The organism is Marinobacter salexigens, assembly GCF_002806945.1.
Lineage (GTDB): Bacteria > Pseudomonadota > Gammaproteobacteria > Pseudomonadales > Oleiphilaceae > Marinobacter > Marinobacter salexigens.
On sequence record NZ_NIHC01000001.1, the window covers coordinates 54,842 to 516,214 of the forward strand.

Consider the following 461,373-nt stretch of genomic DNA (forward strand, 5'->3'; position numbering starts at 1 on the left):
CGGCGCACTCTCCCTGGCAGTGGCCGTTACTATTTTAGCCGCTTCTACCAGTTTGAAGTTGATCTGCCGACGCTCCTCTTCCACACCGGAAAAGCTCACTTTCACCGCTTGATCCAGTTGGAATGTGCGCCCGTTCTTGTTGTGAATAAGGCGCAGTGTTACCGGATCAAAGCTGTACTTGCCGTTAAGACTCTTGCAGCTGACAAAGCCTTCCAGTCCATTGGATTCGAGCCGTACAAAAAAGCCTGCAGGAATAGTTCGGCTGATTACGCCATCCAGAGGATCTTCACCCAGTGTTTTGGCAAAATCGCTCTTGAGCCAGATTTCCAGACTGTTGGCGGCCTGTCGTGCTTTGAACTGCGTGCTCTGGAGCGTCTGCAGTTCGTCTGTGCCCAGGGCTTTCATTGGGGTATCCCAAAGCGCCGCTTTAATCATGCGGTGAACATACAGATCAGAGTACTTGCGCAGCGGAGACGTGAATGTGGTGTAGGCACTCAGCCCCATGCCCTGGTGCGGGGCTGCGGTAAATGCCAGCTCGGCCCGGGCCAGTTGGCGCGAGAGGATGGATTTCACCGGCACTTCCGCCTCCAGAGTGGACGTCTCTTTCATCAGCGTTTTAAAGCCTTCCGGCGTGGTAACGTCGATATCCGCCAGGTGCGGGGCATAACTTTCAAGCAATGCCCGCACGTTGTCGGCGCGGTCGTCTCTGAGCCCCGGATGCTGGATAAACAGGCCAGACGCCTGCTTGGACAGGAAGTCCGCCGCGCAGCGGTTGGCCGCAACCATGCATTCCTCAACCAAGCGGTGCGCTTCATTCTGCACCGACGGCTCGATGCTGCGAATGCGCCGATTTTCATCCAGCCTTAGCCGGAATTCCGGGCGGTCGCCGCTTAGTAAAGCGTGTTCATTGCGCCATTTGCGCAATGCGGTAGCGGCCTGGTGGAGTTGGTCCAGACTGTTGCACACAGAATCCGGCAAAGCCTTGATGTCTTCGTCTTCGCGGCCTTCAATCAGGTTGGAGACCAGATCGTAACTGAGTTTGCCCTTGGAGCTGATAACGGCCTGATGAAAACTGTAATCACCCAGGCTGCCGTCGTTATTGACCTGCAGGTCACACACCAGAGCCAGTCGTTTTACGTCTGGCATCAGCGAGCATAGACGAGTGCTGATTGTGTCTGGAAGCATGGGCAGCGGGTCGCCCGGGAAGTAAATGGCGGTGGCGCGCTTGAAGGCTTCCAGCTCGGCCGCGCTCTTTTGGTCAATAACTGCCGCCGGGTCGGCAATGGCTATGGATAATGCCCAACCAGTGGCATTGGGTTCGGCCAGCAGCGCGTCGTCCATGTCCTGAGTGGCGGGGCTGTCGATGGTTACATAATCCCGGTCTGTGCGATCTTCCCGGCCGTCGCCGAGGGCTTCAATGGACGCCTCGTTCAGACTTTCTGCCTGCTCCACAACCGGGGCCGGCCAGGTGTCTGAAAGATCAAAGGTAGCCAGAGTCAGGGCGCGCTCAATGCCCGGTTCGCCGGCTTTGCCAATCACCCGCAGAACCTTTGCCTGGCCCTTGCCATCCTTGATCGGGTGTTTGTGCATGCAGCAGTACAGGTAATCATCAGGCTGGGCGTTCATGCGCTCTTTTGGCGGAATAAAAATCCAGCGGTTGATGCCCGGGGTTTCTGGCACCACAAAATGCCCTTTGCCCTTTACCAGATAGCGCCCGACAAAGGTGCTGAGCCGGCTTTCGATAAGCTCGTCCACAACTCCCTGGGTCTTACCTTTTTCCACCTCCTGTTCGGTGACATTGACCCGGTCACCCGGGAGCACTTTTTGCATTTCTTCCGGTGGCAGGAATACATCCCGCCCTTCATCCAGTGCGACGAATCCGAAGCGGCCGTTGGTGGCTTTAACAGTTCCGGGGAAAACAACTTTGCTTTCCTCAATGTCAGACTTTAGCTGGCGCAACTGGCTGAGAGCGTCGGCGTTGAGCATGGGTTAACCTGGCTAAAAAAATGAATGATGGGGCGGAGTATAACGGTTATGGCGATGCGAGTCAGACCCGTTACGCTTGCTTTCCATCAGCTATTTTTAGCAAAGCCGAGCTAGTTATGCTCGGCAAACACCTTGGTCTGGCCCTTATCGTTAAACATCAGCACCTGGTAATGGTCTTTGCGATCGCCCATTTCCATACCCGGTGAGCCGGCTGGCATGCCGGGAACAGCAAGGCCTCTGGCTTTCGGAGCGTCGGCAATCAGCTTGTGAATATCGGCGGCGGGCACGTGGCCTTCGATCACATAGTCGCCCACAAAGGCCGTGTGGCAGCTGGCCAGATTGCGGCTGATTCCGGCTTCGAACTTGACGCGATTCATGTCGTGGGTATCTGTGGTTTCCACGTCAAAGCCATTGCTTTCCATGTGGTCAACCCAGGCGGTGCAACAGCCGCAGGTGGGTGATTTGTATACGTGAATGCTCTGTCCGGCGCCGGCGGCTAGTACAGGTGTGCTGAAGCCAAGTGTGGCGGTCAGGGCCATTCCGAGAATCTGCTTTTTCATGGTGTTTCTCTCTTTGATGTAGTGTTCAGTGGTGGCTGTGATCTTGTGCAGGTGCGTCGCTGCCGGATGACGAAAGCCAGAACCACCAGACGATGGCGACCATCAGAACAAGCCCACCGGCATTGACCAATATAGTTTCCATCAGTTCCGCTCCTCTTTTGATTGTTCGCTTGGCGCTTGAGCCGGTTTGCTACTGGTTTTAAACAGGCGCAACCGGTTGGCGTTGGTTACTACGGTGACCGAAGACAGCGACATGGCGGCACCCGCAAGAATCGGGCTCATCAATACGCCCCAGATCGGGTAGAGCAGGCCCGCAGCTACGGGAATGCCCAAGGTGTTGTAAATGAACGCACCGAAAAGGTTCTGGTGAATGTTCTTCACCGTGGCCCGGGAGATCTCAATGGCATCCGGCACCCCGTGCAAAGAGCCGCGCATCAGGGTGATGGCGGCACTTTCTATAGCAACGTCGGTGCCTGTACCTATGGCGAAGCCAACATCGGATGCGGCCAGCGCAGGGGCGTCGTTAATGCCATCGCCCACCATGGCAACCGTGTAACCCTTGGCGCGCATTTCATTCACTATGTCGGCTTTGTCTTCCGGCAGTACTTCCGCGCGGTATTCATCAATGCCGGTCTTTTCCGAAATGGCCTTGGCGGTGGCGTCTATATCGCCGGTTACCATCATGACCCGGATACCGGCATCGTGCAGGCGCTGAATAGCAGCTTCGGAATCCGGCTTGATGGCATCCGCCACCCCCATGACCCCCAGCAGTTCTTTGCCCCGGGCCAGGAATAATGGCGTGCCCGCCTGCTCGGTAATAGAATCTTCAACCTTGGCGAGGTCCGTCAGCGACAGGCCTTCAGACTCCAGCCAGCGGCGGTTGCCGAGCCGAATCGGCTCACCCTCAAATTCGCCCGCCACGCCCTTGCCGTTCAGGGCCTCAAAACCGGTAACGTTCAGCGGCTCTGCGTTCTGCTCTTTTGCTTTATTCACAATAGCTTCTGCCAGCGGGTGCTCGGAATGCTGCTCCAGACCTGCCGCCAGCGACAGCAGCGCCTGTTCATCGCCATTCACCGCATGCACGCTGGTCACCGCCGGATGGCCTTCAGTGATGGTGCCGGTTTTATCCAGAATCACCAGGTCCAGCTTGCCTGCGGTTTGCAGGGCATCCCCCTGCCGAATCAGCGCGCCGTATTCCGCCGCCTTGCCAACACCCACCATCACCGACATGGGTGTTGCCAGGCCCAAGGCGCAAGGGCAGGCAATAATCAGAATCGTGGTGGCTGCGATAATCATATGCACAACGGCAGGCTCCGGCCCTACGTTGTACCAGACCAGTGCCGAAGCCACGGCGATGAGCATGACACTGGGCACAAACACCGAGGATATCTTGTCCGCCAGCCGGCCGATAGCCGGTTTTGAGCCCTGTGCTTTCTTCACCAGGTGGATAATCTGCGCCAAAGCGGTTTCGCTACCTACATGGGTGGCCTCATAAACAATGGCGCCGTGGGTATTCAGCGTACCGGCGGATACCTCGTCATCCACCGTTTTGGTTACCGGCATGGGTTCGCCGGTGAGCATGCTTTCGTCAATGCGGGTGCTGCCTTCGATAACCCGGCCGTCCACCGGCAGGTTTTCACCCGGGCGAACGCGAATATGATCGCCCTTTTGCACATCCTCTACCGGAATGTCCTGCTCCTGCCCATCCCGGATCACCCGCGCCGTCTTCGCCCGCAAATCCAGCAACCGGCGAACCGCCTCAGACGTCTTGCCCTTGGCTCGCAATTCCAGTGCCTGGCCCAGATTGATCAAACCGATAATCATGGCTGAGGCTTCAAAATACACATGCCGCGCCATCTCCGGCAACGCCTCGGGAATGCTCACAACCGTGATGGAATACAGCCACGCGGTCCCCGTACCCAGCGCAATCAGCGTATCCATATTGGCGTTATGGTGCCGGAACGCCTTCCAGGCTCCGGTAAAGAAGTGCCCGCCGGTGCCCGCCATAACCAGGAACGTCAGCACACCGAGACCAAGCCAGATACCCTGATTCGCCTCGGTGATATTCATCGAGCCAAAGGTCATGCCATAAACCATCATGGCAACACCCAGGCCCAGACTGACCGCCATTTTTATCAGCAGGGTTCTATACTGCTTCTTGTCCTCTTCCTGCTTCTGATCGTCTGCGGCATCGGCATCTTCAATCACACTGGCCCCGTAACCGGAACTCTCCACCGCCTTGATCAGAGCCTGCGAGTCAGACACGCCGGTTGCCGTGGCGGTATTGTCCGCCAGGTTCATATGGGCATGGGTAACGCCGGACACTGACTTCAGAGCCTTCTCAATGGTATTCACACAAGAAGCACAGGTCGCGCCGGTGACCGCCAGAAGCACCTGGTCGTCACCTTGCGCAGGCGCTGCTGGCTTTTGAGGCTTGCTCTCCGGCGCCTTGGCCTGCTCGCCCGAATCGACATCTGGCTCCGAGCCCGACTCTTTCGACTTGGACGCGCAACAGCTGGCGGGCTTTTCGGCCGCACCTACCGGTTCTGCAGGGAAGCCTGCATCCGACACAACCCTTGCCGCTTCCGTAGTATCAATGCCCTCAGGCAGAGCGACAGTCTGATCGTCCAGATTCACCCCAACCAGGCTCGCATCGCCGGTAAGTGGCTCCAGGGCATTCCGAATCTTTTTCACGCAACCCTGACAGGTCGCGCCGGAAATACTCAACGTGGTGTGCAACTCAGGTGCTTCACTCATAACGATCTACTCCTCAACATGCTTTGCGGGAGTGTTGTCATCCCAATGTTCAATCAAGCGGCAGATAGTTCGACCATCCGGTGTGCCGTCTGGCATATCCTGCCAAGCGCCCAGCGCCGCCTGCATCCGTTTTCTCAGCTGCTGCAACTCTTCAATTTCCCGCTCTACCTCTGCCAGCCGCTGCTGAAACACATCCCGAACCATAGGGCAGGGCGAGTGGTGATCATCTGCCTGATCGAGAATCTGCCGAACTTCCGGGAGCGAAAAACCAAGCTGCCGTGCCTTGCGGGCAAAACGCAGCCGCCGAAGATCCTCGGCATCGTAATGCTGGTAATTGTTATCCGGGTTCCGGGTGGGTTTAAGCAGCCCTTCGCGTGTATAGAAGCGAACAGTGTCCGGGTTAACCCCTGCAGCGGTAGCAAGTTCTTTGACTTTCATATCCAGCAGCATCGCCAAATGTTAATGAGCGGTGGTGTGGGAGGCTTGTCCGAAAATGCTCGGAGCCAGGGAAGGCGGAGAGCAAGCGTACAGGGACGTATGCACAGCGGTTTTCGGACAAGCCTCCCACACCGCCGCGGCTATCACCAAAGCAGGACAGCCGAGAGTGTTTGAAACTTAAGGATAGCCTAAAACCTATGACCTACTCACAGGTCAATGGTTTTCAGGAAGAGGGGCTTTTCGCCCGAAGGAAAGTACCACAGCTTTTGCACTGATCAGGCGCCATCAGCTTGGCCTGCCAGCCAATCTTCACGCCACAAGCAGGGCACGCCAGACGCAACTGCATAATGATAATGGGCGTAATCAAAGCCACCAGCAGAAACCCCAAAGGTCCCCATTCATCACCACTGGACAGCCCAAGCTGACTGCTGAACACCAGGATAATCACCAGAGCCACAAACGCAAAAATAAAATAATTGCGGTTCCAGCGCTCCCATCGGCGAAGCTTGGTGTCCTGTTCCGGTGTCAGATACCCCGTGGCCATAAAAACCTACCTGGAAAATTCAAATTTCATATCGTGGCTCAGCCAGCGCGAACTTCTCTAAGGTACCACCGACCAAAGCTCTCTCCAGCTCAGTGGCCGGAACCGGACGGCTGATCAAATAACCTTGAGCCATATTACAGCCCTGCCCCATAAGGAAGTCCAGTTGCGCTTGAGTCTCCACCCCTTCTGCCACCACTTTCAAACCAAGGTTGTGGGCAAGATTGATCACCGCTCGGGTAATCACCGCGTCATCATGACGCTCGGTTACTTCAGTAATAAATGAACGATCGATTTTCAGAAGGTCTACTGGGAAATCCCTCAGATACGCTAAAGAAGAATAACCTACACCGAAATCATCAATTGCCAGATGCACACCAAGATCGTGTAAACGGGACAGCTGATCCCGATTGTGTTCAATATTCTGAATGAAAATCTCTTCGGTAAGCTCCACTTCCAGCCGTTCAGCCGGAATACCCTCAGCATTCAAAGCATCGCGGATGTGATCCACCAGGTTTTCGTCATCCAGTTCCCGGCCAGACAAATTCACGGCAACCCTGAGGTGTCCAAAGCGAGTGCCATTCCACGCGGCCAACTGGCGACAGGCCGCCATCACCACCCAGTGGCCAATATCTGTAATTCGCCCGCTCTCTTCCGCAAGTGGAATGAACTCACCCGGAGCAAGTAAACCTCTGCGGGGATGCTGCCAGCGAATAAGGGCTTCGACACTGGTTATTTCACCGGTATCAAGATTTAACTGTGGCTGGTAGTGCAGAACAAATTCATTGTTGGACAGAGCTTGGCTCAATTCCTTTTCCAGCTCCAGCCGCATCACTTCGCGCTCTTGCATACCTTCAGTGTAAAACTGGTAGGTATTGCGACCCTGATCCTTGGCACGGTACAAAGCGATATCTGCATTGCGTAGCAGAGTGTCTGCATCCAGCCCGCTCTGGGGGTACACGGCAATGCCCAAGGTAGAAGTGATGCTGTGAACCTCATCCTGAACCTCAAAAGGAGCCGCGAAACACTGCTTGATAAGCCCCAGAAGATGAATGATTTCGTCAATGTCTTCCACAAACTGCAGGCAGATCATGAACTCATCACCGCCGGAGTAGGCAACGGAAACACGTTCATCACTGAGTAGATTCAAGCGTTTGGCAACCTGAACCAGCAATTCATCGCCAAACTGATGGCCAAGAGAGTCATTCAGCATCTGAAAACGGTCAAGATCCAGCATTATGAGCGCGACTTGTCGCATCTGGCGATCGGCAAGGGTCAGTGTGTGAGCCAGGTCTTCCATAAAAAATCGCCGGTTTGCCAATCCGGTAAGAACATCCGTTGATTCCAGCCGCACCAGATCCTGTTGGATGGTTTTTCGCTGTGCGATCTCTTCATCCAGCTCCTGGCGAGTGGTCAGCAGGGCCTGGTTACGCTTCAGGATGATCTGTGCCAGAAGAACCGCGAGGCTGGTTAGCACTCCCATGAGTAGCAGCGCAATAAATGTCCAGCGTGGCCAGGGGCTGAATTGTTTGGCTACCCAATCCGGTGAAGGCTCAAGCATGAGTTGCCAGTCCAGGGTCGGGAGATCTACGGGGACGGTGTAAGACAAGGAATCATCAGATCGGTCGAAAGAGTTCTGCCTGTATACCTCCGAGCCTTTGCTGAAAAGCGAAACGCGGAACATTTCAGGTTCGCGGGTAGATAACAGCTCTTGTGCCAACATCTCCATCCTGAAAACACCGGCGATAAACCCGTTGTTTTCTGCCCCCTTGCCAACCGGCGCATAAATAACAATGCCTTTGCCGCCCTGGCGAAGCTCAAGTACATCTGAAATGTCGTAATTGCCCGAGAGTTGGGCTTCTGCGAGGGCTTGTCTTCGCTGCTCATTGAAGCCAACGTTGAAACCAAGAACAGTCTCATTCAGTGAGACAGGCTCAAGCCAGCGAATGAAAAAATCACGGTCTATCCATTCAATGACGGTATAAATTCGGAAATCCATGAGGTAATTGCGAGCGTCCTGACGCCACTCATGTTCTGGCGTTGTCGGGTCTGCTGCAAGCCGCTTCGCCATGCGCTGGATAGCACCCGCATGGGATTTGAACTCCCATTCCAGGTTATTTGCCATGCTCCGGGTTTCATTTTCAAGATTGGCCTGTATTTGCCCTGTGTACTGGTGAATCAAGCCATAACGGAGCCCGGATGCCATCATTAAAAAAATCAGAAAGATGGCAACCGGAAAGGCAGGATGCAGCATGCGCTTCAGAAAATGCCCGCCTTGCGCAGATGAGTGTTCCAAGAGCTACCCCGTTGAATGAGAATCCGGTCACACAATCTTAACGGCTGAAGACCGGCCAACGTTAGTTATTATTACATTGGGGTTGTCCTGTTTAATGCCCAGCCTTGATTGCAGGAATGCCCTGACGTGGAATTTCCTGTTTCGGGCAACGATCCATAACGACCGTCAGCCCGGCAGCCTCTGCTCTGGCAGCGCCCGATTCGTTGATAACGCCTATCTGTAGCCAGAGTACAGGCACCTTCAATTCAATAGCCTGGTCAATCACCGCATCCGTGCGCTCCGGGGCCAAAAACAGTTCTACCATGTCCACGGGCTCTGGTAGAGAGAGGATGTCAGGGTAAACCGTTTCGCCCAGCACCTTTTGACCGGCCAGCCGCGGATTGACCGGAATAACACGGTACCCCTGATTCTGCATATACTCCATGACTTCATAGGAGGGACGGTGAGTTTTCTCGCTGGCACCTACCAGGGCAATTGTACGCACGCGCTCAAGGATTGCGCGCATCTGATCGGGCTGGTTGCTGGGCATGGAAATGCACCTCTTGTACGAAATAAACAGTGTTAATTTAGCGGTGGGCCTCAAGACGGATAGACACAGACTCCGTATAACGCAGCGCGTGAGGCTTATCGACTTTCACTTGGGCCCACTGCACGGCTGTGTGCTCCATTACGATATTGAGGACTTCGTGAGTCAAGCGCTCCAGGAGAGCAAAACGATTGCCATCCACATGGCCGATTATCTGCTTGGTGATGGTGCGATAGTTGAGCGCAGCGGAAATTTCGTTGCGGCTGATAGCTTCTGTCGCATCGTAAGTCAGGCGTACATTGATGATTACATCCTGCTGGTTGTTGATCTCCTCTTCCTTGATGCCAATGTAGGCGCGCAGCAGTAGGTCCTTGATTTCAACTCGTGCCTGATGGTTGCAGGTAACCTTTGTCATGTTGCCTCCAGCTGACTCTTTCCTTTGATCAACGATTGCTGTTGATCAGATTAAAAAACTCAGTGCGCGTTGCCTGGGATTTGCGGAACTGGCCCAGCATCATCGACGTCTTCATTTTCGAGTTTTGCTTTTCCACGCCACGCATCATCATGCACATGTGCTGTGCTTCGATAACCACAGCCACGCCTTTGGCATCGGTAACGCTCTCTACCGCTCCGGCGATTTGTCGAGTCAGGTTTTCCTGAATTTGCAGGCGGCGTGCATACATATCCACAATGCGAGCGAACTTGGACAGACCCAGAACTCGCCCTTGGGGCAGGTAAGCGATGTGACACTTGCCGATAAAGGGCAACACATGGTGCTCGCACATGCTGTAGAGTTCGATATCCTGTATTACGACCATCTCGTCCATTGCCGACTCAAAAACGGCATTGTTAACGAGATCGTCCAGATCCTGTTGATAGCCCTGAGTAAGAAACTGCATGGCTTTGGCCGCGCGCTTTGGGGTGTCTTGCAAACCTTCACGGTTAGTATCTTCACCCAGTCCGTTGATGATGGCGCGGTAGTGCCCCGCGAGGTCGTCAAGGGGTTTGGTCATAGTCTTATCCGGTTCTCTTGAAAATGCGGAGGTAGGGTATAAGGGACAAAGCTTAAGTGAATTTGCCCGGTATCTCTACGATTTACGACGCCGGGCACGGAAAAGACTCGTTACAAGGCGTAGTTTATTGGTTGTAATGGCGCGGCTCTGGCCGGCGAGTCGGGTTTATTCTAAAGTCGCAGGTTGTGAAGGTATATCGGGGACAGCGCATGGACCAGCAAATACCGAGTGCAGGGGAGGGAACGCCCGCCGGCTGTGGAATGGTTGCACTCGATGAATGGCAGCGAAACGGTAAATGGTTTAGCTACGAGGGCCACGCGATATTCAGTCGCATGGAGGGCCAGGGAGAACCACTGGTACTTATTCACGGGTTCCCTACGGCAAGCTGGGACTGGAACCGGCTATGGCCCATGCTGGTACAGAACAATCATCTGCTGGCTTTGGATATGCTGGGATTTGGTTTCTCCGATAAGCCTCGCAATTACGCCTACACCATTGAAGATCAGTCAGACCTGATCCAGGGGATGCTGGAAGGCCTTGAGCTGAAGTCGGTGCATCTTTTTGCCCACGATTTCGGGTGCAGTGTGGCCCAGGAGCTTCTGGCCCGAGAGCAGGAAGGCGTGTTGCCCTTCGAGATTGCCAGTGTGTGTTTTTTGAACGGGGGCCTGTTTCCGGAAGTACATAGCCCGCTGATGATCCAGAATTTGTTGCGCAGCCCGCTGGGCGGGCTGATCAGCCGGGCGCTTACCCGGCGTAGTTTCGAGCGCAGCTTTCTGAAGCTGTTCGGAGGCAAAAGTGTCCCGGATCACCAGGATATGGACGGGTTTTGGCAACTGCTTGTTTATAATAATGGTCGCGGCATTCTGCATCATTTGATCCAGTTCATGGAGGAGCGCCGGTGCCACCGCCATCGCTGGGTGTCGGCACTGCAAAATGCCAGGCAGCCTATGCGTCTTATTTCAGGTAGTGCAGATCCCGTGTCGGGTGCCGCCACGGCACAGCGCTATCAGGAGATGATTCGGGATGCCGACGTGGTGCAGCTGAAAAATGTAGGTCACTACCCCCATTTTGAGAGCCCTTGGGAGGTATTCGCTGCTTACAGAGAATTCCGTAAACGCCGGTGACCGGTGGGTGACTCTAGCTGGCAACGGGCGCTGGAGAAGTGCCAGGGATCCGGTAGCCAGCCACTGCGTAACTGGTTGCGTTCACGACCTGATTACGCCCCCTTGATTTTGCATCATATAGCGCTTGGTCGGCACGGTTAAGCCAGACAGACCAGGTTTCACCCTTCCCGACCTCAGCAATACTGGCACTGGCAGTTACCTTGATATCGTCAAGAAACGGCCTCGCACTGATGCACGAGAGCAATTGATGGGCAAGAAGGTTGCCCTCGTGCTGGCTGGTTTCAGGCAAAACGATCATGAACTCCTCTCCGCCGATACGAAAGAGCTGGTCATTTTTCCTGAGGCGTTTGCGCAGGCGCAGCGCCAGCTCTTTCAGCACCTTGTCCCCCGCCAGATGCCCCCATTGATCGTTAATGAGCTTGAAATAATCCAGATCCAGCAGAACCATACTGGATACCCGCCCGTAGCGTTCGCGCATCTGAATTTGACCGTTCAGGATGTCAGCCAGTTGGGATCGGTTGAGGCAGCCGGTAAGTGGATCGGTGGTTGCCAGCCTGGTTAACTCGGTTTGCAGCTTGCCCACCAGCCAGGCGAAAATCATGGAGAACAGGCACGTAAGGCCCAGTGAGAAGGTAATACGCCAGAAATCCGCCTCAGGAAACTTCAGGAAAGAAACTACAGCCATAACAGTGACAAAAATGGCATTGCTGGCAATGGCTTCCCGAAGCGGCAGCAGGAAAAACAGCGCAGATGCGGCTGGGTAAGCCCAGTACAAGCCTGCATGCCCATTAATGGCGGTTGAGTAGGCGGCACACACGACCGCAAGCAGCGGAAACAGCCGGCCTTCCAGGAAGTAGACACCACGAAAACGCAATAAGGCAATTACAGCAAGCGCATTGAGGCAGAAGAAAACCAGCAGGCCTGAAAGCAAAAAATGCTGCTGCTGCCATTGCACGATTACAAGGGGTGCCACTGCAATGAACGCCCAAAAGTGCAGATGACAAACCAGCTGGCGTTTGAAGCCGAGCACCGCAAGAGTGGGATTGTTCGACGGGGAATCAGTAGAGGTAGGCGTGTTCACTGCATGCTCCCGTTGTTTTGTTTTGTCGCCCTGCTTTCGCTGCCGGGCGTGTGTTCAAGTCTAGCATGGGTATTCTTCATAGAAGCTGAAGCATCTGGGCGTCGATAGTATTAGTTTTGTTAAGTTGGCCCATGGTGACCACTTCGTTAAAATCCACACCTCATCTGAACAGATTGTTAATCGTACTGAACGCTGACAGGAGCGCCATCATGACCGCCATCCATACCCGCGCCCCGGCACTGACTATCCGGGCAGGCCGTCGAACCCTGCAGCGGCTGCAGGAAAAACCCCTGACGCCTGATGATGTGCACGTTATACCCGGTGCGGCGGGTGGTCCCAAAGCGCTTGGGCTCAGTGGCCTGGATAAAGCCATTTTTGGTGATTGGTTACCCCGGGTTGAGCAGGAGCGTTCCCTGATTGGCTCGTCTATAGGCAGCTGGCGGTTTGCCGCCATAGCCTCTTCCGACAACCCCCGGGGACAACTTACACGGCTGGCGGAACTCTACACTGCCCAGCGTTTTGAAAAAGGCGTCAGTGCTGCGGAGGTTACCCGTCAAAGTGTTCAGTTCCTGGAAGAGCTGATTGGGGGCCGGGAGAACTATATTCTTGGTCATCCCTGGTACCGTTTGAATGTGGTGGTTGTTCGCAGCCTTGGCATGCTGGAACCGGATACCAAAGCCCGTCTGAGCTTCGGGTTGATGAGCGCTATAAGTGCCAATATTGTTGGCCGGCGGCACCTGGGGCGTTTTATGGAGCGTGGCATTCTTCACGATGCCAGGTTGAAGGCGCCATTGTCGGCGCTGGCTGACTTTCCAAGCCATGAAGTGCCGCTGAACCGCGATAACTTGCACGCTGCATTGCTGGCATCTGCGTCCATACCCATGGTGATGTCCGGTGTCCGGAATATTCCTGGCGCTCCGGATGGTATATACCGGGATGGTGGGCTTCTGGATTACCACTTGGACTTGCCTTATGAACAACCGGGCGTGGTTTTGTATCCGCACTTCACCGATCGGATTGTGCCTGGCTGGTTTGACAAAACCCTGCCATGGCGCCGCGGTGATGCGACTCGCCTGCAAGATGTGCTGCTGGTAGCGCCTTCCAGGGATTACCTGGAGCACTTGCCAGACGGCAAGCTCCCGGACCGCAAAGATTTCGAAAGCTATTTGGGGGATGACAGGGGCCGGGAGCGTTCATGGCAGAAAGCTATTGCCGAAAGCGAGCGCTTGGGAGACGAGTTCCTTGAACTGCTGGAGACCGGCCGCTTGGTGGATGTTGTTCAGCCTCTTTGATGCCCTGTTAACATGGCGCTTAAGCAGAGCGCCTTGCTGAAAACCGGCTGGCGCCGCCATAGACAATCAGAAAGCTGGCGAAAGCAGTTACCACTACGGAGGGGCCTGCAGGCGTATCCAGATGCCAGGACATGCTCAGACCGCCTGCCACCGCAATAAACCCGAAGACTACGGCCAGCGCTGCCATCTGTTCCGGGGTGCTGGCCAACCTGCGCGCGGTAGCGGCGGGAATGATCAGCAGGGCAGTAATCAGCAGTACGCCCACCATCTTCATGGCAACGGCAATGACCAGCGCAAACATCAGCATTAGCAACAGGCGCAGGCGCTCTACCGGCACGCCCTCTACCCGGGCCAGCTCTTCGTGGATGGTACTCATCAACAGACCACGCCAAAGCAGTGTCAGAAGCGAGAGAATCACTACAGCACCGCCATAAATCCACAACAGGTCGTTGCGGGTCATCGCCAGTAAATCACCGAATAGCAGACCAGTCAGGTCAATCCGGACTTCCGGCATGAAGCTGAGCGCTACCAGGCCAATAGCCAGAGCACTGTGAGCCAGAATGCCCAACAGGGTGTCGGTTGCCAGGGTTTTGTTGCGTGAAAACAGCAGCAATGCCATAGCCAGAATAACGCTGGTAATGAGCACTCCGAGGTTCAGTGGGATGCTGAACAAAAAGCTGATCGCTATGCCCAGCAAAGCCGAGTGTGCCAGGGTGTCGCCAAAATAAGCCATTCTCCGCCACACCACGAAACAGCCTAAGGGTCCCGCAATCAAGGCCACCCCCAAGCCGCCAATGAGGGCCCGCCAGAAGAAGTCATTCAGTACTGTATCAATGATGCTCATGCTGACAGCCCTCATGCCCGGTGGCTGGATCGGAATGGTCGGTGCTAACCACGTTGCCGCTCAGATCGTGGCTGTGGTTGTGATGGTGGTGATATACCGCCAGAGATTCGGCTACCGGCAAGCCGAAGGTTTCAATAAAGGCAGGGTCGTGGGAGATGTCGGCGGGGTGCCCGCTGCAGCAAACGTGCTGGTTCAGGCAGATAACCTTGTCGGTGGCAGCCATGACCAGATGCAGGTCATGGGAAATCATGATGACGCCGCAATTGAGTTCGTCTCGTAGCTCACGAATCAGGTCGTAAAGCGCCGCCTGGCCGTTTATATCAACGCCTTGAGCCGGCTCGTCGAGTACCAGAAGATCCGGTTTTCGCACCAATGCTCTGGCCAGCAAAAGGCGTTGCTGTTCGCCGCCAGATAGATGATGCACGGGGGCCTGGAGCAGGTGGCTGATCCCGGTTCGTTCCAGCGCTGAGACGCAGGTAGCCAGTGGCTGGCCACTGAGGAGCATGAAGCGCTGGATGCTCAATGGAAGCGTTGATTCCAGGCTCAAGTGCTGGGGCACATATCCGATAACAAGGTCTTTTGCGCGCATGATCTGGCCGCTGGTGGCAGCCTGGATACCCAGAATGGCTTTGATCAACGTGGTTTTACCGGCACCGTTGGGGCCAATAATGGTAATAATATCGCCCCGATGCAGTGCCAGACTTACCCGGTCTACAACCGGGCGGTCATCAAACCGGACGGTAAGGTTGTCGATGGCGACCAGTGCTTCATTCATCGGGCTGCTCCGCCTGACAATTGGGGCACAAGCCAGTGACTTCCAGAATGACCGATTCGGAGCGGAAGGCTTGCGTGCTGGCGGCCTCGTGTATGGCTTTGGAAACGGAGGTAGTTGTCAGTTCCAGCGCATTGCCGCAGCAGCGGCAAATAAGAAACATGCCTGTATGGAGTTCGCCCGCATGGGCGCAACCAATAAAGGCGTTCAAGGATGCTATGCGATGCACCAGGCCATATTGTTGCAGAAAATCCAACGCCCGGTAGACCGTTGGAGGCGCGGCGCTATGACCTTCTGAGGCGAGCTTTGCAAGTACATCGTAAGCGCCGAGAGGCTTATGGGATTGCCAGATAATTTCAAGAACCCGTTCGCGAGTGGTCGTCAGACGAGCGCCATGTTGCTGGCAAATAGCTCTGGCGTCAGCCATAGCCTGGCTTACACAAGCATCGTGATCATGAGGGCGGTAGGGAAGCGCGCGGGCAGACATGGTTGGGATCCTGCTGAATTTGCAACATTATAACATTCGCAGAAGCCCGTCTGCCATGGGTAACTGCGAAATGGAGCTTAGACCCCGAATTCGCTGGCGAGAGACTCCAGGTAATCCAGATTGGGAATCCACGCGGTTTCGCCGTCAACATCAACCAGCATAAGGTCTGCTGGCCCATTTTCGGCATCAATTTGTTTGATCTGATCTTGCGTAATTCGAACCTGGCTTGGAATGCCTTGGGTGATCAGGGCGGTGAAGCGAAGATGTTTGCGGTTGTCGCTGATGCCGTTGAGCACCACAATCCGGCCACGGTTTTCACCAGGTACGGACAGGGTTCCGCCATTGGCTACGTCGTAGGATATGACAGGCAGGGTCAGCCCACGCCACTCCAGGCTGCCTGCCAGCCAGTCTGGTGCACCAGTGCGAGCCTCATTGCTCACGTAGTCCACCACTTCGGCAATGGAAACGTTAGGCAGTAACAGTTGCCGTCCACTCACGGGAATCATGACGCAAGAGAGGGTTTGGCTATTTTCATTCATTGCTTGTGTCCTCAGGCAGAGCCCCGTTTCTGCCGGCTTTTCAGCAGGCAAGATTCTTCGATGGTTTTGACCAATTCCCGGGCTAATTGCTCGGGCGTACCGCAGAAACTGGTGCAGCCCGTGGCGGCGACGGAATCCGGCATTGAGCTGTTGCCACAGCTGCTGCTCTCCTGAACCCAGATCCGGCTACCATAGGCTTTGAGCAAAGGTGCAGCAATTGCCCCATCATTGCCCATGCCGGAAAACAGGATTGCATGGCAGTGGGAGCCGTAGTGGTCTGCAGTATTCAGCAATACCTGGTCAATAGACGGGCTATAGAGTCCCGGCCAGGGTGTATTTTGTTCGGTCAGCACGCCGGTAGTGTCAAACGCCCATTCGTGCTCAATCGGCATCAAAACGACATCGCCGTTCTTTATTCTGTAGTTTTCTTCTGCATGCTGCAGTTTGTAATGGGCATGGCGGCCAAGTACCCGGGTGAGCACCTCGGTAAAATTGCCGTCAATGTGCTGGGCGTACACAAAGCCCACTGGCAGGCCCGGTGGCAGGCTGTCCAGGAATGCCTTCACAGCGGCTGGGCCGCCCAAGGATGCGCACAGCACCCAGATGTCCTTTGCCACGGAACCCGGGGCCGCAGGGGTTAGCCACTGCGGAAGCTCAGACGATGCCGGGCCTTCCGGAAGCTGTACTTCAAGCTCTTCGATACTGGCTTTGGAATCGAGCTTTGAAAGATCCCCCAGCTGCTGTTCCAGCTTGCCCAGTAGCCTGCGCTCCCAGCGAAAATAGTCAGTGCTTCCGGCTCCGGGTGCCTGATCCAATCCAAACAAAACCGGCACTTCAGTGTTGTCCAGAAGATAGTCAAGCAGCGCTGGGTGATCTGCCTCGTCTTCCAGGCTAACCAGCCAGAGCCCGGCTTCCGGGAATTCAGGGTGGCCCTGCAAGCGTTCCGGGTCACCGGAGAAGCAGACCTCAAGGCCAAACTTGGCGGCGGCGGCCTGCAGCCTGTGTCGCTGCAGTACAACGTCCGACACTATCCCAACCTGAGCTCGACCGTTTTGGCCGGCCATCACTGCTTACCGGTTAGCCGTTCGATAGTCTTCAGCAAGTCGGTCTCCTGGAATGGCTTGCCGAGGTACTCGTTCACGCCAATGGCCAGCGCCCGCTCCCGGTGCTTTTCGCCGGTTCGGGAGGTGATCATGCAAATTGGCATATCCCGCAGATTGTCATCGTGGCGCACGAAGCTGGCCACCTCAAAGCCATCCATGCGCGGCATCTCAATATCCAGCAGCATGATGTCCGGCTTGTGATCCTGCAGTTGCGCCACGGCATCCAGGCCATCTTTCGCGGTGATAACCTCCATGCCATTGCGCTCCAGCAGGCGCGAGGTAACCTTGCGCACGGTAACCGAATCGTCCACCACCATAACAACTGTGGCACGCTCTTCGTAGCGGGCAGATTCCCGCACCTTCTCCAGATCGGCCAGGCGCTGGCGCTCAGACAATATGTCGGAACGGATCATGGCGGGCAGGTCGAGAATCACCACCACGTTGCCATCACCAAGAATGGTGGCTCCGGATACACCGCGAACGGTGCCGAACTGCGGGCCGAGAGACTTAACCACGATTTCGCGGCTGCCCATCAGGTTGTCCACCTGCAGGGCCATGGGTTGCTCGGCACCACGCACCAGAATGACCGGCAGCGGCAGGGCCTGACCCTGAAGTTTGGGATGGTGATCACTGTTCAGCAGACTGCCAAGGTATTGCAAGCGGTATTCCTGGCCCGCGTATTCGTACATGGGCGCATCCGGCTTGTAGTACTCCTCAAGCTCGTAGGTACTGACCCGCACGATACCTTCAATGGTGTTGAGCGGGATTGCGTAGAAGTCTTCACCTGTGGCGACCATCAAGGCCCGGTTGACCGAAACGGTAAACGGCAACCTGACAGTAAATACCGTGCCACGGCCCACCTGGGATTCGATATCCAGGCTACCGCCGAGCTGTTTGATTTCACTGGCAACGACGTCCATGCCAACGCCACGGCCAGAAATCTGGGTAACGTTCTGTGCCGTCGAGAATCCGGGCTGTACGATAAACTGCAGTATCTCGCGCTCGGAGAGGACTTCATCCTCCCGCAAGAGTCCTTGGCGAATGGCTTTTTCCCGGATTACAGCGGAAGGGATTCCTGCGCCGTCGTCTACCATGCGAAGTACCACGTCGCCGCCTTCGCGAGCCAGAGACAAGGTGACTTCACCCGTTTCCGCCTTGCCGTTCTTCTTGCGGTCGGTCGGGGTTTCAATGCCGTGGTCAATGGCGTTACGCAGCATGTGCTCAAGCGGCGCAATCATCCGCTCCAGTATGGTGCGATCCATTTCCCCTTCAGCATTGCGCACATCAAAGTCGACCTTTTTGCCCAGCTCACCACTGATCTGGCGAACAATGCGGCGCAGGCGTGGCACCATGGATGAAAACGGAATCATTCGGGTCTTCATCAGACCTTCCTGGAGTTCCGTATTGATGCGCGACTGCTGAACCAGCAGGGTTTCTGTGTCCCGCACTCGGTCAGTCAATGTTTCGCGCAGGTCTGCAAGGTCTGAAGACGATTCTGTCAGAGCCCGGGACAACTGCTGGATCGATGAATAGCGATCCATTTCCAGTGGGTCGAAGTCGTCTCCGTAGTCTGGGCCGTGCTCTTTTTCAGCACTGAACAGGATCTGCGCTTCGGTTTCGATTTCCATCCGGCGCAGCTGTTCCCGCAGACGCTCGATGGTTGCGGCCATTTCATCCAGAGTATGGCTGAAGTCACTGCTTTGCTGCTCTAGCCGGCCACGGGTAATACTGGTTTCACCGGCCAGGTTAACCAAATCGTCCAACAAAGGTGCAGAAACCCGAATGGTTTCCTGTGCGGCACGCTGAGTATCCACCGCGCGCTTGGAAGCCTTTGCCCGGGCAGGCTTGGGCGTGGGCTCTGCAGGTGCTTCTGTCTTTGCGAACGCTTTTTCTTCCGGTGCTGTTTCGATTGCCAGCGCAACTTCTGCTGTACCGGATTCATAGTGTTCGCGTATGTCGGCAACCAGCGTAGCAATGCCGTCGTGATCTTCGGTAATGGCTTGCCACTGAGTGTCATCAGGTGCCTGGCTGCCCAGATCAATCAGGTGTGCTTCAAAGGAGTGAGCCTTGTCACCCAGCTGCGTGAGCTGGGATAAACGGGCGCCGCCTTTGAGCGTGTGTAGTGCCCGTTGTGCCTCCTGGTTGAAATGGGTATTGGAAGGATCTTTGCGCCAGTCAGCAATCAGGTGCTCCAGCTGATCCATGATCTCGCCAGCTTCTTCCAGGAAGATTTCGAGAATTTCCGGATCAATAGCAGCCTGGTCGGCAACTGCAGTTTCTTCCGGTGTAGCATCGAAACTGCCGGAATCCAGGGTCTGGGCACTGCTGAAGGACATCAGAAGGTCCGGGTCTGCAGCTGGCTCTGTACCGAGCGCCAGCTCACTGAGCATGGACCCCAGGTCGTCAAGGCCGCGGGTGCTCAGAGCCAGTAGCAACTTCTGATTGCCGGGGGTTGATGCCAGCGCATCAAGGGCGCCCGCCCAGGCTTCTGCCAGCTCTGCAATGGGGTCAACATCTGACAGTCTTGCTCCACCCTTGAGAGTGTGTAGCTCCTGTTGCAGCTGCGCAACACCGTGCATTGCCTGAGCATCTTCTCGCCACTGATCGAGGCACTCGCTGATGGCGTCGTGGATTTCCTGACCTTCATCGAGGAATATGCTAGTGATATCGCCGTCATCGCTGGTGTCAGCTGACGAGATCTCAGGCGGTGGTGTCGGAATATCAAACTCTGCTGGCTCTGCTTCGGCCTCTGCAGGCGCTGATTCACCGCTGAGGATCGCCTCAACCTGATCCACCAGCTCACTGGCGGGAGGGCAGGGTTTTTCGGTAGCAACCTGCTCAACCATCTGCGCCAGCCGGTCGTGGCAGGCAAACAACAGGTCGTTCATGGTGTCGCTGGCCTCAAGCTGGCCTTCAGCTACTTTTTCGAACAGATCCTCGAGTACGTGTGTCAGGTCGCCAATGGCGTCAACCCCGGCCATGCGTGCGCCGCCTTTCAGGGTATGGACATCCCGCTGCAGCTCTGCTGCTACCGAGCGGTTCGACGGATCCTCACTCCAGGTGTGCAAGGCGCTGCCTGTAGAGTTGATCAGGTCGTAGGCTTCCTCAAGGAAGATGCCGGTAAGCTCCGGGTCCATATGCGAGAGATCGGTTCCCAGCTCACCTGCGACCGGCTCTTCAGCTTCGTCAACCTCCAACACCGGTGGCAGGTCAGCGTTGAACTCGGTGATTTCCGGCTCATGGGGTACAGCGATATCGGCAGCTGATTGCGAGCTGCCCGTGCTGTCCACATAAGCATGGATTTCGCTGATCAGATCCGGTGCCGGGCGCGGCGGCTCCTTGGCTTCGAGATTATCTACCATACCCGCAAGCCGATCATGGCAGCGGAAAAGCAGGTCGGACAGGTCTTCGTGGACAGAAAGGCGGTTCTCAGTCAGCCCTTCAAAGAGGGTTTCAAGCTCATGGGCCAGATCACCCACCGTCGAAATTTCGGCAAGGCGCGCCCCCCCCTTCAGGGTATGAAGATCCCGCTGCAGCAGACGGAGAATGTCCATATTAGCTGGCGCTTCGCTCCAGCTTTGCAGAGCGTCGGCGGAGCTGTCGATGAGTTCCCGGGCTTCTTCGAGGAAGATTTCCGCAAGCTCGTCATCCATTTCGCTGTGAGAGGCTTCAGGATCAGCCTGGCCAGCTGCAGGCAGAAGCTGGTCGGCGGGGGGCGAAGCCTTTGCACCAGGCTCGCCGGTAGCTGAGGCTTCAAGCTCGTCCATGTCGAAGCTGAGATCAATTTCTTCGAGGTCTTCTGTAAACGCCTGGTCGAAGTCGCTTGTCACGTCGGGCTCAAGCAAGAACTGGGAAAGGGCTTCAAGCTCAGCCACGACCTCCTCGCCAGACTCTGTGGCAAGCCCTGCTGCGACCTGATCCATCATGTTGATCAGGTGCTCATGGGCAGTTCGCAGGGATGAGAAGAGCAGCTCGTCTGCTGCCTCTGGCCGGCTTGCTGCGGCAACATAGACTTCGTGTAGTGCTCCGGACAAGGCGGCGACATCGGGCAGCCCGGCGTCCGACGCTGCAAGAGTCAGCTGCGCCAGCTCAATCTTGAGGCGCTGGAGCGAGCCTTGGTCTTGAGGGTCTTCTGCCCATTGAGAAAGAATCAGGTCGGCATCCAGAACAACATCAAGCCCCTCACTCAGGAACAGCTGTACCAGCTGAGACGGTGCTGGCTGTTCGCCGTCACGGCTGGTGTTTTCGATGTAGGAACGCAGCCTGTCGTTGGAAATCTGCTCAAGCTTTTCGAGAAATTCTTCTGTGCTGGGTATTGAAGCCTGAGGCTCCTGGCGTATCTGTGCTAGCCCCTGCGTCAGGAAATCACAAGCGGTTGCAATCAGCGATAGCACATCGCGGTCGGCGCGCAGGTTTTGGGCGCGGGATTCCTTTATGAATCGCTCAAGCGGGGCAATGACTGCAGCGATTGGCGCTATACCCGCTGTATGGGCGCTCCCTTTCAGGGTATGGAGGGCCCGCGACAGATCGTCTGTATAGGATACGCTGATCTTGTCGCCTGCAGACGCCAAAAACTCTTTGAGGGTTTGCAGGTGAGTTTCGGTTTCGCTTTCGAAGATGTCCAGTAACACAGGATCAACATCATCATCCTCACCGTAATCAACCTCCGGCAGTTCGATGGTGATAGCGTCATGTGCAGCGCTGCTGTCCGGTGTCGGTATTACGCTGGCATCGGGGATGTCCCCATTGGCCAGGGCATTGGCACGGGCTTCCAGGTTTGAAGGGTCGATGGAAGGGGGCTGTTGTTTCTCAAAATCACTGACCAGAGCAGGGAGAATACCGGTGGCTTCGTTCAGCAGGCTGGCTATGTCATCGTTCATGAATGTGCTGCCGTCGATTACGCGGTTCAGCATATTCTCTATAGACCATGCCAGCTCACCGACAACGAGGGCGCCGACCATGCGGCCACTACCTTTGAGCGTATGGAATGCACGGCGAACTTCAGAAAGCGCGCTGCGGTCATCATGCTGACGCAGCAGCATGGGCAGATACTCGCGGATGGTTTCCAGGACCTCACCCGCTTCCTCGATAAAGATCTCGAGGATTTCGTCGTCAATCAGGTCGCCCGGCTGTTCATCGACGGTCGCCATTTCTGGCTCAGGAGTGCTTTCAGCTTCAGGTTTCATCCCTTCGTGGCCAGTTTCCGGAACTGGAGCCTGTTCGCTGTCGCTGCGGCGGGTTGTTGCCATGGCTTCGCCGCGCTCAACCAGCTCTGCAACGTCGGCGGGAGGCTGGCCGTCACGGAACGATTGAATCAGTGAAGGAATGAGCGCATTTGCTTCATCGATAAAAGAGAAGAGTTCATCGTTTGGTTTGATGCTCTGATCGATAACCCGGTTCAGCAGGTTTTCGACAGACCAAGCCAGTTCACCGAGGTTGGTGGCGCCAACCAAACGGCCGCTGCCTTTGAGAGTGTGGTATGCGCGGCGGACTTCAGTCAGTGCCGGGCGATCGTCGTGGTTTTGGCGTAGGCGCGGGTAGACTTCGGTAATGGTTCCCAGAACCTCTTCGGCTTCTTCCACAAAAATATCGAGAATCTCGTCATCCAGAAGCTCTTCGTCCGAGGCTTTGGCCGCAGCGCTTCCGATGTTGGGCGCCGCCTCTTCCTGGGCCATCGGTTCAACTATCGGGACTCCGTCTTTTGCGGAATCAGTGCACCATGTTGGCTCTTCACCCACCGGGAACCCCAGGCTGGCAAGGCTTTCTTCAGCGATACGAAGAATGTCTTCGTTATCACTGATGCCTTCCGCCAGTCGCTCCAGGTAGTACTCAATGCTGGTAATGGCGTCGGCAAGGGTATCCAGCTGCTTCCAGTCAGGAACATGCTTGTCGCTGAGCAGAACATCTGCGATGTAGCGTTCAGAGGAGGCCAGCATGTTGGCGACGCGTTCCAGTGGAATCAGGCTGAGACCACCCCGGATACTGTGAAGCAGTCCGGGTACATGTTCGATCTCGCGGATGTCCCACTGGGAGGCAATAAAGTTGATGACAGCCGACTTTACCTGCTCAAGAGTGTTGCGGGACTCTCTCAAAAGGGCACTGCTCGCTTCGCCAAGTTCGCGGGAGCCTTGGTGCGAAGGGAGATTGTCAGCGCTGCTTCCGGAGGGTTCCTGGTGCCGGTCGCTATCCAGGCCTGCCAGACTGGCTTCCACGTAAAGCAGAGCCCCGGCGATGTCCATCAGAGTGCCGTCATCTACGGGCTCTCCTTGGGTGCTGAGTTTTTCAATCAGTTCGGCTTGTTCGGTTATTGCCTTGCGGGGAATGCCCAAACCAATCACTGCAAGGGTGTTCCCCACCTGTGCCAGGCCGGGAAGCAGGTCTCCCAGTTCGGTGTTCTGACGAAACTCTGAGCGTACAAACAGGTCCAGTTGGTCCTTCAGCTTGGCAAGTTCTTCGTTTAGCGCACTGACAACCGAATGTATGGCTTCGCGGCCAGGGCCGGAGACCCGGTTCCGGGCTGCATCCACATCGTCTTCGGAAGGCAGGGCGTCCTCGAGCTGATAGCGGTTGCGAAGATCCTTTACGTTTTCAGACTCCACATCCCGGGCCCGTGCAACGTAATAGAGAAGATGCTTTAACAAGGCATCGGGCGCAGGCTGTGCGAGGATATCGGCGTGTTCGTCGGTAAGGCGGCGGATCTCGGAATCCAGATCCCGAAGCAGGGACTTTACCGCCGCATTGACCGGATTAGCCCTGGCCTGAAGTGTTTCCACAAAGGCGGCGGCGGCTTTCCAAAGCTCGCCTCGAGGGGTTTTCTGGCACAGGCGGGTCAGTCGGTGAATGACTTTTTGCAGATAAACAAACTGGGCATCCAGGTCTTCTTCGCGAATGATGCCGGCAAGGGCAAACTGGTACATCTGGCGAAGTTTACGGATATGCCCAAGTACTTTCGGGTCCTGCAGGCGTTGCGACACAATGTCTGCAACCTGCATGCGCGACGGACCAAGGTCGGGCTTGAACAGTGAGGTGTCTGAGAGAAGGGAGTCACCCCGAGCTGCCCGCAGATCGTTCAACAGGGGTAGCAGTACCATTGGGAAGTCATCCTGGCTATTGTCCAGGTGTTCCAGATACTGAGGAAGCTGCAGGATGGCCTGCATCAGAACATTAACGGCTTCGTCCACGCTGGTAACGCTGTTATCCAGCACCGCCTGGGTAAGCTTTTCCATTTCTTCGGTCAGCAGGGCTGCCCCGTAAAGCTCAACCATCTGCAGGGTGCCATGCACCTGATGGAGATAATTCAGGCAGAAACGCAGGCGCGCCGTGTCTTCACGGTTTTCGACGTATGCTTCCAGCGCATGCTGACCTTGGGTCAGCGTGTCCTGTATCTCGCCCCGAACCCAGTCGAGGGCGATGCTGTCATGGTGATTGCCCATAACCTCTCCGGTTATTCTTCGTCAGTCTGGCGCTTTATCCACGCCAGTACATGTTCCGAGGGTACTTTTTGCAGGCCTGGGGGCTGCCAGTCGGTCAGCTCTCCCTGGCCCAGAACCAGTAGTCCCCCGGGCGCCAGCCGCTCTGCAAGACGCCTGACAATGTCCCGTCTGCGCCAGCGACGGAAATAAATCAGCAAATTCTGGCAGAAAATAATATTCATTCCGTGCATGGGAGCTCTATCCAGATCCAGCACATTCAGTCTGGTAAAGCAGACCCGCTCCCGAATGCTCTCAACAATTTCAACGGTGTTCCGCTCGGCCGGGCGGAAATACCGGGTTTTCATATGTTCTTCCATGCCCTGCAGTTTGCGGGCACTGAACTGGCCCGTCCGGGCCTTCTCGATAACCGGTGTGCTGATGTCTGAACCGGTTACGCCATAGAGCGGCTGCAGCCCCAGTTGAGTCATACACTCATTCAGCACCATGGCTAGGGTGTAAGGCTCCTCACCGGATGAGCAACCGACGCTCCAGGCTTCAATGGGGCGCTTTCGGAACTGCTCCCTTGGCCGGGTGAGAACATAATCAGCGACTAGCCGGAAGGCGTCAGGGTCCCTGAAAAAGCGGGTTTCCTGCACCGTAAGCCGGTCAACCAGTGTTGACCACTCCCGTATGGCGTCCGGCCCCGAGACAATTGTTTCGTAGTAGGCCTGATAGTTGCTGCAGTCTATTTCCCGCATCCGGATAGCCAGGTTGGTTACCAGAAACGAGCGGCGCTCTGCAGGCAGTGTCATGCCGGTACGGTGTTCCAGCAGCGCCTGCCACTGGCTGAACTGCGCCTCGTCCATTTCCGGAAGACGGCGCAGACACCAGGTGCTTTGGGCAGGTGACGGACTGTTGTGAAGTTCAGACATATACCGCCATTAGCCTCGGACTGTGACTCAGCCCACCACCGGAACGTTGCTGTCTTCCTCTTCTTCCTGGCCTGCCATTTCTTCTTCGGGCAGCGTAAAGCCGGCAACGGAGGACCGCAGCTCGGACGCCATTTCCGCCAGGTTCCCGATAGACTTCGCGGTAGCGTTGGTACCGGACGATGTCTGGGAAGTGATTTCCTGGATAACGTTCATCGTGTTGGAAATGTGTGCTGCAGAAGACGACTGCTGACGTGCTGCGTTAGAGATGTTCTGGATCAGCTCCGCAAGGCTCATGGATACGTTTTCGATTTCCTCGAGCGCAATACCTGCGTCCTGTGCCAAACGAGCACCACGTACCACCTCGGCGGTGGTGTGTTCCATGGAGATAACGGCTTCGTTGGTGTCCGACTGGATCGTTTTAACGAGCGCTTCAATCTGCTTGGTTGCCGCAGAGGAACGTTCCGCAAGGCGCTGAACTTCGTCCGCAACCACCGCAAAGCCCCGGCCTGCGTCACCGGCCATAGAGGCCTGGATGGCGGCGTTCAGAGACAGAATGTTGGTCTGGTCGGCAATGTCGTTGATCAGGGATACGATGTCACCGATTTCCTGGGAGGACTCACCAAGACGCTTGATACGCTTGGACGTTTCCTGAATCTGTTCGCGGATGTTGTCCATGCCGCGAATGGTGTTCTGTACCACTTCTGCGCCTTTCTTGGCGATGGCAACCGAGCGTTCCGCAACCGCAGAAGATTCCGCAGCGTTGGATGATACCTGGTCGATGGATACAGCCATTTCGTTAACAGCCGCAGAGGCGCCGGCAATTTCCTGGGCCTGGTGCTCAGAAGCATCCGCCAGGTGCATGGCTGTAGACTGGGTTTCCTGGGCCGCAGAGGCCACTCGTACCGCGGTTCCACGGATTGCCTGTACCAGGCCGCGCATTTGGTCGATGGCGTAGTTGATGGAGTCAGCGATGGCACCGGTGAAGTCCTCGGTTACCGTGGCCTCGGCAGTCAAGTCACCATCGGCAAGGTCGGCCAGTTCGTCCAGCAGTCGCAGGATCGCGTTCTGGTTTTGTTCGTTCTGCTCCTGGGTGGTTGCCAGACGCGTCTGGGCTTCGCGATACAGGGCTAGACCGATAAATACAACCATGGCAACCATGGCCGCCAGAATAATAAAGGCCAGTGTCGGGCTTACCAGTCGCGAACCACTTTGGCCGCGGAAGCTTTCTGCCAGAACAGAGAGCTCGGACAGTAGAATCTCGGAGTTCTGGAAGATGTCGCTGGCCGCAGTGCGCACCTTGAAGAGGTCGGGAGAGGCTTCAAGGATGGCATCGACGTTTTGGGCGACGAACTCGAACAGTTCATCAACCGCCTCAAGGCCATAGATGGCATCTTCGTCGTCAACCCTGGAGGTGCCCATCGCCGGGTTGCCGTAAAGCTGTCCGTCGAGTACCCGGCCAAAGAGACTGGCGTCTCGGCCAAACCGGTCAGCGGCGATCACGGCGTCTTCATCGCCGGAGAGTACGTTGTTTACCGAGCGCACAATACGCTCTGCCAGCAGTGCCTGACGCTGAGCCAAGGCAATCTGTTCCGCCGGCGCATCGCTCTCCAGCAGGATCTGTACGATATCATCGTACTCCACCTGAAGCTGGGGAATGGTTTCGTTCAAGGTGCGTGCGACTTCGTGCAGGCCGAGCACGGCGTCCCGGGTGGACAGAATGCTGTCGGCGTTTTCGCGGACCGAGTTCCAGTGCTGTTGAACTCCACTTTCGCGGGCCAGTTCACTGGGGGGCAGGCCGGTTTCCGGGTTGCCTTCTGTCACGCTCGACCAAAGCTGCTGGAACTCATCGCGGGAGCGGCGCAGCTGGTTGAATGCCTCGGCGGTACCGCCGGCGGCTTCCGTGGCGTTTTTCGCGATTTCCTGTGACAGCACCCTGAGTTCAGCAGTGTTGGCAATGTATTCCTGGTCGTTCTGGCTGTCCCTGTTAATGATAAACAGGACCACAACGAGCAGGACTGTGAGTGCAATCAGCGAGGTAATCAGGCCGGCAACAAGCTTGTTGCCTCCCTGACCCCTACCGATTCTTCCGGCTCTGTTTTTCATTTTCTGGCTCCCGGCCTCTTCTGGAATATGGCAAGTTGTTTTAATGAGGTTTCAGGCAGTCAGGGTGTTTTCCTGCCACTGTCATCACCCTTACCACTGCGCAACGTCAAGAAAGCGTTCGTCTTCGAGCAGGTCGACGGCAGAAAACACTTTCCAGACTTCTTCATTTCGCTCATAGCCGCCTGCGACAAACGGCTGAACGCTTTCAGGCACACCGGCTGGTGCGGCCTTGAAACTATCGGTTGCAAAGTACTGCATGCCCAGCACGGTATCGACCACCAAGCCACTGAATATATCGCCCTGTTCAACTACAAGAACCCGCCGTTCACGCTGGCTGCGCGATGAGCGGGGAATGTCGAAGAAGCCGGCAAGGTCTACCAGGGGAAGGAGTCGACCGCGCACGTTGGCGGCGCCCATCAGAAACGGCCGTACTCCCGGAATGTGCGTAAACCGGGGAACGTGCAGTATTTCAGTGACCTCACCCATTGGAGCCACATAGCGCTCGCCTGCAAGAACAAAACCGATGCCGTTCCAAAGTTCAACGGCTTCCTGTTGTTCGGGCAGGCCGGCGGCCATGGATCGGCTGCGTCGGGCGATATCCGTCAGAACAGCAAAAGGGGCGGCCCGTGCGGACATGCTTACTCCACCGTTGGGGATTAGCCAATCAGACTGTTGATTGTCTTGATCAGGTCGTCTTCATTTACAGGTTTAACCAGGTATCCTTTGGCGCCTTGGCGAGTGCCCCAAACACGGTCGGTCTCCTGGTCCTTGGTGGTGACAATAATCACCGGGATGGAGGCCGTTTCAGGGCCTCGGGTAAGCTGGCGGGTTGCCTGAAAGCCATTGAGGCCTGGCATAACCACATCCATGAGTACCAGATCCGGATTCTCTGCGCGGGCTCTGGCAACACCATCTGCGCCATTGTCGGCAGTCAGCACCTCATGCTTGTGCTTTTCCAGAATAGTGGAGATTTTCTTAACCTCGGTAGGAGAGTCGTCAACAATCAGAATGCGAGCCATTGGTTCCTCGATGGTTCTTTGTGTCAGCTGGACTTACTGCGGTGCCACGGGTACATAGTGGCGAATGGTATTGAGCAGCTCATCTTTGCTGAACGGTTTGGTCAGGTATTGGTCAGAGCCGACGATGCGACCCTTGGCCTTATCGAAAAGCCCGTCTTTGCTTGACAGCATAATAACCGGCGTCTTTTTGAATGAGGAGTTGTTCTTGATGAGCGCACAGGTCTGATAGCCGTCCAGGCGGGGCATCATGATATCCACAAAGATGATGTCCGGTTGTGAATCGGCGATTTTCGCCAGAGCATCAAAACCGTCTGTTGCGGTGATAACCTCACAGCCAACCTTCTTCAGGAGGGTTTCTGCGGTGCGACGGATGGTTTTGCTATCGTCGATCACCATGATCTTCAAGTTCTCGAAGTTGTCATCCATTGTCCAGGTGCCTTGCGCTCAGCGACTGTCATTGTTTTAAACGGCGGTTTTTAGCATAAACCTCAAGGTTCTTCTATAAACCCTGCCCATTTATAGATTATCAGTGGCCTGATAAAAAGTATTACTTTGTGACCAAATGTACTTTTGCCTGCAACATCACGTAATTTGCCCAGGATTTCTCCGGATGCATTCAAGGCTCGGGTACAATACCATCTGAATTCTCAGCATAGCATTTATTGCCCGGTTCACTCTGCAGACCGGTTCTTGTTTTCACCTCCAAGGGAGTACGAAAGGCACCATGACAATTCGACTCGGCATAGTGATGGATCCGATTGAGGATATCCATTTCAAAAAAGACAGTTCACTGGTGATGTTGTTGGCGGCCCAGAATCGCGGCTGGGAAATCGAATACATGGAGTTGCCGGATCTCTATCTGGACGGTGGCAGGGCGATGGCCCACACGCGCAGCCTGACAGTGCACATGGACCCTGAAAACTGGTTCAGCTACGGCCCGGCCAGGGATCGCGCCCTGGGTGATCTTGATGTCATCCTTATGCGCAAGGATCCGCCTGTTGATGATGAGTTCCTGATATCCACCTATATTCTTGAAGCTGCGGAGCAGCAGGGTGCTTTGGTAGTTAATCCGGCAGCAACCCTGCGGGACTGCAACGAGAAGCTGTTCGCTACCCAGTTTGAGGATCTGACGCCACCTTTGCTGGTAAGTCGGTCGGCGAAGCGTTTTCGGGAGTTTTATGCTGAGCATGGCGACATTATCATGAAGCCAGTGAACGGTATGGGCGGTCATTCCATTTTCCGCGTTAAAGAAAACGACTTTAACCTGGGGGTGATTATTGAAACCCTGACCAACTATGGTGCTCGCCAGGCCATGGCCCAGAAATACATCCCGGAAATCAGTGATGGCGACAAGCGTATTCTGATGATTGAGGGTGAGGCGGTGCCTTACTCGCTTGCACGCATTCCTGCGCAAGGCGAAAACCGTGGAAATCTGGCCGCCGGCGGTCAGGGAGAGGGCCGGGAACTGACGGACCGCGACCGTGAGATTTGCGCGCGGGTTGCTCCGGTCATCAAAGAGAAAGGCTTGATGTTTGTAGGCTTGGATGTCATCGGTGATTATCTGACGGAAATCAACGTCACCAGCCCGACCTGTATCCGTGAGTTGGATGATACGTTCGGAACAGACATCGGAGGCAAGCTCATTGAGGCTATTGCCAAGCGCCTTAGCCGGAACTGACGGGAGTGTCATGGTTCAACGACAGGAACAGGTTTAGTCATGGCGGTGCAGGTAAGCGATTTTGACAGGTTTTCCTTCACGCTGTTCATGGCGCTGGTGGTGCATGCGGTTGTGGTGCTGGGTATTACCTTTGCGCCGGAGTCTCCGCGCTCCTCTGCCCAGACTATGGAGATCACCCTGTCGCAGTTCGATGACGAACAAGTACCGGAGAAGGCCGACTTTTTGGCACAAACCAGCCAGCAGGGTAGTGGTACTGAGGATGAGCCTCAGGAAATGACCTCACCGCAGCCTGCGGAAATCAGCCAGCCGGAAGTAACTCAGGTTCAGCCAGAGCCAAGGGCGCAGGTTGAGCCGGTTCGCCGCCGGGAGCGGGCTGTTGTGCAAACTGAAAGTAGATCCGCCAGACAGGTTCAACAGCCGGAGCAGCAGGTCAGGCCAGAAGAAGAGCCCTTGCCGGTGCGTGAAAAGAAAAGCTTGATGGAGCGCAGCCTGGAAATCGCCAGCCTGGAAGCTCGGTTTGATGCTCAGCAACAGGCCTATGCTCGCAAACCCAGAGTGATGCGGGTAACCGCGGCCTCTACTCTGAAATCCACCAACGCCTGGTACGTTCAGAACTGGGTGAGCAAGGTGACGCGGGTGGGCAATATCAATTACCCCACGGAAGCCAGGCGAGCTGGAGTGTATGGCACCCTGCGAATGCTGGTATCCATGCAGAAAGATGGCACAATCAAGGAAGTGGCTATTTTACAGTCGTCGGGAAGCACGCTGCTTGATGATGCAGCGATTCGTATTGTCAGAATGGCCGCACCGTTCGCGCCGTTTCCGGAAGAAATGCGGAAAGACGTGGATGAATTGGAAATTATACGTACATGGTCCTTCCAGCAACGGGGGCTGACATCAGGATGACGGCATCTAAACGTTCACCTCACAGCTTACGCCACCACTTTCTGGTGGCTTCGCCTTACCTTGCGGATCCGCGTTTTCACGGTGCTGTTATATACCTCTGTGAACACTCCGATGACGGAGCCTTGGGTCTAATGATCAACCAGCCTCTCGACATTCATTTGGGAGAGATCCTCGAACAGCTTGATCTTCAGGGAGGGGAACTCGATTTGCCCGTATACAGCGGTGGGCCGGTGGAGCAGGAGCGGGGTTTTGTGCTGCACTCTCCGGGCGCTGGCTGGCAAAATACCGCCAAGGTTGCGGACGACGTTATGCTGACTACCTCCCGGGACATACTGGCGGGCATTGGTCTTAACGAGGGTCCGGAAGAGTTTTTGATGGCCCTGGGGTACTCAGGTTGGGGTGAGGGACAGCTGGAAGAAGAGCTGGGTAGCAATTCCTGGCTAACTTGCCCCGCAACCACCGATATTCTGTTCAGGACACCTTGGACTGACCGCTACAAAGCTGTTCTCGCACAAATAGGGATAGATCTTAACCAGCTCAGTGAAACGGTGGGGCATGCCTGAAGCCGGACAACGCAGTGTCATGGCATTCGATTTCGGTCTTCGCCGTATTGGTGTGGCTACCGGGCAGGAAATGCTCGGCACAGGCCAGCCTCTGGCCATGATTCCTGCAGATAATGGAACTCCTGATTGGAGTCAGCTCGAAAAGCTACTGGTGGAATGGCAGCCGGATCTGGTGTTGGTGGGGCTGCCTCTGAATATGGACGATAGCGAAAATGAGATGTGCGGCCGCGCCCGCAAATTTGGCAAACGCCTGCACGGTCGCTTTCATGTGCCTGTAGAAATGGTGGATGAACGCCTGACTAGCTATGAAGCCAAGGGTCAGGTAATGGCAGCAGGTGGAAGCCGGGATTATGGCCGATACGGCGTGGATGATCGGGCTGCGGTGCTGATACTGGAAACCTGGTGTCGGCTGCAAACAGAACAATAAAGCGAGGATGTAATGAGCGCATTGCTTGATGTAGAGCAGCTGATGGACAAACTGGAGACAGGTCTGAAGGACTTGCTCAAAGAGCGTGGTATTGAGTCGCCACTCGTTATTGGTATCCGCACCGGAGGGGTGTGGGTCGCGGACATTATCGGCAAGCGCCTGGGTGTAGAAGAGCCTTTTGGCCAGCTGGACATCTCTTTTTACCGGGATGACTTCAGCCGGATTGGATTGAATCCTAAAGTTACGCCATCAAGCCTGCCTTTTGATACAGAAGGCCGGGACATCATTCTGGTTGATGACGTTATTATGAGTGGCCGCACCATTCGAGCTGCGATGAACGAACTGTTCGACTATGGTCGCCCAGCCAGTATCATACTCGCCACGTTGATTGATCTGGGCGCCCGTGAGCTGCCAATCCGGCCTGATGTGGCCGGGCAGGCGCTGACGCTGGATGCGGCGCAGCGGGTAAAGCTTCGTGGCCCGGATCCGCTTTGGATCGAAATTCAATCAGCTGACCAGTAAACCCCTGAACCCGATAGCAGGCACCCCATGACGGCAAACGCAGCTTCCCCCAATCACTTACAGCTAACCCGGGATGGCCAATTGCGGCATTTCCTGACTCTGGACGGTCTGGGCAGGGAGTTGTTGACCGATATTCTCGATACCGCAGATTCATTTATCGAAGTGGGTGAGCGAAGCATCAAGAAAGTGCCGCTGCTGCGAGGGCTGACGGTGGTGAACCTGTTCTTTGAAGCCAGCACCCGTACCCGAAGCACCTTTGAACTCGCCGCCAAGCGGCTTTCCGCCGATGTGCTTAATCTCGACATCAACACCTCCGCCACCTCCAAGGGGGAGTCACTTTCAGACACCCTTCTTAATCTTGAGGCCATGGCCAGCGATATGTTTGTTGTGCGCCATGCCCAAAGTGGGGCGCCTCACTTTATAGCTGAAAGCGTTACGCCTGGGGTAGCCATCATCAATGCCGGTGACGGGCGCCATGCCCACCCCACCCAGGCGATGCTCGATATGCTGACCATTCGCCAACACAAGGGTGGGTTTGAGGGCCTGAAAGTCGCCATAGTGGGCGACATCCTGCACTCACGCGTGGCCCGGTCCCAGATTCGCGCTCTGAATGAGTTGGGGGCAGAGCAGGTAAGAGTTATAGCCCCTGGTACCCTGTTGCCAAACGATGTTGAGAGCCTTGGTTGCACAGTGGAATACGACATGGCCAAAGGCATGAAAGATGTTGATGTGGTGATTATGCTGCGGCTTCAGAAAGAGCGTATGGAAGGGGCCCTGTTACCCAGTGAGCGCGAGTTCTACCGGCTTTATGGTTTGAGCCAGGAGAAGTTGGCGCTAGCCCATCCGGAGTGCATTGTGATGCATCCGGGCCCGATCAATCGAGGTGTGGAAATCGAATCTGCCGTGGCAGATGGTCCTCAGTCGGTGATTCTGAATCAGGTGACTAATGGCATTGCCATCCGAATGGCCGTGATGTCCATGGCCATGGGTGGGCAGGTGGCTGAAAGGCAGCAGAAATTGAATGAGATAACCGAGCGAGGCCAGGCATGAACGGTAACGACAATAACTCCGGTGCCAGCCTTAAAATTACCGGTGGCCGACTTCTGAATGGCCACGGTGATGAAGTCTCTAACACCGCGTTGCTAATCAAAAATGGTCGTATCGCCGCCACGGGAGCAAAGGCTGAAAGCGCCGATGCTGACCAGTCTGTTGATGCCACAGGGTGCGTGATTGCTCCGGGGTTTGTAGACCTGTATTGCAATCTACGTGAACCGGGTAACGGCCAGAAGGGCAATATGGTCTCAGAGGCCCGCGCTGCAGCCCGGGGCGGTTTCACCACTGTGTGCGTGTCGCCAGAAACCTCGCCAGTGAACGATTCCAGAGCGGTGACCAACCTGATCAAGGACAGCGCTTATGTCAGCTCTCCGATTCGGGTATTGCCGGTAGGTGCGCTAACCCGCGGCCTTGACGGCGAGCTACTTAGTGATATGTCCGGGCTCACCGCTGCCGGCTGTGTCGCTGTTGGCAACGGCTCCCGGGGGGTAAGCAATGCCCGGGTGCTTCGCCGCTGCCTGGCATACGCCCAGACTTTTGGTCTTACTGTGATGTTGCGACCCGAAAACCAGTCTTTGGCGGCTGATGGTTATGCCCATGATGGCTTGGTGTCGGCTCGACTTGGCCTGCTTGGAATTCCGGAAGTTGCAGAAACCGCTGCCCTGATGGAAATGTTGCTGCTGGCAGAAGAAACCGGCGCCAGGTTGCACCTGAGCCAGATATCCTGTGGGCGCAGCGTGGAAATGATCGCTGAAGCTCGCCGCCGGGGCATCGCGGTAACTTGTGATGTGGCTATGCACCAACTTGTCTATACCGAAGATGCGCTCTCAAGTTTCGACAGCCGTTTTCACTTACGTCCTCCTCTGCGTTCTGAGGCAGATCGCCAGGCGTTAGTAGCTGGTGTGCGCAGTGGTGTTGTTGATGCAATAGTCAGCCAGCACCTGCCTCACGAAAGCGCAGCCAAGCAGGCGCCTTTGCCAGACACTGAGCCCGGCCTTTCGAGTATCGAAAGCGTGCTCTCTCTTGGTCTTGGGCTTGTTCAGGCGGGAGAGTTGAGCCTTGCTGAACTGGTTCGGGCGCTAACGACAGGCCCGGCATCGGTAATCGGGGTGAATGCTACTCTTGAACAGGATGAAGTGGCGGATCTTTGCATATTTGATCCAGATGCCCAGTGGACACCAAGCAGGCAGTCGTTGATATCGGCGGGGCACCATGCGCCAGCGCTTAATCGGTCTATACCCGGAGTGGTGCGGCACACCTATATCGAAGGGCGTGAGGCCTGGGTGTCTGGCTGAGCTGCTTGCAGGCAGCGAAAAATGCGTCAAAGGTCGGCTAATCTTTGTCGACACCATCACATAATGTTAAATGTTGCTTAAAAACTCTTGAGTCGAGGCACCTGTGCCAACGTATTCTTGTGGCTGCCGGCATAATGTCGGCACCTATAACAAGTACGAGGCCAGGCAGTTCACACTATAAGTGCTGCAGCCAGACAATAATGATTCAGGAGTTATCCCGTGACATCAACAACCTTCCCACAAAGGGTGGCCATGGCGGTCACTTTGTGTGCCAGCTTTTTCCTGCCCTCGATGGGTTCTGCCCAAACCAATACTGCAGCCGCCGATGAAGTTATCGAGCGCAGCTTCTGTGTGTTTGATCCGGTTGGTGCCAACGGGCCACTGTTTGCTATCACGAAAACCTTTCAGCCGGTTGCGCTTCAAAATGGCATCAAGCTGAACCTGACTGCTTACACGGATGAAAAGGTTGCTGCTGAGGATTTCAAGGCGGGTCAGTGTGATGCTGTGATGCTTACCGGCACTCGTGCGCGTGAATTCAACAAGTTTACCGGCAGCCTGGAAGCCATGGGTGCTGTTCCCGGTGAAGAAGAAATGCGGTTGCTCTACAACACGCTTAGCCAGCCCAATGCTCGCCCGCTGTTGTTGGATGGGCCTTATGAGGTTGCAGGCGTATTCCCCGCGGGTGCGATTTACCTCCATACCCGTGATCGCGACATTAATTCCGTAGAGAAACTTCAAGGCAAGCGCATTGCCACGCTGGATTTCGACCAGGCGTCTGTTCGCATGGTTCGTCACGTTGGTGCGTCGGTAGTGGGCTCCAACTCCGCGAACTTTGCGGGCAAGTTCAATAATGGCAGTGTTGATCTTGCCTATGCCCCGGCGGTGGCTTACACGCCGCTGGAGCTGTACAAAGGTGTCGAACCCAATGGTGGAGTCGTGAAATACGCACTGGGGTACATGAACTTCCAGATCGTAATCCATCGCGATCGTTTCCCGGATTCAGCCGGGCAGATCGTCCGTGATGAAGCGGTTAAGCGCATGGGCGAGGCCTACGACATCATTGCTCAGGCAGAGTCCGAGATACCGGAAGATGTGTGGATGTATCTGCCTCAGGAAGATACAGCCGAGTACGACAAGATGCTGGAAAAGGTTCGTCTTTCACTGCTTGATGATGGTGTATACGATGAGCGCGCCATCAAGCTCATGAAGGCTATACGTTGTCGTGTGGATGCTACGCGCTCTGAGTGCGCTTCCTGATCGGCGTTTTAGTGGAAAGAGCCCGCTCTTCAGGCAGGGCTCTTTCCCATGCTTCGAGAGCGTATGTTCAGTCCGGGCGGAGCGCGTCCTTGAATGCTTTTCCTGCTTTGAACCCCACAGTCTTGCTGGCTTGAATACGGATTGGTTCCCCGGTTTGAGGATTTCTTCCGTCTCGGGCTTCGCGGGAGCGAATGTTGAACGTGCCAAAGCCCATAAGAGTGGTGTCTTCCCCTCGGGCTGCGGCAGCCAGGATCTGATCTGTAAATGCAGTAATAATTTCGCTGGCCTTTTCTCGTGAAAGGCCTGTGCGTTCTGCGACAGCGGCAGCGAGTTCAGGTTTGCGCATCGGGTATCCCTTTTTTGTTTTTGTTTATCAAAGCCGCAATCCAGCTTGAGTGCGACTGCCTGAATCTATAGCGGCTCACGGAGTTTTGTGCAAATTCAGGAACCACGAAAAACTGTGTACACAAGCGTCATTTGCGGTGCGAGTCTCAAAATGTGCGAGCGCTGTAGGCCATAATGCCCGGCTAACAGTGCGTTAAGAATAACAATGCAAAACGTTAAGAAGGTTCAGACATGATGATGCATACCGGGATTTCATTGACACAGACTTCCAGGCGGAATCCTTCCCGTCTGACAGGGTCCGGGCAGGTGGTTCGACAGGCAATTGCACGTTTTAAAGGCATTGCTGTGGCTTTGAGCCTCGGTACGTTGCTGTCAGGCTGTGGTGTTATCAATAACATGATGTACAAAACCACCGGCGACGTGATGCAGGGCTTCTCCCGCGATCATACGGTTCCCTATCTACTGGAGAGCGGTGATCTGGCAATGGGCTGTGCCATGAGTGAGGCCACAGCTCCGCTTCTTATGTCTTTTGGCAGGGTGACCAGTGAGCCGGACCAGCTGGCCGTCATGCTTTACCTGTCGGCGGGTGGCTGTGCCGAAGACCAGGGCCGAGAACACGAACTGGCTGCGCTGGCGGCTATGTACGATAGAAATGGTAATGCTGCGGAAGATGCCATGATCCGCCAGAAGCGGGCATACGCTTTGGCTTCCAGGCGTTACTTTAAGGGATGGCAGCATCACAACACGTTTTATGGTGAGCCAGGCACTGGTGAATGCCCGGACTTTGACGACGATCTGGATGAGTTTATCTACCTTGCCGGCCTGCTTTCCGGCCTGCAGGCATTGAATGCAGAGATACAGTCAACTTCCTCCATCGGTGTACCCAAAAACGTAGGTGCGGTGGTCGCTCGCGCCTCTGGCTGCCTTGAGAGTGATAAATGGTGGGGAGCGCCTATGGCACTTAAAGCGACAGTGTGGGCCATGATGCCTGGCGCGCAACCCGAGGGCGAAGATGCCTTTGAACGGCTGGCAATTACTGATCAGCTGGGTGAGGAGGCAGGTGTGCGTTTGAGCCATGTATTTCATGCCATTGCTGCCACTAACAAGGGCGATGAGGCTGGGGTGAAGTCGGTGGTTCGCAAGCACGCCGAGTCGCTGAAAGAGCAGGCTTCAAATGAAAAGTGGGCATTTGTGGATGCCATGGCAACCAACATAATCGTTTCGATTTCTGACCGCTTGTGGGTTGAGAATACTGGCCACCGTACACCGCTGGGCCAGCTTGGTACCTTCTGGGATGACCAGCAGAAAGAAGTTGAGACCATGGACCTTGATGGTCTGCTTTAACCTGATAACGTTCCAGAGTGTATAGCTATGACCAAGGCTAGTTTTCGTCGCAGCGGCCTGGAGTGGTTTTCATCGCTGCCTGCCTGTTTGCTTTTGCTGTCTGTCGTTCTTTTTTCTACAAGCAGCGATATCCATAACCAGATGTTGCGGGGCGGTGAGCAACTCTGGAGCGGTTATTACAAGTTGCGCATGGATCCGGTTGAGCCAACTTGTAACGCTGAGCGGGATATAGAAGCTGCAGTGGCGGAAGAGCTGGCCAAGCAACCGGCCGATGATGATCCTATGGCCATGCTGCTGGGGGCCCAGGAGAAAAACCCTGCCGATGTGCGGCTAGCCATTGAGCGTTCCATAGCGGAATGTAAAACCGCTTTCCATAGTTATGAGGAGCTCAAGGACAAACTTACCCCTGGCGTTAAAGCCTACCGGGCCGTAGAGCTGTTTATAGCAGACTTGATCGCTTTCGGGCTTGAGTCACAACGCTACATATTGGTGTTGCTGGTTATGCTGTGTGCAGCAACGGCAACACTCACTCGTCATCATATTGCCATGCGAGCCATGGAAACCCGGCTGGACTACACCGTGTCTCTGACGCTTCAGACAGTCGCTAACGCTATGTTGCTGGGCTCCAGTCTCATTTTTCGCCAGACCAGTCTCAATACGGGAACGGTCGTCTCATCCGAAGATCTGTTGCTTCATGATTTCTGGGTTGCAGGGTTTGTGGGCCTGACACTGGCCAGCCTGTATCGGCTGGTTCGTGTTCCACCGGGCCTGGCGCCAGGTGGCCAGATGAACAAAGCCTTTCTGGCGGTACCGCTGTATACCGTGATGTGCCTCATTTCCGGTACCTACTTTGTTCTGATTGGCCACGCTTCAGGCATCGGTATCTATCTTGGCAAGATGGTAGAGCTTGCAGATATGTTCTTGAATGTAGGGCTGTACGTTTGGGTGGGCATGATGCTCAAGCAAACCCGTCTGGCCACACTGGTGTTCAATATATTCCGGCCTTGGCGAATGCCTCCGGAGATGCTCGCTGTGGTTGCTGTACTTGTAGCTGCGGTACCGACTGCGTATACCGGCGCTTCGGGTATTTTTGTTATTGCTGCCGGTGCGGTTATCTACAGTGAACTGCGGGCGGCCGGTGCACGCCGGCAGTTGGCACTTGCTGCCACTGCCATGTCGGGTTCCCTTGGCGTGGTTTTAAGACCCTGCCTGCTGGTTGTTGTGATCGCCTATCTTAACCGGGAAGTGACTACAGACGACCTGTTTGGCTGGGGTATCTGGGTGTTTGTGCTGACTGCTGCTATGTTCAGCGCAGTCGCACTCACTGTTAACCGACAGAGCAAGTTCAACCTGGCATCAAGCTCCGAAGCCATGCCGGCCACGCTTAAGGCTCTGCGGTCTTTGGTTCCCTATGCGCTTGTAATTGCAGGCGTTGTTTTGTTTTACCGTTATGCCTTGGACGTGCGCATGGATGAGTTTTCGGCGCCGCGTTTGTTGCCGGTCATTATGTTGTCCATCCTGGTATATGAGCACATAAGCTTCAGAAGCAGGAAGGGTAAAGCCTCCGGTGACATTAACCATCAAGGGCTGGAGCGCAGTGTACGTGGTGCCACTAACGATACCACGGCAGAGATAGGTGCTTTGCTGTTGCTGCTAGGCCTGTCAGTAAGTATCGGTGGCGTCATCGAACGCTCACACGTTATGCAGGCTTTCCCTCAAGCATTTGATAGTGCCTGGACTGCCATGATGTTGATGGTGGTGATTCTGGTCATTCTCGGGATGATTATGGATGCCTTCGGTGCTGTCATTCTTGTAACTGCCACCGTAGCAACGATTGCCTATTCGAGCGGTATTCACCCCATTCACTTCTGGATGGTCACTCTGGTGGCGTTTGAACTGGGCTACCTGAGCCCACCGGTTGCTCTGAATCACCTGCTAACGCGACAAGTGGTAGGAGAGGCCGAAGTACTGGCCGCTCAGCAAGAAGGTGGCACCTTCTATCAGCGCCACGAGCGTATAATCATGCCACTGATTGCGATGGGTATCTCGTTGGTTCTAGTGGCCTTCGTGCCATTGATGTTCTATGCCTGAGGCGCCGCAAGAAGCCTCAGTCTTGAAACAAAAAAAGCGCCGTGCTGATCAGCACGGCGCTTTTTTATGGAGCGGCTAACTCAGAGTTTCGGGCCAGCCTCTACAATTGCATCGGAAACATCAAATTTCTTGAAGTTTTCCACGAACTGTTTAATCAGTTCTTCTGCCTTCTTGTCGTATGCGTCTGTGCTGGCCCAGGTGTTGCGCGGGTTCAGCAGGGCAGAATTAACGCCCGGTACCTGCTTTGGCACGCTCAGGTTGAGGGTCGGCAGGTGTTCAGTTTCTACGTCGTCCAGTTCACCGTTCTGAATTCCGCTGATGATGGCTCGAGTCGTCGGTATGCTGAAGCGCGAGCCTTCACCGTAGGAGCCACCTGTCCAGCCAGTGTTAACCAGGAAAACCTTGCTGCCGTACTCATCCATACGCTTCATTAACAGCTCAGCGTACACCCCTGCCGGACGCGGGAAGAAAGGGGCGCCGAAGCAGGTAGAGAAGGTAGATTTCAGTGCAGAAGATGAACCCATTTCTGTAGAACCAACCAGTGCGGTGTAACCACTCAGGAAGTGATAGGCTGCACCTTCACGGCTCAGAATAGACACAGGTGGCAGTACGCCCGTCATGTCGCAGGTCAGGAATACAATGTGTGTCGGCTCGCCGGCGCGGTTTTCGAGTACGCGCTTTTCGATGTGCTCGAGCGGGTAGGCGCAGCGGGAGTTCTCGGTCAGGGAAACGTCGGTGTAGTCTGGCTCGCGGGTTTCCGGATCGATGGTAACGTTTTCAACAATCGCGCCGAAACGGATCGCGTCCCAGATGATGGGTTCGTTCTTCTGGCTCAGGTCGATGCACTTGGCGTAGCAGCCGCCTTCGATGTTGAATACGGTGCCGGGGCCCCAGCCGTGCTCGTCGTCACCAATCAGGAAACGGTCCGGGTCAGCGGAAAGGGTGGTTTTACCAGTTCCGGACAGGCCGAAGAACAAGCAGGTCTCGCCATCTTCACCAACGTTGGCAGAGCAGTGCATCGGCAGCACGTCTTTTTCCGGCAGCAGGAAGTTCTGCACCGAGAACATAGCCTTCTTCATTTCGCCGGCGTAATGCATGCCAGCCAGCAGCACTTTACGGCGGGCAAAGTTGATGATCACACAGCCATCGCTGTTGGTGCCGTCGCGTTCTGGCACGCACTCAAAGTTGGCAGCGTTCAGAATCTGCCATTCCTGCTTGTCGGCCTGATTGTAGCTTTCCGGGCGGATAAACAGGTTGCGGCCAAACAGGTTCTGCCAGGCAGTCTCTGTGGTCATCTTTACTGGCAAATAGTGCTCAGGGTCGGAGCCAACATGCACCAGAGAAACAAAGCTGTCTTTTTCAGCGATGTAGGCTTCTACGCGCTCCCACAGGGCGTCGAATTTATCGGCGTCGAACGGGCGATTGATAGGCCCCCAGTGAATGCTGTCAGAGGTGCTTGGTTCGTCGACGATATATCGATCCATAGGGGATCGGCCGGTGCGATGACCGGTTTCTACAACCAGTGAACCGTTGGAAGCCAGGCGGCCCTCGTTACGCGCCAGAGCCTGCTCTACCAGTTGTGCTGTACTCAGATCATTATAAGTGTTGCTCACTTCGACCTCGCCCTCGGGATGTCTTGGTGACTGCTCAGGCCGCCTGCCCGAAAATTGGCGGAAATCTGAACAGTCGGATCAATTCAGGCGCGCTATTATGCCAGACGCGCCGAGAAAAAACGACTGCGCCAGAAGCCGCAGAATTGCTGGCTTCCGGGGGAATCTGCAATCATGCTCAGTGCAGTGTGTGGCCTGCGAAAAGATGATCAATATCGTTTCTGTCGAAGCGATAGTGAGCGTGGCAGAACTGACAATCCATATTAATGGCTCCCTGTTCCTCGAGAATGCTGTAGCACTCGTCCTTGCCGATGGCTTCAAGGGCCACCAGGGTTCGGTCTCTGGAGCAGCTGCATTTGAATGCGACAGGCTCGGCGTCAAACAGGCGCACAATTTCCTCATTAAACAGACGGTGCAACAGGGTTTCGCTGTCCAGCTCCAGTAGTTCAGCGGCTTCAACAGTGCGCGCAAGGTGGTTTACCCGCTCCCAGAGTTCGTTGTCTTCTTCAGTAGCGCCTGGCAGGCGCTGAAGCATCAAACCGGCGGCACGAGTTTCACTGGAGAATAGGAAAAAGCTGGTGGGAATCTGTTCAGAACGCTCAAAATACTCCTCCAGGCATCCTGCCAGGCTGTCCCGCTCCCGGGGTACAACGCCTTGGTAACGATTGCCCTGCTGAGGCGTAATGGTAATGGCCATGCGCCCGTCACCCAGCAGGTTGTGGAAGCTGTCTTCACTTACCGCATGTTCGTCAAACCGGGCCAGACCACGAATATTGCGGTCATGGCTGCACTCGGCCATCAGGGTTCGTAGCGGGCCTTCGCCCTGAGCCTGTATGGACAAGGTGCCTTCAAATTTAAGGCTACTGCTCATCATAATGCTGGCCACGAGAGCTTCGCCCAGTAGTCCCTTTACAGACTCCGGGTAGGGCGCCTGGCTGGTGATTTCACGGAAGCTATCGTCAAGCTGCACCCAGGCTCCGCGTACCTGGCTGTGCTCAAATATAAAACGCTGAAACTGGTCGCGGGATGCCATTCTGATTCTCCTGAATACTGGGTGCTTTAATCGGTGGGTGACGGTATAGCAGTCTGGTTCAGATGCTGTTCTGGTCCCGAAATCGTTGAATGTCGCGGCGATCTTTTTTGGAAGGACGTCTGGCCGGCGGCAATTGTGCTGCCTGCATGGTTTTGCGTTGCCAGGCAAGATCTTCCCGCTTCTTGATGCTGTCTTCGGTTTCATGGTAAAGCTTCTGGGCATCGGGTGCCCCGCGTCGACGGTCACTTATATCGTCTACCACTATCACTTTTTCCATATAACCAAGGCGCAGGGTAAGCAATGCGCCTGGTTCAACCAGCCGGCCGGGCTTGCAGCGTTGGCTGTTGTAGTGGACTTTTCCGCCTTCAACAGCTTCCTTGGCCAGGGAGCGTGTTTTGTAAAACCTCGCAGCCCAGAGCCATTTATCAAGTCTTACCCTTTGAACGTCCGAAGTGGATGCCGCCATGTCTACTCACCTGATGGGCGTATGCGCTAATTATACCGCTCTCAGCCAATAGATGGCAGTGGGAGGCTTTGGCTGGCGAACGGTCTTTGCTGATGAATGGCTGGCACAACTTCATCGAAGTGGTGCACACAGTGTATTTCCGGGTGAGTCTCATTTGCAGCTTTCTTGCTGTCAGGTGCCAGGATGCCAAGGCATTGGGCGATTCCGGCGGTTCGTGCGCTTTCCAGTACGGGAAAGCTGTCATCAACCATCAGTGTGGCAGCGGCACGGTAGGGCGCCAGCTGTTGCAGATCCTTCCAGAAGCTGGTGTCTTCCTTGGGTTTGCCCAGCTGGTGGCTGGAAACAATGCCATCCACATAGCTGTCCAGGCCTGTGCGCTGCAGTTTTAGCTCCAAAGGATCGGGGTGGCAGTTGGTTACGATGACAGACTGCAGGCCGGCTTTTTTGAGTGACTTAAGGAAGTCCGCCACGTGGGGGCGGTAGCCGATGCGGTCACTGAGCTCGGATTTTAGTCCGGTTATGTCAAGGGCAAGACGCTCGCTCCAATAATCGGTGCAATAGAAGTTGAGCGTGCCTCTTTCAGCCATGATCATCCTGATGATCTGGTCTCTGGCCTTGCCGGGGTGAATGCCATTGCGCTCGGCGTAACGTCTTGGCAGGTGTTCCAGCCAGAAATGATTGTCGAAGTGCAGATCAAGCAGTGTTCCGTCCATGTCGAGGAACACGGTTTCGAGGGACGTCCAGTTGATCATAAGCGGGCCCAGCTTTAATAATTTCCTTCAGGCTGCCGCAGTTCCCGGCCTTAGGCAAGCCGGAATTTTACGGATACGGTGCTGAAATCTGCGGTCTTGGGCTATCGCTGGCATCGTGTGCAGTACACAGTGGATCGGCCGCTCATGCGAATTTCCTTGAGCGGAGCTGTGCAGTCGGGGCAGGGTTCCCCGGCTCGGCCATATACCAGGAGCGATTGGGCGAAGTAGCCTGGCTTACCATCACTGTTCACAAAATCCCGCAGGGTGGTGCCGCCCATCAGAATGGCCGCACTGAGAATTTCCCGGATGGCCTCCACGAGGCGCTGGTAGCGATCGAAACTGATGCGTCCTGCTTTGCGTTTGGGGTGAATGCCGGCTCTAAAAAGTGCTTCATTGGCGTATATGTTGCCAACACCTACAACCACATGGCTGTCCATGATGAAAGATTTCACTGGTGTGTTCCGGTTTCGGGAGAGGTGGAACAGCAAGCGGCCATCGAACTCCGGCGACAGTGGTTCTGGCCCCAGATTCGTAATTAACGGGTGTGAGGCTGCTGAGTCGGTCCACAGCCAGCACCCGAACCGGCGCGGGTCGTTAAAGCGCAGAGTAGCGCCGGAGTCCAGTACAAGTTCGATGTGATCGTGTTTCTCAGCCGGCGTGCTCTCGGTGATGATACGAAGGCTGCCAGACATGCCGAGATGAATGATGGCAGAGCCATGGTCGAGATGCAGAAACAGGTATTTGGCCCTTCGGTCCACGGCGCGAATAACATGCCCCTCCATGCGCTCGGCAAGATCTGTCGGCACCGGCCAGCGCAGGCTGCCGTTGTGCACCTTGATGCGAGCGATAGATTGGCCCTCGCAGTGGGGGGCAATGCCGCGTCTGGTGGTTTCTACTTCGGGTAATTCGGGCACAGGGCTGTCTCCGGGTCAAATTTCAGGGTCTGATGTTGTGCAAATGTGAACGACAACAAACTTGTTTTGAAAGCTTGTTGTTTTGGCTAACACCTGTACGCTAAGCTGCCGTTATCGGCGCCTGTATGGTCGCTTCGGATTTTGAATTGAGGATTGTTTTATGTGGTTTAACGGTCTCCTTGACCTCTCGGTGGTGCAACTGATTCTGGTTGCTTTGGGCATGACCCACATCACGATTATCAGTGTAACGCTCTATCTGCATCGCCACTCGGCCCACAACTCATTGGATTTACACCCGGCGCTGAAGCATTTTTTCCGCTTCTGGTTGTGGCTGACCACAGCGCAGAATACCAAAGAATGGACAGCGATCCACCGCAAGCACCATGCCAAGTGCGAAACTGCGGAAGATCCGCATAGCCCCGTCGTACTTGGAATTAAAAAAGTTTTGTTTGAGGGTGCTGAGCTCTATGCGTCAGCCGCGACACCAGAAACCCTTGAGCGCTATGGCCAGCGCACTCCGGAAGACTGGGTAGAACGCAACCTTTACAGCCGCTACAAAACCTTGGGTATTGCGCTGATGGCCGTAATAAATCTGGCGTTTTTTGGTGTGCATGGCATCTGGATCTGGGCGATACAAATGCTCTGGATACCTTTTTGGGCGGCAGGAGTGGTAAATGGAGTTGGCCACTGGATGGGCTACAGGAACTTTGAGTGTGCCGATAATGCCCGCAACATTTCACCAATTGGCATCCTGATCGGTGGCGAAGAGCTGCACAATAACCACCACACCTACCCAAATTCTTCCAAGCTTTCGCGTCGCTGGTACGAAGTGGATATTGGTTGGGGTTACATTCGTATGTTCCAGATGTTCGGTCTGGCGAAACCCAAAGGCTATCGCCCGATTGCTCACTATGTGCCTGGCAAGCAGGAAGTAGATGTTGAAACAGTGCAGGCCATTGCCAACAATCGTTTCGACATCATGCGCCAGTACCGCAAGCGTGTTACAGAACCAGTTTTGCGTCAGCAAAAGAGCCTGATGGATGATGAGATTCGCCCCAGGTATCGCAAGCTGAAGCAACTACTGTCGCGGGAGGTAACCCTGATAAAGCCGCGAGACAAAGAGACTTTGGAGTCTGTTCTCGAAAACAACGCGGTGTTGCGCCAGATTTACGAGATGAGTCACGAGCTGCAAGTGCTTTGGCGCCAGCGCGGGCTTAAGCCGCAGGATAAGCTGCAAGCGCTGATGGAGTGGTGCAAAGAGGCGGAGGCCAGTGGTATCCGTTATCTGGAAGACTTTGCTGCCCATCTACGAGCTTACTCGCTGCGCCCTGCTGCTTGAGGAACCCTGTATAAACAGTAAGTGACCTGTCCTGCGGTTTTTTGTCGGTGTAGCTGCCAGTTGGCGGGGGTTGCCGGCGTAGGCAGGTCACTCTCATGTTCCACGTACACCCAGCCGCCCGGCTTTACCCAGCTTTGAGAATCCAGTAGTGGGAGCAGCTTTGTCAGCCAGCCCTGATGGAACGGCGGGTCCATAAAAACGATATCGAATGGTTGCCGTGTGCGCTGGCTCAGGTAGGTGTCCACATTCGCGCAAACCACTGTGCCTGCTTCAGAGCCCAGTAGTCTGAGATTGCCCCGAAGTGCCGTGGCCAAGGCGGTATTGTTGTCAACCAGCGTAGCCTGTCCTGCACCTCTTGAGAGCGCCTCTAGCCCCAAGGCACCAGAGCCCGTAAACAAATCCAGGCAGTCGCTTCCCGCAATATGAGATGACAGCCAGTTAAACAGGGTTTCACGTGTGCGTGCTGGCGTTGGGCGAACCCCGCCGGCATCGGGGAAGCGTAGCTTTCGGCTGCGCCAGTCGCCCCCGATTATACGCAGCTCTCCACCAGCTCCCTGGTTCCGGGCTGGGCCTTTTGAAGGCCTGCTGGATGGGCGCGGGCCTGAGGGTTTTCTGCGGCTCATGTGCTTGGCTCCGAAAGCGAATAGCGTTATTTGAGGCTGGAGTATCTTAGCGGAAACAGAGCCTTTCATGATAATCGACAGTAGCCTCACTTCCCCGGGACAGTCTGCTAGAATGTGCGCTTTATTTGTCCCGCCCAATCAGACAGACGGTATGATTTTATGATGGCAGAGTGGATTTCAATCGGCCTATTGGCCCTTCTTGTGTTCGTGTTTGTTCTGGATATCGCCAGCAACCGCCGCCGAGTGCCGCGGCCCAAGCCCGTGCCCCAGCGCAAACCGGAGGCGGTGAAAGGCCCTGAGCCGAAAGCGCCGGTTGAAGAGAAGACCCCGGAAGCGGCACCTGAACCTGCCCCCGAGGAGGTCGCAGAAGCGCCCAAAGTTGTTGTTCCAGAACCGGAACCAGCTCCTGAGCCCGAACTCAGTGTTTTTGAGCGCATCAAACAAGGGTTGGGCAAAACCCGTGCAAGCCTGACAGGTGGCATGGCGGATCTCTTCTCCATTGGGAAAAAGATCGACGAAGACCTGTTGGAAGAGATCGAAACCACACTGCTGATGGCAGATGTGGGGGTAACAGCTACTTCTGAAATTATTGAATCCCTTACCGACAAGCTTCAGCGTAACCAGCTTAAAGATGGTGAAGCTCTGCGTAAGGCATTGCGTGACGAACTACATGGCCTGCTAAAAGACGTTACCAAACCGCTGGACATTAATACGGGTGCCAAGCCCTATGTGATTCTGGTGGTCGGCGTAAATGGTGTGGGTAAAACCACCACCATCGGCAAGCTCACCAAGAAATTCCAGAGTGAAGGCAAGTCGGTCATGCTGGCTGCAGGTGACACTTTCCGCGCTGCTGCAGTAGAGCAACTGCAGGTTTGGGGTGAGCGGAATAACGTTCCGGTTGTGGCACAGCATACGGGTGCCGACAGCGCATCAGTGATTTTTGACGCGATTCAGTCAGGCCAGTCCCGTGGTGTGGATGTTGTGATTGCAGACACTGCTGGCCGCTTGCAGAACAAAGATAACCTGATGAGTGAGCTGGAAAAGGTTGTCCGTGTAATGAAGAAGCTCGACGACGCAGCGCCCCACGAAGTCATGCTGGTTCTGGATGCCGGCACAGGGCAGAACGCCTTGAGCCAAGCGCAAGTATTCCAACAGGCGGTTGGCGTAAGCGGTATCACCTTGACCAAGCTGGACGGCACAGCCAAAGGCGGAATTGTATTTGCCATTGCCCGCCAGTTGCAGCTCCCTATCCGCTTTATTGGTGTGGGTGAGCAGGTTGATGACTTGCGCAGCTTCGATGCAGAAACCTTTGTGGATGCACTGTTTGCAGAGTAATTTGACGCACAATCCGGAGCTTTGGAGCACCAGCGCACCATGATCGAATTTCGCCAGGTTACCAAGCGGTATGACAGTGACCATACCGCGCTTCGACAGGTGAACTTTCACCTCGGCCGGGGTGAGTTGGCGTTTCTGACAGGGCATTCCGGAGCGGGCAAAAGTACTCTGCTGAAATTGATCATGGTGATGGAGCGCCCGAGCGCTGGTGAAGTAGTGGTTGGGGGGCAAGTGCTCAATCGCCTGCCGCGACGACAGATTCCCTACATACGCCGGCATATTGGCGTGGTGTTTCAGAACCACCAGCTGCTTTTTGATCGTACGGTATTCGATAATGTGGCCATGCCAATGGAAGTGATGGGCGCTTCGCCCCGGGATGTGGGGAGGCGAGTGCGGGCGGCTCTGGATAAGGTGGGGTTGCTCAGCAAGGAAAAAATGAACCCGCTGCAGTTGTCTGGTGGTGAGCAGCAACGCGTGGGCATTGCCCGGGCTGTTGTGAACAAGCCACCCCTGCTGCTGGCGGATGAGCCTACGGGTAACCTCGACCCGGAACTGTCTGCAGATATCATGAATCTGTTCGCTCAGTTCAGTCAGGTAGGGGTAACCGTACTCATCGCCAGTCACGATCTCGCCCTGATTAACGAAATGGGCCGGCGCACCCTAACGCTTGATCACGGTAATCTGGTTGCCGGTGGCACTTCGTTGCAAGGAGTCTCCAGTGGCCGCTGAACCATCATCCAAGCCCCGAAAGTCGGTGTCAGGCCGAGGAGCCAAAGCCTCCCGACCACCCTGGCGTGAACAGGCCGAATCCTATTTTACCCACCATCGCAAAGTCGCCCGTGACAGTGCCGAGCGCATTTGGCGAACACCGGTTGCAAGTATGATGACCTGGACGGTTATGGGAGTGGCCTTGGCTTTGCCTGTAGCCCTGTTACTGTTTTTAACCAGTCTTCAGGGAGTGGGGGCCGGATGGGAGAGTGGCGCCCGTGTAACGGCTTATATGGATCTGGGCGCCAGCCTTGAGCAAGCTCGGTCACTTGCCGATGAAGTTGAGGCAGATGGCCGTGTTTCTGAGCTGGAGCTGATTGACCGTGAGCGTGCATTGGCAGAGTTCCGGGCATCCTCGGGGCTTGAGGATGCATTGGATTATCTGGAAGAGAACCCTCTGCCCCATACGTTGCTGATCACGCCCGAGGAAGGTGCACGGACCGCAGACGGTGTGGCAAGTATTGTAATGTTTATTGAAGGCATGGATGGAGTAGAGCGGGTACAGGTGGATCTGGGTTGGTTGCAGCGCCTTAATGCCATGACAGACCTGCTTGCGCGTGCGGTGTGGGCTCTGGCGATATTGCTGGCGGCTGCGGTTGTGTTGGTCATCGGCAACACTGTGCGACTGTCTATTGAAAGCCGCCGCGACGAGATTCTGGTGGCCAAGCTGGTTGGCGGTACGGATGGTTTTGTTCGCAGGCCGTTTCTGTACACCGGAGCCTGGTTTGGCCTGGGTGGCGGTGTTGTTGCCTGGATGCTGCTGCAGATTACCCTGTGGTGGTTAAGCGGCCCTATTGAGCGCCTTGCTGGGTTGTATCGCAGTGATTTCTCGCTGGGTGGTCTGAGCTTTGATGGTGCATTTGCATTGATTATTGCCGCGATGCTGCTAGGCTGGCTGGGCGCCTGGATCGCGGTTAAGCGTCATCTTGATGATATAGAGCCGGGAGAAATAGCTGGCGGCTGATGTTCAAAATTGCGGAAAAACCGTATTGAAACAGAGCTGATTACAAGGTAGCTTCTTAAGCAAGTGAAAGTCAGGGCGAATTCTCCATTTTGTTGATTTAAAACGTTTTATTTGGAAATTCGGGAACTTTTTAGGTTCTTGGTGGTCTTATCTTTATTCGCATACACTGTGCGACCGTCAAGTTCGGAGGTTAAAGCATGGGTACGAGCTTACAGCTCATAGAAAGACTGGTTCCGGGCGCTAATCTCGAGGCTTATATTCAGGCTGCGAGCCGCATTCCGGTACTGACCGTGGATGAAGAGCGGGAACTGGCCGAGCGGCTGCATTATGAAGAAGACGTAGACGCGGCCCGCCAATTGGTACTGTCTCACCTGCGCTTTGTTATTCATATTGCCCGCAGCTATTCCGGTTATGGTTTGGCGCAGGCTGATCTGATTCAGGAAGGTAACGTTGGCTTGATGAAGGCCGTCAAGCGCTTCAACCCTGAATACGGCGTGCGCCTGGTATCTTTTGCGGTGCATTGGATCAAGGCCGAGATACACGAGTTTATTCTGCGCAACTGGCGCATTGTGAAAGTGGCCACCACCAAGTCTCAGCGTAAGCTGTTCTTCAATCTGCGCAGCCAGAAGAAAAAGCTGGCCTGGTTGAGCCACGACGAGCTAAATGCGGTGGCGGATGACTTGGGCGTTGAGCCAAAAGTAGTGCGTGAAATGGAGGGCCGTCTGGCTTCCCATGACACCGCTTTTGATGGCCCGATGGACGACGATGACGACAGTGCATACAAGGCGCCGGCGTATTATCTGGAAGATCATCGCAGCGACCCGGCCGTTCAGCTCGAAAAAGCTGACTGGACTGAGGATTCCAATGGTCGCTTGATGGAGGCTCTGGAAATGCTCGATGAGCGCAGCCAGGACATCCTTCGCGAACGCTGGTTATCTGAGAGCAAGGCAACGCTTCATCAGTTGGCAGACAAATATGGCATTTCTGCTGAGCGTATTCGTCAGTTAGAGAAGAATGCCATGAAGAAGATTCGTACGCAGATGACTGAAGAAGCTGCCTGATCAGGTTGTTGATCTGAGCGTACTTTGAAAACGCCACCACCGGTTTCGGTTGGTGGCGTTTTTGTTTGTGCCTTATAGTTTGGAGTACGAAGCAATTGGGTAGGCCTCTCCAAAACACGCTGTGAATACGTCCGTGTACGCTCGGCTCCGCCATCCATGGCTCCGCACGGTTTTGGAGAGGCCTACCCAATTACTTCTTCCCGCTGCATATTGGAGACCCACTAACTATGACAACAACACGCCTTCACATCGCTTTCCTTGGCATTGGCCTCATGGGCACTCCCATGACCCGTAATCTGCTGGATGCCGGGTTTCCTATGACTCTTTGGAACCGCACCGCAAGCAAATGTGAACCGTTTTCCAGTGAGGTAACTGTAGCCGAGGGCCCCGCTGACGCAGTGCGAACCGCCGATGTGATTATCACCATGCTGGAAAACAGCGATGTGGTGGAGCAGGTGCTGGTTGCCAGTGGCGCTATGGACGCTATCAAGCCGGGTGCCCTGGTGATTGATATGAGCTCCATTCAGCCATCGGTCGCTCGGCGGCACGCTGCTCTCGCGGCAGAAAACGGCGTAGGCTATCTGGATGCGCCCGTTTCCGGTGGCACTCTGGGTGCTCAGGAAGCGCGGTTAAGTATTATGGCGGGCGGCACAGAGGAAGATGTTTCCAGGGCTTTGCCGGTGTTTGACGTGCTGGGCAAGTGCACGAGGATCGGGCCGGTTGGAGCCGGGCAGCTTGCCAAATTGGCTAATCAGGCGATTGTCGGGATAACCATAGGAGCGGTGTCTGAAGCTTTGTTGCTGGCTGCCAAGGGCGGGGCTGATCCGGCGGCGGTGCGGGAAGCGTTGATGGGTGGTTTTGCCGGTAGCCGGATTCTGGAGTTGCATGGCCAGCGCATGATCGATCGGGATTTCGCCCCCGGTGCGCCGGCGCGGATTCAGTTGAAGGACATGCGGATGATTCTGGATGAGGCTCGGGCTGAAGGGTTAACGCTGCCTTTGGCGCAACAGGTGCATAATGAATACCTGTCGCTAGTTGCCAATGGCCACAGTGATGCAGACCACAGTGGCCTGCTGCTGGAATTGGAGCATATTAACCGCGCCCGTCTTGGTGATTCTGGCGCAGGATCTAAGGAGTAACTGCCATGCCGCGTTTTGCTGCCAACCTGTCAATGCTATTCACCGAAGTGCCGTTTATGGAGCGCTTTGCTAAAGCGGGGGAGGCCGGGTTTGCGGGTGTGGAGTATCTTTTTCCCTACGAGTGGCCTAAAGAAGATCTGAGCAAGGCGCTGAACGACAATGGCTTGACTCAGGTTCTGTTCAATCTTCCCCCGGGTGACTGGGAGGCAGGTGAGCGCGGTATTGCTTGCTTGCCAGACAGGGTTGATGAGTTCCGCGCCGGGTTGGATCAGGCCATCGAGTATGCCCGGGCGCTGGGGTGTAAGCAGCTTAACTGCTTGGCTGGACTGAAGCCGGTGGAGCTGGATGACGATACGGCCTGGCAAACGCTGGTGGCGAACGTGGCCTGGGCAGCGGATAAGCTTGCGGGTGAGGGTATTACGCTGTGCATCGAGGCGATAAATTCGCGGGTTGATATGCCCCGTTTTTTCCTTGATACGTCCGGCAAGGTCATGGCGCTGATTGAAGAAGTGGATGCCGACAATGTGCGCCTGCAGTACGACATCTACCACATGCAAATCATGCAGGGCGACCTGGTGCGCTCCATGGAGTGTTTGTTGCCGTGGATTGGGCACATTCAGTTTGCCGATAATCCGGGCCGAAACGAGCCGGGAACCGGCGAGATTAACTTTTCGAATGTTTTTTCTGCTATCGATAAAATGGATTATGACGGCTGGGTAAGCGCGGAGTACCTGCCCTCCGGGGCTACGGCAGATAGCTTGCATTGGTTGCCGACCAGCAAATGACCGTCGCCATTGGCGACACCCTCTTACAAGATCGTAACTGGCCGGTGTCCTGAGTTATTCGTACTCTGTTGTTAATGTAATCCGCTATCAGGAGGGGATCCGGTGAAAGCGCTGGTAATCGAAGACGATCAGGACGTAGCAAATTACCTTGTTAAGGGTCTGAAAGAATCAGACTTCGTGGTCGATCATGCTGCCGATGGCAAAGATGGCATGATGATGGCCGCCAGTGAAGAGTACGACATCATGATTGTCGACCGCATGCTTCCAGGAATGGATGGGCTCTCTATCATCAAGACCGTGCGTGCCACGGGTAACCAGGTGCCGGTTCTTATCCTCAGTGCTCTGGGTGATGTGGATGACCGTGTTGAGGGGCTGCGGGGGGGCGGTGATGACTACCTGACAAAGCCTTTCTCTTTCACTGAGCTGCTTGCCCGAATTGAGTCGCTGGTGCGACGAAATCGCCAGTCAGCTGAAACTGAAACCGTACTGCGGGTCGCCGACCTGGAAATGGACCTGCTTGCCCGTACGGTAAAGCGCTCAGGCCAGAATATTGATGTTCAGCCCCGGGAATTCCGTTTGCTGGAATACTTGATGCGCAATGCCGGTCAGGTGGTTACCCGTACCATGCTGTTGGAAAAGGTCTGGGATTATCATTTTGATCCCCAAACCAACGTGATAGATGTTCACATCAGCCGTCTCCGGGCGAAGATCGACAAGGAATTCGAGACACCTCTACTGCAAACCGTTCGCGGTGCAGGGTACATGTTACGTGAAACTGCTTAGCCAGCTCAGGACATCGTCCTTCCAGCTTGCCCTGCTGTACATGGTGGTGTTTGCCACTTCGGTATTTTTGCTATTGGCATTTATATACTGGCGTACAGCGGGATTTATGACCGCACAGACCGACGAAACTATTGAAGCAGAAATCGCCGGGCTGGCGGAGCAATACCGGGGGCGGGGTGTAAATGGCCTGATCACGATCATTCGTGAGCGAGTTGCCCGCGATCCTAATGCAAAAACCATCTATCTGCTGACCACTGAAGACTTCCTCAAACTGGCCGGCAATTTGGAAACATGGCCGGAGGGCAGTCCCTCAGAGGGTGGCTGGGTTAACTTTACGCTTAGCTCAGCTGTAGGCTGGAAGGGGCCAGAACGTTTGGCCAGGGCACGAATATTTGAAGTTCAAGGTGGCCTTCGGCTATTGGTTGGTCGGGATGTAGATGAGCTTACCAGCCTTAAAAGGGTGATCGAAACGGCCATCAACTGGGGCATGGGCATCACCCTTGCGCTGGCACTGCTCGGCGGCTATCTGATGAGTCGCAATACCATTCGCCGGATTGAGGTTATCAATAATACGTCCCGGCGAATTATGAACGGGCACCTCTCTCTCCGTATTCCTACTCGTGGTACAGAAGACGATTTTGATCAGTTGGCAGAAAACCTGAACCAGATGCTGGATCGAATTGTGTACCTGATGGAAGGTATTCGTCATGTGTCTGACAGTATTGCTCACGATCTACGAACACCTCTTACGCGCCTTCGCAATCAGCTCGAAACCACTCTGATGTCCGTGGACAACGACGAAGCCAGGGAGCATGCGGGCCGCGCCGTAGCAGAAGCAGATCAGTTACTGGCTACCTTTAATGCGCTCTTGCGCATCGCGCGCCTGGAGACCAAGGGCAACTCTTCCGATATGAAACGAGTGGCTCTGGATGAGCTGGTATCTGATGCCTGTGAGCTTTATGAGGCACTGGCTGAGGATAAAGACCAAATGTTTGAGCAGTCTCTTCAGCCGGATGTAATCATCGAGGGCGATCGGGATTTACTGTTTCAGATGATCAGCAATTTGATTGATAACGCGATCAAATACACACCCGAGCATGGAGCTATCGGTGTGGCGGTACGAAAAGAGGGTGAGGATGCCATTTTTGAAGTAAGGGATAGTGGTATTGGAATTCCTGATGATGAAAAGGAGCAGGTGTTTCAGCGCTTTTACCGGGTTGGAAAAAGCCGCTCATTGCCTGGAAATGGCTTGGGTCTCAGTTTGGTGAGCGCTGTCGCAGAAGTTCATAAAGGCCGGATAGTGCTGAGCGATACCAATGAAAATACACAGCCGCCCGGATTGACGGTTGCTGTGCACATGCCTGCACTAACGCCGGTGCGTAAACGCATCAGAGCGATACCTGCAGGCCAGGCGCAAGAGCCAGGCAGTGCTGACGTATCTACGCCAGCAGCGGCCGATCGTACCTGAGTCTAGTGGCTTGGACGGAACCGGTTGACCTGTGACATCACTGGTGCAATCAGAGCATCAGTCCGGGTTTCAATCTGCTTGGTGATGCGCTCGATCTGAGAGCGGCGAAGGTTGATGCGTACCTGAATGCTGTCCCACTCACCTTCCAGATGCTTTTGCTCTGTCATCAGAAACGCTGCGATATTGTGGCGGTTAACTTTTCCGGTAATGCCCATCTGGTCAAGGCGAAAGCCTAGAGCGTCTACACCCTCAAGAGCGATATTCAGAAGCTTCTGTGTGTTCATTCTGCTATCTCCGTAGCTGGAAGCGGATATAAAGTTTGATACCTTTACGCTATCGGCGATCCTTAGAGTGTACAACCTAATTTTCGCCCACAGAGGCGCGCAGCCACCCTGTCTAAAAGGTAATCCATCGGCAAGAGCGTGGTAATACCGGGTGTGGAGAATAGGCTTTGTAGTAGGAGGCAAGCATTTATAGTCGTTTGCTTCCCCCTCCAGCACAGCGCTAGCCTTACCCCGTTTTTACGGGGTTTTTTTATGCCTGATGGAATGGGGCAAAGCGAAAGCTGCCCGGGCAGTTGTGCTATTTTTCGTACGTAATGGCATTGATGTACCAGGTGATTGCGCCCGCTTCCGTTCTCACCTCCGCCTCGTCACCCACTTCCTTTTTCAGAAGCGCCCGGGCCATGGGCGAATCGATGGAAATATAATCGTTGCGGTTAAAAATTTCATCGTAGCCAACGATTCGGAACTTCAGGGTCTTGCTATCGTCGTTCTCAACTTCCACCCAGGCACCGAAAAACACCCTTCCCTCTTGGTCTGGGTGATACTCCACCACCTTGAGATTGTCCAGGCAACGTCTCAAATAGCGCACCCGACGATCGATCTCACGGAGCCGCTTCTTGTTGTATTGGTAGTCTGCGTTTTCACTGCGGTCACCAAGGCTGGCTGCCCAGGTAACCTTCTTGGTGACCTCCGGGCGCTCGAACCGCCATAATTCATCGAGTTCTTTTTGAAGGTCGTCATAGCCCTGTCGGGTAATAAGGGGTGTTTTCAAGGCTGCTCCTGTTGCCCAAAAGGGCGCGTAGCTGGCGATCTGATTGTCAGTGCCAGTGAAAGTTGTCACAAAACGGTCAATTAACTGGGAAATACGGCCAGTTTGGCGATAGACTGATCGAAAATTGACACATTCCTGAAAAACGTGTCTGAGAGGCTGAATCTCATGAATCTCTTGCACCGTATTGTCAGATCGCCTGAATCGAGACTTTCCAGGTTTATCCCTGCTGCCATTCTGCTCATGGTAGCAGGGTTCGCCAGTGCGCAGACAAGCCCTGGTGATGACCCGGTGTTTGAAGTTGAGCAGCGGTCAACGTTGGACACCATCCCTTTCCGCTCTATTGCGGAAGAAGCGTTGTCGGCCACAGTGATTGAAGGTGGCCTGGCCGCGCCGGCAGAGGGCGTTCCAGTGCAACAGGCGGGCGCGGACGACTTCTACCTTGATCCCCTCGCGCTACAACCAGGCGATAGCCGGACAGATCTTGGGCGTTCGCAAATACCGGTAGAATTTCGTTTCAGCAATCCAAAATCCATTCCCGGGCAGACACACAGCAACAATTACCAAATCCGGTTGCCGGAAAATCGCACATACGAAACGCTCAATGTAAATATGAGCGAGCGCTAACAGTGGCCTGAAATCCCAACAGGTGCTTTGTTCGAAGAGGGGGAGTCCCGGCGGGTTTCTGCCGGGATCGAAAAGCGGAGACGGCTTACTTCAGGGCTTCGAGTTTGTCTATGTAGTTCTGCATGGCGTCGTCTTTTGACATGCCTTTGCACTTTTCCCAAGCGTCATACTTGGCGCGGCCAACAAAGTCCATCATGCCCGGGCGCTTGCCTGACACATCACCTTCGGTTCCCTGCTTGTATAGTGCGTAGAACTCCAGCTTCATCTCGTTGGATGGCTTGAAGTCGCCTTCCGCCGTTTGAATGTAGTTTACCGCTTCGTCGAAACGTGCTTTCAGGTCGCTCATATCAATCATCTCCTTGGTTTTTGTGATAATACTTTAAAGCTTTAACTAGGGGTTTCAGGAGTATAGCCACGACGCTGCGTGCCGTCATTGACCAATTTCCCCCAGGCTGTGGCCAGTAGGTCACAAGTACACACATGGATACAGGCGCTTTGGCAAAAGTTTGCCCGCGTGCACAGTTTGATGCTCCGCTGGCCAATTTTTGCTTGAGAAACCTGATCCATCTGTGTACAGTTTTGCCGTTGCGTGCCAGGACGGTGCGCACGAAGGACTGAACAACTGCAAATGATTTGCACAGGGAGCAAGCCATGTCGTCCAAAGACGGTTCTGTCGCGCCTAAAGAGCGCATCAATATCAAGTATGTCCCCGCCACCGGAGATCAGCAGGCTGAAACTGAGCTGCCGCTGAAAATGTTCGTTGTTGGTGATTTCAAAGGGCATGCCGAAGAAACCCCCATCGAAGAACGCAAAGCCATTTCCGTTGACAAGAACAATTTCGGTTCTGTCATGAAGGAAGCTGGCCTCACGTTGTCCACCACTGTATCCAACCAGCTGGACGAGCAGGCCGAGGAATTGCCGGTCAACCTCGAATTCCAGAATCTGGGTGACTTCTCCCCCGACAGCATTGCCCGTCAGGTTCCTGAGCTGAAGAAGCTGATCGAGTTGCGGGAAGCACTTGTTGCTTTGAAAGGCCCTCTGGGTAACGTGCCTTCGTTCCGTTCCAAGCTGCAGGAGTTGCTGGATAACGACGAAGCCCGTGAAACCCTCTTGTCTGAGCTTGAATTGGCCACAGACGGCGAGTAATCAAAGCTGCCGCCCGAGCGCGGTACACAACACCAAATATCAATCACGTACTGAAGGGATGTGGTATGTCTGATACTGCTGTGCAGCAATCTGCTGCCTCCGAATCTGTTATGGAAGGCTCGTTACTCGATCAGGTAATGGCCAATAGCCGCATGGCGCCGGCGGACGAGGGCTATGATGTTGCTCGCAAAGGCGTTGCAACATTTATTGCCAACCTGCTGAAAAGCGAAGAAAAAGGCCAGCCGGTCAACAAGGCACTGGTAGACCAGATGGTGGTCGAGCTGGATCGCAAGATCAGCGCCCAGATGGATGAAATCCTGCACGCTCCCAAGCTGCAGGAACTGGAATCTTCCTGGCGCGGCCTGAAACTGATGGTCGATCGCACGGATTTCCGCGAAAACATCAAAGTAGACATTCTGCACGCCACGAAAGCTGAGCTGTTGGAAGATTTCGAGTTTGCTCCCGACGTTACCCAAACCGGTTTTTACCAGCATATTTATTCCACGGAATACGGGCAGTTTGGTGGTGAGCCCGTGGGTGCGGTTGTTGGCAACTATGCCTTCTCACCGTCCACCCCGGATATGAAGCTGCTGCAGTATGTATCGTCTGTAGGCGCCATGGCCCATGCGCCATTCCTGTCCTCGGTTGCGCCATCATTTTTTGGTGTAGACAGCTATCAGGAACTGCCCGCCATCAAGGAGCTGAAAGCTGTTTTTGAAGGCCCCAAGTACGCCAAGTGGCGCTCTCTGCGCGAATCCGAAGACGCCCGTTACCTGGGTCTGACGTCACCACGCTTCCTGTTGCGGGTGCCTTACGATCCCACTGAAAACCCGGTGCGCAGCTTCAACTACAAGGAAGACGTCTCCGGCGATCACGAGCATTACCTGTGGGGCAACACCGCGTATCTGCTGGCCACCCGCCTGACGGAAAGCTTCGCCAAGTACCGCTGGTGCCCGAACATTATCGGCCCGCAGAGTGGTGGTGCGGTGGAAGATCTGCCAGTTCACCTGTTCGAATCCTTCGGCCAGCTGGAAGCCAAGATTCCGACCGAAGTGCTGATTACCGATCGCCGTGAATACGAAATGGCCGACGAGGGCTTTATCTCCCTCACCATGCGTAAGGGTAGTGATAACGCGGCCTTCTTCTCTGCCAACTCGGTTCAGAAGCCCAAGCAGTTCCCCAACACAAAGGAAGGCAAGGAAGCGGAAACCAACTACAAGTTGGGCACCCAACTGCCTTACATGATGATCGTTAACCGCCTGGCTCACTACATCAAGGTGCTGCAGCGGGAGCAGATTGGTTCCTGGAAAGAACGTCAGGATCTTGAGCGTGAACTGAACACCTGGATTCGTCAGTACGTGGCCGATCAGGAAAACCCGCCTGCCGAAGTACGCAGCCGCCGCCCACTGCGCGCCGCTCAGGTAACGGTTTCCGATGTAGAGGGCGATCCGGGCTGGTACCAGGTATCGCTGGCTGTGCGTCCACACTTCAAGTACATGGGCGCCAACTTCGAGTTGTCGCTGGTAGGCCGTCTGGACAAGGATTAATCCGTGTTCAGTAGTGATGCGCAACCCATGGGAGGCAGCTTGTTCGAGCGTTTGGAACAGGCTGCCGCTCCGGAAGGGCAGGGCATGAGCGAGGAAACCCATGTGGTGCGTTCCATCAAGCGCCATCTGGTTCGTCTGCTCAATGCACATCCTGGCAGCAGTGCTTGTGCGCCGGAACTGGGGCTGCTGGATTTCAATGATGCGACGCTGGGTACTCACGATTTGAGTATTCAGATTCGGAGTGCTATCCGGCAGTGTATTGAGAAGTATGAACCGCGTGTAAAACGGGTTGATGTAGTCGCCTTGCCTCAGGGGCCTGACCCGTTGCAGTTACGGTTTCAGGTAACGGTCTACCTGAATGTCGGCTCAAAAGACGACAAGACAACCATAGATTTATTACTGGATGACAAACGTTACTACCGAGTGATGTAACGAAAAGATCAGCAAACACCAAGGATGGCAGGAGCCGGTGGGGATGCTTTTCTGCAGGGAAAAAAATGTCTGAGCGCAGCGAGTTGTTTTTTCCCGGAAGAAAAGTATACCGACCGGATCATACTCCCAAGGAAGCAGTAGCTGTATGAAGTTGAATCGGTTTTACAGGGATGAGTTGAGCTTTTTAAGGCTGCAGGGGCGGGAGTTTGCCGAAGCGCATCCGCAGCTTACCCGATTTCTCTCTGAGCAAAGCACCGATCCCGATGTGGAGCGGTTGTTGGAAGGCTTTGCGTTTTTGACAGGGAAACTGCGGGAAAAAGTTGAGGACGAATTTCCGGAGCTGACTCATTCTCTGCTGAATATGCTTTGGCCGAACTACCTGCGGCCAGTCCCAAGCTGCACCATTATGCGTTTTGATCCGCAGCTGCATTCCATTAGTGAGCGGCAGCGGGTTGAGCGTCATACCGAGATCAAAAGCCGTCCTTTGGGAGATTCCACGCGCCAGACCCAGTGTCGGTTTCGTACTTGTCGAGCGGTCGATGTGTTTCCCATAAGTGTTGCCGATGCTCATGCCGAACATTCCCGGGAAGTGTCGTCGATGACCGTGGATCTGGCGTTGCATACCGATCAACCACTAAGTGCCCTGGATCTTGAGAGCCTGCGTTTCTATCTGGGTGGGGACAACCATACCGCTGAAACGCTGTATTTGTGGCTGAACCACTACCTCAGCCGAATGGAGTTAGTGGTTGGAGATTCCGTTTTCAGTCTGCCTACGTCTTTGTTGAAACCAGTCGGCTTCGCCAATGATGAGGCTTTGTTGCCTTATCCCAAGAACGCCTACTCCGGTTACCGGATTTTGCAGGAATATCTGAGTTTTCCCGAGGCGTTCCGGTTTGTAGACATTACCGGATTAAAAAATCGTTTGCCTGCAGTGCAGGCAGATGAAATCAGCCTGCGTTTTCATTTCAGCCGTATTCTGCCGCCGGATGTGCGGGTTCGGGCGGAGAATATGCAGCTTTACTGCACGCCAGCGGTGAATCTGTTTACCCATGAGGGTGAGCCGGTGGATCTTAACGGGCGTCAGACGGAATACCGGATTCTGGCATCCAGCCGGTCGCCGGATCATTTTGAAGTGTTCAGTATTGAGCAGGTGGAAGGTTGGCTGGAAGGCCGTTCGGGGCGGGGTGAGCGCCGGCTTTATACGGCGTTTGAGAGCTTTCAGCACGAAGTTGAGCGGGATCGTGGCCGCACAGCCTTGTATTACCGGGTTCGGGCCAAAGATAGCGTGCGGGGTGATGGGTTTGATCACTATATGTCGTTCGTTCGCGGTGATGAATCCGAGTGTATGGATCGCCAGGAAGCGATTTCTCTGACGCTTACCTGCACCAATCGGCAGCTGCCGCAACAACTGGCGGTTGGGGAGGTGTGTATGGCGACGGAAACCACGCCGGCGTTTGCATCGTTCAGCAATATCACCCGGCCCACGGCAACGCTGCGGCCAACCCTCGATGGCAGTTTGTTGTGGACACTGATTTCCAATCTGTCGCTGAATTATCTCTCCATGCTGGATGTGGATGCCCTGCGCACGGTGTTGCGGGTGTATGACTTCCGCGCGCTGGTGGATCGCCAGGCGGAGCGGGTGTCCCAGAAACGGCTGGCAGGTATCAGCGCCATTGAAACCAACCCGGTGGACAAGATGATCCGGGGGCTGCCGGTGCGGGGGATTCGCTCGGTGATGAAACTGGATCAGCAGGCGTTTGCCTCGGAAGGCGATTTGTACCTGTTCGGCACCGTACTCAGCCAGTTCTTTGCACTTTATGCCAGTATCAACGCATTTCACCAACTGGAAGTGGTGAATACAGACAATCAGGAACGGTATACATGGACGTTACAGCAAGGTCAGCAGCCGCTGATGTAGCCGGCCTGCAACCCGTTCTGGGCAATGCGCGGCGCTACAGCTTTTTTCAGCTGGTGGACCTGATTCACCGGCACCACGGTGACGATCTGGAAGCTGGCCGCGACGAGCCGCCACGGCAGGAGCGTATCCGATTTTCCGCCTCGGCAGGCTTAGGGTTTCCTGGTAGCGATGTGGTTTCTGCCCTGTCGCCGGAGCATGAGCACGCGCCCTATCAGATGGAAGTGAGCTTTCTGGGTCTGCACGGATCACAGTCGCCACTACCGGGATACTATCTTGAAGATCTGGCCTGGGAGGCCGGTCAGGATCTTGGCGTGCGCCGGCACTTTCTGGATTTCTTTAACCACCGGCTAGTCACCCTGTTTCACCGGTCCTGGCGCAAATATCGCTATTACGTGCGCTTTCGCCCAGGCGCGTCCGATGGATTTTCCAATCTGATCTATTCCCTGACCGGCCTTGGCGACAGCCGCCTACGGGAAGCCACGCCGGTTAACTGGTCGAAAATGCTGGCTTATTCCGGTTTGATGGCGGGTCGAAGCCGGTCTCCGGAAGTCGTCAGCGGCATTATTGGGCACTGTTTTGATCTGGACGATGTGAGCATCGAGCAGTGGGTGTTGCGCAAGGTGGCCATTGGCGAGGACCAGCAAACGCAGCTTGGCAGACGCAACGCCACCTTGGGGAATGACACCCTGGTGGGCTCTCAGGTTCGTGATCGCAGTGGCAAGTTCATTCTGCGAATTCGCAACCTGAGCCGCCAGCGTTTTGCCGACTTTCTGCCCAACGGGCAGGATCACCAGCGCCTGGTGAAGCTGGTGGAATTTGCTACCCGTGAGCAATTGGCTTACGACCTGGAGCTGCAAATGAGGGGGCAGGATATCCGCCCCATGCAGATGGGGCAGGAAATACGGCTGGGCTGGAACTCGTTTGTAACACCCGAGAAATCCCGGACCCGGCCCGCCGTGCGGATTCAGATACGCCGTTAATATGAAAAGGAATGCAATCATGGAAGAACGGCAGGTAACCAGACTGAAGCTGACGGTCACCAACCCGGGCACGACCCGCAGTGGTGCGGCTATCGAACACAGCTTTGGCCCCCGGGGCGGCTCCATCGGCACGGCCGAAAGTGATACCTGGCAGCTGTCAGCCCACCGCACCGGTGCCGTTGCAGGCCACGCGGAAGTCCGGCTTCTTGATGGAGGCTATTGCCTGATCGATCGCAGCGGTCGCACCTACATCAACAGTGCCACCCAGCCCGTGGGGCGTGGCCGCAGGGCCCGGCTGAATCAGGGCGACACGGTCAGTATTGGCCGTTATCGCATCCGGGCAGAGTTGGTAACCAATGGTCAGTCAGCCCTGCCTGAGGATCAGGAACTGGAGCATCGATCCGCCGCAGAAGACAGAAAGCTGGTGGATGTTGCCGAAGGCGAGCTGACCCGTGGCGCAGCCCGTAATCGCGATATGCAGATCGCCGATCCTCTGGAAGGCCTGGCACCGGCGGAAGCAGAAACCATCAGCGCCGACCCCATGAGGCACTGGCAGGGCGAGCCGGCGGGTATCGATCACGAGGAGAGCGCTCTTATGGCAAGCGAAGGCGCCTGGTTCGCCACGGAAACCGACGTAACGGATGAGTACCGGGAAAATCGCGATGTGGCCATGGGCCTTCCGGTAAGAGCAGGAGAGAGAGACAGGATGTCAGACATGCATAACCGCGCATCGAACGAAGGTTCGGGCGATAAGCACCACCCACAGGGCGATCAAAGCCGCAAGCACATCAGTGCCACCCCTCTGATGCAGGGCATGGAAACCGGCCTTAACTTTGCCGACAGCGACGACATGCAGTTGTTTCTGGAGGAAGCCGGGCAAACCCTGAAGGCCACCATAGATGGCCTGTTGGCCTTGCACCAGGGCGAAGACAGCCGGCATCAGGCCCTGCGCACGCGGTTGCAGCCCATTGAAGACAACCCCTTGCGCCTTGGCGGGGATTACGAAGAGACCGTGCAAACCCTCTTTGCCAGCCAGCGCAGCCCGGTGCATTTGTCGGCACCAGCTGCGGTGCAGGAAAGCCTGCAAAGCCTGAATCATCACCAGCAGGCTACCGGCGCGGCCATCAGTGAGGCGCTGGAAGCGATTCTTCATGCGTTCTCACCGGAAGCCCTGTTGCGCCGTTTTCATGGTTATCGCCGTGGTTTGCAGAAGAATGAAGATGAAGGCCGCTGGGCCTGGGATATGTACCAGCATTACTACAAAGAATTGAAATCGAGTCGTCAGCAAGGTTTTGAGCGCTTGTTTCAGGAAGTGTTCGATCAGGCTTATGACCAGCATTTGCGTCAACTACAAAGGGAGAATCTGGTGTGAAAACCTGCAAATGGAAGTTGCTGACATTGACGATGGTGCTTGTGCTTGCAGGATGCAGCACACCCTACAACGCCGTGACCAAAACCGCGAAAGTACTCTGGGACCCCAGCATTCCTGTGGGCTATCCGGAAGATCTCCCCAGCCGGGTGGATCTCACCATGGTCGCCGAGCCTGGCGTGAACCCCAATGAGTCCCTGGCACCCACGCCCATCGCCTTTCAGATTATTGAAATGCGCGATAGTTCCCTGTTGATGGCGGGTGACTTTGATCAACTGCTGAACAATCTGGAAGATTCCCTGGGCCGGAACTACATCGAGCACAGCGATTACACCCTGGTGCCCGGCCAGTTCAAGTTTGTGGAGCCGTTTGAAATCAGCAAGGACACCCGGTTTATCGGCGTGATTGCCTTCTACGCCTATCCGAACCTGTCCCAGTGGAAGAAAGTGGTCAGGGTGGATCCCATCGGTGGTCGCTACCACCTGCTGGTGAACCTGCGGGACAGGGAAGTCAAACTCAAGCGTTCGGAAGAAACCTGATGGCGGTTACTAATCGAGTGGTCTGGAGTGATGGGCTGTTTATCAAACCCCAGCACTTCCAGCAGCAGCAACGGTATCTGGAACACCAGATCAATGAGCGGTCTCTGGCGGTTTCGGATTACCTGTACGGGTTCAGCGATCTGGAATTGAACGCGGAATATCTGAGTTTCGGGCGCGTGGGCCTGGTGCGGGCCAGTGGCTTGTTCCCCGATGGCACCCGCTTCAACCTGCCCCAGGATGATGTGATGCCAGAGCCCCTGGAAATCACCGATGCCTCGGTGGCCAACCAGGTGGTGTACCTGGCCCTGCCTCTGGGCAGCGATAGCCTGGCGGAGATTGAGTGGCCAGACACCTCTGCAGCCGGTCGCTTCCGGGCCGAGAGCGCAGAGATCCGCGACCTGCATTCCATTGACGGCGATTCCCACAACATAGATGTGGCCCGGGTGGCACCGCGCCTGATGCTGGAGCGGGACGACCGAAGCGCCTACGCAGCCCTCGCCATTGGCCGGATTCTGGAAAAGCGCCCGGATGGCAGTCTGGTTATGGACCCGAACTTTATGCCCACCATGCTCAGCGTGCGGTCGGCGCCGCGATTGCAGCGCTTTGTCGGCGAAATGGCCGGTTTGATGCGGGAACGTGCGCGTAATATTGCGGAACGTGTAGGTGCGCCAGGGCAGGGCGGTGTTGCCGATGTGGCGGATTTCATGCTGCTGCAGATGCTTAACCGGGCCCATCCGAGGTTCATGCACCTGGCCCGTTTGCGTCAACTGCACCCGGAGCGTCTGTTCGAGGCCCTGCTGGAGTTGTGTGGCGAACTGGTGACCTTCACCGACGAAGGCCGCCTGCCCCGGGAATACCCGGCCTATGATCACGACCTGCCGGAAGACTGTTTTACCCCGCTGATGCAGGTATTGCGGCAATCCCTGAGCACGGTGCTGGAGCCTCGCGCTCTGGCCATTCAGCTGCAAGAGCGCCAGTACGGCCTGACGGTCGCGCCGGTTCAGGACGGCCAGCTGATCAACGGTGCCGAGTTCATTCTGGCGGTGAAAGCCGACATGCCATTGGACGACCTGCGCAAGCAGTTCACCCAGCAGTGCAAGGTGGCCTCGGTGGAAAAGATCCGCGATCTCATCAGCCTGCAGCTGCCAGGTATACCGCTGTCTGCACTGCCGGTGGCACCGCGCCAGTTGCCGTATCACGCCGGGTTTGTGTATTTCCGGCTGGACGACCAAAGCCAGGCCTGGCAGATGCTGGACAACGCCAGTGGTTTTGCCTTCCACGTGGCAGGCAGCTTTCCGGGGCTGGAAATGCAGTTCTGGGCAATCAGGAGCTAAATCATGACAGATGCACAGGTAATGGATTTACCCAATGGCAGCAGGCAGTCCGGCGGCAGTGCATTCAGTGACCTGTTGTTTGCCGATGAGCAGCCGCAAAACGGCGCCTCCGGCAGCGACTTCGATAATGACCAATTCCAGCTCCGAGGGCTGGAAGACAACCGCCTGACGGATGCCGCCACGCCTTTGCTCGGGCTGGTGATTCGCATTCGCCGGCTGGCGGATTATCGTGCTGTGGAAAGCCTCTACCAGCAAGTTGTAGACGAAGTGGCGGCTATAGACCGTGAACTGATCGAGAAGGGCTACGAACGCCCCACCGTGGTCGCCTATCGCTATGTGCTCTGCGCCTTCATTGATGAGGCGGTGCTGGGCACAGACTGGGGTGCCCACAGTGTCTGGTCGCAGCACTCGTTGCTGTCGCGTTTTCATAACGAAACCTGGGGTGGCGAGAAGGTATTCGCCATTCTGGCGCGCATGGAGCAGGAGCCGGCGCGCTACAAGGACATGCTCGGGTTTATCTACCTGTGCCTGTGCCTGGGTTTTGAAGGCCGCTATAAGGTAATGGAAAACGGCCGTGACGAATACGAACAGATCCTGCGTGGGCTGCATGAACAGCTTCAGTCGCTCAAGGAAAACGACGATTCCCAGCCTCTGGCAGACGCGCAAATCAACGTAACACCGGCCCGTAACCGGCTACGCAGCGGCTTGCCACTGTGGGGCATTGCCGGGCTGTTTGCGGCGGCCATGGTGGGCATATACAGCCTTTACAACATAGCGCTGGAAGAACGCATCACGGATGTGCTCAGCGTATTGGAACAACTACCGAAATAAGGATATCACTGTGATTCGGGTAGAACTGCCGGCGCTTATCGGGCGCCTCAACGACATTTGCCGCAATGGCCTTGAAGCCTCTGCGGCCCTTTGCATCAGCCGCCAGGGCGCAGAAATCACTCCGGCCCATTTGCTGTTCAAACTGCTGGAAACGCCGTTTTCCGACGTGCGCCAGATTCTGCAGCAGGCCGGTATTAATCACCAGGAATTCCAGCCCATAGTGGGCGAAAGCCTGAACGGCGAACTGCAAACCGCAGAGCCGTATCCGTCGTTTTCACCGCTGCTGATCGACCTGCTGCAGGACGCCTGGCTGCTGGCCTCCACCGAGCTGAACCACCGGGATTTGCGCTCCGGCGCCATCTTCCTGGCTCTGTTAATGAACGCCGACCGCTACCTTATGACCCAGGTCAGCCAGCAACTTCGGGACATCAACCGCGAACACCTACGCCGCCAGTTCAACACCATGACCGCAGGCTCCACCGAGCGCCCGGAAATGGCGCAAGGCGAAGCAGGCGCGCCTCAGGTTGAGGCAGATATGGACCCGCTCAAGCGCTACGCCACCGACTTCACAGCCCTGGCACGGGCCGGAAAGCTGGACCCGGTGGTATGCCGCGATGCCGAAATCGACCAGATGATCGACATCCTTTGCCGTCGCCGCAAAAACAATCCCATCGTAGTAGGGGACGCTGGCGTGGGCAAAAGCGCCATCGTGGAAGGCCTCGCCCTGCGCATCGTCAATGCCGAAGTCCCTGAGCGCCTGCAAAAGGTAGAACTCTGGACTCTGGATATGGGCGCGTTACAGGCGGGTGCCTCGGTAAAAGGCGAGTTCGAAAAGCGCCTCAAAGGCGTGATCGAAGCGGTAAAAGCCTCAACCACCCCCATCATCCTGTTCATCGACGAAGCCCACACCCTGATCGGTGCCGGCAACAGCGAAGGCGGCTCCGACGCCGCCAACCTGCTCAAGCCCGCATTGGCCCGTGGTGAACTGCGCACCATTGCCGCAACGACATGGCGCGAATACAAAAAGTACTTCGAAAAAGACCCGGCCCTCAGCCGCCGCTTCCAGCCAGTCGCCCTGGACGAGCCCAGCCCGGCACAAGCGGTACACATTCTCCGTGGCCTGCGCACCGTATACGAAAAGGCCCACCAGGTACTCATCGCCGACAGCGCACTGAAAGCCGCCTCCGAAATGTCCGCCCGCTACCTGGCCGGCCGACAGCTCCCGGACAAAGCCATCGACGTACTGGACACCGCCTGCGCCCGGGTCAGCCTCAATCTGAGCACGCCACCGCGCCAGCTCAGCCACGTGCGCAGTGAACTGCACCAGCTCTCCATGGAACAGGAACTGCTGAACCGTGAACACACCCTCGGCCAGAGAGTGGATACCGACCGGGAAGCCGAACTGGAACAGCGCATTGCTGAGCTGAACGAGCAAGCTGCCGAACTGGAAGAAAGCTGGAGCACCCAGCGCGACATGGTCGCCCGCCTGGTAGATATCCGCGAACAACTGCTCAACCCGGCGGACGTTCAGGAAACGGTTGAAGACGGCGAAACCGTTACCCAAGCCGACAACGAAGCTAACTCCCAGCCCGGGCCAGAACAGCCCGCCCTGGAAGAACACCCTGACCTGCAAAGCGAAGCCGCCGCCCTCGAACAGGAACTGGCTGAACTCCAGGCCGACGAACCCCTGGTGCACGCACGGGTAGACGCCCACCAGATTGCTGAAGTCATCGCTGATTGGACCGGCATTCCCGTCAACAGCATGACCACCGACGAACTGGAAAAAATCACCCACTTACCGGCGTACCTGCAAGCCCACATCAAAGGCCAGAACACCGCCATTGATTGCCTGCACCAGCATCTCCTAACCGCCCGCGCCGACCTCCGCCGCCCCGGCCGCCCCATGGGCGCGTTTTTGCTGGTCGGCCCCAGCGGCGTAGGCAAAACCGAAACCGTGGTACAGCTGGCCGAACTCCTCTACGGCGGTCGCCAGTTCCTCACCACCATCAACATGTCCGAGTACCAGGAGAAACACACCGTCTCCCGCCTCATCGGCTCACCACCTGGCTACGTCGGCTATGGCGAAGGCGGCATCCTCACCGAAGCCATCCGCCAGAAACCCTACTCAGTGGTGTTACTCGACGAAGTAGAAAAAGCCCACCCCGAAGTCCTCAACCTCTTCTACCAAGCCTTCGACAAAGGCGAATTGGCAGACGGCGAAGGCCGGTTGATCGACTGCAAAAACGTGATTTTCTTCCTAACCTCCAACCTCGGCTACCAGACCATCGTCAACCACGCCGAACACCCGGAGAAAATCGAAGAAGCCCTCTACCCTGAACTGGCCGACTTCTTCAAACCCGCATTGCTGGCAAGAATGGAAGTAGTGCCTTATTTGCCTCTGGGCGAAGACACCCTAAACCGCATCGTCGGCGACAAACTGCAACGCCTGGCACAACAAATCCGCGATCGTTACCACACAGAAGTGGTGATGGAGGAGGGCTTGGTAGAAGCCATAAGAAGCCGAGCAATAAGAAGCGAGAACGGCGCGCGCATGCTGGAATCGATCATCGAAGGTGAGCTGTTGCCGCCGATCTCGTTGGCATTGCTGGAAAAGCTGGCGGCAAAAGAACCAGTTAAACAAGTAACCCTGGGCGTCTCCGAAAACAAGTTCTCAGGCACCGTCGCATAGGGCAACCGAGATCTAGCGCAGCGTGGGGTTCTGCTTTCCAAAACCCTGCGTAGCCATGGATGGCGGAGCGGAGCCTACAGGGACGTATTCACGGCGTGTTTTGGAAAGCAGAACCCCACGCTGTGCGACCGGGTCAGTACAGGACCGGATAACAGGAACATAAGGGAAAGAAAAATGGGACGGATGCAGATGGAACTGCACACCGGCATTGAACTGGCAGTAGCACTGACGCGCCAAACCACATTGCCGGCTTTGCTGAAAACCGCCACCACACAACTGGAAAACGCCTTCGGCCTAACCCGCTGCTGGGCACTAGAGCTCGATCTCAGCGGCCGCACCCTCCACTGCAGCGACCTCGCTGAAACCGGCGAATTCGACTGCGGCGACTTCAGCCACCCCTTCGCCCACCTGCTACAAACCGGCAAAGCCCGCGAACTCACCCGGGCCGCCAGCTACCGCCTCGATCACCCAGGCTTCCAAAACCTCATCGAAGCCAGCGACCGCCCAAAATCCCTCTGGCTAGAACCTTTAAAAGGCGACGACGGCCGAACCCTCGGCATACTCATCCTCTGCCGCGACGAATGCGACTGGAGCGGCATAACCGCCCAGCCTCTGTATCGTGGCCTCCTGCAGTTGCTCACCCACCAATGGATTGTGCAACTGCAAAGCCGCGACCAGGTATGGCAACGCCGCCTGCTCAAACGCTCACTGGACAACCTGCACGACGCCGAAACCCTCCGCAAACGCGGCGAAAAACTCGCGCAAACACTTGTGGGCGCTTCAGAATCCATGACCAGCCTGCGTGCCCAGGTGGTTCGTGCTGCCAGCAGCCAATTGTCGGTACTCGTTCAGGGTGAAACAGGCTGCGGTAAAGACGTAGTGGCCACAGGCATTCACGAATTATCCGATCGCGCCGATGGCCCCATGGTGGTCGTCAACTGCGCCGCCATCCCGGACAGCCTGCTGGAGAGCGAACTCTTTGGCCACACCAAAGGCGCTTTCTCCGGCGCCGACCAGGCCAAAGAAGGCCTACTGGCACAGGCCAATGGCGGCACTCTGTTTCTGGATGAAATTGGCGATATGCCTATGGCGCTGCAATCCAAACTCTTGCGAGTGCTGGAAAGCCGTCAGTTTCGCCCCCTTGGGGCACAAAAGGAACAACACTCCGACTTCCGGCTGGTTGCGGCCACCCATCAGCCCCTGCGTCAAAGCATCGAAGACGGCATGTTTCGCCGGGATCTGTTCTACCGTCTGAGCCAGTTCCCGCTGCAGATCACACCATTGCGGGAACGCCCCGACGATCTCGAATCCCTGAGCCGCCACTTTATCCGCCTGTATACCGAGCGCGAAGGTGCAGGTCCGTTGGGGATCAGCAGCCACGCCCTGAAACTGCTGGCTACTTACGATTTTCCGGGAAATGCCCGGGAGCTGCGCAACATCATCGAGCTGGCGTGCTTGCAGACCCCGACGGGAGATGACATCCAGCCGGAAGTGCTCCGGCATACGGATTTGTTTATAGACCCATGCGCTTCGCAAACGCCCGGCGCTGAGTTGCCTGGCACGGAAACCGCAGCCGGCCAGGGTACAGAAGGCATTCGCGACCTCAAAGCCGCCGCTCAAGCCTTCGAAGCTGCGGTTATCCGGGATCGTTTGCGTCAGTACGGCGGTAACCGCGCCCAGGCCGCCGAAAGCCTGGGCCTGCCAAAACGCACCCTGGCCCACAAGTGTTTGAAGTATCAGGTAACCGACCTATGAAACATGCAGTGGAGCATTTCGCTGCGCGCGCCTGGGCGCTGTTTAACCGGCTCTCTTTCACCGGCTTTTGTGTGAGCCTCGGGATGCTTGTGGCGGTCAATGCCCCTGTGCAGGCTGGATTATTGGAAGACGCCCGCAAGTGCACCAGCGAAACCCAGCGCCTGCAGCGGCTGGCCTGTTTCGATGAAGTGTTTGGCACCCCATTGGCGGAACCCGAAGCCGGATCTCTGGCCGGTTCTCCCGGCCGGCCAGCTTCCGAACGCTGGCGCCAAGCCTATGCCCTGGTAGATACCGCTGCCGGAGGCGTGCGCTACCGCGATACCAATCAGGCTGCCGGCCTTCTGGTTACAGTGCCAGCCTTGGGTGCACAGCCGCCCCGGCCTTTGCTGGCCCTGCAGTGCCACAACAACATCACCGAATTGACTCTGATGCTGCCCGAACCGCTGGAAGCAGAGCGGGTAAACATCGGACTTGGCGCATCAGACAACACCGCCCAAAACGCCTGGCGAGTGCGGGACAACGGCTATGTGCTCAGCATCGGGCGCGGTTTACCGGCAATCCGTGCTGTTAAAGCCATAGAGCGGGAAACAGATATTCGTGTGTTCTCACAAAACAGCCGTATCGACGGCCTGTTGTTCGATTTGACGGGGTTTGAAAGCGCCATTCGCCCGCTTCGTGAACATTGTGGCTGGTAACCGGTGCGAGTAGCACAAGGACGTGAGGGGAAAGGATTATGCAGGTAATAGAACAGCATCCCTACATTGAACAGGTGATTACGCCACTGGAAGGCGAGTCGCCCTCAGGACAGGCGCTGGGTGAAGATGCCGCCCTGGCGTTCCTGGAAGACGAGATCATGAAAATCGGCTCCCTTGCCCACACGGATATTGACTGGGGCAAGGTTGAGAGCGAATCCCTGAAAATCCTGTCTGCCCGCAGCAAGGATCTGAAAGTTCTGGGCTTTCTGCTAATTGCGCTGCAGCGCGGTGGCGACGGAGAGCGTTTCGCCCTTTCCCTGTATCTGCTCCAGTGCGTGCTTGATGGCTGGTGGGATGCAGGCTGGCCTTACCCAGGTGACAAGGGCAAGCGGGCTCGGAAAATGATGTTCACCCAAATGCTCCAGCGGGCGGTCAAAGGTGTCGATGGAAAAACCTTTGATGCCAGCGTTGGAGACGGGCGCAGCTATTGCCTTGAGGTACTGGCAAAACTCCAGGCCCAGGCAGAACAAAAAGAGTTGCCCGATGATGCCCTGGTGGACCTGAAACGGGCTGTTGAAAAGCTGCCTCAGGTGCAGGAAACCAGCGTTCACTCTGAAAGCAAACCAGAGGTGCAAGCTACAAGCCCATCCAGTACCCCAGGCGATAGCACCAAAGCGAGCGCCGCAACTTCGAGTGCGCCCGCCAGCGCATCCCTTGGTGCGCTCACTCTGGACCCGAGCGATGAGCGGGCCACCCGCCAAAGCCTGTTGAAAGTGGCAGACATGCTCACCGCAACCGAGCCGGAGCGGCCCCTGGGTTATCAGATCCGCCGTTATGCCGTCTGGCAGAGCATTACATCGGTGCCGCCTACCCGGGATGGCAAGCGGTCAGACTTGGCGGCAGTGAGCGCCGACCGGGTTGCGGACTACCGGGAAGCCCTGGAAAAAGCCCCGGATCATGCCCTGTGGCAGCGCATCGAACAGAGCCTGTCGGTCAGCCCTTTTTGGCTTGAAGGCCACTGCCTCAGTGCCAGGGTGGCTGCCGCTTTGGGGTGTGATGCTTGCGCCGAAGCTATTCGCGTTGCTGTTAACGAATTTGTGGAGCGGCTGCCGCAATTGGCGGAGCTGACCTTCAACGATGGCACTGCGTTTTTGCCTGCGGAAACAGAAGACTGGCTTTTATCTGCGCCCGCCAGCGCACAGGGACAGCCCGGCGGTGGTGCCAGCCCATGGGAACAGGCGTATGACACTGCCCGGGAACTGGTCGCCCAGAAGGGACTGGCGCCCGCCATGCAGCTGCTGGAAGACGGGCTGGCGGGTGCCAGGGAACCGCGGGAACAGTTTTATTGGCGCCTGGCGTCAGCTCGGCTGATGAAAGACAGCGGCCTGGTAAGCCTGGCATCCCGGCAGATTCAGGATCTGCAGCGGCAAGTGGGCGTTTTGGCCCTTGAGGATTGGGAGCCCACGCTCCTGAAACAACTTGAACGGCTCGCCTGAAGGCGAAATCGAAACACAGACTATTGAAAGACGCACACACAGCAGGAATGGACACCATGTGGAGAAAAGCTTTACTCATCGGTCGCTGGCTTTTGCCATACGTTAAAAATGCGGCACCGGTTACCCTGGCGCTGGGCCTGATTGCGCTGTTGGTAGCCACTTGGTGGCTTGGGCCAAAATGGGAAGTGCGCGGCGAGTTCCCGCTGGCGGCCTGGCAAATGCGGGCGCTGGTGACTCTGGGCGTTGTGCTGCTGGTCGTCATGGTCTGGGGCACGGTTCTGGCCCGCCGCCTGGGTAAGGTGAATGCGGCGAAAGCCGAGGAACAGCAGGAACAGGAAGACCCGATTCTGCCCATGGAGCGCCGCCAGCAGCGCTTGCTGGATCGTCAGCTCACGGCGCTCAAGAGCAATCTGCCTGGACGCCGGGGTGTTTATCGCTTGCCCTGGTATCTGGTTATGGGCCTGGAAGGCGCGGGTAAGTCGAGCCTCATCCAACGTTCCGGGCAGACATACACCCTCACCAACGTCACCCGCAATAACCGCGCTGACCGCAACCCATTTGGTTTCGACTGGTGGATTGGCGATAACGGCGTGCTGATTGACCCGGATGGCGAACTGCTGAGTCAGGGCGAGAATCAAAGCACCGCCGGGGAGATTCAGCAGCGGTTGTGGACGCATTTTATCCAGTGGTTGGAGCGCAATCGCTCGCAGCGCCCGCTTAATGGCGTGGTACTGGCCATTGATCTGGCGCAGCTGAGCACCGCCAGTGAAGCCAAGCGGGAAGCCCACGCCATATTGCTGCGCACCCGCCTGAGGGAACTGATGGAGCAGATAGGCTCGCGCCTGCCGGTGTATGTCTCCTTCACCAAAATGGATCTGTTGTACGGCTTCGGGCCTTTTGTTCGCAGCCTCAGCAAGCAGGAAAAAGAACAGGCTCTCGGGTTCACCTTTCAACTGGAAGGTCAGTTGGATAATGACGACTGGCTAAATGAGTTCTCAGAGCGCTATAGCGACATGGTTGCCCGCCTAAGCGAGCGCTTGCCGGATGTGCTGGCCAATACCCGGGACGCAGAAGAACGGGCTGCTGCCTACTCATTTACCCGCCAACTGGCAGGCATGAAGTCCGGGCTGGAAAACTTCCTCACCAGCCTTCTGTCGGCTGATGCCTTTTCAACACCGGCCCTGGTTCGCGGCACCTACTTCACCTCGGTTGTTCAGGAAGGCGTGCCGGAAGACGCCTTTGTGTCGGCCGCCGCCAGTCACTATCACGTATCCGGGCCGATTCAGCCGGCCCAGCGCACAGGCCAGTCTGCAAGCCTGTTTACCCAATCGCTGTTCCCGGGAATTATCTATCCGGAAGCCGGGCTTGCGGGGGATAACCGACGGGTTGTACGCAGCCGCCAACGCCGCGTGGCCGTTGCGGCTGTTGTGGCTGTCTGTGCCGGTGCCGGTGTAACCGCGGGTTGGCAGCATTACTTTATCAAGAACGCGGAAGCCGCAGCCTCGGTTGAAACACGGGCCAAAAGCTTTATCAATAACTGGCAGCCCGTCGGTTTCGAGCCGGATACTACAGGGCACAACCTGCTGGAACCTCTGGATCAGTTGCGCGACGCAACCCTGGCATTCGGAGATCATCGCAAAAAGTGGCCTGTGGTCAGTGAAATGGGGCTGTACCAGGGCCACAAGGTGGGCCCGGAAGTGGAAGCTTCCTACCTCGATATGCTGGCTTACCAATACCTGCCGGCCCTGATGTTCGGAGTCATGGATGAGTTGAGCCGGGCGCCGGATGGCAGCCCGGAGCGCCTTGAGCATCTGCGGGTATTGAGAATGCTCTACGATGCCGGTGGCCGCCGCACGGATATTGTCACCAACTATATGCGGGAATACTGGCAGCGAGCCTTCCCGGCGCGCGGGGATGTTCAGGAGCGGCTGATGGACCACCTTGACTACGCAATGGCTCATACCGACTTGGCCCAGCAGGCCCGGAACGGTGATGTAACCGCCGATATGGCGTTGGCACCTTTCAAAAGCAGCGTACAGTGGTCGCAACACGAGTTAGGACGCATGTCGACGCCAGATCGCGTTTACCGGGATCTGGAAGTGGAGGCTGCCCGTGAATTCAGCCAGCCAAACGATCTGGCACGTACCTCTGGCCCTGCGTTCAGTAACGTATTTGTGCGCGTGGACCAGTATGGCGAGCCGGTGTCGGGCTGGTCGGAAGGGCAGCATGCACAAGCACCGGAAGCGGCTGAGGATCCTCTGAGCATTCCCGCCTTGATGACCCGGGGTGGCCTGGAAAAATGGTTCCTGCGCAAATCATCCACGGTTACTGAGCTGGCACTGATCGATGCCTGGGTGCTGGGCCGCCGGGACAATGTGGACTTCAGCAAAGCCGATGAGGCAGAACTGCAGGCCAGTTTGCAAAACCTCTACGCCGAACACTACGCCAATGCATGGCGCACCGCCCTGAGCCGGGTGGATGTCCAACGGTTTGACGATCTGAACCACGGCGTGCGGATACTGGAAAGCCTGACCGGCGGCCATCAGCCCCTGGCCCAGTTCCTCGGGCAGGTGAGCCGCAATACCCAGCTGATTCCTTCCGCCGAAGGCGAGGGCGCCATGGCGCGGGAGCTGCTGGAGCAGTCGCCCCACTTCCGCATGTTGCAGAACATCGAGCGCCAGTTCGCTGACCTGAACCAGCTTACCCGCAAGAATGGCGATCAGCCCACCGGGCTTGAGCAGATCATGCTGGTGGTCAAGGATTTGCACGAATACATGCGCAATGTTCAGGAATCACCCGACAAGGGCAAGGCCGCCCTTAATGCAGCCCGAGCCAGAATGGAGCTGCAAGGGGTAGACCCAATTTTCACCCTGCAGCGCATGGCCGGGCACCAGCCGGAGCCGATGAACCGGCTGTTGAACCGGCTGGCAACGGAAAGCTGGCGCGTGCTGCTGGACCAGGCCGTGGCGCAACTGGAGAGGGAGTGGTATCGGGAGGTTTACCAGCCGTTCCAGCAGAATCTGGCCAGGCACTACCCGTTCAACGCCAGCGCCGGTCGTGATGTGGCCCTGCAGGACTTTGAGCGCTTCTTCGCACCGGACGGAGTGTTGGACACCTTCTACAAGGACAACCTGAAGCTGTTCCTGGAAGACCATCCGGAGCAGGTAGGGGATGCCCGCCGGGCCAGCCTGGTGCGTCGGGATGTGCTGGCGTCATTGAGCAGCGCGGACAAAATCCGCAGTGCTTACTTCACCCGCAGCGGCACCCTGGATGTGGAGTTTGCTCTGGAGCCCCTGAACCTGTCCTCCAATAAACGCCGCAGCGTGGTGAATCTGGATGGCCAACTGGTGGAGTTCAGCCATGGCCCGCGCCAGAGTATTCCACTGGTCTGGCCAAACACCCTGCGCGAAGCGGTGGAAAGCCGGATTACCCTGGTGCCGGTGCAGGTTAACCGTTCACCTCGCAGCATTTCAGAGAATGGCCCCTGGGCGTTGTTCCGCCTGCTGGATAAAGCTGACATCACCGGCGTCAGCAACAGTGCCGTGGATGTGCGCTTTCAGGTGGATAACGGCGAGATGCGCTATCGCCTGCATGCGGCAAGTAACATCAACCCGTTCACACAGCAGTTGTTATCCGGCTATCGGATACCCCGCAGCTTGTACTGAGTAGCGTGTCTATTTTAGAAGGCAATGGAGTGCCGATGGTGAACCTGCAGAAGACAACGGGCATGCAAGGCATGCCGATCCGTCAAACCCGGAGTGTTTTCAGGCTTTTTCTGTCTGCTTTGTTGCTGGCTCTGGCGATATTTGTGCGAGCCGGCGAGGCCAGCCCGCCGCCAGTGCCCCTGGCCAACACCTATCAGCAAGGGGTTGCACTGGAGAATTACTGGATCAGCGAGAAGCTGGATGGGGTCAGGGCTTACTGGAATGGCCAGAGCTTTTTATCCCGCAATGGCAAGGTTTACCAGACGCCTGACTGGTTTACTGCGGATTTCCCCAGTGTGCCTCTGGACGGTGAGCTGTGGATGGGGCGCCAACGCTTTGCTCAACTTTCCGGGGCCGTGCGTAAGCGGGTACCGGTGGACAGTGAATGGCAAGAGATTCGTTTTCATGTTTTCGATTTGCCAGGCCCCGGCCCGTTTTACGAGCGTTATGAGCAGCTGAAGACGCTGGTGGCTAAAGTGGGGTCCCGGCATTTGAGGTTGCTACAGCAAAAGCCAGCCTCTACTCATGCTGAGTTGATGGCTGAGCTGGACAGAGTCGTAGCAGCAGGCGGTGAAGGGCTGATGTTGAAACGGCGAGAGAGCTACTACAGAGCAGGCCGTTCCGATGATTTGCTGAAAGTGAAAACCTTTGAGGACGCCGAGGCCGTGGTGGTCAAACACATACGCGGCAAGGGTCGCCTGCAGGGCATGATGGGGGCATTAGAGGTTGAACTCCCGAGTGGGCGCCGCTTCCGCATCGGCACCGGGTTCAGCGATGAGCTGCGCGCCCGGCCACCGGTACCCGGAACCCGCATAACCTTCAATTACTATGGACTCACTGCGACCGGCTTGCCGCGTTTCGCTAGCTTTCTGCGTGAGCGTAATGATGACCCCGAGCCCAGAGGACCAGAACCCTGACACAGTGTTACCTGCGAGGACTGGCTACAGTTACGGATTCCCGACCCTGTGCTAGAGTATTTTGTGAGCGGTCTTGCAGGCCAAAGAGTTAACAGGCCTGTTCCAGCCCGTTGTCGAATGAAATCAGGAAACAGTCAGGAGACAGCCCATGGAAAAGCAAACTGCAAAAGATGATTACGCCCGCGTGAAAGATGACCTTCAGGTACTGCGTGACGACATAGCATCCCTGAGCAAAGCCTTTGCGGAAAGTCAGAAGGCCGGTGCCAATAATCTGAAAGACGAAATCAGCCGTGAGGCTCAAGCGGTATTTGAAAACCTGCGCAAACGGGGCGACGCAGCCCTGACTCGTGCTACAGAAGCAGGCTCACAAACGGTAGAAAGCGTGGAGCACAAAATAGAGGAAAGGCCATTTCTCAGCATTATTCTTATGTTTCTGGCGGGTGTCATCGTGGGCAAGATGCTTGATCGCTGATGATATTTGATTCTGCAAACATCCAGAGCGCCCTTCGCAAAGCTGTCGCCGCTATCATCGGGGTAGTGTTGGCTCTGGTGTTGCTAACTGCGCTATTGGTTACCGGTTTTTATTTGCTGGTTAACGCTGCGACCCTGGCCCTGGCTCCCTTTGTGGGCAAGCCGGGGGCCATGGCAATCACAGGGCTTGCATGTCTGTGTTTGTTGGCGCTTTTCTTCTATCGTATGACCCGCCCACCCCAAAAAAACCGTGATGCCCAAAGTACCCGGTCCGGCCTTGGCTCAGGTTCACCCATCGAGTTATTGCGCTCGCTGATTGCCCGTAACCCGCTAGAGGCTGCAGTGCTGGCTTTTGCGGTTGGTGTTGCAGAGCAGAGCGACCCGAGGTTAAAGAATTTGCTGCTCCAGGGTGGCATGGTTCTGATGCGCCAGTCTTCCGGCACCCCGGAGGCCAGTGATTCAGAGGATGCTCCCGCGCCTTCTCCAGATAAAACCCCCGTCGATTAACCCTTCGCCCCACGCTGACAGTTCCGGCACCTACCTTCTTGCAACCTTGTATCTGTGCTTTCACAGGTATGGCGATGTTCAACCTGAAAGGTTGTAAGCGATTGTTCCGCAATAGTATTTTTTATGAAGATTAAAAAAAGATGAATGGATTTTAGTCCGGATGTAACCCAAATTCGTGACCAGAGGCACTAGGGTACAAGCATGTGTTTCGGGGGCGATGAAGTGATCAACGCAGTCGCCTGAAGAACGCTTTAACGAACGAACGTCTAAACTAGCGAGGAAAAGCACTATGAACTCTAAAGCTCGTATTGCCTGTGCCACGGTTTTGTCTGCCAGCGTTTTTGCGGCTCCGGCAGCCTTCGCTCAAGGTACATCTGACCGTGATGCCTCTGGCCCTTATATTAAAGGTAGTTACGGTGGCTATAAGTCCCACAATGGGGATTTCGACGACTCGAACGATCTTTACGGTGCCGGCCTTGGTTACCAGTTCAACCAGTTTTTTGCGCTGGAGGCGGCGTACATAGATTTTGGCAACTTTGGTAAAGACGACACCAGAGCCAAGCTAAAGGGTGGTTCCCTCGTTGCAATCGGTCGCCTGCCGGTAACCAACAGTTTTGGTGTGTATGCCAAAGCCGGTGCCTTCGCAGCTGCGCTTGATGTGGATGCGTTCAATGAAAGCGAGACCTATGATGAGGTAAGCCCGGTGGTTGGCGCTGGTGTGGACTTCCGCATCACGGAACACCTGACCACGTTTCTGGAGTACAACCGTTACAATGTTGACGTGGACGAGAACGACTTCAATGGTCAGTTGAACAACGATGGCCCCGACTTTGATACCGCTCAGGTTGGCCTCAAGTTCCAGTTCTGATCAAACGTGATGTGCCCTTTAAAAGGTGCAGAGGCTTGGCCTCAGCACCTTTTGCTTGTTTCCTCTCCAATAGCCTGACTGTCGCTCATACAGATATACTGATACCGCATGGCCCGGCGGAGAGTCGGGCTGCAAAACGGTAAACAGCGAAACAGGAAAACAGCTTATGTCTGATAACCAACCCTTCGATTGGTCATCAATATCGGCAGCGGTTTGGCGTCGCCATCGCGCAGGCCTGCGCCCTGTGCGGAGGCTGGACCCGGTTCAGTGGAGTTCTTTGACGGGTATTGACCGTCAACAACAGGCACTTGCTCGCAATACGGAACGTTTTCTGGCCGGTGAACCATCCAACAACGTGCTGCTCTGGGGCGCCCGTGGCACTGGCAAGTCGTCGCTGATCAAGGCATTGCTGAATCGTTATAAAGATCAAGGCTTGAGAATTATTGAAGTGGACAAGGACGATCTGGTGAACCTGCCGGAGATTGTGGATGACATCTGCGATCTTCCCTACCGCTTCATTATTTTCTGTGACGACCTGTCCTTTGATGTGGGCGAATCCGGTTACAAGGCGCTGAAGAGTGTACTTGAAGGCTCGCTGGAATTGCCCCCGGAGAATGTTCGCGTATACGCCACGTCGAATCGCCGCCATCTGATGCCGGAATTCATGTCTGATAACCTGAAAGGCCACACTCAGGATGGTGAGATTCACCCGGCGGAAGCAATAGAAGAGCAGGTGTCGCTGGCTGACCGGTTTGGCTTGCAGCTGTCTTTCTACGCGTTTTCTCAAGAGGTGTATTTACAGGCAGTGGATGCACTCTTCCCGAATGTCACTGATCGGAAGAACCTGCACCGTGAAGCCATTCGGTTTGCAACCCAGAAAGGGGTGCGTAATGGCCGCACGGCGCAGCAGTTTTACCGGCAGTTTTCCGGTGATGAGAACCTTGGCTGAAACGGCCCGGCTACTGCCGTTTTGCCATGCGCATGAAGTGGTGATGCACAAGCCGCACAACCAGATATACCAGAGCAAGGGTGGCCGGAATGGCAATCCCCAGAGCCAGAGTTTTGTTGAAAATAATGCCCGCTTCGTAGATGGAATCCAGGGCCAGTTTGAGCAGACCGATCAGGTAATAGGTGATGGCCACAACCGAAAAACCTTCAACGGTATGCTGCATCATCAGTTGAATTTGTGAGCGCCGGTCCATGGAGCTAAGCAACTGTTGATTCTGGCTCTGTATAGCCAACTCCACCCGGGTGCGCATCATGTCTGAGGTGCGATCTACCCGTTTTGACAGATCTTCCAGCCGTTCGCTCACCGCTTCGCAGGTCTTTACTGCAGGCGTCAATCGGCGGGTCAGGAACTCGCCGATGGTCAGATGCCCTGAGACTTCGTCCTCTCGCAGTTCTTCAAGCCTGGTCAAAACAAGTTGGTGATAGGCTTTGGTGGCGGAAAACCGGAAGGTGGAGTGGGCACGAAACGCTTCGATTTTCGCCGCAATGTTGGTGAGTTTGGCAAGAATGCTTTGTTCATCCAGAGTTTCGTTGTTAGCCAGCGCCTGAGTGATAACAGCCAGTTGCTGGTCCATATCATTTAGGGCTGGCGTGATTTCACGGGCCACGGGCAATGCCAGTAGAGACATCAAGCGGTAGGTTTCGATTTCCATCAACCGCTGAACTAGCCGGCCTAACTGGCTTTCAGACATACTGTAGTTGAGCACCATGAAACGGCCGAAATTGTCAGAGTGCAACTGAAACGTTCCCAGTACCCGCGCAGCCCCTTCCTGTGGGCTGCTGCCTACCAAACGCATGCCTTCGAAGTGACGGCGCATGAACGCAGGTTCTTTGCGGGCATGCTCCGTAGATGGGCTAACGTCAATATGAAAGGCTGCAACGACGATGCCTTCGAGTTGTGCGAGCCAGCCATGAGGCAGCGCGCTGATACCGGTTTCCTCAAATGGCTCAACGTCGGACGGAGCCAGGTTGGTAAAGGTGTAAGCTGTAAATTCCAGATGAACTTCACGGCGAATGCGCAGCTTATCAAAGGTTTGCTCGTAGCAAGTCACTTCCTCCTCTGGCCAGGGTTGTCCCAGCATTCGGTGTAGGCTTTGCAGGTGCTTAAACTGGCTTTTACGCTGCTCTGACGTGGTCAAAACTGCAATGTGACTTACCCTTGCCTGCGGTGGTAATACCTGAAAAGGGCGCGAATGCAGCTCCTGATAGAGGTCAGGGCGTAGGGGGTGAAAATCCAGTGCGACTGTCTTGGCGGTCACGGGTCAGTCCTTGGTTTATCCGTCAGTTTCGGGATGATAACGCGGAAGGACGCGCCGTCAATGTCATTAACCTGCTGATTTTTAGCCTCAACCCGGCCACCAAAGAAGTCTGCAATCAAGCGCACGATCAACAGCCCCTGGCCCAGATGCCCTTCGGTTTTGCCTTCACGTTGGGATACAAACGCCTCGAAAATATTCACGCCCGAGGTGGTTGGCAAGCTTGAGCCTTCGTTAAACACTTCGATTTGGTAGTGGTCAGCGTGTTGGTGCAGGCGTATTTCAATTCTGCCGTTTTCTGGCGTGAAGTCGCGTGCGTTGTCGACCAGTTTGTCCAGCATCTGCACCAGCAGTTCCGGGGAGCCGACAAGGTTGATGCCGGATTCCGGCCCGGTGTAAATCAAGTGATGATGCGGATCCAGGGTCTGATAGGCTGCGCTTGCCTGGCTGACCACCTCGGCCAGATCGAAGGCTTCTTTGTCGGCATGATCAAAACTCTGCTCCAGCCGGGCCGCTTCGCTCATGCCGTTGAGGATTTGTCGCAAACGGTCGGTACCTGCGGTCGCACGCCCGATGTATTGTGAACGTTCTTCTTCTGTTTCGGCGTGAGAAAGGTTTTCCAGAGAGGAACGCACCACGGCCACCGGGGTTTTGAGTTCATGGGACAGGCGCTTTGAAAAGCTCTCCAGGTATCGGTTGTAGCCGTGCAGCCGATCGGCCATCTGGGCGAAATGGTTCTGCAACTGGCCTAACTCGTCCTTTGCACCAGCGCCTGGCAGGGTGCCAATGATTCGGCCATCCGCATCTATGGTGGCGCTGACTGCCCGCTGTAAGCGGGCAATGCGCCATGACAGCCAGCTGGCATAACCCAGTAAAACGAGAGTCAGGCCGATAATGATCAGGGTACTGCGGGCAATAACGGAGCCAAGGGTAGAGCCGGATAACGACAGCAGTTGATCCAGGGATTGTTCGAGGACCAGGGTCCTGCCACCGAATACGGGTCGGCTGGTCATCAGCCATATGCTGTCGTCTTCATGCCGGACAAGCCCTTCTTCAGGCATGGCGTTCATATCCAGCCGGTTGGTGTGGACAGGGAGGCGTGCGGGTGTGGGCTGGTAAAACTGCACCAGTGCACGTAATGCATTAAGGCTGATGTGCTCCACAATTTGTAGTGAGCTGAGATCATCAAATTCCGGGGGTGTCTGGCGCGAAGGCGTTGCCTGTTGGGCAATTACCCAGCCAGCCGGCTCGATCAGCCGGGCAATTTGCCCTTTGCTCATTCCGGGAATCAGTTGCCGTTCGAGTTTGGATTGGCGCTCCACCAGCACCGGTAGCGGGTCTGTTGATGTTGCGGCTTGCGCTAACCCTGAGCTGTCCTGCCATCGGGCGGCAAAACCGAAACGGCTGCCTTGCGGAGGTTTGGGTAGTTTCAATTCAAGCTGCCAGCCGTTGCCCACCCGTTCCCAGTGCCCGCTAACCCGGTAGTCGGGGGTGCCATTGCCTTCCCTGTTTGATGTATCAATCGTCGTGGCATACACCTTGCCCGGTGGCGAGGCGCGCATGAGCCAGGAGGTGGTGTGGGCATCGGGATTCAGCTGCTTGCTATCTGCAGGCTCCAGCCAGAGTTCCAGCTGGTCGTGGGGCTGGTTCGGTGCGCCGGGGTTGAAGAATTCCGGTTGGCGGTTGCTCAGGCGTATCAGCAGGTACAGGTGGCGCTGGTCGGTTGCTGCTTGCCAGTGCAGGGTGGGTTTGCCTGAGCTTTGGGCGGGCGGCTCTGAATAGGCAGCTGGCTGCCAGAGCTGGGGCTGCTCGCCCTCATCGTAACCGGGCCAATCATGGCCGTAGCCGTCCAGATTGATCGGGCTGGTGAGGCTTTCCATGTAAATGGCAGGAGTTTGGGGCGCAACGCTGGGAAGCCCCAAACTGAGGTCGCCTGCGGTGTTTGCCAGTCGATCAGCTTGATCTTGCAGCTGCTGAAGCGCCTGCTGGCGCAGTGCCTGGTCAAGCTCCAGCACGAACTGCAAGCCGGCCCAGGGAATGAGTAGCATCAGCAGGCTGGCGATAAAGAGCTGACGTTTTAAGGTCACGATTTAAAGCTCACGGGCATTCCAGCGATAGCCCATGCCGTAGGCGGTCTGGATGCTGTCGAAGGCGCTGTCGATCTGCAGGAACTTACTGCGGATGCGTTTGATGTGGGAGGTGACGGTGTTGTCGTCCAGGTGTGTGTTGGCAGCTTCCATCAGTTGATCGCGGCTGCGCACGTGGCCGGGGTGTTGTACGAGTGAGTGCAGCATCCAGAATTCGGTCACGGTGAGGTCGATGGCGTTGTCATCCCAGGCTACGGTCATGCGATCCACGTTCAGGTCGAGGCGACCACGTTTCACGATTTCATCCGGTTTCTGCAGGGCTTCTGCCCAGGCATCTGCCCGGCGCAACAGAGCGGTTACTCTTGCCAGCAGGTGCTCCATGCTCATGTCTTTGGTGACGTAGTCGTCTGCGCCCAGGCGCAGGCCGTGGACTGAGTCTATGTCGCTGTCGCGGGCGGTGAGGAAGATGATGGGCAGGGTGGCGGATAGTGAGCGCAGGTCCTGGCACAGGGTGAAGCCGCCTTCGGGTTCGTTGCCCAGGCCGACGTCGATGATGGCAAGGTCGGGGAGGCTTTGGCGCAGTACCTGCCATGCAGCGGATCGGTCACCGTAGGTGGATACGCGATAGCCGCGGCGTTCGAAGGCGGCGCGGTAGTTGTCGCGGATGGCGGGTTCGTCTTCTATCAGGACGAGGTGTTTTTTCATGGTGTTGGCTGTTTGTTTGTGGGCGTTGGGGTCTATTTAAACACGGGGGGCGTTTAGAACAAGGTTAGCTTGCGGGGTTGTCATAATTCATCATTTTTTGTGGGTAGAATGTTGGAATTTGTCATGGGTGGTCCTTTTTGGGTTGGTGAAATGGCGGTGTCTGATTTAGTCATGTAGCCAAAGGATTCTTGCCATGATGTTTTCTTCCCTTTCCTCTCAGCATAGTGCTTTTCCGTTTGCCGCTAACCCGCCCACCCGAGCGGCTGCAGCCCCTCCCGAAACACGCTGTGAATACGTCCGTGTACGCTCGGCTCCGCCATCCATGGCTCCGCACGGTTTCGGGAGGGGCTTCAGCCGCTCGCGCGGGCTCAGTGCAGGGTGCTCAGGCCGTGTCCGACGCTTTATGGAAGGCGTAAGCCTGTGGATGGCTATGTTGTTGGTTTTGTTTGTGCAGCCGCTTTATGCGGAGGCCAACACCGGCAATGAGGATTCCGCAGGAACCTTGCACTTTGTTGACGGTAAAGGGCAGTGGCAGGAACCCGCTTTGGTGCTGGGGAGCGAGTTTGATGTTCGGGTTAGTGGGCTGATTGCAGACAGCAAGCTGGTGCGGACGTTCAAGAACACGAGCGATGACTGGCGTGAGGGGGTGTTTGTGTTTCCGCTGCCGGAGAAGGCCAGTGTTTATGGGCTGACCATGAAGGTGGGGGAGCGGACGATTGTGGGGGAGGTTCAGCCTCGCGCGGAAGCTAAGAAGACCTATGAGACGGCTCGGGATGCCGGGCGGCATGCGGCGAAGGTTGAGCAGCAGCGGCCGAATGTGTTTACCACTCGGGTGGCGAATATTCCGCCGGGGGCTGAGGTGAGTGTGGAGCTGAGTTATCAGCAGTTGGTGAGCTATCGGGATGGGGTGTTTGAGTTGACGGCGCCTACTACGCTGACACCCCGATATATGCCGGGTGAGCCGTTGGCGGTGGCGCCGCAGCAGTGGCAGGGTGGTTGGGCAGTGCCTACCACGGAGGTGTTGGATGCGGATGCGATCAGTCCGTTTACGGTGGATGTGGCCGATGTGGCGGCTGACAGTCACAGGGCTTCAGTCACGTTTACGATTGATGCCGGGCTGCTGTTGGCGCAGGTGTTCAGTCCCAGCCATGCGGTGGCGACTCAGCAGGATGGTCAGGTGGTGACGGTTGAGCCCCAGGCGGGGGACATTGTGATGAATCAGGATTTTGTGATTCGTTGGCAGCCGTTTGCGGGGCAGGAACCGGGTGCGGCGGTGTTTCATCAGCAGTGGGAAGGGGAAGACTATTTGCTGGCGATGCTGGTGCCGGGGCGGGCGGGTAAAGCCCGGTTGCCACGGGAGCTGACGTTTGTGATTGATACCTCGGGCTCTATGGCTGGGGAGTCCATTCGGCAGGCCAGGGAGGCCTTGCAGCTGGGGTTGGAGACGCTGTTGCCCGGTGATCGGTTCAATGTGATTCAGTTTAATTCCCAGCCCCACGCCTTGTTCATGCAGCCGGAAATGGCGACGGCGAATCATCTGGCTCGGGCGCGGCAGTATGTCAGTCGCTTGAAGGCGGATGGTGGAACAGAAATGGCACCCGCGCTGGCCCTGGCTTTGCAAGGGCAAGGTAAGACCGCGGGCGAACAGGCGGATGAATCGACCAGGGTGCGCCAAGTGGTGTTTATGACAGACGGCGCGGTGGGCAATGAGTCTGCGCTATTTGATCAAATCCGTCGCCAGTTGGGCGATCACAGGCTGTTCACTGTGGCTATAGGCTCGGCGCCTAATAGGCACTTTATGCGGGAGGCGGCGCGCTGGGGGCGAGGCAGCTATACCTCGGTGCAGGATCTGGCCGATATGAGCGGCCCTTTGGCCAGGTTGTTTGCAGCTATGGAAGCGCCGGTGATGACGGATATTCAGGTGACCTGGCCGGGGCAGTCTGGCGCGGCAATGGAAGACAGTTTTCCGCAGCGGTCCGGTGATTTGTTTCAGGGCGAGCCCTTGTTGCAAGTTGTGCGCGGAGTGCCGCCCGCCGGTGCGCTGAGCGTGTCTGGCCGTTTGCCAGGTGGTGGAAACTGGCAGCAGAGCCTGGATTTGCAGCAGGCGGCTTCGGGTACTGGGCTGAATCGTTATTGGGCGCGGGAGAAGATCGACAGCCTTCTGGACGATGCACGAATAGAGGGGCAGGAGCCGGATAAAGAGAGAATCACCGAGCTTGCGGTTGCCCACAACCTTATGTCGCCCTATACGAGTTTTGTGGCGGTGGATAAAACACCGGTGCGGGCTTCTGAAAGCGCTTTGTTGCAAGACAATCTGCCAACCCTTCTACCTGCAGGAAGCCAGCCGGGCATGGTGCGCTATCCTCAAACCGCTACCTTTGCACCTCTGATGATTGCTTTGGGATTGCTTGGGTTAATGCTATCTGCTGCGATTGCCCTACTACAAAGGAGGGCGTACCCATGAGTCGCTCACTGTTGCTGTTGATTACAAGCTCAGCCATGTTGCTGGTGTTCGGATTGTGGGTTCCCATAAAAGCCGTGGTGGCTCAGGAACTGCTGGAAATTGCCTGGGCCGAGAGCCAGGCACGACAGACCGAGTCCCGGCCCTGGCCTTGGGCAGATACCTGGCCGGTGGCAAAACTATCCATGCCGGAGCTGGGGGGTTCGATGATCGTGCTAGCGGGTGTTCATGGTGAGAGCCTGGCCTTCGGGCCAGGGCAGATGATGGGCGTTAGCGGTCCGGACAGTACGGTTGTTATTGCCGGCCACCGGGATACCCACTTTCGGCCTCTTGAACACCTGGAGCCAGGCAATGAGCTACAGCTGCAACGCCGGGACGGGCGCTGGCAGGGCTACCGGGTGAGTGCAACAAGAATTGTGGATAGCCGTTCGGAATTCATCGATACCCATCAGTTACCTGCGGGTACGCTTTTGCTGGTTACCTGCTATCCCTTCGACAGCATGGATGCCGGCGGCCCTCTGCGTTATGTGGTGGAGGCCCGGATAGACGATGCAGCTCGTGTAGCCAATATAGAAGGCGTTCACAGCCAGGTTCGACTTAGTCCGGCCGTATTGGACGAAATTGACACTGTCGCAGGCCTATAAACTTGGCGTACACTTGTGCGCCAAAATCCCGGTGCAGAGTTTGTCGTATGGGCTTTATCAGAAGTGTTTTGGCTTGGATGAGTGTTCCCGTGCTTTGTATACTCGCCCTGCCATTCTTTATTGTCAGGCCGTTCAATCCGGATAATAACCGGCTGCTGGCCATTGCATTGGCGCGAACCGGCCGAGCAATACTCGGGATGGAGCGGCCGGTGGAAGGCGCGGGAAACATGCCTCAGGATCGTCCTGTGGTGGCAATTTGCAATCATCAATACAACGATGATCTTTTTGTGGTGGGGGATCTGGTAGCGCCTCGCACCGTAACTGTGGGCAAGTCATCTTTGGTCTGGGTGCCGTTTTTTGGCTGGGCATTCTGGCTGGGGGGCAATGTCATATTGAACCGTGCCCGCTCCCGCAAAGCCGTTGCAGTTATGCAAGCCACCAGCGAGGCGATCACTCGCGAGAATAAAAGCCTGTGGGTTTTTGTGGAAGGCACACGGAGCAAGGGCCGGGGGCTACAGAAGTTCAAAAAAGGTGCTTTTTACGCAGCGGTGACGGCGGGGGCACCAATTGTTATGGTGTGCACTGCCGAATATCGCAATAAAACCCTGGGCAGGCTGGGCAAGCGCGAGCCGGTGAGTATCCGGATTCTGCCTCCGGTGGAAACCATAGGCCTTACCACTGAGGATGTCCCTGCTTTGATAGCTCGCTGTCATAAAGAAATGGCAGAGGTTATCGCCGAATTAGGCCAGGGCTGACGCCTGATCTGGGCTGAAGGTTCTGCCCGGACTAATGGCTCCGGCTAAGGAAGTTCTCAAACGAATTCCCTAAGAGAGGTGCGAACGATGAATCTGATTTTATTCCTGATTATTGGTGGTGTCGCGGGCTGGCTTGCCGGCCTGATTATGAAAGGCCGCGGCTTTGGCGTGTTGGCCAATGTGGGTATTGGTATTGTTGGTTCCTTTCTTGGCGGTTTTGTTTTTCGCCTGCTAGGCCTGGCGGCTCAGGGCGCCATTGGTGAGTTGGTCACAGCGACTGTAGGCGCCGTATTACTGCTGGCGATTGTCAGCCAAATAAGGAAAAGCTGACTATGTTGTTACCTGTTACCGGAGTGTTCGCGGCTGTCCTCGGTATATTGATGTTGGTGCTTTCCGCTTATGTTGTGAAGTTTCGCCTGAAATACAATAAAGGCATGGGAGTAACTGATAACCCCGATTTTCAGGCTGCAGTCCGCGCCCACGGCAATCTTGTGGAGTACGCACCTATCGGCTTGATTATGCTGGGTGTCGCGGAGATGAACGGCGTTGCAAGCGGCCTTGTATACTGGACGGGCATGAGCCTGGTGGTTGGTCGCCTACTGCATGCATGGGGCATGATTAATGGCCATGGTGAGGAGCATAAAGCCCGCGCCCTTGGCATGGTGCTGACCTGGCTGGCGATGCTGGCAGCGGCCATTCTTCTGTTGTGGAATGTTTGGCAAGTGCACGGCTGATTGTTGCAGCTAAAACCTCCGGGGCCGCAGATGCCAGCCCCGGTGCGTCCTTCCTAAAGTGCTTTTGCCATATCGTCGGCAAGGTATTCAAATTCAACCCGGCGGTTGGCGGCCCGGTCATCGGGTGTTGTGAAGGGGCGGGTTGAGCCCCAGCTTGCAACAAGAATTTGCGATTCAGAAACACCTTCCTCAATCAAAAACCTGACCACAGCCTTTGTTCGTTGTCGAGACAGAAACTGGTTATAGTCTTCGGCGCCGAAATTATCAGAGTGGCCATGAATCCGAATACTGGTGCATGGGTTCTGCTTCAGATAAGCCGCATGCTGGCGAACAATTGCCGTGTCTGAGTCGTCCAGTGCATATTTGTTGAAGCCGTAATGAAACCTCATCCGGTGTGGGCGCTTGCCTTCGGCCATGAGGGTAGCTGCATTAAAGCCGGAAGCGACGGCAGCTTTGGCTATCAACTCCGGGTTGTCCAATACGAGTACAGTCATCTGCAGTATCCTTGGTTCAGACCTGTGGTTTTTCTTGTTATTCCCGCTCACTATTACCCGAGACAGAAATAACGGTAATTAGCGGATGGTCGGCATGACCTTCTCACTGAAAATCATTTAAGCGCAGAAACAAGACACTGGTATGATAGAAAACAGTTTTTCAGGGACAGATTATGATGAATTGTGACCGCCCATGTTGATTATTCCTGCAGAGAACGCCATTAACTGGAAGCGCCCGCCCTGGGTGACCTTTGGATTGATGCTCGCCTGTATGCTGGTATTCCTGTTTTATCAGGGGGGAGACAGCCGCAAGCTTGAGCAAGCGGTGGACGTTTATGTGGATTCCGGGCTGCACCAACTGGAAGCGCCGGCTTATGAGGATTATCTGCAACGAAAGATCCGCTTTGAAGGCGAAGAAGAGCGGGTTTTTGAGTTGCAGAGGTTCCAGAAACTGAGGGAGGAAGGTGAAGACTATTGGCTCTCTGCCAGTTTGCTTATGGATCGCGAATTCTATCAGTACCTGCTTCAGAACAGGGATGTGATCTGGGCCCCGGCAGAGCGAAGGCACTGGCTGGAGCAGCGCACCACCATTGAAGAAAGCTACATACAGCGCCTGAGCGCCCAGCAGTTGGGCCTGATTCCCGCAAAACTGTCTTTATACACGCTGATTACCTACCAGTTCCTGCACGGCGGCTGGGGGCACATTATCGGCAACCTGCTTTTCCTGTTCCTCCTCGGTTTTACCGTAGAAAAGGCCCTCGGCCCCGGCCGGTACCTGTTGGCCTACCTGGCCTGTGGTGCTTTATCCGGCGTAGTTTTTACCGCTTTTTCACTGGGCAGCCACATTCCCTTGGTAGGCGCTTCCGGTTCCATTTCCGGGCTGATGGGCATGTACGTAGCCATTTACGGGCTGCAGAAAATCCGCTTTTTCTATTTCCTGGGCGTGTACTTCAATTACTTCCGGGCACCTGCGATAGCCATATTGCCGGTGTGGCTGGGCAAGGAAATCTACGATTACTGGTTTGCCGGTGCGACCGGTGTTGCCTACATGGCCCACGCTGGCGGTTTGTTGGCTGGTGCTGGCCTGGTATGGCTACTGGGCAAAAGCTGGCTACAGGTCCGGGAAGAGTTTTTTGAGCCGGAAGAAGATGAGCAGGACGAACGCTTCACCACCGGTTATGCCCAAGCCATGGCCAGCCTCGGCCGCATGGATTTCGACCTGGCTCGACGCCAGTTTGAGGCCTTGCGCGCAAACTATCCCGACAGACCTATCCTGCTTGAGCACCTTTACAACCTCGCTAAGCTGCGCCCGGATTTGCCCGAGTACCAGGTTCTTACCCGCGAACTGATGAACGATTCTCTGAGCCGTCGACAGCCTGAGCAGATGATTGCTGTTTGGCAGGAGTATCTAAGCAAGGGTGAGAGCTATCACCCTCTAGCTGCGGAAGATCACAACCGGGTGCTGTTCGCCAGTCTCAAACAACATGACGTTAAAGCTGCAGAGAAAGCCTTTGAACGCTTGCGTGGGGCGGATGATCCATTGCTAACCACTGAGGCGTGCAGATTGCTTGCTGAAGAGTTTGAGAAGCTCCAAATGGCGCCGAAAGCGCGGCATTACCGACAGTTGCTTCAGGCTGGCTAGATTCGGAGGTAGCCGGGAGGGTGCGGGGAGGCCCTTCCAAAACACGCTGTGAATACCTCCCTGTACGCTCGGCTCCGCCATCCATGGCTCCGCACGGTTTTGGAAGGGCCTCCCCGCACCCTCCCTAATCTGGCACTGCAAAGGACGCTTTTGGGCCTTTGAGTAGTTCTTTCTTCTCAGCCTGCTCCAGAAACACCGGCACCTGCTCATGCAACGGGTGATTCACGCAGCGCTTCTGAATAAACGTAAGAAACGCCGTCGCTTTCTCCCACTGATTCAGGCCGTTTGCCAGGGTTTGGGCAACCAGCAAGTAGGCAGGAGCCAGTTCGTCGCTTTCCGGAAAGCGCTTGTGGAAGTCCTGCAGTAGTCGTAAGGCCAGTTTGTATTGCTCCCGATGATACAGGCAGCGGGCGCAGCGCACAGCCAGTTCCGGATCGTCCAGTTTGAACCCCGGTTCAGCTGCATCGAGCATGCTTACAACAGACGCTATGCCCTCGCCGTCGTTGCGGTCGGCCAGCCAACCGAGAATCCGTGGGTGATACTGGTAGAGCTCAGTGGCATCGTTTCGGGCAACCAATAACTGGTACAGCTGGCCAATACGCAGCGGATCCTCCCGATTACGCTTCAGAGCTTCCTTCAGCATGCCCTGAACCCGGTCGTAGTTGCCATCCTTCAGGTTCATATCAATGTCAGCATCCAGGCGGGTGCTGCGATCCCGTTGCTGCATGTCCATATCTGAGGAATCGTCCTGAATGTCTGAGGCGAACCCCAGTTCTTCCTGATACTGAAATAACAGATACCCAAGCATGTTGAACAGAATCAGCGTAAAGGTACTGTTCAGAAAACCGGATAATGGCTGTGAAAACCAGAAGGGGAAATGGTTATAGGCAAAATCCTGAGCCACACCCGAGGCCAGGGTTAGCAAAATAAGGTAGCCGTAGAGCAGGAAGTAGGGGGTGCCGATGCGGGAGATCAGCACCGCCAGGTTCATCGGGTTTACGGCTGCGCCAACGGAGCGCTCCATAGCCAACACCATAATGCTGGCGGGCAGTGCGAGTACCACGAAAGCCAGTGCCAGCAGCATCAGCAGAGGGCCACCGAGCATCGCGGCGGCACCAACCAGGCCGCCCATCACAATGAATACCAGTAGCTGGAGAATAACAATATTGAACCCGCTACCGGTAAAGGCTATCGATACTGTAGGCGGTGTCAGATGGCCTTCGGCCGTGTGATTGATCACTGCATAGGTGTACTTGAACAGCGCCAAGGCCAGTACCAGCCAGATCAGGATGCCAACAAGATTAGCGGGAGCAACAAGGGGCACCAGTGTGCAAATTGCAATGACAATCAGCGGATCGGTATGGAACGGGTAACGGAAAAAAGCCCCGATTCGGTTCCAGAACGGCACCACCTCGGTGGCAGCGCCCATATAGCGCATGGCTTTACTGCATGAAGGGCATAGTGCCCGGCGCTGGCGAGTGTCTGCATCGGGCATGCAGCGGCTGCAGAAATGAATCTGACATTCGCCGCAGTGCCATTTGGCAGGGTCGCCTGGGTGGTAGTAGCAATCGTGTTTCATATCAGGCGTCCTGCCATTTTTTTCGGATTTCCAAAACTTCCGGGAGGCACTGAAAAAATGCCTCCACCAAGTCTGGGTCAAAATGCTTACCGGCTTGCTCGCGGATTAGCCCTGTGGCCTTATCTGTTGGCCAGGCGCTTTTGTATGGGCGCTCGCTGGTGAGTGCATCGAAGACGTCTGCGAGTGCCACTATCCGGGCGGATACAGGAATATCGGTTCCCTTGAGGCCTTTCGGGTAGCCGCTGCCATCCCATTTTTCATGGTGATTCAATGCCACTTCCCGGGCCATGTCGAGCAGGCTCGAGCCGTCATCGCCTATTATCTCAGCTCCGATTGCAGGGTGAGTCTGCATTACCTCCCATTCGTCTTGGTCCAACTTTCCGGGTTTCTGAAGAATGGCATCGGGAATGCCGATTTTACCTACATCGTGCATTGGCGCAGCGTTTAATAAGGTATCAGACCATATTTCACCGAAACCGGCTTCCAGGGCGATCAGCCGGGAGAAGTGGCTCATGCGTATAACGTGCATGCCCGTTTCGTTGTCTTTGTATTCGGCTGCGCGGCCCAGGCGCTGCACTACTGACAAGCGGGTGTTTACCAGCTCGTCCATGCGCACCAACGACAAGTGGGTCTTGACGCGGGCGCGGACAATGGCGGCGTTTACAGGTTTGGTGATGTAATCAACGGCGCCAAGTTCAAAGCCTCGGTTTTCGTCGTCAGGGCCGGAGAGGGCGGTAACAAAGATAACCGGGACGCCGCTGGTCCGGCTTTCGGCCTTGAGGTTTTCACACACCGTGTAGCCAGACATGCCTGGCATCATGACATCCAGAAGAATCAGATTAGGCTTTTCACTCCTCGCCAACTCCAGCGCGCGCTCACCGTCTTTGGCGAACAGCAAGCGATACTGGTCTGACAGTATATTGCGGAGTACCTGAAGGTTTGCCGGCTCGTCATCAACTAATAAGAGAGTCTTGGTGTCACTCAACATCAGGAGACCTCCAGGGTTTTTCGAAAGCTGATCAATATTTCTGCGGCTTTTTCCGGCTCGAACTCATCCAGCATCAGGTCCATAGCTTTCGAGCAGTCAGCAGGAAGGCCTGGCTTGAGGTTCTTGATATCGTCGTCGGGCAACTCGCCGTGACTCAGGCATTCGATCACATGATTCAGCAACCGAGCATCCAAGGCTGTCACCGTTGTTTCCGCTACCACTTCAGGCAGGGCAGGCTGCTGTTTGAGCCAGTTAGTGGCAGTGTCAAAGCGTAACTGCAGGTTTTCCCAAAAAGATTCAGGAACCGGGCTCCCCGTTTTGAGTAGGGTTTCCAACTCCGCGAACACGGAGGTGAGTTGGTTGAACCCAAGATTGCCGGCAATGCCTCTCAGCCTGTGGGCGGCAGTTGCCTGATCACATGTCTGGCTGCGAAGTGCGCTGGGTTGGCTTAGGGGGTCTGCCAGGAAACTGGCAGCAGCGCCCAGATGCTTGGCGGCGTTTGGCCACAGGTGCTGCACCGTAGCTTGGTCAATGACTGAGGGCATGTTTTTATTTGTTGTTTCAGCTGGGTCGGTGCTACCAAGGCCTAAAACGATGGCTATTTCGCGAGTTAGTTGGGGCATGTTTATGGGCTTGGTTGCGAAGCCGTCCATACCTGCTTTCGAGGCCTCTCGGCGGTCAGACTCCTGCACGCTGGCCGTCAGGGCAATTACCGGGGTGTAGCGTTTTTGCTCGGTGGTTTCGTGCTGGCGGATAGCGCGGGTGGCTTCATGCCCATTCATTTCAGGCATTTGTACATCCATCAGAATCAGGTCAAAGGCTACACGGCGATAGAGGTCCAGAGCCTGTTGACCGTTATTGGCAATGCTAACCTGATGGTTGCGCTGAGTCAGCAGCGTGGACAGAAGTTCGAGGTTTTGCGGTACGTCATCGGCCACCAGAATCCGCAGCTGTGGCAAGGTCGCTTCCTGCTCGGAATGCAAGTCATCATCCACCGGCTTACCTTCAGAGATCGCCAGGGTAACCTTGAAGGTGGAGCCCTCGCCAGGCGTGCTGGTTACAGTAATCTCCCCACCCATGAGCTCGGCTAGTTGTCTGGCTATGGTGGTACCCAGACCGGTGCCTCCGAAACGACGGGTCATACTGGAATCGGCTTGGGTAAAAGGCTCAAAGATTTTATCAAGGCGGTCGGCGGAAATGCCGATGCCGGTATCTTCCACCAGAATGACCGCTTGTTGTGGCTCTGGGTGCTGGACCCGCAGGGTGACCCCTCCAGTTTGTGTGAACTTAACAGCGTTGCTTAACAGATTCAGTATGACTTGCTGAACTCGCAGGGGGTCGCCCTTGAAATAGTCGCCCGCCTGAAAATCCAGGTTCAGGTAAAGGCCTTTGCGATTGGCGATTAGCGACTGGGTAGCGATGACCTGTTCACACAGGTGACGGAAATTGAAATCCCGGGATTCAACGTCAATATGCCCGCCATCCAGCTTGGCGGAGTCCAGAATGTCGTTCAGCAGGCTCAGCAATGACCTGGCCGATGTTTTCACGACGCCCAGGTGCCGCGCCTGAGTTTCTTCAAGAGGTGTATCCAGTACCTGGTCGGTAAAACCAATAATGGCGTTCATCGGGGTGCGTATTTCGTGGCTCATGTTGGCCAGGAAGGCGCTTTTGGCAGCGGCAGCCTGTTCAGCTTGCTCCTTGGCTTGTCGCAGTTCGGTTTCCATTTTGTGGCGTTCGGAAATGTCCGTTAAGAAGCCCACAAAGGTGCTTATGCCGCCCAGCCGGGATTCGCCTATGGCGAGGAGAACTGGAACCTGATGGCCGTCCTTGTGAAGAGCCCATACTTCCCGGTTGGAACCGATGATTTTTCGCACACCGGTACGCCGGTAGTTTTTCAGGTAACTGTCGTGGGCATCCCTGTGAGGATTAGGCATTAGCATGTTTACGTTTTTACCGATAACCTCATCTGCCCGGTAACCTAAAATCCTCTCGGCAGATTCGCTGAACGACATCACAATCCCGCGATCGGAAATCTTTACGATGCCATCTACCGCTGCATTCAGAATGGCCTGGATTTCACTTTTAGCTTCCTGGCTGCGCCTCATTAGTGCCCAGTAGCGCGCCACGGCGTTTACGCTGGCAGCCAGTAAGCTAAGGCTCACCGTAACGAAGGCGATAGTAAGAGCAAGCGCGGTATGGCGGTTGCTGCCGGGCAGGAAGTTCGGATCCGGCTGGCCGATAAAGCGAGCGGCTTCCATGGCCGTGTAGTGCATGCTTGCGATGGCAAGCCCCATTACAGCGCCGGCTAGAAGTCGGCGTTTGTATCCGCGTACGCGAGTACTGCGCCGCAAACCGAAGCTGATCCACAGGGCTAGAGTACCTAGTAGCACCGCAACCGCAATAGAAAGCACAAACAGCAGTGGGTCGTACCTAAGCGCTGGTCCGATCTCCATCGCCGCCATGCCCAGATAGTGCATGGCGCCAATTCCGGCTCCAACGATCACGCCTCCGCCAATTAGCCGTGCAGGATTCAGATCGTGGCGGGCAAGCAAGCTGAGAGCTACCCATGACGCAAACAGGCTGGGAGCAGCCGATAAGGCGGTGATCCAGGGGTGATAGTGAACATGAGTGGGCATCTCGAACGCCAGCATGCCAATAAAGTGCATGGACCAGATGCCGAAACCAAGGGATGCAGAGCCACTGATCAAATGCAGGCGCTGCAGGTACACAGCTGCGCTGCGCCGAGCCGCAGCCGCCAGAGTGAGTGCCAGATAGGAAGCGCCAATGGCAATGGCCAGCGATAGCGTTACCAGGCCAGTATCATATTGGCCCGACACCAGTTTATCGGCTGCAGGATTGAGCACGAAAAAATTATCAAGCTCCAGCAAGCGGGATACCTTCAGGGGGCTGCATGTGTATAGGAAAAGCCTACCTTAACCCTGAGTGGTGAGCCCGCAAATCGAATTTTGTTTAAGTTTTGTAGTTTGGCAATCATCCCCCTGAATACTGAACATTCATGGGCGCGACCTTGAACTATAATTATTCGATGCAATAGTTGTATATGACTTCACATTCCCTGACTTTTGCGCCAGCCTGCTTGTCTGAGGTCGCAGCGCCAGTTGTAAAAGTGCTCGGATCACGACGAAGAACGGAGGCACAATCATGTCGAATAACAGCCTTGGAAAAGATAGCCTGAGTACACTCAGTAGCTTGAGTGCGGGCGGTAAAACGTTCCATTACTACAGTCTGCCCAAAGCGGCAGAAACCCTCGGTGATATAAACCGACTTCCCTTTTCACTGAAAGTGCTCCTTGAAAACCTGCTGCGCAACGAAGATGGCGTTACTGTGGACCAAAGCCACGTAGATGCCATGGTGCAGTGGCTGAAAGACAAGCGCTCAGACACCGAAATCCAGTTCCGCCCGGCCAGGGTGCTGATGCAGGACTTTACCGGTGTACCTGGTGTTGTCGACCTTGCAGCCATGCGAGAGGCCGTTAAAAAGGCCGGTGGCGATCCTGCTCTGATCAACCCTCTGTCGCCTGTGGACCTTGTTATTGACCACTCGGTGATGGTTGATGAGTTTGGCACGGCGACTGCTTTTGGTCGAAACGTTGAAATCGAGATGGAGCGTAACCAGGAGCGCTACGAATTCTTGCGCTGGGGCCAGCAAGCTTTTGATAACTTCCGTGTAGTTCCACCTGGAACCGGTATCTGCCACCAGGTAAACCTCGAGTACCTGGGTAAAACCGTGTGGCACAAAGAGCAGGGCGATAAAACCATCGCCTATCCCGATACCTTGGTGGGTACAGATTCCCACACCACCATGATTAATGGCCTTGGCATTCTAGGCTGGGGTGTTGGTGGTATCGAAGCAGAGGCCGCCATGCTTGGGCAGCCAGTATCCATGCTGATTCCGGAAGTGGTGGGCTTCAAGATTTCCGGTAAATTGCGCGAAGGCATTACCGCTACGGATCTGGTTCTTACCGTTACTGAAATGCTGCGCAAGAAAGGCGTGGTTGGTAAATTTGTAGAATTCTATGGCGATGGCCTTAAAGACATGCCAGTGGCAGACCGTGCCACCATTGCCAACATGTCTCCGGAATACGGCGCAACCTGTGGCTTCTTCCCGGTGGATGAGCAAACCCTCAAGTACCTGCGCCTGACAGGACGTGACGACCAGCAGATTGAGTTGGTTGAAGCCTATGCCAAAGCACAGGGGTTGTGGCGTGAGCCAGGCCACGAACCGATCTACACGGCCACGCTGGAGCTTGATATGGGCGATGTGGAGGCCAGCATGGCTGGGCCAAAGCGTCCACAGGATCGAGTTGCGCTGAAAAACATGAAGGCGGCCTTCGAGCTGTTGATGGCAACCTCTGAAGGTGGCCCGGAAGGCCCGGAAGCGACTGAAAAGCGTGAAATGGAGCTTAAGTCGGAAGGTGGACAAACTGCCGTGGGCGTTGATGATAGTTATCACCACCCCTGCAGCCGCGAAATCACCCTGAACGGACAGGACACTCGCCTCGACCCAGGCGCGGTAGTGATTGCGGCAATAACCTCCTGTACCAACACCTCTAACCCCAGTGTGATGATGGCGGCTGGTCTGGTGGCTCGGAAAGCGGTAGAAAAAGGCCTGAAAACCAAGCCTTGGGTAAAAACCTCGCTGGCACCAGGCTCCAAAGTGGTCACTGAGTATCTGGCCGCAGGCGGCTTCCAGGACGATCTGAACAAACTGGGCTTTGATCTGGTGGGTTACGGTTGTACAACCTGTATTGGTAACTCGGGCCCGCTGCCGGATTCAGTGGAAAAAGCCATTACGGATGGCGACATCACTGTGGCATCGGTGTTGTCCGGTAACCGCAACTTTGAAGGCCGCATACATCCGTTGGTTAAAACCAACTGGCTGGCGTCACCGCCCTTGGTAGTCGCCTATGCACTGGCTGGAAACGTGCGCTTGAACCTGCAAACAGACCCGCTGGGTAAAGACCAGGATGGCAATCCGGTGTATCTGAAGGACCTGTGGCCAAGTCAGCAGGAAGTTGCTGAGGCTGTGGAAAAGGTCAAAACAGACATGTTCCGCACCGAATACGCAGCTGTGTTCGACGGCGACGCTACGTGGCAGGCAATCGAAGTGCCTGAAACCAAGGTGTACACCTGGTCTGACGATTCCACTTATATCCAGCATCCCCCCTTCTTCGAAGGCATGGGGCCAGAGCCTGATCCGGTTGAGAATATTGTTGATGCGAATATTCTGGCCTTGTTGGGTGACTCCGTAACAACGGACCACATATCGCCTGCGGGTTCCTTCAGTGCCGACAGCCCTGCAGGTAAGTACTTGCTGGAGCACGGGGTGGAGCCGCAAAACTTCAACTCATACGGTTCCCGCCGCGGTAACCATGAAGTGATGATGCGGGGTACTTTTGCCAACGTGCGTATCCGCAATGAAATGCTGGATGACGTTGAAGGTGGCTTCACCAAGTTTGTACCCACTGGGGAACAAATGGCGGTGTATGACGCAGCAATGAAGTACCAGGAGCAGGGAACACCGCTGGTTGTGATTGCCGGTAAGGAATACGGAACTGGCTCAAGTCGCGACTGGGCAGCGAAAGGGACCCGGTTGTTGGGCGTTCGTGCAGTGGTGGCTGAATCCTATGAGCGGATTCACCGTTCCAACCTGATTGGAATGGGTGTAATGCCTTTACAGTTCCCTGAAGGTACTGATCGTAAGACGCTCAAGCTGACCGGAGAAGAAACCATCAGCATCAGCGGTTTGTCTGGCGAGATAACGCCGGGCCAAACCCTGACCATGACGGTCACCTACAAGGACGGCTCTACAGCAACCTGCGATCTGAAATCGCGGATTGATACTGCAAACGAGGCGGTGTACTTCCACCACGGTGGCATATTGCACTATGTGGTGCGTGAAATGCTCAAATCTGCCTGAGTTAACTGATTCACAGGTTCAGAGCTAAAACCGGCAGCCCTTTTGGGCTGCCGGTTTTTTTATGGCTCATGATTGCCAGCCACCGGCAGGCGTATCCAGAAAGTGGCGCCCTGGTTGGGCAAAGATTCAAAGCCAACTTCGCCACCCATCACGGAAATCAGTTCCCGTGTGATGGCCAGTCCAAGGCCTGTGCCGCCCTTACTGCGGGTGTCGGAGCTGTCTGCTTGGGCAAAGCGCTGAAAGATCTGATTCCTGAAGGCTTCAGGGACACCTGTACCACTGTCCTGCACAGTAATAGTGACCCTTGAGCCCCTTTCGGAAACTTCCAGTTTTGCAGACACATAAACGTGCCCTTTATCAGGTGAGAACTTAATGGCATTGGAAATAAGGTTGCCTAGCCCTTGCAGCAGTCGTTGGCAATCTACAAATATGTCGGCCGTTGGGATATCCGGTTCAAGATGGAGTGTGATTTCTCTTTGAGCGCCATAGGCCTGGTTTTCGCTAACAGCTTGCTCGAGCAGAGGTAATAGAGCCTGGCGCTGCAAGCTGATGGCCAACTTGCCAGCAACCAGTTTTTCGATATCCAGAAGGTCGTCGATTAGTCTTGCCAGTTGTTTGGCATTGCGCTCTGCAATGGCCATCATATCTTGCGCTTTCTGAGGCAGTTCACCGGCAGCCCCTCCAGACAAAAGGCCGATGGCACCAGTGATTGAAGTGAGCGGGGTTCGCAGCTCATGGCTAACAGTTGATACAAACTGATTCTTCATGCTTTCAATTTTTTTACGCTCCGAAATATCGTCGAGCAGAACCCAAAGCAGTTTCCGTCCGGAGGAGTCGCGTATCAGCATGGCGTGAATAATTGCCGGATAGCTGCTCCCGTTGCGGCCTACTATTTCTCGCTCTATGGGCCCGAAGTGCCCCGTTTGTTGCAGTTGCGGAACAATCTCTGCGTGCAAGGATTTGTGCTCTGGGGAGAGAAGTTGGCGATAACCAAGTTTGAGAAATTCTTCCTTTTTATAACCCGTAGATTTTAGCATCGAGTTGTTTACGTCAATGATTTCTCCGGTGCGGTAGTCAGCAAGGATGATACCGCTTGGGGCCAGTTCAAACAGGCGGCGAAGATGCTGCTCACTTTCCTCCAGAGCCACAAGTGCCCGCTTCTTATCATCAATATCTTCCAGGAAGCCGTGCCAGATGATGCTACCATCAGACAACTTCTGAGGAGTGGAGTGGCCTTCAATCCAGCGAACACTGTCCTCTGGCAGGCGGATTCGAAACTGGATATTCCAAGTACTCAGGTGCTGCGAGGATTCCTTGATGCTGTTCACTACTGCCGGATAATCCTCAGGCTCAATCATCGCGAAAAGCAATGCGGCATCATCCTGAGCCTGTGTTTGAGTGATACCAAATGTGTGCTCAATACCCTTGCTGCTGAAAGGAAAAGTCATGCGCCCATCGGGGAAAAGCCGGAACTGGTAGAGACCCCCGGGCACCAGATCCACAAGCTGCTTGAGCATGATCACAGATTCATTTTTGCTTTGCAGTTCTTGGTCCCGGTATTGAATGGCCAGCGCGCGGGCGCTGATCTGTTCCTCAACACAAGCGGCGATATCTTCCAGGCATTGCAGGTCATCATCGTTCAGTTTGCGTGGCTTGTGATCGAGCACACACAAAGTGCCGAGGGCATGACCATCGCCACTAAGAATAGGCTTGCCGGCATAAAAGCGGATTTTAGGGCCGTTGAGTACAACCGGGTTGTTGTGGAAGCGTTCGTCGTTGAGGGTGTCCTCAACCACCAGGGTGTGTGAGTCTAGAATAGCGTGACCGCAGAAAGAAAGGCTCCGAGGTGTTTGGTTCATATCCAAGCCAATGCAGGATTTGAACCACTGGCGATCGCGGTCGATTAACGAAATTACCGCAATGGGAGCATCTAAAAGCCTTGCAGCCATTCGGGTTAGGCGGTCAAAGCGCTCTTCAGGAGGAGTATCAAGAATCCGAAGTTGATCCAGTGCGGCTTGCCGCTCTCCTTCATTGGCAGGAACGTCGGGCTCCCTCATGTTGCTGGCGCCTCCGCTATGTTTGCAGTGTCCAAAGGTAGCTCAACCCAAAAATGAGCTCCACCCTTGTTGTAGAAACCAATAGAACCCTTCAAAAGTTCGGCAATCTGGCGGCTTATTGCAAGACCCAAGCCCGCGCCATTAGTTGCACGGGTAGTGCCTTCTTCAGCTTGGGCGAAACGGTCGAAAATCTGCCGCTCGAATCCCTTGGGAACGCCTTTGCCTTGATCGCTTACGGTGATTCGCAGCTTGTTTGAGCTGACTTGTTCAGCATGGATTGTGACTAAACCGCCTTTGGGTGAAAATTTGATGGCATTGCTGACGAAATTGTCCAGAATTTGCCGCAGCCTATGACCGTCGGTATATAGGGAGATTTCGGGTGCGGCTGAAGCGGTCAGGCTAACGCCGAGCTCCCGGGCCGTGGTTTTGTTGCCACTTACAGTATCTGCAAACAGTGCCTGCAAGTTCTCTGGCTGAAAATTCACCCGCATTTTTCCGCTGGAAAGCTTATTAAAATCCAGCATGTCAGCGATAAGCAGTTGCAGGCGGTCGCCGTTGCGCAAGGCTAGCGTTGTCATCTCCTTTGCGCGCTCTGGCAGCTCACCTGCAGTGCCCGACTGAAGTAAGCGCAAGGCACCGTTCATGGACGTTAAAGGGGTTCGCAGTTCGTGACTGACGTTGGAAACGAAGTTGTCTTTTAGCCGGTTATTAGCATCCCGCTCATCCATTAGCTGATTGAATGCTTGCGCCAGATCTCTCACCTCTGGCGCGCCTTGCTCTCTCAGGCGACGAGACGATTCAGGTTTTTGGATCATTGAGCGTATGCGGTGGGTCATCTGTGTGAGAGATGCTGCTGTTGAGCGCAGAGCTATGTATGTCATTAGTAATATGCCGAGAGTCGCCCCTGCGCTGATGAGGAAAAACCGGCTGAAGGCCTGTTTGGCAGGTGCTGTAGCAAGGGATTTAGGTACGGCTCGGATAAATAGCCAGCCAAGGCGGTGCAGATGGCTGGTCGCATAGATCAGTGTCTCTCCGGCATTTGTTGCAACTTCACCAAACCGGACACCTGACAGCGCAGCATCAATCAACAAGCTTTCTCCCGGGTTGGGAAGCTCCTCAATGGCGTTGCCACTCGGGCTGCCCGCGATAAACAGGAAGTTGCTCGAGTCGACCACCAGAAAAATGGCATCCTCAGTGGCATCTCTTCGCACACTATCTGGTATCAGTAGCGACTCGTCCATTTCCAGGGTGCCGCAAAGGAAACCAAGTAGCTCTCCGTTATCGCCCTTGATAGGAGCAATAAACACCATCAGCGGGATGCCCGTTGCCCGCCCAATCAGGGGGCGGCTAATGACGGATTGCTGGGTTGCAATGGCTTTCTCCCAGTGTGGACGGTCAGCATAATGAGTACCTACACGCCCAGGAACATAGATATTCTCGGCAATCAGCAGAGCCTCCGGGGTTAGAACAGTCAGGCTGTGGGAGAACAGCTCTGCCAGGCCGTGCTGCCTTTTTAGAATGCTTGTTAACTGATCGGGAGGTAGTAATTGTCCGTCGCTGCCCAGCATGGACGCAGACTGAGCCAGCACTCTGGTTCGGAACCCCAGGTCCTGGCTAACCAGCTTGGAAATATAAGCTGTTTCATTTTCCTGCTGAGCTGACAAATTCGTTGCGAAATCCTCCAGCAGAGCAGAGTAGGCCGCGTAAATAACAGAGCCCACGGTTGCCAGGCAGCCTATTAATACAATGATGGCCAGGCGCGTGCCCAAAGATAAATGATTCAAAGTGTGCTCCTGTCTGGCAATTTGCTGTAAAACTTGCTTTGATTGAACCGTAAATGAACCAGAATTCACAGCGTTTACGCGCGATAATTATCAAGAGCCCATATGCCTGTAAGTCCTTCGATTGAGGTGCAGAAAAAACTCGAGATTCTTCGCAACCGCTTTCGGGATAAAACGATAGGTGAGCTCGAAAGTCTGGTAAATGGTGTTTTTAGCGCGTCCCAACGCTCTGAAGCGCTTGGAGAGCTGGTTGTTGCCTATCAGTTGTTGCACAGGCTAGCGGGGTCAGCTGGTACTTTGGGGTTTTCTCAACTCGGGGAACAGGCTCGAAAGCTTGAGCTTGCCATCAAACCTATGGCAGATCAGATAGTTGAGGGAGCTGACAGCGAGCAAGTTCAGCAGCAATTGAAGCAATTGCTGGACGGTGATTTTAAAGATGGCATTGTTAATCTAGGTGCTTTTTTGGATGTGGCCGACCCCGTATCTACGGAATGGCACAAGCCGGCGAAAGTAGAGCTTGGGAATCGGTTTGTATTATTGGTCGTGGATCCGGACAAGCGCCACCGCGACATGGTGGCTCAGGGTTTGGCACTCTATGGCTATGAGGTTCGCAGTCTCAGTAGTGGTGAACAGTGGCCAGCCAGTGTTAATGATATCGATCTGGTGATGGTACGGGATACCTTGTTGCAGGATGAGAGCGCGAGCTGGCTGTCCAGATTGCACAAGTTGCCCACAATTTGTTTTAGCGGCGATCATGATTTTGAAACCCGATACCGGTTAGCCCGGTTGAATGTTGATGCCTGTATTGATGAGCCCCGGGATATACCGGCACTTGCAGATCGGGTGGAACAGCTCCTGGCAGAGGGTTTGGCAACCCTCACCGGCCGGGTGATGATTGTTGATGACGATAGAGAGCTGCTTGAACACTACCGGGTTGTGCTGACTAGTGGCGGCATGCAAGTGCGAGCGTTTGATGATCCCTCGCGCCTGTTATCAGAGCTGGCAGACTTCAGGCCCGATATACTGCTGATGGACGTGCAAATGGGGCGGTTCGATGGCCCGGTACTGGCTCGAATGCTTCGTTTTCAGGCCGAGTGGCTCAGTCTTCCCATTATTTTCTTTTCATCAGAAGCAGACCGCGATCTGCAGCTGGATGTTTTGGCTCGCGGGGGCGATGATTTCGTTACCAAACCTGTGTCCGACGAGTTTCTTCTGCGCACCGCAAGAATCCGCTGTTACCGTGCCCGACAGCTCGACAAGCTGGTTTCACTAGACAGTCTCACTGGCCTTTTGAAGCACGCTTTGGCTAAAACAGAACTTAACCGGGAGCACGCACGCTGTGCTCGTAGCGGGCATAGCTCGGTTGTAGCCATGCTGGATCTGGATCACTTCAAGCAGGTTAATGATTCTTATGGTCATGGGGTTGGTGACATGGTGATCAAGGCATTATCCAACCTGCTGCGTCACCGGTTGCGCAACACGGACATTATAGGTCGTTATGGTGGCGAGGAATTTCTCGTCGTGCTGCCTGAGTGCTCACTGGAAAAGGCCGTTGAGGTGCTTGAAACGCTGAACAAGGATTTCGCCCGTTTGGTGTTCAATGCTCGCAACGAGGAGTTTTCGGTAACCTTTAGCGCAGGCGTTGCCACGCTGAATGCCTACGAGACTGGCGAGCATGCTATAGATGCTGCCGACCGGGCACTTTATGAGCGTAAGCGTGCAGGGCGCAATGGTGTTACTGTCGCCAGGGAAGACTATTTTGATTCTTGATGAGAGCTGAGAGCGTCGTGATGCATGTGTTGATTCTCGAAGACGATGAGCTGGTTGGCGACCTTCTTGAGACGATAGTAGCAGGGGTTTATTCGGGCGCTGTAATCCGGCTTTTTACTTTGGTGCAGTCCGCAATCAGCAACTGGCAGGAGCAGCCGGCGGATCTGGTTATTGCTGACTGGAATCTACCGGATGGCTCAGGGCTTGAGCTGATTCGCGCGGTGCGGCAAACAAGCCGCGATGTGCCTGTACTTATGATCAGTGGCCGGGCAGATCGCGATTCTATTCTGGCGGCCGCCCATTTGGGTATCAACGGATATGTCAGCAAGCCGTTTCAGGTAGACATGTTGCACCAGAGGCTAACAGAACTGTTGCCTGCATCAATCGATCTTGATGGAGCCTCCAGTACACTGGATGAAAAAATGGAGGCGGCCTGCAATTCCGCGATTCAGTTGCCGGGCCAGATTGATACTGCCGCCGTACTGGAGTTATTTGAAAAACGTGATGAACTGGACGCTGTCGCGCTTGCAAAACATTGGAAAACGGATCCAGCCTTGAGTGCCAAGATGCTGGATGTGGCGAACAGCGCTTCTTTTCGCCGTTCTGGCACATCGGTAAAAACTCTGAGAGAGGCGATTAGTACGATTGGTATTGCCATGGCACTGAACCAGGCCCTGGCGTTATCGCTGGATATTGCAGGTAAGCTTTCCTGTCACCGCCTGGCGGAGCGAGCGCAGTTGGAGCAGGAGCAGGCGTTGCGGGTTGCGGAGGCGGCCAGCGAGCTGGCTCAGAAAGTTGGCGACGCCCCAGCGCCTTACTTTACTGCAGGCCTGCTGAGTCGAGCAGGAGAGTTGGCTGCTTTGAAAGTACTGCAAAACCAGTGCGATGAAAGTGGTGAGCAACCGGAGATTGAGCAGATTGATTCTGCTTTAGCCTATTGGGCAGAAAAGCTGGGCAATCGAATCAAGGTACAGTGGCGCTTGCCGCTCGATCTCAGGGAGTTGATTGGAGCTGTTTACTTTGTAAGCAGGGGCAATGTCAGTCAATCCAAACTGGTGATGCGAGCAGCGGCGTTGCTGGCGGTTGGGCAGGCAGATGATCCTGAGTGTCTCATTCTGTTGAGACGGCTGGGGGTTGAGCATAAGGAGGAAAGCCGCGATGCCAACTGAGAGCCTGAAACGAATTATGATGGTTGAGGATGAGCCAGATATTCGATCGGTTGCTGAGTTGGCACTTGAAGCCATTGGTGGGTTTGAGCTGATCGCCTGTGAGTCAGGGCAACAGGCGCTAGAGCAGATTGTTGATTCCAGACCGCAGCTGATAATTCTTGATGTGATGATGCCGGGGATGGATGGCCCTGAGACCCTGAAGGCAATCCGCAGCCTGCCAGAGTATGCCGAAACGCCGGCGGTTTTTATAACTGCCAAGGTTCAGAGCGACGAGGTTCGGAGCTATCTGGCTCTGGGCGCAGCCGGTGTCATTCCCAAACCCTTTGACCCGCTTACGTTGGCTGATCAGATCAGGGAAATCTGGAACGAGGCCCGTGCAATCGGTTAAGCTCTTGCCGGTTTACACTGTCGCAACTGCAAAAGGCTGTTATGTCGTCTTCCCGAAATCACGATGAAACCAAAGCCAGGCTTAATCTGGAAACCTCCCGCATACGCTGGCACGAGCTGCAAACCTACTATGCCCGGGGGCAGGTTGTGCGTGTTGACCAGGCTCTGGATTTGCTGGATGTGGCTTCTGAGCTCACCGCAGATAACCGCGCGCTCTTTGAGCAATGGCTGGCTACAGGCAAAGTAGGAGATGTGTCGCCTGATCTGGCCCGCTCCTGGTACGAGCGCGATGCTGCACTTTGGGCTGTCGTTGTGGCGCCCTGGGTGCTGGTTCAGGATCGCTCCGAGCCTACTGATCCCGTGGTGCATTAATGCTTACCGGCGCCCTGCTGATTCTTGCCCCGCTGTTTCTTGGTTTTGCCCTGTCCCTTGAAAACCGCCGTTTAATGACCGTTATTCATTACACGGTGGAGGCTCTGGTGTACTTCATTTTGGCCTTGCTGGGCCTGGGTTTGGGCCAGATTGAGGGGCTGACGGACCAGCTTGGCACCATGGCGAGCCAAATGTCAGCCCTGGTGGTGGCTTTGTTTGTGGCGAATATGGCAGGGTTGTGGCTGTTTCACCGCTGGCGGCCCATGACGCCAGAGCATCGGGAAGAAACCGCCGGAAGCACGGGCTATGTGCGGCTGTTCATGGCAGCGCTGAAGCCATTACTGGCGGTGCTGCTGGGAATGCTTGCAGGCTACTTCCTGTTGCCGCCACTGCCGCAAGCGGAGCAGTTGGCAACCTGGTCCCTGATGCTGTTGTTGTTCCTTATTGGTTTACAATTGCGCAATGCCGGGCTTTCCCTGCGAAAACTGCTGATGAACACTCAGGGCTTGGGCATCGCCCTGATGCTCGTGCTTAGTTCGCTGCTGGCGGGCGTCCTTTTGATACCCGTTCTGGGGTTGCCGTGGCACGATGTGCTTGCTCTGGCCTCTGGGTTTGGCTGGTATTCACTATCCGGCATTGTGATTGGCGATGCGCTTGGGCCGGCATGGGGCGGTGTGGCATTCATGAACGATGTACTGCGGGAAATCATCGCTTTGGCGATCATTCCTCTGGTGATTGGCAGCCGGCCAGCCATGGCCATCGGCTACGGCGGAGCCACTTCCATGGATTTCACCTTGCCGGTGATCCGCAGTAACGGTGGGCTGAGTTGTGTTCCGGTCGCGATAGCTTCAGGCTTTTTATTATCATTCCTGTCGCCGGTTCTGATGGGTGTTTTTCTGTCGTTTGGCCAGGTCGGATAAAGCGGCAAAGCAGCTATGATTCAGCTAAGAAACTTTCGGACATCAATTCTGTATTGCTGGGGGTCAACCGCACGCAGTATGCGATCCTGGTTTCCGGCTTTCGATAGGTCAATGGTTGTCACCGTAATCGGCATCCGGAATTTGGTGTGGTACATCACCCGAACTACCGGCAGCCGCTGATCGCCCTCATTAGTCTCGACCACAACGCCAAGCCGGCCACTATCCAACAGAACAAGTGACCCCACCGGATATAAGCCAAGGCAGCGGATGAACTGCCTTACCAGAGCCGGGTCCAGGTGGTCGCCGCTCCACTCCAGAAGCTTCTTCAGACCCTGTGTGGGCGTCATGCCCTTGTGGTAAACGCGATCAGCGGTAATGGCATCATACACATCTGCAATGGCCACCATGCGCCCGTAAATTGATATTTGATCGCCCTTCAGGCCCTCCGGGTAACCATGGCCGTCCATGCGCTCGTGGTGCTGCGCTGCGGTGATCACGGTAAGCTCGCCAATACCGTCAGTTGCAGACAAAATGTCACGGGAATGCCGGGCATGAAGTTTCATGACTTCATATTCCTCAGGCGTAAGTCGGCCTGGCTTGTGCAGTACATCATCGGGTGTTAGAACTTTACCGAGGTCATGAAGCAGGGCGCCCACAACAATTTGATGCATCACGTCTGCAGAGAGCTTTCGATACTGTCCGAAAATGGTCATGAGTACGCTCAGATTAACCGAGTGCTCAAGCAGGTAGTTGTCTTTTTCGCGGATTCGCCCCAGACACCCCAGTGCGTTGGCGTTCCGCGTTACGGAGTTTTGCAGTTCGTCTGCAAGCTTGTGGATTGGTGCTACATCGACAGGCGCGCCCAGTTTCGCGCTATTCATGAAGCTGTTGACGAGTTCTTGCGCTTCAGTGTGAACGCCCAGGGCATTTACCATCTCCTCAGAAAGAGGCACCCGCGGCCTAACGCCCGGTTTCTGCTCACCTGTTTTTTGCAGCTCTGTTTCATTACGCGCATCTACTTCGGCCGCGGTTTCTGAATCCTGGCTGTCCTTACCCTTTTTCACATCGATATAAACAAACTGCACGCCCATCTTGCGGATTTTTTCGATGGTTTGCTCGCGCTTGATGACACCCCGGCGGCGCTGAGTGTTGTGGGGAATCCAATCGTTGTTGAGGTCGGTAATGTACATACCGACTTTCAATGCAGAAACGGGGATGCGCTTTATCATGGTTCCGGGAAAAACGTTCTCAGGCTGTTCTTGTAAGTCTGGATAATCACTTCCTCCAGAGGCAGGCCTTTCACTTCGGCAATTTTTTCAGCAACGAACGGTAGGTAGAAAGGCGCATTCTCACGGCCACGATAGGGCACCGGCGTGAGGAACGGCGCGTCAGTCTCCAGAAGGATCTGGCTGATGGGAGACATACGAACAATATCCCGCACGTTTTCTGCCTTGTTGAATGTGGTGATTCCATTAAAGCCCAGACTCCAGCCCTGATCCAGTGCGTATTGGGCAAGCCCCGGGCCGGAGGTGAAACTGTGAATTACGCCACGGCGTTTTAGGGTCTGTTCAAACTCTTTGAGGATGGCGATTGTATCATCGTCTGCATCACGGCTATGGATAACCACCGGGCGGTCGCTGTCACAGGCTATCTGAAGCTGGCGCCGGAACACTTCGCGTTGAATGCCGCGATCTGCATTATCATAAAAATAATCCAGCCCGATTTCGCCAACCGCAACAATTTTATCATCCTGAGCGTGGGTGCGAATTTCCTGCTCTACGGCATCGTTGTAGCTTTCCGCCTCATGGGGATGGATGCCCTGTGTTCCATAAAGCCAGGGAGTTGTTGTACTGAGTTCACGTACTGTCGACAGGTTGCCTGGCGCCACAGCAATGGTAATCACCCTCTCGATGTTCACCCGCCGCGTTTCTTCCAGAATGTCCTCCAGGGGGCGGTCCTTGAGGTAATCCAGATGGCAGTGGGTTTCAATAATCGGATGGTCGAATACGGGAATCTCGCGACGTTTTTTACTCATAAACTGGTGCTAGGCTCCAATGCAGGCAGTTGGTTCAACTGCTATTCTGGTGTTTGAAGCACTCAAGTTTATCAGCTGCCCGTATATTGGCCTACTTCGGCGCGTAGGGGCTTTCCTAGATGAGTGTTATTGCTCAGGCTTGATTCAGGTTGGAGGTGCAGATGCACGTTGTTGTTATTGGTGGCGGTGTAGTGGGTGTAACCACAGCCTGGGAGCTGAAGCGTCGCGGGCATCAGGTGACGGTTCTTGAACGCCACGACGTGGCCGGGAATGAGACCAGTAAGGGCAATGCGGCTCAGCGCTCTTATGGTGTGGTGTACCCTTGGGCAGACCCGAGCATGGTGTTCAAGGCATTGCCTTGGCTGGTGCAGCAGGATCGCCCTCTCAAGCTTCGGATGCCGCCTTCTCTTGCCGCCATACAGTTCATGCTTTCAACGCTCCGTTATGCCTGGTCGCCCGGCCTGTTCGGTTTTAACAAGCGTGCCATGCTGCGGCTTGGTATTCATTCCCGAGAGCGCTTTTTGAAGCTGGAAGAAGAGTTGAACCTGAAGTTTGATGGTGAGCACCACGGGTTGTTGCATCTTGCCAGTACCCCGGAAGAGCTGGAAGATTACCGTGGCACACACCGCCTGCTGAACGAGATGGGTATAGCCACACGGTTGCTTACACCGGAGCAGGTTTACGAGGCCGAGCCGGGAATGGCAAGAAATGGGCCGCTGTATGGTGCTCTGAGTTACGACACGGACGGAACGGGTGATTGCCACCTGTTTTCCAGGGAGCTCGCAAAAGCGTGTGAAGAAAAAGGCGTGAAGTTTCGCTATAACGTTCAGGTAGAGCAATTAACCGCGAACAGCCAGAACGTTGAAATGGCGGTTCTGCGGAACGAGCGTGGCCAGACCGAAGCCTTGGCTGCTGATGCCTTCGTCGTTAGTGCCGGTTGCTGGTCCCCCGAGCTGGTGCGGCCTCTGGGCCTGAAACTGCCGATTTATCCAATCAAGGGTTACAGCATTACTGTGCCTCTGAAAAACCCTGACAGAGCGCCCACTTCAACAATTCATGATGACAACTACAAGGTTGTATCCACGCGCCTGGGGGATCGCTTGCGCGCTACCGGGTTTGTGGAGTTGGCTGGCTTCAATCGTGATATTCCAGAGGCGCGCATAGCCACCATCCGCAAATCGGTTGAATCCCGTTATCCCGGTTGTGCTGATCTGGACCAGGCAGAAACCTGGACCGGCTTCCGCCCCATGACACCGGACGGCCCTGCCATTATTGGCCGTGGCCCACGCCAAAATCTGTACCTGAATACCGGGCACGGAACCTTCGGTTGGACTTTCGCAGCGGCCAGTGCAGATGTTATTGCACAGGTGATTGACGGTGAAGAGCCGGCGGTTTGCCTGGATGCATTTCGCCCGGGGCGTTATCAGGAGTGACCGCTCATCCGGCCATCGAGTGCTTTTATACTCGGTGGCAAATCCTTAATGACTGGCTGGTAGCACACCGCTCCATCTGGCAACCCGCGCCCTTCACGGATCGGCGGCCAGCCTGGGTTGAAAGCCATCCCCGGCTCGCCCAGTGGGTGGCAGGGCTCACCGACGATGAATGTGCCGAGCTGGCTGAAGGGCCTGAAAAGCTCGCACACATCGCTTCACGTTATGCACCTGAACTGGCCCTGTACGCCGCCCTGACAGATTGCCCGGACTTGGCACCTGATCATTCGGAAGTTTTGGCAGCAACGCTGCCGGAAACCAGGGCAACCGATATGCCCGGCCGCAAGCGGGAACAGGCGGGGGCATTTACGGCTGCGCTAAAGCCTCTGCAGCAACCGATTGTAGACTGGTGCTGTGGTAAGGGGCATCTGGCCCGAACCCTGGCAGCGCAGAGCCAAAACGACGTGACAGGTTTTGAATGGAACCCGGAGCTGGTCATCGATGGCAATCGGCTGGCCAGTCGTTTCGCAGATGCTGTTCAAATATCCTGTCAGGATGTCATGGCGCAGGATCTGGCAGTGCCTGAGAATGTTCATGGGGCCGCACTCCACGCCTGTGGTGACCTGCACAGACAGTTGCTGAAACGGGGTGTTGCTGCTGAGCTGCCGCGACTGAGCCTGTCACCTTGTTGCTATCACAAAACCATTGAGGGTGTTTACAAGCCGCTTTCAAGAGGTGCGGCCACCCACGAGCCAAAACTTGTGCTTGATCGCAGTGACCTGCGTCTGGCCGTAAGGGAAACCGTAACCGCCCCAGCCGGAGTGAGGGAGCGAACGAAAACGCTCAGTCAGTGGCGCTTGGGTTTTGACGGGCTTCAGAGAGCGCTGCGCGGTGTGGATCAATACCTTCCTGTGCCGTCATACCCGCCAGGCCGTATTCAAGAAGGTTTCCCCGCCTTTTGTCAGTGGGCTGCCAGTAAAAAGCAGCTTTGCTTACCCGAAAGCACTGATTTTGAGTTTTGGCTGGAGCATGGTCAGCGCCGCCAACGTGAGGTATACCGCCATGAGCTTGTTCGGCACGTTTTTCGCCGGCCCTTGGAGTTGTGGCTGGTTCTGGATTACGCGGTCTTTCTTGAGGAGCAGGGATACAGTGTGCGGCTTGGTCATTTTTGTCCTCGGGCGCTGACCCCGAGAAATCTGATGTTGGATGCCTCCAAAAAGTAAAGGCGCCCGGGGGCGCCTTTACTGACTTCAACTGCTTGCATTCAGAGGGTTGCCGAATTAGCGACGAACCTGAATACGCGCTTCAACACGACGGTTTTCGGCGCGGCCTGCAGCAGTGGCGTTAGTGGCAACAGGCTCTTCTTCGCCATAGCCTTTCGCGCTTACTTTGGCAGGGTCGACTCCCAGAGGGCCAGTCAAACGGCCTGCAACGGCCTCAGCGCGACGCTGTGACAGGAACTGGTTGTAGCTTGCCTTGCCGGTGTTATCGGAGTGGCCAGCGATTTCCACGATGGTTTCCGGGTTTTCCTTCAGGAAGTCCGCAACCCGACGGATTTCCGCATCGTAAGCGCTGCTGATTACGGAGCTGTTCGTCGGGAACTGAACCTCAATGGTAAAGGTCTCGATGGTTTCGGTTACGCCTTCACAACCGGTTTCGTCCACTACAGCGCCGGCAGGCGTGTTCGGGCAAAGATCCTGGCTGTCGACTACGCCGTCATTATCGCTGTCCAGCTCGCAACCGCGGCTGTCTACCGCTGCACCGAGCGGGGTGTTGGGGCACTCATCACGAGAGTCGGGTACGCCATCGCCATCTGAATCCAGCTCACAGCCTGTGCTGTCAACGGTTGCGCCAGCTGGGGTGCCGGGGCACTGATCACGGGAATCGGGTACGCCGTCACCGTCTGAATCCATGGGGCGCTTAGGTGCTGGAGCGCTTCCAACAGTGCGGTTGAACGCAAAGCTGATGCCGAGAGAAACCTGGGTATCGAAGGTGCTTTCGTCAATGCCGTGGAACTCACGCAGATCGCCACGCAGGGATACTGAATCAGTTACGTTATAACGGAAGCCGGTGCCCACGTTTACACGGGTTTCGTCATGGCCAGTGCCTGAGGTGTTATAGCCGATAGTGTCTCCAACACCGAAGTCGGCATGCCCCGCGCCCAGAGAAACGTACGGGTTCCAGGCTTTATCTGGAGTTGCGAAGTAGTAGATACCGTCTATGCGGAGTTCTTCAAAGTCCGATGAGCCGGCAACATATTTACGGTCTGCATCTGCGCGTGAATAGATGGCTTCAACTGCCCAGTGTGGTCTGAAGCGGTATTCCAGTCCAACACCAAACGTACCGGACTCGCTCAAGTCACGGTCATCGTCAAAAAGCTGGTAAGCGGCGAAAGGGTTGATGTAAATCGTTTCCGTGCGCTCAGCCAAAGCCGGGGCAGCAAAAGTGCTGGCAATGGCAGCCAGCGCGATCGGGCGCATGATGTTCATGCAGAACCTCCTGTTCGGTTATCGTATTAAATAGAGTGCTGAATAATTGGGCTATATAAGTGATTAGCATGACACTTATGTGTAATTTAAGCTAAAGGGTTACAAAAAACAAAGAATTGATGGTTAATGTTACATTAGGAAATGTACGTGTTGATTGCCTGGCATGCCGCACTGCCTGCTCGTTTACAAGGGTGGGATGCTGAAATAGAGGTGTGCGCTTTTTTTGCTGAAGTGCATTTTTTCACCGCCACTGAAATGCACCTCGAAAGAGCTCTCATCTTCAGCAACCACCGTACCTGCGCCAAATATGGAATGACTAAGGCGCGACTGGTGCCATAGGGGGGCGTGGTTGCCAGTGTTGTTATGCACCTCGCCTTCAAGGGTGACGCCTTCTTGCGCGGCATAGCGTGAGCTGACCGGCGTCAGTGGCGCTTCCAGTTTCAGTTTATGGTGAGTATCCGGAACCCTTTCATCGAGCCAGCTCCCGAACTCCCTGGCCAGATCAAAACAGAATTCTTCCACAAACCGGCTGGGCCCCTGGTCGCCATCCAGATGGGGTTGTTTGCTCACTGGCCGGGTGATCAGATGCAATGATTGCCGGGTGCGGGTCATGGCAACGTACAACAGCCGCCGTTCGCTTTCGAGAATGGCCCGAGTGTCGTCCTGGGGGCGAGGGCTGTGGGGCAGGTACTTTTCTTGTAACCCGGGGATGATCACCCTTTGCCATTCCAAACCCTTGGTGCGATGAATGGTGGAGAGCAAAACCCCTGCGCCGCCCTGTTTCTCATTGGCCTGTTGCCGCAAGGCTTTGAGGTGGGCAAGTGCACCCTTGGCATCCTCGCCCAGGCCTTTCAGGTACTCGCGGAAGCCGTGAATGGTATCAATGCGTTCCTCTGCGCTGTCGTGGGTCAGCGCCAGGCTGCGAACACCTTCATACAACTCGGTGTGCTCTGCATAAACCGTAATCAAGCCGGCTGCCGGGCCTGAATAGCCACGCAACTGCTCCAGTACCTCGCCCAGCTTGCGCAGTTTACGCGCCGCCATGGGCGCCAGAGCGCCAAAATCCAGTGCCAGCAAGCGCTCGTGCCAGCCATTGGCGAACCCCGCGAGAAAGCGTGCGAGTTGCTCCAGTTCCGGCTCTTTAAGGCCAACATGGGGAAAGCGCAGAAGCTGGCGGGCCAGTTCCAGGCGATCTTCTTCCGGCAGTTTTTCCAGTGTTCCGGAAACCACTTTCAACAGTGCTGTGATGGCCTGAACTTCGCGGCTGAAGAGCGCGCCTTTGCCGGCATCGATGCGGTAGGGAATCTGCCGCGCCAGCAATTTGAGCTCAATGGGCACGCTCTGGCTCCAGACCCGGAACAGAATGGCAGTATCGGCCAGGGTGCTCTCTGCTTCTTCGCCAAGGATCTGCAGTACGGCATCTGCGTCGTTCTCCATCCGATGCAGGGCTATCTCCGTGGCTGGAGTGGAAGGGTGGGAGTGGCACAGCACGTCCTTGCGACCGGTGTTGTGGCATATCAGGTGGTTGGCCAGCAAAGCCACCCGGTGGCCGTAGCGGAAGGTGTAGCTGAGGGTTTGTTCCAGCGGGCTTTCGAACTCATCGCTGAAGCGCTTGAGAATAAACTCTGGCTTGGCTCCCCGGAACTCATAAATGGTCTGATCCGGATCCCCAACCACCGTTACCCGGGCGCGATCACCTGCCACGTAGCGCAGCAGCAAATGCTGAATCTCGTTGGTGTCCTGGTACTCGTCCACCAGAATCAGATCCATCTTGTTGCCCACCAGCCGCTGTAAAGGTGGGTTCTGGTGTATGGCCATCACTGGCTCGTACAGCATATCGGCAAAACTGATTCGGCTTTGCCCTTTGCGCCACTGCTCGAAGCTGTGAAACAGATCAATCAGGTACCGGTGCTTTTCTGAGTAGCCCAGCTCTTCAAACACGATTTCGGCGGGGGACAGGGTGGTTTTCACCATGTCGATAAATCCGGTTGCGGTTTCTACAAAATCTTTCTTGTTGCGCCGGATCTCGTCTGCCAGATCCTCCGGTGCCAGCCTCCGTATTAATAGCCAGGCCTGAAAGCTGATTTCCTGTTCGGTCAGAATTTTTTCGGAGAACCCCGGCAGGTAACCTTCCCGCACGAATCGCTTGTACAGTCGCAGACCCATGGCGTGATAGGTGCGGATTTCAGGCAGTGCCAATCCGCTTTGGTGACACACCTCTTGAAGCTTGCGCTCAAAATCCACCCGGGCACTGCGGTTGAACATAAGCACCAATATGCGTGCAGGGTCGTGTCCTTGCTGCAGCAAATAGCGAATGCGCCAGGCCAGCGTGGAGGTTTTGCCGCTGCCGGCTACGGCTGTGATCACCGAGTGCTCGTAGCCGGCGGTAATAATCGCCTTTTGCTCGTTGGTGAGAAAATCAGGCAGATCCAGGGCGAGGGTTTCAGAGGTGTTTGTTGGCATAGGTGCTATTGTACTGGCCAACTGGTAGTGGGGGTACCTGTGCCGCATAATTGCTGGCAACATGTGGGTTTACCATTCTCTACCCATCGTTCTAATTGGGTGCAAAGAAGCAGAGCGGGTCCCTTTCCAAAATACGCTGTGAATACCTCCCTGTACGCTCGGCTCCGCCATCCATGGCTCCGCACGATTTTGGAAAGGGACCCGCTCTGCTTCTTACCCCGACAGTTACAGGAGACGAATATGCAAATGGAAGAATCAATTAACGTACTCGGTGAAAAGCTGGAAACCTGCAGCACGGATCCGGAAACGGGTTTTTACCGGGATGGCTGCTGCAATACAGGGCCGGATGATCATGGCTCTCACACCGTTTGCGTGGTGATGACCGATGAGTTTTTGGAATTCTCCAAAGCTCGGGGTAACGATTTGAGCACGCCGGTGCCAGCCTTCGGGTTTCCGGGCTTGAAAGCCGGAGACGGCTGGTGTCTGTGTGCGGCTCGTTGGCATGAAGCCTTTGAAGCGGGCAAGGCCCCAAGGGTTCGGTTGCGTGCAACCCATCAGGCGGCGTTGGAGCATTGCGATCTTGGTGATCTGAAATCTCATGGTATAGACCTCAGCTAATGAGCTCAGTAACGGAAACCCTTTTACCAGACGCTGACGCCTGGCGTTCCTTGCAGTCCGAACTTGCGGCTGCCGGGCAGCGGCGGTTGGTGTTGGTGGAGGGTGCCCGTGATCTTGCCATGCAGTGGTTGCAGGCACTGTTGCCAGCTTTGGAGCTGGATGGTGGGCTGTGGGTTGGAGGGGCTGGTGATGCACCAGACAGCCGCCTGACCAGTATTGAGCCGGCCAAGGCGCGGCAATGGCTGGGCAGGGAAACGTCGGTCGTTTTCTGGGACGGCTGGCGGGGCAATCCACCGGATGGGTTCGCGGCACTCTCAGGCACGCTGAAAGCCGGTGGTTTGTTGTTCTGGTTGATGCCGTCGCTGGATGAGTGGGGGCACTATGCTGATCCGGATTATTCCAGAACGGGGCTGGCTCACGATGAGTCCCATCCTTTTGCGGAGCGGATGGCGGGCATTTTGGCGGCAGATTCGTCGGTGATCCGGGTGCAGCTCGGTTCGCAGCGGCCACTGACCCTGCCAGAGTTGTCCAGCACAATCACAGAATTCGTTGTGGCCACAACACCCGATCAGCAGGAACTGATCCGGAAGTTGGTGGCATTCGGGCTTGGGCGCAGGAGGCGGCCATTGGTGGTGACTGCTGACCGGGGGCGAGGTAAATCTGCGGCCTTGGGAATGGCCGCCGCTCAGTTGTTGCAACAGGGGCGCCGGAATATTCTGATAACCGCTCCTTCCAGGGATAATGTGAACGCCCTGTTTGAACATGCCCGGGAAACTTTGAGCTCAGACGTGCTGGACGCGAGTGACGATCAAGTTGAAACCGTTTCCGGTGCCCGTCTGCGATTTATGTCCATTCGCGATTTGTTACGGGAAAAGCCAGACGCAGAGGTGGTTATGGTGGATGAAGCTGCCGCTATCCCGGTGCCCTTGCTAAAGCGGGTGCTTCTGGGTTGGCCACGGGTGGCTTTTGCCTCCACCGTGCATGGTTATGAAGGCGCCGGGCGCGGGTTTGCCATCCGCTTTCGCCAGATACTCGACGAGAAGACGCCCCAGTGGCAGTCACAAACGCTGTCTGAACCGGTGCGCTGGGCAGAAGGTGATCCACTGGAAGCTCTTGTATCTGATCTTTTCCTGTTGGGTGCCGAACACCAGCCGGTTGAGCTGACAGATACAGCGGTGAGCCAAGTCGTGATTGAGCCCTGGCATCCTGCCCGGGCTTCCGAGGCAGAGCTGGCGGATGCATTTGGTTTGCTGGTGGATGCCCACTATCGAACCACGCCGGCAGATCTTCGGCAGTGGCTGGATGATCCTGCAGTCAGAAGCTGGCGAGCTACTGTGAATGGTAAAACTATTGGGTTGCTTTGGGGCGCTGTGGAAGGAGGGTTGAGTAATGAATTGGCCGAGTTGGTAGCCAGCGGTAAACGCCGGGTTCGGGGGCACCTTTTGCCACAATCTCTGGCCAGCCACAGTGGATTCCCGGAAGCGGCAAGCCTGCGAGGTTTGCGGATTATCCGCATAGCTGTGTCAGCTCAGGCCAGGCGCTTTGGGCTCGGCGCCCGGCTAGTTGCTGCAGCGGCTGAGAGCGCGAACCAACAAGGTCTGGATTTTACAGGCACCAGCTTTGGTGGCAATTCCGATCTCTACGCCTTCTGGGTCTCCTGCGGACTGGAGCTTGTGCGCATTGGGCTGCAGCAGGAGGCTACAAGCGGGGAGTTTCCTGTGCAGATGCTTCGTGCCCACAGCACTCGCGCTGCGGCCTTGGCCTCGCAACTGCGAGTGCGGCTGGCGCGACACTGGCTGACGCTTGTGCCACTGAACTGGAGCGACCTGGAGCCGGAGTTGCTGCTTGAGTTAACCGCCGGTCTGCCATCGTGGAGCAGGCCAGATACTGCAGATATCCGGGACTTGCAGAATTTTTCTGAGGGTCACAGGGGGTTTCGGCTGATGCTCCCGGTATTGCGGGAATTAAGCATGGCTTTGGACGTTTCAAGTTGGCTTAGGGGACATGATGAGGCGAACTTGTGGTGCCGGGCAGTGCTTCAAGGTTTGAGTTGGGCGGAACTGCAACGCGAAGGGTTATGTTCAGGCCAGCGCGATGGCGAGGATCGTTTGCGCAAGGTTATCCGTGAACTTCTGCAAGAGGGGCCAGAGTTGTGACCCGCTCGATTTAATTATTTTGACCATCTGCTCAAAATAGGCCGCTTCTATCTGACAGAGACTGCTCGTTATGGCCAAGGGAATCGGCTTCTCCCGCTCCTCGCACCTGCTATTCGTTCTGCTACTCGCTTCAGTGCTCACTTTTATTACCGGATGTGCCTCCAGAGAAGTTCCTGCCAATCTGGACTCGCAGCCTGAAAATGCATCAGGCTCCGATCTGTATCGGGCTGCAGCAGAAGGGGACTTTGATGCTGTCAGCAAACTGACAACGTCGGGTGCGCCCCTGAATACGCTGACAGGAAACGGCACACCGCTAATGGCTGCTGTGCGAGCAAAGGCGGATCGTGTTGTGTGGTACCTCCTGAGTCAGGGCGCCAACCCGGATCTTGCTGAGCGCGATCAGGTTACACCTCTGATAGTCGCTTCAGGGCAAGGAGATCGCCGGCTTACGCGTCTGCTGCTATCTGCCGGAGCCAAGGTAAACGCTGAAGATCTGCAAGGCTATACCCCCGTTATGCGTGCTGCTGAAGCGGGGCAGTTATCGGTGGTGAAAATTTTGCTGACAGCAGGGGCAAACGTTAATGTCAGCCAAAATGGCGAATCACTGTTGATGAAAGTGGTTTCTACTGGCGATCTTCTGACTGCAGAAATGCTTCTTGCAGCCGGTGCCGATGTAAACTTCCGCGCCGAGAATGGCGATACTGCGCTCGACGTAGCTCGGGCGAGCAACCACCAGGACCTGGAAATGCTGTTGGTACAGGCCGGCGCCGATCTTTAGCAGCCTGTGGTGTTCCACGCATTATTCCAGTTGCATGGGGTCCGTCTGATCGTCCCAAACGGGTAGGAAGTGGGCGTCAATAACCGCCTGAGGTACCTCTTTGATGCTGGCAAAAGACCATTGGGGGGTCTGATCGCGGTCGATCAGCCTGGCTCTTATACCTTCAGCCAGATCGGGCCTGCGCACGCACTCCCACACCATGGCGAGTTCCATGCGGAATACGTCTTTCAGTGTCATCTGCTGAGCCTTCTTAAGCTGATTCCAGATCAACCAGGCTGACACCGGACAACCTTCTTTTAAGGTTTTAATGCAGGCTTGCCACCATTCAGTGTCGACGCGAGCTGCCAGCAGTCGGTCGATAATCTCCGGTAAGCTGGAGCCAGCACACAACCTTGCAATATCCCGTTCGTGTAACTCCAGGTGGCTGGTGGGCAGGGCAGAGTAATCCGGAGTTTCAAGCTGGCTCAACAATTGGAACAGCTGGTTGTCATCGGAAGCTACACGGCCACTCCAACGCTCTTCCTGTAGGCGTGATAACAGACATTCGTGGTGGTTGTCGGGCAGGGCTATATCTGCGAGCCCGACGCGCAGCGCATCGGCTACGTTCAGGCGTGCGCCGGTCAGGCCCATGAACAACCCAAGGCGCCCCGGCAGGCGATTCAGGAACCAACTGGCGCCAACGTCCGGAAACAGGCCAATGGTAATCTCTGGCATGGCCAGAATGGCGTCCGGTGTCAGTAGCCGGTAACGACAAGCGGAAAACAGGCCCAGGCCGCCACCCATAATAATACCGTGCCCGATTCCCACAACCGGCTTGGGAAACCTGTGCAGGGTATAATCCAGTTCGTACTCATGCCGGAAAACGCTGAAGGCCGCTTCGGGCCTGCTGGCACCTGTTAATGAGCGGTACAAATCCCGGACATCCCCGCCAGCGCAGAAACTCTTCGCCCCGGAACCACGTATCAGTACGACACAAATACGCTCATCATCAGCCCAGCGCCTGAGAGTGCTTCTGATAGTAACGATCATATCTTCAGTGAGTGCGTTCAGTGTCGTAGGGGAGTTCAGGGTCAATAAGCCGATGTGGCCTTTGCGGCAGGGGAGTTCTTGAACCTCTACAGACATTAATAGTGTCTCCGGGTAGTAAAAAAGTTTTCTGATGCGGACTTTGGCCGTACAGTCTCAGTAACGGGATCAATGTTAAAAAAATCGAGTCTTGCCACAAAAGCATTGATCTATGGCATTTGCGCGATGTTACGTCTGTGCTATAACTTTCAACCAGTTTCCGGTTCGGCTTAGAGTACCGTTTCGCACTACTTAAAACGATGATGAGAGGTTAATCATAATGAAGCTTAAACACTATGCTGTTGCAGGCCTTTTTGCACTAGGCGCCACCGTTCCTGCTGTCTCTGCTGCAGGTGATGTGGAGGCAGGCAAGGCAAAGTCAGCGGTTTGTGCTGCTTGCCATGGCCAGAACGGGATTGCCCAGATCCCAATGTACGCCAACCTTGCGGGCCAGCATGAACAGTACCTGGTTTCTGCGCTCAAGGCCTATAGAAGCAAAGAGCGCAACGGTGGCATGGCTGCCATCATGCAGGGCCAGGCAGCGGCTCTCAGTGATGAGGATATTGCGAATCTTGCAGCCTACTATGCAAGTTTGCCCGCTGGCGGTTAATTAATGCTTTGGCATCAATACAGCAGCTCAGGCTGCTGTATTGACAATGCGGTAACTTGGCCGATAAGCAGAGGGCCCAGGGAGTTTCATGCGATTATTGGCAATGAAACGCTCAAGCATTGCTTCAAGAGGTTTGATCAGGGTTGGGTCTCCTGTGATTTCAAAAGGCCCCTTCTCCTGCACTTTTCGGATACCCCCATCCTTTACGTTTCCGGCGACTATGCCACTGAACGCCTTTCTCAGGTTTGCAGCAATCAGATGTACCGGCTGATCACGGTGTAGCTCAAGAGCCAGCATGTTTTCGTGGTCCGGCTCGAAAGGTTGCTGGAATACCGGGTCGATTTTTAGCATCCAATTGAAATAATAGGCGTCCTGCATGGCGCGCCGGAAGGTTTCTACATCCTTGATGCCCTTTTTCATGGTCTGCGCTACCCGAACAGGATCATCAATAATAATTTCGTATTTGCTGGTGGCCTCTTCTCCAAGCGCGTTACGGATGAAGTTGTCGATCATCTCGAAATATTCGGCATTTTCTTTCCTGCCTGTGAATATCACCGGGAAGGGCAGGTCCACGTTGTCCGGGTGCAGAAGAATGCCCAGCAGGTAAAGAATCTCCTCGGCAGTGCCAACACCACCAGGGAAAACAACAACGCCGTGCCCGCAGCGAACAAAGGCTTCCAGTCGCTTTTCGATGTCCGGCATGATAATCAGTTCATTAACGATGGGGTTGGGAGCTTCTGCACCAATGATGCCAGGTTCGGTAATACCGATATAGCGGCCGTTTTTTACCCGCTGTTTCGCATGCGCTATTGTGGCTCCCTTCATGGGCCCCTTCATGGCGCCCGGGCCACACCCGGTGCATATGCTTAACTCACGCAGGCCAAGCTGGTGGCCAACTTCCTTGCTGTACTGATATTCCTCATGGCTGATGGAGTGGCCGCCCCAGCATACCACCAGGTCGGGCTGGCGACCGGTTTGCAGGGCCCGGGCATTGCGCAGTATATGGAAGACCATATTGGTCAGCTCGTCAGGCCCATTGCCCTTCAGAATTCCGGCAAACTTTGGTGTAGAGTGGGTGTAAACAATATCCCGCAGAACCGAGAACAGGTGCTCGCGATTTGCCAAAAGCATCTCGTCGTCTACAAACGCATGCGCTGGCGCATTAATCAGCTCCAGTTTGAGACCTCTGGGTTGTGGTATCAGGCGTATATCGAAATCCGCATAGGTCTTCATCAGGTCCTGACAGTCATCGGTCACGGCACCCGTGTTCAGAACAGCGAGGGCGCATTGCCTGAACAATCGGTACAGGCCGCCCTCGCTTTTATCCTTGAGTAGATTGACCTCGTGATTGGACAATATTTCCAGGCTGCCCTCAGGTGAAACAAGGGCATTGATGGTTGGTGCGGTCATGAATGGAAAAGCTCCTGAGTGTTGCGGTAATACCCGATTTTGAGGCATAACGCCGAAGCGTTACACTATGCGCTCTCCTGATCATACACCATTCGACAAAACGCCCATTTATGAAACTTCTTATTCGTCCAGCCTCCGAGGTTGCCATCAAGAGCAAGCCTGTCCGTCGTCAGCAGATGCGTCAGTTGCGCCAGAACATCCGTAAACTAATGGCCCGGCTCGACGAGAGCATTGTGGTTAAAGGAAGCTGGGACAGGGTTAGTGTAGATGTACCTGAGGGCCAAGGCCTGGATGGTGCAGTTGTTGATGAAATTATGCGAATTCCTGGAATTTCAACTATCCAGGAAATTGCAGCCTTTCCCCTTGTGAGCCTGGAAGACATTGCAGAGAAGGCCGTGGAAGTATTTGCGGGCAGGTTGGATGGAAAATCTTTTGCCGTTCGCGCTCGTCGACACGGAACCCACGACTTCCGTTCGATAGACATCCAGCGTTTTGTAGGCAGCGAACTGTTTCTTTCCGCTTCTGACACCAGCGTAGATTTGCGCTCACCTGATGTGGAGGTGCGTATTGAGGTTGCGGATGACCATTTCCACATTACCCAACGTAAGCACCGTGGTTTGGGTGGTTTCCCACTGGGCACCATTGAGAATGTGATGACGCTGATGTCAGGTGGTTATGACTCATCGGTCGCTGCCTACCTGATGTTGCGGCGAGGGCTGCGTAACCACTTTTTGTTTTTCAATCTTGGCGGGGTTGCTCATGAGGTGGGCGTGCGCCAGGTGGTTCATTATTTGTGGGATCGCTACGGAGCCTCTCACGGTGCCAAGTTTATCTCTGTGCCCTTTGAGGGCGTGGTGGAAGAAATCATGCAGTCTGTCGGGCACCGGCACTGGGGTGTGGTGCTCAAGCGGCAAATGCTCAAGGCTGCGAGCGAGATTGCACGGCACAATAATGCTACTGGTCTGGTAACCGGTGATGCGGTGGCGCAGGTGTCGAGCCAGACCCTCACCAACCTGAATGTGGTTGACAGGGCAAGCGACGAAGTGGTCTTGCGGCCTCTGGTCGCCATGGATAAGGAAGCCATTATCAAGCTGGCTCGGGAAATTGGTACTGAGCCCTATGCCCGCAACATGCCTGAATACTGTGGCGTGATCTCCCAGAAACCGGCTACCAGAGCCAAGCTGCACCGGGTAGAGGCAGATGAGGCTGAAATGGACCCGGAGGTGCTGGAGCAGGCTATTGCAGCCCGCGAAGAAACCCTGGTCGGTGATTTGCTGGACACCACCACCACGCCAGAAGACGTTGAGTTGGTAAGAACGCCAGGGGTTAGTGATGTAGTTGTAGATGTGCGCCACCCGGCGGAAAGGGAGCAGTCTCCTTTGGTGCTCACTGGTAACGAGATTATGCACATCCCGTTTTATGAGCTGAACCGCAAGGTGCCTGAACTGCCCGCCAACCGCCAGTACCTGTTGTATTGCGATCGTGGCACCATGAGCCGCATGCATGCAGTACACTTGAAAGCGGAAGGGCACGAAAACGTTAAAGTTTACGCACCCGCCTCATAAAGTATCAGCTTCCCATTCCTTTGAAGAACTGCTGTACGTTCTCGCTCAGGCTGTCCAGGTCATAGCCGCCTTCCTGCACGACAAGTGTAGGAAGGCCTAGCTGGCGCATGTGTGTGCCGAGTTTGCAGAAGCCTTCTGAGGAGACAGACACCTTGGCTTGAGGATCGTCTTTATAGATATCAAAGCCCAGTGTCAGAATCAGTGCATCCGGCTGGAACAATTTGATAGCAGCCATGGCCTCCTCAAGTTTTCTGAAGAAGTCCTCTTCGGATGAGCCATGAGGCATGGGGAGGTTGATGTTGTAACCATATCCATCGCCTTCGCCGCGCTCATTCTCGAATCCAGAGACTACCGGATAAAAGTTGGTTGGGTCGCCGTGGATGGATATATAGAGGACATCACTGCGATCGTAGAAGATTTCCTGGATACCCTGGCCGTGATGCATGTCGGGATCCAGAATAACCAGGCGAGGGAATCTGGGTTTCATATGCTCGGCGGCAATGGCAGCATTGTTGAGATAGCAGAAACCACCTGCCGAGTCCTTACGGGCATGATGCCCGGGTGGACGACACACTGCGTAGGAGGTGCGGTCTCCAGCCATGAGCGCGTCGGCGGCGGCCACAGCCGTTTGAGCGGACCAGTAAGCTGCTTCCCATGTGTGCTCCCCGATGGGGCTGCTGCCGTCAGCCTGATACCGGGCCGCTTCTGCCAGGATGCCTGTCAGGTGGTTGGGGGAGTGTACGAAGATATTGGACATGACTTCCTCCCCCCAGTCGTCCATTTCTTTCCAGCGGCGATGGGCCGATTCGAGAAAGCGCAGATACCCCAGGTCGTGTACCTTGGAAATTGGCCTCGCGCCCTGATCGGAAGGCTGTAATACCGGAATGCCTGCCTCTTTCAAGCCTTCCAGCATTTGGTTGGTGCGATCCGGTACCTCTTGAGGCTGTCGCATCTGGCCCCGGGTGAAGTAGGACTGGGGGGAGTGCTTGTCTTGCGCGGGATGGAAAAACGCTTTCATTATCCGACCTCCTGGATTTCCTGTATTACTCCGGGACTGTGCACACAGATACCGAGTATGAGCATTGGGAGTATAGGCACAGATCAGGAATGGTCAAAAGGCGAGGTATCGACTTTACAGGTAGTGATTCAGCATCCAAGATGAAAGGCGGATTCCACATACAAACCTATACACCTTCCGGGTGTCGTTACTGATTGAACAGGAGCCGAAATGATCGAGTCACCACTGCTGGGAAAGATGACTGGCTACATCGGCGGTCGCTGGACTGACAATGAGCAGGGCAACACCTTTGATGTATACAACCCGGCAACGGGAAAGGTGATTGCACAGGTTGCTTCCATGCCTGAAAGCGAAGTGATAGCAGCGGTTGAAGCGGGCAAATCCGCACTGCAGCTAACCAATCCTTACTCCATCGAAACCCGTAAGAAGTGGCTCGAAGATATTCGTGATGCACTCCGGGCAAACAAAGAAGAGGTGGGGCGAATACTGTGTCTGGAACATGGCAAGCCGCTGAATGAAGCCCAGGGAGAAGTGGATTACGCCGCGGGCTTTTTTGACTACTGCTCCAAAAACATTCAAACGCTGGATGCCCAGGAACTCCCGGGAAAACCCCGTGACTGCACCTGGACAGTCCACTATCGCCCTGTTGGCGTTGCCGCACTCATCACGCCCTGGAACTTTCCCATTGGCATGATCGCCAAAAAACTTTCGGCCGCCTTGGCCGCGGGCTGCCCTTCTGTGATCAAGCCGGCGAGCGAAACCCCGTTGACCATGATTGCGCTGTTCGACTTGATGGACAAGCATGTGAGCCTGCCTGATGGCATGGTGAACCTGGTGATGGGCAAGGCCAGCGTGATTGGCAAGGTTCTGTGCGAAAGCCCGGATGTGCCCATGCTGAGTTTTACCGGGTCGACAGAAGTAGGCCAAAAGCTGGTTGTGGACACTGCCGATCAGATTAAGAAGCTGGCTCTGGAGTTGGGTGGTAACGCGCCGTTTATCGTGTTTGATGATGCGGATCTGGACGCCGCTGCAGATAACCTGATTGCCAACAAGTTCCGCGGCGGTGGGCAAACCTGCGTGTGTGCAAACCGGATTTTTATCCATGAAAATGTCATGGGTGCATTCTCCGAAAAGCTTGCCGAGCGTGTAAACAAGATGACTGTCGGCGATGGTATTAACGGAGATGTGGATCTGGGCCCGCTGATCAATCAGGCCGGCTTCGACAAGGTGAAGCAGCATCTGGAAGATGCCTTGGCCAAGGGAGCCTCGCTGGTAGCTGGTAAAGATCCCGGCGAACTCGGTGATGGGCACCTGTTCTTCCCTCCAACGGTTGTGTCGGGGGTGACTCGGGAAATGCGTTGTTTCCGGGAGGAAACCTTCGGGCCCTTGGTGCCTATGGCCAGCTTCCGCACTGAAGAAGAGGTTATCGCAGCGGGTAACGATACCGAGTTTGGCCTGGCTTCCTACGTGTTCACGGCGGATACCGAGCGAGCACAGCGTGTTGCTGCCGGCCTGCGGTTTGGGCATGTAGGCTGGAATACCGGCACAGGGCCTACGCCAGAGGCACCTTTTGGCGGTATGAAAGCTTCAGGAACTGGCCGCGAAGGTGGGCATGAGGGGTTGTTCGAGTTTGTCGAGGCGCAAACAGTGCCCAGGGGCTTCTGATTACAGGGCCGTCCAATTAAATAATGAAGGCGAGCCATGGCTCGCCTTCATTATTTGGGTTATGCATGTTGCTATCATTCGGGGCTGGGGCAGGCTCGGTCACGACTTGTTATAATCCTCCGTCTGATTTCCTCATTCCCCGGACTACAGTGATTTCCCCATGGATGTCTCCCACATTATTGATTCCCTGAATGATGCCCAGCGCGAGGCGGTTACCGCACAGAATGACCACTTATTGGTGCTGGCCGGTGCCGGCAGTGGTAAAACCCGGGTGCTGGTGCACCGGATTGCGTGGTTGATGCAGGTGGATCGCGTTCCACCCACGGGGATTCTGGCGGTCACCTTTACCAACAAGGCCGCCAAAGAGATGCGTTACCGCATCGAAGAGATGATGAACATTCCGTCCCGCGGCCTTTGGTTTGGCACCTTCCACGGTATTGCTCACCGACTGCTGAGGGCGCACTCGAAGGATGCCGGGCTGCCGGAGAACTTCCAGGTGCTCGACAGCGATGATCAGCTGCGTATGGTCAAGCGGGTAATGCGGGAAGCGCAGATAGATGAAAGCCAGTTCCCGCCCAAGCAGGCGCAATGGTTCATCAGTAGCCAGAAAGACGAAGGCTTGCGGGCGGACCACATTCAGGAAAATCCGGGCGATCACTTCACCTCCACTATGGTGAAGGTGTACCGCCGTTACGAAGAGCTGTGCCAGCAGAGCGGACTGGTAGACTTCGGTGAGTTGCTGCTTCGCTCCCATGAACTCTGGCTGCACCGTCCGGAAATACTGGCCCACTATCAGCAGCGCTTTCAGCACATTCTGGTGGACGAGTTTCAGGACACCAACACGATTCAATACGCCTGGCTGCAGGTTCTGGCTGGCAACCGCGTACCGCTGACGGTGGTGGGTGATGACGACCAGTCGATTTACGGCTGGCGCGGCGCCAAAATCGAAAATATCCAGCAGTATCAACGGGATTTTCCGAATTCCCGGCTGGTGCGTCTGGAACAGAACTACCGCTCTACACAGCTGATTCTGAAAGCCGCTAACGCTGTGATCGCCAACAACCAGGGCAGGCTCGGCAAGGAGCTTTGGACTGATGGTGTGGAAGGCGAGCCTATCAGCCTTTACGCTGCGTTCAACGAGCAGGATGAAGCCAATTACATAGCCGACAGTATTTCCAGTTGGGTGAACGAAGGCAATCTGCGCAGCGAATCTGCCATTCTTTACCGCTCCAACGCCCAATCCCGGGTGCTGGAGGAATCCCTGATGCGCCAGGGCATTCCGTATCGGGTATATGGCGGCCTGCGCTTTTACGATCGCCAGGAGATTCGCAACGCCTTGGCTTACTTGCGATTGGTGCATTATCGCCGTGATGATGCGGCTTTTGAACGAGTTGTAAACGTGCCCACCCGGGGCATCGGCGCCAAGAGCCTGGCGGAACTGCGTGAATACGCAAGCAACCAGAGCATATCTCTGTGGGAGTCCGCGGAGCGTTTGCTGGAGGCCGGGCAGGTGAAAGGCCGGGCGAAAACCGGTTTGCAGAAATTCATCGAGATTATTGAGGAGCTGGCTGCCATGGCTGAAGAGGCCTCGCTTCATGGGCTGATGAAGCAGACCATCGAAGCCAGCGGCCTGAAGGACTACCACGCCAGCGAAAAAGGCGAGAAAGCCCAGGCTCGGGTGGAAAACCTGGAGGAGCTGGTAAATGCTCTTGCAGATTTTGATGTGGAAGAGGGTGTGGACCCGCTCTCGGAGTTTATTGCCCAGGCTGCATTGGATGCCGGCGAATCCCAGGCGGAAGATCATGAAGACAGTGTACAGTTGATGACGTTGCACTCTGCTAAAGGCCTGGAGTTTCCGTTGGTATTCCTTGCCGGTGTTGAGGAAGGTTTGTTCCCCCACAGCATGTCGCTGGAAGAGCCGGGGCGTATGGAGGAAGAGCGGCGTTTGGCTTATGTGGGCATTACTCGTGCCATGAAAAAGCTGGTGATTACTTATGCCGAATCACGCCGCCTGTATGGTCAGGAGAAGTTCCACGCGCTCTCGAGGTTCGTAAGGGAGATTCCCAGCGACTGTCTGCAAGAAGTGCGCTTACGCAACACGGTTACCCGCCCGGCCATGCTGGATCGCCCCAACGAAGGTTTGTTCAGTCAGGATTCTGCAAAGCAGTCGGGTTTCAGCTTAGGGCAGAGAGTTCGACACCCGAAGTTCGGAGAAGGTGTTGTAATGAACGCTGAAGGCACCGGGCACCATACGCGGGTGCAGGTAAATTTCGATGAAGGTGCCAAGTGGTTGGTGCTGGCTTATGCGCCGCTAGAGGCCTGTTAACTATTATCGGGGAGCGCAGGCTGGGGGAAGGCTTTTCAAAACTGTGCGGAGCCATGGATGGCGGAGCCCAAGCGTCACATGGATGTGCCGCAAGGAGCGTGTTTTGAAAAGCCTTCCCCCTGCCTGCGCTTCTTGCACCGAGCCAAATAGCCGCTACATAAGAACGGCGTAAATAACCCCAGCCAAAATAACTCTGTAGATAACGTAAGGCCACATGCCCACCTTGTTCAGCCATTTCAGGAAGAAGTGGATAGCGGTGATGGCAATAATGAAGGATGTAACGCCCCCTACCAGAAATGCACTCCAGTCCACGGTGATATCCGCAGCCGCGACTTCCAGAAGTTTAACGGCCGAGGCCAACGCGGTAATCGGAATGGCCAGCAGGAAGGAGAAGCGGGAGGCGGTTTCCCGGCTCATGCCCAGGAACAGGCCAGCAGTAATGGTAATGCCAGAGCGAGAAGTGCCGGGTACAAGGGCAATGGCCTGGGCGATACCAACCAGTAAAGCATCTTTCCAGTTGAGGCTATCCAGAGAGCGTTGTCGCTTGGGCATCCAGTCGGCAATACCCAGTAGCAGGCCGAAGAACAGTGTGGTGGCAAAGATGATTTCCACGGCGCGCAGTTCGTTATCGATGATGTCCAGTAGTGCCAGACCCGCGAGACCTGCCGGGATCGTGCCTATCACCAGATACAGAGCCAAAGCACCTTGGCCGACCACGCGGCGCCGGTTTATAGACATGAGGCCGTCCCGGGCAATGCTGAATACATCGGCACGGAAGTAAATGACGACTGCCAGCAGAGTGCCCACGTGAACCGCAAGGTCGAAGGCTACTCCTTGATCCACCCAGTCAAAAAACGCGGGTACAAGAATCAGGTGCGCTGAGCTGGAAATAGGCAGGAATTCGGTCAGTCCCTGGAGAAGACCAAGGAAAAAAGCCTGGAGAAAATCCATTCTAAGGTTCCGTTCGGTTCAGAGGTTTACGGTTCAATGGTAAGAAAGATGGGCGGGATATTAGCAGGGTGCTGGTTAGCTGAACAGGTCACGAGCCCCAGCGCTGTGCTTTGCAAGGTTGCCCCGGCCAGTTTCCGGGGCGACGCTGAGCGGTCAGGCCGGGAATTTATCTCGGGTATTGTTGGCGATACGCACCAGAAACAGCATTAAAGGCACTTCTACTAGTACGCCAACGACTGTCGCCAGGGCCGCTCCGGATTGCAGACCAAACAAGGCAATGGCAGCAGCCACGGCCAGTTCAAAAAAATTGCTGGCGCCAATCATGGCACCGGGAGCGGCGATGCAGTGGCGCACTTTCCACAGCCGGGCCCAGCCATAGGCCAGGAAGAAAACCAGGAAAGTCTGGATGATCAGTGGCACAGCAATCAGCACAATATGTAATGGGTTGTTCAGAATGACTTCGCCCTGAAAGGCGAACAGCAGCACCAAAGTGACAATCAAGGCGGCTGGAGTGATCGGTGCGAGGCGCTTCATGAATACCTCGTCGTACCAGCGCTGGCCGTTTCGGGTAATCAAGGTACGACGAGTCAGGTAGCCGGCGGTGAGGGGTATCACGATGTACAGCACCACAGACAAAAGCACCGTATCCCAGGGCACCTGGATATCGGATATGCCCAGCAGTAAAACCACAATGGGCGCGAAGGCGAATAGCATGATGATGTCGTTAAGGGACACCTGCACCAGGGTATAGGCGGCGTCGCCTTTGGTCAGGTAACTCCATACAAACACCATGGCGGTGCAGGGCGCAGCACCCAGAAGAATGGCGCCGGCCAGGTATTCATGGGCCAGGTCAGGCGCAATAAACGGCTTGAACACCACCATCAGGAAAAGCCAGGCAATGGCGAACATGGTGAAGGGCTTGATAAGCCAGTTCACGATGGTGGTTATGGCCAGCCCTTTCGGCTCTTTTCTTACACCAACGATGGCACCGAAATCGATTTGCGCCATCATTGGAAAGATCATCGCCCAGATCAGGATAGCGATAGGGATAGACACCTGGGCGTATTCGAAGCGAGAGAGAGTTTCGGGTATTCCAGGGGCCAGCTGGCCCAAAGCTACGCCAGCAATAATAGCCAGAGCGACCCAAACTGACAGATAGCGGCCAAACAGATCCATGCCTTCTGAGGTGGCTTCGGTTGCGGTGTTATTTTTCATGGCTGCCTCTAACTCAGATAGATCGTTGGTTGACGCGCTTCGATAACTCCTCGGCGCTTTCTTTGCGCTCGGAATACCGATCGGTCAGGTAGCCGCTTCGATCGCGTACCAGTAACGTGAACTTCATCAGTTCTTCCATCACATCGACAATGCGGTCGTAGTAGGAGGACGGCTTCATGCGGTCGTTCTCATCAAACTCCATAAAAGCTTTGGCCACGGATGACTGGTTAGGAATCGTTACCATCCGCATCCAGCGCCCCAGTACCCGCAGCTGATTGACCGCGTTGAAGGATTGGGAGCCGCCGCACACCTGCATCACCGCCAGAGTTTTACCTTGAGTTGGGCGCACGGCACCAAGAGAAAGGGGAATCCAGTCGATCTGGGTTTTCATTATCCCAGTCATGGCGCCGTGGCGTTCCGGTGAGCACCACACCATGCCTTCAGCCCACTCAGCAAGATCACGCAGTTCCTGAACTTTAGGGTGGGAAGCGTCTTCAGCATCGGCCAAAGGCAGGCCGCACGGGTTAAATATGCGGGTTTCGGCGCCCATTGCTTCCAATAAACGGGCGGACTCTTCCACCACGAGCCGGCTGAACGAGCGGTCTCGCAGGGAACCATAGAGCAGCAAAATGCGAGGAGCATGGTTTGAAGGGGCGACTCCAAATACTTGCTCTGTAGTCGGTACCTTGAACAGTTCTGAATCGAGGTTGGGAAGTGCGGTCGGCTTCATGGTGTAATTTGTAATCTCGCTATCCGAGTGTCTTTACTTTGTTATCTTCGAAAACTAGTATCGCAGAAATAGCATATATGGAAAACCGAATATGCAGAAAATTCAGGATTGGCAGGTTTTATGATTAGAGGTGTTTTTCATCATCAGGAAGCCGGGCTGAAGCGCGAAGACTGCAGCCCGGTAACCGTTTTCAAGGCCTTGAGCGACGGGTTACGGCTGGCGGCTTTGTTGCTTATTCGGGAACAGAAAGAATTGTGTGTGTGCGAACTGACGGAAGCTTTTGATGTGTCCCAGCCGAAGGTCAGTCGCCACCTTGCCGCATTGCGGGAGGCCGGACTGGTAGAAACGGAGCGTCGCGGGCAATGGATTTACTATTCAGTGAACCCACAACTGTCGGATTGGGTAACTCGGGTTCTTGATGAAACGGCGCAAAATAATAAGGCCTTGATCGAAACGCCTATGGCGAAGTTGCAGGCAATGGCTGAGCGCCCGGCACCGCAGTGCCCCTGAGCAATCACTGAATACACGACCTGCGAAATTCGCAAGGAGAACACCGCGGGCTGGAGGCGTGCTTGTTGATATCGTCGGGCTTATCGACAGCCGCCTAAAGCATGAACCTCTGGTGTGTTCAGAAGCGCAGAACCAGGCCAGCGCCTGCTTCAATCTGAAGGTAGCCGCTGCTGCGGTAGGTGAGCTCGCAGCCGCCGGAGCAGAGCACAGCCCCGCCGGAATCCAGGGCTGTGTAGATTCCACGAAGGTCCAGTCTCAGGCGCAAACTGTCGTTAAGAAAGAATTGATAACCACCCCCAAGGGAGAGCGCAAGGCGATGTTCCGTATCGAAACCTGAACCTTTTGGCTCAAGCCGCGTTACACCCAGCACTCCAGAGGCAAAGCCACCGTGGGTTTTTCGGCCCGGAAAGTAGAGCCCACCGAACTGCAGCTGATAAATCGTAACGTCAATTGCCTGTGTTCCCGTGGTAAACAAACCGCTATCGAGCTTGGCCGAGGTATCTTGCCGGCCAAAATACAGCTCGCCCTGCTTGCCTGCTTCTGGCAGGTCAAAGTTCAGAACAATCCCTTGGCTAACGGAGTCCTTGAATTTGATTTGATCCTTGGTGCTGGCGCCGGCGGATTCAATATCGACAGAGCTGCCCATGCGGTAACCTGCAAAGGGCGTGATGCCAAAATCGGCAGCTACTGAAGTTGAAATCAGGGAAAGGGCTGTTGTTAATATGAATAACTGCCTGAATCTCATGGGCTGAGGGTCTCTGATTTCTTGAAAAGGCTGTGCCGGGCGATAAGGTATAAGCATTACAGACTCGGGCAATCTTGCCAATAGGTTAGAGTGGTCGAGGTGAAAGTTGCCTGCTGGTTTTTTGAAGCTGTTCTGAAAGGAGTAATTTCTTATGTCTAAGTCGAGCTTGGTAGTAATTACTGGAGCCAACCGCGGAATTGGCCTTGAGCTTGCCCGTCATTATGCTCGTGAAGGGCATGAAGTAGTTGGTGTGTGCCGACAGTCGTCTGATGAACTGGCAAGCGTGGCCGCTCAGGTAATTGAAGGCGTAGATGTGACCAGTGAAGAAGGGGTTGAAACACTGAAGGCCGGGCTGGCTGGCAAAAGCATCAGCCTACTGGTCAACAATGCAGGCCTGCTGCAGGATGAGCAGCTGGGTAGTATTGATTTCGACTCCATCCGCACACAGATGGAAATCAATGCCTACGCGCCCTTGCGCGTGGCGGAAGCGCTGGTGCCGCTGATGGGGCAGGGCAGCAAAATCGCCAACATTACCAGTCGTATGGGCTCCATTGCCGATAACGACTCGGGTGGCCGCTACGGTTACCGGGCCTCCAAGGCGGCGTTGAACGCCTTTGGTAAGTCTTTGGCGATGGATTTGAAGCCCAGGGGGATTGCGGTTGCCCAATTGCACCCTGGTTTTGTGAAGACCCGTATGGTGAACTTTGGTGGATTGATCACTCCGGAAGAGTCCGCCCGTGGGCTGGTGGAACAGATTGCCAGGCTGAACCTGGAGAATACTGGCTCCTTCTGGCACAGCAATGGTGAAGAGCTACCCTGGTGAGCATCAAGCCACGCATTCTGCTACTGTCGGCGTACGACGCCGCCAGCCATAAGCGCTGGCGTGAACAGCTCATGGCACTGTTGCCGGAATATCACTGGCATGCCTTGGCGTTAGCCCCTCGTTTTTTTCAGTGGCGTATCCGCGGCAACGCACTGAGCTGGCTGAACGAGCCTTGCTTCGAAGAGTCCTGGGACCTGGTCATTGCTACGTCTATGGTGGACCTCGCAACCCTGCGGGGCTTGCATCCACAATTGGCAAACACACCTTGCTTGTTATACATGCACGAGAACCAGTTCGCCTTCCCTGTCAGTAATCAGCAGCAGGGGCGGGTGGAGCCCCAAGTGGTCAATTTGTATGGTGCGGTGGCTGCGGATAGCGTGGTATTTAACAGTGCCTGGAATCGAGATAGCTTTCTGCAAGGAGCCGCAGAGTTTCTGGGCAAAATGCCGGATGCGGTGCCGGAAGGGCTGATTGAAGGCTTGCAGCATAAATCCAGAGTACTTCCGGTACCCATTGAAGATTATCTGTTCGCCGACAATCCGAAGCTCTTGAATCGGGATTGTCCACATCTCCTCTGGAATCACCGCTGGGAATACGATAAAGCGCCGGACAGGTTGCTCAGTTTTTTGAAGCGTCTTGAAAAACGGCAGCAGCCATATCGACTGAGCGTGGTCGGAGAAGGCTTTCGCAATCATCCGGGATCGTTTGATCAGATAGCGGCGCAGTTCGGCAATCGCATCGACAGTTGGGGGTTTCTGGAAAGTCGGGCTGAATACGACGGGCTGCTGCGTAAGGCAGATATTGTTCTATCAACCGCACTTCATGATTTTCAGGGGCTGTCGATACTGGAGGCAATGGCATCCGGATGCGTCCCTCTGGCACCCGACCGGCTGGCATACCGGGAATACGTGCCTGACAGCTGTCGTTATGAAAGCCATGAACAGGACGCTGGTGCGGAAGCTGAAGCTGCGATCAGCTGTTTGCAACGCATTCTGGAGAAACCGCCCGCCGGGTGTCGGCCGGACCCCTGGAGGGCGTCGGTATTGGCAGAGCAATACCGGCTGCTGTTTAATGAACTCATCCGGGCCTGGCCGGATTGATCGGGCGATCAGGCTGGCTGCTGGGGTACTTCCCGAATGCGCCCCTGCTCATCAATCGCAACGTACACAAACCGCCCCTCGGTTACCTTGCGCGGGTTTTTCGCCGTGCGGTCCAGAGTCCACACTTCCACATGGATTTTCATGGAGCTGCGGCCAATATCGACCAGCTCGCAGTAGCAGCCCACTTGGGAGCCCACCCTCAGCGGGGAGAGAAACTCCATTCCGTCCATTGCCACAGTAGCGTTGCGGCCCAGGGATATGCGGCCGGCCATAGTGGCTGCTGCAATATCCATCTGCTTGACCAACCAGCCTGCAAATACGTCGCCATTCGCGTTGGTATCTTGTGGTAGGGGAATAATCTGAAGGATCAAGTCGCCGCGAGGGGTGGGTTTATCGTCATCGTACGCCGTCATGAAGCCTGCCTTTTATTAGAGTCTGGAATTATTTTCTTAGCATGGTAACGACCTGCAGCACGGCTGCAAGCTTATTTGCTGCTTCGGCACAATATTTCAGCAGGTGTAACAAAGCTGTCACACACAAGCTCTAGTCTTTAGCCATCAGTAAACCGGTGCTGTACACAATTTTAGTGACTGATGGAGATTTAACGTGATTAAACCGAATACAGCTTTTGCTATCGTTGCACTGACTGGCGGGTTATCCATGCTTTCCGCTCCGGCAATGGCCCGTGACACCGTCAACGTTGTGGGTTCTTCAACGGTTTATCCTTTTGCAACGGTTGTAGCCGAGCGCTTTGGCCGCAACACCAGCTTTCCTACACCCAAGCTGGAATCAACGGGTTCTGGTGGCGGCTTCAAGCTGTTCTGTGCGGGTATTGGTACTCAGCACCCGGACATTACCAACGCCTCTCGCCGGATGAAAACCAGCGAATTCGAAATGTGCCAGCGTAATGGCGTGGAAGCCATTACTGAAGTAAAAATCGGCGCTGATGGCATTGTAATCGCAAACTCCAAGCAAGCTGCCCAGATGGATCTGAGCCTGCAGCAGGTGTTCCTGGCGCTGGCCAAAGAAGTTCCCGACCCAAAAGGCGGTGACAAGCTGGTTGCCAACCCTTATGAGAAGTGGAGCGATATCGATTCCAGCCTGCCTGGTAAGGCCATCCGTGTGATGGGGCCGCCCCCCACTTCTGGCACCCGTGATGCCTTCGTGGAAATTGCGATGGAAGGCGGCTGCAAAACCTACGGCTTCATCAAGGCCATGGAAAAGAAAGAAATGCGCGGCGTTTGCCACAATATGCGTGAAGATGGCGCATTCGTTGAGGCCGGCGAAAACGATAACTTGATCGTGCAGCGTCTGGTGCAGGACAAAGACACCCTGGGCATCTTTGGCTACAGTTTCCTCATGGAAAACAGCGGTGAAATTCAGGCAACGACTATCAACGGAGTGGCGCCAACACCAGACACCATCGCCGATGAAGAGTACCCGGTTGCCCGCTCTCTGTTCTTCTATATCAAGAATGCCCACGCAGGTGTGGTTCCAGGCATTGCCGAGTATGCGCAGGAATTCACCACCGAAGGCGCCTGGGGCGATAATGGTTACCTGGTGGATGTTGGGCTGATCCCTAACCCCCGCAACGTTCGCATGGAAACCGCGAAGGCTGTTCGGGAACTCAAACCAATGACAGGTGATGAGCTTTAATGCAGACGGCTGACTTACTGCCCCTGGTTCTGGTGCTTGCCGCAGTAGCTTACGGGTTCGCTTATATGCGTTCCCGGGCTGTGGCAGCGCCCCTGGGGGGCATCCGTAATCTCAAGGCCCTGCCGGCATACTATGCCGCCAGGGCTGCGCTTTGGTGTGCGATACCAGCCTTGATCATCCTGGGTGCCTGGGCCGCGTTTGAAGGCAAGGTTATTCAGAACATGGTGATGGCTTCCCTGCCGGCAGAGTTGATGCCGCAATCGGCAGGGCATGCCAGCCTGACGCTATCCCAGATCAGTAACCTGGCAGCTGGCAAGCTGAACCCCGCCATGGTGCCCGATGGCATTTCCAGTGCCGCTGTGTTGCTGCAAGAGTTGCGAGAGCAAAGCAGCCGCTTCAAAAGCCTTTTGGTTGTTTTGATTGCGGTTCTTGGCGGCACCTTCGCCTGGACACGAGTAGCTCCGACTATCAATGCTCGCAAGAGCGTGGAACTTACGCTTCAGCGCCTGTTCTTTGTGTGTGCCGCTGTGGCGATTCTGACCACCATCGGTATTGTTTTTTCCGTTATTTTTGAAACCGTCCGCTTCTTTGGCAAGGTGCCGATGAGCGAGTTTCTGTTTGGCACCAACTGGAGCCCGCAAACTGCGCTGCGGGCGGATCAGGTAGGTTCAGAGGGCGCGTTTGGCGTTATTCCGCTCTTCACTGGCACCCTGATGATCTCTGCCATTGCCATGCTGATTGCCGTGCCGGTGGGCCTGTTGTCGGCGGTTTATCTTTCAGAATACGCCAGCCCAAGGATGCGCTCGGTGGTCAAGCCCCTTCTGGAAATGCTGGCGGGTGTGCCCACCGTGGTTTATGGCTTCTTTGCGGCGCTCACAGTAGCGCCTTTCATCCGCGATCTGGCTCTGATGCTGGGCCTTGAAGCCTCTTCCCAGAGCGCTTTGGCTGCGGGCTTGGTGATGGGCATCATGATTATTCCCTTTGTGTCTTCCTTGTCTGATGACGTGATCAATGCCGTGCCGCGCAGCCTTAGAGATGGCTCCCTGGCGCTGGGCGCCACTCAGTCTGAAACCATGAAAAATGTAATATTTCCGGCGGCGCTGCCCGGCATTATGGGCGGCATTTTGCTGGCCGCTTCCCGTGCCATTGGTGAAACCATGATAGTGGTGATGGCCGCTGGTCTGGCCGCAAACCTGACGGCCAACCCTCTGGATTCAGTGACTACTGTAACCGTACAGATTGTCACCCTGCTAACCGGTGACCAGGAGTTCGACAGCGCCAAAACACTGGCCGCGTTCGCCCTCGGCATGATGCTCTTCATCGTAACGCTTCTGCTGAACGTGATCGCACTGAAAGTCGTGCGTAAATACAGGGAACAATATGACTAAGCCAGGTTCACACGCGGAGCGTGAAGGCTCGCAGGCGGAGCTGATCCGCCGTTCGCTCAAGCGCCGCTATCGCAAGGAGCGCCGGTTCCGCCTTTATGGCATCACGGCTATTTCCATTGCGCTCTTCTCGCTGGTGATTCTGTTTACCGACATTATCAGCAAGGGATACACCGGTTTCATCAAAACCACCGTGACCCTTGAGGTGCATCTGGATGGTGAACTGATGTACCTGAACGATGCCTCAGATCCGGAACAGATCGCCATGGCAGACTTTCAGGCGCCCATCATCAAGGCCATGCAGGCGTATTTCCCGGAGGCTACCAGCCGGGCGGATAGGCGGGAGCTTAGCCGCATGACCGGCAGCTATGCCAGTAACCAGGTTCGTGACTTGCTGAAGGAGAATCCGGATTGGCTGGGCACTACTCGAACCATTGAGTTCCCGGCCCACGATACGGTGTCCGTTTACGTAAAGCATTCCGGCGACCCTGGGTATTCCATTCGATTGAGCGAACAGCAGCAGCGCTGGACGGATGAACTGCTCAGCAAAGGCGTGATCGATACCGGGTTTAACGATGTGTTTTTCACCAGTGGTGATTCACGAGAGCCCTCTAACGCGGGCATTCTCGGCGCACTGGTTGGCTCCTTGCTCACCATGGGCATTACCCTGGTCATTGCCTTCCCGGTGGGTGTGGCAGCGGCCATATATCTGGAAGAGTTTGCACCCAGTAACCGACTGACGGACTTTATTGAGGTCAACATCAACAACCTGGCAGCTGTGCCCTCCATCATCTTCGGGTTGCTGGGGCTGGCGGTATTCATCGGCCTGTTCGGTATGCCCCGATCGGTGCCCGTTGTGGGCGGCTTGGTGCTGGCGCTGATGACTCTGCCCACCATCATTATTTCGAGCCGTGCGGCCATCAAGAGTGTGCCTCCGTCGATCCGCGAGGCAGCCGAAGGCATAGGCGCATCGAAAATGCAGGTGGTGTTGCACCATGTTCTGCCCCTTGCCATGCCTGGCATGTTGACCGGCTCCATCATTGGTATGGCGCAAGCCCTGGGCGAGACGGCACCTCTGCTGCTGATTGGCATGGTGGCGTTTATTGTGGAGATACCGGATGGCTTCTTCAGTTCCGCCACCGTGTTGCCCGTACAGATTTTCATTTGGGCCGGCAGTGCAGAGCAGGGATTCGTGGAACTGGCCTCCGCCGGCATTATGGTACTGCTCGCTTTCCTGATCACCATGAACGCATTCGCCATCTGGCTGCGTAAACGCCTTGAGCGCCGTTGGTAAAGAGACAAGACACTATGATGAGTACCATCTCCAGCAATATGAACACAGCAACTAAAAGAGAGGCTGATATGCCTGAAGCGAACCGGACACTGGCTCGGGATGAGCGCCCGGCAGACACAGTGATCGAAGAAGGGAAAACCGTAGGCACCCCGTTTACGGACGACCCAAAGTTTCAGCTGCGGAATGTGGAGGTGTTTTATGGCGATACGCCGGCCATCAAAAACATCAGCCTGGATATTGCCCGTAACGAGGTCATTGCGTTTATCGGGCCTTCAGGCTGCGGTAAGTCCACCTTTTTGCGCTGCCTGAACCGGATGAACGACAGTATCGAGAGCTGCCGGATCAAAGGCTCGTTGTTACTGGACGGACAGGACATCTACGATCCTAAACGGGATGTGGTGGAGCTGCGCGCCCGGGTTGGCATGGTATTCCAGAAGCCTAACCCCTTCCCCAAATCCATCTACGATAACGTTGCCTACGGCCCCCGAATTCATGGCCTGGCCAATCGTAAGTCAGACCTGGATGACATTGTGGAAAACAGCCTTCGTAAGGCGGGATTGTGGAATGAGGTAAAGGATCGCCTTGGAGCTATGGCAACGGGAATGTCTGGCGGCCAGCAGCAGCGGTTGTGTATCGCCAGAGCCATAGCGGTCAGCCCGGAAGTGGTGCTGATGGATGAACCTTGTTCGGCGCTGGACCCGATTGCAACCGCGCGCATTGAAGAGTTGATTGCCGAGTTGTCCGAAAGCTACACCATAGTGATCGTGACCCACTCCATGCAGCAGGCTGCGCGGGTTTCCAATCGCACTGCCTACTTCCACCTGGGCCACCTTGTGGAAGTAAACGACACCAGCAAGGTCTTCACCATGCCGGAACATGAATTGACGGAATCCTACATCACTGGCCGGTTTGGCTGATCCAGGGTTTAAAGAACAGGGGAGAGTCACAATGCCTACGAAAAAAGATGACGTATACGGAGACCACATCTCCAATCGATTCAATGATGAATTGCTGGCCCTGCAAACCCGATTCCTGAAAATGGGTGGTCTGGTTGAGACGCAGATCGACAGCGCAGTTAAAGCACTCATTGAGGGCGATGGCCAGTTGGCCGAAGAAATACGGGGCAAAGATGATCTGGTAGACCGCATGGAGATGGAAATTGATGAAGAGGCCATGCTCATCATTGCCCGTCGCCAGCCGACAGCTCGAGATCTGAGGCTGGTGATTTCGGTGATCCGAATGGTTGCAGATCTGGAGCGAGTAGGCGATGAAGCCAAGAAAATCGCCAAGTTTGCCATTAAGCTTTTGGACGAAGGTCAGTCGCCCCAGGGCTATGTGGAGGTGCGCAATATTAGCGCCCATGTGATGACCATGCTTCACGATTCACTGGATGCGTTTGCCCGTCTGGATTCCGAGCAGGCACTGCGTGTAATGAAAGAAGACAAACGGGTGGATGAGGAATATCAGGCTGCGGCCCGCACTCTGCTGACCTTTATGATGGAAGACCCCCGCAATATCTCACGGTGCATGTCAGTCATGTGGGTTCTGCGATCACTGGAACGGGTGGGGGATCACGCCTGCAACATTGCCGAGAACGTGATTTTCATGGTCAAAGGCGAAGATGTTCGCCATACACCTATGGAAGAAGCTGAGCGGGTCGTGGGGCGTTAAGCCCCACGCCGTGTCTGAGTCGGTCAGGCCTGCTTCATTTTGTCGGTATAAGGCGGCCATCCCAGAGGTTTTCCTGCCAGCAAGTGCAGGTGAATATGGAATACGGTCTGGCCTGAGTTTTCACCGCAATTCATCACAGTGCGGTAGCCATCCTCAGCAAAGCCCATCTCTTTTGCGAGCTTGGCGGCGACCCAGTACAGGTGACCGACCAGTTCGCGATCCATCTCTTCAATGTCGTTAATGGTCGCGATCAGCTTTTTCGGGATGATTAGCAGATGCACTGGCGCTTGAGGATTGATGTCCTTGAAGGCCAGGCTGATGTCGTCTTCGTAAACGATATCCGCCGGGATTTCGCGATTGATGATTTTGGTAAAAAGTGTTTCAGACATTTTGGCTTCCTTTTATTGTCGTCACTCTATGTAGATCACGTTGTGGACTGAACACTTAAAGCTGGTTCAGCCCGGGTAAGCGGGCTGTGAGTTGCCGAATAACCGCCGGCAGCTCATCGTCGATGCCCATGGCATAGCGAGCCACCTGATTACGGGCAAAGGGCAGGGCGCGAGCGGCGCCCAAACCCAGATTGCGGAGCAGGTGAACGGGCGGAATCTGGTTGCTGAACAGATGGTAGAATGCATCCATGGCATACATCATGCGCCGGTTCGCTGGTCGCCGTTGCTGCTCGTAGCTGGCCAGCACTGAAGCTTCAGCCAGATCCCTGCCCGCCCTTCGGGCCTCTTTGAGAGTATTTTGCAGGCACTGAGCATCCTGAAAACCGAGGTTCACACCCTGTCCGGCCAAGGGGTTGATGGTATGAGCTGCATCCCCCACCAGAACAATTCGACCTGCCGAGTAATGTTTCGCGTGCTGGCGGGCAATGGGAAAGCTGCCGCGCGCTTCAATGTGAGTCAGCTGCGGCAGTTCTGTCGGAAAGCCCTGCTGTATCTCCACCCTCAATGCCTCACTGCTCAGACCTTTCAGGCGGGTGAGTTCCTCTGGTGAGTCGTACCATACCAGTGAAGCACGGCTCTCGCCTGGATGGTCGGCGCCAGCACTGTACAAGGGTAAAAAAGCCCTTGGCCCCGAAGGATAAAAACCCTGCCAGGTGATGTCTTGTACCGGTCCCTGATAACGCACGGAAATGATCATGGCCTGCTGGCCGTACTGATTCCGGGTAACGCCAATACCGGCCATATCCCGCACTCGGGATTGGCCGCCATCTGCACCGATAACGAGTGTTGCCCTTAGCGCCTCTCCGTTTTCCAGGGTAACCATCGCGCAGTCATCAGATTGGGTAATGCTTGAGACACCATTGCCGGCCAGGATGGTGACTGATGGGTCTGCTTCAGCTGCGCGCCAAAGGCCCTGTTGAGTCACGGAGTTTTCAACAATATGACCAAGGTGAGAAGTGTTTAGCCTGGCGGCATCGAACTCCACCTGGTTGGATGTTCGTGGAAGCAGGATGCTCAGGGGATGCGGGGTTTCATCCCACACACCGAGGCGGCGGTAGGGTGTTGCCCGCATACTGAGGATGTGGCCCCAGGCACCCAAGTGCTGCAGATAACGTTCGCTGCCTGCGCTGAGGGCCGATACGCGGATATCGGGGGCGGCCTCCGGGTCGAACTCGGGGGCCGGGGCGCGATCAACCATCGCGACACGGAAGCCCTCTCGCCCGAGGCCGGTAGCCAGTGCAGCGCCGACCATGCCGGCACCCGCAATCACAATGTCAAAAGCTTGAGTCATATCGGGTTCCTGTCTGATGCCTACAGTTTACGCGAAGGCCAAGAACAGACAAGCGAACCAGACTAAGCCGCTTTTAAAAAACCATTAACCCATAGTGCCCGAAATCTGTTGTTCAGAAGCTTCTAAAGGCTGTCGCCTGCTCTTTTTCATCCAGGCCGGCTTCTGGGCCCCGGGTTTCATAAATCCCCGGTTGAGCACTATTGGTTGAACCAGGTTCAGAAAATCCCGGGTTTTCATGTGCACGGATTCGGTATGGCTTCCGGCCGCAAAAGCGATCTCCGGTTGTTCTGTTAGCGGCTCCGCACAGTACACTGTCATGCCAAACAGGTTGCCAAAAGGGGGCATAGCGCCAACTTCACACTCCGGGAAGCGATCCTGAAATTCCTGCTCATCGGCAAGATCAACAAAATCAGTATCCAGAATGCGGGACAGGCTTTCCCAACGAACACGAAAGGTGGCCGGCATGACCAGCATGGCCATTTTTCCATCGAGTTCAATAATGACGGTTTTGACGACCTTGTCACCGGCAATTTTTACATGGTGAGCAAGCTGTTGTGCGGTAAACGCGGGGGGGTGAGTGAGGCACATGTATTCAACATTGGCCTCATCCAGAAATTCTTTTAACTGCTGTATCGGCATAGTGACAGCCTCCTACCAGCAATGACAGCAACCCGCAGTGTCAGGACGGACTCCTTCCACTCCGGCGACCTTCTGGCGGGGCCATTTGGCCCCGCCATTAATCGTCAGCTTAGCTGAGGTTGTGCCGAATGCGAGTAACGGGTTGTATCCAAGGGATACGGAATGCTAATTCACTCGGATTTATACAAATGCACATCGCGCTGGGGGAAAGGAATGGAGATACCTTCCGCATCAAACGCCTTTTTCACCCGCTCCTGCATGTCCCAGTTAAAAGGCCACAAATCACCGGCCTTGGTCCAGGCGCGCACGGTCAGGTTTACCGAACTATCGCCCAAGCTGCCAACCACAATCAGGGGGGCAGGATCTTTCAAGGCGCGCTCATCTTCAGAAATCAACCGCGCAATAATGGCTTTGGCCTTGTCAATGTCATCGTTGTAGCCGATGCCAAAGGACATGTCGCAGCGGCGGGTTTCATAGACACTCATGTTGGTCAGGCTGGCATTGGATAGCTGGCCATTTGGTATGACGACGCGGCGATTATCGAAGGTGTCGATAATGGTGTAGAGGATGCTGATTTCACGCACTGAGCCAAGAAAGCCTTGTGCTTCGATGGCATCGCCTACCTTGAATGGCTTGAAAAGCAGGATCAGCACACCGCCTGCAAAGTTCCCCAGGCTGCCTTGCAATGCAAGACCAACGGCCAGGCCGGCGGCACCGATAATGGCAACGAAGGAAGTGGTGGCAATGCCGACCATGGAGGCGACAGAGATGAGCAGCAGTATTTTCAGAATGGCGCTGACAAGGCCGCACAGGAACTTGTTCAGGGTGGGGTCTTTCTTGCCTAGCTTCGAATCCAGTACGCCGACAAAGCGGTTGATCAGCCACATACCGATGATCAGTGTGAGGATGGCCAGCAGAACTTTCGGGGCGTAAGTCATAATCAGAGCAATGGCTTGATCCATATACTGGGATGCGGCGCCGTCAGCGCCGAACAGGTCTTCCATAGGAACTCCTTGTAGATATCTGTTTTTGGTGCATTTAAGCTTTTTTTAATGATTTTGGCGTAGCCAGGAGCCACCCACGGTCAGTTTATAGCAGAGAAAGAGAAGAGAGGAAATCAAAGCCGCTATGAAGATAGCTGTGCCGGCAACGCTGCATTGGCCCAGTCGATCAGTGTGGCTGGACCACCACGAACAAGGATTTGACCCTGTTTTTGACGAAGTTGGTAGTCGTACATAGGGTCATAGTATTCCTGCAGCAGAGGCTGAATCCAGTCGTCGTGGGCGTGTAACTTGCCGTTACTCTCCTGTTGGGTCAGCGCTTGTTCCATAATGCTGTGCAGCTGGCGATGGCGTTCGCCACCCAAGCGTTTACGTATGCGTTCAAGTGATCCCAGCAGGTAGTCACGGAAATTCAGCCAGCCGGCTTCTTCTCCGTCGCGCTGCTTGTAATCTGCGCACATATTTACGACATAATCTTCCCGGATAATTTGAACACGGTCTTCCAGTGATTGCTCAAGAATAAGCAGGGGAGCTTGTGCCATGCGCTCTTTCAAGGTGTCGGGTAAGGCGCATCGACCAACCAGGCGGCTTTCATCTTCCAGATAGATAGCGCCACCTTTCAGGTGGTGCGCTTTCAGCATGGCTACGGCCAAGCGGTTTTCAAAATCTATTTGTGATGGCTGTGGCGTTACCTGTCGCCCGAAGCTGGAGCCTCTGTGGTTTGCCAGCCTTTCCAGGTCAACCGGGTTGGGCAGTTGCTGCAGTACCCGGGTTTTGCCGGTACCGGTGCGGCCGCTGAGAATGCGAAAGTCGCCGGATTCGGTGAGCTCGTCGAGGCTATCAATAAGGAAGCGGCGCAATGTTTTGTAACCGCCTATGACCAGCGGGTAGTTAATGCCGGCATCGCGGATCCACTGCTGGGTGAGCCTGGAACGTAGACCGCCACGAAAACAGAATAGGTAGCCCTCGGGGTGGCTTGCTATGAAGCGCTTCCAGGCCTCAATTCTTTGCGCCTGAATATCGCCGGAAACCAGTTGGTGCCCGAGTGAAATGGCTGCGTCCTGGCCTTTTTCCTTGTAGCAGATTCCGACCCGGTGGCGCTCCTCATCGTTCATCAAAGGAGCATTTACGGCTTGTGGGAAGCTACCTTTGGCAAATTCCACGGGTGCCCGGACATCCATTAGTGGAATGTCGTTCAGAAATAGAGAGAGGTAATCGTCGGTATCGGATCTGCTTGGCATTTCAGGAATCAGTCGTTTGCCAGAATGAGGCCGCAGTATAACGGATGTATGGGGGCCTGCGCCGAATTGGAAAGCAAAAAAAGGGCAACCCTTGGGTTGCCCTTTACCGGAACAGGTCGGCGCATCCTTGCGCTGAGTGCAACAACCGTGTTGCGAATCCTTTTGCCACTCCGTGGAACCGGCATCCTAGCCAGTAATCCAAATAGTTATCCCTTAAGCCAGGAGTTCCTGTGTCCCTGCTTCTCCTTGCGCTCCGTGCAAGGGCGCATCCAGTGCGTCGTCCTTATCCTTGTCATCCTTGACGAGTTCACTATAGCAACGAGCGACCAGGTAAATTTGTGAGCCAGGCACGTTTCTGTGAGGCTGGTTTTCGGGCCACATTAATAACCGTTAACAGAATCAGTTAGTTAGGTGTCCGGCTGGTATTCGGGTAGATGTTGCGCACCTTAGAATGCTGGAAGTTCTCACAAGCTTGTGCGAGATGTCTCACAAGGGTTTGGGCGAATCTCGCAAGTCTTGATCGCTGTTTTTGGGCAGGAATGGCCAAGGAAGGAGGCCGATCAGTATCCCTGCGCCGTCGGCAGCCAGGTCTGCCAGGGAAAAATCCCTGTAAGGAAGGTTGGCCTGCACAACCTCAATGCCTAGCCCAAAAGCCAGCAGCGCGGGTGCGTACCAGATGGCGCGCAGGTTTGGCCAGGCTAGCCGAGTAACAATCGTCAGCTCAATAAACGCAATCAAGTGATTAACCTTGTCGCTGGGGGCGGAAGGGATTGGGTAACTGTTACTGGTAGTCGCCAGAAACCCAATGGCAATCACCGAGAGCAGCAGGGCAAAGCGCCACAGTGGCCGGAAGTTCAATAAGCTCGTCAGTTGGTGTTTCAGTGTGGCCATTGGTGAAATCCGTCAGAGTTCTCTGGCTGTGTGAAGGTTTTCAACATGATATGCTTTGCGCCCCGTAAATGTCATTGAAGCGGAGGGCTAATCGGCGATGCTCAGAGGTAATTTTTTTCGTGGCCTGGGCTATCTGGGTGAGGGTTTTCACCTGATTCGCCAGCCTGGCTTACGGCTGTTTGTCGTAATTCCGCTCATCATCAATATTTTCCTCTTTGGGCTACTGTTCTATTTTCTGGGCGAACTCTTTACTGTTTTGATTGCTGCTGCCATGGGCTGGTTGCCCGACTGGGCCTGGCTGCAGGCGTTGGATTGGCTGTTCTGGATTCTGTATGGCGCGGTGATTCTGCTTATGCTGGCATACGGTTTCGTGATTGTTGCCAACCTTATAGGTTCGCCTTTTTATGGGTACTTGGCAGAACTCACGCAAAAGCATCTCACGGGCCAGGAAGTCAGTTCTGAAGACGGCTGGGCTGCAATTATAAAAGACATCCCCCGAGCGCTTTGGCGGGAGGTGCAGAAAATTGTCTATTACCTGCCCCGGGCTTTAGGCCTGTTTATTATTGGCCTGATTCCGGTGGTCAATCTGGTGGCTGCGGTTCTATGGCTGTTATTCAACAGTTGGATGATGGCTCTGCAGTATGTGGATTATCCCGCAGATAACCAAAGGGTGAGCTTCAAGGCTTTGCGCCAGTTGCTTGCCGATACGCGGCTATCTGCTTTGGGTTTCGGGTTGCCGGTGGCATTGGCTGCCATGGTGCCCATTTTGAATCTTTTTGTGGTTCCCGCTGCTGTTTGCGGGGCAACTGCCTATTGGGTGCGCGAAAACGGCGCAACACGAAATTAAAGAGGTTGGAGGTTTTTTGGACGCATCGGATTTTGCTATTGGTCAGCGTTGGGTTAGCCACAGTGATACAGCGCTAGGGCTGGGGATAGTTACAGATATTTCTGGTCGGCGGATTACCCTGGGTTTTCCGGCGGCCGACGAGGAGCGCACCTACGCGATTGATAACGCGCCGCTTTCGCGGATTGTGTATCAGATTGGCGAGGAAATTGAGACCTTCGATGGCGCCAGATATCTGGTGCGGGCAGTTGAGGATCTTGGTGGTGTGCTCTTGTACCACGGGGAGCCGTTGGTGGAAGGTGACGAGCTGCCAGAGGCGGATCTGGAGCAGATATCTGAAGTAAAACTCGCCGGTTCCGTTAATTTTTCTGCGCCCCATCAGCGCCTGTTTGCCGGCCAGTTTGATCGCAATGGCGCATTCCGCCTGCGCTACGCTACCGTGCAGCACATGGATCGGTTGCGTGCTTCGCCTGCCCGCGGGTTGATTGGAGCCCGCGCACAGCACTTGCAGCATCAGATTTACATTGCTCATGAAGTTGCAAAGCGCCACGCACCACGGGTGCTTCTGGCAGATGAGGTTGGTCTTGGAAAAACCATCGAAGCCGGGCTTATACTGCATTATCAGTTGCAAACCGGCCGTGCCCGACGAGCTTTGATAGTGGTGCCGGATTCGTTGATTCACCAGTGGTTGGTTGAGATGCTCCGGCGCTTCAACCTCCGCTTTTCTATTGTTGATCAAAGTCGCTACGACGCACTTAAAGACTCCGAAGACGATGTCGACGCTTTGATGAACCATATCTTCGGCGACGAGTCTTCAGTTAATCCCTTTGAAAGCGACCAGTTGGTGCTCTGTAGCCTCGACTTCCTGGTGAATAGCCAGAAAGCCAGGGCTGACGTACTGAAGGCTGACTGGGATCTGATGATTGTCGACGAGGCACATCACCTGGCCTGGAGTCCTGAAAGCGCAAGCCCGGAATATCAGTTGGTGGAAGAGCTTTCGGCAGTTAGCGAAGGCCTTCTGTTGCTGACAGCTACTCCCGAGCAGGTGGGCGTGGCAAGCCACTTTGCCCGTCTGAGACTGCTCGATCCTGCGCGTTTTCATGATTTGCAGGCGTTTCAGGATGAAGAACAGCAGTACGAGGCGATTAATAGTGTAGTGCGGCGCTTGAAGGATGGAGAGTCTGATATCCGTGAGGATGACCGAAAAGCCCTGGAAGCCTGGCTGGGCGACGAGTTGGAGCAGTTGCTGAAAGGTGACTCGCCGCGGGATTCTGTTATCGATGCGCTACTGGATCGCCATGGTACAGGGCGGGTTCTTTTCCGTAATACACGGGCTGCAATTCAGGGTTTTCCAGAGCGCCGAGCCAATGCAATTCCATTGGAATGCCCAGACATGTATCAGGGGCAGGAATTTGGCTACCCCGGTCTGGCTCCGGAACAGTCGGTACCTGAAGAGCAGTGGCTTGCGGAAGATCCAAGAGTGGCCTGGCTTGAGAAAAAGCTGGCAAGTTTGCGCCCGGCTAAGGTAGTGGTAATCTGTGCTATGGCGGAAACTGCTATGGCACTGGAGCATTATCTTCAGCTCCGTGCGGGTATTCGCAGTGCTGCGTTCCATGAGCATTTGAGCCTGGTAGAGCGTGATCGCGCAGCGGCTTATTTTGCTGACAATGAACAGGGTGCTCAGGCGCTGATTTGTTCGGAGATTGGCAGTGAAGGCCGCAACTTCCAGTTTGCCCATCATCTGGTTCTGTTTGACTTGCCTGCAAATCCGGATTTGCTTGAGCAGCGTATCGGGCGGCTTGATCGAATTGGGCAAACGGAAACCATTGATATCCACATTCCCTATCTGCAGAACACCTCGCAAGAGGTTCAGTACCGTTGGTTTCATGAGGGGTTGAGCGCATTTACGGAAAGCTGTGCTGTGGGCGTTGCGGTTCAGGAAGCTGTTAGTGAGCAATGGAAAAACGCTCTTGAAGGCGAGTTATCAGTGCTGGATAGCCTTGTCGAAACCTCTGCTGCCGAAACGAGCCGGCTGAAAACACTGCTGCAAAATGGTCGTGATGCTCTCATCGAGCTCAACTCTTGTCGCGGAGATGTAGCCGATGAGCTGATTGCTGGCATTGAGCAGGAAGAGGGCTCAGCGCAGGTTCGGGATTACATGATGGAGGCTTTCGACATTCTTGGAGTGGATGTTGAGGATCACTCTGATTATGCCGATATTTTGCGCCCTGGCGAACAGTACCAAGCTGGCCATGTTGCCGAGCTGCCGGAAGATGGCATAACCGTTACATGGGATCGCCAGCACGCTCTTGAGCGTGAAGACATCGCCTTCATGAGCTGGGAGCACCCAATGGTTACCGGCGTAATGGACTCGGTGACCAGTTCGGGGCTGGGTAAGGCCGCTTTGGCCAGTCTGTCGGTGAAAGCCTTGCCGCCCGGCACCTTATTGATGGAAGCCTTGTTTACTGTGCACTGCCCCGCACCGGAATCTTTGCAGTTGACCCGGTACTTGCCCGTTTCACCCTTGCGGTTGCTGGTCGATGTGAATGGCAAGGAACTCTCTGCGGCTTTGCCTCATGATCGCCTTAACGACTTGTGCTCCAACATTCGGCGGCGTACGGCTCAGGCCGTTGTTCCGCAAATTCGGCCACAGGTAGAAACCATGGTGGATCATGTGGAACGCTTGTCTGCACCGCACTTGGAGCCGATGAAGCAAAAGGCTCTGGAACAGCTCGCCGCAAACTTTGAACCGGAGATCCGCAGGCTGGAAGCCCTGAAAAAAGTGAATCCGGCTATTCGGGATGAGGAAATTGATTATTTCCGCAATCAGCTGGACGCCGCGCGCGAAGCTATCGGGCATGCCAGTCTGGCATTGGAAGGGATTCGGGTTATCGTCACGGCGTGAGGCTGTTTTTTGAGATGCCCTTAACGTAACATTTTGTAAATTGAACCATGGATGACAGAGAGACCCTATGATGACTTTGATTCTGTTTTTAGTGGCGCTGGCAGGCCTGTTGATTGTTATGCGGCGTGAATCCGGCGCCAAACCTGCCATTGGCGTAATGGTAGTGGTTGGTGTTTTGTCGATGATCTTTGCATCTGGATGGTTGACACTGATTTTGTTTGTTGGCGCTGCTGTCACCGCGGCGGCGGGACTACCTGGCCTGCGCCAGGGCTGGCTGACTCCGCGTATCTTTGCCATGTTCAAAAAAGTGGCCCCCAAGGTGTCGGATACCGAGAAAGTGGCACTTGAAGCCGGCACCGTGGGTTGGGACGGTGAGCTGTTTACCGGCAAGCCGGATTGGCACAACCTGCTGATTAATCGCCACACAGGCTTGAGCGAACAAGAGCAGGCCTTTGTAGACAACCAGTGTGAGCAGGCGATTTCTATGTGTAATGCCTGGGACATTGCGGTAGAACGCGCCGACCTTCCTAAAGAGTTGTGGGACTTCCTCAAGAAAGAAAAGTTCTTCGGAATGATCATTCCCGAAGAGTACGGTGGGCTCGGTTTCTCGGCAAAAGCCCAAACAGCCGTGCTACAGAAAATTGCCGCCAACGAAATGCTCATGGTTACCGTGGGCGTACCAAACTCCCTTGGGCCTGGCGAACTGTTGCTCAAATACGGCACCGAAGAGCAGAAAGAACACTACTTGCCGCGCCTGGCCGATGGTCGGGAAATTCCTTGTTTTGGCCTGACCGGCACCCGTGCAGGGTCTGATGCCACCTCGTTGCCGGATGTGGGCACCGTGTGCAAGCAGGAAATCGACGGCAAGGAAGTGATTGGTATAAAGCTGAACTTTGAAAAGCGCTGGATCACCCTGGCACCCATCGCGACGGTTGTGGGCCTCGCTTTCCGCATGTTTGACCCGGACGGTCTGCTTGGTGATACCGAAGATTTCGGCATTACCTGTGCCCTGATCCCCCGTGATACCAAGGGGATGGAAATCGGCCGCCGTCATTGCCCTATCGGAAGCCCTTTCCTGAACGGCCCAATCGTCGGCAAGGATGTGTTCATTCCACTGGATTACATTATTGGTGGTCTGGATATGGCTGGTCAGGGGTGGCGTATGCTGGTTGAGTGCCTCTCTGTTGGTCGCTGTATTACGTTGCCATCAGGCGCGGCTGGTTCTGCAGCTTATGCTGTGGGTACTGCGGGCGGATTCACCCGTATTCGCCGACAGTTCAATACCCCGGTTGCAGATATGGAAGGCGTTCAGGAGCCACTGGCTCGAATCGCCGCTAAAACTTACATTTCCCAGGCGGCGGTTAATCACACAGCCAACATGATCGATAAGGGTGAAAAGCCTGCGGTGCCCTCTGCAATCCTCAAATATCATTTGACGGAATTCCAGCGCAGCATTCTGGCGGATGCCATGGATGTTCACGGCGGTAAAACCGTGACCCTTGGCCCCCGTAACTATCTGGGAATCAGCTATAGCGGATCACCGGTTTCCATTACGGTAGAAGGCGCCAACATCATGACCCGCAGCCTGATGATCTTTGGCCAGGGGGCCATTCGTTGTCACCCCTATGTGCTGAAAGAGCTGGCCGCCAAGGATAATGACGATATCAATGCTTTTGATGATGCCTTCTTTGGCCACGCTGGTCTGATCTTTGGTAACGCAGCAAGAGCCTTTACCCAGGCGCTGAGCGTCGGCCGCGCAGACGTACCCTTTGACAGCGCGAGCCGAAAGTACGCTCAGGCGGTTGCCCGCTTTAGTGCAGCGTTTGGCCTGTGCTCGGATGCCGCCATGACCACTCTTGGCAGTGAGCTGAAAATGCGCGAGCTGATCTCTGCGCGGCTGGGCGACATGCTGTCCAATTTGTACCTTGCCTCCATGGTGCTCAAGAACTGGCATGAAACTCAGCCAGTGGAAGGTGAGAAAGAGGTGATGCAGTACAGCCTTGGCTTGCTGCTGCATCGCACAGAAGAAGCGCTGGACGGTTTCCTGCAAAACCTGCCGAATCGTGCAGTCGCGTTGGTTCTGCGTGGGATCACTCTGCCTCTGGGCCGGCGCTGGGGTAATCCCCATGACGACCTTGCGCGCAAAACCGCCCGGTTTATATCCACCGATACGCCCATTCGTCACAAGCTGATTGCCAGCACCTGGACAACCGATGGGGACGGCTCGGTAGAGAACCCTGTAGTACGCTACAACGGCCTGTTGAAAGACTATGATAAAGCCGAGCAGCTCTACCGCAAAGCCACCAAGGCTTACGCCAAAGGCGAATTGCCGATGACTGCCTTGCGCCCGGAAGAGCGTTTCGAGGCGGCCCTGGAAGCTGAGATTTTCACCAAAGAAGAAGCCGGATTCATGCGTGATTACGAAGCTGTTGTGCTGGAAATGCTCACCGTGGACGATTTCCCGTTTGATGAGTTCGCCCGCAACAAGGACACGGTGATTGACCACAACCCGGCGTAACGGGGCGGGCCGCTGATATGTGGTTGTCCGTTCTGGCTGTGAGTGTTGGCGCCGTTGTCGGCGCTAACCTGCGCTGGTGGCTGGGGCTGTGGCTGAATGCTGGCTACCAGGCAATTCCATACGGAACCCTGGCAGCGAACCTCAGCGGCGGCTGGTTGGTTGGCTTGCTGATTGGTTACTTCAGTCAGGGTAGTTCACTGGCGCCTGAATGGCGCCTGTTCGCTATCACCGGTTTGTGTGGTGCGCTGACAACCTTTTCCACCTTCTCTCTGGAAATGCTTTCCGCGATTCAGGACGACAAGTGGGCATTGGCCATTACTGGCATCCTTGCCCATGTGATTGGCTCTATACTCATGACTGCATTAGGTATTTACACCTTTAGTCTAATGAAAGGCTGATGGGTACGACTACCTACAGGATTTATTTTAAATCTACTTGGCAATCCAGTGATTCAGTAGTAGAGTGTTTTGGAAGGAAAGATTCAGCAAAGCATTTCATGAATAAGACGTACTCCGCAGTTAGTAGTGACCGTCCTGTTTTTGATCCCGCGAGTTCTGTATTTCCGTAAAACGCTGACCAGCCACATTCAGTGAATGGCAGCAGATAATATGATTGATTTCAGGAAGTTTAAGTATGTCTACTACTACCGGTACTGTTAAGTTCTTCAACGAAGCAAAAGGCTTTGGCTTTATCACTCGTGAAGGCGGCCCGGACGTTTTTGTTCACTACAGCGCAATTCAGGGCAGCGGTTTCAAGACTCTGGCAGAAGGCCAGCAAGTTGAGTTCACCGTTACCCAGGGCCAGAAAGGTCCTCAGGCGGAGAACGTTACTCCTCTCTAATCCCACTCGGATAGAGTAGTAACCGCCAAAAAGGCAGCTTCGGCTGCCTTTTTTCGTTGTATGGCTCGGTATTTCTGAGCAGTGGAACTGACGTGGGACATTTCAGCCAGATGCAATGAGCATTAACATTGCCTGAAGAGTCCTGATAAAGAGTGTCACTGGGTTAAATAACCGGAGAGCTTATGAAGCTGATTGGATCAACTACCTCGCCCTATGTTCGGCGCATCCGTATTCTGCTGGATGAAGAGCGTTATGAGTTTGTTAACCTCGATATTTACGGCGCTGATCGCGACGAACTCAGAAGCAACAATCCTGCACTGAAAATACCTGTGCTAATTACTGACGGGCAGGAAATATTCGACTCCCGAATCATCGCCCGTTATCTCAGTTCCAAGCAGGGCAGGGATCCGCTTACCTGGGATCAGCAAAACCAGATGACCTTGATTGATGGCGCGAATGACTCAGCCGTTACCCTGCTGCTGGCGAAACGCTCTGGCCTGGATGTGGACGCCCCTGGCATATTGTTTTTTGATCTGCAGCGCGAACGCATTATGACCACTCTGCGCACCCTCTCTGCTCAGGTAGAAGAAGGCCAATTTGAGGAGTGGAATTACCCTGCCATGTGCCTCTACTGCCTGGTGGACTGGCTCGATTTCCGTGATCTTGTGGACTTCTCCGGTATTGAAAGCCTGATCGCTTTTCGTGACAGTCATAAAACCCTTCCTTGGGTGGCCGAAACCGATCCGCGCCAGTCTTAAGCTCGAGCTGCTAGTATAAAGGTGCCCTTGGAATCGGGCACCTGCCTCCTCTTGTTTTCTACGCCTCTTTTTTGCTTTTTTACTCCTGACGATTCTTTGATGAACTGCGCTTGTCGTAATTTGATATGGCGTTGTCGCAATTTGGCAGTGCGTTATTCGTTCAAGCGGACTAGTTTCTAAGTTGGCACCCGCAGGTGTGTTTCGGGCACCGTTTGCTCGGGCTCAAGGAATTCAAAGGACGATATAACAATGACAAAACTTACGAGGCGGGACTTCCTGAAAGCGTCCGCTATGGGCATGGGCGCAGTGGTTGTCTCAACTGGCTTGGCCGGCTGTGTGTTTGATAGTGATGATAAGCGCGCGACTGATTTTACTCACGGTGTTGCAAGTGGCGACCCACTGGCAAACGGAGTGGTTCTCTGGACACGAGTGGTGCCAGAAAGGGATTTTGAAAAGCCGGTCAGTGTTGCTTGGGAAGTGGCAACTGATGCGGGTTTCGAGCAGCTGGTGCACTCCGGCACGGCTGAGGCCAAAAATGCCCACGACTTTACCGTGAAGGTAGATGTGCGTGGACTGACCCCGGCACAGACGTATTACTACCGGTTTCACACTGCCGACAGCCAGTCTCCTGTGGGCACGACGCTAACCTTGCCAGAGGGCAATGTGGATTCGGTTCGGCTTGCGGTGGTGTCCTGTGCTAACTACCCCGCAGGCTATTTCAACGTTTATCGTGAGCTCAGCAAGCGCAATGATCTGGATGCAGTTGTGCACCTGGGCGATTACATCTATGAGTACAGTAGTGAGGCTGGCAGTTATGCAGCGGCAGATGCTGCAGCACTGGGCCGCACCTTCCCTGCGGATAATGATCTTGAGCTGATCAAGCTGAAGGATTACCGCCGCCGTTATGGAATTTACCGCAGTGATGCCGACCTCCAGGCGCTGCACCAGAAAGTGCCGTTTATTGTGGTTTGGGATGACCATGAAATCGCTAACGACGCTTGGGAGAATGGCGCAGAAAACCATAGTGCCGATGAAGGAGATTATGGCGTCCGCAAGCTTGAAGCCTTGCAGGCGTTTTTCGAGTGGATGCCTATCCGTCCGGTCATTAAAGGCAATGACGAGGCGATTTTCCGCACCTTCAGCTTCGGGAATCTGGTGGATCTGCATATGTTGGATACCCGGCATATGGGGCGGGATGAGCAGCTGGACTATATGGACTACTTTTCCTCTGGCGGCAGCCTCAACCAGGCCCAGTTCATTGCGGATGTAGGAAGCACCAGCCGCACATTGTTGGGCGCCGAACAGCTGCTCTGGCTGAAAGCTTCCCTGGGTTACTCCACAGCCACCTGGCAGGTGTTGGGACAGCAGATACTGATGGGGCGGATGAATCTCCCGGCGGAGTTGTTGGTTGCTATTGCGACCCAGGATCCAGAGAAGCTTGCCGGTTTACCGCAGACTCTTGCAGAGCTTGCGGAACTCAAAGGGCGTAAGCTGGCTGATGATCCCACGCTCACGGAAGTCGAACTGGGACGTATAAATACCGTTGCCCCCTATAATCTGGACGCTTGGGATGGCTACCAATATGAGCGTGAGGTTGTACTGGGTACGGCCAAGCAGCTGGATAAAAACCTTGTAGTACTGGCCGGCGATACCCACAACGCCTGGGCTAACAACCTGAGAGATGGATACGGTGATCAGATTGGTGTGGAGTTCGCGGCAGCCTCGGTATCGTCGCCCGGACTCGAAGAATACCTAGGGCTACCGGAAGAACTGATCGGTGGCGCTGAGGGTGGAATCGGCCTGCTGGTAGACGATCTGGAATACCTGAACATCAATCAGCGCGGATACATGCTGGCCACCTTTACCGCTGATGAAGCCAGGGCCGACTGGTACTTTGTCGATACCATCAAATCCCGTGATTACGCCATCGACACTACCCGCAGCGCAAGCCGAAGAGTCCGGCCCGGTGAAGGTAACCGCCGCGTGGAGTCTGTTCCCGGCTGATGTCAGGGAAGGCCGCGGGTGATCAGCGTTGGGTCTCCGCGGCCTTCCACAGCAGCCAGTTCGGCACTGGACAGCCACTCTCCGGGTGGCTTGTCCAGCACACTGGCGCAGGCTGCCAAAATGTGGCCCCAGGAACAGCCGTTGGCAAACAGCATCCCGGCCTCATTGAGCGTGCCGCCCCGGTTAATGTAGCCCAGGACCCTGCTGTGAACTGGATCCGGAAATAGCGGGTGTATGTGCCCACGAAACACCTCAGGCCGCATGTGGGTGAGTGCCACTCTTCGGTGTAGCCGGCCTGGTAGCAAGCGCTCCCGTTCAATCTCTGATAAGCAATATTCCGCCTCCAGGGTATCCCTGGGCTTCCGTAAGCGCCCTGGCTCCTGAATATAAACCAACCGGAATGAGGTACCGGTCTCCCGCAGTCGGTCGCAGGCCCGGATGGCTTCCGACAGCTGGTAGGCGCCATTGGCAATCAGCAGTATCGGTTCTCCCCCGGACGTGTCTTCGTCGACCACCAGTGCACCGTTCCGTGCGAGCGTTTCAGCTTCCTGGGCATCGAATACGCAAGGTCGGTTGCGCTTGGGAATAACCATGCAACTGATGGTTCCCCGCTTGGCAAATACCGAAGGAAGAACGGCCAGCGCACTGTTGTAATCCGCAGGGAAGATCACCCGGGACACATCGTTCATTTCTCCCAGCAGGCTTTCACAGAAAGTGGTGTCCTGATGGGATTGTTCGTTTTTGCCGTTTTCCCATGTGTGAGAAGTGGCGATAACCGGCAGGCCAAGCCAGCGGGCCGGGCGGCCCACGGATTTTTGGTGCCGTGCAAAGATCAGTTCCTGACGAATAGCGCCGAGCATTTTTACGCAGAAGGCTTCGTAGCTCGCCACCAGATTGATTCCGGCTTTGTTCGCCAGGCAGGCAGACACAACTGCCTCCTCGTTGAGTACCGTGATGATTTTGCCATGCACCGATTCAGAATCGTTCTCCGGGTCGTTCACCCGGTGCTTCAGATCTGCCAGGATTCCGGTCAGGCGGTTACTGGAGAGCTCATCAGGGTTGCCAACTCGAGCCCGAAGATCCGGGTTCTGCGTAACTAATGCGCGGAAAAAGTCATCCACCGCCCGCATTGGGGAAACCGTGTCGTTCCGGTGAGGAATGGTGGGAATGGCAAGGTCTGGCGGATTCCGCCTTGCCAAAGGGTGGTCGCGCTCCATCGGACGGGATTGCTGTTCGTGCTCTTTCAGTCGCCCTACGCTTTCAGCAAGCTCTTGGGGCACGACCCAGAGGCGGGATGCGTGCTCCTGAAACAAGTCCCGGGATTTTGCATCTATGCGCGGGTTGCCCGGTAACGGCAGGTTATGGGCAGGGTTCAGCCCCGCGCCATAAAAGCCATAACCTTTGTCGGTTTTGGCAATACCATAGGGAATGCGAACCGGGTAATTCAGCTCCCCTTTCAGCGCACGTTCACTTCTTTGCTGCAGCGCCTCTTCCATTTTTGCAAGCGCACACACGAAGGCCGCCGGGTCCCGACCATCAAATATGAAGGGGTCGAATCCGTGGGCTGACAAGTTCGCCTCAAACCGCTCAAGACCTTCACGGGTACCCATTTCGGTACGCTGTTCAATGCGCCGCCCATTGGCGATCATGATAGGCATCACCAGGCCACAATCCTCAGCCCGCCACCAGCGGGGTATCCAGTCACTACCTCGCTGCTCTTCAGCGGCGCCATCAGAAAGAAAGGTAATCAGTGACTCTCCCGGCAGAGGCATGTGTGCATACTGAAGCTCAGCAAAGCCCAGGTAGCCACTCTCAATAATGCCACCCGCTGTATATGGGTTAACGTGACTGCCCAAAGGCGCTGCCGCACTGCCGTCGGGTTTTTGCTGATAGCTGTAGAAATCCGCTACCATCCGTGACAGCCCGTCTATTCCGGTGTAGCGTTTGTGCTGTTCAGGAAGAAGGTTGCCGGTTAATACGTTCAGTGCATCAATGGCCGCTACGCAATGTCCCTGCCCCATAAGCCAGCTACGAGTATGCCCTGTCAGATTATTGAGGGCCATGTAGGCTGCGTAAGCGGGCACCATATTCAGTGCTCCACCAGTGTGGCCTTCGGGGTTGCTCTTGAAGTCCTTCGCAGCCAATGGAGTGCCAGAGATGTCAACGCGGTTTGCGTAGGTCATGTGTACGACCAGCCACATGCCGGCACTGGTTAGCCGGTCAAGATCTGCCAGCTTGCGGTAGACTGTAGCGGTATCCGGCTGGAGACCTGCGGAAACAAGACGTGAAGCCAGCGCCTGAACCTGGCTGCAGGTGGTGCTGGTATGTTGAATGACGCCATAGCCGCTGCGCCAGAGTTCGTAAGCAGAACAAGCCGCTGATGGCGAAGAGAGTGATGGCATGATGTGCCTCCAAGGCTTAATTATTGTACAACGATTGTATGAGGCATTCGCTTGCTACCGTTTGATTCAGGTCAGGTGGGCAGGCTTATGGTTGAGACAGTGTTGTTACTGTTTTTTAAGGAGAAACTGATGAGTGATGACAAGCGCCGCCGTTATTCCGCACCTGTGGTGGACGGTGTGGGTAAGTCTGCCAGCCGTGCGATGTTGCGGGCGGTGGGTTTTACTGATGAGGATTTCCGCAAACCCCAGATTGGTATTGCTTCCACCTGGAGCAATCTGACGCCTTGCAACATGCACATTCACGAGTTGGCAGAAGCCTCCTCGGCGGGTGCTGATGCTGCTGGCGGCAAGTCATTGATCTTCAATACCATTACAGTGTCTGATGGCATAGCCAATGGCACCTTGGGTATGAAGTACTCCCTGGTTTCCCGTGAGGTGATCGCCGACTCCATCGAAACCGTTGCAGGCTGCGAAGGCTTTGATGGGCTGGTCGCTATCGGCGGTTGTGACAAGAACATGCCGGGTTGCCTGATGGGATTGGCTCGGCTCAACCGGCCATCCGTGTTTGTGTACGGCGGCACCATCCTGCCCGGCGAAAACCACACCGACATAGTTTCCGTTTTCGAGGCAGTCGGTGCCCATGCCAGAGGCGACCTCGACCTTATTGAAGTGAAACAGATTGAAGAAACTGCGATTCCCGGCCCGGGGTCTTGCGGTGGTATGTATACTGCCAACACCATGGCCTCTGCCATTGAGGCGATGGGCATGAGTCTTCCGGGCAGTTCGGCTCAGAACGCTGTTTCCAATAACAAGCTGGAGGATTGCGAAGCTGCCGGCAAGGCCGTACTGAACCTGCTGGATAAAGACATAAAGCCCTCAGACATAATGACCCGCAAAGCGTTCGAGAACGCGATTACCGTTGTTATCACACTGGGTGGTTCAACCAATGCTGTTCTGCACCTTATCGCCATGGCCAGTACCGTTGGAGTTGAGCTGAGCCTGGAGGACTTCGTGAACATCGGTAAGCGCGTTCCTGTACTTGCAGATCTGCGCCCGAGCGGGCATTACATGATGTCTGAGTTGGTGGCGATAGGCGGTATTCAGCCGTTGATGAAGATGCTGCTGGAGCGAGACTTGCTGCACGGTGACTGCCTGACGGTTACGGGGCAAACACTGGCGGAAAACCTGGCTAAAGTAGAGCCTTACCCTGAAGATCAGGATATTATTCGCGCCTTCGATAATCCTGTGAAAGCCGACAGTCATTTGCGCATTCTCCATGGCAACCTGGCACCGGAAGGGGCTGTAGCCAAAATTACTGGTAAGGAAGGAACACACTTCTCTGGCCGTGCCCGAGTGTTTCATTCTGAAGAAGAAGCCCAGGAGCGGATTATTGATGGAACCGTGGTGGCGGGTGATGTGCTGGTGATCCGTTATGAAGGCCCGAAAGGTGGCCCGGGTATGCGTGAAATGCTCACTCCTACCTCAGCAATCATGGGGAAAGGGCTAGGCAATGACGTGGCGCTGATCACCGACGGTCGCTTTTCCGGAGGTAGTCACGGCTTTGTAGTAGGGCATATCAGCCCGGAAGCAGCTGAGGGCGGCCCCATTGCGTTGGTTGAGGATGGCGATACAATTACAATCGACGCGGTTGCGAACACCATGGTGTTGGATATATCTGACGAAGAGCTTGAGCGCAGGCGCAAAGCCTGGGTTGCTCCCCAGCCGCGATTTACCCGTGGTGTGCTTGCCAAATACGCCCGCACAGTAAGTTCCGCATCCACTGGCGCGGTTACCGACCTGCCTTGAACTCATAACGATAGAGCCTGGTAAATGCACAGAACGAATATGGCAAAGATGGTGTTGTGGCTGATCTTCTGCCTGCCACTAATGGCAAATGCTCAGCAAACAAGCGCCACTGCCGAAGACTCTGCCACGCAGGGTCCTAACCTCGCTTCCGTTAACGCAGCGGTGGCTATGGAGGGCAGTAACGAGCTGGTTTTTGGTAAAAACGCCGATCGCTCTGTGCCTATAGCGTCTATAACCAAGGTAATGACGGCTTTGGTGGTTCTGGAAACCGGCGCTCCTTTGAAAGAATGGCTGGTTTTCCAGGAGCGCCATACCCCGGCGGCGGCCAATGCCTACACTCGCATTCGGGTTGGCTCCAAGTTGCGCCGTGCCGATGTGTTGCGAATAGCGCTGATGTCGTCGGAGAACTTTGCGGCCTATACCCTGGCGCGTAGCCATCCCGGTGGTTTTAATGCCTTTATCGAGGCCATGAACGCCAAGGCCAAAGAGCTTGGCATGCATGGTTCCCGCTTTGTAGACCCTACTGGGCTTTCCTCGGAGAACCTTTCAACCGCAGGGGATTTGGTGAAGCTTGTTAATGCCGCGGCAAAGTACCCCGAGATTCGGGAGTACTCTACTACCGGGTATTTCCGAGGCAACTTCCGCAAGCCTCGTTACAGCTTGTCGTTTGGCAACACCAATGCTCTGGTGCACCGTGACAGCTGGGGTGTTGGGTTAAGTAAAACCGGTTACCTTTCGGAGGCTGGGCGTTGCCTGGTGATGATTTCCGAAATGAACGGCAAGCAGGTGGTTACGGTTCTGCTGGACTCTTTGGGCACCCGATCGCCCATGGGGGATGCCGGGCGTATCAAACGTTGGTTGGATACCGGTGCCAGTGGGCAGGTGGCTAAAGCCGCACGGCAGTATGCGTTGGAAAAGAACGCGGCCTATAACTCTGTTAAACAGAACACCACAACCGCTCTGAAATAGCACCTGTGGTAATTCGAGAGCCACAATAAACAGGGCAGGAATGACATGATTCAGATCTTCACCACAGGCGGCACCATCGACAAGGTGTATTTCGACGCCAACAGCGAGTTTGAAATCGGCGAGTCTCTGGTGCCGGAGCTGTTGGCGGAATCCAACATCCACAAAGGCTACAGCCTGCAGGGATTGCTGCGCAAAGACAGCCTGGAAATGACCGATGCGGATCGTGAACTGGTTTTTTCTGCTGTCAAAAGCTGCGACAACAACCGGATACTGATTACTCATGGTACGGACACCATGGCGGATACGGCCCAGGTGCTGTCTTCGCTTAGTGACAAGACCATCGTTCTAACGGGAGCCATGCAACCCGCGCGGATGCGCCGCAGTGATGCGGTGTTCAACATCGGCTTTGCCTGGGCAGCAGTGCAGCTTTTGCCACCTGGCGTTTATATCGCCATGAATGGAGAAGTGTTTGAGGCTGGAGCGGTGCGTAAGAACCTGAAAGCCCAGCGTTTCGAACGTGCCTGAACTCAGTTAATCGAAGCGATTTCCTGCTCTGTCAGCTCCCGATATGCCCCTGCCTCCAACTTCGGGTCGAGAGAAATTGCGCCAATACTCTGCCTGTGCAGGGCTTCCACATGATTCCCTACCGCTGCCAGCATGCGCTTGACCTGGTGATAGCGCCCTTCTGAAATAGTCAGTTCAATCAATTGTGGCTCCACAACCTTTACCTGCGCGGGCTTTGTGGGTTTTGGGTCGTTGTGAAGCAGAATGCCGGTTTCCAGTTCCTTGATGGCTGAATCTGTTATGGGGGTGTTGAGGCCTACCCGGTAGGTTTTCGGGCAGTCTACTCTGGGAGAGGTGACTCGGTGAGACCATTTTCCATCAGTTGTCAGTAGCAGCAAGCCGGTGGTGTCGGCATCCAGTCGCCCCGCAATGTGCAAATCCTTGGTTAGCTCCGCTGGGAGAAGATCCAGCGCAGTCCGGTGTTCGCTGTCACGGGTCGCGCTCACAACGCCTGCAGGCTTGTTCAGCATGAGGTAGCGCTCGCCCTGAACCGTTAGCAGCGTGCCGTCTAGCTGGACACTGGCACCGGCAGGGACGTGCTTGCCCGTGTCTTTCCATACTTCACCGTTCACCATGGCTCTCCCGGCATGTATGGCGCGCCTGGCCTCTTTGCGTGAAAGTGGGGAGCTTGTGGAAATAAACTGATCAAGCCGCATGGTTTTTTAACACTCCTGTCCGGTGGCTGGCGTTGCAAGGTTGGCAAGACACAGTACCGGAATAGCGCCCGTGGTGCGGGCCCAAAGTAATGGTAATGCGCCAGTATTCATAGCGGGGCGTGGCGCGCGTTTTCCGTTGCCCGGTGTGAGTGCGCCACCCTGTTCACTGGCCAGTACGAAGGTAAATGGGTGAGCGCCGGGAATGCCCAGCCGAACATCCGTTGCGGTGATGTCGCCGTTGTGTGCCTGGTAGTCGAGAAAACCTTTGGTAAACCATTCCAGACGACGGGTTTCGGGGAGCTGTGAAACCGCATCTGCCAGTTCTGGCTGGCGGGGGAAATACTCAAGGGTTAGAGGCGCATCACCATCCAGAAAACCGGTCACGATTTCGACGCGCTGCTGATCGGTGATGGCAGTTGCACGCCATAACACTGTATTGAAAGGCATGGGCTGCACTAGCAGTTCAGCATCAGCAAAGCCTGCCTCAGCCAGAGTGGGCTGGACGCGTTCAGTGATGACTTGTTGAGCCACAAATGACCAGCCGAGATACACAGTAGACAGAGCGAGACCGGCCGCTATGGCGCGTAACGCCGGAGGGCGTATTAAAAAGGCGATGCAGCCTGCCAGTAGCGGGAGTGTGTACAAGGGATCGATGATGAAGATGCTACTTATGGCCAGCGGCCGGCCAATGGGCCAGAAAAGTTGTGTGCCGTAAGTGGTAAAGGTGTCCAGAAGCGGGTGCGTCATCAACACCAGAGCCGTCAGTAACAGCCAGCGTGGAAACCCCGGTTCTGGTTTCCAGCGCCAGAGTATGGTTGCAAGCAATACCGATAAAGGCGCAAGCACGAACAGCGAATGGCTGAAGGCCCGGTGCTGGGTGAAGTTGGCCACCGCCGTTCCGTAATCAATCAGCACATCAAGATCGGGAAGCGTGGCCAGTAGAGCGCCGGTGAGCAGAACGGGTCGCCCGAGGGTTTTGCCTGCCACGAGGCCTGCGATTGAGGCGCCAAGGGCCGCCTGAGTGATTGAGTCCATGAATTCCGTAAAAGTAGAAAGTGATGGTGGGTATTATGCTCGGAATGGGAGTTCAGATCACGGGAAGACGAATATGTTGAGAATTGAGGTGTTAAAAAAGCTGACACCCCGGGCCTGATGCAGGCGCGGGGTGTCAGTTTTGTACTCTTTTGGATTCTGTGCACTACAGGATTATGACGTTCCTGTTAATGCGTCAGCCAATTAAGCAGCTTTGCGGCGACGTGCCATGCCGAGGCCGGCGAGGCCCAGGCCGAGCAGGGCCAGGGTGCCAGGCTCGGGTACAGCTGTTGCAGTTAATTTGGCAGTCAGACTGTAGTCACGATATGTATCTTCGGGAGTGCTGCCAACAGCGCTCAGACCAAGCAATTCCAGAGAATACTCAAACCCACCAAGCCTAAAGCTGTCGCTCGTTACGGTGGCATCGGTTTGTGAAATTATATCGTCAACCGGGCCGTCGTGCTCGTCCCAGCACCAAAAAAGAAAGCAGGACTCGTATGTGGCGTTATCTGGAGTCTCAATATGTGAAAACGTAAATACACCATCTGATATGCCGGTACCGCCAAACCCTGAAAAACCAAGGGTAACGAGAAGGTCAGTGGATACCAGTGTGTCGCCGTCAACTTGATTGTTGGTGTGCCTCAACTTGCCTAGGCTGAACTCTGAATCATCAGTTCTCTCCAGCGGCAAGGATGGGTTGCTTATAAATTCGTAGCTACTTTGGGATTTGTTGCCGAAAAAACCAGTGTCGCCCCAGTAAATATAGCTTGAGTTTTCACCCCCAACATTATTTCCGCTTTCGTCTTTGGTGTTCATGAACTTTCCGTCAATGGATTCAACGGCAACCGGAAACGCTGCTACGGACATAGCGGCTGACAACAGCAGCGCACCAATAGATCCTTTCGCCAACATCTTCATGGCATAACTCCTAGCTTTAATAAAGAAATCACACAATTCATTTTGTGTCGTTAGTAGCTACGAGCATGCCATTATCGTGCCAACTAATAAATCTCTTTCAAAACATAAGGTTACAGCTGTGCATTTTTTGATCTGTAAGGAAAGCTGACAGACCGTATTAGTTGCTCACCCCAAGCTGATCAAGCAATTCCTGCCCCGGAAAGCCATCAGCGATCAGTCCTTCAGCATGTTGATACTTACGGATCGCAGAGCGGGTTGCTGGCCCGGTAATGCCGTCCGGTTTGCCGGCGTCGTAGCCTCGCTCGTTGAGAGCTGCCTGAAGTGCAAGGACAGTATCTCTGGCCAGCGCCGGTGTATCTTCCGGCGGCGGATTCTGCAGCAGTCCGGCGCCCGCAATGCGGTCTGCCAGGTGGCCCACGGCAATGGCGTAAAACTCGGAACGATTCCAACCCATGATCACTTTGAAGTTGTGATAAGCAAGGAATGCGGGCCCGCGGTGGCCGGCCGGAACGATCAGTGCCGCCGAGATATCTTCTTGGGCAAGCGGTTTGCCGAACGCATCGGTAATCCCCAGCTCGCGCCACTTGCTGAGCTCAAGGCGGCGTCCATCAGCCAATGAGTAGTCAAAGTTTTCGGGCAGCAGTACTTCACGGCCCCAGCGGTAGTCTCCGTCCCAGTTCATGGACTGAAGGAACTTGCCGGCAGACATCATGGCATCTGGCAGGCTGTTCCACAGGTCGCGGCGGCCGTCGCCATCGGCGTCTACCGCATGTTTCAGGAATACGGTGGGCATGAATTGTACGTGGCCCATGGCGCCGGCCCAGGAGCCTTCCATTTGTTCGACGGGAATGGCGCCCTCATCAATAATGCGTAATGCGGCAATCAGTTGTTCTGTAAAGAAAGTGCTGCGGCGGGCATCGCAAGCCAAGGTTGTCAGGGAGTCCGGCACAGACATCTTGCCGAAGTAGCTACCAAAGTTGGTTTCCAGGCCCCAGAAGGCGACGAGATAGGGCGCGGGTACGCCGGTCTCTGCGGTCACCCGTGCCAGCAGCTCGCTGTGCTCTTTGATCAGCTTCCGGCCGTTGCTCACTCTGGAATCGTTAACCCGGCGGTTCATGTAGTCTGCAAAGGTGGTGGTGAATTCGGGCTGCCTGCGGTCCAGCTCGATAACCCGCTCCTGGTGCTTGACTCCCGTCATAACGTCTTGAGCTGTTTTGGCGCTCACCCCGGCGGCAATGGCTTTTTCCTGAAGTTGCAGTTTGCACTCTTCAAAGCCTGCAGGTGCCTCCGGTACAACTTCACTGTCTGCCGCTTTTGCGGTAGCAGGCAGGGTGGAGATAGCGAGAAGGGCGGAGACGGAAACACGGCACGCCATGCGCCGGTTGGGTAGAATCCTTGCAAGCTTGGTCAGCACGGAAAACCTCGGTAATAGAGTAAGGTGTGGGCGTTAAAAGGCCATGTTAGCCTGTTTTTCGGCTGGTGAAACACTTTACGAGTCACATGGGAGTGACAGTTCTTTAACCTGTTGCTGTCAAAGGTCCGTGGCATGCAGTTCTTGGCTGCTTTCAGCTTCGAAGTTTGTGGTTTTTTGTAGCATGCGGGTTTTCCCGGCGGGCCTTTGATCTATAGTGGAAAGCATAAACCTCTACGAGCTAAAGACATGGCAACGCTGAAAGCGCTGGTGGTAGACGACGCCAGTTTTGTAAGGGATCTGGTTAAGCGCACAATACGCCAGCGCTTTCCGGTGATAGAAACCACCGATGCCCAGAATGGCCGCAGGGCCCAGTCCCTGATGTCTCGGGGCATGTACGATCTGATTCTTTGTGACTGGGAAATGCCAGAAATGTCTGGCCTTGAGTTGCTGCAGTGGATGCGCCAGCAGCCTCAGTACGAAAAAGTCCCGTTCGTCATGATTACCAGTCGGGGCGACAAAGACCATGTGATTGAGGCTGTTAAGGAAGGTGTGTCGGAATATCTTGGCAAGCCTTTCAGTCCGGAAGGCTTGAGTAACAAGATCATCAAGGTAATGGGCAGCACCTTGACTGCGGCTATGGGGCGCAGTCGCAAATCCATGGCCGGACCGGCAGATGCGTTCAAGGAGTCGGCAGCCCTGCTGACGCAAAAGAGGGGCCCTGTGCCTGCACCGGCGGCCCAGCCTGCACCGGCAGCCGGGGTGTTTGCCCCTCCCTCTGCGGAAGCACCTAAAACACCAGCTGCCAAAAGCCCCCTGAGCCTGGCCTCAATTCGGTTTGCAGACAGCACCCTGAAATCTGTGGTTAAAGACATCAATCTGACGGAAGTGCGGGTGATCGCCAAGCGGGATCAAGCCTTTCCGGGTATTCTCGAGCAGGCGGTGGTTGATATAGAAACCGGCGAAGGCCAGATGGCGCGGCTGAACGGCTACGTGCATCAACTGCAGGCCGTGGACAAGCGCCAGGATACGGATTTCGTGAGTGTGTCCATTCGGTTTGTGGATGAGGACCCGAAGAAAATGGAGGAACTCTCCCGGTTCATCGCCCGTTTCAGAGCAGGTAAGCGTTAGCGGATACCCTCGCCAGCATCAGGGCTTTAGTCAGTAGTCTGGGAAGCCAGGCGTTCTGCGGGGAAATGGCAGATAAACTCACTGCCCTCACCAAAGCGGCTTTTGATCTCCAGGCTGCCATCGTGGTTGATTAATACATGTTTGACGATAGCCAGGCCCAGCCCGGTTCCGCCGGTATCTTTATGCCGGCTGGGATCTGCCCGATAAAATCGCTCTGTTAGTCGGGGGATATGAACCTCGTCAATTCCGGCTCCCGTATCCTTTACCGAAAGATGCCCGCCTTTATGGTCGGTGAACCAGGACACCCTAATTCTGCCCTTGGCCGGGGTGTACTTGACCGCGTTGAAAATCAGGTTGGAAAAGGCGCTGCGAAGTTGGTTTTCATCGCCTGTCAGCTGCTGAGGACTGATAGCTTCAAGGCGGATGTCGTGCTGGTTCTCGCCGCTGAGAGTTTGTGCGTCCTGACAGATCTGGGTGATGAGTCGGCCTATGTCGGTTGGTTCGTTATTCTCCGTTTGGTCACCGGTCTCGATTCGGGACAGAAGAATAAGATCAGAAATCAGTGTCTCCATTCGAAACGACTGGGTCGCCATTGTGTTGATGGCACGGCGCCACTTGGGTGGCAGGTCATCGGCGTTGTCCACAAGGGTTTCCAGATAGCCACTGATCACCGTAAGTGGCGTTCTCATTTCATGGGACACATTGCTGACAAAATCCCGGCGCATTTGCTCCAGTTGATGCAGGCGGGTGACATCCTTGGCCACAATAAGGCGGTCGTTGTTTCCAAACAGGCTTATTTGTATTTGCAGATGAATATGGGGTTTTGCCGGTGAATGCAGCTCCAGAGGTTCCCGGTAGTCCATGCTGTCAAAGTAGGCTTTGAAGGCCGGTGTGCGGATGAGATTGTAAATATACTGCCCCTGATCCGTAGAACGGCGAAACCCCAGCAGGTGCTCAGCAGAGCCGTTCCACCACTCCAGTGCGCCTCGTGCGTTTGTCATTATGACGCCGTCCCGCATAGCGTTCGTGGATTCTTGTATGCGGTCTATGCGAGTTCTCAGCTCATCCTGCGTGCGCAGATAGTTTTTATTGAGCTTGTGCAGCCTTTCAAACAGATCCCCCCAGATACCAATACTTTGGGGGGCTTCCCCCGCTGTATCCGGGTCTGACAGCCATTGCGCCAGTCGACGGATTTGGTGGAGCGACCAGAGCAGATAGAGCACCAGGCCGGCAAACAATCCATAAAGAGGATACCCGAAGTACAGGCCGATAAGCGTCGTCCCGGCCAGAGCGGCGAGAGTATAGCCCAGGTATCGCGACCAGGTTTGCTCCATGAAGTGGTGCCTTGTAGTTCGATTCGAGTGTGGCTTTGGGTCAGGCGGGCTGGGTGGAAAACCGGTAGCCTGCGCCTCTCACCGTCTGGATCAAGTAGTCGTGGCGTTCCCCAAGGGCTTTTCGCAAGCGTCGGATGTGTACATCGACCGTTCGCTCTTCAACGTACACATTGCCGCCCCATACCTGATCCAGCAATTGCGAGCGAGTATAAACCCGCTCCTGGTGTGTCATGAAGAACTGCAGCAGGCGGTACTCCGTAGGGCCAACATTCAGAGAGGCGTCGTTTGCGGTGACGCGATGGCTTGAAGGATCGAGTATTAAACCATCCACCTCGATGGGGTTGTCGATACCGGGTGGAGTCGCCCTGCGCAGCACCGCTTTCAGACGTGCGACCAGTTCTCTGGGGCTGAAGGGCTTGGTGATATAATCATCGGCCCCGATTTCCAAGCCGCGGATTTTGTTGTCTTCCTCAACCTTGGCGGTCAACATGATGATGGGTATGTCTGCGGTTGTATCTTCTTTCTTTAGCCGCCTGGCCAGTTCTATGCCGCTGGTGCCCGGGAGCATCCAGTCCAGCAGCACTATGTCTGGCTGCCGGTCAACAATCAGGGCGTGAGCTTCCAAGGCGTCGGCAGCTTCAATGCATTCGTAATCAGCCATCTCCAGTGCAACAACGATCATCTCGCGGATGGCGGGTTCGTCATCGACAATCAGGACGGTTTTTCCAGACATATTCTCTAACCTGTTTCAGACCATGATGTGTTACTGAACTATTACAGCGCCTGAGTGTTACAACTGTGTGACAGCTTTTGTATTCAATGCTCTCACCCATGCAAACAGTAATGCCAAACTTGCGTCAGGGTGGGAAGAGGCTTCACAAACCGTGCATTGCCAGGGATGGCAATGCCGAGCCCCCAGGGATGGGTTTACGGCGTGTTTGTGAAGCCTCTTCCCACGCTGGCGCTGACGGCAATGTTAGTGCTCAGGCGACAATCAGGTCGATAACCAACCCGGTAAACACCGCAAACCCCGCCCAGTTGTTGTTCAGGAAGGCCTTGAAACAACCGTCGCGCTCGCGATCTTTGGCCAGGTATTGCTGGTAGATAAACAGGCAGGCCATGGCAACGAGCCCCAGGTAATAGAAGCTTCCCAGCTCATAGCGAGTGCCTACGATCACCAGGATAAGCACCACCATGGCCTGGAGCACCCCGATAATGGCCCGGTCGGCATCGCCGAACAGGATGGCTGTGGATTTGATGCCCACCTTCACGTCATCGTCGCGGTCTACCATGGCGTAGAGGGTGTCGTAAGCCACGGTCCAGAGTACGTTGGCAGTGAACAGCAGCCAGGTAACCTGGCTGAGTTCGCCAGCTTCGGCAGCCCATGCCATGGGGATGGCCCAGGAAAATGCAGCACCGAGGAACAGTTGGGGTAAATGGGTGAAACGCTTCGAGAAGGGGTAAATAAACGCCAGTATTGCGCCGCCGAAGGAAAGATAAAGGGTAAATGTGTTGGTGAAAAACACCACCATCAAGAAAGAAATAATACAAAGCCCGGCGAACAGTGCTACGGCTTCCCAGGCTTCTACCCGGCCGGTGGTCAGCGGGCGGTCTTTAGTGCGTTTTACGTGTTTGTCCCAGTCCCGGTCGGCAAAGTCGTTGATGGCGCAACCGGCGGCGCGCATGAAGAACACGCCCAAGGTGAAAATGATGATGTTGCTGATGCTTGGGCTGCCGTCTCCGGCAAGCCAAAGCGCCCAATAAGTGGGCCATAGCAAGAGTAATGTGCCAATAGGGCGGTCGATGCGCAGCAATTTTGCGTAATCGCTTAGTCGGCTCCGTATGTGTTCTGGCACGGCTTGAGGCAGCATGGGTCTATCCGTTTTGGGGCGTGGAACAGAGTGTGTGAAAAATAAATGTGCAGGGATTATAGCCAGTGGGCCGGCAGGGGTGAAAGCCGGAGTCTTCCCGGTAACCCGTCAGCTCTTGCGGTAAAGCACCGGTAGCAAATACTCGCCTACCAGCAATGCGCTCTCTTTGTTGCTAAACAGTGAGCGACGAGCAAGCTCGGGCTGCCCGGCTGATGATGAATTACGGCTTTCGTGGATACACAATCCGGTTTCAAGGGGGCCTCGCGCCCAATCGCGGCTGCTGAACAGGAAGGCGCCCAACGGTTTGTTGCCAAGGTTAAGAAGCCGCCTGCCTTCGCCCTTGAGGCAGGCGAGGGGAATCACGGTGCGCGCCAGAACCCAGGGCTTGCCGTCGCCACACAGGCGGACTTCACGAATCCAGGCTTGTTGGCGAAAAGGCATGCCGAGGCGCCGGGTTTCTTCCAGGGTAGGTGTGGCAAAGCCTTCGCGCTGCACTTCTACGTGAAACGAGTCTACACACTGTTTTTGCAATGCCCGGGTGAACGAACCTTCAACCCTCAGCCAGTAACGCGCCGGGCCATGCACCTCCGGATTGCGTAGCCCGGCAGCGGCAAAGGAGCGGTACCACTTGGTTGGCGGTGTAACAGTCTTCGGATTGTTTGCCAGGGAATCGATATCAAAGACCCTTAACGGCGTATATTCCAGGAGCGTTGCGCCAGTACCCTTTGTAATCCATGCCGTAGCCAAACAGAAAGCGGTCCTCAACGTACAGGCCAGTAAAGTCGGCTTTCAGATCCGGGCGCGCCTTGCGGTCATGTTGTTTGTCGACCAGTACGGCGGTCAAGACTTCCTTCGCTCCCTGGCTCAGGCAATAGTCAGCGATGGCGCACAGGGTGGTGCCTTCATCAAGAATGTCATCAACCACCAGCACAGTGCGGCCTTTCATGTCCGCTTTGGGCTGAAGAGTCCACTCCAGAATGCCGCCAGTGGTCTCCTGCCTGTAACGCGTTGCATGCAGGTATTCGGCCTGCACCGGGAAGTGGAGGCGGGGCAATAGCTGGCCGGTGAAGATCAGTCCACCATTCATCACACAAAATAGCAGGGGGTTGCTATCTTTGAGGCGGCCGGAAATGTCGTCGGCCAGAGTGCGGATGGCAGTCTGTACTTGCTGCTCATTAACCAGGCAATCAGCTTCGGCCATAACCTGATTCATTTCGGCGACGGCATCGGTCATAACGGTCGGTCCTGTCGTAAAACGGGCGATTATACCGGAGAGCGGCAGCAGAGGGGAGGGGGTACTATGCCGACAATTGGCAGAACATACAGTGCAGATGTGTTCTTGCTGGCATTGGTGAACCCGGGCATGGCGAGTATTATGTCGCTGCAATCGATAAGAATGAACCGCTTGGCAGATTTTGAGATGTGCTTGTGCCAATGTTGGCTTGTTGAATTATTGTTCGACAATTAGTGGGGTGCGTAAAAATATGTGGTGGAGAAATCGTTTATGAAGAAGTGGCAGTGCGTGGTGTGTGGCCTGGTTTATGATGAGGCAGAAGGCTGGCCGGAGGACGGTATTGAGCCAGGGACTACATGGGACGACGTGCCCGAGGATTGGGTTTGCCCGGACTGTGGTGTGGGCAAGGAAGATTTTGAAATGATCGAGATCGGTTGAACCTGAACGGAGCATGGTTATGAACGAGCAAGCGCCCATCGTTATTGTCGGAACCGGTTTGGCGGGTTATACCCTGGCCCGTGAAATCCGCAAACAGGATAAGGACGTCCGGATAGTTATGGTGACCGCTGATGACGGCGTCAGCTACTCCAAGCCCATGCTCTCGACCGGGTTTTCCAAAGGTAAGGACGCAGGAAGCTTGGCCCAGGCTGGAACTGAAGCCATGGCAGTTCAGCTTCAGCTTGAGTTGCGTACTTATACGACAGTCACTGGCATAGACACCAACGGCCACCGATTGCTGCTGGGCGACGATAGCTTGGCTTACAGCAAGCTGGTTTTGGCATGGGGGGCGGATGTCATCCGCCTGACTATCCCGGGTGATGGGCAGGAGCGGGTATTTCCGATCAATGATCTGGAAGATTACCGGGTGTTCCGCAAGGCGCTGAAGCCTGGAGGGCGAGTGGCTATTATGGGGGCCGGGCTTATTGGTTGTGAGTTTGCGAACGATCTGCGCAATGGCGGTTATGAGGTGGAGGTCATTGCGCCTTCTGATGCTGTCATGCCCAGTCTGTTGCCCCAGGCCGCCGCTAACGCAGTGCAGAAGGCGTTGGAGGCATTGGGGGTGCGCTTTCATCTGGAGACGGTTGTTGAGCGGGTTGAGCCAGCCGGAACGGGTGTTACCCTGTTCCTCGCCAACGGTGAGAAGTTGCAGGCGGATGTTGTGATTTCCGCCGTCGGTTTACGGCCTCGCACGCAGCTTGCTCGCGCTGCAGGAATCGATACAGACCGCGGGGTTAAAGTAAACAGGCTGCTGGAAACCTCGGCTCCCGATGTCTATGCATTGGGTGATTGTGCTGAGGTGGATGGCCATGTGCTGCTTTATGTTCTGCCTTTAATGGCCTGTGCCCGTGCCCTGGCAAAAACCCTGACCGGTGAGCCCACGGAAGTAACCTACGGCACCATGCCGGTAATGATCAAGACCCCCTGCTGTCCGACTGCAGTATGCCCGCCACCTTCAGGTGCTGAGGGTAGTTGGGACACTGAACAGGACGGCACTGATGTAAAAGCCCTGTTCAAAAGCCCCGAGGGTGATGTTCTGGGGTTTGCGGTTACCGGTCGGTTTGCGCTGGAAAAGCAAGCACTGTCAAAGGTTATACCGCCCATTCATTCTTGAGTTGCCTGGCCTCCCGCAGGCGCGGGCGACTTTATTATTGCGAAAGTCCCCGGCTTGCGGTAGAAAACCCTTCGTGTGCTAACGAATCAACAGGAGCAGGCATGCTTGAAATTACCAAAAAGCTGGTGGAATTGCTTTACCTGGCACCCATTAGTGATAATCACTACCGTGGCGACAGCCAGGATTTAGGGTTCCCCCACGTGTTTGGAGGCCAAGTTCTCGGGCAGGCTTTGATGGCCGCTAGCCATACGGTTGAAGGTCGCCTCTGCCACTCTATGCATGCCTATTTTCTGCGCCCGGGTAACCAGCATATGCCCATTGATTATGAGGTTCAGCGGGTGCGTGATGGTCGGAGTTTTTCTGTTCGCCGGGTCATTGCCCGCCAGGATGGCAAGGAAATTCTGACGGGGTCCATGTCCTTCCATGTCTTTGAGGAAGGCCTTGAGCACCAGGCAGAGATGCCTGCTGCCCCAGACCCTGAAACCCTGCGTTCGGAGCAGGATTGGGGCAAGATGATGGCCTCGCAGGCGCCAGAAGCCATACGAGAGATCATGACACGTGACCGCCCTATAGAAATCCGGCCTGTAAACCCCACGAATCCGTTTAAGCCTGACAAGCGCCCACCCCATAAGCAAAGCTGGATCCGGGCTTTGGGCCCTTTACCGAATGACCCGGTTTTACACCGCTGCCTGCTCACCTACGCATCGGATTTTTCGTTTTTGGGAACATCCCTTAACCCCCATAGCGTATCGTTTATGAACAAGGAGCTGCAGGCAGCAAGCCTTGATCATGCCATATGGTTCCACCGTGACTTCCGCATGGAGGATTGGCTGCTTTATGACAAGGACAGCCCGAGCGCCTCTTCCGGGCGGGGGTTCAATCGTGGCAACTTCTTCAATCAGGAGGGGGTGCTAGTAGCATCCGCAACGCAGGAAGCGTTGATTCGTCGGCGCTGATAGCCTGGTAGCGGCTACCGAATATTATCCGGTGCGTACTGTTTGGTAATAGTGTCCTGCCTTTGTGTAAGCCAGGTCAGCATTTGTTCAAACGGCAATGGCGGGCTCAGCAAATAGCCCTGAATCATGTCGCAGCCCATTTCCTTCAGGATGGCTGCAGTGGCCTCGTTTTCCACACCCTCGGCTACAACAAGGTAGCCCAAACTGTGGCACATGTTGATGGTGGTCTGGACAATAACCCTGTCTTCTTCCCGGGTGGCCAGGTCGGTTATAAGCGAACGGTCAATCTTGATTTCACTGGCGGGCAACTGCTTGATGTAGGAAAGTGACGAGTAGCCAGAACCAAAATCGTCAATGGACATCGGGATGCCCGCATCAGCCAGTGAGTTAAGGGCTTTCAAGGCATTGACGGGGTCCTGCATCATTGATGTTTCTGTGACCTCGAAGATAATCGCGCCTTTGTGTTGCAAATGAGCGCCCATCAAGCGTTTTACAAAAACCGGAAAATCCGGTTCCCGAAGGTTGTTGGGTGAGATGTTCACCGACAGGTCGAGAAGCTGCCCACGTTCAAGCAGACGGTTCCGTAGCTCTAGTGACTGCTCCAGTACCCAGCGGGTGAGTGGTTTGATCAGCCCTGTCTGTTCAGCCAGCGTGATGATCTGGTCCGCTGGAGCGGGTTGTTCTCGCGCTGGCCAGCGAATGAGGGCTTCCATGCCAGTGATCCTGCCTGTGCGCAGATCCAGCTTTGGCTGCAAATTAAGCGCTAGCTCATTATTTACGAGCGCTTTCTGTAACTCTGAAACCATGGTGAGCCGGCTGGCACTGTATGAATCTATGGATGGCTTGTAATAGGCAATTCCACGATCGTGGGCACGGTCTGAACCCTCCGCAATTGAAGCCTTGCGAATCAAGGAAGTAGCATCAGTTCCATGAACCGGCGAAACAGCGACGCCAAGCTGGGCGTTCAGCGGAATATGCATGCCCAGATAATCAACCGGGCTACGGATAGCCTCCAGCGCCCGCACAACAGCTCTGGGTGCGAGCTCTGTGGTATTGGCATCTACCACACAGGCCAGGGTTTCCGAGTCGAGTGAGGCTACGGAAAAACTGCGCCCGTTATGTTTGCCAAGAGAAATGATACCAGGTACCTGGCTGGCGATTGCGTTCAGGTTTTTTGAGGCCAGTTCCAGTATCAGGTCGCTGTTTTGGTGCCCCAGTGTCTTGGTTACAGACTGCAGGTTGTTGAAGTGGATAACCACTATACCGTGTCGCGTGTCGGGCGCCTGGTGAACCAGGTCATTCACCTGCATTTCAAAATTGGTGCGATTGGGAAGGCCGGTGAGAGAGTTGTGTAGCGCGCTTTCAATCAGTTTGAGTTCTGCGGAGCGCCGGGCGGCCATGGCCTTCAGCTCCGCTTCGCGGGCTACCACCTTTTCATGGCGCTCCTGATAAATGCGCGCAGCCAGAGCCAGGGCGAGCAGCATTGCTTCAAACGTTGAGCCAATTTCCATGCCGTAAGTGGTAATGAAATTGTTGGGGAGCAGGCCGTATTTGTTGGCCGCCGTAATGGCGCTGCCCAGGGATAGTGCGCCCCACGCTATGGTGTAATAGCCGGCTTGAGGATTTCCCCGGGCCCACTGTAATGGGCCTATCGCGGTGAGCAACAAGGTGCTTGGGATTGCCATGGCAACGGTGATCCGGATGGCGCTGCTGTAATCTATAAAGCCCGTCACGATCGTTATGGCGGCATTCACCGTAATGAAGCCAAGCACAATGCGATTGAGGTTTGGGGCCGTCTGCTTGAGCTTGAGGAAGCTGCGTGAGAACAGCAATGTGAATATCACAGCCAGAGGAACCGTGAACAGCATGGCGCGATTCTGTATTTCCGGGCTTTCGGGCCAGATCAGCTGATAGGCGGTTCCGTTAATATTGCTGATCAATAGCAGGTAGCCGAGCGTTGAAAGCACGTAAAACAAGTAAAGGGGTTCACGAAGGGAAAGAAAAACAAACAAGTTGAAGAAAATAACGCTGATCAGTATTCCGTAATAGACGGCATGTAGCTGCTCTTCAACGGAGGCGTGCTCAAAGAAGGCCTGGGTGTTCCAAAGGGCCAAGGGTGCTTGAAGCGTGCCGCCGGTTCGGATTTTCAGAAGAATTTGCCGATTTTCGGTGATACCCGGGCTGAACGGAAACAGAAAGTGGCGATTGAGAATGGGGCGCTGGGTAAACGGGTAGCGATCCCCAGTTATGACGGTGTCGACGAGCTCACCGCTTTCAATGAGGTAGAAAGTAACCTGGTCGAGCTGAGAGTACGCGAGTTCCAGTAAATCCACCTCAGGGTTCGCAGGCACCTCAAAACGAAACCATACGGTATCCTGGGTGTAGCCAAAATTCGGGCTGTTGTTTTTGAGGCGCTGCCAGTCATCCGAAGCGGCCGCTTCAAGGGGTGACATTTGAACGTCGGGCGGCACACGCAGAAACTCCACATCGGGAAAACGAAAAGTCTCAGCGCCCTGGCAGGACAACGCCAGGGACAAAAGCAGCATAAACACTGCCAGAATGCGAGACTTCTGGAACCTTGTCACGATTCACCGTTTGTTGTGACTGTTATTAAGCCAGCATGAGCTGCCGGCAATAGTGACTCAAGTCACTCTTGTGGAAACACAGCAGATACCCATTCGCGCACCCAGGGCAGAGCTTCATCTTCCGGGTCCAGGGTTTCCAACGCGTCAATGCACAGGGTTTCACCAACCTTGCGGGCAGCGGTTTCATACAGCGCTTCTTCCATCAGTTCGCCGGCACCGCAAAAGGTGTCGCCGTAGGAGCTGTCCCCCAGAACAATAACACCAAAGGGGCGCCCTGGCTGTTGTGGCAACTGATCTCGCAAGGCTGCGTAAAAGGGCAGCAGGTTCGCAGGAACCTCTCCCTGACCCGTGGTGGAGGTGCAGACCAGCAGGGGGGATGTGTCAGCCGTTATATCATCCAGCACCGGGTTCTCCAGAACCAGGACTGCATAGCCTTCGGCCTCTAATGTGTGTTTGATGGCTCTGGCAGTCATCAGTGCGCCTCCATAGACGCTGCCTACCAGAATACGAATGTCTGTCATGTGGTTTCCTGTTTAATGCAAAGCGGCTTCCGGGTTAACTGTAGCGCGGGATACTAGCCGTCAGACCTGGAGGTCTCAAGTGCCTGGCGCACTTCGGGCGCCGGTGGCCTGGCTGCGCACCCGGGGTGCAATCCGGTTACGGCCGGCTTCCTTGGCGCTGTAGAGCTGCAAATCCGCTTGCCGGAGCATGCTGTCAATGGAATCTGCCTGAGCCACCGAGCATATACCTGCACTCATGGTGATGGGTAAATCCTGCCCGCGAAAGCTGAACCTGTCTTCTGCCACCTCGCAACGCAGGCGCTCTGCCAGTGTGAGGGCTGGAATCAGGGAGGTGTCTGGTAATAGCAGCAGGAATTCCTCGCCACCCCACCGTGCGGCCACATCGGTCTGCCGGATGACGGATAACACTATTTTTGCAAACTGCTTCAGGGCCGCATCACCCGCGCTGTGGCCATACTCATCATTGATATTCTTGAACAGATCCAGATCGATCAGGACAATTGAAAAATGATGCCCGGTGCGCTGATACCGTGAAAACTCTTCTGACAAGCGGTTTAACATGTCCCGCCTGTTGGATAGTCCAGTAAGTTCGTCGGTTTTTGCGGCATGTTCATGGGTCAGTGCGAGATCCAGAAGTTCGTTTCGAGCCTTTAACCTGCTTGTTTCCAGGACAAAACAAAAAATCGATTCGAAGGTCAGTGTTGCGAAAAAACGGAGTTTGAAGTCGCTGTCGTACTCCGCCAGCACAAATGGAAGGCCGGGAAACTGGAACACAATAATCGCCACCAGATAGACCAACAGCAGAATCAAGGTGCCGGTTTTGAGATTGGTGAGGAAAAACAATAGAGGCGGGAACACATAAAACCAAAGAGGGCCGGTATTGCTTTCGCCACCAGAGGCGATGAGGTAAGAAAAAAGCAGGCTGACTGTCAACAAAAGCCCGAGTTTTTGCGTGTTGCGGTTACGGGATTTGGCAAACCAGGCCATGTTAACCACAACCGGAACAGTAAAACCCCACAGGATCAGGGCGTGGTTGTAGTATTCTGAGAGCCAGGCTTTGGTGCCGATGCCTGACAAGGTCAGAAGCGCCGCGAGTGACAGCCACGTCAGCACTAATGATATCTGTGCGCTTTCGTGTTCCTGCGCAGCTTGGTAGCCCAAAGAAGAGAGTTTGGTCATAGTGGCTCTGTTTATAGACGCGAGGCTATTTCGTGGCAACCTGGTTATTCGCTCATTATGAATCAGACAACGATAGGTATGCATCTACTACGGGTTTATTCTGTGATCGGGTCGCGTAGAAGCACATCTGTTTCAATTTGGGGGCAAAAAATTTATAGTTGCGCGCAGCAAGGCTGTTCGATCTCCATTCAGTTCAAATGAGACCTTTTCTGTTATGGCCCGTTCAAGCGGATTTCTGGATACCCTTCTTACTAGCAAAACTACGGAACGATACCGGATCGGGTTCAGTCTGTTGTTTCTGCTCGGTGTCTGGCTCGTGGTGGGCTCCTTCAGTGAGGGGATGCCCAATAGCGCGCTGTTAATGGCTGCAGCAGTCATTGGCGGCTACATGGCGATCAACATAGGTGCAAATGACGTTGCTAACAACGTCGGCCCTGCCGTTGGTTCCGGTGCCTTGTCTCTGGGTGCCGCCGTTATCCTTGCCGGCATTTTTGAATCTGCCGGTGCACTGATTGCCGGTGGTGACGTTGTCTCTACCATCAAAGGCGGCATTATAGACCCCACAAGCCTGGAAGATGGCCGAGCTTTTGTCTGGCTGATGACAGCCGCACTGCTGGCTGGCGCTCTCTGGCTTAACCTGGCGACCTGGATGGGAGCTCCGGTGTCCACCACTCACTCCATTGTGGGGGGCGTTCTCGGCGCAGGCATTGCTGCGGGTGGCTGGGGTATTGCAGATTGGTTTGTTATGGCAAAAATTGCCGGTAGCTGGGTTATTTCACCAGTACTTGGTGGCGCACTGGCTGCCCTGCTGCTCTTTATCATCAACAAAACGGTGTTGTACCGGAAAAATGTCATTCCCGCTGCCCGCGTGTTCGTTCCCTGGCTTGTGGCCATCATGGCCTGGGCCTTCGGTACGTACTTGATGATCAAAGGTGTAAAGAAAATTATCAGGGTGGACTTTCTTGAGGCGTCACTGGTTGGCCTGGTTGCTGCTGTCATTGCATTTTTCATTGTTCGTACGCTGGCTGCGCGCAAGGCCGCGACAATGGAAAACAGCGCGGGTGGCGTGAACTCCCTGTTCACCTGGCCGCTGATATTCGCTGCAGCATTGTTGAGCTTTGCTCATGGTGCAAACGACGTAGCGAACGCAATTGGTCCTCTTGCTGCCATCAACGATGCGTTATCCAACGGCGCGATAGTAACGGCCTCAAGTATTCCGTTATGGGTGATGATGATTGGTGCTTTGGGTTTGACGGTTGGGCTCATGCTGTTTGGCCCGCGCCTTATCAAAACTGTTGGCAGCGAAATTACCGAACTGGATAAGACCCGCGCCTTCTGTATTGCACTGTCAGCGGCGCTGACAGTGATTTTGGCATCGCAGTTGGGCTTGCCTGTGAGCTCCACGCACATTGCTATTGGTGGCGTTTTCGGTGTTGGCTTCCTGCGTGAATACCTGAAATCCAATTACGCGACCCAGCTGCACAAGATCATGGAAGAGCGTGATGAAGACGATCTTGAACGCCTCAAGCCTTTTCTGGATGACTTCCGCAACGCGTCTGTAGAAGAGATGGAAAAGCTTCTCAAGCGCGCCAAGAAAAAGAAGCATGTGCCTCTGACCAAGTCAGACCGCAAGCGTCTAAAAAAGATCTACAAAGAAGAAATGGTTAAGCGATCACACCTTGTGCGTATAGCGGCTGCCTGGATTATCACAGTGCCCGCATCGGCCATTATGGCGGCTATGCTGTTTTTCACTTTGCGTGGGCTGTTTGTCTGACGTGTTGGCTGGTTGTAACACGTGGGTTTGATCATACTGTGTTTATGATACGGGAGCTTTTTGCTCCCCCGGAACTTATTTGCCCCGGAGGGTGAGGTATGAGTACACCGATTGAAAGCCGTCGTCAGGCCAAGGTGATTGATGAGCTCAGAGTGTTCATCAAGAAGGTGTTGAGCGATCCGACCATTGCGGTAAAGTCCATCGACATTGCCCGCAAGTACCGCTCGGAGCCTGATTCCGATGAACTGATCGCCCGGGAGATCAGCGCCAACACGACCATTCGAATTCCGGAAAAGTGGAGCGATGCGGATCGAATGTTTCTGGAAATTATTGACGAAGTGCTGGACGACGAAGAGGCGCTTTATTGATCATCTTTTCTTTGTGATCAGCGGTTAGAGACTAGTACAGAGCAAGGGCGGCAGAAGAGTTTCCAAAACCGTGCGGAGCCATGGATGGCGGAGCCGAGCGTACAGGGATGTATTCACAGCGTGTTTTGGAAACTCTTCTGCCGCCCTTGCGGTTTCAGAAACCGCTCACCGAATCTGCTGAGCTGCCTGCCTCAGGCCTGCTTCTGACCCTGCTCATGCTGCTTCAGCACCGCACCCGCCATCTGATGCAGTATCCTGATTTCATCCTGAATGTCTTCTTCCCCCGAAAGCTCTCGCTGCTCTTCCAGAATGTCAGCCAGTATTTCAGGCGTGGTCAGAGGGTTCGCCAGAACCACCCGGAATACAATGCATGGGAAGTGATAGTAATGCGCCGGCTCCAGACGGGTTCTCGAGACAAACGCCTTACCCCGCTCCCGCTGGGTTTTCTGAACAAATTTGGTGATGCTGTTCAGGCAGGCGTTCAGTTTTTCCGCCTGCAGAGGATCAGCCAAAGCCAAAGCTTGCTGCACGTTTTCCGGGCAGTAACGGTAGGTAAGAATGTTCAGCTCAGGCCGGGTCACCAGCTCAAAGTCTGGTTGGGCCTCGATCATTTCGGCGAAAGTGGCGGCCTTTTCAATGCCCTGGTCGATCAGTATCTCGTAGCCTTCCCGGGCCAGGATTTTCAGGCCTGAATGAATCAGCATGGACATGCCGGGGCGCGAGCCTTCCAGTGTGGTCGAGCCCAGATCGCGGGAGCCTTTGCGGATGATGTATTGGGCGTGGTGCTCAACGGCGCTGGCAAGGTCAGGGTCTTTGAACACCACCAAGCCGACACCCATAGGCACATACAATTGCTTGTGGGCATCGAAGGTAACGGAATCTGCCTTTTCTATGCCGCGCAACAAATGACGGTAACTCCTGGAAAACAGGGTTGGACCGCCCCAGGCGGCATCCACGTGAAAGTGAGCGCCGAACTCCCGCGCTATGTCCGCCATAGCGTCCAGAGGGTCTACGTTGCCAGTTTCTGTAGTGCCGGCAATGCCACAAATGGCCATAACCTTGATTTTCTGTTTCTGTAGTTCCAGGCACTTTTCGCGCAGGGCGTCGGTCTGGATTTTATTGCTGTCATCTGTGTCGACTGCCACCAGAGATTCACGGCCCAGGCCTAACACGTCCGCTGCTTTGCCCAACGAATAATGGCCACGTCGTGACACCACTATAGCGGCGCCTTCGTAGCCGTAATATTTCAGGGCGCGGAACAGGCCTTCCTGATGCAGGCCACGGAAGCTGCCTTCGGGCGGGAATGCGCGGTTACGGGCTACCCAGAGTGCGGTCAGGTTGGCCACAGTACCTCCGGAGCACATGGCGCCAAGGGCATAGCGGGGGTCGTGCATCCACTTCCGGTAAAAGGCGCCGTCTTCCTGGTAAACCAACCGGTGGATCATACCCAGAACCTGTCGCTCCATAGGCGTAAAAGCCTTGGAGGTTTCGGTTTTTACCAGGTTCTGGTTCAGCGCGATCATGATTTTCGACAGCGGCAGCATGAAGTAGGGCAGCGCTGAGGTCATGTGGCCAATAAAGGCAGGCGAGGCAGTGTGAACCGAGTTGGCAACCAGTTTGTCGAGCAGGAATTGCGCTTGCTCGGACACGAACACAGGCTTTTCCGGAATGGCATAGTCGGAAAAGTTTTTCTCGACGTCTGCAAGATCCCGTTCAACCGCAACGATATGCTCCTGCAGGAAGCCTGCAAGATTGCGGGAAATGTTCTGGTCAATACGGCTGAGCGTGGACTCCGGTGCCTCGGGCACAGTGAACACGCGATACATGGCTTCAATTGAGGCCTTGGCGGTTTTTTTCTTGCCGGTCATAGATACCACACGCAATTAGTGGTCATCCGTAGGGCAGATTCCGGGTGCCCGACGAATTCAGCCGGTGTCTGATCCCGGCATTGTTTAGATAGCGCCAGTAGTACACAGGCACGCTGACATCCCTGAGGGGGCGTAGTATACGGGCTGCTCAAATGTTGTGCCACTGGGCTTTATCAGAGGATTTCCCGGTGTATGTCGAGTATGGCAGCATCGACCTTTTCCTGAATGGCTTTCTCTACCTGGTCCAGGCGTTGGGTGATTTGCTGCGAGGAGGTTCCGAGCGCTGCGATGGTCCAGGTGGCGCAGTCGAGGGCTTCCAGGTCGGCTGTTTCGGCCACGGCCAGGTCGGGTTCTTTACCCCATACGGCGCGCAGCGGGGTGAAGACTTTGCGTTTGGCCTTGAGGTCTTCGCAGCCGTAGAGCTGGAAGTGCAGGATGAGTACGCCCACGTGGGGGGTAATCGCGGTGTTATGTTGAGGTGCTTTGCCTTCTTTGAGCAGGTTTCTGAGTGTTTCGGACATGGTTCGTGGCGCCTTGCTGTGGAGTTTGGGCGAGCGGTAGCGACCACCCGGAATACGCAGTGAATGCATCCCTGCACGCTCGTCGAAAACCGTCCCTGGTTTTCGACGATTCCGGGTGGTCGCTGCCGCTCACCCTTTCGGGTTTTGGCATGCGCCACCTCGGCTGCGCGTAATGTCGGAGGCTGTGTTCCGCCTGCTTCCCAAATGAATCGTGAGATTCCGTTTTACTTAGCCTACTACAGGCGTTGCCCTCTTGATAATAGCTGCAGCATCAATGCCTGAGGGCAGGTTGCCGTAGTTCATGCCGCCATTGGATTGTAGCCGAGAGGCACAGAAGGCATCGGCTACGGCTTTATCGCCGTTGCGTAGCAGCAGGGAGGCCTGCATCACCAAGGCCAGGCGGTCTACCAGGTTGCGGGCGCGGTATTCGAAATCGCTGATGTCTGCGAAGTCATTTTGCAGTTGTGCCAGGAATTGGTCGAAGCGACGGTCTGCGCCTTTTGCTTTGGCGGCTTCCAGGAAGAAGGCGTCGAGGCTTTCTGGCTCTTTGTGGATGGCGCGCAGGGTGTCCAGGCATTGGATGTTGCCGCTGCCCTCCCAGATCGCGTTCACCGGTGATTCGCGGAACAAGCGGGGCATGATGCAGTCTTCCATTACGCCGCTGCCGCCAATGCATTCCATGGCTTCGTAGGCGTGGTTGGGTGTGCGCTTGCAAATCCAGTATTTGCCTACGGGTGTTGCAAGGCGAGCCAGCAATCGTTCGTGTTCCTGATCCTGGTTGTCGAGGGCGTTGGCGACTCGCAGTGTGTAGGCGAGTGCAGCTTCGTTTTCCAGAGCCAGATCAGCCAGTACGTTTTGCATCAGGGGCTGGTCGATGAGCCGGCGGCCGAAGGCGCTGCGGTGGCGGCTGTGGTGGGTGGCCTGTGCTACTGCCTGGCGCATGCCGGCTGAGCTGCCAATCATGCAGTCAAAGCGGGTCATGGCGACCATTTCTATAATGGTGGGAACGCCACGGCCCTCTTCACCAATCATCCAGGCCAGTGCGCCGCGCAACTCTACCTCGCTGGAGGCGTTGGCGACGTTGCCCATTTTGTTTTTCAGGCGTTGTATCTGCCAGGGGTTTTTTGTGCCATCCGGGCGCCAGCGTGGCATCAGGAAGCAGGACAAACCACCAGGGGCCTGGGCCAGTACCAGAAAGGCATCGCACATTGGGGCAGAGACAAACCACTTGTGGCCAACCAGTTCATATGGCTGGCCAGGGCCTTTGGTTCCGGTGGGGTAGGCTAGTGTGCTGTTGGCGCGTACGTCACTGCCACCCTGTTTTTCGGTCATCGCCATGCCGATGGTTACCGAGCTTTTGTCGGAATCGGGTACGTTGCGGGGGTCGTAACTGTTGGCAAGAACTCGCGATTCCCAAGCTGCCGCTAATTCTGGCTGTTTGCGGATTGAGGGGATGGCTGCAAAGGTCATGGTTACGGGGCAGCAGTGTGCGGCCTCAACCTGGGAGTGCATGTAGTATTTTGCTGCACGGGTAACCTGTGCACCTTTACCCGGATTTGACCAAGGGCTACTGTGTAGGCCGTGCTCGAAGGCCGTACGCATCAGTTCGTGATAAGAGGGGTGGAAGTCCACCTCATCAATGCGGTGGCCAAAGCGGTCATGGGTGTTGAACTCGGGCTTGTTGTTGTTTGCCTTGAAGCCCAAATCAATGGTTGCGGCGCTGCCGGCAAGAGCGCCAAAGGCTGACAGGTCGCTTGTTGCCGTGCCAGCGCCTTCGCGTTGTACAGCCTCCTGAAGTGCGACATCCTGTTCATACAGGTTGTAGTTCTCCAGCGCTGGCGGCTGGTTGATCACTTCGTGGGTGATCGCCAGGTAGCGATCTTCATGGTTCTGTGCAGGTATTCCGACCTTTGCTTGCGGGGTGTTCATGGCTAACTCCTGGTGCCGGTCAACCCCTGTATGCAAAAGCAGATGATGGTGTCGACCAGCAGGTCATGGTTATCAGTTTCGTTTGCGGCTATCTGCCCGGTCTGAGTTGGCGATAATGGGCCAACCAGGCTTTCCGCAATGGCGCCAACCAGGCACGTGCTGCTTTGGCGGGCGTTCTGATCCGGAATGCACCCTTCTTTGATGCCTTCCCGAATCGCCTGTTCAAACAAGTCAGCGTAGGCTTTTCGATAAGCCAGTCGTTCCTCTTCAACTTTCGGGTCCACCGGTTCTGCAATGAGCGACCAGGCCATAACGGGGCCTTTCAATGCACGCTCGGCAAACTGCCGTAATGCTTTTCCCAGTTGTTCTATGGCGCTTCCCGGCGTTGCCAGAGCTTCCGTTACCTTGTCTATCTCACGCTGCGTGGCTGCCCGGAATATTTCGGCAAACAAGTCCTCTTTCGACTCGAAATGACGGTAAATCGTTCCCGTAGCGACATTGGCAGCTTTCGCAATGTGAGTAATCTTTGCGTTGCGAAAGCCGCCTTCCGCTACGCACTTATAGGTGCACTCAGCGATCCGTTGGCGTGCGGCCGCTTTGCGCAGCCGCATCTTCTCGGTTTCACGGTAAGCCATTCCGGTTCCCTATGATTAGTGAATAATGATTCATTCTTTGTTTTGAAGCAAATGCTTATTGCTTGGTCATGCGCTGTTTTTTAGAGCCATGAGTGAGGTTTTAGCTGGTCGGGGTTGGGCCTTGGCCTGTTTTTGCGCTGAGTCTCGGTCGCAAACCCTGATTCCGTTTATTATATCCGCGTAAGATGCTTCAACCCTGCTTACGGGATTGTCGCCAAGCCACCCCTGGCCGGATCTGTCCTTTACCATGAACCCTGCTTCCAGATACTCTTTTGCCATTCCCGTAATCATAGCAGTTGTGATTGCCCTCTGGCTGCTTGCTGACGGAGCCCAGGACAGGCCCACCTCTACCCGTTCTTCGGTCAGTTCCTCGGAGAAGCAAACCAATGGCCCCGATTTCTCCTCAGCGACCCCTCGAAAACCCTCAAAACTGATTGGCGCTTCCAGCGAGTTTGATGTGCCTGATCAATTGCCAGATTCGCTGGCTGGCACCTCGGAACCCGGCGGATGGGTGATAACGGATCGATTTGGGGATCTCGTTCCCACCGGGGAGTTGCGGCAGCTGTTTGAATACTACCTTTCGGCTTTGGGTGAAGAGGCGTTGCCGCAGTTGGTAGCGCGAATCCGGCAGGCACTCTCTGTATTGGAAGAGCCCGCAAGACAGCAGGCGCTTGACACCCTCGGCCGCTATCTCGACTACAAGCTTGCGCTGTCGGAACTGGAAGCTGCATACGGAGAAGCAGGGATTTCCAGCCCGGGGGAAATCGAGCGCCGGATGATGGAGATTCAGGCGCTGCGAAGAACCTGGATGGATGCACCTACTGCAGATGCTTTTTTTGCCGACGAAGAAGCAATAGACCGCTTTCAGCTCACAAGGCGAAGTATTGGCCGGGATAATAGTTTGACAGAACAACAGCGTGAGGACGCCTTCCTTGAGGCTGAAAGTGCTCTGCCCGAACCCTTGCGGCAAGCCCGGCAGGAGACGCGTAAATTTGCACGCTATGAGCAGGCGCGAGAACAGATGGCCAAGGATCCGGACGCTTTGCGAGCCTGGCGGCAGAAGGAGTTCGGGGATGAAGCTGCCCAAAGACTGGAAGAACTTGACGCAGAGCAGCAGGGCTGGAATAAGCGATGGCAGTTATACACCGAGGAGCGCAATGCTCTGAAGGCATCGGGTTTGGCTGAACCTGAGCGCGAAGAAGGTTTGAGACAGTTACGGGAAAAGTATTTTAGTGAAACCGAGCGTATTCGGGTCAGAGCTTTGGATTCCATACAGTAACAGAGTGCTCTGAAAAGCCTGTTTCCTGGACCAGCACATTGGCTGATGGTTATGTCAGGGCAAGTACCTGTATCCGTTGGTAGCCTGCAATCAGCGGCTTAGGCGGTGTATGATGGATGAAAAGGCGCCATCAGGGCGCCGGGATGTTCGATCCAACTCGTTGTTGTGCCATTCAGGAGGTTTTCTGTGCCTTTATCAACGCCCCGTGTTTTTCCTGCTACCCGTTTGCGTCGCAATCGTGCCAGCGACTTTTCCCGCCGATTGGTCAGGGAAAACCAACTGACGCCAGACAACCTGATTTACCCGGTGTTTGTACTTGAAGGCGAGGGGCAACGCGAGCAGGTACCTTCCATGCCTGGCGTGGACCGCCTGAGTATTGATCTGCTGGTTGAGCAGGCAGCGGAACTGGTGGAGCTGGGTATTCCGGCAATAGCACTGTTCCCGGTGGTTTCTGCAGAACAAAAGAACTTGTCCGGTTCTGGAGCCTGGGATTCTGACGGGCTGGCTCAGCGTGCAGTGCGGGCGTTGAAGAAAGCCTATCCGGAGCTGGGTGTTATCACCGACGCGGCGCTGGACCCGTTCACTACCCATGGGCAGGATGGCATCATCGACAATGACGGTTACGTGCTGAACGATGTCACCGTAGAAGCCTTGGTGAACCAGGCGCTGTCCCATGCGGATGCGGGTGCCGATGTGGTTGCCCCTTCCGACATGATGGATGGTCGTGTAGCCGCTATCCGTGAAGCACTCGAGTCTGCCGGGCATGTTAACACCCGGATTCTGGCCTATTCCGCCAAGTATGCCTCCGGTTACTACGGTCCTTTCCGGGATGCAGTCGGCTCTGCCGCTAACCTGGGCAAGAGCAACAAGGCGACCTACCAGATGGACCCCGCCAACAGCAATGAAGCGATCCAGGAAGTGATGATGGATCTCGCTGAAGGTGCAGACATGGTGATGATCAAGCCGGGAATGCCGTATCTGGACATAGTGCACCGGGTAAAAACCGAATTGCAGGTGCCAACATTTGTGTATCAGGTGAGTGGCGAATACGCCATGCACATGGCAGCAGAGCAAAATGGCTGGCTGGATGGCGATGCGGTAATGATGGAGAGCTTGATGTCCATGCGCCGTGCCGGAGCAGACGGCATTCTGACATACTTTGCAGTTCGTGCAGCCCGCTTGATGCGGAACCAGCAGCGCTGAACCCGTTAATGGGCCATCTGTATTCTCCGGGAACAGCCGGGCGGTAAATCAGACAGGGACTGAAACACCATGAGAGCGGAAATCGTCAGAAATCTCACAGCGGGTGGGGGGCAGAGCGTACCTGCCCCCATAGATATTCCACTCGAAGGCGAAGCGATTGATCTGGACGCCAGTGAAAACTACTTCAACCGTGAACTGAGCCAGCTTCAGTTCAACTACCGGGTACTGAAGCAGGCGCTTGATACCACGCATCCGCTGATTAACCGGCTGATTTTCTGCTGCATTTTCAGCAGCAACATGGATGAGTTCTTTGAAATACGGGTAGCCGGCCTGCGCCAGCAGATCAAGTACGGTCGGGAAACCCTGGGTGCCGATGGCATCATGCCGGAACAGGCGCTGAGTGAGATCAGTCGTGTTGCCCATGAATACATTGATGAGCAGTACGATATTCTGAATCATGTCCTGATTCCGGAGATGGAAAAAGAAAACATTCACTTCGTCCGTCGCCGTGAATGGACGCCGGAGCAGGCGAAGTGGGTGCGGACTTATTTTGATGAGGAAATTCTGCCCGTGGTCAGCCCGATTGGGCTGGACCCGTCGCATCCTTTTCCCCGGCTGGTGAACAAGAGCCTGAATTTCATTGTTGAGCTCGACGGCAAAGATGCCTTTGGTCGTGAGACAGGCATGGCCATAGTGCCGGCACCCCGCTCCCTGCCAAGACTGGTGCGTTTGCCGGATGAAGTATGCAACGGCGGTGAGAATCTGGTTTTCCTGTCTTCGGTCATCCACGCCCATGCCGATGAGCTGTTCCCGGGAATGGAGATCAAAGGCTGTTACCAATTCCGCCTTACCCGTAACGCCGACCTGGAGCTGGAGGACGATCTTGAAGATCTGGCCTCTGCACTGCGGGGTGAGCTACTTAGTCGTCGCTTTGGTGACGGCGTGCGGCTGGAGGTGGCGGACAACTGCCCTCAGGAGCTGGTGCAGTTTTTGTTGACGGAGTTTGGTCTCGGGCAAAGAGATCTGTATCAGGTTAATGGCCCGGTTAACCTCACCCGGTTAATGGCCGTTACTGGCTTGGTGGATCGCCCGGATCTGTTATATTCCAGCTTTTCGCCCAGCATCCCCCGGCAGATCCGCAGCAAAGAAACCATATTTGATGCCATTCGAAAACGGCCAATCTTGCTGCATCATCCGTTTCAGAACTTCAGCCCGGTTGTGGATTTTCTGCGCCAGGCAGCAAAGGATCCGCAAGTGCTGGCCATTCGCCAGACCTTATACCGCACCGGCGCCAATTCGGAGATTGTTGAAGCGCTGGCAGATGCTGCCCGCCGCGGTAAAGAAGTCACCGTGGTTGTGGAGTTGCGTGCCCGATTCAGCGAGGCTGAGAACCTGGAGCTGGCAAGCAAGTTGCAAGAAGCCGGCGTTATAGTGGTGTATGGCGTTGTGGGCTATAAAACCCACACCAAGATGATACTGATTGTGCGCCGGGAGGAAGGGCGCTTGCGTCGCTATGTGCATCTGGGAACCGGCAACTACCATGCAGTCAATGCGCGCCTGTATACCGATTACAGTTACATGACCTGTGATGAGTCCATCGGTGATGACGTCAACAAACTGTTTCAGCAGTTGACCGGGATGGGCAAAGCTTTGAAAATAAAAAAATTATTTCACGCACCCTTTACGCTTCACAAGAGATTACTCAGTCTTGTGGAGCGCGAAACGGCCTTGGGAGAAAGCGGGCGCATTATTTTCAAGATCAACGCGCTCACAGAAGTGCAGCTCATCAAAGCGCTGTACCGGGCCTCCCAGGCCGGGGTGCAGGTCGATCTGATAGTGCGCGGCATATGCAGCATCAGGCCCGGAATCCCGGGGCTTTCGGATAACATCCGTGTGCGCTCCATTGTGGGGCGCTTTCTGGAGCACACCCGGGTCTACTATTTTGGTAACGATGGCAAGCCCGACGTGTATTGTTCGAGTGCGGACTGTATGGAGCGCAACCTGCTGAGCCGCGTTGAGACAGCATTTCCAATTGAAGACCCGGAGCTTGTAGGGCGGGTTCGCGAAGACCTGGATACATATCTTGCGGATAACTGCCAGTCCTGGATGTTGCAACCAGATGGTAGTTACATTCAGAATCAGCCGTCTGAAGGCGAGGAGCGAGTGGCTTCGCAGCTGGTTCTGCTGGAGCGCCTAACGGCTAAACCCTGATTTTTTTTACACGGAGAGAGTTCTTGAAAGCAAAGTGGATCATTGCCGGTGCCGGTGTACTGGTTGTCGCTGGCGCAATGCCGTGGGTCGTGGGTTATGTAACCGAGCAGCAGTGGCAGCAGGTTGCCCATGAACTGAATCAGTCGCAGCCGTTTATCCAGTTGCAGACCGAAGACTATCGCAGAGGCTATTTTGGCTCGGATATGAACGGTGTTGTAGAAGTGTTTAATCCGGAGAACGCCGAAACCCGTCGAATAGAATACCGTGCAGGTGTAACCCACGGTATTACTGGCAGCTTTATTGATTTTGAGCCAGTTGAAGGCTGGGAGCCTGAAGGCGCCGACTGGTTTCAGGAGCGGCCGAGGCTGACGGTTGAGACGCGCCTTTGGGGCACCGCCGTGCTTGAGCTGGAAGTGCCGGCTATTGATGTCAGCAACCCTGAGAGTGGTGAGTCACTGAGGACCAGCGGCGGTGTTACACGGATTGAAATTAACGACACCGGCTCCCGCGCTGAAGCCTTGGTTGTCTGGCCTCAAATCAGCCTCTCCGGGCCGGATATAGACATCCGTATAGACAACTTTCGAATTGAGCAGCATATGACTCATCTGGTGGACGGTGTCTGGACCGGAACCATGGATGCGTCAATTGCTTCTGTTGTCCTGGCGCCTTCAGAAGCACCCCGTGTAACCATTGAAGCATTGCTGGCGAGCAGTAGTACGGAAGCAAAAGATGGCGGGCAGCGTCTGGATTCCAGGTTGACGATCGAAGCAGAAAAGGTGCGCTTTGAAGATCAGGCCTATGGACCTCATAAGCTGGCCTTTGCTCTGGAAAACCTGGATGTTTCGAGCTGGGGTAGTTTGAGCACCAGCATGGCTGAGCTCCAGAGCCTGGCGCTGGCACCCAATGCCGGTGGCCGCGAAGTGTTCGAGCGACAGATGACGGCCATGGGGCAGGTGAATGCAGCCATGCGAAATCTGGCAGCAGCAGGATTTTCGGTGGGGTTCCCCGAGTTGGCTCTGGATACGCCGGAAGGGGCCATCACCGGAAATTTAAAGATCAGTCATCCTGAGCTGAGCGAAGCTCAGAAAGGCGACATGTTGATGGTGATGCAGCAACTTACCGGAGATATGAACCTGAGTGTACCTGCTGCTCTGGTAGATGAATATCCGGCTGTACGTATGCAGCTCGCACCACTGGTCAAGCAGGGGGTTCTGGTTTCAGCCGGCGACCAACTGATGCTGGCGGCGAAACTGAGCGACATGATAGTGGAGGTTAACGGCCAGGAAATCCCCCTGCCGCCGCTGTTTTAAAAAGGACGTATACGCAAAGAAAAGCCCCGATCGGGGCTTTTCGTGTTACTGGCGGATGTTTCAGGCTTCGCTGAATTTTTGTTTCAGAGCCGCCTCGACAACCGGGTCGACGAACCCGGAGACATCTCCCTCAAGGGAGGCAATCTCCCGGATCAGACTTGAGGAAATGTAGGAGAGATGGTTGGAAGGTGTCAGGAACACACTTTCCAGTTCCGGCGCCAGGCTGCGATTCATATCCGCAAGCTGAAACTCGTATTCAAAGTCGGAAACCGCCCGTAAGCCGCGTAAGATCACTGTGGCGTTCTGATCGCGAACAAAGTCTGCGAGCAAATAGCTGAAGCCGGTCACGCTGACATTCGGGATGCCGGCAGTTGCTTGTCGCACGAGTTCGCAGCGCTCTTCCAGGTCGAATAATGGCTGTTTCTTGGAATTGTAGGCAACGGCAACCACCACCTCATCAAACAGGTTGCTGGCTCGTTTGATCAAATCTGTATGGCCGTTGGTGATCGGGTCAAAGGTTCCCGGATAAATGACTTTAGGCATGCACAGCTCCTTAATTAACAGGTACCCAGCGTATCAGCATTTAATGAGTTTCTGTAGCGCGTGTCGGAAGCCCGGCGCTGGTGCACCGCAAGCCGCCTGCCAATAATGCTATGTCTGCAATCGCTGAGCCAGCCGGGTGCTGTTCCGCGCAGCCAGGGCGTAAACCGATAACTGCGGGTTAGCACCAATGCTGGTAGGGAAAATCGAGGCATCGTGCACGCTGAGATTGCTCACCTGATGGTGTTCACCAAAACCGTTGACCACAGAATTTTCCGGTTTGCTGCCCATAACGCAGCCCCCCATCTGGTGAGCAGTGAACAGGCGGACCCTGTGAGGCGCCATGGCAAAACCATCAATAGCGGCTTTTGCGTCGGCCCAACTGGAATACCAATCGGAGTCCAGATGCATCAAGCGCACTTTGTCTGCGCCGGCGGCAAACTGAATTTCAGCCATGGTGTAAAATGCGTCACGAAGGCCTTTCCACAGGTAGTCACTGATCGGGTAATCCAGCATTGGGCTGCCATCGTCCCGCAGAGACACAGTACCGCCGGGGCTCTCTTCGTGAAAACCGTCCCGCATGAGGGCGATAACCGACTGCATCCAGGGTAGTCGAGCCATGTTTTTCGCCTGTTCGTCGCCATGGCCGGGAACAACACCGGCAGACATGGCCGGATGCAGGGGTGGCACTTCCAGTTTGTAACCAATCTCTCCATCTACGCCGTTGCGGAAGTTGAACTCATCGGAATAAACGGACTGCGGCGCACCGTAAAACGGGTCCACCAGTTTGGGCATTTGCGCAACGCTGGCGTTAACCGGGTGTATAAAGGAGCGCTTGCCAACACGTTCATAGGGGTCAGGTACTTTGGAGCGAAGCAGCAAGCCAGGCGAACCTATGGCGCTTGCCGCCACCACAAAGTGCCTGGCCTTGAGTGTTACCATAATCTTGCCAGGGGTGATGCCATCGCTGGCCATAGCGGTAGCTTGCAGGGATTCGATCCGGTCCTGGTTCATCACCAGTCGTTCGGCACGCAGCCCGTGGTACATGGTTGCGTTGTTGTCCAGAGCACCGGGAATGGTGGTCATCAATGCGCCTTGCTTGGCGTTGGTTGGGCAGCCTACGCCGCAGTAACCGAGATTCCAGCAACCATTAACGTTGCGCGGGATGATTTGCCAGCTAAATCCAAGCTTCTCGCATCCTTGTCGAAGTATGTCGTTGTTCAGGTTGGGGTCCATATCCCAGGGTGACATAGAGTGGCGGGTTTCACGGCCATCAAACCACGGAGCCATGGCATCAGGGCTCAGTGCGTCAAGGCCAAACCGCTTACCCCAGTAGTTAAGTGTTTCGTCGGGAGTGCGAAAGCTGCTGGTCCAGTTGACCGTTGTAGAGCCGCCAACACAGCGTCCCTGCAAAATCGCAATGGCACCGTCTTTTGTGGTGCGGCTCATGCCTTCCTGATAGAGGTTTGCGTAGGACGCAAGTTCGTCCATTTTGAAATCTTTCTGATAGTACAGGCGGCCCTCCTCAACCAGAATGACGGAGAGCCCGCTTTTGGCGAGAATTTCAGCGGTGGTGCCACCACCTGCCCCGGTGCCCACAATAACGACATCCGCCTCGGCAGTATGATGTTCGGTAAGCGTGGCGCTGTCGATAACTTTCCAGCCGGATTCCAGGCCTTGGGCAATGCGATCGTTGAACGGCATTATGGTGGCTCCCTAATATAGACAAAGCAGCGGGCTAAAGCTGCAGGCTGAGCGTCAGATGTTGCGGAATTGTGGCAGGGCTTGCACGGCCCACTCGGGTGGTCCGGGATACCCGGAAAGCTGCCAGTTCTCCTGGTGGCCGTAAAACGCCACATTGCTGATTTTGGTCAGAGCTATGTAGCCGTTATTGAGAAGGCCGATGCGGCTTGTGCGCCAGCGTTGCAAAAACGCATCAGCCTGCTCGGTTGTGACGTTACGCCAGGCCGGCCAGACCCGTGCAATGGTGGCTCGGGTAAGCCCGAAGTTGAGCAGGTCAAACAGTTGCCTGAGCTCTTTCTGGTTAGCTGGGCCAAATTTATGAATGCCTGCATCTATGCGTTCCACTGTGCTGGCAATCGCCATGCGCCTGGCGCTGGCTTGCTCCGGCAGCGCGGAACCAAGAATGGCCGGGAGTAACGCTTCAAACAGCTCTATGTCATCCGTTGTCAGAAACTGGAAGCGGTAACGGGCGTCCATGCGGCTTTCAACGGCACCAAGCCGCCCGGCGGGCGCCGTTGCGCAACCGCTGAGCCCTGCAGTTAAACTAACTGTGCCCAGAAACAATGCGCCACCCAGGCCGGTGCGAAGAAAGTTGCGCCGGTCCAGGGATGCACAGTGTAAGCCTTCGGATTGGGTGAGGAGGTCAGTCATAATCGGCTCGCTCTTGTTTTGTTTATAGCCATCGCCGGGGCAGGCTTGCCCCGGTTGTCGTTCAAGATGCTTAGCGGATAAAGAACTTGTAAATCATTTTGTGAGCAGAAGTCCCGTATGGGGGATAAACAAACTTCCCGCTGTTGAACTTCTGTTTGGCGAAAATGGCACGCTGATGCGAGAAGGTCAGGAAACCTTCCTTACCATGATAATGCCCCATGCCGGAATCGCCCACACCGCCGAAGGGGAGATCGTCCTGAGCAACATGCATCAGAGAGTCGTTAATGCACATGCCTCCGGAAAGCGTGTTGTCGATCACCTGGTGCTGTTGACCCCGGTCGTAGCCGAAAAAGTACAGAGCTAATGGACGTGGGCGATCATTGATGAACTGGATTGCTTCGTCCAGATTGCCATAGCTCACAATCGGAAGGATCGGGCCGAAAATTTCATCCTGCATGAGCTTCATCTCTGGCGTGGTTTTCAGTACCAGAGTTATTGGAATCTTGCGGGTTCCGTCACTCATGTTTTCTTTTGCCGGGTTTATTTCGATCAGTTCGGCGCCCTTGGCTTTGGCGTCCTCAAGGTAACCTTTCAGGCGATTGTACTGACGTTCATTAATGATGGCTGAGTAGTCATCGTTATCCCGCAGTGAGGGATACATTATTGACAGCTGCGTTCGAAATTCATCAACAAAGGCCTGGGTGCGATCCGCCGGGCAGAGCACGTAATCCGGCGCTACACAGGTCTGGCCGGCATTGAATGCCTTGCCGAACGCGATGCGTTGGGCTGCATCTTCCAGGGGAACATCCGGAGATACTATGGCGGGTGACTTGCCGCCCAGCTCCAGGGTTACCGGAGTCAGGTTATCAGAGGCGGCGCGCATTACCAGCTTGCCAACGGAGGTGGAGCCGGTGAACAGCATGTGGTCGAACGGGCGCTCTGAAAAATCAGCGGCCACGTCAGCCTCACCCGTAATGACCGCGACCAGATCTTCCGGGAAGTTGGCCTCAATCAGCTCTTTGAACAGTGCCGAGGTGTGAGGTGTGAATTCGGACATTTTGATCATGGTGCGGTTGCCGGCTGCAAGTGAAGCAACCAGAGGCCCCACTGCCAGATACAGCGGGTAGTTCCAGGGCACTATCACACCCACAACGCCTTTTGGCTGGTAGCAGACCTTGTTGCTGGCGGGCCGGAACAGGATGGATACATGGCGGCGGGATGGCTTCATCCAGCTCTGGAGATTCTTCTGGGTGTAGTTGATGCCCTGGATAGAAGGCATGACTTCAGCAATCAGGGATTCATCCCGCGAGCGGCAGGAGAAATCCCGGTCTATCGCTTCCAGAATGCGGTCCTGGTAGGACAGCAGTGCCTGCTTCAGGCGCTCCAGGTTTTCCTGACGCTCGGCAAGTGATGGTGTGGGGTGATCGTGAAACGCCTGCTTCTGAATCTCGAAAACCCGATGGGTTTGCTGAATGTGATTTTTGCTTTCGGTGAGCTGAACAACGCTGGCACCCATAGATGTCCTCCTTTCCGGCTCTGTCGCACTGCGGCAGGCGCCTTAATTTTGTGATGGCGAAAAAACGCTCAATTTGCACTTTGAGGTATTATTAGAGTATATACTCTAGGGAGTCAAGCGGCTCCAGTGGCTAATGAGGCCATCTGTGAGCAGCACAACAACAAATGCTGATGAGCTTATGAAAACCAGAGACAAAATCTTGCTGGCGAGCCTTGAACTGTTTAACGAGCAGGGCGAGCGAAACGTAACTACCAATCATATTGCGGCGCATCTGGCGATTTCGCCGGGTAACCTCTATTACCACTTCCGCAACAAGTCCGACATCATTTACGAGATATTTCAGGAATATGAAAAGCTGGTGGATTACTACCTCGACATTCCTGATAACAGGCCACTGAACCTGGATGATATGACCTTTTATCTGGAGTCTGTGTTCGACGGGCTTTGGAGCTATCGCTTTCTCCACAGGGACCTTGAAAATCTTCTGGACCGGGATCAACGCTTGCGCACGGACTATCAGAGGTTTACAAATCGGTGCCTGGCGGCGATAAGCCGAATCTTTGAGAAATTGGCAGATGGCGGCGTTCTTGAGCCTCAGCCAGAAGCTTTGCGAGCTGCCATGTCACTGAATGTATGGTTGATAGTCACCAACTGGATGGCGTTTCTTAAAACGGCCCATGCAGAAAAGACTTCGGCCTGCATGACGCTGCGAGAGCTGAAACAGGGCATTTATCAGGTGCTGACACTAGAGATTCCATATGTCATGCCAGCCTACCGCGAGCAAGTAATGGAGCTGAGGGAAAAGTATCGGCCTATGATACCTGAGCAGACAGGTGAGCCAGTGGATGTTGTGGGCTGATTTCACCTCCGACATCGGCGGAAGTAGTTTCAGGAGCAGATGTGTGCCACCGGAACTTTTTTGATTAAAGTTTGTCTCGGTATCAGGTGTTGGAAATTCGGACGTTTCCGGCGCCTCCTGAGTGTGTTCTCAGGTTTTAACACGTCGCAAACCCTGACGTTTTACCGGCCTGATTTTTTACAGGCCGGTTTTTTCCATGTTACTGCGAACCCTCTCCAGAACCTTCCAGCCAGCCCGTTAGTGCCACCCGACACTCATCAACACCTCGCTTGGAGGTTGCCGAGAACATAAGCAGGTGCTCAACGCAGGTAAACGTCTTAAGCCTTTTGGCAATCTCCAGCATGGCGGTTTTTGCTTGCCCGAACTTTAATTTATCGGCCTTGGTGGCCAAAATCATCAGTGGCAGCTTGTTATGTTCGCACCATTCCACCATCATTTGGTCGAATTCAGTAAGCGGATGGCGAATGTCCGTCACCAGAACCAGGCCACGGAGGCTTTGGCGTTGGTTGAGGTACTGCCCCAAGTGCTTTTGCCAGTCATCTTTCATATCCCGGGATACTTTTGCGTAGCCATACCCGGGCAAATCCACGAGCCGGGCATGTTCGCGGTTCAGGGAAAAAAAGTTGATCAGGCGCGTGCGCCCGGGGGTTTTACTGGTGCGGGCCAGTTTGCCGTTCGCGGTAATTGCGTTCATGGCGCTGGACTTACCTGCATTTGAACGCCCGGCGAAAGCGACTTCTGCTCCTGTGTCTGGCGGGCAGTCTTCCAGTCGGGGCGCGCTAATCAGGAAGCGAGCGCTGTTAAAAGAGATGCTTTTTTGAGTCAGGTCAGAGTCCACAGCGGTTGGCTTTCCTTTGGATTTCAGTTATTAGAGATTAATGTATAATGCTACACCAATTCCGGGCGGTACGCTTGGCGTAACCGCTGTCAGCCTTGGTCTTGAGCCTGACTGAACAGCGCCTGCCGGCTGTAAACCAAGAATATTTTTCGAGATGAGAGAAGCGGAGCGAGCATGAAGAAACTGATCGCAGGATTTGTATTCGGCGTTGGCCTTACAGCAATGGCGCATGGAGCAGGGGATCCTGAAGCGGGCAAACAAGCGGCGGCAGCCTGCCAGGCCTGTCATGGCCAAGGTGGAGCCAAGCCGATTATGGGCGTCTATCCGAAAATATCAGGGCTGGGTGAAAGGTATCTGTATGACCAGCTAGTAGCAATACAGGAAGATACCCGACCCATTCCCGAGATGATTGGCCAGCTTACTGGCAAGTCGAAGCAGGATCTGGAAGATCTGGCCGCTTACTTTGCCCAGCAGAAAATGATTGTTAGCCAGGCCGACCCGGAATTGGTAGAAAAGGGCGCTGCAATTTATCGAGGTGGCAATATGGCCTCTGGGGTTCCCGCCTGTGCAGCCTGTCACAGCCCGCAGGGTAAAGGTAATGAGCCAGCCGGGTATCCGCATATCGGGGGCCAGAATGCTGAGTACCTGGTCAAGCAACTTGAAGCTTATCGCGATGGCACCCGTGCCAGCGGAGCTAATGCGGCGATCATGATGGATGTGTCTGCTAGGCTGACCGATGCAGAAATTGAGGCTGTTTCCAGTTATATCTCTGGCCTGAACTGATTCGGTTTTCGTAATTGTTAAAACCCCGCCCTGTGCGGGGTTTTTTGTCTGTCGTACCTGTAATCCGCAAATAGTGGAACTTTTCAGGTTTGGCGGGTCATAATTCCCTTATAACGACATTTATAAAATCTGGAGATATTTCATGTTTCGAGCGCTCAGAGCGGCTGGTGTGCTTTTGGCAGCCTTGGCCCTGTTTGGCCAAGCCAATGCGACTGACTGGAAGGAAGGGACGCATTATAAAAAACTCGACACTCCGGTGCGTACAGACAGTGGGGCCAGTATCGAAGTGGCAGAGGTGTTCTGGTATGGATGCCCGCATTGCTATAACTTCAAACCGCTTGCCGAAAGCTGGGAAGCCAAGGCTCCGGATTATGTAGAATATGTACGTATTCCTGCCGCTCTGGGCCGTTCGTGGGTTCCCCATGCGCAGGCTTTTTATGCGCTTGAAGCCATGAACTCGCTGGATAAAGTGCACGATGCACTGTTCGAGGCCCTGGCGGGTCAGCGTCGGCCGTTAAATGATGGTGACTCGCTAGCCGATTTTGTTGCAGGCCGTGGTGTGGATCGTGAAGAGTTTCTTAATAACTTCAACAGCTTCGGTGTCAATGCGCGCATGCAACAGGCGCAGTCTAAAATCCGAGGCGCGCGTATTACCGGCACACCGTCTATGCTGGTAAATGGAAAGTACACAGTCAGTGCCTCTATGGCGGGTAGCCTTGAGGCGATGTTGGAGGTTGTGGACTATCTGGTGGAGAAAGAGCAGGTTGCGGATCAGTAAGTTGCCGCCTTGGGTGGCTTTCTCGTTTTCTGGATTAGTAAACGGGTTAAAATAACAGAAACATTATGTATAAACGCTTCAGAAAGCAGCTGGATGGCATCCTCAGTGCCCGGGCAGAGCCGAAGGGCTCTAACTCGGGGCTTGAGCATGTTCCGGCGTTTGAGCCCCAGCGCCATCTTCGGCTACTGACTTTTAATATACAGGTAGGCATTAACACCTCCTCCTATCGCCACTATCTGACCAGAAGCTGGCAGCATTTCCTCCCTCATCGCAATCGAATCCAGAATCTGGATCGTATAGCCTCGCTGCTTAGCAATTACGATGTGATTGCACTGCAGGAGTGTGATGGGGGGAGCCTGCGCAGTGGCCATATCAATCAGGTGCAGTACCTTGCTGAGGCGGCAGGTATCCCATACTGGCATCAGCAGTTAAACCGCAACCTTGGGCAAATTGCCCAGCACAGCAATGGTTTGCTCAGCCGTTTCCGGCCGCTGGATGTAAAAGAATACAAGTTGCCTGGGCGGCTTCCCGGAAGAGGCGCTATTGTTGCTCGCTATGGCACAGAGGAAGACCCGCTGGTGCTGGTGATGATGCATCTTGCCCTGAGTAAATCAGCGCAGCAGCGGCAGTTGGGCTTTATCAGTGAGTTGATCTCAAAGTACCGGCATGTGGTGTTGATGGGGGATATGAATGCCCATGCTGAGCAGCTGTTAACCCAGACGCCTCTGAAAGAAACGGACCTGATACCCCTGCCAGACAGCGCCCACAGCTTTCCAAGCTGGCGGCCCGAGAAGGCGCTGGATCACATTCTGGTGAGCCCGAGTTTGCAGATAAGAAATTCCGAGGTGGTGAGTTATCCCATGTCAGATCACTTGCCGATTGCCATGGATATAGCTTTGCCCGACGGGTATCTGGAAAAGTTCTAAGGAGCGCTTCCGAAAAGAGAGCATAAAAAAGCCCGGCAGTTTGCCGGGCTTTTTTATGGATGCCAGATCAGGAATTACTTGATCTTGGCTTCCTTGTACGCAACGTGCTTGCGGACAACCGGATCGTACTTTTTGATCTCGATTTTTTCCGGAGTGTTACGTTTGTTCTTCAGGGTCGTGTAGAAGTGACCCGTGCCTGCTGACGATACCAGCTTGATTTTTTCGCGCATGATGCAGCTCCTTATACTTTCTCGCCGCGGGCACGAAGATCGGCCAGTACAGCGTCAATACCTTTTTTATCGATGATGCGCATACCTTTGGTAGACGTGCGCAGCCTTACGAAACGCTTTTCAGACTCAACCCAAAAGCGCTTGCTTTGCAGGTTTGGCAGAAAACGACGACGGGTGTGGTTCATCGCGTGAGAAACGTTGTTACCAGTGACCGGACGCTTTCCGGTTACCTGACAAACTCTGGACATACTTGCCTCCGACCTGAGCAATGGTCTTAATAAATACGAATTCGATTTTAATGCGTCTCTGGTTGCCGAGGAGTGATTAGGCTCCTGTTTGCGCCCCTGAACTGAACGCTGCTCGCCAGACGCCGCCAGAAAGGGACGCTTTTATACCAGAACCAGCACACCAACGCAAAAAATTGTTGGGATTTTGTCCAGTTTTCCTGGGTTCGCCTGCGATGGTTTACATTAAACCACGTTCTGCAAGGGATATTACCTCACCGTGACCCACAACCATATGGTCAAGAACCCTGATATCCACCAACCCAAGCGCTTCTTTCAGGCGTTTTGTCAGTGAAATATCTGCCTGGCTGGGCTCGGCTACTCCGGAGGGGTGATTATGGGCGAAAATGACGGCAGCTGCATTATCTTCCAGCGCTTGGCGTACAACTTCCCGTGGATACACTGCAGCGCCGTCAATGGTGCCCCTGAACAATTCCCGGTATTGAATGACCCGGTGCCGGTTATCCAGGAAGAGGCCCGCAAAGACTTCGTGCGGATAGGTACCCAACCGGCTGGTAAGAAAGCGCCGGGTGTCCTCCGGTGAACGAAGTGGGTCGCCTTGGCGTAGTGGTTCATCCATTACCCTTCGAGCCATTTCCATAGCCGCCTGAACTTGCGCGTATTTTGCGGTGCCCAGTCCTTTTACGCCACAGAACTGCCTGCGCGATGCTGTCAGCAACCCACGAAGGCCAGAAAATTCGTGCAGAAGAAATCGCGAGAGCTCCATAACCGGCATACCAGTAGTGCCGGTGCGTAAAAAGATGGCAAGCAATTCGGCGTCTGAAAGGCTTTCGGGGCCGTGGGCAAGCAGTCGCTCACGGGGGCGCTCATCCATAGGCCAGGCGGAATCGGTCATGTCGGCTTCCTTGCGAAATGTTTTGAGGGTTTTTGGGAAAGTATTGGCGCTTCCTGCGCGTTTCAGTTACGAAGACTACTTCAAAAAGCAACAAATGGTAAACGAGCAGTCTGTCTTGCGGGCTGTCGGTATTCTCTGGGCATGCTATCTTAGAAGCCTTTCATATTAAGCGGATACGGAGCCTTATGATGGCCGTCAGAAAAATACTGCTGGGCATAACCGGTGGCATTGCAGCCTATAAAAGCGCCGAGCTTGTGCGCTTGCTGAAAAAGGCTGGCTATGAGGTAAGGGTCATCATGACCCGAGGTGCGGAAGCCTTCGTAACGCCCCTGACCTTTCAGGCGCTCAGCGGCGAGCCGGTGCGTACCTCCCTGCTTGACCCGGAGGCCGAAGCCGGTATGGGGCACATAGAGTTGGCCAAATGGGCTGACCAGGTGGTCATTGCACCGGCCTCTGCAGATTTTATAGCACGGCTTGCCCACGGCATGGCCGACGATTTGCTGACCACCGTCTGTTGCGCAACAGAGGCGCCCATCGCTGTTGCACCCGCCATGAACCAGGCTATGTGGGGTAACGAGCGTACCCAGCGCAATATCCGTTTGCTGGAGTGCGATTTGCAAATATCACTCTGGGGCCCGGACCAGGGCGAACAGGCTTGCGGCGATAATGGGCCTGGACGCATGCTTGAGGCTGCGGAAATTGCTGGCCTGATCATGAATAAGCACTCTGGGGCAGGAGAGCTTGCGGGCAGGCGTGTTGTTATTACAGCCGGGCCAACCCGTGAGCCCATAGATCCGGTGCGTTATATCACCAATCACAGTTCCGGCAAGATGGGGTACGCGCTGGCTGTTGCTGCCCGGGATGCGGGTGGCCGCGTTGTTCTGGTGAGCGGGCCGGTCAATTTACCAGCTCCAGTGGGGATTGAGGTTCGTCCTGTTGTTACAGCCGAAGACATGCTGAAGGCCTCCATGGAGGCAGTTGATGAAGGCTGCGACCTGTTTGTTGCAACAGCTGCGGTTGCAGACTACCGGCCTGAGAGTCGTGCTGACGACAAAATCAAAAAATCCAGTGAGTCCATGGCGCTGCCACTGGTGCGCAACCCCGATACGCTGGCAACCATTGCCGGGCGTCCGGACGCACCCTTTACTGTGGGTTTTGCGGCTGAAACATCAGATGTGGCCGGCTACGCCAAAGACAAAATGCAGCGCAAGAAACTGCGTATGATTGTCGCCAACGATGTGTCTGCCCCAGGGCTGGGATTCAACAGTGACAATAACGCTGTGACTGTGTTCTGGCCGGACGGACAAGAAACCATAGGTCCGGACACCAAAAAAGCTATTGCATCACGACTTGTGGCGTTAATTGGCGACCACCTGAAGCAGGAATAACATGAGCAAAAAAATTAATTTACAGGTACGTATTCTTGATGACCGGATTGGCAACCAGATTGCGTTTCCCGAATACGCAACAGAAGGCTCGGCCGGCTTGGACTTGCGGGCATGCCTTGATGAGCCCCTGACCCTTGAGCCAGGAGACACACAATTGATCCGAACCGGGCTGTCGATTTACATTGCCGATCCGTCACTGGCCGCCATGATCCTGCCCAGAAGCGGGCTGGGTCACAAGCACGGTATTGTTCTGGGTAACCTGGTGGGGTTGATCGATTCTGACTACCAGGGCGAGCTGATGGTGTCTTGCTGGAATCGAGGCAAAACGGCTTTCACGGTTGACGTCGGTGAGCGGATTGCGCAATTGGTTTTGGTGCCGGTGGTTCAGGCCAACTTTAAAGTTGTGTCCGAGTTTGATTCCAGTTCCCGGGGCGAAGGTGGTTTCGGCTCCACCGGAACCCGGTAGCACTTGAGCTTTAGCGCAGAAATTTGATGTGGCGTCTATACTTTGCCGAATAGAGCTTGTCCAGGATAAAAAGATAATTTGCAGGATGAACTATGAAACTGGGTAAGAAGAAAGCGTCTGAGGCACCTTCTGATGAGCAGCCGGTAGCCAAAGCAGAAAAAAAACAGAAAGCCCGGGCCTCCGCTAGTTCCAAGATGGCCCACCTGGGTCAGACGGCAATCAGGCAGGCGCTGGTCATATTGGTGGCGGGCGCGACTGCCATTGTCCTGGTGTATTTTCTTGTGTTGCAGCCAGCAGCTGAAGAACGCTTCAACGAACGGAAAACCGCGGAGGCAGATGCGGCTGCCCAGCGCATAGGTCAGTATCTTGCGTTAATGCAGCAAAGTGTAAATGGGCTGGCTACTCAGCCCCATGTTGTAGATACCTTGATGGCACGCAGGGATCCTGCTGCGATACAGCAGCGGCTGGTCACTGCCTTGCCGGGTGTTCAGGCGGCGTATCTATTTCCCTACCGCCAGATCCCGAGAACGGGCGATGCAAATGCTTTGCTTGGTTTTGCCGGGCTTGAACTGGTACGTCGCGCTGAAAACAGCCAGCCTTTGCATCCGGATGCTTTCCCACGTGACAATCGTTGGTATGTACAAATGGCAGCGCCGGTGCGGAATCCGTCCAGCAAGGCTGTTGTAGGCAGCCTTCTGGTGGTGTTTGATGCATCACAGCTTCGGCCACTCCTTTCGGTGGCTAATGCCCGTCTTGGGGGCGAGTTGGCGTTGATACAAACCGTTTCCGGAACGTCCCGAACGTTCGTCAGTAACGGTGGCAGTTCCGGGTTGGGCGCAGACGCAGCCGAAACCCGAACCCTTGCCAATCCGGACTGGGCTCTCAGCTACAGGCCGGGAGCTTTGCCAGAGCCCTCTATGAACATTGTATTGATGGCCCTGTTGGTAGGTGTGCCTGCTCTGGTCGCCGCTTTGCTGGTGTGGGTATTGCTTGTCCGTGCCCAGAAGAATTTACGCCATGAAGTGACCAATCTGATCCAGTGGGCCCATAAGGTGTTCGGAGGCGAGCGCCAGAAGTTGCCCGTTTTTCAGTGGGATATGGTTGCCTCGGCGGCAGAGGTGCTTTACAGGCTTTCCCAGGTTGTGGAAAAACGTGTGGCGAAGGCTGGTGAAGCAGCAAAGCCAAAATCTGCCCAGGGCGCCAGGCCGGCTGAAATCGGCGATGCCGAGCCGCTGTTCCAGGACAAGGAACTGCCAGACATTGATATGCTTGACGGCGATGAAGATGTTTTGGGTTTTGGCTCCGGTAACAAGGACAGCTCATTCTTTACCGGCGGAGAAATGCCGGAGGTTGAGGAAGAGCAGGAATCGGTTGTTGAAATGTCACCGGGAATTTTCCGGGCTTACGACATCCGGGGCATCGTTGGTGAGACACTTTCGCCGGCCATTGTCGAGCGCATTGGTGTAGCCATAGGCTCAGAAGCCATCAGCCGCGGGCTGGCCTCTCTTTGTATAGGCTACGATGGACGCCACTCAAGTCCTGAACTGGCGGATGCGCTGGCCCAGGGAGTCATGGCAGCTGGCTGTAATGTTATTCACGTTGGTGCTGTGCCAACACCGGTGCTGTATTTTGCCACTCACCATCTTGAGAATGGCTCGGGTGTAATGGTGACAGGAAGCCATAACCCGGCAAACTACAACGGCCTCAAGATCATGCTGGGGGGCGAAACTCTTTCTGGCGATGCCATCATGGCGCTGTACCAGCGAGTGCAGACAGGTAATCTGGCCGCTGGTCGTGGTACGCAGTCGTCTGAAGATGTGCGCAGAGCTTATCTTGATCGTATCGTGGGCGATATTGCCGTGGCTGCGCCGCTGAAGGTTGTGGTCGATGCCGGCAACGGTATTGCAGGCGAGCTGGGTCCCATGTTGGTTGAAGAGCTCGGTTGCGAAGTGATTCCGTTGTATTGCGAGGTTGACGGAGACTTTCCGAACCACCACCCAGACCCGGGCAAGCCAGCAAACCTTGCCGACCTGATTGAAAGAGTCAAAGCGGAAGGCGCAGATCTTGGTGTGGCCTTTGATGGCGATGGCGACCGGCTGGGCCTGGTAACGAATACCGGCAAGATTATCTGGCCAGACCGTTTGCTGATGCTCTTCGCCCGTGATGTGGTGTCACGAAACCCCGGTGCCGATGTGATTTACGATGTGAAGTGCAGTCGCCGGCTTGCCGGGGTGATTACTGAAGCTGGCGGGCGCCCCATCATGTGGAAAACCGGCCACTCTCTGATGAAGGCCAAAATGAAGGAGACCGGAGCGCTGCTGGCGGGTGAGATGAGCGGCCATATTTTCTTCGCCGAGCGCTGGTACGGGTTTGATGATGGGCTTTACGCAGCAGCCAGGCTTCTGGAAATACTGGGCATTGAAGATCGTCACAGTGACGAAGTATTTGAAGACTTCCCTGAGGACATCAGCACTCCGGAGCTTAATGTTGAGGTCACCGAAAGCAGCAAGTTCACCATTATGGAGCAGTTGAGCGAAGTTGGTGACTTCGGTGATGGTAATATCAGCAAGATTGACGGTATTCGTGTGGATTACGCTGATGGCTGGGGTTTGTGTCGTGCTTCCAATACGACACCGGTGCTGGTACTTCGTTTTGAAGCGGAAACGGAAGACGCTTTGGAGCGGATCAAAGATGTTTTCCGGGCCCAGTTGCAGAAAGTCGCGCCGGATCTGGTGGCTGACTTCTGAATATGGTGGCTCTTTAGACCCCCGATGTTAATTTTGAGCAATTAAGGCAAAAAGATGACGCTGGATCGCGAAACAGCAATGCAGGTGGCTACCGTTCTTAGCCGTGGATTACCGTACATTCAACGGTTTACCGGGAAAACGGTGGTTATAAAGTATGGCGGTAACGCCATGGAAAACGAGGATCTGAAGAGCAGCTTCGCCCGGGATGTGGTACTCATGAAGTTGGTGGGCATCAATCCGATTGTTGTCCACGGCGGCGGACCCCAGATTGGTGAGCTTCTGCAGCGGCTCAATATCCAGTCCAGCTTTGTGAACGGCATGCGTGTTACCGATGCCGAAACAATGGACGTGGTGGAAATGGTTCTGGGTGGCCAGGTCAACAAAGAAATTGTTTCCTTGATCAACGCCCAAGGCGGCACCGCCATTGGCCTGACGGGGAAAGACGCCAACCTTATTCGTGCTCGCAAACTGGAAGTGGTAGACCGTTCACCTGAACTGGAGCGCCCCGAGATTATAGATATCGGGCGTGTTGGCGAAGTGGCAAGCATCAATGTGGACGTGATTGATATGCTTACTCGCAGCAACGTGATTCCTGTGATTGCGCCCATAGGCGTGGGCCCGGATGGCGCCTCCTATAATATCAATGCGGATCTGGTGGCCGGCAAGGTTGCCGAAGCCATGAGGGCTGAAAAGCTCATGCTGCTGACCAACGTGTCCGGGCTCAAGAGCAAGGAAGACAAAGTGCTCACCGGATTAACTGCGCAGCAGGTTAGCGATCTGATTGAAGATGGCACAATCCATGGCGGTATGCTCCCGAAAATTCGTTGTGCTCTGAGTGCGGTGGAGAATGGCGTGCGCACCTCTCACATTATTGACGGTCGAGTGGCGCACGCGTGTCTTCTGGAAATCTTTACCGATGAGGGTGTTGGTACCCTGATTTCCCGTAACTAACGATTTCCTGTAACTGACGGCGCAGCCTGAGGAATTTCCGGATGAAACGCCTGCTCACAGCTCTGATACTGGCAGCTCTGCTTGGCTTTGCCGTGTTTAAGGCCGGTGTTTGGTGGTTGGCGGATCAACGCATGGCAGAAGCGCGCCAGGTGCTTAGCGTAAACGGCGTTCTGGAGCGGGGCAAGATTGGCTCCGGCGTTGCGGGGCGACTGGTATTCACCGACGCGTCCTGGCAGGACTTCGAACTCACCCAGCCGCTGGTTATTGGTCGCGCGGAATTTGAAGCCGGGTCTCCTGTTGACCTGTTGAAGGCGCTTGCAGATCCAGCTCAGCTTCCTGCCAGTTGGTCGCTGCAGGCAGAGGGGTTGGCCCTGGAGCTGGAAGCAACCATGTTCCGCAACTGGGTCACAGCAGACGGCGTTGGCGGCCGTGAACAGGCCGCTTTATTCGCACTTTCCTGCGCCCCGGACCCGCGCCAGCAGCTTGGCAGCGGCGATCTGCTGCGCATGGGAATCCCCCGACTGTCGGGGGAACTGATCCTTGAGCAGACGCCTGAGCGGGTCCACCTTGAGCTGAACTCGGAAAATACCGGCAGCCTTGAGCTTAACTGGCCGGGTGCCCGCATCAGCCTGGTGTCTCCGGAAAGCATCCTGACGAGCTCATCGCGGCCTCTTGAAATTACCCTGAGAGATGGCGGCCTGATGCGCCGGATTGCAGCGTACTGTGCCCGGGAAGCGGGACAGGAAATGACCCAGTGGGCCCGCCGTGCCGTGGAAGCATTCGAAACCGGATTGAAGACTCATGGCTGGTATGCAAGCGACCAGTTACTGGCGCTGTACCGGCAGTGGCTTCTCGAAGGTGGGGAGGTTACAGCGTCGGTTCGGCCGGGCTCGGAAACCCTGGGCATACCGGTGCGTGCGGAGAATGAAAATGCTGATGGCACTCTTGCCTGGGCAGTGGAATACAATGGTGCCATGGTGCCGGATGTGTTTCTTCGCAAAGCCGAGCCGGTTGCTTTTGAACCACCCAAAGAAGCTCTGGAACCCGTCGTGCTACGGGAAAATCCGGCGGTTGCCAGTTGGCATGCACAAGAGCTTGAAACAGCGCCGGCCTGGATTGGCCGAAAGGTGCGGGTGACACTTTCAAACGGTAATCTGGTGCAAGGCCGCCTGGCGAGCGCAAACGAACAGGAGCTGGAGGTTGCTCGTGAAGTGGCGGGTGGCGAGGTGGCTTACCCTATTGTTACTCGTGCCATTACAGGGTTTGAGGTCTGGCGGCGCGGCCAGAGACAATAGCACTCCAGCTGGAGTGAGGAGGCACAATGCCGCAGTTTGGTGACGATAACGATAGTGGTAAAATGACCCGCAGGGCCGACACAGTTCCGGGTGTGAGAGAAATGCTGTCTACGCTGGTTTCGCTGCCATCCATCAGCAGTGCATCGGCAGAATGGGATCATAGCAATGAGCCGGTTGTGCGGAGGCTTGGTGAGTGGCTGGAAGCGCTTGGGTTTTCTGTTGAAGTGTTGGCGGTACCCGGCATGGCAGGCAAGTACAACCTGATTGCAACGCTGGGCAGTGGCTCCGGCGGGCTGGTGCTGGCGGGCCATACAGACACAGTGCCGTTTGATGACAAGCGTTGGCAAAGTGACCCTTTCACCCTGACAGAGCGCGACAACCGTTTGTACGGCTTGGGCACTTGCGACATGAAAGGCTTTTTCCCTCTGGCCATTGAAGCCGCCAGAGCCTTCACCGCCGCCGACATGAAGCAGCCTTTGATTATCCTTGCAACCGCCGACGAAGAAACCTCCATGAACGGCGCCAGAGCGCTCGCGGAGGCTGGCAAACCGAAAGCACGCTATGCGGTCATCGGTGAGCCTACAAGTCTCAGGCCTGTGCGTATGCACAAGGGCATTATGATGGAGCGGCTGACGTTTGAAGGCCAGTCTGGCCATTCATCTGACCCAAGCCTGGGCCGCAATGCGCTGGAGGGCATGCACGAGGCCCTTGGCGAACTGCTGGCGCTGCGCGCAGATTGGCAGCAACAGTATCGCAACACGAATTTTGACGTTCAGGTGCCAACACTCAACCTGGGCTGCATCCACGGTGGCGATAACCCGAACCGTATTTGCGCCCGCTGCGAGCTGCACTTTGACCTGCGCCCGCTTCCCGGTATGAGTATGGAAAACCTGCGGCAGGATATCCTGTACAGGCTTCAGCCATTGGCTGAGCGACGCGAGCTGGCGATGGAGTTTGAGCCGTTGTTTGATGGTGTGCCACCGTTCGAGACGCCAGCCGATGCAGCGTTGGTGAAGGCCTGTGAACAGCTTACCGGTCATACCGCCCATGCCGTGGCCTTTGCCACTGAGGCTCCGTGGCTGCAAAAGCTTGGCATGGAAACCCTTGTTCTTGGCCCGGGCTCGATAGATCAGGCGCACCAGCCTGATGAGTTCATAGAAATGTCACAGCTGGAGCCCACGGTGAAAATTCTGAAGGGCCTTATTCAGCAGTTTTGTCTTTAATCTATCAGGCAGGTTAACGTAAGAGTCCGAGCGCTGCCGATGGCTCCCTCCAAAACCGTGGAGCGCCAGGGATGGCGCGACCGAGCCCTGCAGGGACGTATTTACGGGCGTGTTTTGGAGGGAGCCATCGGCAGCGCTCATGCTCCACAGTCTCCGGCGCGCGCAACAATGTATGAACGGGAGAACACTACTTGAAATCAAACGGCTGGCTGCACTCTTTTCGCCATTCATCGCCTTATATCAATACCCATCGTGGCCGCACAGTCGTGCTGACCCTTCCGGGCGATGCGGTGGTGCATGAGAATTTTATCAACATTGTTCATGACATTGCCTTGTTGAGCAGCCTGGGTGTGCGATTGGTTGTTGCCTTTGGTTCCCGCCCGCAGATTCAGCGTCGTCTGGATGAAGCCGGGTTCGAATCGTCTTTTTCCCGCAGCTTGCGCATCACCCCGGAAGACCATTTGCCGTTGGTTATGGAAGCAACCGGTGGTTTGCGGGCTTACCTTGAAAGCCAACTGTCCATGGGGCTCGTGAACTCCCCCATGCACAATGCCCGCATTCGGGTCAGCAGCGGTAACTATGTGACTGCAAAGCCGGTGGGTGTGCTGGATGGAATCGATTTCGGGTACACAGGTAAAGTGCGGCGCGTTGATGTGGCCGGCATTGAGAAGCTTCTGGAGCAAGGCCATATCGTTTTGCTGCCACCCATGGGCTACTCGCCTACAGGGGATGCCTTTAACCTGTCCTATGAGGATGTAGGTAGTCAGGTAGCCGCCGCACTGCAGGTGGAAAAGCTCATGGTGTTTATTGATGACGTGGGCTTGCTTGAGCAGGACGGTTCCCTGATTCGTGAGCTGTCAGCTCGACAAGCGCCCGAGCGGCTGGCGGATGGAACTGTATCCGGGCACGACGCAGACTTGCTGCGGGCTGCCTGCGATGCCTGTGTAAAGGGTGTCAGGCGGGCGCACTTTATCAGTTACGTGAACGATGGCGCCTTGCTGGAAGAACTGTTCACCCGGGATGGCACGGGTACGTTGGTCAGTGGTGATCACTATGAGCAAATTCGACAGGCTCGGGCCGAGGATATCGGTGGCATTCTGGGGCTGATTGAGCCACTGGAAGAGCAGGGCATTCTGGTACGGCGGTCTCGGGAAATGCTGGAGACCGATATTGATAACTTTGTTGTTGCGGAGCGTGATGGCACGATTGTTGGCTGCGCGGCCCTGCACAATTACCCGGAAGAAGGTGCAGGTGAACTCTCCTGTTTTGCAGTCGATTCCGCCTATCGCCGCGCAGGCCGTGGCGACGAGATTTTGCTGATGGTGGAAAAACACGCCCGTAGCCAGGGTATTCAAAAACTGTTCGTGCTCACCACACAAACCGAGCACTGGTTTCGTGAGCGTGGGTTCTTGCCCAGTACCGTTCAGGCTTTGCCCGGGCCAAAGCTTGCTGCTTACAATACACAACGTAACTCAAAAGTGTTCTTTAAACCGCTCTGACAATTCTTTCAGAGCCTGCTGGCGCTGGGCTTCAGGCTGCACGGAAAGGGTCTTCGCAGCGCGGTAAAATGCGGGAAAGTCGTAACCGGATTGTTTCAGTAACTGTCGAAAGGCCGGTACGTGCTGGTTGTATTGGGTAAAAAGAGCAATTCGGGCGTTGTTGAAGGCAACGGGTGGTGGGCCGAACGGGCCATTTTCGCCGTTGGCCGTGCTGGCCAGAAGTTGTTCGTAGGCGGTGTTGAGCTCATCAAAGATGAATTGCTTTTGCTCGCGCAGATGGCTTTCTGAAAGCGCGCCCTGCTGTTGATAGAGCTGATCCAGTTCAGCACTGGCGGCTGCTACCAAGGCATGGGTGCGGTCGCGCAGTTCAAGTCGGCTCAGCGCTTGCCGGAATGGTTTCGGATCACCCCTGTGCTCCAGCCAGAGTCGCAGGCCTTCCAGTTCGACGGCGGTAGCAAAGCTCTCGTTGAAGGCGGTGTCCCCATTGATATACAGCACCCGGTGGGCCAGCTCATGGAACATCAGGGCCACCATGCGATCCTCGGCAAGGTTGGTAAAGCCCGAGTGTAATGGGTCATCAAACCAGCCCAGAGTCGAGTAGGCAGTGACCCCGCCAATGAAAGTGTCGTAGCCCTTGGCATCGAATTTCTGCTCTTCTTTCCGGGCGTTTTCCAGCTGGAAGTAGCCACGGTAAGCTTGGCAGCCCAGAATCGGGTAGCACCAATGGTGTGGTTGCAGGGAAAATTCAGGCACTGCCACAAGGTTAACCACTACCCAGGGATGCTCCAGAACCACATATTCGGTAAATGTGTCTCCGGGCGTTAGCCCTAGCCGGTCATCAGAAAAGTGGAGAGCCTGGCGCGAAAGAACAAGCTTGTCGCGTAGTTCCTCAGGCGTGTCATCGCTGGCAATAAGGTTGTCGACCGGTTTGCCCGATACTGTCAAAGCCAGATGTCCGCGAATAGCCTGAGCGTAATAGCTGAATGAAGAGCAGCCACTCAGTAGTGTGGTCAGTAGTAAAATGGCATAGATCTGACTAAGCTGTTTCATAGGGCACGGCGCTATGGCTGGACTGTTTATGTATCCGTAATGGGTCGCTATAGTACACTTATCGTACTAGTCGTCAGCACTAGCATTTTAATATAACAACAGGTGGCAGTAGCCACTTGACCAGGGACGTTAGTCGCTGGCGGGCAGAATACCCAGCCCCCTCCGGCATTGCGCAATATCAGGTAGTTCATGGATCCGAGAGAACGTCGAAGCAGCCCCCGCAAACCCATCAAGCTTGCCGCCCAGATTGATCTGGGCGCGGGCGAAACCTGGCCATGCCAGATAGCGGACTTTTGCCCCGAGGGGCTTTTCGTGCGCTATTCGGGTGAAACATCCCGCAAGCTTGATCGGGCTTTTGCGTCTGGAGCTCCCTCTGAGTTGATCGTGCGCTTTCGGGACCCGGGCGGAAAGCGCCGACACGAACTGCATGTGAATGTTGTCCGGCGCATAGACGGTGCCATGGGAGTCAGCTTTTCCCGCACCAATCCGGAAGCTGTGGCGTCTATGTTACGGCAATGTGGAAGCTCTGACACCCAGGCCCGGGCTTCATTGCGTGCCCCCAGTGAAAGGGTGCAGTTTGTTTTGCACCAGTCGGCGCGTGCGGTTATTCAGCATATAGAACCGCTGGTGGATGCCTGTTTTGTACAAATGGCTGCGGCCCTCAAGACGGCGGCGCAAAAAGCCACGAACGACCAGCAGGCTAATGAGTTTATGGATTTTTCGGGGCAGGTTCAGGCCCGACAACGGGTCATCTGGCATCAGATAGCCCGCAGCCTGGAATCTCCTCTCAAGCCGGCACCCAAAGGCTTTCCTGGTTCTGAGTTGTCTGTGGTAGATAAAGGTGAGTTTGAAGACTGGTTGACAATCCGGGTCATGGTCACAAAAGCCGATACCCTGTATCGCAAAGATTTGCTGCAACTCAAACTTCGCCTGGACAAGCTGGGTATTGCCAATGCTACCGGACATCACAACCCTCTTGGGCCGTCTCTTGTATGCGAAGCTTTCCATACGGGCCTGAGCCAACTCAAAGCTTCCAGAGAGGTAGAAAAGGTTTGTTTGAAGGTGTTTGAGCAAACTGTTCTGCAACACCTGGGCCCGCTCTACGAGGAACTGAACAATATTCTGATTCGCCATGGTGTGCTGCCGGAGCTCGATCTCAGCAAGTATCTGAGTGAGCAAACGGCCAGCAGCACGTCTGGAAAGTCTGTGCCGAAAAAAAGCCCACCTGTGCCTGGCTCTGAAAGCGCAAAGCCCGGTGAAACACAAGAGAAACACCAGGAAAAGCCAGTGGCAGAGCCTGGGTTTGGTGGTCATGCAGGTGCCGGGAAAAACCGCTCAAGTAGCGAGTTCCGGGGTTACGCCAAGGCTGCACAAACAGCCTTTGCAACAGTCCGCAACTTGCTTGGAACGCTGGCGGCTGCTCGTGCAAAAGGGCCTGATAGCGAGCCCGCTCCTTTTCCTGTGAACGCCCAGCCCATGTCTTCCGGTGAGTTGCAGCGTGAGCTACAGCAATTGCAGGCGGAGCCAATTGAGACTGCAGGTAATGTGGTGCCCCTGCGCGAGCGGGTGGTAGAAAAGGTCCGTGAGAAGGGCGGCAAAAAGCTGGACGATGAACAGCAAAGCACGCTCGATGTCGTAGACCGCTTTTTCCACTCTGTAACTGAGAGCCCGAAACTCAGCGAATACGCCCAGGAGCGAATGCGCCAGCTACAGGTCCCGGTCTTGAAAGTGGTGATGCGGGACCCTGCATTTTTTGATGACAAAAACAGCCCTGTTCGAGGCGTGATGAACCGGCTGGCCCAGCTTGGGGTTAAGGGTGGGCGTCTGAACCCGGTGGTTCAGCGCCGGGTTGATGAACTTGTCCAGCGAATTACCACCGAATTTGAGCAGGATACTGGTGTTTTCGAGCATACGGTTCAGGAGCTGGATGGTCTTATTGACCGCCAGAATCTGGTATACCGCCGCAATGTTGAACGAGTGACTGCTGCCGCTGAAGGTGCTCAGAAAGTTGCCGAGTCGAAGATTGCCGCAACGGAAGTATTGAACCAGAAACTGGCAGGGCGAAAGGTGCCGAAAGCAGTTTTAAGCATGCTGGATGGCGGCTGGCGCGATCTTTTGTCGCTGACCTGGATACGACAGGGGGCAGACAGCCAGGCTTGGGAGGACTACCTTTCGGTTGTTGATTCCTTGCTGGCATTTTCAGAAGACCGCGATTCCGCTATAAATTTACCGGAGTTGCTCCGGGTTATTCAGGATGGGCTGGGATCTATTTCCAGTAACCACATGCCATCTTCCCAGATACGTGACGAACTGAAGCAGTTTCTGGTGCGCAGCCCTGAGCGCCCGCCGGAAATGGTGGAGGTTCCCAAAGCAAAGCCTGCTGAAGACCTCAAACAGACGCTGTCGGAGCGTGAGCAGCGTAGTTTGCAGCGCTGGATAAACCGTGCTCAGCGACTGCGGACGGGCGACTGGCTTCGGGATCAGGAAAAGCCCGATGAGCCGCAGTACATTCGGTTGGTATGGGTCGCTCGTGGTTTCACCCGGTTTGTTTTTGTGAATCACCAGGGCATGCGGGTTGTGGAGCTTGAGCTTGAAGCCCTTGCACGCCAGATGCGCAAAGGCGTCATCGTGCCTGATAGCCAATACGAACGGCCGTTGGTGGATGAAAGCATCGACCGTATGGTACGCAAGGTTTATGACCAGTTGTCCTGGGCCTCCACCCACGACGAGCTGACAGGGCTTCTTGGGCGCCGCGAGTTTGAACGCATGCTCGATCAGCAGTTGGCCCGGCGTGAAGATCAGCGTTCATTGCTCCGGCTGGATTTGCGCAAGTTCCGGTTGTTGAACGATACAGCAGGTTACCAGGCCGGGGACGACGCCCTTAAACGAGTGGCAGATCTGCTGCGTGAGCATGTGGGGGGCGGAATGCCATTGGCTCGGCTGGCTGGGAATGAGTTTGGCATGTTGGTGCCAGCCGAGAATGCGGATGACGCAGCACATAACCTCATTGCAGCCGTTGAATCTGCTGAATTTAACTACGGTGATCGCAGTTACCAGTTGTCTGCCAGTGTGGGGGTCGTGCCGGAGTTACCAGGCCTGGTTAGCGCTGAACGTTGGCTGAGAGCCTCTGAGCAGGCGTTAGGCGCTGCGAGGGCAAAAGGCCTTGGCAAGGTAGCTGCGTATTCTCTGGGCGCTGGAGATCAGGCCCGGCAGGAGCAAATCGCTGCCAAGGTCGCCAGCCTGGGTGATCTGGACGAAGAGCGCATGCTGCTGCGTTGCCAGAAAATTATCCCTTTGCACAGCCATACGAGCATGGCGGCCCAGTACGAAGTGTTGATCAGCATGTACGACGATGCCGGTACACTCATTACCGGCCATGACTTTGTGCGCATGGCGGAGCGTTACGACCGCATGCAGGCCGTCGATCGCTGGGTGGTCGGGCACATGCTGGACTGGTTGCGGGTGCAGGCACCGGACCCGCGCCATCTCGGTGGCGTGTGCATTAACCTTTCCGGCTATTCGCTGAATGACCAGACACTGCTGGAGTACATTTACGAAAAACTGAGCGAAAAGGACGCACCCATCGAGCGCCTCTGGTTTGAAGTAACTGAAGCATCGGCGATTAATGATGTGCAAGCTGTGGCTGATTTTATGATCGAAATGAAAGAACTCGGCTGCAAGTTCTGTCTTGGAAATTTCGGTAGTGGCACGAGCTCCTTCGAGTTTATGCGCTCGCTCCCGGTGGATTTGATAAAGATAGACAATGCCTTCACTGGCCAGCTCAATACCAGCGAGACGGATCGTGCCATGGTGCAGTCCATGGTGGACATGGCGCATTATATGGATCGGGAAGTGATAGCCAGCCAGGTTGAATCCCGCGATGTTCTGGATACACTGAGGCAGCTGGGTGTGGATTACGCTCAGGGCTTTGTGATTGAAAAGCCCCGCTCGCTCGATAGCCTTGCCTGACGCCATTGTGGCGTACACCCAACACTCACCAGAACTTAACTCAACCGACGGCGCACTTCAGCCATGTCAAAACGTCATCCCATTATTGCGGTAACCGGCTCGTCCGGTGCGGGCACCAGTACCACAAGCGAGATATTCCGGCGTATGTTTGCTAATGAAGGACTGGCAGCGGCGATGGTCAGCGGTGACAGTTTTCACCGTTATAACCGGGAGCAGATGGCGCGGCTTGCGGCCAAGGGCCAGTTTGGTGAACGTAACCACTTTGCCCTTGCCGCCAACCATATCGACAAACTGGAAGCACTGTTTTACGACTATAGCCACACCGGCAATGGCCGGTATCGCCAGTATGTGCACGATGAGGATCGTGACCTGCAGGCCGAGGGCCACAAACCGGGCACCTTCACGGCCTGGGGATCCTTGCAGCCAGACACAGACCTGCTGTTTTATGAGGGGCTGCACGGGGCAGTTGTGAGTGAAACCTATAATATTGCCCAGTATGTGGACTTGCTGATTGGCGTGGTGCCCATCGTAAATCTGGAGTGGATCCAGAAAATACACCGGGATACCCATCAGCGTGGGTACAGCCAGGAAGCGGTAGTCACAACCATCATTAATCGTATGGATGACTACGTGAACGATATAGTGCCGCAGTTTTCACATACCCATATCAACTTTCAGCGTATCCCTCTGGTGGACACTTCCAACCCGTTTGTGGTGCGGGATGTGCCTACGGAAGATGAAAGCATGTTTGTTATCCGGTTCCGCGATGATTCAGAGGTGGATTTTTCCTACCTGTTACAGGCCATTCAGAACAGTACGCTCTCCCGCCATGACACCCTGGTTATTCCAGGCACAAAAATGGCGCTGGCCATGGATCTGATTGTAAGACCCATGGTGCAGCGCCTGATGGCACAAAGAACCTTCGCCTGATTTAAAAGGCGGTGTTATTCCATGTTCCGGGAATAAAAAATCTCCAGTTTTTCACGGCGTAGGCGTTCCTCGATGGACTTGGCAAGTTCCGGGTCCAGGTCGTCGGCATTCTCGCCGAACACATGGTTGTCCAGATTGAACTCTTTCACCATCATCTTGGTATGGAAGAGGTTTTCCTGATAAACGTTCACATCGATCATCTGATAAGCGTTCTGTGTATCTTCGGTCAGGTAGTTCTGAATCGAGTTGATATCGTGATCAATGTAATGCTTGGTGCCGTCTACATCCCGGGTAAAACCGCGCACACGGTAATCCACAGTCACCACATCTGAATCAAAACTGTGGATCAGGTAGTTCAATACTTTCAAGGGCGAAATCAGGCCGCAGGTGGATACGTCAATGTCTGCCCGAAAGGTGCTGATGCCCTCGTGGGGGTGGCTCTCAGGGTAGGTGTGCACCGTTACGTGGCTCTTGTCGAGATGGGCCACGATGGTATCGGGCAGGGGGCCGGGGGATTCTTCGTTGTCTGGTTCTTCACCATCGGTCAGTTCATGTTCGGCGATGAGCATGGTAACCGATGCCCCATGGGGCTCGTAATCCTGACGGGCGATGTTGAGCACGTTGGCGCCAATGATCTTGACCACATCGGTCAGGATCTGGGTCAGGCGCTCTGCGTTATACATCTCGTCGATGTAATCAATATAGCCTTCACGCTGCTCTTCAGTCTGCGCATAGCAGATATCGTAGATATTGAAGCTCAGGGATTTGGTCAGGTTGTTGAAACCGTGCAACTGGAGTTTTGATTCCATGCTCAGCCCCTCCGGTCTATGGAGATGAATGACGGCAGGGCGGTACGTACACGCTCTGCGCAGGCCGCCACCGGCAGGGGGTCAGGTTGTTCACCCGTTGCTCATGCCGGCGGAGAAAGGGCGGTATTATGCACGCCCCATCAGGTGTTGAATAGTACTGCGAGTAAGGCTCAGTTTGCGCTGCGTATTTCGTGACTGTGGCTTATTTCCACACCGGCTTTTTCCAGCATGATGGACGCAGAACAGTACTTTTCGGCAGACAAGCTTACGGCGCGCTTAACCTGGCTTTCTTTAAGGTTGTGGCCGGTCACCACAAAATGCAGATGAATTTTCGTGAACACCGAAGGCACGGCATCGGCCCGCTCGGCTTCCAGCTCAGCATGGCAGGCCGTGACATCCTGCCGGCTTTTTTTCAAAATGCTCATCACATCAAAAGATGAACAACCTCCAAGGCCCATCAGCAGCATTTCCATGGGGCGGGGTCCCAGGTTTTCACCACCATGATCGGGTGGGCCATCCATTTGTACGGAGTGACCAGTGCCACTGGTTGCACGGAAGCTGGCATTGCCGGCCCAATCGACGGTTGCTTTCATCAAAGGTGTGCTCCTGTTGCGCGTTGGCGGGCAATGGCCCGCCTGCATGGTAATGAATGGACAGGATGCTAGCACAACCGCCCGCTTCTGGCAGTCCATGGCGCATGCTCCTGATACATTCGGTATACTGTTTCCAGTTGCCCGAAGCAGACCTTCTTGCTATAAGTTGCTATGTTTTTTGGTAAAAATGAACCCGCAGGGAAAGCCGGGTGAACAACAAACATCGGATCCCGCCAGTATTTGAGGAGGCACAACCCGCATCATGGCCACAATCATCAAGCCAGTTGAGCAGAAAACCAAACATCTCGACTATTTTCTTTCTCAGTGCCATCGCCGCCGCTACCCGGCAAAGAGCACCATTATTTATGCGGGCGACAAAAGCGACTCCCTCTTCTACATCGTCAAGGGTTCCGTCACGGTGATCATTGAAGACGATGATGGTCGTGAAATGATTATGGCCTACCTCAATGCAGGCGACTTTTTTGGTGAGATGGGGCTGTTCGACAATATGGATTCCCGTAGCGCCTGGGTGAAGGCAAAAACCGAATGTGAGGTGGCTGAAATCAGCTACCCCAAGTTCCGGGAAATTGCCCAGCAGGATCTGGGGGTGCTCTACTTTATCGGCGAGCAGATGGCTTCACGCCTGCGCCAGACCACCCGTAAAGTTGGCGACCTGGCGTTCCTGGATGTAACTGGGCGGGTTGCCCGCACTCTGCTGGATTTGTGCAAAGAGCCAGATGCCATGACACACCCCGACGGCATGCAGATCAAAATTACCCGTCAGGAGATTGGCCGCATTGTGGGCTGCTCCCGTGAAATGGTTGGCAGGGTGCTTAAAACCCTGGAAGACCAGGGGCTTGTGCGGGTTAAAGGCAAGACCATGGTGGTTTTCGGAACCCGTTAGAGCTTGGGGCAGACTGACCTGTTGCCCGGCGGGTCAGTCTACAATGGCAACAGACTTTATCTGCATCCAGACTTGCTGCCTGGGCTCAATGCTCAGGGTGTGCACAGCCCGGCTGGTCAGGCGGGAGAGGAAAGGGGTTTTCCCCGCCAGTAGCCGCACCATGGATGTCCCCGGGCTTACTTCCGAGGCTACCTCATCAACAATTGCTGGCAACAGGTTCTGGGTGCTCTGATCAACCTGCTCGCTTCGTGCAAGGCTGATATCCTTCGCCAGTACCTGCAAACGGACTCTTTGGCCGATAGTCAGGTTTTCATCGGCGCGTACCCAAAGATGCCCACCCGCAAAATCAGCCCGGCACAAGTGCCAGCGCTCGTCATGCTCCGATACTGTAGCATCAAGGATGACTCCCGCATCAACCTCAAGCCCAAAAGGCTGATCTGTGCGCGCCATGATGGTTTGCAGTGGCCCCTGGGCAACCACCCGGCCTGCATCCATCATCACAATATGATCCGCTAATCTTGCAACTTCTGCCGTGGAGTGGGAAACATAGAGCATGGGGATAGCCAGGTTGTCCCTCAAGGCCTCCAGGTAGGGCATGATTTCACGTTTGCTGTTCTGGTCGAGTGCCGACAAGGGTTCGTCCATCAGCAACAGCTTGGGGCTGGTGAGTAGCGCCCGAGCAATCGCCACCCGCTGGCGTTCGCCACCGGAGAGTTTTTCCGGCATGCGGCCAAGCAGGTGTGCAAGGCCAAGCCATTGAACGGCTTGTTCGAAGGATATCCGGCGCTCACTTTGCGGGATTCGCTTGTACCCGTACATCAGGTTTCGCTCTACCGACAAGTGCGGAAACAGGCTGGTTTCCTGGAAAACATAAGCCAACGGGCGCTGGTGCACAGGGCGGCTGCTTTTCTCACCCTCGCTTTGCCATACATCCCCGTTAATGCGCATGCTGCCTTTGGCCGCCTGTAGGCCTGCCATACAGCGCAGCAGCGTTGTTTTCCCGCAACCGGAGTGCCCGAACAGGGCCGTTAGCCCAGTGCCTGGAAGCTCCAGATCAACATCCATTGTGAATGCCCCGAACTGACAGCTGAAGCGCGCTTGTATTCCGTGTGTCGCCATCACTTCACCAGTCCGGATTGCATCCGGCCATTGAGGGAGTAGAGGGTGACCAGCACAACGAAGGAGAACACCACCATGCCGGCGGAGAGCCAGTGAGCTTGCGTATATTCCAGTGATTCCACGTGGTCGTAGATGGCTACGGAGAGCACTTTGGTTTCACCGGGAATGTTGCCGCCAATCATCAAAACCACACCAAATTCACCAATAGTATGGGCAAATGTCAGTACGCTGGCCGTGAGAAACCCCGGCCGTGCCAACGGAATCACAATAGAAAAGAAACGATCCCGGGGCGACGCCCGGAGCGTGGATGCCACCTCAAGAAGCTGCTGGTTAATCGAGCCGAACGCATTTTGTAGTGGCTGCACAGTAAATGGCAGCGAATAGATAATGGAGGCAATCACCAGACCTTCAAAGGTGAAAGGAAGCAGGCCCAGGCCCAGTTGCTCGGTAATCTGGCCGACCATACCTTTGGGGCCCATCAGAACCAGTAGATAGAAGCCGAGCACGGTGGGCGGAAGCACCAAAGGCAGGGCCACGATGGCTGAAATAGGTTGCCTGAGCCAGTGCTTGGTGCGCGCTAGCCACCAGGCGATAGGCGTGCCTACCACCAAGAGCAGAGCGGTGGTCAGGCCTGCAAGTTTCAGGGTGAGCCAAATCGGCTCCCAGTATATGCCCATGGTCTTGGCCAGGTTAATACTCAGTGGTCGATGTCATAGCCAGCGGCTTCGATAATGTTTCTGGCCGTGTCGCTGCGCAGGAACTCAAGCCACTGGTGAGCAGCCGTGTTGTTCTCACTACGAGTTAAAAGGATAGCCTGTTGGTTGATGGGGGAATAGTAGGTTTGGGGGATTAACCAGAGTGATCCATCTTTTTCATCCCAGGCGCGCACCTGGGAGAGGGCTACAAAGCCGGATTGAGCGTTAGTGGTCGCCACAAACTGAAAGGTTTGAGCAATGGAATCGCCTCGGACCAGCCGGCCCTGCAGTGCATCCCATAAACCCATTTCGGTCAGCACCTCCTGAGCCGCTAAACCATAGGGCGCAGTTTTAGGGTTGGCTATGGCAAGGCGAGCAAACTCCCCGGATTCCAGCCAGGCACTCGGGTCAGAGAAGGTGTTGGGTACCGGGGTCCAAAGCACCAGCTTGCCCCGGGCATAGGTAAACCGGGTAGCTGCTACGCCCTGGCCATTCTCCTCAAGCAGTTCGGGTCTGCGTGTATCGGCGGCAAGAAACACATCAAACGGTGCGCCATTATCAATCTGTGCATACAGCTTGCCAGTGGAGCCATAGCTTGCGACTGCTTCCAGCCCGGTCGCTTCACCAAAGGCAGCAATGAGTTGGCGGGTGGTGTCAGTGAAGTTGGCGGCCACAGCAATGCGAACATCGGCGGCCTGGGCTGAGCTGGTTGTTGCCAGTGCGAACACAAAGCACAGAGGTGCAAGCAGGCGGGCAATCTTCTTCTTTATGAGCATGGATAATTCTCCTTGTATCCGCTCGTATATAACGATAGGAATAGTATAGGTGCCTCAGGCGGGATACAAGAGTAATCAGGTTGTTTTCGGGAGGTTTAAGTCGAGGATTTGTCGCAAATCAAGGCTGCCAGCTCCGCAAGCTCAGGGCGCTCTGCTACGGCTTTTTCGTACTGTCGGTAGAGGTTGAGCACCTTCAGGCCATCTTCAGAAAGCTCGGCGCCACCGCCCCGACTGCCACCGGTAGCAGTCAGAACCAGTGGGTTTTGAAAGCAGGTGTTCATGGTATCGACCAGTAACCATGCCCGGCGATAGCTCATCTTGAGCGCCCGTGCGGCGGCAGAAATGGAGCGGTGCTGCTGAATTAATTCAAGTAGTTGAGCCTTTCCAGGGCCCATGGCAATAGCGTCGCCGGCTTTGAGCCTGAGCCTTGGGGCAAGGCGGGGATGTCTATCAGGCATTGGGTGAGTACCCCGAAACTATCAGTGACAGCACATGTTCCCGGACTTCACCGGCATTGGTCTCATTAAGCATCTCATGACGCCCCCCGTCGAATAGTCGAAGGCTTACATTCTTTATGCCAGCATTGCGTATTATTTCAAAGTGCCGGGTAATCCCTTTGCCCATTTCCCCTACCGGGTCATCTGTGCCGGCAAACAGGTGAACCGGAAGCACTTTGCGCCACTTGGAAGGCTTGATTGTAAGCATTCCTTGAATGAAATCATGCCACAAGCCTGTGGTGCACTCGAACCCGCAGAGTGGATCTGCAATATATTTGTCTACCTGGGCAGTATCCCGGCTTAGCCAGTCGCAGTCTGTCCGGTTAGGGCGGAACATGCGGTTAAACTTGCCGAATGACATCCTGGCAATGGTTGGGCTTCGGTGGTGCTGGCCGTGGACTCGGCGGATGCCATTAATCAGGAGTCCGGATACCCATAACTCCGGGCGATTAATGCGGTTGGTGGCGCTGAGTATCAGCCTGTCCAGGGAATCCGGATGCTGTTGGGCGCAACTCTGGGCGATGAATGAGCCCATGCTGTGCCCCAGGAGTGAAAGAGGGGTTCCCGGGAAACGTTTCCGCGTATCCAGCAAAACCTTATTCAGGTCGTCGACGACTTTTGCCCAACCGTCCGTATCACTGTAGTGTCCAAGCTGTTGGGGTGTGCAGGCAGGTCCATGCCCCCTGTGATTCATGGTCACAGCGGCTATATCCCTTTCCACCAGCCAACGAGCAAAGTCTGCATAACGCCCTGCGTGTTCTGCCATGCCGTGGGCGATAACCAGAACCGAGCGAGGCTCGTCCGGGGTAAAAACGTTACCCGTTATGGTGTGGTTATTCTGGCCGGTCAGGCTCAGGGGCTGTTCTTGCATGTTGCGTTCCGGGGGCTGTGGATGGAATTGTCAGCATGCCAGAAGATGCCGTCGATAAGCGATTTATGCCACAAAGTTATCGGTATTCCTCATACACTCGAGCAAGCACCTGCAACTGTGGTTGCCACTCGTTGAGCCAAGCCTTTATCTCTTTGGGAATTCTCGCGGGCTTAGGCCAGGGAACCGGGTAGGCCTGTGGCTGAAACAGCGGGGCAAAGAGGGCGGCGGCCGTCAGGTCAGCTCGAGAAAAAGCATCGCCGGCCAGAAACCGCTGTTGGCTATAAGTTTCCGCTAGCTCAGTTAGCAGTTGCTCGAGTACCTTCCGGGATTCTTTAGCGGTTTTTTCGTTGATCTTCATCCATTTTCGCATGATTTCGTCGACCCGGCTGAACGCCAGGCTAAGCATGATGCGGTTGTAGAAGGGCGTACCTGCGGCAAGTAAAGGCACCACTATTTTCGGGCGCTGCAGGAAATGGTGATAGGAGTAACAGCGCACAGCCGGGCCTGCCAGGTCATCCAGGCGCTTTTCCCACGCCAGAGCCTGAGCCTTCGCAGGCTCGTCCACTGGAGTGACGGGGTTGTCAGGGAAGGTTCTGTCAAGGTAGTCGAGAATCTTGGAAGAGCCTTGAATAACCTCACCATCGTGCACCAGCACAGGTACAGATGCGCCCGCGCCTTTGGTGAGTTTTTGCATGGTCTTTACATGCTGCCCTGGCAGCAGGTTCGTGGTTTCATAATTGAGGTGCTTGTAATCCAGTGCCCAGCGGATCTTTTCACAGTAGTGGGATATGGCAGATTGATAAAGCCGTAAAGCCATGGGTGCCTCCTGAGTGGTGGGTTTTAGCATAGCCTTGAGTCAGCACGATAAAAAGCAGAACAGCCAGATTAGCTGCTTGTTTTTAATAGTTTTGCAGCCCTGTAATTGGTTTTACCCAGGCTTGCCTTTAATATGCAGGCACTCACTCACGTTACCAATACAGGTTGTGACCATGTACTTACAGCGGGTTTTGAAAATATCCAGCGTCGCAGCGGCGGGGCTCTTTCTCTCTGCATGCGCCACAGGGCCAGATACGCAAGCAGCTTCAGGTCATTATCAGTGTGGCCAGTTGAGCGTTACTGTGGCCAGCGCAAGCGATAGTGGTTTGCTTGGTGTCGATTACCAGGGCAAACGCCTGCTCCTGACGCCGCAAGAGAGTTCTTCCGGCGCGCTTTATGCCGCTCCTGGAGACGATGACACCCGTTTCTGGAGTAAAGGCGAGCGCGCAACTTTTACCGTAAAAGGCCAAGCCTACCCGGAGTGTCTGCAGGCAGGTGCGCTTGAGACTCGCTTTGAGGCCACAGGCAATGAGCCGTTTTGGCATGTCGGTGTAGAAGGTGAAGAGTTGGTGTTGAACCGCCCGTACGATACCGGGGGGCCCGAAAAGGTTGCACTTGAAACAGTCGTTGCGAACCACCATGGTCGCGAGTTTCGCGGAGAATTGGGTGGCCAGGAGTTAACGTTAAAAGTAGCCCGTCAGCTGTGTGAAGACAGCATGTCCGGAGCCCAGTTTCCGGCCCAGGTCCGCCTGGGATTGAACGGTGAGGTTTTTCAGGGCTGCGGTGGTGATCCGGAGCGTCTGTTCCGCGGTGCTGAATGGGTTGTTGAAGACCTGGCAGGCGCGGGCATTATTGATCGCTCCCGTATAACCGTCGAGTTTTTTGAGGGCAACCGTCTTGCCGGCCTGGCCTCCTGTAACCGTTACGGAGGTCAATATGAGCTCACTGCTGAAGGAGTAAGCTTTGATCATATGTTTTCAACAAAAATGGCCTGTGCTCCTGCCTTGATGAATCAGGAAGACCGTTTTCTGGAGTTAATGTCGAAAGTAAAACGCGTGGCCATTGGGCGCAATGGCAAGCTGCTGCTGACAACGACCGAAGGCGATGAGATCAAGGCGTTTCAGGCGACGTACAATAGAGGTGAACAGTAAAATTCAAGTGCCGCCCCGTGTGCCGGATTTGCTCCGGCATGCGGGGGTGAGGTCGCGAACTCTAACGGTTGTCTGCCCTGCGCTGGCTCATCAGCCTTGGTGGTTGGTTTCAGGTGATGCGACGGTTGGAACCAAAGCACGGGTCAGGTCTTTCATGCAGAGGCTGCCCACCATTTCACCGTTCCGAACCACACGGAATATCTTGTCTGTGTCGCCGCCCGAGCGGGAAAGTACAGTTTCAAGGTTGTCTTTCTCGGCAATATCTCCGGCGTAGTCGGCGTCGTTATCGGCGTGCTTCTTCATAATTGAGCGCACCCTGAGTACCCGGGCGCGATTAATGTCGTGTATGAAGGCCTCAATGTAAGGGTCGTTGGGATTCAGCAGGATGTCTTGCGGGTCGCCTTGCTGCACCACTTCGCCATCTTTGAGTATGACCAGATGCTCGGAGAGCTTCAGGGCTTCGTCCAGATCGTGGGTGATGAATACAATGGTTTTCTGGAGTTCGTCCTGCAGTTCCAGCAGCAAATCCTGCATATCTGAACGGATCAACGGGTCCAAGGCCGAGAAGGCTTCGTCCATCAGCATGATGGGGGAGTTGGATACCAGTGCCCGGGCAATGCCCACCCGTTGCTGCATGCCGCCGGATAATTGATGGGGATACTGGTTCTCGTTGCCCTCAAGACCCACCCGGGCAAGCCATTTTACCGCTTCACTTTCAAAATCTTCAGTTTTGGAGCCACGAATGTTGAGGGCCATGCCGGTGTTCTCAAGCACAGTTTTATGGGGCAGCAAGGCAAATTTCTGGAACACCATGGACATCTGTTCCCGCCGCAGTTGACGTAGCTGCTCTTCATTCAGGTCCAGAACATTTTTGCCGTCCAGGCGGATTTCACCCGCGGTGGGTTCAATAAGGCGGTTCAGGTGACGGATCAACGTTGATTTGCCAGAGCCCGACAGCCCCATGATCACCGTGATCTTGCCATCAAGGATATCCACGTTGATATCCCGCAGCCCCAGAACATGGTTTTGCTGATCCAGAAGATCGGCTTTGTTCATGCCGCGCTTCACATATTCCAGAGCCACATCCGGCGTTGGTCCGAATATCTTGTAAAGGTTTTTGATGGAAATCTTTATATCATTCGCCACGTTTTGTCCTCACTGCTTTTGACTGGCGTTGATGCGCGCAAGAGATGCTTTTGTCACCCGGTCGAGAATCACGGCCAGAATTACAATGCCAAGGCCGGAAACCAGGCCAACGCCCAATTCCAGATTGCGGATGCCACGAAGCACCAGAACACCCAAACCGGGTGCCGACACCAGTGATGCGATAACCACCATCGCCAGGCTCATCATGATGGTCTGGTTTACACCGGCCATAATGTTGGGCAGTGCCAGAGGAATCTGAACCTTGAACAGCTTCTGCCTGGGCGTCATGCCGAAGGCATCGGCGGCTTCGATTACGTCTTTGTCCACCAGGCGTATGCCCAGGTTGGTCAAACGCACAACCGGCACTATGGCGTAGAGAATAATGGCAATGCCGTAGAGTTTGGATTCGGTCACGCTGAACAGGAAAATCAGCGGGATCAGGTACACAAACGGCGGTAAGGTTTGAAGCATATCCAGCACCGGAATCGTCAGCCGTTGCATGGTGTCGCTCCGGGACATGGCAATGCCTATGGGCACCCCGAAAAGCACACACAGGAAGGCGCATACAAAAATAATGGCCAGCGTCTGCATGGCGTAAACATAGTAATCAATAAAGGCCAGTAGGCAGATACTGCCGGCTACCAGTGCAACCAGCTTCCAGGATTTGGTCACCAAGAAAACGATCGCCAGCATAATCGGGATAATGATCCACCAAGGCGTGTTCAACATGCCGTAAAGTGCGCTATCCAGAAACCAGCTGAGAGGCTGGGTCAGTGGGTCCAGAACAAGGCTGAGGTTGTCTTTTATGGCGAGAAAACCCTGCTCCAGGCCTTTAGTTAGCTCTCTGGACTGGGGAAATGCTGCGCAGGAGTCGTTCAGTGCATCCATGGACGGGAAAGGAAGGTCCCACAGGGATTCGGGTTCTGCATCTTTGCCTTTGGATTTGGCGAGTAGATCCGCCATCGACATAGGGCCGTCTTCTTTACCTTTCGCGCACCAATCTTCTAACCCTAGCGCCGAAAACAGGGAATCGTAGGTTGCCATTTGTGTTTAGCCTCTTCTGTACATGGGGGCCATGCGACACAGAAATCGGTTGTTGTTACTGCCAGATAGACGTATCCCAGGGCACTCGTTAAAAGAGCTGCCCCGGGCCAGGGCGGGATAATCAGTTTTCGAGAATCGCCGCAAGATTTTTGCGGGCCTCGTCGTTGAGCCAGCCAGACCACTCGTCGCGGTTGGTGCTCAGGAAATAAACCGCAGCTTCTTCAGCGGATGCATTGTTGGAATCCATCCAGGCCAGAAGCCCGCTCATGGTGTCGGTCTTGAAGGTCATTTTGCTCAGCATCTCGGTTACCTCTGGCTCCCGATTTTTGAAGCTGGTGGTGACCGAGGTAAGAACCGTTGCCGCCGGGAATTCGGAAACGCCCGGGCTGTCGGCGTTAGCGTTCTGGTTTTTCTCGTGAACCTTCTGCTTGTATTCGCCCAACTCTATACGGGTCATGTCGTACTTGCCCATGGGCACAGTTGGGCCCCAGTAGTAACCGAACCACGGGTCACCTTTCTGAACGGCTGAGGCCATTGAAGTCGCCAGGGTCTCGCCTGAACCGTGGTTAAACACCTTGATGCCAGACTCCTCAAGATCCAGAGCGCGAATCAGGTTGTCGTTAACAATTCGGCAGCCCCAACCATCCGGACAGTTATTAAAGCGTGAGCCCACCAGTTCCGGGTTGGCCATGACGCCTTCAATTGTTTTCAGTTCAGGGTGTTTTTCCACCAGAGCAGTGGGCAGCCACCAGCCTTCCTCACCGCCGGGATCAAGCACCTTGCCCAGTCTTGCAATCTTGCCTTCTTCTTCGAGGCGCAGATAAGCTTCTCCTGCGGAGTTTAACCACAGCTCAGTAACGATGTCTGGCTCGCCGTTTTCTGCAACTGATGTTACGGCCGGCACGGTGTCTGAGGGGATAACCGACACATCACAGCCATAGCCTTGTTCCATAATAAATTTGGCCACGCTTGTGACGACGGTATTGGACGCCCAGTTCATTTCTGTGATGGATACTTCGCCGCAGTTGGCTTGTGCCATGGCGGGTACTGATAGTGCACAAAGTAGTGCTGCAGACGTAAGCTTTCGCATAGTCACTTCTCCATTCGGGGTTGGTGAGTTCTGGCAGAACATTTTGTTGTCATTTTTTTTGTTAAGCACGTTGCTAATTTATTACGACTGGCATGGAATAACCGGAAGATGCGCTCCGATTTGGGGTTTTCTGGCAATGCGGGGAAATAGGGCAAAACATCTCGTCTCGGTTATCACGTAGTTATAAGCATAAGGATCTTGAGCGCAGTTACAAGGTTTTAACGCAAATGCGCCAACGATGGATACGTATTCGCCATGTAGCGGGGGCTAACCTGGTTGCTTGACGCAACCCTGTATTCGGGTCAGTCTCTCGAATGCTTTGTGCGCAAAAAAGCCCTTGAGAAAGCTAGACTGGAGCCAATAATAATGAAAATCTATGAAACAAAAACTGCACCAAATCCTCGCCGTGTGCGCATGTTTATGGCTGAGAAAGGCTTGCTAGAGAAAGCCGAGTTCATCGAAATTGATTTGCAAAAGGGTGAAAACCTGACGCCGGAATACGTGGCCCGTAACCCCATGAAAAAGGTGCCGGTGATGGAGTTGGAGGATGGCACCTGCATCGCCGAGACCATGGCGATTTGCCGTTACTTTGAAGAAAGCTACCTGCAGGCCCCAACGCTTCTGGGGGACACGCCTCTTGAGAAGGCCTTGATCGAACAGTGGGTAAGGTGGGTGGAGTTCTATTTTTTCATGCCCACAGGTATGTGTTTCCAGCACACCAGCGGCTATTTCAAAGACAGGATGAACCCGATCAAGGAGTGGGGGGAAGATTGCGGAAGGGGTGTTGCCAAGTTTATGAAGTTTCTCGACGGGCACCTGGCTGACAAGGAATATATTTGCTGTGACAGGTTTACCGCAGCCGACATCAATGCGTTCACTACAGTAGCCTTTGCCCGGGTTGTGGATATCCGTATCCTGCCAGAATATACCCACTTGCAGTCATGGTATGACCGCATCAAGGCGCGCCCATCTGCGCAGGTTTAAAAATGATGGTTTGTTAGCTTTATCCTGAGGGATCAGTTTGCAGTATCAAAGATGATCTCAGCTTCTGTTAATGCAGGTTCGGGGTTTGGGGGCGCAATTTCCTCAGTGCGATTGCGCCCATTGTTCTTGGCAAGGTACAACGCATCATCGGCTCGCTTTATCGTGCTTTCAATGTCATCAAGCCCGTAGCAGCTGGTGATGCCCAGGCTTATGGTTTGAGGAATGCTGTGCTCTTTGACCTCCATCGGTTTCTCAGCAAGAGATAGGCGAGCCTTCTCGGCTACGTGCCGGGCTCCATCGAGATCCGTTTCCGGTAACAAAATCAGGATTTCTTCGCCACCCCAGCGGCACAGTGCATCCTGCGTACGCATGTGGCTTCCCAGCCTGCGGGCGGTTTCCTGAAGTACGATGTCGCCAACATTGTGGCCGTAGGTGTCATTTACTCGCTTGAACCAATCGAGGTCCCCTAGAATAAGGCTGTAAGTAGCCCCGTAGCGTTGGGCACGGGAGTGCTCGCGCTCCAGCAGTTGGAGCATGGCTCTGCGGTTCAGCAGGCCGGTTAACTGATCGGTAGTCGCATGCTCTTTGAGTCGTTGCCTGGCTATGAACTCTCCAACCCGAAGCTGCCCCAGTGCCTCACTCATCACGAGACCTATAATCATCATGACGAAAGGGTCAAACATAGGGGGAAGCAGCTCGGCGATGGACAGCCCCATAGCCTTTGCAGACAGGAAAAAGACCGGGAGAGGGATGAGAAACATCAGGCACCATTCTCTAGGGCCCCTGACTGAGAAAGCGGAAACCCCGAAAAAGCTGATGATCATCATGTTTGTAACCTGATAGGTCTCGGCAGACGGCCCGCTGTAGTGAATGAGAAACAGTGCAAGTATCATCGTCATCAATGAGAGCCCCATAATTCTGAGCAATTGGCGGCTCTGGATGAAGGGCTTTCCCGTGTAGTGGGAGAATAGAGTGATAAGTGCACTGAGCAGAACAGGTATCCGGAACCCCAGTTCCGTGAGCCACATCTCTGTCGGGTGAGCAAGGCGGAGTTCGTGGGTAAACTGGTAGAAAAGTACCGTTACAAGAAGAGTCCAGGCAGCGATGACAGCTACCTTGCGCTCCACGATCCGGATGTACGCCTCATAGGCGGGTATCCATTTTGGCGGTACTCTTTTGAGTGGCGGTTGGAGATCTGAGCTTTTCACCATCATCATGATCCGGCGGCCAGTAGTTATCATCATCAGGGAATTTGACAGTCGTCGCAATAGCCCCCGAGGGTTAGTTGTGTCGTTAAAGGAGATAGTATGAGTGGGGCATCCCTTAAGTGTGCTCTGGATGCGATTGACAGCGCCAATCGCGCCGACCCAAATGAAGAGGTTGTGGCAGGTGAAACCATGCCCAGGGAGTATGCCTACAGTTTGCATATGACTCGCTGGCTCTATGAACTGGAGCCGGCGCCTTCTGCGCGAATGCAGATAGCCTGCAGAGCCCAGCATCTTGAGCGCTGGAAGTTGCCCCGCAGTGATTACCCGGTGGGCCGAAAAGCCTACTATGCTTGGCGCCAGGCGTGTGGGCGCATGCATGGGCGCAGGGCTGCGGAAATTATGGCTGAGTGTGGATATCCTGAGAGCGAATGCGAACGGGTTGAGGTGATTATTACCAAGCGCGAGCTGCGAAAAGACCCGGAGACGCAGTTATTGGAAGACGTTGCCTGCATGGTGTTTCTGGAGAAGTATTTTGCCCGGTTCTACGCAGATAACGCGGAATATGATCGGGAGAAATGGCTCAGGATTGTGCGGCGAACCTGGGGCAAAATGTCGCAGCGCGCCCATGAGAGGGCTTTGGAATTATCGGTTGATCTGCCTGAGCATTTGCAGTCGCTGATGCAGGAAGCGCTGGCGGATACTGACTAGATCCGCCTGACGCGCTTGTTTGCCCTCTGGCGCTATTGGCCACTCTACTGCGGGAAGAACAATTCCTGCAGCTTCTCACCAGGGTTGTCTGCACGCATGAAGGATTCACCCACCAGGAATCCATAAATTCCACGACCGGTCATGGCTTCCACGTCGGCGCGGGTCATTATGCCGCTTTCGGTGATGGCCATGCGCTCTGCACCTATGCGCTGGTGCAGGTTGAAGGTGGTTTCCAAGGATACGTCGAAGCTGTGCAGGTCGCGGTTGTTGATGCCCACCAGTGGGGTGCGGAGCGTGAGTGCATCGTCCATTTCTTCGCTATTGTGGACTTCTACCAGTACGTCCATGCCGATTTCGTGGGCTATGCCTTCGAGTTCCTGCATCTGGTCTTTGGTTAGGCACGCTGCAATGAGCAGTATGCAGTCGGCGCCTATGGTTCGGGCTTCGTATACTTGGTAGGGAGCGACCATGAAGTCTTTGCGGATAACGGGCAGGCTGCAGGCGTTGCGGGCGGCGATCAGGTAGTCTTCGTGGCCCTGGAAAAAATCATGGTCAGTGAGTACTGACAAGCAGGCAGCGCCGCCCTTTTCGTAGCTTTCGGCAATCTCGGCGGGCTCAAATGGGTCGCGGAGTATGCCTTTGCTGGGTGAGGCTTTTTTGATTTCAGCAATGACGGCGGGTGTGCCGGCTTCAATTCTCTGGCGCAGGGCGTTGGCGAAGCCCCTTGTAGCGGGCTGATCGCCAGACATGGCCTTGAGATCTTCCAGACTCGTTTGGCGTTTCCGAAAGTCGATTTCTTCCCACTTTCTTTCTACGATTTTGCGCAGGATGGTGGGGGTTTTGTCGTTTTGCTTAGCCATTTTTGTTTGGTTCCGTGTATGAGCATGCCGCTGGTCGCCTCTCAAAACACGCCCGTGAATACGTCCATGTAGGGCTTGGCTGCAGCCATCCCTGGCTGCAGACAGTTTTAAGAGGCGACCAGCGGCACGCTCTCAGAGTTTGGTGAAGCCTGCTTACAGCTTAAAAACAGTGTGAAAAATCTGCCAGTTCGGCGAGTTTTCCGGCCGCAAGGCCCGAGCCCATGGCGTCCAGGGCCATTTCTACGCCCATTTTGGCATTTGGAGCCAGGCCGGCTACGTAGATGGCAGCGCCGGCGTTCAGGGCGATCATGTCCCGGGCTTTTTCGGCCATTTCATCGTGGCCTCGGCCGAAGGCGGCTTTGATCAGGTTCAGGGACTCTTCTGCAGTATCCACGGACAGCCCCACCAGAGTCTGGCTCTTTATGCCGAGGTCTTCCGGGGTGATCTGGTATTCGGTGATCTCGCCGTCTTTCAGTTCGGCCACATGGGTAACGCTGGCCAGGCTGATTTCATCCAGTCCGTCTTTGGAAGCCACCACCATAATGTGTTCGGCGCCTAGTTTTTGCAGTACTTCAGCCATTGGGCGGCAGAGGGCTCGGCTGAATACGCCGATCAGTTGGCGTTTAACACCTGCCGGGTTGGTCATGGGGCCGAGGATGTTGAACAGGGTGCGGCAACCCATTTCCTTGCGTGGGCCAACGGCGTGTTTCATGGCACCGTGATGGCTTGGGGCGAACATGAAGCCTACGCCGATTTGCTCTACGCAGCGGGCGACTTGTTCAGGGGTGAGGTCCAGGTTGATGCCTGCTTGTTCGATCAGGTCGGCACTTCCGCTTTTGGAGGACACCGCGCGGTTGCCGTGTTTGGCAACAAAGCCACCAGCGGCAGCAACAACGAAAGCGGAGGCAGAGGAAACGTTGAACAGGTTGGCGCCGTCACCGCCGGTGCCAACGATATCAATCAGTGGCTCGGCTTTGATGGTTACGCCGGAGACCAGTTCGCGCATGACTTCCACAGCGCCGGTGATTTCATCGACGGTTTCACTTTTTATCCGCAAACCCATGAGCAGGGCGCCAATCTGAGCATCGGTGGCTTCGCCGTTCATAACGATGCGCATCACGCTTTTCATTTCTTCCCGGGACATATCGAGGTTTTCGGCCACCCGGTTCAGTGCGTCTTTCATGTTCATTCGTAGTGCCTTTTCTTATTGGGTTCGCAGGAAATTGCGTAGCAGTTCGTGGCCCTGTTCGCTCATGATGGATTCAGGGTGGAACTGCACCCCTTCGATGGCCAATGTTTTGTGACGCACGCCCATGATTTCTTCCACGCTGCCATCGCTGTTGCGAGTCCAAGCGGTCATTTCCAGGCATTCCGGGAGGCTGGCCTGCTCGATGGCCAAGCTGTGGTAGCGGGTAGACTGCACAGGATTGTTAAGGCCGCGGAACACGCCGGTGTTGTTGTGAAACACCGGGGATACTTTGCCGTGCATAACGCGCCCGGCGCGGATTATGTTGCCGCCGAATACCTGCCCGATGGCCTGGTGTCCAAGGCAAATGCCGAGAATGGGAATTTTGCCGGCAAAGTGGCGGATGGCTTCCATGGAAACCCCCGCTTCATTTGGTGTGCAGGGGCCGGGAGAGATCACCAGCCGTTCCGGGTTAAGTGCTTCGATCTCCTCCACGGTGATTTCGTCGTTGCGGTGCACCTGTACGTCGGCGCCCAGTTCTGCAAGATACTGCACCACGTTGTAGGTGAAGGAGTCGTAGTTGTCGATCATTAATAGCATGATGTGTCCCTCGCCTCAGTGGTTGAAATCGTTGTAGGTCATAGCCACCGCGCGGAATATGGCGCGGCCCTTATTCATGGTTTCTTTCCATTCAAGGCGAGGAACGGAATCGGCAACAATGCCGGCGCCGGCCTGTATGTGCAGTGTTTTGTCCTTGATAACGGCGGTGCGGATAGCGATTGCGGTATCCATGTTGCCGTTGAACGACAGGTATCCCACAGCGCCGCCGTATACCCCACGCTTTACCGGCTCCAATTCATCAATGATTTCCATGGCCCGGGTTTTCGGGGCACCGCTCAGGGTACCTGCAGGCAGGGTGGCCTTGAGTACATCAAGGCAGCTGATGCCGTCTTTTACCTGGCCGGTTACGTTGGAGACTATGTGCATTACATGGGAGTAGCGCTCCACGGCCATTTTTTCAGTGAGCTTTACGGTGCCGGTTTCCGACACGCGACCCGCATCGTTGCGGCCCAGGTCGATCAGCATCAGGTGTTCGGCGATTTCTTTCGGATCGGCGAGCAGCTCGGCTTCCAGGGCTCTGTCTTCCGCATCGGTAGCGCCGCGTTTGCGGGTGCCGGCGATGGGGCGAACGGTGACTTCCCGGTCTTCCATACGTGCCAGGATTTCCGGCGACGAGCCCACAATGTGGAAGTCGTCCAGATCCAGAAAGTACATGTACGGCGAGGGGTTCAATACCCGCAGTGAGCGGTACAAATTCAAGGGAGGAGCTTCAAACGGAATGGACATGCGCTGGGAGATGACGGTTTGCATTACGTCGCCGTCCAGCACGTAATCTTTTATTTTGCCAACAGCGGCTTCGAACTTTTCCTGGCTAAAGCCAGATACAAACTCGCTTTCATCCACAGTTTTTCCGCGCAGATGGGCTGGCGTTTGCGGAGCATTGGCGGTTTGCCGGTGTAATTTCTGTTCGAGTTCGTCGAGCCTTGATTGTGCCTGTTCGTAACTACCGTCATCGGCCGGATTCACGTGGACTATCAGGTGCAGCTTGCCCCGCAGGTTGTCGAATACCACCAGCTCGTCGGAAACCATCAGCAGTATATCAGGGGTGCCTATGCGGTCCGGGGGGCAGCTGGTGGCCAGGCGCTTTTCGATGTAGCGAACCGTGTCGTAGCCGAAATAACCCACCAAGCCACCATTGAAGCGGGGTAACTCTTCCAGATCCGGGGCGTTGAAGCGTTCCTGGTAGCTGGCTACAAATGCCAGAGGGTCATCTACTTCAGCGGTTTCAATTACTTCGCCGTGCCGACGGATCTCTATACGGTGGTCAAATACCTTGAGCACTTCCTGGCTGGGCAAGCCGATGATGGAGTAACGGCCCCATTTTTCGCCACCCTGAACAGATTCAAACAGATACGAATATGGGCCGCTGGCGAGCTTGAGGTAAGTACTTAAAGGGGTGTCCATGTCCGCTAGTACTTCACGATACACGGGGATGCGGTTGAAGCCGGCCTGTGCCAGCTTGCGGAATTGTTCGGAGTTCATGGTCGGGTTTCCTGGGATCTGATCTGCGTTCGAGCAGGCAAACAGTATGTAGGTTTGGCCTGTCGGGTGGTGGCGTTAAGCGGGCACGGGCGCGCTGTTCGCCGGGCTGAGAGTGTTCAGCCGGTACGCCATCGCCACCATCGTGTTGCGCGGGTAGTAAGGATGCCTCGCGCGGCAGTCAAATTCAGTCCCTGCACGGCAGGAATCTCCCGAATTGAAAAGAATTAAAGTTCAAGATCTGAGAGGTTACAAAAGCTCGCTCAGGGAATCAACCACAGCGTCTGCTCCCAGTGCATGTACCCGACGGCCAAAGTTGTAGCCATAGGTGACAGCAACACAGGGAATGCCTGCGGCCTGGGCGGCGGTGACATCCGCTGCAGAGTCGCCAACCATAACGGTAGTGCCCCGGCTGCCGTTCAGTGCCTTCATGGCGTGGAGCAAGGGGCCGGGGTCCGGCTTTCTTGTATCCAGAGTGTCGCCACCGATCACCAGTTTGAAGTGCTGATCCAGCCCTAGCTGTTTTAATAACGGCGCCACGAACTGTTCTGGCTTGTTGGTTACTACGGCCATGGGGCAGTCGCGTTCGCTCAGAGATTCCAGGCAGGCTTTTACACCCGGGTAGACCACTGCGTACTGGCCGTTGAGTTCCCGATAGTTGGCAAAGAACAGCGCCAGCGCATCGTCAAACAGAGCGTCGTCTACCGCTGTTGCGGGCTCCCAGTCGGCTTTGCCAGCCAGGGCCCGCCGCATCAGTATGGGGGAGCCGTGGCCCACCCACTGGCGCACCTGCTCAAGCCCGGCGGGCTTGCGTCCAAGCTGTTCAAGAGTGCGGTCAACCGCCGCGGCAAGGTCTGGAGCGCTGTCTACCAGGGTGCCATCAAGATCAAACAGGGCAACTCCGGGCCAGCGGGCGTTAAACAGTCCAGCGAGGCTCATTGGTTTGGTGCCTGATGGCCCATTGCGATACGGGCCTGCTCCAGCTCCTGACGCATGGTGTCGATGGTGGCTTTGTAATCGTCGGTATTGAAGATGGCTGAACCCGCAACAAACGTGTCTGCGCCGGCTTCGGCAATTTCCCGGATATTGTCGGTTTTTACGCCGCCATCGATTTCCAGCCGGATGTTGTAATTGCTGGCGTCGATGCGCTTGCGGGCTTCCCGAAGCTTGTCGAGGGTGCCGGGAATAAATTTCTGACCACCAAAGCCCGGGTTCACCGACATCATCAGCACCATGTCGAGCTTGTCCATTACATGATCCATATAGTGGAGTGGTGTAGCAGGGTTGAACACCAGGCCTGCTTTGCATCCGCCCTCGCGAATCAGTTGCAGGGAGCGGTCAATATGCTGGGACGCTTCCGGGTGGAAGGTGATGTAGCTGGCACCGGCGTCGATGAACATACGGATCAGGTCGTCCACTGGCGATACCATCAGGTGCACATCGATGGGTGCGGTAACGCCGTGTTTACGGAGGGCTTCGCACACCATCGGCCCAATGGTCAGGTTGGGCACATAATGGTTGTCCATAACGTCAAAGTGCACCACGTCTGCGCCTGCGGCCAGTACGTTATCCACCTCTTCGCCCAAACGGGCAAAATCAGCAGACAAAATGGATGGGGCAATCAGATAAGGGTTCATTTCGGTTCTCGCAAACAATTGGCAGCCGTTAATATTAATGACAGTCTAACAGCACCAGAGCGTGTTTTCGTAGCCAGAGGAGCTGGAACTGTGCGCCGAATCAGAACAATCAGTAAAAGCATATGTTTCAAGAACATTTCCAGCTGCCTGTTGGTCGTTATGCTGGCATCTGTTGGGGTGCAGGCATTCGCCCAGGACCAGGTTGATGGAGCAGGGCCCGCCGAATCCGTTGCCAGCGAAGTGCGCGGTGTTGTCTCCTCCGGGATGGGTGAGTGGGGGTTGAGCCAGCGATTTCCAGACTCTGTGCTCTGGCTTGAACTTGAGGATGGTGCTCGCACATTGGCACTGTTCTGGCCCGAAATGGAAACGCCGGTAAGGGGGGCTGTGATCATTCTGGCGGACGAAGGCGAGAATGCAGGTTCAGGGCTGGCAGGCACTCTGGCCCGGGAATTGACGCACCGTAAATTCGCGGTGCTCAGCTTGGGCCTTGAACCGCCGTCGGTCGCCCTCGAGAAGATGCTGGAGCGCCCGCAGGTTGCACCTGAGGCAGGTCCGGAAGGGGGGAGCCAGGGTGCTCCTGTACGAGCAACGATTGATGTATTGGAAACGGAAGCCCCGAGTGATCTGGAGGTTGCCTATCGGGAACGCATTCGTGAAGAGTTGGTGGCTGGAGCCGTGGAGCTGGGCAAACGTGAGTACGACTTCTTGGCAGTGATCGGTATCGGGCGAGGCAGTAACCATGTAGTGGCCTACGCTGCTGAGCTTGGGGCTCCCCCGGCCTTGGTCTGGGCGCAGCCGAAGTTCTATTCCAGGGACGCCGGGCAGCTGGCCGAAACGCTGGAGAAAGCGTCTGTGCCGCGCATTCTGGAACTATCCTCCTCGAGTGGGGGGGAGCAACGTAAGGCGAGTTTAGCCAGAGCCGGAGTGCAAGGCTTCAGTTTGCAGGCTGTGGGTTCGGGGACAGTTTTCTTGCCGCGAGATGGTAAAGCTCTGGCGGGCAGGATAGCTGCCTGGTTAACATCGGGTCCGCGCCAATAACTGTTACCAGTCAGTGTCGCCGCCGGACCAGCTCCCAAGCCTTTTGGTAGGCTAGCAGACGTTCTTTGGCGAGAGCATGCTCGGCGGGGGTGAGTTGCTGTTGTGCCAGTTTGTCCGGGTGCCACTTGGAGACCTTTTTCCGGTATGCGCGCTTGATTGACGCTATCGGGTCTCGCCTTGTGACGCCCAGCAGAGCGCAAGCTTCTTCAAGGTTGACGGGCATGGAAGGCACATTGTTGAGATCGCTCCACACCTGGCTGGCATAGCTGGCGAAGATGTCTTCGCTGATGGTAAACGGCATGCCAATGTGGTCAATCGCATCCTCGCACCGGTAACGCCGGGGTTTGCCTGGGCGGCCGTTGAGTTGAGCCGCGTGACATAGGCAAATGGCCATTTTCAGGGCGGGGGCAGGCGAGATCCGGTGGCTGAGCCTCAGTGTGGCACCGGTGAGTGGCGGCAGCGCTTCCGATGACTTGCCTTTCTGAAAACTGCTGATGGCCCTGTGTCTCTGGCGTTTTGAAAGGTCCAGCGCCATGATAAGGTTTTCTGCAAAGCCGATATCCTGCTCTGAAACCCGGCCCTCTGCTTTTGCGATATAACCCAGAAAGAAAAACATGGGGCGCTGACACCATCGGGGCAAGCTGGTTTGGCCAATCAGTGTGTGCGCCTGGTGATCAGAGGCGACGAGTTTGCGCAGCAGGCCAGAGAATGCTGCTTCCATTCGCGGTGGCAGGGCAGGTTGCGCAGAGCGGGTCGTCATCGCGCTAAGGCTCCCGGACAGCCAGTTGCTGGTCCAGTTTCCGCAGGCGCTCCGGAGTGCCAACATCAATCCAGTGCCCCGGGTGGTGTATGCCGGCAGCCCTGCCCTTCGCCATAGCGGCCCGAAGCACCGGGGCAAGCTTTCCCGCGCCATCAGTGAGCCCATCAAACAACCTCCGGTGCAGGAGGCTGATGCCAGCAAAGGTCAGTTTTTCACCCTCTTTTCCGGCACACTCCTCGTACAGCAAGCCGTTATCGTTCAGGCAAAAGTCGCCCTTGCGATGGTGTGGCGGGTTGTCGGTCATTACCAGTAAAGCGTCAACAGAAGGGTGTTTGCCCGGTATTGGCGGCTGCAGCCGGGCCAGATCAAAATCGCTCCAGATATCGCCATTTATCACCATAAACCAGTCGGTATCCGGGGATGCGAGTAGTGGCAGGGCGCGGACAATGCCGCCGGCGGTTTCCAATGGCTGGCCTTCCCGGGAGTAGTGCAGAGAAAGACCGAACCGTTCACCGTTGCCCAGGGTGTACTCAATCTGCTCTCCGAGCCAGGCGTGATTGATGACCACATCCCGAAAACCCGCTTGCTTGAGGCGTTCAAGGTGATGCTCAATGAGCGGTTTGCCGCCCGCACTAAGCAAGGGTTTCGGAGTGGTAAGGGTCAGTGGTCGCATGCGTTCACCCTTGCCTGCAGCAAGAATCATTGCTTTCACTATGCATGCTCCCGAAGCGGAATTGGGCCAATCCGTTCTTCAATTCTCGGTATGGCCACTGCTTCCAGCCAGTCATGGAAGTGCCTTAGCGCGGGTTGCCGGTTGCTGGCTGCAAGCAGGTAGCCAACAGTGCGGGGGATGTCGCCCAAATAGCGTGACTTGCCGTCACGAATAGCCAAGCGGGCAAAAATGCCGGCGGCCTTCAGGTGACGCTGCATGCCCATCAACTCAAACCATTGTCGGAAGGTGTCGGGATCGGCACTGTGCAGGCCAGCTTCCAGGGTTTGCTTGCGGAAGGTTTCCAGCCATGCGCAGACGCGCTCTTCCGGCCACTGGATGTAGCAGTCCTTAAGGAGCGACACTGCGTCATAAGTCACCGGGCCGGTTACCGCATCCTGAAAATCGATAACACCGAGGCGGTTGCGGTGTTGTCGCACCAGCAGGTTCCGGGAATGGTAGTCCCTGTGCACGGTTACTTCTGGCTGGGCCAGGGCGCTTTCCCGGAGCAATGCAAAGGTCGTGTCCAGCATGGACTTCTCGATGTTGTCCAGTTCCAGCTCCAGATAGCTTTCCAGCAGCCAGTCCCGAAACAAGGCCATCTCACGATTCAGTAGGGCCGCATTATAAAGCGGTAGTGGGTAGCCGGGCTCTGCGTGAACTTGCTGAATAAGAAGCAGCTCATCCAGAGCGCTTTGGTAAAGAGTGTCTGCGGTTTCGGGATTCAACTGGCCCAGCATTAACTGGTCGCCGAAGTCCTCCAGCAGGAGAAAGCCACGTGCAAGGTCAGCTTCGAAAATCTGTGGAACAGCAATCCCGGCCTGGAGCCAATGCCTGCCAATTTGGACAAATGGCCCGCAGTCTTCGAGCTCCGGGGGCGAGTCCATAACAATGAAAGATACGTCGCTGCCACTGGTATCTGTTTTGCAGACACGGTAGTAGCGCCGGAAGCTGGCATCGCCGGAAACGGGCTTGGCCTGAGCGTTCTCAAGGCCGGGAAACTGGCTGACCCAGGCGGTCAGCATTTGCAGGCGGTTGTCCATAGTGCGGGCAGTTGTCCTGGAATAGAGTGTACGTTGTATACGGGTATTCGTGAGCCCGGAGTTACGCCCATAAATGGGGCTCTCATTGAGGGCTCTTTGCATGGAGTATAAAGTGGGTAAAACGGTTTTGCAGCGGAGTTTCGATTATCAGGCTCCGTTTCCGTTAACAAGCTCCAGAGGCACGTGTAAACTAGGCGGCTGTTGTTTGTGTATATGCGCTCTGTTGCGCCAATCACATTTCTCCATGCATCTGGAACAGGAATCTTGCCATCGTGCCAATGTCCGACAGCTATCTGCAAGCGCAGACAGGCACATTGCAGCGCTGGTTTACGAGCCTGCTTGCCGGATTGGGCCTGATGTCGGCCGCCGGTTTATCTGCCGGCGAAGTAGCACCATCCGCCGCCGAGCTGGACTGGCGCCCTAAAAGCCAGCTTCCGGAGGATGTCAGGAATTCGCTGCCCGCGTTTTGCACAGGTGGGTATCTGCCATCAGGCTCTGGTGAAGACGGCACGGCTGTTTTTGGAGAAAGTACTGGTGAAGCCGCAGCTCTGCAAGCCAGTGGCCTGAACGCCCGGTACGAGATTGACAGCGAGCTATACCTGCAAGGCGATGTTCAGGTGCGACAAGGCAGCTTTCAGGTGGCTGGATCTGAGGCCAGGTACAGTCAGAGTGCAGGCCTTGTATCAATTCAGGGACCTTTAGTCAGTCGTGGTGATGGGTTTTTGTTGACCGGAGAGCGCGCAGAATACAGCGTGAACTCAGGGCGTCTTGATATCAACACTGCCACCTTCTTGTTGCATGGGCCGGAAATGCGGGGTAGTGCCGGAAGCCTTTCACGGGTGGATGATGCCCGGGTAGAGATCCATGGCGGCATGCTTACCACCTGTGGCCCACAGCAGAATGATTGGGCAATTGTTGCTTCTGAGATAGAGTTGGATCAGGCCGAAGGCTTTGGAACAGCAAAGCATGTGCGCCTCGAAGTTCTGGACGTGCCTGTGCTTTACTGGCCTTACGCCAGCTTTCCCATTGATGATCGGCGTAAAACCGGTTTTCTGTACCCGCAGTTTGGCTCTTCCAGCGCGGGTAGCGGCGCATTTTTTGCGGCACCTTACTATCTGAATCTGGCACCCCATTATGATGCCACTTTTACGCCGCAGTACATCCATGGCCGCGGGCTGTTTAATGAGGTTGAGGGCCGCTATCTCAGTCCCCTCGGAGAGACCACGCTGCAGCTTGGCTATATTGATAACGATTCAGCCTACAAAAATGACAACCCCGGTGAAGCCGGGCAGCGCTGGGCACTGGATGCCACCACCCGCGCCGAATTGGGCCGTGGCTGGCGCGGCTACGGTGACTTTTCCGTAGTAAGTGATGAAGATTATCTGGGGGATCTGAATCGCAGTCTGGAAATCAACCAGGCCACCCACTTGCAGCGCAAGGGTGGCGTGCGCTATGAGGACGCGAACCAGTATTTTGATTTGTATCTTAATGATTACCAGACCGTCAGCGAACGTATTGCCCAGGCTGACAGGCCTTATGCCCAGTTACCCGATGTGATCTATGCGGGAACGGCAGAGGCTGGCTGGTTTACGGCAGGGCTGGAGAGCCAGTACACCTGGTTTTATCGCGACAATGACGCGCTGACGGGACTGGATAAAGCCAATGGCCAGCGTTTTCGAGCCCGCCCCGAGCTGGCTCTGCCGATGCGGGCTCTCTGGGGCTTCAGCCGCCCTTCGGTCAGCCTTGATTACACCCGCTATGAGCTGGAAGACTATAGCGCCGGGAACAGTGGGTTTGATCGCACTGTTCCGGTGGTGGAGTGGGATAACGGGCTGTATTTTGATCGCCAGTCCAGCCTGTTTGATGTGCCCTACAATCAGACCCTTGAGCCTCGACTGTATTATGCCTGGGCAGATGCTGAAGCCGATCAGAACTACATTCCTGCATTCGATACGGCGTTGCAAACCTTCCGCTTTGAGCAGCTGTTCCGGCCAGATCGTTTTGTAGGGGGAGACCGGGTGGGGGAGGCCAATCAGTTAACAGTGGCTCTGACCAGCCGCTTCAACGACCTGGTGACGGGCGCCGAACGGGCTCGCTTCAGCATCGGTCAGGTGCAGTATTTTGAAGATCGTGAGGTGACGCTATTCGGTGTGGGCGGAAGTGATCGAAGCCGGTCACCGCTTGCAGGGGAAGTTGTGCTGAATCCCCTGCAAAATCTGCAAATCCGGACGTCCGGGCTATGGGATCCTGAAACCGGAGAGACCGAAGAGGGCCGCAGCCAGCTGGTTTTCCACTCGGAGGATTACCGGTATCTGGCAAGTGTCGGGCACACTTACAGCAAGGATGAGCTGGATCAGGCTGATATTGCCGCAGTTATCCCGGCATCAGACCGTGTTAGTCTAATCGGCCGCTGGGTGTACGATTCGGATCTGGATCGCACGGTTGGCTCCCTTGCCGGGATTGAGTACAACAATTGTTGTTGGAGCGTTCAGGTGGTTCACCAGAACTATTTCACCGACGACCAGGAACTGGACAGTCGCATACTGTTCCAGATTCAACTGAAAGGCCTGGGCGGAAGTGGCGGAGCCGCTACTTCGATTTCCGAGGCGATATACGGTTTCGATGAGCGCGAGCGGCGCCGTTTCGGGGCTCGTTGATTGGTTTTTCCCTGACGGTAACCGTGCCATTCCGGTACCCTGTCCGCAGGCTTATTTGAACATTATGAGGTGGTTATGAAGGCGACGATTCGCCAGGGTTTACAGATACTGCTGATGCTGTTGGCAGTGGTGCTTTCTTTTTCGGTTCAGGCTGAACGCAAATTGCTCGATCAGGTGGTTGCCATTGTGGATGACGACGTGATCCTTCAAACCGAACTTGAAGCGAGAATCAACACGATTGTGGGTCGCCTAAGTGCTCAGGGCACTGGCCTGCCACCGCGCCGTCTTCTTGAAGAGCGGGTTCTTGAGCAGCTGATCACCGAATCTGTACAGTTACAGATGGCCGATAAAGCGGGGATGCGCATCAGCGACAATGAGCTGAATGAGACCCTGGCCAATATTGCCAGAAGCAATGGCATGAGCCTGTCCGAATTTGAGGGCCAGCTAGCCGCAGAGGGCGTAAGTTATCGTCAGGCCCGAGAACAGATCCGCCAGGAAATGATCACCGGCCGGGTACAACAGCGCCAGGTTGGCAGCCGGGTTCGTGTAACGGACCGGGAGGTTGAAAACTATTTGCAGGCGCTTGAATCTGGCGGTGGCAACGATGCGGAATACCGGTTGGCCTATATCTTTATCGAGCTGGATAACCCAGCGGATGATGCGACTGTCGATGCCACCCGTGAAAAAGCGGAAGAGCTACGGGCAGCTATACTGAGTGGCCGTGATTTCCGCGAAGTGGCAGTGGCTGAATCGGATGCCAGTAACGCCCTTGAAGGCGGTGATATGGGGTGGCGCAGTGAGAGCCAGCTACCCTCTCTGGTTGCGCCGGTTGTTCCAGCACTTGACGTTGGTGAGCCCTCAGAAATTCTGGAGAATAACAGCGGTTTCCACATGGTTATGGTGATGAATAAACGCGGCGGCGCACAAAAACAGGTCATTCAGCAGAACCGTGTGCGTCACATACTGATCAGGCCATCTGAAGCGGTCACAGATGCGGAGGCGGAAACGGCGATTCGCAAACTCGCTCAGCAACTCCAGGACGGCGCTGATTTTGCTGTGCTGGCCCGGCAACATTCAGACGACCCCGTTTCCGGCTCCGATGGTGGCAATCTTGGCTGGGTAAATCCGGGGCAGATGGTGCCAGCGTTTGAGCAAGCTATGCAGGAGGCCGGTGTAGGAGAATTCAAAGGGCCGTTCCGCTCACAGTTTGGCTGGCATATCCTTCAGGTTGAAGAGCGCCGCGAGAAAGATATCAGTGTCGATGTGAAAGAAGCAGAGGCGCGCCAGGCGATTTATCGCCGCAAGTTCGAAACCGAGCTGCAAAACTGGCTGCGGGAAATCCGCGACGAAGCTTTTGTAGAGCTTAAAGGTGAGTATGCAACCGAGACAACAGAAGAAGAGCCTGGTGACTCTCAGGAAGCTGCTGAATAATGAGTGATGAGGTTGTTCTGGCCCTTACCGCGGGCGAGCCTGCCGGTATAGGCCCCGAGCTTTGCTTGCAGCTGGCTACTGCGCAGCGTGATGCAAGTGTGGTCGTTGTCGCCAGCCAGCCACTGCTGGAAGCTCGGGCCCGGCTTCTGGGCCTGAACGTTAAATTGTACCCATGGCAACCCGGCATGGCGCCAAAGAAAGGTGCGGGCGAGCTGTCTGTGTTGCACGTTGAAGGTTGCACATCGCTTCAGGCGGGTAAGCTGGATTCTGCCAACAGCCAGTATGTGCTGGAAACCCTCGAGGTTGCCGCTAAAGGCTGCCTTGGCGGTGATTTTGATGGCATGGTTACGGCGCCCGTTCACAAAGGCATTATCAACGAAGCCGGTATTGAATTCAGTGGCCATACCGAATTCTTGCAGGCGCTTTGCGGGGTTGAGCGAGTGGTTATGATGCTCGCCACAGAGGAACTGCGCGTGGCGTTGGTAACAACTCACTTACCCCTGAAAGACGTATCTGCGGCGGTTACGCCAGAACGAATTACCCAGGTTGCCACCATTTTGAATGCCGACCTGAAAAAGTTTTTCGGAATACAACAGCCCCGAATTCTCGTTACCGGCCTGAACCCCCATGCCGGGGAAGGCGGCCACCTTGGCCGGGAAGAAATTGAAGTGATTGAGCCAACCCTTGAGAAACTTCGCGCCAAAGGCATGCAACTGGTTGGCCCTTTGCCGGCAGACACCCTGTTTACACCGCACTGGCTTGATGGCGCAGATGCCGCCCTGGCCATGTACCACGATCAAGGCCTGCCAGTTCTTAAATTCCAGGGTTTCGGCCGTGCGGTAAACATTACTCTGGGGTTGCCCGTAGTGCGTACATCGGTGGATCATGGCACTGCCTTGGATCTTGCCGGCTCAGGCAAAGCCGACTCGGGCAGCTTACATACGGCTATCCGAGTGGGGGAACAGATGGCACGCTCCCTCAAATCTGCGAATCGCAAAGCCTTTAATAAAGAGAAATCTGAGTGAGTAAAAAAGCCGGCCATCAGGCCAGGAAACGGTTTGGACAGAACTTTCTTCACGATCCAGGCGTCATTGAACGCATTATTCGCGCCATTCACCCGAAGCCGGATGATGCCATTGTTGAAATTGGCCCTGGCCTTGGCGCCATCACCGAGGAGATCCTGGCGGTTAATCCAAAGCTCCAGGTTGTGGAGTTGGATCGCGACCTGATTCCTGTGCTTCGCACCAAGTTTTTCAACTATCCAGAATTCCGTATCCACGAAGCCGACGCTCTCAAGTTTGATTTCAGCCAACTTGTGGATGACAGGCCGCTTCGTATTATCGGCAACCTGCCCTACAACATATCCACGCCCCTGATTTTTCATTTGTTGGCCCAGTCAGGCGTGGTGCAAGACATGCACTTCATGCTGCAGAAAGAAGTAGTGCAGCGTATGGCGGCGGTACCAGGTGATAACAATTATGGCCGGCTGGGCATAATGACCCAGTACTTCTGCAAGGTTCAGCCGTTGTTTGAAGTGGGCCCCGGTGCCTTTCGACCAGCGCCGAAAGTGGATTCCGCCATTGTGCGACTGGTTCCCCATAAGGAGCTTCCACACCCGGCGAAGGATCATGGCACGCTGCAGGCGGTGGTACGAACAGCCTTTAACGCTCGCCGCAAAACCTTGCGTAAGGCGCTAGCTGGCATGGTAACGGTTGAACAGTTACAGACTTTGAGTATCAATGACGGCCTTAGGCCCGAAAACCTGAGCCTTGCAGATTACGTGAGTATTGCGGATTTGCTGGTGGCTGAAAAAAACAGTGAGCAAGGCAGCGTCCAGCCCGGCAAGGTTGGCTCAGGAGACGGAAGCGGAGACAACCATGACTGATTACGCCATAGGCGATATTCAGGGTTGTTATGATCGCTTGAAAGAGGTGCTGGCGAAGGTGGATTTTTCGCCATCCCGTGATCGTCTCTGGGTGGCGGGTGACCTGATCAACCGTGGCCCATCCTCCCTTAAAACCCTGCGCTACATCGAAAGCCTGGGCGATTCGGCCGTAGTGGTGCTCGGCAATCACGATCTGCATTTGTTGGCCGTGGCCTTTGGCGGCCACGAACCAAAGCGCAAGGACACACTCAAGGGAATACTGAAGGCCCCCGATCGCGATAAGCTTTTAGGTTGGCTGCGACAGCAACACCTGTGTGTGCACGATCCCGAGCGCAACCTCATCATGGCCCATGCCGGAGTTCCCCATATCTGGAGCGTTCAGCAGGCTGTTGAGAATGCTCGGGAAGTGGAAGCAGTGATTCGCGGGGAGCATGCCCGGGAATACTTTGCACTGATGTACGGCAACAAGCCGGCAGGCTGGGATGAAAGTCTCACGGGCATGGATCGTTGGCGGGTGATCACCAATTATTTCACCAGAATGCGTTTTGTTGCCCAGGACGGCAGGCTTGAACTTACCGCTAAAGAATCCGCTGGCAGTGCGCCTGAGGGCTATGCCCCCTGGTTTGAATTTCCCCGCTCCGATGACCTGCGCGTGATCTTCGGACACTGGGCAGCTATCGAAGGTGAAACAGGCAGAGACCGCTTCATAGGCCTGGACACTGGCTGTGTTTGGGGCGGAGCGCTCACCATGATGAATCTGGATACCGGAGAGAAAATCCACTGTGACTGTTGAGCCTGTAAAACCGAAACCCCGGGGTCTTATGCGCCTGCCCATTCTGATCGGCGCTTTTTTTGCCCTCACGGCAGTGATGGCTGGGGCATTTGGTGCTCATGGCCTGCGTAACCTGGTAAGCGAACGCAGCCTGGAGGTTTTCCAGACCGCAGTTACCTATCAAATGTATCATGCCATCGCACTGGTGCTGGTTGCTCTGTTGACTGGCTTTGGGCTTTCGCAGCGATTGCTGGGGCTGGCCGCTGGTTTCTTTGTGGCAGGTATCCTGTTGTTTAGTGGCAGCTTGTATACACTGGTGCTGACCGACCTGCGCTGGGTTGGTCCAATTACGCCCATGGGTGGTGTGTGTTTTATGATTGGCTGGATATTGTTGCTGACCGCTGGCGTGGGCCAGCAAACGGATCAAAGCAGAGGTTAGGAGCGTTATGCAGGTTAAGGTTAATGGCGAAGCCATGGTGCTCACTAAGGGTGCCACAGTTTCAGCATTGTTGGAAAAAATGGCACTGACAGGCAAGCGCTTGGCGGTGGAAGTAAATGAGGACATAGTGCCTCGCAGCCAGCACGTCGAGTTTACCCTCAATGACGGAGATCGCGTTGAGGTGGTACACGCCATCGGAGGCGGCTAAGCCCCATTTGGCGGGGCTGAGGCCCGGCCGTGACAGGCGTTTTCAAGAGATGACACCCTTACGTTTGACCAACCCGGAAACACTATGACCGACACACCAGAACTCCTGCTGCCCGAAGATAAACCGCTTGAAATTGCGGGCCGCATTTATCAGTCGCGGTTACTGGTAGGCACTGGAAAATACCGAGACCTGACGGAAACAGCTGAGGCCATTGAAGCAAGTGGAGCTGAAATTGTGACCGTGGCGGTTCGCCGCACAAACTTGGGCCAGAATCCGGATGAGCCCAATCTTCTGGATGTGATTTCCCCGGACCGCTACACCATCCTGCCCAACACGGCCGGTTGTTATACCGCCAAAGATGCAGTGCGTACGTGCAAGCTGGCGCGGGAACTTCTCGACGGGCGCGATTTGGTAAAGCTGGAAGTGCTGGGTGAGCACAAAACCTTGTACCCGAACATGCCAGAAACCCTGGCGGCCGCCGAAGAGCTGATTAAAGACGGCTTCAAGGTGATGGTTTACTGCTCCGACGACCCCCTGCTAGCCACGACTCTTGAGGAAATGGGCTGTATTGCCATCATGCCTCTGGGCGCACCTATTGGCTCCGGGCTGGGTATTCAGAACCGTTACAACATCCGGTTGATCGCCGAAAATGCCAAGGTTCCGGTGTTAGTGGATGCGGGCGTAGGCACAGCCTCCGATGCCACCATCGCCATGGAACTGGGTTGCGACGGTGTGCTGATGAATTCCGCCATCGCACAAGCCAAAGACCCGATCAGAATGGCCAATGCCATGCGCCTGGCCATTGAGGCGGGCCGTGAGGCCTATCTGGCAGGCCGTATGCCCAAAAAGCTCTACGCAAGCGCTTCCTCGCCCCTTGATGGCACTTTCTTTTAATTTCGATTCTGATTAAGAGCGCTGCAGTATGGCCACAACCGATCAGAAACCCAGTCGCCGGGAGGCAATACTCCACGCGCTGTTGGAGCTGCTGGAAAAAGATCCTGGCGCCAGAATCACCACGTCTGTCCTCGCCAAGTCCGTTGGTGTAACCGAGGCGGCGCTGTATCGGCACTTTCCCAGCAAGCGGAAGATGTTTGAGGCGCTTCTGGAGTTTGCGGAAGAGGTGGTGTTCTCTCGCTGTCAGGTAATCCTGCAGGAGCAGGAGGACGTGCGCGTGCGAATGCAGCAGCTGGTGCATCTGGTTTTGGTATTCGCCGAGCGTAATCCGGGTTTGTGTTGTGTTCTGACGGGCGATGCCTTGGTCGGCGAAAACGAGGCACTGCGCAAGCGTGCTTCCCAATTCTTCGAACGCCTGGAAACCCAGGTTCGGCAAACCCTGAAAGAAGGCGAAATCCGTCAGGGCTTGCGACCACGCACCAGTGCAACTCGCGGTGCGGATTTTGTTCTGGTGTTTATGGAAGGCCGAATTCAGCGGTTCATCCGCTCGTCGTTTTCCCGATTGCCCACGGCTGATTTTGACGAAAGTTGGGCGTTGGTTGCTGAGGCTGTTTGGCCCCAACCTCACTCATACCCGGAAGCAGACCGAAGAATCTGACGAACAGGCTCCCAGATAGCGGGTGCCGAAATCAGAATGTCGCGCCCCCAAAGGTCAGCCGGGTAACCCTCAGGCACCTCGCTGAAGTGGCCGGCGGTGGCACCCGCTTCCAGAGCAATCAGGCGGGCGGCGGCGAAATCCCAAGGGCTGACGTTTTCGTAGTAGATATCCAAACGCCCGCAGGCTACCCAGCAGATATCCAGAGCCGCAGAGCCGATACGGCGCAGGTCGCGGCACTCATGGATCATCGCATTCAGGCGGTTAACCAGCGGGGCCAGGTTGTCTTTGGTGTAAGGGAAACCGGTCGCAAAGAGTGAGTCTCTTGGCACCGTCGCACCGCTGTGGTGAATAGGAATGCCGTTGAGCGTGGCACCATCGCCGCGAGTGGCGCGGAAGGTTTCACCGGGGAAAGGTGCATGCACCACACCCGCTTGCACACGACCATTCTCAGCATAGGCAATGGACACAGCAACCTGCGGGTGGCCGTAAGCGTAATTTACCGTGCCATCAATGGGGTCAATGATCCACAACGGAGTTTCCAGTTCTTCAGCCTGGCTAAGATCCGGAGTGCTCTCCTCGGACAGGATGCGGTGATCCGGGAAGTTTTTCTGAATGGCGCTGGTGATGAACTCGTCGGCCATGATATCGGCATGAGTTACCAACTCAGCCTGGTATTTGTATTCAGTACGGAGGGTGGTTTTGTCACGCTCCCGTTGAATCAACTTTCCGGCCTCAACAGCCAGATCTTCTGCAAAATTGGTAATGGCCCGCAGGGAAACAGAATCAGACATGGCGCCCTCGCTTGATCTTCTCTGAAGAGTGAGAGCACCAGTCTATCATGGCTAGGTCATAGGCTGTTCAGCCAGCCCTCCAGCTTGTCCATGGCCTCGACCAGACGTGGGCATGCCCGTTTCACAAATTCTTTATCCAGAGCCTGGTCGGCATAGTCCCCGCCGGCCAGTTCCAAAGATGCAGCCCCGTCGAAGTCTACGAACGCCAAGCGTGCGCCCAAGTGGTCCGGTACAAAACCGAAATCGCTGGCAGGCAAAATGGCTACGCCGGTGCTTGCCAGCAAGGATTGGCAAAACGCCTGGCTGGTTTTGATGTCCTTCCGCGCAAGCTGATCGCGGAAGCTGTCAAAGTTCGGGAACAGATAGAAGGCGCCTTCAGGTTTCTGAACCACTGCGCCCATCGCGCTCAGGCGAGAGTGCATGTATTCCCCAACAACTTTCAGCACGCGCCGGGATTGCTTGAGGTATTCCTCAATGTCGTCACCACCGTCAAAGGCAGCGATGGCAGCATACTGTGTGGGAGCGCTGGTAGAGGTATAGGTTTCACTGGCGATGATCGCCATGGCGTCCTGCAGCGCTCTCAACTCCCTGGGAAAGATGAAGGTGCCGAGTCTCCAGCCCCCAGCACCGGCCCACTTGCTTAACCCGGTGCTGATGATGGTGCCTTCCGGGTAATAACGGGCAATGGACTTATGCTTGCCTTCGAAGTGGACTTCTCCGTAGATCTCGTCCGAAAGCAGTATGAGCCTGTACTTTCTGGCCACATTGGCAATGGCCAGCAGCTGGTCGTCTGTGTAAGTGCAACCGGTTGGGTTGGACGGGTAGTTGAGGATCAGTATGCGCGGGCGGGAAGCGTCGTCCCGGCAAATAATATCCAGCTCTTCGGCAGTCAGCTGCCAGTTGTTTTCTGCATGGGTGGGCAGCCAGTGCACCGAACGGCCAATAATGCGCGCCTGAGGTGCGTAGGAGACCCAGCTTGGGCGTGGGATCAGAAGGTCGCCATAGTAGGCCAGCTGCAGAATAAACAGCAGCTCCTTGGAACCGGGGCCAATCAGTACATCTTCCCAGGTACACCGCATGCGTTCACTGCGGTTGATGTAACCCGCAATCGACTCGCGGAGGCCTTTGAGACCTTTGACCGGCAAATAGTCTTTTTCGTGTGCGTGCTCCCTTAACGCTTCTACCACCCGCTCGGGAACCGGGAAAGGTGATTGCCCCAGCCCGAGCTTAATGATGTCCTTGCCTTCAGCTTTGAGCTGGTTGCTCAGCTCGTTGATTCGCAAGGTGGACGAAGGTTGGATGCCTCGAACGTTGAGGTTAATCGCAAAGCGCTGATCGTTTTGGATGTTCATTGTCTCAATCTGTTGGTTGGGGGGTGGCAGCAACAGTATAGGAAACCCAAACATATCTGGGGGCACTAAGCGGATAGGTGATTGCCGAAGCAGCGGCTCAGCTAGAGATCACGAACCCATACCTCTACCCGTCCATTTCGCTGTTCGCCACTTTTACCGCCAGCCATGCCCACAGGCATATAATGCCCGTAACCGGTGTAACGGACATCCCGAACGTTGTGACCAAAGAGCGCCTTTCGTACAGAAAGCGCACGCAGTTCCGAGATCATCTGGGCGCGTAACTCATCGGTTTGCTGGTCGGCAAATCCGATAAGCATCAGGTCATCAGCGCTTCGGTTTTCTCTGCTGAGGTATTCAGCTACTCGCGTCAGGTCTCTCTGTGCCTTGTTGTCCAGATTGGTGCGCCCCTCAGAAAAGCGGAAGTTGACGGTCAGTCGACTGTAGTTTCTGGTTAGTACCTTGAAGGTCGATGGGGTGTTGTCGGCCAAGTCGGGCTTAACAGCCAGCGGGTTCTGGGAAACAAAGCCTGATGTTGATACAAGTGCCTGACCTTCTTCACTCAGTACGAACTCAACGAAGTCCTTTGCCATCGGTGAGGCTGAATCGCCAAGCGTATACATAAACAGGCGCCTTGAGAGAGGGTAATCTTCACTGGCAATCGTCAGCCTGGATGGTGCTAGTGCAGGAGCTTCGCCATCTGATATCGCCAGTACTTTGCTATTGCGAATTGAAGTAAGCCCGGAAAATCCAATACCGCCGGGATCCGCACTAACGCTATCTGAAAGCCGGTCATTCGATTCATAGCGTCTGGCTGAAAGGTGAAGAGGGTAGCGCTTACCGAGAACCAGGCTCTTGAAAGTATCCCAAGTCCCGGAACGATCATCCCGAGCGTACAAGTGGATGGGTAGGTTGGCACCACCGACCTCTGACCAGTTGCTGATCTCCCCCGAAAATATTCTGCCCAGAGTTTTGGTGTCCAGCTGATTGACTGGGTTTGACCGATGAACCAGCACCGCTAGGCCATCGATGGCAATAACATTCTCGCTTCGGGGATCCTTAAGGTTGGCGCGGCCGGTCACTTTTTGCACTTCCGCAGGTTTGACTGGGCGGGATGAGGCCCATACGTCTGCTTTTCCTGCCTCCAATGCCTCGAAACCAGTGCTGGAACCGTGTGCGGCTACCAGAACTCGCAAGGGCGCGCTGCCCTCAACTCCAATCAGGAGTTTCTCATTCTCTTTGCCGTTGCCAAGAACCCGTACCGGACCCTTGCCACGATTTTTCAGAAAGCCGTCAACAAGCAGGGGGGCAAGCTCAGCGCCAATTGTGTTGGATCCATGAATCTCCATGTCTTCGGCGTGGACAGAAAGAGTTTTGAAGACAAATAAAAGGCAGAATATTCCCCGCAGGGCGCTCCGCAGCCGGAGTGAGTGGAGCTGCATCATAGTGAAGCCTCGTCGCAACAGATAGTTAGAGTTGCGGGAAGAATGAGGCAGAAATATTACAGGGATGTTTCAGTAGTAATAATGGGTGGCTAAAACCGGGCTTTAACCAGTGCGGGTTAGGAGAATCGGTGTGGGTCCAGCTCCATGTGCTGTATCCGAGCGCCGAGCATGATAATCCTGCCGCTATAGCGTTCTTCGCCGGTGGATGTGAAATCGAACATAAAGCGTCGCCAAACGCGGATTTGGCCTTGGTCATCCCGCTTGAACCAGATGCCGCGCAAATAGATGGCATCATCAAGCAGCATAACGTCCATGGTTTTGCAGTAGCGGTGAGCGGCCTGGAGTACAGAATCCTTGATGGCCTTGGCACGCCACCAGTACCAGATAGCAAAGGCTGAAATAAATAGCCAGAACAGTGTGCCTAAAGTCATGATAACAACACGATAGCGACGATTTTCCGGAATAATCAGCGGGTCAGAGCGCCAGACTACCCTATTGCGAAGGATCGGGGAATCTTTAGGGTTTCGCCGGCGTTCCGATTCGGCCTGCCGGTAATCGGGCAGAGAGCATTTTCAGGAAGTGGCTGGCCAGAAGTTGTGCCTGGTCCACGCTGTTGCTGAGATCTTCTGATTCCTGCCGGACGCTTTCGCTGCTGCGAACGGATTCATCTCCGAGTGCAAGCAGTCGGTTTACCTGTTGCTGTGCCTGAAGACTGAGGGTGGACTGCTCTTCCGTTGCGCTGGCATCCTCATGGGTGCAGCTGGTAATTATTTCGATGTCTTTGAGGGTAGAGGTGAGAGCCTTGCTGGCCTATGAGCTCTTCCACGGTATAGCCAGAAACCTTTGAGAACGCCTCATCCGTAGCGGTAATCCTGCCTTGCAAGTCAGTGGTGGTGATGAGATTGAAGTCATCGGGGTAGGTTTGTTCTTTCTGGGTAACCGGTTCGTTTCTACGCATATCACATCCTGGATTCTTATTATTGTGACACTGCTTTGCAGGCATTAGCCCGCACATAAAACCATTTGATGCTCGTTTGCGATGAAAAGCACTTAGCTGCATATCCATATACTAAAAATAATGAACTTGTGTTCATTTATGGTTATTATTTGGGAGGCACGAAGCGCGCACTTTTTCATAATCCGGACAATCAGGATTTGGTTTTCCTCTACGCTGAGGGTGTGTAGTGAATTGAATATAGCGGGACAGGAATATCAGGAGCAGATGATTCATGCAGTTCGAACAACAAGCAGATTTCAGGGTTTTGGTGGATCAATACCCACGCGCCATCATGATTGCCAATAAAGAGCCCAGAATCACCTATGTGAATCGCATGTTCCATTCCGTAACCGGTTTCCAGCCCGATGAGGTGATGGGTGAGTCACCTTCGGTTCTGAGCGCTGGCCTCCACGCTCCGGATTTTTACCAGATCATGTGGCGTTCTTTGATCGATAACGGGCGCTGGGAGGGGATGGTTTGGAACCGTAAAAAAAGCGGTGAGATATACCCTCAGTGGCTTAGCATCTACTCGATGGGCTCCGAAGGGCAGCGTGGTTATGTTGGCATGTTTATGGACATGGGCAAAAGAGACGGTGCAGATGCGCGTCTTGCCTCTTTGGCGTACTACGACCCACTCACGGAACTCCCCAATCGTTTACTCTTTCAAGAATTTCTGAAGGCTCGTGTCAGCCAGCGTGCACGGGAAGGTGCTCGTTTAGCCGTTCTGTTTATTGATTTGGACTTCTTTAAATCGGTGAATGATTTGCATGGACACGAGTTTGGCGATGGTGTGCTGCAGCAAGCTGCCCTCTGTATCCAGAGTGTGGTGGGCAAAGATGATGTGCTGGCTCGGCTGTCTGGTGACGAGTTTGCCGTTATTGTTGAGTTGTCGGGGCAGGATGAGCTAAACGAAGTCTGTCAGCGAATGGTTCAAGCCTTTCGTGCTCCGATAGTCGTTGGCGATCGGGAGTATTTTCTTTCTGCGTCCGTCGGAGCAACGGTTTATCCAACCCATGGGAAAAGTGGTGCTGAGCTTTTGCAGAAGGCAGATCGGGCCTTGTATGCTGCGAAACTGGCAGGCCGGGCCTGTTTCCGCATATACAGTGAGATAGAGGACGAACAGGGCCGCCGAGCGCAACAGCTCTCTGAGGCTTTGACCACATCACTCAAGACATCCACGGATGAATTCCATGTGGTGTATCAGCCCCAGTATGATCTCTGCTCAGGTAAGGTGGTGGGTATGGAGGCTTTATTACGCTGGAATCATCCAGAGTTTGGCCCAGTATCGCCTGCCGAGTTTGTACCGCTTGCAGAGCGCCGTGGCCAGATTCATGAAATGACGCAGCAGCTGGTGCGCGCAATACTGTCGGACTTGCGAAGCGATCCTCCGGACTTGTCTGGAAAGTTTCGGTTGGCGATTAATATATCCGCACGTCAGATGACTGATGCCCGGCTGCACTTGGTGATAGGGCCGTTATTTGCCCGTATCCGCGAGATAGGGTGGGTGCCGGAAATCGAAATTACTGAAACGCACATTATGCAGCTGTCCGGCCAATGCCTGGATAGCCTCCGAGCGTTCCGGGATCAGGGTGTGCTGATAGCCATTGATGACTTTGGAACCGGCTACTCTTCCCTGGCTTATTTGCAGGAACTGCCCGTGCAGGTGCTTAAGATCGACCGGCAGTTTATCAGCAGTCTGGCTACAAAGAATCGTGATTCTCGGATCGTGTCGGCCATTATAGGGATTGGGGAGGCGTTGGAGTTAGAGTTAGTGGCTGAGGGCATTGAAACCCAGTCCCAGTATCAGGAACTGCAGAAGTTGGGGTGTGAGCGTGGGCAAGGGTTCCTGATGGCCACGCCTCAGCCTTGGCAAGCGGTAAGGGCAACCATAGTCGATTCATATCAATAAAAAGCCATGTTCAGGCTCACCTCGAAGTGCTTTGCAAGATCTGGCCATCGTAGTGAGCATGGTTGCAATAGATTGTCGTGAGAAGAAACGCCACAGGGTAGACGTGCTAAGCCTCCGATTTACCTGATAAATGTGGAACATGACAATCAAATCTGAGCTGGAAGCTTACCTTCGTCTCGATCAAATACGCAGCAAACATCTGTTTCGGGTTCTTGAACCGGTCTCTGGCTTTTCGCTTAATGAAAGAAGTTTGCACCAGGGTTCCGGACATTGCATTCGTGTGGGTTCACCGGGCTGCCCAGTAAAACGATTCAGTGTCGCCATCAATTGCTGGGTGCTGAGGCTAGAGAACTGCCCTGTGAAGAGTTGGCACAGGGCTGAAGCGATAAAAAACCCGGTTCACCACTCAGTGAGCCGGGTTTTCAGCATCTCCGCTACCCGTTACGAATTCACTGGTAAGGGTTTTGGATCATCAATCCGCTCTTCATTTCCTTCATTGTGATCACGAGCCAGCAGGATGTAGAACGCAGGCAGCACAAATACCGTGAACAGTGTGCCAATGCCCAAGCCGGCACTGATTGTCAGACCAATGGCAAAGCGGCTTTCTGCGCCCGGGCCAGAGGCAACCAGCAGTGGCACCATGGCGAAGATCAGCGCCAGAGAGGTCATTATGATTGGCCGCAAGCGAATAGCCGCTGCTTCAATAACTGCATCAACCTTGTTCAAACCACGATCTTTCTGCAGCAGGTTGGCGAATTCAACTATCAGTATGCCATTTTTGGAGACAACCCCGATCAGTGTAATCAGGCCTACCTGCGTATAGATGTTCATGGTCGCGTAACCCAGTACGATAAAGGCCATTGCGCCAGCTATCGACATGGGGACAGAAACCAGAATGATGAACGGATCACGCCAGCTTTCAAATTGCGCCGCCAGTACCAGATAGATAACCAGCAGCGACAGGAAGAAGGTGACAACCAGTGCGCTGCCCTGGTTGGCCAGCTGCCGGCTCTGACCGGTGTAGTCGTAAGTGAAGCCTTGTGGGAACACCTCGTCTGCGGTCTGCTCCATGAAGTCCATAGCCGTACCTGCAGCAACACCGGGCATAACCACACCCTGCAGGGTGAGTGAGTTCTGCTGGTTGAACTGTGTACGGTTGGAAGGCTCTACATCATGGGTAAAGCTCACCACGCTGCCCAGTGGCACCAGAGTGCCCTTGCCAGTGCGGATATAGTAATCGTTCAATGCCTGTTCATCCAGACGGAACTTCTGGTCCACCTGAGGGATGACCTGATACGAGCGGCCTTCCATGCTGAAGCGGTTAATGTATCCGCCGCCAAGCATGCTGGAAAGCGACTGACCGACATCCTGCATTGAGAGCCCAAGATCGGCAACCCGGTCGCGATCCACGTTGATGCGCGTAACCGGGCGGTCGAAGTTGATGGATTTCTGCAGGAACATGAAGTTACCGCTGCCCATAGCCTTGCCTAACAACTCATCGGCTACCTGGTCCAACTGCTCATAGCTGCTCCCCGTGGTGATCACGAACTGGAAAGGCAGGCCGCCACCTGAGCCGGGGAGGGCGGGGGGCGCGAAAGCTGCGGTTTGCAGACCCGTTACTTGCTTGAGTGTGGCATCAAGCTGGGGTTGAACCTCGAACTGGGTGACCTCCCGCTTGCTCCAGGGTTCCATTTTGAAACCGCCGAATACTGCGTTGGGTGCGGTTATGCCCACGATCATGAAGTCTTCAGCGTAGCCGGGGGTTTCTGCCAGGCGGCCCTGAACTTCTTCACCGTGCTCAAGCAGGTAGTCCAGCGTGGCTGTCTGGGGCCCGAGGCCTTGGTAGAACAAAATACCTTGATCCTCTGTGGGTGCCAGTTCGTTCTGGCTCATCATTGCCATGAAGTAGATGGAGCCCAATACGATCAGCGCAAAAAACACCACCACAGATTTGGTCTGCATCAGCGAGCCAAGAGCCGCTTTATATCCCGATGAAATACCGTTGAATGTGCGCTCCACCAAGCTCTCAAACTTGCCGGGGTTGCCGTGGGGTTTGAGTACCTTGCCCGAAAGCATGGGGGACAGGGTCAGCGCAATGACGCCGGAGACTACCACCGTGCCGGCGAGTGTGAACGCAAATTCTGTAAACAGGGAACCAACAAGGCCACCCATAAAGCCAATAGGCGCGTAAACGGCCACCAGAGTAGTGGTCATGGCAATGATTGGAACCGCCATCTCCCGTGCGCCGTGGAGCGCTGCCTCATAGCGCGACTCACCCGCTTCAATATGCCGGTGTACGTTTTCCACCATGATGATGGCGTCATCCACCACCAGCCCGATGGCCAGAACCATGGACAATAGCGTCAGCAGGTTCAGAGAAAAGCCGAACATCAACATGATGAAGGCGCCGCCAATCAGCGACAGAGGAACGGCAACTGAAGGCACTATGGAAGCGCGGATGGACCCCAGGCAGAGGAACACAACTACCAGAACGATACCCATGGCCTCTATCAGTGTGCGGATAACCTCGCTGATGGAGTCTTCAATGAAGTCTGAAGCATCGTAGGCCAGTCGAACATCCAGATCGCCGGGTAATTGGCTTTTGATATCCGGAAGGTCGTCTTTAACCAGGCCCGCCACGGTGAGTGGGTTGGCACCTGGTGCCAGTTCAATGGCCACATAGGTGGCTGGCTGGCCCTTGTACAGTGCCAGCGCGCTGTAGGTTTGTGATCCCAGCTCAACGCGAGCGATGTCCTTGAGCCTGATCTGAGTTCCGTTAGCCTGTTTGACCACCAGGTTGTTGAACTCATCCGGATCCGCCACATCGGTGTCACTGGTCATGCTTACTTCAGTGTAGGTGCCTTTGGTATTACCGACGGCCGCCTGATAGTTATTGGCGCGCAGCTTGGCGACTACTTCCCTGGGTGTCATGTCTACAGCTGCAAGGCGTTCCGGGTCAAGCCAGACCCTCAAGGCGAACTCACGGCCAAGGAGTTGTGCTTTACCCACGCCCGAAAGGGCCTGCAGCCTGGGCTGCACCACTCGGGTCAGGTAGTCGGTAATTTGCGGAACGGCCATATCCGAGCTGTAGAAGGCAATGTACATCAGTGCCGTAGAGTCACCGGTAGTGGAGGTGATTACCGGGTCCTGGGCATCCGCGGGAAGCACGTTGCGCTGGCTGGCCACCTTGGCCTGAATTTCGGCAAGTGCCGCGTTGGCGTCGTAGTTCAGCACCATCTTGGCTTCAATGGTCGACTTGCCCTGGGAACTGGTGGATGTCAGGTAGTCGATACCACTTGCTTCAGCAATGGCTTGCTGCAGGGGCGTGGTGATAAAGCCCTTGATCAGATCGGAACTGGCGCCAGGGTAGGCCGTGGTGACCGTAACCGTTGTACTTTCGAGCTCCGGATACTGCCGGATTTCCATTTCCATGGCGGCCCGGGCACCGAGCAGCAGGATAAGCAGGCTAACCACCGTCGCCAATACGGGACGATGGATAAAAATGTCGGTGAATCGCATTACTCAGATGCCTCCTGCGGCTGCTTTTCCTGGCCTTCGTCCTGGATATTGACCTTCTGGCCGGCGCGGAGTCTCAACAGTCCTTTGGAAACCACCTTCTCGCCTGCTTCAAGGCCAGAGAGAATCGCAACACGAGTGTCACGGGTCGGGCCTGCAGTGATGCTGCGGCGGTTGACAATCAGAGCGCCCTCGTCGTTCTCTTCAATAACAAATACGAAATCACCGTAAGTGTTGTAGGACACTGCGGTGCGGGGAACCGTCACCACGTCGTCATCGTTTGGTTGCAGGGTCTGTATGGTTGCGAACATGCCTGGCCGAAGCAGTTTCTCCGGGTTGCTCAGGCTGGCGCGCACAAGCACGGTGCGGGTTTCCGGGTTCACTGACGTGTTGATTGCACTGATTTCGCCCCCAAACTCTTGTTCTGGAACAGCGGCAACTGTGGCGATGACAGAATAGCCACGGTCTACGCTCTGAAGATTCTTTTCAGACAGGGTGAAATCCAGGTAGATCGGGTCGAGCATGTTGATCTCAACAATCGGCGTACCAGTTGCAATGTATTCGCCCTGGTCGACCAGGCGAATGCCCAATGTGCCGTCAAAGGGGGCGCGAATAACCTTTTTGCTGAGCTGTGCTTCCGCTTCGTTTACGCGGGCTTGAGCGGCATCAAAGTTTGCCTTTGATTCATCATACTGGGATTGTGAAACCGCGCGCCTTGGTAGCAGGTCGGAGATGCGCTTGAACTCTTGCTCAGCCAGCTGTGCTTCTGCACGGCGGGTGCGAACAGCAGCTTCATCAATGGCGGTGTTAAGGCGAATCAGCAAATCGCCCTGTTTTACGGTATCACCAGACTCAAAGTTAATGGTTTCAATAACGCCAGGCACCTCGTTAGCCACTTTGATGCCGTTCACCGCTTTGATGCTGCCCACGGCCTTGATAGAAGGCGTCCATTTTTCGGTGCGGGCTTCGGTGGCGGATATCTCCGCAGGGGGCTGCGGCTGGGACAGCATTTCTTTCATTTGGCCGAATTGGTAAAACTTGTAGCCAAAGATGCCGCCAAGCACCACGCCAAGGAATATAATTGCGATCAGGAAGCGGGAAGCAGTGCGCATAGTTCAGGTCCTGGAAATCTTTGTTTGGGTGCGGAAGTTATATCTTCGCGACAAAACGTAGCATGCTACAAAATTCAGGGTGCTGTTGTCACCGGTTTGTAGGTACTTTTGGCTAACATTGTCGTTACACTAGGTGCCAGAGTTACGTTTATTTAGCAGTAAGGGATCAGCCATGCATTGGATACTGGGAATTGCGCTGGCGGCGGCCGTCTTTGTAATTCTGAAGCAATGGGGACAATTGTCGTCGGTAAAGAAAAAAGCCGCAACCTGGAAGCTGGTTCTTATAATCGGTGGGATCTTTCTGCTGGTGATGGTTTTAACCGGCCGGGTGCATGTGCTGACGGCCGCCGTTGCGGCATTAATCCCACTGTTGCGCAGATTGCCGGAACTGGCCCGCTTCTTCCCGGCGCTTAATCGTTTGTTTACGGGGCAGGATAGTGCCGGCCCTGCGAATGGCACTGGGCCAAATGCGGAGCGCGCCGGGGCGGGGCAGGCCCGGGGTGGAGATATGACCGAGAGAGAGGCCTGTGAAATACTGGGCGTTACCACAGCCTGCTCAAGGGAAGATGTGGTTTTGGCGCACCGCCGCCTTATACAGAAGCTGCATCCGGATCGGGGTGGGAGCGATTATCTGGCAGCAAAAATCAATGAGGCCAAGAGTGTATTACTTCGCAACAGAGCGTAAACCCTAGTGCATTACGTCGACTTTGACCTCGAAACTTCGATTGTCAGACCGGCTACTCTTCACGTTGTAAGCAATGCCTGATTGCCTGCTGGTGGAGTGGGTTGAGGTGCTACCTAAAGAGATCCATTGGCCAGGTTCCACTCTGCGAATGGTGACGAGTGCTTGAGTTTCAAAACCTTCCAGTTCCGCGGGATCGGCCTCAAAAGAGACAATGTTCAGTTCCACCGCGCGGTCTGAGATCACCTGTGGGCTGACCACGAACCCGCTGCGTGTTTCTACCTGGGTTAAAATAGCGGCCGGATTCCTGCCACCACGCACAGCGAAGGGAAGTGTGCGTACCTGGCCCGATGTAATATGAGCGGATTGCCCATCCATAACCACCAGGCTGCGCTCCCGTGAGCCGCCGGTACTGGTAACCCGGTGCTCCACGGTTGCGCCAACCGTGTTACGCGTGGTGGTGACGCCGCCGCCGGAGCGCTTGCCGCCTATATCTTCTGTAGACCGCACGGTGATACGGAGTTGGGCGGGGGCGACATCAAGGGTGTTGACCAGGGTGGCGATTTCATCCAGCAGTTGCTGCTCGCCGCGAACCACAATCTGTTGCCCCCGAGCGATAACGGAAACAGGTTCGCCTTGATAAAGCTCTCTGACTTGGCTGGCAACGTCTGCAGCGGGTCGGTTGTTGAGCTGGTAAGCCCGGGATTCTGCGTGTGCTGAACCTGTGCCGGAAGCAAGCGCCAGCACGGATATAAAAAAAAGCAGGAAGCTGAAATTCCGTAAGTTCAGTGCCATATCTGGTTCCCATCTTTCCGATAAATCCGGTTTGTTTGCTAAATAATCCGGTTTACGGGTTGCCAAGTTGAAAAGCGGGGGTATATATTGATAAGCATGAAGACGACACAAGCGATCTGTCAATTGAATGTTCTGCAAGCTTTCGGCCATAAACCGATGGCGGCAGTCGCTGCTGTGTTTTTTTGGTGGTTTGGTTATGGCTATTTTAGCCAGAGCCAGGGCCGCCCATAACATCTTCACCAAACGAATAACGAGGATGGCAGCCCGGCGAAAACCAGGCTGCCGTCGGACTCAGAAAGCCCCGACTGTAGCTCAGCCGGGGCTTTTTTGATTCTGAAGCAGGGAAACGGGAATACAGATATGAACATGCCTTTAAACACAGCCGGGGAACGCCAGGTGCAGAGCTCCGCCGCACCGCACCGACAGGAAACTGCACTGCCAACGCCGGCTGAGCTGCGCGAGGGCTTGCCTGTTGATGAGCGGCTTGCCCGGCAGGTGAGCGGGCACCGGCAAGCGGTACGTAATATTTTGCACGGCGCAGACGATCGAACGTTAATTGTGGTGGGGCCGTGTTCGGTTCACGACGAGGTTGCGGCGCTGGAGTACGGCGAAAAACTGAAGATTTTGGCTGATGCAGTGAGTGATCGCTTTTTGATTGTAATGCGAGCCTACCTGGAAAAGCCAAGAACCACCGTAGGCTGGAAGGGGCTGCTTTACGACCCTGAACGCACAGGCGCCGGCGACCTGAACGAAGGCTTGCTGCGCTCGCGCCGGCTGCTTCTTAATCTGGCTGACATGGGCTTACCGCTCGCCACTGAGGCTTTGAGCCCCTTTGCCATGGATTACCTGGGCGATCTGGTGAGCTGGACAGCCATTGGAGCCCGTACCACCGAATCCCAGATTCACCGTGAAATGGTCAGCGGCCTGCCCATGCCTGCCGGCTTCAAGAATGGTACTGATGGCGGAATAAGCGTGGCTATCAACGCAATGCAATCCGGTGCCCACCCGCATCATCACTTGGGTGTATCCAGCCATGGCGCACCTGTTATGGTCAGCACACCGGGTAATCCGGATACACACCTTGTGCTGCGTGGCGGTCGGGGTATCACCAACTTCGACGAAGCGAGTATTCAGTATGCCACGCATAGTCTGTCTGATGCCGGCTTGTGTGCTGCAATCATGGTGGACTGCAGTCATGACAATGCCTGTAAACAGTCGGAGCGGCAGATCGACGTCGCCCGCGAAGTGATGCGCCAGAAGCACGCCGGCAGTACCGGAATTCGTGGGCTGATGCTGGAAAGCTTTTTGGAAGCCGGCCGGCAAAACGATGGCGACGACCTGCGCTACGGCTGCTCTATTACTGACCCATGCCTGAGCTGGGATCAGACGGAGGCTCTGCTCCGCTCACTGTAGAAAGCAGGAGCTGGCCCGCCAGTAGCAGCAAAACGCCGCCCATGAGTCGGTCCAGCCAGTGACCAAAGCGGTTAAAGCCCTTGCGTACGGCGGGCAGCGTGAAAAACACCGCTACCAGGGTGAACCATATCCCTGTGGCCAGAGCCATATAGGCACCATAGCCGGCTTGAATGGCCACCGGCGTACCCGGGCTGATGATCACCGAGAACAGCGATACAAAAAACAGGGTGGCCTTTGGGTTCAGGGCGTTGGTGAGAAAACCCAGGCGTAGAGCGGCTACTCCGGATTGCAGAGTGCCCGTTTCGGTTTCCACATAAATTCCCCCAGCTCGTGCTTTCAGGCACTGCATAGCAATCCATGTAAGGTACAGAGCGCCGGCAACTTTGAGTATGGTGAACAGCAGAATCGACTGTTGGATAATCAAGCCAATGCCCAGCAGAGAGTAACTCACATGTACCAGAATACCGGCGCCAATCCCTGCTGCGGTAAGCAGTGCGTTTTTACGGCTTTGACACAGAGCCTGTCGGAGCATAATGGCGAAGTCTGGCCCTGGGCTGGCAACAGCCAGCAAGTGAACCAGCGCAACGGTTAAAAATTCAGGCCAGTAGCTGTTCATTCGAAAGTTTCTCTCTAAGTTCTTTATATTTGAGCTAGGCTGAACCACGAGTACAAGTAACGGCTTGTGGGAAAGAGCCCGAAGGTTGTCGAAACCTTTGCAGGCCTGTCAGCATAAATCCCGCCGTCGGTTTTTTCACGTACCGAATAAAATAATTCCGGCTTCTATACTGGTGTAATCACGATTGAGAATTTCACCCAGGTTCCCGACTCCCGGGAATAATGGTTTGGAGACTGTTTTATGGAAAAGCGAGAAGTAGACGTTGCCATTATTGGTGCAGGTACGGCGGGGATGGTTGCCTACAGTCGTGTGCGAAAAGTTACAGATAAAATTGCGCTGATTGAAGGTAGTCAGTATGGCACTACCTGTGCACGAGTGGGTTGCATGCCAAGTAAGCTGCTCCTTGCCGCTGCAGACAACGCGTATCAGATGGCGCAGGCAGACCAGTTCGGCGTATCTGCGGATAACATTTCAGTGGACGGAAAACGGGTGATGGAGCGGGTGCGCTCGGAGCGTGATCGATTTGTCGGTTCGGTTGTGCGCACCGTAGAGGCGTTCCCCGAGGAGCATAAAATCATGGGCCACGCACGCTTCGCCGGGCCCAACCGTCTCATTATCGATAATGAAATCGAAATTCACGCCCAGCGCATTATTATTGCAACTGGTTCCCGCCCGAATATCCCGGGCTTCCTGAAAGAAGCTAAAGACCGGCTGGTGGTAAACGACGATATTTTTGATTGGCAGGACTTGCCAGAGTCGGTGGTGGTATTCGGGCCGGGAGTGATCGGGCTGGAGCTGGGCCAGGCGCTTAGCCGCCTGGGTGTTCGGGTGCGAATGTTCGGAGTGGGTGGCGCTGTGGGGCCAATCCAGGATGACAGCATTCGCGAGTATGCCCTCAAACGCTTCAATGAAGAGTTTCCTCTGGACCCGGATGGCGAAGTGAAGCGGGTCGAGCGAGTGGATGGCGGAGTGGCGATCACCTTTACTGACGGTGACGTTGGCGAAAAAACCGAAACCTTCGAGTATCTGCTCGCAGCTACCGGGCGCAGGCCTAACGTCGACGGGCTGGATATACAGAATGCGGATATCGAACTGGATGAAAGAGGCATGCCCTTGTTCGATACACACACGCTGCGTTGCGGGCAGAGCCACATTTTTATTGCCGGGGATGCCAATAACAATTTGCCGCTCCTGCACGAGGCGGCCGACGAAGGGCGAATTGCCGGCGACAATGCGGCCGCTTACCCGGATGTAAGGGCCGGCAAGAGAAGTACACCCCTTGCAGTTGTGTTTACCGACCCCCAGATAGCCAGTGTAGGCTTGACGATTGATGAGGTGGATAAGCGTTGCGGCGGCTGCTTCGCCGTTGGCGAAGTGTCCTTTGAAAACCAGGGCCGCAGCCGGGTAATTGGTAAAAACAGCGGTCTGCTGCGAGTCTACGCCGAGCATGGCAGCGGATTGTTTATGGGGGCTGAGATGTTTGGCCCAGCGGCGGAACACATAGCTCACCTGTTGGCCTGGGCGGCACAGCGCCGGTTGACGGTCAGTGAAATGCTGGAAATGCCGTTTTACCACCCGGTTATTGAAGAGGGTGTGAGAACGGCACTGAGAGATCTCAACCGAAACCTCAATATTGGGCCGGCTCCAGAGGGCGACTGCACCGATTGCGGGCCCGGCGTATAGGTTTTTTGCCGGTATTGATTTGTGCTATGGATGGCATGGGATAACTTAACTTCACGGACACCTGAAGCCTTGGCTAAAGTGCTTTCAGGTTCGATTTAACAGCCACGAAGGAGATGTACAATGACTAAGAATTTTATTGGCCTGGATAAGGAAAAAACTGTAAAGCTGGCTGACTCTCTTAACGATTTGCTGTCCAACTACCAGATTTTCTACATGAACGTGCGCGCCTACCACTGGAACATCAAGGGCGCTAACTTTTTTGAATTGCACTTGAAGTTTGAGGAGTTGTATGACGACCTGCTGCTCAAGATTGACGAGATTGCAGAGCGTGTTCTGACGCTGGGGCATCGCCCTTCCCATGCATACAGCACTTACATTGAGCGCTCGGAAATTCCGGAGCAGAAAGATGTTGCCGATGGCAAAACGGCCATGAACAACATTGTCGAAAGCTTTGCGAAGCTGATTGGCAAGCAGCGGGATCTACTAAGCCTTGCGGGCGACGCTGAAGATGAGGGAACGGTTGCGCTGATGAGCGATTACATATCCCAGCAGGAAAAGACGGTCTGGATGTACCGCAGTTACCTGGGCCACTAAGCTCGACAAAACAGGTTTATCCGGCGGCCAATCGGCCGCCTTTTTAATCCCTTTAAACAGAGCGCTGTATCAGGAGTTTGTAGCCAGCGCCGGCACCTCCTGATGCAGGAACCACTTTTCAGTTACCACCTTGCGCGTAAACCAGTGGGATCGCATCAAGGTGCCTGCCAGTGGCATCTTGATCCAGTCCGGCACCTGAAACCCCTCCTCGGTACCGGACCCACGATGGCCGAAGCGCTCCGCTATCGCATCTCCGTAGGCCTGCAAAGAGGTGGCAGAGAAGTCCTGTGCCTGACGGATCACGTCTGCTGCCAGCAATGCAGACTCAATTGCCGGGCGAATCCCTTCACCGCTTTGAGTGTAAGCAAGCCCGGCGGCATCGCCAATCAGCAGCAAGCCGTCGTCCACCAGCGCCCGCCCGGCATGGTCATAGAGCAAATAAGCGTGGCCCTTGAAGCGCCCGGGCAAGTCTGCAGGAATCCTGCCTGCAGCTTTCATGGCCTCTACAAAATCCTGTAAGTGCTCGTTCAGCTTGTGATTGTCTTCGCGCCCAAGGCCAATGTTCAGGTAATTGCCCTTGCGAAACACCCAGGCGTAACCTTTAAGGTCTTTGCAAAACCAGAGCTCCGGGGTGTCACCCCTGGCTTCGCAGGCTTTGGCCTGCTCCTGGGTCATTTCGAATTCGATTTCTTTCGCCGCTACAACGGTTTCATGGCTGCCCGGGCCATCGCCAATCAACCGGGCAACTGGGCAGAAGTGCCCACCTGCACCCACAAGTAATGGCGCGCACCAGGTGTTGTTGATCAGCCAGTTACCGTCTTTTCGGATAATGCTTTTTACGGGTGTGCCAAGCTGTTTGGGCACGCTGGTTCTCGCCAGAAGGTAGTCGTCAAACTCACAGCGCCGGATGCCATAGCTGACAGTGCTGCCATGGTCGTTTTCAATCGCCTGCTGACCCATCATGCCAATCCGGAAACGGCGTATAGGCTGGAGCGTTCGGCCATTCCCATAGTCGGCGATGTCAATGTTGAGGGTTTCAATAACTGCAGGTGTTACCCAGCCGGCGCAGGTTTTGTCCCGGGGGAACGCCTGCTTGTCGATCAGCAAGGTGCGCTTGCCGCTATCCTCAAGTGCTTGCGCCAGTGTTGATCCGGCTGGGCCAGCACCCACGATAATCAGGTCATATGCGTCCATAGCCGATAACCTCACACGTTTTCGGGCGCAGCGGGGAAGTAGTACAAGTCTTGTCGGGTTGCAGGCACCTGATGGTTGTCACCTTGGGTGAATACAACTTGGAAAAGCTGCAATGACCCTGCCCGGAACGCAGCGATGGAGCCGGCCAGATACATGCGCCAGGCTCGGGTAAAGTGCTCGTCGTACATGTCAGAGATTGCTGCTTCCGCCATATTGAAGCGCTCCAGCCATTCGCTAAGGGTATGGGCATAATGGAGGCGGAGGTTCTCGACATCGAGCACGGAAAAACTGCTGTGCTCACACAAAGCCATGATTTCGCCGATACTGGGGGGATAAGCCCCCGGGAAAATGCGTTTTTCAATCCAGGCGTTCATCAGCATGGGCTTGTTCCTGCCAATGCTGTGAAGCAGCGCTATGCCATTCGGGCTGAGTGAGCGTTTTATCAGTTCAGACAACTCGAGGTAATTCTCCTTGCCTACATGTTCCAGCATGCCAACCGAAACGAACGCATCATACTGCCCCTGAATATTGCGGTAGTCGTCTTCAATGAACTCAATCTGGCTATCCAGGCCTTGTTGGCGTGCCTGCTCGCGAGCGTAGGTGATCTGCTCTCTGGAAATATTGTAGGCGTGAACGGTTACCCCGAAGTTCCGGGCCATGTAGCGCGCCAGCCCACCCCAACCACACCCGGCTTCAACCACGGTCATACCTGGTTTTAGTCTGAGCTTCCTGCACACGTGCTCCAGCTTTGCCAGCTGTGCTTGTTCCAGGCTCAGCTCGGGTCGTTCGTAGTAGGCGCAGGTGTACTGCATTTCTGCCTGATCCAGCCAAAGCCGATAAAACTCATTGCCCAGGTCATAGTGGTGGTGAATATTGTCCCGGGCTTCCCGCAGTCCTGTGGATCTGGGGGCGTGGTTTCGCCACAGGGCTTCAAGCCATCGCGGCCATTTCTGGCGGGCTTGATGGATAGCCTGGTAGAGCGCGACCATGAGTTCTGGCAAGTCACCTTCAACGTCCAGGCGGCCGGCGCTGTAAAGATCGCCAAAGGCCAGGTTGGGGTTGGTAACCAGCGCATAGAGAGCCTTGGGGTCTGCAAGCTTTATGGTAAACCGGGCCGATTGTCCTGGCGGCTCAATCACATCGCTGTTCCAGAGCTGGAAGCGAATGGGAGGGGACCCTGCCATGCGCATGAGTTTGGCGACCAACCAGCGCTCATGGGTGTGGGGTGCACGATCTACGTGGGTATCCTGTAAAGGCAGGTTCAGAACATGAGATTGGTTGGTTTTTTCATTAAGCCCAGCAGTATGAGTGTTCTTTTCGACACTTTTTTGGGCACTGTTATGATTCACGGATTAGTCCTCGTTATACCTTAACCTTGCTGCTCAGGCCGGCGGCTCTGCGCCAAGGCTGTCCCGAATACTCATCTGAGAATGATTGATTGTCAGTTCAGTATAGAAAATGTTTTGCGTTTGTCAGGTAGGCGGAGAAGGGGGAGCGTTGCAGCCGGGTCGAGCGACCCGGCTGCCTGGTGGGTCAGTATGAGGAGCTCATGCCAAACCACTCGGGGAATACGACAATCATGGCCAGTACCAACACTTGCAGGAAGATAAACGGCAACACCCCTTTATAGATGTCGACAGTTCGCACTTGTGGCGGCGCAACGCCTTTCAGGTAAAAGAGTGAGAACCCGAAAGGCGGTGTGAGGAAGCTGGTTTGCAGGTTCATCGCGATAAGAATGGCAAACCAGAGCATATTGATACCCAAGGCTTCTGCCACCGGAGCCAGGATGGGCACAATGATGAAGGAGATTTCCACAAAGTCGATGAAAAAGCCCAGTATCATAATCACCAGCATGGCCAGAATGATAAAGCCCCACTTCTCGCCGGGTAGTGCCAGCATCCAGTCTTCCAGCAGGTAATCGCCACCGGTGTAGCTGAACACCATGGAGAAAGCCGTGGCGCCAATCAGGATGGCAAACACCATTGCGGTTACTTTGACCGTATCTTTCGAGGCATCCCAAACCATCTGAAATGAGAACTGGCGGTAGATGATGGCCAGTATAATTGCGCCAACCCCACCCAAAGCGGAGGATTCTGTGGGTGTCGCAATGCCTGTGAAGATGGAACCAAGCACCACAACGATCAGAGCCAGTGGCGGGATGATCGCCAGCAGGGCATTCGTGATCTCCTTTTTACGGGAAATGCTGTCGTCTTTCGGCATAGCCGGAGCCGTCTCAGGCTTGAGGCGGGTAACAAGCAGGATATAAGCAATGTAGAGCCCGATCAGAACCATGCCCGGGCCAACGGCGGCTTTGAAAAGGTCGCCAACAGGGAGGCCAAGAACGTCGCCCAGAATAATCAGAATGATCGATGGGGGTACTATCTGCCCCAGGGTGCCTGCCGCACAAATGGTGCCCGTTGCCAGGCGCTTGTCATATTTGTGAGCCAGCATGACCGGTAGCGAGATTAAGCCCATAGCTACCACGCTTGCGCCCACAACCCCGGTAGAGGCCGCAAGTAATGCGCCCACAAGAATGGTTGATATGGCCAGGCCGCCGGGCAGACCGCCAAACAAGCGCCCCATAGACGTTAACAGCTGCTCAGCCAAACGTGTGCGTTGCAGAATAACGCCCATGAAAATAAACAGTGGTACTGCCATCAGTACCGTATTGTTCATAACACTCATGATGCGATAAGGCATGAAAGCGAACAGGTCCATACCTTCTGCAAACACACCGAAAAATAATGCAACGCCGCCAAATGTGAAGGCAACAGGGAAGCCCAGCATCAGCATGAACAGGGCAACGAGGAACATAATCATGCCGATCATGCGAGCCCCCCTCCGCTTTGCTCACCTTCGTATTGTTTTTCGCCGGTCATAACTCGCAGGGCGTAGGTCGCCATGTTGAGACCGGCAATCGCGATAAAAAATGCGGAGAGAGGAATAACAGTTTTGATAAGCCAGCGGTGGGGCAGGCCGCCCGGGTCACCACTGCCTTCTCCCATGTTGTAGGAGTCGAGTGCAAAATCGTAGCCGTAAATGCCAATCAGATAGGCGAATGGAATGACAAACAGCAATGCACCTGCCAAATTTACCCATGCCTGGGCTTTGCTGCCCCAACGGGCGTAAAAAACATCAACCCGTACATGGCCATCTGTTCTCAGTGCATAGGGTATGCCGAGCAGGAATACCACTGAATACAAGTGCCACTCCATTTCCTGCATGCCGATCGACACTTCACTGAATGCGTATCGGGCAACAACGTCGTAAAACACGTTCCCGGCCATCAACAGCATCGCGACGCAGGCAACCCAGCCGCAGAACATGGATGCTCGAGCAAGGCTCTCGTCCAGTTTTATAATCCACTGCATTCACAACCCTCCACCAGAGTGTGGCGATTTTTCTAGTTCTATAAATAACAAAACCGGGATCACCCACAGAGCGATCCCGGCTCCACTTCAGCCCCTATCTTACTCGACTGTGCCCATGGTGTTCAGGTATGCGCGCTCAGAAATATTAGAGTAAGCGCGGCTCTGCTCCTGGTAGTCCAGCTGCGATTTAATAATTCTGGCTGCCTGTTCGTTGCTTTCAGCCGCTTCTTTCAGGAGTTTTTTGTTGGCGTTGTACATAGCCTGGAAAATATCCTGAGGGAACTGCTTGATCTGTACGTTCGGGTAGTCTTTCTTGATGTTGGCCCAAGCTTCCGCGTTGGCGTGCTGGGAAAGAACCAGCATGTCATAGGAGGCTGTGCGCATGGCCACTCGCATGATTTCCTTCAGATCGGCCGGCAGCTTTTCCCAAACCTTCTTGTTTATCAGGAACTGCAACTCGGTGGCTGGCTCGTGCCACCCGGTGTAGTAGTAATCAGCAATCTGCTGGAAACCGAGACGCAAATCCAGAGCGGGGCCTACCCATTCAACCGCATCAATGGTGTTGCGCTCAAGGGCGGTGTACAGCTCACCCGGTGCAATGTTGGTTGGGTTAACACCTACTTCGGCAAAGACTTCACCGGCAAACCCTGGAATTCGCATCTTCAGACCGTCCAGATCGTCCAGGGATTTGATTTCCTCACGGAACCACCCACCCATCTGAACGCCTGTGTTACCACCGGGGAAGGACAGCAGATTGTGGGGTTCATACACTTCCTGCATCAGTTCCATGCCACCGCCATGGTAGAACCATGCATATTGCTCCATGGCATTCATGCCGAAGGGCATGCTGGTGAAGAACAGGGTTTCGGGTACCTTGCCTTTCCAGTAGTAAGAAGCCGAGTGGCCCATGTCGTACTGGCCAGCCTTCACCATATCAAACACGCCCAGCGGGGCTTTGTGTTTGTTGGCAGAGTCTATTCGGATTTTCAGGCGCCCATTGGACATGGTTTCAACAGATTTGGCGAAGTTCTTGGTGGTGTCACCAAAAATCGGGAAGTTCGGGCCCCAGGTTTCTGCCATTTTAAGCGTAAAAGTGTCTTGGGCAAATGCTTGTGCGGAAGTGAGCGTAGCCGCCACGGCGAGTGCCGCTGCGGATAGAACGGAACGGATTTTCATTGCTCTTGTGTCCTTTTGTCATTGTTATGGATCGAGCCTGACCTTCTTTTAAGAGGTCTTTCAACTTGTTTACATTATCAAGTAAGTTGATGCAGTAAAATGAAAAAACGTTCCGGATAAGACATAGGTCTTAGGCCAAGCGGCGGCTTCAAAGGTCACTCATTCTTCCGATCTGGCTGGAGAGCTGCATGGCCTCGTGTTGCTCAAGGGAGAGAAGGTCCTCAAGTAGTGTCTTTGCGCCTTCGATTTCCGCCTTGCCAATGAGTGTTTTATACAGCTCCATAACCTGATCGTGGAAGGCAAAGATTTCTCTGGCTATGTCATCAAAGCTCATGGTTACAAGCCGGGGGTCGCAGGCCGCGCCAGGGGTAAACGGTTTGTGGTTCTGGTAATCATATAGCCGCGTTTGTAATACCTTGGGGTCGGCCTGCTTTTCGAATTCTGCTACCGCTTTTGCCAGCAGGGTTTCATGGCTGGCAACGTAGTCCATAAGCGCACTTGCGCGCTCGTTGCTGTGCTTCTCTGCCGCGTCGCGCAGGCACCGTGCCAAGTGAGTGTGCAGTTGGCGGGTCCAGTCAATCAGGTCTTCAAAGGTTTTTATTTCCATGGCCCAACTCCGTCAATCGGGTGTTTATACAGTCCAGTGAACACAGATTAGCCTATTCGGCTGCTTTTGCAGACGGCAGTACGCATGAGATATGCCATTCGCTTGCGGTAGGTATACCATGTGTTAATACACCGAGCTGATAGGGAGAGCGCCATGAGCACAACGCTGGGGATTATCGAAGGCTTCTACGGGCCAGTATGGAGTTGGCAAGAGCGGAAGGAGCTGGTGCAGGCACTGGCGCCCCACGGTTACGGCTTCTACCTTTATGCACCCAAGGCAGATGCTTTTCTGCGCCGTCGCTGGCAGGAAGCTCACCCGCCGGAAATGGTTTCAGAGCTGGCGGAGTTTGGCCGGTTTTGTCGTAAGCAGGGCCTGCGATTTGGTATTGGCCTGAGCCCCTTCGAAATCTTTAATCACTTTGACAACGCTGCCCGCAAAGCCCTTGCCGTGAAAATTGAACTGCTTGATCGTATCGGGATTGATGAGTTGGCCATCCTGTTTGACGACATGCACGCTGATACCCCGGGGCTTGCAGAAACTCAAGTGGAAATCATGCACTGGATTCGGGAACGCACCCAGGCTCGCGTGCTTTCACTATGCCCCAGTTACTATTCTGATGATCCGGTTCTGGACAGGGTGTTCGGTGAGCGCCCGCCGGGCTACCTGGAAACCCTTGGTCGCCTGCTGAATCATGATGTTCAGGTGTTCTGGACGGGGGAGGAGGTGTGCTCCAGAGAGATTTCACCCGGACATCTCAAGCGAGTGAGCGATCAGCTGGGGCGTAAGCCGGTGCTCTGGGATAATTACCCGGTAAATGATGGTGATCGCATGTCCCGACACCTGCATGTCCGAGCGTTTACCGGCCGCTCTGCGGCGAATGGAGCCTATTTGTCTGGCCACGGCATAAACCCGGCGCTGCAGCCCACATTGACCCGGATTCCTGCAATCACCTTGGCTGAGTCTTATCGCCAAGGGCCGGACTACCAGTACGGACAGGCGTTTCGCCAGGCTGCGAAGGAGGTGCTTGGGCGGGAGTTGGCAGAACAGCTCCATGCAGATTTACTAGTGTTGCAGGATGCCGGCCTGGGGCGCATCAGTGAAGAAAAACGGCAAAGCCTGATGCGGACTTATGATGCCTATGATCACCCGGCAGCCAGCGAAATACTGCGCTGGCTATTGGGTGAGTATCATGTGACCGATGAGATGGTTCAGACGCAATAAGCGACAGGTTACCGTAAATAATACTCAACGGTAGAAACCACCCGCACGGTCTTCACCGGGTGCTGTTGCTCGGAAACTCCCGGAGCCTGGTCCCGCGCAAGGATCTGGAACACGCCCTGATTGGCCCGGCGCAGGTCGCCCAGTTCGGTTTTGGCGTCCTCGGCAAACTGGCTGGCGGCTTCGCGAGCAGAAGCTGTCGCCTCGGCGATCATGCCGGGCTTGATCTCATTCAGCCCGTTGAACAGATAAGTCGGGCCGCTGGGACCGTAATCTGAAGACAGCACTACGCCAGAATCTACCAACTCGCTGACGCTCTGCGCCGCTTGCTGAATTTTCTGAAGATCCTCACTGCGCACCATCAGGGTCTGGCTGATGATGAATTTCTGTTCGCTATTGTTGTCCTGATAAGGATTAGCGCGGGTGTCAGTAACATCAAGCCGTTGCAACTCAACCGCGTTGTCAGCAATGGCCTGCAGCTTCAGGAAAGCCATGATGGTATTACGGCTGCTACGGGCTTTTTCCTGAGCCTCGCCCAGGCTTGATCCGGTGGCTACGAACCTGATCGGCCATAAAGCGAGGTCGGCACTCACTTCCCGTTCAGCAACACCTTTTACGGTGACATAGCGATCGCCGGTGCGCAGGTCGGTGAGGCCTTCACTGATCAATGAGGCTGAAATGATGGCGCTCAAGCCCAGAATCAGAGCTGCAATAGCTTTCATGGAGAATCTCCTTGGCAAGTGTTTTCAGCGGAGTGCCGGAACCTTGTCGACATCGCCTTATGTTTGCGATCTTCATCAAGGAACTCTTGCGGCAAAGGCTGGATGAAGTAGAGAAAATCACCTTTATTGCGATTTTCCTGCAAAGGCATCTTGTTTGTATCCGTTGGCCATACTACGGGTGAAACCACTGCAACCGAAACATCTGGCGCCCGTTGTTCGAGCAGAGCAACGGTTCCCAGATGCTCTTCGCTATGGAAGGTACCCGTGGTGTGAATAATCTGGGCACCGGGGTGTGCTTCGCGGGCGGACAGTATGCGGCTGGCCATGGTGTTGTCACGCAATAATTGGGCTTGATAGGTATTGTTCATGCGCTCCGTCATGGCGTCGTCTGTTGCACCGTGGCTGCTGGAGATCGCGGCGTTAAATTTTTCCCGGTAAGCAGGCGTGTCCATGAATGGGCTGTCGGGCAATTGTGCCCGGTCTTCGATAGGTAGCTTGCTCAGATAGCCCGGGCCTGTCCGGCCAACGCAACGCACGATGGCTGCTGGCGCGTTGGCGGCCGTTACAGGCAGGCCATGATGACGTGCAAACTCCACTAACGGGCGATACGAAGCCCGGTAATTATGCCAGGCGTTACTGTCTTCAATGAACTCGGTTTCGCCGGTAGCGCCATCCATATAAGCATCGACTGCAGTTTGGGAGTCCAGGTTGAACTGTTCCATGGTTAAAACCTGCAGTGGTCGCTGGTGATAGAGAGCCGCCTGAATCTGCGACTGCAACAAGTGCGCAGCCTGGTGGCCGTGGTACTCGCCAAGGACAACTACATCTGTGTGGGCAAGCCTTTGAGCGAGTGCTTCTACGCTCAATGCCGTGCCACTGCTGGCATCCACCAGGCGAGCCTCGTAAAGAGTCTCTGGCCTCGCCTCTGTGTTGCTTGCGCTGGAATAGGACGTGGTTGCACACCCTGCCAAGCTGCTTGTCAGTAGTGCCAGTGCGGCGATGAATAAACTTTTCACGAAAAAATTATATATGATGTAAGGCCTCGCTACTTGTATGTATTTCCAGACACGAGGCCAGTATGCCCCATCGCGCTCATCTTTTTTCACTCCGGCTTGCCCACGCCTTCCGGGAAGCCTGTATTGACGAACCTTACAACAGTCGCCGCTTTTTGCGCGACCTCATGGCCGGCATCACAGTTGGCATCATTGCCATACCGCTGGCCATGGCTTTGGCCATCGCCAGCGGCGTTGCCCCACAGTACGGCCTTTATACGGCGTTCATTGCCGGCTTTATCATTGCTCTGACCGGCGGTAGTCGCTTCAGTGTCTCGGGCCCCACCGCGGCGTTTGTGGTTATTCTTTACCCAATCGCCCAAGCCTATGGCCTGGGGGGGCTTTTGCTCGCCACTCTGATGTCTGGTGTTCTGCTGATCATCATGGCATTTATGAGGCTGGGGCGTTTTATTGAGTATATCCCCGAATCCGTCACGCTTGGTTTTACCGGTGGTATCGCCGTAGTCATCGCTACCTTGCAGGTAAAAGACCTGTTTGGTTTGCCTGTGGAGAGCATGCCGGAGCATTACTGGGACAAACTGGCTGTGCTGGCGCAGCACTTCCCGGCGCTGGATAGCATGAGTGCGCTTGTAGCCGGAGTTACCCTTGGAGTTATGCTGATCTGGCCGCGCCTGAGAACGCCGGTGCCGCCGCATTTGCCGGCGGTGATTATAGGCAGCATGCTGGCAGTTTGGCTCAACGCCAATGGTGCCACGGTAGACACCATAGGGTCGCGTTTTAGCTATTTATTGCCAGGGGGTGGTACGGGAGCCGGTATTCCACCGTTTCTTCCTGAGTTTGCCTGGCCCTGGCAGCAGACAGGCGCCGATGGCAACCCGCTTGGGTTTTCCTGGGGCATGGTGCGTGAGTTGTTGCCGGCGGCCTTTGCAATTGCCATGCTTGGTGCGATCGAATCCCTGCTCTGTGCGGTGGTGCTGGATGGCATGACCGGCAAGCGTCACAGCGCAAACAGTGAGCTGATGGGGCAGGGGCTTGGCAATATTATTGTGCCGTTTTTCGGGGGCATCACAGCAACGGCTGCCATTGCCCGGTCTGCGGCAAACTACCGGGCCGGTGCAGAATCGCCGGTCGCAGCCATGATTCATGCCGCGGTGGTCCTACTGGCTCTGGTATCTCTGGCCGGTGTACTGGCTTATTTGCCCATGCCTGCCATGGCAGCCCTGCTGATAATGGTGGCCTGGAATATGAGTGAAGCGCCGAAAGCTGTGCGTTTGCTGAAAACTGCGCCGCGCAGTGATATTTGGGTCTTCCTTACCTGTTTTTCCCTGACTGTGGCTCTGGACATGGTAATAGCTATTACCACGGGCGTTCTGCTGGCGGCTGTGCTCTTCATGCGTGAAATGGCCGAGATGACCAAGGTAACCGATATCACCACCGGCAAACGGCTCCAGAATGAAAAGCTGCCAACAGGCTGGCGTGTATTCAAAATCAATGGGCCGCTGTTTTTTGCCGCGGCAGACCGGATTTTTGGCGAACTCGCGGAGCTGTCCAGGGATGTAAACGGATTTATACTGTATGTGGATGGCGTTACGGTTCTGGATGCGGGTGGCTTGTCTGCCCTCAACAAGCTGATTGCCACCTGCCAGAATAACGGCACCCAAATTGTCATTGCCGACCTGCAGTCCCAACCTCAGCGTACCATCGCACGCGGGGGCCTTGGGCCAGTGGAGGGCGTTTTGCAGTTTACATCGTCGTTGCGGGAAGCTCTCGCCTTGCCCCTGTCATCCATGGCTAAGCAGAGCTCAGCGCCTACCGGGCCAGGCTAATGAAAAAAAACGCCATGTTGCCGTTTCGCGTTGTTGACCGTGTAAAGTTTTTTGTAGAGCGGCAATTGGTAAAAGGTGCCGGCTTCCAGTTGGTGGTGGTGGGTGCTTTTATTGGGCTGATTTCTCTGATTGGCGGCCTGCTCGTGGTTCCGCAGGGTGGTGAATTTGATGACCCCGGGTCTGCAGTGTGGTGGGCCTTCCTTCGCCTGACCGACCCCGGTTATCTGGGCGATGATGTGGGCACCTGGCAACGCTTTGTCTCGACGCTGCTGACCATTAGCGGATATGTGGTTTTCATGGGCACCCTGGTGGCCATCCTGACCCGCTGGTTAATTGCTAAAATGGCGGATCTTGAGCGCGGGTTGACACCGGTTACCCTGAAAAACCACGTGGTTGTGCTGGGATGGAGCAGCCAGACGCTGCCTTTGCTTTCGGAGTTGCTGGGATCCTCTGGCCGGATGCGCCGATTTCTGGAAAAGCACGATACCCAGAGGCTGAACCTTGTGGTTTTGTCGGAGGAAGCCTCTGCAGCGCAGGTGCATGAGTTGCGTATGGAGCCAGGAATTGGCCGCCGTGCACGTCAGGTCATCCTGCGTTCGGGATTGGCGATTCAGCCGGATGCCTTGCACAGGGTAGCCTGCCTTGATGCGGCAGCTGTAATTGTTCCGAGCACAGCCTATGAAGCCGGCAGCCTGATATCCTCTGATGTGGAAACCGTCAAGGCGCTGTTGTCTATTGCGGCGCAAGCAAGGCAGCACCGGGCGCCTTTGCCCTATGTGGTCGCCGAAATACAGGATGTTCGCAAACTGCCGGTGGTTGAAAGGGCTTACCCCGGTGCTGTTGAAGTGGTGGCCGGGAACGCAACCATCAGCCGGCTGATGGTGCAGACCGTGTTGCACCCTGGGCTATCGGAAGTCTACAACGAACTGCTAACGGCCGGAGAGGGCAATGAAATCTATGTTCGGGGGGGCGAGACCTTTGCAGGCCTGACACTGGAAGAAATCGCCACCCAGCGCCCGGAAGTAATCATCCTGGGGTTGCTTCGCCATGAGAAAGCAGGCTGGGATATATGTTTGGCCGCAGCCTCTGGCACCCTTGTAGAATCAGACGACCGGGTTGTGATGATGGCCCGGGACTATTCCGAAACCGAAGCCGATCCCAAAGCGCAGACTTTGTCGCCGATAAAACGTGGAGAAGCAAACTGTGCTGTCCGCGGGGAAGGCCTGGAAGGGCGTCGGATACTGTTGCTGGGGTGGAACCATCGGGTGCCCAGTCTGATGGCTGAATTTGCCAGCTACGGCCCCGGTCAGCCGGTGCTGGATATTGTTTCCGCGGTACCCACATCGATGCGTGAGCATGCACTCAGTCGTTACGCTGCCGGCCAACCGCCTGAAGGCTACAGCCACATAGAGGCGGACTATATGGTTGAAGATGAATTGCGCCGGATCAATCCGGCCAGCTACGATACCATTATACTGTTAAGCAGTGACCGGCTGGCCTCTGGAGAAGAGGCAGATGCACGAACCATGGTCGGTTATCTGCAGCTCGAAGACATACTGGCAGAGGCGACGAGCCGGCCTCAGCTAATTATGGAGCTGAGTGATCCGGATAACCGCCAGTTGCTCTACGGCCACCAGAGTGAAATGCTCATCAGTCCGATGATTCTAAGCCATATACTGGCCCAGGTTGCGTTGCGCCGGGAACTCAGGGCGGTTCTGGATGAACTGTTTACGGTTGGTGGTGCTGAGATCAGGTTCCGGAACCCGGGCGACTATCCATTACCTGCGAGTGCAGACTTCCATATGCTGGAAAAGGTACTCGCAGCGGAAGGCGAAGTAGCACTTGGCGTTTTTCGCGCCACGGCAGACGCCCGCGGCAGGCACCTACTGATGAATCCCCCTCGCAGGCAGTACCTTGAACTGCAACCGGCAGACCGGTTGGTTGTGCTGGGGCAGTCCTGAACTCTGGGGCCCGGTTGGTCATGGTCTGGCCATTGCTGGGTGACCATCGGGTAGTATTCATAGGAAAAATGCTGAAAATAGATCATATAAATTTCAATTATAAGTTCTGAGCCATTAAAGTACCGCCAACACTGACATCCAGCTTGGTGCTTTACCCAGGCTCAAATCATTAACCCCCTTCATCAACACACAAAGGATCGAGACCATGCCATACGCAAAAGACGTCGATACCATTGCTTCAGTACTGAAGCAAAACCCGACCTGGCACGCTATCAACCCTAAGCACGCTGCTCGCATGCGCGCCCAGAACAAATTCAAGACTGGTCTGGACATCGCCAAGTACACTGCGAAGATCATGCGTGAAGATATGGCTGCTTACGATGCCGACACGTCCAAGTACACCCAGTCTCTGGGTTGCTGGCACGGTTTTATCGGCCAGCAGAAGATGATTGCTATCAAGAAGCACTTCGGTTCTACCAAGCGCCGTTACCTGTACCTGTCTGGCTGGATGGTTGCTGCCCTGCGTTCTGAGTTTGGCCCTCTGCCTGACCAGTCCATGCACGAGAAAACCGCTGTTTCTGGCCTGATCGAAGAGCTGTACACCTTCCTGCGTCAAGCTGATGCCTGGGAACTGAACCACCTGTTCCGTGATCTGGAAGCTGCTGAAAAAGCAGGCGACACTGCCAAGGCAGAAGAGCTGATCAAGCAGATCGACAACCACGAAACTCACGTTGTACCCATCATTGCCGACATCGATGCCGGTTTCGGTAACGACGAAGCAACCTACCTGCTGGCCAAGCAGATGATCGAAGCAGGCGCTTGCGCGATCCAGATCGAGAACCAGGTTTCTGACGAGAAGCAGTGTGGCCACCAGGACGGTAAAGTAACCGTTCCTCACGCAGACTTCCTCTCCAAGATCAACGCTGTACGTCTGGCGTTCCTTGAGCTGGGTGTGGACGACGGTGTTATCGTTGCACGTACCGACTCACTGGGTGCTGGCCTGACCAAGCAGATTGCTGTAACCAACGAGCCAGGTGACCTGGGCGACCAGTACAACAGCTTCATCGATGGCGACATTATCGAGAAGGCTGAAGACATCAATAACGGCGACGTTGTGATCAAGCAGAACGGAAAATTGGTTAAGCCCAAGCGTCTGGCCTCTGGCCTGTTCCAGTTCAAGGAAGGCTCTGGTGAAGACCGTGTTGTTATGGACTGTATCGCCAGCCTGCAGAACGGCGCTGACATGCTGTGGATCGAGACTGAGAAACCGCACGTTGGCCAGATCGCTGCCATGGTTAACCGCATCAAGGAAGTTGTTCCCGATGCCAAGCTGGTTTACAACAACAGCCCGTCCTTCAACTGGACTCTGAACTTCCGTCAGCAGGTATTCGACGCGTGGCAGGAAGCTGGTAAGGACGTATCTGCATACGACCGCGCCAACCTGATGAGTGTTGAATATGACGGTACAGAGCTTTGTGATGAGGCTGATCAGTGGACTGCCAACTTCCAGCGTGATGCTGCACGTGAAGCGGGCGTATTCCACCACCTGATCACTCTGCCGACCTACCACACTGCGGCTCTGTCTACCGACAACCTGGCCAAAGGCTACTTCGGTGAAGAAGGCATGCTGGCGTACGTTAAAGGCGTACAGCGTGAAGAGATTCGCCAGGGCATCGCGACGGTTAAGCACCAGGATATGGCTGGTTCTAACATCGGTGATGACCACAAGGAATTCTTCGCAGGTGATGCTGCGCTGAAAGCCGGTGGTGAAGACAATACTATGAACCAGTTCGGTTAATTGAACGGTAAATAGTCTCCCGCTCCCGGACTTGTTCCGGGAGAATAAAACCTCGCAACTGGAGACAGTTAGCGGGGTTTTCTTTTTTTTACACTACGGGTTTCGTGTATCTACCTGAAACCGCGAACAAACCTTCGGTTCACCACTTTTTCTTCTTCCGCACTGTTTCATCCTTGAAACAGTTTCTGACTTCGCAAGCTCTTCCTGCTTTAACTTTATCCAAATAAACGCTTTTAAAAATAATAGTTTAAGTTTAGTTGGCCTGTGCTGGCACGGGAATCGCATTCGTTGTCTTGTGGGTCTGGACCTTGGCTTACCCGGAGGCTAGCGGGTTGGGTCGGATTCCTTAAAAAGCCAATAACTTAGAAGGAAACGTCATCATGAATACTCGAAAAGGATTGCTAGCAGCCGCTATCGCTATGAGTTTGGGTGTGACCGGCTTTGCTTATGCTCAGCAGGGCGGAGATGGGGATCCGAATACCAATGCGGATAACACCTCGGCCGCCAATAATGACAATTCCGGAAATACTGATTCGGGGAATGACAACTCGAACTATACGGATACTTCGGACAATTCAGACAACTCCGATAATTCCGATGCCTCCGATAACAGCGCCAACGCCACCGATTCGTTCAAAATAGCGGACAGTGGGAATGATAATTCCGACAACTCCGATGCTTCGGATAACTCGGATAACTCGGATAACTCCGACAACTCAGATAACAGTGCCAACGCCACCGATTCGTTCAAAATAGCGGACAGTGGGAATGATAATTCCGACAACTCCGATGCTTCGGATAACTCGGATAACTCAGACAACAGCGCCAACGCCACCGATTCGTTCAAAATAGCGGACAGTGGCAATGACAACTCCGACAACTCCGATGCTTCTGATAACTCGGATAACTCGGATAACTCCGACAACTCAGATAACAGCGCCAATGTGAGTGACTCGTTCAAAGTTGCTGACAGTGGCAATACCAATGCTTCGGACAACTCGGATAACTCCGATGCTTCCGACAATTCCGACAACTCCGATAACTCCGATAGCTCGGACAACAGCACCAATGTCAACGATTCGTTCAAGATTGCTGACACTGGAAACAACATGTCGGACAACTCCGATAACAGCGATAACTCGGATAACTCCGACAATTCCGATAACAGCGACAACTCGGACAACTCAGACAACAGCACCAATGTGAACGATGCATTCAAGATCGCCGACAGCGGCAATCCGGATAACTCAGATAACTCTGATAACTCGGATAATTCTGATAACTCGGATAATTCCGATAATTCCGATAACAGCACCAACGACTCATATAACGATGAGTCGGATCACAGCATTGCTGGTTCCTACAACGATTCGTCGGATAGCAGCACTCAAACGCTCAACCTGTCAGTGGATGCATTCCTCAATAGCGCGGATCTCAATGGTACCGTCAGCGGCGTAGCCGTCACTTATGGTGATGCGCTTGGCGACGGGTCCTATACCAGCATGAGCAACAGCAACGCCATTGACGGCGGTTCTGCGAACTTCACCGGTGTGGGTGCATTTGCCCAGAACGTCGGTACAGGTAGCGTTACCCAGGCTAACGTCAGTGTCATGTCTAACCTGACCACAGGCAGCGGTGGTGGTTCCCAGTAACTAGGCAATAGGTGCAGGCTGCCAGTTCCTGGCAGCCTGCTTAAGCCCTGGAGGCATGGGATGGACAACAACCTTTACCAAGTCAAACGTGGCTTTATTGCTGGCTGCTGCACTTATATGGTGGGTTTGGCGTTGTTGGCGAGCGCAGCGGTCGCGCAGGGTGAGACTGCCAATACTGACGAAGCCTGGTTGCAGCAGTCTGCGCTGACGGCGCAACAGCTGAACGAGGCAAGCGGTCGTCAGGGGGTTTCACTGCAGTGGCAAATGAACAATAGCGACCAGAACGCCAATGTCAGCGATAACCTGCTGTCAGGACAGGTAATAACAGGTGATAACCTGGTCAGTGGAGGTGCTTTCCAGAATATGAATGGCGTAGCCACAGTTATCCAGAATTCGGGTAATCAGGTGGTTATTCAGGACACAACCCAGATCAACGTACTTATCAACCGATAACGGGAGACGGGCTATGGCCGGTGGTGCAGGCATTACCGCGATATTAGCGACTATGCTGCTGGTTATCAGCCCTGTGGCTGATGCTGGTCGCGTGATGATCCCGGGTTTTACTGGCGGCCTTGAGGTGGCTGTCGAAAGTTTTCAGGCGCGTAAATACAGTTCGGTGTTTCGCCAGCAGTACGACTTTAGCTGTGGCTCTGCCGCAATCGCATCCTTGCTGACCTTTCACTATCAGTTTGAGGTGTCCGAAGAAGAAGTCTTCAGCGGCATGTTCGCCTTGGCAGATCCGGAGAAAGTGCGGCGTGAAGGTTTTTCTATGCTGGACATGAAGCACTATCTGGAGAGTGAAGGTTATCAGGCCGATGGCTTCCGTCTGCCTTTGGCAGGATTACGCAAAGAGGTTCGGCTGCCGGTGATTGCCTTGGTCACTCTGGATGGTTACCGACATTTTGTCCTGATCAAGGGTATCTCTGCCGACGAAGTGTTGGTTGGAGATCCTGCGCGAGGAATGAAAGTGTATCCACGGTCGAAGTTCGAACAATATTGGGATGGCACGGCGTTTGTTATACGCAGCCACCTGAGGCAAGGGCGTAAAGCGTTTATTACGGATGGGGCCTGGCCACCATCAATTGCAACCGCGCCGTTGAATCACCTCCAGGACGCACCGCCATTGGCGCATACATTGCCCCATTGGCCGACGATGACAGAGTGGTGAGCCCTATGGCGATCTGCCTATATTTGGCTGTCAAATCAATCAGGTTGGCGCTGGCGTTGAGTTTCGCTCTGTCAGCTGGCGTTGCCTATGCAGCAGACTGGAGCACGGCGGCGCTGACCGATGCGGAGTTGGCGCAAAGACGCGGCGGATTTTTTCTTGACCGGTTTGAAATTGCTATTGGCCTGGAGCAGAGAGTGTCAGTGAACGGCGACCTGCAGGTGATTAATAGCTGGCGCATACCCGATATCGGTGATGTAAACAGCTATGCTCACGCTCTTGAAAATATGCCGGTACTGGGGGATGTCAGTCGTGCTGGTGAGGGTACACTTATAACCAGCGGGGTGCTCAGCAGTGGTAGCTGGATGACGTTAATCCAGAATAATGTTGACGGCGCGGTTATCCAGAATATGCAGCAACTGAACATTGAATTGAACAACCTGGGCCAGACCGGGCGCCTGCCCCAAAATATTCATGACTCTCTGCTGTCGCTGCCGGTTCGTTGAGGGCAGTTCCAGGCAAACAGCCGCACCTTGATCTTGATGGATGCTAAAGGTTGAACGGCAGCTTCAGGGTAATTTCGCTGTTGGGTGCACTTTCAGTTACTCCAATGCTAACAGATACGTTCAGCGTAGTGCTGTTCGTTAGCCGGTGGGCCAAACCAAAAGACAGTGAACCCACGTGGATGCGATCAAATGTAGCGTCAAACTGATTGTTGCCGTGCTCAAACGATGTCTCTCCGATTACCGAGTGGTCGTACCCCAGGCTGAAAGAAGTGCGCGGGTTGAAGGCGAAGCCCATTCCGAAACCGAAACGAATGACGTCTCCCGGATCAACAGTACCGCCGTTGGCAAATCCCTGCTCTTCTTTGAGAGTGAACACATAGCTTAAATTGCCAAACAGAACCGCAGGATCGGACGGGTAAATAAACGAAAAACCGGGTTCGAATGACCAGAATCCCGAGCCGGTCGGGCGTTCTTTCAGAGTAACGCCAATGGGGGTGCCATCGTCGGCAAACAGCGTTGTTTGCTCTACGTCGTAGGGGCTTTTACCGGTAGGGCCTTTCACTCGAAACAAGCCGATAATATAGGGCCAGCCCTCTACCCCGTCGTTAAGCTGATAGCGGGTAGATAGCTCAACATCGCCCAGACCGTCGCCAGAAGACTCCCGCAAATTATCCACTGGCGAGCCAGAAAAAACGTCCCGCTCACGAATGTTTTCGCTGATACTCAGATAGGGCACACGTACAGCGGCTTCCCAGCGGCTGGTGAAGCCGTATTTCAGCGAAATGGCGCCCACAAATGTATCCCGCTGCACCTCGGATATGTTGATCAGACCTATCACCAACGCGGGAATGACGGTATAACCTTCAATCGCCACCAGAGTGGAGGTGCTGTGAGCGTAGGACAACGATGGCTCAATGGTGAAACGGCCGGGCCGGGTCACAATACCCCGGTCAGCCGTAATTGAGGCAATGTCTGAGGCGTGTTCGCTCTCTTGTTCAGTTTGGTCTGGATCATTGTAGACAGCATCCTGCTCCGGTTTCGCCATGGCAGTTGCAGGAATCAGGGTCAGGCTGATGGTGAATAGCAGAGGGCTATGATTTCTCATGGTAAATCTTCCTTCTGGTCCGGGTTTTGTCGAGGGGCACGGCTCAGCGGGTTCGAGTTGTGCTTTTCCAGGAGTCGGTAAAGGGATGCTCGCGATATTTTCAGGAGTCGTGCGGCCTCAGACATGTTGTAGTCCGCAAGTTGGAGGCTGCACTGCAGCGCCTGCCGGTCGGCATTATCACGAAACTCTTTGAGGCTCAGGTTTGTGTGTGCCTCAGCGCCTGACCCGGGCAGGCCGAGCCCAAGATCAAAAGCCTCGATAACAGGCTGGTCGCTTAGCAGCCACCCCTGGCGCAGACGGTTCTGCAACTCCTGGAGGTTGCCTGGCCAAGAGTGGTTAAGCAGGCTCAGGTTCGCACCTTTGCTTAACTGCTTTGGCTCAGAACCGTGAGCGGATGCTTCCAGCAAACCGCGGGCCAGAATCAATATGTCCTCTCGCCGATCTTTTAAGGGAGGGAGCCTTATTTCAAGACTGCCGAGCCGGAAGTACACATCGCTTCGAAAACGCCCGAGTGCAACCAAGTCAGGTAAGGATTCGCTTGTAGTAGCAATAATGCGGCAGTCAACCGGTATCTGGGCGCAGCCCCCCACACGTTCAACCGAGCCCTCCTGAAGAAAACGCAGGATTGCAGACTGTTGCTCGAGTTGTAGTTCGTTAATGCCAGAAAATACCAGGGTGCCTCCATTTGCCTGTTCAAGGCGCCCCTGGCGTGAACTGAGAGCACTGGTGAAAGCACCTTTTTCATAGCCGAACAGCTCGCTCTGGGTGAGAGTGGCGGGCAGGGCTGCGCAGTTAATTGTCACCAGCGGGCCTGCCGCACGAGTGGAGTGTGAATGCAGGTAGCGGGCAGCGGCCTCCTTTCCTGTGCTGCTTTCACCGGAAATCAGCACAGGCTCCAGGGTTGTCGCAAAACGACGGAGCAGGCTGCGCACATTCTGAATAGCTTGAGAGTCTCCCTGCAGCGCAAGATTCTGATAATCATCATGGGCCAGCCTGCTGGCAGGCTCCAGAATCTCCGCCATACCCCACAGGTGACCGAGCACCGAGTTGATGCGCTTATAGTCCACAGGCAATGTATGGAAATCGGAGCAGTAACGAACAATGAGACGTGCAGCACGGGTTCCGCTGACAGGTACCTCTGGGGCAATGGCAACCCAGTATTCCAGGCCCAGCATTTCAAGCCAGCTTCCCGGCCAAGGCATGTTTTCTTCTGGCTGGCTTGGGAATTCCAGCACGCCAACTTTTGCCCCGTCCGGGGCACAGGCGAAAAGGGGGACCGGTTCGTCAAGATTGAAATCGATCAGATTCCAGTTTGCTTCCAGTTCCTTTCGCAGGCAGGTGTTACTGTGTGCCGCTGACAACCAAACAAGCGGTCGCTTTTCCACCATGGCAAACCTCCACGGGAGTGATGCCTCGGAAATGGGACTGCCAGTCGTTCAGGATTATGCTAAATAACCGGTACTGCGCAGAATCCGGTCACTGTCCTGTGTGACCCCCTATGACTGTTTCCATCAGCCATGATTTTCATTTTTACAGGCAGGTTATGTACCAAACGGAATTTACGGTTGGTTATACAGTCGCTTGCGAATCGTGTGCAGCATGTGTTTTGTGAAACTGTAAGAAAGACTGACAGGTTCGGGGTGTTTGTGTTCGCCCGAGAGCCTGTGCCGGGGCTACTTTGCTCCGGCTTTGTTATATTCTGGTACTTGGCCAGTAACAGGAGATAGCCCTTGAGTATCGAGCAGGGCATTGTGTTTGCAGTGCTCGGAATCACGCTAGCCATGTTTGTGTGGAACCGCGTGCGCTTTGATGTAGTGGCCATGCTTGCCTTGCTTGCGGTCGCCATTACCGGACTGGTTCCAACAGAGGAGTTGTTTGCTGGCTTTGGTCATCCGGCCGTGATCACCGTAGCGGCCGTGCTCGTGATCAGTCAGGGGCTGGTGAATGGTGGCGTGGTGGATAACTTCGCGCGCCTGCTTGGAAAGATTGGCCATCGCCCGACCCTTCAGGTGCTTACCCTCACCGGCGTGGTGGCGCTTTGCTCTGGTTTTATCAACAACGTTGGTGCGCTCGCGTTACTGATGCCAGTTGCCATCTGGATGTCACGGGAAGCGGGGCGCTCACCTTCGCTGCTGCTGATGCCATTGGCCTTTGGATCACTTCTGGGCGGCACTATGACCCTCATAGGTACGCCACCCAATATCATTATTGCCTCCTATCGAGAAGGCGGAACCTTCGGGTTGTTTGATTTTGCTCCGGTTGGCGTGGCGGTTACACTTGCCGGCATTGCCTTTATTACGCTGATTGGTTGGCGGCTCACGCCCCGTCGCGAGGAACGCTCAGCTAACAGCAAACTGTTCAGCGTCGGGGAGTACGTTACAGAGTTGCGCATCCCTGAGGACTCTTCCCATGCTGGGTCAACTTTGCACAGTTTGATCACCGGGGCCGGAGAAGAGCCGGATATTGTCGTTCTTGCCCTGATTCGAGGTGACAAGCGCCAGGCAGTACCGTCTACCTACAAAATAATGCGAGAGGGCGATGTTTTGCTGGTTGAGGCTGATACCGAAAGCCTGCAAACATTTCTTGATAAGACAGGGCTCGAACTTGCACATCAGGCTATCGACGAAAAGGAAACAGAAAACGATAGTGAAAAGACAGCTGACGGGTCTTCGAGCGGCATCGTTAGCGAAGACAGCTTGGAAGATGATAATAAAAGCACGGTACGTATAGCTAAAGGTGAGTTTCATTTAGTGGAAGCGGTTATAGCACCCGAATCTTCCCTGGTTGGGCAAACCGCCAATCGATTGCAGTTACGGGAGCGTTACCGGATTAATATTGTGGCGGTGGCCCGTTTGGGCGTTCGCTTAAAACGGCGCTTGGGCGATATACGCTTTAATGCAGGCGATATCTTGCTGGTGCAGGGCTTTGAGGATTCCTTGGGTGGCACCCTGGCAGAGCTAGGTTGTTTGCCGCTTGCAGAGCGAGGCTTGCGGCTCGGCTCTCCACGCAATACGGCGATGGCCTTCGGCATTTTTCTGGCCAGCATTGTTGCTATTGTTTCAGGCCTGCTTTCGGCGCCCGTTGCGCTGGTGGCCGGAGCGGTTGCGATGGTGTTGGTAAAACTCTTGTCCGCGGCCGAAGCCTACAAATCGATTGACTGGTCTGTGGTTGTGTTATTGGCGGCCATGATACCTGTTGGCCAGGCTATGGAAACAACGGGAGGAGCCGGATTGATCGCCACACAAATGCTCGTGTTGGGCGAGAATCTTTCGGTTGCTTCTATATTGGCCATGATACTTGTGGCCACAACGCTGTTGTCCAACGTAGTAAATAACGCAGCAGCGGCCATTGTGGTTGCGCCCATAGCACTGAGCCTGGCCAGTGAGCTGCAAGTGTCTGCCGATGCAGTGTTGATGGCAGTAGCCGTGGGCGCGTCCTGTGCGTTCCTGACACCTATAGGCCACCAGTCCAACGCACTGGTCATGGAGCCGGGCGGCTACGAGTTTGGCGATTACTGGCGGTTGGGTTTGCCCCTGACACTTGTGGTTACGGTCGTTGCAGTGCCAGTCATCATGCTGGTCTGGACCTGACAGTGTGAACATGAATCAAGTTTGAGGAACCACGATGGAAGCTGAGCAGATGCACAAGGCGGAATTGCTGGCGGCGCTTGCGAGCACACGCAAACGAACGCGAGAGCTCATAACGTCATTGGCTGAACACCAGCTTGAAGTGCCTTACCACCCGGGGGTCAACCCACCGCTTTGGGAAATGGGCCACGCTGCTTTCTTCTATGAAGTGTTCGTGTTTAATCTCTTGGACGGCGATGCCAGCTTTGATCCGTCCATGGACGACTTGTGGGATTCCTTCCACATTGATCACCAGGATCGCTGGCGCCGGGATCTGTTTCCAGGCCTGAAAAAAACACTCGCTTATTTCGATCACGTTTACGACAAAATGGCGCAGCGCATTGAGTGCGAACCGCTGACAGACTGCGAACTCTACCTGTATCGCTATGCGATCTTTCACCAGAATATGCACATAGAGTCACTGGTGTGGTGCCGCCAGACGGTTGGATACGAGCCACCGCCGGGAGCCGATTTTGGGCGCCCGGCGCCGGGTGAGAAGCAGCCCGGTTCACTGCCAACGGATACCATTGTTCCCGCCGGCGATTGGCTGATTGGTATGCCGGGGGACTCGGACCAGTATGCCGCCGGGGATTTTGCTTTCGATGCTGAAAAACCCCGATATGCTGTGAATCTCAGTGAATTTTCGATTTCCAGATATCTGGTCAGCAACCGGGAGTTTATGGCGTTTGTGGAAGACAGCGGCTATGAGAAACCGGATCTTTGGTCGTTTGGGGGGCAGAAATGGTTGCGAACGGAAACCGACGTGGCACTGGCTCAGTGTTTGGCTGAGCCCATACGGCAAGCTCCAAAGCACCCGTTATACTGGCGCCATTATGAAGGCCAGTGGCAAGAGCGGTTATTTGATCAATGGCAGATACTGAACCCGGATGCGCCGGTAACCCATATCAGCTATTGGGAGGCGGAAGCATACTGCTGTTGGGCAGGGCGGCGCCTGCCAACAGAGCAGGAGTGGGAAGTGGCGGCGCTTGGCAACCGCAAAGGTGAGGCATTCCGTAGATTCCCTTGGGGTAACGAGCAGCCGACGGCCAAGCATGCCGATATGAACGCCAGCGGCATGGCACAAAACCCCGTAATCGACTATCCGGAAGGCGCCAGTCCCTTCGGTTGCCGCCAGATGATAGGCACCGTGTGGGAGTGGACCAGCAGCCAGTTTCTCCCTTATGACGGCTTTCGCACAGACATGTATCCGTTCATGTCCACGCTTCAGTTCGGCGATCACAAGGTTAGTCGTGGGGGCAGCTGTGCCACATCATCCAGTTTGATTCGTGGCACTTACCGCCAGGCGTACCTGCCCCAGAGAAACGACGTATTCACTGGCTTCCGGACATGCGCTGTGGCCGGAAGCTGAGCTTAGCTTGCCTTTTCTGATGCCAGTTTGGGAGCGCCCGGGCATTTTTCCAGAAGGTGGCTGGCCAGAGCGACACCGGTTTCGCTCATGGTCAGGTAAGCTTCATCAGCGCCAGCTTCGCGGATGATCTTGGCCTCATCTTCAAACATGCTGTGCGCAACTATGTAGCCAGTAAAGCCGTATTTTCGTAACTTTTTCGCTGCGATGAGCTTTGCCTCAATGTCGCTCATAGCTAGGATGACTGCATCCAGGGATGGCTTGTGGAGTGCTTCCCAAAAGGTTTTGTCTTCAGCGTCCGCATAGACCACGTTGCGTCCCTGCTTCTGGTGTCGCATAACTTTTGCAAGATCGGAATCCAACCCCATTAGCCTGGCCTCAGTAGTTTGTAGCCAGTCATAGGCAGCCGTGCCGGTTCGCCCCATGCCCATAACAAGAACGCGGGTATCGCCCAAGGAGACAGGTAGCTCGTCAGGGTGACGCTGTTTGCTCTCAAAGGGCACAAGCCTATGGCTCAACCAGTCATACAGCGGGTGGGCGAGCCGGTTCAGGGGTGCAGAAATCAGGAAGGACAGGGCAACCGTGATGGCCAGGGGCACCAGCCACTCGGGTAGGGCAATACTAGCGACGATTAGCCCGAATTCACTGTAGTTTGTAAGTGCCAGCGCGGTTAAAAAACCACTGCGGGCGCGCAGGCGGAACAACAGCATCAGGAAGAAGAACAGAATGCCTTTTAGAGGCAGCACCAGAGCGGCCACCACAGCAAAAACAATGGCATTGGTATCAGGCAGGCCGCCTATACCAATTTGCAGAAAGAAACCGACCAGAAAGATCTCTTTCACACTCCACAGTGATTTTGCCAACTCCTGGCTACGGGGGTGATTTGCCAGAATGGCACCAAACACCAAGGCACCCAACTCGGAGCTGAGGCCGACGGCTTCAAAGCCCAGCCCCCCAAGCACCAGCGCCAGCAGCATGCCTAAAAGAACCAGAAGTTCGTCGTGGCCACTGACATCCAGCAGTTTGTATAGCAGTGGCCTCAGCAGCGGCAAACCGAAAACAATCAAAGCCCATTCTGAAGGCGCTTTCCCTGCCGCCAGGCTCATTACAAGTAGCGCAATCAAGTCCTGCATGATCAGGATGCCAATGGCCACCCTGCCATGAAATGCTCGAAGTTCACGCTTGTTATCGAGTACCTTGGCCGCCAGCACAGTAGAGGAGAAGGACAGTGCAACGGCCAGCATGAACGCCACGTACCAACTTATGTCCATAAGCAGGTAGAGACCTGGTGTAAACACAAAGCAGGTGATGGAAAAGTGCAGCAGACTGCCGCCAATCACTTCTGGGCTGATAACAGACCTGAGCTTTAGTTTGAGCCCTATCGTAAACAGCATCAGTAGCACGCCCAGATGGGCTATGTGGGCAAGTACGGCCGTAGGCTCAGCGGAAATACTGGTATACGGGCTGGCGGAAAGGCCGCTCAGTACAAAGCCTGCAGCCAAATAACCAACTAGTGGCGGCAAACCTACACCTTTTATCAGAAGGCCGAGACCGAATGCAAAAGAAATCCAGATAGCTTCAGGCATGAGAGGTTCTTTAAGAGGACAGGGAAAACAAATCAGCTTTACAGGTAAGGCTACCTTGTTTTCCCTGGTCGTTGAAGACTACAACGGCATAACTTGTTGCTTGAGGCCTCAGTTGGCCTTTGAGATAAGAGGTTTGGCAAACTCCAGGAACAGTTGTGCAGACTCTTCTGGAGTCTCGATCATCGGTGCATGGCCGATCCCGTCCAGGATAACCAACTGCGAGCCTGGAATGGTCTCCTGAAAAACTGGCCCATTGCGGTAGTCAAGGATGCGGTCTTCTTTGCCCCAGACGATAAGCAACGGGTCTTCAATGTCCTTGATGGTGGATCGAAATAACGGCTCGAAATCCGGGTCTGCGATAGCATCAAAGATGACTTTGTTTACCGCTTGGTTGGCGATGGCTTTTTCTTCCAGCACGCCCAGAATCGGCCAGGGCACGAAGGGCCTTTTCTCCAGGGCGAAATCCATCAGTCGCTCAAAATCTCCCGGTTGGCTCGGAATGAGTGGGTTGTCGCCCGCGAGCACCAGGCCGACCATATCGTTTTCATACTCCAGAATACCGGCGGGATTGAACAGTACGGCACTTTTGATTTGATCCGGGTAGGTTGCTGCATAGAGGGCTGTGATACCGCCGCCCATAGAGTTGCCCATCATGTGCATTTCTTTGATGCCTAAAGCCTCAAGAATGCGGGAAAGGTGGCCGACCTGATCTGCCAGGCTGTACCCCAAATCCAGCGGCTTGCTGCTCTCGCCGTGCCCCGGAAGGTCGACCGCGTAAACATTAAAGTCATCGGTGAGTTCCCGTGCAAGACGGGTCCAGTTGTCTTTGTTGGCGCCGAATCCATGCACCAGAACTATGGTGTCGCCGTCATTGGCATCGGAGTTTTTCAGGTAAGCAATGGTTAGGTCGCCCACCTGGATGCTGGAGGTTTCAAGGCCAGCACTGGAGCGTTCAAATTTAATGGCTGTTTCATAAATGCTATGGCGAGAGCAAGCACTTGCTAACAGCATAGTTACAATCAAGAGCACAACAGTAAAGGGGGATTTGTGCAGCATTTTTGGCGGTTCCTGGCTATTTGATTTGTAAATCGGCGGGGCGAATGCCGTTAGATTACGCCATAAAAAAAGCCCGGTCATTGGCCGGGCTTCTTCTTGCAGAGCGTCGTTACGATTTTTCCCGGGCAATGGCTCGGTAGGCAATGTCTTTACGATAAAACACGCCATTCCAGCGAATCTTGTCCGCTAGTGCGTATGCCTTCTTCTGGGCTTCGGTAACACTATTGCCCAGAGCCGTTGCACAAAGTACCCTGCCACCATTAGTGACGACCTCAGCGCCATCTTGCCCCAGGCTGGTTCCAGCATGGAATGCCTTCTCACCTTCGGTTTCGGTTTCTGGCAAGCCGGAAATAACGTCGCCCTTGTTATAGTCACCAGGGTAGCCGCCTGCAGCCAGCACTATGCCGACAGCTGCGCGCTCATCCCAATCCGAGCTGCACTCATCCAGTTTGCCGTCGATAGCGGCCTGGCACAGGGCAACAATGTCCGATTTCATGCGTAACAGGATCGGCTGGGTTTCCGGGTCACCAAAGCGGCAGTTGAATTCGATCACTTTAGGCGCGCCGGTGGCGTCTATCATCAGACCAGCGTACAGGAAACCTTTGTATGGCAAACCTTCTGCAGCCATGCCACGCACAGTTGGGTAGATAACCTCATCCATAATGCGCTTGTGCACTTCAGGGGTTACCACAGGCGCAGGAGAGTATGCACCCATGCCGCCAGTGTTCGGGCCGGTGTCGCCGTCGCCTACGCGCTTATGATCCTGTGAGGTGGCCATGGGCAGAATGTTTTCCCCGTCGACCATCACAATGAAGCTTGCCTCTTCGCCGTCAAGAAACTCCTCAACCACGACACGGCTGCCTGCCTCGCCAAATGCGTTGCCTGCCAGCATGTCACGGATGGCGTTTTCGGCCTCTTCAAGGGTCATTGCTACGATAACGCCTTTGCCTGCAGCAAGGCCGTCGGCCTTGACCACAATCGGGGCACCCTGTTTGCGAACGTAAGCGAGGGCTTCGTCTACGTTGGTAAAATTGCCGTAGCCTGCGGTGGGGATTTTCTGGCGAGCCAGGAAATCCTTGGTGAAGGCTTTCGAGCCTTCGAGCTGAGCTGCGTCGGCGCTGGGGCCGAATACGCGTAGACCGCGCTCTTCAAAAAGATCCACAATACCGGCCACCAAGGGGGCTTCGGGGCCAACGATGGTCAGGCCAACGCTGTTCTCGGACGCAAATTTAGCCAGGCCTTCAATATCCAGCACATCTATGTTGACGTTTTCAACACCCGGCTCGTGGGCGGTGCCCGCATTGCCTGGAGCTACAAAAACCGTATCCGCATCCGGAGACTGGGCTGCCTTCCAGGCCAGAGCGTGTTCGCGCCCGCCGCTGCCGATTACCAGAATATTCATATCTCGTTGCCCTGTACTTTTATAAAAGAGTTTTCGTCAGTGCCGGAAGTGACGCATTCCCGTGAACACCATGGCAATGCCGTGCTCATTAGCAGCGTCAATCACTTCCTGATCCCGCATGGAACCACCGGGCTGAATTACAGCAGTAATGCCAGCTTCGGCGGCGGCATCAATGCCATCCCGGAAGGGGAAGAAGGCATCTGAAGCCATAACCGAACCTTTCACTTCCAGGTTTTCGTCGGCAGCTTTTATGCCTGCAATCCGGGCGCTGTACACGCGGCTCATCTGGCCTGCGCCAACGCCAATGGTGCGGCCAGCTCGGGCGTAAACAATAGCATTGGATTTAACGTACTTGGCCACTTCCCAGGCAAACAGCAGGTCGTTCAGCTCCTGCTCGGTGGGCTGGCGGTTGGTTACAACTTTTACGTCTTCCATTGCAACCATGCCGAGGTCGCGATCCTGCACCAGAAGGCCGCCAGTTACGCGCTTGTAGTCCATGGACTTGGCGCGCTCACCATTTATTTCGCCGCAGGCCAGAAGCCGTACGTTCTTTTTGGCGGCAACCAGTTCCACTGCTTCAGGGGCGATGGTTGGTGCGATAATCACTTCAACAAATTGGCGGTCAATAATCGCCTTGGCTGTTTGTGCATCCAGCTCGCGGTTAAAGGCAATGATGCCTCCGAATGCGGAGGTGGGGTCGGTAGCAAAGGCCAGGTCATAGGCTTGTAGAATGTCTGCACCAATCGCAACACCACAGGGGTTTGCGTGCTTGACGATTACACAGGCCGGATCTGCAAATGGCTTGACGCATTCCAGAGCGGCGTCAGTATCTGCCACATTGTTGTAGGACAGTTCTTTACCCTGAAGCTGCTTTGCCGTGGCAACGCTGGCTTCCTTCGGGTCGCGCTCAGCATAGAAGGCAGCACGCTGGTGCGGGTTTTCGCCGTAACGCATGTCCTGCACTTTTACGTACTGGGCATTGAACGTGCGAGGGAAGTCGGCGTTGTCGTTATCGGCGGTGCGGCCACCCAGGTAGTTGGCGATAGCGCCATCGTAACCTGCAGTGTGTTCAAAGGCTTTAACAGCCAGATCAAAGCGCGTGGCGTGGCTGAGCTGACCATTATTGTCATCCAGCTCTTGCAGAACGAGGCTGTAGTCAGATGCGTTAACCACAATGGCCACATCGTTGTGGTTCTTGGCAGCAGCGCGAACCATGGTTGGGCCGCCAATGTCGATGTTCTCAATTGCGGTAGCAAGATCGCAATCCGGGTTGGCGACTGTGGATTCGAACGGGTAGAGGTTCACCACAACCATATCAATCGGGTTGATGCCATGCTCGCCCATGATTGCGTCGTCAGTGCCGCGACGACCGAGAATGCCGCCATGGATTTTCGGATGCAGGGTTTTTACCCGGCCGTCCATCATTTCCGGGAACCCGGTGTAGTCAGAGACTTCAGTAACGGGAACGTTGTTGTCTTTCAGAAGGCGGAAGGTGCCTCCAGTGGAGAGCAGTTCGATACCGCGGCCTGCTAGGGCACGCCCGAACTCGATGATGCCGGATTTGTCACTGACACTGATCAGTGCGCGGCGGACGGGGGTATTAGCCTGGTTTGCCATGGGGTCACATTCTTCACTAGGGGTGAACGAACAAGGGCCTCGCGAAGGGTATCCGGGAGGCCCTCTTCAAGTCAGGGTGTCTCGATTATAGCAGTCCGTACTGCTTCAGTTTTTTGCGCAAGGTTCCGCGGTTCAGGCCGAGCATGGTCGATGCTTTGGTCTGGTTATTGCGAGTGTACTTCATTACCTGCTCGAGTAACGGTGCTTCTACTTCAGAGAGCACAAGCTGATACACCTCAGTTACGGGGGCGCCATCAAGCTGAGCGAAATAGTTTTTCAGGGCCACTTCAACGTTATCCCGCAGGGTAACGGTGTTGCCGCTGCTGTTCACTGTTTGCAGTTGGTGAACATCATCGTTGGCCGGGGTGTTCAGTGGGCTATTTACCAAAGTCTCAGCGGTCATGCTGCGAATTCCTCTCCATTTCGTAAACCTGAAAAATACTGTCGGATACTGTCTTTCTGCTCCAGCGCGGTGTCGAGCGCGTTGAAGCGACTGCGGAACTGTTTGTCCGGGTCGTGGGTCTGCAAGTACCAGCCCACGTGTTTTCTGGCAATACGCACGCCCATAAGCTCGCCGTAAAAGCTGTGCAGGGCGACCAGGTGTTCGCTTAAAATCTTTTCTACTTCGTCCAGCGGAGGTGCCAGCAGGTGCTGGCCGGTTTCGAGGAAATGAAGAATTTCCCTGAAGATCCATGGGCTGCCTTGGGCAGCGCGGCCTATAAGCAGGCCATCGGCACCCGTATGCTTTAATACCATGCGGGCTTTTTCCGGCGATGTGATGTCGCCATTGGCGAAAACCGGGATGCCAACGCTGGCTTTGACCTGAGCAATAGTGTCGTACTCGGCATCGCCCTTATATTTGTCAGCACGAGTACGACCATGAATCGCCAATGCCTGAATGCCGCTATCCTCGGCCATACGGGCAATGGTCAGTGCGTTACGACTGTCTTGATCCCAGCCAGTACGCATTTTTAGCGTAACGGGGATATCAACTGCACTGACCACAGCATTCAGAATATCTCTGACCAGGCTTTCATCTTTCATCAACGCTGAACCAGCGGCCTTGTTGCACACTTTCTTGGCCGGACACCCCATATTGATATCAATAATCTGGGCGCCAGATTCTGCGTTGAGCCTTGCTGCATTGGCCAGCATTTCCGGGTCGCCGCCGGCGATTTGTACGGATCTTGGCTCTGGCTCCCCGGCATGGTCCATGCGGGTTCTGGATTTGCGCGTATGCCAGAGTTTGCTGTCTGCGATAACCATTTCCGAGACTGCCAGGCCTGCCCCCATTTTTCGGCATAGTAGCCGGAAGGGGCGGTCTGTAACGCCCGCCATGGGCGCGACAATCAGCGGATTGGGCAAGGTGTACGGCCCGATTTTTGCCGTCGGCAACATGGTTTGAATCCGTATCACAGCAGGTTGAGCAAAAGTCGGAACATGCGGTTGTTCAATAAATAACCGGTATCAGCTCCGAAGGGCGCTAATGATACCGCCGGGGGCACTTTGATTGAAGGGGCAGGGGAGCGAAAAAGCTGATTATTTTTCACTCTTTTTGGTTGACATTTGTGCTACACGGTGTGGTGTGAAGTGCCTGCCGGGTTGCCGGCGGCAGGCAGATTCAGGGCGTGTAGGGGCGGAACGCTATATTGTAATTTACTGCATCGCGTCCCGGATCGCGGATGCTGATAGCAATGCGAACAGGGGTTTCTACAGGCATGGTATCAAGCTCTTTGGCTTTGTCTGCCAGGTAATCCGAGGGGGTGAAGATGCTGTGGGCAACTACGTCCCCATTGAGGTTGGAGAAGGTCAGTGCAATGGCCGGAAAGGGCTGCTGAAAGTTTGCCCGGTTGATGATTACAGCATCCACCACCAGCTGGTTTCGGTTTTTCGGGTCGGTGCGAACGACTAGTTTGCGACTCTGAATGGCTTCAACGTTGATCAGGGGCTTTAGTTCACAACCCGCCAATTCGCAGCCTTTTTCATAAAATGGCCTCAATTCCGGTATTGCCGACAGCCGATCGAACTGGAACCACACGACCTGCGCGACCAGAGCGCCGACAAGACCGAGCACAATGAGAGACCAGGTCAGCGTGCGCAGCCAGCTTTTTTTGCCACTACCTGTTGATACCGGGTCGTGTCTGAGGTCGCCAAAGAGTGCGTTTGCCGTAAACGGCTCGCTTTTATGCTGGAGTTCAGAACGTGATTTTACTTCAGGGTCGTCGGTGGCAAAGGATTCAAGGCCGGGGTCGGGTTGTTCATCAGCGAAAAAACCCTGCGTATCGTCTTGCTGGTCTTCCCTGGAATTTTCTGTTGGTGTTATGCCGGAATCCTCATGCTCAGGCAAAATATCTGGCTGAGCTTTTGGTGCAGCTTGCGTGTCCCGCTGCGCCTCTTCTGGCTGAGAGTCTGCTTTCGGCGGGGTCTCTGCCTTCTCGGTGGGAGCAGTGTCCTCGGAAAGAATGGCCTCTGCCCAGCTTTCATCAATGTCTCCGGAGAGGCTGTCGTCGTCGGCTGGATCGAGTGCCGGGGTATCCCGGTCGTCAAAATTACGAAAGCTGTCGCTCAGCTCGTCATCCGAGAATGTCAGCTTGGTACCGGCATACCGGCCTTCCGCAGCGTCTTCCTCGGGATTGTCCGCAAAGATAAAGTCGTCTTCCGTTGAGTCGCTTTCAAAGCCGCTGGCGGGTTTGTCTGGTGGGGTACCCTCTGATGGCTTTTGGGCTTCTGCACCAGAGGGTGCTTTTTGCGTGCTACTGGCGGTGCCAGTTATCTCGTGTTCAATTGCATTGAAGATATCCATACAGTGTCCACAGCGCACCTTGCCCCTGGCAATGCCAAGTTGCTCATCGGTTACCCGGAAGCGGGTATGACATTTCGGGCATTCGGTCTGCAGACTACTCTGGGACATGCTTCGTTCCTGAAAGCGACTGAACTAGGAGTTTGGGAGTTTAGTCTTTAAGACAGTCTTCGTCATCTGTCGTTGCGCCGTCCTGTGAGGCGTATCCATTCTTCGCGCTGTGTCGGTTCGTCCATGATAAACCAGGGCTCATAGGCCGCCATTACCTCGCGGGCCTGGTACGAAAGAATGCCCGAAAGCACCAGGTCGCCTCCAGGGTTCGTTAGCGCAGCCAAATGAGAGGCAAGGTCTATCAGGGGTTGCGCCAGAATGTTCGCCAGCATCACATCGGCTTTGGTGTCAGGCTCACTACCTGGCAGATACAGATCCAGCCTGGCCTCATCCACACCGTTGCGACGGGCATTTTCCAGGCTTGCTTCCAGGGCTTGAGGGTCAGTATCTACTCCGACAACATGGTTTGCGCCCAACAACAAGGCTGCCAGGCCGAGTATGCCGGAGCCGCACCCGTAGTCGGTAACCTGTTTACCCTTTACATCTGCTCCATCCAGCCATTCCAGGCAGAGAGCGGTTGTGGGGTGAGTGCCGGTGCCAAAGGCCAGGCCCGGGTCCAGCATCAGGTTCGCAGCATTCGGGTCCGGTGCCTGGTGCCAGCTCGGCACTATCCAAAGGCGCTCGCCGAATTGCAGCGGCTGAAAGTCGTCCATCCAGGCCCGCTCCCAGTCTTTATCTTCCACCAGGGTGACATCAATGTCGGTGAGTGGTTGTTGGGTTTGCTGGTGCCAGGCGTCGCGGACGTCTGTGCACAGCTGCTCGATGTCACGGTCGGCCTGAAAAAGCCCGGTAACCGTCGTCTGGCTCCACAGGGGTGTGGTGCCAGGGTCGGGCTCGTAAAGAGGTTGGTCTGCGGCATCTTCCATGGAAACGGCATCTGCGCCCATTTCCATAAGCAGATCCTCAAGCTGGTCCGCTGTTTCAGGATCAGCCGGGATCTGAAGTTGTATCCAGGGCATAGGTCTTCCTGCAATATGATGCAGGAGGTTAGTCCCGCATCAGTTTTTCAAGGTAGTGGATGGTGAAGTCTACCGTTTTAAAGCCACCATCGCGTATCAGTTTCCGATGTAGAGGCTGGTTGGTCTTGATACCTTCAACCAGCAACTCGTCCAGTGCGATCTTCATGCGCCTGCGAGCTACCTGTCTATCGTCGCCCCAAGTGATCAGTTTGGCAATCAGGGAATCGTAAAACGGCGGAACCGTATAGCCACTATACAAGTGAGAGTCCACACGCACACCATAACCACCGGGGGCGTGAAAATACTTCACCTTGCCGGGGCTTGGTACGAACGTGTCGGGATCTTCTGCATTAATGCGGCACTCCATTGCATGGCCCCTTATCTGGATATCTTCCTGCTTGTACTGAAGAGGGAGGCCGCTGGCAATACGCAGCTGCTCCCGAACAACATCAACACCGGTTACCATTTCCGTGATGGGGTGTTCCACCTGGACGCGAGTGTTCATTTCAATGAAAAAGAATTCGCCGTCCTGATACAGGAACTCAAAAGTGCCGGCACCGACATAGCCGATCTCTTTGCAGGCATCTACACAGGCTTTCAGAGTGCGCTCACGGGCTTCCGCGTCAATATTTGGAGCAGGCGCTTCTTCTATCACCTTCTGGTTACGGCGCTGGAACGAGCAGTCACGGTCACCCAGATGAATGCAATTGCCATGCATATCGGCCAGAATCTGAACTTCAACATGGCGGGGGGTTTCAAGAAACTTTTCCAGATAAACCGTTGGGTCGCCAAAGGCATTCTGGGCCTCGGTCTGGGTGATCTGTACGGCCTTGAGCAATGCGGCTTCGGAGTGAACCACCTGCATGCCACGACCGCCGCCGCCCGAGGCTGCCTTGATCATTACCGGGTAGCCGATTTTGCGAGCGACTTCCAACGTGCGGTCGTCGTCTTCGGTGAGCGGGCCGTCCGAACCGGGCACAGTAGGAACGCCAGAGCGAATCATCGCGTTAATGGCGGATACCTTGTTGCCCATCAGGCGGATGGTCTCGGCTTTGGGTCCGATAAAACGGAAGCCGCTTTTCTCGACCTGTTCCGCGAAGTCGGCATTTTCCGCAAGAAAGCCGTAGCCCGGATGTATACCCACGGAATCTGTTACTTCGGCGGCGCTGATAATCGCCGGAATATTCAGGTAACTTTCCAGAGGGCTGTTGGGGCCGATACAGACAGATTCGTCGGCCAGGCGCACGTGCATCAGGTCGCGGTCAACCTGTGAGTGTACCGCGACGGTTTTTATGCCGAGCTCCTTGCAGGCACGCAGGATCCGGAGGGCGATTTCACCCCGGTTTGCGATCAGAACTTTTTCTAACATGGCCATGAGTAGCTATCACCCGGTTCAGGAAATGATTAACAGAGGCTGGTCAAACTCTACAGGCTGACCGTTTTCAACCAGGATTTCAGTCACCGTACCGCTCTTGTCGGCTTCAATCTGGTTCATCATTTTCATGGCCTCAACAATGCAGACTACATCGCCGGCTTTTACCTTTTGGCCAACCTCAACAAACACGTCTGCAGAGGGAGATGGCGCCCGGTAGAAGGTTCCAACCATGGGTGAGCGCAAGGCATGACCGTCAAACGAAGCTTGCGTGGTGCTGTCTTCTTGTGCGACGGGTCCGGGTGTTTCCGGGGCCGGAGCGTACTGTGTCGGTGGCGGTGCGTAGGCGCTGATAAATTGTGTGCCCGAAGCCTGTTCGCTTCGACGTGAGATGCGTACTGAGTCATCGCCTTCGTGAATCTCAAGCTCTTCGACGTCAGATTCTTCGAGCAGTTCGATCAGTTTCTTGATTTTGCGAATATCCATAGTCAGTCCAATCCCGTTTTATCAGGTCTATCGGTGAATTTTTTGCAGGGCAGCCTGAAGGGCGAGTTCGTACCCTTGGCTGCCTAATCCGCAGATAACGCCTTCGGCGATATCAGAAAAATACGAATGATGGCGGAAGGCTTCCCGCGCATGCACGTTGGAAAGATGTACTTCTATGAACGGAATTTCCGAGGCCAGTATTGCATCCCGCAGGGCAACGCTGGTGTGGGTAAATGCGGCGGGATTAATAATGATGAAATCCACGCCTTCAGCCCGCGCTTCGTGAACCCGCTCAATCAGTTCGTATTCGGCGTTTGATTGCAGGTGCAACAGATGGTGGCCTTCCTGCGTGGCCTGCTGGCGCAACCGGTCATCAATATCTGCCAGTGTCTCGTGGCCATAAACCTCTGGCTCGCGGGTGCCAAGCATATTGAGGTTTGGGCCATGGAGCACAAGAATTGTCGACATGGTTGTGTCTGCCTTTATCTCTTTATGTACAGGATCACCGAATATAACGGCATTTTCCACCCATGGTGTGTGCTTTTATTCTTCAGATCAACACTTTTTGACAATGCTCTATGCCGGCTAATGGTCACGATAAAAAAGTCGGAAGGGGCAGTGCGATCGTTTTGTCGATATTAATCATTGTCGTTAACGGAGGGAGGGACTTCTATACGACGATGGTTTCATACGGACACCCTGCGAGGACTGCTCGGTCAGGGGGCTCAATTGGTCAGCTATCTGCCAGGGTGACGCAATTGCGGCCAAGTGCTTTGGATTTATAGAGCGCGCGGTCCGCGCGCTCGCACAAGGTGTGGGAGGGGTCGTTATCCCAAGCAGCGACGCCGCAGCTGAAGGTTACATTAAACTCTGTGCCCCCTGCGGGTTGCCGGAGTTCTGCAAAGCGTTCACGGATTTCATTGAGAACATTGCGAGCGTCGTTTGGCCGTGTATCTGGAAGAATGATGGCGAACTCTTCGCCACCGAAGCGGCCAATATGGTCGGTTTTACGCAGACGTTGTTTGAGAAACATTGAAAGGCTGCGTATAACGCGGTCGCCGATGGGGTGTCCGTAGGTATCATTTACCTGTTTAAAGAAGTCAATGTCGATCATCGCAAAGCACAGAGATTGGCCCTTTTGCTGTGCACGTACGATTTCCTGATCAAGCAAATGCAGTGTGTGGGTGTGGTTGTACAGCCCGGTGAGGCTGTCGCGAATCATCAGTGCCAGGAGTGAGCGGGCGCGGCGGCCACGGTTATGGAGAGTTGCAATCAAATGCTTGGGGTCTACGGGCTTGGTCAGGAAGTCGTCGCCGCCCAGGCTCATGGCGTGCAGCTGTTTGGTGACATCCTCCTCTCCTGACAGGTAGATGATTGGCACGCTGTGAAACCGATCCTGCTGACGGATCACCCGCGCAATCTCCATGCCGGTGCAGCCGGGCATATACATATCGAGGATGATGATTTCCGGCGAGAAAGTGTCCAGTGCGTGAATGATTTCCATGGGGTCGGTAATGATATGGGCGGTCATACCCGCTTTTTTGAGAACCGTTTCCATGAATTTTGCTTGTGCTCTGGAGTCATCCAGAACCAGTACCCGATAGGGTTCCACGGTGTTGCTGTGGGTATAGGTTTCAATCTTTTCTATGAGCTGGCCCGGATCTACAGCCGGGTAGAAGAACTCCTCCCCGCCACAGCGGGAGGCGCGGAGGCGGGTTTGTATAGTGCCGTCCTCATCGCTCATAAAAATAATCGGGACCGGTGTGTCGTGCCGTTCCTGAAGGTGTTCTATCGTGGCTATGCCGGTATTCCCGCCGTTTCCAAAATTTACATCCATAAGGATGGTTTCTGGCTTGTGCAGGGCGCAGGCGTCGATCAGTTCCTTTGCAGAATCAAAGGCTGCAGCACGGAAGCCAAAGTACTCCAGCTGGCGAATCAGTCTGCTGGCCATCTCGGCATTGTCGAGCGCGATATATACCGGAGTACGTCGGAACTGGTGAGGGGCTTCTGCGTTGTGGTGATCGTTGCGCCTGAGGGTATTTCGGGCGAGCGCATCAAATGCATCCTGGAGCTTTTGATGGGTAGCGTCGCCCGGCGCCGTCTCAGGTGACCAGCTGCTTAGAGCTTCGAGAATCTTAGTGCCCGCATTGGCATGGTCTGACATTTCAAATCGTTGTGCATAACGTACCAGCTTGTCAGACGCGGACAGAAGTTCTTCACGATGCGCGGGAAAGGATCCGCTGCTGGTGTGGATGTTCTGCCAAGTGTCGAGTACAACCCGGGCTTGCGTTGTCACACGGCGTGCAAAGTGCTGCCTGAGTTTTTCTTTCTGGCTTGCGTCGCTCATTCTTATCTGGGCTGCCTCTTCCAATCATGGGCCGTCCTTTGCGGCTACTATACGGACGTTTGCCCAACTTTAGTCTGTTTTTGGAGTCTATAGTGTTTAGAGTTGTCGGTGTAAGTTGCACCATGTAATTGTTTGTGAATTCTGTGGTGTGTATATAGGCGGCACCATAGGTTAGGATCCATACAGACCATTTGCACAGTCAATTAACAGACAAGGGGCTTAATGTAATATGCCAGGCAAATTCAGACAGTATTTCAGAGACAAGAAAGAGGACGCCCAGGATTATTTTGGCAATTCCGGTGTCATTGGGAAATTCGTAGCGTTGGTCTTGTTGGTCTATCTATTGGTGACAGTGGTACTGGGGATTTATTGGAGTAGTGAGCCCGAGACATTCTCTGTGCGTGAGCACACCCGGGCGGTAGCCAATGAGATGCAGCGGGAACCGGTAACAGGCTTTGCTACAACCGTAACCATGATTCGCATAGCCGAAACGCTTTTGAACAAGCCTGGCGGCTATCTTTCCAACGATATATTCCCTCCGGGGATATGGCTGGACAACCAGCCCAGCTGGGAATTTGGCGTGCTGGTTCAATTGCGTGACCTGTCACGTGCCATGAGAAAGGATATAAGCCGTTCCCAGAGTCAGTCTGCTGAAGACCCGGATTTGATCATAGCGGAACCGCAGTTCCACTTTGATAGCGGCAGTTGGGCCATTCCTTCAACGGAGGCAGAATATCGTCGTGGCATTGCAGCGCTGAAGCGTTATCTTGATCGTCTTTCCAGCCCGGAACAAAGCAACGCTCAGTTTTTTGCCAGGGCTGACAACCTGGGTAACTGGCTGGCTGATCTGGAAACACGCCTGGGGAGCCTTTCTCGCACCCTTGGGGAGAGTGTTGGCAAAGCGTCTGTATCCGATGCGGTGGCCAATGTGGATTCAGACAATCCGCTTATAGAGGAAACCGGTGGCAGCGATATAAAAACGCCCTGGACCAAGATAGACGATGTGTTTTATGAGGCTCGAGGCAGTTCATGGGCGCTGTTGCACATTTTCCGCGCCATTGAAGTGGATTTCCGCAAGGTGTTGCAGGACAAGAATGCCATTTCCAGTGTTAAGCAGGTAATTATTGAACTCGAGGGTGCCCAGGGGGAAATGTGGAGCCCGGTTATCCTTAACGGTAGCGGGTTTGGCGTTCTGGCGAACCACTCGCTGACCATGGCGGCTTATCTTTCCCGTGCCAACGCAGCAATCAGCGATATGCGGGATCTTCTGTCACGGGGTTAGTGAGCTCCATGCAGGCATAAAAAAACCGGGCTAAGGCCCGGTTTTTTGCTTTCTTCAGATTGGATCAGCCTTGGTAAGCCTTGATTGAATCGACAATGGCTTGCTTGGCAGCGGCAGCGTTGTCCCAGCCCTTTACCTCGACCCACTTGCCTGGCTCAAGAGTTTTGTAGTTTTCAAAGAAGTGGCGGATCTGGTCACGCAGCAGAATCGGCAGGTCGTCGATTTCCTGCACATCCATATACGAGTTGGTCAGTTTTTTGTGAGGTACTGCCACCAGCTTGGCGTCACCGCCCGCTTCGTCGTCCATGTTCAGCACGCCTACCGGGCGGCAGCGGATCACTGAGCCGGCCTGAAGCGGGTAAGGCGTCACAACCAGAACGTCCAGTGGGTCGCCATCGTCGCCCAGAGTGTGGGGGATGAACCCGTAGTTGGCCGGGTAGAACATAGGAGTAGCCATAAAACGGTCGACCAGCAAGGCGCCCATGTCTTTGTCGAGCTCATACTTGACCGGGGAGCTGTTAGCCGGGATTTCGATGGCTACGTAGATGTCTTCCGGTGGGTTTTTGCCTGCGGGAATGTTGCTGAATTGCATGAGAGTTCCTTCCTGATACGTTAGGTTCGTTTAACTGTGCTGGAAAAGTAAGCGCAATTATACGGGACTCTGCAGGCATTCGAAACTAAACCTTGGTTGAGGGGGTTGGGTGTAAGCTGCCCTCTGGGAACCTTGCCCGAAAAACGCCCGTAAATACCTCCCTGTAGGGCTCGGTCGCGCCATCCTTGGCGCTCCACGTTTTCGGGCAAGGTTCCCAGAGGGCAGTCCAGGCCTTGGTGTAGGCCGGAACTAGTAGTTCCCGAAGCCTACAGCCGGATTTGTTTGGCAATCAATTCTTTCATGATTTCGGTGGTTCCGCCGCCAATCGACAGGATTTTGGTGTCCCGGTACAGCCTGTCCACCACGGATTCCCGCATGAAACCCATGCCGCCGAACAGTTGGACAGCCTCGCGAGTGACTTTTTCGCAGACATCCACAGAGAAGTTTTTCGCCATGGCGATCTGTTTGATCGGATTTTTGCCGGCTTGCATTAATGCCGCGCAGCGGTAGGTATATTCACGAGCCACGTCAATTTGGGTGGCCATGTCGACCAGCTTGTGGCGAGTCACCTGGAAACCGGAAACCGGGCGGCCGAATGCCTGGCGTTGTTTTACGTAATCCATGGCTGCTTCATATGCTAGCTGTGCCGTCATGTAGGCCATGATGGACAGGCTCAGGCGCTCAGCGAGGAAGTTGCTCATGATGGCAATGAAGCCGGCGTTCTCTGCCCCGATCAGGCGGTCTGCAGGCACTCGGCAGTCTTCAAAGAAAAGTTCAGCGGTGTCACTGGCCCACCAGCCCATTTTTTTGAGTTTGTTGCCATTGGAGAAGCCGGGCATATCGCGGTCGATCAGCAGCAGGCTGATGCCGGCGTGGCCCTCGCCACCGGTGCGCACGGCTACCGTGAAATGGTCGGCCCGGGTGCCGCTGGTGATAAAGGTTTTACTGCCGTTCACTATGTAGTGGTCACCGTCTCTTACAGCACGGGTTTTCAGGTTGGCTACGTCGGAACCTCCGCCCGGCTCAGTGATCGCCAGCGCAGAAATTTTATCGCCACTCAAAACTGAGGGGACGATCTGCTCCCGGATTTCTTTTTTGGCCCACTTGGCAACGGGTGGCAAGCCAATGTCGAGGGAGCCAATGCTGGCAACAAAGCCGCCCGATGTTGAGCGCATCAGCTCTTCAGAAACAGCTACTTTCAGGAAAATGTCCCCTTCACCCACGCCGCCAAAAGCCTCAGGAAAACCAATACCCAGCAAGCCAGCATCTCCGGCTTTTTTGTAGATCTCGCGGGGAAATTCGCCGGCTTCTTCCCACTCATCGATATTAGGAAGAACATGCGTTGAAATGAATTTGCGCGCGCTCATGCGTGCCTGTTCATGGGTTTCATTGAAGTAGCTGGACACGTTGGAACACCTCTGTATTTGTAATTGGCAGGCCATAGTGTCACGCAAATCCAGCTGCCAAGCAAGCGCTTGGTTTGGTGTGCGGCAGGCGTAAAAAAACTGGCATGTAGCGCCAGTTCTTTTGTGGGGGCGGGTCAGGTGCCTTTGCGAGGAATGCTCTCAACCCCGGTACTGGTTCCAAGCAGCAAAAGATCCGCTGGCCGGCGGGCAAACAGGCCATTGGTGACAACACCTACGATATTGTTCAGCCGCTCCTCAGCCATAATCGGGCGAGAAAGGTCCATGTTGTAGATGTCCAGAATGATGTTGCCGTTGTCGGTGGTGAAGCCATCCCGGTACACCGGGTCGCCGCCGAGTTTGACGATCTCGCGGCCAACATGGCTGCGTGCCATGGGAATAACTTCGATCGGCAGTGGGAAGTCGCCCAGTATGTCCACTTTTTTGGATTCGTCTGCAATACAGATAAAGGTTTTGGCAACTTCTGCAACGATTTTTTCGCGGGTCAGGGCGCCACCGCCGCCTTTGATAAGCTCAAGGTTTTCGTTTGTTTCGTCGGCGCCATCTACATAGAATTCCAGCTCGCCGGCGCTGTTCAGGTCATACACAGGTATGCCGTGGCTTTTCAGACGTTCTGCTGTCGCTTCCGAACTGGCTACAGCACCGTCGAATTCGTTTCTCAGGTCTGCGAGCATGTCGATAAAGAAGTTGGCGGTGCTTCCTGTGCCTACGCCAATAATACTGTCACGCTCCAGACGCGGTGCGATGTAATCTACGGCCGCTTTGGCAACGGCTTTTTTGAGTTCGTCCTGGGTCATTAGGCGCTCCGGGTGCAAATCGTGTGAGTTCAGGGCCATTATAGCGCTTAAGAGCCGTCTGCTTATAGACGACAGCCGTGCAAACTTCCTACACTGTGGGTTTTCCCCGACCAATCATCAGCAACCGGAACTATCATGCCGCAACGCTACATCAAGAAGATTCTCGATGCGCGCGTCTATGACGTGGCCATCGAAACGCCCCTCACTGAAGCCCGTAGTCTTTCCAAACGCTTTGGCAACAATATTATGCTCAAGCGGGAAGACCTTCAGCCGGTGTTTTCTTTCAAGATTCGCGGTGCGTACAACCGGATTGCCCAGTTGTCTGACGAGCAGAAATCGAAAGGTGTTATCTGTGCGTCTGCAGGAAATCATGCGCAGGGCGTGGCGCTGGCGGCCAAGAAGCTGGGCATCAAGGCGGTAATCGTGATGCCACAGACCACGCCGGAGATCAAAGTGCGCTCAGTGCGGGACAACGGAGCGCGGGTGGTGCTCAAGGGCGATGCCTTTGATGAGGCCGCGGCCCATGCCCAGGGGCTGGTTGAAAAACATGGCTACACCTATATCCCGCCCTACGACGACCCTGATGTGATTGCCGGGCAGGGCACGGTCGCCATGGAAATGCTCTGGCAGTTCAGCAAGCCTATTCATGCGGTATTTATCTGTGTAGGTGGTGGTGGACTGATTGCCGGTATGGCTGCGTATATCAAGTACCTGCGCCCGGAAATCAAGGTGATTGGTGTGGAGCCGGAAGATTCGAATTGCCTGCAAGCCGCCATGAAGGCTGGCAAGCGTGTGGTGCTGGATGAAGTGGGTATTTTTGCGGACGGTGTTGCCGTTAAACAGATCGGAAAACACCCCTGGGAAATCTGCAAGGATCACGTGGATGAAGTTATCACGGTTTCCACTGATGAGATCTGCGCCGCCATCAAGGACATTTTTGAAGATACCCGCTCAATCTCTGAGCCTGCGGGTGCGCTGGGTGTTGCAGGAATCAAGAAATACATTGAGCGTGAACAGATTGAAGATGAAAACCTGATCGCCACCCTGAGTGGTGCCAATATGAACTTCGATCGTCTGCGCTATATTTCCGAGCGCACGGAAATCGGTGAAAAGCGTGAGGCTATCCTTGCAGTCACCATTCCTGAGAAGCCGGGTGCCTTCAAAACCTTTATCAACTCACTGCACAAGCGCAGCATCACGGAATTCAATTACCGCTATGCAGATACCAGTCAAGCCACCATCTTTGTGGGTATCCAGATACAGGCAGGCGGTTTGGGGCGGGATGAGTTGGTGCAGGATCTTCGGGAAAACGGCTATTCCGTGGTTGATCTTACCGACAGCGATATGGCCAAGCAGCATATCCGCCACATGGTAGGTGGTCACGCGCCGATCATTACAAACGAAAAAGTGTTTCAGTTCGAGTTTCCTGAGCGCCCGGGGGCTTTGCTGAAGCTGCTGATGTCGCTGGGCACGCGCTGGAATATATCCATGTTCCACTACCGCAACCATGGCGCGGCCTACAGCCGGGTGCTGTTGGGTGCTCAGGTAGACGATGATGAAGTAAAAGACTTTGAAGCAATGTTGGAGAAAGTGGGCTTCCGTTACGAAAATATGACGGATAATGAAGCTTATCAGTTGTTTTTGGGGGCGGGTAACGGCAACGCCTCCTGAGTCAGCCTGCCAGTCCGAGGGATAACCTCCGGACTGGCATCCCGCCATAGTTAGTATGCTTCCGCATTTCTTACTGAACGGTAACCTGTTAAAAATTGTAAAATGCCAGATGCGTGTTAATCTTTCGTCGAATTCTTGAAAACAAGAATAGCTAGCTGATTTTCTGAAGAATTAACCATATCTGGAACAGGAATGCGTGTCATGGGTGGTAAGCCTGATGTTATCCGGGCCATTGTGCTGGCTTTTGCTGTCGGCCTCGTAATCACAGGGTTTACCTCGCTTCAGGCATCTGAAAGCAGGCCTGCATCCATATCAGCAAATTCCGCTGCACCAGTCTCCGCCTATGCAGCCAGACCGTCGCTGACAAAGTAAGGTTTTTCCCGGATTATTTTACCTGGTACACCTGCTTGTCTGTCACCACGCTGTGTAGTGGTACATCCCAGGGTTCAATCGGCAACTCGTCCACCTTCTGGAAGTCGTGAGCCAGGCCAATAAGCTTGGGTGCCAGTCTGGGGCGCAAACGGCTGAACGCGAAAGTGCGGTCGTAGAACCCGCCCCCCATTCCCAGTCTCCCGCCGTTCCTGTCAAACCCCACCAGTGGAAACAGCACTGCATCCAGTGCCCAAGCCGGCCGCCTGAGCCCTTTGCTGAATGCTGGTTCGGGGATGCCGTAACGGTTCGCAGTGAGTTCAACGCCATCGTAATACGGGCTGAAAACCAGCCTGCCCGAGTGAATCGGGTGCAGCACCGGTAGATAAAACTGAATGCCTTTGTTCCGGGCCATAGTCATATATGGATGCGGGTCGATCTCGCCATCGTTAGGTAGATAAATAGCTATGTGCCTGGCCCGGTGCAAATCCGGATTTTTCAGAAGATTAAGAGCGAGGGAGGCAGAGGCTTGTTCCTGTTCCCTGAGTGACAGAGAGCACCTGCGCTGGCGTAATTGCTTTCGCAGTTCGCTGCGGGATATGGGAGGTAAGCCGGATACGGAAGGGTGTGAGTCGGAATTCTGGCTCAAAATAAAGCTTCCCGAGCTGCCGTTATCGGATGTAGCCCTTGAACCCAAAGTTCAAGGTCGGTAGCCGCTGTGACATATTAGGCTTTCCCCTTGCGGGGACGTGCACACAATGCCCTGAAGTGGCCACCTGGGTAAAGCGCATCGGCTCGAGGACGAATCCGACTTGCGAACAGCCCAGGAAGTGATTCCATTATAGGGCCAGATGCGGGGTGAATTGCAACACCTATAGGGGAAACTACAGAAAATCAGTGGTTTGACTGTTCCCCGAGGGCGTTTTCCAGCTTGTTGTCCATGGCTTTTAGGAGTGTGCTGGTGGCTTCGGACATGGTGTTCCGCTCGAGCAGTTCGTGGGTCATATTCAGAGCGGCCATCACCGCAATACGTTCGGTTCCAAACACCTTGCCGCTGGCACGAATTTCTCGCATTTTATTGTCCAGGTGAGTGGCTGCCCGAATAAGAGCATCCTGTTCCTCCGCAGGGCAGGCGACCAGGTATTCTTTGTCGAGAATTTTCACCTCAACGGTGGTGGATTGCTTAGACATCAGTGGTGCTCCAGCGCCCGAAGGCGGCCGATCATGGCTTCGATCTTGTTTTTAGCAAGATCATTTTTTTGCAAAAGCTGGGCCCGTTCCCGGTTCCAGTCATCCTGCAACTGCCTCAGGCCTGCGTTGGTCTGCTCCAGTTTTTGGCAGTGTTCGATCAGCTTGTCCAGCTTGTCCGCTAATGCTTGTACTTCGGACTGTTCCATGACGTGCCCAGCATAAGTTGATGTTATTGCGACTTACTATAAGTGTGTGTGAGATAACGGTCAATTTACAGGCGTGTTATAAGTTGCAAGTCGGTGTTTCTTGCACTTGGCGCACCAACCTGCGAGTGCCTTGAAGACGCCTGAATGCTAGAATGAATGCCTCATTCCACAACACAGGATTGTCTTGCTTCATGTCAGAGACAGACACTGCCAGCACGGGCTACGCTGCTGAATTTGAGCGCTGGGCGAATGTTTTTACAGCCCACAAAGCGTTCAGTCATCCTTCGGAACTGCATGGGGCACTATGCGGCCGCTTGGCTACCGGATCCCGCATTGAGGAAGATGAATGGCTGGCCATGGTATGTGAGCACATGGGGCTGCCCGAAAGCTCCGCTGAGGAGGATGAAAGTCTTGCAGGCTTCATGAACGAAGCCTACAAACAAACATTGGAGTTTTTGAAGGCGGCTGACATGAGCTTTCACCCTCTGTTGCCAGACGATGACTATGCCATCGACCAACGCCTGGAAGCCCTTGTGGCCTGGGTGCGCGGTTTTCTTGAGGGCATGGCCTTGTCTGCCGGCGAGTCGCTGGGAGACGCACCGGAGGAAATCCGGGAACTCATCGAGGATATGGTAGCCATAAGTCAGGTTTCTGAAGACCAGGATTCGGATGAGGAAAGCGAGCAGCAACTGGTGGAAATAACCGAGTACATCCGGCTCGGGGCCCTGGCTGTGTTCACCGAATTCAATCCGCCGGAAAAGCCGGCATCAGAAGCACCAACACTGCACTGAGAATCTTACACACTGCGGGAGAACCCATGTCGTCCATTATACCCGTCAAGGAATTCGCCGAGCGCCGTCGCAAACTGATGGAGCGTATGGCGCCAGACAGCATTGCCATTATTCCGGCCGCACCGGAGCGTGTTCGTAATCGGGATGTGTTGCACCCGTTTCGTCAGGACAGCGATTTTCAGTACCTGACCGGTTTCGGTGAACCCGAGGCCGTACTGGCGCTGATTCCCGGCCGTGAACACGGCGAGTCGGTGCTCTTTTGCAAAGAGAGGAATCCTGAAAAAGAACTGTGGGATGGTTTTCTTGTGGGTCCCGAAGGTGCGATTGAGCGCTACGGACTGGACGATGCTTTCCCGGTGGCTGATATTGACGACATACTGCCCGGCATGATCGAAGGCCGCAGTCGGGTGTACTACCCGCTAGGCAAAGATCAGGGGTTTGATACCCGGGTAATGGACTGGGTCAAGGTGATCCGCAGCAAGGTTAAAAGCGGTGCCCATCCGCCCGGTGAGTTTGTGGCGCTGGAGCATCTTTTGCACGACCTTCGGCTTTTCAAAAGCGCCAACGAAATCAAGGCCATGGCCAAGGCCGGGCAGATCAGCGCAGAAGCCCACCGCCGTGCCATGAAGCGTGCCCGCAAGGGTGGTTACGAATACAATCTTGAGGCTGAGCTGATTCATACGTTTATGGATAACGGCGCCCGATCCACGGCCTATCCCTCCATCGTTGGTGCGGGAGCCAACGGCTGTATTTTGCATTACATCGAAAACACCGCCCCTCTGAAAGATGGCGACCTGGTGCTGATCGATGCGGGCTGTGAGGTTGAATGTTATGCCTCTGACATTACCCGCACCTTCCCGGTCAGCGGCAAGTTCAGCCCGGAGCAGCGGGCAGTTTACGAGGTGGTGCTGGAAGCGCAACACGCTGCCATCGACGCGGTCCGCCCCGGCAATCACTGGAATCATCCCCACGAAGCGGCTTTGAGAGTATTGACCGGCGGTCTGATCGATTTGGGCATATTGTCTGGCACCGTTGACGATGCCATTGCCAGCGAAGCCTACAAACCCTTTTTTATGCACCGCACCGGCCACTGGCTGGGCCTGGATGTGCACGACGTGGGTGACTATAAAATCGGCGATGCCTGGCGGTTGCTTGAGCCGGGCATGGCGCTGACGGTTGAGCCAGGCTTGTACATAGCGCCGGAAAACACCGAGGTGGAGGAAAAGTGGCATGGCATTGGTATTCGTATCGAAGACGATGTGGTGGTCACCAAAGATGGTTGCCGGGTGCTAACGAGCGGCGTGCCCAAGACTGTTGATGAAATCGAAGCCCTGATGGCGGAATGAGTCTGTGAAACACACTGATACCGATGTGGTCATTGCTGGTGGGGGATTGGCGGGAGCTACGCTTGCGCTTGCGCTTGCAAGGGTGTCGCCAGCCTTGCGGGTTACTGTGGTCGAGGCTTTTCCGCTGGCGGCAGATGCCTTGCCTGACTCGTACCAGCCCAGCTATGACGCCCGCTCTACAGCCTTAGCTTGGGGTTCCCGGCTGATCTTTGAAGAGCTCGGGCTGTGGCAACGGATATCAGAGCATGCCACGCCCATTCAGCGTATCCATGTGTCCGACCGGGGACGTTTCGGCGCCACCCGCCTGAATGCCAGCGAATACGAGCAGCAAGCCTTGGGCTATGTGGTGGATAACCGCTGGTTGGGGCTGTGCTTGATGAGGGAGTTGCTTGAAGCCGATATTCAGTGGCAGGCGCCTGCCGAAGTCATTGGTATGACACCGCTGGAGCAGGGCGTAAGCGTTAGCTTGAAGACCGGTGATGCGATAACCGCCTTAACGGCACAATGCCTGATTGTTGCAGATGGTGGCCGCTCCGGGTTGAGGGAAAAACTGGGCTTTCAGCCAAGCCATCGCGGCTATAACCAGAACGCGCTGGTTGCCAACGTAACCACCAGCGACAGTCACCAATTCACCGCATTTGAGCGTTTTACCGGAACCGGGCCCATGGCACTCTTGCCCCACGGATCAGCTTCCCGTGCAGGGCATCAATCCGCACTTATCTGGACGTTGAGCGATCAAGAACTCGAAGAGTTCCTGGTCATGCCCCAGGATGAAAAGTGCCAGCGGCTCCAGGAGCGCTTTGGTTGGCGCCTGGGTCGGTTTGATCGCATAGGTGAATGCAGTCATTACCCTCTGACCCTGACCACAGTAAGCGAGCCCGTAAGGCCGGGTGTCGCGCTTGTGGGTAATGCTGCCCACGCTTTGCATCCGGTAGCCGGGCAGGGCTTTAATCTTGCTTTGCGGGGGCTGATGACGCTGGTAGAACAGTTTCGGCTGGCGCAAGAACAAGATTTGTCGCCCGGGGATTTGCAGGTTTTACGTCGCTACCACGAACTGCACCGCCCGGACTGGCAGCAAACTGTGCAGTTCTCGGATTCTCTGATCCGTATTTTTGGTCATCCACTTGCACCAGTGGCTGCAGCGCGGGACGCCGGTTTGGTAGGCCTGGATTTGTTGCCCGGAGCCAAGCGTCTGTTTGCGCGCAAGGCTATGGGCACAGGTGGGCGTCGTGCCGTTATAAACCGTCCAACGGCGAGCGAGAAGAAATGAGTGACATCAAAGTGTTCGATATTCTTGTGGTTGGCGGTGGCATGACAGGCACCGCTCTGGCTCTTGGCTTGTCCAGGCAGGGCTGGCGGGTTGGACTGGTTGAAGGTGGTGACCGTGCCACGCTGTTGCAGGCGCCCGTTGCGGTTAAAGGTGTTGCGGATTTTGAGCCGCGAGTCAGTGCCCTCTCCATGGCCAGCCAGCGGTTGCTGGAATCACTGGGCGCCTGGCAAGGTGTTGTAGCAGGCCGCCATTGCCCCTACCAGGGCATGACTGTGTGGGACGGCGATGGCACTGGACGAATCCATTTTGATGCCGCTGAGCTGCAGGCTCGAGCCCTTGGCACCATCGTAGAAAACCGTGCACTGGTGCGGGCGCTGTTCGAGGTTGTCGAGACCAGCGACGTAGAGTTGATTGACGGGGTGCAGGTAGTCGGTTGCTCCATGCATGGTGATCAGCGCAGCATTGAGCTTGCCGATGGCAGAAAACTTGGCGCCCGCCTTGTGATTGCCGCGGATGGCGCCAACTCCCGCCTGCGCCAGTGGACAGGGCTTCCTACCCGCGAATGGGATTACGACCAGCAGGCAATAGTTTGCACTGTTCGCACGGCTCAACCCCATAGATACACCGCCTGGCAACGGTTTTCACAAACCGGGCCTCTGGCGTTTTTGCCGCTGGCAACGGAAAGCGGCGATGAACATTACTGCTCCATCGTCTGGTCCCAGGACACCGAAGAAGCCCGCCGTTTGATGGCACTTGATGATGCCACCTTTACTGCGGAACTTGAGAGGGCGATTGAAAGAGAGCTTGGCACCATCGAGTCGATTTCCAGGCGTTTTTCCTTCCCGCTTCGACAGCGCCATGCCAAAGACTACATAGCAACCGGATTTGCGTTGGTGGGCGATGCAGCTCACACCATTCACCCCCTGGCGGGCCAGGGTGCCAACCTCGGGTACGGCGATGTCCGGGTGTTGCTGGAGGAACTGGGCAAAGCAAAACCCGGCGGTTTGAGCCCGGCCAATGAGCTGGTACTGGCACGCTATCAGCGCCGCCGTAAAGGCGAGAATTTGACCATGATGGTGGCTATGGAAGGCTTCAAGCAGCTATTTGGCCGCGATGAGTTGCCACTCAGATGGCTGAGAAATACCGGAATGCGTTGGCTTGATGGTTTGGGTCCGGTAAAAAACAGAATTGCGGCTGAGGCCATGGGCCTCGATATTTAATCGAATAATTCACTACAGAATCGGTACTTATGGCAGGAACCAGTCTACTCGCGCTATTCGACGACATTGCTACTATCCTTGACGATATCTCCATGATGACCAAGGCGGCAGCCAAAAAAACCGCCGGGGTGCTGGGAGATGACCTGGCCCTGAACGCCCAACAGGTAACAGGGGTAAGAGCGGCTCGGGAGCTTCCTGTAGTCTGGTCTGTTGCCAAGGGTTCGTTCGCAAACAAAGCTATACTGGTGCCCGCTGCGGTTGCTATCAGTTTTTTCGTACCCTGGCTGGTTACGCCCCTGTTGATGCTTGGCGGTGCTTTTTTATGCTTTGAAGGTGCTGAAAAAATCATCCACAAGTTCTTCCATTCAGAGGAAGAGGTACAGCGGAAAGAAAAGTTGCTCAAGGCATTAAAACAGCCTGAAGTGGATTTGCGAGTTGTAGAAAGGCGAAAGATTAAAGGCGCTATACGCACCGATTTCATCTTGTCGGCAGAAATAATTGCCATCACTCTCGGAGTGGTCACCGCAGAAACTATCGGGATACAGTTTGCTGTGCTGGCGGTGGTTGCAGTGCTGATCACAGTCGGCGTTTACGGCTTGGTGGCTGGAATAGTGAAGCTCGACGACGGCGGGCTTTACCTGACCCAACAAGAGAGTGTGCTGGCTCGTAAAATAGGCCATGGCATACTCTGGTTTGCGCCTTACCTTATGAAAACTCTGTCCATTGTCGGCACGATTGCCATGTTTTTAGTAGGTGGCGGCATTTTGGTGCACGGCGTAACCCCACTTTATAACGCTATAGAGAACTTTGCTGCAGGGTTTGGCGGCATCCCGGCGGTGCTCTTCTCTACGGTTGCTAATGGGCTGGTTGGTTTGTTGGCGGGCGGGTTGCTGGTGGCAGTACTTACGCCACTGATTCGGATGTGGGCATCCAGATCACAGGCAAGCGTCGAATAACCGACTAACCAGAACGGGAACGGCTGTTTCCACTCTCAGAATGCGGGGTCCCAGGTGAACGCCTTGGCAGCCCGCCTCTTCCAGCTTACCTACTTCGTAAGATGTAAAGCCGCCTTCCGGGCCGACACACAGCGCTGCAGGCTTGTTCAGGTACGTGGGACAGGGCGTCGCGGTGCCCGGGTGCGCAACCAGGGCCACCTTGCCTTGTAACAAGCTGGGCAGCTCATCTTCCACGAAGGGCTTGAACAGCTTGCGAATATGCACTTTCGGCATATTCGTATCTTTTGCCTGCTCCAGACCGAGCGTAAGGTTTTCCTGCAGGTGTTCATCCGACAGCCAAGGCGTTTGCCAAAAGCTTTTTTCAACCTTATAGCTGTTGATCAGCCAGATATCCTTGATGCCCAGCGTCGCGCTGGTTTGCAGAATGCGGCGGAACATTTTAGGTCGTGGCATGGCCAGGAAAAGCGAAAGGGGGAGTGGTGATGGCGGTTGCTGGTCGAGATTAACAAGCAGTTCAGCTTCTGAATCTGTGAGTTTTATAACTTCTCCGCTCCCCATCAGACCGTTGACACGGCCAACCGGGAGTTGGTCACCCAGGGAGGCGCCGAGCACCGACCGAATGTGCTTGAGCCGGCGCCCCCGCAGGACTGCGCGGTTTGGCGCCACAAAATCCTCATCAAAGAGTAAGGCGTGATTCATTTAGAGGAAGGCTCGTCCGTCTCCGTATCTGACACTTCACGAACCGCCAGTCGGCCAAATAAAATCCCAGCTTCAAACAGAATCCACATGGGTACAGCCAGGAGCGTTTGGGAAATGATGTCCGGGGGGGTCAGCATCATGCCGATCACAAAGCATCCCACCACAACATAGGGGCGTTTCGCTGCAAGGTCTGATGGCGTTGTTGCACCGCTGAGTATCAGCAGAATAGTGGCAATGGGGATCTCAAAGGCAATTCCGAATGCAAAGAACATTTTCAGTACGAAGTTCAGGTAGCTGCTGATATCTGGCAGTTCAACAATCCCTTCCGGGCCTATGGCGGTAAAAAACCCGAACACCAGTGGGAATACCACGAAATACGCAAATGCCGCCCCCAGGTAAAACAGAATTACGGAGGTAAAGAGCAGTGGGAATGCCAAACGCTTCTCATGGGCGTAGAGGCCGGGAGCAACGAAGCTCCATAGCTGGTAAAGGATGATTGGGATCGCTGCAAAGACCGACAAAAACAAGGCCAGCTTCAGAGGCGCGAAAAACGGCGAGGTGATATCCGTTGCGATCATGGTCTGGCCTACGGGCAGCAGAGACCGAATAGGTTCGGATAACCAGAGATACAGCTCGTTAGCAAAGGGGTAAATAATGGCAAAGCAGATAACGACCGCCAGAACCATCTTCAGCAAGCGATCGCGAAGTTCCAGCAGGTGCGCGACCAGCGGCATTTCAGGTTGTTCAGGTGTACTGCTCTTATGGTCTGGCTGTTCACCATCTGTTTTTGCATTCATGAAGGCTTATCCGACGGTTTTGGTGCGGCGTCTGACGGTGCGGGCTTGTTTTCATCGGGGGCGGCGGTGCTTTGGTTGCTTGCTGGCTTGCTGGCGGGATCGTCCGACAGGATCATGTGCTCGTACTTTTTGGCTTCGTCCAGAGCGCCCCGCACGGTTTTCTTTACGTCGTCCAGGCCAACATCGCCGGCGTCACTCAGCTCTTTTCTCAGTTCTTCGGCTTTTAACTGGCGATCCAGCTCCGAGGTGAACTGGGTGACCATGCGGCGCGCACCACCAATCCAGCGCCCAGCCGCCCGGGCAGCTGTGGGTAGCCGTTCGGGGCCAAGCACCAATAGAGCTATAACGCCGCAAATCAGCAGCTCAATAAAGCCGATATCAAACATCTTGTCTGGTCTCAGCTTTTGGTTTTTTCCCTGGGCTTCTCTTCAGATGCCTGATGGGCCTGTTCTTCATGAGTAGTTTCCAGCGAATCCGGGTCGTCCGTCTTGCTGTCTTCGTCGCTCATGGACTTTTTGAAACCACGAATAGCACCACCAAGATCGGTGCCAATGTTGCGTAGCTTCTTGGTTCCGAATAACAGAATCACGATGCCCAGTACGATAAGAAGTTGCCAGATGCTGATGCCCATTACGGGATCCTCGTTTTGATGTTTGCGTAAATTAACAGTATACGTTATCCGAGCAGGGTGGCGGAAACCCCCGTAAGGGGTATAACCCGGTCACCTGCTTCGGGATGCTTTTTCTTCTAGCCCGGAAAGATCAAAGCGGCCGTTCAGCTCATCCAGAACATCCTTGGGACCAAGACCCAGGTTGGAGAGCATAACCATGCTGTGGAACCACAAATCCGCCGTTTCGCTGATCACTGCGCGGGTGTTCCCGGAGTGTTCTGCATCCTTGGCGGCCAGCAAGGTTTCGGTGCATTCCTCGCCAACCTTTTCCAGAATCTTGTTCAGGCCTTTAGCATGAAGGCTGGCAACGTAGGACTTCTCCGGGTCGGCTGCTTTACGGGCTTCCAGAACCCGCGCCAGGTTTTCCAGAACATCACTCAATGCACGCACTCCTCAGTTGCTGCCATATATGGCATCCGGATCTTTAATAACGGGGTCAACACCCACCCACTGGCCATTTTCCAGGGAGCGGTAAAAGCAGCTGCGCCGGCCTGTATGGCAGGCAATACCGCCTTTCTGTTCCACTTTCAGCAGTATCACATCCTCATCACAGTCGAGGCGGATGTCCTTTACAATCTGCTGATGCCCCGAGGTTTCGCCCTTGCGCCAGAGTTTACCCCGTGAGCGTGACCAATAAACCGCCTGGCCTTCTTCGGCTGTGAGGCGAAGGGATTCCCTGTTCATCCAGGCCATCATCAGGATGTCACCCGTGGCCGAATCCTGTGCGATAGCAGGAACCAGGCCATCCGCTGTCCAGCGGATGACTTCAAGCCAATCAAGGGTGGCTAGAGTATCAGATAAGTCTTTCATTTTTATGAATCCTGATAGAAAACGAGAATTGCAAAACTATAACTTCGCACGAAGCAGGTTCAAACCAAGCCCGATGTACACAAACCCGGTAACTTTCCCTACCGCGCCAGACAAGCGAGAGTTCGATCTGGCTACCTCTGAAAAGCTGGCGGCGAAGGCGACCAAAAAAAGACACCACACCGTACCGCCCAGTACAAATACACCGCCTAAAAACAGAAATACAGCAGAGCTGTTACCGGCCTCGGGGGCTACAAACTGTGGCAGGAACGCGAGAAAGAAAATGGCGATTTTGGGGTTCAACAGGTTGGTCAGAAAGCCTTGGCAGAACAACTGTGAGCTGCGCTGAACAGCAGTTTCCCCGGATATCGACAGTTTGCTATGGCTGCGCAAGGCCTGAATGCCAAGGTAGATCAGGTACGCAGCACCAATAAACTTGACAGCTGCAAATGCCAGCGCCGACGTTGCCAGTAGCGCAGAAAGCCCGATTGCTGCAAACAGGGTGTGCACCAGTATGCCTGCGCTAACGCCGAATACTGATAACAGCCCGGCAAAGCGTCCCTGGGATACGGTTCTGGCTAAAATGTACACAGTGTCTGGCCCTGGTGTTATCCAGAGCAAAAAGCTTGCACTGAAGAACAACCAGAACTCATGCGCCTGCAACATCTAAGGCTCCTGCCTGACTCTGTAATCGGGATGAAATTATCGCAACCTGGAAAGCATTGTTTAACCGAGGCTCCTATGCCAAGTTTACTATCGATGTTACGGCTTGCGGTAGATGCTGCAAGCCCGATGTTCCTTTTATTTCGGCGACGCGCTATTTTTACGTCGCCCGGTTAAAGCGAGGAAATTGTTATGAATGATGACATCATTGAAGGCAACTGGAAGCAACTTAAAGGCAAGGTGCGTGAACACTGGGGCAAGTTAACAGACGATGATGTGGATGAGATCGCCGGCCGCCGCGACCACTTTATTGGTAAAGTACAAGAGAAGTACGGCACCACGAAAGAGGATGCGATTAAAGAGTGGGAAAAACTCACCAAGTCCTGAGCATTCATAGCCGCTATGACCTTCAAAGCCGGTATCTTCCTGGACTCAGGCGCCGGCTTTGATTTACAAACCCCGGAAATAAAACTTTGAGCCGTTCCCCGCGACGTAATACGCATCAACCGAAACCTGGTGCAAAAGGCCTGCATCCGAAAAACCTGCACAAGCAAGGCTACGATTTTCCAGCCCTTATAAAAAGCCAGCCTGTATTAGCGCCCTATGTTAAAGCAAACGCCTACGGCAACCTCTCCATAGATTTCGCAGATCCACAGGCCGTAAAGTTATTGAATGCCGCATTGCTGAAGCACTACTACGGCATCGTTGACTGGGATATTCCGGAAGGCGCACTTTGTCCCCCTGTTCCAGGGCGGGCCGATTACATCCATCACGTAGCTGAGCTGTTTGGGAAATTTGAGCCTTTTGCCCATCAGGCAGGCACGCAACACGACATTACCTTGCTCGATATAGGCACCGGGGCCAATGGCATATACCCGATACTGGCGTGCCAAATGTACGGCTGGCATTGTGTTGGCAGTGATATAAACGCCCTGTCGCTTGATAACGTGGCCCAGATTATCGCCAATAACCCCACGCTGAAAGACCTATTCAGCCTGCGTATGCAAAGTGATAGGCATAAGATCTTCGACGGAATTATTCAGGAGGGGGAGTTTTTTGATGTCAGTGTGTGCAATCCACCCTTCCATGCTTCACAAGAAGAAGCACTCAAGAGCAGTCAGTTAAAGCTGAAAAACCTTGCGCGTAATCGGGGTGAGAAAAAGCCGGTGCCTGCATCGCAAGCTCTGAACTTTGGTGGTCAGGAAGCGGAGCTGTGGTGCAAGGGCGGCGAACAGATGTTTCTTAAGAAAATGATAAAAGAAAGCCAGGTATTTGCAGTGCAATGCCGTTGGTTTACATGCCTGGTCTCAAAAGCCGAAAACGTAAAACCCTCTATAAAGTTGATCCGCAAGCTTGGAGCGACTGAGGTACGGGAAATTGAAATGAGGCAGGGGAACAAGCTTACAAGAGTGTTGGCCTGGACGTTTTCTGGTTAGAGCCGGTCATCAAGCTGCGAATGAGCCCCTATGGTTGCCTCACTCAGGCATCAAATCCAGCGTCTAATCCGCACTTTGGGCGCAGTATATTCGGGTCCGAAGATCGCATCGAGGGCGCGTTCCTCCGGAATGATTTGAAATCGGGTTATATAGAGCGCAAACGCTATAAGGCCGGGTAATGCGACCAAGATGGCCGCGACTATTTGAGTGGTGTCGTGAAATTGAAGTAATGGCGTCACCACATTTATGCCCCACATGATAAGTGCTGCAATGGCGGCAACTGCGGGAGGGGGATTCTCAGCTCTAATGACGACATGCTTGTGATATAACTCCTATCGTGTGCTTGAACTATGTCATATCCGATGAACAAAGATACTACTTGGAACACGATACCGGAGTCCCTATGAAGCGCGTGATCATACCTAAAGCTGGAAACAGCAGCGTACTGACTCTCAAGGAGTTCCCAAGCCTGGAGGTTGGCCCGGGTGAAGTGCGTATCTCGGTTAAAGCTTCGGGCCTGAACTTTGCTGATATTATGGCGCGCCAAGGTTTGTATCAGGATGCCCCAAGCTTTCCCTTCACTGCCGGGTATGAAGTGTCAGGTGTGATCGACTCCATTGGCGACGGTGTCGAAGAAAAATGGATGGGTAAGCCTGTAATCGCTTTGACCCGGTTTGGCGGCCATGCATCCCAGGTAGTTGTTTCTCTCAACCAGATCTTCGAGAAACCAGGCCGGCTCTCCTATAAGCAAGCGGCAGCTATCCCCGTGAACTATCTGACCGCCTGGCAAGCCCTTATTATTTGTGGTGCGCTGCAGCCGGAAGACACCGTTTTGATTCACAACGTTGGGGGCGGGGTAGGCCTTGCTGCGCTGGATATTGCACAGCACATTGGTGCCACCACCATTGGGACGGCCAGCCCGGGGAAACATGAGTACTTACTGTCTCGCGGCCTTAACCACGCCATAGATTACCGAAATGATGACTGGTACACCGAGTTGATGCGCCTTACCGAGGGTAAAGGCGCTGAGCTGATTCTCGACCCACTGGGTGGAGAGAGCTGGCGTAAGAGTTACAGGGCTTTGCGCGCATCCGGGCGCTTGGCGATGTTTGGAATTTCAGTAGCATCTGGCAATGGCTTTGGCAGCAAGTTATCGCTGGCGAAAACTGCAGTGATGATGCCCATATTCCATCCCATCAGCTTGATGAACGAAAACAGGTCTGTGTTCGGTATCAATATGGGGCGGCTTTGGCATGAGCCTGAAAAAATTCGCCTGTGGATGAATAAAATCATCGCCGGCGTGGAAGAGGGCTGGATCGAACCCACCATTGCCCAGTCCTTTAGCTTTGACGATGCGGCACTGGCCCACGACTACATCGAAGGCCGTGCCAATATAGGCAAGGTGATGCTAACCCCCTAGTTATGCTGACAGGGTTGAGCGTGCCTTTGATCAAGGAAGGGAGTGCCGGGATTATGCACGCCCTTTTAGCTGGGACGCCGCATTTGAAAGGTTCTCTCTGGCTTGGAGCATCATTCTCCGTATCCAGAATGAGCCTATGAACACGATCGACCTCTTCACTGCAGCTTATGTCGTGTCCAGAGGCCCCTCCTATCGAGGTGTGCCCCATGATGGTCATGCCCCCTCTAGCGACTACCACGCCATACCAGCATCCCCGCTGCTGCCAGAAACGCCCAAGTCCACACTGACGCGTGTTCTGCCCATTCGCGGGCTTCGGGCTGGGTTCCTGTTAGGGCTGCGGCAACCAGCGCTAGAGCGACAATTCCCCGGCGCCAGCGGCGGTCGGTTCTGAGCTGCTGTTCGCGGAGCAGTGCCAGGGTATCCTGATTTTGCTTCTCGGTAGGGCCGGCACAGCGCAGTTGTAGCAGTGCGTCGTGAACCAGTTGGGGCATTTCAGGGGACTGCTCCAGCCATGAGGGCAGGTGGGTTTGCAGGGATTTTATCAGGCCGCTTGGGCCTATCCGTTTGCGCATCCAGCCTTCCAGATAAGGCTGGGCAGTGCTCCATAGATCCAGTTCCGGATACAGCTGGCGACCGAGCCCCTCTACGTTTAAGAGGGTCTTTTGTAGTAGAACCAGCTGCGGCTGAACTTCCATGTTAAAGCGGCGTGCAGTCTGGAACAGGCGCAGCAGGAAGTGGCCGAAGGAGATGTCTTTCAGGGGTTTTTCAAAAATCGGCTCGCATACGGTGCGGATGGCCGCCTCGAATTCGTTTACCCGGGTATCTGGTGGCACCCAGCCAGATTGAATATGAAGCTGCGCCACTTGCCTGTAATCCCTGCGGAAGAAGGCCAGCAGGTTGCGCGCAAGATAGCTTTGATCGTCGGGTGCCAGGGTGCCCACTATGCCAAAGTCGATGGCGATGTATTTCGGGTCGGCGGGGTTGGATACGTCTACAAAAATGTTGCCCGGGTGCATGTCGGCATGAAAGAAGCTGTCCCGGAATACCTGGGTAAAGAAGATCTCGACGCCTTTTTCCGCCAGCACCTTCAGGTTTACACCGGCCGCTTCCAGTGCGGGAACGTCGGCAATAGGAATGCCGTAGATGCGCTCCATTACCATCACGTTTTTGCGAGTGTAGTCCCAGTCGATAAACGGAATGTAGATCAGCGAGGAGCCTTCAAAATTGCGGCGGAGCTGGCTTGCGTTGGCGGCTTCCCGCTGCAGGTCCAGTTCGTCGTGGATGGTGGAATCGTAGTCTGCCACCACCTCTACCGGGTGCAGTCGCTTGCCTTCTGCCCAGTACTTCTCAAGCAGGCCGGCCATCAGATACATCAGGGCGAGGTCTTGCCGGATCACTTTTTCAATACCCGGGCGCAGCACCTTCACTACAACTTCCTGGCCATTCAGCAGGGTTGCCGCATGAACCTGAGCTACGGAAGCTGAGGCCAAAGGATCTGCACTGAACTCCTTGAACAGCTCGGCTACCGGCGCCCCAAGGGAGGTTTCAATAATATTGCGGGCAACATCGCTGGAAAAGGGTGGAACGCGGTCCTGAAGGGTTTTGAGTGATTCCGCCATGTCGTCGGGTAACAAATCGCGGCGGGTGGAGAGTATTTGGCCGAACTTTACGAATACCGGGCCAAGCTCTTCCAGAGCCAAACGCAGGCGATCACCGCGGCTAAGTTTTGGTTGCGGGAAAAGATGCCAGGGCGCCAGCAGAAAAAACACCTTCAAAGGCGCGGGAAGCTCCGCTATTGGTAAAAACGTGTCCAGCCGGTAGCGGCAGAATACCCAGGAAATGCGAATCAGGCGTTGCAGGCGGGTCACGGAGTCTCCGGTTTGTCAGTAGTGCCGCGGCTTTCGATCTGGTGAATGCGCGCTTCCAGGCGTTCGGTGCGCAGGCTAAGGGTGTCGATGTCTTCGAACGTGGCTTCCAGTTCGCGGCGGCCGGGCAGGGCGCGGCTTTCCTCGTGCACATATTCTTCAATGTTGGCGTTCAGGGCGCTGAATGCCTGACGGCTCCAGCCGACGGCGTTACGAATACGCTTGCCGATGAAGTGAGCTGGCACGTCGCCTATGTGCCTTGCCATGGCGGCTTCCCAGTCCGGATTCAGTTTATCCAGTGCTCGCTGAAACTGGTGTGCCAAGGCAGTGTCGCCAGCAACACTCAACCGGTTATCCGTGAATACACGGTTGTCACCGGTGGCCAGCGCTGCGAAGGCCAGTGGCTTGCCGCTGATTTCCAGTGCGTGATCGTGAACGGGTTGGCTGCGCACCTGCACCCGGTTGCCTGCCCTGTGCAGTGAGCAGGTAAGGGAGATCGGGTGGGTAATGCGGAACTGTACCGGCCCTTCAAGGGCGCCCAGCAGCGCCTGCTGGCCGGCGGGGTCCAGTTCAAGCGCGTGGTTCAGTGCCCGCTCGATTATGGCGGTGAGCGCCGTAAGCAGGGTCGGGCCGGGAAACATCAGGGTTTGGTTCCCACGTGCAGGGCCACAATGCCGCCGGTCATGTTGTAGTACTTGCAGTTCACCATGCCTGCGTTTTCCATCATGCCTTTGAGTGTGTCCTGGTCCGGGTGCATACGGATGGATTCGGCCAGATACTTGTAGCTCTCGCTGTCACCGGCGATGAGCTGGCCCATCAGTGGCAGAGCCGTAAACGAGTAGGTGTCGTAGGCCTTGCTGAGCAGTGGGTTAGTGGGCTTGGAGAATTCCAGCACCATCAGCTTTCCGCCAGGCTTGAGTACTCGCATCATGTCTCGCAGTGCCTGATCCTTGTCGGTTACGTTGCGCAGGCCAAAGGCAATGGATACGGCATTGAAGCTGTTATCCGGGAATGGCAGGTGCTCGGCATCGGCTTGCACGTACTCAATGTTGCCGGCGTAACCGCGATCCGTCAGGCGGCTGCGCCCAACCTGCAACATGGAGGCGTTGATGTCGGCGAGAACCACTTTGCCATCTCGCCCAACCAGGTCAGAAAATTTCATGGTGAGATCACCGGTGCCACCGGCAATGTCCAGAACCTGATGCCCCGGGCGAACACCTGATAGCTCAATGGTGAAGCGCTTCCACAATCGATGAACGCCCATGGACATAAGGTCGTTCATGAGATCGTATTTACCCGCCACGCTGTGAAATACTTCGGCTACCTGGCCAGCTTTCTGGCTCTTGGCCACATTACTGAAACCAAAATGGGTAACCTCGTCCTGACCATTGCCGGGGGTGGCTGGCGTTTGTTGCTCGCTCATGGGGTATGTCCTGTCAGAAGCTGGACCTCGTATTCTAACGCTTGACGGAGTTGCTACAAGGGTAGCTACACGTTTAATACCGCCTTACACTGTAAAACTGTCCAATTTTGAAGAGAAAACTGATTCATGTCCGTAATCGATGTACACCGCGCCCACACTCTTGATAAAGAACATGCTCGCGAAGCCGCAGAAGCGCTTGCCAAGGATCTTTCCAACAAGTTCGAACTCAACTACCAGTGGGAAGGCGATCATCTCAAATTCAAACGCTCGGGCGTTAAAGGTCATGTGAAGATTACCAATGGCGACCTCAACGTGCGTCTGGAGCTGGGCATGTTGTTGCGGCCTTTCAAATCAAGGATTGAACAGGAAATTAACAGCCAGCTTGATCAGATTCTGAAGGTCTGACTCTTTCAAAGGTCGCCCGGGAGCGCAAATGGCTCCGGGTGGCCGTTGAGAATGTTGTCCATAACCCGCTGTTCACGGGTTACCAACCGCTCAATCAGCACATCCACTTTATCCATCTTCCGGAAGGCGGAATAACCCCGATGCAGGAAATTATGCAGGTCGCTCAGATTGGCCATTTCTGCGGGTGTCCGGCTCATTGAAAGCAGCCAGCCGAGGGTTCGGTTGCGCACGTAGCGATCCAACTGCTGCCCCACATCGGCGACGAGTACAACCTGCCTTCTACGCTGCTCCAGCTTCTGGCTGGCGCGGTAAACCTCGCAGTAGTGCTCGGCGGTGACCATTCGTGCAGGAATGCGGCGTTCATCAAGCAGTTCCGCCAGCTCAAGGTCCAGTTGCTGGGTAATCAGATTAAGCTCGACCAGTCCCGCAAGCACTTCCAGCTGCTGATCCGGCAGCCACTTGACCATTTTCGGAAAGACCCGGTCTATGTTGTCGTCGCGGTGGGTCATGCCGGTAGGAGCGTAAAGGTCGGTGAGCAGAAATTCCAGGCCAGCATGGTAGCCAGGGTGCTGGTACAAATCCTGATGGGTAGCCTTCAGGCGCCCAGCCTGCCAGTCGGCAATAATAAACGTGCTATCGAACAGCCGGTGGCCTGCCTTATGATGGCGAAAGTCGTGATAGTCCAGCAACAGTTTTTGCAGACGGCGGGCGCTTTCTGAGCGCACATCTGTGCTAATAAGGCGCTCACGATACATGGTGCCAGCTCCGGTGGTTTTGCGAAGAAGCTAGTAGTTTACCGAAGGGATGTCTCATGTGCAGCAAACCCGGTCAGGTGCCGGACGCTACTTCATGAAACTGAATGTCTGGCCCTAGCCTTGAGAGGCGGCGGCCAGAGATTCGAAGCCCGGCAGCCATTCTTTGCTGTCAAGAGTTACGAAGTGGCTGGGTGCGTGGGTTTCAATGATCCGCATGGTGGTTGGGCTCTGCCGTGCGCTGGTGAGCATGGCCTGTCGATCCAGAATGCGGTCTATTCCGGGTACCAGGAAGGTGCCGTGGCGCACATGCTGGTAAACGTTGGTGTCGGTGCGCTGCATCCAGTCCAATATGTTCTCTATGTTGCGAACAATCGTCAGCTGATCACGGGTTGAGTAAAACAAACTGGCCAGCAGCTGTTTTTTGCGCGGGTTCATTTTACCGAAGAAGGATTGGCCATAGGCAGACGCTGGTGCGTTGCTGATCAGGCGAATCAACCAGGGCCACATGCCGTGGCTCACGGGTTCCAGAAGAGCGGATATCAACGGGCTTACTTTACCCTGTGGCAGGGCCGGCGCTTCAAGAACCACTTCTACGTGTTCATAAAGCTCGGGGCGCTGTTTTATCGCCTCAAGAGTAACTGCACCGCCCCGGGAGTGGCCGTGAATTCGCACATTTCGAGTGCTGGGCAAGTTTGAAAGCGCCTGGTTCAAGATGCAGGCATCGTATTCAATAGTGCCTTCCAGATGTTTGATCGGCACTTCCCATTCGGGATTTTCAGGCGTTACACCGTTTACCGGAATATGGTAGTTGCTGCAGGTAAGCAGGATCAGTTCTGTTGTTGGTGCGTCGTAGGTCTGGGTGAAGTAACAATGGTTTTCCAGAAAGCCATGCACGCCGATAACGGTGTGCTCTGCTTCGCCGCTATGATTGCGAACAGAAACCGCCCCTTCGCCAACGCGGTAGACGCGTCCCGAGAACATCTCTGAATAGGCACTGTTAATGGGCCTGATCAGCTTGCGAATGTGGCTTGCTTTCATACTGCATCTCCTCCCAGCACGGCGGTAGCTTGTTTTTAGAGTGCGGTCGTTCGACCTTGGTTGTGCTGGTAACCTTCTACCTACTAATAACTAATACACCAAGCCTTATAACCAGTATAGGGTGAAGGCATGTATATGTGTAATATTTTGTAACCTTGGGCGGCGTGTAGCTTTGTGGAGCCAGTAGTGTATGTCTGGCACAATGCCTGACTCTGTGCTTTTTCACTTCACCACTTCCGGGGATGTTCGGGTTTGAGTCACGAGCAAACGCACCTTATGCTGCCTGCAGATTCTGCCTGGCTGGCTTTGGAGTCCCCCAACAACCCCATGACCATTACCGTCATGTTTCGGGTCGAAGGCCTGACTGCGCCCAGGCTCCGGGATTTTTTACAGGTTTACTGGATGGCGTGGGAGCGCTTCCGGTACATGCCGGTGAAACGCACGCCGGCGTGGTTCTGGGAGCTGGATCGGGTTTTTGATCTCCGGCACCATCTGGATGTGGTGCTTGACCGTTTCACGGAATCGGCTCTTCAGAAGTGGGTTTCCGAGCGCCTGAACCAGCCTCTTCCTTCATATCGCCCCCCTTGGAAGTTCTGGTTGGTGCCGAATGCCGACGGTGGCGCGGCGTTGCTGCTTCGAATACATCACTGTTATGCCGATGGTGTTTCACTTACGAGTATTTTTGACCGCCTGTGCTCGGCTTCGCCCCAGCAATATCCTGCGATATACGGGGCGCAACAAACTGAAGGCTTTTCCCCCTGGGTGTCGGCAGCCAAAACGCGGTTTGAGGAATTAGTCGGTGGGGCCGAGGCTCCCGAGGCCGGTGCAGCAAAACAAAGCCCAGAGTCAGGTGACCATGAGCACGGCTACAGTGAGTTGCTGGATAAGCTGGCTCGCAACGGCTTGAAGCTGATTAACGAGTTGAGTGATTTTCTGGCAGAGCCGGAGGACACACCATCGGATCTCAAGCGCCCCCTGCTGGGTCGGCGCTATTGCCGATGGTCAGTACCCGTTCCGCTCAACCGGTTCCGGTTAATCGCCAAGGCGGCGAATGTTACCATTAATGATGTTCTGCTCAGTTGTGTCGCCGCTGCGGTGCGGCCCCGCCTTGGGGTTATTGGCCCGGCTCTGGAAGATGCCGTTTTGCACGTTGCCGTTCCCGTTGACATTCGTAGCCGTTTGCCAGAAGACCTGCAGCCAGAGCCGGGTGCGCTTGGCAATTATTTCGGCACGGTGTTTGTTCCTCTGCCCATCGATGGCGAAAGTGCGTTGGAGCGTCTTTATCGCATCAAGCAAGAAACCCGTCGGCTGAAAAAGAGCTGGCAGCCCGGCATAGCCTGGGGGCTGTCTTCCTGTGCCTCTCTTATACCGGACGTATTGCGCCAGCCGCTTTCGGATATGTTCTATCGCAAAGCCAGTGCTGTGGTATCCAATGTGCCCGGCACCCCCGAGGCGCGCTACATTGCCGGTTGCCGGATTACGGAGCAGATGTTCTGGGTGCCTCAGGCTGGCGATATCGGATTAGGAGTCAGCATTGTCAGCTATGCCGGGCAGGTTCAGTTCGGTGTGGTTGCAGACGAAGCGGTCCTGGCGGACCCCAAAATGTTTCTGGAAGACTGCGTGCAGGAGTTGTCGGAATTCCCTGGAGGTTCACCTATTGTTGTTTGAGGGCTACAGTGAATGAGTAAACGCGCATGAGCGCGCTGTCATTTACAAACACAACAAGAGGTGGTGACAATGATTTACGCACAACCTGGAAAAGACGGCTCCGTCGTTTCCTTCAAATCCCGTTACGGAAACTACATCGGCGGTGAGTGGGTTGCTCCGGTCAAAGGGGAGTATTTCGAGAATATAACGCCGGTTACCGGCGATTTGATCTGCGAAATTCCGCGCTCCTCCGCCGAGGATATTGATCTGGCCCTCGACGCCGCGCACAAAGCAGCCCCAGCCTGGGGCAAAACCTCTCCGGCAGAGCGCGCTAACATTCTGCTTAAAATTGCCGATCGTATTGACGCCAACCTGGAAAAGCTGGCTGTTGCGGAAACCTGGGACAATGGCAAGGCGATACGTGAAACCCTGAATGCTGACATTCCCCTGGCAGCTGACCATTTCCGCTATTTTGCCGGTTGCATCCGCGCCCAGGAAGGACACATGGGCGAGATTGACCACAACACGGTGGCCTATCATTTTCATGAGCCCCTTGGAGTGGTCGGGCAGATCATTCCCTGGAACTTCCCGATTCTGATGGCAGTATGGAAGCTTGGTCCTTGCCTGGCGGCGGGTAACTGTACCGTGCTCAAGCCGGCAGAACAGACGCCTGCCAGCATTCTGGTACTGATGGAAATCATCGGTGACCTGCTGCCGCCGGGCGTCGTTAACATTGTTAACGGCTACGGCATCGAAGCGGGTGAAGCGCTGGCAACCAGTAAGCGCATTGCAAAAATTGCCTTCACAGGCTCAACCCCGGTGGGCTCGCACATTCTTAAGTGCGCGGCGGAAAACATCATTCCGTCAACGGTTGAGCTGGGTGGCAAATCGGCCAACATCTATTTCTCAGATGTTATGAAGGCCGAGCCGGAGTTCGTGAGCAAGTGTGTGGAAGGTCTGGTTCTCGCATTCTTCAACCAAGGTGAAGTGTGCACCTGTCCGTCCCGGGCATTGGTGCAGGAAGACATGTATGAAGAGTTCATGCAGAAGGTAATTGAGCGCACCAAATCCATCAAACGCGGCAATCCGCTGGATACGGATGTACAGGTGGGGGCTCAGGCCAGTAAGGAGCAGTATGACAAGATTATGTCTTACCTGGATATCGGTAAGCAGGAGGGCGCTGAGGTGCTCACCGGAGGCTCCAAGGAAGAAATGGGCGCCGAATTCCAGGATGGCTTCTACATTCAGCCCACGTTGTTCAAGGGCGATAACAAGATGCGGGTGTTCCAGGAAGAAATTTTTGGCCCGGTTGTGGGCGTGACCACGTTCAAAACCGAAGAGGAGGCTGTGGCGATTGCCAACGATTCCGAATTCGGGCTGGGTGCCGGTGTCTGGACCCGCGACACCAATCGTGCCTATCGTGTGGGGCGTAATCTTGAGGCCGGACGGGTCTGGATGAACTGCTACCACGCCTACCCCGCACACGCAGCCTTTGGCGGTTACAAGAAGTCCGGCATTGGCCGTGAAACCCACAAGATGGCGCTGGAGCACTATCAGCAGACCAAGTGCATGCTGACCAGCTACGATATCAACCCATTGGGCTTTTTTTGAGCCTCTAACGAACGCAGGCGGCCTTGGTGAAGGCCGCCTGCTGTATTCTTGAGGTCCAGCTAGCCATCCTGATACAGAAGCAAGCAGGAGCAGCCATGAGTGAAAATGGAGACAGTGGAATAAGTACCCAAACCAGAATAGAAACCGATAGTCTGGGCGATGTTCACGTTCCCGCAGACGCACTTTGGGGTGCCCAGACCCAGCGTGCCGTTGATAACTTTCCTGTCAGTGGCCAGCCCATGCCACCGGCCTTTATCTCCGCAGTTGCCCGCGTTAAACAGGCAGCCGCAGAGGCCAATGCCAGTCTGGGCCTTCTCGACAATAGTCGCTGCGATGCGATTACCGACGCCTGCCAAGCGCTCATTCGCGGAGAATTTGCGGACCAGTTCCCGATTGATCGATACCAGACTGGCTCGGGCACCAGCACCAATATGAACGTCAATGAGGTGATTGCCGCCATCGCTGCCAGAAATGGCGTGGAGGTGCACCCTAACGATCATGTGAATATGAGCCAGAGCTCCAACGATGTGATCCCTACTGCTATCCACGTCAGTTCCGTGACGGGGATCCGGGAGCGGCTTATTCCCGCACTTACCCACATGTGCGGGGTTATATACGAGCGCGAAGCTCAGTTCTCGGAGCAGGTGAAAACAGGCCGCACGCATTTGATGGATGCCATGCCGATTACCCTTGGGCAGGAGTTACGCACCTGGCGTGAGCAGCTACTGGCCGTGGAGAAACGCCTGGATGCCGCAGCAAATGAACTGCTTGCGGTGCCCCAGGGCGGCACGGCAGTTGGTACCGGCGTAAATGCCTTGTCGGAGTTTTCAGGCCAGTTTGTGAAGTTTCTCAAGGCCAACACCGGCTACCCGTTTCGTTCCATGGAGCATAAATTCATAGGGATAAGTGCGGTGGATGGCCCGGTTGCGCTGTCAGCCCAGCTGCGCGGGCTGGGCATTGTGCTGACCAAAATTGCCAATGATTTGCGCTGGATGAACAGCGGCCCGATTCATGGGCTGGCGGAAATCAGCCTGCCAGCCCTGCAACCGGGCAGCAGTATTATGCCCGGCAAGGTAAACCCGGTGGTTCCCGAGTCGGTAGCCATGGTGGGCGCGCAGGTAATAGGCCTGGACAGCGCCAATGCCATAGCAGGGCAGTCCGGCAACTTTCAGCTGAATGTGATGTTGCCACTCCTTGGCGGTAACCTGCTGGATATGATTGATCTGCTCAGCAATGCAACCAGCATGCTGGCGGATAAAGGCCTCCGGGACTTTAGTGTGAATACAGATACGCTGGATGCCAGTGTTGGTCGAAACCCGGTATTGGTAACCGCGCTTAACCCGGAGATTGGTTACAGCCTGGCCTCAGAGATTGCCAAGGAAGCCTACAAAACGGGCCGACCAGTGATTGATGTGGCTGAGGAAAGAAGTGGTCTTGACCGGAAGCGCCTGGAAGAGATTATGGACCCGCTCAAGCTGACGCGGGGCGGAGGCGGTTGATGATGGTAAGACCATTGATAAACTGATCTGTTTGCCGTCACAATCGGTAAATTGATAAAGACTGAATACACAAAGCAGAGGTCATTATGACATCATCTTGCAGCATTCCAGGCCTGACGGTACCTCGCAGCCGCTTCCCCGAGCCGGAGCAGGATCTGCCAGCTGGCGACAGTGAGCAGAGAGTGGTTCTTGCCGGTGGCTGTTTCTGGTGTGTGGAAGCTGTGGTTTTGGCATTGGATGGCGTTACACGGGTCGAGTCTGGCTACGCCGGTGGCTCGGCAGACACAGCTAACTACGACGCCGTGTGCACGGGCACCACGGGGCACGCGGAAGTTGTAAGCGTGCACTATGACCCCGGCCGGATCAGCTTTGGGGAGATACTCAGAGTATTCTTCTCGGTGGCGCACGATCCAACCCAGCTGAACCGGCAGGGTAACGACCGGGGGACGCAATACCGCTCTGCAGTGTTTTATGAAACACCAGAGCAAAGGCGGATAGTGGAATCCTATATTCGCCAGCTTGATGCAGCCGGTGTGTATCCTGAGCAGATTGTCACCACTCTGGAGCCTCTGGAAGCGTTTTATCCGGCGGAGGCACACCACCAGAATTTTGCAGCGAGGAATCCGCACCAGCCCTACATCATGGCTGTTGCGGCCCCGAAAATCGAAAAGCTGGTTGATGGGTTTAGTGACCGCTTAAAGCCGGAATATACAGATTCCAACGACAACCTGGCCTGAGGAGATAGTAATGAGCAGTTCCGCTGCGGGTTATGACCTGACGCCTTTAACAGAGGCGCAGATTCAAGAGAAAGCCGCGAGCCTGACCCCAGAGGAGCGTCGGGTATTGCTGGATCATGGAACAGAGCATCCGTTCTGTGGCACTTTGCTGGATAACAAGCTGGAAGGTGTGTATCACTGCCGGCTCTGCGATCTGCCCTTGTTCAGCTCTAATGCGAAGTTTGATTCCGGTACCGGCTGGCCCAGCTTTTTTCAGCCATTCGACAAGCAGCACATTCGCTATATTGAGGATACAAGTATGGGGATGGCTCGCACAGAAGTGCGCTGCTCCCGATGCGACTGCCACCTTGGGCATGTATTTCCGGATGGGCCGCCGCCAACCGGCCAGCGCTATTGCCTGAATTCAGTCGCTATGGCGTTTCAGGAGAGCGATTAAAGCTCTCTTGAAACGCTGAAAGGCAGTCGCTGTCAGCTTGTGCTGGCAGCTACAACCGTTGAAAGCAGATAGCCGGTATAGGCCACATACACCAAGAGAAGAATAGAGCCATCAAACCGGCTGATCAGCTTGCGCCAACCTGTCATGCCGAAACCCATAAACAACAAGCCAACCGTCAGGGCAAGCATCAGCGTCCAATCCCGGTAAAGGACTTCGGGCTCTACCGACAGCGGCTGAATAACCGCAGCCAAACCCACAACCGCAAGGGTATTGAAAATGCCCGAGCCAAGAATATTGCCCAGGATCAGATCGTGCTCGTTCTTCCGTACGGCTGCCAGAGCTGAGGCCAGTTCCGGCAGTGATGTGCCAATGGCCACGATGGTCAGACCAATTACCAGGTCGCTGACACCCAGGGTTTGGGCAACCGTAACCGCACCCCAGACCAACAGGCGGGAGCTGACAACAAGCAAAACCAAGCCAATGATTAGCCATACTATGGCCGATTTCATGGGCATGAGTTCTGAGCCTATTTGCGCTTCGGTTTCATCCGACAACGAATCTCCCTTTCCCCGCAAGCCTTGAAATATCGACCAGCCCATGACGGCCGCAAACACACCTAGCAGCACCCAGCCATCAAAGCGCGACAGTTCGCCATCGAGTAATTGAGCGCCGGCGATCAGTGTAAGTGCAACCAATATGGGAAGTTCTTTACGGATAACCTGGGAATGCACCGCAATAGGTGCAATTACAGCTGTGAGGCCGACGATAAGAGCAATGTTGGTGATGTTGGAGCCGTAGCCATTTCCCAGGGCGAGCCCTGGATTGCCATCGGCCGCAGCCATGGCTGAAACCGCCAGTTCCGGTGCCGAGGTGCCGAACCCGATGATTACCATGCCAATCAATAATGCAGGCATGCCAAGGTGCTTGGCAACTGCAGCGGCGCCCTCTACAAACTTGTCTGCACTCCAGACCAGTAATACGAGGCCGGCGATAATTGCGCCAATAGCCATAACCATAGATAAGCCCTAGTCGTGTAGCATCCGAAAACAGGCACAAAAGCGCTCCGTGTAAGCAGAGACGCAAGCGCCGGAAAGGTGTGCAAGATACCGCATATAGGCTGCTGAGGTCAGCCCCTTTCGGAAGACCGGGTGTTATCACAGGGGAAGATGGCCGAAGTCACCCATCAGGAGTATTACTTATGGTTCTGCGCAAGCCACCGTTCGTATGCGCGGCGAACAACCGTTAAACTAACGTGCAGTTTACGCACAGGTCCGGGTTCATTAATAATCGCTATTTATATTTTTGCGACAACGCGGATATCTACGCGCTTATTCAAAGCGGACGCACAAGGCAGCGCCATTACCTCGCGCATTGCCCGCCGTGCCCCGCAGGCCTCTTCGTTGATCATGAAGGGGCGACATGCTCAATACTAGCTAGGATGAATAACCAATGGCCGCTAAACAGGCAGATGTAGTGCTGGTCGGTGGTGGTGTCATGAGTGCCACCCTCGGCGTAATGCTAACGCAGCTGGATCCGTCCCTGAAAATTATCATGCTGGAACGTTTGGATCACGTTGCCCATGAAAGTACCGATGGATGGAATAACGCCGGAACCGGGCACGCAGGATACTGCGAGCTCAACTACACGCCTGAGACCGACGATGGCGATGTGGCAATCGAGCGGGCATTGCAGATTAACGCGCAGTACGAGGTGTCTTTGCAGCTGTGGTCGCACCTGGTAGAGCAGGGCATGTTGCCTGAGCCCTCAAAGTTCATAAACCGCACGCCGCACCAGAGCTTTGTTTGGGGTGAGAAAGACGTAGCGTTTCTCAAGCGCCGCTTTGAGCTTTTAAGCGGTCACCACCTGTTCCGCGAAATGGAATACACCGAGTCCCCACGGGAACTTGAAAACTGGATGCCTCTGGTTGTTGAAGGCCGGGACCCAATGCAACGGGTGGCAGCAACCCGTATTCGCCATGGTTCGGATGTGGATTTTGGTTCTCTTACCCGCAGCATGGTTGAGTACCTGAAAAAACAGCCCAATTTTGAGCTGATGTTGAGCTGCCCGGTGCACTACATAGACCAGCGTGACAATGGTCGCTGGAAAGTTCGGGTTAAAAACCAGCACACAGGTGAGCTGACCAAACTGGAAACCGGGTTTGTATTCCTGGGTGCAGGTGGTGGTGCGTTGCCGTTGCTGCAGAAATCCGGTATTGCAGAAGCCCGTGGTTATGGCGGCTTCCCCGTTAGTGGTCAGTGGCTGGTATGCCGAAAGCCTGATGTCGTAAACCAGCACCACGCCAAGGTATACGGCAAGGCGCCCATTGGTGCACCGCCGATGTCGGTGCCGCATCTGGATACCCGCATTATCAATGGTGAGCCGGCTCTGTTGTTTGGCCCGTTTGCCGGCTTTACTACCCGCTTCCTCAAGCAGGGCTCCATTTTTGATCTGTTTGGCTCGGTGCGCACGACCAACCTGAAGCCCATGCTGTCGGTGAGCAAGAGCAACATGGATCTGACCCGCTATTTGATTGGCGAGGTTTTCCAGTCCCACGGCCACCGCGTAGAAGCACTTCGCAATTTTTTCCCGGAAGCTGAGGAAGAGAACTGGGAGCTGCGCAATGCCGGCCAGCGCGTGCAGATAATCAAGCAGGCTGAAGGCGGTGGTGGAAAGCTGGAGTTCGGGACTGAGATTGTGGCTTCGAAAGACGGTACGCTGGCGGCTCTTCTCGGAGCTTCGCCGGGGGCGTCTACGGCGGCAAACGCGATGATCAGCGTTATTGAACGCTGCTTCCCGAAGAGCATTCAAACACCTGGGTGGCAGGAGCGTATGAAGGTAATGGTACCTTCCTATGGGCAGTCTCTGGTAAACAATGAGGCGTTGCTGACAAAAGTGCGAGAGAGAACGCTCTCGACCCTGAAGTTGAACTGATATTCGCTGAAACATCAGGACGGTCTGGATATCTATGTATAATCGGGCTATGCACTCACATCTAAAGGGTATGGTGCAGGCCCCGAGGAACATCGTTTGAACGATCACCCATCGAACCATGCAGCTCTCATGGATCTGGATAGTTTGGCACAGAGGCTGGATTACGCGGTCCGTGCCATGGATGAAAGTACGGATTTGGCCAAGTTCGGCAATCTGCCACTGGTATTTGACCTTGTGCGCCAGATACTGCTGCAGCCGGAAGGCTGTGCATTGGTTGAAGCGCGGGCGGAGAGCCTGGAAAAAGCCGGTGTATTTGCAGGCTCGGATTGGGCCGAGCCCGCCAACCTGCTTCCTTCATTAACGACCCTTTCGTTACAAAGCCCGAATCCCGATACGGTAATTATCGAATCGCTCAGCGAACTTCGTTTGCTGGCGGTTGTTCGTGGTCACTATCTGCACCCATCAATCTCTGCCGAACAGGCCCACCACTATCTGACCCAGGTTCTTGCAATCAACCTCGGCCTGCTGTTTGGCATGACCGGAGAAGCTGAGCGCGAACAGGGAAAGCTGGCACTCATCAGCCAGCATGTTGTGCAACACATAGCGCAGCAGATTGGTTACGAGCACGTTATAGACAGCCTGGTTGAAGAAATCTGGCGCATTCTGCAGCAGCGGCCGATACAGGTGGGCGATGTGCGCAAAATGATTACCCAGATCGCCATTTGCCGAGCTGAGCCCAGTGTGGATCTTGGTAACGCAGGGCGCGGAGCCGACAGGCTGATATCGGCCTTGTACGGGCCAACCCGGGCGTGCAGCGAAGACCCGGGCATTGTGGTGTATCAGCAGCGGCTGGAGACCATGGATGGCCAAACCTTGCAGAACGAGGCCACCGGATTTGCCCGCTCCATGCACGATACTGGCCTGGTGTCGCCATACCATGCCTGTTTTGTGCGCTACATACTGGAGGAAGGTCAGGACAACCTGCTCAGTGAAGCACTGGGCCTCTCAAGCACTGGCCGCGATTGCCTGATGTGCTATCGGGAGTTGGTGTATGCTCTTATCACCGAGGGTATTTTCCCCGAGACAGCGCAGGGCTTGTATGGCCTTGCTCTTATGCTGGAGCGCGGCATTCTGTATCAGCCACCCGTGGCGCCCGCCCTTTGGCGCCAGGCCAGGCTGAATCTCTGCCCAGAGGCCCGTGAACGCCTGCAGCTGGCCTACGGTTATCAGCCCCAGGCAGGCGCCTGGTTAATCCAGGGTGTATTGAATATGCTGGGGCAGCCTTTGGGTGTAGGCCAGGGCAACAATCCAACCTGCCAATCTGCCCGCGCTCTGTCCATGTGGGCGTACAACGACCCTGACTACCTGCTGCAAATGGTTGCCTGGGCGGCCAGGGATAATGAAATAATCATGCATTTTGAAGGGCAACCGGTCTCTTCAGCACACAGTCTTGGTGGCGTTGCGTCGGAAGTGACGCTGGATCTCGACCCGGTCTCGTTGGTCGTGGTACCACATCTTGACCGGATTTACGGTGAGATGGGCCGCATGTGCATAGGCCGCGAAGGCGATCCACACCGATGGGTGAACCCGGAATTCCACGGCTGGTCTGCCGGGCGAGGGTTTGCCATCAACGTGGACGTGGCCACCGGCAACCTGCACGATCTGGAAGGCTTTATCCGGCACTTCTATGCCAGCTACCACCCCTACTATAACGGCAACCAGCCCCTCATCCACCCCCAGCCTGCAGGGATTGCGGTAACCGACAGGGCCGCGCGGTTCATTGGCTGGCACGCGATTACCATTCTGCGGGTAGCCCTGGATCCAGAAGGCGAAATGCGCGCGTATTTCTACAACCCCAACAACGACAGTGGCCAAAGCTGGGGTGACGATGTGCATGTAAGCACGGAAGGCTGCGGTGAGCGCTTTGGTGAGGCGTCCTTGCCGTTTGAGCAGTTTACATCGCGCTTATACATCTTCCACTTCGACCCTCTGGAGCGGGGAGAGCTGGCGGATGTCGGCGAAGAAGAACTGCAGCAGGTAATGGCGCGGGTCTATCGCAGTTGGGGCGAAGGCCGCATACCGGCGACCGAGTTGCAGGCCGAGCCTCCACCGGCTCAGTAAGCCTGCATAGTCCGTTACCGGATTCAGGGCACTACAGCGTAGGCGAGGATCTCTATCAGCATTTCCTCGCGGGCAAAGCCGGAGACAATAATGGCCGCCCGGTTGGGGAAAGGCTCGGATACGAAATCCGCGTACACCCGGTTAACGGTGGCAAGATGCTCCCGGTCGGTTACGTAGATCACAACCTGGGTGAGGTCAGATACCCGGCTACCAGCGCTTTCCAGCGTGTGCTTCAGATTGGCCAGGGTCTGGATAATTTGCGGCTCAATACCGCCGTCTACAACCTTGCCCTCGGCATCAATGGGAATCTGCGCGGTAAACAGGATGTCATTACCCACTGTAGCCCAGGCCAGTGGTGATTTGGATGCTGGTAGGTCTGTTTTAACCGGATACGGGTTCATGGGTGACTCCTCAGTCGTTATCGGTTGTGCCGGCGCCTGCGCCTTGGCGTGAATCGTCGGATGATTCCACAAGCATCTTCGTGGCCAATACTTTCAGTCGCTCCCAAAGAGCAGTATCTACATCAATGCCATCAACCAGCGAGCGTTCATGCCAGTCCAGCATGGCGGCGCGGTTTTGCAGAATCAGATCATTCGCTGGTGCTTCTGGCTTGAGATCTGGCAAAAGATCTACGTGGTTCACCATCACCAGGGTTATACCATCGTTGGGCTCTGTGTCGTCTGGCGTGGATGGCAGACCGTACATGCAGATCTCCGGCTCAGCCTCACCGGATTTGAAACTCACCAGGATTTCCGTCAGCGGCTCGTGAGAATTGCGCCAGAATGCCACAACGCACATATCACGGCGGGCAATACGGGAAAGATAGCCGACAATCAGCATGCGGTTGTGGCAGTGGCGGATTTTGGTCACCGAAAGCCCTCGGGCGCGACATTTCGCGTAACCCAGCTCGATGGCCAGGCTGGCGTGGCCCAGAATGGTTTTATTCTGGGCGTCCACCACGCACAGGTCCGCATCCTGGTAGATCAGCTTGGGCGGCTGGGATTTGTCTTCGTTGAGCAGAAAATCCAGGCTTTTCCCGAGAGCAGCCAAACCGTTGAGGCCGTGTGCTTCCATCCAGGCCACCATGTCGGCCGCATCCGTGGCATCGCCATCATCAAAGCCAATGCCAATGAATGCCTTGCGGGATAACCCCTGTAATTCGTTGAATGAAACTTTCATAGCCTGTCACTCCGGGCTGTCTGCCCTTTATCCATTCCGTCCAACTCTGGCTCCAAAGGGAAGCCCCAATCATCCAGTTGGTGCAGTGGGAGTTGGGCGTTATGCAGCTCGTCGGGTAAAGGAGCCCCCTGAAACAAGGTAATACGCACCCAGCGGTCGGATTTGGGGTCAAACCGGCTGGCGCCGAAAAACGACAGCTTGGTTCTCAGCAGGTGCATAGGCTTCATATCTTTGTGCCAGAGATTTGCACGGATTTCGCCATAGGGTGTCTCCCCCATGGTCTGGATACGGCGCACGCATTCCTTCTGCCCGGGATGGGCCATGAGAAACTCCACTACGATGGCGTTGGGGTTGCTCTCAATGAACTCTTCCAGCTTTACCAGGCATCGACTGATCCGTGGGCCAATCGCCAGGGCCATTTCTTTCTCTGCCCCGGATTCGGTTCCTCGTACGCCAAGTCTGGGCTCTTCTTTTTCGACGGAACGGTACCAGAACCAGTAGTTGTCATCCGGGCACTCTTCACTGTAGTTCAGAGCCCACCCAAACTTGTCGTGAATCAGATCCCGCAATTGCCGGACTTTCATATCCGGTTTCAGGTCCATGGACTCCCGGCAGCCCAGCTCGTCGTCAATAGCTTCAACCCGTTCCGGGTACAGCTCTATCAGTAGAGTGTTGATGAGCTCTTGTGCTTCCAGGGAGCAATGCTCCTTGGCCCAATCGATCAGCTCTTCATAAAGCGCGATGTGCACGGGTGTTCTGTCCAGCCAGGTAATGACCTTTTCGATTGAACTGGCGGTTTCCCGGTTGCGTAGCGTCTGGTCTGTATCCTCAGTAACGGTTTGCTGCAAGTGCTTGAGCGCTCGCGCCATGAATGCCCGCAGTGACGTGTGGGTTTGCTCGTTGGCGGGTTCCTGGCGAACATAGGCAAGCGCGCGCTCCCGGCCGTAAACCCATTGCTGAATCAGTTGAGGGTGGTTGATCAGGAAGGGCGCCATACCCAGCCCTGTAGAATTGCCGATGCCAAGGTAACGCTGCAGTTCCCGGTGCAGAGGTACGGCTTGCTCCGGCGATTGCGCCCTTGCCATATGGTCGAGCTGCTCGATGGAGAACTGCCGCAGCACATAAACAGCAAGCATCTGAGCTGCGAAGGGGCGGTTGAAGTCCGGGTTGCGCTCAAGCCGGGCAAAATCCGCAATGCCGAATTTTCCGTTTCCGTACACGGCCGTGGTTCTGTAAAGATAACCCACAGAAGTCAGCCAGGCGGGGTCCGGCTGGCGGCCTGATGCCAGCGCTTCCAGAAACTGGCTGAAGTTACGCAGGCTTTTGTTGGCACGGGATAGCACAAGCACCCTTGGATGCTGTCGGCCCGCTTCCTGCAAGGGAACGTTTGCTTCCATCTGCTCCAGCAAAGAGCTTTCTGCTTCACCCTCAACCAGGGCAAAGGTGACATCCCACGCTTCTGCAATTACCCGGTCGGAGCGCTGATCCGGAGCGAGATCCCTTGAGAAAATCACACACTCGTAGTATTTGCCCGGTGTTGTAATTCGATAGATCGCGAGGCCATGGCCCTTTGAGTCCAGATCAAACACGGTGTTGCTAACCTGCCAACTTTCTTTGATCATTTTTCGCATCAGCGATCTCACAAAGCTGAGCCTGCTGGCGAACATGCTGCCTAGCCGTTCCAGCTTCATCACTTCGCTGGCGGGACGCAGGTTGGTATGTGGTGCGGATGCTGATGTTGCTGAAATCATGGTCTCACCCTTGCCTTTTCAGGCAGGCAACCCGCCTGGCCGGTTCTAACAGCCAGGCGATGCCCGTATGTCTGTTGTTAAGAAATAAGGTTCTGTTCCCTGGCCATAGCGTAGGCGGCTTTAGGTCCGAGCCACAGAGAGGGCAGCAGAATGAACGACACCGGAATAGCGGTGATCACGATGAACTGCTGCAACACGCCAATCTGGCCCGCACCCATATACAGAAGAATAGCGGCCATGCCAGCCATTGCCATGCCCCAGAAGGCACGCACAAAGGTGTTCGGCTGATCGTGACCAGTGCTGGTTACCGCAATGGAGTAGCTCATGGAATCACCGGTGGTGGCCACAAAGACCGTGGTCAGTACCAGAATCGCCAGCGCCATAAAGCTACCCCCTGGCAGTGCTTGTGCTACGGTGAGTGTTGCTACATCAAAGCGGAAGTTGTTCAGTGCTTCGGTCAGATCAATCTCGCCCGTCATCTGGTAGTAGATGCCTGAACCGCCCAGCAGGGTGAACCAGATGGTGGTGGCAATCGGTGCCATCACTGCGACGGCCAGAATCATGTCGCGAATGGTTCTGCCCCGGGAAATGCGGGCCACAAAAATCGCCATCAGTGGTGCATAACCGATAAACCAGGCAAAGAAGAACACCGTCCACCACTGCATCCACCAGCCAGGAGCGGTGTCTGCTGTCATAGTCGCCATGGCCATGAACGAAGAGACATACTCACCCATGCTCTGGACGTAGGTGTTGGTGAAGTACAGGGTTGGGCCGAAGATGAAAATAATGGCGCCAATGGCCAGAGCGAGAAACACGTTCATCCGGCTCAGGAACTGAATGCCCCGGTGCACCCCGGTAACCGCTGAGGTTACGTAGATCAGCGCCAGTGCAATCAGAATCACCATTTGCGTGGTGATGCCATCGGTCAGACCAAACAGCTCACTCAAGCCAAAGCTCATCTGAGTCGCAAGAAAGCCAATAGGACCAACCGTACCGGCCACAATGGCGATTACACAGCAGGCGTCGACCACACTGCCCAACCAGCCACTCATGATGCGCTCACCAAACACGGGATACAACAGCGTGCGAGGCTGCAATGGCTTGCCCTTAACATAGTGAGCGTGAGCCAGAATAATCGCCGCCAAGGTGCCCAGCACCGCCCAGGCCAGGAAGCCCCAGTGCATAAAGGACTGTGCCAGCGCTTTGGATACTGCCTCTGCAGTTCCCGGCTCTGTGGAGAATGCCGGAGGTGTGACCACAAAGTGATAGATGGGTTCGCCAGCGGCAAAGAACACGCCGCCACCGGCCAGCAGGGTACACATAATGATGGACAGCCAGCGGAAAGTGCTCATCTCCGGCTTGTCGAGGTTGCCGATTTTGGCTTTGGCTGCGGGAGTGCAGGCCAGGCCGATGGCAATAAAGAAAGTTGCGAGCAGTAGCAACTGGAAATAGGTGCCAAACACTTTGGCCGTCCAGGCGAAGCCGTTGCCGATCAGCTCGGCCACGCCTTCAATGTCGAACAGAGAGAAACCCACAAACACGGCAATAAAGCCCACGCTGAGGGTGAGTACCACCGGGTCACCAAGCTGAGCTATGGAATAATCTCCGCCTGACTTGAAATCATCAATTTTCATTGCGTTTACCTTTTGTTTTTAGAAGGTTTTGTCAGCAGTTTTGTTTTAGGTTATTGGCTGCCGGTGCACGGTGGCTTTTTTCGTTTTACTGCTGGGCCCGGGTTCCTTTTTCCAATTGGTTCAACCAGTTGCGCCCCATTATTTTTTCGACTTCGGGTTCTGAAAAGCCTTTGTTACGCAGCCCTTCGATAATCGCAGGAAAGTCGCGATTGTCTTTGAACCAGGATAGTGGTCTGGGCCAGCCGGCGTTGTTTTTGTTGCCTTCACCAAAATCCATCTCTTTTGACCAGCGCCCGTTGCGCATCCAGTCCAGAACCGACTGGGGTTGCCCCTGGCACAAGTCGGTACCTATGCCGATGTGATCAATGCCCATCAGGTCGGCGGTATCGGCCACCATGTTGCAAAAGCTTTCCAGGGTGCAGTCCGGCCCGTCTTTCAGGTGGAAGGGATACACGGAAAAACCGAGCAGCCCGCCGCTTTCAGAAATGGCTTTCAGCACCGTGTCTGACTTATTACGCTTCGCCGGGTGAAATGAAGCAGGGTTCGCATGGGAAATAATTACCGGCCGGGTGGAAAGTTCAATGGCATCCAGCGTAGACCTTTCGGAGCTGTGGGACATGTCGATGATCATGCCCACCCGGTTCATTTCTGCGATGGCCTGTCGACCAAACCGGCTCACGCCACTGTCTTCGGCTTCATAACAACCCGCCGCCAGAAGGCTCTGGTTGTTATAGGTGAGCTGCATGATCATCAAACCGAGGCGACGCATCACCTCGATCATGTCGATGTCATCTTCAATGGGCGAACAGTTCTGGGCGCCGAAAAAAATCCCGACGCGACCGGATTCCCGCGCGATCTCGATATCCTCAGCTTCATAAACCGGCATGATCAGGTCGCTGTGCTGTTCGAAGCGTCGGTTCCAGTCGCCAAAACGAGACAGGGTTTCACGGGTGTTCTCGTGGTACACCAGAGTAGCGTGCACGGCGGAAACACCGCCGGCACGCATCTGCTCAAAAATCTCCCGGGACCAGTTGGAGTATTGAAGTCCATCAATGGTGAGCATGGAGTTCATCCTCTTATCAGGCCCGCACGTAGCAGGTTTTCACAACGGTGTAGAATTCGCGGGCGTACTGACCCTGCTCACGGGGGCCAAAACTGGAGTTTTTGCGGCCGCCGAACGGAACGTGGTAGTCGGTGCCTGCCGTTGGCAAATTAACCATTACGCAGCCGGTTTGCGCCCGCGCCTTGAAGTCGGATGCGATCTTCAGGGAGTTGGTGATGATGCCCGCCGTCAGCCCGTACTGTGTGTCGTTCAGTGTGGTCAGCGCGGTTTCGTAATCGGCCACTTTGATAACACAGGCAATGGGGCCGAAGACTTCGTCCCGGTTAATTGCCATATCGTTGGTGGTGTTTGTGAACAGCGCCGGGGCCATGTAATAGCCTTCGGTTTCGGTCTCAACATCAGATCCGCCGAACGCGAGTGTTGCGCCGTCTGCTTTTGCGCGTTCAATCCACGCCAGGTTGGATTCCAGCTGACGTTTGTCGGCGATGGGGCCAATCTGCACACCGTCTTCGAGGGCGTGCCCGACTTTGGCCTGCTCCAGCCGCGCCTTCAGTTTTGCAACGAATTCATCGTGAACCGCTTCGGTTACGATCAGGCGTGATGAGGCGGTACACTTCTGCCCGCTGCCGGAATAGGCGCCGTTGAATGCGGCTTCTACAGCCAGATCCAGATCGGCATCATCCAGCACGATCAGCGCGTTCTTTGAACCCATTTCCAGCTGGCACTTCACCAGATTGCCGACGGTGGCTGCGGCCACCCTGCGGCCTACCTCAAGAGAGCCGGTAAAGGTAATGGCTTGCACATCCGGGCTGTTGATCAGGGTTTCGCCGGTTTCGCCACCGGAGCCCATCACCAGGTTAAAGGTGCCGGCTGGCAGATCCTGCCTGCTGATGATTTCAGTAAGAGCCCAGGCGCTTGCAGGCACCAGGTTGGCAGGCTTGAACACCACTGCGTTGCCAAAAGCCAGAGCAGGGGCAATCTTCCAGACTGCAGTTGCCATAGGGAAGTTCCAGGGGCTGATGATGCCCACAACGCCCAAGGGCTCACGGCGAATGTCAATTTCCACCCCCGGGCGAACCGATTCGGCACGCTCGTCGATCTGGCGCAGAACTTCGGCCGCGTAATAGTGGAAAAACTGACCGGAACGATAAACCTCGCCTTTGCCTTCCGCCAGTGGCTTGCCTTCTTCCCGGGAAAGTAGCTCGCCCAGCTCGTCCTTGCGCTCAATCAGCTCGTTGCCAATCGCCATCAGGATGTTGTAGCGCTGCTCCAGACCACTTTGGCTCCACTGCGCGAAACCGCTTTGGGCAGCGCTAATGGCCTCGTTGGTTAGATCGGCGTTCGCTTGATCGTATTGACCGATGACGTCACTGAAATCAGAGGGGCTGGTGTTGGTAATGCTGCTAGCCCCGGTTACCCATTGGCCATTGATGTAGAGCGGATGAGAAGTAGACATGAAGACCTCCTTATTTACGGTGCATTCATACTAGTCAAGATGTAATAATAAGAATAATCAATTATAAAGATTGAGTGATAAGAAAGGCTTATCAGGTGGGGTTTATGTTGCCAGAGCTCAAGATTCAGCAGTTACGTTATGTGATTACAGTGGTGGAGGAGGGGAGCTTTCATGGGGCATCCAGACGCTTGCACCGAACCCAACCGGCAATCTCCATGGCCGTTCGGGAGTTGGAACATCGCTTGGGGCAGAATTTGTTTGAGCGGGGCGTTCAAAACCGGTTAACGCCGTTTGGTGAGTACTGCCTGCCGAGGTTCCGTGACCTGGTGAGCCAGCACGATCGAACCGCAAAAGATGTGGTCAGTCAGGCCGACGGGCAGGAAGGCCATATACACATTGCTACTGTGCCCTCAGTAGCCAGCCGCATCATGCCGTCATTTCTGGCAGAGTTTATTGACCGTTTTCCGGGCCTCAACATCAGCCTGCATGATGAGAACGCCCACTATGTGTGCCAGATGGTGGCTCATGGTGAGGTTGATCTGGGCATTACCAGCCTTTGGCAGAGTGACGAAGAGTTGGAGTATACCCATCTATTTGAGGACAAGGTGGGTGTGGTGTGTCGCCACGACCATGCCTTTGCCGAAAAACAGGCTTTGGATTGGCAAAGTTTGCAGGGTGAAAAGCTGATTCGAAACGGGACATCCCGCCTGTTGATGGGTACGGCCGCTACAGAACTGGTGGAGAACAGCGCCTTTTACATTTCCAATATGATCTCGCTGATAGCCATGCTGGAAGCGGGTGCTGGCATAACAACCCTGCCGCGACTGGCGTTCCCCGAGCACAGCGCCAACCTGCGGTTCATTCCGCTAAGCGATCCCATTGTGGTGCGTAAAATTGGATTGGTAAAAGCCGCAAATCGAACGCTCAGCCCTGCTGCGCAGGCTATGCAGGCATTCGTGCTGGAGAAGTTACGATATAAGGAAGGGTGACTGCTTGTGGGGTGTTTTCTTGTCGCCTCCCGAAAGCAGAACGCGTTCGGGAGACACAAGAGAAGCTTACCGTATTGCTTAGTCGGCGATCAGCTTCTGTTCCCTGGCCATAGCGTAGGCGGCCTTAGGCCCCAGCCACAGAGAGGGCAGCAGAATGAACGACACCGGAATAGCGGTGATCACGATGAACTGCTGCAACACGCCAATCTGGCCCGCGCCCATATACAGAAGAATAGCGGCCATGCCAGCCATCGCCATGCCCCAGAAGGCACGCACAAAGGTGTTGGGCTGGTCGTGTCCGGTGCTGGTCACGGCAATGGAATAGCTCATGGAATCACCGGTGGTGGCCACAAACACGGTGGTCAGTACCAGAATCGCCAGAGCCATAAAGCTGCCGCCCGGCAATGCCTGGGCCACGGTGAGCGTTGCTACGTCAAAGCGGAAGTTGTTCAGGGCTTCGGTCAGATCAATCTCACCGGTCATCTGGTAGTAGATACCCGAGCCACCCAGCAAGGTGAACCAGACAGTAGTGGCAATCGGTGCCATTACCGCAACGGCCAGAATCATGTCGCGAATGGTCCTGCCCCGGGAAATGCGGGCCACAAAAATGGCCATCAGTGGTGCATAACCGATAAACCAGGCAAAGAAGAACACCGTCCACCACTGCATCCACCAGCCTGGGGCGGTATCTGCCGTCATAGTCGCCATGGCCATGAACGACGACACATACTCACCCATGCTCTGGAAGTAAGTGTTGGTGAAGTACAGCGTGGGGCCAAAGACAAAAATAATGGCGCCAATGGCCAGTGCCAGAAACACGTTCATCCGGCTCAGGAACTGAATGCCCCGGTGCACCCCGGTAACCGCCGAGGTTACGTAGATCAGCGCCAGTGCAATCAGAATGATCATTTGTGTGGTGATGCCGTCGGTCAGACCAAACAGTTCACTCAGGCCAAAGCTCATCTGGGTTGCCAGAAAGCCGATGGGGCCAACGGTGCCCGCCACAATGGCAATCACGCAGCAGGCGTCGACCACACTGCCCAGCCAGCCACTCATGATGCGCTCACCAAACACGGGATACAGCAGCGTACGGGGCTGCAGAGGCTTGCCCTGTACATAGTGGGCGTGGGCCAGAATAATCGCCGCCAAAGTGCCGAGAACGGCCCAAGCCAGAAAGCCCCAATGCATAAAGGACTGTGCCAGCGCCTTGGAAACGGCTTCAGCCGTGCCCGGCTCTGTGGTAAAGGCAGGCGGTGTGACCACAAAGTGATAGATAGGCTCGCCAGCTGCGAAGAACACGCCACCACCGGCCAGCAGGGTACACATAATGATGGACAGCCAGCGGAAGGTGCTCATCTCCGGCTTGTCGAGGTTGCCGATTTTGGCTTTGGCTGCGGGGGTGCACGCCAGACCAATGGCAATAAAGAAGGTTGCCAACAGCAATATCTGGAAGTAGGTGCCAAACACCTTGGCGGTCCAGGCGAAGCCGTTACCGATCAGTTCGGCCACGCCTTTAATATCGAACAGAGAAAAGCCCACAAACAGGGCAATAAAGCCCACGCTGAGGGTGAGTACCACCGGGTCACCAAGCTGAGCTATGGAATAGTCTCCGCCTGATTTTTCATTACCCTTAATCATAAACTAAACCTTTTTTAATAAACGCCGGCGCGGACATTGCCATAAAACGCCTGTTAATACCAATGTCTACAGGCGCTTTTTTCCTCTGATTGCAGCCGCTTGGCTTCCCCGCCTCAAGCGGGGGTATGCAGTTGGCCATGCCGCGCTTCGCCCATGGTCTGATGGCGAAACCAGCATGGTTTTTACGTCTTCCTCGGTATCAAACTGCACCACAAACACACGGTTATCTCGACCCTGGCCTGCGGGCCGTGAGCACTGCGGGCCATGCACAGGAAAAAGGCAGGCACGGTATTGGGTAGCCTGCCGAGAATCTCGTCTTGCCAGGGCAGGTAGTGCTCCAGCAGTTGCTTGCTCAGAACCGGCCCCGAAATAGCGCTGGCAACTTCCTCTTCTGACCATGCTGGAGGCACGGACGATTCGCTACTTGCGTGCCTGCCTTGAAAATTCTGGTTGGTTAACGAGGTGCGCCGACGAATAAGCAGGCTGTTATCTGAGCAGTATTTGGATATTGCTGCAGTGAAACGCGAAATCGCAGAGCGATATTTGCGGGAGACCAATCTGGCGCTGGTGGATATTGCGCTACTCCGAGCGCAATGCATTCACCCGAAGTTCTATTCGGTGGACCGGGGTATCACCGAATGCGTACAGGCGGCAGGCGAGGCGGGGTTGACCGGGGTGTTGCCACGCCATTGACAAGGTTGATGAACCTTCCGCGAAGCGGTGCCCAATTTACGGCACCGCCCGCCCCGGATCATAGCCCGTATTGTGAACCTACCTATGCTTGGCAGGTCTCAATTCTCTGTAAGACCTTTGGTAGGTTTTCTTTCCACACATTGTGCCCAGTTATAAAGTCAGTGCAGTCGAGGTTGCGTGCGCCTACTACTGCTGGGCCAAGCCCTGCTGGTGAGGAGAGGCCGGCATTAGCGGTGCGATATAAAAACCTTAGTACGTCATCGTTGTCAGAGTGGCAGTTGTACAAGGTGCCCTTAACAGCTGAAGAGGCATCTAGCCAGGATGTTCTTTCGTCACGCCCGACGGCTCCACCTACAAGGACGGCATCTTCGATATATTGCTGTTCTTTGGTTGCAAGGGCCATAAGCGCGAAAAACACCACCCTTGCACCTAAGGAATGTCCGATCAACGTGAACGATTGACCTTCGGTACGACTTATAGCTTCGGCAAGCAGAGCCCCCGTTTTCTCTGCGTTAAACATAGCTGAATGCCATGGGTTGCCCACCATGTCTGCGGCGGTATATGCCCAGCCTGCAGCGTTGACTGAACCGGCTAAGCGCTTGGATGCAGCCGCAATCCCGATCTTTGCCGTTTGCTTGGCAGCGACGTTCTTGCTGAGATTGCCAACGAATGACCCTAGTTTCCGCAAAGTTTTTGCTTCCCAATTCAGGTGCCATAGTTGGCTGTCTGTTTGGTGTTCTGCGAGAGCGGTGGTCCAATCTGTTGTATCTCGATCATTTTCCGTAAGAAAACCGTTCACAACAATGGTTTGATGGTTGAGATTTGTCTTTAACGCGCGAAGCGGTGTGAAGTCAAAATCAGGGATGTCCTTGAGGTATGAACCGGCAATGCCGAAGCCCGCTTTTCCGCCTAAGCCTGCGCCAGCAGCTGTCACAATTGCTAATCCACCAACCCCTAGTTTTGCAACAGCTGCGCTGGTTAATGCTGCGCCGGACAAAGAGGAAATTGCAGTGCCTGTCCCGGCGGCACCTAAAATACCGGTAGTGCCGAGTGCGGCAGCAATACCTGGTGCAGCAAAAACAGCTCCGGTGCCAACGGCAGCGACACCACCGGCGATTGCTGCGCCTCTTTTTGCGGCACCATAGATGTTCTTCTGCTTGGGCTTCATAAGCTCCGAAAAGCCGGAAAGATCTTCGATCGTATCGCGTGCTTTGCTGAAGTCCGGGGTTGTGCCATCGTGCTCCGAGCAGAGCTCATTAGACCAGTTATCTTTGAAGAAGCTTCCAACTTTCCCGGATTGCTCACTCTCCAGCTCGCTGTTTTTCACCTCTAGACTCGCGGCCTTGGCCATATTCTCACAGTACCGGCAACCGACTGTAGGTAAGAAACAACCACTGCACTGATAGGTGGACCGAGCAACTTTGCGTGCTACCGTTAGCGTATGTGAAGAGTATTCTCCGCACCAGGAGCACCACGCTTCCAAGTTTTCAGGATCTTCTTTTTCTAGACGCTCTTTTAATTGGCCTGAAACGTCGACGTATGTTTTGGACAGCTGTTCACGACCTTCACTCAAAGCTTTTTCAGCTTTGATTTTTGCGCTATCCAGCTGATCTTTGAACCGGTTAAACATGCAAGCCTCTCAATCTGCGGAGATATTTATTAGATTGCAGAGAGCATTGCTAATGGCCGGATTAGTAGCAAGTGGTGATGTGTCGCTATAGTGTAACGTCATGTAGCGGGGCTGATTACAGCTGTGCTCGGGTTGCAGGCAATAAAAAAGGTGAACTGGAAACCAGTTCACCTTTAGGATTTGGTGGAGACGGCGGGAATTGAACCCGCGTTGCCGTTATGTTCTCCGCCACTCAAAGCCACAGTATTAGTGTTTTCAGTATCTTGCTTTTTCTCTTACCACACATCAACACAATTTTGCGCTACGCGGTGGACACTTTGTTGACACCTTGGCTAGTATCCTATCTAAAGCTATAGGGAGGTAGTCATGTCATTTTGGAAGGTTTTTTGGGCGGTAGTGCTCGGGAACATTGTTTCTTGGTTTGTTGTTTCTATTATCGGTTGGATTGTTTGGGCTCTGTTTTTAGGTGCTTTGGTTAACGGTTTGAGTGATCGTTTACAGAGTCAGCGTTCTTTGGTTAGTCCACCTTCTCAAGTTGTTCAGTCTCGGTCTTCTCGTTCCGTTACTCCGGTTCTTCCAGCTCCTCAGCCAGTCCAGAAGCGAGAGCGTGTCTTTTCTGATTCTGCTATTGAGCAGAACAGGCGTATGTGTGACTTTTGGACTAAGCAGTATCGTAAGGATCATGATCCTGAAAGTTTGGGTTATCGTGATGCTGCCTGTTCTCGTTATAGACATAGTGTTACTGCTTATAAATGAACCTGAGTCGCCACCACTCAGTTAGGCGACTTTCCGACCGTCCTTTATTTTTGTTGTCTAGGTGCTTCCCCATCTGGCGGCTATTCGAGCTGCCAGGGCAAACCCTATCCTATTTTCAGGTTGTGCTCTGATCTTGCCTTTTCCATTTCTGGGCTGATTTGCCCTGCTTCTGGGATTGTCTTCCCTGTCATTATCCAATACGCGAACTGAGGGAATACCTCAGCTAGTGCTTCCAGGTAGTCCTCGTTAATTTTCTGTTTTTTGCCCCTGATGTTTCCCCATTTGTATCTGTCTATTCCTGTTAGGTCTTCCATTCCTTTAGACGTAATTTTCAGGGTGTCAAAAAGCACTATCACTCTATCTATTATCATAGGTATTTTAAATTAGTACATTTTACTCATTTGGCTATAATAAGTATAAGTTACTCAGTAAGGCAATTTCTCTATCTGAGTGTTCATGTAGAACAGTGTAGCAGAGTGTAGAAAAGTGGACGAACAGAAACAGGTTTTCATGGCAGGAATTCCGGTAATGACGCAAGAGCGCTTTGCCCAGTTGTCTGGCCTTACTGAGGGTCAGGTACGGGGCATGATCGAAAAAGGCCACCTTCCGTCAATCAAAATTGGCAAGCCTCGCCTGGTTAATGTTGCTGCTCTTTCTCAGGAAGCTCTGGAAAAGGAGGAGTTCTAATGGTCACCGCTGACATTCGTGCCGAAAAGAAAGAAGAGATGGATCAGCTTTTTTTGCTTTCTTGCGATTTATGGGACGCTCGTCATTACGAAGAGTCTGCCCGTATTGGTACAAAGCTTCACGGCTTTAAGGATGCTTTTTTAGGGTTTGATACTGACCTATACAAGTACGGTTGTAAGCTTATTTCCCTTTTTTCTCAGTTTATGGTTTCCGATTGCAAGACATTTGAAGCTTTCGCCATGCTCAAAGCTTGCCAGGCATTTAAGGGTTTGAAGCTCGATCCAGTTTTAGATTTTGATCTTCCTTTACCTCAAGTTGAATACTCTTCTGAGCTTCATAATTCTTCTTACTACTTCCGTCTTTCTTCTGAATTCCGTGAGGATCGCGGCTATTCCGGTGGTTTTGTCATTATTTTTGATGAAGTGGTGTCGGGCTGGATGGATGAACTTCGCAATCCTGAGCGTTGGGAGCCTGGCTGCATTGCTATTGATCAGTTTGGTAATCAGTGGCAAGCATACGGTGGTGATTCCTATCATGGTGCAAAACACTGGATTCCGCTTGTTTCGGCTGACCTAGTCCAGGAGGTTTCATAATGCCTCGCATCCCTCCTAGGCAAACCAATATTGAAGACAAGGACAAGCGTTTCTACGTCCAGTCCACCACATCCGTAAAGCTCGCCCTTGAAAAGGAGGCTTTCTCTAGAGGTACTGATCTTTGGACACTTTCCGGTTCCGTACTCGCGGCCTGGCTCCATGCTGGCTGTCCTGATTTCGGTTTTTCGGGTGATCAAGTTCCTGACCAAAGTATTGAAGCCCCCCCCTCGTCATCGTCGCCGCTCACGGGCCCCAAGGGAGGTTCGGCATGACCGGCGCAAGGCTGCGCAGCACGCGTAGCGCTTGGCCTTGCGCTGGGCATGACGTGCCTCACGTTGCCCGTAATAGAGCGGAGACGTTGACGAGGGGGGAGGCCCCCCCTTTGATTCCGAGCTGTGAGCAATCGAGGCAAGCGGAGCGCGGCAGGCAACCGGGATCGTCACCCGTAAGGGCCGCGACCTTAGGCGCGGGGAGCAAAGCGACTAGAGCCCACCCCGGAGGGGTTGCGCTAACGGTTACGGATTCTGAAGCCTTGATTCTTCAGCGTCTTTTTGAACGCCACATGATTGCCCTTAACCAGAGCGTTACCTTCTGGCGAAAAGAATTGGCCTTTGGCCATAGCCCCACGTTTGAACTGTCATATCGAGAACGTGAGGCTGAACTGATGCAGCGCCTTTACCTGGCCCTGTTTGATGTCAACAAGCAAAACCCAAAACTCAATAAAGCAAATGCCTATAAATCGGCCAAAAACGCGGAGTAATAACCATGCAATTTGAAATGACATCCACAGTATTTTCTTGCAACAAGGTCACCGTAGAAGGTCGCACCTTTTGCAGTATTTTCACCGGTCAGCATCCAATGGGTGATAACGCAGAAAATACCCTGGGCCTGGAAGTAACCAAGATTTCGGCAGAGCCTCAGGTTTTTGAACAGCTCAAGGCCGAAAACTTTAAGCCTGGCGATAACGTGAAACTGGTAGCCATGATCAAAAAGGCCGCTAACGGCAAAAGTCAGCCCTACATCGTTGGTGTGGTTCCTGGTCAAAAACTGGCTTCTGAACCACAGAAGAAAGTTAGTTAAGGGGTAATGACTCATGTCCTGGATATGGTTGCTGAATACGTTGGGCGCTTACCTTGCCGTTCTCTTTTCGGGCTTATTGGGTGGGTTTACCGTCTTCGCATATATCGCTGAAGAGTCTGTTTCTGACTACTTCCAGGAATATGGTTGTCCTGTTGTGGAGGCTAATAATGAGATTGCCCAAAACCCTACTAACAGAATTAGGTACTGAGCGCCGCTGCACCAGGTGTAAAGAATACTGGCCTCAAGATCCTGAGTTCTTTTACACCAGCAAGCGCAAAGATCGGAAAACAGTTGATATTCAGCAACCCTGCAAAGCCTGTTTTTCAGAGCTTAAACGGAATCAAAGGAGAGCAAAACATAATGAAAACCTTCCTCTTTGTGACCTTAGCAGCCTTTACGGTAGGTTTCTTGCTCGGTGATGCTCACGGTTTCATCAATGCCCTGGAAGTGTTTGAGGCTGCTCAATGGGCAAACTGATCGCGTGTGACGGTGACTGGACGGTAGCAGCCACCGGCTGGGACTGCTTAGGCACCGTCACGCAGATCGTGTACACGGCACCTGTCGAGTACACGGGGCTAATGGCAACTGAAGCCATATTTCATGGCTTCAGCATGACATTGCCACTTATGGCGCTCGCATGGGGCGGTCGTCATGTTCTTAAAATGGTGAGGTAACAAAAATGAACGCAAAAAAAATGCAAGCGGCTAAGGCGCGTAAGTACGCTGGAAAAGTTGCTATCTGGTCAGCCGTTCCGGCTACCTTCCTTGCAGCTGGCTCCGCCAATGCTGCTGATTGGGCTGCTATGACAGCGGGCCTGGACTTCTCCGGCGAAGAAACTGCAATCATCGCGATTGTGGGCGTTCTCTTCGGGTTCTATGTAGTCCGGCGTGGTGCAAATCTCCTGTTGAGCATGATTCGCTAATCAAATCCCCGCCACGGTTAGTAGCCGTGGCTTTTTTCTTACTAGGTGAAACATGGCAGAACTTTGGGATTGGACATTCTTCTTAATGGGGGCGTCATTGTGCGTTTATCTTTTCAAGGATGTTTGATTCTTTTTCTCCTTTTTTTATCGAGTTTATCATTTGCTGAAAATGCAAAAGTAACACGTTTTAAACCAAGTGATACCAACATTAAAGACTGTAATTACCATCGTGGCATTGGTAAAGAGGATCACCAATGCATGGAAGTTGAACACAGTTACTATACTGACGGCAGTTCACCAGGCTATCTTGTTGTTGCATTCTGTTCTGATCCTGAATATAGCATTCAATGGGACAATCATTATAATACGTGGCCTTTGAACGGTAAAACTGCACAGAGCCCAAATTCTTTTTATTGTCAAAAAGTCCCTTACTGTGATGATTTCCCAACACATGAGGGGGCAATTTTACCTAATACTTCGTGTGGTATGTGTAGCTCAGATCACGTCCGCTCGCCCGGTATTTACTCTCCTGATTCTGGTTCATCTATAGCGGCTCCTTACGAGTGCATGTTGATTGCAGAGCCTGCTGAGTGTTTAGAGGTTGGGAAGTTGTCTGTGCCTGTTGGTGGTCAGTATTTTTGCAATAACGAATGTTCATTAGGATCAATTAACGGTGTTTGTGTTGGTGAACCTGAGCCTGATAACGAGTGTTCGAAAGATAGCCCTGATTATCGTGGTCAGGTGGTTCTTGGTTACGGAAAGCCGCCAATAAATGCGTGTGGCGATTTTGATCAGTGTTCTGGTGATAAGCCTGGTCAAGTTGGATTTGTGAATGGTGAATTGCGTTGCATCCCTGAGGATTATGGCGTTCCTCAGTGTCAGCAAGGCTCATCCAATTATATTGCGTCCATGGATGAGTACGGTTTTGCCTGTCTGCCATTAACTGATGTACCTGAGGATCCTGAGGTACCGGAAGAGCCTAACGAGGATACTACGGGCGACGGTGAGCCTGATACATATAACCCTGATAGTGATCCAAATATTAACCGTAAGCAGCTTGATAAGCTTAATAAGGGTCAGTCTGAAGGTAATCAAAGTTTAAAGAATCTTGAGGGCGCTGCTAATAAACTTAATGAATTGACCGGCAAGGGTAATCGTTCCCTTCGTGATATTGAAAAAAACACCGGCAGTTCCGCTAATTCGTTGAAAGAAATTAACGATTCGTTGAGCGCTCCTGAAGGCGGTTTTTCTCTGGAGGGCCTTGGTTCGGCTCCAGAATTTACGGAAACTATTGATCGCCTTTCTTTAGCGTTTTTTGAACATCCAACTATCCAATCCGTGTCATCAGTGCCGACACTGGCTAGTAGTTCCAGTTGTCCCGTCTATACGTTTCCGGCCAATGAGTTTTGGTCTGCTCATACAATGGATATACATTGTTCCATTTTCGAGAATTATAGGGCGCAACTTTCAGGCTTGTTTATGTTTTTCTGGACAGTTGTGGCAGTGTTTATTTTTCTGAGGGCTTGATTATGTTTCAGTCTTTTTTAGATGCTCTTATTGGTATCGTTTTATTTATTCCGCGCTGGTTGTTTTCTGTTGTCGTGGATATTTTGGAGCTGTTTCTTAGTTGGATACCTGTAATTGATATGGTTGATCCTGTATCCGCGTCTTCTGGTTTAGGTTCTGATGTTCTTTATTTCACTACTGTAATGGAAGTTCCTTATGGCCTTGCCGCTGCGTTATCGGCCTTAACTGCTCGCTTTGTTCTTCGTCGTATTCCGTTTATAGGTGGCTGATTATGTCCATCGTTGGTTATTCGGGTTTGCCTGGTTCTGGAAAGTCTTATGGTGTAGTTGAGAATGTTATTCTCCCTGCTCTGGAATCCAAGCGTCACATAATTACAAACATTCCGTTAAAGCTCGGACGGCTTTCTGATGATTTTCCAGGCGCAAAAGTAACGATATTCGACAATAAGCAGGCAGAAGATGATCCAGATTTTTTTAGCCTGGATCGTCACCCTTCTGGCGTTATCTGGATTATCGACGAGGCATGGCGCTTTTGGAAAAACGGCTCCAAGTCCGTAAACATGCCCCAGTGCCAAAAAGAGTTTTTCACTGAGCATCGTCATGCGGTTGGTGATGATGGTCGAACAAATGAGATTGTCCTGGTCACGCAAGACTTGTCTCAGTTGGCAATGTTCGTTCGCCAGCTTATTGAGGAAACCTATCGAGCCGTTAAGCTTACTGCCATAGGCCAAAATAAAAAGTATCGTGTTGATGTGTATATGGGCGCTGCCACGGGCCAGAAGCCTGGTAAACCCATGCGCCAGCTCTATGGTTCCTACAAGCCTGAAATTTATCAGTACTATAAGAGCCACACCCGCAACAAAACCGATTTTGCGGCAGGTATGGAAGAGAAAGCCGATGATCGTGCTAACATTCTGAAGCACCCGCTAATAAAAATCGGCATTCCCGCGGTTCTGGTTATTGCGTCCTGGGGCATTTATAACGTCTACAGCTATTTTGATGTAGGCGAGCCTGAATCAAACCAGTCGCTTCCTTCTGAGTCTTCCTCTGGCTCCTCTATTGCACCTCGTACTAACTCACCAGGGAATTATCAACGAACTTCTTTACCTGCCAGAGCTATGGACCAGTCTAACTTCGAGATTGAGCCCGGCTGGCTTCCCCTGTCGGATCAGTGGCGCATCGTTGGCGAGGTTAACGGCGTTTACTGGGTATGGGGTGAGACGGGTACGCGCAAGATTCATTCGCGTAATTGTTCCCGGTTCATCAAAACAGGTGAGGCTTACTGTGTGATCCAGGGCAGTTTGGTCACTTATTACAGTTTTCGTGAGCCTGTCCGTGAAATTGAGCGTTCTGCCGGGACTGAGGTTATGGCAGCGAACAAAACGGGATCAGGCGCGTGAATGCGAGCGGAGCGACCATCACGCGCCTGATCACCGTTTAGACGTCCCTGTAACACGTCTTATAGATAACAACATAAGCATCGTTAGCAACACAGAGAACCACAATTATGGCAATTCGTGATTATGAGCGGTTAGATATCTCAACTGGTGAAGTTGGCAAGGGCGATTTGTTCGTTGGCCCTGGTGCACATCAGGTTAATCTCTCCGGTTTGAACGTCCTCTGGTCTGGCGTCGATACCGTTCGCCAGCTCTTTCAGGGTCGTTTAAAGCCCGAATTGCTCGCTGAAGTGGCTGCTGCTTATGACACGGGCCATGGTGCGACAATTTCGGTTAATAATACTCTGTTTTACGTTATGTCAGGGCGTCGTGGTGGGTTCCGTTACATACTTCAGAATCGTGAGTATGGTCTTACCATTCTTATTCAGAATTTCTATGCTGAGGCAGATAGCCAGGGCACACACGTAAAGATTGAAACATCGCCCAGGTGGCTTTATGAGCGCTCTAGCGATCAGATACACCAGGAGCTTATGTTCTGGGGTCGGTCTTTTCTGACAAGCATGGAGCCTTCTGGTGTAGCTATTCATCTTGCGGTTGATTTGCAGGGCTGGGAGCCACCATCAGACTTTGCGCAATCATTTGTAACACGCGCAAAAACTGTCAGTGTTCATAACGGCATTAGCTCTCTTGAGTGGGAGAGTGGTTCAACCATTAATGGTCGTGGTGAAACCTATACCTTTGGCAAGGCAAACAGCCTTCAGACTTGTATCTATGATAAGTCTAAGGAGGTTGATGTGTCCGATAAGCGGGCTTTCATGGAAGGTATCTGGGAGTGTGCTGTTAACGAACAGTCGTTCCCTGATAGCTGTTACGATCCAGAAAAGCCGGTCTGGCGTCTCGAAATCCGTTTCCATCATCGTATTGTTAACGAAATTTGGCAGGGTACCGAAATCAAGCCGATCGTTGATTTTGCTGGGGCGGTTCCTCACCTCACCGGCCTCTGGCGCTATGCCTTGGAGCGTAACCGTTATGAGGTCAAGCGAGATCTTGTTCACCCGGTTTGGACAAAGCTTCGCGATGATGTTTCCTTTGGTTGGGTTGCCCCTAGTCTGGCTTACAAACGCGTAAAAAAGGAGCCGGGTTGCGGCAACGAAAAGAACGTTATTCTGGCATTCGGCAATCTGTTAAGCGTTTATGCTCGCAACCATTTCAACCCCCGGCAGGCTTGGGATTGCCTCAAAACCTCCGGCCTTTGGGATGATTTATCAGCCTATTATCGGAACCGGGGTGTAGATAAAAACGAGTTATTCAAGCTCATTGAAGATGGTATGATTCGGCGGCGCTTGTTAACCAAGGTTGCCTCGTGATTAAAAAGCTTCGTACGGGGCGTTGGCATGTCGATATTCAGCCAGGTGGTCGGGGCCGTAAGCGTGTTCGTAAAACCTTTGATTCCAAAGCGGAGGCTTTGAGGTTCGAGCGCCTTCTAATGTCTCAGCATACTGATCCTGAGTTATCGTCTTTTCTAACCAAAGATAAGCGGCATCTTTCCCAGCTTGTCCAGGTCTGGTTTCAGAGTCATGGCAAGTTTCTTAGGGATGGTGATAGACGCTATCGTCATTTGTTGCGCATGGCTGATGCGCTTTCCGATCCTGTAGCCCAAAAGCTTAAAGCTCGTGACTTTACGGTTTATCGTGCGTTGCGTATTCAGAATGGAATTAGTCCGAAAACGTGCAATAACGAATTAGGCTACATCAATGCTGTGTTTAACGAGTTAGTTAGGACAAAAGATATTCACTATGAAAATCCGTTTTCCAGCATTCGCCCAATAGCTGTCCCTGAGCGTGAAATGGGCTATCTCGATCATCACCAGGTGAAAAAGATATTTGGCGAATTGCAGGAGCGTTCCCAAAATCCACACGTGTACCTTGTAGCAAGGATATCGCTTGAAACGGGCGCTAGGTGGTCTGAAGCTGAATCGCTCATTCTCGATCGTGTTAAACCTTACCGCGTCACCTTCCATCTTACTAAGTCGGGTCGTAATCGAACGGTTCCGGTTTCCCAGTCGCTTTATACCGCGATTGTTTATCACCTGGAGGAGTGGGGCAGTTTCGGTACGTCCACTATTTCGGCCTTTAGGAGGGCGGTTGAACGGTCTGGCGTGCAGCTTCCTCAGGGCCAGTGCGCTCATATTCTGCGCCATACCTTTGCCAGCCATTTTATTATGGGCGGTGGTCATCTCCTTACACTTCAAAAGATTCTCGGTCATTCTACTATCAACATGACCATGCGCTATTCCCATCTTGCACCTGATCACCTGGAGGATGCTGTTAGGCTTAATCCGTTTGCCGCTGTTGACGTTCCGTTGACACTGACACAAAAAACCCCTTCCTAAAAACGAAAAAAGCCCCTGATATCAGGAGCTTAATTCTGCTTGATTGGTGGAGACGGCGGGAATTGAACCCGCGTCCGCCAGCACTAGGCCTTGAGATCTACATGTTTATGTCCTTCTATTGTTTTAACCTCTAGCGACCCGAAGGCCAGGGTGCAAGAGGCGAGTTCTTTAAATCTTAGCCGTTAAACAGTGAACTCTGGTTAACGGAGCATCCCGTAAGCGATGACGTCCTGAGATGTAGCTCTGGGCTACGGGCGACCCAGTCAGGACGACTAGCGGCCCTTAGGCTGCTAGTGCGTAGTTTTCGTCGTTTGCGACTATTGCATTGCAGCTTTGGATTAACGAGATTGGCTGCCATCTCGACATGCACCCAAGGGTTCGCCACCAGCGTCGAAGCCATGTCGTCCCCTTACTCTCAGTATATGTGGCCGCCTTGCTCAACTTCAAGGGGTCTTTGTTGTTATTTTGCACAGGCAAGGTTTTAAAGCTTTTACTGCCGCATGGAATACCTTGGGGTCTATGCGCCCTGACGCCCCGCCAAAGCTACGTGGCTTAGGGCTTCGAAGCTTTCCCGGAAGTATTCCATCACGGCATTTGGGTCTGCGTGAATGGCTTTGTCTACGGTAATGCCGAACTGCACGGTGCCGGCATAACTGAAAATACTCATGCCGATACCAATATTGCCGCTTTGTGGTACCCAGAACATAGGTTGTACCAGTTTACTGCCCGCCAAATAAACAGGTTCTCTGGGGCCGGGTACGTTGGTGAGTACTGCAGAAGCTTTGTTGCTGAGCAGGTCCAGGGCGCGTCGTTCCAGAATGTCGGGGCCGCGCCCGAACAGGTCCAGCAGGCTGTAAGTAACCTGGGCCTGATAGGATTGCTTGAGGCGATTCATGTTTTCCTGCACTTGCCGGAAACACATTATGGGGTCTGCGATTTCAACCGGCAAGCTTACCAATACCAGGCCGAACTGATTGCCCAGGGTTTCGATCGGCTGATCAAGCGGTCGCAAGTTGAAGGGTACCGCGACACGGATCCCGCAATCCGGAATAACTTCCTTGCTTGCTTTGAAGTGCCTGTGGAGGGCGCCGGTTGTCGCACATAGCAGCGCATCATTAATGGTGCCGCCCAGTGCTTTTGCACAGGCCTTTACTTCCGCCAGATCCAGGGGCTCCGCCCATGCAACCTGTTTGCGCCCGGACAGTGGTTGTTTCAAGCCGGTTTTTGGCTCGAACGGCGAAAACCCCAGTTTGAGTAGGTCTACCGCAACGCCGCTGGCGGTACTGGCCAGTTTTAATGGGTAGTTTGGTTCTTCCCTGATTGATTGCACCAACAAGCGGGCCTGCTGTGCTGCGGCTTCGGTAGTGTCTAAAGCTCGGTGCAGGATCTGGCTAATGGCTGACGATGGAGGAAGTTTCCGGGCCCGAGCCTTGGGTATTTTTTTGTTGTCCGGCTCCGGTGTTTTGTCGGTGAGTGATAGCAATACACGCACAAGGGAAATGCCATCGGCAATACAATGGTGGATGCGTATCAGAAGTGCGCATCCATCTTGGTAATTGTCTATGTAGTGAATTTGCCACAGGGGGTGACGCATATCCAGGGAGGTGCTGTTGTAGTCGCTGGTTAGCGCCTGAAGCTCCGCTTTGCCGGCTTTCCCGGGGAGGGCTATCTGGTGCAGGTGATTGTCTAAATGAAAGAGTGGGTCGTCTTGCCAGTAAAGCTTGTCGTTTTCATCAACAATCCTCTGGCGGAATCTCTGAAAGCGCAGAAACCGTTCATTGAGAATGCGCTTTAGCCGGTTGATGGCGATCGGTTTATCGAATGCCAGAACGGCAGAAATCATCATCGGGTTGCTGGCAGAGTCCATCCGCAACCACGAGCGGTCAACTGCCGTCATCGGAGTTCGTTTAGGTGACATGGATCCTCCCTCGGATGTACACCGAAACTGCAGTATAGGCAGAATAGATAAAGGTGCGTATAGAAGGAGTATGCAACACAGTGTACCCGACCCTTGTGACCCGGGTCAGGAAAACTGGCAGTTAAAGCCCTGTGTCAGGTGTTGGCACCACGCAGGATTCGTTGTTTTTGGCGGTCCCAGTCACGCTCTTTCTCAGTCGCGCGCTTGTCGAAGAGCTTCTTGCCTTTTACCAGGGCGATTTCGCACTTCACTTTGTTGTTTTTCCAGTACAACGCAAGGGGCACGCATGTTTGGCCGGCCTGGCTGGTCTCTCCGATCAGCTTGGAGAGCTCTTTGGCGTGCAACAGCAATTTGCGGGTGCGGGTAGGGTCGGCAATTACGTGGGTAGAGGCCTCTGTAAGGGGCTGAATGTGAGAGCCCAGCAAGAAGGCTTCGCCGTCTTTCAGCAATACATAGGCGTCGGTTATCTGGCCTTTGCCAGCTCGCAATGACTTCACTTCCCAGCCGAGTAGGACGAGCCCCGCTTCAAAGCGGTCCTCTATATGATATTCGTGTTTCGCCTTCTTGTTCAGGGCGATGGTACTGCTCGGCGTACCGGGTTTTTTCTTGCTCATGAATCAATTATCCGGATGCGGACGAATTAACGGGCCGACCGTGCGTGGGTCGGAAAAGCGTGCATTGTAGCTCAGGAGTGCCGGATTGGTCACGAAATGGCCTTCTAAAGGCGCAGCAGGTTCGTGTGAAAAGGAGCCCATCGGCTACAATATCAGCCCAGACACTTTCTGAGGCGAAAATGCCTACGCCATATCAAACACATATCGGGTCGTTTACCCGAAAATCAACCTTCTTCTGGGCCGCTGTGGGTGCAACTGTTGGCCTGGCTAACCTTTGGCAGTTTCCTTATCTGGCGAGCCTGCATGGCGGTGGGTTGTTTGTTTTGCTGTATCTCGGTTGCTTGTTGTTGGTCACTCTACCCTTGATGGTTACCGAGGCCGCCATTGGGCGCCACGCTCGCCATGGGATTGTGCTGGCTATGGACGGCCTTATCCGCAGTGCAAAGCGTTCCGGGGCGTGGATGGCTGTGGGGCGGCTCAGTCTCTTGAGTGCTTTTCTGGTTCTATCGTTTACCGCCGTTATTGGGGCTATTGCACTGGCCTATGTGTTTTTAGGTGCCATGGGGCGGTTTTCCGGGGCGGGTCAGGTGGAGGCCGTTGAGATTCTTGCGGGGCTGGTTTCGGACCCGCGGGAGTTTCGTTCTTTTATGGGCTGGCACGCTTTCTTTCTGGTGATGGTTTTATGGGTGTCGGGCCAGGGGGTCGTTGGCGGTGTCGAGCGTGCATTCAGAATAGTAGTGCCGTGTACTTTGGTTCTCTTGCTTGCACTGTTTGGGTTTGCAGCCTGGTACGGTCGATTCGACGGGGCGATCAACCAAGTTCTTGGGATGCATCTACAGGATCTGACCTGGGCCAGCCTGAGCGCGGCACTGTTTCATGCGTTCTATACCTTGGGGTTGGGGATGGGTGTGTGGGCAATTTTGGGGGCTTATACCGCGCCTCACACGCAGCTTAAGCGGTCCATTCTGGCGGTTGTGCTGATGGATACCCTGGTTGCGATTCTGGCAGGGCTGATGATCTTTGCCATGGCTACACAAAGCAGCGCTCTTGATAGTGAACGAGGCTTCAGTCTGCTGTTTATCTCGCTGCCCGTTGCTCTGGGCGACCTGCCGGCAAGTCAGTTTATTACCGCCACCGTTTTTCTTATGGTGGTGATGATTGTATGGTCAACATCTTTGGCTTTACTTGAACCGATTGTTGGCTGGATCCGCGAATGGACGGGCGCCCCCCGTGGATTGTCGGTGTTTTTGGTGGGTTTAGCTGTTTGGCTCGCAGGGCTGACATCTCTGTTTTCATTCAATCTGTGGACGGAGTACCGATTAGCCGGGGCGACGGTTTTCCGCTGGCTTGAGCTGGTAACCGGCGGTTTGATGATTCCGCTGGTGGCGATTCTTGTTGCGCTGTTTACCGGTTGGTACATCACGCGTAACCTCGCAAAAACCATGCTGGGTAAAACACCGCAACTCTTTGCCGCAATCTGGTTCTGGGTGATGCGGCTCGTGTTGCCTTTGGTGGCTGCTTATATCGGTATCCATTACACCGCCAGCTCACTGGCAGGATTGTGCACTGATGGTAGCGAGGTACTTTGGTGTGAGCCGGCACCCGGAATCGTATTGCAGGAGCGAGGGGGCGATTCGGCTGGCACCGTCGAGACGGGTGATAATGGAGTTGTCAGGGAGAGAGCCAATAAGGGGGCAGGGACGTTGCTACCGGCAGAGCAGGCACCTGAAAACGTGCAAGGCCAGCAGCCCTCTGAAAATGCCCCAAAAGAGGGTGATATCCTTTATCATAGTATTTGATTGCAGCTGTACCTGTTATTGCTGAGGCTGCAATTTGCCTAATAGTATGTTTGTAATCAGGACAACCGGTTCTAATGCCCCATCAGATTGATAAAACAGCCCTGGTTATGCACTCCGCAGAGCGCATGTTCCATCTGGTTAATGATATTGCCCGCTACCCCGAGTTTTTGCCTTGGTGTGCGGGTGCAGAGATCCACCAGCAGGACCCCCAGCAGATTATGGCGTCTTTGGAAATTGCCAAGGGTGGGGTTCGCCACAGACTCACTACCCGCAACCAGTTGCTGATGCCAGAAGCCATTGAAATGAACCTGGTGGATGGTCCGTTTCGAAACCTCAAGGGGCGTTGGCACTTCAAGGCCTTGGATGAAAATGCCTGTAAGGTGATTCTAACGCTGGAGTTCGAATTCTCCGGCTCGCTTTCGCGCATGACCTTCGGCCCGGTTTTCAATCAAGCGGCGACAACCATGGTAGATGCTTTCTGCCGACGCGCAGATGCTATCTACACAGGAGGAGTCTGATGCTTCGAGTTGAGGTGGCTTACGCGCGCCCTGACAAGCAGCAAATTGTTCCTGTGCAGGTGCCAGAGGGCTCAACTGCAATTGATGCCGTCAAGCTGTCAGGAATTACCGGCATCTTCCCGGAAATCGATGTGGATTCCATCGATATGGGGATATTTGGCAAGGTGATCAAGAAGCCGGCGGAACATCAGTTACGCGAAGGAGACAGGGTGGAGCTGTATCGCCCGCTCCAGATTGATCCAAAGCAGGCGCGGCTGAACCGGGCTAAAAAGAAGGGCCGGCCCGATCAGTAAGCCGGAGTTTCCTCCAGAAGTTCTGCTTCGTAACGGGTATAGCGGTCGGCATCGTAATACACGATGATGCGTTGCTCCTCGATGTCGCCCCCGCGCCTCTGGAATGTGTATACATAGTACTCTCTGGAACTATCAACCGGGTTCAGCATCAAAGGGCTCCCGAGTAGCGCCCGAACTTGGCTGCGTGGCATGCCTTCATTGAGTTTAGACAGCTCTTCATCGGTAACAATGTTGCCTTGCTGAACGTTGATTTTGTACACGCCGGGAAAAACACAACCGGACAGGGTCAAAGTGAGAATGAGAGCTATGAGCTTTTGCATCGCCGGAGGAAATCCTCTATCTTGAAATCGCCTGCCAAGGGCAGGTGTGGCACGGGTTAACCGTTAAATGGCGGCTTCATCATACCGGAAGCCATGAGGCACACCAAAGAGTGAATAGTAACATGTCATCTGAAAACGCCGAACTACGAAAAGTCGGTCTCAAGGTAACTCTGCCGAGAGTGAAGATCTTCAACATCCTGGAAAACGCCAAGGACCATCATCTGAGCGCCGAGGATGTGTATAAGCGGCTCCTCGATCAGGGTGATGATGTGGGCTTGGCCACCGTATACCGCGTACTTACTCAGTTTGAGACGGCGGGGCTGGTTTTGCGTCATAACTTTGAAGGCGGCCATGCAGTATTCGAGATGGCTGGTGAGGATCATCATGATCACATGGTCTGCACGCAGACAGGGCAGGTGATTGAATTTGTTGATGATATAATCGAAGAGCGTCAGCAGATAATAGCGAAAGAGCACGGCTATGAAATAGTCGAGCATAGCCTGATCCTTTATGTAAAACCCCTCAAGGATTAAAACTCGAAGTAGGGCTAAGAATAAAAAAGGGCAGGCCGCTAAGCCTGCCCAACAGCTCTCAGGTTAGAGAGGGGGAGTCGTTGGCGCCATCTGCTCAGTGATGGGTAGCCTGTCCTTTGGAAAACATTTCAGCCGCGTGGGCAACGGTTTGTTCAGTCATATCCACACCGCCCAACATTCTTGCAACTTCACTGATTCTTCCCTGGTCGTCCAGAGATTCGATTTTCGAGAAAGTCGCGTCTTGCTGGGTAAACTTGCTGACAAACAAGTGTTGATGACACTGGGCTGCTACCTGCGGCAAGTGCGTCACGCAGATAACCTGGCCACCATCCCCCAGAGATCGCAGGAGTTTACCCACCACCTCGGCGGTGCCACCGCCAATGCCAACATCAACTTCGTCAAAAATCAGAGTTGGAGTGGTGGACGTTTGTGCAACAACTACCTGGATCGCCAAGCTGATTCGTGACAGTTCACCCCCGGAGGCTACTTTGGCAAGCGGTCTTGCCGGCTGTCCGGGGTTGGCACTCACCAGAAATTCGATTTCCTCCAGTCCGTGCGGTGCAGGTTCACCCTGATTGTTGCGGTTCAGGTGGGTAACAAACTGTACCGAGGGCATGCTCAGTTGAGCCAGCTCGCCTGCAATGCGCTGGTCCAGTTCTCCTGCAGCCCTGGCGCGGATATCTGAAAGCTTGCTTGCCAGTTTATTAAAGTTTTGATGCAGAAGCTCCAGCTCCTCTTCCATCTGTTCCAGACTGCCTTCGCCGCCATCCAGCTCTGCCAGCTCTGAACTTTGGCGCTTATGAAACTCCGGGAGCTCCTCGGCGTTTATGCGGTGTTTGCGAGCCATTTGGTATATGGCGCTCAGTCTTTCTTCGACTTCAGACAGGCGTGCTGGGTCTGCTTCGTAATCATCTACAAAATGGCGGAGGTTGTCGCCGGCTTCGCTGATCTGGATTTGTGCTTCGCTGAGCATCTGAATGGTGTCAGCTAAGGCCGGTATTTCAACGGGAAGCTGCTCCAGTTGTTGCAGTGCCTGGCGCACCAGTCCAGCGGCGCTGGTGTCTTCCTCGGTGCACAGTAAAGCTGCCTGATGGCTGCCGTGGAGGATTGCATCGGCCTGGCTTAGCTGTGCTTGTTCCTGTTCCAGTTGCTCCTGCTCGCCGCTTTCAAGGGCTAGGCGGTCGAGTTCTTCTACCTGATAGCGCAGGAGCTGGAGTCGGGCTTCTGATTCTTCGGCGTTCTGCTGCCGTTCAGTCAGCTTTGTGCGCGTATGGTTCCATGCCTTCCATGCTTCGCGGGTCTGGTTGGCGAGATCCTCAGCACCTGCGTATTCATCAATCAGTTTTCGGTGGGTATCTTTGCGCAGAAGCGATTGATGCTGGTGCTGGCTATGGATATCCATCAGTAGCCCGCCTAAGTCTTTCAGGTGTGCAAGTGGGCAAGGTTGGCCGTTGATGTAGGCTCGTGAGCGGCCATCTTTGCTGATTACCCGGCGCAGAATGCAGTCGCTGTCGTCATCCAGTTCGTGGCTTTCCAGCCAGTGCAGGGCCTCGGGAATGCCCGAAACATCGAAGGTGGCAGTGATGTCTGCGCGTTTTGCGCCGTGGCGCACAGCCCCCGCATCGGCGCGACCGCCTATGGCTAGTCCCAGGGCATCCAGCACAATGGATTTGCCCGCTCCTGTTTCGCCTGTCAGGGCTGTCATCCCCTTATTGAATTGCAGTTCTACTCTTTCGGCGATCGCGTAGTTGGAAACGGTGAGCTGTGTGAGCATGCAGATAACCTCCGCTCTTGAAAAGATACTGTTCTTACATACAGTGACTGTGAATATATACAGGGTTTTTGGGGTTTGCAAACCTGTCGGGAAATTTTCTTCAGGAATTGCAACCGCTAATGGTTGAAACCTGAGCGGCGAACCCCATATCCGTTCGCAATAGCATCCTTCCAGCTCTGTGAGGCTGGAGCCCATGTTCAATTGGCCGCGTTTAAGCCGGCCGCCGAAGATCTGGCAGGAGTATTCATGAGCACCGATGAAAACCGCAACGAACAGGTAGATGAGTTGAAAGAGGCCGTTGAGGCGGCAGCGGAAGAGGCGCAAGCAGGGGCGCAGGAAGCCCAGGAGGAAGAGATTTCTGAGCTTGAGGCGCTAAGCCAGCAGCTTCAGGATTCCCAGGAGCAGATGTTGCGTTTACAGGCTGAGATGCAGAATGTGCGGCGTCGGGCCGAGATGGACGTCGAAAAGGCGCATAAGTTTGCGCTGGAGAAGTTCGTTAAAGAGCTGCTTCCAGTGGCAGACAGTCTTGAAAAGGCGGTGGAGAGCACCGAAGGGCAAGAAGGCGCCGGCGAGTTAGTTGCTTCTATTCGTCAGGGTGTGGAAATGACGCTGAGTCTTTTTGTCACGAGCCTGAAAAAGTTCAACGTTGAGCCGGTGAATCCTGTGGGTGAGCCGTTTGATCCCCAGATGCATGAAGCCATGTCGATGGTGCCCGCGCCGAATGCAGAGCCGAACAGTGTGGTCGCAGTGGTTCAGAAGGGCTACCTGCTTAACGGGCGTGTGGTGCGTCCGGCCATGGTAATGGTGGCGAAGGCCCAGGATGCACCAAAAATTGATGAGCAGGCTTGAAAAGCCAGCTAAAGCGCCAATATAGCCATTAAATAGAAACCGTCGGGCTAGATGTTTCCGGACAATCATTAAGTACAGCATTCAGAAGAACTGGAGTTAACCAATGAGCAAGATTATCGGTATTGACCTTGGAACGACAAACTCGTGTGTTGCCATCATGGATGGTGACAAAGTCCGGGTTATCGAAAACGCAGAGGGTGATCGCACCACGCCCTCTATCATCGCGTACACAGATGACAGTGAGATTCTGGTGGGTCAGTCCGCCAAGCGTCAGGCGGTGACCAACCCCCAAAACACTATTTATGCTATCAAGCGTCTGATCGGGCGTCGTTTTAAAGATGATGTTGTTCAGAAAGACATCAAAATGGTTCCTTACACTATTACCGGTGCAGACAACGGTGATGCCTGGGTTGAAGTGAAGGGCGAGAAAATGGCGCCGCCTCAGGTGTCTGCAGAAATTCTGAAAAAGATGAAGAAGACTGCAGAAGATTACCTGGGCGAGAAGGTAACTGAAGCCGTTATCACAGTGCCTGCGTACTTTAACGACAGTCAGCGCCAGGCCACGAAAGATGCTGGCCGAATTGCTGGTCTGGACGTGAAACGCATTATCAACGAGCCGACCGCAGCAGCTCTGGCCTATGGCCTCGACAAGAAGAGCGGTGACCGCACTGTAGCTGTATACGACCTGGGTGGTGGTACGTTCGACCTTTCCATCATCGAAATTGCCGATGTGGACGGTGAGCACCAGTTTGAAGTGCTCGCGACCAATGGCGACACCTTCCTGGGTGGTGAAGATTTCGATATGAAAATCATCGAATTCCTGGCCGACCAGTTCAAGAAGGACAGCGGTATCGATCTGCGCGGCGACTCGCTGGCCATGCAGCGTCTGAAAGAAGCCGGTGAGAAGGCAAAGATTGAGCTTTCCAGCAGCCAGCAGACCGACGTTAACCTGCCGTACATCACAGCAGATGCGAGCGGCCCCAAGCACATGAACGTGAAGCTGACCCGCGCCAAGCTTGAGTCGCTGGTAGAAGATCTGGTCGAGCGCAGCCTTGCGCCTTGTAAGGTTGCCCTGAAAGACTCGGGTCTGAGTGTTGGCGAGATCGACGAGGTTATCCTGGTTGGTGGTCAAACACGTATGCCGCTGGTTCAGGAAAAAGTTAAAGAGTTCTTTGGCAAAGAAGCCCGTAAAGACGTAAACCCGGACGAAGCTGTTGCCATGGGTGCAGCAATCCAGGCGGCTGTACTTTCTGGTGACGTTAAAGACGTACTGCTGCTGGACGTGACTCCGCTGACCCTGGGTATTGAGACCATGGGTGGTGTTGCTACACCAGTGATCGACAAGAACACCACGATTCCGACTAAGAAGTCCCAGACGTTCTCAACAGCAGAGGACAACCAGACAGCGGTGACCATTCACGTTGTTCAGGGTGAGCGTAAACAGGCAGCGCAGAATAAGTCCCTGGGCCGCTTCGACCTGGCCGACATTCCGCCGGCTTCCCGTGGTGTGCCGCAAATCGAAGTCACTTTCGATATCGACGCTAACGGTATTCTGAACGTGTCTGCAAAAGACAAGGCGACCGGCAAAGAGCAGTCCATCGTCATCAAGGCTTCTTCTGGCCTGAACGACGACGAAATCGAAAAGATGGTGCAGGACGCCGAAGCAAACGCTGAGGAAGATCGCAAGTTTGAAGAGCTGGTTCAGGCTCGTAACCAGGGTGACGGCATGGTTCACGCTGTGCGCAAGACCCTGACTGACGCTGGAGACAAGGTCAGCGACAGTGAGAAAGAGTCGATCGAAGCTGCCATCAAGGATCTGGAAGAAGCATTGACCGGTTCCGACAAGGATGACATTGAGGCCAAGACTCAGAAGCTGACCGAAGTGTCTGGCGAGCTGGCCCAGAAGATGTACGCAGATCAGGACGGCCAGGCACAGCAAGCTGGTGGGCAAGAAGAAGCTCAGTCCACTGACGATGCAGTGGATGCCGAGTTCGAAGAAGTCAAAGACGACGAAAAGAAGTAATTCTGACGTACATCAGGTAGTTGGAAAACGCGGAGCTGATCCGCGTTTTCCTCGTTTAAAAAACAGGGTTTTGAAGCATGGTCAAGCGCGATTATTACGAGGTTCTCGGAGTTTCCCGGGGCGCGGACGAGAAAGAAATCAAGCGAGCGTATCGAAAGCTCGCAATGAAATATCATCCCGACCGTAACCCGGAAGACAAAGACGCCGAGAACAAGTTTAAAGAGGCTAGCGAAGCCTATGAAGTGCTGGCAGACCAGTCCAAGCGTGCGGCCTATGACCAGTTTGGTCACGCCGGAGTTGACGGGCAAGCGGGCGGCGGCTTCGGTGGCGGCGGCAACTTCTCCGACATCTTTGGTGATGTATTTGGCGATATCTTTGGCGGTGGTGGCCGAGGTGGTCGCAATACCCGTGGCTCGGATCTACGTTACACACTGGACCTGGATCTTGAAGAAGCGGTAAAGGGAAAAACTGTCAAAATCACTATTCCCGGACATCGGGAGTGTGATACCTGTGACGGCAGCGGTGCTGAGAAAGGTTCCCGCCCTGAAACCTGCGGAACCTGTAAAGGTATGGGTCAGGTGCGCATGCAGCAGGGCTTCTTTGCCGTGCAGCAGGCGTGTCCCACATGCCGTGGGTCCGGCCAGATCATCAAGAACCCGTGTAAATCCTGCCATGGGCAGGGCAGAGTGCAGGAAGAGAAGACCCTTTCCGTGAAAGTGCCACCTGGAGTCGATACCGGCGACCGCATACGGCTCTCCGGCGAAGGCGAAATGGGCATCGACGGTGGCCCCCCGGGCGACCTGTACGTGCAGATGTCCGTTCGAGAGCACTCAATCTTCACCCGTGAAGGGCGCAATCTGTATTGCGAGGTGCCTATCAGCATCATCGACGCCACACTCGGCGGTGAGCTGGAAGTGCCGACCCTGGACGGTCGCGTGAAGCTGAGAATTCCGGCGGAGACCCAAACCGGAAAGCTCTTCCGATTGCGTAACAAGGGTGTCAGCCCCGTTCGCGGAGGCCCGGCTGGTGACCTGCTGTGCCGGGTTATCGTTGAAACGCCGGTTAACCTGACCAAGCGCCAGAAAGAACTCCTCCAAGAGTTTCAGACAACCCTGGATGGCAGCAACGGCAACAATCACGCACCGAAGAAAACCTCCTGGTTTGAGGGTGTTAAGAGCTTCTTCGACGAAATGAAATTCTGATCAGTTTCATATAAGGAAAAGGCCATGAGGGTAGCAATCATCGGCGCCGCCGGGCGTATGGGTAAAGTGCTGATTGAAGCGGTTGACGGCACAGAAGGGCTCGAGCTGGGCGCAGCTATCGTTGAGCCTGGCAGCAGCCTCATCGGAGCCGATGCCGGCGAAATGAGCAGCATCGGAAAAACCGGCATCAAAATGGCGGGTACCCTGGCTGACGTAAAAGACGACTTCGACGTGCTTGTGGACTTCACCTTCCCGGACCTCACCCTGGAGAACGCCGAATTCTGCAAAAACAACGGCAAAATGCTGATCATAGGCACCACCGGTTTGACCGACGCCGAAAAGCAGCAGCTGGCCCTGGCGGCAGAATCCACCCCCGTGGTGTTTGCGCCCAACATGAGCGTAGGCGTTAACGTGGTGCTCACCCTCCTGCGCACCGCTGCCGCCACCCTGGGCGACGACTACGACGTCGAAATCATCGAAGCCCACCACCGCCACAAAAAAGACGCCCCCTCCGGCACAGCTCTACGCATGGGTGAAGTGGTTGCTGAAGCGCTCGGTCGCGATCTCAAAGAGTGTGCTGTCTACGGCCGCGAAGGCTTCACCGGCGAACGCACCCGCAAGGAAATCGGCTTCGAAACCATCCGTGCCGGCGACGTTGTAGGCGACCACACAGTCCTGTTCGCCACCGAAGGCGAGCGCATCGAGATTACTCACAAAGCAAGCAGCCGGATGACCTTTGCAAAAGGTGCCATGCGTGCAGCTCTGTGGCTAAAAGACAAGCCTGCTGGTTTGTATGACATGCAGGATGTTTTGAATCTGAAGTGAGTTGCTTTTGCAGGTTGAGTTGAGGCCCTGCTCTGAGGCAGGTGCTCGGTAGCTTTGCTCCGGGAATGTCGAAGGCCAAGGACGGCCGAAGACAAGCGCACATGGATGTGCTCGTAGCGGTTCCCGGAGCAAAGCTACCGAGTGCCGGCCGGTGTTTGGTGCGTACTCGAGTGTGAGGGGCGATTTTACATGGACACAAAACCGCAAATTTCATACAATAAGGCGGTTTAACTGCACCAAGCGTAGGCTTCAAAAAGCCCAAGGGACCAAAAAGTCCCCGGATAACAATAAGCGGGACGGAGTTTTAACTCCCTCTCGCTTTTTTGCGACCTGAATTTGCGCTTGCGTTCCTGCACGTGACGAAACGAAACGCCACTCGATGAGGATACAAGCCTTGAGCACACCCGCAATCCTTGCACTCGCAGACGGAAGCCTGTTTTACGGCACCGCCATTGGCGCTGACGGCGAAACCAGCGGCGAAGTGGTGTTTAACACCGCCATGACCGGCTACCAGGAGATCCTGACCGACCCGTCCTACTCCCGCCAACTCGTTACCCTGACATACCCCCACATCGGCAACACCGGTGTTAACGAAGAAGATGTAGAGTCTGATCGTATTCAGGCTGCCGGCCTGATTATCCGGGATCTACCCCTGATCGCCAGTAACTGGCGCAGCGCGCAGACGCTCGATGACTACCTGCGAAGCAATAACATTGTCGGCATAGCCGATATCGATACCCGCCGCCTCACGCGCATCCTCCGCGAGACAGGTTCCCAGAGTGGCGCCATTGTGGCTGGCGCTGACGCTACGGCAGAGCGCGCACTTGAGCTGGCTAAAGCCTTTCCCGGCCTTGAAGGCATGGACTTGGCAAAAGTTGTCACCTGCGACAAGCCTTACAAATGGACCCAGGGAGACTGGACTCTTGGTGAAGGTTATGCAGAAGGTGGCGAACCAAAATTCAAGGTTGTCGCTTGGGACTACGGCGTTAAGTACAACATCCTGCGCATGCTTGCCTCTCGCGGCTGCGAAGTGACAGTTGTGCCCGCAGAAACCCCTGCATCAGATGTGCTGGCGATGAACCCGGACGGGATCTTCCTCTCCAACGGCCCGGGCGACCCAGAGCCTTGCGATTACGCAATCAAGGCCATCCAGGAAGTACTCGAAACCGAAATTCCTGTGTTTGGCATCTGCTTGGGGCACCAGCTACTGGCTATTGCCAGTGGCGCGAAAAGCATGAAGATGAAGCATGGCCATCACGGTGCCAACCACCCGGTTCAGCGTCTTGAAAACAGCACAGTTATGATCACCAGCCAGAACCACGGTTTTGCTGTGGATGAGGCAAGCTTGCCTGCCGTGCTGGAAGTTACCCATAAGTCGCTGTTCGATGGCACTTTGCAGGGTGTTCGTCGCACCGATAAGCCAGCATTCAGTTTTCAGGGGCACCCCGAGGCGAGCCCGGGGCCTGGTGATGTGGCGACCTTGTTTGATGAGTTTATCCGGTTGATGGAAGCCCGAACGGCCTAAAGCCGGGCAAGGGATATACGCATCACCCCAGATACGCGCCGCATTGTTGCGCTGAAAGAATTTAAACGTTGCTGACAGGTTTACCAAGACATGCCGAAACGGACCGATATTAAAAGCATCCTCATTCTCGGCGCAGGCCCGATCGTAATCGGACAGGCGTGCGAATTTGACTACTCCGGAGCCCAGGCCTGTAAAGCCCTGCGCGAGGAAGGTTACCGAGTCATCCTGGTTAACTCGAACCCGGCCACCATAATGACCGACCCGGTGATGGCGGATGCCACCTACATCGAGCCGATTACCTGGCAAACCGTTGCCAAAATAATTGAAAAAGAAAAGCCCGATGCGGTACTTCCAACCATGGGTGGCCAGACAGCATTGAACTGCGCGCTGGAATTGGAAAAGCACGGAGTCTTGGCTGAGCATGGCGTAGAAATGATTGGCGCCAACGCAGACACCATCGACAAAGCAGAAGACCGCAGCCGTTTCGATAAAGCCATGAAGGCTATCGGCCTGGAATGCCCACGCGCCTCAATTGCTCATTCCATGGAAGAAGCCTGGAAAGTCGCCGAAGATATCGGCTTTCCGTGCATTATCCGCCCCTCTTTCACCATGGGTGGGTCTGGTGGTGGCATTGCTTACAACCGCGACGAGTTTGAAGAAATCTGTACCCGCGGGCTGGATCTCTCTCCAACCAAAGAGCTGCTTATTGATGAGTCGCTTATTGGCTGGAAAGAATATGAAATGGAAGTTGTCCGCGACAAGGCCGACAACTGCATCATCGTGTGTTCCATTGAGAACTTCGATGCGATGGGTGTTCACACGGGTGACTCCATCACTGTCGCGCCTGCCCAGACGCTGACAGATAAAGAATATCAAATCATGCGGGATGCCTCTCTGGCAGTACTGCGTGAAATAGGCGTAGAAACAGGCGGCTCCAACGTTCAGTTCGGTATTCATCCGGACACCGGGCGTATGGTTGTTATCGAAATGAACCCGCGGGTTTCCCGTTCATCGGCGCTGGCTTCTAAAGCCACCGGCTTCCCGATTGCCAAGGTTGCTGCCAAGCTGGCCATTGGCTACACGCTGGATGAGCTGCGCAATGAAATTACAGGTGGTGTAACGCCGGCTTCTTTCGAGCCTAGCATCGACTACGTTGTTACAAAGATTCCCAGGTTTACCTTCGAGAAATTTCCCCAAGCCGACGCACGCCTAACTACCCAGATGAAGTCTGTGGGTGAAGTTATGGCTATTGGGCGCACCTTCCAGGAATCCATGCAGAAGGCTCTTCGTGGGCTCGAAGTCGGGTCTGATGGTTTTGATGAGCAGCTCGAGGAGTACACCTCTGAGAGTTCCCGCGAAACCCTCACCCGCGAGCTAAGCGTTCCCGGTGCTGATCGTGTTTGGTACATCGGTGATGCCTTCCGTGCAGGGCTCAGCGTTGAGGATGTGTTTGAGGTGACCAAGGTCGATCCTTGGTACCTGGTACAAATCGAAGACCTTATCCGCGAAGAGCAAGCCTTAAAGACTGCGGGTAAGGCCGATATTGATCATGCCACCTTGTTCCGTCTTAAGCGTAAAGGCTTCTCGGATGCTCGCTTGGCTAAGCTGCTGGCTATATCAGACGTAGAGATGCGCAAAATGCGCCACGATCTGAATATCCGCCCTGTCTATAAGCGGGTAGATAGCTGTGCGGCAGAGTTTGCCTCCGATACGGCGTACATGTACTCAACCTATGAGGAAGAGTGCGAAGCTGAGCCGACTGATCGGGATAAAATCGTTGTGATTGGTGGCGGACCCAACCGGATTGGTCAGGGCATCGAGTTCGATTACTGCTGTGTTCACGCGGCATTGGCCATGCGTGAAGATGGCTACGAAACCATCATGATCAACTGCAACCCGGAAACAGTGTCCACTGATTACGACACCTCAGACCGGTTGTATTTCGAGCCGATTACCCTTGAAGACGTGTTGGAAATCATCAACATCGAGAAGCCTAAAGGTGTCATCGTTCAGTATGGTGGTCAAACGCCGCTCAAACTGGCGCGTGGCCTTGAAGCAGCCGGCGTTCCCATTATTGGTACCAGCCCCGATGCCATTGACCGGGCAGAAGACCGTGAGCGCTTCCAGCAGATGATTCAGCGCCTGGGCCTGAAACAGCCCGAAAACGCCACAGTTCGCAGTCTCGAAGAGGGTATTGTTGCGGCCAATGAGATTGGCTACCCGCTGGTTGTTCGCCCGTCGTACGTGCTTGGCGGCAGGGCGATGGAAATTGTTTATGGTGAGGACGAGTTGGTGCGCTATATGCGCAGCGCTGTTCTGGTCTCTAACGATAGCCCGGTATTGCTGGATCACTTCCTTAACGCCGCTATAGAAGTAGATATTGATGCTATCTGCGACGGCACGGATGTGGTTATCGGCGGTATCATGCAGCACATTGAGCAGGCTGGCATTCACTCTGGTGACTCTGCATGTTCGCTTCCCCCTTACACGCTGCCGGCAGATGTGCAGGATGCCATGCGCGAAGCGGTCAGTAAGATGGCCATTGAGCTGGAAGTGGTCGGCCTGATGAACGTACAGTTGGCTTGGCAGGATGACGAGATCTATGTGATCGAAGTTAACCCGCGCGCCTCAAGAACAGTGCCGTTTGTATCCAAGGCTATCGGTGTGTCTCTGGCCAAGGTAGCGGCTCGTGTTATGGCAGGCACTTCGCTCGCAGAGCAGGGATTCACCAAAGAAGTGGTGCCAAGCTACTACGCTGTGAAGGAGTCTGTATTCCCCTTCAACAAGTTCCCATCTGTAGACCCGATCCTTGGGCCTGAAATGAAGTCCACTGGTGAGGTTATGGGGCTTGGTGATAGCTTTGATGAGGCCTTTGCCAAGGCTTCTTTGGCCATTGGTGAGCGCTTGCCCTCTAGCGGTACCGTATTTATGTCCGTTCGTGATGTGGATAAATCAGGCGCGATTCAGCTAGCCCGTGACTTGGTTGAGATTGGATTCCAGCTTGTCGCCACCACCGGCACCGCGAAGGCTCTCCGTGCCGAGGGCATCGAGGTGGAGCGGGTTAACAAAGTTGGGGAAGGGCGCCCTCACATTGTTGATGCCATCAAGAACGGCCAGGTTCAGCTCATTATTAACACCACAGAGGGCCGTAAGGCTGTGTCTGACTCGGCGCAGATTCGCCAGTCGGCGTTGCAAACCAAAGTGGCTTATACAACAACGCTGGCGGGTGGCGAAGCCTTCTGCCGAGCTATAAAATTTGGTCCAGAGCGTACAGTGCGCCGTCTGCAAGACCTACACGCAGGGAAGTAAGATTATGAGTGAACGAGTACCTATGACCATCGCGGGCGAAGCCCGCCTCCGCGAGGAGCTTCAGCAGCTTAAATCCAACGACCGCCCCCGGGTTATCGCGGCAATTTCGGACGCCCGTGAGCACGGCGACCTTAAGGAAAACGCCGAGTACCACGCTGCCCGGGAGCAGCAGAGTTTTATTGAAGGCCGGATTCAGGAGATTGAGGGCAAGCTTTCTGCAGCTCAAGTGATCGATGTAACGGCTATGGAGAACACCGGCAGGGTGATCTTCGGCACCACAGTTCATCTGCTGAATGTTGATACAGATGAGCAGGTGGTTTACAAGATCGTTGGTGAGGATGAGGCGGATATCAAGGAAGGTAAGCTGTCGATTTCTTCACCCATTGCCCGCGCGCTGGTTGGCAAGAGCGAAGATGATGTTGTTGCCATCCGCGTGCCCTCTGGCACAGTGGAGTATGAAATCGAAAAGGTAGAGTACGTCTGATGGAGGCGACGCTGGCATAGTTCGGCGTGCAGAGAATGAAAAACCGACTGCGTTGTGCGCAGCCGGTTTTTCTGTTTATTAGCGTTAGAGAATGTCAGCTCTTGTGGCGCAAAAGGTTAGAGAGCTTTGGGTTGGGTTGTTTTGCCCTGCGCATGAGTACAGCAATTTTTCCTATGGTTTGTACCAGTTCAGCATTGCTGGCTTCACACAGGGCGCTGATCGCTTGCTGGCGGGCTTCCCGGTCCTGGCTCGCGACTTTGATCTTGATGAGTTCGTGATCGTTCAGGGCGCGCTCCAACTCTTCCTGAAGGTTCTCAGTAAGGCCCTTGTCGCCAACAATAATGATTGGTTTCAGGTTGTGGGCAATGGCGCGGTATTCCCGGCGCTGTTCCGCTGAAAGGCTCATGATGTAATCTCTTTATCGGTGCAATTAACAAAAGGTCAGCGGCATATTCGCTGGCAACGTCGTATAATCGGCGGATTGTAACAGACAACCTTGTATACAGATCACCCTGCAGGCGTTGTAATTTCCGAGATAAGGCCCACATACAAAGAACATGGGGATTTATCCGGCGTTCAGAAACGTCTCAAGGTTGATCCGCAGCTACGTTTTTCTGTGGCCGTTACGGATGGGCCGTTTCTGGTGGATAGACGTATAATTAGTGTAAGGTGTCAGTAAAGAGTAGTTCCTTCGATGGCCTGCTCTTCAATTCACAGGTGATGATCCTTGAACGATATGGCAAAAAATCTGGTTCTCTGGCTGATAATAGCCGCGGTACTGTTGATGGTGTTTCAGAATTTCTCTCCCACCACCACCGGTCAGCAAGTCAATTATTCCCAATTCGTTGAAATGGTTCAGCAGGGCCAAGTCAACAAAGTCACTATTGATGGTCTTGAAATTCAGGGCACCCGTGGCGATGGTTCCCAGTTTCAGACAATTCGCCCTCAGGTGGCGGACAACAAGCTGATGGACGATCTGCTGGCGAACAAGGTGGAGGTGATCGGTAAAGAACCCGAGCGCCAGAGCCTGTGGACGCAGCTGTTGGTTGCGGCTTTCCCGATTCTGATCATCATTGCGTTGTTTGTGTTCTTCATGCGGCAGATGCAAGGCGGTGGTGGCGGCAAAGGCCCCATGTCGTTCGGCAAGAGCAAAGCGCGCCTGATGAGCGAAGACCAGATTAAAACCACCTTTGCCGATGTAGCGGGTGTGGATGAGGCCAAAGAAGATGTTAAGGAGTTGGTGGATTTCCTTCGGGACCCCAGCAAGTTCCAGCGTCTTGGTGGCAGCATTCCCAAGGGTGTCTTGATGGTAGGGCAGCCGGGTACCGGTAAAACCCTGCTGGCCAAAGCCATTGCTGGCGAAGCCAAGGTGCCTTTCTTCTCGATTTCCGGTTCGGATTTCGTTGAAATGTTCGTGGGTGTGGGTGCTTCTCGTGTGCGGGACATGTTCGAACAGGCCAAGAAACAGAGCCCTTGCATCATCTTCATTGATGAGATTGATGCGGTCGGTCGCCATCGTGGTGCTGGCATGGGTGGTGGCCACGACGAGCGTGAGCAGACACTGAACCAGTTGCTGGTTGAAATGGACGGCTTCGAGGGTAACGAAGGCGTTATCGTTATCGCTGCGACTAACCGCCCGGACGTTCTGGACCCGGCGCTATTACGCCCAGGTCGCTTCGATCGCCAGGTTGTGGTTGGGCTGCCCGACATCATTGGACGCGAACAGATTCTCAAAGTACACATGAAGAAAGTGCCTTTGGACGATAACGTTGAGCCCGCGTTTATTGCCCGTGGGACGCCCGGATTCTCTGGTGCCGATCTTGCCAACCTGGTGAACGAGGCAGCCCTCTTTGCGGCTCGCCGCAATATGCGCCTGGTTTCCATGGAAGAGTTTGAGCTCGCGAAGGACAAGATCATGATGGGCGCTGAGCGCAAGTCCATGGTGATGAGCGAAAAAGAAAAGCTGAACACGGCCTACCACGAGGCGGGCCACGCAATTGTTGGCCGGTTGATGCCTGAACATGACCCGGTTTACAAGGTGAGCATAATTCCCCGTGGGCGGGCGCTTGGTGTAACCATGTTCCTGCCTGAGGAAGATAAGTACAGCCACAGCAAGCGGTTCCTGATCAGCTCTATTTGCAGTCTGTTTGGTGGACGAATTGCGGAAGAGCTGACACTCGGCTTTGATGGCGTTACCACCGGAGCCTCGAACGACATTGAGCGTGCCACCAGCTTGGCCCGCAATATGGTTACACGTTGGGGGTTGTCCGAGAAGCTTGGGCCTTTGCAGTATGATACCGACAGCGAAGAGCCGTTCCTCGGCCGCTCCGCTGGTCAGGCGCAAACGGTCTATTCGCCTGAAACGGCGCAACGCATTGATGAGGAAGTCCGAAATATCATCGATACTTGCTATGAGAAGGCGACAGAAATTCTGGTGGACAACCGTGACAAGTTGGATGCCATGGCTCAGGCCTTGATGAAGTACGAGACCATTGATCGTCATCAGATTGATGACATTATGGAGGGCCGCACTCCACGTCCGCCGAAAGGTTGGGATGACCGAGGATCTGCAGGTGGAGCCAAGGCAAGTGGTTCGGGTTCTGCCCCTGAGTCCAAGCCGGCCGAAGACGGTAAGCGGCCGGATGTTGGTCGGCCCGCAGGAGAGCATTAAGGCTTCCGGTCTGAAATAGCTCAATCTGATTCGCGCCGCCCTGACTACGGGCGGCGTTTGTTTTTGCCAGGCACTGCTTCTCCGGTTTCTGGTACGCCTGTCCAGAAAGGTTAGTTATGGAAATGAAGTTTGCCCGGCGAGTGTTGGACATGTCCCGCTGCCATGTGATGGGTGTCCTCAACGTTACGCCAGACTCTTTCTCCGATGGTGGTCGGTTTAACCAGCTGGATATGGCGCTCTTTCGGGCGCGCCAGATGGTCTCTGATGGCGCCGCGTTTATTGATGTCGGCGGCGAATCGACTCGCCCTGGTGCTGCGAGTGTCTCGGTTCAGGAAGAGCTCGATCGGGTCTGTCCTGTGGTTGAGGCAATTTCGCGGGAGCTGGATGCGATTGTTTCCGTGGATACCAGCACGCCAGCGGTCATGACTCAGGCGGTGGAGTTGGGCGCAGGGCTTGTCAACGATGTGCGCGCGTTGCAAAGAGACGGAGCTCTGGCGGCTGCTGCAACCGCCGGTGTGCCTGTTTGCATCATGCACATTCAGGGCGAACCGAAAACCATGCAAGATCGCCCCGAATACCAGAATGTAATGCGCGAGGTTGGGGAGTTTTTATCCCAGCGCGTTCGCGTGGCTGTGCAGGCCGGGGTGTGTGCCGAGAATATTATTCTGGACCCCGGTTTCGGGTTTGGGAAAAAACTTGAGCATAACCTGCGCCTGCTTGCTTCCCTGGAGCAGCTCCGGGCGCTGGGTCATCCGTTGTTGGTGGGGATGTCCAGAAAATCCATGCTCGGAAATATAACTGGTCGGGATGTAGATGAAAGGTTGCCCGCGAGCCTCGCGGCCGCGACAATATCTGCAATGAAAGGTGCCAGTATCATTCGTGTGCACGATGTCAGGGAAACCATAGATGCCGTCAAGGTTGCGACGGCCGTAAAGGAGGCGGATTAATGGCCGGAAGAAAATATTTTGGTACAGACGGCATACGCGGCAGGGTGGGTGAGCACCCGATTACACCCGAGTTCATGTTGCATTTGGGCTGGGCTGCCGGGCAGGCGTTTAAAAGGGCGGGACAGCGCAATAGTGTATTGATTGGCAAAGACACCCGTTTGTCAGGTTATATGTTCGAGTCTGCTTTAGAGGCTGGATTGTCAGCGGCGGGTGTGGATGTGAAGCTGCTGGGCCCGATGCCGACGCCAGCTATTGCTTATCTGACTCGTACATTTCGTGCGTCAGCAGGCATTGTGATCAGCGCCTCTCATAACCCCCATCACGATAATGGCATCAAGTTTTTCTCCGCGGAAGGCACCAAGCTGGATGACGCTCTGGAAGCCGAGATTGAGCGCTGGCTGGATACGCCAATTGCCGTCTGCGGCCCTGGAGAACTGGGTAAGGCTTCAAGAATCGAGGATGCACCGGGGCGCTACGTTGAATTTTGCAAGAGCACCGTGCCGAACGAGTTTACCCTCGATAACTTGAAAATTGTTCTGGATTGCGCCCATGGAGCTACCTATCACGTTGCCCCGAAAGTATTTCGTGAGCTGGGAGCAAAAGTGTTTGTTATCGGTGCAGAGCCGGACGGACTGAATATCAACCTGAATGTCGGGTCGACACACCTTGATGCCCTGAAGCAGGCAGTTATTGATAAAGAGGCCGATCTGGGCATTGCCTTTGATGGCGATGGTGACCGGGTGTTGATGGTTGACCAGGATGGCTCCGAAGTTGATGGCGATGAGTTGCTGTACGTAATGGCCGCTCAAAGATTTGAAGAGGGTCGCCTCAAGGGTGGTGTAGTCGGCACGTTGATGACTAACCTTGGGGTTGAGCTGGCGCTGACAGAGATGGGTATATCATTCGAGCGTGCGAATGTTGGTGATCGCTATGTAATGGAGCGGCTGATCGCAAACAATTGGGTGCTGGGTGGTGAAGGCTCCGGGCACATGGTTATACGTGATTGCACCAGTACCGGCGATGGCATTGTGTCGGCTCTCCAGGTGCTTTTGTCTATCTGGAAGTCCGGGAAGACGCTTGCTGAAATGCGTAAAGGCATGAGTAAGCTGCCTCAAACCATGATCAACGTGCGTGTAGAGCAGCGCTTTGATCCGTTTAGTCGTGCGGATATAGTCGATGCAGTCAAGAGTGCAGAGCTGGAGCTTGGTGATGCTGGCAGGGTTTTGCTGCGCGCATCTGGAACTGAGCCGCTGATTCGTGTGATGGCCGAAGGTCAGAACGCTGACGATATACGACGTGTTGTTGAAAATCTGGTCAAGGTCGTCGAAAACTCAACACCCTGATATTGTTGATTTCAGGCGGTTGTCTGTTATGAGGGACTGCTGTATAGTGCGCCCTCCCTTACGTTAGGGAACTGTTATGCGTCGCAAGATTGTAGCCGGAAACTGGAAGATGAACGGGTCGAAAGATCTGTCTGAAAAACTGGTAGGCTATGTCCGGGGTGAAGCCGGATCTCTTGATAATGGCGTGGAGGTTGTTATTATTCCTCCCGCACTTTACGTCGGCGATGTTTTGGCGCAGGCACGAGGCGCTGTGTCGGTTGGCGTTCAGAATGTAGGGCAGTGGCAGTCGGGTGCCTATACCGGGGAGATTTCTCCGGAGATGGCTAAAGATGCAGGATGTCATTACGTTCTGGTAGGGCATTCAGAGCGTCGTCAGCTCTTTGGCGAGACCGATGAGCTGGTAGCTGAGAAGGTGTCGCTAGTTATTGCCAGCGGTTTGACCGCCATTGTATGTGTTGGCGAAACTCTGGCCGAGCGGGACTCCGGTGAAGCCGAGTCAGTTGTTGCTGACCAGGTGCGCAAAGGCTTGGTTGCGGTGGAACAGGCAGAAGACGCAGGTAAGGCGTGGAAGAGAATCGTTGTTGCTTACGAGCCAGTATGGGCAATAGGTACCGGTAAAACGGCTACTGCAGAAGATGCCCAGGCTATGCATGCATCAATACGCAGCGTGCTGAAAGATATGGGTGCGCCTGCCGAGGAGATTTCACTACTTTACGGCGGCAGTGTAAAAGCGGATAATGCAGCGGCTCTTTTTTCTGAGCCCGATATCGACGGCGGTTTAATCGGTGGGGCATCGCTGGTCGCAGAAGATTTTGTTAGTATTTGCCGGTATGTTCCGGCGAGTACTTAAAGCTAAAGGTTTGCGGGAATCGATATGGATTGGATGGAAACACTGGTAGTCGTTGTGCACGTGGTGATCGCGGTGGCGCTGGTGGGTCTGGTGCTGATCCAGCAAGGCAAAGGTGCAGATGCGGGCGCGGCATTCGGTGGTGGCGCTTCACAGACAGTTTTTGGTAGTCAGGGTAGCGGTAGCTTTCTGACCCGTGTAACGACCTTGCTTGCAGTCGTGTTTTTCGTGACAAGTTTTTCGCTGGCTGTTTTTGCGAAGCAGCGCGCGGAAGTGGCGGGTGAGGCAGGTATTCCGACTGTCAAGGAATCCCGTCTGACTCCTGCAGCTGATGCGGCGGCTGAAAGTGAATTCGAGGGCGGGGAATCTGATCTCCCCGAGCTTGAGTGAAGTATTGCCCAAGTGGTGGAACTGGTAGACACGCTATCTTGAGGGGGTAGTGGCGAAAGCCGTGCCGGTTCGAGTCCGGCCTTGGGCACCAATTAAGAAAAAAAACGGCTTGGGTAATCCAGGCCGTTTTTTTGAGCAGTCCTTGACCAGTCCGCCCGGCGTCTCTATACTCCGGCGGATATTGGAGCCTGACATCCGTTTTTGTCGGGCTTCTGGCAGGCCAGGTGTCTGTCAGCAGGAAACGGTATACCGGTTTGTTTCCTGCGAGTTCTTGCAACAAAAGGCCCCGGTTATCGGGGCTTTTTGATTAAGGGGCCTGGCGCATCGGGTCCTGGTGCGTAAAAAGGGCTGACTAACAGCCCTTTTTTTGTTTTTGGGGCCGGTAAATTACATAACGGAGACCGCCTAACTTGTCAGGCAAGCTTAAACAACTGGAAGACATTCTTCGCCCTGTGGTGGAAGGATTGGGTTATGAGTTCTGGGGAATTGAATATCGTTCCAAGGGCTATCAATCCATGCTGCGGGTTTTTATAGACGATGCTGAGAATGGTATCGGCATTGACGATTGCGAGAAAGTCAGCCGTCAGATCAGTGGTGTGATGGACGTAGAAGACCCCATCCAGACTGAGTACACGCTTGAGGTTTCATCACCGGGGATGGATCGACCGCTGTTCCGGCTTGAACAATATCAGGCATTTGTCGGGCACAAAGTGCAAATTCGCTTGCGCATGGCGTTTGAAGGCCGGCGGAAGTTCCAGGGGCTTTTAAAAGGTGTAGAGGGGGATGATGTCGTGGTGGTTGTTGACGATCATGAGTATTTGTTGCCTTTTGACAGCATCGAAAAAGCCCAAATCATTCCCGTATTCGAGTGAGCTATTTGAACAACTCAGTAGATGCACAGTTTATATTCAGGGCAGGGCAATCCAATGAGTAAAGAGATCTTGCTGGTGGTTGAGGCCGTCTCGAACGAAAAAGGCGTCGAGAAGGATGTGATTTTCGAGGCAATCGAACTGGCCCTCGCCACCGCTGCAAAAAAACGCTACGAAGAGGAAGAGTCGGATGTGCGCGTGTCGATAGACCGCCGCACAGGCGAATATGAAACCTTCCGTCGCTGGCTTGTAGTTGATAATGATGCGGTTCCTGCATTGGGTACCGAACTGACGCTTCAGGAAGCTGAAGAGATCGATCCTGAGCTCAAGCCAGGCGATACCTATGAAGAGAAGGCTGAGTCAGTTGCCTTCGGTCGCATCGGAGCCCAAGCTGCGAAGCAGATCATTTTCCAAAAGGTTCGCGAAGCTGAGCGTAGTAAAATCGTTGATAGCTACCGCGACCGTGTTGGCGAGTTGGTATCAGGTACCGTCAAAAAGGTTACCCGCGATAACGTTATTGTTGATCTGGGTGCAAACGCAGAAGCTTTGTTGCCAAGGGAGCACCTTATCCCGCGTGAAACCTTCCGTATGGGAGACCGGGTTCGCTCGCTACTGCTGGAAATTCGCACAGATCACCGTGGCCCGCAGCTGATTCTTAGCCGTTCAGCGCCTCAGATGCTGGTTGAGCTGTTCCGCATCGAAGTTCCCGAGATTGCCGAGGAGTTGATCGAGATTCGGGGCGCTGCCCGGGATCCTGGCTCTCGAGCCAAGATTGCGGTCAAAACTAACGACCGTCGTATAGATCCGGTGGGCGCTTGTGTAGGTATGCGCGGTTCCCGTGTCCAGGCCGTTTCAAACGAGCTGGGTGGTGAGCGTGTCGATATCGTGCTTTGGGATGATAACCCTGCACAGCTGGTTATCAACGCAATGTCGCCTGCAGAAGTTGCTTCTATTGTGATGGATGAAGACCGCCACACAATGGAAGTAGCTGTTGCAGCAGACAACCTGGCTCAGGCTATCGGTCGTAACGGGCAGAACGTTCGATTGGCTACCGAACTGACAGGCTGGACTCTGAACGTGATGACGGAAGAAGAGGCCGGAGAGCGTCAGGAGCAAGAATACAATACGTTGATTGAACAGTTCACAGCCCATCTTGATGTGGATGAAGAATTTGCTGGCGTGCTGATCGACGAAGGCTTTACCTCTATTGAAGAGGTTGCCTATGTGCCAATGGAAGAAATGCTGGCAATCGAAGGCTTTGACGAAGACACAGTTACTGAGCTTCGTCGCCGCGCCAAGGATGTCTTGTTGAGCCAGGCGCTGGCTAACGAAGAGGCACTCGACGGTGTAGAACCAGCAGAAGATCTTCTGGCTATGGACGGAATGGATCGTGGACTGGCATTTAAGCTGGCCGGAATGGGAGTGCTTTCCATGGAAGATCTGGCTGAGCAGTCGGTTGACGACCTGCTTGAAATTGAAGGTATGGATGAAGAGCGTGCAGGGCAGTTGATTATGGCCGCACGCGCCCCCTGGTTTGAAGACCAGGCTTAATTCGGGAGGAGACCGGTATGGCTGAAGTAACGGTAAAACAACTGGCCGAGGATGTAGGCGCTCCCGTGGATCGTTTGCTGAAGCAGATCGTGGAAGCCGGCTTGAAGGCCCGCTCAGAAAACGACACTGTATCCAGTGATGAGAGGCAGCAGCTGCTGACCTATCTGAGAAAGACCCACGGTGAAGCAGGCGCTGAGCCGAACAAGATTACTCTTAAGCGTAAAACCACAACCACGCTCAAGGCAGGTAAGGCCAAGACCGTTAATGTGGAAGTGCGCAAACGCCGCACCTATGTAAAGCGCGCTGACTTGCAGCCGGAGCCTGAAGTTGCAGCGCCGGCACCTGTAGCAGAAGAGTTGCCAGAAGAGAAAAAGGTGGAGCAGCCTCAGGCAGAGCCCGTAGTTAATGAAACTGCTCCGCAGGCAGAAACAGCAGCGCCTTCCGAGGCAGCTCAAGCTGAAACGCCCGCTGTTGAAGAAAAGGCACCTGCTGAGAAGGTTGAACCGAAAAAGGCCGCTGAGCCTGATCCTGTCGTCGCACCGGAAGATATTCCGATGCCACCGCCTGAGGGTGACGGTAAAGATCGCAAGCCGAAGAAAAAGAAAGAAAAAGTTCGTGACCGTGGCGATGATGGTGAAGATGGCAAGCCTAAAAAGAAACAGGCTGGGCATCGCGGGCCACGCAGTCGTCCTGCAGAAGCGCCGTTGGTAGTCTCGGATGACGATGATGACACCACGCTGCGCAAACCACTGCGGGCGAAAAAGAAACCCAAAGAGAAGCGACATGGCTTCGAGAGGCCGACCAAACCAATGGTCAGAGAAGTAGAAGTTCCAGAAGTAATTACCGTTGGCGATCTTGCCCAGCGGATGGCTGTCAAGTCCGGTGATGTCATCAAAGCGTTGATGGGCATGGGTGTGATGGCAACTATAAATCAGCCGCTGGACCAGGAAACCTCAACACTGGTTGTTGAAGAGCTGGGCCACAAAGCCAAGCCTATTAGCGATGATGCGTTTGAGCACGATGTGCTTAGCGAATTCAAAGTTGAAGGCAAAGATAAGGCAAAGCGTGCTCCGGTAGTGAGTGTGATGGGTCATGTAGACCACGGTAAAACATCGCTTCTGGACTACATTCGTCGTACCAAGGTTGCCTCTGGTGAGTCTGGTGGTATTACGCAACACATAGGTGCATACCACGTAAAAACTGACCATGGCATGATTTCCTTCCTGGACACCCCGGGTCACGCAGCGTTTACCGCTATGCGTGCTCGTGGAGCCCAGTGTACAGATATCGTAATCCTGGTGGTTGCCTCTGATGACGGTGTTATGCCGCAGACCAAAGAAGCAGTGGAGCATGCCCGCTCTGCAGGCGTCCCACTCGTGGTAGCTATCACCAAGATGGACAAAGAGCAGGCCGACCCGGATCGGGTGAAGAACGAGCTGTCTGCTATTGAAGTTATCCCGGAAGACTGGGGTGGCGACGTACAGTTTGTACCTATCTCTGCACACACCGGGGACGGTATTGATACGCTTCTTGAGGCGGTGCTACTTCAGGCCGAGATCCTTGAGCTTGAGGCCTCTCCCGACGCGCCAGCCAATGGTGTCGTTGTTGAGTCCAGTCTTGAGCGTGGCCGAGGTTCTGTGGCCACGGTGTTGGTTCAGAACGGCACATTGCGTCAGGGGGATATGGTTGTAGCCGGTTCCTTCTTCGGTAAAGTCCGCGCAATGACAGATGAAGCAGGCAAGCAAGTTAAAGAAGCGGGCCCGTCTATCCCTGTTGAAATTCTGGGGCTGAATGGCACGCCTAACGCTGGAGACGAGTTCTTTGCCGTAGCCGATGAGCGCAAGGCGAAAGAATTGGCAGAGTTCCGTCACGTGCGTGAGCGCGAGCAGCGTTTGCAGCGAGCTCAGGCAGCCAAGCTTGAAAACCTGTTCGAGAACATGGGTAAAGATGAGGTTAAAACCCTCAACCTGGTTCTTAAAACAGATGTGCGTGGATCACTGGAGGCGATCACCAAGTCGTTGCAGGATCTGGGTAACGAGGAAGTACAGGTCAAGATTGTGTCTTCCGGCGTTGGCGGTATTGCTGAGACAGACGTAAGCCTGGCCATGGCCACCAACGCAGTCATTTTTGGTTTCAACGTGCGAGCCGAAACATCGGCGAAGCGCTTGGTTGAGCAGGAAGGCTTGGACCTACGCTACTACAGCATCATCTATAACCTTCTGGATGATGTGAAAGGCGCGTTGACCGGCATGCTGGCACCGGAGTTCCGCGAAGACATCGTTGGAATTGCCGATGTGCGTGACGTATTCCGGTCACCAAGGTTTGGCCAGGTTGCTGGTTGTATGGTTACCGAGGGTACTGTGTACCGTAACAAGCCAATCCGTGTACTGCGCGACAACGTGGTTATCTTTGAGGGCGAGCTGGAATCCCTGCGCCGCTTCAAGGACGACGTGCCAGAAGTCCGTAACGGCATGGAGTGTGGTATCGGTGTTAAGGGCTACGATGTGAAGGTCGGTGACCAGATCGAAGTCTTTGATCGTGTCAGGGTCGAGCGTAAGCTCGAATCCACGGGGGCCTAATGGCTAGAGAGTTCAGTCGTATTGATCGCATTGGCGATCAGATGCAGCGTGAGCTTGCCCTGCTGATTCAGCGCGAGGTAAAGGATCCGCGGTTAGGCATGGTAACGGTGAATGCGGTCAAGGTCAGTCGCGACCTTGGCTATGCCGATGTTTATGTCTCTCTGTTGACCACCGAGGAGCTCACTGCTGAGTCTCCCGAGGTTGTGGACTCGATTTCTGTGCTGAACAGAGCAGCAGGATTCCTGCGCGGACAGGTGGGAAGGGCTATGAAGCTGCGGGTTATCCCGCAGCTTCGGTTCCACTTTGATGCGTTGCAAGGCTACAGCCGCAGAATGGATAACCTGATTCGCGAAGCGGTTGGCGATACGCCAGCCGTTAAGTTGAATGAAGAGAATCAGGGCGACAATCCGACTGATAACCAGAGTGATCCGGAGTCAAACGCTTGAGCCGTAGACGCAAAGGCCGTGATGTTAATGGCATTCTGGTAATCGATAAGCCGCTTGGCATTACCTCCAATGGTATTCTGCAGCAGGTTAAGCGCCTTTATGGCGCTGCCAAAGCTGGCCATACCGGCGCGCTCGATCCGCTTGCTACGGGTGTGCTTCCCCTGTGTTTCGGAGAGGCCACAAAGTTTTCCCAAATGATGCTGGATAGTGATAAAGCCTACATAGCCACTGCAAAGCTTGGTGTTCGCACCGAAACCGGTGACAGTGAAGGTGCAGTGGTCGCTACAAAACCAGTACCAGAGAATCTTACTCCGGAAGTGCTTGAGCCCGTGCTTGAGCAGTTCCGTGGTGATATACAACAAGTTCCTTCCATGTATTCCGCGCTCAAGCATAACGGACGCCCGCTCTATGAGTATGCCCGTGAAGGCATTGAAATTGAGCGCCCTGCACGTCCGGTTACTATTTATAGCCTTGAGCTGCTGGCCGTTCGTGAGCATGAGTTGGATATTGCGGTTAAGTGCACCAAGGGTACGTACATTCGCTCACTCGTTGAGGATATCGGCGAAGTGATCGGTTGTGGTGCCCATGTCATTGAACTCAGGCGCACTCTGGCTGCAGGGTTTACCCTGGACGATGTACACGCAGTGCCTGATCTTGAGGCAATGCGGGAGCGTGGTGAGAGCTTGGATGGCCTTCTGGTAGCACCAGATGCGGCGCTCTCCATGTTCCCGGAGCACCGTCTTTCGGGCCAGCCTTTGGTGTCGATATTGAATGGACAACCGGTTAGAATACCAGGCCGGGCTTATGATGGCTTCGTGCGCCTTTATGGCAACGAGGGCTTTGTAGGACTGGCAGAAGCATTGCCTGAAGGCGAGGAAACCAAACTGGTTCCACGTCGGCTGGTGAGTGATAGCGGCAAGCGTTAAGCAAACCGCTGTTTAGCCGGGCTGTAGAGATGCGCGGTTCGGCCGGATTAGACAGCATCGCAAACATTGAGGTGAGTTATGGCATTGTCTGCCAATGAGAAAGCACAGATCGTTAAAGATTATCAGCAAGCTGAAGGTGACACTGGTTCCCCGGAAGTGCAGGTTGCACTGCTGAGCGCCAACATCAACAAGCTGCAGGATCACTTCAAGGTTAACAAGCAGGATCACCACTCCCGCCGTGGCCTTATCCGGATGGTAAACCAGCGCCGTAAACTGTTGGACTACCTCCGTAAGAAGAATGGCGATCGTTACCTGGAGCTGATCAAGCGCCTGGGTCTGCGTCGCTAAATCCGGTCTTACGACCTGACGGCTACTCCGGTATTTTTCCGGAAGTAGCCAACAGCCGGCGGGTTCCTTACGGGGCCTGCCGGTTGTGCTTTTCACCACTGTATTGAAAATGTTAGTGAATCTGGGCTTTTCTGTCGTATTGGAAAGCTGAATTTGATAGCAGGTTGTTGAAAGCCCGGGCGGCACGCTATAGCTGCGTACCGAGCCTCCCGCCAGGGTTTTGCAACAGCCTGTTAGCTTTCAGGCAGAGTGTCTTCAGAATCACACTACAAATATTCTGAACAGATAACGCAGGAGTTTATTGTGGATCTGCAACCGCGTAAGAAATCATTTGAACTGGGTGGCGAAACCGTCACTCTGGAAACGGGCCGTATTGCTCGTCAGGCTACAGGTTCCGTTCTGGTCACCATCGGTGATATTTCGGTTCTGGGTACTGTTGTTGGTGCCAAAGAAGCCAAGCCAGGCCAGCCGTTTTTCCCTTTAACCGTTAACTACTTCGAAAAAACCTATGCCGTGGGCAAAATCCCAGGTGGTTTTTTCAAGCGTGAAGGTCGTCCTTCCGAGAAGGAAACTCTGACATCCCGTCTGATCGACCGTCCGATTCGTCCGCTGTTCCCGAACGGCTACATGAATGAGACGCAAGTTATTTGTACGGTAATGTCGTCCAGCAAGAAGCAGGATCCGGATATTGCTGCCATGTTGGCTGCTTCTGCAGCACTGGCTATTTCCGGTATTCCTTTTGACGGCCCTATTGGTGCGTGTCGTGTTGGTTACACCAATGAAAGAGGCTACTTCGTAAACCCAAGCTTTGAAGAGCTGGAAACCTCGCTGCTGGATATGATCGTAGCGGGTACGGACGACGCAGTGCTGATGGTTGAATCTGAAGCCAAAGGCCTGACCGAAGACCAGATGCTTGGTGGCGTGCTTTTTGCGCACCAGGAAATGCAGTCTGCGGTTACCGCCATCAAGGAATTTGCCGCTGAAAATGGCAAACCCCGCTGGGATTGGCAGCCAGCAGCAGAAAACACTGAGCTGTTGGACGCGATCAAGTCCGAGTTTGCCGGTGCTATCGAAGAAGCCTACGGAATTCGCGACAAGATGGCCCGTTATGAGCGCCTTGGCGAAATCAAAGCCGCTGCCGTTGAAAAGCTGGCAGGCGAAGAGGAAGATCAGCCTTCCGCAGAAGACGTTAAGAAGAACTTCGGTAAGATCGAAAAAGCAGTGGTTCGCCAGCAGGTTATTGATGGTAAGCCGCGTATCGATGGTCGTGACAACAAAACAGTTCGTCCGATTGAAATCGAAGTTGGCATCCTGCCAAGCGTTCACGGTTCTGCACTGTTTACCCGTGGTGAAACTCAGGCAATCGTTACGACGACTCTGGGTACTTCACGCGATGTGCAAACCATCGATGCGCTGGAAGGTGAGCGTAAGGACCCGTTCCTGTTCCACTACAACTTCCCTCCGTACTCTGTAGGTGAAGCTGGCCGTGTGGGCACGCCTGGCCGTCGTGAAGTTGGCCACGGTCGTTTGGCGAAGCGTGGTGTGATGGCGGTTATGCCGACCATGGATGAGTTCCCGTATGCCATTCGTTCTGTATCTGAGATCACTGAGTCCAACGGTTCCAGTTCCATGGCATCTGTCTGTGGTTCCAGCCTTGCGTTGATGGATGCCGGTGTTCCGCTGAAGACTGCGGTTGCGGGTATCGCCATGGGTCTGGTTAAGGAAGGCGACAAGTTTGCCATCCTGACTGATATTCTGGGTGATGAAGATCACTTGGGCGACATGGACTTCAAGGTAGCCGGTACCAAAGACGGCGTGACTGCTCTGCAGATGGATATCAAAATCCAGGGCATTACCGACGAGATCATGGAGCTTGCCCTGGAGCAGGCTTACACCGCTCGTCAGCACATCCTGGGTGAGATGAACAAGGTTATCTCTGAGTCGCGTACTGAGCTTTCTCCACGCGCTCCTAGCATTACTGCGATCAAGATCAACCCGGAGAAGATCCGTGACGTTATCGGTAAGGGCGGTTCCATGATCCGTTCTATCTGTGACGAAACTGGCGCTTCCATTGATCTGGATGACGACGGTAACGTGAAGATCTACGCAGATAACCAGGAAGCGGCTCAGGCAGCTGTTAACCGGGTTAAGGAAATTACTGCTGAGATTGAGGTGGGTGCTATCTACAAGGGTCGCGTTGAGCGCATTGTGGACTTTGGTGCCTTTGTTAACATCCTGCCTGGCAAGGATGGTCTGGTGCACATTTCCCAGATCTCTGATCGCCGGATTGAGAATGTGACTGACGAGCTTAAGGAAGGTCAGGAAGTTCTGGTCAAGGTGTTGGATGTTGATAACCGTGGCCGTGTGAAGCTGTCTATGAAGGAAGTCAAAGAAGGCGAGCAGCCGACTGACTTTTCTGAGTGATCGTTAGCAGCTAGTAAAAACCCGCCTTTCCTTTTGGGATTGGCGGGTTTTTTTTGGCCTATAACTTAGGGAGTAGCGTCAGTCGGGGGGAGCTTTTCAAAACACGCTACGAGCACATCCATGTGCGCTTGTTTCGGGCCGTCCTTGGCCCTCTACAGTTTTGAAAAGCTCCCCCCGACTGACACCTGAGCAATTAAATTGCCTATAAAAAGCTTGTTAAAATTCGTTCAATTACGGTTTTAGTTTGCTCGTTCACCTTCGAAAAACTCCAGTACCGCATTCTTGTATGCCGGAATGATGAACGTCGCGGCGTGGGGTGTGTCCGTCTGCAGGAATCGCTTTGGCTCATCGGCGGCCTCATAGAGGTCTCGGCCGTGATGGAAAGGGATAACGCCATCACGGACGCTGTGGATGACCATAACGGGCATAGGGCTGATGTTGGCGATATGGTCTACGCCTTCGTATTCATCGGGGATGGTCCAGCTCAGGGGGATTTGGAGCGGCCAAGTGAGCCAGAAGGCGCCAAGTTTTTCTCTGGCTATTCCGCGGAAGCCGGAGAAGGTGCCGTCGAGGATGACGCCGTTGAGTTCCGGGGTTTCGTTGCGTTGTACCCATTCGCTGGCGAGGATCAGGCCCAAGGCTCCGCCCAGGCTTTGGCCGAGGAGGAATGTTGGAGTGTTTTTGACGTCAGGTTTGCTTACCAGCCAACGTAGGCCAATTTCGGAGTCGTGGAGGGCGCCTTCTATGTCGGGTGCCCCGGTGGACTTGCCGTATCCCCGGTAGTCGATGGTGAAGACGTTGTAGCCTTCAGCGGGCAACCAGGCGATGTTTAGCAGGTGGCTGCTGATGTTTTGAGCGTTGCCGTGGAGGAAGTATATGGTGCCTTTGGGTTTGCCTTGGGCGGGGAGCCACCAGCCGTGGAGGGTTTCTTCGTCGGCGGTTTCGAGGAATACGTTTTCGTAGATCAGGTTGAGGCGGTCCGGGGTTATGTAAGTGTTCCTGTCCGGAAAGAAGAACAAACTGCTGCAGCCGCTTTGCAATAGTGCTGCGGCTGAGAGGAGTAGGCCCAGTACGGGTGTTTTTAATCGTCCCGCATTCAGAAGTAAGCGTGGATTCCGGCGTGCCATGTGCTCTGGTACCTGTCGTAGTGGTCTTCCCGGGTGAATTCTGCGAACAAGCTGAATTCGCGGCCGAAGTGCCAGTTGCCTTTGGCGTATAGCTGGTCTTGCCGGTGTTGACTGCTTACGATCCAGGCTTTGATTTTGGCGCCAGCGAGAAGGCTGAAGCGGTTGTTCTGGTGCAGCAGGCCAATGTCAGCGCCAGGAGCAGCGTCGTAGCCACGGCGCAGGTCGTCATCGATTTCGAGATCTGCTGTTGCAACAGCGAAGGCTTGGGTGTTGCGGCCCAAGCTCCAGCTTCCACCAGCCCCGCCCTCAAGGTAGGGCGCAAGAACCCGTTTATTACCAGTATCGGTGCGGCGGCCACCAAAGCCTACCTGCCAGGACAATGGCGAGAAAAACGCATCTCTCGGGCTTAGGGAGCGGATTTCAACGCCGGTAAGCCGTTCCACTTGCAGTTCGTCGTTGTCAGTGTAATAGCGTGCATCCAGGCGGAGAAATTGCAGTTGCGCTCCACTGCGGTAACCGGCAGGTGGGTCAAGAATGTCATGGTAAGCCGGTCGGAATGTCAGCTGGGTAAACTCGCGGTGGTCCAGTTGCCCGGCCCCCAGGCTTACGCGGAATGTGTCGTGGCCTTGGTCATCTCTGACCTCCGGCTCTGGTGGTTGCTCAAGGGGGAGGGCACCGTCAATTTTGCTGCGTTCGCGCAACAGGTTGTGGGAGAGTGGTGCAGCAAACTCTCTTGGCCAATTGTCTGCTTCGCTCTGGTAGCGCACGTAATCGTAGGTGGCATCAAGGAGGTGGGCGCGTTCCTGTGGAGGTAACGCAAGTACCTCGTCGCTGCTTGGGTCTATATAACCGTTCGCTATTGCAGCAGCCAGAGTCTGATTGGATTTTGGCAGTGCAGAGAGACTGTGGGCTACATCAGTGGCAGCCGATGGTCGATAATGCACATCGGCAACCAGGTCTTTGTTGATTACCCAGCGCACGGTATCCGATGGTATTGCATGAGTGCTGACCTCGCTCAGGAGGTCGGTGCCGGGGCGGGCAACGTCGATGAGTGCCAGCAGGCGATAAGCGCAGTTCTCATCGAAAAAATAGTAGTCGAAATTGCGATCCAGTAATTCCCAGGCGTGAGACAGCATGAAGTCGACTTCTTGCTGGTTGAGGTTCAGTTTGTATTCCCAAAGATCCCTGTGCTCAATGTCGGAGTAGAGGCGAATTTTCTCGTAATAGGGCTGAACCGTGGTGATGCCAGGGTAACCGCCAAAAATACCGCGATAAGCGAACATCAGTTCGTTGTCGTGGGCGGCCGCATCTGCCGCATAAGAGATAGTGTTGGCGAGCAACAGATTGGTTTTCTCATCTTCCTGGGGAGGGTCCAGTCTCAGGAAAGTGTGTCCGAACATGGAAGAAGGGCTGTTAAGGTACGAGGCTGCAAATACCAGGGTTACGCTTTCTGTATTCAGCTTTTCCGCCCACTCCTTGTAATCCGGGCACTCTGCTTTGGCCGCTGGCAAGTCAAGGTGTTCACGAAGCCATGTATCCCGGGCAGGAAAGCGGCATCTGGCATGGTCATTTCCATCTCCAGGTTGCTGTATCGCTTCCAGGGTTGCTTCAAGCTCTGCTTTCGGCGAGGTTTTGCCGTCCTCACTGAGAAAAAACTCATGGTCGTCGGCTTGGCTGGTATAGCCACTGCCAAACTTGTTGGGCTGGTAGTGAACGAGAGTGAGCCAGGCCGGATCCAGGTGCAGTGAGTCTTCAGCGGCTTGAGTTTGAGCCTGCAGAGGTAAACTGATAATGAGCCAAAGCGCCACTGGCCCAATACGAAGCATGTTGCCCATGGGTAAATGCGAGTTCCGGTCGGGAATTATGAAATGGGGGAAGCGCGCCATCCTTGGCGCTTGGGGCATCCCTGCAGATCAGCTATCAGGCCGCTACGTACTTGCTCAGCGACTCATTCTTCTCCAGCAGTGCGACAATCGCGTCTACTGCTTCACCTGAGGTGGTGTCGGAGCTTGGGAAGATAGCAGCAAAGTTGTCCTGCAGAATCTGGCGGAAATCGCCACGATCTGCTGCTTCAACGCCCAGAAGGACCGCCAGGGTTTCCAGGTTCTCGCCGTTTCCGCGTGACATGTCGCGGGCAACTTTATCAATGTTGCTGTCCATGTACATGGCCATTGACTGAACTGACTCGTTGGTCTGGCAGCCAAGGGTGCCGGAGGTCATGCCGAATGTCTGGTTACCGAACGTACCGTTGGTTGTTGCAGCCAGTACGTGGGGAGCAACACCGGATTGTCCTTTCCAGATCATTGCGCCTACACCGCAGCCTGGTTGAGCAAAAGCCATGGAAGAGGCGCCCAGAAGAATTGCACCTGCGATCAGTTTTTTCATAATCCACTCCTAGATCTATGTTGTTATCTGTTGTCGCAAAAATCTACATAGCCAGCTTGTTACCGACTGTGCGAAAACGGCCCTGACGTATTCCTGTGGAAACAGGTGTGGAGACCGCTTCCTGTGTATAGTGCAGATTTGATTGGGTCAAGTCTACACCTCTAGCGCGATTTGATTTCGAAAGAGTATTTCTTTTTATTCAGGATGTTGGTGCTGGAAAAAAGAATAAAAAACCGGAGCAGGCTCCGGTTTTTGTGCTACGCATCTAAGAGATCAGCCCCCCAAATACGCATTCTGCACATCGGGGTTTTCGAGCAGATTTTTGCCTGTATCGTGCAGGCGTATTTTGCCTGTTTCCAGCACATAACCCCGATCGGCCAGATGCAGTGCCTGGTGAGCGTTCTGCTCTACCAGAAACACAGTAATCCCTTCGTCCCGGAGGTGGCCGATGATCTCGAATATCTGCTTGATAATCAGGGGGGCGAGCCCGAGTGAAGGCTCGTCCAGGATCATCATGTGAGGGTTGCTCATCAGAGCCCGGCCGATGGCCAGCATTTGCTGCTCGCCGCCAGACATGGTGCCCGCCCGTTGGGTTTCACGTTCTTTGAGCCGCGGAAACAGATCGTACACATGATCCTGGGCTTTGCGGATCTCGGATTTGCTGTTGAAGAACCCACCCATGTGCAGGTTCTCTTCAACTGTCAGGCCAGAGAATATGCGTCGGCCTTCTGGAACGATCGCTAATCCTGAACGCATGATCTGGGCAGTGGGTGCGTGGGTGATATCCCGGCCCTCCAGCATTATGCGTCCTGAGCTGGCTTGCGGCATTCCGCAGACTGTCATCAGCAGAGTGGTTTTTCCAGCGCCGTTGGCACCGATCAGTGATACGATTTCACCCTTGTTAACTTCAACAGATACCCCGTGAAGGGCTTCGATCTTGCCGTAGTGGGTGTGGACATCTTCTAGTACAAGCATACTCATAGTCAGGCCTCGCCCAGGTAGGCTTTGATCACGTCGTCGTTATGGCGGATTTCTTCCGGAGTACCACTGGCCAGGGGTTTGCCCTGGTTGATGACATTTATCCGATCGGAAATATCCATTACCAGGCTCATGTCGTGCTCAATCAGCACCACGGAAACGTTGTAGTCCTCTTTCAGGCTCACAATAAGCTGATTGAGTTCTTTGGTTTCCGCCGGGTTGAGACCAGCAGCGGGCTCGTCGAGCATGAGCAGCTTGGGTTCGGTAACCATGCAGCGTGCGATTTCCAGCCGTCGCTGCTGGCCATAGGCAAGGTTGCCTGCATCCCGGTTGGCAAGGTCTAAGAGACCAACACGCTCCAGCCAATAGGCTGCGCGATCCAGTGCGCTCTGCTCACGTTCTTTATAATTGGGCGTACCAAAAAGCCCGGCGAGCATGTTGGTGTTGAGGTGGCGGTGTTGGGCCACAAGCAGGTTTTCCACAACGGTCATCTGAGTGAACAGGCGCACATGCTGAAAGGTTCGCACCATGCCTCGTCGGGAGATTTTGTAGTCTGGGGTGCCCTGTATTTCCTTGCCTTCGAAGATGACTTTTCCACCTGTGGGTTTATAAAAACCACTCAGGCAATTGAAAACGGTGGTCTTTCCGGCACCGTTAGGGCCGATGATAGACACGATTTCCCGTTCCTGAACATCAAGTGAAACGCCGTCTACTGCCAGCAGGCCGCCGAAGCGCATGGACAGATTTTGTACATCAAGCATGGTCTGTCACTCCTGCTTTTTCAGTGTGATTTGGATGCGGCGCACCGGGAGCAGGCCTTGTGGTCGCCATACCATCATCAGCACCATGGCAGCGCCGAAAATGAGCATGCGGTACTCGGAAAACTCCCGTGCCAGTTCTGGCAGGATTGTCACCGCAATAGCCGCGAGAATGACGCCTAGCTGAGACCCCATGCCGCCAAGAACCACAATCGCCAGAATGATAGCGGATTCCAGGAACACGAAAGACTCGGGACTGATAAAGCCCTGCTTGGAGGCAAATACAGTACCCGCAAAGCCGGCAAAGAATGCGCCAATGGTGAAGGCAGAAAGCTTGACTGCAGTGCGGCTGAGGCCGAGAGAGCGAGCTGCGATTTCATCTTCTCGCAGGGCTTCCCAGGCGCGGCCCACTGGCATCCGCATAAAGCGGCGGATGATCAGGGCAGTAATAACCGCCAGCACCAAAGCAATCAGGTACAGGAAGATAACCTTGTGCTCGCCACTGTAGGCAATGCCAAAGGTTTCGTGGAAGGAGGTGTTGCCTTCTTCCTTAACCCGCCGGCCGAACTCCATGCCAAACAGAGTGGGCTCGGGAATGCCGCCAATGCCGTTGGGGCCGCCGGTCAGGCTTGTCCAGTTGTTGAGCAGAATGCGGATAATCTCACCAAAGCCCAGGGTAACGATGGCCAGGTAGTCCCCCCTCAGGCGCAAAACCGGAAAGCCGAGAATCATTCCGGTGACGCCGGCCAGCAGGGCACCGATAGGCAGAGCCATCCAGAATGAAATGCCCGTGTACTGGGAGAGCAGGGCAAAGGTGTAGGCGCCAACCGCATAGAAAGCCACGTAGCCGAGATCGAGCAGGCCCGCGAGGCCGACGACCACGTTAAGACCCAGTGCAAGCATGATGTAGATCAGTACAAGTGTGGCCAGATCCACTGATCCACGGGACACCAGAAACGGCCAGAACAGTGCAAACACCACTATGCCGGTGAGTATCCAGGATTCCAGTTTGACCCGTTTGGATTGCTCCATGGGTTCTCTGCCCGCCAGCGGATTGAGGTTGGGCAGTTTACCCAGCACGCCCATGAATGAGTCACGGAACGCCTGGAACACAAACACCGCAACAGCAGCGAGGGCAATGGCTATGTAGGTTGAGGTCTGGGCTCCGGTAAGTGTGATTTTGACGCCCTTGGCCTCCAGATTAAGGCCAAGGATCGGGAAGGAAATAATCAGCGTGACAACCGCGCAAAAGAGCGCGTGCCTGTAGTTGTTAGCAGTCATCAGATTTTCTCAACCTCCGGTTTGCCAAGCAGACCCGTGGGCTTGAACAGCAGAATGAGGATGAGCAGGCCGAAGGAGACCACATCTTTGTACTCACCGCTGAGGTAGCCCGAGGTCATGCTTTCAGACACGCCAAGAATCAGGCCGCCGAGCATGGCTCCGGGGATGCTGCCGATACCACCGAGTACGGCAGCGGTAAAGGCTTTTAGCCCGGCAATAAAACCGAACAGGGGGTCTACAGAGCCGTAGTACATACCAAGCAGCAGGCCGGCAACAGCGGCGAGGGCGGCACCAATTATAAAGGTGGCGGAGATAATGCGGTTGGTGTCGATACCCAGCAAGCTGGCCATGCCAAGATCCTGGGATACGGCCCGGCAGGCGCGACCGGTTCGGGAGCGGGAAATAAATAGCGACAGTGCCGTCATACAAACCAGGGTGGTCACGAAAATGGTGATTTGCATGTAAGAGAGCGACATCTCGAACGCGCCATCGGCGCTGAAATTGAACCCGCCTTCAATCAGTGCAGGGAAGCCGACATTTCGGGAGCCTTGGGCCAGGTGAACATAGTTCTGCAGGAAAATGGACATGCCGATTGCCGAGATCAGCGGGATCAGGCGGTGACGCCCGCGTACCGGACGATAGGCAATGCGTTCCACTGCCCAGCCCATGGAACTGGAGACAAGCATGGCGCACAGCAGTGCAACAATAAGAATGAGCGGCAGCCAGGCAATGCCCAGAGCGGTCAGGCCGGTAATGGCGATGAGCGCGGTGTAAGCGCCGATCATGTAGATCTCACCATGGGCAAAGTTGATCATGCCGATGATGCCATAAACCATTGTGTAGCCGATGGCGATCAGGGCATAGGCACTCCCGATCGTAAGCCCGTTAATGAGCTGCTGAGAAAAATAAAGGAGATCTTGCATTGTTGTTTGACTCCGGAGGCCTGCTCCCTCCGCTGAATCAGCCCGGCGCAGGATAACCGCATCGGGTGTGAGACAGAATTAACAGGAGCCTAGAAAAACACCTTCCCCCGGATCGCGGTGAGAAGGTGCTCTTTTGATTACCGTTTATTAACGATCTGGCTTAGTTTAACGGAGTTTTGCTGCCATCTGAATGCCATTCGTACACGACAAACTCAAATGATTTCATATCGCCGGCCTTGTCGTACTCCACAGTGCCGATAGGCGTTTCAAAGGTGCCGCTGCGAAGCGCTGCCGCAACGTCAAACGGATCCTGGGAATTTGCCGCCTCGATACCTTGAGCAACCAGTTGAACAGCTGCGTAGGAGGTCAGTACAAATGGGCCTGAGGGATCTTCGCCTTTGGCTTCAAATGCGTTTACCAGCTCCTGGTTTTCCTCTTTCTCGTCAAAGCTTGGCGGAAGGGTTACCAGAAGGCCTTCGGAGGCTTCGCCGGCAATGGTGTTGATGTCGTTGTTACCGACGCCTTCAGGGCCCATGAACACTGCATCCAGCCCGGCCTGACGAGCCTGGCGCAGGATCAGGCCCAGCTCTGGGTGGTAGCCACCAAAGTACACATAATCCACATCGGCCTGCTTGAGCTTAGTGACCAGAGATGAAAAATCCTTATCGCCTGCGGTAACGCCCTCAAACATGGCAATTTCGATGCCTTTGTCTTTCAGTGTGTCACGAACGGCAGTTGCGATACCTTCACCGTACTGCTGTTTATCGTGCACAACGGCAACCCGCTCGGGGTTCAGGCTTGCAATGTAGTTGCCGGCAACCGGGCCCTGCATGCTGTCGAGGCCGATCGTGCGGAAAACCAGTTCATAACCGCGCTCGGTAACTTCCGGGCTGGTTGATGCCGGTGTGATCATCAGTATGCCTTCGTCTTCATAAATATCGGACGCGGGCTGTGTCGAGCTGGAGCAGAGGTGACCAATCACATAGCGTACGCCATCATTTACCAGTCGGTTTGCTACGGTAACGGCCTGCTTGGGGTCGCACACGTCATCGTATTCAACCGCGACCAACTTCTCGCCCATCACGCCGCCTTTGGCGTTAATCTGGGCAATGGCCATGCGGGCACCGGAGAATTGCATGTCGCCATACTGGGCAACCGGGCCAGTCATTGGGCCGGCGATACCAATCTGGATATCGGCTGCTGCGTAGCCTGCTCCCATGAGAGCAACGGAAGTACTAACTGCGGTTACAAGCTTTTTCAGTGAAGTTGTCATTGTGTCTGTCCTGTTAGGTTCAGGGTTATTCTTATGTTCTCAGATAGCTAAACAAACACTACACATCCAGCCTTGTCAAGCTAGCCCGAGGCTTCTTTGATCATTTAACATTTACCGACGCACAGGTAGGTGATGCGACATGATCGATGAGCCTCAGTGTGCGGAAGCTTTCGCTGCTGCGCAACTGTCCAAAGCCCACTTCGGGAAAGTATTGTCAGGAGTTTGCAAATAAGGGAAGGCACTGCATGTAATTCCTTGCATTCAAGAGTGCGAAGACCTCTAATAGTTAGTGGTGTAAACAAGGGCCGGTCGGCCCCATTGGAGCAGCGATACAGTGAACAACCATGAACATGTTCTGGTAGCACTCCGGCGTGTTATCCGGGCAACAGACCTTCATTCCAAACGCCTCAGCAAGAATGCCGGGCTCACCGGTCCGCAACTCTTGATTATGCGCACAATCCGGGATCTGGGTGAGGTAACCATTGGCACCATTGCCGAGAATGTCAGCCTGAGCCAGGCGACTGTGACTACTATTCTTGATCGCCTGGAACATCGCCAGCTGGTCTACCGTGTTCGCAGCACGCAGGATAAGCGAAAGGTTCACGCGCATCTGACAGAGAGTGGGGCAGACAAGCTTGCACGAGCACCCAATCCGCTACAGGAAGACTTCATCAAGAAGTTCCAGAGCCTTCATGAGTGGGAGCAGAATATGATCCTGGCTTCGATCCAGCGAGTCGCCAACATGATGGATGCTGACGACATTGATGCTTCACCGGTATTGGATGTGGGCCCCGTGCTGAAGGACGACGGCTGGAAAGAAAAGGCCTGAGCCTTTTCTTTCCCTATGCTCAGTGCACCGCAGAGCCTGCCTTGGGTTTGCTGCCAAAGCACACTTGGAACACATCGTTGTAGTGCCGGGCAAAGTTAACGGTGAGACCTTCCTTGAGGTAATCCGGTAGTTCATCATAATCTCCGCGGTTTGCTTCCGGAAGAATCAGGTTGCTGATTTTCTGTCGGCGGGCCGCAATGACTTTCTCGCGAATACCTCCCACGGGTAACACTTGGCCGGTGAGTGTCAGTTCTCCGGTCATAGCGGTGTTTTGCTGGGGCGCTTCCCGGCGGGCGATAGACAGCAGTGCTGTTGCCATAGTAACACCGGCGCTTGGGCCATCTTTAGGCGTGGCGCCTTCCGGCACATGCAGGTGCACGAAAGACTTATCGAAAAAGCCAGGGTCGCCTTTGAAACGTTTCAGGTTTGAAGAAACATAGCTGTAGGCAATTTCTGCTGATTCTTTCATCACATCGCCAAGCTGTCCGGTTAGCTTGAAGCCCCGCTGGCTGGAATGCACCCGTGTGGCTTCAATGCTGAGCGTAGCCCCACCCATAGCAGTCCAGGCCAAGCCGGTGACCACCCCGATGCCCCGGAGGGATTTCTCTTTCCGGAACGCTGGCTGCCCGAGGTAATCCTGCAAATCTGCCACTCCTACTCTTACTGGATCGTCCGGGTTTTCCAGCAACTTCACAATGCCTTTGCGCATCACCTTGTGAAGCATTTTTTCCAGATTCCGTACTCCCGCTTCCCGCGCATAACCTTCGATGATCTGGCGGATTGCAGGATCGGTCACGTTGAACTGCTTTTTGAGCAGTCCGGCCCGCTTTAACAGGCGCGGCATCAGGTGGTGCTTGGCTATCGCGAGCTTTTCTTCGGTGATGTACCCGGACAGCCGTATAACATCCATCCGGTCCAGCAACGGACGGGGAATGGAGTCGAGCTGGTTGGCGGTGCAAATGAACAGGACCTTGGACAAGTCCATTCGCACATCGAGGTAGTGATCCAGGAACTCCTTGTTTTGTTCCGGGTCGAGGGTTTCCAGTAGTGCAGAGGCAGGGTCACCCTGAAAGGAGGCTCCGATCTTGTCGATCTCGTCCAACATGATCACAGGGTTAGCTACTTTGGTGTCTTTCAATGCCTGTACGAACTTGCCCGGCATGGCGCCAATGTAGGTGCGTCTGTGGCCTTTGATTTCCGCTTCGTCGCGCATGCCGCCAACGCTGAACCGGTAAAACTCTCGACCTAGCGCGTCTGCCACCGAGTGGCCAATGGAGGTTTTACCTACACCTGGTGGCCCAACGAGCAGAAGGATTGAACCACTGACCTCACCCTTGAAGGTGCCTTCGGCCAGGAATTCGATGATCCGGTCTTTTACGTCATCCAGGCCATCGTGATCCCTGTCGAGAATGCGGCGCCCCTCTGCCAGATCAAACTGATCTTCGGAGTATTGGCCCCAGGGCACCTGGGTCAGCCAGTCAAGGTAGTTTCGGGTAACGCCATACTCCGGCGAACCCTGCTCCAGAATCTGCAGCTTTTGCAGTTCTTCGTCGAAACGCTCCTGAACAGCCTCCGGTGGATCAAGCTCCGCCATGCGGGCTTCGAAACGTTCAGCATCCGCCGTTTTGTCGTCTTTCGACATACCCAGCTCGCGCTGGATAACCTTGAGCTGTTCTTTCAGGAAGAAATCGCGCTGGTGTTTTTGCACCTTTTCGTTCACTTCTTCGCTGATTTCTGACTGCAGTCGCGCCACTTCCAGTTCTTTACGCATCAACAGCAGTACTTTCTCCATGCGCCGGAGTAAAGGCACTGTATCGAGAACCTCCTGGAGTTCCGAGCCAGGTGCGCTGGTCATGGAGGCGCCAAAATCGGTCAGCGGGGAGCTGTCTTCCGGCCCAAAGCGGGAGAGGTACTGTTTTACTTCCTCACCATAGAGCGGGTTGGTGCGCAGTAGCTCTTTAATGGCACTGATGATGGCAAGCGTGTACGCCTTGGTTTCATCTGCATCTTCCTCAGGCTCCTGAGGGTATTCCACTTCTACCAGATACGGTGGTTTACGGCGCAGCCACTGCACAATGCGGAAGCGCTGCAGGCCCTGGGCAATAAACTGAACGTTGCCATCCTTATTCTGCGCGTGATGAACCCGCACAGCGCAGCCAACCGTGGCCAGTTCGTCACTCTCGGGTATGCTTTGGCCGGGCTGGTGATCATCGACAAAGCAGATGCCGAGCATTTTGTGGTCGGTTTCGGCTACGCGTTTGAGCGTCTCCTGCCATGGGTTCTGATTGACCACGACAGGCTGCACCTGTGCGGGGAAGAACGGCCGGTTTGATACCGGCAGCACGTACATTCTCTTGGGCAAGGATTGCTCCGGAAGAGCCAGTTCTGTGCCGTGTTCATTTTTGCCAATGTATTCGGTGATGTCTTCCTCGAATTCTTCCAGCGAGTCTTTGTCGTTGTCGTGATTCATGCTGCTAATGCTTCCTCATATAAGGAGTGTCTAGTCAGTAACTAGAGCCTAAAGTTATATTTTCAAGCTCAGGGGTGTTCAAGCCTTGGTCTGGTGCTCTTGAATTTCGGGCCTATAGCCCCATCTACGCTTTAACCCATATACGAACATTTCAGGTGCCCCACATGAGCAGCTCTCCCCATATTTTTGAAGCCACCATGGAAAACTTTCAGCAGGAGGTTATGGATGCCTCTTCGACCACACCTGTGCTCGTGGATGTTTGGGCCGAGTGGTGTGCGCCCTGTAAGCAGCTTATGCCATTGCTGGAAAAACTGGCGAACGAGTTCCAAGGCGCTTTCCGCCTTGCGAAAGTAAATGCGGACGAGCAGGAACAGCTCACTTCCAGTTTGGGTGTGCGTAGCCTGCCAACGGTTATCCTTGTTAAGGATGGACAGGCCGTTGATGGATTTAATGGGGCTTTACCTGAGAGTGAAATTCGCAAGGTGCTCGAGAAACACGTCGAACTGCCCGAGGAAGATCCATACGAGAAAGCCCATCGCATATGGGAAGAAGGCAATATCGACGGTGCAATGGAAATTCTCTCGGAATTGAACCAGAAAGACCCGGAGAATCTGAAAGTGCTGATCGACCTCGCTCAACTGAAGGCTGAAACCGGTGATCTTGAAACCGCTGAGCAGGTGCTGGAAAGCCTGCCGCCGGAGGAAAAACTGCAGCACCAGGCTAAACAGTTAGCCGCCAGAATAAAATTCCTGAAACAGTCCGCTGAGCTGCCGCCCGTGAAAGATCTGGAAATGGCGCTGGAGCAAGACCCGAAAGACCCGAACGCCTTGCACCTGTTGGCGCTGCATAACGTGCTCCAGGAGAAAAATGCGGAGGCGATGGAACTGTTGATCCGGCTTATGCAGGTGGACAGCAAATACAAGGACGAAGTGGCCAAAACCACCCTGGTTGAGTTGTTTGAGAAGCTGGGGAATAACAATCCGGATGTGCGGACTTATCGGCGCAAGCTTTATACTTTGATGCACTGATTGTTGGGGGTTTTTCACCGGGTGCGTTTGAAAGCACCCGGTGACAAAACCTGTATCAGATATATACGGAAACACAACTTCACCTTATTTGACTTTCAGGCTCGCATCGCTGAGCTACTATCTTCCGTGAACCATTAATGGCATTTAATAAAAAGCCTTTATCACGGAGAAGATAATGACACTTACGTTTAAAAAAGCCGCTTTATCCCTCGCTGTTGCTTCAACTTTAGCCATTTCTGGCTGTGGTGGGTCTTCAAGCTCAGACACCCCAAGTAACCCTCCACAGCCTCCCGCTGCAAGCGCAACGACCGTTAGTGGTGCAGCCATTAAGGGCATTGTCAGAAGCGCAGAAGTAACCGCGCATGACCTTGACCAGAACGATGCAATCGTGGGCACTGCCACTACAGATAAAAATGGCGAATATGAAATTAGCCTTAGTGACAGTTATAGCGGTGGCCCTCTCAAAATCATTGTTGCACCTACCAGCGAATCCAGAATGGTATGTGATGCACTCTCCAGCTGTGGAAATGTCAATAAAGGCGATGAGCTTAAGCTTCCTCAGAACTTTAGGCTTTCTGCGGTCACTGCCAATACCAAAGGGCAGAAAACAGTCAGCGCCCCGGTAACCGCCTGGACAACGATTGCTGCCAAGCGTGTGGAAAAACTGATTTCTGAAGGTAAGTCCCCAGCAGGTGCCGCAGGTATCGCTAATGCAGAAGTTTCTTTGGCCGCTGGCTTTGATATCGAACGCACCCAGGCCAAGAGTATTACGTCAGCTGATATCAGCACGGCGTCTGGTGACCAGCGCAAAGCCGCACTCATGAACGCCGTTGTTGCAGAAGCTATCTTCAAGCCTGCTTCTGCTGGTGGTGATGTGGATTTTGTTGCAAGTCTGAACCAGCTCGCTAGCGCATTTGAAGATGGTGTGCTTGGGGCGGAAGACGAAAGCAATGAAGAGAATGCGCTTAAGCAGGCGCTTGCCAGTGCGGCGGATGTGGTGGCTAAAGATCCCCAGATACAGTCGTCTTTCTCGAAAGAAGTCGAAAGTGTTGCGGAGCGTCAGGTTGCATTGGCCAAAGCTGAGCCATTGGCGGTCAAGGATCAGGTTAGTCAGGACGAAACTGATTACACGGGTGATCGTGGCCAAAAGATTGAAAGTTTCAAGAACTTTGTTGCGGATGTTCGTAGTTGGGCACGGGCGATTGAAGGTCAGGATAGCGATGCCTTGGCGGCTGCGGTAAAGGTCGATCAGGCTACCGTAAAAAATATTTTCAAGTCCACCACAGAAGGGCAGTTTGAGTTTGTTGGTCTTGCTGTGGATTCGGCTTTCAATCTCTTGATAAATAGCCCGGAAGATGCCAGCAGTTTGATCAAAAATGGCGGTAGCCGCAAGATTGACGTGCTGACAGAAGGCGGTCAGAAAGTTGGGGAGTTAACCGTTACTTTTTCCGACTATCAGGGCGGTGTTCAGGTTCGCATGCAAGGGGCAGCAGTTGATGCAGGTGGCAAGCTGTTGGAGCCTCTGGATTTAACGCTCAGCACCGACATTCCAGTGGATTTGGTTGCTAATCCGTATGAAGCGGATTCAGTAGATTTAATTGTTAAAAAGCTGGCAACGCAAAGTAACATCATCGCATCGGGCACCATTGGTGCATCTTTGATTGAGCTCAAGAACACAAAGCTGAACCTCACCCTTAACCAGTCATGGGTTGCTTCATCCGATCGCGGCTTGTTTGACGATTCGAATTTGGATGCGGAGTTTAACTCCCGGTTTGTTTCGGCACGCTTTTCCGGTGGTATGGCCGTAAGAAGCGCCGCCGGCGATCAGTTTGATGGGAATGTGGATCTGGAACTAGTGCGGCTGGGTGATGCTGGCGCAGGGCGCAATTCCGCTTTGAGTCAAACCCGCGTAAGTTTGAAAAGTTTTGGTATCGATGGTTTTTTCAAATCATCAGATCTGACTCACCAGTTCGAGGCCAGTGCCAGGCTCAACGTCCGCAATGCAGATCGCTTTGATGTGGTTGCCTGGGCGGATTACAGCAGGCAGGTGCGCCCGGTAACCGTAAGCGTACCTGCCAGTGAAGTGGCAGGGTTAATTCCAGAAACTGCGATAGAACCAGTGATCGGGTACGTAGAGGTTAGCCCGTTTTATGGCTACTCAGGCCAGGTAGGCAGTTGGGGAAATGCGTTTTATGCTACGAAAGGCTCCACTACACGGAACTTGTACAATTTGAACCAGCAGCAATTGCAGGTAGTAAAAACGGCGCTGGTGGATAAGTTGGCCGATACCTATGCGGGAGGGTTTATCATTGGGTCACAAGGAGCAGGTGGTGAACTGAGTGAGCAAACTGTTTCTGCCGCTGATCTTTTGACCGGCACTGAACTGAACTATTGGGACACAACGTTTTCTAACTCTGTTAGCGAGAGCATCCCTAAAGGTGAGGTTTATGCCATCGGGCCTGGGACTCGTGAGTTAGTCGGGCAGGTTTCAGAGTATTGGAGTGGTGCGAGAGTTTTCTCGATGGATCTTCCACCACAGCTTACTGATGAGCTGATTGCTGCCGTAAATCCGACTCAATTCCTTGTGGATGATGCCCAGCCAGATTCTTACGGAATCAGCTCTTATGGCGGTGACGTCTACGGGTATGTAAGTTATACCCTGCCAGTGAGTCGCGGAAGCTTTAACGGCTGTGTTGAAAATCCGAATACTGCGCTGAAGGCCTATACGGGCTATGTAGATGGAAGCTTATCGGGATTTTCCACTGTCATTAATTGTGCGGAAGCAACCTTGGAGGGCGTTCATTTGCTCAGTGAGGCTGACAATCAGGCAGCATGGAATCAGGCAGAGACCAAAGGCATCCAGCAACTCAAAGATGGACTGCATGAGAGTGTGAAGGGGCAGGTTACTCCCTCTTTGTGGAATGCATATGTCATGTTTGGTGAGGTTGCCGGCGATGAGCCTGCGCAGCTTGAGCTGAATGCTGAGTTCCCCGATCTGGAAGCGGCAGACTACTTCCTTGAGGGCTCTATTGCCTTGAGTGCGAGTGTCCAGATGCCGGAATTGCCGGAAGCCTCTGTTGCCTTGACGCTGGATCGCTCCAGCCAGAAGGGTGGTGAGGTTGAGGCCAAGGTAAACTGGAATGGCGGCAACTACACCGCAGTTGTTCGTTCACAGAATTTCGAAGACCTGCAGGGAGCGGATGTAGTCACTGCACAGTTCTCTAACGCGGAAGGCTACCGCCTTATCTTGGCAGGTTCTTTTGATGAAAACGGAAAGCTGAGTAACCTGACAGGAGATGCCTACGTGAAGGATGCAGACATTGGTGACGTAGAGTACCGTGAAGGTCGGCCAGTCATTACTTATCCGAATGGTACAGTAACCGAGTTCGAGACTTTGTTCTGATGACAAAACCGGGCAACCGGGAAAAAAGGTGGGGCTTTGGCCCCGCCTTTTTTTTCACTGCAGCATATATTTGCTCCTTTTCTGCTGGCGGTTATGAGCTGTTTGGGCGCACTGAGAATCAGTTTCTCAGCGAGCCTGAGCCGATTCGTACGAGCCTCGAGAATTGGGGATCTGAATTTGGTCGTGGAGAGCGACAGTGGGCTGTCAGTCTCTTTGAACTGGGCGTTCGCTACCAAGGAGTAGAAATGTCCTTGCAGCAGCGTGGTTTGGTGGATTTGCGTATGAATGCGGATCTTGCCGAATACTGGGGGCGGATTGAGGCCGGTTTACCTCTTGATGAGGGAGCACAAATACCGGCGCGATTGAGCGTTAATGGCTTCACTGCCCTTGCATTGCGTTTTGGTTATCGTTTTACCTGGGATCGTGGGGCTTTGACCGTTGGTGCAGCAGTACTTGACGCAAAACATCTAATGACAGGTGATCTAGCGGGTGATATCCAGGTGACGAGCCCGGAAGATTACGTGTTCAGTGCACAGGTTGATTACAGTTACTACAGGGATGTGCTCTTTAATCGCCCTATAACAAACGAGCCGGCAGGTTTGGGCTGGGCCGGTGATCTTAGTGCCCAGTGGCAGCCTGATGATCGTTGGCTCTTCAGCTTAACGGTTGATGACCTTTTTGCACGAATCCGATGGAAAGACGCGCCCTATACGATTGCCAAAGGGGATTCTGATATTAAGCCTGGCGACGGCAGCAGTCTTGGAAGTGGCATTGAGGGCTATCGTGATGTTTCCCAGAGAATAGATCCTCGGTATCAGGTAGCCTCTGAGCTTTCGGAAGGCCCTTGGTCAGCACACCTGAAAGGCCAATATCAGTTCGGCTATGGGTTGGTTGGTTTTGGCGCGGGTTATAGCTACGCCAGCGGACTAGGATTGAAGGCAGTCTATTGGCCCAAATACGAAACAATCGGGATTGAAGCGGAGTACAACGGCTGGCGGGCAGGGTTAGCGGTGGATCAGTTGGAATGGCGCAAGGTGCAGTCGCTGAGTTTTAACGTGTCATATGGTTACTGACGATCCTGTATCGCGCCAGTTGAGAATCTTCTGGGAAATAGCTTTCAGTTACAGATAATGCGCACCAGAAGCTCAGATGCGCGAAAGAAGCGTTGAGGGTTCAGGCACTTCTCAAGGCATAAATCCTCAAAGCTTACTTTTTAGCGGGCCTTCTTCAGACTGGAGCAACGGCTTCTGAAAACTTAAACCAAGAAATGCCGGTTTATTGTTGGCCAGCCTCAGGCTTCGTCTCCGGCATGCTCATCAGGCTCAGCTTCTTCACCTGCGTGCTCGTCCTCATCCGACTCCTCTTCGGATTCCACTTCGTCGCCAGCGTGTTCGTCTTCACTAACGTCTTCTACGGCTTGTCCGCCGTGTTCATCTTGAGCTAGAGCAACGCCACCGAATGACATAGCAGCGAGCAGGAACATCAGAGCTATTAGAGAGTGGAGCGTTTTCATACTGTTTCTCCTGTTGGGGCAGTATTATTTACTTATACTCGCGTTAAAGATTACGAGCAACGTGTTGGTTTGGATGTTCCGGATTCTGATTTCTTGGTCGAAAGGGTTCTGTCAGCCAGGTGCTGAAAGACAGATAATCCTCTCGGCCTTCCGGAAGACCCAGTTGAGCCATTTCCTGTTCGTCTGGCTCGGCGTAGGTACCAAAAAGACGGTCCCAGACAATAAAGATAGTGGCAAAGTTGGCATCTCCGGTTCGGCGGGACACTGTATGATGGCTGGTATGGAAACGGGGCGTGACAATAAAACGTCGCAGCCTGCGTTCCCAGCGGTCTGGTAGATCAATGTTGGAATGATGAAACTGGCTGGCCAGGCTGACAGCCATTTCGAAGACAACAAAACCTGCGAGGGATGGCCCCCAAAGCGCAATCCCCCCCAGTTTTACAAAGAAGGAAATGAACAACTCGCCTGGGTGAAATCTCAGAGCTGTGGTGATGTCGACGTGTGTATCCACATGGTGAACCTTGTGAAATCGCCAGAGCAAACCAACGCGGTGATTAAAGCGGTGCCACCAGTAATCCAGCATGTCCAGCACGATAACGGTTGCGAGAATGCCACCAAGCCCGCTGTAACCAAGCAGCGGCGCCAGCCCCCAACCCTGTTCCAGTACATACTCAGTCCAGTAAAGAAACGGGGCGAGTATCACCAGCTTGAGAAGCACAGTGTTGAAAATGGCCATGGTTACATGAGTTCGCAGGCGCTTGCCCCGAGCTTCTATCCAGGGACGAGCAGAAAAAAGGGTTTCCACACCGTAGAGCAGGGCGAAGCCGAGTAAGAAGATAATGAGTTTGGCGTCGTCCATAGTCGTCTGCCCGCCTACCGGAGTAGATTGATCCGGTCGTTTACAAAGTTGTACCGGGGCTGCTGCACCCATTGGTTGTTTGATCGTACTGGGAGCTTGTGCACGTTTTCTTCGTAGACGACGAGTTCGCCATCCAGCTCCTGCAACCAGAAATCAAGATCGTAGGTCTTGTCAGGGTCGTTGATAGCGGCAAAGTTGGTGCAGGCAAAATAGAACTGGCCGTCAATCACGCGCACCGGGTCGTGAATGATTTGAAACTGAAGCTCTAGGCTTTGGCTGGTACGTGGATCTGTGATTTCGAAAACGCCAGGATTGCCGAGTGCTGTACGTTTGGCGATGTGCTCGCGCATGGCAGCTTTGATCTCGCTGGATGAAAAGCGCTTTTTGTCTGATGGCTTATCTGTTGGTGTCGATGCGGCAAGTGTTTTTGGTTCGTCGCTCACCTCTGCGTCGGCTAGGCTCTCAGGGGGAGTGGTTTCGCTCGTATCGCCGCTGCAGCGGGCAAGGGCGAGCACCAGAATAACAGGTAGTGCAATCCAGGCTTTGTTGGTGAGCCATGTCGATCTTGAGGTTTGCATAGGCTATTGCCTCGAAGCTGCTCTTTAAGAACTCCTGATTTTTTATAGTGGCATTGTTTGAGGCGGTTGTCGCGTTGTGTGGTTTCAGCTCCCATGCAACGAAGTTGAGATGGACATGCAATGTATAAAAAACCGGGGCAAGCCCCGGTTCAGGAATCGTTAGTGAACAACGGCATCAGCCGTTCTTCATCGCCTCAAACTCATCCTCAAAGAAAAACTTCTCCTCGCCAAACGCCGGCTCCAGCTCATGCAACCAGGTGGCGGTTTCGCTGTACTTGGCGAAGAAAGGACGCTGTACCCAGTCCGGGTTGCGGCCCTGCAGGAAGCGCAGTACAAAGACTTTCTCGCCAGCGACCTCTGCAATGCCCTGAACTTCAACCTTGCCGGGGCCTGCACTCATGCTGGGGCCGCGGGCGGTGCGGGCCAGGCCGCTGACTTTTTTCATGGCTTCGCGGTAAATGTTAAACGCTTCGGCCAGGGGCACTTCAAAGTAGTTCTTGGCGCCTGTGTCCCGCTCTACAAACATGTAGTAGGGAATGATGCCCAGCTGTACTTCTTTTTTCCAAAGCTTGGCCCAGTCGTCGGCGTTGTCGTTTACGTGTTTGATCAACGGGCCCTGCGCGCGGATTTCCGCACCTGTGGCGCGAATGCGGCGGATAGCTTCTTCGGCAATGTCGGTGGTGATTTCCTGCCAGTGGTTGTAGTGGGCCATGATGGCAATGTGCTTGCCGGCATCCACAAGCCTGGCGAACAGATCGATCAGCTCGTCTGCATCCTTATCGGTCACAAAACGGTAAGGCCAGAAGGTCAAAGCCTTGGTGCCAATACGAATAGTCTGGATGTGGTCGAATTCCGGCTGTAGCAGCGGCTCAAGGTACTGCGCCAGGCTCTTGGTTTTCATCACCATGGGGTCGCCACCGGTCACCAGTAAATCCGTTACTTCAGTGTGCTCCTGCAGATAACCATGCAGCTTGTTGGCTTCGGTGCTCGACATCTTCAGGTCTTTATCGCCTACAAACTGCGCCCAGCGGAAACAGAAGGTGCAATAAGAGTGGCAGGTCTGGCCCTGAGCCGGGAAAAACAGCACGGTCTCGCGGTATTTATGTTGCACACCGTCGAGCACTTCGCCTTCCAGTTCCGGCATGTTCATTTCCATCTGGCCAGCCGGGTGCGGGTTCAGATCGTCGCGGATCTCTTTTGCTACCGCTTGAATCTCTTTTTTCTCCGCACCTTCCCGGTGCAGTTTTGCCATGCGGTCAAAGTGCTCGTCTTTGAGCATGCCTTTTTGCGGGAAAACCAGCTGATAGATGGGGTCGTTGGGTACCTTGTCCCAGTTGATCAGTTCGTTGATCACATACTCGTTCACCCGGAAAGGCAGCACACTGGCCACTACTTTCATTTCAAACAGAGCCTCTTCCGGGAGGTTCTGAATGATTTCGATTTTATCTAGCTGGCGGTCTGTATAAACCTTGAAGCGTCGCTCCTCGAATTCTGTAGTGGGAATTCGGTTAGGAAAGGTGACGATTGAATTCATGGTTCGCCCTCTGTGGTTAAAAGTATGAAATGTCAGGAGGGCAAAAGTAGCGCCGCTCCGGTGGTCAAAAAATGGGCAGGCGAGTATACATAAATTGTTGTTTAGTTTCAGGTCTAATTAAAAAAGCGCGTAATAAAAATTCACTATTCTGAGCATGTGTTTTTAAGTCATTGAGTTTAAAGGGTTGTTTCTGTTTGTGGGTTTGGGTGAGTTGCGTGGAGATCGTTTAGCACGGTAATTAATAGGGATGTTTCTATAACTAAGACGTTGGTCTGAGTTTGGTTGTTTGACCCGGGTAAAAAAGGCACTATTGCGTAACTAATCGTAAATAGTTTTGCGTTTTTCAAGGTTGTTTCAAATTTCTAAAGGGTTTCGGTTGGTTTTGGTAGTAAAACTACTACAGAATGAAGTGCCCGCTCTGAGGGAGAAAGCCAGTTTTTCGCAACAGGCCGGCAATCGTTTTGGAAGCAGGCAGTAAAACTATAAAAGCTGTTCTATGCTTGGTGAATGCAATGTGTACCCTTGGTTGGTACTTCGTCAGGTAGAAGAAACAGTAGTCAAGAAGCTGAATCGGTTGTTTTTATAGCTTGAATTTTACCGCATGCGCAGTTGCCGCGACCGGCGGCTGCAGCACTTTTGAATGCGAAGGGGGAGGTTTGATGTACCAGGATGATGATCCCATTGAAACGAGCGAATGGCTTGATGCACTTGAGTCGCTCATGGAAAACGAAGGCATAGAGCGGGTTAAGTACATTCTGGAGCGCCTTTCTGAGCGCGCAAGCCGGGATGGCACCGAGTTGCCTTATTCAATTACCACGCCGTTCCGCAATACCATTCCGGCAACCCAGGAAGCGCGTATGCCGGGCGACCTGTTTATGGAGCGTCGGATACGTTCGCTGATCCGCTGGAACGCCATGGCTATGGTGGTGCGGGCCAACAAACGCCCGGGTGATCTGGGTGGCCATATTTCCACCTTCTCATCAGCTGCCACGCTTTACGATATTGGTTTTAACTATTTTTTCCACGGCGGTGATGAAAAGCGTGAATCCGACCTGGTTTATTTTCAGGGGCACGCGGCTCCGGGTAATTATGCGCGGTCTTTTCTGGAAGGCAGGTTTACAGAAGAGCAGCTTGATAAGTATCGGGAGGAAGTGGATGGCGACGGCCTTTCTTCCTATCCGCACCCCTGGTTGATGCCGGATTACTGGCAGTTCCCCACCGTATCCATGGGGCTTGGGCCGATTCAGGCCATTTATCAGGCTCACGTGATGAAGTATCTGGACAGCCGCGAACTTGTTGAAATGGGTGATCGCAAGGTTTGGTGCTTTGTGGGTGATGGTGAGACCGACGAGCCAGAAACCCTCGGGTGTATCTCAAAGGCCGGCCGGGAAAATCTCGACAACCTGGTGTTCGTGGTGAACTGTAACCTGCAACGCCTTGATGGCCCGGTGCGAGGTAACGGCAAGATTATTCAGGAGCTGGAAGGCGCGTTTCGCGGCTCTGGCTGGAATGTTATCAAGGTGGTCTGGGGCCGGGTGTGGGATACCCTGTTTGATCAGGATGAAAGCGGCATTATGCAGCGCGCCATGGATGAGATTTGCGATGGTGATTTGCAGAACTTCACCCATAATGGCCCGGCATATACCCGTAAGCATTTCTTCGGGAAGTACCCCCAGCTGGCCAAGCTGGTGGAAGATTGGACTGACGAAGACATCAACAAGCTAAACCGGGGTGGTCACGACCCTTATAAGGTTTATGCCGCATACAAAAAGGCAGCAACGGAAGCAAACGGCAAGCCAACGGTCATTCTCGCCCACACCATCAAAGGTTACGGTTTTGGTGCGGCCGGAGAGTCCCAGAATACAGCCCACTCCCTGAAAAAACTGGATATTGAAACCCTGAAGGCATTTCGCGATCGCTTTGCGATTCCGTTGAAGGACGAAGAGCTGGAAGATGTACCTTATTACCGCCCAGCGCCCGATAGCCCCGAGCTGGTGTATATGAACAAGCGGCGGCAAGAATTGGGCGGCTTCTACCCCCGCCGCCGCAAGGATTGCCAGCCCCTCAAGATTCCCGAGCTGGATATTTTCAAGTCCGTTCTGGAAGGCTCGAATGGGCGGGAAATTTCTACAACCATGGCGTTTGTGCGTTTGCTGGGCGCATTGGTTAAAGACAAGCGCATTGGCAAGCGGATTGTGCCGATTGTGCCGGATGAGGCCCGGACCTTCGGTATGGAAGGTATGTTCCGCCAGTTGGGAATCTACACCTCTGAGGGCCAGAAATACGTACCTCAGGACCGGGAACAGATCATGTATTACCGGGAGGACAAAAAAGGGCAGATTCTGCAAGAAGGTATTAACGAGGGCGGTGCTATGGCTGCGTGGATGGCAGCAGCCACCTCCTACAGCAATAACAACTTCCCGCTGATTCCCTTCTATGCCTTCTACTCTATGTTTGGTTTCCAGCGTGTGGGTGATCTGGCCTGGGCTTCAGGTGATATCCAGGCGCGCGGCTTCCTGATTGGGGGTACCGCAGGGCGCACCACGCTGAACGGAGAAGGCCTGCAGCATCAGGATGGCCATAGCCATGTGTTGGCGAACACCATACCTAACTGTAAGGCATATGACCCTGCCTTTGGTTATGAAATGGCGGTGGTGATTCACCATGGTTTGAAGGAGATGTTCGAAGAGAACAAAAGCGTTTTCTACTACATCACCATGGAAAACGAGAACTATGAACAGCCAGCCATGCCTAAGGGCGTGGAAGACGACATCATCAAGGGCATGTACAAGTTCGAGTCTGTGGAAGTCAAAGGCGGCAAGAAAAAGCTGCGTGTACAGCTACTGGGTGCAGGTGCAATCCTCAATGAAGTGCGAGCAGCGGCTCAGATGCTGAAAGATGATTGGGGCGTTGCCTCGGATGTCTGGAGCGTGACCAGCTTTAACGAGCTTGCCCGTGATGGTCAGCACGTTGAGCGCTGGAATCTGTTGCACCCGGATGATAAGCCCCGCAAGGCTTTCGTCGCTCAGTGTCTGGAGAAGCAGGCAGGCCCTGTTGTGTCGTCTACAGACTATGTCAAGCTGCACTCCGAGCAACTGCGGGCGTTCATCCCCAAAACCTTCCTGACATTGGGTACAGACGGTTTTGGTCGCAGTGATACCCGCGAGAAGCTGAGAAGCTTCTTCGAAGTGGATCGCTATTACGTAACGGTAGCCGCCCTGTCTGCCCTGGCCAAAGATGGCGAGGTTAAGGAAGATCAGGTTCTTGAGGCCATGCGCAAGTACGGTATCGATCGTAACAAAACGAACCCGGCGCACTGCTAAGGAGACCGTCATGAGTGAACAGGAAATTAAAGTTCCCGATCTCGGCGGGGCAGATGAAGTTGAGGTGATCGAGATTCTGGTCAGCCCTGGCGATACGGTTGAGGCGGAAGACTCCATTCTGACGGTTGAAACTGACAAGGCTTCAGTAGAGTTACCGTCCCCCGGAGCTGGCAAGATCACCAAACTCTCCGTGAAGGTGGGAGACAAAGTAAAAGAAGGCGACGTGGTAGCCATGATGGAGACCGACGGCGCAGCGAGCGCGGCTGATGATGAGCCAGAGGCTGAAGCTGAAAGTGAGCCTGCTTCCGACAATAAGCCCGAGCCCGAAGAGAGCAAGCCGGAGCCCAAGAAAAAATCTGGCGGCTCCCGCAAGGAAACAGTGCTGGTCCCGCCTCTGGATGGCATGGAAGATGTGCCGGTTATTGAAGTCAACGTTGCCGAGGGCGATACCCTTGAAGTAGATGCATCTTTGGTTACTGTTGAATCCGATAAGGCATCCATGGATATACCGTCTCCTTATGCCGGCAAGGTGGTCAAGATTCTGGTGGCCGAAGGCGATAAGTTGTCTGAGGGCGACAAGCTTCTGGAAATGATGGTTACCGTTGACGGCGACGAGGAAGAAGAGGCGCAGGACGAGGCGCCTGCGGACACTGCTGAGAAATCGAACTCCGGGCCAGATGAAAAATCCTCGAAAGAGGCAGAGGTACAGCCGCAGAGTTCAACCTACGAGCCGCTTTCTCCGGGTGCCAAAGTTCATGCCGGCCCGGCTGTTCGTAAACTGGCCCGCGAGCTGGGTGCAGATATGACACGCATCAAGGGGTCTGGCCCGAAAAGCCGGATTCTCAAAGACGATGTGCATGATTATGTGAAGAACCAGTTGCAACAGGCGCAGCAGGGAAGCCCGGGTGGTGGTGCTGGCTCCGGAATACCGGGAGTGAAGCTGCCAGATTTCAGCCAGTTTGGCGACGTAGAAAGAGAGCCCATGTCGCGGATGATGGCGGTAACGGCCACCAACATGCAGCGCAGCTGGCTGAACGTACCCCATGTTACCCAGTTTGAAGATGCAGACATCTCCGACATGGAGGCATTCCGTAAATCCCAGAAAACGGCCGGTGAGAAGAAAGGCGTGAAGATGACGCCTTTGCCGTTCATTCTGAAGGCCTGTGCAGTTGCGCTGGCAGAGTTGCCGCAGTTCAACGTGTCTCTGGATATGGAGCGCAAAGAGGTTGTTCACAAGCAGTTCATTCACATTGGTATTGCAGTGGATACGCCTAACGGGCTGATGGTGCCGGTGATTCGTGATGTGGATCAGAAGGGCCTATGGGAGCTGGCGGCCGAAAGCGCCGAACTTGCCCAGAAAGCCCGGGACAGGAAACTGAAACCAGCAGAAATGCAGGGTGCCTGCTTTACCATCACAAGCTTGGGCGGCATAGGCGGTACGGCATTCACGCCAATTGTGAATACCCCTGAGGTGGCGATTCTTGGGGTTTCCAGGGCGGCCATGAAGCCTGTGTGGGATGGTAGCGAGTTTCAGCCGCGGCTAATGCTGCCGCTGTCGTTGTCCTACGATCACCGTGCAGTGAATGGCGCTGATGCGGCGCGGTTTACCACCTTGCTCAGTCAGCTGCTTGGGGATATTCGTACCCTGCTGCTTTGATGGCCGATAGATCCGCCACCCCAGCCTTTGAAGTCCGGGGTGGCGGTGTGAGGCAAGGTAAGCCAGTAATACTGACCCAGCGCAATGAACGCAGTGCCAAACCCGCTAGGCTATTCGGATTTAGTCTGCAGGTATCGAATGTATGAGCACACAACTGGATCTCGCGGCAATTATCTACGACAACGATGAGCAGCCCGTAGATAAATTGTTGCACAAGGTGGCAGCCACACTTAATAGCCATGGTGACCGGGTCGCAGGTTTGGCCATGGCGTTGAATGACCAGGGTTTGCGGCGAGAGCCCATGGCGCTTCAGGATCTCGAAACGGGTAAGGAATACTCCATTGCCCAGGACCTGGGGAAAGAATCGCAATCCTGCTGCCTCGATCCTTACGGGCTTGCGGATGCAACCAGCGTATTGCGCGCTTTGCTGCAACAGCCGCCCCGGTTGGCTGTCGTGAACCGGTTCGGGCAACAGGAAATTGAAGGCAAGGGCTGTCGCGCCGAGTTTATTCAGTTAATTGAGGCAGGCATACCGGTTTTAACGGTTGTTAAGCGCAAGTTCCTCTCGCAGTGGCATGAATTTAGTGGCGGGCAGGCGGCGGATTTGCCATTTTCAGAGGAGGCGGTCTTGCAATGGTGTGATGAGGTTGTCCAGAGGCAATAGCGCCGGATGTGCTTAGGCCTGAAGTGGCGTAGTATAAGGCATTAATCCGCACACCTACTTACTTGCCTGTGCCGGCAACTCCACTATTTTTATAGGCTTAACTGCTTTTCCGAGAGAGATCTATGAACAAAGAACCTGTCAGCCGCGAACTGTTTGATGAAGTGATGGTACCCAATTACGCTCCGGGTTCGATTATACCTGTGCGAGGTGAGGGTTCCCGAATATGGGATCAGGACGGGCGCGAGTTTATAGATCTTCAGGGTGGCATTGCGGTGAGCTGCCTCGGGCATTCACATCCGGGGCTGGTTGGCGCCCTGGTGGAGCAGGCAGAGAAAATCTGGCACCTCTCCAACGTGATGACCAATGAGCCAGCGTTGCGTTTGGCCAAAACCCTGTGCGACCTGACATTCGCAGAACGGGTGTTTTTCGCAAACTCCGGTGGAGAGGCTAACGAGGCCGCTTTCAAGCTGGCACGCCGTTATGGTTGGGAGCACACAGGCCCGGAGAAGCATGAAATTATCTCCTTCAAAGGCGCTTTCCACGGCCGCACACTGTTTACTGTGAGTGTGGGTGGCCAGGCGAAATACCTGGAAGGGTTCGAGCCTGCTCCGGGAGGCATCCACCACGCAGACTTTAACGATCTGGAATCCGTCAAAAAGCTGATCTCCAAGGAAAAGACGTGTGCTGTGGTTGTGGAGCCGATTCAGGGTGAGAGCGGTGTGGTTCCAGCCGACCCTGAGTTTTTGGAAGGCTTGCGCAAGCTCTGTGATGACAACGATGCCTTGCTGGTTTTTGACGAAGTACAATCTGGCGTTGGCCGCACTGGCCATCTTTATGCCTATCAGATGTACGATGTGGTGCCAGACATTCTCACCAGCGCCAAAGGTTTGGGTGGGGGCTTCCCGGTAGCCGCCATGCTGACGACCGCCAAAATTGCAGCCAGCCTTGGCGTTGGCACTCACGGCAGCACCTATGGCGGCAATGCACTGGCCTGTGCCGTTGCCCAGAAGGTGATTGATACCGTGAGCCAGCCCGAGATCCTCAAGGGTGTTAAGGCCCGTGCTGAACACCTGCGCAAAGGCATGAAGGATATCGGCGAGCGCCATGGAATTTTCAGTGACGTTCGCGGTGCCGGGCTTTTGTTGGGATGCGTACTGACCGAACAATGGAAGGGAAAGGCCAAGGACTTTCTCAACGCGGGTCTGGATGAAGGTGTGATGGTTTTGGTTGCAGGCGCCGATGTGATTCGGCTGGCGCCTTCGCTGATCATTCCGGATACTGATATCGATGAGGCGCTTGAGCGCTTTGAAGCGGCGGTGAAAAAGCTGACCGCCTAGGAGCTTTTATGTGGCTGGTACGTCCGGCACTGCCGGATGACGTGAACCAGATACTGGAGATTGCAGGCGCGGCGGGTTCAGAGACCGCCCGCCTGTCATCCACGCTGCCCAGGCAGCGTGAAGCGCTTGCCGAAAAAATATCCCACTCGTTAACCTCTCTCGCCGGTAAAACCATTGCTGGCGGCCCCTTGCCACGATTTCTGTTCGTTTTAGAAGACACTGCCACAGGCAAAGTTCATGGCACGGCGGGTATTGATGCCCGTGCGGGCAATGGCCAACCGTTTTATAACTACCGCCGGGATGCGCTGATTCATGCCTCTCACGAACTTGGCATCTCAAGCCGGGTAGACGTACTTTATCCAAGCCACGGCTTGACCGATCACACACTGCTTTGTTCGTTTTCCATAACACCTGAATTGCGCAATACGGAAGCCTTTGAGCTCTTGTCCAGAGCCCGAATCCTGTTTATTGCCGGGCACCGCGACTGGTTTACTCATCGCATTGCTGTGGAAATTCAGGGTGTTCAGCTTGCGGATGGCAGCGTGCCCTTCTGGGACAGCTTGGGTCGTCACTTTTTCAATATGGATTTTGAAACGGCTGATCGGCACTCTGGCACGCTCAGTAAAACCTTTATTGCGGAGCTTATGCCTCCGCATCCAGTGTATGTCACTTTGCTTTCCGAGTCGGCTCAGGCGGCGTTAGGGCAGCCCCATGAGCTCACTGTGCCGAACCTCGAACTGCTCCAGAGGGAGGGGTTCCAGGCTGGCTGTTATCTGGATATTTTTGACGGTGGCCCGGTATTGGAAGCGCGTACCGATGCCCTGCACACGTTGGTAACCAGCCAGCCCAAAGCTCTTCACGGTGCTGTCGATGATGCCGGTGGTGGGAACGGAGACCTTTGCCTGATTGCAGCGGGCGAGGGTGCCAGCTTCCGTTGCACCCTGGCCCGTGTTTCCGGAACGCTTGAGGGAACCCTCAAGGTGCCGGTGAAAACCTGGGAGTTGCTAGGAAAAACAGCGGGTGACGAAGTGAGGGTTGCGCCATGTTAGTCATCCGGCCGCTCCAGCAAAGTGACCTTGAAGACCTATACGCCATGGCGCAGAACGCGGGTAAGGGGTTAACCTCATTACCGGCCGATCGTGACCTGTTACAAAGCAAGATCAACCACGCGCAGGAAACCTTCAATCAGCGCTGTGCGCCGGAAGCCGGGCTGTATCTGTTTGCCCTGGAAGATACGGAGACAGGGAAAGCCGTGGGCATCAGCGGAATCCAGGCCCGGGTAGGGCTGGATGAGGTGTTCTACAACTATCGGCTTAGTGTGACCGTAAACGCCTCTAAAGAGCTGGGCGTGCATGTGCGTACGCCAACGCTGCACCTTTCAAACGATATGACAGACATTAGCGAGATCTGCTCGTTGTTGCTCTCCAGCGAATACCACGGTGGTGGCAATGGCTTGCTGCTATCCCGCTGTCGCTTCATGTTTCTTGACGAGTTTCGAAAGCACTTCTCTGAAAAAGTATTTGCAGAAATGCGCGGTGTGTCTGACGAGCAGGGCATGAGCCCGCTATGGGATGCACTGGGCAGCAAGTTTTTTGATATGGAATTCATAGAAGCCGACATGCTGTCCGGGCTTGGCAATAAATCGTTTATCGCGGAGCTGATGCCCAAGTACCCGATTTACCTGCCCATGCTGCCAGATTCGGCGCGGGCAGTTATCGGCCGGGTTCATGGCAATACCGCTCCGGCGCTGACCATGCTGAAGGCTGAAGGGTTCAACTTTAATGGCATGGTAGACATCTTTGATGGCGGCCCGGTGGTTGAGGCATTCGTACACACCATTCGCACCGTACGAGACAGCGTTAACCGCTATGCCTCGGTGACCCGAAAAGCCATTGATCTTGATGTGCCGGCGGATAAGCGGGTGATGATTTCCAACCGGTCATTCCGCAACTTCCGGGTAACAACGGTACCGGCCAGTTGCGTTGACATAGATACAGTCAGCATAACGCCGGAAGTGGCAGCCGCCTTGCAGATTGAGTCGGGGGATCCGGTTCGGCTGGCCCCGCTTAAAGAAAGGTCCCAGGTACCGGCGAAAGAAAATACAGCAAGCTAAAAACATACAATTCCAGCACCAGGAGAGTGAGTAATATGGCAAACCTGACAGGCGAACTGTTTATTGGCGGGCTTTGGCTTCAAGGCCATGGGCCCGCGTTTGAGTCTGTTCAGCCCGTTACCGGAAGTGCCGTATGGCAGGGTTCAGGGGCCAGCCTGGCAGATGTGGATGCAGCCGTGCGCAGTGCGCGGGATGCTTTCCTGAAGTGGCGGCGCAAGAGCTTTGCCGAACGCCTGGCGGTGGTTGAGGCGTTTGCAGAGTTGCTGGACGCAAACAAGGAAGAGTTGGCGTACCAGATTGGTCTGGAAACCGGCAAGCCTCTGTGGGAGTCCCGCACGGAAGTAGCCGCCATGGCCGGGAAAATCGGCATTTCTGTGAAAGCCTATAAGGATCGAACCGGGCATTCCGAATCAGATGTTGCGGGTGGCCATGCAGTGCTTCGTCATAAGCCCCACGGGGTGGTTGCTGTGTTTGGCCCCTACAACTTCCCTGGCCATCTCCCAAATGGCCATATTGTGCCGGCGCTGTTAGCGGGCAATACGGTTGTATTCAAGCCCAGTGAGCTGACTCCCGGCGTGGCGGAGTTCACGGTGAAACTGTGGGAAAAAGCTGGCCTGCCTGATGGTGTAATCAACTTGCTCCAGGGTGCTGCGGATTCGGGTAAGTCTCTTGCGGCCCACCCAGCGATTGATGGTTTGTTCTTCACCGGCAGTTCCATGGTGGGTCATAAACTGCACGAGCAACTGGGTGGCCAGCCGGAGAAGATTCTTGCTCTGGAAATGGGCGGTAACAACCCGCTGATTGTTCAGGATGTTGCGGACATTGATGGTGCGGTCCATCACGCTCTGCAGTCAGCGTTTCTGTCCGCTGGCCAGCGCTGCACTTGTGCCCGAAGACTGCTGGTGCCAAAAGGCAGGAAGGGCGACGAGTTTCTGGATCGCCTTGTGGCTGTTTCTGCACGGATTCATGTGGGAGAGTTTGATGACAAACCCCAGCCGTTTATGGGGTCGGTGATTTCTGCACAGGCGGCGGAAAAGCTATTGGCTGCCCAAGCCGGTATGTTGGAGAAAGGCGGGAAGTCCTTGCTGGAAATGAAACAGCTCAAGCCAGGCACCGGCCTTCTTTCTCCGGGCATTGTGGACGTGACCGGGCTGGAGTTGCCTGATGAAGAGTTCTTTGGGCCGCTTTTGACTGTCTACCGGTACAAGGGTTTTGATGATGCTCTGGAGCTGGCTAATAACACCCGCTATGGGCTTTCTGCAGGCCTGCTTTCAGACGACAGAAAGCTCTACGAACGATTGTTGGAAGAGGCAAGGGCAGGCATTGTTAATTGGAATCGTCCTTTGACTGGCGCCAGCAGTGCCGCGCCCTTTGGAGGAGTGGGCGCTAGCGGAAATCACCGGGCCAGCGCCTATTACGCGGCGGATTACTGCGCCTGGCCTATGGCCTCTCTTGAGGCAGGTAAGAGCGAAGTGCCCGAAAGCCTGGCGCCGGGCCTTAACTTCGATTCCTGATTGGAAACGTTGAGATTTATTCCCTGAATCCGGATGGATGGAATACCAAGACATGGCAAAACATGCGGTAGAAGCAAACTTTGATGGCCTGGTTGGCCCCACCCACAATTATGCGGGCTTGTCTTGGGGTAACGTGGCCTCGAAATCCAATGTGAACGCGGTGTCCAACCCCCGGGAGGCTGCACTGCAAGGGTTGGCAAAAATGAAGCGCCTGGCAGACCGGGGTTATATTCAGGGGGTTCTGCCACCCCATGAGCGCCCCCATATACCCACACTGGAAGCGCTCGGATTCAACGGTACGGATGCGCAGATCCTGGCGCAGGCAGCCAAATCCAGCCCATCGATCCTTGCGGCTGTGGCTTCAGCATCCTCCATGTGGACAGCCAATGCGGCCACAGTTTCACCCAGTGCCGATACAGATGACCACAGGGTGCATTTCACGCCGGCTAATTTAAGTGCCAAGTTCCACCGCTCCATTGAGCACCGGGTAACCGGCCGCATGCTCAAATCTATCTTCGCGGACGAGGGGTATTTTGCCCATCACCCGGCGCTGCCTTCGGTCAACCACTTCGGTGATGAAGGCGCCGCCAACCACACCCGGCTTTGCGGCAGGTATGGTGAGCCGGGGGTGGAGCTGTTTGTGTATGGCCAGATAGCATTCAACGAACAGGCACCTGCTCCGAAAAAATACCCGGCCCGGCAAACGCTTGAGGCCTCACAAGCTATCGCCCGCCTACATGGTCTGAAAGATGGGCATCTGGTATTTGCCCAGCAAAATCCGGCGGCCATTGATGCGGGTGTGTTTCATAACGACGTTATCGCTGTGGGCAACGGGAACACACTGTTCTATCACGAACAGGCGTTTCTTGATGAACAGCGTATGCTATCAGATATTCGCGCCCGGCTTACAGGTGTTGAGCTGGAAACTGTTCGGGTAAGCAGTGCGGATGTGCCCATCGCAGATGCGGTCGCTTCATACCTGTTCAACAGTCAGTTGTTGAATGCGCCCGATGGCATGCTGCTGGCGGTTCCGGGTGAGTGCAGGGACGTGCCCACTGTGAGCAAGTATCTGGATAAGTTGCTGGCCTCTGGCGGGCCAATTACCTCGGTGGAAGTGTTTGATGTGAAGCAGTCCATGCGCAACGGTGGCGGTCCGGCCTGCCTGCGCTTGCGTGTGGTTCTGAATGATGATGAGCTAAAGGCCATGCACCGGGGTGTCATCCTGACCGATGCGCTCTATGAGCGCCTGATCACCTGGGTTGAAACCCATTACCGCAGTGAGCTCGCCCGGGAAGATCTGGCCGACCCCATGCTGCTGGAGGAAGTGCGCAAAGCGCTGGATGAACTGACCGGGATTCTGGGATTAGGCTCTATTTACGACTTCCAGATGTAACAGCTTTCTCCGTTGCTTATAAGAGCAGTATCAGGGTGCCGAAATCGAAGAAGCCAGCATGTCCATAGTATGTCGGATCAGGCTCTCAGCCGGGAAGTTGTCGCCACTCTCGCTGGCTTCAGACTGACACAGCAAGAGGGCGCCGTGCAGCGCCCCCCGCAGGTAGAGAGCGGTCTGCTCAGGGCTGTGAATACGTTGACGGCTCATAGTGCCGTCTTCCAGGCCCAATTCAATAGCTTCAGTCATAAGCGCCATCAAGTCTGTCTTTGAGCAAAGCATTTCCTTGGCTTGCGCTTCATCTGCCTCAGCCATGGCAGTCGAGGCTTTGGTGAGGGCAGAGAAGTAGTCTGGTTCGTCCAGATAGAAGCGATAATAAGATTCCCCCATGGCGCGTATCTGTGCCAGCCCCGTATCGGCAGTCTGCTGTGCCCTCCTGAAGCGTTCATATAAACTGTGACCCGCACGCAGCATGATGCCCCGCTGAATCGCCGCCTTATCCTTGAAGTAAACGTACAGCAGGGCCCGGCTCAGGCTTGCGGTGCGTGCAATATCATCCATGGAGGTGCGTTCGTAGCCCTTGTCCGAAAAGGCCAGCTCTGCAGCATCCAGAATCGTGTCGTAGCGGGCCTGTTTCTCCCGTTCACGGCGTGTTTTCAGCAGTTCAGTCATCCGGCCCTCACGTCAGGTTCTTTCAATGTTTATCTTTTCATTCAGGGAATGAAAGCTGATAATTGACATAATGTCAAAGAGTGACATTATGTCGAGATTAGCGCCCCGGATTTCCGCAGGAAGCGGTATCAACACCAACTTGAGCACGGATGAAAGGATACCTTATGACACCACTACGCACCCCTGTTGCCCTTGTTTTCCTAGCTGTTTGCGGCCTGCTTCTTTCTGGTTGCATGGGCGATGATGCCCCGGCAGCCTCTGGCAAGCATGAGGTCTCGGTGCGTGTTTCAGACGTCACGGGAGGCGAGGCCCAGGAAATACCCCTGCGTTTTTCCGGCATTGTAAGGTCAACCCAACGGGCAACACTTACGTTTCAGGTTAGCGGAACACTGCGGCAGCGCACAGTGGAATTAGGTCAGACCGTAGTCGCCGGTGATTTGCTCGCCCGGGTGTACAACCCGGCGTTGGAGCCTGCTCGAGATTCGGCAAAAGCCAAACTGGACGAACTGATTACCCGATACGATCAGGCCAAGCGTGAGTGGGAACGTTCGAGCCGTCTGCATGAGCGAGGCGTTGTTTCGGAGCAAAACCTTGAACAGATCGCGGCACGTCGGGATTCACTGAAGGCCAGCGTAGCGACAGCCCAAGCCGCATTGGCAGAGGCCACTCAGTTGCTGGAAGAGAGTACCTTGCGCGCGCCGTTTGGTGGCCGTGTAGAGGCGCTGCTAGTTGAAAGAGATGAGTTTGTAGCCGCTGGCCAGCCAGTGATGCGTTTGTCCTCACCCGAGGGCAAGGAAGTGGAAGTGCGAGTGCCTGCTTACTTGTTAGCCCATGTGTCGGTAGATCAGGAACTACCGATCTGGTCTGTTCAGAATCGAATTGAAGCTCCGGTGACAGGATCTGTTGTCGAAATCGCCCAAGCAGGTGCCATCCGTGGAGAGTTGCATCCGGTATTGGTCAGCTTGCCGATTAACACCCTCGATACGGGTGAGCCTGTTGAAGTGGGCATAACGCCTAACCGCGAATCTGCAATCACGGTTCCGCTTTTGTCTGTTATTCGCAGCGCAGAGGGCATGACAGTGTTCCGGGTGCGTGAAGGCATTGCCCGGCGTGTTCCGGTGCAGGTTGAGCGAGTAGTGGGTGAGCGTGTTGTCGTGCGAACGGGTGAGCTGGAGCCCGGCGACAAGGTGGTTTACGCAGGAATGACTCGCCTTGCAGACGGTGATGCCGTGGAGGTTCGCTAATGACGAGCCGGTTACTTAATTACCAGCGTTTGTTGGGCATGGTGGTAACCATGCTTTGTCTGTTGGGTATTGCGGCATACAGTACCATGCCGCGCCAGGAGGATCCGTCTTTTCCTTACCGGGCTGGAATGGTCTCGGTTAACTACCCGGGCGCCAGTGCCGATGCGGTAGAGCGATTGGTGTTAAGGCCACTAACCGATGAGTTACGTCAGGTAGAAGAGGTTGATGTAGCACAAGGCACTGCGCGTACCGGCGTAGCGCTGGTCAGGCTGCGGCTCAACGATGATATCTACAATACCGACCCAGCCTGGGATCGTGTTCGCCAGGCCATGGAGCGTGCAAAGCTGGATTTCCCGGACGATATTGGCCAGATGTCATTGGATGACCGGCTGATCGATAACCCTGCGATTGTTCTGGCGATCAGTGGCGCGCCTTCTGTGAGTGAGTTGACCAACGTAGCTGAGCGACTCAAAGAAAACCTGTCCGATATTAGTGGTGTGTCCCGCATTGAGCTGGAAGGGGATGCCGACGAGCAGATCACATTGGCACTTGATGATGCAGCGCTTTACCGGCTGGGCATTTCACCCGCACGAATACTGCAAACACTGGCACAGCGTAACCAGACGACCCCTGGGGGATTTGTGGTGGTGGATGGGCGCCGTTTATCGGTGCTTCCCAACACTGAGTTTGCCGACATTGACGCTATTCGCGCCACACCTATAGAGCTACCAGATGGCTCACAGGTACCACTGGCTGCAGCAGCGGATGTGTGGCGTGGCCCCGCCGAACCCCGGCAACCGGAAACCTGGTTTGATGGCGAGCGGGTGGTATTGCTTTCAATGATTATGGAAGAGGGCACCACCGATGCCATCCGCTTTGGTGAGCGGGTGCGTGAGCGGATTGCTCAAATAAGCCCGGACTTTGAGCCCTACCAAATCCGGGAAATGTTCTTTCAGCCGGATAAGGTCTCAGACCGCCTCGACAATCTTGCCTGGAGCCTGGTGCTTTCAGTGTTAATTATTGTGGCTGTGGTGTTCACCGGCATGGGCATACGAATGGGGCTTCTGGTGGCTTCGATCTTGCCTATGGTAGCCCTGATCAGTGTGGGGCTTTACGATCTTGGCGGCGGTGTTCTGCACCAGATAGCTGTGATCGGCATGGTCATTTCGCTGGGTATTTTGATCGACAACGCCATAGTGATTGTCGAAAACATTCAAGGGCATCTGGATGAAGGCATGCGCCGGCTTGATGCCTTGCGCAAAGCCGTGAGTGAGCTTGCAGGGCCGCTCGGGGCCTCTACCGGAACCACCCTGGCGGCTTTCGCGCCATTGCTTTTAGCCAAGGGCGGTGCAGCAGACTTCACCCGAGGTGTGCCGGTAATGATTATGCTCACGCTGTCTGTGAGTTATCTGTTGGCGATTTCAGTGGTACCCCTGCTTGCAGCCCGGTTCCTCAAGCCCCGCCGCAATGCCGAAGCAGATCGGCTGCTTGGTCTCGCCCGTTTTCTGGGTGGCCTGGTTTACCGGCACCCAAAGCGGTTGATTGCGGCCGGGGCTTTGCTGGTTGCCGTGAGTTTAACCATGACGGCCTTTATGGCCCAGCAGTTCTTCCCCGATGCGGACAGGCCCCAGGTGATTGTTGAACTCTTCATGCCCGAGGGAACAGATCAACAGCGCACGGCTGAAGCCGCTGCCAACCTGGAACACGCTATACGCACACAGCCTAATGCCATACAAATTCACCGGTTTGTCGGCTTTACCGGCCCTGCATTTTATTACAACCTGCAGCGCGCGCCCCAGGCTCCGAACAGAGGCCGGTTGGTAGTGGCGACACCAACGCTGGAAGACACGACTGAAATGATTCGCTGGATTCGCGCCCATGTGGACGAACAGATGCCGGAGCTGGATGTAAGTGTGGGTGTTCTGGGGCAGGGGCCGCCGAGCATTGCTCCGGTGGAAGTGCGGGTGTACCACGCCGATGACCAGATACGCACCCATGCAGTAGAGCAGTTGTTCAGTGCGTTGCGCGAGGTGGAGGGCACAGTGGATGTTCGGCACGACCTGGATATTGGTGTGCCCAGTATTGCCATTAACGTGGACGACGCCACTGCGGCAAGATATGGCCTTACCCGTGCGGATGTGGCCCAGAGCCTGTATGGCCAGAGTTTTGGTGTGGTTGCCGAGCGCTACCGTCAGGAAAAAGATCCAATACCGCTGGTGCTGCGATCTCAGGAAGGAACCTCGCTGCCACTGGAGCGCTTGCTTTCAGTGAATATCTATAACGAGCGAGGGCAAGCAGTGCCGCTGTCTGCTGTAGCCAGTGTGGAGACCACTTGGGAACCAGCAGCACGTTATCTCCGCAATGGAACCCGGCTGAATACCGTAACGGCTAACCTGCTGACCGGTTACAGCTTTAGCCAGGCGCTGGACGGACTGCAACGTGCGCTGGAAGACAATCCACTGCCTGAAGGCACTCGTTTGGAAATGGGTGGTGATGCGGAAGGCTCCGGCGATGCTAACGGTGCCCTGTTAACCGCGGCGCCCATCGGCATACTCCTGCTGCTCTTCTTCTTGCTACTGCAGTTCAACTCGTTCCGCCGGGTGGGCATCATCCTGCTGACCGTACCCCTGGCAACCGTGGGCATATTCCCCGGCTTGGTGCTATCCAGCTCACCCTTCGGCTTTCAGTCATTGCTGGGTGTAATCGCACTGGTGGGCATTGTGGTGAACAACGCCATAGTACTGCTGGATGTAATGGACAGAGAACTGGAAAAAGGTGAGAACATCCACGAAGCCATGCGCAAAGCCGTAATACAGCGAACCCGCCCGATCCTGCTGACCACCGCAACCACCGTGGCTGGCCTGTTGCCACTGGCTTTCTCCAGCTCCACACTTTGGCCGCCCATGGCGTGGGCGATCATCTCAGGGCTACTGGCATCAACCGTACTGACCCTGCTGGTGATCCCAGCGGTCTGTACACAGCTCATCAAGGTGAAAGTGGCCGAACCGGAAAATGCTCCCGCATAAATAGCAATGCTCCGTGCCAGCGGGATCACCTGGGTCTTATCAACAGACCCACCCGCTGGCCAACCGGCACATCCCGGTTTGGAAACACAATCGCCTCTGGAATATCGCCAACCTTGTAACAGGTATCGTCATCCTCCCAGATGACGGTGCCCGGTGCGTATTCAGTAAAGTTGGCCACATCATCGGGAATGTGAAACTGAAAATTCTTCCCTGTATTCAGAATCTCGTACACCACCTCAAAGACCGTGAGATCATCAAACGGTGGTTGCTTGGCAGGAGCTGGCTCACCACACAACCGCCGCCGAAGTGCCTTCTTGACCCCTTCAAAACGGGTAAGATCATTCATTCCGAACGGATAAACCTTGCCCAGCTCCACCGTAAAACTTTCAGCGTTCAGCACGGATGAAGAAAAGGACGAAAACGGAGTCCCCACCCTATGCTGCAGCAACAAGGTTTCCACTTCCGCTTCCAACAAAAAATCACACTGACTCTCTGGCACCTGCCTGCCTTCAACAAACGGATAAAGCGCAAACCTCTCCCGCTGGGAAGGCCTTATGGCCGTATGCAAATCATAATGGGAAAGTGCCTGCGGATGCGCCACAGCAAACTGCCGACACACCTCCTCAAGAAACTGCGCCCGAGCTGCTTCCGGCAACCCACTGTACTCCGGCTTGCCATGGGCACCGTTGAACAACCGGTTAAGATTTACATCCAAAAACCGTTCCCCGGCAACCATGGCTGACGGGTTCCCCAGAATCAGCAACAGCGGAACTGCCAACGGCCACTCCCCGTTCAGCAGCTCGCTGAGCAGGGCGTTAAGAACCTCAATGGGAGCGGTTTCATTGCCGTGAATACCCGCTGAGACAATCAGCGCCTCCTGATTCGGATTGGCACGATTGGCTGGCGGAGTAAGCTGCAGAACACCAACAACTTTGCGGCTGATACGGGTGCCATCGGGGAGGACAGTTTTGGTTTCCGGGAGATCGGCTGCGGCGTGGGCAAGCGTATGAGCTAGCCAGTCAGGATAGGGTTCAAATAAGTGTATTTGTGCAGTTGCTGTCATGAAGGCTCCCCGAAGAGCTCGGAGGGCGGGCGGTTACGCTCCTTCCGGGAGTGTCTGAAGCCATGGATGGCTTCAGTCAAGCCCACATGGGTGAGGCAAGCGTTTATGAAGCGTAGCTTCATGCGCCGCCGAACGACAGCAATCTATGATTGCTGGCCGGACCCCGCAGGGGTGCTCGTAGCGTCTCCCGGAAGGAGCGTAACCGCCTGCCCTGGCACATTGTTTCAGGCGGTGCTTTTAATCTTTGGTCAAGAGCCCACAGGCCGCTGATGCCGCAACAAATGATTCTCAAGTTTGCGGAACGCAAACACCAAAATAAACGTCAGCACCATGTAGCAAAGCGCCACAAAAATAAACGCATCAAACGGCGCATAAAACCGCGAATAAATATTCCGCGCAGCCCCCGTAAGATCCACAATCGTTACCACACTCGCAATCGCACTCGAGTGCAGCATGAAAATAACCTCATTAGAATACGCCTGCACCGCCCGCCGTGCCGCACTGGGCAACACAATACGCCGCATCCGCATAAACCAGTTCATACCGTAAGCCTTGGCCGCCTCAATCTCACCATGGGGCGTAGAAATAATCGCGCCACGAATAATCTCAGTGGTATAAGCACAAGTATTCAAAGTGAACGCCAGCAGGGCAGGGTAGAAAGGCTCCCGGAAAATCTCCCACCAAAAAGTGTCCTGAATACCGGGAATCTGGGCAACGCCATAGTAAATGATATAAAGCTGGATCAGCAGTGGTGTACCACGGAAAAGATAGGTGTAAAGCCACACTGGGCCAGACACAAACGGGTTTTTTACCGTGCGAAGAATCGCCAGAGGAACTGCAAAGACAAGGCCGATAATCAGACACAGGAATACCAGTTGAACGGTGGTAACCAAACCGTCCCAGTATTCCATGATGGTCATGGCAGTGAAGATTTCGTTCTTGTTAAGCCAGGCTGCAATGAAATCGGGAGGCATTATTTATTCTCCTGAATCACGCCGACATTGGCCCGTTTGTCGAGCCACTTGATGAACAGCTCAGAGCCTGCCGTAAGGGCGAGGTAAACAAACGCAACCGGAATAAAAAAGTGAAACGGCATGCGCTCAGCCTTGGCCGCTTCCTCTGCCACCCGCACCATATCTGTGAGGCCAATAATGGAAACCAGCGCGGTGGTTTTGAGCAGTACCTGCCAGTTATTACCGATACCGGGAAGTGCGTGGCGCAACATTTGCGGAACCATAACCCTTCGGAAAGTATGCCATTTGCTGAAACCGTAAGCTCGCGCCGCTTCAATCTGGCCAGTTTCAACGGCAAGAAAAGCGCCCCGAAAGGTTTCCGTCATGTAAGCGCCAAAAATCAGCCCGATGGTAATAACGCCGGAAATGAACGGATTGAACTGGAAGAAGAAATCGATCTCATAGACCTCCCAAATGTAATCGGAGATCATATTTACACCCACCTGGCCGCCATAGTAGAACAGCAACATCATCACCAGATCGGGCACGCCGCGAATCAGGGTGGTGTAGGCGGTAGCTACGCTGATAGCGACACGGCTGTTCGACAGCTTTGCAGCCGCACCAAGCAGCCCGAGAACCAGCGCCAGGGCAAGAGACAGGAAGGCGAGCTCTATGGTTACAATCGCCCCGTTTAAAAGGGCCGGACCATAGCCTTTCAGATCAAGCATGGGAGTGTCCGGTAGTCAGGGATAGCCGTCGGGCTATCCCTGAAGCTGGAGTTATCAGACCTTAACGTCGTAAGCGAAGTACTTCTTCATGATGGCGTCGTAGGTGCCATCTTCCTTCAGCTTACGCAGGGCTGCGTTCACCTCTTCGGCAACCTTTTTGTCACGCTTGCGCATGGCAACACCCACGCCTTCACCCAGCTTTACAGGCTCGCCAACTTCCTTGAAGCCATCTTTGGAAAGAACAGTCTGTTCACCAACCGGGTAGTCAACAAACACGGCATCCAGGCGCTGACCCTCAAGGTCGAGCACCATGTCGTCAGCCGTGGTGTAACGCTTGATGGTTACTATGCCGGTCATTTCCTCGGTTACAAAAGTGTCCATAGTGGTGCCACGCTGCACACCGACTGTTTTACCCTTCATGGCATCCATATCAGTTACGTCTGCACTGAAGTTGTCAGGACCGAACCATCCACCCGGAGTGTTGTAGTACGGCTCAGAGAAAAGAACCCGCTCGGCACGTTCCGGGGTAATCGACATGGAGGACATGATCAGATCGAATTTACGAGCAATCAGGCCAGGAATCATTCCATCCCATGCCTGAATAACAAACTCGCAGTTAGCCTTCATCTCTTCGCACATGGCAGCTGCCAGATCGACTTCGAAGCCGGTCAGGTTGCCATTTTCATCTTTATATTCGAACGGCTCGTAGGGTACGTCGAAGGCAATACGCAGGTCGCGACCCTCTGCATGAGCACCGCCGGCAAACATGGCCAGGGCGCAACTTGCTGCAATCATCAATTTTTTCATGTGTCACTTCTCCATTGGATCGCCTTTTAGGCGTTATTTTTTTGGAAATTATATATCCGACAACGATTAAGATAGCATCGCCTGTCAGAACTTGGGAGCCAGGAACTGTTTCATGCGCTCCGAGTCCGGGTTATCAAACACCTTTTGGGGTGTGCCCTGCTCCTCGATAACGCCCTGATGTAAAAACAACACCTGGGTCGACACATCCTTTGCAAATGCCATTTCGTGAGTGACTACGATCATGGTGCGGCCTTCCTCGGCCAGACTTTGCATAACTTTAAGTACTTCGCCAACCAGTTCCGGATCCAGTGCGGAGGTTGGTTCATCAAACAGCATCACTTCCGGTTCCATGGCCAGTGCTCTGGCAATCGCAGCCCGCTGCTGCTGGCCGCCAGACATCTGTGCCGGATAATAATCCTTGCGCTCGTATATACCTACCTTGTTCAGGTAAGCCTCTGCCCGCTCAATGGCTTCCTTCTTTGGAACCTTGAGCACATTAATAGGCGCTTCAATGATGTTCTCCAACACCGTCATGTGAGACCACAGATTAAACCCCTGAAATACCATGGAGAGTTTTGCACGAATCAACTCTACCTGCCTGTTATCAGCAGGAATGCGTTCACCCTTGCGGTTGGTGGTAAACCTTATGGGGTCGCCGTGCACAATAATGTCGCCAGACGTTGGGGTTTCCAGCAAGTTGATGCAGCGTAGAAAGGTGCTTTTACCTGAGCCGGAACTGCCGATCAGGGAAACCACATCGCCTTTGCGGGTCTCGAGCGAAATACCCTTGAGTACTTCGAGTTCGGCAAACGTTTTGTGTATGTCCTTGCAGATCAAAGGCGCTTGGTCCGCCATGGATGGCTCCTGAAACTGGAATTCAAGGGCGCTTGTTTTACGGACTGTGGCTGAAGAAATCAATGCTTTACGCTCACAGAAATTATTATTTTACAGCGCCTGTAATAGAAACCACGTATTGTGGCGTAATGAGTGCTCAATGCAAGCATTTTGCAGGTGTCAGCCGATGGGGTGTTGGTTGTCAGAAACTTCCGGCATAACCGGAATGCGTATAAGTTCGCTGCCTTCGTTCTCCATGTCGCGCATGGATTCACTTACAAAGCGTACATGAGCCATGGCAACTTTTTGAGCGCTGGCAGGCCGTCCGGCCATAATAGCTTCATATAGTTGCCTATGCTGCTGCACAATTTTCTTCCGCTTTTCGGCTCTTGGGTTTAGGTTGGCAACCGATGCTTGCACCGTCATCAGCATCATGTTTTTAAGGCTGTTGAGTACGTGCACCAGAATCGGGTTATGAGAAGCCTCAACAATTGCCTGATGGAAACCGTGGTCCGGCCGGGCGTTGCTTAACGGGTCAGTTTCTTCCAATGCCCTGAACGCTTTGGTAATTCGGTGATGATCCAGGCTGGTTGCGCGCTTGGCAGCCAGAAACGCAGCCTGCCCCTCCAACTGCTCACGAACTTCCAGTAAATCGTAGAGGGTTCGTGGGTGCCCTTCAAAAAGATGCATCAAGGGACCCTGCTCACGGAGGTCGTCAGATCCGGGCACCATTGTAGACACGAAGGAGCCCTTGCCGTGGCGGGTTTCTATTACACCGCGCCCCTGGAGCTCATGAAGCGCTTCGCGAATCACCGATCGCGAAACCCGAAGGCGCGCTGCAAGTTGCCGTTCTGAAGGTATTTTTTGCTCTGGCGCCAGCCCTCCGTCAAGGATCAGCCTTTCCAGTCGGTACGAGACTTCACGCGAAATAGCCATTTTCTTGCCTGCGGGATCACTGGTCTGACCAGTGTTGGTTGTCTTTGTTGTTATCAGGTTATGGCTGCCCGCAATGCGACAGCCCTTTGAATATGGCCGATTGGGCCGCATTCGTCCATTTTTACCGTTACAGAAACTGGTCTGACCAGTGGTGTCTTTGCTGGACTAAACAGGTGCCGCCAACGAATATCGTTTTTGATACCGGATTATGAAGCCGGTGTTGCTCAGAGCTCTACAAAAAAACATAACAACAATTTTAGCGGAGATGTCTCGATGAAACCGAGCAAGACCAATACCAACAATTGCGGAGCCGGCGCAGTTTCGCAGCGCAGGAGTTTTCTGAAAACCGCAGCCCTTGGCACCGCTCTGGCGGGTGCGCTGATGATGGGGGCAGGCCAGGCTCACGCTGCAACAACCTGGAAAATACAGTCAGTTTGGGATGCGGGCACTGTCGGTTACGACCTGTTTGAAGAATGGTGCGAGAGCATCAAGGAGAAAAGCGGCGGCGAGCTTATTTTCAAACCCTTCCCGGCCAAGGCGGTTGCTGCCGATAACAACGCCTTGTTTGAAGCTGTGCGTAATGGCGTGCTGCAAGGGATGAACCCCTTCACCTTGTATTGGTCTGGCAAGATCCCTGCATCGGTATTTTTGTCTTCCTATCCTGCTGGCCCGGATCAGCCGCACCAGTGGGACACCATGTTCTACTCCATGGGCATGTTGGAGAAAACCCGGGAAATCTATAAAAAGTATGGCCTGTTTTATGTGGGGCCCATTCAGCACGACGCTAACATCATTCACTCCAAAAAGCCGGTCAACAGCCTTGATGACCTGAAAGGCATGAAGATCCGAGTGCCCGGTGGAATGGTCGCCGAAGTGTTCCAGCAGTTTGGTGTCTCGACGGTGAGCTTGCCCGGTTCTGATATTTTCCCGGCACTGGAGAAAGGCACCATTGATGCTGCGGATTATGTTGGCCCAGCGGTCAACTACGAGTTGGGCTTCTCCCAGGTTACGGACTACATCATGTTCGGCCCTCCCGGTGTTATGTCTATCTACCAGCCCGTGGATTTGATGGACCTTACCGTCAACCTGAGGAACTGGAACAAGCTTGATCCGAAACTGCAAAAACTGGTGGAAGATGAAGTTCGCAACTATTCCCAGATGCATTACCTCACTATTCAAAAGCGCAATATTGAAGCCATGAAGAAGTTCAGGGCAGACGGCGATACGGTGACTCGCCTCAGCCAGGATGACCTTGCCGAGTTCCGCCGTGCCGCGATTCCCATCTGGTACAAGTGGGCTAACAAGAACGAGGATGCTCGCGCCATCTTCGACATGCAGCTTGAGTACATGATGAACGACACCGTTGGTTATGTAAGCGAGTCTGATCTGGAAGGCGTCAAAGGCAAGTAAGCCTGCGTTACCTGAAAATAATAAAAGCACATTGGGGAAGGGCTCGGGCAGCCCCGGAAAAGCGGGGCCCCACCTTCCCTGTTTTATGGCTGAGGTAGTAAGCGTATGTCTGATCTGGAAGGCTTCGGATTTGTAATGCCGCACTGGTTGTACTGGGGTTGGCTGGCGGTGATGCCGCTCATCATGATGGGGTGGCACAAGTGGGCTTGCGCCCGGGGCGGCGAACCCGCAGAGCCTGGCATGACGCCGGGTGAATTGCAGGCCATGGAAGACGACCCACTGGTTTACCTGAAGTTCGAAGGTAACTGGTTTACCCGCCCAATTGATTGGATTAGCGAAAAGTCGGGTGAGTTTGTCGCTTTCTGGACCGTTAACGCCGTAGTTTTCTATTTCTTCGAAGTTGTCATGCGGTACATGTTTAACCAGCCCACGGTTTGGGTGCATGAGGCCAGCTTCCTGTTGCTGGGCATGCAGTACCTGCTGGCAGGCGCATTTGCCATGCTCCACGGCGCCCATGTGCGAGTGGATGTGGTTTACAACCTCTTGCCAGTACGCGGCAGGATTGGCATGGATATTTTCACTTCAATGTTTTTCTTCGTGTTTGCCTTGGTACTCATGGTGACCTCCTGGACCTTTTTCGAGAACTCTTACTCCATGAATGAAACCACTGTTGAGACTTGGGGCATTCAGTACTGGCCAGTCAAAGGCATGATGATGCTTGGCTCCACCTTGTTGTTACTTGCGGGCGTATCCAAGCTCATAAAGGACATTGTTCTGTTTGTTCGCCTTGGGCAGGAGCGTGTGGCATGACTACTAATGCACCGACTGCTTCAGGGTCTACTCTTTCGGGCAAGCTTGGCACCTGGCTGATGATTCTGGCTACCATCGGCTTCGGGTTTGTCATCTGTGTTGAGTTGATCAACATCCTGTTCTACGACCCGTTTAGCGACGAAAAATTTCTGTTCAAGTTTGCCGGTAGCCTTGCCAGTGTAGAAATTGGCCCGCTGACCTATTTGATGTTTGGCTCGCTGTTTGTTGCCCTGATGATGGGGCTGCCACTGGCGTTTGTAACGGGTGGCCTCGGCGTCCTGTTCGTCTATCTCGTTGGCGATGCGATGATGCTGAACATTGTGCCAAGCCGCATCTTCCCGATGATGACCAACTCTGACCTGGCTGCGATTCCGCTGTTTATATTTATGGCGTCGATGCTTGAGCGTGCCGGGCTGATCGAGGAAATGTTCAGCGTGGTCTACAAATGGATGGGCGGCCTTAGCGGTGGCCTTGCAACGGCAACCATACTGGCCTCTACACTTCTGGCTGCCATGGTGGGTGTAATTGGTGCTGCGGTTGTAACCATGGGCATCATTGCGCTGCCAGCGATGCTGAAGCGTGGCTACGACCACAAGATCGCCATTGGCTCCATTATGGCCGGCGGTACCTTGGGTATTCTTATACCCCCTTCCATTCTTGCCATTCTCTATGCAGTGGTGGCACAGCAGTCGGTGGGTGAGCTGTACCTGGGCTCGGTGATTCCCGGGTTGATGCTCTCCGGCCTCTATATTGCCTACGTTCTGATTCGCAGCTGGCTGAACCCAAGCCTCGGGCCTCCTGTACCCGTGGAAGAGCGAATCTCCCTGCGGGAAAAGCTGCTTCTGCTGAAAGGCCTGATTGCGCCCCTCATACTTGTGGCTCTGGTGCTTGGCCTGTTGTTCGGTGGCATAGCGACCCCGGTTGAAGCAGCGGGCATCGGTTCATTCGGCGCCATTGTTGTCGCCATCATGCACGGCCGGTTCAATATCAGTGGCCTGCGTGAGGCCTCCATAACCACGGCTAAAGCGTCTGCCATGGTGCTGTGGATCATGTTCGGGGCTTCGGTTTTTGTGGGTTTTTACATTCTCCAGGGTGGTCAGGAGTTTGTAACAGACTCCATTTTGGGCACAGGCATGAGCGCATACGGCATTCTGTTTTTGCTGATGGGGCTGTTGATAGTGCTGGGCATGTTCCTGGACTGGGTTGGCATCCTGCTTCTGGCCGTTCCTATCTTCATCCCAATTGTGAAGGCGCTGACATTTGAAGGGTTATTCGGATTGCCGCCGGTAGAGGGCGATGATGTGGTGCTCTGGTTCGGGGTGCTGTATCTGGTGAACATGCAGATGTCGTTTCTCAGCCCACCCTTTGGCTATGCACTGTTTTATATACGTGGCGTGTGCCCGCCGGAAATATCCATGGGCACTATCTTCAAATCCTCCCTGGTGTTCCTTGCCATTCAGGCGTTTGGCCTGATGGTGTGCATCGCTATTCCGGGTGTTGTTACCTGGCTGCCCGGGTTGGTTTACGGCTAATTCATTGTGGAGAAAATAAAATGCTAACAATCAACAGACTGGATTTGGCCGAAGCGCGACTGCTGATTGCCGGTGCGGCAGAAAAGGCCAAGGAAATAGGCGTGCCTATGTGCATCGCTATTGTTGACGAATCTGGCAGCCTGATCGCTTTCGAGCGCATGAATGGAGGTAAGATTACAAGTGTGACCATTGCCCAGGATAAAGCGTTCACAGCCGCAGCAGCCAAGAAAGCTACCCATGAATATAATGCCGTTAACGTACCTGGCAGCCTGGCTTTTGGAATTCACACTGAAGTGGGCGGGCGCATAAGTTCTGTGGGCGGAGGTTTGCCTGTGATTGTCGATGGCGATGTTGTAGGTGGTATCGGCTTAAGCTCTGGCACACCACAACAGGACATGGATTGCGCCCAGGCGGGAATTGATTATTTTGCAGCCCAGCGGGGCTGAAACAGGCGGTTTGAGGAAGGCAATATGACAACCAAACCAACCATCAGCAAAGCCGAGCTGGCTGAAAAGCTCCGGGGCTTTGTTGATGCAAATTTCGTTATCACTGATGACGAAACCATGAAGCCCTACGAATGCGACGGCATGTCCATGTACTGCGAAATGCCGTTGCTGGTGGTGCTGCCGGAAACCGTAACCCAGGTGCAGCGGATTATGCGGGTCTGCCATAAATATGGGGTTCCGGTGGTTGCCCGTGGCGCGGGAACAGGGCTGAGCGCAGGGGCCATGCCAAACAAAGAAGGCGTGGTGCTGTCGCTTGCCAAGTTCAACCGCATTCTGAACATCGACCCACTGGCGCGAACAGCCAGCTTGCAGCCGGGTGTTCGCAACCTGGCGATTAGCGAAGAAGCCGCTCAATACGGCCTTTACTACGGCCCCGACCCTTCATCACAAATTGCCTGCACCATTGGTGGCAACGTGGCGGAGAACTCAGGTGGTGTGCACTGCCTGAAGTACGGGCTGACAGTGCATAACCTTCTCAGTGTGGAAATAGTGACCGCTGAGGGTGATGTGGTAACCGTGGGGAGCGATGGGCTGGATAGCTGCGGTATGGATCTACTCGCCCTGCTAACTGGATCGGAAGGATTACTGGGCGTGGTAACAGAAGTGAAGGTAAAGCTTCTGCCCAAGCCTGAAGTGGCGCAGGTGGTGATGGCCGGTTTCGACAGCGTGCAGATGGCGGGTGATGCGGTGGGTGGCATTATTTCCCACGGCATTATTCCAGGCGGCCTGGAAATGATGGACGGCTACGCCATAGTGGCGGCGGACGACTTTGCCGGTGCCGGCTATCCGCGAGACGCCAAGGCGCTGCTTCTGTGTGAAGTGGACGGCACCGAAGAAGAAGTACACGAACACATAGCCGAGGCCGAAGAGGTTTTCCGTAAGCTTGGGGCCACCTCGGTTCGCACCTCTCAAAGCGAAGAGGAGAGGGCGCTGCTGTGGTTGGGACGTAAATCTGCATTCCCCGCCGTTGGCCGCATTTCTCCAGATTACTACTGCATGGACGGCACCATTCCTCGTCGACACATTGCTTATGTTTTGTCTGAGATGGGCAAAATGTCTGAAGAGTTTGGCTTGCGCGTCGCCAACGTATTCCATGCCGGCGATGGCAACCTGCACCCGTTGATCCTGTTTGATGCAAACGTACCGGGAGAGTTCGAACGTACCGAAGCCTTCGGAGCGGCAATACTGAAAATGTGCGTGGATGTGGGTGGCTGCATTACTGGCGAGCATGGCGTGGGCGTGGAGAAGATTCGCCAGATGGCAATTCAATTCAACGATGAAGAGCTGCAACAATTTCACGATGTGAAAGCAGCGTTTGATCCGACGGGCATTCTCAACCCGGGTAAAGCGGTACCTGCCCTGAAATTCTGCCAGGAATATCGGTCGCTCGAACACAAACAACACAAGCACGAACACACGGAAGCCGCACAACATGGCTGATATCTCTCAACAACTTCAGGAGCAAGTGCTCCAGGCCCGCGCTCGCGGGGAGAAGCTCAACATAGTGGGTGGCAACACCAAAGCCTTCATCGGCCGTGAAGCCAGTGCAGAGGCAGGCACCCTCAACGTGAGCGAGCACACCGGCATAGTGGATTACCATCCCGTAGAGTTGGTAATGACCGTGCGTGCAGGCACGCCGCTGGCCGAGATTGAGGCAGTGCTTGCCGAACAAGGCCAGGCACTGCACTTCGAACCCCCTCACTTTGGCCCCGAATCCACCATTGGCGGCACACTCGCCTGCAACCTGTCTGGCCCAGCCAGACCCTGGACTGGATCAGTTCGGGACCAAGTGCTTGGCATACGCCTGATTAACGGCAAAGGCGAGCATTTGCGGTTTGGCGGCGAAGTGATGAAAAACGTCGCCGGTTACGATGTCTCCCGACTCCAGGCCGGAGCCTTAGGCACCCTGGGGCTCATCACTGAAATCAGCCTCAAAGTAATGCCCAGCCCCGCAGCCAGCATGACCTTGGTGCAGGAAATGGGCATGAACGAAGTCCTCCACTATATGAACAGCCGCTCAGCCGAACCCAAACCTATCACAGCCGCCTGTTGGGTAGATGGCAAAGTCTATTTACGCCTCTCCGGAGCCAAAACCGCCGTAGAAGCCACCGCAGAAAAGTGGAGTGGCGAGGTATTAGAGGCAGATGCAGAATTCTGGCACTCAGTACAAGACATGCAGCACGACTTCTTCGCCGGAAGCGACGAAGCGCTATGGCGATTCTCCGTTAACTCCACTGCTGCGAACCCCACCATCGAAGGCGACTGGTTCATAGACTGGGCCGGCGCCCAACGCTGGTTTCGAGGTGCGGGACAACTGAGCGACATGGAGCCATTGGCTCGCGCCGCTGGCGGACAGGTAAGCCTGTTCCGGGGTGGTGACAGAAGTGGTGAGGTAATGCACAGCCAGCCTGATGCGCTTAAAACGATTCAGCAGCGGGTGAAGAGCTCATTTGATCCCGACGGGCTGTTCAATCCAGGCAGATTATATAGCTGGATGTAGGCAATACCTTAGCCAGATTAGCGGTCGGGGACTCTTCTTCTGAAACTGTGCGAAGCCATGGATGGCGTAGCCAAGCGTACAGGGAAGTATTCACAGCGTGTTTCAGAAGAAGAGTCCCCGGCCGCGGTACTCCTGATCAAGGATCTCTAGCAGGCACGATATGCAAACAAATTTAGTCCAACAGTTCGCCAACACAACAGAAGGGCAGGAAGCAGAAGCCATACTGCGGGCTTGTGTCCATTGCGGATTCTGCACCGCAACCTGCCCAACCTACCAGGAACTCAACGACGAGCGCGACGGCCCCCGGGGCCGCATCTACCTCATGAAAATGTTCCTCGAAGGCGCCGAAGTCACCGAAAAAACCCGTGAACACCTCGACCGCTGCCTAACCTGCCGCAGCTGCGAAACCACCTGCCCCTCAGGCGTAAAATACGGCCGCCTACTGGACATCAGCCGCGACCTTATTGACAAAGAACTGCCACGCCCCCCGAAAGAAAAATGGAAACGCTGGGCCCTCGCGCGAGTAGTCCCCAACCGAGTACTGTTTGGGTACCTGCTGAAACTCGGGCAAACCTTCGCGCCGCTACTGCCCGCCAAACTGCGAGCAAAAGTACCACCGAAAAAACAGGCAAGCCCCTGGCCAGCCGCAAGCCATAACAGAATTGTTCTGGCGCTGGCCGGTTGCGTGCAGCCTTCAGCTACACCGAACACCAACGCGGCTGCCGCCCGAGTGCTGAACAAGCTCGGCATCACCATGGTCGAAGCCCCGGAAGCCGGATGCTGCGGCGCGGTGAACTACCACCTCTCCGAGCACGAGAAAGGCCTGGAGCGCATGCGCCAGAACATTGATGCCTGGTGGCCAGCCATAGAATCTGGCGCAGAGGCGCTGATTATGACCGCCTCGGGTTGTGGAGCCATGGTGCAGGACTACGGGCACTTGTTAAGAAACGATCCGGTTTACGCCTCCAAAGCCGCCAGAGTCAGCGAAATCTGCACCGACCTTGGCGCATTTTTGCTGGAGCAGAATCTTGAAAGCCTTAGGGTACAGAGTTCCTCTGGCAAAGTTGCGTTCCATTGCCCCTGCACACTCCAGCACGCCATGAAGCAAAACGGTGTTGTAGAGCAAGTGCTTACCAAGGCAGGCATCAACCTGGCCATCACCAAAGACAAGCATCTGTGCTGTGGTTCGGCAGGCACCTATTCGGTATTGCAGCCAGAACTTAGCCAGAAGCTACTGGGCAATAAACTCAAAGCGCTGATGGTGGATAATCCTGACCGCATTGTAACGGCCAACGCAGGCTGCCAGATGCATCTGGAAACCAAATCCCGGGTACCTGTGCAGCACTGGATAGAACTGCTCGATCCACAATAGCGCCGAGGCTGGCTTACACCACCTCTGGGGACCCGTTATACTGCTGCTGCAATTAACGCTACCACAGGGAGTGGTTATTTATGCCAGGGATTTTGGCAGCTGCGATTCTGATATTTAGTTTCTCATCATCGGCCATTGCCGAGATTTATACCTGGACAGACGCCAACGGCGTGGTTCACTTTACCGACACCCCGCCCTCTGATAAAGAGCACCAGTCCTTGGACGTTACGACGCCCGTAACAGTGCCCATGGCTGAGAATCTTAAGCAACATCAGCGTATTTCAGGTATCCGTAAGCAGGTGCGTGGGATGCTCTCGTCTGATCGCAAAGACAGTTCAGCGCGTGGCAGGTCGAGGGAAAAGGCGATTGCCAAGCAGGAAAAGGCCTGTGCCAGATATCGGCGCGAACTTGCCAAGGTTCAATCGCAACTTCGTGCGGGCTACGGTATTAGTAAAGGTAACAGCCTGCGCCGAAAACGCCGTAACCTGAACCATTCACTCAGCTGGGAGTGTATGTTGCGCTGATGCTGTAGACTGTCATGTACTAAGCACCCTAACAAACCAAGGTTCTTCATGTTTCGCCTGTGCACGACGTTTGGAATTCAGTTTTGAATACAACACCATTATCTCACCTTCAATTAGCCATCCTGCTGGGCATGACCGTTGCTTTGGGGCCGCTGGCGCTTGATGCCTATCTGCCTGCTTTTCCGGAAATTGCTGATGAACTTGGTATTGGACATGGCGGTGTCGGGCTCACGCTGAGCGCCTATATTGCCGCGTTGGGGCTTGCACAGTTGCTGGGCGGACCTTTGTCCGACCGCTATGGCCGGCAGCGGGTATTATTCGCAGGGCTGCTGGTTTTTGCTATTGCCGCATTTATGGTTGCCCAGTCTGAAACCTTGGCAAACATGCTGGGATGGCGAATTGTGCAAGGAGTTGGTGGTGCTTTTTGTGCAGTGTCTGTGCCAGCGATTGTGCGCGATCAAACCAGTGGCCAGGATGCAGCACGATTGTTCGGGTTGATTGGTCTGGTTATGTTTATTGCGCCTGCGGCCGCACCGTCCATTGGTTCAGCTCTGCTGTACCTCAGTGAGTGGCACGTGATTTTCCTTATGCTGGCAGGCTACGCAGCCCTGTTAGCCGTTATTCTGCACTTTCTGTTGTTCCAGCGCCTGCCGTCTCGACAATCAGAACGCACGCCTGTCACCACATTGGTCACCAACTATGGGCTGGTGCTTCGCCATGGTTTGACCATGCGGTTTGTTGGGCTTCAGGCGCTGTGTTTCAGCTCCATGATGGTGTTTATTACACACGCCTCTTTTATCTATCAGGAGTGGTTTGGGCTCTCGAATTCCATGTTTTCGGGGCTGTTCGCGGCCAATATAGTGGCTATGGCAAGCCTGAACCTGCTCAACCGGCGCTTGCTCAACAAGTATCGGTCGGTGCGGATTCTCAGAGCCTGTGTATTTCTGCAGGCCATGGCCGTCAGCGCCCTGGTAGTTTGTGCCTGGGCTGGAGCGCCTTACTGGGTTATAGCGGCCTGTATTATTGTCGCTGTCGGGTTTATGGGTGCCATTATTCCCAATAACATGGCCAATGCGCTGGAGTTTTTCCCCCACCTTGGCGGGACTGCTGCAGCGATGCTCGGAGCTGCGCAATTCACTATCGCGGGCGTAATCAGCGCCTTGTCTGCGACTCTGGCGGGGGGAGCTCTGTTGCCCATCGTGCTGGTTATGGCGGTGTGTGTCTATGGCGCAGCCATACTTGCAGCAGGCGGCCCGGCTGCGACTGAACGAGAGGGCCAGGCTAAGCCTGAGGGCCAGAGCATTTAACCTTTAAAGCGTTGCTTCTTTGCGGTATTGCTTTGTTTGGCAATGGCCGCTCGGGAGCTGATGCCCTGGTCGATGTACAATACCGCGTCTGTTATCTGAGGGAACATGTGTTCGTCCAGCACATACTCATGCAGCCCCACCGACTGTGTGAGAGTGTCGCGCACAGGGCCTATGAGGCTGACCAGGTAAAATTCAATTCCCTGTTCCTTCAGATTCTCAATCACGCTTTCCAGCATGATCAGCGAGGTACTGTCGATGCTGCTTACGGATTGTGCATCCAGTATCACTGCCTTCAATGCACCCTCAGGTCGCTTTTTTATAAGGCTGTATAGCCGGGTTTTAAAAAAGTCCTTATTTGCGAAATACAGCGGCGCATCAAAGCGGAAGATAAGCAGATCCTTGCGGACACTGATGCTTTCGAAGCGGTTGATGTTGCGATAAAGATCCTCACCATCAAGCTTTCCCAGCTCGGCCATGTGCGGGGTTGTGCTGTTGTAAATTACCAGCATCAGCGACACGGCAACGCCCACCAGTAAGCCCTGCTGAACCCCCAGCATCAGAGTGATCACGAAGGTAACCAGAAGGATCAGGAATTCTTTCCTGTCTTGTTGGAACAAGGCCTTCATTTCTTTGTATTTGAACAACCCCAGCACCGACATAATGATAATCGCGGACAGAACAGCTTTGGGTAAGGGGTAGTCGGTAAACAGAGGCGTAAGAAAGATTACTGTTATGGCAATCAGGCCAGACGAGACGAGTGCCGATACTTGAGTCAGCGCACCTGCTTCGCGCATTGCGGCACTTCTTGAAAAGCTGGCTGAGACGGGGAAGCTGCGGAACATGGCGCCTAAAGCGTTAGCCAGGCCCAGGGCAACCAGTTCTTGGTTGGGCTGTACACTGCGCTTATCCTTGGGGGACTCCTGGGATTTGCAAATCGACATGGTGCCCACAAAACCCATCAGGGCAACAGTGAAGGCAACCGGAAGCAGCTCACCCAGCTTGTTGAAATCAAGATCCGGGAACTGCAAGGCCGGGAACCCTCGTGGTACAGAGTTAATGACTTCAACACCTGCCTGCCCGGCATGGAACAGCCCGGATAGCAGCATGGTGCCAACCAGCAGAATCAGTGCACTTGGAACCCTTGGTGTCCGCCGTTTGCAAAAAAAGATAAACAGCAGACTCGCAATAGCAATTGCCACAGTAATGCCGTGCCAGTGACCAATGTTCATCAGTAACTGATAGCAGAGGTCCAGCACGTTGGCGCTGTCGACATGAACCCCGGTGAGGTTCTGAAGTTGGCTGCCGATGATGACAATAGCGGCTGCAGAGGTGTAGCCAACCACAACCGGGTAAGAGAGGAAGTTGACGATGAAGCCAAACCTGAGCAGTCCGAACAGAAACTGAATCAAACCAACCAGAAGGGTCAGTTCAATCGCCAATTGAAGGTAGTGGTCTGACCCCGGCGTTGCCAGAACGCTCAGGCCAGAAAGGATAAGAATGGCATCCAGTGCCACTGGCCCGATAGAAATCTTGTTAGAGGTGCCCAGCAGAGCATATAAAAGTGGCGGAAAGATCGACGCATACAGCCCAAATTCTGGTGGTAAGCCGGCCAGCACCGCATAGCCCATGCTTTGCGGGATCAACATCACACCGATAGCCAGGCCCGAAACCACGTCTCGCTTCAGAGTGTGGGTCGTATATCCCTGCAGCCACAGCAATCCAGGAAGTAATTTGTAGAGCATAAAACGCAGCTTTTCGCTTGAGGGCTGGCCTTCAAGTGTGTGGAAATCAACTGGCTGAATCAAGCAGTATCAGTGGGGCGTTCAGTAGGCTCCTCTAATCAGATCGATTCCAGGTGTAAGCACCTCCCTCCAGGCATCTCCAAGTTCTTTGGTAAACTCTGGGTCATGAAGACGCACAGTTTTCACCAGCGCATCCAGCCATAACGAATACCATTCAGGCTTGATGTTAAAGTTCGAGCGATTATGGCTCTCGCCAAGTGCTTTGAGCTTACGATCTGGCATGCCACGAGCAGTAAGAATAAGCTGCAAAACGCCGTGACGCAGAAGATGTCTCTGCGCCGGCATATCTGTATTCACAAAGCGGTTCTTGATGGCATCGGAACTCGACATGAAGTGCTCGTAGAAATCGACAAAAAACTCGTCGCGATTACAGCACCTTCCGTAGCTTTGGAAAACCAGATCGGTGTTATTCATATGCGTTCAAGGGCCCTTCTGACAAGTTGACTAATTGAGTAGGGCGCTAAGGGTAATGGTTGAGTGTGCTTTCTTCTGTTGAAATTTGTTACCGAGACAGGGCCCTGGGCACGACAGGTGCATCGGAAATCAGGCAGTCCAGGAGATGCGTGCCATTCCTTATGCATTCCGGAGTATCACAAAGTGCTATAATGGGAGAGTTAAAACACATTTGCCAATGGAGGCATTACAATGGCGAGAAACAAAGCAAGGCCTACAAAGCACAGTGCGGTGCAGCGGGAGCTAAAAACCCCGAAGTATCAGATGCGCGTCGTTGAAGACAAAAGCAAGTACCGTCGCAGCCGCGACAAAAGCGTACGGATGGAGGATTTTCGCAAAGCTGCCTGATGGGCTGTTTTACGAAAATCCTTCGTTTGTATTCTTCCCGGCCATGGCTGCAAATGCCTTGCGTTTGGTGCCATTGAGCAAGTAAGCACAGGCATAGAGGCAGACCATTATTACCACTGAAAGGACGGCCTTTTTCCACAAGGGCAGGGTGAACTGCTCAAACAGTAGGTGGCTGATTAAGGGAAGGGTGGCCAAAAACAAGGCGACCGACATGGTCTTTTGCCAGATGCTTACGTCCGGGTCGTACTTTTTATAGTTCTCAATGTCATAGGGCGTCCACGGATCGCTCTCGTTGACATCCGCAGGGCGCCAGCCCGTAGGCATGAACCACAGCTTGATCTTGTCGGTCCACTTTTCGGTATTCACTGCGTCTTTCCACAGCCTTGCCCACCAATCCACATGAGCATATAGCGGGTCCCAGCTTCGATAGGGCTTGCGCACACCGTAAACGCAGGGCTCTTCGTCCCGCTCCTCTGCCCAGGTACCAAAAAGCTTGTCCCAGAACATGACCACTCCGCCATAGTTCTTGTCGATATAACGGGGATTCACTGCATGGTGCACGCGGTGGGCGGAAGGCGTGTTAAAAACGCCTTCAATTAGGGGGACCCGGCCAATAGCTTTGGTATGTATCCAGAACTGGAAGAACTTGTTCAGAAGCAAAACCGTTGCGAAGACTTCGATGGGGCAGCCCATAAACGCCATCGGAAGAAAGATCGGGAATACCAATGTGTCCTGCAGGGCACCCTGGCGGAGAGCTACCGTAAAATTGTACTCCTCACTTTGGTGGTGGGGCAGGTGGCCATTCCACATAAAGTTGATGGTATGGGACAGGCGGTGGCCCCAGTAATAAAAGAAGTCGTAAACGAAGAAAAACAGAATCCAGGTGAACGCTGAGCCCATATTCCATTCAAAAAGGCCAAACCTGTTGGACAGATAGGCAAAGATCAGGAACAGGCCGCCTTTTGTAAACAGCTCGAAAATCAGCGTGATAATGCCGCAGCTCATATTGGTGAGGCTATCGTTCACCCGCAGCGAAGTCCGGTTTTTGCGCCAGAAAAAAAATGATTCCAAGCCTATAAACAGCAAAAAGAACGGAATGGAAAACGCTACATAATGATCAGCCATTGCTACCCTCATTATTTTTATTTATGGCTTGAAGTTACCTTGGCATCAAAACAAAAGCTTGTGAGAATGCGACACTCTGTTGCTTTTAGACGCATCGGTTGGGTTGTTTTGCCCGGAAATTTCTACCGTCTGTCTGTGTTATGGTGTTGATGAACCCAATAGGAATGGAGAAGGATTATGGCAAAAGTTACTTCCGGCATAGTGGTTGCCTGTGATGGTTCAGATCACTCGTTAGAAGCAGCAAGGATGGCAGCAGAGCTGGCAAAGGCGACTAGCCAACCACTCAAACTCTTGTCTGTGTTCCCGAGCTCGCGGTTAGAGAAAATGGTGATTGGCGGCGCTATGCCTGAAAGCATCGACGAGGAGGTGGAGGGCTTCGGGCGCGAAGTGTTTGATGCTGCAAAGAAAGCGGTGGGCAGCACAATTGAGCCAACTGAAGAGGTTCTTCTAAGAGGCGACCCGGCCAAGGAGATACTCGACTATCTGGAAGATAATGCGGGTGTGCATCTTGTACTGGGGCGTCGCGGCCATTCGTTGGTGCGCAGCCTTACGCTTGGTAGCATCAGCGAGAAAGTAGTTCGCCATGCTTCGGGGCCGGTTACTGTTGTGAATGGGTAACCGTCGCTTTTTTAAATCACAATATGAGCCGATTAGCGCGGCTATTCGGCTCAGAAAGCACGGATCAGCGTTAACTCAGCTTGGGCGGTATGGTGATGTTGGTATGGTCCAAACACGAAAAAGCCCGCATCGAGGCGGGCTAGATCGTTAAATATTGGTGTCCGGAGGCGGAATCGAACCACCGACACGAGGATTTTCAATCTGTTGGTAACCGTTTTTAGCAAAGCGCCACAAAACAAAACGGCATGTAAAACAATGGATTGTATGGTTTGTGCGTTGTGGGCTGCCGTGTAGCTCTGCCTTTTTTTGCAGTTCAGTGTCCCGCTAGTGTCCCACAGTTACCCCTTAGCCTGGGGCTGGCGGCTCAGATTCAAAACCTTAGTTTTGTGGAAATAGAAATCTATCTAACAGGGCGGTCGAGGGCGTGAGGCGCTTTGGAGATTTAACCGGCCCTCTCCCATACCGGTGTCGAACAATCCGCCAGCCAGCCATTTAGGATTGTAGTGTCAGAAGCGTTAAAGCCTCTGGCTTCGGTTGCTAGCGGATAGTGATACAACAACCTGCCCCCATAATTTTCTTATGTAGTGAGTATTCGAGCTCTGCGCTACCCACCAAGCCCCACCCTTCTGGAGTACCTTTTCTGGTGTGGCTCTCAATGCTGTAATGTTGGACAGACGCCCCAGAGGGTAAGCGTTGCAGGCCATAGTGTTGCGGCTTCATCTGGTGAGGTGGCAATGTGCGCCAAAAATTAACCTTATACCGCGTGGTTGCTCCGGCTCGTGGTGACTCTCGGGGCATCAGGGGCCCCATGGCTTTGCCGGTGGCTTTGTACTGAATGGCTGGTCAGAATCATGTGGGGTTGTGATTGCGGGGCGCGGGCGGACTTGTGAGGGTCTTCTGGCAAATGCGAACCCATGCCGCGAACCTTGATGGCTCAAACCATAACATTTGATAACAGGTTGGCTGGGTGAAACTGCGCACTTTCTGTGTGCACGAGTCACGCCCAGAATGATTACATTTGGTGGATACCGGCGCGGTTACCAGTTGGCATGTACAAATGGAAAACTCTAACCAAACGAGGGTTTTCTCACGTTCTAGTCGATGCAGAATACTGAGGTTTCTGGCCTGGCGGGCGCTTTCCGTTTTCAGGTTTCCGGTCGCTCGGGGTGTTGAGATTTGACAGGTTTGGGTGCTCGAGCCACCTGCTCGAAAGAAATCCGTCTGATAGCTAGGGTGAGTCTAGCTCTATCAGCGTTTTGTCAGCTTACTTGCCAAGCATTGCATTAAGCCGGTTGTGTAAACCTATAGTTGGTAGTGGCTGCTATAGTTAACGGTGGGCGCGCTAATCTGAAGCGTCATCTCCATGCGGAAAGAAATCAATTTTTGGATGGAACCTCATAATGAAAAAATGGCACTACATTACAAAAAATGGTGAGCGCGGGCCTGTTTCTTCTGATGAGATGCGGGATCTTTACGAAGGCGGAAGCGTTGACAAGGACACACCCATTTGGAAAGAAGGGATGACTTCTTGGGAGCCATTGAGTTTTCACCCTAACCTGTATAAAGCCACGGTTAAACATCAAGCTTGCTTCAGCGATGACACTAAAAACAAGGAGCCGTTAAACGAGCCTAGCCAAAGTGATACTGTTTCTGATCCCTCTTTTAACACTCCCTTGAGGCGTGGCCAGCCACCTGCTTCCTTTCAAAAAATTGTACTGTGGGTGGTGATAATTATCACAATTGGAATGATTCTTTACCCACCATTTCAAGTCACATATCAGGGCACGGTTCGCAATATGGGGTATCATTTTTTGCTGAGCCCCCCGGCCGCTGGAAGGCTCGTAGCATCAGTAAATGGTTCATTTTTGCTAATACAGCTGCTCGGCGTTGCAATCGTTGGGGGTGCGCTATGGCTTGTTACTCGACCAGAAGAGAATACAAGCGCAGTGGAAGTGGCAGGTTCAAATGAATACCCATCAAGTTCTTCAAAAAAAATCGTTTTTTTTATTCTTCGTGTAAGCCGAGCCCTGGCTGGGTTTATTGCAGTTTGGCAAGTATTTGGGCTGATGCCTGCGGTGACTTGGATTGCTGATCCAGCGGCGCTAACACCAGATATTTTTGCAAGGTTTTTTATAAAGCTAATCTTATTGATCGTTTCGTGGTTTGTGTTTTCACGGCTTCATGGCTTTATAAATAGACTTCACCTCCGGTGGAATGGCAGCCCACATCCTGCATTGTCTAAAATGCTGGCATTGTAAGCTAGTCGTGCCAAACGTGAAGCATTGCGAGGTTCTCAGCCGCTTAGGGGGGCAGAATTCTAGCTTTTGCTAACAGGCTGATTACTATCTTTGACGGCGTGTAGCAGGTCAGATAGCAATTCACGGGCGGCTAGAATGTCCTCCGACCCTGCCACGAATATCAGGTGTTCTAATGCCTGTTTAATTTCTGCGGCTATCTGGTCATACCTTAGCCCTTCCGTCAGTACGCGGGTAATGTCTCCGGCCTGGTATTGGTAGGTGATCTGGGGCTTGTCGGTCAATCTTGTGATGTTGCTCATCGTGCGAGCTCCTGCATTGGTCGGGGGCTTTTATAGTCGGGAAACATCCGAGCATTTCTAAATTAGAGCCAAGTGGAAAATGCCTGGATAGGTTATGGTTTGTTATGTTGATATCTCTACCTTTTCCCATACTGCTTTGGGGGCTGGCATTCAGATTTAGCGCCGTTGTCCGGCACTGGCCCATCAATGAGCCTTGCCAGAATCCTGGTGCATACATCCATGCCGGTGTATTCGCTCCGGTTCCCGGCGGTGTCGAACTCAAAGTCTCTAATACGCATCAGGTCAATCAGAAGGCGCTCAAGTATGTTCCGGGTTGCTGTGTCGATGGCCGGGCGGTGCTGTTGTGCAAGCCGGCAACTTGCCATCAGCCCGCATCAGCCGGAAGTAATCCAGCATATAGCTCTGGCTGTTGTAGCCTTGCGCTATATCGTCCAGGTCGTCAGCACTAAGCAGGTCGCGTAACTGGTCTGGGTCGGCGTGAATCATTACCGCGATATCTGCCAGCAATGCATCAGGGTTTTGCTTTTCTCTTTGCCCTTCTGCGTTTTGTGGTGTTACCTGTGTTACTGGTGTTACCGCCAGTGTTGGCGCGGCTTGTAGTGGTAACATGGGCGACGTTACCGGTGTTGCTGGTGTTACCGGTGGTTGTTTGTATCGGGCAATCAGGGCGGCAAGGCTCATTGCTCGCTGTCCTTCGGTAGCACTGAATACAGGCGTGTATTTTTGCCGCCAGCCTTCCTAACCTTTGAGCGCTCCTTACCCAATAGCCAACCTTCAGCGTCCAACGCATCAGCTACCCGGCGCATATCAAAACCTTTTGTGGCCTCGTTTAGCCCGGCTGCGGTGAATAGAAATACCCGACCTTCGTTGGTGTCCTCCCAGTATCCGGCCCGGCCTTGACCACTGGCCTTTACTGGGTCTGTTTCCGTTGGGTGAATCTCTGAAAAACGACTGTCGCCATGGGTTTCTATAAACTCCGTTACGGTATCCAGAATCTGGCGGGTTTCGGTGCGGCCTTCGCCCCGGTTACCCTGCCAGCTTGCATACATATCAAAGGCAGTTGTGAGCGCGGCTCCTTCAGGCCAGCCAGTAAGGTCATATTCTGTGGCTACCTCGCCAGCCATGCCGATAAGCGCAAAGGTACTGGCGGCTCGCGCTTCTACGCCATCGCGGGCGCTGAATCCGGACAGGCTGCATAGCTCGCTGTATTGTTGGGCTCGGTCAGTATCGTCATTCAGCAGCGCCTCAACAAACGCGGCCCCGGCCTTGCCGTAGTCTTGGCTGGAACGCTCCTTGATAGCACTGTTGAAGGCGGCCCCATTCGGGTAGCCGTGAAGGTTGTCGTAAGCGCCATGGGTGCGGTTATCAACGCGAATATCCAGAAGGCGGGCTTCTTGTCCTGCTTTGATTTTGGCCCCGCCTCCGGCCTTTTTTATGTGGGTTGAGAGCGTGTGTTCTCCGGTGGATAAGACAACAATCCGCCAGCGTGCAGACAGTCGAGCGCCACCACTACGGGCGGCCCTTTGTTTGCCCAACCCATTAGCCAGCGCGTATACCGTTGCTCCGATTTCGTGGGCGTTACTTTCGCCGATTTCATCCAACGGCAAAAGAGTGTCGTTTCGGGCGGCTGCGGTGGCTTCTAGCCCGTTGCCGGTGGCTCGCCAGGTCATTACATAATCAGGCCCTCCCCACACGGTAGCGGCGGCTTGTGCGGCCCCTGTTTTGCCGGTGCCTGAATCACCGACTAAGTGAATGCCGCCACCACCATTGAATTGACGTTTGGCTTTCAGTAACAGCGGCCCGGCAAAGGCGGTTGATACCGCCAACATCAATACCGGGTTGCCCACACATAAGGCGGCGATATTGTCCCGCCAGCCTTCCAGTGTTCCGGCTTCTTTGTAGGTGTCGGGTGCGGCGTGTTCGGATTGATAGCTGATTTTTTGGTTGCCGATTGTACGGCTTGGTAATACAAACGCCTTTTCGTCACGGCTCCAACCGGTGCAGGTGGCGGCGGTGATTTGCTCTTTTGGTTTGCGGCTCATCATCCACTGTTGAAATAGGTTTTTCTTTCGCAGGTCGAAACGGAAGCCATTATTTAAAAGCTCCCGCATCAGCTCATCACCACCACCTGCCAGTAGCGCCATAGGTGCAGCCCATGATTTCCAGCGCCCTTGTGGGTCGGTGTACTTCAGTAGCAGCCCGTGGCTACTGCCATGCTCGTCATGAGTCATGGCGGCGGCGTGAATGGGTGAGCCAATCCAATCATCAACGGGTGTTTCTTCCTCGCCTTTGTCTTTTACCCCATGCCAGTACAAGCCGGGCTGGCACTTCCTGCCGTTCAGTTGGAACCAGTCATCATGGGTCTGGAAACACGGGCGGCTGATTTCCGGCTCGGTCAGGCTTGTCGGTTCGGTTTCAGCGGGTGCCAAGGGCATCACGGTAACGCCAGTAACATGGGCGTTTTCTGTGGCGTTATCGCTGTAGCCCCCGCCATTGCTGGCGGTAACATCAGTAACACCAGTAACGTCACTTTTTACAGGTGCAGGGTTTGAATTGCTCATAACGCCCCCTTCTGCCACTGGTGCAGGTCGTTGAAGTCGGAAAGGGTCAGCGGTGCATTGTCTGGCCATTCAGGTAGGGCATAGCGTGCCCCGGCGGCAATGGCTGCGGCGCGGGCGGCTGTTTCTCCGGGGTTGCCTTCGGTCTGGTGGTCGTCGTCACCACAAACCACAATCTCAGCATCAGGCCAGCGGTTGCGTGCTCCGGTGGCCACGGCTTTCAGGTTGCCACAATCAATGGCCGCCAGTACCAGGGCATTACCATCTATCTCTGCCAAGGTGCAGCCGGTGGCGAATCCTTCACAGATAAGAATGTGGGCGGGGTGGTCGTGGCGGTTCACGACGATGAAGTTCCCGGCTTTCCGTCCGCCAGCCATCAGGCGCTTATTTCCGACCTCGTCTATGGTTTGCAGACTCCATGCTTTGCCGTTGAAGTCGGTCAGCAGCAATACAAGGTCGCTGCCTTGCTGGCGGGCGTTGTGGGGTTGTATGCCCTTGCATTGCAGGTAACCATGGTTTGGGTTAGCCGGTGTGCTTTCATGCCAATGGTGGGCGGCTCTGGCGGCGGCTTGCTCCCATTGGCGGGCTTGTTCTGCTTCTCTGGCCTGCTTCGCCTCAGCCAAGCGGCGTTGCAGTTCTCGGCGCTCGGCATCGGTCATGGTGTCGCCGGTTTGAGCTATCCACTTCATGTCAGCACCGGTTGCCCAGTCGCCAGCGACGACAACAAAAGGCAAGCCACTGTCGTGGTAAGCAATCAACCATAGGTTTTTGCTGCTGGGCTTGCTGGCGGTGCCGGTGCGGATTAGCTGCCCATCAGTCAGTCGTGATAGCAGGGCATCCATGTTTGCAGGCTCAATGCCGGCGTTCAGCAGGGCTTCACGTATGGCGTCTAAGCGTTCGCCGTAGGTGCTGACGGTGGTATAATGGTCTTGGGTATGGCGCTTTGCTCTTTCGGGGGTGGGCGCTTTTTTCATTGTGCTGCTCTCCCGCTGATTTGTGCGGCGTGTCCCTGTTTTATCCCTCCCATAAATTCCAAGCGGTCAAACAGCAGTTTGCGTCCAAAGCGATAAACGCCGGGCAGGTCGTGGCCCTTGGTGAACAATAGGTGGCGAACGCCTCCCGGTGTGATTGCGGGTTCAGCCTGGCATAGCTGGCTGAGTGTCAGCAGTGTCGGGCCTTGGTTGGCGGCTTCGGTGTTGGTGTGGTTTTGTGCTGCAACGGTCATGTTTCATGCCCTCAAGTTTCGAGAATTGCCGTGGTTGGCTGAGTGCATGAAAACAGTAAAAGCGCGGTGCCATAAGTGGGGAGGTTGTCGAAAACCTACCTATGCAAAAATGAGTTCAGTGGGGGAGGTTGTAGCTCTTCAGGTGGGTAGGTTCTGCCCTTGGTAGTTCGGGGAAGGCAGTAATACCAAGGGCTGAAAGGGTGGGTAGGTTAGCCGGGGGTCTTCGGTGCACCCCCGCTTGTC

The 461,373-nt window shown here is 54.6% G+C and carries 411 protein-coding genes, 1 tRNA gene and 2 other RNA genes (2 of these 414 only partly in view); 213 read left to right on the plus strand and 201 right to left on the minus strand.

Annotated features, from left to right (window positions below):
- The 9 genes from CDH47_RS00295 to folE form a co-directional block, all read right to left on the minus strand.
- A protein-coding gene (locus CDH47_RS00295; RefSeq protein ID WP_100637845.1) for a VacB/RNase II family 3'-5' exoribonuclease crosses the window boundary here: on the minus strand, positions 1–1,986 show its 5' portion. Its footprint begins 36 nt before the window's first position; 1,986 of the gene's 2,022 nt are visible here — the first part of the coding sequence; it begins with the start codon at positions 1,984–1,986; its stop codon lies off the left edge, out of view.
- Between the two features lie 110 nt (positions 1,987–2,096).
- Entirely contained in the window at positions 2,097–2,546 is a 450-nt protein-coding gene (locus CDH47_RS00300; protein ID WP_100637846.1) for a DUF411 domain-containing protein, read from the minus strand.
- Between the two features lie 141 nt (positions 2,547–2,687).
- On the minus strand, positions 2,688–5,303 hold the full coding sequence (locus tag CDH47_RS00305; protein ID WP_100637847.1) for a heavy metal translocating P-type ATPase: 2,616 nt from the start codon (positions 5,301–5,303) through the stop codon (positions 2,688–2,690).
- Between the two features lie 6 nt (positions 5,304–5,309).
- Positions 5,310–5,741 carry a MerR family transcriptional regulator gene (locus tag CDH47_RS00310; protein ID WP_100638700.1) on the minus strand — a complete coding sequence of 144 codons (432 nt, stop codon included), beginning with the start codon at positions 5,739–5,741 and terminating at the stop codon, positions 5,310–5,312.
- Positions 5,742–5,964: 223 nt separating this feature from the next.
- A complete protein-coding gene (locus tag CDH47_RS00315) occupies positions 5,965–6,285 on the minus strand; it encodes a hypothetical protein (protein ID WP_100637848.1) in 321 nt (106 codons plus the stop codon).
- A 19-nt stretch (positions 6,286–6,304) separates the two neighbouring features.
- Positions 6,305–8,536 (minus strand): putative bifunctional diguanylate cyclase/phosphodiesterase, encoded by a 2,232-nt coding sequence (locus CDH47_RS00320; protein ID WP_100637849.1) that lies wholly within the window; start codon positions 8,534–8,536, stop codon positions 6,305–6,307.
- A 133-nt stretch (positions 8,537–8,669) separates the two neighbouring features.
- Positions 8,670–9,107, minus strand: coding sequence for a CoA-binding protein (locus CDH47_RS00325; protein ID WP_100637850.1), 438 nt, complete (start codon positions 9,105–9,107; stop codon positions 8,670–8,672).
- 37 nt (positions 9,108–9,144) lie between these two features.
- Complete coding sequence (gene folX / locus CDH47_RS00330; RefSeq protein WP_100637851.1) at positions 9,145–9,519, minus strand: dihydroneopterin triphosphate 2'-epimerase; 375 nt, start codon at positions 9,517–9,519, stop codon at positions 9,145–9,147.
- Positions 9,520–9,547: 28 nt separating this feature from the next.
- On the minus strand, positions 9,548–10,117 hold the full coding sequence (folE, locus tag CDH47_RS00335; protein ID WP_100637852.1) for a GTP cyclohydrolase I FolE: 570 nt from the start codon (positions 10,115–10,117) through the stop codon (positions 9,548–9,550).
- A 209-nt stretch (positions 10,118–10,326) separates the two neighbouring features.
- Here folE and CDH47_RS00340 point away from each other — a divergent pair, with 209 nt between their 5' ends.
- Entirely contained in the window at positions 10,327–11,241 is a 915-nt protein-coding gene (locus CDH47_RS00340; RefSeq protein WP_100637853.1) for an alpha/beta fold hydrolase, read from the plus strand.
- A gap of 13 nt (positions 11,242–11,254) precedes the next feature.
- On the opposite strand, the gene CDH47_RS00345 is transcribed toward CDH47_RS00340, so the two are convergent.
- Positions 11,255–12,322 (minus strand): GGDEF domain-containing protein, encoded by a 1,068-nt coding sequence (locus CDH47_RS00345; RefSeq protein WP_100637854.1) that lies wholly within the window; start codon positions 12,320–12,322, stop codon positions 11,255–11,257.
- A gap of 209 nt (positions 12,323–12,531) precedes the next feature.
- Between CDH47_RS00345 and CDH47_RS00350 the strand changes: the two genes are divergently transcribed.
- Complete coding sequence (locus CDH47_RS00350) at positions 12,532–13,614, plus strand: patatin-like phospholipase family protein (RefSeq protein WP_100637855.1); 1,083 nt, start codon at positions 12,532–12,534, stop codon at positions 13,612–13,614.
- 19 nt (positions 13,615–13,633) lie between these two features.
- On the opposite strand, the gene znuB is transcribed toward CDH47_RS00350, so the two are convergent.
- From znuB to pilG, 11 genes are all read right to left on the minus strand, one after another.
- The gene (gene znuB, locus CDH47_RS00355; RefSeq protein ID WP_100637856.1) at positions 13,634–14,458 is read right to left on the minus strand and encodes a zinc ABC transporter permease subunit ZnuB; all 825 of its coding nucleotides are present in this window, start codon (positions 14,456–14,458) and stop codon (positions 13,634–13,636) included.
- Positions 14,445–15,233 carry a zinc ABC transporter ATP-binding protein ZnuC gene (znuC, locus tag CDH47_RS00360; RefSeq protein WP_100637857.1) on the minus strand — a complete coding sequence of 263 codons (789 nt, stop codon included), beginning with the start codon at positions 15,231–15,233 and terminating at the stop codon, positions 14,445–14,447. The genes znuB and znuC overlap by 14 nt, the downstream gene beginning before the upstream one ends.
- Positions 15,226–15,717: a Fur family transcriptional regulator gene (locus CDH47_RS00365; protein WP_100637858.1), complete on the minus strand. Its 492-nt coding sequence runs from the start codon at positions 15,715–15,717 to the stop codon at positions 15,226–15,228. Before CDH47_RS00365 ends, znuC begins: the two co-directional genes overlap by 8 nt.
- A gap of 77 nt (positions 15,718–15,794) precedes the next feature.
- Positions 15,795–16,256 (minus strand): chemotaxis protein CheW, encoded by a 462-nt coding sequence (locus CDH47_RS00370; RefSeq protein ID WP_100637859.1) that lies wholly within the window; start codon positions 16,254–16,256, stop codon positions 15,795–15,797.
- Positions 16,257–16,267: 11 nt separating this feature from the next.
- A complete protein-coding gene (locus tag CDH47_RS00375; RefSeq protein WP_100637860.1) occupies positions 16,268–17,320 on the minus strand; it encodes a chemotaxis protein CheB in 1,053 nt (350 codons plus the stop codon).
- The gene (locus CDH47_RS00380; RefSeq protein ID WP_100637861.1) at positions 17,320–24,792 is read right to left on the minus strand and encodes a hybrid sensor histidine kinase/response regulator; all 7,473 of its coding nucleotides are present in this window, start codon (positions 24,790–24,792) and stop codon (positions 17,320–17,322) included. The genes CDH47_RS00375 and CDH47_RS00380 overlap by 1 nt, the downstream gene beginning before the upstream one ends.
- 11 nt (positions 24,793–24,803) lie before the next feature.
- Positions 24,804–25,703: a CheR family methyltransferase gene (locus CDH47_RS00385; RefSeq protein WP_100637862.1), complete on the minus strand. Its 900-nt coding sequence runs from the start codon at positions 25,701–25,703 to the stop codon at positions 24,804–24,806.
- A gap of 27 nt (positions 25,704–25,730) precedes the next feature.
- Positions 25,731–27,806 carry a methyl-accepting chemotaxis protein gene (locus CDH47_RS00390; protein ID WP_100637863.1) on the minus strand — a complete coding sequence of 692 codons (2,076 nt, stop codon included), beginning with the start codon at positions 27,804–27,806 and terminating at the stop codon, positions 25,731–25,733.
- Between the two features lie 90 nt (positions 27,807–27,896).
- Entirely contained in the window at positions 27,897–28,442 is a 546-nt protein-coding gene (locus CDH47_RS00395; RefSeq protein ID WP_100637864.1) for a chemotaxis protein CheW, read from the minus strand.
- A gap of 20 nt (positions 28,443–28,462) precedes the next feature.
- Positions 28,463–28,825, minus strand: coding sequence for a twitching motility response regulator PilH (pilH, locus tag CDH47_RS00400; protein WP_100637865.1), 363 nt, complete (start codon positions 28,823–28,825; stop codon positions 28,463–28,465).
- A 33-nt stretch (positions 28,826–28,858) separates the two neighbouring features.
- Positions 28,859–29,251, minus strand: a complete 393-nt coding sequence (gene pilG / locus CDH47_RS00405) for a twitching motility response regulator PilG (protein WP_100637866.1) — start codon at positions 29,249–29,251, stop codon at positions 28,859–28,861.
- Between the two features lie 298 nt (positions 29,252–29,549).
- On the opposite strand from pilG, the gene gshB reads away from it, so the two are divergent.
- The 8 genes from gshB to CDH47_RS00445 all read left to right on the plus strand — a co-directional run bounded on the left by gshB (position 29,550) and on the right by CDH47_RS00445 (position 36,526).
- Entirely contained in the window at positions 29,550–30,503 is a 954-nt protein-coding gene (gene gshB / locus CDH47_RS00410; protein WP_100637867.1) for a glutathione synthase, read from the plus strand.
- A gap of 39 nt (positions 30,504–30,542) precedes the next feature.
- On the plus strand, positions 30,543–31,409 hold the full coding sequence (locus tag CDH47_RS00415) for a TonB family protein (protein WP_100637868.1): 867 nt from the start codon (positions 30,543–30,545) through the stop codon (positions 31,407–31,409).
- Positions 31,406–31,972 carry a YqgE/AlgH family protein gene (locus CDH47_RS00420; protein ID WP_100637869.1) on the plus strand — a complete coding sequence of 189 codons (567 nt, stop codon included), beginning with the start codon at positions 31,406–31,408 and terminating at the stop codon, positions 31,970–31,972. Before CDH47_RS00415 ends, CDH47_RS00420 begins: the two co-directional genes overlap by 4 nt.
- Positions 31,965–32,399, plus strand: coding sequence for a Holliday junction resolvase RuvX (gene ruvX, locus CDH47_RS00425; protein WP_100637870.1), 435 nt, complete (start codon positions 31,965–31,967; stop codon positions 32,397–32,399). Before CDH47_RS00420 ends, ruvX begins: the two co-directional genes overlap by 8 nt.
- A gap of 12 nt (positions 32,400–32,411) precedes the next feature.
- The gene (gene pyrR / locus CDH47_RS00430) at positions 32,412–32,921 is read left to right on the plus strand and encodes a bifunctional pyr operon transcriptional regulator/uracil phosphoribosyltransferase PyrR (protein ID WP_100637871.1); all 510 of its coding nucleotides are present in this window, start codon (positions 32,412–32,414) and stop codon (positions 32,919–32,921) included.
- A 27-nt stretch (positions 32,922–32,948) separates the two neighbouring features.
- Positions 32,949–33,971, plus strand: a complete 1,023-nt coding sequence (locus tag CDH47_RS00435) for an aspartate carbamoyltransferase catalytic subunit (RefSeq protein WP_100637872.1) — start codon at positions 32,949–32,951, stop codon at positions 33,969–33,971.
- Positions 33,968–35,269 carry a dihydroorotase gene (locus CDH47_RS00440; protein WP_100637873.1) on the plus strand — a complete coding sequence of 434 codons (1,302 nt, stop codon included), beginning with the start codon at positions 33,968–33,970 and terminating at the stop codon, positions 35,267–35,269. Before CDH47_RS00435 ends, CDH47_RS00440 begins: the two co-directional genes overlap by 4 nt.
- 291 nt (positions 35,270–35,560) lie before the next feature.
- The gene (locus CDH47_RS00445; RefSeq protein WP_420843655.1) at positions 35,561–36,526 is read left to right on the plus strand and encodes a putative solute-binding protein; all 966 of its coding nucleotides are present in this window, start codon (positions 35,561–35,563) and stop codon (positions 36,524–36,526) included.
- Between the two features lie 67 nt (positions 36,527–36,593).
- On the opposite strand, the gene CDH47_RS00450 is transcribed toward CDH47_RS00445, so the two are convergent.
- On the minus strand, positions 36,594–36,872 hold the full coding sequence (locus CDH47_RS00450; protein ID WP_100637875.1) for an HU family DNA-binding protein: 279 nt from the start codon (positions 36,870–36,872) through the stop codon (positions 36,594–36,596).
- Between the two features lie 254 nt (positions 36,873–37,126).
- Here CDH47_RS00450 and CDH47_RS00455 point away from each other — a divergent pair, with 254 nt between their 5' ends.
- Together CDH47_RS00455 and CDH47_RS00460 are read left to right on the plus strand one after the other, a co-directional pair.
- Positions 37,127–38,215: a hypothetical protein gene (locus tag CDH47_RS00455; protein WP_338037984.1), complete on the plus strand. Its 1,089-nt coding sequence runs from the start codon at positions 37,127–37,129 to the stop codon at positions 38,213–38,215.
- Between the two features lie 27 nt (positions 38,216–38,242).
- The gene (locus tag CDH47_RS00460) at positions 38,243–40,306 is read left to right on the plus strand and encodes a TRAP transporter large permease subunit (RefSeq protein ID WP_100637876.1); all 2,064 of its coding nucleotides are present in this window, start codon (positions 38,243–38,245) and stop codon (positions 40,304–40,306) included.
- A gap of 80 nt (positions 40,307–40,386) precedes the next feature.
- Here CDH47_RS00460 and CDH47_RS00465 read toward each other — a convergent pair whose 3' ends face one another.
- The 5 genes from CDH47_RS00465 to mutM all read right to left on the minus strand — a co-directional run bounded on the left by CDH47_RS00465 (position 40,387) and on the right by mutM (position 45,081).
- Positions 40,387–41,919, minus strand: coding sequence for a phosphoenolpyruvate carboxykinase (locus tag CDH47_RS00465; protein WP_100637877.1), 1,533 nt, complete (start codon positions 41,917–41,919; stop codon positions 40,387–40,389).
- A 175-nt stretch (positions 41,920–42,094) separates the two neighbouring features.
- Positions 42,095–42,949, minus strand: a complete 855-nt coding sequence (hslO, locus tag CDH47_RS00470; protein ID WP_100637878.1) for an Hsp33 family molecular chaperone HslO — start codon at positions 42,947–42,949, stop codon at positions 42,095–42,097.
- 58 nt (positions 42,950–43,007) lie between these two features.
- Positions 43,008–43,415: a ribosome-associated heat shock protein Hsp15 gene (hslR, locus tag CDH47_RS00475; protein WP_100637879.1), complete on the minus strand. Its 408-nt coding sequence runs from the start codon at positions 43,413–43,415 to the stop codon at positions 43,008–43,010.
- A gap of 41 nt (positions 43,416–43,456) precedes the next feature.
- Positions 43,457–44,167 carry a GMP/IMP nucleotidase gene (gene yrfG / locus CDH47_RS00480; RefSeq protein WP_100637880.1) on the minus strand — a complete coding sequence of 237 codons (711 nt, stop codon included), beginning with the start codon at positions 44,165–44,167 and terminating at the stop codon, positions 43,457–43,459.
- A gap of 101 nt (positions 44,168–44,268) precedes the next feature.
- On the minus strand, positions 44,269–45,081 hold the full coding sequence (gene mutM / locus CDH47_RS00485) for a bifunctional DNA-formamidopyrimidine glycosylase/DNA-(apurinic or apyrimidinic site) lyase (RefSeq protein WP_100637881.1): 813 nt from the start codon (positions 45,079–45,081) through the stop codon (positions 44,269–44,271).
- Between the two features lie 160 nt (positions 45,082–45,241).
- On the opposite strand from mutM, the gene CDH47_RS00490 reads away from it, so the two are divergent.
- The gene (locus tag CDH47_RS00490; protein WP_100637882.1) at positions 45,242–46,420 is read left to right on the plus strand and encodes a DesA family fatty acid desaturase; all 1,179 of its coding nucleotides are present in this window, start codon (positions 45,242–45,244) and stop codon (positions 46,418–46,420) included.
- Here CDH47_RS00490 and rsmD read toward each other — a convergent pair.
- Positions 46,396–47,043 carry a 16S rRNA (guanine(966)-N(2))-methyltransferase RsmD gene (rsmD, locus tag CDH47_RS00495; RefSeq protein ID WP_100637883.1) on the minus strand — a complete coding sequence of 216 codons (648 nt, stop codon included), beginning with the start codon at positions 47,041–47,043 and terminating at the stop codon, positions 46,396–46,398. The two genes, CDH47_RS00490 and rsmD, sit on opposite strands and share 25 nt — an antisense overlap.
- Before the next feature lie 159 nt (positions 47,044–47,202).
- On the opposite strand from rsmD, the gene ftsY reads away from it, so the two are divergent.
- The 8 genes from ftsY (at position 47,203) to CDH47_RS00535 (ending at position 55,346) form a co-directional block, all read left to right on the plus strand.
- Positions 47,203–48,378, plus strand: a complete 1,176-nt coding sequence (gene ftsY, locus CDH47_RS00500; protein ID WP_100637884.1) for a signal recognition particle-docking protein FtsY — start codon at positions 47,203–47,205, stop codon at positions 48,376–48,378.
- Positions 48,379–48,417: 39 nt separating this feature from the next.
- Positions 48,418–49,107 carry a cell division ATP-binding protein FtsE gene (gene ftsE, locus CDH47_RS00505; RefSeq protein WP_100638702.1) on the plus strand — a complete coding sequence of 230 codons (690 nt, stop codon included), beginning with the start codon at positions 48,418–48,420 and terminating at the stop codon, positions 49,105–49,107.
- Positions 49,097–50,110, plus strand: coding sequence for a permease-like cell division protein FtsX (ftsX, locus tag CDH47_RS00510; RefSeq protein WP_100637885.1), 1,014 nt, complete (start codon positions 49,097–49,099; stop codon positions 50,108–50,110). Before ftsE ends, ftsX begins: the two co-directional genes overlap by 11 nt.
- 197 nt (positions 50,111–50,307) lie before the next feature.
- On the plus strand, positions 50,308–51,171 hold the full coding sequence (rpoH, locus tag CDH47_RS00515; RefSeq protein WP_100637886.1) for an RNA polymerase sigma factor RpoH: 864 nt from the start codon (positions 50,308–50,310) through the stop codon (positions 51,169–51,171).
- A 227-nt stretch (positions 51,172–51,398) separates the two neighbouring features.
- The gene (locus CDH47_RS00520; RefSeq protein ID WP_100637887.1) at positions 51,399–52,310 is read left to right on the plus strand and encodes an NAD(P)-dependent oxidoreductase; all 912 of its coding nucleotides are present in this window, start codon (positions 51,399–51,401) and stop codon (positions 52,308–52,310) included.
- A gap of 5 nt (positions 52,311–52,315) precedes the next feature.
- On the plus strand, positions 52,316–53,095 hold the full coding sequence (hyi, locus tag CDH47_RS00525; protein WP_100637888.1) for a hydroxypyruvate isomerase: 780 nt from the start codon (positions 52,316–52,318) through the stop codon (positions 53,093–53,095).
- 102 nt (positions 53,096–53,197) lie between these two features.
- On the plus strand, positions 53,198–53,878 hold the full coding sequence (locus CDH47_RS00530) for a winged helix-turn-helix domain-containing protein (RefSeq protein ID WP_100637889.1): 681 nt from the start codon (positions 53,198–53,200) through the stop codon (positions 53,876–53,878).
- Positions 53,865–55,346, plus strand: coding sequence for a HAMP domain-containing sensor histidine kinase (locus tag CDH47_RS00535; RefSeq protein WP_100637890.1), 1,482 nt, complete (start codon positions 53,865–53,867; stop codon positions 55,344–55,346). The genes CDH47_RS00530 and CDH47_RS00535 overlap by 14 nt, the downstream gene beginning before the upstream one ends.
- Positions 55,347–55,348: 2 nt before the next feature.
- On the opposite strand, the gene CDH47_RS00540 is transcribed toward CDH47_RS00535, so the two are convergent.
- Both CDH47_RS00540 and greB read right to left on the minus strand, forming a co-directional pair.
- Positions 55,349–55,630 (minus strand): hypothetical protein, encoded by a 282-nt coding sequence (locus CDH47_RS00540; protein WP_100637891.1) that lies wholly within the window; start codon positions 55,628–55,630, stop codon positions 55,349–55,351.
- Positions 55,631–55,928: 298 nt separating this feature from the next.
- A complete protein-coding gene (greB, locus tag CDH47_RS00545) occupies positions 55,929–56,402 on the minus strand; it encodes a transcription elongation factor GreB (protein ID WP_100638703.1) in 474 nt (157 codons plus the stop codon).
- Between the two features lie 165 nt (positions 56,403–56,567).
- Between greB and CDH47_RS00550 the strand changes: the two genes are divergently transcribed.
- On the plus strand, positions 56,568–57,026 hold the full coding sequence (locus CDH47_RS00550; RefSeq protein WP_338037985.1) for a hypothetical protein: 459 nt from the start codon (positions 56,568–56,570) through the stop codon (positions 57,024–57,026).
- A gap of 85 nt (positions 57,027–57,111) precedes the next feature.
- Here CDH47_RS00550 and CDH47_RS00555 read toward each other — a convergent pair whose 3' ends face one another.
- A complete protein-coding gene (locus CDH47_RS00555) occupies positions 57,112–57,372 on the minus strand; it encodes an acyl-CoA-binding protein (protein ID WP_100637892.1) in 261 nt (86 codons plus the stop codon).
- A 305-nt stretch (positions 57,373–57,677) separates the two neighbouring features.
- On the opposite strand from CDH47_RS00555, the gene tssB reads away from it, so the two are divergent.
- The 19 genes from tssB to CDH47_RS00655 all read left to right on the plus strand — a co-directional run bounded on the left by tssB (position 57,678) and on the right by CDH47_RS00655 (position 81,173).
- Positions 57,678–58,172 carry a type VI secretion system contractile sheath small subunit gene (gene tssB, locus CDH47_RS00565; RefSeq protein WP_100637894.1) on the plus strand — a complete coding sequence of 165 codons (495 nt, stop codon included), beginning with the start codon at positions 57,678–57,680 and terminating at the stop codon, positions 58,170–58,172.
- Positions 58,173–58,237: 65 nt separating this feature from the next.
- Complete coding sequence (gene tssC / locus CDH47_RS00570; RefSeq protein ID WP_100637895.1) at positions 58,238–59,719, plus strand: type VI secretion system contractile sheath large subunit; 1,482 nt, start codon at positions 58,238–58,240, stop codon at positions 59,717–59,719.
- A gap of 27 nt (positions 59,720–59,746) precedes the next feature.
- Positions 59,747–60,151: a type VI secretion system baseplate subunit TssE gene (tssE, locus tag CDH47_RS00575; RefSeq protein ID WP_100637896.1), complete on the plus strand. Its 405-nt coding sequence runs from the start codon at positions 59,747–59,749 to the stop codon at positions 60,149–60,151.
- 145 nt (positions 60,152–60,296) lie between these two features.
- The gene (gene tssF / locus CDH47_RS00580) at positions 60,297–62,069 is read left to right on the plus strand and encodes a type VI secretion system baseplate subunit TssF (RefSeq protein ID WP_100637897.1); all 1,773 of its coding nucleotides are present in this window, start codon (positions 60,297–60,299) and stop codon (positions 62,067–62,069) included.
- Complete coding sequence (gene tssG, locus CDH47_RS00585; RefSeq protein ID WP_100637898.1) at positions 62,033–63,049, plus strand: type VI secretion system baseplate subunit TssG; 1,017 nt, start codon at positions 62,033–62,035, stop codon at positions 63,047–63,049. Before tssF ends, tssG begins: the two co-directional genes overlap by 37 nt.
- A 19-nt stretch (positions 63,050–63,068) precedes the next feature.
- Positions 63,069–64,421, plus strand: a complete 1,353-nt coding sequence (gene tagH, locus CDH47_RS00590; protein WP_100637899.1) for a type VI secretion system-associated FHA domain protein TagH — start codon at positions 63,069–63,071, stop codon at positions 64,419–64,421.
- Positions 64,418–64,957 (plus strand): type VI secretion system lipoprotein TssJ, encoded by a 540-nt coding sequence (tssJ, locus tag CDH47_RS00595; protein WP_100637900.1) that lies wholly within the window; start codon positions 64,418–64,420, stop codon positions 64,955–64,957. Before tagH ends, tssJ begins: the two co-directional genes overlap by 4 nt.
- Positions 64,957–66,291 carry a type VI secretion system baseplate subunit TssK gene (tssK, locus tag CDH47_RS00600; RefSeq protein WP_100637901.1) on the plus strand — a complete coding sequence of 445 codons (1,335 nt, stop codon included), beginning with the start codon at positions 64,957–64,959 and terminating at the stop codon, positions 66,289–66,291. Before tssJ ends, tssK begins: the two co-directional genes overlap by 1 nt.
- Positions 66,292–66,294: 3 nt before the next feature.
- Positions 66,295–67,122, plus strand: coding sequence for a type IVB secretion system protein IcmH/DotU (icmH, locus tag CDH47_RS00605; protein WP_100637902.1), 828 nt, complete (start codon positions 66,295–66,297; stop codon positions 67,120–67,122).
- A 10-nt stretch (positions 67,123–67,132) separates the two neighbouring features.
- On the plus strand, positions 67,133–69,811 hold the full coding sequence (gene tssH / locus CDH47_RS00610; RefSeq protein ID WP_193601541.1) for a type VI secretion system ATPase TssH: 2,679 nt from the start codon (positions 67,133–67,135) through the stop codon (positions 69,809–69,811).
- A gap of 183 nt (positions 69,812–69,994) precedes the next feature.
- Positions 69,995–71,566: a sigma-54 interaction domain-containing protein gene (locus CDH47_RS00615; RefSeq protein ID WP_100637904.1), complete on the plus strand. Its 1,572-nt coding sequence runs from the start codon at positions 69,995–69,997 to the stop codon at positions 71,564–71,566.
- Positions 71,563–72,261: a type VI secretion system-associated protein VasI gene (vasI, locus tag CDH47_RS00620; protein ID WP_239985535.1), complete on the plus strand. Its 699-nt coding sequence runs from the start codon at positions 71,563–71,565 to the stop codon at positions 72,259–72,261. Before CDH47_RS00615 ends, vasI begins: the two co-directional genes overlap by 4 nt.
- A gap of 38 nt (positions 72,262–72,299) precedes the next feature.
- Positions 72,300–73,757, plus strand: coding sequence for a type VI secretion system protein TssA (gene tssA / locus CDH47_RS00625; RefSeq protein WP_100637905.1), 1,458 nt, complete (start codon positions 72,300–72,302; stop codon positions 73,755–73,757).
- 47 nt (positions 73,758–73,804) lie between these two features.
- Positions 73,805–77,422 (plus strand): type VI secretion system membrane subunit TssM, encoded by a 3,618-nt coding sequence (tssM, locus tag CDH47_RS00630; RefSeq protein ID WP_100637906.1) that lies wholly within the window; start codon positions 73,805–73,807, stop codon positions 77,420–77,422.
- Positions 77,423–77,493: 71 nt separating this feature from the next.
- The gene (locus tag CDH47_RS00635) at positions 77,494–78,378 is read left to right on the plus strand and encodes a DNA ligase (RefSeq protein ID WP_100638706.1); all 885 of its coding nucleotides are present in this window, start codon (positions 77,494–77,496) and stop codon (positions 78,376–78,378) included.
- 148 nt (positions 78,379–78,526) lie between these two features.
- Entirely contained in the window at positions 78,527–78,850 is a 324-nt protein-coding gene (locus tag CDH47_RS00640) for an ElaB/YgaM/YqjD family protein (RefSeq protein WP_100637907.1), read from the plus strand.
- Complete coding sequence (locus tag CDH47_RS00645; protein ID WP_100637908.1) at positions 78,850–79,356, plus strand: hypothetical protein; 507 nt, start codon at positions 78,850–78,852, stop codon at positions 79,354–79,356. The genes CDH47_RS00640 and CDH47_RS00645 overlap by 1 nt, the downstream gene beginning before the upstream one ends.
- Before the next feature lie 289 nt (positions 79,357–79,645).
- On the plus strand, positions 79,646–80,224 hold the full coding sequence (locus CDH47_RS00650) for a porin family protein (protein WP_100637909.1): 579 nt from the start codon (positions 79,646–79,648) through the stop codon (positions 80,222–80,224).
- Between the two features lie 166 nt (positions 80,225–80,390).
- On the plus strand, positions 80,391–81,173 hold the full coding sequence (locus CDH47_RS00655; RefSeq protein WP_100637910.1) for an ATP-binding protein: 783 nt from the start codon (positions 80,391–80,393) through the stop codon (positions 81,171–81,173).
- Positions 81,174–81,183: 10 nt separating this feature from the next.
- On the opposite strand, the gene CDH47_RS00660 is transcribed toward CDH47_RS00655, so the two are convergent.
- The 3 genes from CDH47_RS00660 to pdsR are packed head-to-tail and all read right to left on the minus strand — an operon-like array spanning position 81,184 to position 85,280.
- A complete protein-coding gene (locus CDH47_RS00660) occupies positions 81,184–82,491 on the minus strand; it encodes a DUF3422 family protein (protein ID WP_100637911.1) in 1,308 nt (435 codons plus the stop codon).
- Entirely contained in the window at positions 82,488–84,575 is a 2,088-nt protein-coding gene (locus CDH47_RS00665) for an ATP-binding protein (protein WP_100637912.1), read from the minus strand. Before CDH47_RS00665 ends, CDH47_RS00660 begins: the two co-directional genes overlap by 4 nt.
- 3 nt (positions 84,576–84,578) lie before the next feature.
- Positions 84,579–85,280, minus strand: a complete 702-nt coding sequence (gene pdsR / locus CDH47_RS00670) for a proteobacterial dedicated sortase system response regulator (protein ID WP_100637913.1) — start codon at positions 85,278–85,280, stop codon at positions 84,579–84,581.
- A gap of 193 nt (positions 85,281–85,473) precedes the next feature.
- Between pdsR and CDH47_RS00675 the strand changes: the two genes are divergently transcribed.
- The 5 genes from CDH47_RS00675 to CDH47_RS00695 all read left to right on the plus strand — a co-directional run bounded on the left by CDH47_RS00675 (position 85,474) and on the right by CDH47_RS00695 (position 89,874).
- A complete protein-coding gene (locus CDH47_RS00675) occupies positions 85,474–87,744 on the plus strand; it encodes a marine proteobacterial sortase target protein (RefSeq protein ID WP_338037987.1) in 2,271 nt (756 codons plus the stop codon).
- Positions 87,741–88,385 (plus strand): class GN sortase, encoded by a 645-nt coding sequence (locus CDH47_RS00680; protein ID WP_100637914.1) that lies wholly within the window; start codon positions 87,741–87,743, stop codon positions 88,383–88,385. Before CDH47_RS00675 ends, CDH47_RS00680 begins: the two co-directional genes overlap by 4 nt.
- Positions 88,386–88,432: 47 nt before the next feature.
- The gene (locus CDH47_RS00685; RefSeq protein WP_100637915.1) at positions 88,433–89,140 is read left to right on the plus strand and encodes a 1-acylglycerol-3-phosphate O-acyltransferase; all 708 of its coding nucleotides are present in this window, start codon (positions 88,433–88,435) and stop codon (positions 89,138–89,140) included.
- An 87-nt stretch (positions 89,141–89,227) separates the two neighbouring features.
- Entirely contained in the window at positions 89,228–89,470 is a 243-nt protein-coding gene (locus CDH47_RS00690; RefSeq protein ID WP_100637916.1) for a GlsB/YeaQ/YmgE family stress response membrane protein, read from the plus strand.
- A gap of 2 nt (positions 89,471–89,472) precedes the next feature.
- A complete protein-coding gene (locus CDH47_RS00695) occupies positions 89,473–89,874 on the plus strand; it encodes an MAPEG family protein (RefSeq protein ID WP_100637917.1) in 402 nt (133 codons plus the stop codon).
- Between the two features lie 53 nt (positions 89,875–89,927).
- On the opposite strand, the gene CDH47_RS00700 is transcribed toward CDH47_RS00695, so the two are convergent.
- A complete protein-coding gene (locus CDH47_RS00700; RefSeq protein WP_100637918.1) occupies positions 89,928–90,368 on the minus strand; it encodes an OmpA family protein in 441 nt (146 codons plus the stop codon).
- Between the two features lie 193 nt (positions 90,369–90,561).
- Here CDH47_RS00700 and CDH47_RS00705 point away from each other — a divergent pair, with 193 nt between their 5' ends.
- Complete coding sequence (locus CDH47_RS00705; protein ID WP_100637919.1) at positions 90,562–92,010, plus strand: rhomboid family intramembrane serine protease; 1,449 nt, start codon at positions 90,562–90,564, stop codon at positions 92,008–92,010.
- 124 nt (positions 92,011–92,134) lie between these two features.
- On the opposite strand, the gene CDH47_RS00710 is transcribed toward CDH47_RS00705, so the two are convergent.
- The 3 genes from CDH47_RS00710 to CDH47_RS00720 are packed head-to-tail and all read right to left on the minus strand — an operon-like array spanning position 92,135 to position 97,465.
- Positions 92,135–93,589: a B-box zinc finger protein gene (locus tag CDH47_RS00710; protein WP_100637920.1), complete on the minus strand. Its 1,455-nt coding sequence runs from the start codon at positions 93,587–93,589 to the stop codon at positions 92,135–92,137.
- Position 93,590: 1 nt separating this feature from the next.
- Complete coding sequence (locus tag CDH47_RS00715) at positions 93,591–94,577, minus strand: response regulator (protein WP_100637921.1); 987 nt, start codon at positions 94,575–94,577, stop codon at positions 93,591–93,593.
- Positions 94,577–97,465 (minus strand): MHYT domain-containing protein, encoded by a 2,889-nt coding sequence (locus tag CDH47_RS00720; protein WP_100637922.1) that lies wholly within the window; start codon positions 97,463–97,465, stop codon positions 94,577–94,579. Before CDH47_RS00720 ends, CDH47_RS00715 begins: the two co-directional genes overlap by 1 nt.
- A gap of 274 nt (positions 97,466–97,739) precedes the next feature.
- On the opposite strand from CDH47_RS00720, the gene acnA reads away from it, so the two are divergent.
- The gene (acnA, locus tag CDH47_RS00725; RefSeq protein ID WP_100637923.1) at positions 97,740–100,517 is read left to right on the plus strand and encodes an aconitate hydratase AcnA; all 2,778 of its coding nucleotides are present in this window, start codon (positions 97,740–97,742) and stop codon (positions 100,515–100,517) included.
- Positions 100,518–100,576: 59 nt separating this feature from the next.
- Here the strand turns inward: acnA and CDH47_RS00730 are convergent, their stop codons facing one another.
- Positions 100,577–102,574 (minus strand): ATP-binding protein, encoded by a 1,998-nt coding sequence (locus CDH47_RS00730; RefSeq protein ID WP_100637924.1) that lies wholly within the window; start codon positions 102,572–102,574, stop codon positions 100,577–100,579.
- On the minus strand, positions 102,571–104,358 hold the full coding sequence (locus tag CDH47_RS00735) for a sensor histidine kinase (RefSeq protein ID WP_100637925.1): 1,788 nt from the start codon (positions 104,356–104,358) through the stop codon (positions 102,571–102,573). The genes CDH47_RS00730 and CDH47_RS00735 overlap by 4 nt, the downstream gene beginning before the upstream one ends.
- A gap of 102 nt (positions 104,359–104,460) precedes the next feature.
- On the opposite strand from CDH47_RS00735, the gene CDH47_RS00740 reads away from it, so the two are divergent.
- The 5 genes from CDH47_RS00740 to CDH47_RS00760 are packed head-to-tail and all read left to right on the plus strand — an operon-like array spanning position 104,461 to position 108,973.
- The gene (locus CDH47_RS00740) at positions 104,461–106,125 is read left to right on the plus strand and encodes a diguanylate cyclase (protein WP_100637926.1); all 1,665 of its coding nucleotides are present in this window, start codon (positions 104,461–104,463) and stop codon (positions 106,123–106,125) included.
- The gene (locus CDH47_RS00745; RefSeq protein ID WP_239985537.1) at positions 106,125–107,294 is read left to right on the plus strand and encodes a response regulator; all 1,170 of its coding nucleotides are present in this window, start codon (positions 106,125–106,127) and stop codon (positions 107,292–107,294) included. The genes CDH47_RS00740 and CDH47_RS00745 overlap by 1 nt, the downstream gene beginning before the upstream one ends.
- Positions 107,284–107,682 carry a response regulator gene (locus CDH47_RS00750; protein ID WP_100637927.1) on the plus strand — a complete coding sequence of 133 codons (399 nt, stop codon included), beginning with the start codon at positions 107,284–107,286 and terminating at the stop codon, positions 107,680–107,682. Before CDH47_RS00745 ends, CDH47_RS00750 begins: the two co-directional genes overlap by 11 nt.
- 41 nt (positions 107,683–107,723) lie before the next feature.
- Complete coding sequence (locus tag CDH47_RS00755; protein ID WP_100637928.1) at positions 107,724–108,053, plus strand: DUF2288 domain-containing protein; 330 nt, start codon at positions 107,724–107,726, stop codon at positions 108,051–108,053.
- Positions 108,053–108,973 (plus strand): LysO family transporter, encoded by a 921-nt coding sequence (locus tag CDH47_RS00760; protein ID WP_100637929.1) that lies wholly within the window; start codon positions 108,053–108,055, stop codon positions 108,971–108,973. Before CDH47_RS00755 ends, CDH47_RS00760 begins: the two co-directional genes overlap by 1 nt.
- 20 nt (positions 108,974–108,993) lie before the next feature.
- Here CDH47_RS00760 and CDH47_RS00765 read toward each other — a convergent pair whose 3' ends face one another.
- Both CDH47_RS00765 and CDH47_RS00770 read right to left on the minus strand, forming a co-directional pair.
- Positions 108,994–110,202 carry a cyclic di-GMP phosphodiesterase gene (locus CDH47_RS00765; protein WP_100637930.1) on the minus strand — a complete coding sequence of 403 codons (1,209 nt, stop codon included), beginning with the start codon at positions 110,200–110,202 and terminating at the stop codon, positions 108,994–108,996.
- Entirely contained in the window at positions 110,199–111,008 is an 810-nt protein-coding gene (locus tag CDH47_RS00770) for a TatD family hydrolase (protein ID WP_100637931.1), read from the minus strand. The genes CDH47_RS00765 and CDH47_RS00770 overlap by 4 nt, the downstream gene beginning before the upstream one ends.
- 161 nt (positions 111,009–111,169) lie before the next feature.
- Here CDH47_RS00770 and CDH47_RS00775 point away from each other — a divergent pair, with 161 nt between their 5' ends.
- Both CDH47_RS00775 and CDH47_RS00780 read left to right on the plus strand, forming a co-directional pair.
- The gene (locus tag CDH47_RS00775; RefSeq protein WP_100637932.1) at positions 111,170–112,441 is read left to right on the plus strand and encodes a D-amino acid dehydrogenase; all 1,272 of its coding nucleotides are present in this window, start codon (positions 111,170–111,172) and stop codon (positions 112,439–112,441) included.
- Positions 112,438–113,661, plus strand: a complete 1,224-nt coding sequence (locus tag CDH47_RS00780) for a methyltransferase (protein WP_239985538.1) — start codon at positions 112,438–112,440, stop codon at positions 113,659–113,661. The genes CDH47_RS00775 and CDH47_RS00780 overlap by 4 nt, the downstream gene beginning before the upstream one ends.
- Before the next feature lie 57 nt (positions 113,662–113,718).
- Here CDH47_RS00780 and CDH47_RS00785 read toward each other — a convergent pair whose 3' ends face one another.
- Positions 113,719–114,927 (minus strand): OmpA family protein, encoded by a 1,209-nt coding sequence (locus CDH47_RS00785; RefSeq protein WP_100637933.1) that lies wholly within the window; start codon positions 114,925–114,927, stop codon positions 113,719–113,721.
- A 183-nt stretch (positions 114,928–115,110) separates the two neighbouring features.
- A complete protein-coding gene (locus CDH47_RS00790; protein ID WP_100638710.1) occupies positions 115,111–117,438 on the minus strand; it encodes an ATP-dependent helicase in 2,328 nt (775 codons plus the stop codon).
- 192 nt (positions 117,439–117,630) lie between these two features.
- Here CDH47_RS00790 and CDH47_RS00795 point away from each other — a divergent pair, with 192 nt between their 5' ends.
- From CDH47_RS00795 to CDH47_RS00805, 3 genes are all read left to right on the plus strand, one after another.
- Positions 117,631–118,008: a DUF2237 family protein gene (locus tag CDH47_RS00795; RefSeq protein ID WP_100637934.1), complete on the plus strand. Its 378-nt coding sequence runs from the start codon at positions 117,631–117,633 to the stop codon at positions 118,006–118,008.
- A complete protein-coding gene (locus tag CDH47_RS00800) occupies positions 118,008–120,164 on the plus strand; it encodes a tRNA(Met) cytidine acetyltransferase TmcA (protein WP_100637935.1) in 2,157 nt (718 codons plus the stop codon). The genes CDH47_RS00795 and CDH47_RS00800 overlap by 1 nt, the downstream gene beginning before the upstream one ends.
- Before the next feature lie 70 nt (positions 120,165–120,234).
- Complete coding sequence (locus CDH47_RS00805) at positions 120,235–120,942, plus strand: ankyrin repeat domain-containing protein (RefSeq protein ID WP_100637936.1); 708 nt, start codon at positions 120,235–120,237, stop codon at positions 120,940–120,942.
- Between the two features lie 21 nt (positions 120,943–120,963).
- Here the strand turns inward: CDH47_RS00805 and CDH47_RS00810 are convergent, their stop codons facing one another.
- A complete protein-coding gene (locus CDH47_RS00810) occupies positions 120,964–122,067 on the minus strand; it encodes an enoyl-CoA hydratase/isomerase family protein (RefSeq protein ID WP_100637937.1) in 1,104 nt (367 codons plus the stop codon).
- A gap of 220 nt (positions 122,068–122,287) precedes the next feature.
- On the opposite strand from CDH47_RS00810, the gene CDH47_RS00815 reads away from it, so the two are divergent.
- Positions 122,288–122,617 carry a c-type cytochrome gene (locus CDH47_RS00815; RefSeq protein ID WP_100637938.1) on the plus strand — a complete coding sequence of 110 codons (330 nt, stop codon included), beginning with the start codon at positions 122,288–122,290 and terminating at the stop codon, positions 122,615–122,617.
- Between the two features lie 27 nt (positions 122,618–122,644).
- On the opposite strand, the gene ppnN is transcribed toward CDH47_RS00815, so the two are convergent.
- Complete coding sequence (gene ppnN / locus CDH47_RS00820; protein WP_100637939.1) at positions 122,645–124,027, minus strand: nucleotide 5'-monophosphate nucleosidase PpnN; 1,383 nt, start codon at positions 124,025–124,027, stop codon at positions 122,645–122,647.
- A 110-nt stretch (positions 124,028–124,137) separates the two neighbouring features.
- On the opposite strand from ppnN, the gene thiI reads away from it, so the two are divergent.
- A complete protein-coding gene (thiI, locus tag CDH47_RS00825) occupies positions 124,138–125,592 on the plus strand; it encodes a tRNA uracil 4-sulfurtransferase ThiI (protein ID WP_100637940.1) in 1,455 nt (484 codons plus the stop codon).
- Positions 125,593–125,596: 4 nt separating this feature from the next.
- Here the strand turns inward: thiI and CDH47_RS00830 are convergent, their stop codons facing one another.
- Positions 125,597–126,610 (minus strand): histone deacetylase family protein, encoded by a 1,014-nt coding sequence (locus CDH47_RS00830; protein WP_100637941.1) that lies wholly within the window; start codon positions 126,608–126,610, stop codon positions 125,597–125,599.
- Positions 126,611–126,820: 210 nt separating this feature from the next.
- Here CDH47_RS00830 and CDH47_RS00835 point away from each other — a divergent pair, with 210 nt between their 5' ends.
- The gene (locus tag CDH47_RS00835) at positions 126,821–128,275 is read left to right on the plus strand and encodes an NAD-dependent succinate-semialdehyde dehydrogenase (RefSeq protein ID WP_100637942.1); all 1,455 of its coding nucleotides are present in this window, start codon (positions 126,821–126,823) and stop codon (positions 128,273–128,275) included.
- 160 nt (positions 128,276–128,435) lie between these two features.
- Entirely contained in the window at positions 128,436–130,601 is a 2,166-nt protein-coding gene (gene uvrD, locus CDH47_RS00840) for a DNA helicase II (RefSeq protein WP_100637943.1), read from the plus strand.
- 153 nt (positions 130,602–130,754) lie between these two features.
- Here uvrD and CDH47_RS00845 read toward each other — a convergent pair whose 3' ends face one another.
- The 3 genes from CDH47_RS00845 to arsH form a co-directional block, all read right to left on the minus strand.
- Positions 130,755–131,552 carry an undecaprenyl-diphosphate phosphatase gene (locus CDH47_RS00845; RefSeq protein WP_100637944.1) on the minus strand — a complete coding sequence of 266 codons (798 nt, stop codon included), beginning with the start codon at positions 131,550–131,552 and terminating at the stop codon, positions 130,755–130,757.
- Between the two features lie 153 nt (positions 131,553–131,705).
- On the minus strand, positions 131,706–132,767 hold the full coding sequence (gene arsB / locus CDH47_RS00850; protein ID WP_100637945.1) for an ACR3 family arsenite efflux transporter: 1,062 nt from the start codon (positions 132,765–132,767) through the stop codon (positions 131,706–131,708).
- Between the two features lie 13 nt (positions 132,768–132,780).
- Positions 132,781–133,497 carry an arsenical resistance protein ArsH gene (arsH, locus tag CDH47_RS00855; protein WP_100637946.1) on the minus strand — a complete coding sequence of 239 codons (717 nt, stop codon included), beginning with the start codon at positions 133,495–133,497 and terminating at the stop codon, positions 132,781–132,783.
- Between the two features lie 120 nt (positions 133,498–133,617).
- Between arsH and CDH47_RS00860 the strand changes: the two genes are divergently transcribed.
- A complete protein-coding gene (locus tag CDH47_RS00860; protein ID WP_100637947.1) occupies positions 133,618–134,007 on the plus strand; it encodes an ArsR/SmtB family transcription factor in 390 nt (129 codons plus the stop codon).
- A gap of 118 nt (positions 134,008–134,125) precedes the next feature.
- On the opposite strand, the gene CDH47_RS00865 is transcribed toward CDH47_RS00860, so the two are convergent.
- Positions 134,126–134,653, minus strand: a complete 528-nt coding sequence (locus tag CDH47_RS00865; protein ID WP_239985539.1) for a porin family protein — start codon at positions 134,651–134,653, stop codon at positions 134,126–134,128.
- 250 nt (positions 134,654–134,903) lie between these two features.
- Between CDH47_RS00865 and CDH47_RS00870 the strand changes: the two genes are divergently transcribed.
- Both CDH47_RS00870 and CDH47_RS00875 read left to right on the plus strand, forming a co-directional pair.
- Positions 134,904–135,575 carry an SDR family oxidoreductase gene (locus CDH47_RS00870; protein WP_100637948.1) on the plus strand — a complete coding sequence of 224 codons (672 nt, stop codon included), beginning with the start codon at positions 134,904–134,906 and terminating at the stop codon, positions 135,573–135,575.
- Positions 135,572–136,675 (plus strand): tRNA-queuosine alpha-mannosyltransferase domain-containing protein, encoded by a 1,104-nt coding sequence (locus CDH47_RS00875; RefSeq protein WP_338037988.1) that lies wholly within the window; start codon positions 135,572–135,574, stop codon positions 136,673–136,675. The genes CDH47_RS00870 and CDH47_RS00875 overlap by 4 nt, the downstream gene beginning before the upstream one ends.
- Positions 136,676–136,683: 8 nt before the next feature.
- Here the strand turns inward: CDH47_RS00875 and CDH47_RS00880 are convergent, their stop codons facing one another.
- Entirely contained in the window at positions 136,684–137,088 is a 405-nt protein-coding gene (locus CDH47_RS00880; RefSeq protein WP_100637949.1) for an acyl-CoA thioesterase, read from the minus strand.
- Between the two features lie 193 nt (positions 137,089–137,281).
- On the opposite strand from CDH47_RS00880, the gene CDH47_RS00885 reads away from it, so the two are divergent.
- From CDH47_RS00885 to phoU, 5 genes are all read left to right on the plus strand, one after another.
- Positions 137,282–138,331, plus strand: coding sequence for a substrate-binding domain-containing protein (locus tag CDH47_RS00885; protein WP_420843652.1), 1,050 nt, complete (start codon positions 137,282–137,284; stop codon positions 138,329–138,331).
- On the plus strand, positions 138,331–139,719 hold the full coding sequence (gene pstC / locus CDH47_RS00890; RefSeq protein ID WP_100637950.1) for a phosphate ABC transporter permease subunit PstC: 1,389 nt from the start codon (positions 138,331–138,333) through the stop codon (positions 139,717–139,719). The genes CDH47_RS00885 and pstC overlap by 1 nt, the downstream gene beginning before the upstream one ends.
- A complete protein-coding gene (pstA, locus tag CDH47_RS00895; RefSeq protein WP_100637951.1) occupies positions 139,712–141,010 on the plus strand; it encodes a phosphate ABC transporter permease PstA in 1,299 nt (432 codons plus the stop codon). The genes pstC and pstA overlap by 8 nt, the downstream gene beginning before the upstream one ends.
- A gap of 68 nt (positions 141,011–141,078) precedes the next feature.
- The gene (gene pstB / locus CDH47_RS00900; protein ID WP_205077473.1) at positions 141,079–141,927 is read left to right on the plus strand and encodes a phosphate ABC transporter ATP-binding protein PstB; all 849 of its coding nucleotides are present in this window, start codon (positions 141,079–141,081) and stop codon (positions 141,925–141,927) included.
- A 31-nt stretch (positions 141,928–141,958) separates the two neighbouring features.
- Complete coding sequence (gene phoU / locus CDH47_RS00905) at positions 141,959–142,681, plus strand: phosphate signaling complex protein PhoU (RefSeq protein ID WP_100637952.1); 723 nt, start codon at positions 141,959–141,961, stop codon at positions 142,679–142,681.
- A gap of 23 nt (positions 142,682–142,704) precedes the next feature.
- On the opposite strand, the gene CDH47_RS00910 is transcribed toward phoU, so the two are convergent.
- The 6 genes from CDH47_RS00910 to CDH47_RS00940 all read right to left on the minus strand — a co-directional run bounded on the left by CDH47_RS00910 (position 142,705) and on the right by CDH47_RS00940 (position 148,193).
- Entirely contained in the window at positions 142,705–143,070 is a 366-nt protein-coding gene (locus CDH47_RS00910) for a histidine triad nucleotide-binding protein (protein ID WP_100637953.1), read from the minus strand.
- Positions 143,071–143,125: 55 nt separating this feature from the next.
- On the minus strand, positions 143,126–144,421 hold the full coding sequence (locus CDH47_RS00915) for an FAD-dependent monooxygenase (RefSeq protein WP_100637954.1): 1,296 nt from the start codon (positions 144,419–144,421) through the stop codon (positions 143,126–143,128).
- An 84-nt stretch (positions 144,422–144,505) separates the two neighbouring features.
- Positions 144,506–145,060 carry an aminoacyl-tRNA deacylase gene (locus CDH47_RS00920; protein WP_100637955.1) on the minus strand — a complete coding sequence of 185 codons (555 nt, stop codon included), beginning with the start codon at positions 145,058–145,060 and terminating at the stop codon, positions 144,506–144,508.
- A gap of 170 nt (positions 145,061–145,230) precedes the next feature.
- Positions 145,231–146,064 (minus strand): mechanosensitive ion channel family protein, encoded by an 834-nt coding sequence (locus CDH47_RS00925; RefSeq protein ID WP_100637956.1) that lies wholly within the window; start codon positions 146,062–146,064, stop codon positions 145,231–145,233.
- A gap of 122 nt (positions 146,065–146,186) precedes the next feature.
- A complete protein-coding gene (gene mnmH, locus CDH47_RS00930; protein ID WP_100637957.1) occupies positions 146,187–147,302 on the minus strand; it encodes a tRNA 2-selenouridine(34) synthase MnmH in 1,116 nt (371 codons plus the stop codon).
- 486 nt (positions 147,303–147,788) lie between these two features.
- A complete protein-coding gene (locus tag CDH47_RS00940; RefSeq protein WP_100637959.1) occupies positions 147,789–148,193 on the minus strand; it encodes a VanZ family protein in 405 nt (134 codons plus the stop codon).
- Positions 148,194–148,290: 97 nt separating this feature from the next.
- On the opposite strand from CDH47_RS00940, the gene cysZ reads away from it, so the two are divergent.
- The 7 genes from cysZ (at position 148,291) to CDH47_RS00975 (ending at position 158,062) form a co-directional block, all read left to right on the plus strand.
- Complete coding sequence (cysZ, locus tag CDH47_RS00945) at positions 148,291–149,040, plus strand: sulfate transporter CysZ (RefSeq protein WP_100637960.1); 750 nt, start codon at positions 148,291–148,293, stop codon at positions 149,038–149,040.
- A gap of 16 nt (positions 149,041–149,056) precedes the next feature.
- The gene (gene rapA / locus CDH47_RS00950) at positions 149,057–151,942 is read left to right on the plus strand and encodes an RNA polymerase-associated protein RapA (RefSeq protein ID WP_100637961.1); all 2,886 of its coding nucleotides are present in this window, start codon (positions 149,057–149,059) and stop codon (positions 151,940–151,942) included.
- Between the two features lie 67 nt (positions 151,943–152,009).
- Positions 152,010–154,460 carry an acyl-CoA dehydrogenase gene (locus CDH47_RS00955; RefSeq protein ID WP_100637962.1) on the plus strand — a complete coding sequence of 817 codons (2,451 nt, stop codon included), beginning with the start codon at positions 152,010–152,012 and terminating at the stop codon, positions 154,458–154,460.
- A 17-nt stretch (positions 154,461–154,477) separates the two neighbouring features.
- Entirely contained in the window at positions 154,478–154,858 is a 381-nt protein-coding gene (gene crcB / locus CDH47_RS00960) for a fluoride efflux transporter CrcB (RefSeq protein ID WP_100637963.1), read from the plus strand.
- A gap of 235 nt (positions 154,859–155,093) precedes the next feature.
- The gene (locus CDH47_RS00965) at positions 155,094–155,300 is read left to right on the plus strand and encodes a cold-shock protein (protein ID WP_071265711.1); all 207 of its coding nucleotides are present in this window, start codon (positions 155,094–155,096) and stop codon (positions 155,298–155,300) included.
- A 182-nt stretch (positions 155,301–155,482) separates the two neighbouring features.
- Positions 155,483–156,058 carry a glutathione S-transferase family protein gene (locus CDH47_RS00970; protein ID WP_100637964.1) on the plus strand — a complete coding sequence of 192 codons (576 nt, stop codon included), beginning with the start codon at positions 155,483–155,485 and terminating at the stop codon, positions 156,056–156,058.
- A gap of 249 nt (positions 156,059–156,307) precedes the next feature.
- On the plus strand, positions 156,308–158,062 hold the full coding sequence (locus CDH47_RS00975) for an alkaline phosphatase D family protein (protein WP_100637965.1): 1,755 nt from the start codon (positions 156,308–156,310) through the stop codon (positions 158,060–158,062).
- A 2-nt stretch (positions 158,063–158,064) separates the two neighbouring features.
- On the opposite strand, the gene CDH47_RS00980 is transcribed toward CDH47_RS00975, so the two are convergent.
- Positions 158,065–160,464, minus strand: a complete 2,400-nt coding sequence (locus tag CDH47_RS00980) for a phosphoketolase family protein (RefSeq protein WP_100637966.1) — start codon at positions 160,462–160,464, stop codon at positions 158,065–158,067.
- 129 nt (positions 160,465–160,593) lie between these two features.
- Here CDH47_RS00980 and ilvD point away from each other — a divergent pair, with 129 nt between their 5' ends.
- Genes ilvD through CDH47_RS00995 form a run of 3 tightly spaced genes read left to right on the plus strand, consistent with a single transcriptional unit; the run spans position 160,594 to position 163,764 of the window.
- A complete protein-coding gene (gene ilvD / locus CDH47_RS00985; protein WP_100638715.1) occupies positions 160,594–162,270 on the plus strand; it encodes a dihydroxy-acid dehydratase in 1,677 nt (558 codons plus the stop codon).
- 24 nt (positions 162,271–162,294) lie between these two features.
- Positions 162,295–163,239 (plus strand): D-alanyl-D-alanine endopeptidase, encoded by a 945-nt coding sequence (gene pbpG, locus CDH47_RS00990; RefSeq protein WP_239985540.1) that lies wholly within the window; start codon positions 162,295–162,297, stop codon positions 163,237–163,239.
- Positions 163,240–163,284: 45 nt separating this feature from the next.
- Positions 163,285–163,764: an asparaginase domain-containing protein gene (locus CDH47_RS00995; protein ID WP_100637967.1), complete on the plus strand. Its 480-nt coding sequence runs from the start codon at positions 163,285–163,287 to the stop codon at positions 163,762–163,764.
- Positions 163,765–163,766: 2 nt separating this feature from the next.
- Here the strand turns inward: CDH47_RS00995 and CDH47_RS01000 are convergent, their stop codons facing one another.
- From CDH47_RS01000 to CDH47_RS01015, 4 genes are all read right to left on the minus strand, one after another.
- Entirely contained in the window at positions 163,767–164,459 is a 693-nt protein-coding gene (locus CDH47_RS01000) for a pseudouridine synthase (protein WP_100637968.1), read from the minus strand.
- A gap of 6 nt (positions 164,460–164,465) precedes the next feature.
- A complete protein-coding gene (locus CDH47_RS01005) occupies positions 164,466–165,494 on the minus strand; it encodes a metal-dependent hydrolase (RefSeq protein ID WP_100637969.1) in 1,029 nt (342 codons plus the stop codon).
- Between the two features lie 201 nt (positions 165,495–165,695).
- Positions 165,696–166,409 carry a THxN family PEP-CTERM protein gene (locus CDH47_RS17555; protein WP_193601542.1) on the minus strand — a complete coding sequence of 238 codons (714 nt, stop codon included), beginning with the start codon at positions 166,407–166,409 and terminating at the stop codon, positions 165,696–165,698.
- A 157-nt stretch (positions 166,410–166,566) separates the two neighbouring features.
- Positions 166,567–167,823: a lytic murein transglycosylase gene (locus CDH47_RS01015; RefSeq protein ID WP_420843653.1), complete on the minus strand. Its 1,257-nt coding sequence runs from the start codon at positions 167,821–167,823 to the stop codon at positions 166,567–166,569.
- Between the two features lie 246 nt (positions 167,824–168,069).
- Here CDH47_RS01015 and CDH47_RS01020 point away from each other — a divergent pair, with 246 nt between their 5' ends.
- Positions 168,070–168,951: a response regulator gene (locus tag CDH47_RS01020; protein ID WP_100637971.1), complete on the plus strand. Its 882-nt coding sequence runs from the start codon at positions 168,070–168,072 to the stop codon at positions 168,949–168,951.
- Between the two features lie 26 nt (positions 168,952–168,977).
- On the opposite strand, the gene phoR is transcribed toward CDH47_RS01020, so the two are convergent.
- From phoR to CDH47_RS01045, 5 genes are all read right to left on the minus strand, one after another.
- Positions 168,978–170,285, minus strand: coding sequence for a phosphate regulon sensor histidine kinase PhoR (gene phoR / locus CDH47_RS01025; protein WP_100637972.1), 1,308 nt, complete (start codon positions 170,283–170,285; stop codon positions 168,978–168,980).
- Positions 170,286–170,325: 40 nt separating this feature from the next.
- Positions 170,326–171,018, minus strand: a complete 693-nt coding sequence (gene phoB / locus CDH47_RS01030; RefSeq protein ID WP_100637973.1) for a phosphate regulon transcriptional regulator PhoB — start codon at positions 171,016–171,018, stop codon at positions 170,326–170,328.
- Positions 171,019–171,268: 250 nt separating this feature from the next.
- Complete coding sequence (gene ubiA, locus CDH47_RS01035) at positions 171,269–172,156, minus strand: 4-hydroxybenzoate octaprenyltransferase (RefSeq protein ID WP_100637974.1); 888 nt, start codon at positions 172,154–172,156, stop codon at positions 171,269–171,271.
- A 108-nt stretch (positions 172,157–172,264) separates the two neighbouring features.
- Positions 172,265–172,831, minus strand: coding sequence for a chorismate--pyruvate lyase family protein (locus CDH47_RS01040; protein ID WP_100638717.1), 567 nt, complete (start codon positions 172,829–172,831; stop codon positions 172,265–172,267).
- A 1-nt stretch (position 172,832) separates the two neighbouring features.
- On the minus strand, positions 172,833–173,390 hold the full coding sequence (locus tag CDH47_RS01045; RefSeq protein ID WP_100637975.1) for a hypoxanthine-guanine phosphoribosyltransferase: 558 nt from the start codon (positions 173,388–173,390) through the stop codon (positions 172,833–172,835).
- Positions 173,391–173,660: 270 nt separating this feature from the next.
- Here CDH47_RS01045 and CDH47_RS01050 point away from each other — a divergent pair, with 270 nt between their 5' ends.
- The 3 genes from CDH47_RS01050 to tesB all read left to right on the plus strand — a co-directional run bounded on the left by CDH47_RS01050 (position 173,661) and on the right by tesB (position 175,958).
- Complete coding sequence (locus CDH47_RS01050; RefSeq protein WP_100637976.1) at positions 173,661–173,828, plus strand: rubredoxin; 168 nt, start codon at positions 173,661–173,663, stop codon at positions 173,826–173,828.
- A gap of 19 nt (positions 173,829–173,847) precedes the next feature.
- Positions 173,848–175,002 carry an NAD(P)/FAD-dependent oxidoreductase gene (locus CDH47_RS01055; RefSeq protein WP_100637977.1) on the plus strand — a complete coding sequence of 385 codons (1,155 nt, stop codon included), beginning with the start codon at positions 173,848–173,850 and terminating at the stop codon, positions 175,000–175,002.
- Between the two features lie 101 nt (positions 175,003–175,103).
- Complete coding sequence (gene tesB, locus CDH47_RS01060) at positions 175,104–175,958, plus strand: acyl-CoA thioesterase II (RefSeq protein WP_100637978.1); 855 nt, start codon at positions 175,104–175,106, stop codon at positions 175,956–175,958.
- 14 nt (positions 175,959–175,972) lie between these two features.
- Here tesB and CDH47_RS01065 read toward each other — a convergent pair whose 3' ends face one another.
- The 3 genes from CDH47_RS01065 to CDH47_RS01075 form a co-directional block, all read right to left on the minus strand.
- Complete coding sequence (locus tag CDH47_RS01065; protein ID WP_338037989.1) at positions 175,973–178,543, minus strand: EAL domain-containing protein; 2,571 nt, start codon at positions 178,541–178,543, stop codon at positions 175,973–175,975.
- A gap of 62 nt (positions 178,544–178,605) precedes the next feature.
- The gene (locus CDH47_RS01070) at positions 178,606–179,064 is read right to left on the minus strand and encodes a flavodoxin domain-containing protein (protein ID WP_100637980.1); all 459 of its coding nucleotides are present in this window, start codon (positions 179,062–179,064) and stop codon (positions 178,606–178,608) included.
- Positions 179,065–179,139: 75 nt separating this feature from the next.
- On the minus strand, positions 179,140–180,243 hold the full coding sequence (locus CDH47_RS01075) for a GGDEF domain-containing protein (protein ID WP_100637981.1): 1,104 nt from the start codon (positions 180,241–180,243) through the stop codon (positions 179,140–179,142).
- Positions 180,244–180,457: 214 nt separating this feature from the next.
- On the opposite strand from CDH47_RS01075, the gene CDH47_RS01080 reads away from it, so the two are divergent.
- Both CDH47_RS01080 and CDH47_RS01085 read left to right on the plus strand, forming a co-directional pair.
- Positions 180,458–182,017 (plus strand): inorganic phosphate transporter, encoded by a 1,560-nt coding sequence (locus CDH47_RS01080; protein WP_100637982.1) that lies wholly within the window; start codon positions 180,458–180,460, stop codon positions 182,015–182,017.
- Positions 182,018–182,115: 98 nt separating this feature from the next.
- Positions 182,116–182,385 carry a hypothetical protein gene (locus CDH47_RS01085; protein ID WP_100637983.1) on the plus strand — a complete coding sequence of 90 codons (270 nt, stop codon included), beginning with the start codon at positions 182,116–182,118 and terminating at the stop codon, positions 182,383–182,385.
- Between the two features lie 191 nt (positions 182,386–182,576).
- On the opposite strand, the gene panP is transcribed toward CDH47_RS01085, so the two are convergent.
- The 4 genes from panP to CDH47_RS01105 form a co-directional block, all read right to left on the minus strand.
- Positions 182,577–184,253 (minus strand): pyridoxal-dependent aspartate 1-decarboxylase PanP, encoded by a 1,677-nt coding sequence (gene panP, locus CDH47_RS01090; protein WP_100637984.1) that lies wholly within the window; start codon positions 184,251–184,253, stop codon positions 182,577–182,579.
- A 173-nt stretch (positions 184,254–184,426) separates the two neighbouring features.
- Entirely contained in the window at positions 184,427–184,774 is a 348-nt protein-coding gene (locus CDH47_RS01095) for a DUF503 domain-containing protein (RefSeq protein WP_100637985.1), read from the minus strand.
- 228 nt (positions 184,775–185,002) lie between these two features.
- Positions 185,003–186,703 carry an isovaleryl-CoA dehydrogenase gene (locus CDH47_RS01100; RefSeq protein WP_100637986.1) on the minus strand — a complete coding sequence of 567 codons (1,701 nt, stop codon included), beginning with the start codon at positions 186,701–186,703 and terminating at the stop codon, positions 185,003–185,005.
- 2 nt (positions 186,704–186,705) lie between these two features.
- Complete coding sequence (locus CDH47_RS01105) at positions 186,706–187,338, minus strand: TetR/AcrR family transcriptional regulator (protein WP_100637987.1); 633 nt, start codon at positions 187,336–187,338, stop codon at positions 186,706–186,708.
- Between the two features lie 247 nt (positions 187,339–187,585).
- Between CDH47_RS01105 and CDH47_RS01115 the strand changes: the two genes are divergently transcribed.
- The 4 genes from CDH47_RS01115 to CDH47_RS01130 all read left to right on the plus strand — a co-directional run bounded on the left by CDH47_RS01115 (position 187,586) and on the right by CDH47_RS01130 (position 193,341).
- The gene (locus CDH47_RS01115) at positions 187,586–188,617 is read left to right on the plus strand and encodes a lipase secretion chaperone (RefSeq protein ID WP_100637989.1); all 1,032 of its coding nucleotides are present in this window, start codon (positions 187,586–187,588) and stop codon (positions 188,615–188,617) included.
- A gap of 186 nt (positions 188,618–188,803) precedes the next feature.
- Complete coding sequence (gene hemB / locus CDH47_RS01120; protein WP_100637990.1) at positions 188,804–189,820, plus strand: porphobilinogen synthase; 1,017 nt, start codon at positions 188,804–188,806, stop codon at positions 189,818–189,820.
- Positions 189,821–189,889: 69 nt separating this feature from the next.
- Positions 189,890–192,031, plus strand: coding sequence for a polyphosphate kinase 1 (ppk1, locus tag CDH47_RS01125; RefSeq protein WP_100637991.1), 2,142 nt, complete (start codon positions 189,890–189,892; stop codon positions 192,029–192,031).
- A 23-nt stretch (positions 192,032–192,054) separates the two neighbouring features.
- Positions 192,055–193,341 carry a DUF945 family protein gene (locus tag CDH47_RS01130; protein WP_100637992.1) on the plus strand — a complete coding sequence of 429 codons (1,287 nt, stop codon included), beginning with the start codon at positions 192,055–192,057 and terminating at the stop codon, positions 193,339–193,341.
- Between the two features lie 60 nt (positions 193,342–193,401).
- On the opposite strand, the gene coaD is transcribed toward CDH47_RS01130, so the two are convergent.
- From coaD to CDH47_RS01150, 4 genes are all read right to left on the minus strand, one after another.
- Positions 193,402–193,884 carry a pantetheine-phosphate adenylyltransferase gene (gene coaD, locus CDH47_RS01135; protein WP_100637993.1) on the minus strand — a complete coding sequence of 161 codons (483 nt, stop codon included), beginning with the start codon at positions 193,882–193,884 and terminating at the stop codon, positions 193,402–193,404.
- Between the two features lie 108 nt (positions 193,885–193,992).
- On the minus strand, positions 193,993–195,585 hold the full coding sequence (locus tag CDH47_RS01140) for a GMC family oxidoreductase N-terminal domain-containing protein (protein ID WP_100637994.1): 1,593 nt from the start codon (positions 195,583–195,585) through the stop codon (positions 193,993–193,995).
- A gap of 54 nt (positions 195,586–195,639) precedes the next feature.
- Positions 195,640–196,275: a hypothetical protein gene (locus CDH47_RS01145; protein ID WP_100637995.1), complete on the minus strand. Its 636-nt coding sequence runs from the start codon at positions 196,273–196,275 to the stop codon at positions 195,640–195,642.
- Positions 196,276–196,345: 70 nt separating this feature from the next.
- On the minus strand, positions 196,346–197,791 hold the full coding sequence (locus CDH47_RS01150; protein ID WP_100637996.1) for a coniferyl aldehyde dehydrogenase: 1,446 nt from the start codon (positions 197,789–197,791) through the stop codon (positions 196,346–196,348).
- Positions 197,792–197,969: 178 nt separating this feature from the next.
- Here CDH47_RS01150 and CDH47_RS01155 point away from each other — a divergent pair, with 178 nt between their 5' ends.
- A complete protein-coding gene (locus CDH47_RS01155; RefSeq protein ID WP_100638718.1) occupies positions 197,970–198,650 on the plus strand; it encodes a TetR/AcrR family transcriptional regulator in 681 nt (226 codons plus the stop codon).
- A gap of 199 nt (positions 198,651–198,849) precedes the next feature.
- Here CDH47_RS01155 and yihA read toward each other — a convergent pair whose 3' ends face one another.
- Positions 198,850–199,488, minus strand: coding sequence for a ribosome biogenesis GTP-binding protein YihA/YsxC (yihA, locus tag CDH47_RS01160; protein WP_100637997.1), 639 nt, complete (start codon positions 199,486–199,488; stop codon positions 198,850–198,852).
- A 174-nt stretch (positions 199,489–199,662) separates the two neighbouring features.
- On the opposite strand from yihA, the gene CDH47_RS01165 reads away from it, so the two are divergent.
- From CDH47_RS01165 to CDH47_RS01175, 3 genes are all read left to right on the plus strand, one after another.
- Positions 199,663–200,271, plus strand: coding sequence for a c-type cytochrome (locus CDH47_RS01165; protein ID WP_100637998.1), 609 nt, complete (start codon positions 199,663–199,665; stop codon positions 200,269–200,271).
- A 142-nt stretch (positions 200,272–200,413) separates the two neighbouring features.
- The gene (locus CDH47_RS01170; protein ID WP_100637999.1) at positions 200,414–201,049 is read left to right on the plus strand and encodes a thiol:disulfide interchange protein DsbA/DsbL; all 636 of its coding nucleotides are present in this window, start codon (positions 200,414–200,416) and stop codon (positions 201,047–201,049) included.
- Between the two features lie 65 nt (positions 201,050–201,114).
- Positions 201,115–201,975 carry an endonuclease/exonuclease/phosphatase family protein gene (locus tag CDH47_RS01175; protein WP_100638000.1) on the plus strand — a complete coding sequence of 287 codons (861 nt, stop codon included), beginning with the start codon at positions 201,115–201,117 and terminating at the stop codon, positions 201,973–201,975.
- Positions 201,976–202,049: 74 nt separating this feature from the next.
- On the opposite strand, the gene rpmG is transcribed toward CDH47_RS01175, so the two are convergent.
- From rpmG to radC, 3 genes are all read right to left on the minus strand, one after another.
- Positions 202,050–202,205 carry a 50S ribosomal protein L33 gene (gene rpmG, locus CDH47_RS01180; protein WP_100638001.1) on the minus strand — a complete coding sequence of 52 codons (156 nt, stop codon included), beginning with the start codon at positions 202,203–202,205 and terminating at the stop codon, positions 202,050–202,052.
- An 11-nt stretch (positions 202,206–202,216) separates the two neighbouring features.
- Positions 202,217–202,453: a 50S ribosomal protein L28 gene (rpmB, locus tag CDH47_RS01185; RefSeq protein WP_100638002.1), complete on the minus strand. Its 237-nt coding sequence runs from the start codon at positions 202,451–202,453 to the stop codon at positions 202,217–202,219.
- 217 nt (positions 202,454–202,670) lie between these two features.
- Entirely contained in the window at positions 202,671–203,345 is a 675-nt protein-coding gene (gene radC / locus CDH47_RS01190; protein WP_100638003.1) for a RadC family protein, read from the minus strand.
- A 188-nt stretch (positions 203,346–203,533) separates the two neighbouring features.
- Here radC and coaBC point away from each other — a divergent pair, with 188 nt between their 5' ends.
- The 7 genes from coaBC (at position 203,534) to argA (ending at position 212,914) form a co-directional block, all read left to right on the plus strand.
- Positions 203,534–204,733, plus strand: coding sequence for a bifunctional phosphopantothenoylcysteine decarboxylase/phosphopantothenate--cysteine ligase CoaBC (gene coaBC / locus CDH47_RS01195; RefSeq protein WP_100638004.1), 1,200 nt, complete (start codon positions 203,534–203,536; stop codon positions 204,731–204,733).
- A 1-nt stretch (position 204,734) separates the two neighbouring features.
- Entirely contained in the window at positions 204,735–205,199 is a 465-nt protein-coding gene (dut, locus tag CDH47_RS01200) for a dUTP diphosphatase (RefSeq protein WP_100638005.1), read from the plus strand.
- Positions 205,200–205,291: 92 nt separating this feature from the next.
- Positions 205,292–207,946 (plus strand): phosphomannomutase/phosphoglucomutase, encoded by a 2,655-nt coding sequence (locus CDH47_RS17765; RefSeq protein ID WP_100638006.1) that lies wholly within the window; start codon positions 205,292–205,294, stop codon positions 207,944–207,946.
- Between the two features lie 54 nt (positions 207,947–208,000).
- The gene (argB, locus tag CDH47_RS01210; RefSeq protein WP_100638007.1) at positions 208,001–208,897 is read left to right on the plus strand and encodes an acetylglutamate kinase; all 897 of its coding nucleotides are present in this window, start codon (positions 208,001–208,003) and stop codon (positions 208,895–208,897) included.
- A 41-nt stretch (positions 208,898–208,938) separates the two neighbouring features.
- Positions 208,939–210,192 carry an acetylornithine deacetylase gene (locus CDH47_RS01215; RefSeq protein WP_100638008.1) on the plus strand — a complete coding sequence of 418 codons (1,254 nt, stop codon included), beginning with the start codon at positions 208,939–208,941 and terminating at the stop codon, positions 210,190–210,192.
- Between the two features lie 62 nt (positions 210,193–210,254).
- Positions 210,255–211,415: an acetylornithine deacetylase gene (gene argE / locus CDH47_RS01220; RefSeq protein ID WP_100638719.1), complete on the plus strand. Its 1,161-nt coding sequence runs from the start codon at positions 210,255–210,257 to the stop codon at positions 211,413–211,415.
- Positions 211,416–211,606: 191 nt separating this feature from the next.
- Entirely contained in the window at positions 211,607–212,914 is a 1,308-nt protein-coding gene (gene argA / locus CDH47_RS01225; RefSeq protein ID WP_100638009.1) for an amino-acid N-acetyltransferase, read from the plus strand.
- Here argA and CDH47_RS01230 read toward each other — a convergent pair.
- On the minus strand, positions 212,888–213,964 hold the full coding sequence (locus CDH47_RS01230; RefSeq protein ID WP_100638010.1) for an aminopeptidase: 1,077 nt from the start codon (positions 213,962–213,964) through the stop codon (positions 212,888–212,890). The genes argA and CDH47_RS01230 overlap by 27 nt on opposite strands.
- Positions 213,965–214,153: 189 nt before the next feature.
- Between CDH47_RS01230 and CDH47_RS01235 the strand changes: the two genes are divergently transcribed.
- Complete coding sequence (locus tag CDH47_RS01235; protein ID WP_100638011.1) at positions 214,154–217,933, plus strand: DUF1631 family protein; 3,780 nt, start codon at positions 214,154–214,156, stop codon at positions 217,931–217,933.
- A gap of 63 nt (positions 217,934–217,996) precedes the next feature.
- Positions 217,997–218,863, plus strand: coding sequence for a phosphoribulokinase (locus CDH47_RS01240; RefSeq protein ID WP_100638012.1), 867 nt, complete (start codon positions 217,997–217,999; stop codon positions 218,861–218,863).
- 14 nt (positions 218,864–218,877) lie between these two features.
- Here the strand turns inward: CDH47_RS01240 and speD are convergent, their stop codons facing one another.
- Both speD and CDH47_RS01250 read right to left on the minus strand, forming a co-directional pair.
- On the minus strand, positions 218,878–219,672 hold the full coding sequence (gene speD / locus CDH47_RS01245; RefSeq protein ID WP_100638013.1) for an adenosylmethionine decarboxylase: 795 nt from the start codon (positions 219,670–219,672) through the stop codon (positions 218,878–218,880).
- Positions 219,673–219,842: 170 nt separating this feature from the next.
- On the minus strand, positions 219,843–220,265 hold the full coding sequence (locus tag CDH47_RS01250; RefSeq protein WP_100638014.1) for an OsmC family protein: 423 nt from the start codon (positions 220,263–220,265) through the stop codon (positions 219,843–219,845).
- Positions 220,266–220,527: 262 nt separating this feature from the next.
- Here CDH47_RS01250 and crp point away from each other — a divergent pair, with 262 nt between their 5' ends.
- Complete coding sequence (gene crp / locus CDH47_RS01255; RefSeq protein ID WP_100638015.1) at positions 220,528–221,169, plus strand: cAMP-activated global transcriptional regulator CRP; 642 nt, start codon at positions 220,528–220,530, stop codon at positions 221,167–221,169.
- 33 nt (positions 221,170–221,202) lie between these two features.
- Here crp and modC read toward each other — a convergent pair whose 3' ends face one another.
- The 6 genes from modC to CDH47_RS01285 all read right to left on the minus strand — a co-directional run bounded on the left by modC (position 221,203) and on the right by CDH47_RS01285 (position 225,944).
- Entirely contained in the window at positions 221,203–222,288 is a 1,086-nt protein-coding gene (modC, locus tag CDH47_RS01260; protein ID WP_100638016.1) for a molybdenum ABC transporter ATP-binding protein, read from the minus strand.
- Positions 222,288–222,965 (minus strand): molybdate ABC transporter permease subunit, encoded by a 678-nt coding sequence (modB, locus tag CDH47_RS01265; protein WP_100638017.1) that lies wholly within the window; start codon positions 222,963–222,965, stop codon positions 222,288–222,290. The genes modC and modB overlap by 1 nt, the downstream gene beginning before the upstream one ends.
- 20 nt (positions 222,966–222,985) lie before the next feature.
- Positions 222,986–223,759: a molybdate ABC transporter substrate-binding protein gene (modA, locus tag CDH47_RS01270; protein WP_100638018.1), complete on the minus strand. Its 774-nt coding sequence runs from the start codon at positions 223,757–223,759 to the stop codon at positions 222,986–222,988.
- Positions 223,760–223,854: 95 nt separating this feature from the next.
- Positions 223,855–224,217, minus strand: a complete 363-nt coding sequence (locus CDH47_RS01275) for a winged helix-turn-helix domain-containing protein (RefSeq protein ID WP_100638019.1) — start codon at positions 224,215–224,217, stop codon at positions 223,855–223,857.
- Positions 224,210–225,127, minus strand: coding sequence for an alpha/beta hydrolase (locus CDH47_RS01280; RefSeq protein ID WP_100638020.1), 918 nt, complete (start codon positions 225,125–225,127; stop codon positions 224,210–224,212). The genes CDH47_RS01275 and CDH47_RS01280 overlap by 8 nt, the downstream gene beginning before the upstream one ends.
- Before the next feature lie 76 nt (positions 225,128–225,203).
- Entirely contained in the window at positions 225,204–225,944 is a 741-nt protein-coding gene (locus CDH47_RS01285; protein ID WP_100638021.1) for a glutathione S-transferase family protein, read from the minus strand.
- A 172-nt stretch (positions 225,945–226,116) separates the two neighbouring features.
- Between CDH47_RS01285 and CDH47_RS01290 the strand changes: the two genes are divergently transcribed.
- Positions 226,117–227,094, plus strand: a complete 978-nt coding sequence (locus CDH47_RS01290) for an META domain-containing protein (RefSeq protein ID WP_100638022.1) — start codon at positions 226,117–226,119, stop codon at positions 227,092–227,094.
- Positions 227,095–227,184: 90 nt separating this feature from the next.
- Here the strand turns inward: CDH47_RS01290 and CDH47_RS01295 are convergent, their stop codons facing one another.
- The 3 genes from CDH47_RS01295 to CDH47_RS01305 all read right to left on the minus strand — a co-directional run bounded on the left by CDH47_RS01295 (position 227,185) and on the right by CDH47_RS01305 (position 230,374).
- Entirely contained in the window at positions 227,185–228,240 is a 1,056-nt protein-coding gene (locus CDH47_RS01295; protein WP_100638023.1) for a betaine/proline/choline family ABC transporter ATP-binding protein, read from the minus strand.
- 9 nt (positions 228,241–228,249) lie between these two features.
- Positions 228,250–229,284: an ABC transporter permease gene (locus CDH47_RS01300; protein ID WP_100638024.1), complete on the minus strand. Its 1,035-nt coding sequence runs from the start codon at positions 229,282–229,284 to the stop codon at positions 228,250–228,252.
- A gap of 121 nt (positions 229,285–229,405) precedes the next feature.
- A complete protein-coding gene (locus tag CDH47_RS01305; RefSeq protein ID WP_100638025.1) occupies positions 229,406–230,374 on the minus strand; it encodes an ABC transporter substrate-binding protein in 969 nt (322 codons plus the stop codon).
- 366 nt (positions 230,375–230,740) lie between these two features.
- Here CDH47_RS01305 and CDH47_RS01310 point away from each other — a divergent pair, with 366 nt between their 5' ends.
- A complete protein-coding gene (locus tag CDH47_RS01310; RefSeq protein WP_100638026.1) occupies positions 230,741–231,358 on the plus strand; it encodes a glutathione S-transferase family protein in 618 nt (205 codons plus the stop codon).
- A 32-nt stretch (positions 231,359–231,390) separates the two neighbouring features.
- Here CDH47_RS01310 and CDH47_RS01315 read toward each other — a convergent pair whose 3' ends face one another.
- Positions 231,391–232,575: a GGDEF domain-containing protein gene (locus tag CDH47_RS01315; protein ID WP_161494466.1), complete on the minus strand. Its 1,185-nt coding sequence runs from the start codon at positions 232,573–232,575 to the stop codon at positions 231,391–231,393.
- 90 nt (positions 232,576–232,665) lie between these two features.
- Here CDH47_RS01315 and CDH47_RS01320 point away from each other — a divergent pair, with 90 nt between their 5' ends.
- Complete coding sequence (locus tag CDH47_RS01320) at positions 232,666–233,274, plus strand: DUF4202 domain-containing protein (protein ID WP_100638028.1); 609 nt, start codon at positions 232,666–232,668, stop codon at positions 233,272–233,274.
- A 44-nt stretch (positions 233,275–233,318) separates the two neighbouring features.
- Here CDH47_RS01320 and trpC read toward each other — a convergent pair whose 3' ends face one another.
- The 6 genes from trpC to rpe all read right to left on the minus strand — a co-directional run bounded on the left by trpC (position 233,319) and on the right by rpe (position 239,057).
- Entirely contained in the window at positions 233,319–234,134 is an 816-nt protein-coding gene (gene trpC, locus CDH47_RS01325; RefSeq protein ID WP_100638029.1) for an indole-3-glycerol phosphate synthase TrpC, read from the minus strand.
- 160 nt (positions 234,135–234,294) lie between these two features.
- Positions 234,295–235,323, minus strand: a complete 1,029-nt coding sequence (gene trpD / locus CDH47_RS01330; protein WP_100638030.1) for an anthranilate phosphoribosyltransferase — start codon at positions 235,321–235,323, stop codon at positions 234,295–234,297.
- 15 nt (positions 235,324–235,338) lie between these two features.
- Positions 235,339–235,920 carry an anthranilate synthase component II gene (locus CDH47_RS01335; RefSeq protein ID WP_100638031.1) on the minus strand — a complete coding sequence of 194 codons (582 nt, stop codon included), beginning with the start codon at positions 235,918–235,920 and terminating at the stop codon, positions 235,339–235,341.
- Between the two features lie 15 nt (positions 235,921–235,935).
- Positions 235,936–237,423: an anthranilate synthase component I gene (gene trpE, locus CDH47_RS01340; protein ID WP_100638032.1), complete on the minus strand. Its 1,488-nt coding sequence runs from the start codon at positions 237,421–237,423 to the stop codon at positions 235,936–235,938.
- Between the two features lie 246 nt (positions 237,424–237,669).
- Positions 237,670–238,359 carry a phosphoglycolate phosphatase gene (locus CDH47_RS01345; RefSeq protein ID WP_100638033.1) on the minus strand — a complete coding sequence of 230 codons (690 nt, stop codon included), beginning with the start codon at positions 238,357–238,359 and terminating at the stop codon, positions 237,670–237,672.
- Positions 238,356–239,057, minus strand: coding sequence for a ribulose-phosphate 3-epimerase (rpe, locus tag CDH47_RS01350; protein WP_100638034.1), 702 nt, complete (start codon positions 239,055–239,057; stop codon positions 238,356–238,358). The genes CDH47_RS01345 and rpe overlap by 4 nt, the downstream gene beginning before the upstream one ends.
- A 90-nt stretch (positions 239,058–239,147) precedes the next feature.
- On the opposite strand from rpe, the gene CDH47_RS01355 reads away from it, so the two are divergent.
- Entirely contained in the window at positions 239,148–240,095 is a 948-nt protein-coding gene (locus tag CDH47_RS01355) for a DUF3530 family protein (protein ID WP_100638035.1), read from the plus strand.
- Between the two features lie 10 nt (positions 240,096–240,105).
- Here CDH47_RS01355 and CDH47_RS01360 read toward each other — a convergent pair whose 3' ends face one another.
- The 3 genes from CDH47_RS01360 to CDH47_RS01370 are packed head-to-tail and all read right to left on the minus strand — an operon-like array spanning position 240,106 to position 242,607.
- Positions 240,106–240,855, minus strand: a complete 750-nt coding sequence (locus CDH47_RS01360; protein WP_100638036.1) for a co-chaperone DjlA — start codon at positions 240,853–240,855, stop codon at positions 240,106–240,108.
- Between the two features lie 4 nt (positions 240,856–240,859).
- Positions 240,860–241,567 (minus strand): N-acetylmuramate alpha-1-phosphate uridylyltransferase MurU, encoded by a 708-nt coding sequence (murU, locus tag CDH47_RS01365; protein WP_100638037.1) that lies wholly within the window; start codon positions 241,565–241,567, stop codon positions 240,860–240,862.
- Positions 241,567–242,607: an aminoglycoside phosphotransferase family protein gene (locus CDH47_RS01370; protein WP_100638038.1), complete on the minus strand. Its 1,041-nt coding sequence runs from the start codon at positions 242,605–242,607 to the stop codon at positions 241,567–241,569. The genes murU and CDH47_RS01370 overlap by 1 nt, the downstream gene beginning before the upstream one ends.
- Before the next feature lie 356 nt (positions 242,608–242,963).
- Between CDH47_RS01370 and CDH47_RS01375 the strand changes: the two genes are divergently transcribed.
- From CDH47_RS01375 to slmA, 9 genes are all read left to right on the plus strand, one after another.
- A complete protein-coding gene (locus tag CDH47_RS01375; protein ID WP_193601561.1) occupies positions 242,964–245,264 on the plus strand; it encodes an LPS-assembly protein LptD in 2,301 nt (766 codons plus the stop codon).
- 75 nt (positions 245,265–245,339) lie between these two features.
- Positions 245,340–246,695, plus strand: a complete 1,356-nt coding sequence (locus tag CDH47_RS01380; protein WP_100638040.1) for a peptidylprolyl isomerase — start codon at positions 245,340–245,342, stop codon at positions 246,693–246,695.
- Positions 246,695–247,720 (plus strand): 4-hydroxythreonine-4-phosphate dehydrogenase PdxA, encoded by a 1,026-nt coding sequence (gene pdxA, locus CDH47_RS01385; RefSeq protein WP_100638041.1) that lies wholly within the window; start codon positions 246,695–246,697, stop codon positions 247,718–247,720. The genes CDH47_RS01380 and pdxA overlap by 1 nt, the downstream gene beginning before the upstream one ends.
- Positions 247,717–248,580 carry a 16S rRNA (adenine(1518)-N(6)/adenine(1519)-N(6))-dimethyltransferase RsmA gene (gene rsmA, locus CDH47_RS01390; RefSeq protein ID WP_239985541.1) on the plus strand — a complete coding sequence of 288 codons (864 nt, stop codon included), beginning with the start codon at positions 247,717–247,719 and terminating at the stop codon, positions 248,578–248,580. Before pdxA ends, rsmA begins: the two co-directional genes overlap by 4 nt.
- Positions 248,573–249,373, plus strand: a complete 801-nt coding sequence (locus CDH47_RS01395; protein ID WP_100638042.1) for a symmetrical bis(5'-nucleosyl)-tetraphosphatase — start codon at positions 248,573–248,575, stop codon at positions 249,371–249,373. The genes rsmA and CDH47_RS01395 overlap by 8 nt, the downstream gene beginning before the upstream one ends.
- Positions 249,374–249,401: 28 nt before the next feature.
- Positions 249,402–249,791: a DUF423 domain-containing protein gene (locus tag CDH47_RS01400; protein WP_193601562.1), complete on the plus strand. Its 390-nt coding sequence runs from the start codon at positions 249,402–249,404 to the stop codon at positions 249,789–249,791.
- Between the two features lie 7 nt (positions 249,792–249,798).
- The gene (thiS, locus tag CDH47_RS01405) at positions 249,799–249,999 is read left to right on the plus strand and encodes a sulfur carrier protein ThiS (protein ID WP_100638043.1); all 201 of its coding nucleotides are present in this window, start codon (positions 249,799–249,801) and stop codon (positions 249,997–249,999) included.
- Between the two features lie 84 nt (positions 250,000–250,083).
- A complete protein-coding gene (locus CDH47_RS01410; RefSeq protein ID WP_100638044.1) occupies positions 250,084–250,893 on the plus strand; it encodes a thiazole synthase in 810 nt (269 codons plus the stop codon).
- A gap of 28 nt (positions 250,894–250,921) precedes the next feature.
- Positions 250,922–251,551 carry a nucleoid occlusion factor SlmA gene (slmA, locus tag CDH47_RS01415; RefSeq protein WP_100638045.1) on the plus strand — a complete coding sequence of 210 codons (630 nt, stop codon included), beginning with the start codon at positions 250,922–250,924 and terminating at the stop codon, positions 251,549–251,551.
- On the opposite strand, the gene CDH47_RS01420 is transcribed toward slmA, so the two are convergent.
- From CDH47_RS01420 to CDH47_RS01440, 5 genes are all read right to left on the minus strand, one after another.
- Positions 251,518–252,342 (minus strand): inositol monophosphatase family protein, encoded by an 825-nt coding sequence (locus CDH47_RS01420; protein WP_100638046.1) that lies wholly within the window; start codon positions 252,340–252,342, stop codon positions 251,518–251,520. The genes slmA and CDH47_RS01420 overlap by 34 nt on opposite strands.
- Before the next feature lie 56 nt (positions 252,343–252,398).
- A complete protein-coding gene (locus tag CDH47_RS01425) occupies positions 252,399–253,694 on the minus strand; it encodes a pyridoxal phosphate-dependent aminotransferase (protein WP_100638047.1) in 1,296 nt (431 codons plus the stop codon).
- 101 nt (positions 253,695–253,795) lie between these two features.
- On the minus strand, positions 253,796–255,136 hold the full coding sequence (locus CDH47_RS01430) for a substrate-binding domain-containing protein (RefSeq protein ID WP_239985542.1): 1,341 nt from the start codon (positions 255,134–255,136) through the stop codon (positions 253,796–253,798).
- A 116-nt stretch (positions 255,137–255,252) separates the two neighbouring features.
- Entirely contained in the window at positions 255,253–255,567 is a 315-nt protein-coding gene (locus CDH47_RS01435; protein WP_100638048.1) for a DUF3301 domain-containing protein, read from the minus strand.
- A gap of 317 nt (positions 255,568–255,884) precedes the next feature.
- On the minus strand, positions 255,885–256,094 hold the full coding sequence (locus CDH47_RS01440; protein WP_100638049.1) for a PAS domain S-box protein: 210 nt from the start codon (positions 256,092–256,094) through the stop codon (positions 255,885–255,887).
- 271 nt (positions 256,095–256,365) lie between these two features.
- Between CDH47_RS01440 and CDH47_RS01445 the strand changes: the two genes are divergently transcribed.
- Positions 256,366–258,042, plus strand: a complete 1,677-nt coding sequence (locus CDH47_RS01445) for a putative bifunctional diguanylate cyclase/phosphodiesterase (protein ID WP_100638050.1) — start codon at positions 256,366–256,368, stop codon at positions 258,040–258,042.
- A 441-nt stretch (positions 258,043–258,483) separates the two neighbouring features.
- Here CDH47_RS01445 and CDH47_RS01450 read toward each other — a convergent pair whose 3' ends face one another.
- On the minus strand, positions 258,484–261,561 hold the full coding sequence (locus tag CDH47_RS01450; RefSeq protein ID WP_100638051.1) for an efflux RND transporter permease subunit: 3,078 nt from the start codon (positions 261,559–261,561) through the stop codon (positions 258,484–258,486).
- On the minus strand, positions 261,561–262,670 hold the full coding sequence (locus CDH47_RS01455; RefSeq protein ID WP_100638052.1) for an efflux RND transporter periplasmic adaptor subunit: 1,110 nt from the start codon (positions 262,668–262,670) through the stop codon (positions 261,561–261,563). The genes CDH47_RS01450 and CDH47_RS01455 overlap by 1 nt, the downstream gene beginning before the upstream one ends.
- 172 nt (positions 262,671–262,842) lie before the next feature.
- Between CDH47_RS01455 and CDH47_RS01460 the strand changes: the two genes are divergently transcribed.
- Positions 262,843–263,355 (plus strand): J domain-containing protein, encoded by a 513-nt coding sequence (locus tag CDH47_RS01460; protein ID WP_100638053.1) that lies wholly within the window; start codon positions 262,843–262,845, stop codon positions 263,353–263,355.
- A gap of 3 nt (positions 263,356–263,358) precedes the next feature.
- Here the strand turns inward: CDH47_RS01460 and CDH47_RS01465 are convergent, their stop codons facing one another.
- Positions 263,359–264,147, minus strand: a complete 789-nt coding sequence (locus CDH47_RS01465; protein WP_100638722.1) for a secretin N-terminal domain-containing protein — start codon at positions 264,145–264,147, stop codon at positions 263,359–263,361.
- 360 nt (positions 264,148–264,507) lie between these two features.
- Between CDH47_RS01465 and CDH47_RS01470 the strand changes: the two genes are divergently transcribed.
- Complete coding sequence (locus CDH47_RS01470; protein ID WP_100638054.1) at positions 264,508–265,560, plus strand: 3-deoxy-7-phosphoheptulonate synthase; 1,053 nt, start codon at positions 264,508–264,510, stop codon at positions 265,558–265,560.
- Here the strand turns inward: CDH47_RS01470 and CDH47_RS01475 are convergent.
- Positions 265,505–266,176 carry a LysE family transporter gene (locus CDH47_RS01475; protein WP_100638055.1) on the minus strand — a complete coding sequence of 224 codons (672 nt, stop codon included), beginning with the start codon at positions 266,174–266,176 and terminating at the stop codon, positions 265,505–265,507. The two genes, CDH47_RS01470 and CDH47_RS01475, sit on opposite strands and share 56 nt — an antisense overlap.
- Before the next feature lie 240 nt (positions 266,177–266,416).
- On the opposite strand from CDH47_RS01475, the gene CDH47_RS01480 reads away from it, so the two are divergent.
- Together CDH47_RS01480 and CDH47_RS01485 are read left to right on the plus strand one after the other, a co-directional pair.
- Positions 266,417–267,859 (plus strand): dihydrolipoyl dehydrogenase, encoded by a 1,443-nt coding sequence (locus tag CDH47_RS01480; protein ID WP_100638056.1) that lies wholly within the window; start codon positions 266,417–266,419, stop codon positions 267,857–267,859.
- 120 nt (positions 267,860–267,979) lie between these two features.
- Complete coding sequence (locus tag CDH47_RS01485) at positions 267,980–268,453, plus strand: Dps family protein (RefSeq protein ID WP_100638057.1); 474 nt, start codon at positions 267,980–267,982, stop codon at positions 268,451–268,453.
- Between the two features lie 69 nt (positions 268,454–268,522).
- Here CDH47_RS01485 and CDH47_RS01490 read toward each other — a convergent pair whose 3' ends face one another.
- The 6 genes from CDH47_RS01490 to CDH47_RS01515 form a co-directional block, all read right to left on the minus strand.
- Positions 268,523–269,647, minus strand: a complete 1,125-nt coding sequence (locus CDH47_RS01490) for an FAD-dependent monooxygenase (protein ID WP_100638058.1) — start codon at positions 269,645–269,647, stop codon at positions 268,523–268,525.
- A gap of 11 nt (positions 269,648–269,658) precedes the next feature.
- A complete protein-coding gene (locus CDH47_RS01495) occupies positions 269,659–270,996 on the minus strand; it encodes a class I SAM-dependent methyltransferase (RefSeq protein WP_100638059.1) in 1,338 nt (445 codons plus the stop codon).
- A gap of 184 nt (positions 270,997–271,180) precedes the next feature.
- A complete protein-coding gene (locus tag CDH47_RS01500; RefSeq protein WP_100638060.1) occupies positions 271,181–272,476 on the minus strand; it encodes a TRAP transporter large permease in 1,296 nt (431 codons plus the stop codon).
- Entirely contained in the window at positions 272,473–273,018 is a 546-nt protein-coding gene (locus CDH47_RS01505; RefSeq protein WP_100638061.1) for a TRAP transporter small permease subunit, read from the minus strand. Before CDH47_RS01505 ends, CDH47_RS01500 begins: the two co-directional genes overlap by 4 nt.
- Positions 273,019–273,117: 99 nt before the next feature.
- Entirely contained in the window at positions 273,118–274,194 is a 1,077-nt protein-coding gene (locus CDH47_RS01510) for a TRAP transporter substrate-binding protein (RefSeq protein ID WP_100638062.1), read from the minus strand.
- A 148-nt stretch (positions 274,195–274,342) separates the two neighbouring features.
- Positions 274,343–274,801, minus strand: a complete 459-nt coding sequence (locus CDH47_RS01515) for an ATPase (protein WP_100638063.1) — start codon at positions 274,799–274,801, stop codon at positions 274,343–274,345.
- 153 nt (positions 274,802–274,954) lie between these two features.
- Between CDH47_RS01515 and CDH47_RS01520 the strand changes: the two genes are divergently transcribed.
- Positions 274,955–276,022 (plus strand): beta-N-acetylglucosaminidase domain-containing protein, encoded by a 1,068-nt coding sequence (locus CDH47_RS01520; RefSeq protein WP_100638064.1) that lies wholly within the window; start codon positions 274,955–274,957, stop codon positions 276,020–276,022.
- A gap of 8 nt (positions 276,023–276,030) precedes the next feature.
- Here CDH47_RS01520 and CDH47_RS01525 read toward each other — a convergent pair whose 3' ends face one another.
- Positions 276,031–276,741: an SIMPL domain-containing protein gene (locus tag CDH47_RS01525; protein WP_100638065.1), complete on the minus strand. Its 711-nt coding sequence runs from the start codon at positions 276,739–276,741 to the stop codon at positions 276,031–276,033.
- Positions 276,738–277,757, minus strand: a complete 1,020-nt coding sequence (locus CDH47_RS01530; RefSeq protein WP_338037991.1) for a ChaN family lipoprotein — start codon at positions 277,755–277,757, stop codon at positions 276,738–276,740. Before CDH47_RS01530 ends, CDH47_RS01525 begins: the two co-directional genes overlap by 4 nt.
- A 62-nt stretch (positions 277,758–277,819) precedes the next feature.
- Here CDH47_RS01530 and dauA point away from each other — a divergent pair, with 62 nt between their 5' ends.
- From dauA to CDH47_RS01565, 7 genes are all read left to right on the plus strand, one after another.
- The gene (dauA, locus tag CDH47_RS01535; protein WP_100638066.1) at positions 277,820–279,580 is read left to right on the plus strand and encodes a C4-dicarboxylic acid transporter DauA; all 1,761 of its coding nucleotides are present in this window, start codon (positions 277,820–277,822) and stop codon (positions 279,578–279,580) included.
- Positions 279,581–279,594: 14 nt separating this feature from the next.
- Positions 279,595–281,541, plus strand: coding sequence for a CASTOR/POLLUX-related putative ion channel (locus CDH47_RS01540; protein ID WP_100638724.1), 1,947 nt, complete (start codon positions 279,595–279,597; stop codon positions 281,539–281,541).
- 205 nt (positions 281,542–281,746) lie between these two features.
- On the plus strand, positions 281,747–283,339 hold the full coding sequence (locus tag CDH47_RS01545; protein WP_100638067.1) for an isocitrate lyase: 1,593 nt from the start codon (positions 281,747–281,749) through the stop codon (positions 283,337–283,339).
- A 380-nt stretch (positions 283,340–283,719) separates the two neighbouring features.
- Positions 283,720–284,991, plus strand: a complete 1,272-nt coding sequence (locus CDH47_RS01550) for a hypothetical protein (protein WP_100638068.1) — start codon at positions 283,720–283,722, stop codon at positions 284,989–284,991.
- Positions 284,992–285,051: 60 nt separating this feature from the next.
- The gene (locus CDH47_RS01555; protein WP_100638069.1) at positions 285,052–285,444 is read left to right on the plus strand and encodes a hypothetical protein; all 393 of its coding nucleotides are present in this window, start codon (positions 285,052–285,054) and stop codon (positions 285,442–285,444) included.
- Positions 285,445–285,457: 13 nt separating this feature from the next.
- Positions 285,458–286,159 carry a C39 family peptidase gene (locus CDH47_RS01560; protein WP_100638070.1) on the plus strand — a complete coding sequence of 234 codons (702 nt, stop codon included), beginning with the start codon at positions 285,458–285,460 and terminating at the stop codon, positions 286,157–286,159.
- A 5-nt stretch (positions 286,160–286,164) separates the two neighbouring features.
- Complete coding sequence (locus CDH47_RS01565; protein WP_100638071.1) at positions 286,165–286,662, plus strand: hypothetical protein; 498 nt, start codon at positions 286,165–286,167, stop codon at positions 286,660–286,662.
- 43 nt (positions 286,663–286,705) lie between these two features.
- On the opposite strand, the gene CDH47_RS01570 is transcribed toward CDH47_RS01565, so the two are convergent.
- Both CDH47_RS01570 and CDH47_RS01575 read right to left on the minus strand, forming a co-directional pair.
- Positions 286,706–287,767: a transporter gene (locus CDH47_RS01570; RefSeq protein WP_100638072.1), complete on the minus strand. Its 1,062-nt coding sequence runs from the start codon at positions 287,765–287,767 to the stop codon at positions 286,706–286,708.
- Entirely contained in the window at positions 287,764–289,155 is a 1,392-nt protein-coding gene (locus CDH47_RS01575) for a sigma 54-interacting transcriptional regulator (RefSeq protein WP_100638073.1), read from the minus strand. Before CDH47_RS01575 ends, CDH47_RS01570 begins: the two co-directional genes overlap by 4 nt.
- 342 nt (positions 289,156–289,497) lie before the next feature.
- Between CDH47_RS01575 and CDH47_RS01580 the strand changes: the two genes are divergently transcribed.
- On the plus strand, positions 289,498–291,357 hold the full coding sequence (locus CDH47_RS01580; RefSeq protein WP_100638074.1) for an SLC13 family permease: 1,860 nt from the start codon (positions 289,498–289,500) through the stop codon (positions 291,355–291,357).
- Positions 291,358–291,391: 34 nt separating this feature from the next.
- Entirely contained in the window at positions 291,392–292,762 is a 1,371-nt protein-coding gene (gene senA / locus CDH47_RS01585) for a selenoneine synthase SenA (protein WP_239985543.1), read from the plus strand.
- 2 nt (positions 292,763–292,764) lie between these two features.
- Here senA and CDH47_RS01590 read toward each other — a convergent pair whose 3' ends face one another.
- The 12 genes from CDH47_RS01590 to CDH47_RS01645 all read right to left on the minus strand — a co-directional run bounded on the left by CDH47_RS01590 (position 292,765) and on the right by CDH47_RS01645 (position 306,495).
- Positions 292,765–294,345: a cation:proton antiporter family protein gene (locus tag CDH47_RS01590; protein WP_100638075.1), complete on the minus strand. Its 1,581-nt coding sequence runs from the start codon at positions 294,343–294,345 to the stop codon at positions 292,765–292,767.
- A 108-nt stretch (positions 294,346–294,453) separates the two neighbouring features.
- The gene (locus CDH47_RS01595) at positions 294,454–295,401 is read right to left on the minus strand and encodes an alpha/beta fold hydrolase (RefSeq protein WP_100638076.1); all 948 of its coding nucleotides are present in this window, start codon (positions 295,399–295,401) and stop codon (positions 294,454–294,456) included.
- Between the two features lie 109 nt (positions 295,402–295,510).
- Positions 295,511–296,803: a phosphoribosylamine--glycine ligase gene (purD, locus tag CDH47_RS01600; protein ID WP_100638077.1), complete on the minus strand. Its 1,293-nt coding sequence runs from the start codon at positions 296,801–296,803 to the stop codon at positions 295,511–295,513.
- 36 nt (positions 296,804–296,839) lie between these two features.
- The gene (purH, locus tag CDH47_RS01605) at positions 296,840–298,420 is read right to left on the minus strand and encodes a bifunctional phosphoribosylaminoimidazolecarboxamide formyltransferase/IMP cyclohydrolase (RefSeq protein WP_100638078.1); all 1,581 of its coding nucleotides are present in this window, start codon (positions 298,418–298,420) and stop codon (positions 296,840–296,842) included.
- An 85-nt stretch (positions 298,421–298,505) separates the two neighbouring features.
- Entirely contained in the window at positions 298,506–298,823 is a 318-nt protein-coding gene (fis, locus tag CDH47_RS01610) for a DNA-binding transcriptional regulator Fis (RefSeq protein ID WP_100638079.1), read from the minus strand.
- Positions 298,820–299,815, minus strand: coding sequence for a tRNA dihydrouridine synthase DusB (gene dusB / locus CDH47_RS01615; protein WP_193601564.1), 996 nt, complete (start codon positions 299,813–299,815; stop codon positions 298,820–298,822). Before dusB ends, fis begins: the two co-directional genes overlap by 4 nt.
- 226 nt (positions 299,816–300,041) lie before the next feature.
- Positions 300,042–301,331, minus strand: a complete 1,290-nt coding sequence (locus CDH47_RS01620) for a DUF3426 domain-containing protein (protein ID WP_100638081.1) — start codon at positions 301,329–301,331, stop codon at positions 300,042–300,044.
- 62 nt (positions 301,332–301,393) lie between these two features.
- The gene (gene prmA, locus CDH47_RS01625) at positions 301,394–302,290 is read right to left on the minus strand and encodes a 50S ribosomal protein L11 methyltransferase (RefSeq protein WP_100638082.1); all 897 of its coding nucleotides are present in this window, start codon (positions 302,288–302,290) and stop codon (positions 301,394–301,396) included.
- A 28-nt stretch (positions 302,291–302,318) separates the two neighbouring features.
- Positions 302,319–303,665 (minus strand): acetyl-CoA carboxylase biotin carboxylase subunit, encoded by a 1,347-nt coding sequence (gene accC / locus CDH47_RS01630; protein WP_100638083.1) that lies wholly within the window; start codon positions 303,663–303,665, stop codon positions 302,319–302,321.
- Positions 303,666–303,683: 18 nt separating this feature from the next.
- Entirely contained in the window at positions 303,684–304,148 is a 465-nt protein-coding gene (gene accB, locus CDH47_RS01635) for an acetyl-CoA carboxylase biotin carboxyl carrier protein (RefSeq protein ID WP_100638084.1), read from the minus strand.
- 27 nt (positions 304,149–304,175) lie between these two features.
- Positions 304,176–304,616, minus strand: coding sequence for a type II 3-dehydroquinate dehydratase (gene aroQ, locus CDH47_RS01640; protein ID WP_100638726.1), 441 nt, complete (start codon positions 304,614–304,616; stop codon positions 304,176–304,178).
- 265 nt (positions 304,617–304,881) lie between these two features.
- Positions 304,882–306,495, minus strand: a complete 1,614-nt coding sequence (locus CDH47_RS01645; protein ID WP_100638085.1) for a diguanylate cyclase — start codon at positions 306,493–306,495, stop codon at positions 304,882–304,884.
- Between the two features lie 229 nt (positions 306,496–306,724).
- Between CDH47_RS01645 and CDH47_RS01650 the strand changes: the two genes are divergently transcribed.
- Positions 306,725–307,777: a DUF2333 family protein gene (locus CDH47_RS01650; protein WP_100638086.1), complete on the plus strand. Its 1,053-nt coding sequence runs from the start codon at positions 306,725–306,727 to the stop codon at positions 307,775–307,777.
- A 64-nt stretch (positions 307,778–307,841) separates the two neighbouring features.
- Here CDH47_RS01650 and ppa read toward each other — a convergent pair whose 3' ends face one another.
- The 3 genes from ppa to rpiA all read right to left on the minus strand — a co-directional run bounded on the left by ppa (position 307,842) and on the right by rpiA (position 310,590).
- Positions 307,842–308,369, minus strand: a complete 528-nt coding sequence (gene ppa, locus CDH47_RS01655) for an inorganic diphosphatase (protein WP_100638087.1) — start codon at positions 308,367–308,369, stop codon at positions 307,842–307,844.
- Positions 308,370–308,635: 266 nt separating this feature from the next.
- On the minus strand, positions 308,636–309,811 hold the full coding sequence (locus CDH47_RS01660; protein ID WP_193601565.1) for an acyl-CoA dehydrogenase family protein: 1,176 nt from the start codon (positions 309,809–309,811) through the stop codon (positions 308,636–308,638).
- A gap of 98 nt (positions 309,812–309,909) precedes the next feature.
- The gene (gene rpiA / locus CDH47_RS01665; protein WP_100638089.1) at positions 309,910–310,590 is read right to left on the minus strand and encodes a ribose-5-phosphate isomerase RpiA; all 681 of its coding nucleotides are present in this window, start codon (positions 310,588–310,590) and stop codon (positions 309,910–309,912) included.
- A gap of 135 nt (positions 310,591–310,725) precedes the next feature.
- Between rpiA and ilvA the strand changes: the two genes are divergently transcribed.
- Positions 310,726–312,261, plus strand: coding sequence for a threonine ammonia-lyase, biosynthetic (gene ilvA, locus CDH47_RS01670; RefSeq protein ID WP_100638090.1), 1,536 nt, complete (start codon positions 310,726–310,728; stop codon positions 312,259–312,261).
- Between the two features lie 385 nt (positions 312,262–312,646).
- Here the strand turns inward: ilvA and CDH47_RS01675 are convergent, their stop codons facing one another.
- From CDH47_RS01675 to CDH47_RS01690, 4 genes are all read right to left on the minus strand, one after another.
- Complete coding sequence (locus CDH47_RS01675) at positions 312,647–313,279, minus strand: 5-formyltetrahydrofolate cyclo-ligase (RefSeq protein WP_100638091.1); 633 nt, start codon at positions 313,277–313,279, stop codon at positions 312,647–312,649.
- Positions 313,280–313,283: 4 nt separating this feature from the next.
- Positions 313,284–313,463, minus strand: a non-coding RNA gene (gene ssrS / locus CDH47_RS01680) — 6S RNA.
- A gap of 61 nt (positions 313,464–313,524) precedes the next feature.
- Positions 313,525–313,821 carry a cell division protein ZapA gene (locus tag CDH47_RS01685; RefSeq protein ID WP_100638092.1) on the minus strand — a complete coding sequence of 99 codons (297 nt, stop codon included), beginning with the start codon at positions 313,819–313,821 and terminating at the stop codon, positions 313,525–313,527.
- Positions 313,821–314,027, minus strand: coding sequence for a TIGR02449 family protein (locus CDH47_RS01690; RefSeq protein WP_100638093.1), 207 nt, complete (start codon positions 314,025–314,027; stop codon positions 313,821–313,823). The genes CDH47_RS01685 and CDH47_RS01690 overlap by 1 nt, the downstream gene beginning before the upstream one ends.
- A gap of 191 nt (positions 314,028–314,218) precedes the next feature.
- Between CDH47_RS01690 and CDH47_RS01695 the strand changes: the two genes are divergently transcribed.
- Genes CDH47_RS01695 through CDH47_RS01715 form a run of 5 tightly spaced genes read left to right on the plus strand, consistent with a single transcriptional unit; the run spans position 314,219 to position 319,610 of the window.
- Positions 314,219–314,818, plus strand: a complete 600-nt coding sequence (locus CDH47_RS01695) for a UPF0149 family protein (RefSeq protein ID WP_100638094.1) — start codon at positions 314,219–314,221, stop codon at positions 314,816–314,818.
- Between the two features lie 26 nt (positions 314,819–314,844).
- On the plus strand, positions 314,845–316,164 hold the full coding sequence (gene pepP / locus CDH47_RS01700; protein ID WP_100638095.1) for a Xaa-Pro aminopeptidase: 1,320 nt from the start codon (positions 314,845–314,847) through the stop codon (positions 316,162–316,164).
- Positions 316,165–316,168: 4 nt separating this feature from the next.
- Positions 316,169–317,434 (plus strand): 2-octaprenyl-6-methoxyphenyl hydroxylase, encoded by a 1,266-nt coding sequence (ubiH, locus tag CDH47_RS01705; protein ID WP_100638096.1) that lies wholly within the window; start codon positions 316,169–316,171, stop codon positions 317,432–317,434.
- On the plus strand, positions 317,431–318,654 hold the full coding sequence (locus CDH47_RS01710) for an FAD-dependent monooxygenase (RefSeq protein ID WP_100638097.1): 1,224 nt from the start codon (positions 317,431–317,433) through the stop codon (positions 318,652–318,654). The genes ubiH and CDH47_RS01710 overlap by 4 nt, the downstream gene beginning before the upstream one ends.
- Positions 318,655–318,683: 29 nt before the next feature.
- Positions 318,684–319,610 carry a DUF808 domain-containing protein gene (locus CDH47_RS01715; protein ID WP_100638098.1) on the plus strand — a complete coding sequence of 309 codons (927 nt, stop codon included), beginning with the start codon at positions 318,684–318,686 and terminating at the stop codon, positions 319,608–319,610.
- Here the strand turns inward: CDH47_RS01715 and CDH47_RS01720 are convergent.
- From CDH47_RS01720 to CDH47_RS01750, 7 genes are all read right to left on the minus strand, one after another.
- Complete coding sequence (locus CDH47_RS01720; protein WP_100638099.1) at positions 319,590–320,309, minus strand: 16S rRNA (uracil(1498)-N(3))-methyltransferase; 720 nt, start codon at positions 320,307–320,309, stop codon at positions 319,590–319,592. The genes CDH47_RS01715 and CDH47_RS01720 overlap by 21 nt on opposite strands.
- Positions 320,306–321,106 (minus strand): twin-arginine translocase subunit TatC, encoded by an 801-nt coding sequence (tatC, locus tag CDH47_RS01725; protein ID WP_100638100.1) that lies wholly within the window; start codon positions 321,104–321,106, stop codon positions 320,306–320,308. Before tatC ends, CDH47_RS01720 begins: the two co-directional genes overlap by 4 nt.
- On the minus strand, positions 321,103–321,492 hold the full coding sequence (gene tatB, locus CDH47_RS01730; RefSeq protein WP_100638101.1) for a Sec-independent protein translocase protein TatB: 390 nt from the start codon (positions 321,490–321,492) through the stop codon (positions 321,103–321,105). Before tatB ends, tatC begins: the two co-directional genes overlap by 4 nt.
- Positions 321,493–321,503: 11 nt before the next feature.
- Positions 321,504–321,737 carry a Sec-independent protein translocase subunit TatA gene (gene tatA / locus CDH47_RS01735; RefSeq protein ID WP_100638102.1) on the minus strand — a complete coding sequence of 78 codons (234 nt, stop codon included), beginning with the start codon at positions 321,735–321,737 and terminating at the stop codon, positions 321,504–321,506.
- A gap of 90 nt (positions 321,738–321,827) precedes the next feature.
- A complete protein-coding gene (locus tag CDH47_RS01740; protein ID WP_100638103.1) occupies positions 321,828–322,157 on the minus strand; it encodes a phosphoribosyl-ATP diphosphatase in 330 nt (109 codons plus the stop codon).
- Between the two features lie 12 nt (positions 322,158–322,169).
- On the minus strand, positions 322,170–322,586 hold the full coding sequence (hisI, locus tag CDH47_RS01745; RefSeq protein ID WP_100638104.1) for a phosphoribosyl-AMP cyclohydrolase: 417 nt from the start codon (positions 322,584–322,586) through the stop codon (positions 322,170–322,172).
- Between the two features lie 36 nt (positions 322,587–322,622).
- Positions 322,623–323,249 (minus strand): LysE family translocator, encoded by a 627-nt coding sequence (locus tag CDH47_RS01750; protein ID WP_100638105.1) that lies wholly within the window; start codon positions 323,247–323,249, stop codon positions 322,623–322,625.
- A 189-nt stretch (positions 323,250–323,438) separates the two neighbouring features.
- Here CDH47_RS01750 and CDH47_RS01755 point away from each other — a divergent pair, with 189 nt between their 5' ends.
- From CDH47_RS01755 to CDH47_RS01770, 3 genes are all read left to right on the plus strand, one after another.
- Positions 323,439–323,633, plus strand: coding sequence for a CsbD family protein (locus CDH47_RS01755; protein ID WP_100638106.1), 195 nt, complete (start codon positions 323,439–323,441; stop codon positions 323,631–323,633).
- 86 nt (positions 323,634–323,719) lie between these two features.
- Positions 323,720–324,682 (plus strand): 23S rRNA (adenine(1618)-N(6))-methyltransferase RlmF, encoded by a 963-nt coding sequence (gene rlmF / locus CDH47_RS01760; protein WP_100638107.1) that lies wholly within the window; start codon positions 323,720–323,722, stop codon positions 324,680–324,682.
- A gap of 403 nt (positions 324,683–325,085) precedes the next feature.
- Positions 325,086–326,102, plus strand: coding sequence for a zinc-binding dehydrogenase (locus CDH47_RS01770; protein WP_100638108.1), 1,017 nt, complete (start codon positions 325,086–325,088; stop codon positions 326,100–326,102).
- 224 nt (positions 326,103–326,326) lie between these two features.
- On the opposite strand, the gene ubiB is transcribed toward CDH47_RS01770, so the two are convergent.
- From ubiB to ubiE, 3 genes are read right to left on the minus strand one after another with little or no spacing between them, the layout of a single operon-like run.
- On the minus strand, positions 326,327–327,970 hold the full coding sequence (ubiB, locus tag CDH47_RS01775; RefSeq protein ID WP_100638109.1) for a ubiquinone biosynthesis regulatory protein kinase UbiB: 1,644 nt from the start codon (positions 327,968–327,970) through the stop codon (positions 326,327–326,329).
- Entirely contained in the window at positions 327,967–328,608 is a 642-nt protein-coding gene (locus tag CDH47_RS01780) for a ubiquinone biosynthesis accessory factor UbiJ (RefSeq protein ID WP_100638110.1), read from the minus strand. Before CDH47_RS01780 ends, ubiB begins: the two co-directional genes overlap by 4 nt.
- On the minus strand, positions 328,608–329,390 hold the full coding sequence (ubiE, locus tag CDH47_RS01785; RefSeq protein WP_100638111.1) for a bifunctional demethylmenaquinone methyltransferase/2-methoxy-6-polyprenyl-1,4-benzoquinol methylase UbiE: 783 nt from the start codon (positions 329,388–329,390) through the stop codon (positions 328,608–328,610). The genes CDH47_RS01780 and ubiE overlap by 1 nt, the downstream gene beginning before the upstream one ends.
- Before the next feature lie 126 nt (positions 329,391–329,516).
- On the opposite strand from ubiE, the gene CDH47_RS01790 reads away from it, so the two are divergent.
- On the plus strand, positions 329,517–329,795 hold the full coding sequence (locus CDH47_RS01790) for a polyhydroxyalkanoic acid system family protein (RefSeq protein WP_100638112.1): 279 nt from the start codon (positions 329,517–329,519) through the stop codon (positions 329,793–329,795).
- 5 nt (positions 329,796–329,800) lie between these two features.
- On the opposite strand, the gene CDH47_RS01795 is transcribed toward CDH47_RS01790, so the two are convergent.
- Both CDH47_RS01795 and CDH47_RS01800 read right to left on the minus strand, forming a co-directional pair.
- Positions 329,801–330,550, minus strand: a complete 750-nt coding sequence (locus CDH47_RS01795) for a DUF8198 family protein (RefSeq protein ID WP_100638113.1) — start codon at positions 330,548–330,550, stop codon at positions 329,801–329,803.
- Between the two features lie 114 nt (positions 330,551–330,664).
- Positions 330,665–331,588: an alpha/beta fold hydrolase gene (locus CDH47_RS01800; protein WP_100638114.1), complete on the minus strand. Its 924-nt coding sequence runs from the start codon at positions 331,586–331,588 to the stop codon at positions 330,665–330,667.
- Positions 331,589–331,840: 252 nt separating this feature from the next.
- On the opposite strand from CDH47_RS01800, the gene CDH47_RS01805 reads away from it, so the two are divergent.
- From CDH47_RS01805 to msrB, 5 genes are all read left to right on the plus strand, one after another.
- Positions 331,841–333,256: a WS/DGAT domain-containing protein gene (locus CDH47_RS01805; protein ID WP_239985544.1), complete on the plus strand. Its 1,416-nt coding sequence runs from the start codon at positions 331,841–331,843 to the stop codon at positions 333,254–333,256.
- A 69-nt stretch (positions 333,257–333,325) separates the two neighbouring features.
- Positions 333,326–334,846: an acetaldehyde dehydrogenase ExaC gene (gene exaC, locus CDH47_RS01810; protein WP_100638116.1), complete on the plus strand. Its 1,521-nt coding sequence runs from the start codon at positions 333,326–333,328 to the stop codon at positions 334,844–334,846.
- A gap of 95 nt (positions 334,847–334,941) precedes the next feature.
- Positions 334,942–336,345 carry a class II fumarate hydratase gene (locus tag CDH47_RS01815; protein WP_100638117.1) on the plus strand — a complete coding sequence of 468 codons (1,404 nt, stop codon included), beginning with the start codon at positions 334,942–334,944 and terminating at the stop codon, positions 336,343–336,345.
- An 86-nt stretch (positions 336,346–336,431) separates the two neighbouring features.
- Positions 336,432–337,082 carry a peptide-methionine (S)-S-oxide reductase MsrA gene (gene msrA / locus CDH47_RS01820; RefSeq protein ID WP_100638118.1) on the plus strand — a complete coding sequence of 217 codons (651 nt, stop codon included), beginning with the start codon at positions 336,432–336,434 and terminating at the stop codon, positions 337,080–337,082.
- A 10-nt stretch (positions 337,083–337,092) separates the two neighbouring features.
- A complete protein-coding gene (msrB, locus tag CDH47_RS01825) occupies positions 337,093–337,518 on the plus strand; it encodes a peptide-methionine (R)-S-oxide reductase MsrB (RefSeq protein WP_100638119.1) in 426 nt (141 codons plus the stop codon).
- Positions 337,519–337,550: 32 nt separating this feature from the next.
- Here msrB and CDH47_RS01830 read toward each other — a convergent pair whose 3' ends face one another.
- Positions 337,551–338,534 (minus strand): calcium/sodium antiporter, encoded by a 984-nt coding sequence (locus CDH47_RS01830; RefSeq protein ID WP_193601543.1) that lies wholly within the window; start codon positions 338,532–338,534, stop codon positions 337,551–337,553.
- 433 nt (positions 338,535–338,967) lie between these two features.
- Between CDH47_RS01830 and mqo the strand changes: the two genes are divergently transcribed.
- On the plus strand, positions 338,968–340,449 hold the full coding sequence (gene mqo, locus CDH47_RS01835) for a malate dehydrogenase (quinone) (protein ID WP_100638120.1): 1,482 nt from the start codon (positions 338,968–338,970) through the stop codon (positions 340,447–340,449).
- Positions 340,450–340,578: 129 nt separating this feature from the next.
- On the plus strand, positions 340,579–342,570 hold the full coding sequence (locus CDH47_RS01840) for a hypothetical protein (RefSeq protein WP_100638729.1): 1,992 nt from the start codon (positions 340,579–340,581) through the stop codon (positions 342,568–342,570).
- Between the two features lie 23 nt (positions 342,571–342,593).
- Here the strand turns inward: CDH47_RS01840 and CDH47_RS01845 are convergent, their stop codons facing one another.
- The 6 genes from CDH47_RS01845 to CDH47_RS01870 all read right to left on the minus strand — a co-directional run bounded on the left by CDH47_RS01845 (position 342,594) and on the right by CDH47_RS01870 (position 349,653).
- Positions 342,594–342,971 (minus strand): RidA family protein, encoded by a 378-nt coding sequence (locus CDH47_RS01845; protein WP_100638121.1) that lies wholly within the window; start codon positions 342,969–342,971, stop codon positions 342,594–342,596.
- Positions 342,972–342,981: 10 nt separating this feature from the next.
- Positions 342,982–343,749, minus strand: coding sequence for a DUF3726 domain-containing protein (locus CDH47_RS01850; protein ID WP_100638122.1), 768 nt, complete (start codon positions 343,747–343,749; stop codon positions 342,982–342,984).
- Positions 343,746–345,500, minus strand: a complete 1,755-nt coding sequence (locus tag CDH47_RS01855) for a hypothetical protein (RefSeq protein ID WP_100638123.1) — start codon at positions 345,498–345,500, stop codon at positions 343,746–343,748. Before CDH47_RS01855 ends, CDH47_RS01850 begins: the two co-directional genes overlap by 4 nt.
- A 77-nt stretch (positions 345,501–345,577) precedes the next feature.
- A complete protein-coding gene (locus CDH47_RS01860; protein ID WP_100638124.1) occupies positions 345,578–347,134 on the minus strand; it encodes a BCCT family transporter in 1,557 nt (518 codons plus the stop codon).
- Positions 347,135–347,219: 85 nt separating this feature from the next.
- A complete protein-coding gene (locus CDH47_RS01865; protein WP_193601544.1) occupies positions 347,220–348,206 on the minus strand; it encodes a dipeptidase in 987 nt (328 codons plus the stop codon).
- A 7-nt stretch (positions 348,207–348,213) separates the two neighbouring features.
- On the minus strand, positions 348,214–349,653 hold the full coding sequence (locus CDH47_RS01870; protein WP_100638126.1) for an aldehyde dehydrogenase family protein: 1,440 nt from the start codon (positions 349,651–349,653) through the stop codon (positions 348,214–348,216).
- A gap of 104 nt (positions 349,654–349,757) precedes the next feature.
- Here CDH47_RS01870 and CDH47_RS01875 point away from each other — a divergent pair, with 104 nt between their 5' ends.
- Positions 349,758–350,642 carry a LysR family transcriptional regulator gene (locus CDH47_RS01875; RefSeq protein WP_100638127.1) on the plus strand — a complete coding sequence of 295 codons (885 nt, stop codon included), beginning with the start codon at positions 349,758–349,760 and terminating at the stop codon, positions 350,640–350,642.
- A 78-nt stretch (positions 350,643–350,720) separates the two neighbouring features.
- Here CDH47_RS01875 and CDH47_RS01880 read toward each other — a convergent pair whose 3' ends face one another.
- Both CDH47_RS01880 and CDH47_RS01885 read right to left on the minus strand, forming a co-directional pair.
- Entirely contained in the window at positions 350,721–352,280 is a 1,560-nt protein-coding gene (locus CDH47_RS01880; protein ID WP_100638128.1) for a BCCT family transporter, read from the minus strand.
- A 182-nt stretch (positions 352,281–352,462) separates the two neighbouring features.
- Entirely contained in the window at positions 352,463–352,690 is a 228-nt protein-coding gene (locus CDH47_RS01885) for a hypothetical protein (protein WP_161494467.1), read from the minus strand.
- A 106-nt stretch (positions 352,691–352,796) separates the two neighbouring features.
- On the opposite strand from CDH47_RS01885, the gene CDH47_RS17510 reads away from it, so the two are divergent.
- Complete coding sequence (locus CDH47_RS17510) at positions 352,797–352,973, plus strand: hypothetical protein (protein ID WP_161494468.1); 177 nt, start codon at positions 352,797–352,799, stop codon at positions 352,971–352,973.
- An 82-nt stretch (positions 352,974–353,055) separates the two neighbouring features.
- Here the strand turns inward: CDH47_RS17510 and CDH47_RS01895 are convergent, their stop codons facing one another.
- On the minus strand, positions 353,056–354,603 hold the full coding sequence (locus tag CDH47_RS01895) for a DUF726 domain-containing protein (RefSeq protein ID WP_153045451.1): 1,548 nt from the start codon (positions 354,601–354,603) through the stop codon (positions 353,056–353,058).
- A gap of 366 nt (positions 354,604–354,969) precedes the next feature.
- Between CDH47_RS01895 and CDH47_RS17470 the strand changes: the two genes are divergently transcribed.
- Positions 354,970–355,359: a hypothetical protein gene (locus CDH47_RS17470; RefSeq protein WP_153045452.1), complete on the plus strand. Its 390-nt coding sequence runs from the start codon at positions 354,970–354,972 to the stop codon at positions 355,357–355,359.
- Positions 355,360–355,463: 104 nt separating this feature from the next.
- On the opposite strand, the gene CDH47_RS01900 is transcribed toward CDH47_RS17470, so the two are convergent.
- Complete coding sequence (locus CDH47_RS01900) at positions 355,464–355,709, minus strand: DNA-binding protein (RefSeq protein WP_239985545.1); 246 nt, start codon at positions 355,707–355,709, stop codon at positions 355,464–355,466.
- A 136-nt stretch (positions 355,710–355,845) separates the two neighbouring features.
- Here CDH47_RS01900 and CDH47_RS01905 point away from each other — a divergent pair, with 136 nt between their 5' ends.
- The 10 genes from CDH47_RS01905 (at position 355,846) to CDH47_RS01965 (ending at position 363,956) form a co-directional block, all read left to right on the plus strand.
- A complete protein-coding gene (locus tag CDH47_RS01905) occupies positions 355,846–356,046 on the plus strand; it encodes a MerR family transcriptional regulator (RefSeq protein ID WP_100638132.1) in 201 nt (66 codons plus the stop codon).
- Positions 356,046–356,639, plus strand: a complete 594-nt coding sequence (locus tag CDH47_RS17560; RefSeq protein WP_193601545.1) for a hypothetical protein — start codon at positions 356,046–356,048, stop codon at positions 356,637–356,639. Before CDH47_RS01905 ends, CDH47_RS17560 begins: the two co-directional genes overlap by 1 nt.
- A gap of 532 nt (positions 356,640–357,171) precedes the next feature.
- The gene (locus tag CDH47_RS01920) at positions 357,172–357,399 is read left to right on the plus strand and encodes a hypothetical protein (RefSeq protein WP_100638134.1); all 228 of its coding nucleotides are present in this window, start codon (positions 357,172–357,174) and stop codon (positions 357,397–357,399) included.
- Between the two features lie 5 nt (positions 357,400–357,404).
- Positions 357,405–357,719 carry a hypothetical protein gene (locus tag CDH47_RS01925; protein ID WP_100638135.1) on the plus strand — a complete coding sequence of 105 codons (315 nt, stop codon included), beginning with the start codon at positions 357,405–357,407 and terminating at the stop codon, positions 357,717–357,719.
- A 679-nt stretch (positions 357,720–358,398) separates the two neighbouring features.
- Positions 358,399–358,641 carry a hypothetical protein gene (locus tag CDH47_RS01940; protein WP_100638138.1) on the plus strand — a complete coding sequence of 81 codons (243 nt, stop codon included), beginning with the start codon at positions 358,399–358,401 and terminating at the stop codon, positions 358,639–358,641.
- Positions 358,642–358,710: 69 nt separating this feature from the next.
- On the plus strand, positions 358,711–360,168 hold the full coding sequence (locus CDH47_RS01945; protein WP_153045453.1) for a hypothetical protein: 1,458 nt from the start codon (positions 358,711–358,713) through the stop codon (positions 360,166–360,168).
- 2 nt (positions 360,169–360,170) lie between these two features.
- Entirely contained in the window at positions 360,171–360,437 is a 267-nt protein-coding gene (locus tag CDH47_RS01950) for a hypothetical protein (protein WP_100638140.1), read from the plus strand.
- A 2-nt stretch (positions 360,438–360,439) separates the two neighbouring features.
- Positions 360,440–361,567, plus strand: a complete 1,128-nt coding sequence (locus tag CDH47_RS01955; RefSeq protein ID WP_100638141.1) for a zonular occludens toxin domain-containing protein — start codon at positions 360,440–360,442, stop codon at positions 361,565–361,567.
- Between the two features lie 107 nt (positions 361,568–361,674).
- On the plus strand, positions 361,675–362,931 hold the full coding sequence (locus CDH47_RS01960) for a hypothetical protein (protein WP_100638142.1): 1,257 nt from the start codon (positions 361,675–361,677) through the stop codon (positions 362,929–362,931).
- Positions 362,928–363,956 (plus strand): phage integrase, encoded by a 1,029-nt coding sequence (locus CDH47_RS01965; RefSeq protein WP_100638143.1) that lies wholly within the window; start codon positions 362,928–362,930, stop codon positions 363,954–363,956. Before CDH47_RS01960 ends, CDH47_RS01965 begins: the two co-directional genes overlap by 4 nt.
- Positions 363,957–364,000: 44 nt before the next feature.
- Here CDH47_RS01965 and ssrA read toward each other — a convergent pair.
- The 3 genes from ssrA to smpB form a co-directional block, all read right to left on the minus strand.
- Positions 364,001–364,365: a transfer-messenger RNA gene (gene ssrA / locus CDH47_RS01970) on the minus strand.
- A gap of 108 nt (positions 364,366–364,473) precedes the next feature.
- Complete coding sequence (locus CDH47_RS01975) at positions 364,474–365,874, minus strand: WS/DGAT/MGAT family O-acyltransferase (RefSeq protein ID WP_100638144.1); 1,401 nt, start codon at positions 365,872–365,874, stop codon at positions 364,474–364,476.
- Positions 365,875–366,008: 134 nt separating this feature from the next.
- Positions 366,009–366,488 (minus strand): SsrA-binding protein SmpB, encoded by a 480-nt coding sequence (gene smpB, locus CDH47_RS01980; protein WP_100638145.1) that lies wholly within the window; start codon positions 366,486–366,488, stop codon positions 366,009–366,011.
- Between the two features lie 179 nt (positions 366,489–366,667).
- Between smpB and CDH47_RS01985 the strand changes: the two genes are divergently transcribed.
- The 3 genes from CDH47_RS01985 (at position 366,668) to CDH47_RS01995 (ending at position 369,098) form a co-directional block, all read left to right on the plus strand.
- Positions 366,668–368,287 carry a sodium-dependent transporter gene (locus CDH47_RS01985; protein WP_100638146.1) on the plus strand — a complete coding sequence of 540 codons (1,620 nt, stop codon included), beginning with the start codon at positions 366,668–366,670 and terminating at the stop codon, positions 368,285–368,287.
- Positions 368,288–368,361: 74 nt separating this feature from the next.
- The gene (locus CDH47_RS01990; protein WP_100638147.1) at positions 368,362–368,805 is read left to right on the plus strand and encodes a type II toxin-antitoxin system RatA family toxin; all 444 of its coding nucleotides are present in this window, start codon (positions 368,362–368,364) and stop codon (positions 368,803–368,805) included.
- Positions 368,805–369,098 carry an RnfH family protein gene (locus tag CDH47_RS01995; protein WP_100638148.1) on the plus strand — a complete coding sequence of 98 codons (294 nt, stop codon included), beginning with the start codon at positions 368,805–368,807 and terminating at the stop codon, positions 369,096–369,098. Before CDH47_RS01990 ends, CDH47_RS01995 begins: the two co-directional genes overlap by 1 nt.
- On the opposite strand, the gene CDH47_RS02000 is transcribed toward CDH47_RS01995, so the two are convergent.
- On the minus strand, positions 369,092–369,418 hold the full coding sequence (locus CDH47_RS02000) for an outer membrane protein assembly factor BamE (RefSeq protein WP_100638149.1): 327 nt from the start codon (positions 369,416–369,418) through the stop codon (positions 369,092–369,094). The genes CDH47_RS01995 and CDH47_RS02000 overlap by 7 nt on opposite strands.
- A gap of 122 nt (positions 369,419–369,540) precedes the next feature.
- Here CDH47_RS02000 and fur point away from each other — a divergent pair, with 122 nt between their 5' ends.
- The gene (gene fur / locus CDH47_RS02005) at positions 369,541–369,951 is read left to right on the plus strand and encodes a ferric iron uptake transcriptional regulator (RefSeq protein ID WP_100638150.1); all 411 of its coding nucleotides are present in this window, start codon (positions 369,541–369,543) and stop codon (positions 369,949–369,951) included.
- 94 nt (positions 369,952–370,045) lie between these two features.
- On the opposite strand, the gene recN is transcribed toward fur, so the two are convergent.
- Positions 370,046–371,725 (minus strand): DNA repair protein RecN, encoded by a 1,680-nt coding sequence (gene recN, locus CDH47_RS02010; RefSeq protein WP_100638151.1) that lies wholly within the window; start codon positions 371,723–371,725, stop codon positions 370,046–370,048.
- Between the two features lie 246 nt (positions 371,726–371,971).
- On the opposite strand from recN, the gene grpE reads away from it, so the two are divergent.
- From grpE to greA, 7 genes are all read left to right on the plus strand, one after another.
- Positions 371,972–372,574, plus strand: a complete 603-nt coding sequence (grpE, locus tag CDH47_RS02015; RefSeq protein WP_100638731.1) for a nucleotide exchange factor GrpE — start codon at positions 371,972–371,974, stop codon at positions 372,572–372,574.
- Between the two features lie 103 nt (positions 372,575–372,677).
- The gene (gene dnaK, locus CDH47_RS02020) at positions 372,678–374,597 is read left to right on the plus strand and encodes a molecular chaperone DnaK (RefSeq protein ID WP_100638152.1); all 1,920 of its coding nucleotides are present in this window, start codon (positions 372,678–372,680) and stop codon (positions 374,595–374,597) included.
- A gap of 77 nt (positions 374,598–374,674) precedes the next feature.
- Positions 374,675–375,799 (plus strand): molecular chaperone DnaJ, encoded by a 1,125-nt coding sequence (gene dnaJ / locus CDH47_RS02025; protein ID WP_100638153.1) that lies wholly within the window; start codon positions 374,675–374,677, stop codon positions 375,797–375,799.
- Between the two features lie 24 nt (positions 375,800–375,823).
- Positions 375,824–376,624 carry a 4-hydroxy-tetrahydrodipicolinate reductase gene (gene dapB / locus CDH47_RS02030; RefSeq protein WP_100638154.1) on the plus strand — a complete coding sequence of 267 codons (801 nt, stop codon included), beginning with the start codon at positions 375,824–375,826 and terminating at the stop codon, positions 376,622–376,624.
- 394 nt (positions 376,625–377,018) lie between these two features.
- Positions 377,019–378,149 (plus strand): glutamine-hydrolyzing carbamoyl-phosphate synthase small subunit, encoded by a 1,131-nt coding sequence (gene carA, locus CDH47_RS02035; protein WP_100638155.1) that lies wholly within the window; start codon positions 377,019–377,021, stop codon positions 378,147–378,149.
- 90 nt (positions 378,150–378,239) lie between these two features.
- Positions 378,240–381,458, plus strand: coding sequence for a carbamoyl-phosphate synthase large subunit (gene carB / locus CDH47_RS02040; protein WP_100638156.1), 3,219 nt, complete (start codon positions 378,240–378,242; stop codon positions 381,456–381,458).
- Between the two features lie 4 nt (positions 381,459–381,462).
- The gene (gene greA, locus CDH47_RS02045; RefSeq protein ID WP_100638157.1) at positions 381,463–381,942 is read left to right on the plus strand and encodes a transcription elongation factor GreA; all 480 of its coding nucleotides are present in this window, start codon (positions 381,463–381,465) and stop codon (positions 381,940–381,942) included.
- Between the two features lie 94 nt (positions 381,943–382,036).
- On the opposite strand, the gene yhbY is transcribed toward greA, so the two are convergent.
- Positions 382,037–382,348 carry a ribosome assembly RNA-binding protein YhbY gene (gene yhbY, locus CDH47_RS02050; RefSeq protein WP_100638158.1) on the minus strand — a complete coding sequence of 104 codons (312 nt, stop codon included), beginning with the start codon at positions 382,346–382,348 and terminating at the stop codon, positions 382,037–382,039.
- A gap of 321 nt (positions 382,349–382,669) precedes the next feature.
- Here yhbY and ftsH point away from each other — a divergent pair, with 321 nt between their 5' ends.
- The 13 genes from ftsH to pnp all read left to right on the plus strand — a co-directional run bounded on the left by ftsH (position 382,670) and on the right by pnp (position 397,283).
- Positions 382,670–384,613: an ATP-dependent zinc metalloprotease FtsH gene (gene ftsH / locus CDH47_RS02055; protein ID WP_239985546.1), complete on the plus strand. Its 1,944-nt coding sequence runs from the start codon at positions 382,670–382,672 to the stop codon at positions 384,611–384,613.
- A 116-nt stretch (positions 384,614–384,729) separates the two neighbouring features.
- On the plus strand, positions 384,730–385,560 hold the full coding sequence (gene folP, locus CDH47_RS02060; protein WP_100638159.1) for a dihydropteroate synthase: 831 nt from the start codon (positions 384,730–384,732) through the stop codon (positions 385,558–385,560).
- The gene (gene glmM, locus CDH47_RS02065) at positions 385,560–386,903 is read left to right on the plus strand and encodes a phosphoglucosamine mutase (RefSeq protein ID WP_100638160.1); all 1,344 of its coding nucleotides are present in this window, start codon (positions 385,560–385,562) and stop codon (positions 386,901–386,903) included. The genes folP and glmM overlap by 1 nt, the downstream gene beginning before the upstream one ends.
- A gap of 76 nt (positions 386,904–386,979) precedes the next feature.
- Entirely contained in the window at positions 386,980–387,753 is a 774-nt protein-coding gene (tpiA, locus tag CDH47_RS02070; RefSeq protein ID WP_100638161.1) for a triose-phosphate isomerase, read from the plus strand.
- Positions 387,754–387,777: 24 nt separating this feature from the next.
- Positions 387,778–388,140, plus strand: coding sequence for a preprotein translocase subunit SecG (gene secG, locus CDH47_RS02075; protein ID WP_100638162.1), 363 nt, complete (start codon positions 387,778–387,780; stop codon positions 388,138–388,140).
- Positions 388,141–388,146: 6 nt separating this feature from the next.
- Positions 388,147–388,231, plus strand: a tRNA-Leu gene (locus tag CDH47_RS02080).
- Positions 388,232–388,550: 319 nt separating this feature from the next.
- Positions 388,551–389,012: a ribosome maturation factor RimP gene (rimP, locus tag CDH47_RS02085; RefSeq protein WP_100638163.1), complete on the plus strand. Its 462-nt coding sequence runs from the start codon at positions 388,551–388,553 to the stop codon at positions 389,010–389,012.
- 54 nt (positions 389,013–389,066) lie between these two features.
- Complete coding sequence (gene nusA / locus CDH47_RS02090; protein WP_100638164.1) at positions 389,067–390,560, plus strand: transcription termination factor NusA; 1,494 nt, start codon at positions 389,067–389,069, stop codon at positions 390,558–390,560.
- Between the two features lie 17 nt (positions 390,561–390,577).
- A complete protein-coding gene (gene infB / locus CDH47_RS02095; protein ID WP_100638165.1) occupies positions 390,578–393,139 on the plus strand; it encodes a translation initiation factor IF-2 in 2,562 nt (853 codons plus the stop codon).
- Entirely contained in the window at positions 393,139–393,585 is a 447-nt protein-coding gene (gene rbfA, locus CDH47_RS02100) for a 30S ribosome-binding factor RbfA (protein WP_100638166.1), read from the plus strand. Before infB ends, rbfA begins: the two co-directional genes overlap by 1 nt.
- Entirely contained in the window at positions 393,582–394,511 is a 930-nt protein-coding gene (gene truB / locus CDH47_RS02105; protein WP_100638167.1) for a tRNA pseudouridine(55) synthase TruB, read from the plus strand. Before rbfA ends, truB begins: the two co-directional genes overlap by 4 nt.
- 78 nt (positions 394,512–394,589) lie before the next feature.
- Positions 394,590–394,859 (plus strand): 30S ribosomal protein S15, encoded by a 270-nt coding sequence (rpsO, locus tag CDH47_RS02110; protein ID WP_100638168.1) that lies wholly within the window; start codon positions 394,590–394,592, stop codon positions 394,857–394,859.
- A gap of 309 nt (positions 394,860–395,168) precedes the next feature.
- Positions 395,169–397,283 (plus strand): polyribonucleotide nucleotidyltransferase, encoded by a 2,115-nt coding sequence (gene pnp, locus CDH47_RS02115; RefSeq protein ID WP_239985574.1) that lies wholly within the window; start codon positions 395,169–395,171, stop codon positions 397,281–397,283.
- Positions 397,284–397,522: 239 nt separating this feature from the next.
- Here the strand turns inward: pnp and CDH47_RS02120 are convergent, their stop codons facing one another.
- The 8 genes from CDH47_RS02120 to CDH47_RS02155 all read right to left on the minus strand — a co-directional run bounded on the left by CDH47_RS02120 (position 397,523) and on the right by CDH47_RS02155 (position 406,008).
- The gene (locus CDH47_RS02120; protein ID WP_100638170.1) at positions 397,523–398,410 is read right to left on the minus strand and encodes an alpha/beta hydrolase; all 888 of its coding nucleotides are present in this window, start codon (positions 398,408–398,410) and stop codon (positions 397,523–397,525) included.
- Complete coding sequence (locus CDH47_RS02125) at positions 398,380–400,245, minus strand: Lnb N-terminal periplasmic domain-containing protein (RefSeq protein WP_100638171.1); 1,866 nt, start codon at positions 400,243–400,245, stop codon at positions 398,380–398,382. Before CDH47_RS02125 ends, CDH47_RS02120 begins: the two co-directional genes overlap by 31 nt.
- 85 nt (positions 400,246–400,330) lie before the next feature.
- Positions 400,331–400,795, minus strand: coding sequence for a DUF3015 domain-containing protein (locus tag CDH47_RS02130; protein WP_100638172.1), 465 nt, complete (start codon positions 400,793–400,795; stop codon positions 400,331–400,333).
- A 273-nt stretch (positions 400,796–401,068) separates the two neighbouring features.
- Positions 401,069–401,770 carry an ABC transporter ATP-binding protein gene (locus CDH47_RS02135; RefSeq protein WP_100638733.1) on the minus strand — a complete coding sequence of 234 codons (702 nt, stop codon included), beginning with the start codon at positions 401,768–401,770 and terminating at the stop codon, positions 401,069–401,071.
- Positions 401,771–401,778: 8 nt separating this feature from the next.
- On the minus strand, positions 401,779–402,534 hold the full coding sequence (gene livG, locus CDH47_RS02140; protein WP_100638173.1) for a high-affinity branched-chain amino acid ABC transporter ATP-binding protein LivG: 756 nt from the start codon (positions 402,532–402,534) through the stop codon (positions 401,779–401,781).
- 6 nt (positions 402,535–402,540) lie between these two features.
- Complete coding sequence (gene livM, locus CDH47_RS02145; RefSeq protein ID WP_100638174.1) at positions 402,541–403,812, minus strand: high-affinity branched-chain amino acid ABC transporter permease LivM; 1,272 nt, start codon at positions 403,810–403,812, stop codon at positions 402,541–402,543.
- Positions 403,812–404,735, minus strand: coding sequence for a high-affinity branched-chain amino acid ABC transporter permease LivH (livH, locus tag CDH47_RS02150; protein ID WP_100638175.1), 924 nt, complete (start codon positions 404,733–404,735; stop codon positions 403,812–403,814). Before livH ends, livM begins: the two co-directional genes overlap by 1 nt.
- Before the next feature lie 160 nt (positions 404,736–404,895).
- Complete coding sequence (locus CDH47_RS02155; protein ID WP_100638176.1) at positions 404,896–406,008, minus strand: branched-chain amino acid ABC transporter substrate-binding protein; 1,113 nt, start codon at positions 406,006–406,008, stop codon at positions 404,896–404,898.
- 334 nt (positions 406,009–406,342) lie between these two features.
- Between CDH47_RS02155 and CDH47_RS02160 the strand changes: the two genes are divergently transcribed.
- On the plus strand, positions 406,343–406,837 hold the full coding sequence (locus CDH47_RS02160; protein WP_100638177.1) for a MarR family winged helix-turn-helix transcriptional regulator: 495 nt from the start codon (positions 406,343–406,345) through the stop codon (positions 406,835–406,837).
- A gap of 19 nt (positions 406,838–406,856) precedes the next feature.
- Here CDH47_RS02160 and lon read toward each other — a convergent pair whose 3' ends face one another.
- Positions 406,857–409,307: an endopeptidase La gene (gene lon, locus CDH47_RS02165; RefSeq protein ID WP_100638178.1), complete on the minus strand. Its 2,451-nt coding sequence runs from the start codon at positions 409,305–409,307 to the stop codon at positions 406,857–406,859.
- A gap of 164 nt (positions 409,308–409,471) precedes the next feature.
- Between lon and trxA the strand changes: the two genes are divergently transcribed.
- The 3 genes from trxA (at position 409,472) to CDH47_RS02180 (ending at position 414,811) form a co-directional block, all read left to right on the plus strand.
- The gene (trxA, locus tag CDH47_RS02170; protein ID WP_100638179.1) at positions 409,472–410,335 is read left to right on the plus strand and encodes a thioredoxin; all 864 of its coding nucleotides are present in this window, start codon (positions 409,472–409,474) and stop codon (positions 410,333–410,335) included.
- Positions 410,336–410,510: 175 nt separating this feature from the next.
- Entirely contained in the window at positions 410,511–413,738 is a 3,228-nt protein-coding gene (locus CDH47_RS02175) for a hypothetical protein (protein ID WP_100638180.1), read from the plus strand.
- 245 nt (positions 413,739–413,983) lie between these two features.
- Complete coding sequence (locus tag CDH47_RS02180; RefSeq protein WP_153045454.1) at positions 413,984–414,811, plus strand: DUF5723 family protein; 828 nt, start codon at positions 413,984–413,986, stop codon at positions 414,809–414,811.
- Positions 414,812–415,029: 218 nt separating this feature from the next.
- On the opposite strand, the gene CDH47_RS02185 is transcribed toward CDH47_RS02180, so the two are convergent.
- The 4 genes from CDH47_RS02185 to CDH47_RS02200 form a co-directional block, all read right to left on the minus strand.
- Entirely contained in the window at positions 415,030–415,251 is a 222-nt protein-coding gene (locus CDH47_RS02185) for a hypothetical protein (RefSeq protein ID WP_100638182.1), read from the minus strand.
- Between the two features lie 43 nt (positions 415,252–415,294).
- Positions 415,295–416,110, minus strand: coding sequence for a sterol desaturase family protein (locus CDH47_RS02190; protein ID WP_161494469.1), 816 nt, complete (start codon positions 416,108–416,110; stop codon positions 415,295–415,297).
- Between the two features lie 14 nt (positions 416,111–416,124).
- Entirely contained in the window at positions 416,125–416,688 is a 564-nt protein-coding gene (locus CDH47_RS02195) for a hypothetical protein (RefSeq protein WP_100638184.1), read from the minus strand.
- A 175-nt stretch (positions 416,689–416,863) separates the two neighbouring features.
- Positions 416,864–418,222, minus strand: a complete 1,359-nt coding sequence (locus CDH47_RS02200) for a KamA family radical SAM protein (protein ID WP_100638185.1) — start codon at positions 418,220–418,222, stop codon at positions 416,864–416,866.
- Between the two features lie 659 nt (positions 418,223–418,881).
- Here CDH47_RS02200 and aceE point away from each other — a divergent pair.
- From aceE to astB, 8 genes are all read left to right on the plus strand, one after another.
- Entirely contained in the window at positions 418,882–421,545 is a 2,664-nt protein-coding gene (gene aceE / locus CDH47_RS02205; protein WP_100638186.1) for a pyruvate dehydrogenase (acetyl-transferring), homodimeric type, read from the plus strand.
- A 10-nt stretch (positions 421,546–421,555) separates the two neighbouring features.
- Positions 421,556–423,202: a dihydrolipoyllysine-residue acetyltransferase gene (gene aceF, locus CDH47_RS02210; RefSeq protein ID WP_100638187.1), complete on the plus strand. Its 1,647-nt coding sequence runs from the start codon at positions 421,556–421,558 to the stop codon at positions 423,200–423,202.
- A 142-nt stretch (positions 423,203–423,344) separates the two neighbouring features.
- Positions 423,345–423,866: a DUF2478 domain-containing protein gene (locus CDH47_RS02215; protein ID WP_100638188.1), complete on the plus strand. Its 522-nt coding sequence runs from the start codon at positions 423,345–423,347 to the stop codon at positions 423,864–423,866.
- A gap of 122 nt (positions 423,867–423,988) precedes the next feature.
- Positions 423,989–425,203: an aspartate aminotransferase family protein gene (locus tag CDH47_RS02220; RefSeq protein ID WP_100638189.1), complete on the plus strand. Its 1,215-nt coding sequence runs from the start codon at positions 423,989–423,991 to the stop codon at positions 425,201–425,203.
- Positions 425,204–425,211: 8 nt separating this feature from the next.
- Complete coding sequence (locus tag CDH47_RS02225) at positions 425,212–426,252, plus strand: arginine N-succinyltransferase (protein ID WP_100638190.1); 1,041 nt, start codon at positions 425,212–425,214, stop codon at positions 426,250–426,252.
- On the plus strand, positions 426,246–427,316 hold the full coding sequence (gene astA, locus CDH47_RS02230; RefSeq protein ID WP_100638191.1) for an arginine N-succinyltransferase: 1,071 nt from the start codon (positions 426,246–426,248) through the stop codon (positions 427,314–427,316). The genes CDH47_RS02225 and astA overlap by 7 nt, the downstream gene beginning before the upstream one ends.
- A gap of 35 nt (positions 427,317–427,351) precedes the next feature.
- A complete protein-coding gene (gene astD, locus CDH47_RS02235) occupies positions 427,352–428,830 on the plus strand; it encodes a succinylglutamate-semialdehyde dehydrogenase (protein ID WP_100638192.1) in 1,479 nt (492 codons plus the stop codon).
- Between the two features lie 52 nt (positions 428,831–428,882).
- Positions 428,883–430,223, plus strand: a complete 1,341-nt coding sequence (gene astB / locus CDH47_RS02240; RefSeq protein WP_100638193.1) for an N-succinylarginine dihydrolase — start codon at positions 428,883–428,885, stop codon at positions 430,221–430,223.
- A gap of 30 nt (positions 430,224–430,253) precedes the next feature.
- On the opposite strand, the gene CDH47_RS02245 is transcribed toward astB, so the two are convergent.
- On the minus strand, positions 430,254–430,892 hold the full coding sequence (locus CDH47_RS02245; RefSeq protein WP_100638194.1) for a TetR/AcrR family transcriptional regulator: 639 nt from the start codon (positions 430,890–430,892) through the stop codon (positions 430,254–430,256).
- A gap of 164 nt (positions 430,893–431,056) precedes the next feature.
- On the opposite strand from CDH47_RS02245, the gene CDH47_RS02250 reads away from it, so the two are divergent.
- Both CDH47_RS02250 and CDH47_RS02255 read left to right on the plus strand, forming a co-directional pair.
- Positions 431,057–432,136 (plus strand): efflux RND transporter periplasmic adaptor subunit, encoded by a 1,080-nt coding sequence (locus CDH47_RS02250; protein ID WP_100638734.1) that lies wholly within the window; start codon positions 431,057–431,059, stop codon positions 432,134–432,136.
- Positions 432,136–435,162, plus strand: coding sequence for an efflux RND transporter permease subunit (locus CDH47_RS02255; RefSeq protein WP_100638195.1), 3,027 nt, complete (start codon positions 432,136–432,138; stop codon positions 435,160–435,162). Before CDH47_RS02250 ends, CDH47_RS02255 begins: the two co-directional genes overlap by 1 nt.
- 25 nt (positions 435,163–435,187) lie before the next feature.
- Here CDH47_RS02255 and CDH47_RS02260 read toward each other — a convergent pair whose 3' ends face one another.
- The 6 genes from CDH47_RS02260 to CDH47_RS02285 all read right to left on the minus strand — a co-directional run bounded on the left by CDH47_RS02260 (position 435,188) and on the right by CDH47_RS02285 (position 440,483).
- Entirely contained in the window at positions 435,188–436,225 is a 1,038-nt protein-coding gene (locus tag CDH47_RS02260) for a succinylglutamate desuccinylase (RefSeq protein WP_100638196.1), read from the minus strand.
- 248 nt (positions 436,226–436,473) lie between these two features.
- On the minus strand, positions 436,474–437,199 hold the full coding sequence (locus CDH47_RS02265; protein ID WP_100638197.1) for an ABC transporter permease: 726 nt from the start codon (positions 437,197–437,199) through the stop codon (positions 436,474–436,476).
- The gene (locus tag CDH47_RS02270) at positions 437,199–437,906 is read right to left on the minus strand and encodes an ABC transporter permease (protein WP_100638198.1); all 708 of its coding nucleotides are present in this window, start codon (positions 437,904–437,906) and stop codon (positions 437,199–437,201) included. Before CDH47_RS02270 ends, CDH47_RS02265 begins: the two co-directional genes overlap by 1 nt.
- 54 nt (positions 437,907–437,960) lie before the next feature.
- Entirely contained in the window at positions 437,961–438,713 is a 753-nt protein-coding gene (locus CDH47_RS02275; RefSeq protein ID WP_100638199.1) for a transporter substrate-binding domain-containing protein, read from the minus strand.
- A gap of 84 nt (positions 438,714–438,797) precedes the next feature.
- The gene (locus CDH47_RS02280; protein ID WP_100638200.1) at positions 438,798–439,568 is read right to left on the minus strand and encodes an ABC transporter ATP-binding protein; all 771 of its coding nucleotides are present in this window, start codon (positions 439,566–439,568) and stop codon (positions 438,798–438,800) included.
- Positions 439,569–439,727: 159 nt separating this feature from the next.
- Entirely contained in the window at positions 439,728–440,483 is a 756-nt protein-coding gene (locus CDH47_RS02285) for an FCD domain-containing protein (RefSeq protein ID WP_100638735.1), read from the minus strand.
- Between the two features lie 273 nt (positions 440,484–440,756).
- Here CDH47_RS02285 and dctP point away from each other — a divergent pair, with 273 nt between their 5' ends.
- The 9 genes from dctP to CDH47_RS02330 all read left to right on the plus strand — a co-directional run bounded on the left by dctP (position 440,757) and on the right by CDH47_RS02330 (position 450,444).
- Positions 440,757–441,893, plus strand: a complete 1,137-nt coding sequence (gene dctP, locus CDH47_RS02290) for a TRAP transporter substrate-binding protein DctP (protein ID WP_100638201.1) — start codon at positions 440,757–440,759, stop codon at positions 441,891–441,893.
- Between the two features lie 105 nt (positions 441,894–441,998).
- Positions 441,999–442,703: a TRAP transporter small permease subunit gene (locus CDH47_RS02295; RefSeq protein ID WP_100638202.1), complete on the plus strand. Its 705-nt coding sequence runs from the start codon at positions 441,999–442,001 to the stop codon at positions 442,701–442,703.
- A complete protein-coding gene (locus CDH47_RS02300; protein WP_100638203.1) occupies positions 442,700–444,235 on the plus strand; it encodes a TRAP transporter large permease in 1,536 nt (511 codons plus the stop codon). Before CDH47_RS02295 ends, CDH47_RS02300 begins: the two co-directional genes overlap by 4 nt.
- Before the next feature lie 20 nt (positions 444,236–444,255).
- Entirely contained in the window at positions 444,256–444,681 is a 426-nt protein-coding gene (locus CDH47_RS02305; RefSeq protein WP_100638204.1) for a GlcG/HbpS family heme-binding protein, read from the plus strand.
- 24 nt (positions 444,682–444,705) lie between these two features.
- Positions 444,706–446,181 (plus strand): FAD-linked oxidase C-terminal domain-containing protein, encoded by a 1,476-nt coding sequence (locus CDH47_RS02310; RefSeq protein WP_100638205.1) that lies wholly within the window; start codon positions 444,706–444,708, stop codon positions 446,179–446,181.
- Positions 446,174–447,241, plus strand: coding sequence for a glycolate oxidase subunit GlcE (gene glcE / locus CDH47_RS02315; protein ID WP_100638206.1), 1,068 nt, complete (start codon positions 446,174–446,176; stop codon positions 447,239–447,241). Before CDH47_RS02310 ends, glcE begins: the two co-directional genes overlap by 8 nt.
- A gap of 160 nt (positions 447,242–447,401) precedes the next feature.
- The gene (gene glcF / locus CDH47_RS02320; protein ID WP_100638207.1) at positions 447,402–448,613 is read left to right on the plus strand and encodes a glycolate oxidase subunit GlcF; all 1,212 of its coding nucleotides are present in this window, start codon (positions 447,402–447,404) and stop codon (positions 448,611–448,613) included.
- A gap of 80 nt (positions 448,614–448,693) precedes the next feature.
- Positions 448,694–449,137, plus strand: a complete 444-nt coding sequence (locus tag CDH47_RS02325; RefSeq protein WP_100638208.1) for a DUF4124 domain-containing protein — start codon at positions 448,694–448,696, stop codon at positions 449,135–449,137.
- Positions 449,138–449,220: 83 nt separating this feature from the next.
- The gene (locus CDH47_RS02330; RefSeq protein ID WP_275667839.1) at positions 449,221–450,444 is read left to right on the plus strand and encodes a multidrug effflux MFS transporter; all 1,224 of its coding nucleotides are present in this window, start codon (positions 449,221–449,223) and stop codon (positions 450,442–450,444) included.
- On the opposite strand, the gene CDH47_RS02335 is transcribed toward CDH47_RS02330, so the two are convergent.
- Positions 450,441–452,249 (minus strand): SulP family inorganic anion transporter, encoded by a 1,809-nt coding sequence (locus tag CDH47_RS02335; RefSeq protein ID WP_205077484.1) that lies wholly within the window; start codon positions 452,247–452,249, stop codon positions 450,441–450,443. The genes CDH47_RS02330 and CDH47_RS02335 overlap by 4 nt on opposite strands.
- Before the next feature lie 18 nt (positions 452,250–452,267).
- Positions 452,268–452,660 (minus strand): globin, encoded by a 393-nt coding sequence (locus CDH47_RS02340; protein WP_100638209.1) that lies wholly within the window; start codon positions 452,658–452,660, stop codon positions 452,268–452,270.
- 231 nt (positions 452,661–452,891) lie between these two features.
- Between CDH47_RS02340 and CDH47_RS17565 the strand changes: the two genes are divergently transcribed.
- Positions 452,892–453,047 (plus strand): hypothetical protein, encoded by a 156-nt coding sequence (locus CDH47_RS17565; RefSeq protein WP_193601546.1) that lies wholly within the window; start codon positions 452,892–452,894, stop codon positions 453,045–453,047.
- 9 nt (positions 453,048–453,056) lie between these two features.
- On the opposite strand, the gene CDH47_RS02345 is transcribed toward CDH47_RS17565, so the two are convergent.
- Complete coding sequence (locus tag CDH47_RS02345) at positions 453,057–454,172, minus strand: sterol desaturase family protein (protein WP_161494470.1); 1,116 nt, start codon at positions 454,170–454,172, stop codon at positions 453,057–453,059.
- Between the two features lie 177 nt (positions 454,173–454,349).
- On the opposite strand from CDH47_RS02345, the gene CDH47_RS02350 reads away from it, so the two are divergent.
- Together CDH47_RS02350 and CDH47_RS02355 are read left to right on the plus strand one after the other, a co-directional pair.
- The gene (locus CDH47_RS02350) at positions 454,350–454,790 is read left to right on the plus strand and encodes a universal stress protein (RefSeq protein ID WP_100638211.1); all 441 of its coding nucleotides are present in this window, start codon (positions 454,350–454,352) and stop codon (positions 454,788–454,790) included.
- A gap of 1,400 nt (positions 454,791–456,190) precedes the next feature.
- Entirely contained in the window at positions 456,191–457,048 is an 858-nt protein-coding gene (locus CDH47_RS02355) for a DUF4339 domain-containing protein (RefSeq protein ID WP_100638212.1), read from the plus strand.
- Positions 457,049–457,107: 59 nt separating this feature from the next.
- Here the strand turns inward: CDH47_RS02355 and CDH47_RS02360 are convergent, their stop codons facing one another.
- The 6 genes from CDH47_RS02360 to CDH47_RS02385 form a co-directional block, all read right to left on the minus strand.
- Positions 457,108–457,347 carry a hypothetical protein gene (locus tag CDH47_RS02360; protein ID WP_100638213.1) on the minus strand — a complete coding sequence of 80 codons (240 nt, stop codon included), beginning with the start codon at positions 457,345–457,347 and terminating at the stop codon, positions 457,108–457,110.
- A gap of 297 nt (positions 457,348–457,644) precedes the next feature.
- Positions 457,645–458,028, minus strand: a complete 384-nt coding sequence (locus CDH47_RS02365; protein ID WP_100638214.1) for a hypothetical protein — start codon at positions 458,026–458,028, stop codon at positions 457,645–457,647.
- The gene (locus tag CDH47_RS02370; RefSeq protein WP_100638215.1) at positions 458,025–459,908 is read right to left on the minus strand and encodes a DUF927 domain-containing protein; all 1,884 of its coding nucleotides are present in this window, start codon (positions 459,906–459,908) and stop codon (positions 458,025–458,027) included. Before CDH47_RS02370 ends, CDH47_RS02365 begins: the two co-directional genes overlap by 4 nt.
- Positions 459,905–460,879, minus strand: coding sequence for a toprim domain-containing protein (locus tag CDH47_RS02375; protein ID WP_100638216.1), 975 nt, complete (start codon positions 460,877–460,879; stop codon positions 459,905–459,907). The genes CDH47_RS02370 and CDH47_RS02375 overlap by 4 nt, the downstream gene beginning before the upstream one ends.
- Entirely contained in the window at positions 460,876–461,130 is a 255-nt protein-coding gene (locus CDH47_RS02380; protein WP_100638217.1) for a hypothetical protein, read from the minus strand. The genes CDH47_RS02375 and CDH47_RS02380 overlap by 4 nt, the downstream gene beginning before the upstream one ends.
- Positions 461,131–461,339: 209 nt before the next feature.
- Positions 461,340–461,373, minus strand: partial view of a hypothetical protein gene (locus CDH47_RS02385; RefSeq protein WP_100638218.1) — the 3' portion only. 662 nt of this gene lie beyond the right edge of the window; only the last 34 of its 696 coding nucleotides appear in the window; its start codon lies beyond the right edge, outside the window — the gene reads right to left on this strand; its stop codon occupies positions 461,340–461,342.

Coding starts and splice junctions, on each gene's coding strand:
- CDH47_RS00300 (WP_100637846.1), bottom strand. CDS start 2,546: ATGAAAAAGCAGATTCTCGGAATGGCCCTGACCGCCACACTTGGCTTC.
- CDH47_RS00305 (WP_100637847.1), bottom strand. CDS start 5,303: ATGAGTGAAGCACCTGAGTTGCACACCACGTTGAGTATTTCCGGCGCG.
- CDH47_RS00310 (WP_100638700.1), bottom strand. CDS start 5,741: ATGAAAGTCAAAGAACTTGCTACCGCTGCAGGGGTTAACCCGGACACT.
- CDH47_RS00315 (WP_100637848.1), bottom strand. CDS start 6,285: ATGGCCACGGGGTATCTGACACCGGAACAGGACACCAAGCTTCGCCGA.
- CDH47_RS00320 (WP_100637849.1), bottom strand. CDS start 8,536: ATGCTGCATCCTGCCTTTCCGGTTGCCATCTTTCTGATTTTTTTAATG.
- CDH47_RS00325 (WP_100637850.1), bottom strand. CDS start 9,107: ATGCCCAGCAACCAGCCCGATCAGATGCGCGCAATCCTTGAGCGCGTG.
- folX (WP_100637851.1), bottom strand. CDS start 9,519: ATGACAAAGGTTACCTGCAACCATCAGGCACGAGTTGAAATCAAGGAC.
- folE (WP_100637852.1), bottom strand. CDS start 10,117: ATGACCAAACCCCTTGACGACCTCGCGGGGCACTACCGCGCCATCATC.
- CDH47_RS00340 (WP_100637853.1), top strand. CDS start 10,327: ATGGACCAGCAAATACCGAGTGCAGGGGAGGGAACGCCCGCCGGCTGT.
- CDH47_RS00350 (WP_100637855.1), top strand. CDS start 12,532: ATGACCGCCATCCATACCCGCGCCCCGGCACTGACTATCCGGGCAGGC.
- znuB (WP_100637856.1), bottom strand. CDS start 14,458: ATGAGCATCATTGATACAGTACTGAATGACTTCTTCTGGCGGGCCCTC.
- znuC (WP_100637857.1), bottom strand. CDS start 15,233: ATGAATGAAGCACTGGTCGCCATCGACAACCTTACCGTCCGGTTTGAT.
- CDH47_RS00365 (WP_100637858.1), bottom strand. CDS start 15,717: ATGTCTGCCCGCGCGCTTCCCTACCGCCCTCATGATCACGATGCTTGT.
- CDH47_RS00370 (WP_100637859.1), bottom strand. CDS start 16,256: ATGAATGAAAATAGCCAAACCCTCTCTTGCGTCATGATTCCCGTGAGT.
- CDH47_RS00375 (WP_100637860.1), bottom strand. CDS start 17,320: ATGGCCGGCCAAAACGGTCGAGCTCAGGTTGGGATAGTGTCGGACGTT.
- CDH47_RS00380 (WP_100637861.1), bottom strand. CDS start 24,792: ATGGGCAATCACCATGACAGCATCGCCCTCGACTGGGTTCGGGGCGAG.
- CDH47_RS00385 (WP_100637862.1), bottom strand. CDS start 25,703: ATGTCTGAACTTCACAACAGTCCGTCACCTGCCCAAAGCACCTGGTGT.
- CDH47_RS00390 (WP_100637863.1), bottom strand. CDS start 27,806: ATGAAAAACAGAGCCGGAAGAATCGGTAGGGGTCAGGGAGGCAACAAG.
- CDH47_RS00395 (WP_100637864.1), bottom strand. CDS start 28,442: ATGTCCGCACGGGCCGCCCCTTTTGCTGTTCTGACGGATATCGCCCGA.
- pilH (WP_100637865.1), bottom strand. CDS start 28,825: ATGGCTCGCATTCTGATTGTTGACGACTCTCCTACCGAGGTTAAGAAA.
- pilG (WP_100637866.1), bottom strand. CDS start 29,251: ATGGATGACAACTTCGAGAACTTGAAGATCATGGTGATCGACGATAGC.
- gshB (WP_100637867.1), top strand. CDS start 29,550: ATGACAATTCGACTCGGCATAGTGATGGATCCGATTGAGGATATCCAT.
- CDH47_RS00415 (WP_100637868.1), top strand. CDS start 30,543: ATGGCGGTGCAGGTAAGCGATTTTGACAGGTTTTCCTTCACGCTGTTC.
- CDH47_RS00420 (WP_100637869.1), top strand. CDS start 31,406: ATGACGGCATCTAAACGTTCACCTCACAGCTTACGCCACCACTTTCTG.
- ruvX (WP_100637870.1), top strand. CDS start 31,965: ATGCCTGAAGCCGGACAACGCAGTGTCATGGCATTCGATTTCGGTCTT.
- pyrR (WP_100637871.1), top strand. CDS start 32,412: ATGAGCGCATTGCTTGATGTAGAGCAGCTGATGGACAAACTGGAGACA.
- CDH47_RS00435 (WP_100637872.1), top strand. CDS start 32,949: ATGACGGCAAACGCAGCTTCCCCCAATCACTTACAGCTAACCCGGGAT.
- CDH47_RS00440 (WP_100637873.1), top strand. CDS start 33,968: ATGAACGGTAACGACAATAACTCCGGTGCCAGCCTTAAAATTACCGGT.
- CDH47_RS00445 (WP_420843655.1), top strand. CDS start 35,561: ATGGGTTCTGCCCAAACCAATACTGCAGCCGCCGATGAAGTTATCGAG.
- CDH47_RS00450 (WP_100637875.1), bottom strand. CDS start 36,872: ATGCGCAAACCTGAACTCGCTGCCGCTGTCGCAGAACGCACAGGCCTT.
- CDH47_RS00460 (WP_100637876.1), top strand. CDS start 38,243: ATGACCAAGGCTAGTTTTCGTCGCAGCGGCCTGGAGTGGTTTTCATCG.
- hslO (WP_100637878.1), bottom strand. CDS start 42,949: ATGGCATCCCGCGACCAGTTTCAGCGTTTTATATTTGAGCACAGCCAG.
- hslR (WP_100637879.1), bottom strand. CDS start 43,415: ATGGCGGCATCCACTTCGGACGTTCAAAGGGTAAGACTTGATAAATGG.
- yrfG (WP_100637880.1), bottom strand. CDS start 44,167: ATGATCAACTGGACGTCCCTCGAAACCGTGTTCCTCGACATGGACGGA.
- CDH47_RS00490 (WP_100637882.1), top strand. CDS start 45,242: ATGTGGTTTAACGGTCTCCTTGACCTCTCGGTGGTGCAACTGATTCTG.
- rsmD (WP_100637883.1), bottom strand. CDS start 47,043: ATGAGCCGCAGAAAACCCTCAGGCCCGCGCCCATCCAGCAGGCCTTCA.
- ftsY (WP_100637884.1), top strand. CDS start 47,203: ATGATGGCAGAGTGGATTTCAATCGGCCTATTGGCCCTTCTTGTGTTC.
- ftsE (WP_100638702.1), top strand. CDS start 48,418: ATGATCGAATTTCGCCAGGTTACCAAGCGGTATGACAGTGACCATACC.
- rpoH (WP_100637886.1), top strand. CDS start 50,308: ATGGGTACGAGCTTACAGCTCATAGAAAGACTGGTTCCGGGCGCTAAT.
- CDH47_RS00520 (WP_100637887.1), top strand. CDS start 51,399: ATGACAACAACACGCCTTCACATCGCTTTCCTTGGCATTGGCCTCATG.
- hyi (WP_100637888.1), top strand. CDS start 52,316: ATGCCGCGTTTTGCTGCCAACCTGTCAATGCTATTCACCGAAGTGCCG.
- CDH47_RS00540 (WP_100637891.1), bottom strand. CDS start 55,630: ATGAACACACAGAAGCTTCTGAATATCGCTCTTGAGGGTGTAGACGCT.
- CDH47_RS00550 (WP_338037985.1), top strand. CDS start 56,568: ATGAATCTCTTGCACCGTATTGTCAGATCGCCTGAATCGAGACTTTCC.
- CDH47_RS00555 (WP_100637892.1), bottom strand. CDS start 57,372: ATGAGCGACCTGAAAGCACGTTTCGACGAAGCGGTAAACTACATTCAA.
- tssB (WP_100637894.1), top strand. CDS start 57,678: ATGTCGTCCAAAGACGGTTCTGTCGCGCCTAAAGAGCGCATCAATATC.
- tssC (WP_100637895.1), top strand. CDS start 58,238: ATGTCTGATACTGCTGTGCAGCAATCTGCTGCCTCCGAATCTGTTATG.
- tssE (WP_100637896.1), top strand. CDS start 59,747: ATGGGAGGCAGCTTGTTCGAGCGTTTGGAACAGGCTGCCGCTCCGGAA.
- tssF (WP_100637897.1), top strand. CDS start 60,297: ATGAAGTTGAATCGGTTTTACAGGGATGAGTTGAGCTTTTTAAGGCTG.
- tssG (WP_100637898.1), top strand. CDS start 62,033: ATGGACGTTACAGCAAGGTCAGCAGCCGCTGATGTAGCCGGCCTGCAA.
- tagH (WP_100637899.1), top strand. CDS start 63,069: ATGGAAGAACGGCAGGTAACCAGACTGAAGCTGACGGTCACCAACCCG.
- tssK (WP_100637901.1), top strand. CDS start 64,957: ATGGCGGTTACTAATCGAGTGGTCTGGAGTGATGGGCTGTTTATCAAA.
- icmH (WP_100637902.1), top strand. CDS start 66,295: ATGACAGATGCACAGGTAATGGATTTACCCAATGGCAGCAGGCAGTCC.
- CDH47_RS00615 (WP_100637904.1), top strand. CDS start 69,995: ATGCAGATGGAACTGCACACCGGCATTGAACTGGCAGTAGCACTGACG.
- vasI (WP_239985535.1), top strand. CDS start 71,563: ATGAAACATGCAGTGGAGCATTTCGCTGCGCGCGCCTGGGCGCTGTTT.
- tssA (WP_100637905.1), top strand. CDS start 72,300: ATGCAGGTAATAGAACAGCATCCCTACATTGAACAGGTGATTACGCCA.
- tssM (WP_100637906.1), top strand. CDS start 73,805: ATGGACACCATGTGGAGAAAAGCTTTACTCATCGGTCGCTGGCTTTTG.
- CDH47_RS00635 (WP_100638706.1), top strand. CDS start 77,494: ATGCCGATCCGTCAAACCCGGAGTGTTTTCAGGCTTTTTCTGTCTGCT.
- CDH47_RS00640 (WP_100637907.1), top strand. CDS start 78,527: ATGGAAAAGCAAACTGCAAAAGATGATTACGCCCGCGTGAAAGATGAC.
- CDH47_RS00645 (WP_100637908.1), top strand. CDS start 78,850: ATGATATTTGATTCTGCAAACATCCAGAGCGCCCTTCGCAAAGCTGTC.
- CDH47_RS00650 (WP_100637909.1), top strand. CDS start 79,646: ATGAACTCTAAAGCTCGTATTGCCTGTGCCACGGTTTTGTCTGCCAGC.
- CDH47_RS00655 (WP_100637910.1), top strand. CDS start 80,391: ATGTCTGATAACCAACCCTTCGATTGGTCATCAATATCGGCAGCGGTT.
- pdsR (WP_100637913.1), bottom strand. CDS start 85,280: ATGAAAAAACACCTCGTCCTGATAGAAGACGAACCCGCCATCCGCGAC.
- CDH47_RS00675 (WP_338037987.1), top strand. CDS start 85,474: ATGATGTTTTCTTCCCTTTCCTCTCAGCATAGTGCTTTTCCGTTTGCC.
- CDH47_RS00680 (WP_100637914.1), top strand. CDS start 87,741: ATGAGTCGCTCACTGTTGCTGTTGATTACAAGCTCAGCCATGTTGCTG.
- CDH47_RS00685 (WP_100637915.1), top strand. CDS start 88,433: ATGGGCTTTATCAGAAGTGTTTTGGCTTGGATGAGTGTTCCCGTGCTT.
- CDH47_RS00690 (WP_100637916.1), top strand. CDS start 89,228: ATGAATCTGATTTTATTCCTGATTATTGGTGGTGTCGCGGGCTGGCTT.
- CDH47_RS00695 (WP_100637917.1), top strand. CDS start 89,473: ATGTTGTTACCTGTTACCGGAGTGTTCGCGGCTGTCCTCGGTATATTG.
- CDH47_RS00700 (WP_100637918.1), bottom strand. CDS start 90,368: ATGACTGTACTCGTATTGGACAACCCGGAGTTGATAGCCAAAGCTGCC.
- CDH47_RS00705 (WP_100637919.1), top strand. CDS start 90,562: ATGTTGATTATTCCTGCAGAGAACGCCATTAACTGGAAGCGCCCGCCC.
- CDH47_RS00710 (WP_100637920.1), bottom strand. CDS start 93,589: ATGAAACACGATTGCTACTACCACCCAGGCGACCCTGCCAAATGGCAC.
- CDH47_RS00715 (WP_100637921.1), bottom strand. CDS start 94,577: ATGTTGAGTGACACCAAGACTCTCTTATTAGTTGATGACGAGCCGGCA.
- acnA (WP_100637923.1), top strand. CDS start 97,740: ATGTCGAATAACAGCCTTGGAAAAGATAGCCTGAGTACACTCAGTAGC.
- CDH47_RS00730 (WP_100637924.1), bottom strand. CDS start 102,574: ATGAGGGAGCCCGACGTTCCTGCCAATGAAGGAGAGCGGCAAGCCGCA.
- CDH47_RS00740 (WP_100637926.1), top strand. CDS start 104,461: ATGCCTGTAAGTCCTTCGATTGAGGTGCAGAAAAAACTCGAGATTCTT.
- CDH47_RS00745 (WP_239985537.1), top strand. CDS start 106,125: ATGAGAGCTGAGAGCGTCGTGATGCATGTGTTGATTCTCGAAGACGAT.
- CDH47_RS00750 (WP_100637927.1), top strand. CDS start 107,284: ATGCCAACTGAGAGCCTGAAACGAATTATGATGGTTGAGGATGAGCCA.
- CDH47_RS00755 (WP_100637928.1), top strand. CDS start 107,724: ATGTCGTCTTCCCGAAATCACGATGAAACCAAAGCCAGGCTTAATCTG.
- CDH47_RS00760 (WP_100637929.1), top strand. CDS start 108,053: ATGCTTACCGGCGCCCTGCTGATTCTTGCCCCGCTGTTTCTTGGTTTT.
- CDH47_RS00765 (WP_100637930.1), bottom strand. CDS start 110,202: ATGATAAAGCGCATCCCCGTTTCTGCATTGAAAGTCGGTATGTACATT.
- CDH47_RS00770 (WP_100637931.1), bottom strand. CDS start 111,008: ATGAGTAAAAAACGTCGCGAGATTCCCGTATTCGACCATCCGATTATT.
- CDH47_RS00775 (WP_100637932.1), top strand. CDS start 111,170: ATGCACGTTGTTGTTATTGGTGGCGGTGTAGTGGGTGTAACCACAGCC.
- CDH47_RS00785 (WP_100637933.1), bottom strand. CDS start 114,927: ATGAACATCATGCGCCCGATCGCGCTGGCTGCCATTGCCAGCACTTTT.
- CDH47_RS00790 (WP_100638710.1), bottom strand. CDS start 117,438: ATGCGGCACAGGTACCCCCACTACCAGTTGGCCAGTACAATAGCACCT.
- CDH47_RS00795 (WP_100637934.1), top strand. CDS start 117,631: ATGCAAATGGAAGAATCAATTAACGTACTCGGTGAAAAGCTGGAAACC.
- CDH47_RS00800 (WP_100637935.1), top strand. CDS start 118,008: ATGAGCTCAGTAACGGAAACCCTTTTACCAGACGCTGACGCCTGGCGT.
- CDH47_RS00805 (WP_100637936.1), top strand. CDS start 120,235: ATGGCCAAGGGAATCGGCTTCTCCCGCTCCTCGCACCTGCTATTCGTT.
- CDH47_RS00810 (WP_100637937.1), bottom strand. CDS start 122,067: ATGTCTGTAGAGGTTCAAGAACTCCCCTGCCGCAAAGGCCACATCGGC.
- CDH47_RS00815 (WP_100637938.1), top strand. CDS start 122,288: ATGAAGCTTAAACACTATGCTGTTGCAGGCCTTTTTGCACTAGGCGCC.
- ppnN (WP_100637939.1), bottom strand. CDS start 124,027: ATGACCGCACCAACCATCAATGCCCTTGTTTCACCTGAGGGCAGCCTG.
- thiI (WP_100637940.1), top strand. CDS start 124,138: ATGAAACTTCTTATTCGTCCAGCCTCCGAGGTTGCCATCAAGAGCAAG.
- CDH47_RS00830 (WP_100637941.1), bottom strand. CDS start 126,610: ATGAAAGCGTTTTTCCATCCCGCGCAAGACAAGCACTCCCCCCAGTCC.
- CDH47_RS00835 (WP_100637942.1), top strand. CDS start 126,821: ATGATCGAGTCACCACTGCTGGGAAAGATGACTGGCTACATCGGCGGT.
- uvrD (WP_100637943.1), top strand. CDS start 128,436: ATGGATGTCTCCCACATTATTGATTCCCTGAATGATGCCCAGCGCGAG.
- CDH47_RS00845 (WP_100637944.1), bottom strand. CDS start 131,552: ATGGATTTTCTCCAGGCTTTTTTCCTTGGTCTTCTCCAGGGACTGACC.
- arsB (WP_100637945.1), bottom strand. CDS start 132,767: ATGAAAAATAACACCGCAACCGAAGCCACCTCAGAAGGCATGGATCTG.
- arsH (WP_100637946.1), bottom strand. CDS start 133,497: ATGAAGCCGACCGCACTTCCCAACCTCGATTCAGAACTGTTCAAGGTA.
- CDH47_RS00860 (WP_100637947.1), top strand. CDS start 133,618: ATGATTAGAGGTGTTTTTCATCATCAGGAAGCCGGGCTGAAGCGCGAA.
- CDH47_RS00865 (WP_239985539.1), bottom strand. CDS start 134,653: ATGGGCAGCTCTGTCGATATTGAATCCGCCGGCGCCAGCACCAAGGAT.
- CDH47_RS00870 (WP_100637948.1), top strand. CDS start 134,904: ATGTCTAAGTCGAGCTTGGTAGTAATTACTGGAGCCAACCGCGGAATT.
- CDH47_RS00880 (WP_100637949.1), bottom strand. CDS start 137,088: ATGACGGCGTACGATGACGATAAACCCACCCCTCGCGGCGACTTGATC.
- pstC (WP_100637950.1), top strand. CDS start 138,331: ATGCAGACGGCTGACTTACTGCCCCTGGTTCTGGTGCTTGCCGCAGTA.
- pstA (WP_100637951.1), top strand. CDS start 139,712: ATGACTAAGCCAGGTTCACACGCGGAGCGTGAAGGCTCGCAGGCGGAG.
- pstB (WP_205077473.1), top strand. CDS start 141,079: ATGCCTGAAGCGAACCGGACACTGGCTCGGGATGAGCGCCCGGCAGAC.
- phoU (WP_100637952.1), top strand. CDS start 141,959: ATGCCTACGAAAAAAGATGACGTATACGGAGACCACATCTCCAATCGA.
- CDH47_RS00910 (WP_100637953.1), bottom strand. CDS start 143,070: ATGTCTGAAACACTTTTTACCAAAATCATCAATCGCGAAATCCCGGCG.
- CDH47_RS00915 (WP_100637954.1), bottom strand. CDS start 144,421: ATGACTCAAGCTTTTGACATTGTGATTGCGGGTGCCGGCATGGTCGGC.
- CDH47_RS00920 (WP_100637955.1), bottom strand. CDS start 145,060: ATGCCGATACAGCAGTTAAAAGAATTTCTGGATGAGGCCAATGTTGAA.
- CDH47_RS00925 (WP_100637956.1), bottom strand. CDS start 146,064: ATGGAAGACCTGTTCGGCGCTGACGGCGCCGCATCCCAGTATATGGAT.
- mnmH (WP_100637957.1), bottom strand. CDS start 147,302: ATGCCAAGCAGATCCGATACCGACGATTACCTCTCTCTATTTCTGAAC.
- CDH47_RS00940 (WP_100637959.1), bottom strand. CDS start 148,193: ATGGCCACACTGAAACACCAACTGACGAGCTTATTGAACTTCCGGCCA.
- cysZ (WP_100637960.1), top strand. CDS start 148,291: ATGCTCAGAGGTAATTTTTTTCGTGGCCTGGGCTATCTGGGTGAGGGT.
- CDH47_RS00955 (WP_100637962.1), top strand. CDS start 152,010: ATGATGACTTTGATTCTGTTTTTAGTGGCGCTGGCAGGCCTGTTGATT.
- crcB (WP_100637963.1), top strand. CDS start 154,478: ATGTGGTTGTCCGTTCTGGCTGTGAGTGTTGGCGCCGTTGTCGGCGCT.
- CDH47_RS00965 (WP_071265711.1), top strand. CDS start 155,094: ATGTCTACTACTACCGGTACTGTTAAGTTCTTCAACGAAGCAAAAGGC.
- CDH47_RS00970 (WP_100637964.1), top strand. CDS start 155,483: ATGAAGCTGATTGGATCAACTACCTCGCCCTATGTTCGGCGCATCCGT.
- CDH47_RS00975 (WP_100637965.1), top strand. CDS start 156,308: ATGACAAAACTTACGAGGCGGGACTTCCTGAAAGCGTCCGCTATGGGC.
- CDH47_RS00980 (WP_100637966.1), bottom strand. CDS start 160,464: ATGCCATCACTCTCTTCGCCATCAGCGGCTTGTTCTGCTTACGAACTC.
- ilvD (WP_100638715.1), top strand. CDS start 160,594: ATGAGTGATGACAAGCGCCGCCGTTATTCCGCACCTGTGGTGGACGGT.
- pbpG (WP_239985540.1), top strand. CDS start 162,295: ATGCACAGAACGAATATGGCAAAGATGGTGTTGTGGCTGATCTTCTGC.
- CDH47_RS00995 (WP_100637967.1), top strand. CDS start 163,285: ATGATTCAGATCTTCACCACAGGCGGCACCATCGACAAGGTGTATTTC.
- CDH47_RS01000 (WP_100637968.1), bottom strand. CDS start 164,459: ATGCGGCTTGATCAGTTTATTTCCACAAGCTCCCCACTTTCACGCAAA.
- CDH47_RS01005 (WP_100637969.1), bottom strand. CDS start 165,494: ATGGACTCAATCACTCAGGCGGCCCTTGGCGCCTCAATCGCAGGCCTC.
- CDH47_RS17555 (WP_193601542.1), bottom strand. CDS start 166,409: ATGAAGATGTTGGCGAAAGGATCTATTGGTGCGCTGCTGTTGTCAGCC.
- CDH47_RS01020 (WP_100637971.1), top strand. CDS start 168,070: ATGGCAACGCTGAAAGCGCTGGTGGTAGACGACGCCAGTTTTGTAAGG.
- phoR (WP_100637972.1), bottom strand. CDS start 170,285: ATGGAGCAAACCTGGTCGCGATACCTGGGCTATACTCTCGCCGCTCTG.
- phoB (WP_100637973.1), bottom strand. CDS start 171,018: ATGTCTGGAAAAACCGTCCTGATTGTCGATGACGAACCCGCCATCCGC.
- ubiA (WP_100637974.1), bottom strand. CDS start 172,156: ATGCTGCCTCAAGCCGTGCCAGAACACATACGGAGCCGACTAAGCGAT.
- CDH47_RS01045 (WP_100637975.1), bottom strand. CDS start 173,390: ATGACCGATGCCGTCGCCGAAATGAATCAGGTTATGGCCGAAGCTGAT.
- CDH47_RS01050 (WP_100637976.1), top strand. CDS start 173,661: ATGAAGAAGTGGCAGTGCGTGGTGTGTGGCCTGGTTTATGATGAGGCA.
- CDH47_RS01055 (WP_100637977.1), top strand. CDS start 173,848: ATGAACGAGCAAGCGCCCATCGTTATTGTCGGAACCGGTTTGGCGGGT.
- tesB (WP_100637978.1), top strand. CDS start 175,104: ATGCTTGAAATTACCAAAAAGCTGGTGGAATTGCTTTACCTGGCACCC.
- CDH47_RS01070 (WP_100637980.1), bottom strand. CDS start 179,064: ATGACAGACATTCGTATTCTGGTAGGCAGCGTCTATGGAGGCGCACTG.
- CDH47_RS01075 (WP_100637981.1), bottom strand. CDS start 180,243: ATGACCAAACTCTCTTCTTTGGGCTACCAAGCTGCGCAGGAACACGAA.
- CDH47_RS01080 (WP_100637982.1), top strand. CDS start 180,458: ATGGCCCGTTCAAGCGGATTTCTGGATACCCTTCTTACTAGCAAAACT.
- CDH47_RS01085 (WP_100637983.1), top strand. CDS start 182,116: ATGAGTACACCGATTGAAAGCCGTCGTCAGGCCAAGGTGATTGATGAG.
- panP (WP_100637984.1), bottom strand. CDS start 184,253: ATGACCGGCAAGAAAAAAACCGCCAAGGCCTCAATTGAAGCCATGTAT.
- CDH47_RS01095 (WP_100637985.1), bottom strand. CDS start 184,774: ATGTCCGAAACACTCAGAAACCTGCTCAAAGAAGGCAAAGCACCTCAA.
- CDH47_RS01100 (WP_100637986.1), bottom strand. CDS start 186,703: ATGAACACCCCGCAAGCAAAGGTCGGAATACCTGCACAGAACCATGAA.
- CDH47_RS01105 (WP_100637987.1), bottom strand. CDS start 187,338: ATGGCTTACCGTGAAACCGAGAAGATGCGGCTGCGCAAAGCGGCCGCA.
- CDH47_RS01115 (WP_100637989.1), top strand. CDS start 187,586: ATGAACCCTGCTTCCAGATACTCTTTTGCCATTCCCGTAATCATAGCA.
- ppk1 (WP_100637991.1), top strand. CDS start 189,890: ATGAGAGCGGAAATCGTCAGAAATCTCACAGCGGGTGGGGGGCAGAGC.
- coaD (WP_100637993.1), bottom strand. CDS start 193,884: ATGCCTAAAGTCATTTATCCGGGAACCTTTGACCCGATCACCAACGGC.
- CDH47_RS01140 (WP_100637994.1), bottom strand. CDS start 195,585: ATGCCGTTCAACGATCGCATTGCCCAAGGCCTGGAATCCGGCTGGAAA.
- CDH47_RS01145 (WP_100637995.1), bottom strand. CDS start 196,275: ATGACTGACCTCCTCACCCAATCCGAAGGCTTACACTGTGCATCCCTG.
- CDH47_RS01150 (WP_100637996.1), bottom strand. CDS start 197,791: ATGGGTGCCAGCGTTGTTCAGCTCACCGAAAGCAAAAATCACATTCAG.
- CDH47_RS01155 (WP_100638718.1), top strand. CDS start 197,970: ATGAAAACCAGAGACAAAATCTTGCTGGCGAGCCTTGAACTGTTTAAC.
- CDH47_RS01165 (WP_100637998.1), top strand. CDS start 199,663: ATGAAGAAACTGATCGCAGGATTTGTATTCGGCGTTGGCCTTACAGCA.
- CDH47_RS01170 (WP_100637999.1), top strand. CDS start 200,414: ATGTTTCGAGCGCTCAGAGCGGCTGGTGTGCTTTTGGCAGCCTTGGCC.
- CDH47_RS01175 (WP_100638000.1), top strand. CDS start 201,115: ATGTATAAACGCTTCAGAAAGCAGCTGGATGGCATCCTCAGTGCCCGG.
- rpmG (WP_100638001.1), bottom strand. CDS start 202,205: ATGCGCGAAAAAATCAAGCTGGTATCGTCAGCAGGCACGGGTCACTTC.
- rpmB (WP_100638002.1), bottom strand. CDS start 202,453: ATGTCCAGAGTTTGTCAGGTAACCGGAAAGCGTCCGGTCACTGGTAAC.
- radC (WP_100638003.1), bottom strand. CDS start 203,345: ATGACCGATTCCGCCTGGCCTATGGATGAGCGCCCCCGTGAGCGACTG.
- coaBC (WP_100638004.1), top strand. CDS start 203,534: ATGGCCGTCAGAAAAATACTGCTGGGCATAACCGGTGGCATTGCAGCC.
- dut (WP_100638005.1), top strand. CDS start 204,735: ATGAGCAAAAAAATTAATTTACAGGTACGTATTCTTGATGACCGGATT.
- CDH47_RS17765 (WP_100638006.1), top strand. CDS start 205,292: ATGAAACTGGGTAAGAAGAAAGCGTCTGAGGCACCTTCTGATGAGCAG.
- argB (WP_100638007.1), top strand. CDS start 208,001: ATGACGCTGGATCGCGAAACAGCAATGCAGGTGGCTACCGTTCTTAGC.
- CDH47_RS01215 (WP_100638008.1), top strand. CDS start 208,939: ATGAAACGCCTGCTCACAGCTCTGATACTGGCAGCTCTGCTTGGCTTT.
- argE (WP_100638719.1), top strand. CDS start 210,255: ATGACCCGCAGGGCCGACACAGTTCCGGGTGTGAGAGAAATGCTGTCT.
- CDH47_RS01230 (WP_100638010.1), bottom strand. CDS start 213,964: ATGAAACAGCTTAGTCAGATCTATGCCATTTTACTACTGACCACACTA.
- CDH47_RS01235 (WP_100638011.1), top strand. CDS start 214,154: ATGGATCCGAGAGAACGTCGAAGCAGCCCCCGCAAACCCATCAAGCTT.
- CDH47_RS01240 (WP_100638012.1), top strand. CDS start 217,997: ATGTCAAAACGTCATCCCATTATTGCGGTAACCGGCTCGTCCGGTGCG.
- speD (WP_100638013.1), bottom strand. CDS start 219,672: ATGGAATCAAAACTCCAGTTGCACGGTTTCAACAACCTGACCAAATCC.
- CDH47_RS01250 (WP_100638014.1), bottom strand. CDS start 220,265: ATGAAAGCAACCGTCGATTGGGCCGGCAATGCCAGCTTCCGTGCAACC.
- crp (WP_100638015.1), top strand. CDS start 220,528: ATGGCCACAATCATCAAGCCAGTTGAGCAGAAAACCAAACATCTCGAC.
- modC (WP_100638016.1), bottom strand. CDS start 222,288: ATGGCGACACACGGAATACAAGCGCGCTTCAGCTGTCAGTTCGGGGCA.
- modB (WP_100638017.1), bottom strand. CDS start 222,965: ATGGGCATATACTGGGAGCCGATTTGGCTCACCCTGAAACTTGCAGGC.
- modA (WP_100638018.1), bottom strand. CDS start 223,759: ATGCTCATAAAGAAGAAGATTGCCCGCCTGCTTGCACCTCTGTGCTTT.
- CDH47_RS01275 (WP_100638019.1), bottom strand. CDS start 224,217: ATGCCTGATAGACATCCCCGCCTTGCCCCAAGGCTCAGGCTCAAAGCC.
- CDH47_RS01280 (WP_100638020.1), bottom strand. CDS start 225,127: ATGCAAGAACAGCCCCTGAGCCTGACCGGCCAGAATAACCACACCATA.
- CDH47_RS01285 (WP_100638021.1), bottom strand. CDS start 225,944: ATGGCTTTACGGCTTTATCAATCTGCCATATCCCACTACTGTGAAAAG.
- CDH47_RS01290 (WP_100638022.1), top strand. CDS start 226,117: ATGTACTTACAGCGGGTTTTGAAAATATCCAGCGTCGCAGCGGCGGGG.
- CDH47_RS01300 (WP_100638024.1), bottom strand. CDS start 229,284: ATGGCAACCTACGATTCCCTGTTTTCGGCGCTAGGGTTAGAAGATTGG.
- CDH47_RS01305 (WP_100638025.1), bottom strand. CDS start 230,374: ATGCGAAAGCTTACGTCTGCAGCACTACTTTGTGCACTATCAGTACCC.
- CDH47_RS01310 (WP_100638026.1), top strand. CDS start 230,741: ATGAAAATCTATGAAACAAAAACTGCACCAAATCCTCGCCGTGTGCGC.
- CDH47_RS01315 (WP_161494466.1), bottom strand. CDS start 232,575: ATGATGATGGTGAAAAGCTCAGATCTCCAACCGCCACTCAAAAGAGTA.
- CDH47_RS01320 (WP_100638028.1), top strand. CDS start 232,666: ATGAGTGGGGCATCCCTTAAGTGTGCTCTGGATGCGATTGACAGCGCC.
- trpC (WP_100638029.1), bottom strand. CDS start 234,134: ATGGCTAAGCAAAACGACAAAACCCCCACCATCCTGCGCAAAATCGTA.
- trpD (WP_100638030.1), bottom strand. CDS start 235,323: ATGAACATGAAAGACGCACTGAACCGGGTGGCCGAAAACCTCGATATG.
- CDH47_RS01335 (WP_100638031.1), bottom strand. CDS start 235,920: ATGCTATTAATGATCGACAACTACGACTCCTTCACCTACAACGTGGTG.
- trpE (WP_100638032.1), bottom strand. CDS start 237,423: ATGAACTCCGAACAATTCCGCAAGCTGGCACAGGCCGGCTTCAACCGC.
- CDH47_RS01345 (WP_100638033.1), bottom strand. CDS start 238,359: ATGAGCCTCGCTGGACTGTTTAACGCCCGCTGGCCCGGAGTTGCCCTG.
- rpe (WP_100638034.1), bottom strand. CDS start 239,057: ATGAACCCTTATCTGATTGCCCCATCCATTTTGTCTGCTGATTTTGCC.
- CDH47_RS01360 (WP_100638036.1), bottom strand. CDS start 240,855: ATGACGACCCGCTCTGCGCAACCTGCCCTGCCACCGCGAATGGAAGCA.
- CDH47_RS01370 (WP_100638038.1), bottom strand. CDS start 242,607: ATGGACAACCGCCTGCAAATGCTGACCGCCTGGGTCAGCCAGTTTCCC.
- CDH47_RS01375 (WP_193601561.1), top strand. CDS start 242,964: ATGTCGGCCGCCGGTTTATCTGCCGGCGAAGTAGCACCATCCGCCGCC.
- CDH47_RS01380 (WP_100638040.1), top strand. CDS start 245,340: ATGAAGGCGACGATTCGCCAGGGTTTACAGATACTGCTGATGCTGTTG.
- pdxA (WP_100638041.1), top strand. CDS start 246,695: ATGAGTGATGAGGTTGTTCTGGCCCTTACCGCGGGCGAGCCTGCCGGT.
- CDH47_RS01395 (WP_100638042.1), top strand. CDS start 248,573: ATGACTGATTACGCCATAGGCGATATTCAGGGTTGTTATGATCGCTTG.
- CDH47_RS01400 (WP_193601562.1), top strand. CDS start 249,402: ATGCGCCTGCCCATTCTGATCGGCGCTTTTTTTGCCCTCACGGCAGTG.
- thiS (WP_100638043.1), top strand. CDS start 249,799: ATGCAGGTTAAGGTTAATGGCGAAGCCATGGTGCTCACTAAGGGTGCC.
- CDH47_RS01410 (WP_100638044.1), top strand. CDS start 250,084: ATGACCGACACACCAGAACTCCTGCTGCCCGAAGATAAACCGCTTGAA.
- slmA (WP_100638045.1), top strand. CDS start 250,922: ATGGCCACAACCGATCAGAAACCCAGTCGCCGGGAGGCAATACTCCAC.
- CDH47_RS01420 (WP_100638046.1), bottom strand. CDS start 252,342: ATGTCTGATTCTGTTTCCCTGCGGGCCATTACCAATTTTGCAGAAGAT.
- CDH47_RS01425 (WP_100638047.1), bottom strand. CDS start 253,694: ATGAACATCCAAAACGATCAGCGCTTTGCGATTAACCTCAACGTTCGA.
- CDH47_RS01430 (WP_239985542.1), bottom strand. CDS start 255,136: ATGATGCAGCTCCACTCACTCCGGCTGCGGAGCGCCCTGCGGGGAATA.
- CDH47_RS01435 (WP_100638048.1), bottom strand. CDS start 255,567: ATGACTTTAGGCACACTGTTCTGGCTATTTATTTCAGCCTTTGCTATC.
- CDH47_RS01440 (WP_100638049.1), bottom strand. CDS start 256,094: ATGCGTAGAAACGAACCGGTTACCCAGAAAGAACAAACCTACCCCGAT.
- CDH47_RS01445 (WP_100638050.1), top strand. CDS start 256,366: ATGCAGTTCGAACAACAAGCAGATTTCAGGGTTTTGGTGGATCAATAC.
- CDH47_RS01450 (WP_100638051.1), bottom strand. CDS start 261,561: ATGCGATTCACCGACATTTTTATCCATCGTCCCGTATTGGCGACGGTG.
- CDH47_RS01455 (WP_100638052.1), bottom strand. CDS start 262,670: ATGCGCACTGCTTCCCGCTTCCTGATCGCAATTATATTCCTTGGCGTG.
- CDH47_RS01460 (WP_100638053.1), top strand. CDS start 262,843: ATGCATTGGATACTGGGAATTGCGCTGGCGGCGGCCGTCTTTGTAATT.
- CDH47_RS01465 (WP_100638722.1), bottom strand. CDS start 264,147: ATGGCACTGAACTTACGGAATTTCAGCTTCCTGCTTTTTTTTATATCC.
- CDH47_RS01470 (WP_100638054.1), top strand. CDS start 264,508: ATGAACATGCCTTTAAACACAGCCGGGGAACGCCAGGTGCAGAGCTCC.
- CDH47_RS01475 (WP_100638055.1), bottom strand. CDS start 266,176: ATGAACAGCTACTGGCCTGAATTTTTAACCGTTGCGCTGGTTCACTTG.
- CDH47_RS01480 (WP_100638056.1), top strand. CDS start 266,417: ATGGAAAAGCGAGAAGTAGACGTTGCCATTATTGGTGCAGGTACGGCG.
- CDH47_RS01485 (WP_100638057.1), top strand. CDS start 267,980: ATGACTAAGAATTTTATTGGCCTGGATAAGGAAAAAACTGTAAAGCTG.
- CDH47_RS01490 (WP_100638058.1), bottom strand. CDS start 269,647: ATGGACGCATATGACCTGATTATCGTGGGTGCTGGCCCAGCCGGATCA.
- CDH47_RS01500 (WP_100638060.1), bottom strand. CDS start 272,476: ATGATCGGCATGATTATGTTCCTCGTTGCCCTGTTCATGCTGATGCTG.
- CDH47_RS01505 (WP_100638061.1), bottom strand. CDS start 273,018: ATGCAGTGGATTATAAAACTGGACGAGAGCCTTGCTCGAGCATCCATG.
- CDH47_RS01510 (WP_100638062.1), bottom strand. CDS start 274,194: ATGAAAATCCGTTCCGTTCTATCCGCAGCGGCACTCGCCGTGGCGGCT.
- CDH47_RS01515 (WP_100638063.1), bottom strand. CDS start 274,801: ATGGAAATAAAAACCTTTGAAGACCTGATTGACTGGACCCGCCAACTG.
- CDH47_RS01520 (WP_100638064.1), top strand. CDS start 274,955: ATGAGCACAACGCTGGGGATTATCGAAGGCTTCTACGGGCCAGTATGG.
- CDH47_RS01525 (WP_100638065.1), bottom strand. CDS start 276,741: ATGAAAGCTATTGCAGCTCTGATTCTGGGCTTGAGCGCCATCATTTCA.
- dauA (WP_100638066.1), top strand. CDS start 277,820: ATGCCCCATCGCGCTCATCTTTTTTCACTCCGGCTTGCCCACGCCTTC.
- CDH47_RS01540 (WP_100638724.1), top strand. CDS start 279,595: ATGTTGCCGTTTCGCGTTGTTGACCGTGTAAAGTTTTTTGTAGAGCGG.
- CDH47_RS01545 (WP_100638067.1), top strand. CDS start 281,747: ATGCCATACGCAAAAGACGTCGATACCATTGCTTCAGTACTGAAGCAA.
- CDH47_RS01550 (WP_100638068.1), top strand. CDS start 283,720: ATGAATACTCGAAAAGGATTGCTAGCAGCCGCTATCGCTATGAGTTTG.
- CDH47_RS01555 (WP_100638069.1), top strand. CDS start 285,052: ATGGACAACAACCTTTACCAAGTCAAACGTGGCTTTATTGCTGGCTGC.
- CDH47_RS01560 (WP_100638070.1), top strand. CDS start 285,458: ATGGCCGGTGGTGCAGGCATTACCGCGATATTAGCGACTATGCTGCTG.
- CDH47_RS01565 (WP_100638071.1), top strand. CDS start 286,165: ATGGCGATCTGCCTATATTTGGCTGTCAAATCAATCAGGTTGGCGCTG.
- CDH47_RS01570 (WP_100638072.1), bottom strand. CDS start 287,767: ATGAGAAATCATAGCCCTCTGCTATTCACCATCAGCCTGACCCTGATT.
- CDH47_RS01575 (WP_100638073.1), bottom strand. CDS start 289,155: ATGGTGGAAAAGCGACCGCTTGTTTGGTTGTCAGCGGCACACAGTAAC.
- senA (WP_239985543.1), top strand. CDS start 291,392: ATGGAAGCTGAGCAGATGCACAAGGCGGAATTGCTGGCGGCGCTTGCG.
- CDH47_RS01590 (WP_100638075.1), bottom strand. CDS start 294,345: ATGCCTGAAGCTATCTGGATTTCTTTTGCATTCGGTCTCGGCCTTCTG.
- CDH47_RS01595 (WP_100638076.1), bottom strand. CDS start 295,401: ATGCTGCACAAATCCCCCTTTACTGTTGTGCTCTTGATTGTAACTATG.
- purD (WP_100638077.1), bottom strand. CDS start 296,803: ATGAATATTCTGGTAATCGGCAGCGGCGGGCGCGAACACGCTCTGGCC.
- purH (WP_100638078.1), bottom strand. CDS start 298,420: ATGGCAAACCAGGCTAATACCCCCGTCCGCCGCGCACTGATCAGTGTC.
- fis (WP_100638079.1), bottom strand. CDS start 298,823: ATGACCGCTGAGACTTTGGTAAATAGCCCACTGAACACCCCGGCCAAC.
- CDH47_RS01620 (WP_100638081.1), bottom strand. CDS start 301,331: ATGTCCCAGAGTAGTCTGCAGACCGAATGCCCGAAATGTCATACCCGC.
- prmA (WP_100638082.1), bottom strand. CDS start 302,290: ATGCCCTGGATACAACTTCAGATCCCGGCTGATCCTGAAACAGCGGAC.
- accC (WP_100638083.1), bottom strand. CDS start 303,665: ATGGCCATGTTAGAAAAAGTTCTGATCGCAAACCGGGGTGAAATCGCC.
- accB (WP_100638084.1), bottom strand. CDS start 304,148: ATGGATATTCGCAAAATCAAGAAACTGATCGAACTGCTCGAAGAATCT.
- aroQ (WP_100638726.1), bottom strand. CDS start 304,616: ATGTCGACAATTCTTGTGCTCCATGGCCCAAACCTCAATATGCTTGGC.
- CDH47_RS01645 (WP_100638085.1), bottom strand. CDS start 306,495: ATGAGCGACGCAAGCCAGAAAGAAAAACTCAGGCAGCACTTTGCACGC.
- CDH47_RS01650 (WP_100638086.1), top strand. CDS start 306,725: ATGCCAGGCAAATTCAGACAGTATTTCAGAGACAAGAAAGAGGACGCC.
- ppa (WP_100638087.1), bottom strand. CDS start 308,369: ATGCAATTCAGCAACATTCCCGCAGGCAAAAACCCACCGGAAGACATC.
- CDH47_RS01660 (WP_193601565.1), bottom strand. CDS start 309,811: ATGGCCTGCCAATTACAAATACAGAGGTGTTCCAACGTGTCCAGCTAC.
- rpiA (WP_100638089.1), bottom strand. CDS start 310,590: ATGACCCAGGACGAACTCAAAAAAGCCGTTGCCAAAGCGGCCGTAGAT.
- ilvA (WP_100638090.1), top strand. CDS start 310,726: ATGCCGCAACGCTACATCAAGAAGATTCTCGATGCGCGCGTCTATGAC.
- CDH47_RS01685 (WP_100638092.1), bottom strand. CDS start 313,821: ATGTCTAAGCAATCCACCACCGTTGAGGTGAAAATTCTCGACAAAGAA.
- CDH47_RS01690 (WP_100638093.1), bottom strand. CDS start 314,027: ATGGAACAGTCCGAAGTACAAGCATTAGCGGACAAGCTGGACAAGCTG.
- CDH47_RS01695 (WP_100638094.1), top strand. CDS start 314,219: ATGTCAGAGACAGACACTGCCAGCACGGGCTACGCTGCTGAATTTGAG.
- pepP (WP_100638095.1), top strand. CDS start 314,845: ATGTCGTCCATTATACCCGTCAAGGAATTCGCCGAGCGCCGTCGCAAA.
- CDH47_RS01710 (WP_100638097.1), top strand. CDS start 317,431: ATGAGTGACATCAAAGTGTTCGATATTCTTGTGGTTGGCGGTGGCATG.
- CDH47_RS01715 (WP_100638098.1), top strand. CDS start 318,684: ATGGCAGGAACCAGTCTACTCGCGCTATTCGACGACATTGCTACTATC.
- CDH47_RS01720 (WP_100638099.1), bottom strand. CDS start 320,309: ATGAATCACGCCTTACTCTTTGATGAGGATTTTGTGGCGCCAAACCGC.
- tatC (WP_100638100.1), bottom strand. CDS start 321,106: ATGAATGCAAAAACAGATGGTGAACAGCCAGACCATAAGAGCAGTACA.
- tatB (WP_100638101.1), bottom strand. CDS start 321,492: ATGTTTGATATCGGCTTTATTGAGCTGCTGATTTGCGGCGTTATAGCT.
- tatA (WP_100638102.1), bottom strand. CDS start 321,737: ATGGGCATCAGCATCTGGCAACTTCTTATCGTACTGGGCATCGTGATT.
- hisI (WP_100638104.1), bottom strand. CDS start 322,586: ATGAAAGACTTATCTGATACTCTAGCCACCCTTGATTGGCTTGAAGTC.
- CDH47_RS01750 (WP_100638105.1), bottom strand. CDS start 323,249: ATGTTGCAGGCGCATGAGTTCTGGTTGTTCTTCAGTGCAAGCTTTTTG.
- CDH47_RS01755 (WP_100638106.1), top strand. CDS start 323,439: ATGAATGATGACATCATTGAAGGCAACTGGAAGCAACTTAAAGGCAAG.
- CDH47_RS01770 (WP_100638108.1), top strand. CDS start 325,086: ATGAAGCGCGTGATCATACCTAAAGCTGGAAACAGCAGCGTACTGACT.
- CDH47_RS01780 (WP_100638110.1), bottom strand. CDS start 328,608: ATGTTTCCCGGCCCGACCCTGCTTACGGCGCTCACCGCCATAATCGAG.
- ubiE (WP_100638111.1), bottom strand. CDS start 329,390: ATGAGCGAGCAACAAACGCCAGCCACCCCCGGCAATGGTCAGGACGAG.
- CDH47_RS01790 (WP_100638112.1), top strand. CDS start 329,517: ATGTCCGTAATCGATGTACACCGCGCCCACACTCTTGATAAAGAACAT.
- CDH47_RS01795 (WP_100638113.1), bottom strand. CDS start 330,550: ATGTATCGTGAGCGCCTTATTAGCACAGATGTGCGCTCAGAAAGCGCC.
- CDH47_RS01800 (WP_100638114.1), bottom strand. CDS start 331,588: ATGAAAGCAAGCCACATTCGCAAGCTGATCAGGCCCATTAACAGTGCC.
- exaC (WP_100638116.1), top strand. CDS start 333,326: ATGATTTACGCACAACCTGGAAAAGACGGCTCCGTCGTTTCCTTCAAA.
- CDH47_RS01815 (WP_100638117.1), top strand. CDS start 334,942: ATGAGTGAAAATGGAGACAGTGGAATAAGTACCCAAACCAGAATAGAA.
- msrA (WP_100638118.1), top strand. CDS start 336,432: ATGACATCATCTTGCAGCATTCCAGGCCTGACGGTACCTCGCAGCCGC.
- msrB (WP_100638119.1), top strand. CDS start 337,093: ATGAGCAGTTCCGCTGCGGGTTATGACCTGACGCCTTTAACAGAGGCG.
- CDH47_RS01830 (WP_193601543.1), bottom strand. CDS start 338,534: ATGGTTATGGCTATTGGCGCAATTATCGCCGGCCTCGTATTACTGGTC.
- mqo (WP_100638120.1), top strand. CDS start 338,968: ATGGCCGCTAAACAGGCAGATGTAGTGCTGGTCGGTGGTGGTGTCATG.
- CDH47_RS01840 (WP_100638729.1), top strand. CDS start 340,579: ATGGATCTGGATAGTTTGGCACAGAGGCTGGATTACGCGGTCCGTGCC.
- CDH47_RS01845 (WP_100638121.1), bottom strand. CDS start 342,971: ATGAACCCGTATCCGGTTAAAACAGACCTACCAGCATCCAAATCACCA.
- CDH47_RS01850 (WP_100638122.1), bottom strand. CDS start 343,749: ATGAAAGTTTCATTCAACGAATTACAGGGGTTATCCCGCAAGGCATTC.
- CDH47_RS01855 (WP_100638123.1), bottom strand. CDS start 345,500: ATGATTTCAGCAACATCAGCATCCGCACCACATACCAACCTGCGTCCC.
- CDH47_RS01860 (WP_100638124.1), bottom strand. CDS start 347,134: ATGAAAATTGATGATTTCAAGTCAGGCGGAGATTATTCCATAGCTCAG.
- CDH47_RS01865 (WP_193601544.1), bottom strand. CDS start 348,206: ATGAACTCCATGCTCACCATTGATGGACTTCAATACTCCAACTGGTCC.
- CDH47_RS01870 (WP_100638126.1), bottom strand. CDS start 349,653: ATGTCTACTTCTCATCCGCTCTACATCAATGGCCAATGGGTAACCGGG.
- CDH47_RS01875 (WP_100638127.1), top strand. CDS start 349,758: ATGTTGCCAGAGCTCAAGATTCAGCAGTTACGTTATGTGATTACAGTG.
- CDH47_RS01880 (WP_100638128.1), bottom strand. CDS start 352,280: ATGATTAAGGGTAATGAAAAATCAGGCGGAGACTATTCCATAGCTCAG.
- CDH47_RS01895 (WP_153045451.1), bottom strand. CDS start 354,603: ATGTTTAACCGGTTCAAAGATCAGCTGGATAGCGCAAAAATCAAAGCT.
- CDH47_RS17470 (WP_153045452.1), top strand. CDS start 354,970: ATGTCATTTTGGAAGGTTTTTTGGGCGGTAGTGCTCGGGAACATTGTT.
- CDH47_RS17560 (WP_193601545.1), top strand. CDS start 356,046: ATGGTCACCGCTGACATTCGTGCCGAAAAGAAAGAAGAGATGGATCAG.
- CDH47_RS01925 (WP_100638135.1), top strand. CDS start 357,405: ATGCAATTTGAAATGACATCCACAGTATTTTCTTGCAACAAGGTCACC.
- CDH47_RS01940 (WP_100638138.1), top strand. CDS start 358,399: ATGAACGCAAAAAAAATGCAAGCGGCTAAGGCGCGTAAGTACGCTGGA.
- CDH47_RS01950 (WP_100638140.1), top strand. CDS start 360,171: ATGTTTCAGTCTTTTTTAGATGCTCTTATTGGTATCGTTTTATTTATT.
- CDH47_RS01955 (WP_100638141.1), top strand. CDS start 360,440: ATGTCCATCGTTGGTTATTCGGGTTTGCCTGGTTCTGGAAAGTCTTAT.
- CDH47_RS01960 (WP_100638142.1), top strand. CDS start 361,675: ATGGCAATTCGTGATTATGAGCGGTTAGATATCTCAACTGGTGAAGTT.
- CDH47_RS01975 (WP_100638144.1), bottom strand. CDS start 365,874: ATGTCACCTAAACGAACTCCGATGACGGCAGTTGACCGCTCGTGGTTG.
- smpB (WP_100638145.1), bottom strand. CDS start 366,488: ATGAGCAAGAAAAAACCCGGTACGCCGAGCAGTACCATCGCCCTGAAC.
- CDH47_RS01985 (WP_100638146.1), top strand. CDS start 366,668: ATGCCTACGCCATATCAAACACATATCGGGTCGTTTACCCGAAAATCA.
- CDH47_RS01990 (WP_100638147.1), top strand. CDS start 368,362: ATGCCCCATCAGATTGATAAAACAGCCCTGGTTATGCACTCCGCAGAG.
- CDH47_RS01995 (WP_100638148.1), top strand. CDS start 368,805: ATGCTTCGAGTTGAGGTGGCTTACGCGCGCCCTGACAAGCAGCAAATT.
- CDH47_RS02000 (WP_100638149.1), bottom strand. CDS start 369,418: ATGCAAAAGCTCATAGCTCTCATTCTCACTTTGACCCTGTCCGGTTGT.
- fur (WP_100638150.1), top strand. CDS start 369,541: ATGTCATCTGAAAACGCCGAACTACGAAAAGTCGGTCTCAAGGTAACT.
- recN (WP_100638151.1), bottom strand. CDS start 371,725: ATGCTCACACAGCTCACCGTTTCCAACTACGCGATCGCCGAAAGAGTA.
- grpE (WP_100638731.1), top strand. CDS start 371,972: ATGAGCACCGATGAAAACCGCAACGAACAGGTAGATGAGTTGAAAGAG.
- dnaK (WP_100638152.1), top strand. CDS start 372,678: ATGAGCAAGATTATCGGTATTGACCTTGGAACGACAAACTCGTGTGTT.
- dnaJ (WP_100638153.1), top strand. CDS start 374,675: ATGGTCAAGCGCGATTATTACGAGGTTCTCGGAGTTTCCCGGGGCGCG.
- dapB (WP_100638154.1), top strand. CDS start 375,824: ATGAGGGTAGCAATCATCGGCGCCGCCGGGCGTATGGGTAAAGTGCTG.
- carB (WP_100638156.1), top strand. CDS start 378,240: ATGCCGAAACGGACCGATATTAAAAGCATCCTCATTCTCGGCGCAGGC.
- greA (WP_100638157.1), top strand. CDS start 381,463: ATGAGTGAACGAGTACCTATGACCATCGCGGGCGAAGCCCGCCTCCGC.
- yhbY (WP_100638158.1), bottom strand. CDS start 382,348: ATGAGCCTTTCAGCGGAACAGCGCCGGGAATACCGCGCCATTGCCCAC.
- folP (WP_100638159.1), top strand. CDS start 384,730: ATGGAAATGAAGTTTGCCCGGCGAGTGTTGGACATGTCCCGCTGCCAT.
- glmM (WP_100638160.1), top strand. CDS start 385,560: ATGGCCGGAAGAAAATATTTTGGTACAGACGGCATACGCGGCAGGGTG.
- tpiA (WP_100638161.1), top strand. CDS start 386,980: ATGCGTCGCAAGATTGTAGCCGGAAACTGGAAGATGAACGGGTCGAAA.
- secG (WP_100638162.1), top strand. CDS start 387,778: ATGGATTGGATGGAAACACTGGTAGTCGTTGTGCACGTGGTGATCGCG.
- nusA (WP_100638164.1), top strand. CDS start 389,067: ATGAGTAAAGAGATCTTGCTGGTGGTTGAGGCCGTCTCGAACGAAAAA.
- infB (WP_100638165.1), top strand. CDS start 390,578: ATGGCTGAAGTAACGGTAAAACAACTGGCCGAGGATGTAGGCGCTCCC.
- rbfA (WP_100638166.1), top strand. CDS start 393,139: ATGGCTAGAGAGTTCAGTCGTATTGATCGCATTGGCGATCAGATGCAG.
- rpsO (WP_100638168.1), top strand. CDS start 394,590: ATGGCATTGTCTGCCAATGAGAAAGCACAGATCGTTAAAGATTATCAG.
- CDH47_RS02120 (WP_100638170.1), bottom strand. CDS start 398,410: ATGGCACGCCGGAATCCACGCTTACTTCTGAATGCGGGACGATTAAAA.
- CDH47_RS02125 (WP_100638171.1), bottom strand. CDS start 400,245: ATGGGCAACATGCTTCGTATTGGGCCAGTGGCGCTTTGGCTCATTATC.
- CDH47_RS02130 (WP_100638172.1), bottom strand. CDS start 400,795: ATGAAAAAACTGATCGCAGGTGCAATTCTTCTGGGCGCCTCTTCCATG.
- CDH47_RS02135 (WP_100638733.1), bottom strand. CDS start 401,770: ATGCTTGTACTAGAAGATGTCCACACCCACTACGGCAAGATCGAAGCC.
- livG (WP_100638173.1), bottom strand. CDS start 402,534: ATGCTTGATGTACAAAATCTGTCCATGCGCTTCGGCGGCCTGCTGGCA.
- livM (WP_100638174.1), bottom strand. CDS start 403,812: ATGACTGCTAACAACTACAGGCACGCGCTCTTTTGCGCGGTTGTCACG.
- livH (WP_100638175.1), bottom strand. CDS start 404,735: ATGCAAGATCTCCTTTATTTTTCTCAGCAGCTCATTAACGGGCTTACG.
- CDH47_RS02155 (WP_100638176.1), bottom strand. CDS start 406,008: ATGACAACTTCACTGAAAAAGCTTGTAACCGCAGTTAGTACTTCCGTT.
- lon (WP_100638178.1), bottom strand. CDS start 409,307: ATGAATCACGACAACGACAAAGACTCGCTGGAAGAATTCGAGGAAGAC.
- trxA (WP_100638179.1), top strand. CDS start 409,472: ATGAGCAGCTCTCCCCATATTTTTGAAGCCACCATGGAAAACTTTCAG.
- CDH47_RS02175 (WP_100638180.1), top strand. CDS start 410,511: ATGACACTTACGTTTAAAAAAGCCGCTTTATCCCTCGCTGTTGCTTCA.
- CDH47_RS02180 (WP_153045454.1), top strand. CDS start 413,984: ATGTCCTTGCAGCAGCGTGGTTTGGTGGATTTGCGTATGAATGCGGAT.
- CDH47_RS02185 (WP_100638182.1), bottom strand. CDS start 415,251: ATGAAAACGCTCCACTCTCTAATAGCTCTGATGTTCCTGCTCGCTGCT.
- CDH47_RS02190 (WP_161494469.1), bottom strand. CDS start 416,110: ATGGACGACGCCAAACTCATTATCTTCTTACTCGGCTTCGCCCTGCTC.
- CDH47_RS02195 (WP_100638184.1), bottom strand. CDS start 416,688: ATGCAAACCTCAAGATCGACATGGCTCACCAACAAAGCCTGGATTGCA.
- CDH47_RS02200 (WP_100638185.1), bottom strand. CDS start 418,222: ATGAATTCAATCGTCACCTTTCCTAACCGAATTCCCACTACAGAATTC.
- aceE (WP_100638186.1), top strand. CDS start 418,882: ATGTACCAGGATGATGATCCCATTGAAACGAGCGAATGGCTTGATGCA.
- aceF (WP_100638187.1), top strand. CDS start 421,556: ATGAGTGAACAGGAAATTAAAGTTCCCGATCTCGGCGGGGCAGATGAA.
- CDH47_RS02215 (WP_100638188.1), top strand. CDS start 423,345: ATGAGCACACAACTGGATCTCGCGGCAATTATCTACGACAACGATGAG.
- CDH47_RS02220 (WP_100638189.1), top strand. CDS start 423,989: ATGAACAAAGAACCTGTCAGCCGCGAACTGTTTGATGAAGTGATGGTA.
- CDH47_RS02225 (WP_100638190.1), top strand. CDS start 425,212: ATGTGGCTGGTACGTCCGGCACTGCCGGATGACGTGAACCAGATACTG.
- astA (WP_100638191.1), top strand. CDS start 426,246: ATGTTAGTCATCCGGCCGCTCCAGCAAAGTGACCTTGAAGACCTATAC.
- astD (WP_100638192.1), top strand. CDS start 427,352: ATGGCAAACCTGACAGGCGAACTGTTTATTGGCGGGCTTTGGCTTCAA.
- astB (WP_100638193.1), top strand. CDS start 428,883: ATGGCAAAACATGCGGTAGAAGCAAACTTTGATGGCCTGGTTGGCCCC.
- CDH47_RS02245 (WP_100638194.1), bottom strand. CDS start 430,892: ATGACTGAACTGCTGAAAACACGCCGTGAACGGGAGAAACAGGCCCGC.
- CDH47_RS02250 (WP_100638734.1), top strand. CDS start 431,057: ATGACACCACTACGCACCCCTGTTGCCCTTGTTTTCCTAGCTGTTTGC.
- CDH47_RS02255 (WP_100638195.1), top strand. CDS start 432,136: ATGACGAGCCGGTTACTTAATTACCAGCGTTTGTTGGGCATGGTGGTA.
- CDH47_RS02260 (WP_100638196.1), bottom strand. CDS start 436,225: ATGACAGCAACTGCACAAATACACTTATTTGAACCCTATCCTGACTGG.
- CDH47_RS02265 (WP_100638197.1), bottom strand. CDS start 437,199: ATGCCTCCCGATTTCATTGCAGCCTGGCTTAACAAGAACGAAATCTTC.
- CDH47_RS02270 (WP_100638198.1), bottom strand. CDS start 437,906: ATGCTTGATCTGAAAGGCTATGGTCCGGCCCTTTTAAACGGGGCGATT.
- CDH47_RS02275 (WP_100638199.1), bottom strand. CDS start 438,713: ATGAAAAAATTGATGATTGCAGCAAGTTGCGCCCTGGCCATGTTTGCC.
- CDH47_RS02280 (WP_100638200.1), bottom strand. CDS start 439,568: ATGGCGGACCAAGCGCCTTTGATCTGCAAGGACATACACAAAACGTTT.
- CDH47_RS02285 (WP_100638735.1), bottom strand. CDS start 440,483: ATGGCTATTTCGCGTGAAGTCTCGTACCGACTGGAAAGGCTGATCCTT.
- dctP (WP_100638201.1), top strand. CDS start 440,757: ATGAAACCGAGCAAGACCAATACCAACAATTGCGGAGCCGGCGCAGTT.
- CDH47_RS02295 (WP_100638202.1), top strand. CDS start 441,999: ATGTCTGATCTGGAAGGCTTCGGATTTGTAATGCCGCACTGGTTGTAC.
- CDH47_RS02300 (WP_100638203.1), top strand. CDS start 442,700: ATGACTACTAATGCACCGACTGCTTCAGGGTCTACTCTTTCGGGCAAG.
- CDH47_RS02305 (WP_100638204.1), top strand. CDS start 444,256: ATGCTAACAATCAACAGACTGGATTTGGCCGAAGCGCGACTGCTGATT.
- CDH47_RS02310 (WP_100638205.1), top strand. CDS start 444,706: ATGACAACCAAACCAACCATCAGCAAAGCCGAGCTGGCTGAAAAGCTC.
- glcE (WP_100638206.1), top strand. CDS start 446,174: ATGGCTGATATCTCTCAACAACTTCAGGAGCAAGTGCTCCAGGCCCGC.
- glcF (WP_100638207.1), top strand. CDS start 447,402: ATGCAAACAAATTTAGTCCAACAGTTCGCCAACACAACAGAAGGGCAG.
- CDH47_RS02325 (WP_100638208.1), top strand. CDS start 448,694: ATGCCAGGGATTTTGGCAGCTGCGATTCTGATATTTAGTTTCTCATCA.
- CDH47_RS02340 (WP_100638209.1), bottom strand. CDS start 452,660: ATGAATAACACCGATCTGGTTTTCCAAAGCTACGGAAGGTGCTGTAAT.
- CDH47_RS17565 (WP_193601546.1), top strand. CDS start 452,892: ATGGCGAGAAACAAAGCAAGGCCTACAAAGCACAGTGCGGTGCAGCGG.
- CDH47_RS02345 (WP_161494470.1), bottom strand. CDS start 454,172: ATGGCTGATCATTATGTAGCGTTTTCCATTCCGTTCTTTTTGCTGTTT.
- CDH47_RS02350 (WP_100638211.1), top strand. CDS start 454,350: ATGGCAAAAGTTACTTCCGGCATAGTGGTTGCCTGTGATGGTTCAGAT.
- CDH47_RS02355 (WP_100638212.1), top strand. CDS start 456,191: ATGAAAAAATGGCACTACATTACAAAAAATGGTGAGCGCGGGCCTGTT.
- CDH47_RS02360 (WP_100638213.1), bottom strand. CDS start 457,347: ATGAGCAACATCACAAGATTGACCGACAAGCCCCAGATCACCTACCAA.
- CDH47_RS02365 (WP_100638214.1), bottom strand. CDS start 458,028: ATGAGCCTTGCCGCCCTGATTGCCCGATACAAACAACCACCGGTAACA.
- CDH47_RS02370 (WP_100638215.1), bottom strand. CDS start 459,908: ATGAGCAATTCAAACCCTGCACCTGTAAAAAGTGACGTTACTGGTGTT.
- CDH47_RS02375 (WP_100638216.1), bottom strand. CDS start 460,879: ATGAAAAAAGCGCCCACCCCCGAAAGAGCAAAGCGCCATACCCAAGAC.
- CDH47_RS02380 (WP_100638217.1), bottom strand. CDS start 461,130: ATGACCGTTGCAGCACAAAACCACACCAACACCGAAGCCGCCAACCAA.